General features: G+C 69.1%; 459 protein-coding genes, 6 tRNA genes, 11 pseudogenes and 1 riboswitch (2 of these 477 running past the window's edge). Of the genes and pseudogenes, 246 read left to right on the top strand and 230 right to left on the bottom strand.

Annotated elements, in window-relative coordinates; genetic code table 11:
• Both ABZX12_RS16470 and ABZX12_RS16465 read left to right on the top strand, forming a co-directional pair.
• Positions 1–54: the end of a hypothetical protein gene (locus tag ABZX12_RS16470; protein ID WP_355693859.1), read on the top strand. Its footprint begins 1,362 nt before the window's first position; only the last 54 of its 1,416 coding nucleotides appear in the window; its start codon lies off the left edge, out of view; it ends in the stop codon at positions 52–54.
• Positions 51–248, top strand: a complete 198-nt coding sequence (locus tag ABZX12_RS16465) for a hypothetical protein (RefSeq protein ID WP_355693857.1) — start codon at positions 51–53, stop codon at positions 246–248. The genes ABZX12_RS16470 and ABZX12_RS16465 overlap by 4 nt, the downstream gene beginning before the upstream one ends.
• Before the next feature lie 78 nt (positions 249–326).
• Here the strand turns inward: ABZX12_RS16465 and rplI are convergent, their stop codons facing one another.
• From rplI to ABZX12_RS16440, 5 genes are all read right to left on the bottom strand, one after another.
• Positions 327–773 (bottom strand): 50S ribosomal protein L9, encoded by a 447-nt coding sequence (gene rplI / locus ABZX12_RS16460; protein ID WP_355475787.1) that lies wholly within the window; start codon positions 771–773, stop codon positions 327–329.
• 14 nt (positions 774–787) lie between these two features.
• Positions 788–1,021, bottom strand: a complete 234-nt coding sequence (rpsR, locus tag ABZX12_RS16455) for a 30S ribosomal protein S18 (RefSeq protein WP_012924539.1) — start codon at positions 1,019–1,021, stop codon at positions 788–790.
• Positions 1,022–1,093: 72 nt separating this feature from the next.
• A complete protein-coding gene (locus ABZX12_RS16450; protein ID WP_355693855.1) occupies positions 1,094–1,681 on the bottom strand; it encodes a single-stranded DNA-binding protein in 588 nt (195 codons plus the stop codon).
• A 92-nt stretch (positions 1,682–1,773) separates the two neighbouring features.
• Positions 1,774–2,064 carry a 30S ribosomal protein S6 gene (rpsF, locus tag ABZX12_RS16445; protein ID WP_130386399.1) on the bottom strand — a complete coding sequence of 97 codons (291 nt, stop codon included), beginning with the start codon at positions 2,062–2,064 and terminating at the stop codon, positions 1,774–1,776.
• 197 nt (positions 2,065–2,261) lie between these two features.
• Positions 2,262–3,395, bottom strand: a complete 1,134-nt coding sequence (locus tag ABZX12_RS16440; RefSeq protein WP_355693854.1) for an MFS transporter — start codon at positions 3,393–3,395, stop codon at positions 2,262–2,264.
• 94 nt (positions 3,396–3,489) lie between these two features.
• Between ABZX12_RS16440 and ABZX12_RS16435 the strand changes: the two genes are divergently transcribed.
• Together ABZX12_RS16435 and ABZX12_RS16430 are read left to right on the top strand one after the other, a co-directional pair.
• Positions 3,490–3,990 carry an Lrp/AsnC family transcriptional regulator gene (locus ABZX12_RS16435; RefSeq protein ID WP_355693852.1) on the top strand — a complete coding sequence of 167 codons (501 nt, stop codon included), beginning with the start codon at positions 3,490–3,492 and terminating at the stop codon, positions 3,988–3,990.
• 31 nt (positions 3,991–4,021) lie between these two features.
• Positions 4,022–4,828, top strand: a complete 807-nt coding sequence (locus ABZX12_RS16430; protein ID WP_355693851.1) for a deoxyribonuclease IV — start codon at positions 4,022–4,024, stop codon at positions 4,826–4,828.
• Here the strand turns inward: ABZX12_RS16430 and ABZX12_RS16425 are convergent.
• Positions 4,818–5,309 (bottom strand): hypothetical protein, encoded by a 492-nt coding sequence (locus ABZX12_RS16425; protein ID WP_355693849.1) that lies wholly within the window; start codon positions 5,307–5,309, stop codon positions 4,818–4,820. The two genes, ABZX12_RS16430 and ABZX12_RS16425, sit on opposite strands and share 11 nt — an antisense overlap.
• A 28-nt stretch (positions 5,310–5,337) precedes the next feature.
• Here ABZX12_RS16425 and ABZX12_RS16420 point away from each other — a divergent pair, with 28 nt between their 5' ends.
• Complete coding sequence (locus ABZX12_RS16420) at positions 5,338–5,868, top strand: NUDIX domain-containing protein (RefSeq protein WP_355693847.1); 531 nt, start codon at positions 5,338–5,340, stop codon at positions 5,866–5,868.
• On the opposite strand, the gene ABZX12_RS16415 is transcribed toward ABZX12_RS16420, so the two are convergent.
• The 3 genes from ABZX12_RS16415 to ABZX12_RS16405 are packed head-to-tail and all read right to left on the bottom strand — an operon-like array spanning position 5,837 to position 8,350.
• The gene (locus tag ABZX12_RS16415) at positions 5,837–7,045 is read right to left on the bottom strand and encodes an MFS transporter (protein ID WP_355693845.1); all 1,209 of its coding nucleotides are present in this window, start codon (positions 7,043–7,045) and stop codon (positions 5,837–5,839) included. The genes ABZX12_RS16420 and ABZX12_RS16415 overlap by 32 nt on opposite strands.
• Positions 7,046–7,076: 31 nt before the next feature.
• Positions 7,077–7,790, bottom strand: coding sequence for an SDR family oxidoreductase (locus ABZX12_RS16410; protein ID WP_355693843.1), 714 nt, complete (start codon positions 7,788–7,790; stop codon positions 7,077–7,079).
• Entirely contained in the window at positions 7,787–8,350 is a 564-nt protein-coding gene (locus ABZX12_RS16405) for a TetR/AcrR family transcriptional regulator (protein ID WP_355693841.1), read from the bottom strand. Before ABZX12_RS16405 ends, ABZX12_RS16410 begins: the two co-directional genes overlap by 4 nt.
• Positions 8,351–8,471: 121 nt before the next feature.
• Here ABZX12_RS16405 and ABZX12_RS16400 point away from each other — a divergent pair, with 121 nt between their 5' ends.
• The 5 genes from ABZX12_RS16400 to ABZX12_RS16380 all read left to right on the top strand — a co-directional run bounded on the left by ABZX12_RS16400 (position 8,472) and on the right by ABZX12_RS16380 (position 12,792).
• Positions 8,472–9,389 (top strand): SDR family NAD(P)-dependent oxidoreductase, encoded by a 918-nt coding sequence (locus ABZX12_RS16400; protein WP_355693839.1) that lies wholly within the window; start codon positions 8,472–8,474, stop codon positions 9,387–9,389.
• A 127-nt stretch (positions 9,390–9,516) separates the two neighbouring features.
• Positions 9,517–10,647, top strand: a complete 1,131-nt coding sequence (locus ABZX12_RS16395) for a peptidoglycan bridge formation glycyltransferase FemA/FemB family protein (RefSeq protein ID WP_355693837.1) — start codon at positions 9,517–9,519, stop codon at positions 10,645–10,647.
• Positions 10,648–10,651: 4 nt separating this feature from the next.
• Positions 10,652–11,653 (top strand): alanine racemase, encoded by a 1,002-nt coding sequence (locus ABZX12_RS16390; RefSeq protein ID WP_355693835.1) that lies wholly within the window; start codon positions 10,652–10,654, stop codon positions 11,651–11,653.
• A 34-nt stretch (positions 11,654–11,687) separates the two neighbouring features.
• Positions 11,688–12,410 carry a methyltransferase domain-containing protein gene (locus ABZX12_RS16385; protein WP_355693833.1) on the top strand — a complete coding sequence of 241 codons (723 nt, stop codon included), beginning with the start codon at positions 11,688–11,690 and terminating at the stop codon, positions 12,408–12,410.
• Between the two features lie 10 nt (positions 12,411–12,420).
• Positions 12,421–12,792, top strand: a complete 372-nt coding sequence (locus ABZX12_RS16380) for a VOC family protein (protein WP_355693831.1) — start codon at positions 12,421–12,423, stop codon at positions 12,790–12,792.
• Here the strand turns inward: ABZX12_RS16380 and ABZX12_RS16375 are convergent.
• Positions 12,782–13,936, bottom strand: coding sequence for an NAD-dependent epimerase/dehydratase family protein (locus tag ABZX12_RS16375; protein WP_355693830.1), 1,155 nt, complete (start codon positions 13,934–13,936; stop codon positions 12,782–12,784). The two genes, ABZX12_RS16380 and ABZX12_RS16375, sit on opposite strands and share 11 nt — an antisense overlap.
• Before the next feature lie 156 nt (positions 13,937–14,092).
• Here ABZX12_RS16375 and ABZX12_RS16370 point away from each other — a divergent pair, with 156 nt between their 5' ends.
• Positions 14,093–14,566: a GtrA family protein gene (locus ABZX12_RS16370; protein WP_355693828.1), complete on the top strand. Its 474-nt coding sequence runs from the start codon at positions 14,093–14,095 to the stop codon at positions 14,564–14,566.
• Here ABZX12_RS16370 and ABZX12_RS16365 read toward each other — a convergent pair.
• Together ABZX12_RS16365 and ABZX12_RS16360 are read right to left on the bottom strand one after the other, a co-directional pair.
• A complete protein-coding gene (locus tag ABZX12_RS16365; protein ID WP_355693827.1) occupies positions 14,466–16,631 on the bottom strand; it encodes a glycosyltransferase family 2 protein in 2,166 nt (721 codons plus the stop codon). The two genes, ABZX12_RS16370 and ABZX12_RS16365, sit on opposite strands and share 101 nt — an antisense overlap.
• Entirely contained in the window at positions 16,628–17,527 is a 900-nt protein-coding gene (locus tag ABZX12_RS16360; RefSeq protein WP_355693825.1) for an NAD-dependent epimerase/dehydratase family protein, read from the bottom strand. The genes ABZX12_RS16365 and ABZX12_RS16360 overlap by 4 nt, the downstream gene beginning before the upstream one ends.
• 258 nt (positions 17,528–17,785) lie before the next feature.
• Here ABZX12_RS16360 and ABZX12_RS16355 point away from each other — a divergent pair, with 258 nt between their 5' ends.
• On the top strand, positions 17,786–21,736 hold the full coding sequence (locus ABZX12_RS16355; RefSeq protein ID WP_355693823.1) for a GH92 family glycosyl hydrolase: 3,951 nt from the start codon (positions 17,786–17,788) through the stop codon (positions 21,734–21,736).
• 160 nt (positions 21,737–21,896) lie between these two features.
• On the opposite strand, the gene ABZX12_RS16350 is transcribed toward ABZX12_RS16355, so the two are convergent.
• The 4 genes from ABZX12_RS16350 to ABZX12_RS16335 form a co-directional block, all read right to left on the bottom strand.
• A complete protein-coding gene (locus ABZX12_RS16350) occupies positions 21,897–22,211 on the bottom strand; it encodes a hypothetical protein (RefSeq protein ID WP_355693821.1) in 315 nt (104 codons plus the stop codon).
• 47 nt (positions 22,212–22,258) lie between these two features.
• A complete protein-coding gene (locus ABZX12_RS16345; protein ID WP_355693819.1) occupies positions 22,259–23,452 on the bottom strand; it encodes a mannosyltransferase family protein in 1,194 nt (397 codons plus the stop codon).
• Between the two features lie 89 nt (positions 23,453–23,541).
• Positions 23,542–25,767 (bottom strand): transglycosylase domain-containing protein, encoded by a 2,226-nt coding sequence (locus tag ABZX12_RS16340; RefSeq protein ID WP_355693817.1) that lies wholly within the window; start codon positions 25,765–25,767, stop codon positions 23,542–23,544.
• Positions 25,768–25,893: 126 nt separating this feature from the next.
• The gene (locus tag ABZX12_RS16335) at positions 25,894–27,375 is read right to left on the bottom strand and encodes a TIGR00366 family protein (protein WP_355693815.1); all 1,482 of its coding nucleotides are present in this window, start codon (positions 27,373–27,375) and stop codon (positions 25,894–25,896) included.
• Positions 27,376–27,589: 214 nt separating this feature from the next.
• Between ABZX12_RS16335 and ABZX12_RS16330 the strand changes: the two genes are divergently transcribed.
• The 5 genes from ABZX12_RS16330 (at position 27,590) to ABZX12_RS16310 (ending at position 30,997) form a co-directional block, all read left to right on the top strand.
• A complete protein-coding gene (locus tag ABZX12_RS16330; protein ID WP_167204308.1) occupies positions 27,590–28,174 on the top strand; it encodes a PadR family transcriptional regulator in 585 nt (194 codons plus the stop codon).
• On the top strand, positions 28,171–29,250 hold the full coding sequence (locus ABZX12_RS16325) for an inositol-3-phosphate synthase (protein ID WP_355475737.1): 1,080 nt from the start codon (positions 28,171–28,173) through the stop codon (positions 29,248–29,250). Before ABZX12_RS16330 ends, ABZX12_RS16325 begins: the two co-directional genes overlap by 4 nt.
• A 22-nt stretch (positions 29,251–29,272) precedes the next feature.
• Positions 29,273–30,103, top strand: a complete 831-nt coding sequence (locus ABZX12_RS16320; RefSeq protein WP_355693813.1) for a DUF72 domain-containing protein — start codon at positions 29,273–29,275, stop codon at positions 30,101–30,103.
• A 146-nt stretch (positions 30,104–30,249) separates the two neighbouring features.
• Positions 30,250–30,663, top strand: coding sequence for a nuclear transport factor 2 family protein (locus tag ABZX12_RS16315; RefSeq protein ID WP_355693811.1), 414 nt, complete (start codon positions 30,250–30,252; stop codon positions 30,661–30,663).
• A gap of 112 nt (positions 30,664–30,775) precedes the next feature.
• Complete coding sequence (locus ABZX12_RS16310) at positions 30,776–30,997, top strand: hypothetical protein (RefSeq protein WP_355693809.1); 222 nt, start codon at positions 30,776–30,778, stop codon at positions 30,995–30,997.
• Positions 30,998–31,035: 38 nt separating this feature from the next.
• On the opposite strand, the gene ABZX12_RS16305 is transcribed toward ABZX12_RS16310, so the two are convergent.
• Complete coding sequence (locus ABZX12_RS16305; protein WP_355693807.1) at positions 31,036–31,779, bottom strand: hypothetical protein; 744 nt, start codon at positions 31,777–31,779, stop codon at positions 31,036–31,038.
• A gap of 217 nt (positions 31,780–31,996) precedes the next feature.
• Here ABZX12_RS16305 and ABZX12_RS16300 point away from each other — a divergent pair, with 217 nt between their 5' ends.
• From ABZX12_RS16300 to ABZX12_RS16275, 6 genes are all read left to right on the top strand, one after another.
• Positions 31,997–32,464: a hypothetical protein gene (locus ABZX12_RS16300; protein WP_355693806.1), complete on the top strand. Its 468-nt coding sequence runs from the start codon at positions 31,997–31,999 to the stop codon at positions 32,462–32,464.
• On the top strand, positions 32,376–33,428 hold the full coding sequence (locus tag ABZX12_RS16295) for a hypothetical protein (RefSeq protein ID WP_355693804.1): 1,053 nt from the start codon (positions 32,376–32,378) through the stop codon (positions 33,426–33,428). Before ABZX12_RS16300 ends, ABZX12_RS16295 begins: the two co-directional genes overlap by 89 nt.
• A 119-nt stretch (positions 33,429–33,547) precedes the next feature.
• Positions 33,548–34,735 (top strand): M20 family metallopeptidase, encoded by a 1,188-nt coding sequence (locus ABZX12_RS16290; RefSeq protein ID WP_355693802.1) that lies wholly within the window; start codon positions 33,548–33,550, stop codon positions 34,733–34,735.
• A gap of 124 nt (positions 34,736–34,859) precedes the next feature.
• Positions 34,860–35,069, top strand: coding sequence for a hypothetical protein (locus ABZX12_RS16285; RefSeq protein ID WP_355693800.1), 210 nt, complete (start codon positions 34,860–34,862; stop codon positions 35,067–35,069).
• Positions 35,066–35,413: a metalloregulator ArsR/SmtB family transcription factor gene (locus tag ABZX12_RS16280; RefSeq protein WP_355693798.1), complete on the top strand. Its 348-nt coding sequence runs from the start codon at positions 35,066–35,068 to the stop codon at positions 35,411–35,413. Before ABZX12_RS16285 ends, ABZX12_RS16280 begins: the two co-directional genes overlap by 4 nt.
• Complete coding sequence (locus tag ABZX12_RS16275) at positions 35,410–37,137, top strand: SulP family inorganic anion transporter (protein ID WP_355693796.1); 1,728 nt, start codon at positions 35,410–35,412, stop codon at positions 37,135–37,137. The genes ABZX12_RS16280 and ABZX12_RS16275 overlap by 4 nt, the downstream gene beginning before the upstream one ends.
• 119 nt (positions 37,138–37,256) lie before the next feature.
• On the opposite strand, the gene ABZX12_RS16270 is transcribed toward ABZX12_RS16275, so the two are convergent.
• On the bottom strand, positions 37,257–37,724 hold the full coding sequence (locus tag ABZX12_RS16270) for a MarR family winged helix-turn-helix transcriptional regulator (RefSeq protein ID WP_355693794.1): 468 nt from the start codon (positions 37,722–37,724) through the stop codon (positions 37,257–37,259).
• Between the two features lie 95 nt (positions 37,725–37,819).
• Between ABZX12_RS16270 and ABZX12_RS16265 the strand changes: the two genes are divergently transcribed.
• Positions 37,820–38,242 carry a nuclear transport factor 2 family protein gene (locus tag ABZX12_RS16265; RefSeq protein ID WP_355693793.1) on the top strand — a complete coding sequence of 141 codons (423 nt, stop codon included), beginning with the start codon at positions 37,820–37,822 and terminating at the stop codon, positions 38,240–38,242.
• Positions 38,243–38,293: 51 nt separating this feature from the next.
• Here ABZX12_RS16265 and ABZX12_RS16260 read toward each other — a convergent pair whose 3' ends face one another.
• A complete protein-coding gene (locus ABZX12_RS16260) occupies positions 38,294–39,724 on the bottom strand; it encodes a pre-peptidase C-terminal domain-containing protein (RefSeq protein WP_355693791.1) in 1,431 nt (476 codons plus the stop codon).
• A gap of 105 nt (positions 39,725–39,829) precedes the next feature.
• A complete protein-coding gene (locus ABZX12_RS16255; RefSeq protein ID WP_355693789.1) occupies positions 39,830–41,287 on the bottom strand; it encodes a M12 family metallo-peptidase in 1,458 nt (485 codons plus the stop codon).
• A gap of 148 nt (positions 41,288–41,435) precedes the next feature.
• Between ABZX12_RS16255 and ABZX12_RS16250 the strand changes: the two genes are divergently transcribed.
• Positions 41,436–41,897 (top strand): YciI family protein, encoded by a 462-nt coding sequence (locus ABZX12_RS16250; RefSeq protein ID WP_355693788.1) that lies wholly within the window; start codon positions 41,436–41,438, stop codon positions 41,895–41,897.
• Here the strand turns inward: ABZX12_RS16250 and ABZX12_RS16245 are convergent.
• Genes ABZX12_RS16245 through ABZX12_RS16235 form a run of 3 tightly spaced genes read right to left on the bottom strand, consistent with a single transcriptional unit; the run spans position 41,879 to position 44,258 of the window.
• Complete coding sequence (locus tag ABZX12_RS16245) at positions 41,879–43,003, bottom strand: zinc-dependent alcohol dehydrogenase family protein (RefSeq protein WP_355693786.1); 1,125 nt, start codon at positions 43,001–43,003, stop codon at positions 41,879–41,881. The two genes, ABZX12_RS16250 and ABZX12_RS16245, sit on opposite strands and share 19 nt — an antisense overlap.
• Entirely contained in the window at positions 43,000–43,416 is a 417-nt protein-coding gene (locus tag ABZX12_RS16240; protein WP_355693784.1) for a thioesterase family protein, read from the bottom strand. Before ABZX12_RS16240 ends, ABZX12_RS16245 begins: the two co-directional genes overlap by 4 nt.
• The gene (locus ABZX12_RS16235; RefSeq protein ID WP_355693782.1) at positions 43,413–44,258 is read right to left on the bottom strand and encodes an SAM-dependent methyltransferase; all 846 of its coding nucleotides are present in this window, start codon (positions 44,256–44,258) and stop codon (positions 43,413–43,415) included. The genes ABZX12_RS16240 and ABZX12_RS16235 overlap by 4 nt, the downstream gene beginning before the upstream one ends.
• Positions 44,259–44,447: 189 nt before the next feature.
• Between ABZX12_RS16235 and ABZX12_RS16230 the strand changes: the two genes are divergently transcribed.
• Both ABZX12_RS16230 and ABZX12_RS16225 read left to right on the top strand, forming a co-directional pair.
• Positions 44,448–44,939: a DUF4188 domain-containing protein gene (locus ABZX12_RS16230; RefSeq protein WP_355693781.1), complete on the top strand. Its 492-nt coding sequence runs from the start codon at positions 44,448–44,450 to the stop codon at positions 44,937–44,939.
• A gap of 13 nt (positions 44,940–44,952) precedes the next feature.
• The gene (locus ABZX12_RS16225) at positions 44,953–46,290 is read left to right on the top strand and encodes an MFS transporter (protein WP_355693779.1); all 1,338 of its coding nucleotides are present in this window, start codon (positions 44,953–44,955) and stop codon (positions 46,288–46,290) included.
• Here the strand turns inward: ABZX12_RS16225 and ABZX12_RS16220 are convergent.
• The 4 genes from ABZX12_RS16220 to ABZX12_RS16205 all read right to left on the bottom strand — a co-directional run bounded on the left by ABZX12_RS16220 (position 46,192) and on the right by ABZX12_RS16205 (position 50,571).
• Positions 46,192–47,379, bottom strand: a complete 1,188-nt coding sequence (locus ABZX12_RS16220; RefSeq protein ID WP_355693777.1) for an ABC transporter permease — start codon at positions 47,377–47,379, stop codon at positions 46,192–46,194. The genes ABZX12_RS16225 and ABZX12_RS16220 overlap by 99 nt on opposite strands.
• Positions 47,380–47,543: 164 nt before the next feature.
• Entirely contained in the window at positions 47,544–48,233 is a 690-nt protein-coding gene (locus ABZX12_RS16215) for an ABC transporter ATP-binding protein (RefSeq protein ID WP_355693776.1), read from the bottom strand.
• Positions 48,230–49,525, bottom strand: coding sequence for a peptidoglycan-binding protein (locus tag ABZX12_RS16210; RefSeq protein WP_355693774.1), 1,296 nt, complete (start codon positions 49,523–49,525; stop codon positions 48,230–48,232). Before ABZX12_RS16210 ends, ABZX12_RS16215 begins: the two co-directional genes overlap by 4 nt.
• Positions 49,522–50,571: a hypothetical protein gene (locus ABZX12_RS16205; RefSeq protein ID WP_355693772.1), complete on the bottom strand. Its 1,050-nt coding sequence runs from the start codon at positions 50,569–50,571 to the stop codon at positions 49,522–49,524. Before ABZX12_RS16205 ends, ABZX12_RS16210 begins: the two co-directional genes overlap by 4 nt.
• A 113-nt stretch (positions 50,572–50,684) precedes the next feature.
• On the opposite strand from ABZX12_RS16205, the gene ABZX12_RS16200 reads away from it, so the two are divergent.
• From ABZX12_RS16200 to ABZX12_RS16190, 3 genes are all read left to right on the top strand, one after another.
• Positions 50,685–51,383 (top strand): response regulator transcription factor, encoded by a 699-nt coding sequence (locus ABZX12_RS16200; RefSeq protein ID WP_355693771.1) that lies wholly within the window; start codon positions 50,685–50,687, stop codon positions 51,381–51,383.
• On the top strand, positions 51,373–53,256 hold the full coding sequence (locus tag ABZX12_RS16195; protein ID WP_355693769.1) for a HAMP domain-containing sensor histidine kinase: 1,884 nt from the start codon (positions 51,373–51,375) through the stop codon (positions 53,254–53,256). Before ABZX12_RS16200 ends, ABZX12_RS16195 begins: the two co-directional genes overlap by 11 nt.
• Before the next feature lie 83 nt (positions 53,257–53,339).
• A complete protein-coding gene (locus tag ABZX12_RS16190) occupies positions 53,340–53,762 on the top strand; it encodes an MmcQ/YjbR family DNA-binding protein (protein WP_355693768.1) in 423 nt (140 codons plus the stop codon).
• A 14-nt stretch (positions 53,763–53,776) separates the two neighbouring features.
• Here the strand turns inward: ABZX12_RS16190 and ABZX12_RS16185 are convergent, their stop codons facing one another.
• From ABZX12_RS16185 to ABZX12_RS16160, 6 genes are read right to left on the bottom strand one after another with little or no spacing between them, the layout of a single operon-like run.
• Entirely contained in the window at positions 53,777–54,724 is a 948-nt protein-coding gene (locus tag ABZX12_RS16185; RefSeq protein WP_355693766.1) for an LLM class F420-dependent oxidoreductase, read from the bottom strand.
• Positions 54,725–55,468 (bottom strand): SDR family oxidoreductase, encoded by a 744-nt coding sequence (locus ABZX12_RS16180; RefSeq protein ID WP_355693764.1) that lies wholly within the window; start codon positions 55,466–55,468, stop codon positions 54,725–54,727.
• Positions 55,469–55,476: 8 nt separating this feature from the next.
• Positions 55,477–56,130: a histidine phosphatase family protein gene (locus tag ABZX12_RS16175; RefSeq protein WP_355693763.1), complete on the bottom strand. Its 654-nt coding sequence runs from the start codon at positions 56,128–56,130 to the stop codon at positions 55,477–55,479.
• Positions 56,131–57,180: a phosphotransferase family protein gene (locus ABZX12_RS16170; RefSeq protein WP_355693761.1), complete on the bottom strand. Its 1,050-nt coding sequence runs from the start codon at positions 57,178–57,180 to the stop codon at positions 56,131–56,133. It lies immediately after the preceding gene.
• A gap of 5 nt (positions 57,181–57,185) precedes the next feature.
• Positions 57,186–57,989 carry an SDR family NAD(P)-dependent oxidoreductase gene (locus ABZX12_RS16165; RefSeq protein WP_355693759.1) on the bottom strand — a complete coding sequence of 268 codons (804 nt, stop codon included), beginning with the start codon at positions 57,987–57,989 and terminating at the stop codon, positions 57,186–57,188.
• The gene (locus tag ABZX12_RS16160; protein ID WP_355693758.1) at positions 57,986–59,227 is read right to left on the bottom strand and encodes an acyl-CoA dehydrogenase family protein; all 1,242 of its coding nucleotides are present in this window, start codon (positions 59,225–59,227) and stop codon (positions 57,986–57,988) included. Before ABZX12_RS16160 ends, ABZX12_RS16165 begins: the two co-directional genes overlap by 4 nt.
• Positions 59,228–59,283: 56 nt before the next feature.
• Between ABZX12_RS16160 and ABZX12_RS16155 the strand changes: the two genes are divergently transcribed.
• Complete coding sequence (locus ABZX12_RS16155) at positions 59,284–59,871, top strand: TetR/AcrR family transcriptional regulator (RefSeq protein ID WP_355693756.1); 588 nt, start codon at positions 59,284–59,286, stop codon at positions 59,869–59,871.
• 9 nt (positions 59,872–59,880) lie between these two features.
• Here the strand turns inward: ABZX12_RS16155 and ABZX12_RS16150 are convergent, their stop codons facing one another.
• The 3 genes from ABZX12_RS16150 to ABZX12_RS16140 form a co-directional block, all read right to left on the bottom strand.
• On the bottom strand, positions 59,881–62,022 hold the full coding sequence (locus ABZX12_RS16150) for a hypothetical protein (RefSeq protein ID WP_355693754.1): 2,142 nt from the start codon (positions 62,020–62,022) through the stop codon (positions 59,881–59,883).
• 542 nt (positions 62,023–62,564) lie between these two features.
• Positions 62,565–64,016 (bottom strand): M81 family metallopeptidase, encoded by a 1,452-nt coding sequence (locus tag ABZX12_RS16145; RefSeq protein WP_355693752.1) that lies wholly within the window; start codon positions 64,014–64,016, stop codon positions 62,565–62,567.
• 64 nt (positions 64,017–64,080) lie between these two features.
• Positions 64,081–65,103 carry a LacI family DNA-binding transcriptional regulator gene (locus ABZX12_RS16140; protein ID WP_355693750.1) on the bottom strand — a complete coding sequence of 341 codons (1,023 nt, stop codon included), beginning with the start codon at positions 65,101–65,103 and terminating at the stop codon, positions 64,081–64,083.
• A 113-nt stretch (positions 65,104–65,216) separates the two neighbouring features.
• Between ABZX12_RS16140 and ABZX12_RS16135 the strand changes: the two genes are divergently transcribed.
• Complete coding sequence (locus tag ABZX12_RS16135) at positions 65,217–67,121, top strand: discoidin domain-containing protein (protein ID WP_355693748.1); 1,905 nt, start codon at positions 65,217–65,219, stop codon at positions 67,119–67,121.
• On the opposite strand, the gene ABZX12_RS16130 is transcribed toward ABZX12_RS16135, so the two are convergent.
• Positions 67,112–68,341: an amidase gene (locus ABZX12_RS16130; protein WP_355693746.1), complete on the bottom strand. Its 1,230-nt coding sequence runs from the start codon at positions 68,339–68,341 to the stop codon at positions 67,112–67,114. The two genes, ABZX12_RS16135 and ABZX12_RS16130, sit on opposite strands and share 10 nt — an antisense overlap.
• Positions 68,342–68,409: 68 nt before the next feature.
• Between ABZX12_RS16130 and ABZX12_RS16125 the strand changes: the two genes are divergently transcribed.
• Entirely contained in the window at positions 68,410–68,859 is a 450-nt protein-coding gene (locus tag ABZX12_RS16125) for a GNAT family N-acetyltransferase (protein WP_355693744.1), read from the top strand.
• Here the strand turns inward: ABZX12_RS16125 and ABZX12_RS16120 are convergent.
• Complete coding sequence (locus ABZX12_RS16120) at positions 68,856–69,467, bottom strand: hypothetical protein (RefSeq protein ID WP_355693742.1); 612 nt, start codon at positions 69,465–69,467, stop codon at positions 68,856–68,858. The two genes, ABZX12_RS16125 and ABZX12_RS16120, sit on opposite strands and share 4 nt — an antisense overlap.
• A 184-nt stretch (positions 69,468–69,651) precedes the next feature.
• On the opposite strand from ABZX12_RS16120, the gene ABZX12_RS16115 reads away from it, so the two are divergent.
• Positions 69,652–70,446 (top strand): aminotransferase class IV, encoded by a 795-nt coding sequence (locus ABZX12_RS16115; RefSeq protein ID WP_355693740.1) that lies wholly within the window; start codon positions 69,652–69,654, stop codon positions 70,444–70,446.
• Here the strand turns inward: ABZX12_RS16115 and ABZX12_RS16110 are convergent.
• Positions 70,421–71,842 (bottom strand): CCA tRNA nucleotidyltransferase, encoded by a 1,422-nt coding sequence (locus ABZX12_RS16110; protein WP_355694299.1) that lies wholly within the window; start codon positions 71,840–71,842, stop codon positions 70,421–70,423. The genes ABZX12_RS16115 and ABZX12_RS16110 overlap by 26 nt on opposite strands.
• A gap of 111 nt (positions 71,843–71,953) precedes the next feature.
• Here ABZX12_RS16110 and ABZX12_RS16105 point away from each other — a divergent pair, with 111 nt between their 5' ends.
• From ABZX12_RS16105 to ABZX12_RS16060, 10 genes are all read left to right on the top strand, one after another.
• Positions 71,954–74,206, top strand: a complete 2,253-nt coding sequence (locus ABZX12_RS16105; RefSeq protein WP_355693739.1) for a hypothetical protein — start codon at positions 71,954–71,956, stop codon at positions 74,204–74,206.
• Entirely contained in the window at positions 74,199–75,845 is a 1,647-nt protein-coding gene (murJ, locus tag ABZX12_RS16100) for a murein biosynthesis integral membrane protein MurJ (protein WP_355693737.1), read from the top strand. Before ABZX12_RS16105 ends, murJ begins: the two co-directional genes overlap by 8 nt.
• Before the next feature lie 102 nt (positions 75,846–75,947).
• The gene (locus ABZX12_RS16095) at positions 75,948–77,615 is read left to right on the top strand and encodes a protein kinase family protein (RefSeq protein WP_355693735.1); all 1,668 of its coding nucleotides are present in this window, start codon (positions 75,948–75,950) and stop codon (positions 77,613–77,615) included.
• On the top strand, positions 77,612–78,340 hold the full coding sequence (gene sigM / locus ABZX12_RS16090; RefSeq protein WP_355693734.1) for an RNA polymerase sigma factor SigM: 729 nt from the start codon (positions 77,612–77,614) through the stop codon (positions 78,338–78,340). The genes ABZX12_RS16095 and sigM overlap by 4 nt, the downstream gene beginning before the upstream one ends.
• Positions 78,341–78,464: 124 nt before the next feature.
• Complete coding sequence (locus ABZX12_RS16085) at positions 78,465–79,226, top strand: hypothetical protein (RefSeq protein ID WP_355693732.1); 762 nt, start codon at positions 78,465–78,467, stop codon at positions 79,224–79,226.
• A gap of 118 nt (positions 79,227–79,344) precedes the next feature.
• A complete protein-coding gene (gene trxB, locus ABZX12_RS16080; protein ID WP_355693730.1) occupies positions 79,345–80,334 on the top strand; it encodes a thioredoxin-disulfide reductase in 990 nt (329 codons plus the stop codon).
• A gap of 47 nt (positions 80,335–80,381) precedes the next feature.
• A complete protein-coding gene (gene trxA, locus ABZX12_RS16075; protein WP_355475881.1) occupies positions 80,382–80,699 on the top strand; it encodes a thioredoxin in 318 nt (105 codons plus the stop codon).
• Between the two features lie 43 nt (positions 80,700–80,742).
• Entirely contained in the window at positions 80,743–81,867 is a 1,125-nt protein-coding gene (locus tag ABZX12_RS16070; protein WP_355693729.1) for an N-acetylmuramoyl-L-alanine amidase, read from the top strand.
• An 85-nt stretch (positions 81,868–81,952) separates the two neighbouring features.
• Positions 81,953–82,207 (top strand): type II toxin-antitoxin system prevent-host-death family antitoxin, encoded by a 255-nt coding sequence (locus ABZX12_RS16065; RefSeq protein WP_355693727.1) that lies wholly within the window; start codon positions 81,953–81,955, stop codon positions 82,205–82,207.
• Positions 82,204–82,659 carry a type II toxin-antitoxin system VapC family toxin gene (locus ABZX12_RS16060; protein ID WP_355693726.1) on the top strand — a complete coding sequence of 152 codons (456 nt, stop codon included), beginning with the start codon at positions 82,204–82,206 and terminating at the stop codon, positions 82,657–82,659. Before ABZX12_RS16065 ends, ABZX12_RS16060 begins: the two co-directional genes overlap by 4 nt.
• Here the strand turns inward: ABZX12_RS16060 and ABZX12_RS16055 are convergent.
• Positions 82,637–84,766, bottom strand: coding sequence for an MMPL family transporter (locus tag ABZX12_RS16055; protein WP_355693724.1), 2,130 nt, complete (start codon positions 84,764–84,766; stop codon positions 82,637–82,639). The genes ABZX12_RS16060 and ABZX12_RS16055 overlap by 23 nt on opposite strands.
• A 73-nt stretch (positions 84,767–84,839) precedes the next feature.
• Between ABZX12_RS16055 and ABZX12_RS16050 the strand changes: the two genes are divergently transcribed.
• Positions 84,840–85,166, top strand: coding sequence for a helix-turn-helix transcriptional regulator (locus ABZX12_RS16050; protein ID WP_355693722.1), 327 nt, complete (start codon positions 84,840–84,842; stop codon positions 85,164–85,166).
• On the opposite strand, the gene ABZX12_RS16045 is transcribed toward ABZX12_RS16050, so the two are convergent.
• Genes ABZX12_RS16045 through ABZX12_RS16030 form a run of 4 tightly spaced genes read right to left on the bottom strand, consistent with a single transcriptional unit; the run spans position 85,146 to position 87,111 of the window.
• Entirely contained in the window at positions 85,146–85,784 is a 639-nt protein-coding gene (locus ABZX12_RS16045; protein ID WP_355693721.1) for a permease prefix domain 1-containing protein, read from the bottom strand. The two genes, ABZX12_RS16050 and ABZX12_RS16045, sit on opposite strands and share 21 nt — an antisense overlap.
• A 29-nt stretch (positions 85,785–85,813) precedes the next feature.
• On the bottom strand, positions 85,814–86,206 hold the full coding sequence (locus ABZX12_RS16040; RefSeq protein ID WP_355693719.1) for a DUF2784 domain-containing protein: 393 nt from the start codon (positions 86,204–86,206) through the stop codon (positions 85,814–85,816).
• A 3-nt stretch (positions 86,207–86,209) separates the two neighbouring features.
• Positions 86,210–86,863, bottom strand: a complete 654-nt coding sequence (locus ABZX12_RS16035; protein ID WP_355693717.1) for a GNAT family N-acetyltransferase — start codon at positions 86,861–86,863, stop codon at positions 86,210–86,212.
• A 47-nt stretch (positions 86,864–86,910) separates the two neighbouring features.
• Positions 86,911–87,111 carry a hypothetical protein gene (locus tag ABZX12_RS16030; RefSeq protein WP_355693715.1) on the bottom strand — a complete coding sequence of 67 codons (201 nt, stop codon included), beginning with the start codon at positions 87,109–87,111 and terminating at the stop codon, positions 86,911–86,913.
• A gap of 195 nt (positions 87,112–87,306) precedes the next feature.
• On the opposite strand from ABZX12_RS16030, the gene ABZX12_RS16025 reads away from it, so the two are divergent.
• From ABZX12_RS16025 to ABZX12_RS16010, 4 genes are all read left to right on the top strand, one after another.
• Positions 87,307–88,617 carry a PLP-dependent aminotransferase family protein gene (locus tag ABZX12_RS16025; RefSeq protein ID WP_355693714.1) on the top strand — a complete coding sequence of 437 codons (1,311 nt, stop codon included), beginning with the start codon at positions 87,307–87,309 and terminating at the stop codon, positions 88,615–88,617.
• 143 nt (positions 88,618–88,760) lie between these two features.
• Positions 88,761–89,708: a D-alanine--D-alanine ligase gene (locus ABZX12_RS16020; protein WP_355693712.1), complete on the top strand. Its 948-nt coding sequence runs from the start codon at positions 88,761–88,763 to the stop codon at positions 89,706–89,708.
• Between the two features lie 15 nt (positions 89,709–89,723).
• The gene (locus tag ABZX12_RS16015; protein ID WP_355693710.1) at positions 89,724–90,548 is read left to right on the top strand and encodes an SURF1 family protein; all 825 of its coding nucleotides are present in this window, start codon (positions 89,724–89,726) and stop codon (positions 90,546–90,548) included.
• The gene (locus ABZX12_RS16010; protein WP_355693708.1) at positions 90,545–90,901 is read left to right on the top strand and encodes a DUF3817 domain-containing protein; all 357 of its coding nucleotides are present in this window, start codon (positions 90,545–90,547) and stop codon (positions 90,899–90,901) included. The genes ABZX12_RS16015 and ABZX12_RS16010 overlap by 4 nt, the downstream gene beginning before the upstream one ends.
• Before the next feature lie 183 nt (positions 90,902–91,084).
• On the opposite strand, the gene ABZX12_RS16005 is transcribed toward ABZX12_RS16010, so the two are convergent.
• The 9 genes and pseudogenes from ABZX12_RS16005 to rpmH form a co-directional block, all read right to left on the bottom strand.
• A complete protein-coding gene (locus ABZX12_RS16005) occupies positions 91,085–91,831 on the bottom strand; it encodes a dihydrofolate reductase family protein (protein WP_355694297.1) in 747 nt (248 codons plus the stop codon).
• A gap of 105 nt (positions 91,832–91,936) precedes the next feature.
• Positions 91,937–92,911, bottom strand: a complete 975-nt coding sequence (locus ABZX12_RS16000) for a ParB/RepB/Spo0J family partition protein (protein ID WP_355693706.1) — start codon at positions 92,909–92,911, stop codon at positions 91,937–91,939.
• 159 nt (positions 92,912–93,070) lie between these two features.
• Positions 93,071–94,006 (bottom strand): AAA family ATPase, encoded by a 936-nt coding sequence (locus tag ABZX12_RS15995; RefSeq protein WP_355693704.1) that lies wholly within the window; start codon positions 94,004–94,006, stop codon positions 93,071–93,073.
• 518 nt (positions 94,007–94,524) lie between these two features.
• Positions 94,525–95,196: a 16S rRNA (guanine(527)-N(7))-methyltransferase RsmG gene (gene rsmG, locus ABZX12_RS15990; protein ID WP_355693702.1), complete on the bottom strand. Its 672-nt coding sequence runs from the start codon at positions 95,194–95,196 to the stop codon at positions 94,525–94,527.
• 10 nt (positions 95,197–95,206) lie between these two features.
• The gene (locus ABZX12_RS15985) at positions 95,207–95,716 is read right to left on the bottom strand and encodes a R3H domain-containing nucleic acid-binding protein (RefSeq protein ID WP_355694295.1); all 510 of its coding nucleotides are present in this window, start codon (positions 95,714–95,716) and stop codon (positions 95,207–95,209) included.
• A gap of 312 nt (positions 95,717–96,028) precedes the next feature.
• A pseudogene (yidC, locus tag ABZX12_RS15980) lies at positions 96,029–97,009 on the bottom strand (membrane protein insertase YidC); the annotation flags it as partial.
• Between the two features lie 9 nt (positions 97,010–97,018).
• Entirely contained in the window at positions 97,019–97,330 is a 312-nt protein-coding gene (gene yidD, locus ABZX12_RS15975; protein ID WP_355693700.1) for a membrane protein insertion efficiency factor YidD, read from the bottom strand.
• Positions 97,330–97,680, bottom strand: coding sequence for a ribonuclease P protein component (rnpA, locus tag ABZX12_RS15970; RefSeq protein ID WP_355693698.1), 351 nt, complete (start codon positions 97,678–97,680; stop codon positions 97,330–97,332). Before rnpA ends, yidD begins: the two co-directional genes overlap by 1 nt.
• Before the next feature lie 26 nt (positions 97,681–97,706).
• Positions 97,707–97,844: a 50S ribosomal protein L34 gene (gene rpmH / locus ABZX12_RS15965; RefSeq protein ID WP_130386492.1), complete on the bottom strand. Its 138-nt coding sequence runs from the start codon at positions 97,842–97,844 to the stop codon at positions 97,707–97,709.
• Positions 97,845–99,704: 1,860 nt separating this feature from the next.
• On the opposite strand from rpmH, the gene dnaA reads away from it, so the two are divergent.
• The 6 genes from dnaA (at position 99,705) to ABZX12_RS15935 (ending at position 106,982) form a co-directional block, all read left to right on the top strand.
• A complete protein-coding gene (gene dnaA, locus ABZX12_RS15960; RefSeq protein WP_355694293.1) occupies positions 99,705–101,357 on the top strand; it encodes a chromosomal replication initiator protein DnaA in 1,653 nt (550 codons plus the stop codon).
• A 458-nt stretch (positions 101,358–101,815) separates the two neighbouring features.
• Positions 101,816–102,961 carry a DNA polymerase III subunit beta gene (dnaN, locus tag ABZX12_RS15955; RefSeq protein WP_355693696.1) on the top strand — a complete coding sequence of 382 codons (1,146 nt, stop codon included), beginning with the start codon at positions 101,816–101,818 and terminating at the stop codon, positions 102,959–102,961.
• 26 nt (positions 102,962–102,987) lie between these two features.
• On the top strand, positions 102,988–103,905 hold the full coding sequence (gnd, locus tag ABZX12_RS15950) for a phosphogluconate dehydrogenase (NAD(+)-dependent, decarboxylating) (protein ID WP_355693694.1): 918 nt from the start codon (positions 102,988–102,990) through the stop codon (positions 103,903–103,905).
• Position 103,906: 1 nt separating this feature from the next.
• On the top strand, positions 103,907–105,046 hold the full coding sequence (recF, locus tag ABZX12_RS15945) for a DNA replication/repair protein RecF (RefSeq protein WP_355693692.1): 1,140 nt from the start codon (positions 103,907–103,909) through the stop codon (positions 105,044–105,046).
• Entirely contained in the window at positions 105,039–105,587 is a 549-nt protein-coding gene (locus ABZX12_RS15940; protein ID WP_355693690.1) for a DciA family protein, read from the top strand. Before recF ends, ABZX12_RS15940 begins: the two co-directional genes overlap by 8 nt.
• 48 nt (positions 105,588–105,635) lie before the next feature.
• Positions 105,636–106,982 carry a hypothetical protein gene (locus tag ABZX12_RS15935; RefSeq protein ID WP_355693688.1) on the top strand — a complete coding sequence of 449 codons (1,347 nt, stop codon included), beginning with the start codon at positions 105,636–105,638 and terminating at the stop codon, positions 106,980–106,982.
• 10 nt (positions 106,983–106,992) lie between these two features.
• Here the strand turns inward: ABZX12_RS15935 and ABZX12_RS15930 are convergent, their stop codons facing one another.
• Genes ABZX12_RS15930 through ABZX12_RS15920 form a run of 3 tightly spaced genes read right to left on the bottom strand, consistent with a single transcriptional unit; the run spans position 106,993 to position 108,790 of the window.
• Positions 106,993–107,550: a hypothetical protein gene (locus ABZX12_RS15930; RefSeq protein ID WP_355693686.1), complete on the bottom strand. Its 558-nt coding sequence runs from the start codon at positions 107,548–107,550 to the stop codon at positions 106,993–106,995.
• Positions 107,547–108,155, bottom strand: coding sequence for a hypothetical protein (locus ABZX12_RS15925; protein ID WP_355693684.1), 609 nt, complete (start codon positions 108,153–108,155; stop codon positions 107,547–107,549). Before ABZX12_RS15925 ends, ABZX12_RS15930 begins: the two co-directional genes overlap by 4 nt.
• Positions 108,152–108,790, bottom strand: coding sequence for a hypothetical protein (locus ABZX12_RS15920; RefSeq protein ID WP_355693682.1), 639 nt, complete (start codon positions 108,788–108,790; stop codon positions 108,152–108,154). Before ABZX12_RS15920 ends, ABZX12_RS15925 begins: the two co-directional genes overlap by 4 nt.
• Before the next feature lie 342 nt (positions 108,791–109,132).
• On the opposite strand from ABZX12_RS15920, the gene gyrB reads away from it, so the two are divergent.
• The 7 genes from gyrB to ABZX12_RS15885 all read left to right on the top strand — a co-directional run bounded on the left by gyrB (position 109,133) and on the right by ABZX12_RS15885 (position 115,572).
• Complete coding sequence (gene gyrB, locus ABZX12_RS15915) at positions 109,133–111,184, top strand: DNA topoisomerase (ATP-hydrolyzing) subunit B (protein ID WP_355693680.1); 2,052 nt, start codon at positions 109,133–109,135, stop codon at positions 111,182–111,184.
• A gap of 44 nt (positions 111,185–111,228) precedes the next feature.
• Positions 111,229–113,886: a DNA gyrase subunit A gene (gyrA, locus tag ABZX12_RS15910; protein WP_355693678.1), complete on the top strand. Its 2,658-nt coding sequence runs from the start codon at positions 111,229–111,231 to the stop codon at positions 113,884–113,886.
• The gene (locus ABZX12_RS15905; protein WP_355693677.1) at positions 113,886–114,740 is read left to right on the top strand and encodes a DUF3566 domain-containing protein; all 855 of its coding nucleotides are present in this window, start codon (positions 113,886–113,888) and stop codon (positions 114,738–114,740) included. Before gyrA ends, ABZX12_RS15905 begins: the two co-directional genes overlap by 1 nt.
• Before the next feature lie 97 nt (positions 114,741–114,837).
• Positions 114,838–114,911: transfer RNA gene (locus tag ABZX12_RS15900), tRNA-Ile, on the top strand.
• 35 nt (positions 114,912–114,946) lie between these two features.
• Positions 114,947–115,075: a DLW-39 family protein gene (locus tag ABZX12_RS15895; RefSeq protein ID WP_311136380.1), complete on the top strand. Its 129-nt coding sequence runs from the start codon at positions 114,947–114,949 to the stop codon at positions 115,073–115,075.
• A gap of 9 nt (positions 115,076–115,084) precedes the next feature.
• Positions 115,085–115,160, top strand: a tRNA-Ala gene (locus tag ABZX12_RS15890).
• Positions 115,161–115,425: 265 nt separating this feature from the next.
• Positions 115,426–115,572 (top strand): hypothetical protein, encoded by a 147-nt coding sequence (locus ABZX12_RS15885; protein WP_355693675.1) that lies wholly within the window; start codon positions 115,426–115,428, stop codon positions 115,570–115,572.
• Between the two features lie 374 nt (positions 115,573–115,946).
• On the opposite strand, the gene ABZX12_RS15880 is transcribed toward ABZX12_RS15885, so the two are convergent.
• Both ABZX12_RS15880 and ABZX12_RS15875 read right to left on the bottom strand, forming a co-directional pair.
• Positions 115,947–116,243, bottom strand: a complete 297-nt coding sequence (locus ABZX12_RS15880; RefSeq protein WP_355693673.1) for a hypothetical protein — start codon at positions 116,241–116,243, stop codon at positions 115,947–115,949.
• Positions 116,244–116,540: 297 nt separating this feature from the next.
• Positions 116,541–116,900 carry a YciI family protein gene (locus ABZX12_RS15875; RefSeq protein ID WP_355693672.1) on the bottom strand — a complete coding sequence of 120 codons (360 nt, stop codon included), beginning with the start codon at positions 116,898–116,900 and terminating at the stop codon, positions 116,541–116,543.
• A gap of 167 nt (positions 116,901–117,067) precedes the next feature.
• Here ABZX12_RS15875 and ABZX12_RS15870 point away from each other — a divergent pair, with 167 nt between their 5' ends.
• Together ABZX12_RS15870 and ABZX12_RS15865 are read left to right on the top strand one after the other, a co-directional pair.
• A complete protein-coding gene (locus ABZX12_RS15870; protein WP_355693670.1) occupies positions 117,068–117,433 on the top strand; it encodes a YciI family protein in 366 nt (121 codons plus the stop codon).
• Positions 117,434–117,525: 92 nt separating this feature from the next.
• Positions 117,526–117,888 (top strand): VOC family protein, encoded by a 363-nt coding sequence (locus ABZX12_RS15865; protein ID WP_355693668.1) that lies wholly within the window; start codon positions 117,526–117,528, stop codon positions 117,886–117,888.
• Here the strand turns inward: ABZX12_RS15865 and ABZX12_RS15860 are convergent.
• Positions 117,885–118,532 carry an alpha/beta hydrolase-fold protein gene (locus ABZX12_RS15860; protein WP_355693666.1) on the bottom strand — a complete coding sequence of 216 codons (648 nt, stop codon included), beginning with the start codon at positions 118,530–118,532 and terminating at the stop codon, positions 117,885–117,887. The genes ABZX12_RS15865 and ABZX12_RS15860 overlap by 4 nt on opposite strands.
• Before the next feature lie 37 nt (positions 118,533–118,569).
• On the opposite strand from ABZX12_RS15860, the gene ABZX12_RS15855 reads away from it, so the two are divergent.
• Positions 118,570–118,917 (top strand): nucleoside triphosphate pyrophosphohydrolase family protein, encoded by a 348-nt coding sequence (locus ABZX12_RS15855; protein WP_355693665.1) that lies wholly within the window; start codon positions 118,570–118,572, stop codon positions 118,915–118,917.
• 174 nt (positions 118,918–119,091) lie between these two features.
• Here the strand turns inward: ABZX12_RS15855 and ABZX12_RS15850 are convergent.
• Both ABZX12_RS15850 and ABZX12_RS15845 read right to left on the bottom strand, forming a co-directional pair.
• A pseudogene (locus ABZX12_RS15850) lies at positions 119,092–119,325 on the bottom strand (DUF664 domain-containing protein); the annotation flags it as partial.
• A 2-nt stretch (positions 119,326–119,327) separates the two neighbouring features.
• Complete coding sequence (locus tag ABZX12_RS15845; protein WP_355693663.1) at positions 119,328–119,804, bottom strand: NUDIX domain-containing protein; 477 nt, start codon at positions 119,802–119,804, stop codon at positions 119,328–119,330.
• Positions 119,805–119,981: 177 nt separating this feature from the next.
• Between ABZX12_RS15845 and ABZX12_RS15840 the strand changes: the two genes are divergently transcribed.
• The 4 genes from ABZX12_RS15840 (at position 119,982) to ABZX12_RS15825 (ending at position 122,913) form a co-directional block, all read left to right on the top strand.
• Positions 119,982–120,635 (top strand): cutinase family protein, encoded by a 654-nt coding sequence (locus tag ABZX12_RS15840; protein WP_355693661.1) that lies wholly within the window; start codon positions 119,982–119,984, stop codon positions 120,633–120,635.
• Positions 120,636–120,781: 146 nt separating this feature from the next.
• On the top strand, positions 120,782–121,558 hold the full coding sequence (locus ABZX12_RS15835) for an LLM class flavin-dependent oxidoreductase (protein ID WP_355693659.1): 777 nt from the start codon (positions 120,782–120,784) through the stop codon (positions 121,556–121,558).
• 66 nt (positions 121,559–121,624) lie between these two features.
• A complete protein-coding gene (locus ABZX12_RS15830; RefSeq protein WP_355693657.1) occupies positions 121,625–122,239 on the top strand; it encodes an FMN-binding negative transcriptional regulator in 615 nt (204 codons plus the stop codon).
• Between the two features lie 35 nt (positions 122,240–122,274).
• Positions 122,275–122,913, top strand: coding sequence for an SDR family NAD(P)-dependent oxidoreductase (locus tag ABZX12_RS15825; protein ID WP_355693656.1), 639 nt, complete (start codon positions 122,275–122,277; stop codon positions 122,911–122,913).
• 37 nt (positions 122,914–122,950) lie between these two features.
• Here ABZX12_RS15825 and ABZX12_RS15820 read toward each other — a convergent pair whose 3' ends face one another.
• The gene (locus ABZX12_RS15820; protein ID WP_355693654.1) at positions 122,951–123,790 is read right to left on the bottom strand and encodes an endonuclease/exonuclease/phosphatase family protein; all 840 of its coding nucleotides are present in this window, start codon (positions 123,788–123,790) and stop codon (positions 122,951–122,953) included.
• A gap of 242 nt (positions 123,791–124,032) precedes the next feature.
• Between ABZX12_RS15820 and ABZX12_RS15815 the strand changes: the two genes are divergently transcribed.
• Positions 124,033–124,668: a VanZ family protein gene (locus ABZX12_RS15815; RefSeq protein WP_355693652.1), complete on the top strand. Its 636-nt coding sequence runs from the start codon at positions 124,033–124,035 to the stop codon at positions 124,666–124,668.
• Positions 124,669–124,731: 63 nt separating this feature from the next.
• Here the strand turns inward: ABZX12_RS15815 and ABZX12_RS15810 are convergent, their stop codons facing one another.
• On the bottom strand, positions 124,732–125,343 hold the full coding sequence (locus ABZX12_RS15810; protein ID WP_355693651.1) for a pentapeptide repeat-containing protein: 612 nt from the start codon (positions 125,341–125,343) through the stop codon (positions 124,732–124,734).
• A gap of 92 nt (positions 125,344–125,435) precedes the next feature.
• Between ABZX12_RS15810 and ABZX12_RS15805 the strand changes: the two genes are divergently transcribed.
• Together ABZX12_RS15805 and ABZX12_RS15800 are read left to right on the top strand one after the other, a co-directional pair.
• Positions 125,436–126,326, top strand: coding sequence for an NAD-dependent epimerase/dehydratase family protein (locus ABZX12_RS15805; RefSeq protein ID WP_355693649.1), 891 nt, complete (start codon positions 125,436–125,438; stop codon positions 126,324–126,326).
• 5 nt (positions 126,327–126,331) lie between these two features.
• On the top strand, positions 126,332–127,084 hold the full coding sequence (locus ABZX12_RS15800; RefSeq protein ID WP_355693647.1) for a protein phosphatase 2C domain-containing protein: 753 nt from the start codon (positions 126,332–126,334) through the stop codon (positions 127,082–127,084).
• Here ABZX12_RS15800 and ABZX12_RS15795 read toward each other — a convergent pair.
• The 3 genes from ABZX12_RS15795 to ABZX12_RS15785 all read right to left on the bottom strand — a co-directional run bounded on the left by ABZX12_RS15795 (position 127,072) and on the right by ABZX12_RS15785 (position 130,203).
• Positions 127,072–127,962: a DUF4328 domain-containing protein gene (locus ABZX12_RS15795; protein ID WP_355693646.1), complete on the bottom strand. Its 891-nt coding sequence runs from the start codon at positions 127,960–127,962 to the stop codon at positions 127,072–127,074. The genes ABZX12_RS15800 and ABZX12_RS15795 overlap by 13 nt on opposite strands.
• Positions 127,963–128,053: 91 nt before the next feature.
• Complete coding sequence (locus tag ABZX12_RS15790) at positions 128,054–129,586, bottom strand: glycerol-3-phosphate dehydrogenase/oxidase (protein WP_355693645.1); 1,533 nt, start codon at positions 129,584–129,586, stop codon at positions 128,054–128,056.
• Complete coding sequence (locus tag ABZX12_RS15785) at positions 129,583–130,203, bottom strand: helix-turn-helix domain-containing protein (protein WP_355693644.1); 621 nt, start codon at positions 130,201–130,203, stop codon at positions 129,583–129,585. Before ABZX12_RS15785 ends, ABZX12_RS15790 begins: the two co-directional genes overlap by 4 nt.
• A 119-nt stretch (positions 130,204–130,322) precedes the next feature.
• On the opposite strand from ABZX12_RS15785, the gene ABZX12_RS15780 reads away from it, so the two are divergent.
• The 4 genes from ABZX12_RS15780 (at position 130,323) to ABZX12_RS15765 (ending at position 133,944) form a co-directional block, all read left to right on the top strand.
• Positions 130,323–131,903 (top strand): FAD-binding oxidoreductase, encoded by a 1,581-nt coding sequence (locus tag ABZX12_RS15780; protein WP_355693642.1) that lies wholly within the window; start codon positions 130,323–130,325, stop codon positions 131,901–131,903.
• Between the two features lie 22 nt (positions 131,904–131,925).
• Complete coding sequence (locus ABZX12_RS15775; RefSeq protein WP_355693640.1) at positions 131,926–132,645, top strand: SDR family oxidoreductase; 720 nt, start codon at positions 131,926–131,928, stop codon at positions 132,643–132,645.
• Complete coding sequence (locus ABZX12_RS15770; protein WP_355693638.1) at positions 132,642–133,643, top strand: S-adenosylmethionine:tRNA ribosyltransferase-isomerase; 1,002 nt, start codon at positions 132,642–132,644, stop codon at positions 133,641–133,643. The genes ABZX12_RS15775 and ABZX12_RS15770 overlap by 4 nt, the downstream gene beginning before the upstream one ends.
• 139 nt (positions 133,644–133,782) lie before the next feature.
• On the top strand, positions 133,783–133,944 hold the full coding sequence (locus ABZX12_RS15765; protein ID WP_355693636.1) for a hypothetical protein: 162 nt from the start codon (positions 133,783–133,785) through the stop codon (positions 133,942–133,944).
• 2 nt (positions 133,945–133,946) lie between these two features.
• Here the strand turns inward: ABZX12_RS15765 and ABZX12_RS15760 are convergent, their stop codons facing one another.
• Both ABZX12_RS15760 and ABZX12_RS15755 read right to left on the bottom strand, forming a co-directional pair.
• A complete protein-coding gene (locus tag ABZX12_RS15760; RefSeq protein WP_355693635.1) occupies positions 133,947–134,693 on the bottom strand; it encodes a rhomboid family intramembrane serine protease in 747 nt (248 codons plus the stop codon).
• Between the two features lie 59 nt (positions 134,694–134,752).
• On the bottom strand, positions 134,753–135,283 hold the full coding sequence (locus ABZX12_RS15755) for a peptidylprolyl isomerase (RefSeq protein ID WP_355694291.1): 531 nt from the start codon (positions 135,281–135,283) through the stop codon (positions 134,753–134,755).
• A 257-nt stretch (positions 135,284–135,540) separates the two neighbouring features.
• Here ABZX12_RS15755 and ABZX12_RS15750 point away from each other — a divergent pair, with 257 nt between their 5' ends.
• Positions 135,541–136,416 (top strand): hypothetical protein, encoded by an 876-nt coding sequence (locus ABZX12_RS15750; RefSeq protein ID WP_355693633.1) that lies wholly within the window; start codon positions 135,541–135,543, stop codon positions 136,414–136,416.
• 83 nt (positions 136,417–136,499) lie between these two features.
• Here the strand turns inward: ABZX12_RS15750 and ABZX12_RS15745 are convergent, their stop codons facing one another.
• Both ABZX12_RS15745 and ABZX12_RS15740 read right to left on the bottom strand, forming a co-directional pair.
• Positions 136,500–136,814, bottom strand: a complete 315-nt coding sequence (locus tag ABZX12_RS15745; RefSeq protein WP_355693632.1) for a hypothetical protein — start codon at positions 136,812–136,814, stop codon at positions 136,500–136,502.
• Between the two features lie 113 nt (positions 136,815–136,927).
• Entirely contained in the window at positions 136,928–137,401 is a 474-nt protein-coding gene (locus ABZX12_RS15740; protein WP_355693630.1) for a methylated-DNA--[protein]-cysteine S-methyltransferase, read from the bottom strand.
• A gap of 172 nt (positions 137,402–137,573) precedes the next feature.
• Here ABZX12_RS15740 and ABZX12_RS15735 point away from each other — a divergent pair, with 172 nt between their 5' ends.
• From ABZX12_RS15735 to ABZX12_RS15725, 3 genes are all read left to right on the top strand, one after another.
• Positions 137,574–138,236 carry a DUF4328 domain-containing protein gene (locus tag ABZX12_RS15735; RefSeq protein ID WP_355693628.1) on the top strand — a complete coding sequence of 221 codons (663 nt, stop codon included), beginning with the start codon at positions 137,574–137,576 and terminating at the stop codon, positions 138,234–138,236.
• A gap of 229 nt (positions 138,237–138,465) precedes the next feature.
• The gene (locus tag ABZX12_RS15730; RefSeq protein WP_355693627.1) at positions 138,466–140,625 is read left to right on the top strand and encodes a DUF4328 domain-containing protein; all 2,160 of its coding nucleotides are present in this window, start codon (positions 138,466–138,468) and stop codon (positions 140,623–140,625) included.
• A gap of 12 nt (positions 140,626–140,637) precedes the next feature.
• Entirely contained in the window at positions 140,638–141,420 is a 783-nt protein-coding gene (locus tag ABZX12_RS15725) for a sugar phosphate isomerase/epimerase family protein (protein WP_355693625.1), read from the top strand.
• On the opposite strand, the gene ABZX12_RS15720 is transcribed toward ABZX12_RS15725, so the two are convergent.
• The gene (locus tag ABZX12_RS15720) at positions 141,387–141,947 is read right to left on the bottom strand and encodes a TetR family transcriptional regulator (protein ID WP_355693623.1); all 561 of its coding nucleotides are present in this window, start codon (positions 141,945–141,947) and stop codon (positions 141,387–141,389) included. The two genes, ABZX12_RS15725 and ABZX12_RS15720, sit on opposite strands and share 34 nt — an antisense overlap.
• A gap of 89 nt (positions 141,948–142,036) precedes the next feature.
• Between ABZX12_RS15720 and ABZX12_RS15715 the strand changes: the two genes are divergently transcribed.
• The gene (locus ABZX12_RS15715) at positions 142,037–143,179 is read left to right on the top strand and encodes an NAD(P)/FAD-dependent oxidoreductase (RefSeq protein ID WP_355693621.1); all 1,143 of its coding nucleotides are present in this window, start codon (positions 142,037–142,039) and stop codon (positions 143,177–143,179) included.
• On the opposite strand, the gene ABZX12_RS15710 is transcribed toward ABZX12_RS15715, so the two are convergent.
• Positions 143,176–144,174 carry a LacI family DNA-binding transcriptional regulator gene (locus ABZX12_RS15710; RefSeq protein WP_355693620.1) on the bottom strand — a complete coding sequence of 333 codons (999 nt, stop codon included), beginning with the start codon at positions 144,172–144,174 and terminating at the stop codon, positions 143,176–143,178. The genes ABZX12_RS15715 and ABZX12_RS15710 overlap by 4 nt on opposite strands.
• 119 nt (positions 144,175–144,293) lie before the next feature.
• On the opposite strand from ABZX12_RS15710, the gene ABZX12_RS15705 reads away from it, so the two are divergent.
• Genes ABZX12_RS15705 through ABZX12_RS15680 form a run of 6 tightly spaced genes read left to right on the top strand, consistent with a single transcriptional unit; the run spans position 144,294 to position 151,591 of the window.
• Positions 144,294–145,781, top strand: a complete 1,488-nt coding sequence (locus ABZX12_RS15705) for an alpha-N-arabinofuranosidase (protein WP_355693618.1) — start codon at positions 144,294–144,296, stop codon at positions 145,779–145,781.
• A gap of 19 nt (positions 145,782–145,800) precedes the next feature.
• Positions 145,801–148,011, top strand: coding sequence for a family 43 glycosylhydrolase (locus tag ABZX12_RS15700; protein ID WP_355693616.1), 2,211 nt, complete (start codon positions 145,801–145,803; stop codon positions 148,009–148,011).
• Positions 148,012–148,893 (top strand): glycoside hydrolase family 43 protein, encoded by an 882-nt coding sequence (locus ABZX12_RS15695; RefSeq protein ID WP_355693614.1) that lies wholly within the window; start codon positions 148,012–148,014, stop codon positions 148,891–148,893.
• Positions 148,894–148,949: 56 nt separating this feature from the next.
• Entirely contained in the window at positions 148,950–149,846 is an 897-nt protein-coding gene (locus ABZX12_RS15690; RefSeq protein ID WP_355693612.1) for a hypothetical protein, read from the top strand.
• A 1-nt stretch (position 149,847) separates the two neighbouring features.
• Complete coding sequence (locus tag ABZX12_RS15685; protein WP_355693610.1) at positions 149,848–150,702, top strand: hypothetical protein; 855 nt, start codon at positions 149,848–149,850, stop codon at positions 150,700–150,702.
• Between the two features lies 1 nt (position 150,703).
• On the top strand, positions 150,704–151,591 hold the full coding sequence (locus ABZX12_RS15680) for a hypothetical protein (protein ID WP_355693608.1): 888 nt from the start codon (positions 150,704–150,706) through the stop codon (positions 151,589–151,591).
• Here the strand turns inward: ABZX12_RS15680 and ABZX12_RS15675 are convergent.
• On the bottom strand, positions 151,578–152,945 hold the full coding sequence (locus tag ABZX12_RS15675) for a PLP-dependent aminotransferase family protein (RefSeq protein WP_355693606.1): 1,368 nt from the start codon (positions 152,943–152,945) through the stop codon (positions 151,578–151,580). The genes ABZX12_RS15680 and ABZX12_RS15675 overlap by 14 nt on opposite strands.
• Positions 152,946–152,963: 18 nt before the next feature.
• Here ABZX12_RS15675 and sigJ (ABZX12_RS15670) point away from each other — a divergent pair, with 18 nt between their 5' ends.
• Positions 152,964–153,908: an RNA polymerase sigma factor SigJ gene (gene sigJ / locus ABZX12_RS15670; RefSeq protein WP_355693604.1), complete on the top strand. Its 945-nt coding sequence runs from the start codon at positions 152,964–152,966 to the stop codon at positions 153,906–153,908.
• Positions 153,909–154,031: 123 nt separating this feature from the next.
• Entirely contained in the window at positions 154,032–154,706 is a 675-nt protein-coding gene (locus tag ABZX12_RS15665) for a pyridoxamine 5'-phosphate oxidase family protein (RefSeq protein ID WP_355693602.1), read from the top strand.
• Here ABZX12_RS15665 and ABZX12_RS15660 read toward each other — a convergent pair.
• The 5 genes from ABZX12_RS15660 to ABZX12_RS15640 all read right to left on the bottom strand — a co-directional run bounded on the left by ABZX12_RS15660 (position 154,703) and on the right by ABZX12_RS15640 (position 158,434).
• Entirely contained in the window at positions 154,703–155,488 is a 786-nt protein-coding gene (locus tag ABZX12_RS15660; RefSeq protein WP_355693600.1) for an ABC transporter permease, read from the bottom strand. The two genes, ABZX12_RS15665 and ABZX12_RS15660, sit on opposite strands and share 4 nt — an antisense overlap.
• Positions 155,485–156,429, bottom strand: coding sequence for an ATP-binding cassette domain-containing protein (locus ABZX12_RS15655; RefSeq protein WP_355693599.1), 945 nt, complete (start codon positions 156,427–156,429; stop codon positions 155,485–155,487). Before ABZX12_RS15655 ends, ABZX12_RS15660 begins: the two co-directional genes overlap by 4 nt.
• Positions 156,430–156,561: 132 nt before the next feature.
• The gene (locus tag ABZX12_RS15650) at positions 156,562–157,086 is read right to left on the bottom strand and encodes an EXLDI protein (protein ID WP_355693597.1); all 525 of its coding nucleotides are present in this window, start codon (positions 157,084–157,086) and stop codon (positions 156,562–156,564) included.
• Between the two features lie 120 nt (positions 157,087–157,206).
• The gene (locus tag ABZX12_RS15645) at positions 157,207–157,821 is read right to left on the bottom strand and encodes a hypothetical protein (protein ID WP_355693595.1); all 615 of its coding nucleotides are present in this window, start codon (positions 157,819–157,821) and stop codon (positions 157,207–157,209) included.
• Between the two features lie 19 nt (positions 157,822–157,840).
• On the bottom strand, positions 157,841–158,434 hold the full coding sequence (locus tag ABZX12_RS15640) for a PQ-loop domain-containing transporter (RefSeq protein ID WP_355693593.1): 594 nt from the start codon (positions 158,432–158,434) through the stop codon (positions 157,841–157,843).
• A gap of 81 nt (positions 158,435–158,515) precedes the next feature.
• Here ABZX12_RS15640 and ABZX12_RS15635 point away from each other — a divergent pair, with 81 nt between their 5' ends.
• Complete coding sequence (locus tag ABZX12_RS15635) at positions 158,516–158,962, top strand: Lrp/AsnC family transcriptional regulator (RefSeq protein WP_355693591.1); 447 nt, start codon at positions 158,516–158,518, stop codon at positions 158,960–158,962.
• A gap of 473 nt (positions 158,963–159,435) precedes the next feature.
• Here ABZX12_RS15635 and ABZX12_RS15630 read toward each other — a convergent pair whose 3' ends face one another.
• Entirely contained in the window at positions 159,436–159,696 is a 261-nt protein-coding gene (locus ABZX12_RS15630; protein ID WP_355475546.1) for a cell division protein CrgA, read from the bottom strand.
• Positions 159,697–159,795: 99 nt separating this feature from the next.
• On the opposite strand from ABZX12_RS15630, the gene ABZX12_RS15625 reads away from it, so the two are divergent.
• Together ABZX12_RS15625 and ABZX12_RS15620 are read left to right on the top strand one after the other, a co-directional pair.
• The gene (locus tag ABZX12_RS15625) at positions 159,796–160,566 is read left to right on the top strand and encodes a DUF881 domain-containing protein (RefSeq protein ID WP_355693589.1); all 771 of its coding nucleotides are present in this window, start codon (positions 159,796–159,798) and stop codon (positions 160,564–160,566) included.
• A gap of 17 nt (positions 160,567–160,583) precedes the next feature.
• Complete coding sequence (locus ABZX12_RS15620; protein WP_355693587.1) at positions 160,584–161,201, top strand: aminodeoxychorismate/anthranilate synthase component II; 618 nt, start codon at positions 160,584–160,586, stop codon at positions 161,199–161,201.
• Positions 161,202–161,257: 56 nt separating this feature from the next.
• Here ABZX12_RS15620 and pknB read toward each other — a convergent pair whose 3' ends face one another.
• The 6 genes from pknB to ABZX12_RS15590 all read right to left on the bottom strand — a co-directional run bounded on the left by pknB (position 161,258) and on the right by ABZX12_RS15590 (position 168,923).
• Positions 161,258–163,099, bottom strand: coding sequence for a Stk1 family PASTA domain-containing Ser/Thr kinase (pknB, locus tag ABZX12_RS15615; protein WP_355693585.1), 1,842 nt, complete (start codon positions 163,097–163,099; stop codon positions 161,258–161,260).
• A 137-nt stretch (positions 163,100–163,236) separates the two neighbouring features.
• On the bottom strand, positions 163,237–164,691 hold the full coding sequence (locus ABZX12_RS15610; protein WP_355693583.1) for a penicillin-binding transpeptidase domain-containing protein: 1,455 nt from the start codon (positions 164,689–164,691) through the stop codon (positions 163,237–163,239).
• Entirely contained in the window at positions 164,688–166,085 is a 1,398-nt protein-coding gene (locus ABZX12_RS15605) for an FtsW/RodA/SpoVE family cell cycle protein (RefSeq protein WP_355693581.1), read from the bottom strand. The genes ABZX12_RS15610 and ABZX12_RS15605 overlap by 4 nt, the downstream gene beginning before the upstream one ends.
• Positions 166,086–166,161: 76 nt before the next feature.
• Positions 166,162–167,577 carry a protein phosphatase 2C domain-containing protein gene (locus ABZX12_RS15600; protein WP_355693579.1) on the bottom strand — a complete coding sequence of 472 codons (1,416 nt, stop codon included), beginning with the start codon at positions 167,575–167,577 and terminating at the stop codon, positions 166,162–166,164.
• Between the two features lie 10 nt (positions 167,578–167,587).
• Positions 167,588–168,070 carry an FHA domain-containing protein gene (locus ABZX12_RS15595; RefSeq protein ID WP_355693577.1) on the bottom strand — a complete coding sequence of 161 codons (483 nt, stop codon included), beginning with the start codon at positions 168,068–168,070 and terminating at the stop codon, positions 167,588–167,590.
• Between the two features lie 10 nt (positions 168,071–168,080).
• A complete protein-coding gene (locus ABZX12_RS15590) occupies positions 168,081–168,923 on the bottom strand; it encodes a DUF3662 and FHA domain-containing protein (protein WP_355693574.1) in 843 nt (280 codons plus the stop codon).
• A gap of 171 nt (positions 168,924–169,094) precedes the next feature.
• Here ABZX12_RS15590 and ABZX12_RS15585 point away from each other — a divergent pair.
• Positions 169,095–169,178: transfer RNA gene (locus ABZX12_RS15585), tRNA-Leu, on the top strand.
• A 57-nt stretch (positions 169,179–169,235) separates the two neighbouring features.
• On the opposite strand, the gene ABZX12_RS15580 is transcribed toward ABZX12_RS15585, so the two are convergent.
• On the bottom strand, positions 169,236–170,993 hold the full coding sequence (locus ABZX12_RS15580; RefSeq protein WP_355693572.1) for a GAF domain-containing protein: 1,758 nt from the start codon (positions 170,991–170,993) through the stop codon (positions 169,236–169,238).
• Positions 170,994–171,538: 545 nt separating this feature from the next.
• Here ABZX12_RS15580 and ABZX12_RS15575 point away from each other — a divergent pair.
• Positions 171,539–172,516 (top strand): helix-turn-helix domain-containing protein, encoded by a 978-nt coding sequence (locus ABZX12_RS15575; RefSeq protein ID WP_355693571.1) that lies wholly within the window; start codon positions 171,539–171,541, stop codon positions 172,514–172,516.
• Between the two features lie 48 nt (positions 172,517–172,564).
• Here ABZX12_RS15575 and ABZX12_RS15570 read toward each other — a convergent pair whose 3' ends face one another.
• Positions 172,565–176,197, bottom strand: coding sequence for a S8 family serine peptidase (locus ABZX12_RS15570; protein ID WP_355693570.1), 3,633 nt, complete (start codon positions 176,195–176,197; stop codon positions 172,565–172,567).
• A 147-nt stretch (positions 176,198–176,344) separates the two neighbouring features.
• Between ABZX12_RS15570 and ABZX12_RS15565 the strand changes: the two genes are divergently transcribed.
• Both ABZX12_RS15565 and ABZX12_RS15560 read left to right on the top strand, forming a co-directional pair.
• Complete coding sequence (locus ABZX12_RS15565) at positions 176,345–177,154, top strand: PrsW family intramembrane metalloprotease (protein ID WP_355693568.1); 810 nt, start codon at positions 176,345–176,347, stop codon at positions 177,152–177,154.
• Positions 177,138–178,253 (top strand): aminotransferase class I/II-fold pyridoxal phosphate-dependent enzyme, encoded by a 1,116-nt coding sequence (locus ABZX12_RS15560; RefSeq protein ID WP_355693566.1) that lies wholly within the window; start codon positions 177,138–177,140, stop codon positions 178,251–178,253. The genes ABZX12_RS15565 and ABZX12_RS15560 overlap by 17 nt, the downstream gene beginning before the upstream one ends.
• On the opposite strand, the gene cysS is transcribed toward ABZX12_RS15560, so the two are convergent.
• Positions 178,250–179,710 (bottom strand): cysteine--tRNA ligase, encoded by a 1,461-nt coding sequence (gene cysS / locus ABZX12_RS15555; RefSeq protein ID WP_355693564.1) that lies wholly within the window; start codon positions 179,708–179,710, stop codon positions 178,250–178,252. The two genes, ABZX12_RS15560 and cysS, sit on opposite strands and share 4 nt — an antisense overlap.
• A gap of 334 nt (positions 179,711–180,044) precedes the next feature.
• On the opposite strand from cysS, the gene ABZX12_RS15550 reads away from it, so the two are divergent.
• Positions 180,045–181,163, top strand: coding sequence for an endonuclease (locus ABZX12_RS15550; RefSeq protein WP_355693562.1), 1,119 nt, complete (start codon positions 180,045–180,047; stop codon positions 181,161–181,163).
• Between the two features lies 1 nt (position 181,164).
• On the opposite strand, the gene ABZX12_RS15545 is transcribed toward ABZX12_RS15550, so the two are convergent.
• Positions 181,165–183,771: a hypothetical protein gene (locus tag ABZX12_RS15545; RefSeq protein ID WP_355693560.1), complete on the bottom strand. Its 2,607-nt coding sequence runs from the start codon at positions 183,769–183,771 to the stop codon at positions 181,165–181,167.
• 182 nt (positions 183,772–183,953) lie between these two features.
• Between ABZX12_RS15545 and ABZX12_RS15540 the strand changes: the two genes are divergently transcribed.
• The 3 genes from ABZX12_RS15540 to ABZX12_RS15530 all read left to right on the top strand — a co-directional run bounded on the left by ABZX12_RS15540 (position 183,954) and on the right by ABZX12_RS15530 (position 186,938).
• Positions 183,954–185,006 (top strand): hypothetical protein, encoded by a 1,053-nt coding sequence (locus ABZX12_RS15540; protein ID WP_355693559.1) that lies wholly within the window; start codon positions 183,954–183,956, stop codon positions 185,004–185,006.
• A 3-nt stretch (positions 185,007–185,009) separates the two neighbouring features.
• Positions 185,010–186,041 carry a hypothetical protein gene (locus ABZX12_RS15535; RefSeq protein ID WP_355693557.1) on the top strand — a complete coding sequence of 344 codons (1,032 nt, stop codon included), beginning with the start codon at positions 185,010–185,012 and terminating at the stop codon, positions 186,039–186,041.
• Between the two features lie 72 nt (positions 186,042–186,113).
• Positions 186,114–186,938 (top strand): siderophore-interacting protein, encoded by an 825-nt coding sequence (locus ABZX12_RS15530; protein WP_355693556.1) that lies wholly within the window; start codon positions 186,114–186,116, stop codon positions 186,936–186,938.
• 10 nt (positions 186,939–186,948) lie between these two features.
• On the opposite strand, the gene ABZX12_RS15525 is transcribed toward ABZX12_RS15530, so the two are convergent.
• Entirely contained in the window at positions 186,949–187,656 is a 708-nt protein-coding gene (locus ABZX12_RS15525; protein ID WP_355693554.1) for a hypothetical protein, read from the bottom strand.
• A 46-nt stretch (positions 187,657–187,702) separates the two neighbouring features.
• Here ABZX12_RS15525 and ABZX12_RS15520 point away from each other — a divergent pair, with 46 nt between their 5' ends.
• The 5 genes from ABZX12_RS15520 (at position 187,703) to ABZX12_RS15500 (ending at position 193,123) form a co-directional block, all read left to right on the top strand.
• The gene (locus tag ABZX12_RS15520; protein ID WP_355693552.1) at positions 187,703–188,593 is read left to right on the top strand and encodes an aminoglycoside phosphotransferase family protein; all 891 of its coding nucleotides are present in this window, start codon (positions 187,703–187,705) and stop codon (positions 188,591–188,593) included.
• 12 nt (positions 188,594–188,605) lie between these two features.
• Entirely contained in the window at positions 188,606–189,064 is a 459-nt protein-coding gene (locus ABZX12_RS15515) for a group II truncated hemoglobin (RefSeq protein WP_355693551.1), read from the top strand.
• A gap of 77 nt (positions 189,065–189,141) precedes the next feature.
• A complete protein-coding gene (locus ABZX12_RS15510; RefSeq protein WP_355693549.1) occupies positions 189,142–190,212 on the top strand; it encodes a glycine betaine/L-proline ABC transporter ATP-binding protein in 1,071 nt (356 codons plus the stop codon).
• Complete coding sequence (locus ABZX12_RS15505) at positions 190,212–192,164, top strand: ABC transporter permease subunit (protein ID WP_355693547.1); 1,953 nt, start codon at positions 190,212–190,214, stop codon at positions 192,162–192,164. Before ABZX12_RS15510 ends, ABZX12_RS15505 begins: the two co-directional genes overlap by 1 nt.
• Positions 192,161–193,123 (top strand): ABC transporter substrate-binding protein, encoded by a 963-nt coding sequence (locus tag ABZX12_RS15500; protein ID WP_355693545.1) that lies wholly within the window; start codon positions 192,161–192,163, stop codon positions 193,121–193,123. Before ABZX12_RS15505 ends, ABZX12_RS15500 begins: the two co-directional genes overlap by 4 nt.
• On the opposite strand, the gene ABZX12_RS15495 is transcribed toward ABZX12_RS15500, so the two are convergent.
• Positions 193,101–195,908 (bottom strand): BTAD domain-containing putative transcriptional regulator, encoded by a 2,808-nt coding sequence (locus ABZX12_RS15495; protein ID WP_355693543.1) that lies wholly within the window; start codon positions 195,906–195,908, stop codon positions 193,101–193,103. The genes ABZX12_RS15500 and ABZX12_RS15495 overlap by 23 nt on opposite strands.
• A gap of 42 nt (positions 195,909–195,950) precedes the next feature.
• On the opposite strand from ABZX12_RS15495, the gene ABZX12_RS15490 reads away from it, so the two are divergent.
• Positions 195,951–196,808: an NAD(P)-binding domain-containing protein gene (locus ABZX12_RS15490; protein ID WP_355693542.1), complete on the top strand. Its 858-nt coding sequence runs from the start codon at positions 195,951–195,953 to the stop codon at positions 196,806–196,808.
• Here the strand turns inward: ABZX12_RS15490 and ABZX12_RS15485 are convergent.
• Positions 196,805–197,053 carry a hypothetical protein gene (locus ABZX12_RS15485; RefSeq protein WP_355693540.1) on the bottom strand — a complete coding sequence of 83 codons (249 nt, stop codon included), beginning with the start codon at positions 197,051–197,053 and terminating at the stop codon, positions 196,805–196,807. The two genes, ABZX12_RS15490 and ABZX12_RS15485, sit on opposite strands and share 4 nt — an antisense overlap.
• Positions 197,050–197,571 (bottom strand): RNA polymerase sigma factor, encoded by a 522-nt coding sequence (locus ABZX12_RS15480; RefSeq protein ID WP_355693538.1) that lies wholly within the window; start codon positions 197,569–197,571, stop codon positions 197,050–197,052. Before ABZX12_RS15480 ends, ABZX12_RS15485 begins: the two co-directional genes overlap by 4 nt.
• A 258-nt stretch (positions 197,572–197,829) precedes the next feature.
• On the opposite strand from ABZX12_RS15480, the gene ABZX12_RS15475 reads away from it, so the two are divergent.
• Complete coding sequence (locus ABZX12_RS15475) at positions 197,830–198,426, top strand: ParA family protein (protein ID WP_355693536.1); 597 nt, start codon at positions 197,830–197,832, stop codon at positions 198,424–198,426.
• An 8-nt stretch (positions 198,427–198,434) separates the two neighbouring features.
• Here ABZX12_RS15475 and ABZX12_RS15470 read toward each other — a convergent pair whose 3' ends face one another.
• The 3 genes from ABZX12_RS15470 to ABZX12_RS15460 are packed head-to-tail and all read right to left on the bottom strand — an operon-like array spanning position 198,435 to position 201,045.
• A complete protein-coding gene (locus tag ABZX12_RS15470; protein WP_355693534.1) occupies positions 198,435–199,604 on the bottom strand; it encodes an ROK family transcriptional regulator in 1,170 nt (389 codons plus the stop codon).
• A 50-nt stretch (positions 199,605–199,654) separates the two neighbouring features.
• Positions 199,655–200,539 carry an oxygenase MpaB family protein gene (locus ABZX12_RS15465; RefSeq protein ID WP_355693532.1) on the bottom strand — a complete coding sequence of 295 codons (885 nt, stop codon included), beginning with the start codon at positions 200,537–200,539 and terminating at the stop codon, positions 199,655–199,657.
• Positions 200,540–200,553: 14 nt separating this feature from the next.
• A complete protein-coding gene (locus tag ABZX12_RS15460; protein WP_355693530.1) occupies positions 200,554–201,045 on the bottom strand; it encodes a nuclear transport factor 2 family protein in 492 nt (163 codons plus the stop codon).
• Positions 201,046–201,189: 144 nt separating this feature from the next.
• Between ABZX12_RS15460 and ABZX12_RS15455 the strand changes: the two genes are divergently transcribed.
• Positions 201,190–202,170 carry a winged helix-turn-helix domain-containing protein gene (locus tag ABZX12_RS15455; protein WP_355693528.1) on the top strand — a complete coding sequence of 327 codons (981 nt, stop codon included), beginning with the start codon at positions 201,190–201,192 and terminating at the stop codon, positions 202,168–202,170.
• A 6-nt stretch (positions 202,171–202,176) separates the two neighbouring features.
• On the opposite strand, the gene ABZX12_RS15450 is transcribed toward ABZX12_RS15455, so the two are convergent.
• Together ABZX12_RS15450 and ABZX12_RS15445 are read right to left on the bottom strand one after the other, a co-directional pair.
• Positions 202,177–202,710 (bottom strand): GNAT family protein, encoded by a 534-nt coding sequence (locus ABZX12_RS15450; protein WP_355693526.1) that lies wholly within the window; start codon positions 202,708–202,710, stop codon positions 202,177–202,179.
• Positions 202,711–202,714: 4 nt separating this feature from the next.
• A complete protein-coding gene (locus ABZX12_RS15445) occupies positions 202,715–204,010 on the bottom strand; it encodes an XRE family transcriptional regulator (RefSeq protein ID WP_355693525.1) in 1,296 nt (431 codons plus the stop codon).
• A 228-nt stretch (positions 204,011–204,238) separates the two neighbouring features.
• Here ABZX12_RS15445 and ABZX12_RS15440 point away from each other — a divergent pair, with 228 nt between their 5' ends.
• On the top strand, positions 204,239–204,412 hold the full coding sequence (locus ABZX12_RS15440; RefSeq protein WP_355693523.1) for a hypothetical protein: 174 nt from the start codon (positions 204,239–204,241) through the stop codon (positions 204,410–204,412).
• A gap of 335 nt (positions 204,413–204,747) precedes the next feature.
• Here the strand turns inward: ABZX12_RS15440 and ABZX12_RS15435 are convergent, their stop codons facing one another.
• The gene (locus ABZX12_RS15435; protein ID WP_355693521.1) at positions 204,748–205,203 is read right to left on the bottom strand and encodes a hypothetical protein; all 456 of its coding nucleotides are present in this window, start codon (positions 205,201–205,203) and stop codon (positions 204,748–204,750) included.
• Positions 205,204–205,231: 28 nt separating this feature from the next.
• Here ABZX12_RS15435 and ABZX12_RS15430 point away from each other — a divergent pair, with 28 nt between their 5' ends.
• On the top strand, positions 205,232–205,663 hold the full coding sequence (locus ABZX12_RS15430; protein WP_355693519.1) for a MarR family winged helix-turn-helix transcriptional regulator: 432 nt from the start codon (positions 205,232–205,234) through the stop codon (positions 205,661–205,663).
• Between the two features lie 255 nt (positions 205,664–205,918).
• Here ABZX12_RS15430 and ABZX12_RS15425 read toward each other — a convergent pair.
• The 3 genes and pseudogenes from ABZX12_RS15425 to ABZX12_RS15415 form a co-directional block, all read right to left on the bottom strand.
• Positions 205,919–206,083: pseudogene (locus ABZX12_RS15425) on the bottom strand (GNAT family N-acetyltransferase); the annotation flags it as partial.
• Between the two features lie 395 nt (positions 206,084–206,478).
• Positions 206,479–206,772 (bottom strand): annotated as a pseudogene (locus ABZX12_RS15420) (NUDIX domain-containing protein); the annotation flags it as partial.
• A 96-nt stretch (positions 206,773–206,868) separates the two neighbouring features.
• The gene (locus ABZX12_RS15415; RefSeq protein ID WP_355693517.1) at positions 206,869–208,320 is read right to left on the bottom strand and encodes an MDR family MFS transporter; all 1,452 of its coding nucleotides are present in this window, start codon (positions 208,318–208,320) and stop codon (positions 206,869–206,871) included.
• Positions 208,321–208,465: 145 nt separating this feature from the next.
• On the opposite strand from ABZX12_RS15415, the gene ABZX12_RS15410 reads away from it, so the two are divergent.
• On the top strand, positions 208,466–208,831 hold the full coding sequence (locus tag ABZX12_RS15410) for a hypothetical protein (protein WP_355693515.1): 366 nt from the start codon (positions 208,466–208,468) through the stop codon (positions 208,829–208,831).
• Between the two features lie 21 nt (positions 208,832–208,852).
• Here ABZX12_RS15410 and ABZX12_RS15405 read toward each other — a convergent pair whose 3' ends face one another.
• The gene (locus ABZX12_RS15405) at positions 208,853–209,971 is read right to left on the bottom strand and encodes an MFS transporter (protein WP_355693513.1); all 1,119 of its coding nucleotides are present in this window, start codon (positions 209,969–209,971) and stop codon (positions 208,853–208,855) included.
• A gap of 54 nt (positions 209,972–210,025) precedes the next feature.
• On the opposite strand from ABZX12_RS15405, the pseudogene ABZX12_RS15400 reads away from it, so the two are divergent.
• A pseudogene (locus ABZX12_RS15400) lies at positions 210,026–210,226 on the top strand (AraC family ligand binding domain-containing protein); the annotation flags it as partial.
• Between the two features lie 537 nt (positions 210,227–210,763).
• Positions 210,764–210,937 carry a helix-turn-helix domain-containing protein gene (locus ABZX12_RS15395; RefSeq protein ID WP_355694290.1) on the top strand — a complete coding sequence of 58 codons (174 nt, stop codon included), beginning with the start codon at positions 210,764–210,766 and terminating at the stop codon, positions 210,935–210,937.
• On the opposite strand, the gene ABZX12_RS15390 is transcribed toward ABZX12_RS15395, so the two are convergent.
• From ABZX12_RS15390 to ABZX12_RS15355, 8 genes are all read right to left on the bottom strand, one after another.
• The gene (locus ABZX12_RS15390) at positions 210,910–211,521 is read right to left on the bottom strand and encodes a TetR/AcrR family transcriptional regulator (RefSeq protein WP_355693511.1); all 612 of its coding nucleotides are present in this window, start codon (positions 211,519–211,521) and stop codon (positions 210,910–210,912) included. The genes ABZX12_RS15395 and ABZX12_RS15390 overlap by 28 nt on opposite strands.
• Entirely contained in the window at positions 211,514–213,070 is a 1,557-nt protein-coding gene (locus tag ABZX12_RS15385) for an AMP-binding protein (protein WP_355693509.1), read from the bottom strand. Before ABZX12_RS15385 ends, ABZX12_RS15390 begins: the two co-directional genes overlap by 8 nt.
• Positions 213,071–213,085: 15 nt before the next feature.
• Positions 213,086–214,243 carry an acyl-CoA dehydrogenase family protein gene (locus ABZX12_RS15380; protein ID WP_355693508.1) on the bottom strand — a complete coding sequence of 386 codons (1,158 nt, stop codon included), beginning with the start codon at positions 214,241–214,243 and terminating at the stop codon, positions 213,086–213,088.
• 76 nt (positions 214,244–214,319) lie between these two features.
• Positions 214,320–216,227 (bottom strand): biotin carboxylase N-terminal domain-containing protein, encoded by a 1,908-nt coding sequence (locus tag ABZX12_RS15375; protein ID WP_355693506.1) that lies wholly within the window; start codon positions 216,225–216,227, stop codon positions 214,320–214,322.
• Between the two features lie 5 nt (positions 216,228–216,232).
• Positions 216,233–217,768 carry a carboxyl transferase domain-containing protein gene (locus ABZX12_RS15370; protein ID WP_355693504.1) on the bottom strand — a complete coding sequence of 512 codons (1,536 nt, stop codon included), beginning with the start codon at positions 217,766–217,768 and terminating at the stop codon, positions 216,233–216,235.
• Positions 217,769–217,842: 74 nt separating this feature from the next.
• The gene (locus tag ABZX12_RS15365) at positions 217,843–218,952 is read right to left on the bottom strand and encodes an acyl-CoA dehydrogenase family protein (protein ID WP_355693502.1); all 1,110 of its coding nucleotides are present in this window, start codon (positions 218,950–218,952) and stop codon (positions 217,843–217,845) included.
• Positions 218,949–220,658: an acyclic terpene utilization AtuA family protein gene (locus ABZX12_RS15360; protein WP_355693500.1), complete on the bottom strand. Its 1,710-nt coding sequence runs from the start codon at positions 220,656–220,658 to the stop codon at positions 218,949–218,951. Before ABZX12_RS15360 ends, ABZX12_RS15365 begins: the two co-directional genes overlap by 4 nt.
• On the bottom strand, positions 220,655–221,443 hold the full coding sequence (locus ABZX12_RS15355; RefSeq protein ID WP_355693498.1) for a TIGR03084 family metal-binding protein: 789 nt from the start codon (positions 221,441–221,443) through the stop codon (positions 220,655–220,657). Before ABZX12_RS15355 ends, ABZX12_RS15360 begins: the two co-directional genes overlap by 4 nt.
• A gap of 312 nt (positions 221,444–221,755) precedes the next feature.
• Between ABZX12_RS15355 and ABZX12_RS15350 the strand changes: the two genes are divergently transcribed.
• The 3 genes from ABZX12_RS15350 (at position 221,756) to ABZX12_RS15340 (ending at position 224,671) form a co-directional block, all read left to right on the top strand.
• Positions 221,756–222,394 carry a hypothetical protein gene (locus ABZX12_RS15350; protein WP_355693496.1) on the top strand — a complete coding sequence of 213 codons (639 nt, stop codon included), beginning with the start codon at positions 221,756–221,758 and terminating at the stop codon, positions 222,392–222,394.
• Positions 222,395–222,465: 71 nt separating this feature from the next.
• Positions 222,466–223,359, top strand: a complete 894-nt coding sequence (locus ABZX12_RS15345) for a BadF/BadG/BcrA/BcrD ATPase family protein (RefSeq protein ID WP_355693494.1) — start codon at positions 222,466–222,468, stop codon at positions 223,357–223,359.
• 70 nt (positions 223,360–223,429) lie between these two features.
• Positions 223,430–224,671: a hypothetical protein gene (locus ABZX12_RS15340; protein WP_355693492.1), complete on the top strand. Its 1,242-nt coding sequence runs from the start codon at positions 223,430–223,432 to the stop codon at positions 224,669–224,671.
• Here ABZX12_RS15340 and ABZX12_RS15335 read toward each other — a convergent pair.
• Together ABZX12_RS15335 and ABZX12_RS15330 are read right to left on the bottom strand one after the other, a co-directional pair.
• Positions 224,668–226,731 (bottom strand): YhgE/Pip domain-containing protein, encoded by a 2,064-nt coding sequence (locus ABZX12_RS15335; protein ID WP_355693491.1) that lies wholly within the window; start codon positions 226,729–226,731, stop codon positions 224,668–224,670. The genes ABZX12_RS15340 and ABZX12_RS15335 overlap by 4 nt on opposite strands.
• Positions 226,728–227,426: a hypothetical protein gene (locus tag ABZX12_RS15330; RefSeq protein ID WP_355693489.1), complete on the bottom strand. Its 699-nt coding sequence runs from the start codon at positions 227,424–227,426 to the stop codon at positions 226,728–226,730. Before ABZX12_RS15330 ends, ABZX12_RS15335 begins: the two co-directional genes overlap by 4 nt.
• 56 nt (positions 227,427–227,482) lie before the next feature.
• On the opposite strand from ABZX12_RS15330, the gene ABZX12_RS15325 reads away from it, so the two are divergent.
• The gene (locus ABZX12_RS15325; protein WP_355693487.1) at positions 227,483–228,094 is read left to right on the top strand and encodes a TetR/AcrR family transcriptional regulator; all 612 of its coding nucleotides are present in this window, start codon (positions 227,483–227,485) and stop codon (positions 228,092–228,094) included.
• Here the strand turns inward: ABZX12_RS15325 and ABZX12_RS15320 are convergent.
• A complete protein-coding gene (locus ABZX12_RS15320) occupies positions 228,075–229,541 on the bottom strand; it encodes a molybdopterin-dependent oxidoreductase (RefSeq protein ID WP_355693486.1) in 1,467 nt (488 codons plus the stop codon). The two genes, ABZX12_RS15325 and ABZX12_RS15320, sit on opposite strands and share 20 nt — an antisense overlap.
• Before the next feature lie 472 nt (positions 229,542–230,013).
• Positions 230,014–230,394, bottom strand: coding sequence for a MarR family transcriptional regulator (locus ABZX12_RS15315; protein WP_355693484.1), 381 nt, complete (start codon positions 230,392–230,394; stop codon positions 230,014–230,016).
• 367 nt (positions 230,395–230,761) lie between these two features.
• Here ABZX12_RS15315 and ABZX12_RS15310 point away from each other — a divergent pair, with 367 nt between their 5' ends.
• The 6 genes from ABZX12_RS15310 (at position 230,762) to ABZX12_RS15285 (ending at position 236,486) form a co-directional block, all read left to right on the top strand.
• The gene (locus ABZX12_RS15310; protein WP_355693482.1) at positions 230,762–231,778 is read left to right on the top strand and encodes an ATP-binding cassette domain-containing protein; all 1,017 of its coding nucleotides are present in this window, start codon (positions 230,762–230,764) and stop codon (positions 231,776–231,778) included.
• Positions 231,775–232,581, top strand: a complete 807-nt coding sequence (locus ABZX12_RS15305; protein WP_355693480.1) for an ABC-2 family transporter protein — start codon at positions 231,775–231,777, stop codon at positions 232,579–232,581. Before ABZX12_RS15310 ends, ABZX12_RS15305 begins: the two co-directional genes overlap by 4 nt.
• On the top strand, positions 232,574–233,383 hold the full coding sequence (locus ABZX12_RS15300) for an ABC-2 family transporter protein (RefSeq protein WP_355693478.1): 810 nt from the start codon (positions 232,574–232,576) through the stop codon (positions 233,381–233,383). Before ABZX12_RS15305 ends, ABZX12_RS15300 begins: the two co-directional genes overlap by 8 nt.
• A 92-nt stretch (positions 233,384–233,475) precedes the next feature.
• On the top strand, positions 233,476–234,264 hold the full coding sequence (locus tag ABZX12_RS15295) for a hypothetical protein (protein ID WP_355693476.1): 789 nt from the start codon (positions 233,476–233,478) through the stop codon (positions 234,262–234,264).
• 11 nt (positions 234,265–234,275) lie between these two features.
• Positions 234,276–235,616, top strand: a complete 1,341-nt coding sequence (locus ABZX12_RS15290) for a hypothetical protein (protein ID WP_355693475.1) — start codon at positions 234,276–234,278, stop codon at positions 235,614–235,616.
• A gap of 93 nt (positions 235,617–235,709) precedes the next feature.
• A complete protein-coding gene (locus ABZX12_RS15285) occupies positions 235,710–236,486 on the top strand; it encodes a metallophosphoesterase family protein (protein WP_355693473.1) in 777 nt (258 codons plus the stop codon).
• Positions 236,487–236,556: 70 nt separating this feature from the next.
• Here the strand turns inward: ABZX12_RS15285 and ABZX12_RS15280 are convergent, their stop codons facing one another.
• A complete protein-coding gene (locus tag ABZX12_RS15280; protein ID WP_355693471.1) occupies positions 236,557–237,201 on the bottom strand; it encodes a GNAT family N-acetyltransferase in 645 nt (214 codons plus the stop codon).
• A gap of 62 nt (positions 237,202–237,263) precedes the next feature.
• On the opposite strand from ABZX12_RS15280, the gene ABZX12_RS15275 reads away from it, so the two are divergent.
• Together ABZX12_RS15275 and ABZX12_RS15270 are read left to right on the top strand one after the other, a co-directional pair.
• On the top strand, positions 237,264–238,190 hold the full coding sequence (locus ABZX12_RS15275) for a hydroxymethylglutaryl-CoA lyase (RefSeq protein ID WP_355693469.1): 927 nt from the start codon (positions 237,264–237,266) through the stop codon (positions 238,188–238,190).
• A 130-nt stretch (positions 238,191–238,320) separates the two neighbouring features.
• The gene (locus tag ABZX12_RS15270) at positions 238,321–239,163 is read left to right on the top strand and encodes a helix-turn-helix transcriptional regulator (protein ID WP_355693467.1); all 843 of its coding nucleotides are present in this window, start codon (positions 238,321–238,323) and stop codon (positions 239,161–239,163) included.
• On the opposite strand, the gene ABZX12_RS15265 is transcribed toward ABZX12_RS15270, so the two are convergent.
• Both ABZX12_RS15265 and ABZX12_RS15260 read right to left on the bottom strand, forming a co-directional pair.
• Entirely contained in the window at positions 239,155–239,541 is a 387-nt protein-coding gene (locus tag ABZX12_RS15265; RefSeq protein ID WP_355693465.1) for a VOC family protein, read from the bottom strand. The genes ABZX12_RS15270 and ABZX12_RS15265 overlap by 9 nt on opposite strands.
• Complete coding sequence (locus tag ABZX12_RS15260; protein WP_355693464.1) at positions 239,538–240,233, bottom strand: EcsC family protein; 696 nt, start codon at positions 240,231–240,233, stop codon at positions 239,538–239,540. Before ABZX12_RS15260 ends, ABZX12_RS15265 begins: the two co-directional genes overlap by 4 nt.
• A 119-nt stretch (positions 240,234–240,352) precedes the next feature.
• On the opposite strand from ABZX12_RS15260, the gene aat reads away from it, so the two are divergent.
• Positions 240,353–241,018: a leucyl/phenylalanyl-tRNA--protein transferase gene (aat, locus tag ABZX12_RS15255; RefSeq protein WP_355693462.1), complete on the top strand. Its 666-nt coding sequence runs from the start codon at positions 240,353–240,355 to the stop codon at positions 241,016–241,018.
• Here the strand turns inward: aat and ABZX12_RS15250 are convergent.
• The gene (locus ABZX12_RS15250; RefSeq protein WP_355693460.1) at positions 241,011–241,697 is read right to left on the bottom strand and encodes a TetR/AcrR family transcriptional regulator; all 687 of its coding nucleotides are present in this window, start codon (positions 241,695–241,697) and stop codon (positions 241,011–241,013) included. The two genes, aat and ABZX12_RS15250, sit on opposite strands and share 8 nt — an antisense overlap.
• Before the next feature lie 111 nt (positions 241,698–241,808).
• Between ABZX12_RS15250 and ABZX12_RS15245 the strand changes: the two genes are divergently transcribed.
• Entirely contained in the window at positions 241,809–242,276 is a 468-nt protein-coding gene (locus ABZX12_RS15245; RefSeq protein WP_355693458.1) for a nitroreductase family deazaflavin-dependent oxidoreductase, read from the top strand.
• On the opposite strand, the gene ABZX12_RS15240 is transcribed toward ABZX12_RS15245, so the two are convergent.
• Genes ABZX12_RS15240 through ABZX12_RS15230 form a run of 3 tightly spaced genes read right to left on the bottom strand, consistent with a single transcriptional unit; the run spans position 242,273 to position 247,009 of the window.
• Positions 242,273–244,060, bottom strand: coding sequence for an ABC transporter ATP-binding protein (locus ABZX12_RS15240; RefSeq protein ID WP_355693456.1), 1,788 nt, complete (start codon positions 244,058–244,060; stop codon positions 242,273–242,275). The genes ABZX12_RS15245 and ABZX12_RS15240 overlap by 4 nt on opposite strands.
• Complete coding sequence (locus ABZX12_RS15235; protein WP_355693455.1) at positions 244,047–245,888, bottom strand: ABC transporter ATP-binding protein; 1,842 nt, start codon at positions 245,886–245,888, stop codon at positions 244,047–244,049. The genes ABZX12_RS15240 and ABZX12_RS15235 overlap by 14 nt, the downstream gene beginning before the upstream one ends.
• Before the next feature lie 50 nt (positions 245,889–245,938).
• The gene (locus ABZX12_RS15230) at positions 245,939–247,009 is read right to left on the bottom strand and encodes a PDDEXK nuclease domain-containing protein (RefSeq protein ID WP_355693453.1); all 1,071 of its coding nucleotides are present in this window, start codon (positions 247,007–247,009) and stop codon (positions 245,939–245,941) included.
• A 145-nt stretch (positions 247,010–247,154) separates the two neighbouring features.
• On the opposite strand from ABZX12_RS15230, the gene ABZX12_RS15225 reads away from it, so the two are divergent.
• Positions 247,155–248,213, top strand: a complete 1,059-nt coding sequence (locus ABZX12_RS15225; protein WP_355693451.1) for an adenosine deaminase — start codon at positions 247,155–247,157, stop codon at positions 248,211–248,213.
• On the opposite strand, the gene ABZX12_RS15220 is transcribed toward ABZX12_RS15225, so the two are convergent.
• The 6 genes from ABZX12_RS15220 to ABZX12_RS15195 all read right to left on the bottom strand — a co-directional run bounded on the left by ABZX12_RS15220 (position 248,205) and on the right by ABZX12_RS15195 (position 253,011).
• Positions 248,205–248,972, bottom strand: coding sequence for an ABC transporter permease (locus ABZX12_RS15220; RefSeq protein ID WP_355693450.1), 768 nt, complete (start codon positions 248,970–248,972; stop codon positions 248,205–248,207). The genes ABZX12_RS15225 and ABZX12_RS15220 overlap by 9 nt on opposite strands.
• Complete coding sequence (locus tag ABZX12_RS15215) at positions 248,969–249,949, bottom strand: ATP-binding cassette domain-containing protein (protein WP_355693448.1); 981 nt, start codon at positions 249,947–249,949, stop codon at positions 248,969–248,971. The genes ABZX12_RS15220 and ABZX12_RS15215 overlap by 4 nt, the downstream gene beginning before the upstream one ends.
• Positions 249,950–250,092: 143 nt before the next feature.
• A complete protein-coding gene (locus ABZX12_RS15210; protein ID WP_355693446.1) occupies positions 250,093–250,788 on the bottom strand; it encodes a PadR family transcriptional regulator in 696 nt (231 codons plus the stop codon).
• A gap of 58 nt (positions 250,789–250,846) precedes the next feature.
• Positions 250,847–251,656 carry an acyltransferase family protein gene (locus ABZX12_RS15205; protein WP_355693444.1) on the bottom strand — a complete coding sequence of 270 codons (810 nt, stop codon included), beginning with the start codon at positions 251,654–251,656 and terminating at the stop codon, positions 250,847–250,849.
• A complete protein-coding gene (locus ABZX12_RS15200; RefSeq protein ID WP_355693442.1) occupies positions 251,638–251,916 on the bottom strand; it encodes a hypothetical protein in 279 nt (92 codons plus the stop codon). Before ABZX12_RS15200 ends, ABZX12_RS15205 begins: the two co-directional genes overlap by 19 nt.
• Positions 251,917–252,057: 141 nt before the next feature.
• Complete coding sequence (locus ABZX12_RS15195; RefSeq protein ID WP_355693440.1) at positions 252,058–253,011, bottom strand: helix-turn-helix domain-containing protein; 954 nt, start codon at positions 253,009–253,011, stop codon at positions 252,058–252,060.
• An 82-nt stretch (positions 253,012–253,093) separates the two neighbouring features.
• Here ABZX12_RS15195 and ABZX12_RS15190 point away from each other — a divergent pair, with 82 nt between their 5' ends.
• A complete protein-coding gene (locus ABZX12_RS15190) occupies positions 253,094–253,357 on the top strand; it encodes a hypothetical protein (protein WP_355693438.1) in 264 nt (87 codons plus the stop codon).
• On the opposite strand, the gene ABZX12_RS15185 is transcribed toward ABZX12_RS15190, so the two are convergent.
• Positions 253,345–254,517, bottom strand: a complete 1,173-nt coding sequence (locus ABZX12_RS15185; protein ID WP_355693436.1) for a DUF418 domain-containing protein — start codon at positions 254,515–254,517, stop codon at positions 253,345–253,347. The two genes, ABZX12_RS15190 and ABZX12_RS15185, sit on opposite strands and share 13 nt — an antisense overlap.
• 86 nt (positions 254,518–254,603) lie before the next feature.
• Positions 254,604–254,744 (bottom strand): hypothetical protein, encoded by a 141-nt coding sequence (locus ABZX12_RS15180; RefSeq protein ID WP_355475458.1) that lies wholly within the window; start codon positions 254,742–254,744, stop codon positions 254,604–254,606.
• A gap of 102 nt (positions 254,745–254,846) precedes the next feature.
• Here ABZX12_RS15180 and ABZX12_RS15175 point away from each other — a divergent pair, with 102 nt between their 5' ends.
• Positions 254,847–255,704: a DNA-formamidopyrimidine glycosylase family protein gene (locus ABZX12_RS15175; protein ID WP_355693434.1), complete on the top strand. Its 858-nt coding sequence runs from the start codon at positions 254,847–254,849 to the stop codon at positions 255,702–255,704.
• A gap of 10 nt (positions 255,705–255,714) precedes the next feature.
• Positions 255,715–256,146 (top strand): DUF2871 domain-containing protein, encoded by a 432-nt coding sequence (locus ABZX12_RS15170; protein ID WP_355693432.1) that lies wholly within the window; start codon positions 255,715–255,717, stop codon positions 256,144–256,146.
• A 57-nt stretch (positions 256,147–256,203) separates the two neighbouring features.
• On the opposite strand, the gene ABZX12_RS15165 is transcribed toward ABZX12_RS15170, so the two are convergent.
• Positions 256,204–257,043, bottom strand: a complete 840-nt coding sequence (locus ABZX12_RS15165) for a hypothetical protein (RefSeq protein ID WP_355693430.1) — start codon at positions 257,041–257,043, stop codon at positions 256,204–256,206.
• 127 nt (positions 257,044–257,170) lie between these two features.
• On the opposite strand from ABZX12_RS15165, the gene ABZX12_RS15160 reads away from it, so the two are divergent.
• The 3 genes from ABZX12_RS15160 (at position 257,171) to ABZX12_RS15150 (ending at position 261,885) form a co-directional block, all read left to right on the top strand.
• Positions 257,171–257,494, top strand: coding sequence for a rhodanese-like domain-containing protein (locus tag ABZX12_RS15160; protein ID WP_355693428.1), 324 nt, complete (start codon positions 257,171–257,173; stop codon positions 257,492–257,494).
• A gap of 143 nt (positions 257,495–257,637) precedes the next feature.
• Positions 257,638–260,967, top strand: coding sequence for a phosphodiester glycosidase family protein (locus ABZX12_RS15155; RefSeq protein WP_355693426.1), 3,330 nt, complete (start codon positions 257,638–257,640; stop codon positions 260,965–260,967).
• Between the two features lie 9 nt (positions 260,968–260,976).
• The gene (locus tag ABZX12_RS15150) at positions 260,977–261,885 is read left to right on the top strand and encodes an LD-carboxypeptidase (protein ID WP_355693425.1); all 909 of its coding nucleotides are present in this window, start codon (positions 260,977–260,979) and stop codon (positions 261,883–261,885) included.
• Here the strand turns inward: ABZX12_RS15150 and ABZX12_RS15145 are convergent.
• Genes ABZX12_RS15145 through ABZX12_RS15135 form a run of 3 tightly spaced genes read right to left on the bottom strand, consistent with a single transcriptional unit; the run spans position 261,857 to position 267,230 of the window.
• Positions 261,857–263,635 (bottom strand): alpha/beta fold hydrolase, encoded by a 1,779-nt coding sequence (locus ABZX12_RS15145; protein WP_355693423.1) that lies wholly within the window; start codon positions 263,633–263,635, stop codon positions 261,857–261,859. The two genes, ABZX12_RS15150 and ABZX12_RS15145, sit on opposite strands and share 29 nt — an antisense overlap.
• A 59-nt stretch (positions 263,636–263,694) precedes the next feature.
• Positions 263,695–265,473, bottom strand: coding sequence for an ABC transporter ATP-binding protein (locus ABZX12_RS15140; protein ID WP_355693421.1), 1,779 nt, complete (start codon positions 265,471–265,473; stop codon positions 263,695–263,697).
• A complete protein-coding gene (locus ABZX12_RS15135; protein WP_355693419.1) occupies positions 265,470–267,230 on the bottom strand; it encodes an ABC transporter ATP-binding protein in 1,761 nt (586 codons plus the stop codon). Before ABZX12_RS15135 ends, ABZX12_RS15140 begins: the two co-directional genes overlap by 4 nt.
• 164 nt (positions 267,231–267,394) lie before the next feature.
• Here ABZX12_RS15135 and ABZX12_RS15130 point away from each other — a divergent pair, with 164 nt between their 5' ends.
• Positions 267,395–268,804, top strand: coding sequence for a DHA2 family efflux MFS transporter permease subunit (locus ABZX12_RS15130; RefSeq protein WP_355693418.1), 1,410 nt, complete (start codon positions 267,395–267,397; stop codon positions 268,802–268,804).
• On the opposite strand, the gene ABZX12_RS15125 is transcribed toward ABZX12_RS15130, so the two are convergent.
• Positions 268,791–269,804, bottom strand: a complete 1,014-nt coding sequence (locus ABZX12_RS15125) for a (p)ppGpp synthetase (RefSeq protein WP_355693416.1) — start codon at positions 269,802–269,804, stop codon at positions 268,791–268,793. The two genes, ABZX12_RS15130 and ABZX12_RS15125, sit on opposite strands and share 14 nt — an antisense overlap.
• Positions 269,805–269,953: 149 nt before the next feature.
• Between ABZX12_RS15125 and ABZX12_RS15120 the strand changes: the two genes are divergently transcribed.
• The gene (locus ABZX12_RS15120; protein WP_355693414.1) at positions 269,954–271,147 is read left to right on the top strand and encodes an ATP-binding protein; all 1,194 of its coding nucleotides are present in this window, start codon (positions 269,954–269,956) and stop codon (positions 271,145–271,147) included.
• Between the two features lie 306 nt (positions 271,148–271,453).
• On the opposite strand, the gene ABZX12_RS15115 is transcribed toward ABZX12_RS15120, so the two are convergent.
• Positions 271,454–271,930 carry a macro domain-containing protein gene (locus ABZX12_RS15115; RefSeq protein ID WP_355693412.1) on the bottom strand — a complete coding sequence of 159 codons (477 nt, stop codon included), beginning with the start codon at positions 271,928–271,930 and terminating at the stop codon, positions 271,454–271,456.
• A 354-nt stretch (positions 271,931–272,284) separates the two neighbouring features.
• Between ABZX12_RS15115 and ABZX12_RS15110 the strand changes: the two genes are divergently transcribed.
• The 4 genes from ABZX12_RS15110 to ABZX12_RS15095 all read left to right on the top strand — a co-directional run bounded on the left by ABZX12_RS15110 (position 272,285) and on the right by ABZX12_RS15095 (position 275,873).
• Positions 272,285–272,926, top strand: coding sequence for a DUF3152 domain-containing protein (locus ABZX12_RS15110; protein ID WP_355693410.1), 642 nt, complete (start codon positions 272,285–272,287; stop codon positions 272,924–272,926).
• A gap of 28 nt (positions 272,927–272,954) precedes the next feature.
• A complete protein-coding gene (locus ABZX12_RS15105; RefSeq protein WP_355693408.1) occupies positions 272,955–273,761 on the top strand; it encodes a hypothetical protein in 807 nt (268 codons plus the stop codon).
• Positions 273,758–274,417, top strand: coding sequence for an alpha/beta hydrolase (locus tag ABZX12_RS15100; RefSeq protein WP_355693407.1), 660 nt, complete (start codon positions 273,758–273,760; stop codon positions 274,415–274,417). The genes ABZX12_RS15105 and ABZX12_RS15100 overlap by 4 nt, the downstream gene beginning before the upstream one ends.
• Before the next feature lie 17 nt (positions 274,418–274,434).
• Positions 274,435–274,552: riboswitch (TPP riboswitch) on the top strand.
• Positions 274,548–275,873: a cytosine permease gene (locus ABZX12_RS15095; RefSeq protein WP_355693405.1), complete on the top strand. Its 1,326-nt coding sequence runs from the start codon at positions 274,548–274,550 to the stop codon at positions 275,871–275,873. It overlaps the preceding riboswitch by 5 nt.
• Here the strand turns inward: ABZX12_RS15095 and ABZX12_RS15090 are convergent.
• Genes ABZX12_RS15090 through ABZX12_RS15070 form a run of 5 tightly spaced genes read right to left on the bottom strand, consistent with a single transcriptional unit; the run spans position 275,812 to position 280,597 of the window.
• Positions 275,812–277,032 (bottom strand): cation:proton antiporter, encoded by a 1,221-nt coding sequence (locus ABZX12_RS15090; protein ID WP_355693403.1) that lies wholly within the window; start codon positions 277,030–277,032, stop codon positions 275,812–275,814. The genes ABZX12_RS15095 and ABZX12_RS15090 overlap by 62 nt on opposite strands.
• A 39-nt stretch (positions 277,033–277,071) precedes the next feature.
• On the bottom strand, positions 277,072–277,302 hold the full coding sequence (locus ABZX12_RS15085) for an anti-sigma factor (protein ID WP_355693401.1): 231 nt from the start codon (positions 277,300–277,302) through the stop codon (positions 277,072–277,074).
• Entirely contained in the window at positions 277,299–277,931 is a 633-nt protein-coding gene (locus ABZX12_RS15080; protein ID WP_355693399.1) for a sigma-70 family RNA polymerase sigma factor, read from the bottom strand. Before ABZX12_RS15080 ends, ABZX12_RS15085 begins: the two co-directional genes overlap by 4 nt.
• A gap of 29 nt (positions 277,932–277,960) precedes the next feature.
• The gene (locus ABZX12_RS15075; RefSeq protein WP_355693397.1) at positions 277,961–278,665 is read right to left on the bottom strand and encodes a flavodoxin family protein; all 705 of its coding nucleotides are present in this window, start codon (positions 278,663–278,665) and stop codon (positions 277,961–277,963) included.
• Between the two features lie 9 nt (positions 278,666–278,674).
• Positions 278,675–280,597, bottom strand: coding sequence for a thiamine pyrophosphate-binding protein (locus tag ABZX12_RS15070; RefSeq protein ID WP_355693395.1), 1,923 nt, complete (start codon positions 280,595–280,597; stop codon positions 278,675–278,677).
• An 86-nt stretch (positions 280,598–280,683) separates the two neighbouring features.
• Between ABZX12_RS15070 and ABZX12_RS15065 the strand changes: the two genes are divergently transcribed.
• On the top strand, positions 280,684–281,292 hold the full coding sequence (locus ABZX12_RS15065; RefSeq protein WP_355693393.1) for a hypothetical protein: 609 nt from the start codon (positions 280,684–280,686) through the stop codon (positions 281,290–281,292).
• Between the two features lie 26 nt (positions 281,293–281,318).
• Positions 281,319–282,002: a class I SAM-dependent methyltransferase gene (locus ABZX12_RS15060; protein ID WP_355693391.1), complete on the top strand. Its 684-nt coding sequence runs from the start codon at positions 281,319–281,321 to the stop codon at positions 282,000–282,002.
• 90 nt (positions 282,003–282,092) lie between these two features.
• On the opposite strand, the gene ABZX12_RS15055 is transcribed toward ABZX12_RS15060, so the two are convergent.
• Positions 282,093–282,659, bottom strand: coding sequence for a methylated-DNA--[protein]-cysteine S-methyltransferase (locus ABZX12_RS15055; protein WP_355693389.1), 567 nt, complete (start codon positions 282,657–282,659; stop codon positions 282,093–282,095).
• A complete protein-coding gene (locus tag ABZX12_RS15050; RefSeq protein WP_355693388.1) occupies positions 282,652–283,137 on the bottom strand; it encodes a sigma-70 family RNA polymerase sigma factor in 486 nt (161 codons plus the stop codon). Before ABZX12_RS15050 ends, ABZX12_RS15055 begins: the two co-directional genes overlap by 8 nt.
• Before the next feature lie 251 nt (positions 283,138–283,388).
• Here ABZX12_RS15050 and ABZX12_RS15045 point away from each other — a divergent pair, with 251 nt between their 5' ends.
• Genes ABZX12_RS15045 through ABZX12_RS15025 form a run of 5 tightly spaced genes read left to right on the top strand, consistent with a single transcriptional unit; the run spans position 283,389 to position 287,829 of the window.
• Positions 283,389–283,931, top strand: coding sequence for a flavin reductase family protein (locus tag ABZX12_RS15045; RefSeq protein WP_355693386.1), 543 nt, complete (start codon positions 283,389–283,391; stop codon positions 283,929–283,931).
• A complete protein-coding gene (locus tag ABZX12_RS15040) occupies positions 283,924–284,967 on the top strand; it encodes an ABC transporter substrate-binding protein (RefSeq protein ID WP_355693384.1) in 1,044 nt (347 codons plus the stop codon). Before ABZX12_RS15045 ends, ABZX12_RS15040 begins: the two co-directional genes overlap by 8 nt.
• Positions 284,964–285,800, top strand: a complete 837-nt coding sequence (locus ABZX12_RS15035; RefSeq protein ID WP_355693382.1) for an ABC transporter permease — start codon at positions 284,964–284,966, stop codon at positions 285,798–285,800. The genes ABZX12_RS15040 and ABZX12_RS15035 overlap by 4 nt, the downstream gene beginning before the upstream one ends.
• Positions 285,776–286,486 carry an ABC transporter ATP-binding protein gene (locus ABZX12_RS15030; RefSeq protein WP_355693380.1) on the top strand — a complete coding sequence of 237 codons (711 nt, stop codon included), beginning with the start codon at positions 285,776–285,778 and terminating at the stop codon, positions 286,484–286,486. Before ABZX12_RS15035 ends, ABZX12_RS15030 begins: the two co-directional genes overlap by 25 nt.
• Complete coding sequence (locus ABZX12_RS15025) at positions 286,483–287,829, top strand: LLM class flavin-dependent oxidoreductase (protein ID WP_355693378.1); 1,347 nt, start codon at positions 286,483–286,485, stop codon at positions 287,827–287,829. Before ABZX12_RS15030 ends, ABZX12_RS15025 begins: the two co-directional genes overlap by 4 nt.
• A 16-nt stretch (positions 287,830–287,845) precedes the next feature.
• On the opposite strand, the gene ABZX12_RS15020 is transcribed toward ABZX12_RS15025, so the two are convergent.
• Complete coding sequence (locus ABZX12_RS15020; protein WP_355693376.1) at positions 287,846–288,835, bottom strand: zinc-binding alcohol dehydrogenase family protein; 990 nt, start codon at positions 288,833–288,835, stop codon at positions 287,846–287,848.
• Between the two features lie 39 nt (positions 288,836–288,874).
• Between ABZX12_RS15020 and ABZX12_RS15015 the strand changes: the two genes are divergently transcribed.
• The 3 genes from ABZX12_RS15015 to ABZX12_RS15005 all read left to right on the top strand — a co-directional run bounded on the left by ABZX12_RS15015 (position 288,875) and on the right by ABZX12_RS15005 (position 291,543).
• Positions 288,875–289,699, top strand: a complete 825-nt coding sequence (locus tag ABZX12_RS15015; RefSeq protein ID WP_355693375.1) for a glycerophosphodiester phosphodiesterase family protein — start codon at positions 288,875–288,877, stop codon at positions 289,697–289,699.
• 241 nt (positions 289,700–289,940) lie between these two features.
• On the top strand, positions 289,941–290,357 hold the full coding sequence (locus ABZX12_RS15010; protein WP_355693373.1) for an ATP-binding protein: 417 nt from the start codon (positions 289,941–289,943) through the stop codon (positions 290,355–290,357).
• A gap of 214 nt (positions 290,358–290,571) precedes the next feature.
• Positions 290,572–291,543: a DUF5926 family protein gene (locus ABZX12_RS15005; protein ID WP_355693371.1), complete on the top strand. Its 972-nt coding sequence runs from the start codon at positions 290,572–290,574 to the stop codon at positions 291,541–291,543.
• Positions 291,544–291,925: 382 nt separating this feature from the next.
• Here ABZX12_RS15005 and ABZX12_RS15000 read toward each other — a convergent pair whose 3' ends face one another.
• The 3 genes from ABZX12_RS15000 to ABZX12_RS14990 all read right to left on the bottom strand — a co-directional run bounded on the left by ABZX12_RS15000 (position 291,926) and on the right by ABZX12_RS14990 (position 295,124).
• Positions 291,926–292,924: an IS481 family transposase gene (locus ABZX12_RS15000; protein WP_355693369.1), complete on the bottom strand. Its 999-nt coding sequence runs from the start codon at positions 292,922–292,924 to the stop codon at positions 291,926–291,928.
• Between the two features lie 282 nt (positions 292,925–293,206).
• Positions 293,207–294,439: an arginine deiminase gene (locus tag ABZX12_RS14995; protein WP_355693368.1), complete on the bottom strand. Its 1,233-nt coding sequence runs from the start codon at positions 294,437–294,439 to the stop codon at positions 293,207–293,209.
• A gap of 94 nt (positions 294,440–294,533) precedes the next feature.
• Positions 294,534–295,124, bottom strand: a complete 591-nt coding sequence (locus ABZX12_RS14990) for a dihydrofolate reductase family protein (protein ID WP_355693366.1) — start codon at positions 295,122–295,124, stop codon at positions 294,534–294,536.
• A gap of 250 nt (positions 295,125–295,374) precedes the next feature.
• On the opposite strand from ABZX12_RS14990, the gene ABZX12_RS14985 reads away from it, so the two are divergent.
• Both ABZX12_RS14985 and ABZX12_RS14980 read left to right on the top strand, forming a co-directional pair.
• Positions 295,375–296,172: a glycosyltransferase gene (locus ABZX12_RS14985; RefSeq protein ID WP_355693365.1), complete on the top strand. Its 798-nt coding sequence runs from the start codon at positions 295,375–295,377 to the stop codon at positions 296,170–296,172.
• Positions 296,162–297,700, top strand: a complete 1,539-nt coding sequence (locus tag ABZX12_RS14980; RefSeq protein ID WP_355693363.1) for a DUF2029 domain-containing protein — start codon at positions 296,162–296,164, stop codon at positions 297,698–297,700. Before ABZX12_RS14985 ends, ABZX12_RS14980 begins: the two co-directional genes overlap by 11 nt.
• Here ABZX12_RS14980 and larC read toward each other — a convergent pair.
• Together larC and larB are read right to left on the bottom strand one after the other, a co-directional pair.
• Positions 297,697–298,986 carry a nickel pincer cofactor biosynthesis protein LarC gene (larC, locus tag ABZX12_RS14975; protein WP_355693361.1) on the bottom strand — a complete coding sequence of 430 codons (1,290 nt, stop codon included), beginning with the start codon at positions 298,984–298,986 and terminating at the stop codon, positions 297,697–297,699. The genes ABZX12_RS14980 and larC overlap by 4 nt on opposite strands.
• Positions 298,986–299,702 carry a nickel pincer cofactor biosynthesis protein LarB gene (gene larB, locus ABZX12_RS14970; protein ID WP_355693359.1) on the bottom strand — a complete coding sequence of 239 codons (717 nt, stop codon included), beginning with the start codon at positions 299,700–299,702 and terminating at the stop codon, positions 298,986–298,988. The genes larC and larB overlap by 1 nt, the downstream gene beginning before the upstream one ends.
• 103 nt (positions 299,703–299,805) lie before the next feature.
• On the opposite strand from larB, the gene ABZX12_RS14965 reads away from it, so the two are divergent.
• Positions 299,806–300,291, top strand: coding sequence for a DUF4446 family protein (locus ABZX12_RS14965; RefSeq protein ID WP_355693357.1), 486 nt, complete (start codon positions 299,806–299,808; stop codon positions 300,289–300,291).
• A gap of 24 nt (positions 300,292–300,315) precedes the next feature.
• Here ABZX12_RS14965 and ABZX12_RS14960 read toward each other — a convergent pair whose 3' ends face one another.
• A complete protein-coding gene (locus ABZX12_RS14960) occupies positions 300,316–301,878 on the bottom strand; it encodes a diacylglycerol kinase family protein (RefSeq protein ID WP_355693355.1) in 1,563 nt (520 codons plus the stop codon).
• A gap of 127 nt (positions 301,879–302,005) precedes the next feature.
• Between ABZX12_RS14960 and serS the strand changes: the two genes are divergently transcribed.
• Entirely contained in the window at positions 302,006–303,280 is a 1,275-nt protein-coding gene (serS, locus tag ABZX12_RS14955; protein ID WP_355693354.1) for a serine--tRNA ligase, read from the top strand.
• Positions 303,277–304,080, top strand: a complete 804-nt coding sequence (locus ABZX12_RS14950; RefSeq protein WP_355693352.1) for an HAD family hydrolase — start codon at positions 303,277–303,279, stop codon at positions 304,078–304,080. The genes serS and ABZX12_RS14950 overlap by 4 nt, the downstream gene beginning before the upstream one ends.
• Before the next feature lie 144 nt (positions 304,081–304,224).
• On the opposite strand, the gene ABZX12_RS14945 is transcribed toward ABZX12_RS14950, so the two are convergent.
• Complete coding sequence (locus ABZX12_RS14945) at positions 304,225–304,779, bottom strand: WhiB family transcriptional regulator (RefSeq protein ID WP_355693350.1); 555 nt, start codon at positions 304,777–304,779, stop codon at positions 304,225–304,227.
• Between the two features lie 579 nt (positions 304,780–305,358).
• Here ABZX12_RS14945 and ABZX12_RS14940 point away from each other — a divergent pair.
• Positions 305,359–306,168: an HAD family hydrolase gene (locus ABZX12_RS14940; RefSeq protein ID WP_355693348.1), complete on the top strand. Its 810-nt coding sequence runs from the start codon at positions 305,359–305,361 to the stop codon at positions 306,166–306,168.
• Between the two features lie 4 nt (positions 306,169–306,172).
• On the opposite strand, the gene ABZX12_RS14935 is transcribed toward ABZX12_RS14940, so the two are convergent.
• The 3 genes from ABZX12_RS14935 to ABZX12_RS14925 form a co-directional block, all read right to left on the bottom strand.
• The gene (locus ABZX12_RS14935) at positions 306,173–306,775 is read right to left on the bottom strand and encodes a bacterial proteasome activator family protein (RefSeq protein WP_355693346.1); all 603 of its coding nucleotides are present in this window, start codon (positions 306,773–306,775) and stop codon (positions 306,173–306,175) included.
• Positions 306,776–306,821: 46 nt separating this feature from the next.
• Positions 306,822–307,352, bottom strand: a complete 531-nt coding sequence (locus tag ABZX12_RS14930; RefSeq protein ID WP_355693344.1) for a CGNR zinc finger domain-containing protein — start codon at positions 307,350–307,352, stop codon at positions 306,822–306,824.
• 511 nt (positions 307,353–307,863) lie between these two features.
• The gene (locus ABZX12_RS14925) at positions 307,864–308,436 is read right to left on the bottom strand and encodes a TetR family transcriptional regulator (protein WP_355693342.1); all 573 of its coding nucleotides are present in this window, start codon (positions 308,434–308,436) and stop codon (positions 307,864–307,866) included.
• A 73-nt stretch (positions 308,437–308,509) separates the two neighbouring features.
• On the opposite strand from ABZX12_RS14925, the gene ABZX12_RS14920 reads away from it, so the two are divergent.
• On the top strand, positions 308,510–308,929 hold the full coding sequence (locus ABZX12_RS14920; protein WP_355693340.1) for a VOC family protein: 420 nt from the start codon (positions 308,510–308,512) through the stop codon (positions 308,927–308,929).
• Positions 308,930–309,043: 114 nt separating this feature from the next.
• Here the strand turns inward: ABZX12_RS14920 and ABZX12_RS14915 are convergent, their stop codons facing one another.
• Genes ABZX12_RS14915 through ABZX12_RS14900 form a run of 4 tightly spaced genes read right to left on the bottom strand, consistent with a single transcriptional unit; the run spans position 309,044 to position 312,067 of the window.
• Positions 309,044–310,021, bottom strand: coding sequence for an NAD(P)H-quinone oxidoreductase (locus ABZX12_RS14915; protein ID WP_355693339.1), 978 nt, complete (start codon positions 310,019–310,021; stop codon positions 309,044–309,046).
• Between the two features lie 16 nt (positions 310,022–310,037).
• A complete protein-coding gene (locus ABZX12_RS14910) occupies positions 310,038–310,898 on the bottom strand; it encodes an aminoglycoside phosphotransferase family protein (RefSeq protein ID WP_355693337.1) in 861 nt (286 codons plus the stop codon).
• Positions 310,899–310,930: 32 nt separating this feature from the next.
• Positions 310,931–311,470, bottom strand: a complete 540-nt coding sequence (locus ABZX12_RS14905) for an NTP transferase domain-containing protein (RefSeq protein ID WP_355693335.1) — start codon at positions 311,468–311,470, stop codon at positions 310,931–310,933.
• A 15-nt stretch (positions 311,471–311,485) separates the two neighbouring features.
• Positions 311,486–312,067 (bottom strand): MerR family transcriptional regulator, encoded by a 582-nt coding sequence (locus tag ABZX12_RS14900; RefSeq protein ID WP_355693334.1) that lies wholly within the window; start codon positions 312,065–312,067, stop codon positions 311,486–311,488.
• Positions 312,068–312,134: 67 nt separating this feature from the next.
• Here ABZX12_RS14900 and ABZX12_RS14895 point away from each other — a divergent pair, with 67 nt between their 5' ends.
• From ABZX12_RS14895 to ABZX12_RS14875, 5 genes are all read left to right on the top strand, one after another.
• Positions 312,135–312,926 (top strand): carbon-nitrogen hydrolase family protein, encoded by a 792-nt coding sequence (locus ABZX12_RS14895; RefSeq protein ID WP_355693332.1) that lies wholly within the window; start codon positions 312,135–312,137, stop codon positions 312,924–312,926.
• A 55-nt stretch (positions 312,927–312,981) separates the two neighbouring features.
• Positions 312,982–314,010 carry an Rv2231c family pyridoxal phosphate-dependent protein CobC gene (gene cobC / locus ABZX12_RS14890; protein ID WP_355693330.1) on the top strand — a complete coding sequence of 343 codons (1,029 nt, stop codon included), beginning with the start codon at positions 312,982–312,984 and terminating at the stop codon, positions 314,008–314,010.
• 103 nt (positions 314,011–314,113) lie between these two features.
• Positions 314,114–314,671 (top strand): BatC protein, encoded by a 558-nt coding sequence (locus tag ABZX12_RS14885; protein WP_355693328.1) that lies wholly within the window; start codon positions 314,114–314,116, stop codon positions 314,669–314,671.
• A complete protein-coding gene (locus tag ABZX12_RS14880; protein ID WP_355693326.1) occupies positions 314,668–315,963 on the top strand; it encodes a cupin domain-containing protein in 1,296 nt (431 codons plus the stop codon). Before ABZX12_RS14885 ends, ABZX12_RS14880 begins: the two co-directional genes overlap by 4 nt.
• Before the next feature lie 185 nt (positions 315,964–316,148).
• Entirely contained in the window at positions 316,149–317,075 is a 927-nt protein-coding gene (locus tag ABZX12_RS14875) for a sucrase ferredoxin (protein ID WP_355693325.1), read from the top strand.
• Positions 317,076–317,078: 3 nt separating this feature from the next.
• Here the strand turns inward: ABZX12_RS14875 and ABZX12_RS14870 are convergent, their stop codons facing one another.
• Together ABZX12_RS14870 and ABZX12_RS14865 are read right to left on the bottom strand one after the other, a co-directional pair.
• Positions 317,079–317,678, bottom strand: coding sequence for a gamma carbonic anhydrase family protein (locus ABZX12_RS14870; protein ID WP_355693323.1), 600 nt, complete (start codon positions 317,676–317,678; stop codon positions 317,079–317,081).
• A gap of 325 nt (positions 317,679–318,003) precedes the next feature.
• Positions 318,004–318,282, bottom strand: coding sequence for a hypothetical protein (locus tag ABZX12_RS14865; RefSeq protein WP_355693322.1), 279 nt, complete (start codon positions 318,280–318,282; stop codon positions 318,004–318,006).
• A 107-nt stretch (positions 318,283–318,389) separates the two neighbouring features.
• On the opposite strand from ABZX12_RS14865, the gene ABZX12_RS14860 reads away from it, so the two are divergent.
• Both ABZX12_RS14860 and ABZX12_RS14855 read left to right on the top strand, forming a co-directional pair.
• Positions 318,390–319,031 (top strand): hypothetical protein, encoded by a 642-nt coding sequence (locus ABZX12_RS14860; protein ID WP_355693320.1) that lies wholly within the window; start codon positions 318,390–318,392, stop codon positions 319,029–319,031.
• 228 nt (positions 319,032–319,259) lie between these two features.
• Positions 319,260–319,958 carry a DUF4386 domain-containing protein gene (locus ABZX12_RS14855; protein WP_355693319.1) on the top strand — a complete coding sequence of 233 codons (699 nt, stop codon included), beginning with the start codon at positions 319,260–319,262 and terminating at the stop codon, positions 319,956–319,958.
• A 108-nt stretch (positions 319,959–320,066) separates the two neighbouring features.
• Here the strand turns inward: ABZX12_RS14855 and ABZX12_RS14850 are convergent, their stop codons facing one another.
• The 3 genes from ABZX12_RS14850 to ABZX12_RS14840 all read right to left on the bottom strand — a co-directional run bounded on the left by ABZX12_RS14850 (position 320,067) and on the right by ABZX12_RS14840 (position 323,208).
• The gene (locus ABZX12_RS14850) at positions 320,067–320,549 is read right to left on the bottom strand and encodes a YfbM family protein (RefSeq protein ID WP_355693317.1); all 483 of its coding nucleotides are present in this window, start codon (positions 320,547–320,549) and stop codon (positions 320,067–320,069) included.
• A 125-nt stretch (positions 320,550–320,674) separates the two neighbouring features.
• On the bottom strand, positions 320,675–321,892 hold the full coding sequence (locus ABZX12_RS14845) for an MFS transporter (protein WP_355693316.1): 1,218 nt from the start codon (positions 321,890–321,892) through the stop codon (positions 320,675–320,677).
• Positions 321,893–321,969: 77 nt separating this feature from the next.
• Complete coding sequence (locus ABZX12_RS14840) at positions 321,970–323,208, bottom strand: MFS transporter (RefSeq protein ID WP_355693314.1); 1,239 nt, start codon at positions 323,206–323,208, stop codon at positions 321,970–321,972.
• Between the two features lie 244 nt (positions 323,209–323,452).
• Here ABZX12_RS14840 and ABZX12_RS14835 point away from each other — a divergent pair.
• The 4 genes from ABZX12_RS14835 to ABZX12_RS14820 all read left to right on the top strand — a co-directional run bounded on the left by ABZX12_RS14835 (position 323,453) and on the right by ABZX12_RS14820 (position 325,999).
• Positions 323,453–323,541 (top strand) — tRNA-Ser (locus ABZX12_RS14835).
• Between the two features lie 238 nt (positions 323,542–323,779).
• Positions 323,780–324,166 (top strand): hypothetical protein, encoded by a 387-nt coding sequence (locus tag ABZX12_RS14830; protein ID WP_355693312.1) that lies wholly within the window; start codon positions 323,780–323,782, stop codon positions 324,164–324,166.
• A gap of 327 nt (positions 324,167–324,493) precedes the next feature.
• A complete protein-coding gene (locus tag ABZX12_RS14825; protein ID WP_355693311.1) occupies positions 324,494–325,264 on the top strand; it encodes a hypothetical protein in 771 nt (256 codons plus the stop codon).
• A gap of 3 nt (positions 325,265–325,267) precedes the next feature.
• The gene (locus ABZX12_RS14820; protein WP_355693309.1) at positions 325,268–325,999 is read left to right on the top strand and encodes a hypothetical protein; all 732 of its coding nucleotides are present in this window, start codon (positions 325,268–325,270) and stop codon (positions 325,997–325,999) included.
• A 74-nt stretch (positions 326,000–326,073) separates the two neighbouring features.
• On the opposite strand, the gene ABZX12_RS14815 is transcribed toward ABZX12_RS14820, so the two are convergent.
• The 3 genes from ABZX12_RS14815 to ABZX12_RS14805 form a co-directional block, all read right to left on the bottom strand.
• Positions 326,074–326,940 (bottom strand): hypothetical protein, encoded by an 867-nt coding sequence (locus ABZX12_RS14815; protein WP_355693307.1) that lies wholly within the window; start codon positions 326,938–326,940, stop codon positions 326,074–326,076.
• Complete coding sequence (locus ABZX12_RS14810) at positions 326,941–328,197, bottom strand: hypothetical protein (RefSeq protein ID WP_355693306.1); 1,257 nt, start codon at positions 328,195–328,197, stop codon at positions 326,941–326,943. It lies immediately after the preceding gene.
• An 88-nt stretch (positions 328,198–328,285) separates the two neighbouring features.
• Complete coding sequence (locus ABZX12_RS14805) at positions 328,286–328,615, bottom strand: winged helix-turn-helix domain-containing protein (protein ID WP_355693304.1); 330 nt, start codon at positions 328,613–328,615, stop codon at positions 328,286–328,288.
• 136 nt (positions 328,616–328,751) lie between these two features.
• On the opposite strand from ABZX12_RS14805, the gene ABZX12_RS14800 reads away from it, so the two are divergent.
• From ABZX12_RS14800 to ABZX12_RS14695, 22 genes are all read left to right on the top strand, one after another.
• Complete coding sequence (locus ABZX12_RS14800; protein ID WP_355693302.1) at positions 328,752–328,970, top strand: hypothetical protein; 219 nt, start codon at positions 328,752–328,754, stop codon at positions 328,968–328,970.
• The gene (locus ABZX12_RS14795) at positions 328,967–329,266 is read left to right on the top strand and encodes a hypothetical protein (protein WP_355693300.1); all 300 of its coding nucleotides are present in this window, start codon (positions 328,967–328,969) and stop codon (positions 329,264–329,266) included. Before ABZX12_RS14800 ends, ABZX12_RS14795 begins: the two co-directional genes overlap by 4 nt.
• Positions 329,266–329,646 carry a hypothetical protein gene (locus ABZX12_RS14790; protein WP_355693298.1) on the top strand — a complete coding sequence of 127 codons (381 nt, stop codon included), beginning with the start codon at positions 329,266–329,268 and terminating at the stop codon, positions 329,644–329,646. The genes ABZX12_RS14795 and ABZX12_RS14790 overlap by 1 nt, the downstream gene beginning before the upstream one ends.
• The gene (locus tag ABZX12_RS14785; protein ID WP_355693296.1) at positions 329,643–329,948 is read left to right on the top strand and encodes a hypothetical protein; all 306 of its coding nucleotides are present in this window, start codon (positions 329,643–329,645) and stop codon (positions 329,946–329,948) included. Before ABZX12_RS14790 ends, ABZX12_RS14785 begins: the two co-directional genes overlap by 4 nt.
• Positions 329,945–330,328 (top strand): hypothetical protein, encoded by a 384-nt coding sequence (locus ABZX12_RS14780; RefSeq protein ID WP_355693294.1) that lies wholly within the window; start codon positions 329,945–329,947, stop codon positions 330,326–330,328. Before ABZX12_RS14785 ends, ABZX12_RS14780 begins: the two co-directional genes overlap by 4 nt.
• On the top strand, positions 330,325–330,846 hold the full coding sequence (locus tag ABZX12_RS14775) for a hypothetical protein (RefSeq protein ID WP_355693292.1): 522 nt from the start codon (positions 330,325–330,327) through the stop codon (positions 330,844–330,846). Before ABZX12_RS14780 ends, ABZX12_RS14775 begins: the two co-directional genes overlap by 4 nt.
• Positions 330,847–330,872: 26 nt before the next feature.
• Entirely contained in the window at positions 330,873–331,112 is a 240-nt protein-coding gene (locus tag ABZX12_RS14770; RefSeq protein ID WP_327639556.1) for a hypothetical protein, read from the top strand.
• On the top strand, positions 331,112–332,128 hold the full coding sequence (locus tag ABZX12_RS14765) for a hypothetical protein (RefSeq protein WP_355693290.1): 1,017 nt from the start codon (positions 331,112–331,114) through the stop codon (positions 332,126–332,128). The genes ABZX12_RS14770 and ABZX12_RS14765 overlap by 1 nt, the downstream gene beginning before the upstream one ends.
• On the top strand, positions 332,128–334,479 hold the full coding sequence (locus ABZX12_RS14760; protein ID WP_355693288.1) for a cell division protein FtsK: 2,352 nt from the start codon (positions 332,128–332,130) through the stop codon (positions 334,477–334,479). The genes ABZX12_RS14765 and ABZX12_RS14760 overlap by 1 nt, the downstream gene beginning before the upstream one ends.
• A 283-nt stretch (positions 334,480–334,762) precedes the next feature.
• Entirely contained in the window at positions 334,763–335,818 is a 1,056-nt protein-coding gene (locus ABZX12_RS14755; protein WP_355693287.1) for a hypothetical protein, read from the top strand.
• Complete coding sequence (locus tag ABZX12_RS14750; protein WP_355693286.1) at positions 335,815–336,087, top strand: hypothetical protein; 273 nt, start codon at positions 335,815–335,817, stop codon at positions 336,085–336,087. The genes ABZX12_RS14755 and ABZX12_RS14750 overlap by 4 nt, the downstream gene beginning before the upstream one ends.
• Positions 336,088–336,114: 27 nt before the next feature.
• The gene (locus ABZX12_RS14745) at positions 336,115–336,282 is read left to right on the top strand and encodes a hypothetical protein (protein ID WP_355693284.1); all 168 of its coding nucleotides are present in this window, start codon (positions 336,115–336,117) and stop codon (positions 336,280–336,282) included.
• Positions 336,279–336,515 carry a hypothetical protein gene (locus ABZX12_RS14740; RefSeq protein ID WP_355693282.1) on the top strand — a complete coding sequence of 79 codons (237 nt, stop codon included), beginning with the start codon at positions 336,279–336,281 and terminating at the stop codon, positions 336,513–336,515. Before ABZX12_RS14745 ends, ABZX12_RS14740 begins: the two co-directional genes overlap by 4 nt.
• The gene (locus tag ABZX12_RS14735) at positions 336,512–337,033 is read left to right on the top strand and encodes a single-stranded DNA-binding protein (RefSeq protein ID WP_355693280.1); all 522 of its coding nucleotides are present in this window, start codon (positions 336,512–336,514) and stop codon (positions 337,031–337,033) included. Before ABZX12_RS14740 ends, ABZX12_RS14735 begins: the two co-directional genes overlap by 4 nt.
• Positions 337,034–337,134: 101 nt before the next feature.
• Positions 337,135–338,070: a bifunctional DNA primase/polymerase gene (locus ABZX12_RS14730; protein WP_355693278.1), complete on the top strand. Its 936-nt coding sequence runs from the start codon at positions 337,135–337,137 to the stop codon at positions 338,068–338,070.
• Positions 338,070–339,674 (top strand): DNA cytosine methyltransferase, encoded by a 1,605-nt coding sequence (locus tag ABZX12_RS14725; RefSeq protein ID WP_355693276.1) that lies wholly within the window; start codon positions 338,070–338,072, stop codon positions 339,672–339,674. Before ABZX12_RS14730 ends, ABZX12_RS14725 begins: the two co-directional genes overlap by 1 nt.
• Complete coding sequence (locus ABZX12_RS14720) at positions 339,671–340,504, top strand: DNA adenine methylase (protein WP_355693274.1); 834 nt, start codon at positions 339,671–339,673, stop codon at positions 340,502–340,504. Before ABZX12_RS14725 ends, ABZX12_RS14720 begins: the two co-directional genes overlap by 4 nt.
• Complete coding sequence (locus ABZX12_RS14715; protein WP_355693272.1) at positions 340,501–341,514, top strand: AAA family ATPase; 1,014 nt, start codon at positions 340,501–340,503, stop codon at positions 341,512–341,514. Before ABZX12_RS14720 ends, ABZX12_RS14715 begins: the two co-directional genes overlap by 4 nt.
• 149 nt (positions 341,515–341,663) lie before the next feature.
• Positions 341,664–341,861 carry a helix-turn-helix domain-containing protein gene (locus ABZX12_RS14710; protein WP_355693270.1) on the top strand — a complete coding sequence of 66 codons (198 nt, stop codon included), beginning with the start codon at positions 341,664–341,666 and terminating at the stop codon, positions 341,859–341,861.
• The gene (locus ABZX12_RS14705; RefSeq protein WP_355693269.1) at positions 341,861–343,237 is read left to right on the top strand and encodes a site-specific integrase; all 1,377 of its coding nucleotides are present in this window, start codon (positions 341,861–341,863) and stop codon (positions 343,235–343,237) included. The genes ABZX12_RS14710 and ABZX12_RS14705 overlap by 1 nt, the downstream gene beginning before the upstream one ends.
• A 90-nt stretch (positions 343,238–343,327) precedes the next feature.
• Complete coding sequence (locus ABZX12_RS14700) at positions 343,328–344,914, top strand: ATP-binding protein (protein ID WP_355693267.1); 1,587 nt, start codon at positions 343,328–343,330, stop codon at positions 344,912–344,914.
• Positions 344,915–344,927: 13 nt separating this feature from the next.
• Positions 344,928–345,803: a HEPN domain-containing protein gene (locus tag ABZX12_RS14695; RefSeq protein ID WP_355693265.1), complete on the top strand. Its 876-nt coding sequence runs from the start codon at positions 344,928–344,930 to the stop codon at positions 345,801–345,803.
• A gap of 353 nt (positions 345,804–346,156) precedes the next feature.
• Here ABZX12_RS14695 and ABZX12_RS14690 read toward each other — a convergent pair whose 3' ends face one another.
• From ABZX12_RS14690 to ABZX12_RS14675, 4 genes and pseudogenes are all read right to left on the bottom strand, one after another.
• Complete coding sequence (locus ABZX12_RS14690) at positions 346,157–346,813, bottom strand: integrase core domain-containing protein (RefSeq protein ID WP_355693264.1); 657 nt, start codon at positions 346,811–346,813, stop codon at positions 346,157–346,159.
• Positions 346,814–347,115: 302 nt separating this feature from the next.
• A pseudogene (locus ABZX12_RS14685) lies at positions 347,116–347,229 on the bottom strand (transposase); the annotation flags it as partial.
• Positions 347,175–347,885 (bottom strand): transposase, encoded by a 711-nt coding sequence (locus ABZX12_RS14680; protein ID WP_355694288.1) that lies wholly within the window; start codon positions 347,883–347,885, stop codon positions 347,175–347,177. The gene ABZX12_RS14680 and the pseudogene ABZX12_RS14685, both read right to left, overlap by 55 nt.
• Positions 347,886–347,888: 3 nt before the next feature.
• Positions 347,889–348,426: pseudogene (locus ABZX12_RS14675) on the bottom strand (transposase); the annotation flags it as partial.
• 636 nt (positions 348,427–349,062) lie between these two features.
• On the opposite strand from ABZX12_RS14675, the pseudogene ABZX12_RS14670 reads away from it, so the two are divergent.
• Positions 349,063–350,277, top strand: a pseudogene (locus tag ABZX12_RS14670) (IS701 family transposase); the annotation flags it as partial.
• Positions 350,278–350,303: 26 nt separating this feature from the next.
• Here ABZX12_RS14670 and ABZX12_RS14665 read toward each other — a convergent pair.
• The 3 genes and pseudogenes from ABZX12_RS14665 to ABZX12_RS14655 form a co-directional block, all read right to left on the bottom strand.
• Positions 350,304–351,415: pseudogene (locus ABZX12_RS14665) on the bottom strand (IS630 family transposase).
• 409 nt (positions 351,416–351,824) lie between these two features.
• Entirely contained in the window at positions 351,825–352,022 is a 198-nt protein-coding gene (locus tag ABZX12_RS14660) for a hypothetical protein (RefSeq protein ID WP_355693263.1), read from the bottom strand.
• A 430-nt stretch (positions 352,023–352,452) separates the two neighbouring features.
• Positions 352,453–352,744: pseudogene (locus ABZX12_RS14655) on the bottom strand (hypothetical protein); the annotation flags it as partial.
• Positions 352,745–352,938: 194 nt separating this feature from the next.
• Here ABZX12_RS14655 and ABZX12_RS14650 point away from each other — a divergent pair.
• Positions 352,939–353,500 (top strand): annotated as a pseudogene (locus ABZX12_RS14650) (dihydrofolate reductase family protein).
• A gap of 163 nt (positions 353,501–353,663) precedes the next feature.
• Here the strand turns inward: ABZX12_RS14650 and ABZX12_RS14645 are convergent.
• Genes ABZX12_RS14645 through ABZX12_RS14635 form a run of 3 tightly spaced genes read right to left on the bottom strand, consistent with a single transcriptional unit; the run spans position 353,664 to position 357,316 of the window.
• On the bottom strand, positions 353,664–353,933 hold the full coding sequence (locus tag ABZX12_RS14645) for a hypothetical protein (RefSeq protein WP_355693262.1): 270 nt from the start codon (positions 353,931–353,933) through the stop codon (positions 353,664–353,666).
• A gap of 54 nt (positions 353,934–353,987) precedes the next feature.
• Positions 353,988–354,488 carry an ester cyclase gene (locus tag ABZX12_RS14640; protein WP_355693261.1) on the bottom strand — a complete coding sequence of 167 codons (501 nt, stop codon included), beginning with the start codon at positions 354,486–354,488 and terminating at the stop codon, positions 353,988–353,990.
• Positions 354,488–357,316, bottom strand: a complete 2,829-nt coding sequence (locus ABZX12_RS14635; protein ID WP_355693259.1) for an AAA family ATPase — start codon at positions 357,314–357,316, stop codon at positions 354,488–354,490. Before ABZX12_RS14635 ends, ABZX12_RS14640 begins: the two co-directional genes overlap by 1 nt.
• A 149-nt stretch (positions 357,317–357,465) precedes the next feature.
• Between ABZX12_RS14635 and ABZX12_RS14630 the strand changes: the two genes are divergently transcribed.
• Positions 357,466–358,206 carry a hypothetical protein gene (locus tag ABZX12_RS14630; protein WP_355693258.1) on the top strand — a complete coding sequence of 247 codons (741 nt, stop codon included), beginning with the start codon at positions 357,466–357,468 and terminating at the stop codon, positions 358,204–358,206.
• Between the two features lie 10 nt (positions 358,207–358,216).
• On the opposite strand, the gene ABZX12_RS14625 is transcribed toward ABZX12_RS14630, so the two are convergent.
• Positions 358,217–358,933, bottom strand: a complete 717-nt coding sequence (locus ABZX12_RS14625; RefSeq protein ID WP_355693256.1) for a DinB family protein — start codon at positions 358,931–358,933, stop codon at positions 358,217–358,219.
• Positions 358,934–359,057: 124 nt separating this feature from the next.
• On the opposite strand from ABZX12_RS14625, the gene ABZX12_RS14620 reads away from it, so the two are divergent.
• A complete protein-coding gene (locus tag ABZX12_RS14620) occupies positions 359,058–360,056 on the top strand; it encodes an acyltransferase domain-containing protein (protein ID WP_355693255.1) in 999 nt (332 codons plus the stop codon).
• Positions 360,047–360,808: an alpha/beta hydrolase gene (locus ABZX12_RS14615; protein ID WP_355693253.1), complete on the top strand. Its 762-nt coding sequence runs from the start codon at positions 360,047–360,049 to the stop codon at positions 360,806–360,808. The genes ABZX12_RS14620 and ABZX12_RS14615 overlap by 10 nt, the downstream gene beginning before the upstream one ends.
• On the opposite strand, the gene ABZX12_RS14610 is transcribed toward ABZX12_RS14615, so the two are convergent.
• The 4 genes from ABZX12_RS14610 to ABZX12_RS14595 form a co-directional block, all read right to left on the bottom strand.
• Positions 360,805–361,554: a nuclear transport factor 2 family protein gene (locus tag ABZX12_RS14610; protein WP_355693251.1), complete on the bottom strand. Its 750-nt coding sequence runs from the start codon at positions 361,552–361,554 to the stop codon at positions 360,805–360,807. The genes ABZX12_RS14615 and ABZX12_RS14610 overlap by 4 nt on opposite strands.
• 55 nt (positions 361,555–361,609) lie before the next feature.
• A complete protein-coding gene (locus ABZX12_RS14605; RefSeq protein WP_355693250.1) occupies positions 361,610–362,533 on the bottom strand; it encodes an RNA polymerase subunit sigma-70 in 924 nt (307 codons plus the stop codon).
• Positions 362,533–363,573 carry an anthranilate phosphoribosyltransferase gene (gene trpD / locus ABZX12_RS14600; protein ID WP_355693248.1) on the bottom strand — a complete coding sequence of 347 codons (1,041 nt, stop codon included), beginning with the start codon at positions 363,571–363,573 and terminating at the stop codon, positions 362,533–362,535. Before trpD ends, ABZX12_RS14605 begins: the two co-directional genes overlap by 1 nt.
• Before the next feature lie 145 nt (positions 363,574–363,718).
• Positions 363,719–364,474: a glycoside hydrolase family 16 protein gene (locus ABZX12_RS14595; RefSeq protein WP_355693246.1), complete on the bottom strand. Its 756-nt coding sequence runs from the start codon at positions 364,472–364,474 to the stop codon at positions 363,719–363,721.
• A gap of 75 nt (positions 364,475–364,549) precedes the next feature.
• Here ABZX12_RS14595 and sigJ (ABZX12_RS14590) point away from each other — a divergent pair, with 75 nt between their 5' ends.
• A complete protein-coding gene (gene sigJ / locus ABZX12_RS14590) occupies positions 364,550–365,428 on the top strand; it encodes an RNA polymerase sigma factor SigJ (protein WP_355693245.1) in 879 nt (292 codons plus the stop codon).
• Here sigJ (ABZX12_RS14590) and ABZX12_RS14585 read toward each other — a convergent pair.
• Positions 365,409–366,146 (bottom strand): aminoglycoside phosphotransferase family protein, encoded by a 738-nt coding sequence (locus ABZX12_RS14585; protein ID WP_355693243.1) that lies wholly within the window; start codon positions 366,144–366,146, stop codon positions 365,409–365,411. The genes sigJ (ABZX12_RS14590) and ABZX12_RS14585 overlap by 20 nt on opposite strands.
• Before the next feature lie 88 nt (positions 366,147–366,234).
• Between ABZX12_RS14585 and ABZX12_RS14580 the strand changes: the two genes are divergently transcribed.
• Positions 366,235–367,500, top strand: coding sequence for an FAD-binding protein (locus ABZX12_RS14580; protein ID WP_355693241.1), 1,266 nt, complete (start codon positions 366,235–366,237; stop codon positions 367,498–367,500).
• 67 nt (positions 367,501–367,567) lie between these two features.
• Here the strand turns inward: ABZX12_RS14580 and ABZX12_RS14575 are convergent, their stop codons facing one another.
• Complete coding sequence (locus ABZX12_RS14575) at positions 367,568–368,488, bottom strand: SH3 domain-containing protein (protein ID WP_355693240.1); 921 nt, start codon at positions 368,486–368,488, stop codon at positions 367,568–367,570.
• A gap of 287 nt (positions 368,489–368,775) precedes the next feature.
• On the opposite strand from ABZX12_RS14575, the gene ABZX12_RS14570 reads away from it, so the two are divergent.
• Positions 368,776–369,543, top strand: a complete 768-nt coding sequence (locus tag ABZX12_RS14570; RefSeq protein ID WP_355693239.1) for an enoyl-CoA hydratase/isomerase family protein — start codon at positions 368,776–368,778, stop codon at positions 369,541–369,543.
• On the opposite strand, the gene ABZX12_RS14565 is transcribed toward ABZX12_RS14570, so the two are convergent.
• The 3 genes from ABZX12_RS14565 to ABZX12_RS14555 all read right to left on the bottom strand — a co-directional run bounded on the left by ABZX12_RS14565 (position 369,514) and on the right by ABZX12_RS14555 (position 371,557).
• Positions 369,514–369,876, bottom strand: coding sequence for a YciI family protein (locus ABZX12_RS14565; protein WP_355693237.1), 363 nt, complete (start codon positions 369,874–369,876; stop codon positions 369,514–369,516). The two genes, ABZX12_RS14570 and ABZX12_RS14565, sit on opposite strands and share 30 nt — an antisense overlap.
• A gap of 83 nt (positions 369,877–369,959) precedes the next feature.
• Positions 369,960–370,115, bottom strand: coding sequence for a DUF6131 family protein (locus ABZX12_RS14560; RefSeq protein WP_355693235.1), 156 nt, complete (start codon positions 370,113–370,115; stop codon positions 369,960–369,962).
• Positions 370,097–371,557 (bottom strand): MFS transporter, encoded by a 1,461-nt coding sequence (locus ABZX12_RS14555; RefSeq protein WP_355693233.1) that lies wholly within the window; start codon positions 371,555–371,557, stop codon positions 370,097–370,099. Before ABZX12_RS14555 ends, ABZX12_RS14560 begins: the two co-directional genes overlap by 19 nt.
• Before the next feature lie 166 nt (positions 371,558–371,723).
• Here ABZX12_RS14555 and ABZX12_RS14550 point away from each other — a divergent pair, with 166 nt between their 5' ends.
• Genes ABZX12_RS14550 through ABZX12_RS14540 form a run of 3 tightly spaced genes read left to right on the top strand, consistent with a single transcriptional unit; the run spans position 371,724 to position 373,991 of the window.
• A complete protein-coding gene (locus ABZX12_RS14550) occupies positions 371,724–372,092 on the top strand; it encodes a YciI family protein (RefSeq protein WP_355693232.1) in 369 nt (122 codons plus the stop codon).
• Positions 372,089–373,315: a DUF6596 domain-containing protein gene (locus ABZX12_RS14545; protein WP_355693231.1), complete on the top strand. Its 1,227-nt coding sequence runs from the start codon at positions 372,089–372,091 to the stop codon at positions 373,313–373,315. Before ABZX12_RS14550 ends, ABZX12_RS14545 begins: the two co-directional genes overlap by 4 nt.
• A 19-nt stretch (positions 373,316–373,334) precedes the next feature.
• A complete protein-coding gene (locus tag ABZX12_RS14540; protein ID WP_355693229.1) occupies positions 373,335–373,991 on the top strand; it encodes a hypothetical protein in 657 nt (218 codons plus the stop codon).
• A 3-nt stretch (positions 373,992–373,994) separates the two neighbouring features.
• On the opposite strand, the gene ABZX12_RS14535 is transcribed toward ABZX12_RS14540, so the two are convergent.
• The 3 genes from ABZX12_RS14535 to ABZX12_RS14525 are packed head-to-tail and all read right to left on the bottom strand — an operon-like array spanning position 373,995 to position 376,369.
• The gene (locus ABZX12_RS14535) at positions 373,995–374,546 is read right to left on the bottom strand and encodes a DUF4240 domain-containing protein (protein ID WP_355693227.1); all 552 of its coding nucleotides are present in this window, start codon (positions 374,544–374,546) and stop codon (positions 373,995–373,997) included.
• Positions 374,547–374,591: 45 nt separating this feature from the next.
• Complete coding sequence (locus ABZX12_RS14530) at positions 374,592–375,536, bottom strand: aldo/keto reductase (protein ID WP_355693226.1); 945 nt, start codon at positions 375,534–375,536, stop codon at positions 374,592–374,594.
• 29 nt (positions 375,537–375,565) lie between these two features.
• Positions 375,566–376,369: an alpha/beta hydrolase gene (locus ABZX12_RS14525; protein ID WP_355693224.1), complete on the bottom strand. Its 804-nt coding sequence runs from the start codon at positions 376,367–376,369 to the stop codon at positions 375,566–375,568.
• 77 nt (positions 376,370–376,446) lie between these two features.
• Between ABZX12_RS14525 and ABZX12_RS14520 the strand changes: the two genes are divergently transcribed.
• Positions 376,447–377,082: a TetR/AcrR family transcriptional regulator gene (locus ABZX12_RS14520; protein WP_355693222.1), complete on the top strand. Its 636-nt coding sequence runs from the start codon at positions 376,447–376,449 to the stop codon at positions 377,080–377,082.
• Here the strand turns inward: ABZX12_RS14520 and ABZX12_RS14515 are convergent.
• Entirely contained in the window at positions 377,070–378,164 is a 1,095-nt protein-coding gene (locus ABZX12_RS14515; protein WP_355693221.1) for a lysylphosphatidylglycerol synthase transmembrane domain-containing protein, read from the bottom strand. The genes ABZX12_RS14520 and ABZX12_RS14515 overlap by 13 nt on opposite strands.
• Positions 378,165–378,214: 50 nt before the next feature.
• The gene (locus ABZX12_RS14510) at positions 378,215–379,291 is read right to left on the bottom strand and encodes a LacI family DNA-binding transcriptional regulator (RefSeq protein ID WP_355693219.1); all 1,077 of its coding nucleotides are present in this window, start codon (positions 379,289–379,291) and stop codon (positions 378,215–378,217) included.
• A gap of 206 nt (positions 379,292–379,497) precedes the next feature.
• On the opposite strand from ABZX12_RS14510, the gene ABZX12_RS14505 reads away from it, so the two are divergent.
• The 7 genes from ABZX12_RS14505 (at position 379,498) to ABZX12_RS14475 (ending at position 386,696) form a co-directional block, all read left to right on the top strand.
• Complete coding sequence (locus ABZX12_RS14505) at positions 379,498–379,824, top strand: L-rhamnose mutarotase (RefSeq protein WP_355693217.1); 327 nt, start codon at positions 379,498–379,500, stop codon at positions 379,822–379,824.
• A 3-nt stretch (positions 379,825–379,827) separates the two neighbouring features.
• Positions 379,828–380,991 (top strand): L-rhamnose isomerase, encoded by a 1,164-nt coding sequence (gene rhaI / locus ABZX12_RS14500; protein WP_355693215.1) that lies wholly within the window; start codon positions 379,828–379,830, stop codon positions 380,989–380,991.
• The gene (locus tag ABZX12_RS14495) at positions 380,988–383,027 is read left to right on the top strand and encodes a bifunctional aldolase/short-chain dehydrogenase (protein ID WP_355693214.1); all 2,040 of its coding nucleotides are present in this window, start codon (positions 380,988–380,990) and stop codon (positions 383,025–383,027) included. Before rhaI ends, ABZX12_RS14495 begins: the two co-directional genes overlap by 4 nt.
• Positions 383,028–383,037: 10 nt before the next feature.
• Entirely contained in the window at positions 383,038–384,480 is a 1,443-nt protein-coding gene (locus ABZX12_RS14490) for an L-fucose/L-arabinose isomerase family protein (protein WP_355693212.1), read from the top strand.
• A complete protein-coding gene (locus ABZX12_RS14485) occupies positions 384,477–385,901 on the top strand; it encodes a rhamnulokinase family protein (RefSeq protein ID WP_355693210.1) in 1,425 nt (474 codons plus the stop codon). Before ABZX12_RS14490 ends, ABZX12_RS14485 begins: the two co-directional genes overlap by 4 nt.
• Before the next feature lie 5 nt (positions 385,902–385,906).
• Positions 385,907–386,149: a LuxR C-terminal-related transcriptional regulator gene (locus ABZX12_RS14480; RefSeq protein ID WP_355693208.1), complete on the top strand. Its 243-nt coding sequence runs from the start codon at positions 385,907–385,909 to the stop codon at positions 386,147–386,149.
• 70 nt (positions 386,150–386,219) lie between these two features.
• Positions 386,220–386,696 carry a hypothetical protein gene (locus tag ABZX12_RS14475; RefSeq protein ID WP_355693207.1) on the top strand — a complete coding sequence of 159 codons (477 nt, stop codon included), beginning with the start codon at positions 386,220–386,222 and terminating at the stop codon, positions 386,694–386,696.
• 3 nt (positions 386,697–386,699) lie between these two features.
• Here the strand turns inward: ABZX12_RS14475 and ilvA are convergent, their stop codons facing one another.
• On the bottom strand, positions 386,700–387,980 hold the full coding sequence (gene ilvA, locus ABZX12_RS14470) for a threonine ammonia-lyase IlvA (protein ID WP_355693205.1): 1,281 nt from the start codon (positions 387,978–387,980) through the stop codon (positions 386,700–386,702).
• Positions 387,981–388,210: 230 nt separating this feature from the next.
• Here ilvA and ABZX12_RS14465 point away from each other — a divergent pair, with 230 nt between their 5' ends.
• The 3 genes from ABZX12_RS14465 (at position 388,211) to ABZX12_RS14455 (ending at position 390,058) form a co-directional block, all read left to right on the top strand.
• On the top strand, positions 388,211–389,092 hold the full coding sequence (locus ABZX12_RS14465) for an HIRAN domain-containing protein (RefSeq protein WP_355693203.1): 882 nt from the start codon (positions 388,211–388,213) through the stop codon (positions 389,090–389,092).
• A 148-nt stretch (positions 389,093–389,240) separates the two neighbouring features.
• Positions 389,241–389,471, top strand: a complete 231-nt coding sequence (locus ABZX12_RS14460; protein ID WP_355693201.1) for a hypothetical protein — start codon at positions 389,241–389,243, stop codon at positions 389,469–389,471.
• 5 nt (positions 389,472–389,476) lie between these two features.
• Complete coding sequence (locus tag ABZX12_RS14455; RefSeq protein ID WP_355693200.1) at positions 389,477–390,058, top strand: class I SAM-dependent methyltransferase; 582 nt, start codon at positions 389,477–389,479, stop codon at positions 390,056–390,058.
• Here the strand turns inward: ABZX12_RS14455 and ABZX12_RS14450 are convergent.
• The 10 genes from ABZX12_RS14450 to ABZX12_RS14405 form a co-directional block, all read right to left on the bottom strand.
• A complete protein-coding gene (locus tag ABZX12_RS14450) occupies positions 390,038–390,433 on the bottom strand; it encodes a VOC family protein (protein ID WP_355693198.1) in 396 nt (131 codons plus the stop codon). The genes ABZX12_RS14455 and ABZX12_RS14450 overlap by 21 nt on opposite strands.
• Positions 390,426–390,929, bottom strand: coding sequence for an SRPBCC domain-containing protein (locus ABZX12_RS14445; protein WP_355693196.1), 504 nt, complete (start codon positions 390,927–390,929; stop codon positions 390,426–390,428). Before ABZX12_RS14445 ends, ABZX12_RS14450 begins: the two co-directional genes overlap by 8 nt.
• A 14-nt stretch (positions 390,930–390,943) precedes the next feature.
• The gene (locus ABZX12_RS14440; RefSeq protein ID WP_355693194.1) at positions 390,944–391,261 is read right to left on the bottom strand and encodes a metalloregulator ArsR/SmtB family transcription factor; all 318 of its coding nucleotides are present in this window, start codon (positions 391,259–391,261) and stop codon (positions 390,944–390,946) included.
• Positions 391,262–391,304: 43 nt separating this feature from the next.
• A complete protein-coding gene (locus ABZX12_RS14435; protein WP_355693192.1) occupies positions 391,305–392,264 on the bottom strand; it encodes an alpha/beta fold hydrolase in 960 nt (319 codons plus the stop codon).
• 4 nt (positions 392,265–392,268) lie between these two features.
• Positions 392,269–392,727, bottom strand: a complete 459-nt coding sequence (locus tag ABZX12_RS14430; protein ID WP_355693190.1) for a hypothetical protein — start codon at positions 392,725–392,727, stop codon at positions 392,269–392,271.
• A gap of 34 nt (positions 392,728–392,761) precedes the next feature.
• Positions 392,762–393,721: a hypothetical protein gene (locus ABZX12_RS14425; RefSeq protein WP_355693188.1), complete on the bottom strand. Its 960-nt coding sequence runs from the start codon at positions 393,719–393,721 to the stop codon at positions 392,762–392,764.
• Positions 393,722–393,801: 80 nt separating this feature from the next.
• Positions 393,802–395,385: an LCP family protein gene (locus tag ABZX12_RS14420; protein ID WP_355693186.1), complete on the bottom strand. Its 1,584-nt coding sequence runs from the start codon at positions 395,383–395,385 to the stop codon at positions 393,802–393,804.
• Positions 395,386–395,764: 379 nt separating this feature from the next.
• A tRNA-Ser gene (locus tag ABZX12_RS14415) sits at positions 395,765–395,854 on the bottom strand.
• 75 nt (positions 395,855–395,929) lie between these two features.
• On the bottom strand, positions 395,930–396,820 hold the full coding sequence (locus ABZX12_RS14410; protein ID WP_355693184.1) for an LLM class flavin-dependent oxidoreductase: 891 nt from the start codon (positions 396,818–396,820) through the stop codon (positions 395,930–395,932).
• Entirely contained in the window at positions 396,811–397,224 is a 414-nt protein-coding gene (locus ABZX12_RS14405; protein WP_355693182.1) for a TIGR03618 family F420-dependent PPOX class oxidoreductase, read from the bottom strand. Before ABZX12_RS14405 ends, ABZX12_RS14410 begins: the two co-directional genes overlap by 10 nt.
• A 29-nt stretch (positions 397,225–397,253) precedes the next feature.
• On the opposite strand from ABZX12_RS14405, the gene ABZX12_RS14400 reads away from it, so the two are divergent.
• Positions 397,254–397,910, top strand: a complete 657-nt coding sequence (locus ABZX12_RS14400; protein WP_355693180.1) for a phosphoribosyltransferase family protein — start codon at positions 397,254–397,256, stop codon at positions 397,908–397,910.
• A gap of 72 nt (positions 397,911–397,982) precedes the next feature.
• Here the strand turns inward: ABZX12_RS14400 and ABZX12_RS14395 are convergent, their stop codons facing one another.
• The 4 genes from ABZX12_RS14395 to ABZX12_RS14380 all read right to left on the bottom strand — a co-directional run bounded on the left by ABZX12_RS14395 (position 397,983) and on the right by ABZX12_RS14380 (position 402,711).
• Positions 397,983–399,869 carry a phosphoenolpyruvate carboxykinase (GTP) gene (locus ABZX12_RS14395; protein WP_355693178.1) on the bottom strand — a complete coding sequence of 629 codons (1,887 nt, stop codon included), beginning with the start codon at positions 399,867–399,869 and terminating at the stop codon, positions 397,983–397,985.
• 325 nt (positions 399,870–400,194) lie between these two features.
• Complete coding sequence (locus tag ABZX12_RS14390; protein WP_355693176.1) at positions 400,195–401,427, bottom strand: hypothetical protein; 1,233 nt, start codon at positions 401,425–401,427, stop codon at positions 400,195–400,197.
• Positions 401,424–402,014: a hypothetical protein gene (locus ABZX12_RS14385; RefSeq protein WP_355693174.1), complete on the bottom strand. Its 591-nt coding sequence runs from the start codon at positions 402,012–402,014 to the stop codon at positions 401,424–401,426. Before ABZX12_RS14385 ends, ABZX12_RS14390 begins: the two co-directional genes overlap by 4 nt.
• Before the next feature lie 142 nt (positions 402,015–402,156).
• Positions 402,157–402,711, bottom strand: coding sequence for a hypothetical protein (locus ABZX12_RS14380; RefSeq protein ID WP_355693172.1), 555 nt, complete (start codon positions 402,709–402,711; stop codon positions 402,157–402,159).
• Between the two features lie 128 nt (positions 402,712–402,839).
• Between ABZX12_RS14380 and ABZX12_RS14375 the strand changes: the two genes are divergently transcribed.
• A tRNA-Arg gene (locus ABZX12_RS14375) sits at positions 402,840–402,912 on the top strand.
• A gap of 118 nt (positions 402,913–403,030) precedes the next feature.
• Here the strand turns inward: ABZX12_RS14375 and ABZX12_RS14370 are convergent.
• The 3 genes from ABZX12_RS14370 to ABZX12_RS14360 are packed head-to-tail and all read right to left on the bottom strand — an operon-like array spanning position 403,031 to position 406,221.
• On the bottom strand, positions 403,031–404,434 hold the full coding sequence (locus ABZX12_RS14370) for a site-specific integrase (protein WP_355693170.1): 1,404 nt from the start codon (positions 404,432–404,434) through the stop codon (positions 403,031–403,033).
• Between the two features lie 14 nt (positions 404,435–404,448).
• Positions 404,449–404,637, bottom strand: a complete 189-nt coding sequence (locus tag ABZX12_RS14365) for a helix-turn-helix domain-containing protein (RefSeq protein WP_132326237.1) — start codon at positions 404,635–404,637, stop codon at positions 404,449–404,451.
• An 18-nt stretch (positions 404,638–404,655) separates the two neighbouring features.
• On the bottom strand, positions 404,656–406,221 hold the full coding sequence (locus tag ABZX12_RS14360; RefSeq protein WP_355694287.1) for a replication initiator: 1,566 nt from the start codon (positions 406,219–406,221) through the stop codon (positions 404,656–404,658).
• A gap of 213 nt (positions 406,222–406,434) precedes the next feature.
• Between ABZX12_RS14360 and ABZX12_RS14355 the strand changes: the two genes are divergently transcribed.
• Positions 406,435–407,070 carry a GntR family transcriptional regulator gene (locus ABZX12_RS14355; RefSeq protein ID WP_355693168.1) on the top strand — a complete coding sequence of 212 codons (636 nt, stop codon included), beginning with the start codon at positions 406,435–406,437 and terminating at the stop codon, positions 407,068–407,070.
• A complete protein-coding gene (locus ABZX12_RS14350) occupies positions 407,067–407,693 on the top strand; it encodes a GNAT family N-acetyltransferase (RefSeq protein WP_355693166.1) in 627 nt (208 codons plus the stop codon). Before ABZX12_RS14355 ends, ABZX12_RS14350 begins: the two co-directional genes overlap by 4 nt.
• Positions 407,694–407,719: 26 nt before the next feature.
• Here ABZX12_RS14350 and ABZX12_RS14345 read toward each other — a convergent pair whose 3' ends face one another.
• From ABZX12_RS14345 to ABZX12_RS14325, 5 genes are all read right to left on the bottom strand, one after another.
• Positions 407,720–407,971 (bottom strand): helix-turn-helix transcriptional regulator, encoded by a 252-nt coding sequence (locus tag ABZX12_RS14345; RefSeq protein ID WP_355693164.1) that lies wholly within the window; start codon positions 407,969–407,971, stop codon positions 407,720–407,722.
• 533 nt (positions 407,972–408,504) lie between these two features.
• A complete protein-coding gene (locus ABZX12_RS14340; protein ID WP_355693162.1) occupies positions 408,505–409,530 on the bottom strand; it encodes a hypothetical protein in 1,026 nt (341 codons plus the stop codon).
• A 461-nt stretch (positions 409,531–409,991) separates the two neighbouring features.
• Positions 409,992–410,456 carry a hypothetical protein gene (locus tag ABZX12_RS14335; RefSeq protein ID WP_355693160.1) on the bottom strand — a complete coding sequence of 155 codons (465 nt, stop codon included), beginning with the start codon at positions 410,454–410,456 and terminating at the stop codon, positions 409,992–409,994.
• Complete coding sequence (locus ABZX12_RS14330) at positions 410,449–411,567, bottom strand: hypothetical protein (RefSeq protein ID WP_355693158.1); 1,119 nt, start codon at positions 411,565–411,567, stop codon at positions 410,449–410,451. Before ABZX12_RS14330 ends, ABZX12_RS14335 begins: the two co-directional genes overlap by 8 nt.
• Positions 411,568–412,187: 620 nt before the next feature.
• A complete protein-coding gene (locus ABZX12_RS14325) occupies positions 412,188–412,460 on the bottom strand; it encodes a hypothetical protein (RefSeq protein WP_355693157.1) in 273 nt (90 codons plus the stop codon).
• 492 nt (positions 412,461–412,952) lie between these two features.
• Between ABZX12_RS14325 and ABZX12_RS14320 the strand changes: the two genes are divergently transcribed.
• The 4 genes from ABZX12_RS14320 to ABZX12_RS14305 all read left to right on the top strand — a co-directional run bounded on the left by ABZX12_RS14320 (position 412,953) and on the right by ABZX12_RS14305 (position 415,119).
• Positions 412,953–413,078 carry a hypothetical protein gene (locus ABZX12_RS14320; protein WP_355693155.1) on the top strand — a complete coding sequence of 42 codons (126 nt, stop codon included), beginning with the start codon at positions 412,953–412,955 and terminating at the stop codon, positions 413,076–413,078.
• Positions 413,079–413,115: 37 nt separating this feature from the next.
• On the top strand, positions 413,116–413,532 hold the full coding sequence (locus ABZX12_RS14315; protein ID WP_355693153.1) for a hypothetical protein: 417 nt from the start codon (positions 413,116–413,118) through the stop codon (positions 413,530–413,532).
• A gap of 469 nt (positions 413,533–414,001) precedes the next feature.
• Positions 414,002–414,340, top strand: coding sequence for a hypothetical protein (locus tag ABZX12_RS14310; RefSeq protein ID WP_355693151.1), 339 nt, complete (start codon positions 414,002–414,004; stop codon positions 414,338–414,340).
• A 620-nt stretch (positions 414,341–414,960) separates the two neighbouring features.
• Positions 414,961–415,119: a hypothetical protein gene (locus ABZX12_RS14305; protein WP_355693149.1), complete on the top strand. Its 159-nt coding sequence runs from the start codon at positions 414,961–414,963 to the stop codon at positions 415,117–415,119.
• Between the two features lie 385 nt (positions 415,120–415,504).
• Here ABZX12_RS14305 and ABZX12_RS14300 read toward each other — a convergent pair whose 3' ends face one another.
• On the bottom strand, positions 415,505–416,134 hold the full coding sequence (locus ABZX12_RS14300; protein ID WP_355693147.1) for a glyoxalase superfamily protein: 630 nt from the start codon (positions 416,132–416,134) through the stop codon (positions 415,505–415,507).
• A 175-nt stretch (positions 416,135–416,309) separates the two neighbouring features.
• On the opposite strand from ABZX12_RS14300, the gene ABZX12_RS14295 reads away from it, so the two are divergent.
• The 4 genes from ABZX12_RS14295 to ABZX12_RS14280 all read left to right on the top strand — a co-directional run bounded on the left by ABZX12_RS14295 (position 416,310) and on the right by ABZX12_RS14280 (position 418,831).
• On the top strand, positions 416,310–416,801 hold the full coding sequence (locus tag ABZX12_RS14295) for a hypothetical protein (RefSeq protein ID WP_355693145.1): 492 nt from the start codon (positions 416,310–416,312) through the stop codon (positions 416,799–416,801).
• 190 nt (positions 416,802–416,991) lie between these two features.
• Positions 416,992–417,660 (top strand): Type 1 glutamine amidotransferase-like domain-containing protein, encoded by a 669-nt coding sequence (locus ABZX12_RS14290; RefSeq protein ID WP_355693144.1) that lies wholly within the window; start codon positions 416,992–416,994, stop codon positions 417,658–417,660.
• Between the two features lie 26 nt (positions 417,661–417,686).
• Positions 417,687–418,070 (top strand): VOC family protein, encoded by a 384-nt coding sequence (locus tag ABZX12_RS14285; protein ID WP_355693142.1) that lies wholly within the window; start codon positions 417,687–417,689, stop codon positions 418,068–418,070.
• Between the two features lie 20 nt (positions 418,071–418,090).
• The gene (locus ABZX12_RS14280) at positions 418,091–418,831 is read left to right on the top strand and encodes a VOC family protein (RefSeq protein ID WP_355693140.1); all 741 of its coding nucleotides are present in this window, start codon (positions 418,091–418,093) and stop codon (positions 418,829–418,831) included.
• Positions 418,832–418,846: 15 nt separating this feature from the next.
• Here ABZX12_RS14280 and smpB read toward each other — a convergent pair whose 3' ends face one another.
• The 4 genes from smpB to ABZX12_RS14260 form a co-directional block, all read right to left on the bottom strand.
• A complete protein-coding gene (gene smpB / locus ABZX12_RS14275; RefSeq protein ID WP_355693138.1) occupies positions 418,847–419,326 on the bottom strand; it encodes an SsrA-binding protein SmpB in 480 nt (159 codons plus the stop codon).
• Entirely contained in the window at positions 419,307–420,389 is a 1,083-nt protein-coding gene (locus ABZX12_RS14270; protein WP_355693136.1) for a hypothetical protein, read from the bottom strand. The genes smpB and ABZX12_RS14270 overlap by 20 nt, the downstream gene beginning before the upstream one ends.
• Complete coding sequence (locus ABZX12_RS14265; protein WP_355693134.1) at positions 420,390–421,430, bottom strand: class I SAM-dependent methyltransferase; 1,041 nt, start codon at positions 421,428–421,430, stop codon at positions 420,390–420,392.
• A 147-nt stretch (positions 421,431–421,577) separates the two neighbouring features.
• Positions 421,578–422,255: a hypothetical protein gene (locus ABZX12_RS14260; protein ID WP_355693132.1), complete on the bottom strand. Its 678-nt coding sequence runs from the start codon at positions 422,253–422,255 to the stop codon at positions 421,578–421,580.
• Between the two features lie 32 nt (positions 422,256–422,287).
• Between ABZX12_RS14260 and ABZX12_RS14255 the strand changes: the two genes are divergently transcribed.
• Genes ABZX12_RS14255 through ABZX12_RS14235 form a run of 5 tightly spaced genes read left to right on the top strand, consistent with a single transcriptional unit; the run spans position 422,288 to position 424,717 of the window.
• Complete coding sequence (locus tag ABZX12_RS14255; RefSeq protein WP_355693130.1) at positions 422,288–422,782, top strand: hypothetical protein; 495 nt, start codon at positions 422,288–422,290, stop codon at positions 422,780–422,782.
• A 32-nt stretch (positions 422,783–422,814) separates the two neighbouring features.
• Positions 422,815–423,285 (top strand): hypothetical protein, encoded by a 471-nt coding sequence (locus tag ABZX12_RS14250; RefSeq protein WP_355693128.1) that lies wholly within the window; start codon positions 422,815–422,817, stop codon positions 423,283–423,285.
• Positions 423,286–423,294: 9 nt separating this feature from the next.
• Positions 423,295–423,729: a VOC family protein gene (locus ABZX12_RS14245; protein WP_355693127.1), complete on the top strand. Its 435-nt coding sequence runs from the start codon at positions 423,295–423,297 to the stop codon at positions 423,727–423,729.
• Between the two features lie 11 nt (positions 423,730–423,740).
• The gene (locus ABZX12_RS14240) at positions 423,741–424,508 is read left to right on the top strand and encodes a phosphotransferase (RefSeq protein ID WP_355693126.1); all 768 of its coding nucleotides are present in this window, start codon (positions 423,741–423,743) and stop codon (positions 424,506–424,508) included.
• A gap of 44 nt (positions 424,509–424,552) precedes the next feature.
• Positions 424,553–424,717 (top strand): hypothetical protein, encoded by a 165-nt coding sequence (locus tag ABZX12_RS14235; protein ID WP_355693124.1) that lies wholly within the window; start codon positions 424,553–424,555, stop codon positions 424,715–424,717.
• A gap of 16 nt (positions 424,718–424,733) precedes the next feature.
• Here ABZX12_RS14235 and ABZX12_RS14230 read toward each other — a convergent pair whose 3' ends face one another.
• Positions 424,734–424,925 carry a hypothetical protein gene (locus ABZX12_RS14230; RefSeq protein ID WP_355693122.1) on the bottom strand — a complete coding sequence of 64 codons (192 nt, stop codon included), beginning with the start codon at positions 424,923–424,925 and terminating at the stop codon, positions 424,734–424,736.
• Positions 424,926–424,967: 42 nt separating this feature from the next.
• Here ABZX12_RS14230 and ABZX12_RS14225 point away from each other — a divergent pair, with 42 nt between their 5' ends.
• Positions 424,968–425,819: an alpha/beta hydrolase gene (locus ABZX12_RS14225; protein WP_355693120.1), complete on the top strand. Its 852-nt coding sequence runs from the start codon at positions 424,968–424,970 to the stop codon at positions 425,817–425,819.
• A gap of 3 nt (positions 425,820–425,822) precedes the next feature.
• On the opposite strand, the gene ABZX12_RS14220 is transcribed toward ABZX12_RS14225, so the two are convergent.
• Positions 425,823–426,161 (bottom strand): ClpX C4-type zinc finger protein, encoded by a 339-nt coding sequence (locus ABZX12_RS14220; RefSeq protein ID WP_355693118.1) that lies wholly within the window; start codon positions 426,159–426,161, stop codon positions 425,823–425,825.
• 96 nt (positions 426,162–426,257) lie between these two features.
• On the opposite strand from ABZX12_RS14220, the gene ABZX12_RS14215 reads away from it, so the two are divergent.
• Complete coding sequence (locus ABZX12_RS14215; protein ID WP_355693117.1) at positions 426,258–426,680, top strand: hypothetical protein; 423 nt, start codon at positions 426,258–426,260, stop codon at positions 426,678–426,680.
• Here ABZX12_RS14215 and ABZX12_RS14210 read toward each other — a convergent pair.
• Positions 426,677–427,057 carry a VOC family protein gene (locus ABZX12_RS14210; RefSeq protein WP_355693115.1) on the bottom strand — a complete coding sequence of 127 codons (381 nt, stop codon included), beginning with the start codon at positions 427,055–427,057 and terminating at the stop codon, positions 426,677–426,679. The genes ABZX12_RS14215 and ABZX12_RS14210 overlap by 4 nt on opposite strands.
• Before the next feature lie 67 nt (positions 427,058–427,124).
• Here ABZX12_RS14210 and ABZX12_RS14205 point away from each other — a divergent pair, with 67 nt between their 5' ends.
• The gene (locus tag ABZX12_RS14205) at positions 427,125–427,499 is read left to right on the top strand and encodes a hypothetical protein (protein ID WP_355693114.1); all 375 of its coding nucleotides are present in this window, start codon (positions 427,125–427,127) and stop codon (positions 427,497–427,499) included.
• A 3-nt stretch (positions 427,500–427,502) separates the two neighbouring features.
• Here ABZX12_RS14205 and ABZX12_RS14200 read toward each other — a convergent pair whose 3' ends face one another.
• Positions 427,503–428,447 (bottom strand): phosphotransferase, encoded by a 945-nt coding sequence (locus ABZX12_RS14200; RefSeq protein WP_355693112.1) that lies wholly within the window; start codon positions 428,445–428,447, stop codon positions 427,503–427,505.
• 20 nt (positions 428,448–428,467) lie between these two features.
• Between ABZX12_RS14200 and ABZX12_RS14195 the strand changes: the two genes are divergently transcribed.
• Complete coding sequence (locus ABZX12_RS14195; protein WP_355693110.1) at positions 428,468–429,310, top strand: DUF72 domain-containing protein; 843 nt, start codon at positions 428,468–428,470, stop codon at positions 429,308–429,310.
• Between the two features lie 19 nt (positions 429,311–429,329).
• Positions 429,330–429,782 carry a hypothetical protein gene (locus ABZX12_RS14190; RefSeq protein ID WP_355693108.1) on the top strand — a complete coding sequence of 151 codons (453 nt, stop codon included), beginning with the start codon at positions 429,330–429,332 and terminating at the stop codon, positions 429,780–429,782.
• 107 nt (positions 429,783–429,889) lie between these two features.
• Here the strand turns inward: ABZX12_RS14190 and ABZX12_RS14185 are convergent, their stop codons facing one another.
• Both ABZX12_RS14185 and ABZX12_RS14180 read right to left on the bottom strand, forming a co-directional pair.
• Positions 429,890–430,381 (bottom strand): methylated-DNA--[protein]-cysteine S-methyltransferase, encoded by a 492-nt coding sequence (locus ABZX12_RS14185; RefSeq protein ID WP_355693106.1) that lies wholly within the window; start codon positions 430,379–430,381, stop codon positions 429,890–429,892.
• A 36-nt stretch (positions 430,382–430,417) separates the two neighbouring features.
• Positions 430,418–431,248, bottom strand: a complete 831-nt coding sequence (locus tag ABZX12_RS14180; RefSeq protein WP_355693105.1) for a carbon-nitrogen hydrolase family protein — start codon at positions 431,246–431,248, stop codon at positions 430,418–430,420.
• 380 nt (positions 431,249–431,628) lie between these two features.
• On the opposite strand from ABZX12_RS14180, the gene fgd reads away from it, so the two are divergent.
• Genes fgd through ABZX12_RS14160 form a run of 4 tightly spaced genes read left to right on the top strand, consistent with a single transcriptional unit; the run spans position 431,629 to position 434,273 of the window.
• Positions 431,629–432,633, top strand: a complete 1,005-nt coding sequence (gene fgd / locus ABZX12_RS14175; protein ID WP_355693103.1) for a glucose-6-phosphate dehydrogenase (coenzyme-F420) — start codon at positions 431,629–431,631, stop codon at positions 432,631–432,633.
• A gap of 10 nt (positions 432,634–432,643) precedes the next feature.
• Complete coding sequence (locus tag ABZX12_RS14170; RefSeq protein WP_355693102.1) at positions 432,644–433,219, top strand: GNAT family N-acetyltransferase; 576 nt, start codon at positions 432,644–432,646, stop codon at positions 433,217–433,219.
• A gap of 59 nt (positions 433,220–433,278) precedes the next feature.
• Positions 433,279–433,863, top strand: a complete 585-nt coding sequence (locus tag ABZX12_RS14165; RefSeq protein ID WP_355693100.1) for a GNAT family N-acetyltransferase — start codon at positions 433,279–433,281, stop codon at positions 433,861–433,863.
• Between the two features lie 23 nt (positions 433,864–433,886).
• On the top strand, positions 433,887–434,273 hold the full coding sequence (locus ABZX12_RS14160; protein WP_355693098.1) for a VOC family protein: 387 nt from the start codon (positions 433,887–433,889) through the stop codon (positions 434,271–434,273).
• Positions 434,274–434,301: 28 nt separating this feature from the next.
• On the opposite strand, the gene ABZX12_RS14155 is transcribed toward ABZX12_RS14160, so the two are convergent.
• Positions 434,302–435,063, bottom strand: coding sequence for an IclR family transcriptional regulator (locus ABZX12_RS14155; RefSeq protein WP_355693096.1), 762 nt, complete (start codon positions 435,061–435,063; stop codon positions 434,302–434,304).
• 112 nt (positions 435,064–435,175) lie between these two features.
• Here ABZX12_RS14155 and ABZX12_RS14150 point away from each other — a divergent pair, with 112 nt between their 5' ends.
• The 8 genes from ABZX12_RS14150 to ABZX12_RS14115 all read left to right on the top strand — a co-directional run bounded on the left by ABZX12_RS14150 (position 435,176) and on the right by ABZX12_RS14115 (position 441,259).
• Positions 435,176–436,369, top strand: coding sequence for an aldolase/citrate lyase family protein (locus tag ABZX12_RS14150; RefSeq protein WP_355693094.1), 1,194 nt, complete (start codon positions 435,176–435,178; stop codon positions 436,367–436,369).
• A gap of 21 nt (positions 436,370–436,390) precedes the next feature.
• Positions 436,391–436,630 (top strand): thiamine-binding protein, encoded by a 240-nt coding sequence (locus ABZX12_RS14145; RefSeq protein WP_355475302.1) that lies wholly within the window; start codon positions 436,391–436,393, stop codon positions 436,628–436,630.
• Positions 436,623–437,039, top strand: a complete 417-nt coding sequence (locus ABZX12_RS14140; RefSeq protein WP_355693092.1) for a helix-turn-helix domain-containing protein — start codon at positions 436,623–436,625, stop codon at positions 437,037–437,039. Before ABZX12_RS14145 ends, ABZX12_RS14140 begins: the two co-directional genes overlap by 8 nt.
• An 89-nt stretch (positions 437,040–437,128) precedes the next feature.
• Entirely contained in the window at positions 437,129–437,623 is a 495-nt protein-coding gene (gene uraD / locus ABZX12_RS14135) for a 2-oxo-4-hydroxy-4-carboxy-5-ureidoimidazoline decarboxylase (RefSeq protein WP_355693090.1), read from the top strand.
• Positions 437,620–437,937, top strand: a complete 318-nt coding sequence (gene uraH / locus ABZX12_RS14130; RefSeq protein ID WP_355693088.1) for a hydroxyisourate hydrolase — start codon at positions 437,620–437,622, stop codon at positions 437,935–437,937. Before uraD ends, uraH begins: the two co-directional genes overlap by 4 nt.
• A gap of 6 nt (positions 437,938–437,943) precedes the next feature.
• Positions 437,944–438,837: a factor-independent urate hydroxylase gene (pucL, locus tag ABZX12_RS14125; RefSeq protein WP_355693087.1), complete on the top strand. Its 894-nt coding sequence runs from the start codon at positions 437,944–437,946 to the stop codon at positions 438,835–438,837.
• Positions 438,834–440,177: an 8-oxoguanine deaminase gene (locus tag ABZX12_RS14120; RefSeq protein WP_355693085.1), complete on the top strand. Its 1,344-nt coding sequence runs from the start codon at positions 438,834–438,836 to the stop codon at positions 440,175–440,177. The genes pucL and ABZX12_RS14120 overlap by 4 nt, the downstream gene beginning before the upstream one ends.
• Positions 440,178–440,293: 116 nt before the next feature.
• The gene (locus ABZX12_RS14115; RefSeq protein ID WP_355693083.1) at positions 440,294–441,259 is read left to right on the top strand and encodes a type IV toxin-antitoxin system AbiEi family antitoxin domain-containing protein; all 966 of its coding nucleotides are present in this window, start codon (positions 440,294–440,296) and stop codon (positions 441,257–441,259) included.
• A gap of 33 nt (positions 441,260–441,292) precedes the next feature.
• On the opposite strand, the gene guaD is transcribed toward ABZX12_RS14115, so the two are convergent.
• The 4 genes in view from guaD to ABZX12_RS14095 are tightly spaced (each overlapping or abutting the next) and all read right to left on the bottom strand, a layout consistent with a single transcriptional unit that may run on beyond the window.
• Positions 441,293–442,573, bottom strand: a complete 1,281-nt coding sequence (gene guaD, locus ABZX12_RS14110) for a guanine deaminase (protein WP_355693081.1) — start codon at positions 442,571–442,573, stop codon at positions 441,293–441,295.
• Positions 442,570–443,493, bottom strand: a complete 924-nt coding sequence (gene xdhC, locus ABZX12_RS14105) for a xanthine dehydrogenase accessory protein XdhC (protein WP_355693079.1) — start codon at positions 443,491–443,493, stop codon at positions 442,570–442,572. Before xdhC ends, guaD begins: the two co-directional genes overlap by 4 nt.
• The gene (gene xdhB / locus ABZX12_RS14100) at positions 443,481–445,820 is read right to left on the bottom strand and encodes a xanthine dehydrogenase molybdopterin binding subunit (RefSeq protein ID WP_355693077.1); all 2,340 of its coding nucleotides are present in this window, start codon (positions 445,818–445,820) and stop codon (positions 443,481–443,483) included. Before xdhB ends, xdhC begins: the two co-directional genes overlap by 13 nt.
• A protein-coding gene (locus ABZX12_RS14095) for an FAD binding domain-containing protein (RefSeq protein ID WP_355693075.1) crosses the window boundary here: on the bottom strand, positions 445,817–446,464 show its end. Its footprint extends 789 nt past the window's final position; 648 of the gene's 1,437 nt are visible here — the last part of the coding sequence; the start codon falls outside the window, past its right edge; the stop codon is at positions 445,817–445,819. Before ABZX12_RS14095 ends, xdhB begins: the two co-directional genes overlap by 4 nt.

Raw genomic sequence — 446,464 nt, 5'->3', positions numbered from 1 at the left:
CGCGCCGTCGTCGTGTACAACTCCGTCCTCTACGCATTGGACCCGTCGAAATGAGCCGGCCTACGCGTCGCGCGGCGCGGATCGCGACCGCACTGGTTGCCATCGGCATGCTGTTGGCGCCGTCCCGGGCGCTCGCGGACAGCGTCGAGCCGGAGCCGGTCGACTGGCCCACGGTCGAGGCGCCGAGCAGCGGTGGACAGACGGTCGAGCCGCAGCCGGTGGAGTGGCCGGCCCCCGAGAAGCCCTGAGGCGCTGCTTCTCCGGAAACGACGAAGGCCCGCGTCCCCCGAACGGGGAACGCGGGCCTTGGTGCGTCGGTGCCGGAATCAGCCGGCCGCGACCTCGAGGCGGACCGTAGCGGCCACCTCCGGGTGCAGCTGGACGGCGACCTGGTGCTTGCCGGTGGTCTTGATCGGCGACGCGATCGCGATCGCGCGCTTCTCGACCAGCGGGCCTCCGGCGGACTTGATCGCCGCGGCGATGTCGGCCGGGGTCACCGAGCCGAACAGGCGGCCGGTGTCGCCGGCCTTGACGGCCAGGGTGACGGAGAGCTGCTCGAGCTGGTTCTTGACCTCGCTCGCGTGCTCCTTGCCCTGGATCGCCCGGGCGTCACGCGCCCGCTTGATCGTCTGGATCTGCTTCTCGGCGCCGCGGGTCCAGCCGATGGCCAGGCCGCGCGGGACCAGGTAGTTACGGCCGTAGCCGTCCTTGACCTCGACGATGTCGCCGGGGGCTCCGAGGCCCTCGACCTCCTGAGACAGGATGAGCTTCATGGTCCGCGCCTCCCTCAGCGAGCCGTGCTCGTGTACGGCAGCAGGGCCACCTCACGAGCGTTCTTGATAGCGGTGGCCACGTCGCGCTGGTGCTGCACGCAGTTCCCGGTCACCCGGCGGGCGCGGATCTTGCCGCGGTCCGAGATGAACTTGCGCAGCAGCGCGGTGTCCTTGTAATCGACGTACGTCGCCTTGTCCTTGCAGAAGCCGCAGACCTTCTTCTTCGGCTTCCGAATGATCTTGGCCATTGTGGTGCTCTCTTCCTATTTCCAGAGCCCGGCACGGGTGCCGGAATGGTCACTGACTGGATTGCGGGACGATCAGAACGGGGGCTCCTCCATCGAGCCGCCGCCCTGGCTGGCCCAGGGGTCGTTCTGCGGGGCGGACTGGCCGCCACCGCCCTGCGGGGTCGCCCAGGGGTCGTTCTGCTGGCCACCCTGGCCGCCGCCCTGGCCGCCGCCGTAGCCGCCGCCTTGGTTGCCGCCACCTTGGTAGCCGCCGCCACCCTGGTTGCCGCCGCCACCGAAACCGCCGCCGTCGGAGCGGGAGGTCTTGGAGATCTTCAGCGTCGCATACCGCATGCTGGCGCCGATCTCCTCGACGTCACACTCGAAGACGGTCCGCTTGTTCCCGTCGCGGTCGTCGTAGCTGCGCGCCTTCAGGCGCCCGGTCACGACCACCCGGGAACCACGGGTCAGGGACTCGGCAACGTTCTCGGCCACCTGGCGCCACACCGCGCACGAGATGAAGAGGGTTTCCCCGTCCTTCCACTCGTTGGATTGGCGGTCCAGCGTCCGCGGGGTGCACGCGACGGTGAAATTCGCCACCGCGGCGCCCGAGGGTGTGAACCGCAGTTCCGGATCACCCGTCAGGTTGCCGATCAGGGTGATGGGTGGTTCGCCTGCCATTGCCGTTCCTCCTGCTATCGGGTGTGACTGCGTCTGCAGCTAGTGGTATCGGCCGGAGCCGACAGTTCCGATGACTGCTGACGACCCCAGGCTCAGTGCTGGTCCGGCCGGATGACCTTCGTGCGCAGGATCGACTCGTTCAGCGTGAGCTGACGGTCGAGCTCCTTCACAACCGCCGGCTCGGCGGTCAGGTCGACGACGGCATAAATGCCTTCGGACTTCTTCTTCACGTCATAGGCAAGCTTGCGACGACCCCAGATGTCGAGCTTCTCGACCGTGCCACCTTCCTTGCGGACGATGTTCAGGTACTGGTCGATGGACGGCTCCACGGTGCGCTCATCGAGCTCCGGGTCGAGGATCACCATGACTTCGTAACGACGCATGCGCGAACTCCACCTCCTTCGGACTTGGCGGCCACGGTCTCTCCGTGGCAGGAGGGCGATGCGGTCTGCTCCGCGACGGCACTTGCCGCCGTCGCCAAGCAACGAGCCCGGTCGATGGACCGGGCCACATCCAAAAGAGTACCAGCGTTCGGACGGCCACTTGACCATATCCACAGGCCTGTTGCGATGACTCTCCGTCATCGCTGCGTGACCCGCAGAGCGGTACGCCGCAGCACGAGCAGCAGCAACGGTACGGCGAGAACGCACGAGATCACCGCCAACAACAGGTAGCCGCCGAGCGTGTAGAGCCACGGCGACGTGGCGGCGGCAAGCGCCGAGATCGCCCAGATGGACGACTCGACCTTGCTCTCGAACCGCGTGCCGAGCAGCCGGGCGCTCCCGCCCAGGTAGCAGAGATTCCACGCGTAGCCGAGCAGGAAGAGCGCCGGGGTGAAGGCCGGTCCGGACTGTGTGGTCAGGACGGCGGCAACGACCAGCAGGAGGAGACCGGTCAGCATCACGGGCCGCGGACCGGTCCGGTCGATCCACCAGCCGGTCAGCGGCGACAGGGCGAACATGCCGAGCGTGTGCGCAGACAGCATCACGCCGAGGAGCCCAAGTCCCTCGCCGTGGTTGTGCGTGTGCACAGGGACCGCCGACATCAGCGCGACCATCACCAGGTGCCCGGCAACCATCACGCCGGCGGCCAGGAGGACCGACGTACGCCGGGACCCCGCCGGCTCCTCGTGCTGCGGGTGTGCCGGCTGCTCGGCGATGTGGACGGTGCGGATGTACGTCGACGCGACCAGCGCGCCGAACACGGCCGCGACCGCGAGCATGAACGGGCCCGCGACCGCAGGCAGCCCCAGCCACGAAGCGAAGGACTGGGACGGCGCCATCAGGAACGGCCCGCCCGCGGCGCCCGCCGTACTGGCCCACACGACGGCACTCATCGCCGACGCCCGGCGCGCTTCGGGTACTGCCTCGCCTGCCGCGTACCTGGACAGCAGGCTCGCCGCATTCCCGGCGCCGAGCAGGAACATGCCGGCGACCAGCAGCCCGACCGGCGCGCCCACCGCGGCCACGACGGTCAGCGCCGCGCCGGCGACACCCACGCCGTACCCGAGGCGAAGGGCGTGGGCGCGGCCGAGGCGAGTGGTCCACCGGCCGACGGCGATCGCTCCGGCCGCGGTGCCCAGTACGCCGGCCGTGTTCGGGACACCGGCCAGGCTGGAGCCGAGCTCGTCGGCAGTCAGGATGGTGCTCACCGCGCTCGCGGCGACCATCGCCGCGTTCATCAGCGCGGCGGCGAGAACGACGGGAAGCAGCATGGCCACCACGGTAGGAAGGCGACTGGCCCGGCTGAAGACACGATGTAAGGCGTTCGGCCTTGCGGAGGGCCGACATCGAAGGTGTTCTGAGGTGATGACCTTTCAGGAGCGCGAACTGGACTCCACGGACTGGCAGATCCTGGCGGAGCTGCAGTCCGACGGGCGGCTGTCGTTCAACCAGCTCGGGAAGCGGGTCAACCTGTCGCCGCCCGCGGTCGCCGACCGGGTCCGGCGGCTGGAGGAGGCCGGCGTGATCACTGGCTACCGGGCCGACGTGGACCCGGCCAGGGCGGGGCAGCCGCTGTCGGCGTTCGTCCAGATGCGGTGCACGACGGGCCGCTGCCTACTCAAGACCACCCGGGCCGAGGACTTCCCCGAAGTGCTCGAGATCCACAAGCTGAGCGGCAACTCGTGCTCGATGCTGCGCGTCCGCGTGACCTCGATGGACCACCTCGAAGGGCTCTTCGAACGACTCGGCGAGCACGGCGAGATGAACACCCACATCGTGCTGTCCACGGAGTCCGAGGGCCGCCCGGTCCAACCGCCGGCCGCCGAGCACCGCACGGTGACACGGTCGGCCGGATGGGGTTCCTGAACTGTCGGCGCACGGTTCTAGGGTGGTGGGTATGACTGTGAAGCTCGGTGCGCACGTGGACCAGGAAGACCCGCTGGCCGAGGCGGCCGATCGAGGCGCCGACCTGGTGCAGTTCTTCCTGGGGAACCCGCAGGACTACAAGGCGCCCAAGCTCGCGTACGCCGACGGCGAGGAGGCGCTGAAGGAGCGCGCCGCCGCGGCGGGGGTCGACCTCTACGTGCACGCCCCCTACCGGCTGAACGTCGCGAACACGAACAACCGGATCCGGATCCCGAGCCGGAAGCTGCTGCAGCAGACGCTGGACAAGGCCGCCGAGATCGACGTCAAGGGCGTGATCGTGCACGGCGGGCACGTCGGCGACGAGGACGACCCGGAGGCCGGCTTCGACAACTGGCGCAAGTGCATCGAGCGCGCCGAGCTGCCGGTCCCGCTGCTGATCGAGAACACGGCCGGCGGTGAGAACGCGATGGCCCGCCAGCTGGACCGGATCGCGCGGCTCTGGGACGCGGTGCAGGCGTCCGGCAACGACCGGCTGGAAAACGTCGGCTTCTGCCTCGACACCTGCCACTTCCACGCGGCCGGCGAGGAGCTGCCGACGATCGTCGAGAAGGTGCTCGCGATCACCGGCCGGATCGATCTCGTGCACGCGAACGGCTCTCGCGACGAATTCGGCTCCGGCGCGGACCGGCACAGCAACTTCGAGGAGGGCCACATCGACCCGGCCGACATCGTCGCGGTCGTGCAGGCCGCCGGCGCCCCGGTCGTCGTCGAGACGCCGAATGCGGACAACGGCCAGAAGACCGACCTCGACTACCTGCGAGCGCATCTCACGGCGTAGGTGCCTCGGTCTTCTCCAGGCCGTAGAGCCAGTAGGTCACGGCCCACGGAAGCAGGACGGCGAGCGCCGGGGTGTTGTCGGTCGGCACGAGCAGGCCGCAGATCACGACGATCACCATGACCACCGTGCTGGCCTTGAACACGTCGAGCGGCCCGCGCAGGCGGGTCCGCAGCGTGAGGCGCTTGCGGGCGCAGGCGAAGTACGCCGTGGCGAGCGCGAGCAGGCCCAGCATCGCCACCACCGCACCGAGCCAGGCGAAGACGCTGTAGTGGCTGTCGGACCGGGCGATGCCCACGACCAGGAACACGCCGACCAGAACGGTCAGCCAAGCGCTGGTCCACATCAGCCGGTCGACCGTACGCTGCGCCTGCTCGGGATCCGGCTTCGGTTCGGCCTCGTCCTCGCGGTCCTCCTCACGCTCGGCTTCCGCCGCGGCTTCGGCAGCCGCGGCGGGCTCGGGCTCGGGGTCGGGGTGCGCCATGGCAGCGACGGTAGCGCAGAATGAGGTTATGCAGCCCTGGGCGGAGCGGTTTCCCGATCTGTTCGCACCGGGCTACTGGGAGTGGGGAGAGCTCGACGTCCGCTACACCGTCGAGGAGCCGCCGGACGAGCTGATCAGCAACGTCCACGTCGTCTGCCGGACCGTCGGCGGAATCGTTGTGTGCGCCAACGACCTGGGCTGGCGTTTCCTGCCGGGCGGGACCCGCGAGCCCGGCGAGTCGATCGAGGAGCTCGTCCGGCGTGAGCTGCTCGAGGAGGCCGGCGCCCGGCTGACCGGACCGCTCACCTGGCTCGGCGCCCATCGCGCCGACCATCGCCGCGAAACGCCCTACCGTCCGCACCTGCCGCACCCGGTCTCGTACTGGGCGAACTACGTCGCCGACGTCGTCGTCGAGCAGGAGCCGACCAACCCGGACGACGGCGAACAGGTGACCGAAGTGCTGGTGCTGCCGCCGGAGAAGGCCGCCGAGTACCTCGACGGTCAACCCGAAGAGGTGGGCTCGATCGTCAGACTGGCTCAGGCAAGGGGGCTGGTTTAGCCGCTCGCCACGGCAGCAGGAGGGCGCTCAGCGTGCAGCAGATGCCCGCGACCCACAGGGCGCCGCGCATCCCGACCAGCGTCGCGAGCACGCCGCCGAGCGCCATGAACGCGGGCTGCACGCACCGCGAGCTGATCGACCAGGACCCGACCACGCGCGCCATGAACCTGTCCTCGGTCACTTCCATGCGGTACGTCGCGAACGACGGGTTGAACGCCCCCGCTCCCACGAGCAGTCCGGTCTCCGCGACCGTGAGCAGCACGAACCCGGCCCACCCGTGCGGCGCCAGCGGGAACAGCAGGAGCCACGGCGCCCGCAGTACGCCGAAAGCCAGCAGCATCCAGTGCAGCCCGTGCTTCCGAGTCAGCCGCGGGGCCATCCGCGCACCGATGACGCCGCCGATGCAGGAGATACCGAGGAAGACGCCGTAGCTCCACGCCGACAGCCCCAGGTCGCGCAGCATGAAGACGGTCAGCAGCGGCGACGTCATCATCACCGGCCCACCGAACAGCTGCGAGTTCCAGAACAGGATGCGCAGCCCGCGATGCCGCAGGATGTAGCGCCAGCCCGCGGTGATGTCGCGCTTGCCTTCCCGCTTCACCGGCTCCGGCTCTGGTTGCTGGATCCGCCGGATGCCGAGCGCCGACCCGAGGAACGAGACCGCGTCGACCGCCAGTGTGACGGTTGCGCCGACCAGACCGACCAGCACACCGCCGAGCGCCGGCCCGACGCTCAGGGACACCCAGTTCGTCTGCTCGAAGCGGCTGTTCGCCTCGGCCCGTCCCTCGGCCGGGACGAGCGCCTTCAGATGCGCGCCACTCGCCGCCTGGAACGCGATCGTCCCGGCCGCCTGCAACACTCCCGCCACGCACAGGTGCGCATACGTCAGCACGCCGAACGCTGCGGCGACCGGCACCGAGACCAGCGCCGCGAACCGCACCAGGTCGGAGGCGATCATCACCGGCCGTTTCCGCCGCTGCTCGATGAAGTCCCCCATCGGCAACGCGAGCGCCGCACCGGCCACCGCGGACAGCGCGGCGAGCATCGAGACCTGGAAGGTGCTGGAGTCCAGAGCCAGCACGGCGACCAGCGGCAACGCGCCGAGGCCGACCGCCGATCCGAACGCACTGACCGTGAATGCAACCCACAACCGCCGGAAGTCTCGACCCAAAGACATCCCGCGATCGTAGGGACCGGCACCGACAGAATCAGCGCAGGTTGAGACCGCCGTCGAGCAGGATGACCTCACCGGTCAGGTAGCCGTTGTGGATAACCGCCGAGATCAGGTCGGCGACGTCCGCCGGCTGGGCGGCGCGGCGCATCGGGCTCGAGGTCTTCCACAGGTCCTGGGCCGCGGTCCACGACTCGGTGAGCGGCGTGTCGACGAGACCGGGTGCGACGGCGTTCACCCGGACGTCCGGTCCGAGCGCGGCGGCGAGCAACTTCGTCACGTGGTTGAGCGCCGCCTTCGACGCGGCGTACGCGATCGAGCTGCCCTTGGGCCGGACGCCCGCGTGGCTGGTCACGTTGACGATGCATCCGCCGGATTCGCGGAGCGCCGGGAGGGCCGCCGTACACAGCAGCCACGGCGCGATCAGGTTGACGTCGAGCAACCGCCGCCAGTCGTCGGCGGTCAACCCGTCGAGATCCGCGTGCGGCACCGGCCAGCTGATACCGGCGTTGTTCACGAGTACGTCGAGGCGTCCGTGCTCACGCACCACGTCCGGCACCAGCGCCTGAGCCGCGGCGTCGTCCGACAGATCAGCCTGGTGGTACGACCCGCCCAACTCCGCCGCCAACGCCTGCCCGGCAGCGCGGCTGGACCGCGAGTGCACCGCGACGGTCATCCCGTCCGCGGCGAGTCGCCGTACGGTCGCGGCTCCGATACCGGAGGCGGATCCGGTCACCAGAGCAACCTTCATGCGCCGTACCGCAGGCCGTCCATCAGCAGGTCGAGCAGCCGGCCTGCCTGGTCACGGTCGTCGGCCGCGGCACCGCCGACGCCGCCGATGCTGGCGAGCAGGTCCTTGGCCGAGATGTCCGAGCGGATCTGGCCGGCGGCCGCGCCGGCGTCGAGCAGCGGCTGGACCGCGCCGACGAGGAGCTCGAAGCTCTGGGCGTACGGGTTCGCGCCGGAGGCGAAGACCGCCCGCAGCGCGTCGGCCATGCCCCGCTTGCGGGCCATGTAGTCGATGAAGCGGTCCATCCACGCGCGCAGCGCCTGATCCGGCGGCAGCTTCGCGAGGAGCTCGGGAGACGCGTTGCAGACTGCTGCCAACTCGTTCCGGTAGGCGGCCTCGATCAGCAACTCACGGGTCGGGAAGTGCCGGTAGAGCGTGCCGATGCCGACGCCGGCGTCCTTCGCGATCCCCTCCAGCGTGGCCTCCAGGCCGCACTTCGTGAACGCGCGTCCCGCGGCCGCCACGATCTGGTCCCGGTTGCGCTGGGCGTCCGCGCGCAGCGGGCGCTCACTGGTACTCATCTCCCCTCCCTCCCTGGCCTCACAACCTAGCGGACTTGATAACCGGAGGCACCTCCGGTTAACTGGAATTACCGGAGGCTCCTCCGGTTACAGCGTAGCTCGTAGAACAGGACCGCACCTGATGAGCAGGATCACCACTCCTTTCACGCATGACTCCACCGCGGCCGAGGTCGTCGCCGGCGTCGACCTGACCGGTCGCCGGGCCGTCGTCACCGGCGGCGCTTCCGGGATCGGTGTCGAGACCGTCCGGGCTCTCGCCGCGGCGGGCGCCGAGGTCACCCTCGCCGTCCGCAACACCGCCGCCGGCGAACGGGTGGCGGCCCAGATCATCGAAACCACCGGCAACAACCACGTCTTCGTCGCGCCGATCGAACTCGCCGACCGCGCCTCGGTGCGCGCCTTCGCCGCCACCTGGGACGGGCCGCTGCACATCCTGGTGAACAACGCCGGTGTGATGGCCGAGCCGCTGACCCGGACACCGGAGGGCTGGGAGCACCAGTTCGCGACCAACCACCTCGGCCACTTCGGGCTCGCCCTCGGCCTGCACGGCGCACTCGCCGCGGCCGGCGACGCGCGGATCGTCTCGGTCAGTTCGAGCGCACATCTGCGCTCGGACGTGCACTTCGACGACATCCACTTCGAGAACCGTCCGTACGACGAGTGGGCGGCGTACGGCCAGTCGAAGACGGCGAACGTGCTGTTCGCGGTCGAGGCGGCCAAGCGCTGGGCGAGTGACGGGATCGTCGCCAACGCCCTGATGCCGGGCGGCATCCGGACACCTCTGCAGCGGCACGTCCCGGACGAGCTCCTCCAGCAGTGGGAGCACTTCCCGTGGAAGACGACCGAGCAGGGCGCCTCCACGTCGGTGCTGCTGGCCGCGTCCCCGCTGGTCGCCGGTGTCACCGGTAAGTACTTCGAGGACAACAACGAGGCCCTGCCGCACGCCGAAGGGCAGGAAGGCGGCGTCGCGGACTACGCCCTGGATCCGGAGTCGGCCACTCGGTTGTGGGACTTGTCAGAAAGCCTGCTCGTCGACTGAGCTCCGACCTTGAGCACGGATCAACCACTCCCCGCGACGGAATATGGTTGGTGGGTGCTCAAGGTGGCTTTGATCAGACACCGGCTCAGCTACGGTTCCCGGGGCTGGGCCGGTAACCTGACCGACCGTGAGTGACTTGAGCATCCGGACCATCTCGACGGACGAGCATGCGGCCTACATCGCGGCCCAGCCGTCGGCGAGCTTCCTGCAGACCCCGGGGTGGGCGGCGGTGAAGAGCGAGTGGAAGGCGGAGTCGCTCGGCTGGTACGAGCCAGGCACCCCCGGCACCCTGGTCGGCGTCGGGCTGGTGCTGTACCGGCAGATGCCGAAGGTGAAGCGGTACCTCGCCTACCTGCCCGAAGGCCCGGTGATCGACTGGGACGCGATCGACCTCGGCAGCTACCTGCGTCCGCTGGCGGCGCACCTGCAGGAGCGCGGCGCGTTCGGCATCCGGATGGGCCCGCCGGTGGCGGCCCGGCGGTGGACCGCGCAGACGATCAAGGACGCGATCGCCGGCGGGCAGCAGCCGCGGCTCGGCGACGTCCGGCCGGACGTGATCGAGCCGTCCGGCGCCACGGTCGTCGACAAGCTCCACAAGCTGGGCTGGAAAGCCCCTCGGATCGCGGAGGGGTTCGCGGCCGGGCAACCGCAGTACGTCTTCCAGGTGCCGCTGGCCGGCCGCACCGAGGACGATCTGCTCAAGGGCATGAACCAGCTCTGGCGGCGCAACATCAAGAAGGCCGCCAAGGCCGGCGTCGAGGTTTCGCAGGGCGGGACCGAGGACATCAAGGCGTTCCACGCGCTGTACGTCGAGACCGCGCAGCGCGACCACTTCACGCCGCGCCCGCTGCCGTACTTCGAGAAGATGTACGCCGCGATGGCCAACCAGCCGGCCGATTGCTGTGACTTCCGGATCTACAACGCCCACCACGAGGGCGACCTGGTCGCGTCGACGATCTGGGTCCGGGTCGGCGGTCATTCCTGGTACTCCTACGGGGCCAGCTCGACCGCCAAACGCGACGTGCGCGGATCGAACGCGATCCAGTGGCGCATGATGACGGACGCGCTCGCGGCGGGCGCGTCCGTGTACGACCTACGGGGCATCACCGACACCTTGGACCCGAACGACCCGCACGTCGGGCTGATCCAGTTCAAGACCGGCACCGGCGGCGAGGCCGTCGAGTACGTCGGTGAGTGGGACCTGCCGTTGAACAAGGCGCTCTACACCGCATTCGACCTCTACATGAGACGGCGTTGACACCATGCCCCTAGTCCTGCACGTCGATTCCGATCGATGGCGTGAACACCTGCGTTCCACGTGGAACCCCGACATCGTCCCGGTCGCCAAGGGCAACGGGTACGGGTTCGGCAACCACCGGCTGTTCGCCGAAGCCCGCGCGCTCGGCGCCCGGACGGTCGCGGTCGGCACGTACTTCGAGGTCCCCGCGGACCCCCGCGAGGACGTCGTGGTGCTGTCGCCGTGGCGGCCGTTCCTCGAGGTGCCGCAAAGCAAGAACGTGATCCACACGGTCAGCCGGCTGGCCGACCTGGTCTCGATCCCGGCCGGCAGCCGGGTGCTGATCGAGGTGATGACCTCGATGCGCCGGCACGGTATCGGCGCCCGCGAACTGCGGCACACGATGCTGCTGAACGCGCTCGACCGGATCCGCTTCGAGGGCTGGTCGCTGCACTTCCCGATGGGCGCCGGCGGTACGTCGGCCAACCTCCGCGAGGCGCAGCAGCTCGCGAAGGCGGCGCTTGACGTCCGCAAGGGCACGCTGTGGGTGTCGCACGTACCGGCCCAGAAGCTCGCCGACATCGGTCCGGACGTGAAGCTCCGGATGGGCACCGGGCTGTGGCTCGGCGACCGCGGCGCGCTGTCGGTCAAGGCGACCGTGCTCGACGTGCACTCGGTCCGGCGCGGCGAGCGCGTCGGCTACCGGCAGCGCCGGGTGAGCGGCGACGGCCACATCCTGATCGTCTCCGGCGGTACGGCGCACGGCGTCGGCCTGGAAGCGCCGACCGCGGCGGCGACCGTGCGGCAGCGCGCGATCGCGATGGCCAAGGGCAGCCTGGACGCGGCCGGGATGGCCCTGTCGCCGTTCAGCATCGAGGGCAAGCAGCGCTGGTTCGCCGAACCGCCGCACATGCAGGCCAGCATGCTGTTCCTGCCGTCGTCGGTGGCCCCGCCCGCGGTTGGCGACGAGATCGACCTGGACGTCCGCTACACCACGACGACGTTCGACAAGGTGTCGATGGATTGACTTCAGGTCCACCTGAAGTTGCAGCGTGGACCGTATGAGGTTTCTGGAACGGATCGAGGAGGGGCCCGGTGCGGCGGCGCTGCGCGCGACGTCGTACCGGATGCTGGCGCTGAAACGCGGCGCGACCTGCGTCGACGTCGGCTGCGGGGCGGGGCACGCGGTCGCCGAGCTGGCGCGCAAGGGCCTGAAGGTGACCGGGGTCGATGCCGACCCCGAAGCGATCGAGGCGGCCCGGGAGCGGGCGCCCGGAGCGATGTTTCACGTGGCACATTCCGGCGAGCTGCCGCTCGAGAGCGAGTCGATGGACGGGTACCGCGCGCTGCGGCTGTTCCACCTGCTCGCGGATCCGGCCCCGACGATCGACGAGGCGCGTCGGGTGCTGCGTCCCGGCGGGCGGATCGTACTGGGCGGGCAGGACTACGGGTTCGTCCTGATCGACAGCTCCGATCAGGACTTGACCGATGTGATCCGCCTCGGCCTCGAGTCCCGTACGGTGTCGCCGCGCGCGACTCGTACGCTGCGTGACCTCCTGCTCGACGCCGGCTTCCACGACGTCGAGGTCGCCGTCCACACCGAGGTCGTCACCGACTACGAGCTGATGGCGCCGCAGCTGAGCGCAGCCGCCGGCGCCGCGGTCGAGAAGGCGCTGATCACCCAGGGCGACGCCGACACCTGGCTCGCCGAGCAATCCGATCGCGGCCGCCGCGACCGCTTCCTCGCCGTACTCCCGACGCTTCTTGTCGGCGCACGGCGTTAGCGTGTCGTGGATGAGCCATAAGTACGCGTTGAAGGGTGTCGTGCTGGACGCGCCGGACCCGCGGGAGCTCGGCGAGTTCTACAGCCGGCTGCTCGGCTGGGACCTGAATGCCCATGACGACACCTGGGTCACCGTCTGGAATCCGGACCTCCCGACCGGGTTGTCCATCCAGCTGGAGCCGAACTATCAGCCCCCAACCTGGCCCAGCGAGCAGAACGTCCAGCAGATGCAGCTGCACCTGGACATCCAGGTGGACGACCTGGAGTCGGCGCACGAGCGAGCCGTGGCCGCCGGGGCACGGCTGATGGAGTTCCAGCCGCAGCCCGACGTCCGGGTGTACGCCGACCCGGTCGGTCACATCTTCTGCTTCTTCACTGCTTGAGGTGGCCCTGCCAGCGCACGGTCGGGAGTAGGGCGGCCGGGTCGACGCGGTCCTTGTTGGCGGAGACGATGTCGAACATCGACTCGATCAGGGTCTCCGAGAGCAGGTGGGGCTGGAGGCCCAGGCCGACGAGGCCGGTGTGCTTCACGTTGTAGTAGTGCTCGGCCTGCTCGACGCGCGGGTTGTCCAGGTGCTCGACCTGTACCGGGCCCGGGAAGCACTCGGCGACCAGGTCGGCGAGCTGCGCCACCGAGTAGCTCTCGGTCATCTGGTTGAAGACCCGGAACTCACCGGCGTCCGCCGGATTCTCCACCGCGAGCCGGATGCACTCGACGGTGTCCCGGATGTCCAGGAAGCCGCGGGTCTGCCCGCCGCTGCCGTACACGGTCAGCGGCTCGCCGAGCACGGCCTGGATGCAGAACCGGTTGAGGACCGTGCCGAACACGGCGTCGTAGTCGAACCGGGTCGCCAGCCGCGCGTCCTGCACGGTCTGGTCGGTCTGCTGCCCGTACACCACACCCTGGTTGAGGTCGGTGACGCGCATCCCCCAGATCCGGCAGCCGAACTCGAGGTTGTGCGAGTCGTGCACCTTGCTCAGGTGGTAGAACGAGCCCGGCTTCTTCGGGTAGAGCATCCGGTCCTTGCGGCCGTTGTGCTCGACCTCCAGCCAGCCTTCCTCGATGTCGATGTTCGGCGTGCCGTACTCACCCATCGTCCCGAGCTTGACCAGGTGGATGTCCGGGTCGACCTCGGCGATCGCGTACATCAGGTTCAGCGTGCCGACCACGTTGTTGTGCTGGGTGTAGACGGCGTGCTCGCGGTCGATCATCGAGTACGGCGCGGCGCGCTGCTCGGCGAAGTGCACGATCGCGTCCGGCGCGAACTCGCGCACCACCCGGTAGACGAAATCCGCGTCGAGCAGATCGCCGACGTACGCCGGGATCCGCTTGCCGGACACCTCTTCCCAGGCTGCGACCCGGCTCTCGAGATCCTCGATCGGGACCAGACTCTGGACGCCCAGCTCGCGGTCGTACCCGCGACGGGCCATGTTGTCGAGCACGGCCGTGTCGTGGCCGCGGTCGGACAGGTGCAACGCGGTCGGCCACCCCAGGTAGCCGTCACCGCCAAGGACGAGTACGCGCACGGCTCGGCCGCCTTCCGTCAGGGAACGTCGTCACAGTCCTTCCTATCCCGAGTACCCACTCCAGTAACGTGACCGGCCCCACCTATTCGCTGGTAATCGCCTGAGAATTTCCTCCGCACTGCCGCCGGCCGGTGTGGAGGTGCAGAATAGACGGCGATGCGCGTTCTCACCAGGATCAGTTCTCGCCGCGGCAGATGGTTGCTGTGGGCGAAGTATTCGGCATCTTCCGTGGTGGCCACCGTGGTCAGCCAACTGGCGTTCGCTCTGTGTTACTGGTTCGGCACGGCGGCCATCGTCGCCACGCTGGTCGCCTGGCTGGCCGGCGCGGTCCCGAACTACGTGCTGAACCGCCGCTGGACCTGGGGCCGCAGCGGTCAGAAGTTGCCGTACACAATGATCGTGATCGGCTCCGCGGTCACGGCCGCCGTGGTCACCTCGGTGACCGATCACCTGGTGCAGCCGGTCGACTCACACGCGCTGAAGACGCTGCTCGTGACCGGTTCGTACTTCGGGACCTACGCGGTGCTGTTCATCGTGAAGTTCGTGCTGTTCGATCGCCTGGTGTTCGCCAAGAGCCCGCCTGCCGCCGCCGGCGCAGTACGTACTCCCGTAACCACGTCGTCGTCATGACCCGGCCGTAGTTCGCGCCGTACACGACCCCGGGGCCCTTCTTGCTGCTCCCGTCGCCGCGTCGGCGCATCGTCATCGGCAGCTCGACCACGCGGGCGCCGAGCGCGAGCGCCCCGAGCAGCAGCTCCGACGACTGGTACTGCGGCTCACGCAACGTGACAGCGGTCGCGAGCTCGGCCCGCATCGCGCGGAAGCCGAACGAGGTGTCGGTCAGCTTGCGCCGGGTCAGGATCGACGCGAGTACGGCGAACACGCGCACGCCGACCCATCGCAGCCGACTGTCCGCGTCCTCCGCTCCGAGCCGGCGCGATCCGGTGACGAAATCGGCCCGGTCGAGCAGGATCGGCTCCAGCAGCGTCTCCAGCTCGTCGTTGTCGTACTGACCGTCGGCGTCGGTCGTGACGATGTACTTCGCCCCGCCCTCCGCGGCCAGGTGGTACCCGAGCCGGAGCGCGGCGCCTTGGCCGCGGTTGCTCGGGGCAACACACACGGATGCCCCGTGCTCACGGGCGATCTCGGCGGTGTTGTCGGTGGCGCCGTCCACGACGACCAGGACGTCGACCGGCAGGCCGGCACAGGTTCGCGGCATATTGGTGAGGACGGGGCCGATGCCGCCGGCTTCGTTGTACGCCGCGATGACCACGACGACCGGTGCGAAGTCCGTGTGCTTGAACGCCTTTACGGCCTCGGAATCGACGGCGTCCGGATAGTCCGCCATCGCGGGTCGCGCCTGGTCCTTGCCGAGCAGGGCGCGGAGGCCTATGGCACCTGCCAGCGGGAAGAAGATCAGTCCTGGCAGCTGGTAGCGCCAGGAGAACTCGAACGCGGCTGAGCCGAGCAGCAGGATCACACCGGCCGCTGCCGGGAACAGTGCAGCCGCTCGGAGCTCTCTTGCACGTACGGCCGCAACAAGAGCGATCAGTACACACAGGGCGAGCAGTGTGCCGGACGTGTAGCCGCCGTGGAGTTGGTAGGCGCGCAGGATGACAGCAGGAGTGTGAGAGACGTGCGGCTCGGACCCTCCCCATTTCACTGCGGCCTTGGTGGTGTTGGGGTCTTTGAGGTTCGGGTAGGTGAGCTGGAACTGCCACCGGTCCAGCGGTACGTCGTTGGGCGAACTGGTGCGCGTCGGCGCGAACCCCTTCGCGAAGTCCTTCAGCGCCGCCCACGTGACGTCCAGCGGCTGGTGCTTGATCACCAGATGCGCGAACTCGGTCGCCAGTTGACGCTTCGTCGTCCCCGGCGGGAGCGGACCGGGCCAGTTCGGGTCGCCGTAGTGGTTGTGGGCGTACTTGTCGACCCCGAGACGCTGGCCGAGCGGTTCCTTCGGGCAGAACAACCGCGTGCCTTCGTCGAGCGGCAGCTTGTCGCAGTTGGCGACCGTGGCGGTCCGCCCGTACAGGATCTGGTTCTCGGCGCCGGTGAATCCCCAGCGGCCCGTTTCCGCGTGGTAGTAGCCGACGTACGCCGCGAAGACGACACCGAAGCCGGCCACGGCGGCAGCGGTGCGGCGTAGTCGCTTGCGCCCGGCCACCATCAGGTAGAGCACCACGGCGAGCAGCAGGACCATGCCGATCGCGCGGACCGTGAACGCGGCGCCCACGAGCACACCGACGACGGCTGCGCGCCGCCAGCCCGGTAGTTCCTTCTTGCCGAGGAGCAGCCAGAGGATCGCCACCAGGATCACGTCGAACGTGGTCTCGGCCATGATGTTCTGCTCGATCTGCACCTGGTACGCGTCGAGCAGGATCGGCGCGGCGGCGACCGCGGCCAGCCAGCGATAGACGGTGAGCCTCCGGGCGAGCGCGTAGATGGCGACGCCGAGGAGCAGTCCGGTGAGGTGCTGAACGATGACGACGAAGGTGAGCCCGCCGATGGAGACCAGCGGGCCGAGCACGAAGTCGTACCCGATGGGATTGAGCTGGTCCGGGCTCAGCTTGCCCATGTTCGTCAGGTATTGGACGGAGTCGGTGTAGACGATCGCGGGCGTGTAGGCGACAGTCGCGAGGACCCGCAGTACCAGACCGAGCGTGAGGAAGACGGCGAGCAGCCAGTGCTTCCTCACTGCTTTTCGAAGTACCGCCACGTCCGGGCCAGACCGTCTTCGAGCGAGACCGTCGGCTGGTAGCCGAGATCGTTGGCGACGTCCACGACCACCGCCGGCATCTCTCCCGCCGGAGCCTCGATGTGCTCGGCCGGCACCGGCCGGCCCGTGACCGCGCGGACCGTGTCGATCATCTCCAGCACCGACACCGAGCGCCCGGAGCCGATGATCGCGCGACCGTCGTACCTGGTGTCGAGCGCCCGCAGGACGCCGCTCACCACGTCGTCGATGAACACCAGGTCCCGCCGCTGCTGCCCGTCGCCGTACACCTTCACCCCGGTGCCGCTCAGCGCCGCCCGCATCATCCGCGGCACGAAGCTGTCCTTGTGCGACATCCCCGGGCCGTACACGTTGGTGAACCGCAGCGCGGCGGTCGCCATCCCGTAGCTCCCGGAGTACGCCGACAGCAACATCTCGCACGCCGCCTTCGTCGCGCCGTACGGCGTCAGCGGCCGCAGCGGCAGGTCGACGGTGATCACCGACGTACCGACGTTGCCCACGACCGCATTGGTCGACGCCAGCACGAACGCCTCGACCCCACTACCGCGGCTCAACTCCAGCAGCACCTGCGTGATCGTCACGTTCTGCGCGAACGTCTGCATCGGCGCATCCACCGACCGCAACACCGACGTCAACGCCGCCAGATGCACGACACTCGTTGGCCGCGTCTCGAACGCCGCGACACACGTCTCCTGCTCCGCCAGATCCCCCGTCACCACGTGCACCCCACCGTCCCAGGAAGCATCCGGCGGCTCCCGATCCACAGCAGTAACCGCCACCCCACGCCCCCGCAGGGCCCCCACCACAGCCCGCCCGATGAACCCCGAGGCCCCGGTGACCAGCACACGTTCGTCCATGCGCTTCAACCTACCTCCGGGGCGTCGATCCACCACCATGGATCGACAGTGCGCTACGAACTATTGACCCGCGGTGACATCGCTGGGCAGGATCGACCCGAACGCGGGCTGACAACCTTGTCATCGGGGCCGCGTACCCACACCGGTGGACGGGGCGTCCCGTGGTGCCGGCCGGATGTGCAAGGAGCGTGGATGGATCTCCGCCGCCCACTGGGGCTCGTCACGTCTCTCGCGCTGGTTGTGACAATGTCTGTTGCCATGACGCCAGCGCATGCCGCGTCGCCTGCTGCCTCCGAGCAGCCGGTGGTGAGCGGTTCGTCGTACTTCACCTCGTTCGAGCCCGGGCAACCGCAGCCGGGCTACACCGACACGGTCGAGACCGGTCCGGACGGGAAGCCGCGCACCGAGGGGGTGCGGGGGCCGACGCCGACCGGGATCGGTGGCAGCGAGATGGACAAGGTCACCAAGGTGACCGCGAACGGCGAGAACACCGGTGGCGGCGAGATCGCCACGAACGCCGCGGACGGTGACAAGTTCACCAAGTGGCTGGTGTTCCAGCCGACCGGCTGGCTGGTCTACCAGACCTCGGCCCCGGTGGTGATCAAGAAGTACGCGCTCACCTCGGCGAACGACGCCGACGGCCGCGACCCGCAGAACTGGACCGTGTCCGGGTCGAACGACGGCAGCACCTGGACCACGCTGGACACGCAGACCGGCCAGAACTTCGAGAACCGGTTCCAGACCAAGGAGTACAGCTTCGCCAACGACACGGCGTACACGTACTTCAAGCTGGACATCACGCTCAACCACGGCGAGAACATCGTCCAGCTCGCCGACTGGTACCTGTCGAACGGCGCGCCGCTGCCGCCGCCCGGTCCGGTCGCCGAGTCGCGGCTGGACTCCGGCCCGACCAGTGCCTACAACGCCCGCGCCCGCGTCGGCTTCACCGGCGTCAAGTCCTTCCGGTACGCCGGGCACCAGGACGCCGAGGGCCGCGGCTACACGTGGAACAAGATCTCCGACGTCGATCTGCAGGTGGGTAAGGACACCCGCCTGTCGTACAAGATCTTCCCGGAGCACGTCGAAGGCGACCTGAGCTACCCGAGCACGTACGCCGCGGTCGACCTCGCGTTCGACGACGGCACGTACCTCAGCGACCTGAAGGCCAAGGACCACCACGGCTTCGAGCTCAGTCCTCGCGGCCAGGGCGACTCGAAGGCGCTGTACACGAACCAGTGGAACAACGTCGAGGCCGATCTCGGCAAGGTGGCAGCCGGCAAGACCATCAAGCGAATCCTGGTCGGGTACGACAAGCCGACGGGGCCGGCCGACTTCCGTGGCTGGCTCGACGACATCCGGATCGCCGCCGCGATCAACCCGGACCGTGCGGCGCAGAAGACCGCGGCCAAGCACCCGTCGGACCTGGCGCTGACCACGCGCGGCACGAACGCCACGGGCGGTTTCTCGCGGGGCAACAACTTCCCTGCCACCGCCGTACCGCACGGTTTCAACTTCTGGACGCCGGTCACGAACGCCGGGTCGACCTCCTGGCTGTACGACTACGCCAAGGGCAACAACGAGGCCAACCGGCCGACCATGCAGGCGCTGTCAATCAGCCACGAGCCCAGCCCGTGGATGGGTGACCGGCAGACGTTCCAGGTGATGCCGTCGATCGCGGCGACGCCGACCGCGGACCGCAAGGCCCGTGCCTGGTCGTTCAGCCACGACAACGAGACCGCGCGTCCGTACTACTACGGCGTCACGTTCGACAACGGCAACGCGGCCGAGATCGCGCCGACCGACCACGCCGCGCTGCTGCGGTTCAGCTTCCCGGCCGGCAAGGCGTCGCTGGTCTTCGACAACGTGAACAACAACGGCGGCCTGACGCTCGATCCGGCGACCGGCGTGGTCACGGGGCACTCCGACGTCAAGAGCGGACTGTCCACGGGCGCCGGCCGGCTGTTCGTGTACGGCGTGGTCGACCAGAAGGTGCTTGCCTCAGGCAAGTTGTCGAACGGAGGTGGCGCGAACGTCGGCGGCTACTTCTCGTTCGACCCCAAGGTGACCCAGGTCCAGCTGCGACTCGCCACCTCGCTGATCGGCACCGAGCAGGCCCGGAAGAACCTGGAGCAGGAACTCCCGGCGGACTCCAAGTTCAGCAAGGTCAAGGACGCCGCACAGGCGCTCTGGGACAAGAAGCTCCACACGATCGAGGTCGAGGGCGCGACGGCCGACCAGCTGACCAGCCTGTACTCGAACCTCTACCGGCTGTTCCTCTACCCGAACAACGGCTCCGAGAACACCGGGACCGCCAAGGACCCGGTGATCAAGTACGCGTCGCCGACCTCGCCGAAGGTAGGCACCGACACCCCGACCACGACCGGCTCGAAGATCGTGGCCGGCCAGACGTACGTGAACAACGGCTTCTGGGACACGTACCGGACGGTGTGGCCGGCGTACTCGCTGTTCGCCCAGGACGAGGCGGCCGACCTGGTGAACGGGTTCGTCCAGCAGTACAAGGACGGCGGCTGGATCTCCCGCTGGTCCTCGCCCGGCTACGCGAACCTGATGGTCGGTACGTCGTCCGACGTCGCCTTCGCGGACGCGTACCTGAAGGGCATCAAGGGGATCGACGTCCGAGCGATGTACGACGCGGCGGTGAAGAACGCGTCCGTCGTGCCGCCGTCGCAGAACGTCGGCCGCAAGGGCATGGACCTGGCCACGTTCAACGGCTACACGGCCAACACCACCGGTGAGGGCTTCAGCTGGTCGATGGACGGCTACATCAACGACTTCGGCATCGCGAACCTGTCGAAGGCGCTGTACGACAAGGCCAAGAAGAACGACCCGCGCAAGCAGGAGTACCTGGACAACTACAAGTACTTCCTGAACCGGGCCCGCAACTACGTCACGCTCTACGACCCGACGGTCGGCTTCTTCCAGGGCAAGGGGCCGGACGGTGTCTGGGGCAACTCCCCGAGCACCTTCGACCCGCAGGACTGGGGCCACGACTACACCGAGACCAACGCCTGGAACATGGCCTTCTCGACGCCGCAGGACGGTGCCGGCCTGGCCGCGATCTACGGCGGGCGGGACGGTCTGGCGAAGAAGCTCGACGAGTTCTTCAGCACGCCGGAGGACGCGTTGCACACCGGCGGGTACGGCGGCACGATCCACGAGATGCTCGAGGCGCGTGACGTCCGGATGGGGCAGTACGGCCACAGCAACCAGCCGTCGCACCACATCACCTACATGTACGACGTGGCGGGGCAGCCGTGGAAGACGCAGGAGAAGGTCCGCGAGGTGCTGTCGCGGTTGTACCTCGGCTCGGAGATCGGGCAGGGGTACCCGGGTGACGAGGACAACGGCGAGATGTCGTCGTGGTTCCTGTTCAGCGCGCTCGGCTTCTACCCGCTGCAGGTCGGGTCGCCGTCGTACGCGATCGGCTCGCCGCTGTTCACCAAGGCGACGGTCCGGCTGGCCGGCGGCAAGAAGCTGGTGCTCAGCGCTCCGAACAACAGCTCGCGCAACGTCTACGTGAAGAGCGTCAAGGTCAACGGCAAGAACTGGACCTCGACCGCGCTGCCGCACGACCTGATCGCCGGCGGCGGCAAGATCGAGTTCGAGATGACCGACCAGCCGAGCAAGTGGGGCACCGGCCGTAACGACGCGCCGCCGTCGATCACCAAGCCGGGCGAGGACCCAATGACGTGGCGTGACTCGACGTCCGACACCGGCGCGGTGATCGGTGCGGGCAGCACGGACGTCTCCGCGCTGATCGACAACGACACGAAGACGCAGGTCACCCTGACCGGTGCACAGCCGACCGTCACGGTGGCCCTGCCACAGGGTCGTCCGGTCGGCATGTACACGCTGACGAGCGGTGCCACCGGTACGGCGCCGTCGGCGTGGACGCTCGAGGGATCGAACGACGGTACGACGTGGAGCACGGTGGACCGGCGTGCCGGCGAGGCCTGGGCCTGGACGTCGTACACCAGGTCCTTCAGCATCGCCTCGCCGAAGGCCTACACGCAGTACCGCCTGGTGCTCACGCCGGCAGCCGGCGCCGACGGCGTCACGCTGTCCGAGATCGAGCTGCTCGGCACGCTGAAGGGCATCGAGACCGGCACCCATCCGAGCGACAAGCGCGTCGCCGAGACGAAGCCGAGCCCGACACCCTCGCAGTCGATCGACCGCAACTACGGCTGACGTGACTGAGGGCGACGGCAGTTGCCATCGCCCTCGGTACGGTCACCGGCGGAGCCTGCCCCTGAGAGGTTCCGCCGGAAGGTGAAGGAGGGGTGGCGGTCCCCGCCCGGACTGCCACCCCTTCATCTGTATCGACGCTCGAACCCTGTCGAGGGTTGCCTCACCCGAGAACTGTCCATATGCCGGACAACGCCAGGAACCAGACCAGGTTCACGGCGAGCATCCCGACGGTCGCGGCGACCGCGAACACCCACCCGAGACCGGCCCGGAGCGCCAGCACCGGCAACGCCAGAGCCGTCGCCACACCCCCGAGTTGTACGGCGAGCGGCGCGCCGCCGTGCTCGACCGCACAGCTCACCCCGGTCGGCGGACACAGCGGGGCGCCGAACTGACGCATCAGCGCGTACGCGGCGCCTGCCAGCACGCCGACGAACACCGCCTGCAGCGCGACCCTGCCGATCGTCCGGGCTTCCATGGGATCACGGTAAGTACCCGGCAGGTTCAGGGCATGAGCAGAACTACTCAGCCGGACCAGCGGCCGGTGAAGAAGCCGGCCGCCCAGACCGCGGCGAGAGGTATCGCCACGGCCAGATACAGGCGGCCGATCCACGGTCTGCGTCTGGCGAGCACCGCGAGCCCGATCCACAGCGGCCACATGAGCAAGGTGGCCCGGGTGAGCGAGTAGATCCAGAACGAGGTACAGAAGGCGCCGATCGTGGCCGCGACCCAGGCGGCCTCACCCCAGGAGCGGCGCCAGAACAACCAGGCGAGCAGCACCAGCCCGATGAACAGCGCGACCAGCTCGGCCCGGAACATCCAGGTCCAGTCGCTGCGGTCGGGCGCGAAATGGCCCTTGCTCGCGGCCTCGAAAGTGTGCACCAGCGAGGTCCACGGCCAGGTGAACTCGCGCGCCCAACCCTTCTCCTGCGCCTCCTGCCAGGCGAACCAGGAGCCGTGGATCTGCTTCAGGTACGCCATGAAGCCGAGCACCGGTACGGCGGGCAGCGCCAGCCACGGCAGCGACAACCAGTCCCGCTTCTTCGACGTCAGGAACTCGACGAGCAGCGCGAAGATCAGGAAGAGCCCGGACACTCGCACCGTCGACGCCAGCGCGACGAAGATCGCGGCGCGCGCCCAGCGGCCCTGCCGCGCGGCCAGCCAGGCGGGGAACGCGAACGCGCAGAACAGCGCTTCGGTGTACCCGGCCGCCAGGAATACGCCGACCGGAGCGCAGTACCAGATCATCGCCGCGTTCGGGCCGAGGCCTTTCAGCTCCGGGAACTCGTACTGCGCCAGGCGCGCGAGGTACACGCCCGCGACGGCGCTGGCGACCGCGGACACCACGATGCCGGCGGCGACGTAGCCGATGCCCGTGTAGCTGACCAGCCGCACCAGCAGCGGGAAGCCGGGGAAGAACGCGGCCAGCGGCGCACCGGACGGCTCACCGTGGTTGTAGCCGAACTCGGCGACCGCCTTCAGGTGCCAGACGTCCCACTGCAGCCACGCCTTCCACACGTTCGGGTAGTCGCTGCCCCGGTTGAACAGCAGTGGCGCGGAGATCGACAGCACGAACAGCGCGATCCGGGTGACCAGCCACCACCCGAGCACTTCCCGGGTCATCGCCGTCGGCATCCACCGCTGCCACCCGACCCCGTCGACCCGGGCCCGCCGGGCCTGACCCGGCCGTGGCTCGTCGGCAGCCGAACGCTCAAACACGCCGGCACCGCCGCACACCACAGTCCACCCGAGTCACAGCCCTATCGTCCCCTATCCGGGATGCACCGGCCGGGGCCGGTGCACGGACGTTACTGACCGCCCGGTGTTCGTGGCGTATCGGTGGGTTGGGTCGGCCCACCGGTCGGCAGCGTCGGGATGACCGGGGTGGTCGTCGTCTGCGTCGGCTTGGTCTTCGTCGGCCTGCCCGTCGGCGTGTTCGGCGGCGGGGTGCTCGGCGGAGGAGTGCTCGGCGGCGTACTGGGCGGCGGAGTGCTCGGCGGAGGAGTGCTCGGCGGCGGCGTGTACGTCGGGGTCGACGTGTCCTTGATCTGGTCCTCGTCCGGCTCCGTGAACTCGGCCTCGGGCACGCCGTCGAGGGCGGACTGCATGAACGCCAGCCAGGTCTTCAGCGGCCAGTTGCCACCGAAGAAGGCCGGGTCGTCGCTGTACGGGTCGAGGTCCGACTCACCGGTGGCGCCGGCGCGGTACAGCACCGAGGTGGATTCCTGCGGTGTGTAGCCGGTCCACCACGAGGTCAGAGTCGCCGAGCCGTCCTTACAGCCGTCACAGGCGGCGTTCGCCTTGCGGTCCTCGACCGCGACACCACCGGCAGTGCCGGTCTTGCCGGCGACGGCGCGGTCGAGATCCTTCGCGCCCTCACCGGTGCCCTTCTCGACCACGTTCTGCAGAGCGAAGTTGACCAGGTTCGCGATCTCCGGCGTGAAGGCCTGCTTCTGCTGCTTCAGGACACTCGCCTCCGACCACAGCACCTTGCCGTCCGGGCCGCGGACTTCCTTGATCACGTGCAGCGGCGTGTACTTGCCCTCGGCAGCGAACGTCGCATACGCGTTCGCCATGTCGACCGGCGACGCGTACGCGTCCGGACCGAGCACCGTCGCCGGCGCCTGCCGGTCCTTCTCCAGCGTCTTCGTCGCCGGAATACCGGCCGCCTCGGCGGCGTCCACAACCTTGCTCGGGCCGTCGTCCATGGTCTTGTCGACCAGCTCGTAGAAGGCGGTGTTGATCGACTGCTCGGTCGCCTTCATCAGCGTGACGTCGCCGTAGTCGGTGTTCAGCTCGTTGCCGAACTTCTGGCCCTGGATCACGATCGGGCTGTCACCTTGATAGGTGTCCCAGAGCGACTTTCCTTCCTTCAGCGCCGCGGCCAGGGCGAACGGCTTGAAGGACGAACCCGGTCGCGCCTTCGTCGTCGCCCAGTTCAGCTGGCTCTTGAGGAAGTCAGGCCCCCCGTACATCGCCAGCAGTTGGCCAGTGCCCGGTTGCACCGCGGCCATCCCGACGTGCAGTCCGGCGTTCTTCTTCGGCTGCTCCTTGGCGGCGGCCAGCATCTTCTTCTGCTGGCCGTAGTTGAAGGTGGTCGTGACCTTCAGGCCGCCGCCGGTGATCTCGTCCTCGTCGAAGCCGCGCTGCGCCAGTTCCTTGCGGGCCATGTCGAGCAGGAAGCCGTTCGGCCCGGCGTACCGGCTGCTCTTCTTCTTCATCTTGCTCAGGTCGGGCAGCTTGGCGGCGTACTGCTTCTCCTTGGCCTCGCTGATCGTGCCCATCTGCTGCATGCCGTCGAGCACGTATTTGTACCGCTCGATGATCCGGGCCTTGGTTCGCGGATCCGAGTCGGTGACGTCGAACAGCGACGGGTTGTTCAGGATGGTCGCGAGCAGGGCTGCCTGCGGGACCGACAAGTTGGACGGTTCCTTGACACCGAAATAGGTGTCACCGGCAGCGGCGATACCGTACGCGCCCTGGCCGAAGTAGATCGTGTTGAGGTAACCCTCGAGGGTCTTGCTCTTGTCCTGCTGCCGGCCGAGCTTGGTCGCGATGAACAGTTCCCTGAACTTCCGGGAGACCGTGCGCTCCTGGGTCAGGTACATGATCTTCACGTACTGCTGCGTGATCGTCGAACCACCCTGGAGCTGCTCGCCGCGGGCGATGTTGACCGCGGCCCGCACCATGCCGCTCGGGGAGATGCCGGGGTTGGTCCAGAAGGTCCGGTCCTCGGCCGCGATCACCGAGTCCTGGACGTGCTTCGGGATCTGCGCCAGCGGCACCGTGTGCCGGTTCTGCTCGTAGAAGGTGCCCAGCGGGTTGCGGCCGTCGGCGTACGTCACCGTGGTGGTGTTGGTCGCGAACTCCTTGTTCGGGTCCGGGATCTTCGTGGTCTGGTAGACGACGAAGAACGCGGCGACCGAGCCGATGATGCCGAGGAAGACGAGTGCGGCCAGCCAGCCGAGCACCCGGACCGCCCAGTGTTTCTTCCGCCGGGGAGGCGGGGCGGCCTTTCTACGAGCTTCACTCACTGTGCAATCCTCGACGATCTCGCGGAAGTCATTGCCCCACAGACTACGGTGGGTGTGGTAATACGCCCGAATCCGCTCCGGATGGTAGCAAGCCGGTCCGGCGGGGCTCAAAGCCGATGCAAGCGGTTACCTCGTCACGTGCGGTGCGAGCAAGGTCACGGCGATCAGCGCCGCCGGGAAACAGGCCAGGAACAGCGTGAACGTGTAGCCCATGATGTCGCGCGCCTTGAGGCCGAGGATGGCGAGCGTCGGCAGCATCCAGAACGGTTGCAGCAGGTTCGCGCTCGCCTCGCCCAGGTCGTACACGACGACCATCCACCCGGCGTCGACGCGCAGCTCGTTCGCGGCCTGCAGCACGTACGGCGCCTCGATCACCCACTTGCTGCCGCCGCTCGGGACGAAGATGCCGAGGACACACGAGTAGATCGCGACCAGCGGCGGGAACAGGAACTGGTTGCTCGCCTGCACCAGCCAGCCGGCGAGGCGCGCGGAGATCCCGGTGTAGGCGATCATGCCGAAGACGCCGCCGTACAAGGGAAACTGGAGCAGTACGCCGGCCGCCGCGGGCGCGCCGTCGCGTACCGCACGCGCCATCCGCCACGGCCGCCAGTGCAGGAGCAGCGCGAGCAGGAACAGGATCAGGTTGACCGTGTTGAGGTCCAACGCGTTGAAGAAGCTCTTCCCGCTGAAGTAGCGCACCAGGTAGATCACGCCCAGCAGGACGATCAGCAGGCTGAACAGCGGCGAGTGCTCGAGCCAGTCGCCGGGCCTGCGCGTCTCCCGCCGTTGACCGTTGTAGGCCGAGCCGCGCCCGATGAGCGGCTTGAGCTCGATGCCGATCTGCTCGGCGGTCCGCGCGTTGCCCTCGCCCGGTGCGACGAACCACGCCATCGCGACGCCCACGACGTACACGATCAGCGTCGCCACCAGCGCCTGCCAGGTGAAGATCGTGTCGCTGAGGGGGATCAGCCCGCTGGCGTGACCGCCGGCCTTGATCACCTCCTGCACCGGCGGCGGGCTGCTGCTCGCACTCGCCACCTGCAAGGCCGCCGAGCCGGACAGCCCTTGCGCCCACACCGTCCCGAGCCCGAGGAACGCCATCGCACCGAGCGCGCGATAGTCCGCCTTCGGCACGTTGCGCGCGACCTCCCGCGCGAGGATCGCTGCGAAGATCAGGCTGAACGCCCAGTTCAGGTACGACGCCAGCATCGCGACCGCAGCGACGAACGCGACGGCGGACCGCGGCGTCTGCGGGAGCCGCGCCAGGCGGGTGATCAACCGCGCGACCGGTCCGCTGGTCGCCACGGCGTACCCGCCGATGATGATCATGGCCATCTGCAGCGTGAACGTGATCAGCGACCAGAACCCGATGCCCCAGGCGTCGACCAGTCCGAAGCCCTTGGTCGCGGCCGGGTCGTCGGGCCGCTTCAGCAGCGGCTCACCGGTGACGAGGCCGAACAACAGCACGACGAACGTGCCGACCAGGACGAAGCCGAACGCGTCCGGCAGCCACTTCTCGGTGAACGCGGTGAACCGCAGCGCCAGCCGGGCGAGCACCCCCTCGGCGGCGACGTCGGGCCTGGCGTGCTTCGCGTGACTGTCGGTCATTACCGTCCGCTCCCGAGCTATGACGCTGAGTGTCATTCGATTAACGCAGATCGGCGTCTGACGTAACAGGTTTCCCGGGTGCGCCGGGCGGGCGGGTGACAAAGGTCTTCTTTGTCAGGGGTTGTCCACAGGTGCCAGGTCTGCTTACAGTGGCGGCACGATGTATCGAGTCGATACATCAGGTCATGACAAACTGGACCGAGGGAGGTGGCTCATGGGAAACCGCAGTGGTGTCCTCGAGCTCGCCGTACTCGGTCTGCTGCACGAAGCGCCGATGCACGGTTACGAGCTCCGCAAGCGCGTCAACGCCCAGTTCGGGTGGGGACGCGTGCTGTCGTTCGGTTCGCTGTACCCGTGCCTGAAAGCGATGCTCCGCAACGGGCTGATCACGGCCGACCCCGGGACGCCGGAGTCGGGCCGGCGGCCCAAGATCGTGTACACGATCACCGCCGACGGCAAGGACTACTTCGCGCACGCGATGCACGAAGCCGGGCCGTCGGCCTGGGAGGACGACACGTTCGGCGTCCGCTTCTCGTTCTTCGGCCGGACCGACCCGGCCACCCGGTTGCGCATCCTCGAGGGCCGCAAGGCCCGGATGGAGGAGCGGCTGGCCAACTTCCGGGCGGCGATGAGCCGGACGGCGGAGCGGGTCGACGCCTACACCCTCGAGCTGCAACGGCACGGCCTGGAGTCGGCCGAGCGCGAGGTCCGCTGGCTGAACGAGCTGATCGACGGCGAGCGGCGGCAACAGCGGCCCCCTGACCAGCACCACCCGCCTACCCAAGGAGATTCCAGATGACCTCGATCCGCGTAGCGATCGTCGGCGTCGGCAACTGCGCCAGCTCGCTCGTCCAGGGCGTGCACTACTACCGCGACGCGAAGCCCGAGGAGCGCGTCCCCGGTCTGATGCACGTCCAGTTCGGCGACTACCACGTCCGGGACGTGGAGTTCGTGGCCGCGTTCGACGTCGACGGCAAGAAGGTCGGCCTGGACCTCGCCGACGCGATCGGCGCCAGCGAGAACAACACGATCAAGATCTGCGACGTGCCGCCGACCGGCATCACGGTGCAGCGTGGTCACACCCTCGACGGCCTCGGCAAGTACTACCGCGAGACCATCACCGAGTCGGACGCCGCGCCGGTCGACGTCGTGGCGGCGCTGCGTGAGGCGGCCGTCGACGTCCTGGTCTGCTACCTGCCGGTGGGTTCGGAGCAGGCCGCGAAGTTCTACGCGCAGTGCGCCATCGACGCCGGTGTCGCCTTCGTCAACGCGCTGCCGGTCTTCATCGCCGGCACCAAGGAGTGGGCGGACAAGTTCACCGCAGCCGGCCTGCCGATCGTCGGTGACGACATCAAGTCGCAGATCGGCGCCACCATCACGCACCGGGTGCTGACCAAGCTGTTCGAGGACCGCGGTGTGACCGTGGACCGCACGTACCAGCTGAACGTCGGCGGCAACATGGACTTCAAGAACATGCTCGAGCGCGAGCGGCTGGAGTCCAAGAAGATCAGCAAGACCCAGTCCGTCACCTCGCAGTTGCGCGACGAGATCGACGACCGCAACGTGCACATCGGCCCGTCGGACTACGTGGCCTGGTTGGACGACCGCAAGTGGGCGTTCATCCGCCTCGAGGGCCGCAACTTCGGCGACGTCCCGCTGTCCCTGGAGTACAAGCTCGAGGTCTGGGACTCGCCGAACTCGGCCGGCATCATCATCGACGCCATCCGCGCCGCGAAGATCGCCAAGGACCGCGGCATCGGCGGCCCGATCCTCTCCGCCTCGTCGTACTTCATGAAGTCCCCGCCGGAGCAGTACGCCGACGACGTCGCCCGCGAGCAGGTGGAGAAGTTCATCCGCGGCGAGATCGAGCGCTGAGGTTCCTCGCTAGATTGTGACGATGCGGCTCCACGTGGGATGTGCCCAATGGACACATCCCGCGTGGCCGCAGCCCGCCCGCGAGAAGCTGCGTTCGTACGCCTCGTGGTGCACCGCGGTGGAGAGCAACACCACGTTCTACGGGACGCCGTCGGTGTCGACGGTGGCGTCGTGGGCCGCGCAGACGCCGCCTGACTTCCGGTTCGTGGTGAAACTGCCGCAGGTCGTCACTCATGAGCGCCGGCTGACGAACGTCGACGCGGAGTTTCGCGCCTTCCTCGCGGCGATCGAGCCGCTCGGCCCGCGTAACCACGCGGTCTGGATCCAGCTCCCGGCCGCCTTCTCGCCGACAGACCTCGGCGCGCTCGCCGCCTTCCTGCACCAGGCGCCCCGCGACCACCGGTACGCCGTGGAGGTCCGGCACCGCGACTTCTTCGACGACCCCCGCGCCGCGGCGAACCTCGAACGTGTCCTGGCCCGCGCGAACGCGGAGTGGATCCCGTTCGACACCGGCACGCTGTTCGCCCGCCGCCCGACCAGCCTGGCCGAGCGCGACGCCTGGATGAAGAAGCCGCGCGTCGCCCGCCGGACCCGCGCGCTGACCGGCCACCCGATCGTCCGCTACATCGGTCGCGACTCCGTGGACGAGACCGTCGACGGCTGGGCGTACCTCGTCGAACTCGTCGTCGGCTGGCTGTCCGAAGGCCGCTCTCCGACGATCTTCCTGCACACGCCGGACAACGCCGAGTCGCTCAACCTCGCCCGCCGCTTCCACGCCACCGTCGCCGCAGCCGTACCCGACCTCGCCCCGCTCCCGGAGCCCGTCGCGAGCGAGCCGCCGACACTGTTCTGAACGTCATGCGTTTGACCTTCGCGCTCGGCCGATGACCCCCTTTCCCACATACCGGCACGGTGCTTGACTGACCGGTGGGGGGACCGGGATGCCGGTCCAGAGGCCGCGACATCGGGCCGCGGCCTTCCGTGGAAAGGGGGCCCCAGATGTCTGTGGCACAGACCGAATCCACGCTGCGCGATTACCTGGCGGCGCTGTTGAACGGCGGCGACTTCGCGTCGTTCTTCAGCGACGACATCGTGTGGACGACGATGGAGACCGGGGACGAGGTGCGTGGCCGGGAGGCCGTCCGCGACTTCATCCTCGCGATGCACACCCAGCTGTTCGACGCGTCACCGGAAGTCAGGAATGTCGCGTCCGGCGACGGCGTCGCGGCGCTGGAAGCCGTCTTCGTCGGAAAGCACACGGCCGAGTTCGCCGGCGTACCGGCGACAGGCACCACGGTCCGCCTGCCGTACACCGTCTTCTACGACGTGGACGGCGATCGCATCACGGCACTTCGGGCGTACTTCCCGATGTCAGCGCTGATCCACGAGCTGCAGGAGTCCGCACAGCAGTAGGCCCATCGGTACGCCGGGTGCCTGGGTTATCCACAGTTCCGAAATCCGCCGTGGATTCCGGGGCCGATCTCCGTATGTTCTCCGCCGACTTCACGACTCGGGAGGACATCTCATGCAACATCCGATCGGTACGCCGGCCACCTCGACGACCTCCGCACCACCCGACCTGCCAGCGGCCGGGCTCGCCCCGCGCGCCGAGCGGCAGGCCCGGGCCGACTGGCTCATCACCGAGCTCGCCCGCCTCGCGACCCAGGCCGACGATCCGGACCATCGCGCCCGCCTACGGCGCACAGCCGACTCTCTGGTCCGGCTCTCGATCGCGCTGCGCTCGTGACGACGACTCTGGCAGCCCACCCGACCTCGGTCCTCGAGCTACTGGCGGCGAGTGGAGACACAGCCCGCGAGCTCGCCGGCGCCGATCGGTCCGCGTGGAACGGGCACATCATCGAATCCTCCAGCGCGATGCTCGGCCTCGCCCATTGGGACGGCACCCTCTACCTCGACCGCGAGTCGATCGTCGACCCGCTCCGCCAGCTCTACGAACACGCCGGCACGACACGTCCGACACCGACCCTCGTCGCCTACCGCGAGTCCCTGGCAACGCTGCTCCACGAGCATGCCCACTTTCTCGGCCCGGAGGGCGCCACCCAGGAGGCGGCCCGCGAAGCCTTCACCAAACCGGGTAGCCGCCAACTGGAGGAAGGTGTCACGGAAGCCTGGGCCCAGGACCATCTCGACGACTTCCTCCGCCGGCTCGGCATCGACAAGGTTGCGCCAGGCATCGATTCCGTCCGGTCCACCGGCTACTACGCCGCCTTCGTCCCCGCCGTCCGCAAGATCACCACGGACCTCGACGCCCGCAACGCCCTCTCCTCCGGCGAAACCCTGGCGCTGCTCAACCGGCAGACCGCAGCCGGTCAGTTCCCCCTCCTCGTCGACCTCGTCCGCACGTCCCACGATCTGCCTGACACCGACACCGGCTCCCGCCTCGAAGCGATCCTCCGCTCCGGCCTCGCCCACCTCGACACCTATGAACTGGACCCACCCGGCGTCGCCGGCAAGCACTCCCTGGCAACCGCCACTCAGATCCTCACCGACCTCCGCCGCGAAACTCACGCCACCGACTCGGCCAGACACCTCGACGACTGCGCCCTCCCACCTCCCGCCCCGATCCGCAGTGCGCCGTCTCCCCACGAATCGGCTCTGTCCGGCCTCGCCGCCCCAACCCTCAGATATCCGGCAGCCACTCACCCGTCGCCCATCCGTCCACACCACGCGCACGGTCAGTTCGCTCAGCACCGAGAGGCCCCCGGCCGCCGGGATACTGAGGGGCATGGACTACGCAACGTACGACGCAGAGGAGCAGCGGCTCGTCGAGGCGGTGATGGCCAAGGAGATCCCCGAGGAGCGGCTGCCGATCGAAGTTGAGCGACTGCGGAGCCTGGTCCCGACGGTGGAGCCGGCGGCAGATCGGGAGCGTGCCGAGCGGAGCCTGTCCTCACTGGAGCACGTCCTGAACTACAAGGTCCCCCCGATGTCCGACGAGATGGCAGCAGCGCTCCAGGTGCAGTCGCGGGGTCTCGGCTCCACCGGCACCCCGGCGGAGCGCATCGAGCTTCTCCAGGCTGCCATCGCCGAGATCGGCCGGATCGCCAAGACCGTGGCAGGAGTCGAGGCAACCCGGATCCGCCGGCGACGACCAAGTATCCAAGGTGACCTGGGACGGCACGATCCTGTACCACCCGCAGGACGTCATCGAGCCGCTGCAGGACATGTTCGATCGTGCCTACCTGCAGCATGACGACGAGACACTCGACAGGTACCGCGAAGCTCTGCGCAACCTGTTCCACGAGAACATCCACCTGCTGGCCGGGCCAGGTACGTCGTTGGCTTTCCCGCTCGATGCGTACGAGGGCAGGGCGTACAAGGTCTTCGAGGAAGGAGTCACAGAACGGGCGACACAGAACGAGCTCGACAACTTCATCGACGAGCTCGGTCTCGAGCAGATCGCTCCCGGCATCAGGAGGCGGCAGAGCCTGCAGGCCTATGCGGCCTATACCCCTGCGGTCGACGCATTCAGTACCGCGGTCGGCGCGGACGTCGGCTTGGAGCCCTCCGAGGTCATCCAGCGAATAGCGGTGGTGAACACCGCTGAGAAGTTCAAGGTCGCCGCGGAGCTCCTGTACACGAAGCATCTGAGCCAACTGGTTCCGGAGACCGCGAGGGCCGACGCGATCAGCCGCATCGCCGAGGCCATGCACGGACCGTTCGCCGCTGTCTACGACTACGACAAGAACGACCCCTCGGACCTTCGCATGGCCGGTCTCGCGGGACGGAGCGCATTCCGGAACGCAACTGCGGAGATTCAGACGATCGCCGAGCACTGGGCCGGCAACCAGGACCTGCGCCGGGCACTTGACGCCGGTCTCGGCGCCACGATGACACCACATCGGACACCGGATCGGACACCACATCGGACACCGGATCGGACACCGGATCGGACACCGGATCGGACACCGGATCGGACACAGCACGGCAGCCGAGCTTCCGACGGCTCGGAGCCCAACAGTCCGCAGACCAAGGGCTTGCACTCCGAAGGCGCGCACTCCCAGGGCCCGCACTCCCAGGGCCCGCAGTCCGGCGGTCAGGGCTCTGACGGTCCGGCGCAGGGAGGCCAGGGCTCGAGTCGGCCGCCGAGCTGGAGCGCCGCGCCTGGCGGGCACCGACGGTCGGCGCCTGGACCTACCAGGTTGTCGCGGGACTGACGCAGTGCAACAAGGCTGGGCGAACATGCCCGAGGCACAGACACGACGCCGAGGCCGGGTACGGTGACTGGACGCCGGCAGGAGGCGCGGATGAAGAGCCCGCGACGAGAGGAGTATCGGTGGACCTGATTGCTGAGGGTGCCGAAAGGTTGGCCGAACTGGTCGAGGTCCGGCGGGTGCTCCATCGGGAGCCCGAGGTGGGATTGATCCTGCCTCGGACTCAGGCCGTCGTGATGGATGCTCTGGCGGGGTTGCCACTGGAAATCACCACGGGCACGGAGGTGACGTCGGTGGTGGCAGTGCTACGCGGCGCAGCACCGGGGCCGACCGTGTTGCTGCGCGGCGACATGGATGCGTTGCCGGTGGTGGAAGAGACCGGCCTCGAGTACGCCGCCGAGAACGGCAACATGCATGCCTGCGGCCACGATCTGCACACCGCGGGCCTGATCGGAGCGGCACGCTTGCTGAGCGAGCACCGAGATGAACTGCACGGGAACGTCGTCTTCATGTTCCAGCCGGGCGAGGAGGGTCTCGGCGGCGCGGGATACATGCTGCGCGAGGGTCTTCTGGAGGCAACCGGCGACAAGCCGATCGCGGCGTACGCGTTGCACGTCTGGTCGCAGGCACCGAAGGGAACGTTCCAGCTGCGGCCCGGAACGATCATGGCGAGCTCGAACCAGCTCCACATCACGGTGCGTGGGAAGGGCGGGCACGGGTCGATGCCGGATCGCACCGTGGACCCGGTGCCGGTGGTCGCGGAGATCGTGCTGGCGTTGCAGGCGTACACCACGCGGCGGGTGAACGTGTTCGACCCGGTGGTGATCACGGTGACGCAGCTGGAGGCGGGCGTCGCGATCAACGTCATCCCGAACACGGCCCGCCTCGGCGCCACCGTCCGCACGCTGTCCGACGCGATGCTGGAGCAGCTGACCCGCGAACTGCCGGCGTTGGCGGAGCAAATCGCGGCCGCGCACGGCTGCACGGTCGACGCGCGCCTCGACCCGCAGTACCCGGTGACGGTCAACGACGCCGGACGCACGGCGGAAACCACCGAGCTGCTCACCGACGTGTTCGGCGCGGACCGGGTGCAGCGTTTGGACAACCCCCTGATGGGCGCGGAGGACTTCTCGATGGTTCTCCGCGAGGTCCCAGGCACCTTCGCAATGGTCGGCGCCCGCCCCGACGACGTCACCCCCGAAGAAGCCCCCTCCAACCACTCCAGCCTCGTCCGCTTCGACGACGCGGTCCTCGCCGACACATCGGCCGCGCTGGCCCACCTGGCCACCCGTCACTTGATCCCTTCCTGACCCACACCATTCATCCCACCCAGCAACTGCACGCCGCTGGTCGGCGCCGGCTGTCATGATGATTTGCAAAATTCTTCAATTCGCTACATTCTGAAGCCGTCAGGGCGGACGCGGTGGAGGTGTTGTGGGCAGCAGTGAGTTCGCGAGTGATTTACGGCGGCGGGTGCGTGAGGCGCGCGAGGCGCTGGACGCGGCGAAGGCGGCTGGGGACTTCTACGCCGTGGATGTCCGCACCGGTGAACTCGAGAGTCTGCTGAGGCTGGCGGTCGAGCACGACGTCGATGTCGATGAAGGCGGGCTCGGGGCTGCGGGCGACTCCGGGCAGCGGCGATGACGGCGGGGGTTCCGCTGTATCAGGCGAAGGCTGAGTTCTTTCGGGTGTTGGGGCACCCGGTGCGGATCCGGGTGCTGGAGTTGCTCCAGGACCGGCCGCGGCCGGTGCGGGATCTGCTGGCCGAGATCGGGATCGAGCCGTCCAGCCTGTCCCAGCAACTGGCGGTGCTGCGCCGCTACGGCATCGTGACCTCGCACCGCGAGGCGTCGACGGTGATCTACGAGCTCGCCGGCGGAGACATCGCCGAGCTGCTGAGAATCGCACGCCGATTCCTGACCGAGATGCTCACCGGGCAAAGTGAACTCCTGGCCGAGCTACGCGAGGCCGAAGAGGCAACTCCGTGAGTCCGGTCTGGCAGCTTGTGCGGTCGTTGCTTCCAGGGAGGGAAGATCTGGCTGCGATGGTGCGGCAGCCGCGGCGTGATCTTGTTGCGGGGGTGACGGTGGCGATTGTCGCGCTTCCGTTGGCGCTTGGGTTCGGGATCTCGTCCGGGCTGGGGGCGGCTGCGGGTCTGACGACGGCCGTGGTGGCTGGGGCGGTGGCCGCTGCGTTTGGTGGGTCCGGTCTGCAGGTGTCGGGACCTACCGGCGCGATGACTGTTGTGCTGGTGCCGATCATGCATGCGCACGGCGCGAGCGGGGTGCTGACGGTTGGACTGATGGCCGGGCTGATCCTGGTCGGCCTGGCGATTGCCAAGGCCGGGCGCTACATGGCCTTCGTTCCCGCGTCGGTGGTCGAAGGGTTCACGCTCGGCATCGCGTGTGTCATCGGGTTGCAGCAGGTGCCGGCCGCGCTCGGTGTTGCGGCGCCGCATGGTGACCAGGTCGCCGTGGTGGCCGCTCGTGCGGTGGCCGCGTTCGCGGCACACCCGCACTGGGTGGCCGCCGCGATCGCGATCGGTGTCGCGGTGATCATTCTGGTCGGCGCCCGGATCCGGCCGACGGTTCCGTTGTCGGTCGTCGCGGTGGTGGCGGTAACGCTCATCGCCGAAGTCGCCGGTCTGGACGTCGCGCGGATCGGCAGCTTGCCGGACGGCCTTGCCGCACCGTCGCTGTCATTCGTCGATCTGTCGGCGCTCGGGTCACTCGCCGGGGCAGCGGTTGCAGTCGCGGCGCTGGCGGCGCTGGAATCACTGCTGTCGGCGGCGGTCGCCGACGGAATGGGCGTGAACCACAGACACGACCCGGACCGCGAACTGTTCGGCCAGGGACTGGCCAACCTGGCCGCACCACTGTTCGGGGGTGTACCCGCCACCGGCGCGATCGCCCGGACCGCGGTCAATGTCCGCTCCGGAGCAGGCTCGCGCTTGGCCGCGCTCGTCCACGCCGTGCTGCTCGCGGCGATCGTCTACACCGCGGCGCCGCTGGTCGCGCGGATCCCGCTCGCGGCGCTGGCCGGGGTGCTGCTGGCCACCGCGATTCGCATGGTCGAAGTCGGCTCGATCCGGGCAATGACGCGCGCGACACGATCCGATGCCGTCGTACTGGCTCTGACTGCTGTCGCGACCCTCGCCCTGGACCTGGTCAAGGCTGTCCTGCTCGGACTGGTCGCCGCCGGCGCGCTCGCGCTGCGGGCGGTCGCGCGCAGCGCCCGTCTGCGGAAGATGCCTCTCCACCCGGATCTGCCCGGTGACCATACTGTCGAGGAACGTGCCCTGCTGGACGAACACATCGTTGCCTACCGCATCGATGGGCCGCTGCTGTTCGCCGCGCACCGGTTTCTGCTCGAACTGTCCGAGGTCGCGCACGTCTCCGTCGTCATCTTGCGGATGTCAGCGGTCAGTGCGATCGACGCGAGCGGTGCGCTCGTGCTCAAAGACGCCATCGAGAAACTCCAGCGTCGCGGCATCACGGTTCTCATGTCCGGAATCCGCGCCGGCCACCACCGCACCCTGGACGCGCTTGAGGTGATCCACGACCTGAACGCGGCAGGCCGGGTCTTCGCCAGCACACCCGAGGCGATCCGGGCTGCCCGCTCACATCTCCACCACACCGGCGTCCTGCAGACCACCGGCACCTCAGACTCCCCGACGTCGCCCACCAACCCAGACACGCACCAAGCGCGCTGAGCCGCCGGGGCCACGGCAGGCGGTGGGCCGGAGTTTCATCGCGCCGGCCGGCAGGAGCATTGGCGGGTCGGCGGTCTGGGCGGTTTGTCGCTCTGGGGTCAGCCTCGCGGTGGTGGTTGTTACGGGGCCAAGTGGGTGTTGATGCGGTTGAGCAGGGTGAAGAGCTGGGCGCGTTCCTGGGTGGTCAGGGGTGCGGTGATGTGGGCGTTGACGGTTGTGAGGATGCGGTCCAGCTCCGCGAGGCGGTCGTGGCCGGTCGGCGTGAGGGTGATGACGTTGCGGCGTTTGTCGGCAGGGTCGGGGCTGCGGCGGATCCAGCCGCCGGCCTCGAGTTCGTTGAGGACCGCGACCAGGTCGCTCTTGTAGACGCGGGCCCGACCGGCGACGGCCGCCTGGCTCGCGGGGCCGAACTCGTCGAGGGCGGCCAGCACCACGAAGTGATCCTTGTGTGCGCCCACGGCGCGGAGCGCATCTGCGGCGACGCGTTGGGTCTGGCCCGCGGTCATCCCGAGCAGGCGTGACAGCTGCGCCTTGAGGCGCTCCGGCGTCTCGTCGCCGTGGTCGAAACGCAGCTCACCCGGCTCCATGCGAGCCAGCATACGCCGCTTGCGTTAGTCGGACTAACGATCTATATTCATTGGCACAGCCAACGTTAGACAGACTAACCATTCAGGAGTCCGCCATGACCGACCTGCAAGAACTCATCGACCGCACCGAACTGGCCGACCTGGTCGCCCGGCACAGCCTGTGGATCGACGAGCACCGGTACGACGAGAGCGACCGCCTTTTCACCCAAGATGTCGTCGTCAGATCCCGCCGCGGCGAGGCCAAGGGCGTCGAGGCGATCATCGCCATGGCGCGAGCGCGTCACGACGACTACGCCCACACCCTGCACAACAAGTCGAACCTCGTGATCGAGGTGGACGGCGACACCGCGACCGTCCGCGCGCACGACACCGCGGTCTACGTGCTCGACGACAACACCGAGGCGATCGCGGCCGCCGTCCACCTGTACAGCGCGCGCCGTACCGAGGAGGGCTGGCGCTTCGATGGGCTCGAGGTGCGCCCGGTCGCACTGACCGCAGCGCTCGAGCGTGCGCTCTAGGGACGAGGCCTGTGGCTGGTCGGCCCGCCAGAGGCCGACCAGCCACAGGGATCAGGAGGGCGAGATGCCGAGGGTGTAGACGCCGCGGCTGCCGTACGTCGAGTAGCCGGTGTTCAGCGGGTCGCCGTAGCCCACGTTGTCGATCCGCAGGTAGTACCTACCCGGCTGCAGGCTGCCGCTAACGCTCGCGCCGAGCCCGGTCGGCGTACCGGCGTCGCTCTGCCCGGATGCCGGGTCGTTCGAGGCAACGATGGCGCCGGCGCTGTCGAGCAGGTCCAGCTTGATGTCGAGGTTCCCGCCGCTCGGAGCCGGGCTCGCCGTCGCGGTGTAGTTGCCGGCGGCGCTGACATCGACGGCGTACACGTCGGTGTCGTTCTCGGCCGCGATGATTCCCGACGCCGGCGTACCGACGGCCAGCGCGGTGGCGTCACCGACGGTGTCACCGGCTTCGTCCGCACGCAGTGCGAGACCGTGCGAGCCGACGACCGCAAAGTCGTCTTCCTTGTTGTTCGCGTCGGCGTACTCCCCCTTGCTCCATTGGCTGATGCCGCGGTAGTACCCCACGCCCATGATCGGCGCCCAGGCGCCGTGGCCCTGGTAGTACCCGACGGTCGACGTCCCGTCGTGCGAGAGGCCCACGTTGTGGCCTGCCTCGTGCGACGCGGCCTCGGCGAGATTCTTCGCGCCGGTGCCGACGCCCTTCGTGAACACGAGCGCCGGCTGGTAGTAGTCGTGCTGGCTGGTGCTGTCGTACACGCCGACGTACGCGACCCCGCCGCAGCCACACCCGGACTGGTACCAGGTATCCGGATCGATCAACACCCGCGTTCCGTAGGCCAGGTCCGTCGCGCCCGATCGGTCGATCGCGGACTGCGGCGGCTCCTGCGTCGTCACGTCCACGTCGAACGGCGCGTAGTCCTCGGCGACACGAGCCCAGACCTCGTGGACGACGTCCTGCTCGGCGGTACTCCAACCGGCCGGGTCGCCATCGGTGTCGTACGCCGAGACGTTGACGGGGTCGATGCCCTTCGACGCGTTCCAGGCCGTTCCGGTGATCGTGTGACCGTCGAAGTCCAGGTAGATGACCCGGTTCGAGCCCGGCTTGCTGTGCAGTTCGAACGCCGGACCGGTCGCGCCCTCGGTCGCCGTACGAGCCCACCGCGGTGATGCCGAAGGAGCCTTCTGCGCGGCGGGCAGGCCGGGCTCGCGGAAGAACAGCTTGCTGTCGGCATCGAGCCACGCGGTCTTGTCGGTGGCAAGGATCTGCTGCAACTGGTCCGTCGGTACGCCGTTGTGCGCGGCAACCTCGGCGAGCCGCGACTGGACCTTTCCGAGCGCCGAGGTGCCGGCCAAGGATGTGGACAGCAACTGGTCCACGGGAGTCTGTTGCGCATCGGCCTGGGCGCCGAGTGCGACGGCCAGGCCTCCGAAAACGACAGCACCGGCACACGCGAGTGCGCCGGTACGGCGGATTCTGTTCACTACGGGTTCCTCCTCACGTCCCCCCGGGTGGGCGGATCCCCCCGAACAAGACCCCGGAGCCGTCGATCTCGGTGGGAACGGCGGCTCCGGGGTGGCCAGAGGGTGTCAGCCCGCGGTGACGCGGACGGTGTAGGCGCCGCGGCTGCCGTACGTCGAGTAGCCGGTGTTCAGCGGGTCGCCGTATCCGGTGTTCTCGATCCGCAGGTAGTAGCGGCCGGCGGCGACCTGGCGGTTGATGCTCGCGCTCAGCCCGGTCGGTGTCGCCGAGTTGGACTGCCCGGACGCCGGGTCCGCGGTGGCGACGACACCGCCCGACGAGTTCAGCAGTTGGAGCTTGATGTCCATATCCGCGCCGGACGCTGCCGCCGACGCGGCGAACGTGAACGTGCCGGCCGCGAGGTCGATCCGGAAGGTGTCGACGTCGGCGTCGTTGGCGTAGACGCCCTTCACGCTCGTGCCGAGCGTGAGCCCCGTCGCGTCACCGGTGCCGTTGCCGTGGTCGTCGGCCCGCAGCGCCAGCCCGTTCTGGCCGATCACCGCGAAGTCGTCTTCCTTGTTGTTGGCGCCGGAGTACTCGCCCTTGCTCCACTGGCTGATCGCCTTCGAGTAGCCGACGCCCATGATCGGCGCCCAGGCGCCGTGACCGGCGTAGTACCCGACGGACGATGTGCCGTCGTGCGAGAGGCCGACGTTGTGCCCTGCCTCGTGCGAGGCGGCCTCGGCGATGTTCTTCGCGCCGGTGCCGACGCCCTTGGTGAAGACCAGAGCGGGCTGGTAGTACGAGTGGTTACTGGTGTTGTCGTACACACCGACGTACGCGACGCCGCCGCACCCGCACCCCGACTGGTACCAGGTGGTCGGGTCGATCAGGACGCGCGTCCCGTACTGCTGGTCGGACGAACCGCTCCGCGTGATCGCGGACGCGGCCGGCTCCTGCGTGGTCACGTCGACGTCGAACGGCGCGTAGTCCTCGGCGATCCGGGCCCAGACGTCCCGGACGACGTCCTGCTCGGCCGTGCTCCAGTTGCTCGTGTTGCCGTCAGTGTCGTACGGCGTGACGTTGACGGTGGCCGGCTTGCCGCCGGTGTTCCACGCCGTACCGGTGATGGTGTGGCCGTCGAAGTCGAGGTAGATGACCCTGTTCGACCCCGGCTTGCTGTGCAGCTCGAAGGCCGGGCCGGTCGCACCGGCGACGGCGCGGGTCGCCCAGCGTGGCGACGGCGTGGCAGCGGCTTTCAGCTCGCTTCTGGTGGCGACCGGCTCGCGGTAGAACAGCTTGCCGCCGCGGTCGAGCCAAGCGGTCCGGTCCGTCGCCAGGATCTGCCGGAGGTGGTCTGTGGACAACTTGTTCTGCGCGGCGATCTCGGTGAGCCGGGACTGGACGCGGCCGAGCGCGGCCTTGCCCTGCAGCTCCTGGCCGAGCAGCTGGTCGATCGGGAGCGGAGCGGGCTGCTGGGCGTCGGCCTGGTTGCCGAGCGCGACGGCCAGGGATCCGAAAACGACGGCGCCGGCGCAGGCGAGACCTGCGATCCGGCGCGATCTGGGGCGGGGGCGGTTGGGCATGGGGGCGGGAACTCCTCAGGTACTCCGGCGTGCCTCACTTGACATTCTCACGAGCGGTGTACGCGAACGCACTGAGCGTAGCCTGCCGGATGGTCCCCGCCGCTGTATAGATTCGTCTCGGGATTTAACGTCGACTTGGGAGGGTTCGATGCGGTTCATGATGGTGTTCAAGGCCAGCGACGCGTCCGAGGCCGGGCAGCCTCCGACCGAGGAGGGCCTGACCGCGATGGGTCTGGTGATGGCCGAGATGGCGGAGAAGGGCGTCCTGCTCGCGGGCGACGGGCTGCTGCCGAGCTCGCACGGCTTCCGGCTGCAGCTCGACGAGGGCAAGCGCCGGGTGGTCGACGGGCCGTTCGCCGAGACCAAGGAGCTGATCGCCGGGTTCTGCCTGATCGAGGTCGCGTCCCGCGAGGAGGCGATGGAGTGGGGCTGGCGCTGTATCGCCGCGGACGCGACCGCCGGCGGCAACCCCGACACGTCCGGGTTGCTCGAGATCCGGCCGGTCGCCACTGCCGAGTTCTTCGGTGACAACTACACCGACGAGGCCCGGGACCGCAACGACCACACGTTCCAGAAGGCCGCCGAGAACCTTCAGAACAGCAGCACCTGACGGATCGACGTACCGGCGGCGAGCTCGTCGAAGGCCTGGTTGAGGTCGTCGAGTCCGACGGTCGCGGTCAGCAGCCGGTCGACGGGCAGCCGGCCGGCTCGGTACAGGGCGACGTACCGCGGGATGTCGCGGGACGGCACGGACGAACCGAGGTACGAGCCCTTCACCGTGCGCTCTTCCGCGACCAGGCTGACCGCGGGCACGGTGAAGGCCTGCGACGGATGCGGCAGGCCGACCGTGATCGTGGTGCCGCCGCGGCGGGTGACGGCGTACGCCTGCTCGAGCACCTTCGCGCTGCCGACCGTCTCGAACGCGTACTCCGCGCCGCCCGCCGTCGCCTCCCGCACCTGGTCGACCGCGTCCGGGGCGCGGGCGTCCACCACCGCGGTCGCGCCGAGCTCTTGCGCGAGCTGGAGTTTGGCGGGGACGACGTCCACGGCGACGATCGGGTGCGCTCCGGCGAGGACGGCGCCGAGGAGCGCGGACAGGCCGACGCCGCCCAGACCGAAAACTGCGGTACTGCGGCCTGCGCGGACCTGGGCGGTGTTGACCACCGCGCCGACGCCGGTCATGACCGCGCAGCCGAAGAGTGCCGCGATCTCCGGCGGAAGCGTTGGATCGACCTTCACGGCCGAATGCGCCGAGATCACCGCATGATCCGCAAACCCGGACACCCCGAGGTGGTGGTGCAGCTCCCCGGGACGGTCGGTGGTGGTGAGGCGGCGCGTGCCGGTGAGGAGGGTGCCGGCGGTGTTCGCGGCGGCACCCGGTTCACACAAGGCGGGGCGGCCCTCGGCGCAGGGCGCGCAGGTGCCGCAGGCGGGGACGAAGGCACACACCACGACATCGCCCGGCGCGAAACCGGGTGCCTCGGAGTGCACGACCTCGCCGGTCGCTTCGTGACCGAGAAGCATCGGCATCACCCGTGGGCGCGAGCCGTCGATCACCGACAGGTCCGAGTGACACAGCCCGGCCGCGCGGATCCGGATCAGCAACTCCCCCGGCCCCGGCGGCGCGAGTTCGACGTCTTCCACCTGCAGCGGCCGCGACGCGGCGTACGGCGCCGGCCGGCCCATCTCCCGCAGTACGGCGCCGCGCACGATCATCGCGTGATCCCTTCGAGGGCCGCGCGGATCCCGTCCGGGACCGGGACCGGGCGACGGTCGTGCCGCCCGACGAACACGTGCACGAACCGGCCGGTGGCGGCCGGCTCGTCCGCGTCCTCACGGAACAAGGCGAGCTCGTACCGCACACTGGAGGTGCCGAGCTGCCCGCACCGCAACCCGGCGTCGACGACACCGGGGAACTCGAGCGGCTGCTTGAACGTGCACTGCGAGTCCACGCACAAGCCGATCACCTCGCCGCGGTGGATGTCGAGCCCACCGCGGCGGATCAGGAAGTCGTTGATGACCGTGTCGAAGAAGCTGTAGTAGTCGACGTTGTTGACGTGCCCGTAGACGTCGTTGTCCTTCCACCGCAGCGTGATCGCCAGGTGGTGCGGATACTCGCTACGGCTCACGGCTTGCGGCCGACACCCACCCACAGGCTGCACATGACGTCGGTGAACTCGCCCTTGTCGACCAGGCGCTGCGTCTCCGCGTCGGGATACCAGCGGAACGGCGACACGACGCCGGGCTCGATCAGCTCGGTGCCTTCGAAGAACTGGGTGACCTCTTCCTTGCTGCGCACCTGCGCGTCGCCGCCGTCGGCCTTGTAGACCACCATCGCGCGCTCCCACAGCTCGGGCGCGAAGTCCGGGGTGCAGTGCGAGAAGATCAGCAGCGAGCCGGACGCGAGCGGCTCGACGAGCTGACGGACCAGGTCGTACGGCTTCAGGTGGTCCGGCAGATAGTGGAAGACGCCGACGATGCTGAGCGCGACCGGCTTGCTGAAGTCGATCAGTTCCCGGACCTCGTCGGACTGCAGGATCGACTGCGGGTCGGTGACGTCGGCCTCGAGGTACGCCGTCCGGCCCTCCGGCGTGCTGACCAGCAGCGCGCGGGAGTGCGCGAGGACGATCGGGTCGTTGTCGGCGTACACCACGTGCGCCGACGGGACGATCTCCTGGACGACCTCGTGCAGGTTCGGCTCGGTCGGGATGCCGGTGCCGACGTCCAGGAACTGCGTGATGCCCTGCTCGGCGGCGTACTTCGCCGCGCGGTGCATCCACATCCGGTTCGACCGGGCGGCGGTGCGGAAGCCGGGGAAGGCCTGCAGCAAGTGCTCGGCGGCCTGCCGGTCGATCGCGAAGTTGTCCTTCCCACCCAGGAAGTAGTCGTACACCCGGGCGCCGTGCGGGCGGTCGAGCTTCAACTGCTCGTACATCCGCGGGTCGACGTCGGCATCCTGCGATTCAGTCATGAAAATCCCATCCGCGCTGCGGCTCAGAACTGAGGAGCCATCGTAGCCGGTACACAACGGACTGTGACACCCGGCAGAACGACACTACCCCGCACCGGCCGCCTTGCCATCAGCTCCGGCGCGCCATCCGATGGCCTTTACAGAGGATTGAGGCGAGCCTGGTCGGTAGCGACGTGAGAGGGGGCGGACATGAGCGGCGTGATCCAGGGGCGGCAGACCGCGGCGTACGACGGGGGGTTGGTCGTGTTCCTGATCGGGATGCGGGTGAACTCGGTGCGCAAGGTGCGGGAATGGGTGCCGGTGGCGCGGGCGATGGGGCCGATGTTGCGGGAGCTGAGCAATCACGAGGACAGTGGGTTGCTCGGGTTCCGTACGTTGCCGACGTGGCGTGGCGTCACGCTGATCCAGTACTGGGAGTCGGTGGAGAAGCTGGAGGCGTTCGCGAACGACTCCGGCCGGACGCACCGGCCCGCCTGGGTCGAGTTCTTCCGCACCTCGTACCAGGGCGGAGCAGTCGGCATCTGGCACGAGACGTACGTCGTACCGGCCGGAAACACCGAGACGATCTACGGCAACATGCCGCTGCTCGGCCTCGGCCGCGCCCGCGGCGTCGAGCCGGTCGGCAAACGCGGCGAGACCGCCGCCGAACGGCTGCGCCCCAGCGACTCGTCAGGCGACTAGTTACAGTGCAAGCGTGCGGTTCATCCGGGATCTGGCGACGTTGCTTCGGCGGCGCGATTTCCGGCGGTTGTTCGCGGTTCGGCTGACGTCGCAGTGCGGCGACGGGGTCTTTCAAGTCGCGCTCGCGTCGTACGTGCTGTTCTCGCCGGAGCGGGCGCCCGACGCGGCGGCGATCGCCGGCCTGTTCGCGGTGTCGCTGCTGCCGTACTCGATCCTCGGCCCGTTCACCGGGGTTCTCCTGGACCGCTGGTCGCGCCGCCAGATCCTGTTCGGCGCGAACCTGACCCGCGCCGCGCTCGTGATCGGCGTCGGCGCGATCGTCGCGGCCGGTGACGCCGGCGCGCTGTTCTACCTGGCCGTCCTGCTCACGCTGGGCGTCAACCGCTTCCTGCTCTCCGGACTCTCCGCCGGCCTCCCGCACGTCGTCGACCGTGACGAGCTGGTGATGGCGAACGCGGTCACCCCGACGTCCGGTACGGCGGCCTTCCTGGTCGGCGGCGGGATCGGGGCCGGGGTGAAACTGCTGGTCGACTCGGACCTCGCCGTCCTCGGGCTGACGGTCTTCAGCTACACAGCCGCCGCGCTGCTCGCCCTTCGGCTGCGGCGCGACCAACTCGGTCCGGACCTGAGCGGCGACGAACCAGGCGTCGTGGAAGCACTCCGCGGCATCGCAGCCGGTCTTGTGGACGGCGGCCGGCACCTCCGTGAACGCCGTCAGGCCGCCCTCGGCCTTGCCGCGATCGGCTCGCTGCGGTTCTTCTTCGGGCTGCTGACGGTCGCGATGATCCTGCTGTACCGGAACTACTTCTACGGTCCCGGCCAGCTGGATCAAGCGTTCGGTGGACTCGCGATCGCGACCGGTGCGGTCGGCGCCGGCCTGTTCGTCGCCGCGCTCGTGACGCCGTGGGGCACGCGGGTGATGACGCTCCGCCGATGGATCACGCTGCTGTTCGCGGCCGCCGCGGTCGTGAGCGCCGTCCCGATCGGGCTCTACACACAGCCCGCGATGGTGGTCGGCGGGTTCCTGCTCGGGATCTGCGCGCAGGGCATCAAGATCAGCGTCGACACCCTCGTCCAGACGGGTGTCGACGACGTGTACCGCGGTCGCGTGTTCTCGCTGTACGACATGATCTTCAACGTCGGGCAGGTCTCCGCGGCCGCGCTCGGCGCGGCGATCCTGCCCGACAGCGGGAAGTCGTACCCGGTGCTCGCGCTGATCGTGGCCGGGTTCGCGATCACCGCGGTGCTGTACTCACGTGCCTCGCAGCGCGGTGATCGGCTGGATGGCGGAGGCCTTCCAGGCGGGATAGGTACCGGCAACCAGGCCGATGAACGCACCCAGCAGGGGTGAACCGAACGCCAGCCGGTTGTCCAGGATCGGCGTCCAGTCCCGGACCCACGAGACCCCGACGGTCAGGATGACCCCGACCGCCGTTCCGAGCAGTCCGCCCAGGAAGCCGACGATCACACTCTCCACCAGGAACTGAACGGCGATATGTCGTCGCGCCGCGCCCAGGGCCCGGCGCAGGCCGATCTCCGAGATGCGCTCCAGCACCGACAGCAGCGTGACGTTGGCGATGCCGAGCCCTCCGACGAGCAGCGCGACCGCGCCCAGCAGCAGGAACAACGCGTTCAGGTCGGACTCGACCCCTTTCCGTACGGCGCCCTGCTTCGGCGGCGCGTCGACGGTCAGGGTGCTCGGGTTGTTCGGCTCGATCGCGATCGGAGCCTGCTCCGCGATCAGTTGCGCGGCGCCGACCGCCGTACGGATCTCGACCGCGTCCGGCGACTCGAGGTCGTACGCCTGGCGTGCCGTACCGTTCGGCATGATCACCGCGTCGTTCAGCTCGGCCCGGCCGCTGACCGAGTCGAGGATGCCGATCACCGTGTACGGCTCGTCGCCGATGAAGACGGCCGGTTGCGAGTCGACCCGGTTGATGCCGAGCCGCTCCGCCGCGTGCTTGCCCAGGACAACCACCTTGTCGGCGCGCCGGTCGTGACCGTCGTCGAAGAACCGGCCGGTCTTGAGCACCGCGCGGACCGCGTCCCAGAGACCGGAGGATCCGGCCATCACCTGCAAGGCCTTCCCGGTACCGCCGTCCAGGCCGGTCACGTTCTGGACCAGGTCGTCACCGATCTCCAGGTTGCTGACGGTGCCGACCGCTTCCACGCCGTTCAGCCGCTTGATCCGGTCCGGCGCGTCCCAAGGGAGCTGCGTCGCGGCCTCGCCTTCTTGTCCGCCCTTGTCGTCCGGCTGCACCACCACGCGGGTGGCCGCCGCCAGGTCGAACCGCTGGGTGATCTGCCCGGCGGCCGTCTGCCCGAGCCCGACCGTCCCCACCAGCGCGGCGACACCGAGCACCGTGCCCAGCGTGGTGAGGATCAGCCGGGTAGGCCGGGCGGCGACACCCGCGAGCGCCTCGTCGAGGAGATCCCGCACGGCCGGGCGGGATCTTCCCCGGGGGCGCGGCGAGGCAGGTCGGCTGCCGGACGCACGCCCGATGAGCCGCGCGAGTGCGACCCGCGGACGCGCGCGCCGCCGCGCCGCGCCGGCGCCGGGTGAGGTGGACGGCCCGCCGGTCGGGTCCGGGGGGCCTGCTTGGGTTACCACTGGAGGGTCCCGTCGACGATCCGCACCTGGCGCTGGGCCCGGCGGCTGACGTGGTCGTCGTGGGTGATGACGGCCAGCGTCATGCCCTCGGCGTGCAGTTCGTCGAACACTTGCAGGATCGCCTCCGCATTCGCGCTGTCCAGGTTGCCGGTCGGCTCGTCGGCGAGCAGCAGGCTGGGTTCGGCGACCAGCGCCCGCGCGATGGCGACGCGCTGCCGCTCACCGCCGGAGAGCGTGGTCGGCGCGAACTCCATCCGGTGCGACAGCCCGACCCGCTCGAGTGCGACCCGGGCCCGCGCCATCCGCTGCCGCCGCGGCACCCCGACGTACACCATCGACAGCGCCACGTTCTCCAGCACGGTCCGGTGGTCGAGCAGGTGGAAGGACTGGAAGACGAAGCCGATCCGCTCCCCACGCAGTACGGCGCGCCGCCGCTCCCGCAGGCTCATCGTGTCCACGCCGTCGAGCCGGTAGACCCCGCCCGTCGGGTTGTCCAGCAAGCCCAGCAGGTGCAGCAGCGTCGACTTCCCCGACCCGGACGGGCCGACGATCGACAGGTACTCCCCCTGCCGGATGGTCAGGTCGACGCCCGCGATCGCCCGTACCTCGGGAGGTCCCGGGAAGAACCGCCGGACGCCGATCATCTCGACGACCGGCGCCGGCAAAGCCACCGCGGTACTCATCGCCCGACCACCACCTGGTCGCCCTCGGTCAGCTTCGCGTCGCCCTTGGGCGTGACCTGCGCGAACCCGTCCGCGGTCAGCCCGACCGCGACCGGAACCAGCTCGACCTTCCCGTTGCGCAGGACCTCGACGCGCGACGCGCCGTCCGATCCCGACGACAGCGCGGCCACAGGGACGGCGAGAACCTTGCCGCTGGTGCTCTTCACCGGAATCGTGACCCGCACGTTCGCGTCCCGCAGCAGCGCCAGCTGGCCGGCGGTCAGCGTGTTCGGCGCGACCACCACGTCGTACTGATTGCCGTTCTTCGTGACCCGGCGAACCTTCCCGGCGACCGAGACGCTGTCGCCGAGATCCAGCGTCGCCGCCATACCCGCCTTCAGCCGCTGCGCGGTCTCCGCGTCGACCTTGACCGTGACGACCAGCGACGCACCACTGGCCGACATCACCACGCCGTTCACCGTCCCGCCGCGCTCGACCTTCACGTCGTCGACGCGGCGCGGCAGCGTCTTCACGTAGACCACCTCGGACACCGGCAGCGGCGTCCCGGCCTTGAACTCGGCCTCGTTCTGCGCGTCCCTCGCGTCGGCGAGGTTCTCTTCGGCGTCGTCCACAGCGCCTTGCTGAACTGATGTGTCCTTCGCCTTGGCGTCCTTGGCCGCCTTCAGCTGCGACTGCGCCTGCCGGAGCTGCTTCTTCGCGGCGTCGACCTGCTTCTTCGCCTGGTCGACGGCCTGCGTGAACTGCTCGTCCGCCGCCGGAGCGTCGTACCCGGCGTTCTCGTACAGCCGCTCCACGGCCGCCGAGGTGTCCAGGTCGTACTCGTCGTCGACGTCGCCGGGGTCGAGCCCCAGCCTGTCGAGCGTCTGCTCCAACTGCAGCACGTCAGGGCCCTTGCTCCCTGGCGACAGCGTCCGGTACATCGGCAGGACTCCGGCCAGCCCGATCACCGGCCGCCCGGTGATCTCGAGCAGCGCCTTGCCCTCGGTGAGCGTCGAGCCGACCGCGGGCACCTTGCCGGTCACGATCGGCGCCGTCTTGATCCCACTGGTCTCGACCCGGATGTTCACCGCACCGTCGAACGACGCGTCCCCCCGGCCGACCACCTTGCTGGACAGCGCCTTCTTCGCCACCGGCACGGTGATCTGGGATGCTTTCGGCGGCGCGGTCTTCGCGGCGGCGTCCTCCGGCGAGCTGATCCGGCTGCCTGCCACCACCCCGATGCCCAGTGAGGCCACGGCCACCCCGGCCACGCTGACGAGCACCCGGCGCCGGGACTTGGGCGAAGCGGTCACCGGTTCGCCATCTCGTCGCGGTACGCCTCGAGCTCGGACTTGTGCTGGTCGACGAACTCCTTCTCGGCCTCGTACTGGACCTTCTTGTACGCGTCCTCGTACCCCTTGGCCTTGCACTTCTGGTCCGCCACCGCGAGCTCGATCTCGGACTTGCGTAGCTCGGCCAGCTTGGTCGCGTCGACCTTGTCGAACGACGGCGGGCCGCTGACCTGGGCCGGGCCGTTCTTCGCCGGCGGCTTGTTCCCGGTCAGGGCGTCGAGCTGCTGCTGGATCTGGTTGCGCGGGTCGTCGACCTTCTTGAGCCCCGAATGCCCCGCGTCGGCCATGCAGTCGGTCCAGGCGGCGGTCGCGTCCACGACCCGCTGGTCGGCGTCGATCCGCTTCTGCAGCGCCTGGATGTCCTTGAACAGGCTGTCGAACTTCTTGAAGTCGACGTTCCGGTTCGCGTCGTCGCCGTACACCTGCTTGACCGCCTTACCGCGACATCCGAGGTCCATCTCATTGCTCGAGCTCGGGCCGTCCTTGCCGCCCTGGATGACGACGGCGCCGTTCCCGTTCGCGTTCGGCCCGTTCAGCGCCTTGTCGTAGGCCTTCTGAGCGGCGGGCGAGAGTGCGTTGCGGATCTTGGTGTTCGGGTTCGAGTCGTCGTTCGGACCGGCCTTGGACCAGTCGATCGTGCTGATGCCGTACCCGTACTGCTCGGCGAACTTGTCCGGCGGCAGGTTGAACGCGTCGGTGAACTTGCTCTTCGCGTTCTGCTCCGGCGGTACGGCGACGTACTCGAAACCGGCAGCCTTCATGCAGGCCACGGTCGCGTCCTCGACCTTGCGCTGCTTGGCCAGATCCTCCTCGGTCGGCTGCTGCGCGCCGCCGGCCCGCATCGCGATCCGGAACCCGCCGCCGCCGGACGAGCTGACGAAGCCGTCGCCCATGTACTCCGCGAGCGGGCTCTTGTCGCTCGTCTGATCGGACGCGACCGGCGCCTTGTCGTTCCCGCAGGCGGCCAGCGCCAGGACCGCCACCACGGCGAGTGCTGTTGTCTTCATGGCTGTGGAGCGTGCCGCCGGGGCGGTGAAGAACCTGTGAAGGTCCCGTTTGCACCTGATGCTCTCAGCCGATCTTCATCGGATTCTCATGTCTTTCGGCGACATTGAGGACTATGCCAGCGCGGATCCTGGTCGCCGAAGACGACCTCAAGCAGGCGGAGCTGATCCGGCGGTACCTCGAACGGGAAGGGCACCTGACCGTCGTCGTACACGACGGCCGGGAGGCGATCGACGAGGCCCGCCGGCGCAGCCCGGACCTGCTGGTGCTCGACGTGATGATGCCGAAGGTCGACGGGCTCGACGTCTGCCGCGTCCTCCGGGCAGATGGTGACGTCCCGATCATCATGCTGACCGCCCGCTCCACCGAGGACGACCTGCTGCTCGGGCTCGATCTCGGCGCGGACGACTACCTGACCAAGCCGTACAACCCGCGCGAACTGGTCGCCCGGGTCCGCACGGTCCTGCGGCGGACCCGCAGCCGCGCCGAAGGCGAGGTGTACCGCGTCGGTGAGCTGGAGATCGACCCCTCGCGCCACGAGGTCCGGCTGGCCGGCCGCCTGGTCGACCTGACGCCGGCCGAGTTCAAGATCCTCGCCTGCCTGGCCGCGTCGCCGGGGCGCGCGTTCTCGCGGCAGCAACTTCTGGAGCACGCGTTCGGCTTCGACCACTACGTGTTCGACCGGACCGTCGACGTCCACGTGATGAACCTGCGGAAGAAGATCGAGCCGTCGTCGGGTGCCCCGGCGTACCTGAAGACCGTGTACGGCGTGGGCTACAAGCTCGCCGACAAGGCGGTCAGCCATGCGTCGTAGCGTGCTGGTCCGGTTCCTCGGGCTGTCGCTCGCGGTCGCGCTCGGCGCCGTGATCGCGACCGCGGTGATCGCGACGTACAGCACGTCGGAGAAACTCCAGGGCGAGATCGACGCGAACACGGGTCAGCTGCAGGTCGACGGCGAGATCTACGGCGAGCTGACCCGGTACGCCGCCGATCATCCGACCTGGTCGGGTGTGGACCGCCTGGTGCACGACCTGGCCGACAAGCTCGGCCGGCGGATCGCGGTGACGAGTGAGACCGGTGAGGTGATCGCGGATTCGGCCCGGATGCTCGGCGCCGCGCCGGACCTGCCGTCGGTGCCGGCGGCAACCGTCGACGTGCGCACCTCCGGATTGGGGAAGCTGAGCGGCGCGATGACGGTGTACGCCGCGCGGAAGACCCTCGCCGCGACCGGGGGATTCGTCGCAACCGCCGCGATCGGGCCGCCGTTCGTCGCCTACCCGGAATGGGGTCTGACCGACGACGAACTGAAGGAGCGTGACAAGCTCGCGCAGCAGGCGGCGGACTGCTCCACCGCAAAGGGCAAGCCGGCGAGTGTGAACCGTATCGCCGGAACCGTCCCCCAGGTGATGGTCGAGTCGACGCAGTCCGTGGCCGGCGTCCGGGTGGAGAAGGCCAACACGCTCGCGGACGACGAGTGCATGCCGCCCGGACTGACCGCGCCGAGCGCGAAGGCGAAGATCGTCAACGACGACGAGGTCAGGCGCTCGACCGCCTGCCTGGACGCCGCCGGGATCGACTACAAGGTCAACGAGTTCCAGGGCCTGAAGTCCGTCGACCCGGCGGTGAAGGAACTCGTCGGCGACACGTTCGGCAACTGTCTCCAGCAGGCCCGTGTCCAGGCGCTCACGCCGTACGTCGCGCCGCCCGCGAGGCTCTACCTCGGGGCCAAGAGCACGTTCAACGTCTTCTCCGGCGAAGGCTTGCTCCGTACGGCGGCCACCGCGCTCGGCGTGCTGCTGATCGCGGCACTGGTGATGCTCTTCGCGGGGCGCCGGCTGGTCCGGCCGATCGTGGCGCTGACCGGTGCGGCGCAACGGATGCGGAACGGCGACCACGCCGCGCGGGTGCCGGTGAGCGGGAAGGACGAGGTCGCGCGGCTCGGGCACGCGTTCAACGACATGGCCGAGGCGATCCAGCGGCACGACTTCCAGCGCAAGGCGATGGTCAGCGACGTGGCGCACGAGCTGCGGACACCGCTGGCCAACATCAAGGGCTACCTGGTCGCGTCGGAGGACGGCGTGGTGCCGCTCGACCACGCGCTCGTCACCTCGTTGCTCGAGGAAACGGCGCTGCTCGAACACCTGGTCGCCGACCTCCAGGACCTGGCTCTCGCCGACGCCGGCATGCTCCGCCTGCACCCCGCCGAGCGCGACCTGTCGGAGTTGGTGCAGCAGGTCGTCTCCGCCCACCGGCCGACCGCTGAGCAGGCCGCCGTCACCCTGTCGTCGACAGCTGGTGGGCCCGCGCCGGCGGTTGTCGACGGCGCACGCATTCGTCAGGCCCTCGGCAACCTGGTCTCGAACGCCATCCGGTACACGCCACCCGGCGGCCAGGTGCAGGTCGGCGTACGGCCGGTGGACAACGGTTACAACCTCAGCGTGAGTGACAACGGCACCGGCATCGCGGCGGAACACCTCCCACATCTCTTCGACCGCTTCTACCGCGCCGACGTGTCCCGCACCCGCACCACCGGAGGCAGCGGCCTCGGCCTGGCCATCACCAAACACCTCGCCGAAGCCCACCACGGCCGCATCACCGTCACCAGCCAGGTAGGTGACGGCTCCACCTTCACCCTCTGGATCCCGGCGGGTGTGCAGGTCGACAGGACGTATCGGGCCAGCCCCTAGTGCACCTGAGCGTGATCGTGGCCGCGCGTACGGCGTCTCACGGGTGCACTACCTGTCGAGCTGCCGCTCCTAGACTCGGACGCATGGGCGCGAGGAAAGCGCGGGTGGCCGACGTACACGCGATCGCGTCCGGGATGCCGCACGTCACCAAGTGGGAGCGCGACGACGGAACCGACCGGCCCGTGTACCAGGTCGGCGGGAAGTCGTTCGTGTTCTTCCGTACGCCGCGCCCGGACGCCGTGGATCCGGTGAGCGGCGAGAAGTACGACGACGTGATCATGATCTGGGTCGAGTCCGAGACCGAGAAGCTCGCGCTGGTGTCCGACGACGCCAACCCGTTCTTCACCACACCGCACTTCGACGGCCACCCGTCGGTCCTCGTCCGGGCCGGCCGGCTGGGCGAACTGTCCCGGCAGGAGCTCACCGAGATCATCCAGGACGCCTGGCTGTGCCGCGCCTCGAACCGCCGCGCAACGATGTGGCTGCGAGAGCATCGGTTGAGCTGACCCCACTGCCACCGCTAGTTCGGAGTGAGTGAGCGGGCGGTTTCGAGGAGGCTGGTGCCGGTCGGGAGCGTCGCGATGATGGGGGTGTCGAGGCCGTTCTCGACGTAGCGGTTGATGTGGGCCCGGCATTGGGCGGGCGTGCCGTGGACGATCAGGTCGTCGACGAGCTCGACCGGCACGGCGGCCATCGCCGCGTTGCGGTCGCCGGCGGCCCAGGCGTCGCGCATCGGTTTCATCAGCTCGGCGCGGCCCAGCCAGTCGTGGAACGCGGCGTAGCCGGGCACGGTCAGGTACGTCGCGATCAGGTAGCGCCCGATGTTGCGCGCCATCTCCGCGTCCTCGGTGACGCACACGAAGATCCGCGCGGCGAGTTCCTTGTCGGGCCCGAGCTCGGCGCGCACCCGGGGTACGTCGTCCGCGGACAGCCAGTTCGTGATCGCCCCGTCGGCCTCCCGCGCGGCGAGCCGGAGCATCTGCGGCCGGAGAGCGGCGAGCATGATCGCGGGCGGCACGTCCGGCGCCTTCTCCAGCCGGAACCGCCGGATCGTGAAGCTGTCGAACTCCCCGTCGACCTTCTCCCCCGCGAACGCCTGCCGCAGGAACCGCAGCACGTCGCGGGTCCGCGCCAGCGGCGGGTCGTACGCGATCCCGTTCCACCCGGTCACGATCGTCTCCGACGACGCCCCGATACCGAGCACGAACCGCCCCGGCGCGAGGTCCGCCAACGCCGCGGCACTCATCGCCAACGCGGCCGGCCCCCGCGTGTGCACCGGTACGACGGCCGTCCCGAGCCGCAACGACGAGTCCCACTCGGACGCGAGCACGAGCGGAGTGAACGCGTCCGCGCCGGCCACTTCCGCCGACCACAGATCCGTGTACCCCAGCTCGGACAGCGACGAGATCAGCGACCGGTGCTCCCGCAGCGGTACGCCGGTCAGCGGCACCGTCAGGCCCCAGCGCATTCAGATCATCCTCTTCAGCACCGGCAGCGGCGCGAACCGCATCACCTGCGCGAGCGGCCACCACGGCCGCGCCGGGACGTACGCCTTCGCCTTCTCCGCCTCGATCGCCGCCACCATCGCCCGGACGCCGGTCTCGGTGTCGACGATGAACGGTGCGCGCTCCACGTGCTCGTTCATCTCGGACCGGATGTACCCGGGATAGATCGTGCTGACCTTGATCGGCTTGCCCATCAGCTCCAGCCGCAGCCCTTCCCCGAGCGAGGCGAGCCCGGCCTTGGTCGCGGCGTACGTCGTGACCGTCTTCGGGAAGCCGCGCAGCGCGGAGATCGACGCGATCAGCACGAGGTGGCCGGCGTTCCGCGCGCGGAACAGCTCGAGCGCCGCCTCGATCTGCGCGAGCGCACCGACGAAGTTGGTGAGCGCGGTGTCCCGGTTCGCGTCGAACCAGCCGGTGCCGAGCGGCGCGCCCTTGCCCAGGCCGGCGTTCACGACGACCCGGTCCAGCGGCAGCTCGGCGTCGATCGCCCGGAACACCTTGAACACCTGGTCGTGATCGGTCACATCCAGACTGTGGACAACTACTCTGCTCTGTGGACAGCGCTCGGCCAGCTCGGTCCGCAGCGCCTCCAGCCGTTCGGTACGGCGTGCGGTCAGCGCGAGGTCGTGCCCCTTCGCGGCGAACTGCCGCGCCATCTCCGCACCGAGGCCGGAGCTGGCGCCGGTGATCAGGATGTTCCGTCGCATCGGGTGTCCTATCTATACGTGAGCAGGTCCGCGCCGAGGTGGACGTGTTCGTTGTAGCTCACCACGGTCAGCCCGCCGCGACCGGACACGACCTTGGTGATCGCGGTGTTGATCGTCACCGGGTTCAGCTTCGTCCACAGCCCGTCGCCGCCGGACAGCAGCCGGCTCACGACGGCCGCTATCGGCCCGCCGGAGGTGAAGACGAGCGCCGTCTCCCCCTTCCCGAGCCGCGCGGCGGTCCGTCGTACCGCGGCCTCGGACCGCTCGCAGAACGCGTGGAAGGTCTCGGTGTACCCGTCGCCGCCGTCGATCCACCGCTGCGTCGCGGCGCCGAACACCTCCTGGAACGCTCGCCGCGGATTGCCGGTCCGCGCGAGATCCGCGACCATCACCGCGTGCCGCCGGTACGCCGGTTTGTGCGCGACGATCACCTCCTGGTGATCGAACTCGTCGAAGCCCGGATCCACGTCCGCCGTGAATCCCGCGAGCGACGCGGTCTGCTGGTGCCGGCGCATCGAACCGGACACCACGAGCGCCGGCTTCACGTCCGCGAAGGTCTCGCGGAGCCGCGCCGCCTGCTGCTCACCGACGGCGGACAGCTTGTCGTAGTCGCGCGCACCGAACGACGCCTGCGCATGCCGAATCAGATAGATGGCGGGCACTCACGCCTGCCGGATGATCCTGCGGCAGCGCCGCTCGAGCAGGTTCACGGGCAACCAGAAGTTCTTGAAGCGCGGGTTCCGGGTCTGTTTGTGGTGATAGCGGTAGTAGATCTGCTGCGCTATCACTGCCAGCCGGAACAGCCCGAACACCTCGTAGAACGCCCAGTTGTCCGTCGTGAGCCCTGACTGCTTCGCGTAGTACTCGACGATCTCCGCCCGCGTGAGCATGCCGGGCACGTCGGACGGCTGCAGCCTGAAGCGGCGGAACGCCCAGTCGTCATCGGCCTGCACCCAGTACGCCAGCGCGCTGCCGAGATCCATCAGCGGATCCCCCAGCGTGGCCAGCTCCCAGTCGAGCACGCCGACCACGCGCAGCGGATCGTCCGGCGCCAGGACGACGTTGTCGAGCCGGAAGTCGTTGTGGACAACGCAGGTGCGTACGTCGGCCGGCTGGTGCGCGGCCAGCCACGCCATCACCTTCTCGTAGCTCGGCACGTTCCACGTTTTCGCCTTGCGGTAGCGCTCGGACCAGCCGTTGACCTGGCGTTCGACGTACCCCGCACCGCGCCCGAGATCAGCCAGCCCGGCGGTGACCGGATCGACGGCGTGCAGCTCGGCGAGCGTGTCGATCAAGGTGAACCCCAGCTGACGGGTCTGGGCCGGTGTGAGGTCGACGCCCAACTGGTGATGCCCGGGGATCGTCCCGACGACCCGCTCCATCACGTAGAACTCGGAGCCGATCACCGTCTCGTCATTGCAATGGGCAACCATCTCCGGGACGTACCGGAAGACCGGCTTCAGGCTCTGCTGGATCCGGAACTCGCGGCCCATGTCGTGCGCGCTCTTCGCCTTCGTCCCCGCGGGTGGCCGCCGCAGGATCAGGTCGTGTCCCGGATAGCTCAGCAGATAGGTGAGGTTGGAGGCCCCGCCGGAGAACTGCTTCACCTCTGGCAGCCCGTCCGGCACCCGGGCCTGTGCCCGCAGCCAGGCGTCGACCGCGGGTACGTCGAACGCGTCCTCGTCCCGCACCGGCCGAGCGTCGTCCGGCACGCCCGTCACCGCCCGTCCGTCGGTCGTGTCTCCGCTCCGTGCTCAGCACGTTCGTGCGCACGCGCGGCGATCCTGCGCATCTGGCGGTCGTACAGCGGGCGGGCGAACCGCTTGGTCAGCCAGGCCAGCTGGGCCGGCCGGTCCGGGACGATCAGGAACCGCTGCTTCTTGATCCCGTCGATGACAGCGACCGCGATGTCGTCCGCGGACCGCGGCGACTTCTCGATCAGCTGCCGCGCGGTCGCCCCCATCGCGCTGTCCGCACCGCGGATCGAGTCCGCGAGGTTGGTCCGGAAGAACGACGGGCAGACCACCGACACGGTCACGCCGTACGGATGGAGCTCGTGCGACAGCGTCTCGGAGAGCGCGACGACACCGGCCTTCACCGTGTTGTACGAGCTCATCATCGGCGGGTGGACCAGGCCGGCCGCCGACGCGGTGTTCACGATGTGACCGGCGCGCTGCCGTTTGAACAGCGGCACGAACGCGCGGCAGCCGCGGACCACGCCCATCAGGTTGATGTCGACGACCCGGTCCCACTCGTCCAGCGTCTCGACGTCGATGCGCCCGCCGGTCGCGATGCCGGCGTTGTTTACCAGGATGTCCAGGCCGCCCCAGTTCTCCTCGCACCACGCCACCGCAGCGTCCCAGTCCTCCGGGCTCCGGACGTCCAGCTTCAAGTACGGCGTACTCCCCGGCGCGTCCGGCGACACGTCGGTGCCGAGCACCTGGTGGCCGTCAGCAACGAACCGGGCGACCAGGGCGGCACCCAGCCCGCTCGCGGCACCGGTGACGAGAACCCGACTCACTTGGCCTCCTGAGCTGCCGCGAGGTACGACGCGAGTTCGATCCTCGCGATCACCCCACGATGCACCTCGTCGGGTCCGTCGGCCAGTCGCAACGCGCGGGCACTGGTCCACGCGGCCGCGAGCGGGAAGTCCTCGGACAGCCCACCGCCGCCGTGCAACTGGATCGCCATGTCGATGACGTCCTGCGCCATCCGCGGCACGGCGACCTTGATCTGGCTGACCTCACTCAACGCCCCGACGAGACCCTGCGTGTCCAGCAGGTACGCCGTCTGCAGCACGAGCAGCCGTGCCTGGTTGATCGCGATCCGGGCCTCCGCGATCCGCTCGCGGTTGCCGCCGAGGTTGACCAGTGGCTTGCCGAACGCGGTCCGGCTGGTGCCGCGTTGCAGGGCGAGCTCGAGGGCCTTCTCGGCCAGACCGACCAGCCGCATGCAGTGGTGCACGCGTCCCGGACCGAGGCGGCCCTGGGCGATCTCGAACGCCCGGCCGGGTCCGACCAGGATGTTCGCGGCCGGCACCCGGACCTCGGTGAAGGACACCTCGCCGTGGCCGTGCGGCTCGTCGTACCTGCTCATCGCGGGGAGCAGGCGCTCGACCTTCACACCCGGGGTGTCGCGCGGGACGAGAACCATCGTGTGGCGCTCGTACCGGTGCGCGTCCGGGTCGGTGAGGCCCATGAAGATCAGCAGCTCGCAGTCCGGGTGGCCGACGCCGGTGCTCCACCACTTGCGGCCGTTCAGCACGACGTCGTCACCGTCGACGACCGCCGTGGCCTGCATGTTCGTGGCGTCGGAGGACGCGACGTCCGGCTCGGTCATGCAGAACGCGGAGCGGATCGTGCCGTCCAGCAGCGGCTCCAGCCAGCGTTTCTTCTGCTCGTCGTTGCCGTAGCGGAGCAGGACCTCCATGTTCCCGGTGTCCGGTGCGTTGCAGTTGAAGATGTACGGCGCGATGAAGGACCGGCCGGTCAGCTCCGCGATCGGGGCGTAATCGAGGTTGCTGAGGCCTTCGCCGTACTGCTCGTTGCCTGGTTCCGCGGGCGGGAGGAACAGGTTCCACAGGCCTGCGTCACGGGCTTTCGCCTGCAGGTCCTTGATCAGCGGCTGCGGCTGCCACGGGTCACCGGCGGTGCGGATCGCATGGTGCAGCTCCGCCTCGACCGGCTCGATCTCGCTCCGCAGGAAGGCTTCCACGCGGGTGATCAGCTCTTGAGCCCGGGCCGAAGGTTCGAACCCCATCAAGACTCCTCTCCCTCGCCTTGACCGTAGCGGGCCTCTAAGCAATGCTCAATAGCATGGATCACCGGCTGTCAGCGGAAGACCGCAAGAAGCAACTGGTCAAGATCGGCCTGATGATGCTTCGCGACCAACCGATCCATGAGCTGTCCATCGACGCGATCGCCGCCCAGGCCGGAATCTCCCGCGGGCTGCTGTTCCACTACTTCCCGAGCAAGCGCGACTACTACCTCGCCGTCATCTCCGCGGCCGGCCGCCGCCTGCTCCGGGTCACGAAGCCGGACGACGCACTGCCCCCCGAGCAGCAGCTGCGCGAGATGCTCGTCCAGTTCGTCGCGTTCATCACCCGCCGGCGAACGGCGTACATCTCGTTCGTCCGCGGCGCCGCCGGCGGCGACGACTTCGCCGTCAAGGTGTACGACGAGACGCGCGCGGGCCTGACCAAGCGCGTCCTCACCTACCTTGGCACGCCCGACGTGGCCGATGAGCCCACCTCCCAGGACTACCTCCGCATCCACGCGTGGCTGTCGTACGCCGAGGACCTGGCGATCGAGTGGTCCGGTCTCCCCGAAGCGGACCGGCCGTACTCGGCCGACCACCTCGTCGACCACTCGATCGAGGCCCTTCAGATGTTGCGCAAGTTGTAGCTCGAACCGTCAGCCGTTGGCGAGAGTGAAGCGCTCCACACCACAGGCCGAGGTGGCCGGGTTGTTGTTGGCGTCACCGCTGTAGGTGACCTGCCAACGCCAGGTCCCGAGCGTGCTGGCGACGAACGACGTGTTGGACGTGCTGTACGTCCCGTTGCCGTTCACCGTCACGGTCTGCGTGTACGCCCCGGCGCCGGCGCAGGTCGCGTCGGCAGGAGCGAACAGCTTGAACGTGATCGTGCCCGTCGGAGCCAGGGCGCCGCTGATCGTGGCGTCGTCGTTCGGGATCAGGTTCGGTGCGGTGCTGATCGCCGGGCTCTTCTTCGTCACGACGAGATGTTCACTGGTGCACACGCTCGTCGCTCCGTTGTTGTTGGCGTCACCGCTGTACACGGCCTGCCAGTAGTAGTCGCCCGCGGTGTTGAACGTGATCGCGTTGGAGTCAGGTACGACGCCGTTCGTCACGTTGACCGTGCCGGCACTCTGCGCACCGGTCGAGCAGGCGCTGTCGGTGTACACGGTGTAGGTCACCGTGCCGCCGGCGTCCGCCGTGGCGTTGCTCAGCGTCGCCGAGTCGTGCACGCTGCCGCCGACCTCGACGGTCTCGGCCGACAAGGTGGTAGCGATGGTCGGCGCCTTCTTGTTCACGACCAGGTGCTCACTGGTGCAGACACTGGTCGCCGGATCGTTGTTCGCGTCACCGCTGTACACGGCCTGCCAGTAGTAGTCACCGGCCGCGTTGAACGTGATCGCGTTCGAATCCGGCACGACACCGTTCGTCACCGTCTTCGTCCCCGCGGACTGCGCACCGGTCGAGCACGCCGAGTCCGTGTAGACGGTGTAGGTCACCGTGCCGCCGGCATTCGCGGTCGCCCCGGTCAACGTCGCCGAGTCGTGCACACTGCCGCCCACCACGATCGTCTCCGCCGACAACGTCGTCGTGACGGCCGGATGCGCATTGATGTGGTTGGTGTACGTACAGTCGACCAGGCCGCCAGGAGCCATCGTGATGTTGACCGTCGCGCCACTTGGCGTGGCAGTGGTACCGGTGCCGGACACCGTTGTGCAGGTGAGGTCCTTCAACGTCCAGCCGGCTGGGACGGTCGACTCGGTGACGCTGTAGGTGCCGGGCTGGACCTGGCCGGTCGTGTCGTCGTACGTCCGCGACTGCCCGTTGGACAGCGAGAAGCTCGACGGGTTCAGGTTGCTCGGGCTACCGGTCGTCGTGTAGCCGAACGAGGCGTTACCGTTCTCGGTCACCTTGCGGATGATGATCTTGCCGCAGTTGGAGATGTTCACCGGCTGCGGTGCGACGAAGTCCTTGACCTCGGCCGGGAACGACGCCGACGAGCGGCTCTTCAGGAACGCGCTGCCGAACGCGGTGCATGCGTTGGACGGGAAGATTCCGGCCGCGGTCATGTTGATGGCGGCCTCGCCGAACTCGAACTGATCCAGCGTTCCGCCGGCGACCGCCTCGCTGATGGTGCCGTCGTTGACCGCGCCTTCGGCGAAGCCGGCAGCGCTCAGGTCGACCCGGTTGCCCCAGCACGGAATCGCGTTCGCAGAGAAGCACTGGGTTTTCGCACCCGTGGTGACCCACCGGAGCAGGCCGAGCACCGGAGTGCCGCCGCCGTTGGTGAAGTCGAACGTGATCAGCATGTCACCGGGGCTCCGGTTGAGCGTCTTCGCTCCGGTGGTGGTCAGGTTCGGCTGGGCGAGCTTGTTGATCTCGAAGTCCATGTTCGCCGAGCCGAGAATGTTCGAACGCTCCCAGGCGAGGTACAGATAGATATTGCCGGCAGCAACTTCGTTCCCGACGTAGAACCTGGTCAGGTCGCTCTTCTGCGGCGGGATCGAGCCCGTCACGACCGATACGTTCGGGTCGTCTTCCTTGGTGCCCTGGCCGAACGAGTTGTCGGTCGAACCACTGGCCAGATCGTCGCCGCGGACCCGGTTGATGGAGTCGGACACCCAGTCCTTGTTGCCGGTCGTGTTGACGACCATGTTGCCGTCGTTGCCCTCGAACGTGCTGCCCGGCAGGTTGGCGTTGGCGTTCGGCACCAAGGCCGCCGCCAGCAGCGCGACGCCAGAGGCCAGGATCAGGGGACGCCGGAAACGCCGAAGCGCCCGCGGCTCAGTTCGCGATGTCACTGTGATGTGCCCTTCTGTTTGAGCACGGAACTGCGGTACTGCGGTCGTGTCCGAGAGCTGTGGGAGCAGAGAGGCTTACTCGTGCGGACGCGGCTTCGTCCTGCCGTCAGCAGGACGGCGGCCGGCGGATCGACGGCTTGAGCGGGACGGCATGGACGGGCCCGCGATCGCCGGAGGTACGCCGCGGACACGGCGGAGCACGCCCGGTCGCCCGGACACGGTCCGGCGCACGTCGACGTCCCATGGGTCCCCCCACCTGGAACGTCGCCGGCCTCGGGTCCCCACCCCAAGCGACGCTCCGTCACGATCAGCGTCACCCACGTAAGCGCTACCCCCAGCACCACGATCACGAGGCGTTATGAAGCTACACCCACCCCCCACCGCCAGCAAGACATCGCACCGATGCCCAGGGCAAGAAATGAAACCCGCGCCACCGCGCCCGCCTCGGCACAGTGCACTTTCGCGGCTACTACCGGCGGTCGCGAACTACCGCCCGCGTTCACCTACCGGCACAGCGCCACGGCCCACCACGGACCCGTGGGTCAGATTCTTTCGGGCTTCAGGTCGGGGTCTGCCATGTCGGGGTCGAAGGGGAACAGGGGGCGTAGTACGCCGTGGTGGCCCAGGCGGAGGAGGTCCTGGTCCACGCCGCCAGGGGTGAGCGCCAGGAGCCAGTCGGCGGCGAGGTTGTAGAGCTCCGGTTCCAGGTAGCCGATCTTGACGATGACCAGGTCGGTGGTCGCCGGGTCGAGGCCCAGGAGGGTGAAGTCGGCGAGGTGGTGGTACGGCTTGCGGCGGGTGGTCAGGATCGAGTGCAGACCACCGACCTGAACCACCGCGACGGTGCCGCCGACGGGATCCTCGGAGATCGAGAACACGGTGCCGGACAGCGCGACCGGCCCCGCGGGGCCGGAGTCGACCTTGCCGCCGGCGGTGACTTCGACCGGGTTGCCGACGCCGGCTGCGACGCAGGCGGCGACGGCCTCGGCGTCGGCGATGCTGGCGTGGATCGCGGTGGCCTTGCCGGAAGTCAGTTCCTCGATCGTGAGCAGCTCACCGAGGGTCCACGACGTGTCACCGGCGCCGCCCGCCGTGGGGTTGTCGCCGGAGTCGCTGATCAGGAACGGCCGCGCGGCGGAAGCGAGCCCGGCCGCAACGCACTCGTGCAGGGTTCCGGTGGGCGCCACGAACTCGAACCCCTCCCGGGCGTCCCAGTACGCTCTCGCCAACTCGGCCGCGCGCTCGGTGATCAGGGCGTCGTCGTCGCCGGTGACGACCACGGCGGCCCGGCACCGCGGCTCGTCGGCCCAGGCGTACCCGACCCAGACGGCCGCGTCCAGCACGCCGGGCTCGTCCGCGATCTCCCCGACGCGCCGGTAGATCGACTTGGCCGGCTCGAGCCGCGTCGAGGTCTTCTCACCCGGCAACAGCACCGGCACCTGCACCCAGGCCTTCCCCGGCTTCCCGAGCCCGGACCGGACCCGCTCGACCAGGTTCCGCAGGGCGCGTTCGCGGCTCTCCATCGCGTCCTCGTGCGGGGCCATCCGGTAGCAGGTGATCAGGTCGACCGCCGTACCGAGCTCGCGGGACACGTTGCCGTGCAGGTCCATCGACGCGGACACCAGCACGTCGGGACCGAGTACGGACCGGATCCGCGTGGCCAGGTCGGCCTCCGCGTCCTGCCGCCCGACGACGCTCATCGCGCCGTGGATGTCGAAGAAGAACCCGTCCAGCTCACCGGCGCCCTCGAGGCGGGCGATGATCTCGGCTGACAGGTCGTCGTACACCTCCGGCAGGACCGCTCCGCCGGGCAGTGAGCGGGCGTGCAGCAGCGGGACCCAGTCGATCCCCTGCGCCCAGTCCCTGCCGAGGAAGTCGTACCGCTCCAGGATGCGGTCACCGCGGCGGACGTCGAAGTCGGCGAGGCCGGCCCGGTGTGGCGAGAACGTGCTGGACTCGATGGCGATCCCGGCGATGCCGATCCGAAGGTTCATGTCTAAAACCTGCCACAACCGAGCCGTTTCGCGCACCGCCTAACTCCGCATGTGGACACCGGGCTCAGCGAAGGTCGGGCGGTGGGGCCGTTGAGGCTCGGGGGGCGAGGGTGGTCGCCAGTTCCACGTGCAGGGCCTCCAGGGCGTGGCGGTCCAGGAGGCGGATCAGCAGGCTGACCGCCATTCGGCCCATCTCCTGGAGCGGTTGCCGGACCGTGGTGAGTTGCGGGGTTGTGGCACGGCTGAGATCGAGGTCGTCGAAGCCGGCGATCGACACATCGCCGGGCACTGACAGGCCGCGCTCGCGAGCGGCTTGGAGCGCTCCGACAGCGGCCTTGTCATTGAAGGCGACGAGCGCCGTCGGGCGGGGGTCGAGGTCGAGCAGTTCGCCCGCGGCGCGACAGCCGTGCTGCGTGGTCGGCTGGTCGTGGCGGATGAGCGCGGGGTCGGGCAGGATGCCGGCGTCGGCGAGGGCCGCGGAGTGACCGCTGAGCCGGGCATCGGCGGCGAGCCACTCCCGCGGGCCGGCGATCACGCCGATCCGGGTGTGCCCCAGCCCGGTCAGGTACGTCGTGAGTTGCCGGGCGCCGGAGTGATGGGCGGCGGACACGGACGGGATGTCGGGCGGAAGCGCCGTCCGCGGGTCCACGACGACGAACGGGAAACGGCGCGTGCTCAGCCGAACCAGTTCGTCACTCAGCTCCGGCGGGAGGATCAGGATCGCGCCGGCGAGTGAGCGCTGGGCGGGCAGGCGGCCGAGCACGCGCTCGTGCTGCGCGGCCTCGCCGGCATTCAGGACAAGTTGCCGGCCGTGACGGTCGAGCGTCTCGGCGATCGACGAGACGATCAGCCCGAAGTAGTCGGTGAGCACGTACGGACAGCGCACGTAGACCGCTCCGCCGACCGGTTTCGCCGTACCGCCACGCGGTGCGGGCGCGCGCAGGCCGAGCTCCTCGATCGCCTCCTCGACGAGCTGCCGGGTCTCGGGCGCCACGCTGCCCGCCTGGTTCAGGACGCGGGACACCGTCGCGATCGACACCCCGGTCGCCGCCGCGACGTCCCGAACGGTCGCTCTAGCGCGGGGCATTTGTTACATCCTTTTGTTTCACGCTCAGCACTGTAGTCCCACGCTCCCAGGCCTTGACAGCCCTCGACGGCGAGCGTTTTCTGTGGCCGTTTGTTTCATCCCTGAGGAGCGCGATGAGAACACCCGTCTTCGGCGTCGCCCTTGCTCTCGCTGCGGCGTCACTCACCGGGCCCGCCCAGGCCCAGCCCCCGACGACCCAGGTCCAGGTCTGGGTCACCACACCGGACCGCGCCGAGCTGTTGCACGAGCGCGCGCCGCTCGCCTTCAGGTCCACGTCGGACGGCGCGAGCGACCGGACCACGATCACGGTCGACCCGCGCACGACATACCAGACCATGGACGGCTTCGGCGCCTCGATCACCGACTCGTCCGCCGACGTGCTGTACCGGCTCAGCCCGGCCGATCGCGAGCAGACGATGCGGTCGCTGTTCGATCCGCGACAGGGCATCGGCGTCAGCTTCCTGCGGCAGCCCGTCGGCTCGTCCGACTTCACGGCGGCGGCCGAGCACTACACGTACGACGACGTACCCGCGGGCCGGACCGACTTCGAGCTGCGGCACTTCAGCATCGCCCACGACGAGCGGCAGGTGCTGCCGTTGCTCCGCCGGGCGAAGCAGCTCAACCCGCAGCTCAAGGTGATGGCCACGCCGTGGAGCCCGCCGGCCTGGATGAAGACCGGCGACTCACTCGTCGGCGGCCGTCTGAAGGACGACCCGAAGGTGTACGACGCGTACGCGCGCTACCTGGTGAAGTTCGTGCAGGCGTACACGCGGGCCGGCGTACCTGTCGACTTCCTCTCGATCCAGAACGAGCCGCAGAACCGCAAGCCGAGCGCGTACCCGGGCACGGACCTGCCGGTCCGCCAGGAAGCGGCAGTGATCACCGCCCTGGGGCCGCTGCTGCAGAAGGTCAGCCCAAGGACCAAGATCCTCGGCTACGACCACAACTGGACCACGCACCCCGGCGACATCGCCTCCACCCCGCCCGGTGAGGACCCGGAGACCGACTACCCGTACAAGCTGCTGCGGACCTCGGCGGCGAAGTGGATCGCGGGTACGGCGTACCACTGCTACTCCGGCGACCCTTCCAAGCAGACCGACCTGCACAACGCCTTCCCGTCGAAGGGCATCTGGTTCACCGAGTGCTCCGGCTCGCACGGGCCGAACGACACCCCGCCGCAGATCTTCCGCGGCACGCTCACCTGGCACGCCCGCACGCTGATGCTCGGTACGACGCGGAACTGGGCGAAGTCGGTCGTGAACTGGAACATCGCACTCGACTCGACCGGCGGCCCGCACCTCGGCGGCTGCGACACGTGCACCGGCCTGGTGACGTTGCAGCCGGACGGCACGGTGTCGACGGACGCGGAGTACTACACGATCGGCCACCTGTCGAAGTTCGTGAAGCCGGGCGCGGTGCGGATCGCAAGCACGTCGTACGGAACGACCGGGTGGAACGGGCAGCTGATGTCGGCCGCGTTCCGCAACCCGGACGGTACGACGGCACTCCTTGTCCACAACGAGAACGACGAACCACGCTCGTTCGCCGTGGCGCTCGGAGACGAGACCTTCGAGTACGAACTGCCCGGCGGGTCGATCGCGACCTTCACCTGGGGACGGACGGCAGCGGCCGCACCGCAGCAGTTGACGCCGCAGGGCGCGGCGGCAAGCGTCAACGGAGCCGACGCCGGTCTGCTGATCGACGCGGACGGATCGACCGTGTGGCAGAGCAAGACGGCGCAGGCACCGGGTCAGTGGGTGCAGGTGGACCTCGGGAAGGCACAGACGTTCCGGCAGGTCGCGTTGGACAGCGGCGGGAACATCGGTGACTACGCGCATGGCCATACGGTTGCTGTCAGCAACGACGGGACCAGCTGGCGAACGGTTGCCACTGGTACGTCGAGCAGTCAGCTGACGACAGTCGAGTTGCCGCCCACGCGGGCACGGTACATCCGGGTCACGCAGAACGGCAGTGCCGGTAACTGGTGGAGCTTGGCGGATCTGCGGGTCTACCGCTGAGCTTCGATCCAGCACGCGACCGCGGCCGCCTGCTCATTGCTCGCAGCAATGACCTGCAGGCCCACGGGAAGGCCGTCAGCCGGGATCGGCAGGCTGACGGCCGCGTGCTTGGTGAGGTTCGCCAGGCGGGTGTTGTTCAGTAGTTGCCGGCGTACGTCGGCGTCGGGGGTGGTGAGTGGCGGGGCTGTGGTGAGGACTGTCGGAGTGATGACCGCGTCCACCGTGGCCAGCACCGCGTCGAGTTCGGCCGTGATCGCTGCTGCTTGTTCTTTGGCTCGCTCGTAGTCGGCCGGCTGCACCAGCGCGGCTTCGAGCAGGCGCCGGCGAACGTCGGGCTGGTAGCTGTCCTGAATCCTGTCCTTGTGGTTGGCAACCGCTTCCGGGCCTTGCAGATTCGCAGCTGTGGAGAAACTTGTGGACCAATCGGGCAGCTGTACGTCAACGGTGTCGAGCTTCTCCACAACAGCCAGCCAGGCACTACGAACCTCAGGACTGAGGTCTAGGTACTCTGCGTTCGTCACGATGCCGAGGCGAGGCCGAGCGCTGGACTCTGCGATGGTGATCTCAGTCAGGGCAGTCAGGGCGTAGCTGGCGTCTCTGGCGGTGCGGGTCAGGACGCCTACGTGGTCGAGGGTCTGGGACAGGGGGAAGACGCGGTCTGTGGGCAGCGTGTTGTAGGTCGGTTTGAACCCGACGACTCCACACAGCGCGGCCGGGATGCGTACGGAGCCAGCAGTGTCCGTCCCGATCGCCAACGGGACGACCCCGGCCGCCACCGCCGCTGCCGAGCCCGAACTGGAGCCGCCGGTCATCCGCGACGGGTCGTGCGGGTTTCGGCAGGGGCCGACGCGGTTCGACGTGCCGGTGCACCCGTACGCGAACTCGTGGGTGTGCGAGAGGCCGATCACGATCGCCCCCGCGGAGCGCAACCGGCGTACGACGTCGGCGTCCTGGCGACCGACCTCGTCCATCGACGCGGACCCGCAGCGGTACGGCAGGCCTTCGACCTCGACGATCTCCTTCACCAGCACGGGAACGCCGGCGAGCGCACCGGTGCGGTCGTGCACCGCGGCCGCCGTGCGCGCGCCGTCCGCGTCGAGGTGCACGATCGCGTTCAGGTGGGCCACGGCAGCCGCACGCGTCAACGCGTCCTCGACCAGTAGCACCGGATCCAGCACGCCGTCCCGCACCAGCGCGGCGGTCTCCTGCAACGTCCTCACTGGCCCATCAGACCACGGAGAGGAAACGGAAACAGGAGCGTCATGCCGTGTTGCTACCGTCCGATGGCATGGTGATCGAGGGAGTGGAACTGCGGCCGGCACCGCCGACGGACGCGGAAGTGCTGGCCCTGACCACGGCGCAACAGGCCGAACTGGCGGCGATGTACGGCGAGGACCAGCCGCTCGTCGGGCTGCATCCGGACATCGCGTTCACGCTGCTCACGCTGGACGGAGCACCGGTCGGCTGCGTCGGCCTGCAGCCGGTCGCGCCGGGCCTCGGCGAGATCAAACGGATGTACGTGGCGCCGTCCGCGCGCGGCTGGGGCCTGTCCCGCATCCTGCTCGAGGCCGTCGAGGCGTCCGCCCGCACCGGTGGAATGACCCGCCTCCGCCTCGAGACCGGCACCAAGCAGGTCGAAGCGATCGCCCTCTACACGAACCACGGCTATCGACCCACCCCGCCGTACCCGCCCTTCGAGCACGAGATCGCCTCGCTCTGCTACGCGAAGGACATCTAGAGGTTCAGGACCAGGTCGTTGCCGTCGCGGTGGAAGCCGAGGTTCTTCAGGTACGGCGTGGAGTCGCGCATCCGGGGTGACGCGAGAACCTGGCGGAACCCGCGATCGGTGAAGACGTCACTGCGCCGGTAGACGAACTCACCTGGCGTGAAGTCGCGGTACTTCGGGACCGCATAGTCGAGATCGATCTGCGCCCGGCCGTCGCCGGCGTCGTGCGCCAGGACGACGCCGACGGTGCGGTCGCCGTGCTGCACCAAGAACGCGTACTGGCTGGTGCCGGGCGTGAACCCGGGGTTGAACCGGATGATCTCCTTCTGGTGCCGGTCGAGGATGTAGCCGAGGTACTCGTCGGACTCGTCCACCTGCAGCACCTGGTACTCCGTCTCGTCGTGCCGGTGCCGGAGCAGCCGCCACAGGTGCACGACGTTGATGACCGCGAGCACCGCGTTCATGCCGACCATCGGCCAGACGCCGACCACCGCGTTGAACCCGACCAGGATCACGCAGCCGACCAGGTTCAGGACCCGCAGCCGCAGGATCCGGGTCTGCAGCAGCGACAACACGACGAGCGCCGATCCGCCCCACCCGATGATGCTCCACACGTCCACACGGCGAGACTAGGCCCTGTCTGGTGATCCAGCGCCGTCGCGAGGAGGTGCTCGGTGCGGTAGCTCGGCGTGCGGGAGCGAAGGCCTCGATGCGGATCCATCGTGGCCTTTGCTACCGTGCGGCGAGGTGCCGTGCCGAGTGCCCCGCAGTAGGCGATGGATTACCAGAGAGGGCCTAGGGCCTGTGAGCGATTTCCTGTTGCTGGACGGCACCCGGTCACCGACGGTCGACGCGACGTTGCTGCGAGCAACGGCGTACGGGCATTTCACGTCGATGCAGGTGCGTGACGGGCGGGTTGACGGGCTGGACCTGCACTTCGAGCGCCTGGACCGCAGCACGCGGGAGGTCTTCGGGCAGCCGTTGCCCGAGGATCGGGTCCGGCGTGACCTGGACGCGGCGCTCGAGCAGGCAGGTACCGGCGATCTCTCGATCCGCGTCAACGTCTTCGCCGCCGACGAGCTCCACCTGCTGACCCGAGTCGGCCCGCCGGTGCCGGCCGGCGCCGTCCCGCTGCGCCTGCTCGCGTTCCAGCACGAGCGCGCCGTCCCGCACCTGAAGCACACCGGCACCTTCGACCTCACCTACCACGCCCGCAAGGCCCAGCCGTCCGGCTACGACGACGCCGTCTTCCATACCGCGACCGGCGAGATCTCCGAAGCCTCCATCTGGAACATCTGCTTCGCCCGCGGCCCGCACCTCGTCTTCCCGTCGGCGCCGGCCCTCCCCGGCATCCGCCGGCAGGTCCTCCAGCGCGGCCTGGACGACTACACGACCACGCCGGTCCCGCTCGCCGACCTGACGACGTACGACGCCGCGTACCTCACCAACTCGATCGCCCCGGCGCTCCCGGTCGCCTCGATCACCACGCAGGACGGCACCACGACGTACGCGCCGCACCCGATCTCGGCGGACACCATCGCGAAGGCCTACGCGGCCGTCCCCGCGCAGCCGATCAGGAGCGGTTCGACCACCAGGTGAGGAGCTCTTCCCGCGCGCGGTCCGCGCCGAGCGGGCCCTGGTCGAGGCGGAGGTCCATGAGGAACTTGTAGGCCGCGCCGACCTCACGGCCCGGCGGGATGCCGAGGATCTCCATGATCTGGTTGCCGTCGAGGTCGGGGCGCAGGGCGTCGAGCTCCTCCTGCTCCTGCAAGCGCTCGATGCGCTCCTCGAGGTCGTCGTACGCGGCCCGCAGCGAGTCCGCCTTGCGGCGGTTGCGGGTGGTGCAGTCCGCCCGGGTCAGGATGTGCAACCGGTCGAGCTGGTCGCCGGCGTCGCGGACGTAGCGGCGGACCGCGGAGTCCGTCCACTCGCCGTCGCCGTACCCGTGGAAGCGCAGGTGCAGCTCGATCAGCTTGCTGACCTGGTCGATCTGCTCGTTGCTGAACCGGAGCGCCTTCATCCGCTTCCGGGCCAGCTTGGCGCCGACCACGTCGTGGTGATGGAAGGTCACCTTGCCGCCGGCTTCGTTGCGCTTGGTCTTCGGCTTGCCGATGTCGTGGATCAGTGCGGCGAACCGAACGACGAAATCGGGCGTCGGAACAGAGAGACGGGACTCCAGATCGATGGCCTGATCGAGGACGGTGAGCGAGTGCTGGTAGACGTCCTTGTGCCGATGGTGCTCGTCGACCTGCAGCTTCAGGGCCGGCAGCTCGGGCAGCACGTGCTCGGCCAGGCCGGTCGAGACCAGCAGGTCGAGCCCGATCCGCGGGTGATCGGAGCAGATCAGCTTCTCCAGCTCGTCGCGGACCCGCTCGGCCGACACGATCGTGATCCGGTCGGCCATCGCGGTCATCGCGGCCACCACGGCCGGGTCCGGCGTGAAGCCGAGCTGTGCGGCGAACCGGGCCGCCCGCATCATCCGCAGCGGGTCGTCGGAGAACGAGTCCTCCGGCGTACCGGGGGTGCGGATCCGGCGGTTCGCGACGTCCTCGATCCCGCCGTACGGGTCGACGAACTGCCGCGACGGCAACCGGACCGCCATCGCGTTCATCGCGAAGTCCCGGCGGGCCAGATCGCCCTCCAGGGAGTCGCCGTAGGCCACCTCCGGTTTGCGCGAGGTGGGATCGTAGGTTTCCGACCTGTAGGTCGTGATCTCCAGGACCCACTCACCCTTGCGACAACCGATGGTGCCGAACGCCTTGCCGATATCCCAGACATGGTCCGCCCAGCCGGACAGCAACCGCTCGATCACATCCGGGTGCGCTGACGTGGTGAAGTCCAGATCCTTGCTCCCCCGGCCGAGGAGAATGTCCCGGACCGGACCGCCGACCAGCGCGATCTCGTGGCCTGCGGCGGTGAACCGGGAGCCCAGCTCGTCGACGACCGGAGCGAGTTGCAGCAGGGCCTGGACGGCGCGCTGCTGTACTGCGGACAACGATCCGGCTGAGGCTGACTGGTCGGCAAAGGGTGACACGGGGAACTAGGTTACGGTGACGGCGTGTTCAGACGGCGACTGAGGCTCTCCGCGGTAGCGGGAGCGTGCCTTTTGGTTGCTGCTTCGGCAGCGACTCTGGCCGCTCCGGCCGACGCCGCGCCCGCCGACGAGCCGGCCGTCCAGGTCACGATCGACTCGTTCGGCCCGGCCGCGCCGAAGGTCGGCGAGCAGGTCGTGATCAAGGGCCGGGTGACGAACACCAGCTCGGTGACGTTCGACGACCCGCAGGCCCTGGCCTGTATCGACCGGACCCGGCTGGCCAGCACCGCCGCCCTGGACGCGATCCCCACCGAGCAGAACGTCCCGATGAACGACCGGGACAGCTGCCGCAACCTGACCAACGACGAGCAGACCTTCCAGCCGTTCGAGCAAGCACTGGCGCCGAAGCAGACGGTCGAGTTCACCTTGACGGTGCCGTGGAAGGAATGGCGGATCAACGACCACACCGGCGTGTACGTCGTTGGCGTCACGTTCCGCGGGAAGCCGCCGAGCGGCGAGCGGGTGATGGCCGGCCGGGCCCGCACCCTGATGCCGGTGCTCGGCCGGGAGCCGCTGACCCGATCGGTCAACACCGCGCTCGTCGTACCGCTGCGGCACCGCCCGACCCAGCTCGGCGGCAAGAACTTCGCCAACGAGTCGCTGGCCCAGTCTCTGGCTCCGTCCGGATCGCTCGGCCGGCTGCTCGCGCTCGGCCGGCAGCACAAGGTGACCTGGCTGGTCGACCCGGCCATGCTCGACGAGATCCGGCAGATGACCACGGAGTACGTGGTGGTCGGCGAGAACGGGCAGACCACGCCCGGCACCGGCAAGGCGGTCGCGACCGCGTGGCTCAAGGAGTTCGAGGCCGGCCGGGCCCGCGGCAACCAGATCGTGCTGCTGCCGTACGGCGACCCGGACGTGCCCGGCCTCGTGGACTCCGGCGACCCGCTGAAGAAGCTGGTCGCCCAGGCCCGGACGAAGACCGAACGGTCCGGCGGCGAGCTGGCCCCCGGATTCACCAACGGCCTCTGGCTCGAAGGCGGCGGCGCCGCGAGCCGCTACCTGGCTGCCGCGGCCGGCGGGTTCCCGGGCTCCACGCCCGACGACCTGAACCTGGTCAGCAGCTCCTCGTGGTCTGCTGCCACCCGCCCGGTGCTGACCACCAGCCCCGTGTACAACGTCCTCACACCGGGCGGTACGCATCGCGCGGAGCGCACGGTGATCGCCGACTCGTCCCTCACGGCCGGCGGCCCCGACCCGGAGACCGCCGAGAGCCCGCTCCAGGTGCGGCAGCGGTTCGCGGCCGTCACCGCGCTGATCGCGGCCGCCGGCAAGAGCACCGCGTCGGTGGTCGTTGCGCCGCCGCGCGGCTGGGACAGTGATGGCGTCGCGACCGCCACGCTCGCGGGCAGCCTCTCACTGCCCTGGATCAAGGCCACCGACGTCGCCGGCGTGGTGGCGGCCAACCCGCGACCCCAGGAGACCAAGGCACCGGCCGCGCCGAAGACGAACGGCGTGCTCACCGAGTCCCACCTGCAGAGCGTCAAGGACCTCGACGAGGCCACCACGACGATGCAGGACCTGCTCGTCGACGGGACCGCGCTGCCCGAGGTGATGACGCAGGCGCTGCTGCGGTCCACGTCCTCCGGCTGGAACGGTCACCCGGACGAGGCGCGGCACTTCACCGCGATCGAGCTCGGCTCCGCCAACCAGCAGCTGGGCAAGGTGCATCTGGTGAACGCGAGCGTCGACCGCGGGCTGCGCAAGGAGATCAAGGTCAATCTGGCCGGGAGCAAGGGGACGTTCCCGCTGACGATCACCAACGAGACCGACTGGTCGGTCCGGGTCGGCATCGTGGTCACCTCGGTGAACCGGTCCGACCTGAAGATCAGGACGCCGCAGACCGTCGTGCTCGGTCCCGGTCAGAAGTGGACGCCGCGAATCAACGCGAGCGCGGAGCAGAACGGTCTGATCCGCGCGAACGCGCAGGTAACGAACGCGGCCGGCAAGCCGGTGGGCAAGTCCCAGGAGCTGCTGATCCAGGCCAGCCAGTACGGCAGCGTCGGTTGGATCCTGGTCGGCGCGGCCTGCGCCCTGCTGTTCGGTACGTCGTTCGTCCGCATCTACCGCCGGGTCCGCACCGAGCGCCGCACCACGGCCGCCGCGAGCACCACGGCCGGCACCTTGGCCGGCGCCGCCGACGCAGCGGAGACGACCGAGACGACCGACACCCCTGATCCCGCCCACGATCGCCCCGGGACGAACGGCGTCGCCGAAGCTCCGGACGCGTCCCTGAAAGAAGGAGTCGGTTCGAAGGATGGCTGACCGCACCCTGCGCTCCGCGGCGGTGATGGCAGCCGGAACGGTGCTGTCCCGCCTGCTCGGATTCGTCCGGATCGCCCTGCTCGCGGCCGCCATCGGCACCGCGCTGCGCGGCGACATCTTCACCGCCGCGAACACCATCCCGAACAGCCTGTACATCCTGCTCGCCGGCGGCGTGTTCAACACCGTCCTGGTCCCGCAGTTGGTGCGCGCGATCAAGAACCACGCCGACGGCGGCCAGGATTTCACCAACCGGTTGCTGACCTTCGGCTTCGTCGTGCTCGCGGTCGTCACGGTCGCCTGTGTGCTGGCGGCGCCGGCGATCGCCGAGTTGTACATGCCGGAGGAGCTGCACGACCCGTCCCGGGCGACCGAGAAGGCGAACATGATCATGTTCGTCCGGCTGTGCCTGCCGCAGATCTTCTTCTACGGCGCGTTCGTCCTGGTCGGGCAGGTGCTGAACGCGCGCCGCCGGTTCGGTCCGATGATGTGGGCGCCGATCGCGAACAACATCGTCGCGTGCGCCTCGATCGTGATCTTCCTGTTCGTCTACCGGGTCGGCGACAATCCCCCGACGTACAGCCACGGCGAGGAGCTGCTGCTCGGTCTCGGACACACGGTCGGCATCGCCGTCCAGCTCCTGGTGCTGCTGCCGTATCTGCGGGCCAGCGGGCACTTCTACCGGCCCAAGTTCGGCCTCCGCGGTACCGGTCTGGGACACACTGCCCGATTGGGCATCTGGACGGTGCTGTTCGTGGCGGTCAACCAGGTGACCCTGGTCGTCGTCACCCGGCTCGCGATCGCCGGTAGCGCCTCAGGCGACCCAGGCGCCAAGGCCGGTCTGTTCGCGTACAGCACCGCGATGCTGATCATCCTGGTCCCGCACGGCATCGTCACTGTGTCACTCGCCACCGCGGCCTTGCCGCAAATGTCCGCGCTCGCGGCCGACGGCGACACGGCCGAGGTGGCGCAGTTGTCCGCCCGGTCGATCCGGCAGACGCTGGCGATCGTCGTACCGGCGGCGGCCGCGATGATCGCGTTCGCGTACCCGATCGTGACGATCATCGCCGGCTACGGCTCGGGCAAGAACAACCTGACGCTGATGTCGTACACGCTGATGACACTGGCGCTCGGCATCGTGCCGTTCACCATTCAGTACTTCCAGCTCCGCACCTTCTACGCCTTCGAGGACACCCGGACGCCGTTCTTCCTGCAGTGCGCGATCGCTGCGGCCAACATCGCGGCGGCCGTGATCGGGGTCCGGGTGCTGCTCGACCAGGCGCACCTCCGGTTCAGCGGTGTCGTCCTCGGCGCGGCGTACGCCCTGGCGTACCTGGTCGCCGTACTGATCTCCCGCCCGGTGCTGCGCCGCAAGGTGCCGCGGGTCCCGGGCGCCGGGATCGGGCTGCCGCTGCTCGCGATGGTGATCGCCGCGGTGGCCGGCGCCGGCGCGGGACGGGTCGTGCTCTGGGTGCTCGGTCTGGCGATCGACTGGTCCGGCCCGCTCGGCGCGATCCTCGAGCTGGCGATCGCGGCGGTCGTGATGCTGCCGGTGTACGCCGCGGTGGCCCGGGTACTCCGTATCCACGAAGTGAACGACGTGGTGTCCATGGTCACATCGAAGCTGCCGATCCGGCGCTGATCCGGACCGCTTGTGCGTTAGTGCACCACCTGTCCGGTCAGCGGGGCACTACGATGGGCCCTGCGATCAGGCCGCTGGGCATCAAGGAGGGCGAGAGACACCGTGTCGAACCAGACCGTGAGTCCTGGTGCCCTCCTGGCCGGGCGGTACCGGATCGCCGAGCTGCTCGCGGAGATCGACGGCGCCCGAGTCTGGCGTGCCGTCGACGAGGTGCTCAGCCGCGCGGTCGTCGTCGACGTCCTGCCGGTCGGTGACCCGCGGACCAACCTGCTCTTCGACGCCGCCCGCCGGGCCGCCGCGGCGAACGACCCGCGGTTCCTGCGGGTGCTCGACTGCGACATGCACGACGGCGTGACGTACTGCGTGCGCGAGTGGGCCGGCGGCCGGTCGCTGGAGCGGATGCTCAGCAGCGGCCCGCTCACCGGGCAGCAGGCCGGGTGGCTGGCCCGCGAGGTGTCCGAGGCCCTCGAGAACCTGCACCGCACCGGCTACGCGCACGGCGCGATCAGCCCGGCCACCGTCGTCGTCACCGACGCGGGCGCGATCAAGGTCATCGGCGTCTCCACCGAGGCGGCGCTGCGGTCGTCCGGCGCCGGTTCACCGGAGGAGGACGTCCACTCGCTCGGCGAGCTGCTCTACGCCTCGCTGACCGGCCGCTGGCCGGGCCCGGCTCCCGCCTGGGGCCTCCAGCCCGCGCCGGTCGAGCACGGCCGGCTGCTGAGCCCGCGCCAGGTGCGCGCCGGCGTGCCGCGCTCGCTGGACGACATCAGCGACCGCCTGCTCGGTGACCCGCCGCGGCACCACGCGCCGCCGATCACCAGCGCGGCCGGCCTGTCCGCGGCGCTGTCCGGTGTCGTCGGCAGCTCGCACGAGCCGCCGAACCAGATGGACGAGACGGTCCAGGTCGCCCGTCAGAACGGCAGCATCGACGACGCCACCCAGGTGGTGCCGCAGCCCCCGCCGCCCGCGCTCGACCCGACACCGCAGCCGTCGTACGACGCCGAGCAGAACGGGTACGGCGCGCCGCAACCGGCGTACAACCCGGCGGCCGAGACGCGTCCGGTGCGCCGCCAGCCACCCCCGCCGTCGAACGGGAACGGCCGGCGCCGCCACGACGAGCCGAAGCCGAAGGGCTCGTGGGGCGGCCGAATCCTGATCCTGCTCGCGATCCTCGCGTTGCTGTCGGTGGTCGCGATGGCCCAGTTCCTGCTCAAGGGCGCGATGAACAACGACCAGGGCAGCGGTGACGGCGGCGGGACCAAGAGCAGTGCCCCGCCGCAGACCAGCACCACTCCGTCGTCGACCGGCGGCGTGGCGAAGATCGTCGGCGCCAAGGACTTCGACCCGGAGCCGGCCGGCAACGGCAACGAGCACTCCGAGGACGTGAAGAACACCTACGACGGCAAGGCGTCCACGACCTGGACGACGATGTCGTACAGCCGGGCGAACCTCGGCGGCCAGAAGCCCGGCGTCGGTATCTACTACGACCTCGGCTCGCCCACCAGCGTGTCGAAGGTCCAGGTCGCGCTGCAGGGCGACGGCACCAGCGTCCAACTGCTCGTGCCGAAGAGCGCCGACGGCGCGGCGCCGAGCACGGTCGACGGCTGGAAGCCGGTCGCCGACCAGGAGGACCAGCCGGAGGGTACGGTGACCCTTACCCCCTCGGCACCGACCGAGACGCAGTACGTGCTCGTCTGGCTGACGAAGCTGCCGAAGGAAGACGGCGGCAAGTACCGGGGCACGATCTCGGAGGTCACGATCCAGAAATGACCGCTCACGTGGACTCGGGCAACCCGCCGCCCCGGCCGGACGTCCCGCGCATCGGCGCGGGCGATCCGGCGGCGCAGGGCGCGGTGCAGCCTGCCGCGGCCGGCGGTCCGGTGAGCTACGACCAACTGGACGACCACGAGCTGCTCCGGATGCACGTGGCCGGCAACCCGGACTCGTTCGGGTTCCTGGTCAAGCGGCACCGGGACCGGATGTGGGCGGTCGCGATCCGCACCCTCGGCGAGCCCGAGGAGGCGGCGGACGCGCTGCAGGAGGCGTTCATCTCGGCGTTCCGGCGGGCGGACTCGTTCCGCGGGGACGCGAAGGTGACCACCTGGCTGCACCGGATCGTGGTGAACGCCTGTCTGGACCGGATCCGCCGCCGTCAGGTGCGCGCCGCCGACCCGCTGCCCGAGGACGAGGACCGCGCCGCCGAGCTGGCCGGGCCGGCCGAGGACGATCCGGCCGAGGTGCGGGAGCGCCGGCTGGACGTGCTGAACGCACTGAAGCAGATCAACGAGGACCAGCGCGCCGCGCTGGTCCTGGTCGACATGGAGGGCTACTCGATCGAGGAGGCGGCCGCGATCCTCGACTGCGCCCCCGGCACGGTCAAGTCGCGCTGCGCCCGCGGTCGCGCCAAGCTGCTCCCGCTGCTGCGTCATTGGCAGACGACCCGGGAGTCCGACGTACCGGACAAGTCCGCCGCGGAAGCGGTGGGAACCGAATGACCGGGTCCCCCGTCGAAGCGAAGTCGCCTGCCTCTGGCGACCGGACGACCGACGCCTTTGACGGAGTTCTTCCTATGACCCTGTGGCTACGGCTGCGCACCTCCCGTGAGGAGGCGAGCCCCCGATGACCGACCCCGGTCTACCGACCAGTGAGCACCTCGAGCACCTGGACACGGACACGATCGCCGACCTGATCGAGAACCTGCTGCCCGCGACCGAGGCGCACCGCGCTCGTGAGCATGTGAAGGCCTGCCCCGAGTGCCAGCAGACGTACGACGCCCTCCTGGAGCTGACCAGGGACCTGGCCGAGGAGGGGCGCGCCGACATTCCGATGCCGACCGACGTCGCCGAGCACCTGGACGCGGTGATCGTGTCCGAGTCGGTGCTGCGCGCGTCCACGGTCGGCGTGCACTCGCTGGCGCAGATCCGCGAGGAGCCGCGCCGGCACCTGCCGAAGCTGCTCGGCGCCGCGGCGGGCGTGGTGCTGATCGCCGCGCTCGGCGTCGGTGTGGTGTTCGCCACCAAGGACCAGGCGAACGACGGCGCCGCCTCCGCGGACCCGAACACTCCGCCGGCCGACACCGTCGCGGTCAGCTCGAAGGACATCGGTCCGTCGACGAAGCGCTGGCTCGACCACACCCCGAGCGCGATCCTGCACGGATCGGCCGACGAGCAGTCGTGCGCACGGTCGTTCGCGGCCTCCCGCCCGAATTCGGACGTCCGGCTCGTCCAGCCCGCCAAGGTGGACGGCAAGCGGGCCACGATCATCGGCCTGCAGGGGGCACAGCCGAGCCAGATCCAGGTGTTCGCGGTCGCCGGATGTAGCGTCCCGGGCGGCTCGCCCAGCTCGTTCTACGAGACCACGGTGACGCTGCGCAACCGCTGAGTCCACGACCGCCCGTCGATGCGGTGCCCCGGCCCCGCGATGGGTACCGTGGGAATGGTCGGCCTCTAGGATCCGTTGAGTACGACGTCACTGTCTCGACGACACGAGGAACGCCTGCATGAGCGACTCCACCACAGTTCGCAACGTCATCATCGTCGGCTCCGGCCCGGCCGGTTACACCGCCGCCGTGTACGCCGCGCGCGCGGCGCTGGAGCCGCTGGTCTTCGAGGGTTCCGTCACCGCCGGCGGCGCGCTGATGAACACCACCGAGGTGGAGAACTTCCCCGGTTTCTCGCAGGGCATCATGGGCCCGGCGCTGATGGACGAGATGCGCACGCAGGCCGAGCGGTTCGGCGCCGAGCTGGTGCCGGACGACGTGATCAAGGTCGACCTGACCGGCGACGTCAAGGTGGTCACCGACTCGGCAGGCACCGAGCACCGCGCCAAGGCCGTCATCCTGGCGATGGGTTCGGGCTACCGCAAGCTGGGGCTGGCCGACGAGGACCGGATGTCCGGTCACGGCGTGTCCTGGTGTGCGACCTGTGACGGCTTCTTCTTCCGCGACCACGAGATCGCGGTTGTCGGCGGCGGCGACTCCGCCGTCGAGGAGGCCACCTTCCTGACCAAGTTCGCGAAGAAGGTGCACCTGGTGCACCGCCGCGACGAGCTGCGCGCCTCGAAGATCATGGCCGACCGGGCGTACGCCAACGACAAGATCCAGTTCCACTGGAACTCGGCCGTCGACACGATCCACGGCGAGGACAAGCTCACGCACCTGACGCTGAAGGACACCGTGACCGGCGAGACCCGGGAGCTGCCGGCCACCGGCCTGTTCATCGCGATCGGCCACGACCCGCGGTCGGAGCTGGTGAAGGGCCAGGTCGACCTGGACGCGGAGGGCTACGTGCTGGTCAAGCCGAACAGCACCGAGACCAACCTGCCGGGCGTGTTCGCGGCCGGCGACCTGGTGGACCACACCTACCGGCAGGCGATCACCGCCGCCGGCACCGGCTGTGCGGCCGCCCTGGACGCCGAGCGCTTCCTGGCCACTCTCGAGGACGCGGCCACCGCGGCCGCCGCCGCGGCCACCCAGCCCGTCTCTGTCTGACCTGAACCTCACACCTCACTGAAGGAGATACGCCCGTGGGCGAGAAGATGAACGCTGTCACCGACGCCGAGTTCGACCAGACGGTGCTGAAGAGCGACAAGCCGGTTCTGGTCGACTTCTGGGCCGAGTGGTGTGGCCCGTGCCGCCAGGTATCCCCCATCCTGGAAGAGCTGAACCAGGACCACGGCGACAAGATCACGTTCCTGAAGATGAACGTCGACGAGAACCCGGTCACCCCGAGCAACTACCGCGTCACCGGTATCCCTACCATCAACGTCTACGTCAACGGTGAGCTGGCCAAGTCCATCGTCGGCGCCAAGCCGAAGGCGGCGCTGCTCAAGGAGCTGGCCGACTTCACTGGCTGAGAAGCAGGACAACCCCGTCCGCCACGGTAAGAGGAGCCAGTTGATGGAAGCCCCCCACGGCGTGTACAGGATCGGCGACAGCGGCGAGGCGGTCGCCGAGATCGTCGGCAAGCTGCAGCGGCTCGGGCTGCTGACCGGCGGTCACGACGTCTACGACGAAGCGACCGCGCACGCCGTCCGGGGCTTCCAGCAGCAACGCGGGCTGATGATCGACGGTGTCGTCGGCCCGCAGACCTACCGGGCGATCGACGACGCGCGCTGGCGGCTGGGCGACCGGCTGCTGACGTACGTGCCGTCGCACCCGTTGAGCGGTGACGACGTCCTGAGCCTGCAGGCCAAGCTGCAGGAGCTCGGGTTCGCGGTCGCCCGGATCGACGGGATCTTCGCGGCGGACACCCAGCGTGCGGTGACCGAGTTCCAGCGCAACATGGGCCTGCCGGCGGACGGCACCTGCGGTCCGTCGACGTTCAAGGCGCTCGAGCGCATCCGCCCGATGGCGACCGGCGGCCGCCCGGACGCGCTGCGCGCCCGCGAGGCCGTCCGCGCCGCCGGACCGCGACTGTCCGGCAAGACCGTGGTGATCGACCCGGGCCACGGCGGCTTCGACTACGGCTGGGAGGGCTTCGGCCTGCGCGAGTCCGACATCGCGTACGACCTGGCCGCCCGGATCGAGGGTCGTCTCGGCGCCACCGGCGTCCGGGCGTACCTGTCCCGCGGCCGCGACCAGGGGCCGGACGAGCTGGCCCGGGCCGCGTTCGCGAACGAGACGGACGCGAACCTCTGCGTCTCGCTGCACACCGACGGCTCGATGAACCCGCAGGCGCAGGGCGTAGCGACGTACTACTACGGCAACGACCTGCACGGCGCCTCGTCGAGCGTGGGCGAGCAGTTCGCCGGCCTGGTGCAGCGCGAGATCGTCGCCCGGACCGACCTGCTGAACTGCCGGACGCATGCCAAGACCTGGGACCTGCTGCGGCGGACCAAGATGCCCGCGGTGCGGCTCGAGATCGGCTACGTGACGAACCCGCACGACTCTGCGCGGCTGGCCGACCCGGCGTTCCGCGACGTGATCGCCGAGGCGATCGTAGTGGCGATCCAGCGGGTGTACCTCCCGCCGGAGCAGGACGCCGCCACCGGGATGCTCCGCTTCGGGCAACTCACCGTCTGACCACAGTTCGGCGATCGTCGAGTGTATGCCGGAAGAAAGTGGCTACAATGCTCCTGGGGTAAGTAGCCACCTAAGGGAGAGCAGCATGGACGTCGGCATTCGGGAGCTGCGCGACAACCTCAGTCGCCACCTGGCCGAGGTCCGCTCCGGACGCACGGTGACAGTGACAGACCATGGGCAACCGGTCGCCCGCATTGTGCCCGTCGGGCAACCGACGCGACTGGAGCGACTTCGCGCCGAAGGGCGCGTGCAGCCCGCCCGTCAGAAGAAGCACCCCGCGCCCGACCCGATTCATGCCGAGGGCCTGGTCGGCGAGCTCATCGACGAGCAGCGCCGGTGATCGGCTATCTCGACACATCGGCTTTCGTACCGCTGCTGGTCAGCGAGCCGAGCAGTGCGGCTTGTCGGCGATTCTGGGATGACGCGGACGCCGTGGTGTCGAGTCGACTGCTCTATATGGAGACCGCGGCCGCACTCGCACAGGCACATCGCATGGCGCACCTCGACGACCACGCATACTCGTCGTGTCGCCGACTGCTGGACCAATTCTGGCCGCAACTCGAGATCACCGAGCTTGACGAGGCATTGATCCAGCGCGCGGCAGAACTCGCGGACCTTCTCGCGCTGCGCGGGTACGACGCCGTCCACTGCGCTTCCGCCGAACAGCTGGAGGACGCCGATCTCGTCGTCGCGTCCGGCGACAAGCGCCTCCTCGAGGCATGGAAGTCTTTGGGGCTGGCCACCTTCGACACCAATACGCCCGACGGCGCTACGAGTGATCCTCGAGCTTGATCCTCGGGAGGATCCGGTCGAGCCCGCTCGGCAGCCACCAGGCGCGGTTGCCGAGCAGGCGCAGGACCGCGGGGACGATGACGCAGCGGATCAGCACGGCGTCGAGCAGCACCGCGGTGGCCAGGCCGAGACCGAACTGCTTGAGCATCCGGTCCGGGCTGAGCAGGAAGGCGCCGAACACCACGATCATGATCGCGGCCGCCGCGGTGATCACGCTGCCTGTCGTCGCCAGCCCCTCGCGGACCGCCACCCGGGCGTCGCCGGTCCGCCGCCACTCCTCGTGGATCCGGGAGACCAGGAACACCTCGTAGTCCATCGACAGGCCGAACACGATCGCGAAGATCATCACCGGTACGAACGCCTCGATCGGCCCGGCCTGCGCACCGAACCAGCCTTGCTGGAACACCAGGGTGATGGCACCCAGCGAGGCGCCGATGCTCAGCAGGTTGAGGACGGCGGCCTTCAGCGGGATCAGCACCGACCGGAACACCGCCATCAGCAGCAGCGCCGACAACCCGACGACGACCAGCACGAAGATCGGCAGCCGCTTGCTCACCGCCGCCGCGAAGTCGTCCGCGGCCGCCGTCGACCCGCCGATCAGGTACGTCGCTCCGGTCCGCCCCTCCAGCGCCGGCAACGTGTCGTCCCGCAACCGCTCGACGAGGTCGCTCGTCGCCGCGTCCTGCGGAGCCGACTTCGGGAACGCCAGCACGGTCGCGATCTTGCCGTCCGGCGTCAGTTGCGGCGGTGTCACCGCGGCGACCCCTGGATCGGCGGCCAAGGTCTGGCCCAGCGCCTGCGCCGCGGCCGAGTCGCCCTGCGAGACCACGACGAGCGGGCCGTTGAAACCGGGTCCGAATCCGTCCGCCAGCAGGTCGTACGCCTTCCGGCTGGTCTTGGCCGGATCGTCCGTGCCCGCATCCGCGAACCCGAGCCGCATGCCGAGCGCGGGCAGCGACAGCGCCACCAACGCGACGATGCCGAGCACCAACGGCACCCACGGCCCGCGCTGTACCACTCCGGCCAGCCGTCGCCACCCGTCGCCCGGCGTACGCCGCTGCTTCGCGGCATGCTTGCGCACGCTCCGCTCGATCCGCTTCCCGAACAGTGTCAGCAACGACGGCAGCAAGGTCACCGCCGCGAGCATCGTCATCAGGACGGTCAACGTGACACCGAGTGCGACACCCTGCAGTGAGCCGAGCCCCAGCGCCAGCAGGCCGAGCAACGCGATCACCACCGTGCACCCGGCGAACATCACCGAACGGCCTGCAGTGTCCAGGGCGACGGCCTTCGGGTCGGCCGTGCCCTTCAACAGCTCGTGCCGATAGCGCGAGAAGATCAGCAACGCGTAGTCGATGCCGACGCCGAGCCCGACCAGCATCATCACCGGCGTCGTGTACTCCGGCACGGTGAAGAAATGCGACGCGAGCATCAGCAACGCGACCGTGCTGCCGACCGCGAACACGGCGGTCAGCAGCGGAAGCGTTGCCGCCAGCAACGACCCGAACAGGAACACGAGGATCACCAGCGCGGCCAGGATGCCCGCGCCCTCGGACGCGCCGCCCGAACTCTCGGCGGCGTTCCGGGCCAGATCGCCGCCGGCCTCGACCTGGAATCCCGGCCGGGCGAAGTCCTGTGCGCGGTGGATGATCGTCCGGACGTCCGCCACCGGCATGTCCGCGGCGGCGACGTCCAGCCCGACCGTGGCGTACGCCGTACGTCGATCTGTCGACAGTGCGCCCGGCGCCGTGAACGGATCGGTGACCGAGGCGACGTGCGGCAGGTCGCGCACCGTGGCCAGCATCGACGCGACCCTGGACTTCTCCGCCGCGAGACCGCCCTCGGCCCGGAACACGAGCTGCACGCTCGCGGTGTCGCCCTGGGGCTGGTGCGCCGCGAAGATGTCCGTCACCCGCTGGGAGTCGGTGCCCGGCAGGGAGTTGTCGTTCTTGAAGTTCGCGCCGACCACGGTCGACGCGGCGGTGACCGCGGCCAGCGCGAGCACCCAGAGCACGAGTGCCAGGCCGGCGTGCCGCATCGCCCATCCGGAAACCCGGTGCAGCACACCGGGCCGGGTCGCTGGTCGGATCGGGGTGTCCACACTCATCGCAGGTCCCTAATAAGTAGATCGGCTACATGTCGCCTCTCGACATTAACAGACACATGAGTAGACTGGCTACATGAAGGCGGATGCGCTGCGTGGACACCTCGACCCGATGATCCTGGCGGTCGTCGAGCACGAACCGCTGCACGGCTACGCGATCATGGAGGCGTTGCTGGAGCGCAGCGGCGGCGAGCTCGACCTGCCGACCGGCACGCTCTACCCGGCGCTGCGTCGCCTGGAGCGGGCCGGCTACCTGGCCAGCGAGTGGAGCACGGTCGGCGGCCGCAAACGTCGGACCTACCAGCTCACCGGTGCGGGTGCGAAGATGCTTGCCGCCGGCAAGCAGGAGTGGGTGACCTTCCGGGCGGTGGTGGAAGGGGTGCTACGCCCGGGCGAGGCGTAGGCCGCGCGTGGCCTGCTGGGCGACCAGGAGCAGCGGCAGCACGACGAAGCCGCAGACCACGCCGAGGTCGAGCAGGCCGTTCTGATGCGGGCTGGTCAGCGCCATCAGCAGGCTGATCGCGCCGATCGCCGCCGCGTTCGCGAGCGCGAAGACCGTGGTGACGCCGGCCAGGTGGTCCCGGACCAGCGGATACCGCAAGCCGATGCCAGCGGCAACGACTGCGAGGACGGCGCCGGCGATGGCGATCGTGCCGACGTCGCGGACCAGCGCCTGCAGCAGGTCGTTCAGCGGGTTGGGATCGTCCGGTCCGCTGTTCCAGCTCCAGACGCCTTCCCGCCACACGATGGGCTGGATGATCAGCGCCGCGAACAGCAGCACCGCCGTACGCCGGCTCTGACTGACGGCGAGATCCGCGCGGTACCCCGGCGCGACCTCGTCGAGCGATCCGAAGTCGGCGACCGCGTGCTGCTCGGCGTCGTACCTGTCCATCCCATCCGCCTCGAAGGCCTCGGCGGCGTCGGTGAGGTGATCGCGCGCCTCAGCCAGCAGGTCCGCCTTGCGGCGCCGGGGGCCCCAAAGCTCCTTGCTCAGGGCCGCGAGGTAGTCGTCGATGGGCACCTCTCCAGTATGCGGAGCGCGTCCCTGGCTCACGTCCGGGGTCCCACTGACTCACCCCTGAGCTTGGCGCGGCGGCGCCGCCGAATGACGAAGAAGCCGATGTAGCTGATCACGACGAGCGCGAAGCCGACCTTCTCCGCGATCGGCGTCGCCCCCTCCGGCCAGATGTGCCCGTCGAGGTAGTGGTTGATGTAGCCGCTCTCGTAGGGGACCTCGCCGCCCCGGCGGCGGAAGTACTTCTCCACGCCGGTGAACGGGCAGTCGTAGTCCACGATCACGATGGCGAAACTCCAGACCACGATCGCGAGATGCGCCCAGATCAGCCTCGGCCACTTCCAGGCCAGGAAGCCGCCGAACACGAAGAACAGCAGGAAGGCGGCGTGCAGGACGAACATCACGTCGCCGAGCACACGCCACATCATCGGCTACTCCGAACCCGACCGCAGCGCGTCGCGAACCGTCACCGGCGCCGCCGGCGACTGCTCCGGACGGATGGCGCCCATCAGACGCTCGACGGCGGCCTCCATCTCACTGCGCCAGGTGATCGCCGAGCGCAGGTCCAGCCGCAGGCGGGGATTGCGCGGGTGCTCGCGCACCACCCCGAACCCGACCGCACGCAGGAAGTCGGTCGGCCATACGCAGCCCGGCCCGTCCCAGCGCGAGTCGCCGAACGCCTCGACCGCGCGGAAACCTCGCTTCAGTACGTCCTTGGCGACCGCCTGGACGAGGATCTTGCCGAGCCCGAGTCCCAGGTACCGCGGCAGGATCCGGCCGGTCGCGAGGACGACCGCGTCCGGGCTGACAGGTGCCGTCGGGAACGCCTGGATCCGGGGCAGGTACGTCGCCGGGGCGTACACCGCGAAGCCGGCCGGCTCGTCGTCGACGTACAGCACGATGCCGGCGGTCCCCCAGTCCAGCAGCACCTGGGACAGCCAGGCCTCCTTCTCCAGCCCGGTGGCGCCGTTGCGGTCGGCCTGCCGCGCCGCCACCGGATCGAGCTCCCAGAACACGCAGTCACGGCACGGGACCGGTAACTCGCCGAGGTTGGCGAGCGTCAGCGGTTCCAGCCGTCGGGCCATCAGTGCATCCGTTCAGCGCTACGTGCTGTTGGCTTCGTCACCATCCGTCAGCGGGTGACCGGTTCGGACGCCGGTTCGGGGACCGGGGCCGGGGTCCGCGCGTCCGGCGTGCGGGTCGCCTCCGGGGCGACGTACCGCTGTTGCACCCTCGCGGCCGGTTGCCGCCGGAACAGCTCGCCGGCGAACCCGGCCAGTACGCCCAGCGCCAGGCCGCCGAGCGCCCATCCGGCTGTCCTGCCCACGCTCATCCCTGATTCCGCCTTCCGGTTCCACCTCTCAGGCCGCACCGCGCCCGCCGGCTGTCTCAGCAGCCAGATTCCGGCATGGTCGAACCTGCCCCTATAAGGCATGGTAGTGAGAGGTCACGCCGATCCCCAGTCCCGACCTGGGTCTGTCGACGTAACCTGGTGACTTCCCCCTCGATCACCGTTGGAGTGGCCCTCGTGAGTGCTGACGTGCCCGATGTCCGGCAGACCCGTCTCGACAACTACGTCGAGGCGTACGCAGCCCGGACGAAGGGCATGACCGCATCGGAGATCCGGGCGCTGTTCTCGGTCGCCAGCCGCCCCGAGGTGGTCTCGCTCGCGGGCGGTATGCCGAACATCGGCGGCCTGCCGCTCGACGTGGTCGGCGGCGCGGTCCGCGACCTGGTGATCGAGAGCGGCGCCACCGCGATGCAGTACGGCTCCGGCCAGGGTGACCCCGCGCTGCGCGACCAGATCTGCGACATCATGCGGCTGGAGGGCATCGAGGCGCATCCCGACGACGTCGTCGTCACGGTCGGCAGCCAGCAGGCCGTCGACCTGGTGACCCGGGTCTTCTGCGATCCGGGCGACGTGGTGATCTGCGAGGCGCCGTCGTACGTCGGCGCGCTCGGCGTGTTCCGCGCGTACCAGTGCGAGGTCGTCCATGTCGCGATGGACGACGACGGCGTGCTGCCGGAGGCGCTGGAGCAGGCGATCGCGTCGGTCCGGGCGGCCGGCAAGCGGATCAAGTTCTTCTACACGATCCCGAACTTCCACAACCCCGCCGGGGTCTCGCTGTCCGACGAGCGGCGGGCGCGGGTGCTGGAGATCTGCCAGCGGGCCCAGCTGCTGATCCTCGAGGACAACCCGTACGGACTGCTCGGATTCGAAGGTGAGCCGCAGCAGGCGTTGCGCGCCGCGGACCGGGAAGGGGTCATCTACCTCGGCTCCTTCTCGAAGACGTTCGCCCCCGGCTTCCGGGTCGGCTGGGCGGTCGCGCCGCACGCCGTCCGCGAGAAACTCGTGCTGGCACAGGAGTCCGCGACCCTGTGCCCGCCGACCTTCAGCCAGCTGGCCATCTCGTCGTACCTGGTCCGGCACGACTGGATGGGGCAGGTGAAGCAGTTCCGGGAGATGTACCGCGAGCGCCGGGACGCGATGCTCGCGGCGCTGGCCGAAAAGATGCCAGCGGCAACCACCTGGACGCGGCCGCGGGGCGGGTTCTACGTCTGGCTGACGTTGCCGGACGGGCTGGACGCGAAGGCGATGCTGCCCCGGGCGGTCACCGCACGCGTCGCCTACGTGCCCGGAACGGCCTTCTTCTCCGACGGTTTCGGCTCCCAGTGCATGCGGCTGTCGTACTGTCATCCGACACCGGAGCGGATCACCGAGGGAGTCGGCCGGCTCGCCGCGGTGATCCACGAGGAGCTCGAGCTCCGCCAGACGTTCGGCCCGCTGCCACCCGGCGCCGGCCGCGAGTACGACGCTCCGGGTCCGGAGCTTTCGTAGTTTTTCGTGGCTCTGCTTCGCAAAGGTTGCGCAAGGGAGCTGCGGGCGGCCGGGGGTGCGGGAACCGGTAGGGGTACCGTTCGAGTGGGCCTCGGGACCGGCGGCCGTGCCGGAGTCGCCCACGAGTGATCGGGATATTTGTGATGAGTGATCTGGGTCGGGTGCTGGTACTGGCAGGTGGGCTGTCGCACGAGCGGGACGTCTCGCTGCGATCCGGCCGCCGAGTGGCGGACGCGCTGCGCAGTGTCGGCGTCGAGGTCGAACAGCGCGACGTCGACGCCTCGCTGGTCGACCGGCTGCGCGACGATCCCCCGGACGCGGTCTTCCCTGTCCTGCACGGCGTCACCGGCGAGGACGGCGCCCTCCGCCAGGTCCTCGACCTGTACGGCGTTCCGTACGTCGGGGCCGACGCGGCCGCGTGCCGCACGGCGTTCGACAAGCCGGTTGCCGCGACGGTCGTCGGCGCCGCCGGACTGCACACGCCTGCCTCGGTCGTGCTCGGGCACGACACGTTCCGCGAGCTCGGCGCCGCGGCGCTGATGGAGGCAGTGATCCAGCAGGTCGGGCTGCCGCTCGTCGTGAAGCCGGCCCGGGGCGGTTCGGCGCTGGGGGCTTCGATCGTGCGCTCGGTCGACGAGCTGCCGTCGGCGATGGTGAACTGCTACGCCTACGGTCCGGTCGCGTTGATCGAGCAGTATGTCGACGGGACCGAGGTGGCCGTCACGGTCGTCGACACCGGCGACGGGCCGCGGGCGCTGCCTGCGGTCGAGATCCGACCGGATTCGGGGTTCTACGACTACGAGGCCCGGTACACCGCAGGCGCGACGCAGTTCGTCGTACCTGCTCGGTTGGAGCCCGAGGCCGCAGGTGCGTGTGCCGCGGCCGCCGTCCAGGCGCACCAGGCGCTGGGACTGCGCGATCTGTCCAGGACCGACCTCGTGGTCGACGCGGCCGGCGTGCCGTGGTTCCTCGAGGTGAACGTGGCACCGGGGATGACCGAGACGTCGCTGGTCCCGCTGGCCGCCGAGGCGGCCGGGATCGAGCTCGGCGTTCTCTGCCGCGATCTGCTTGCCACCGCAGCAGCCCGCTGAGCGCCGGACGTAGCAATGCCAGACCCCCGCTCTTCGGAGCCCGCTCGGCCGCTGTGGCGGACCGTGCTGACGCCGCAGTGGTCCGGTCTCCTGGTGCTCGCTTTGGCGCTCGCTGGTGTCATGACCGCCATGGGTGTGTGGCAATTGAGCGTGTACCAGTCGAAGACGGCGGACGCGACCGCTCAGCGCGCTGCCGCTCCGCCGGTCGCCCTGCAGTCACTCTTCTCCATCGACGAGGGCCTGCCGTCGAAGGCCGTCGGTCGGCGCGTCACCATCGAGGGCACCTGGGGGCCGGCCGCTGATCAGGTGTTCATCGCGGATCGCGCCCAGGACGGCAAGAACGGCTTCTGGGTGGTTTCGCCCCTCATGCTCCCCGGCTCCGGCGCTGTGATGGTCGTCCGCGGCTGGGTGCCTGTCGTGACCGACGCGGCCGCGCAGGCGCCTGCCGGTCCGGTGCGGTTGACCGGCTCGGTGGTGGCCTCCGAGGCCGAGGACTCGTCGGCCGACGCCGCCAAGGGTCGAGTGCTGTCGTCGCTGCGGATCCCGACGATCGTGCACCTGGTGAAGTACCGGGTGTACGACGCGTTCGTCGTACAGACCGCTGTCGACGCGGGCACCGCACCGTCACCGGCGCCGGCTGCTGTCGTGCCGCCCCCACCGCCGACGGATCACGCCGGCCTGCGAAACGTGGCGTACGCCGTGCAGTGGTGGATCTTCGCGGCGTTCACGCTGTGGATGTGGGCCCGGATGGTGCTGGATGCGCACCGCACGCCGCCGGAGTCCGGGACGGGCGACCAGGCCGGGGAGCCTGTGGAGTCAAGCGGTACCGTTTCAGCGTGACTTCCTCTGCCGACCCTGCCACTTCCGCCGCCGGCCCGCAGCCGCTCACCCCGGCCGTCCGCGGTGCCCTGATGCGCTACCGCGTGATCGCGTACGTGGTCGGCGTGATGCTGCTTCTGCTGCTGTTCGTGGCGATGCCGCTGAAGTACCTGGCCGACGACCCCGGCGCGATGAACGTGATCGGCCCGCTGCACGGCTTCCTGTACGTCGTGTACCTCCTCGGCACGTTCGACCTGTTCCGCCGGGTCCGCTGGTCTTTCCCCCGGCTGGTCCTGATGGCGGTCGCCGGCACCATCCCGTTCCTCTCGTTCTATGCCGAGCGGAAGACGTCGCACGAGCTTCTCGGTCGCTAGTCGTCGATGTTTCACATGAAACATTCGCGGGAGGCGGCGACATGGATTTGTCGACATGTCTCTGTGGTGATGAATCTCGACAGTTCGCGCCGTTAACTAGCTCTGTCAGCGCGATCCTAAGCCGCCTCGCCGGACTTACATCCGTGTGATTTCTGGGCTCGACGCCGCAGGATAGCGGCCATTTCAGGTCCGCAGGACAGCGTAATGGAGCCGAACGCTGCCGCCGGCATCCGCTCGCATCGAGAGCAACTGCAGCCGGGTCGGAGCCTCGCCGATCGCGAGCGGAGCGCCGTCCATGATCGACGGCGTGCCCAGCCCACCGACCAGAGCGGGCGCCACGGTCAGGTGCAGCTCGTCGATCAGATCCGCTCGCAACAGCGTGCCGTTCAACCCGCCGCCTGCCATCGACAACACGCAACTGATGCCCAGCTCGGCTCCCATCGCGGCGATCGCCTGCGCCAGGTCGACCCGCTCCTCGCCGGCGACTAGATAGCAGATGCGCTCCCGCCGGAGGTACGCCAGATAGTCCGCCGGCGTCGATCGCGCCACCAGAACCAGCACATCCCAGCCTTCGTGCTTCTCGGTCCACCGCACCCGTCCGCGACTGTCGACCACCGTGAACCACATGTGCGGAGGCGACGGCTGTCCGATCACGTCGGCCGGGAGGAAGTGGCGGTAGAGCCCGGCCGGATCACCGTCGTACGTCGGCAGCCCGCCGGGCGTCTCGTCCTCGGTGACCAGGCTGCCGCTCCCCTCCAGAACGGCGTTACAGCCGTACTGCTGCCTGACCAGTTCGACGACGTCGATCGCGACCGAGTCCGGCGCCGGTGGAGTCATCGCCTCCCACAGCCGCGAGCTGGGCTCACGCATCAAGAGGGCATCCCGGGCGAGCGCGACCTTCCCGTCGGCACTTGCTCCTACGCTGACCACAACGCGCGGTCGGTTCTGCACCTGGGCCTCCTGGGGCTCGAGAGACCCCTAGAAATACCAACGCCCACCGACAATTTCGGCGGGCGTCGATGCGACCGGTCGGCGTCAGGCCTCGGTGGCCTTGTTCGGGTCCATCAGCGTGACGATGCGCTCGAGGTCGTCCAGGGAGGCGAACTCGACGGTGATCTTGCCCTTGGTCTTTCCGAGGTCGACCTTCACCCGCGTCTCGAAGCGGTCCGACAGCCGATCGGCGAGGTCGACCAGCCGCGGTGCGACCGGCTTGTTCCGACGGCGCGGCGCGGCCGTGTCGTCGCCGTGCATGTCCCCGAGCGCGACGATCTCCTCGACCGTCCGCACCGAGAGCCCTTCGGCGACGATCCGCTGCGCGAGCCGCTCGATCGCGTCACCGCTGGGCAGACCGAGCAGCGCCCGCGCGTGGCCGGCCGACAGCACTCCTGCCGCGACGCGGCGCTGAACGGATGCCGGCAGCTTCAGCAGCCGCAGCGTGTTGGAGATCTGCGGCCGCGACCGCCCGATCCGCGTCGCGAGAACCTCCTGCGTGCAGCCGAAGTCGTCGAGCATCTGCTGGTACGCCGCCGCCTCTTCCAGCGGGTTCAGCTGGCTGCGGTGCAGGTTCTCCAGCAGGGCGTCCCGGAGCATCGCGTCGTCCGACGTCTCCCGCACGATCGCCGGGATCGTCGTCAGGCCGGCGGCCTGCGTCGCGCGCCAGCGACGCTCCCCCATGACGAGTTCGTACGTGTCGTCCTCCAGCCGGCGGACGACAATCGGTTGCAGCAGCCCGATCTCCTTGACCGAGTGGACGAGCTCCTCCATCGCGTCCTCGTCGAAGACCGTCCGCGGCTGCTTCGGGTTCGGCGTGATCTTGTCGACCTCGATCTCCGCGAACGACGCCCCCGGCACCGCGGCCAACTCCGGCTCCTGCGCACTCTGCGGCGCGGTCGGCGTCGCGACCGGCGGTGCCCCCGGGATCGAGTTCGACTTGCTGCCGAGGGTGGTGGTGCCAGGCGCCGGCGAGCTGGGGATCAGTGCGCCAAGTCCGCGTCCGAGTCGGGTGTTCATCGCGCTCCCTCGAGTTCGACTGCCTGCTGAGCTACTGCTGCTGACCTAATCACAACGCTGACCGACGACCGCGGCCGTCACTGCAGCCTGCGTGTCCCGTTTCACGTGAAACGAGCCGGTCCGTTCCACGTGAAACACTGCCACGCCGCTGCGCCTGGCTCAGGCGTTGTTCCGCATCGCGATCTCGCGCGACGCCTCCAGGTACGAGAGCGCACCGGCCGACGCCGGGTCGTACGCGAGCACGGTCTGCCCGTGGCTCGGGGCCTCCGAGATCCGCACCGACCGCGGCACGGCCGTGCGCAGGACGGCGTCCTTGAAGTGGCCGCGGACCTCGGCCGCGACCTCGCCGGCCAGCTTCGTCCGGGCGTCGTACATGGTCAGCAGGATCGTCGACACGTCCAGCGACGGGTTGAGGTGCGACTTCACCATGTCGATGTGCCGCAGCAGCTGCGACAGACCTTCGAGTGCGTAGTACTCGCTCTGGATCGGGACCAGGACCTCGCGGGCGGCGGTCAGGGCGTTCACCGTCAGCAGGCCGAGCGACGGCGGGCAGTCGATGAAGACGTAGTCGTACTTCTCCCCCGCGGTCTCGGTCTCGGTCAGGTAGGCCTCGAGCACACTCTTCAGCCGGCTCTCCCGGGCCACCAGGCTGACGAGTTCGATCTCGGCGCCGGCCAGGTCGATGGTCGCCGGGATCACCTGGATGCCGGGGTGTTCGGCGCACGGCTGGATCAGCTTGCTCAGCGGCTCGCCTTCGATGATCGCCTCGTACACACCCGGCGTACCTTCGGCGTGGTCGATACCGAGGGCCGTCGACGCGTTGCCCTGTGGGTCGAGGTCGATGACGAGGATCTTCGCGCCGTAGAGGGCGAGGCCGGCCGCGACGTTCACCGTCGTCGTGGTCTTGCCCACGCCACCCTTCTGGTTGGCGACGACGAAGACTCGGGTCTCGGCAGGCAGCGGGAACTCGCGGCCCATCGTGCGTCCTTCATTCACCAGCAGGGTCCGTTCGGTGGCGGCGGCGATCGGAGTCTCCAGGAGTCGTCGCTGAAGCTCGTCCGACGTGGCCCGCGCGGCGATCTGTGCGGCAGTCATAGCGCCCATTCCAATAGGTGCGGGACTTGGCCCGAAGAGGATGTCTGTAGGGGTCGGGGCGGGTCTGCCCCCAGCTCCGTCCACAGGCTTCTGTGGACGAATTCCCGTGTGCGGGGGCAGTTTCATGCGGTGGTCATCCACAGGCGGTGGAGACTCCGAGAGGTCCGGCTCGACGTCCACCAGTGACGCCGAATCGGGCCCGGGACCATCATCCCGCATCTCAGGCGTTCCACGTGAAACAGACACCTGGTCGTCGGCCGCCGGACCGCCGAGACCGGCCGCGGCAGCGGCCTGGAGTCGCGAGGTGTCGATCGGCGGCGCGAGGTACGGCTGCTCGGCCGCCGAACTCGAGGAGGTCTGGACAGGGGGTGCCGGCGCGGCCGACGAGTTGGGAGCGGGTTCCTGAGTCACCACACGGACGGCGGAGTCCGGTTCGGTCGGCCAGCCGATCCCCTGGGACGCCCCTGGCTCACCGGTGCTCTTCTCGGGCCATCCGAGGGCACGACTCACCAACCCGCTCACCTCCCGTGTCTTGCGTGCCGGGATCCCCCTGCAGCACGTCCGGCCACAATACTCACCACAGTCGTGGGGTTGGCCAGTTCATCGCCGCCAAGTTCGTGAATATGACAAACCTCTGCGCCGAGCTTCATCAACTCGCGTTCTGAGGCGTCCAGTTCCTCCTCTGCGGACGCCCCTTTCATGGCCAGCATCAGTCCGCCCTCGACACAGAGCGGCAGACACCAGCGGGCCAGCTTCCCGAGCGGAGCGACCGCCCGCGAGGTGACGACGTCGTACGAGGCCTGCGGCAGATCCTCGGCCCGTGCCCTGACGACCGTGGCGTTGGTGAGCTCCAGGGAGTCGACCGCCTCCTGGAGGAAGGTCGTGCGCCGGAGCAAGGGCTCGACGAGATCCACCTGAAGGTCGGGGCGGACGATCGCGAGCACGATGCCGGGCAGGCCGGCGCCGGTGCCTACGTCGGCCACCGACGCGCCCTCCGGGATCAGCCGCTCGACCACGGCGCAGTTCAGCAGGTGGCGGTCCCACAGCCGCGGAACCTCCCGCGGCCCGATCAGGCCGCGCAGCGTGCCCTCGGTCGCCAGCAACTCGGCGTACGCCGAAAGCCGGACCGCCGCCCGTGGAAACAGCTTGTCCACGAGCGGCGGTGTTTCACGTGAAACGTGTTCGGTCATCGGTGCGCTGTCATGGCTGAACCACCACGCGGCGGCGGGGCTCCTCGCCCTCGGACTCCGAGGTCAGGCCGGCGGCCGCGACGACGTCGTGCACGACCTTGCGCTCGAACGGCGTCATCGGGTCCAGCCGCACCGGGGTACCGGTCGCCTTCGCCTCCTCGACAGCCTTGCGGCCGACCTCCTCGAGCTCCGCCTTGCGGTTCGCCCGGTAGTTCGACACGTCGAGCATCAACCGCGACCGCTCACCGGTCTCCCGGTACACCGCGAGCCGGGTCAGCTCCTGGAGCGCCTCCAGGACCTTGCCGTTCTCACCGACGAGATTGTTCAGCTCGGCGCCGACGATCGAGACCGCGGCCCGGTCCCCGTCGATGTCCATGTCGATGTCGCCGTCGAGATCGGCGATGTCGAGCAGTTCCTCGAGGTAGTCCGCCGCGATATCGCTCTCGGCCTCGAGGGCCTTCAGGCGGTCCTCGGCGGAGTTCGTGCCGGCGGACTGCTCCGCCGTGTCGGTGTTCTGCATGCCGTCGGTCACGGCCACTCCTTCACAGTGTCGGGATCCGCCTCACGGGGACCCGGGGCTCGGGGCAATGAGGGGTGCGCCGGGTCAGCGCGAACCGCCGGAGCGCTTCTGCGCCGCCTTCTTCTGCGCGGCCGACTTCGCCGCGGGCTGGCGCTTGGCTCCGGTGCCCTTCTTGCCGGCCGGCTGCTTCTTGGCAGCTGCGGCCTGAGTCTTCTTGGGTGCGTCCTGCTTCGGCGCCGTGTCCTGCGGCGCGCTCGCGGACGGCTGTCCGTTGTTCGAGGCGGCCGCACCGCCGGCCGCCGGTCCGCCGGTCTTCCGGTCACTGCGCGACTGCCGCTTCGGCTGCTGGCGCTGCGCGGGACGACGGTCCGTCGTCTCGGTCTCGGTCACGGTGCCGACGGCACCCGGGACACCCTCGTCGGCGGCACGGCCGTGGCGCAGATTGTGCTCGCGCTTGCGGGCCTGCATCGCGTCGTACGCCGGGGTGCCCGGAGCGGGGTTGCGGCGGATCACGTAGAACTGCTGACCCATCGTCCACACGTTGGAGACGAACCAGTAGATCAGCACACCGATCGGGAAGTTGAAGCCACCGATGAGGAAGAAGATCGGGAAGACGTACAGCATGATCTTCTGCATCTGCGCGGCCTGGCCGGTCAGGGCCTCCTTCGGCATGTTCTTCCGCATCAGCTGCAGCTGAGTGATGAACATCGTCGTCGTCATCAAGATGATGAGGACGATCGCGACGACCTTGACGTTGTTGGCGCCGGGACCACTGGCCTTCAGGAAGGTCTGCGAGATCTCCGCGCCGAAGATCTTCGCGTGCTGCAGCGAGTAGACGTACGGCTCCATGATCGCGCTGTGCGCCTTGCCGTTCGCCGCGTAGTCGAGCACCCGGAACAGCGCCAGGAAGATCGGCGACTGCAGCAGCAGCGGCAGGCACGAGGAGAACGGGTTGGTCCCGGTCTCCTTGTACAGCTTCATCATTTCCTGACCGAGCTTCTCCCGGTCATGGCCGTACTTCTTCTGCAGCTCCTTCATCTTCGGCTGCAGCAGCTGCATGTTCCGGCTCGAACGGATCTGCCGGACGAACAGCGGGATCAGCAGCGTCCGGATGGTGACCGTCAGACCGACGATGGACAGCGCCCACGCCCAGCCGCTGTTCGGGTCGAGCACCTGGCTGAACAGCCAGTGCCAGCCGACGAGCAGCGCCGACACGGCCCAGTAGAGCGGGGTCATCACCGTGTTGAACAGGTCTACGATCCCGTCCCACACCGCGAGTCCGGGGATGGCCAGAAGAGTCACTCACACACCTCGCTGCGCAGGCCCGGCGTCGGCCGACGGTCCGGGCTGGTTGGCGGAGAAAGACTCTCCGCGCTGGTCGACATCTCTGGGAGGAACGGGGTCGTAGCCTCCGGGGTTCCACGGGTGGCAGCGGATGAGTCGCCTCATCGCCAGCCAGCTACCGCGCACCGCACCGTGGCGTTCGACCGCTTCCAAGGCATACGCCGAACAACTCGGGTAGAACCTGCAGACCTGCCCGTACAGCGGGCTGATCAGCAGCCGGTACAACTTCAGGAAACCGATGATCCCGCTCCGCACGGGATTGATCCGCATCATGGCCGCAGCACCCGGCCCAGGGCGCCGTCGACGTCGGCCGCCAACTCGTCGTACGACGCCGTGGCGGACGACGGGAGAGCGCGGACGACAGTCAGGCTGCCGGCCGGCAGATCAGGCAACCGCGTCGCCAGGACCGCACGCAGACGGCGGTGGACCCGGTTCCGCAGAACCGCGTTGCCCACCGCCTTGTTCACAACGAACCCGACGCGCGCCGGGCCGACAGCATCGCCTGTGTCGGCCTGCGCCAGCACATGCAGGACCACCGCGCGTCGCGCCGCGCGCCGACCGGACCGGACGGCGCGACGGAAGTCGTCGGACCGGCGCAACCGGTTCGACGCGGGCAACACGAGGTGGTCACCGTCCGACGGGTCGCTCAGGCCGCGAGGCGCTGACGACCCTTGCCACGGCGGGCGGCGATGATCGCGCGACCCGCGCGGGTGCGCATCCGAAGACGGAAGCCGTGCTTCTTGTGCCGACGACGGTTGTTCGGCTGGAACGTCCGCTTGCTCACTGGAATGACTCCGGTTACTCGAGAACACAAATTTGTCGACAAATCCACTGATTCGGATCTGCCCGTTGGTGCATCCTGCACACCGTCGGAGAACCAGAGGTGGTCCCGCAGGGAGCGCAGCACGAAACGGCCGGCTCAACACCGACCGATCCACGGTACGTGGCTCCTTGTGGACAGGTCAAACCAGGTATCCCCAAGGTTTTCCACAGACTTGTGGACAGGATAGTGGGCGAATGGTCGGCCGAGTACTCGTCACTGTCCGGACGGATCGGCGACAGAGAGCGATCTCGCACCATGACTACGCTCCGGCGTCTACCCGACACGCCGCAAGTTGCCCCCAATTTCCTGTTCATAGCCTGTGGATGACGGCTTGAAGCCGTGTGGGCGGACTTGTTAGCGTCACTTCTTCACACCAGAGGTCCCACACCCCGCGATCGGTAACCAACCTGCTCCGGCGGTCGTTCACAACTGTGGACAACCGTGTGGACAGCGGCCCGCACGGTGGTCGGGTCGAATGGTCGCGCAGCCCGAACCAGTCCGGAACGCGCCGGCCACCGCAGCGATGGATTCGGGGAGCAACGCGTGGTCGAGGACCATTCCGCCAGTGCGGAATTCACACCGGTGCAATTCAGCCCGGCCGAGCCCCGGACGGACCACACCGCCGACGGGCGGCAGGACCTCCGCCCCGAACCCGACGCCGGCCTCCGCCCCGAACCCGACGCCGGCCTCCGCACCGAGGTGCCGCCCGCGCCGGAGCCACTGCCCAGGACCGAGACCGCACCCGGTCCGCGCGCGGAGACGCCGATGCCGCGGATGGATCCCGGTGACTACCTGAGCCCGTCGCTCCCGATCCCGATGCCCGAGCCGCCGGCCGCCGGTTACCGCCCCGCGCCGCCCCCGGGTCCGTACGGCTACCGCTCCGAGCTCGAGCGCGCGGCCACCGATCTTCCGTCCGGCCCACCCGAGTCCACGGCAAGTACGTCGTACTTCGGTGCGGCACCGGCCGTGAACCAGCACCCCGGCGCAGGCAACGGCTGGGGTGCCGGCGATTGGGGTACTGGCGGCACTGCAGCAGGAGCGGCACCGATCGAGGGGGAGGCACGTGTGGACGACGCAGCCACCAACCAGTGGTCACCCGATGGCAGACCGACTCAGCAGAGCGCGGCCGCGCCGCCGACCGCCGAGCACACCTCCGCCGAGCACACCTCCGCCGAGCTGCCCCCGCTAGAGCAGACGCCCGAGCGGGCCGTCTCCGATCAGCAGGCGCCGCAGCAGCCGGTCGTCGTCGAGCGCACGCCCGACGAGCGCGCAGCCGAGCACCAACCGGCCGAGCCGCGGTCCACTGCCGTTCAGGCCCCGCACCAGGACGCACCTCAGCAGCACCTGCCCCCACAGCTCCACCACAACCTGCACCTGCCTCTGCAGCCGCACCAGCAGCCGCTGCAGCCTCCGGCCGCTCAGCAGAGCGCTCCACACCACTCGCAGGAGCAGTTGCCGCAACACCCCGCCGCCGAGCAGGGTGCACCACACCACCCGCAGCAGCAGTCAGCGGAGCACCACACGCAGACGCAGCGGCAACCGACGCAGGCGCAGCCGGCGGAACAGCAACTGCACGCGCAGGCGCATTCGGCGCAGCAGGAGCCACAAGCGCAGCTGGAGCCACAAGCGCAGCAGGCGCGGCAGCAACAGTCGGCAGTGCTACCGCCGACGCAGGCACAGCAGCACGCGCCAGCGCAGCAGTCGCCGCCGCAGCAGTCGCCGCCGCAGTCGCCGCCGCCGATTCACCAGGTGCAGCCCCAGCAGGTGCAGCCCCAGCAGGTGCACCAGCAGCACCCGCAGCCACAGCCGCAAGCGCAGCAGATGCAGCCGCCGGTGCAGGCGCAGCAGGCGGCTCCGGCTGTGACAGACCTGGGTGAAGCGTGGGCTCGTGTGCTTGCCGGGCTGCCGCCGAACCAGCGGGCCTGGCTGACCAACTCGCGTCCGGTGACGCTGCACGAGAGCACAGCGATCGTCGCGGTGCCCGACGACTTCACCCGCGGACAGCTCGAGACCCGTCTCCGTCCGGACCTCGAGCGGATCCTCACCGAGACCTTCGGCCGAGACATCCGGATCGCTGTCACCGTCGACCCGTCCCTCGACCCGGAGCTGCGCGAACAGCAGGCTCCGCCGCAACCGCAGTACACACAGCAGCCTCCACAACAGCCCGCGCCGCAGCACGTGCCTCAGCAGCACGCGCCGCAGCCGCCGATGCAGCAGCCGCCGCCCGTCCGTGAGCCGCTGCGCACCGACGGTGCCTTCCAGCCGACCATCCAGTCCGCGCTCACCGATCCGGACAACCACTTCAGCGCGCCGCCGGCACCGCAGCACTACGAGCAGCAGCCGGCCCCGCAACAGCAGTCGTCGTTCGGTCAGCCGCTCGGATCGGTCGCCCCGCCGCCGAACGGTTCGTCGCAGCCGGCCACCGAGGCGCAGGGTGAAGCGCGGCTGAACCCGAAGTACACCTTCGAAACCTTCGTCATCGGCAGCTCGAACCGGTTCGCGCACGCCGCGGCCGTCGCCGTCGCCGAGGCGCCGGGCAAGGCGTACAACCCGCAGCTGATCTACGGCGACTCGGGTCTGGGCAAGACCCACCTGCTGCACGCGATCGGACACTACGTCCGCAGCCTCTACACCGGCGCCCGCGTGCGGTACGTGTCCAGCGAAGAGTTCACCAACGACTTCATCAACGCGATCCGCGACGACAAGGCGTCCCAGTTCCAGCGCCGGTACCGCGACGTCGACGTGCTGCTGATCGACGACATCCAGTTCCTGGAAGGCAAGATCCAGACCCAGGAAGAGTTCTTCCACACCTTCAACACGCTGCACAACGCGAACAAGCAGATCGTGATCAGCTCCGACCGCGCGCCGAAACGCCTGGAGGCGCTGGAGGACCGGCTGCGGAACCGGTTCGAGTGGGGCCTGATCACCGACATCCAGCCGCCGGACCTCGAGACCCGGATCGCGATCCTGCGGAAGAAGGCCGCGACCGAGCGGCTGACGGCGCCGCCGGAGGTGCTGGAGTTCATCGCGTCGAAGGTGCAGACCAACATCCGCGAGCTCGAGGGCGCGCTGATCCGGGTCACCGCGTTCGCGAGCCTGAATCGGCAGCCGGTCGACCTGAGCCTGGCCGAGATCGTGCTGAAGGACCTGATCCCCGAAGGCAGCAAGCCCGAGGTGACCGCGAGCATGATCATGGGCCAGACGGCGTCGTACTTCGGTCTGTCGATCGACGACCTGTGCGGCTCGAGCCGCAGCCGCGTGCTGGTGACCGCCCGGCAGATCGCCATGTATCTGTGCCGCGAGCTGACCGACCTGTCGCTGCCGAAGATCGGTCAGCAGTTCGGCGGCCGCGACCACACGACGGTGATGCACGCCGAACGGAAGATCCGGCAACTGATGTCGGAGCGGCGCAGCGTCTTCAATCAGGTCACGGAACTGACCAACCGGATCAAGCACCAAGCCAAGCAGCAGTGACCGCTGGCCACACAGGCTGGGGACACAGCTGTGGAAAAGTGTGGGTATCGCCGTGGAAAGCCTCGTCTGTGGTGTGGATTGGCTGTGGGGACAGATTTCGCCGTCCACCGTCGTCCTCAGCACAAGCGAGCGTCGTCCACACGGCGTCCCCACCCCGATTTGGCCTCTGACCTGGGAAGTCACCGCTTTTCCACAGTATCCACCGGTGCGAAGAACACTATGGAATCTGTAGAGAGCTCGAAGGCTACAAAACGATCGAGCGGCCCGATCTGGGGAAAACCCCGATCTCGCGCCGGCTTGCGGGACCTGTCAGGCTGTTCTCGGAAGTACCTGGAACAGCACAGGAACGACGCCGACGCGACCCGCCCGAAGCGCCACGTCAGGCCCGATGGGCGCACAGCACACTTGTCCGTGGCAGGATCTGCCTGGCACACAGCCGAATCAGGAGGCACCCAGCGGTGAAGTTTCGCGTCGAGCGCGACGTACTGGCCGAGTCGGTGGCCTGGGCCGCGCGCAGCTTGCCCAGTCGTCCCAGCGTCCCGATCCTTGCCGGCCTGCTCGTCGAAGCCGAGGACGGGCAGATCACCCTGTCCGGCTTCGACTACGAGACGTCGGTGCGGGTCACGGTGCCCGCGCAGGTGGCCGACTCGGGGAAATGCCTGATCTCCGGCCGGCTCGTTGCCGACATCTCCAAGAGCCTTCCGAATCAGCCCGTGGACGTCGCTGTGGACGGCGCGAAGGCACAGGTCACCTGTGGCAGCTCGCGGTTCACGCTCCAGACGCTTCCCACGGAGGAATATCCGGCTCTGCCGGAGCTTCCGGCCGCCAGCGGGACGGTCAAGGCCGACGTCTTCGCGCAGGCCGTCTCCCAGGTGGTGACCGCGGCCGGCCGCGAGGACACCCTGCCGGTGCTGACCGGTGTCCGGGTCGAGATCGAGGGCTCCACGATCTCGCTGCTGGCCACCGACCGCTACCGGCTGGCGATCCGCGAGCTGGAGTGGAACCCGCAGTCCCCCGACGCCTCCGCGGCCGCGCTGGTACCGGCCCGGGTGTTGTCGGAGACCGCCAAGGCGATGACCGGCTCCGACGTGATCGTGTCGCTGGCTGCCCCGGGCACCGGCGACGGCATCGTCGGCTTCGAGGGCGAGGTGTCCGGTGGCAACCGGCGCGCCACCACCCGGTTGCTGGACGGCGAGTTCCCGAAGGTGCGCGGCATCATCCCGACCGACGCCGCGATCGCGACCCGGGTGCGGATCGACACCGCGACCCTGGTCGAGGCCGTGAAGCGCGTCGCACTGGTCGCTGAGCGCAACGCTCCGGTCCGGCTGACCTTCGAGGAGGACAGCGTCACCCTCGACGCGGGCAGCGGTGACGAGGCGCAGGCGTCGGAGTCGCTCGAGGCCCGGGTGGTCGGCGATCCGGTGACCGTAGGCTTCAACCCGACGTACCTGCTCGACGGTCTCGGCGCGATCGGCACGCCGGTTGCGCACCTGGCGTTCACGCAGGCGACGAAGCCGGCCGAACTGACCGGTGTGACGGACTTCGACGGTGAACCGATCAGCGAGTTCCGCTATGTACTGATGCCGGTTCGCCTGAACAGCTGAACACCAACAGAACAAGGGGATTCACGATGGAGCTCGGCCTTGTCGGTCTCGGCAAGATGGGCGGCAACATGCGCCAGCGGATCCGGAACGCCGGTCACACGGTGGTCGGGTTGGATCACAACCAGGACATCTCCGACGCCAAGGACCTGGCCGACATGGTCGGCAAGCTCACCGCCTCCGACCAGCCCAGGGTGGTCTGGATCATGGTTCCGGTGCAGGCGATCGACCCGGTCGTCACCGAGTTGGCCGATCTCCTGTCCCCCGGCGACATCGTGATCGACGGCGGCAACAGCCGCTGGACCGACGACACCCGCCGGGCCGCGCAGCTCGCCGAGAAGGGCATCCGCTTCGTCGACTGCGGTGTGTCCGGGGGTGTCTGGGGCCTGGAGAACGGCTATGCGCTGATGTGCGGCGGCGACAAGGAGACCGTCGAGCAGGTGATGCCGATCTTCGAGGCGCTGAAGCCCGAGGGTGAGTTCGGCTTCGTGCACGCCGGCAAGGTCGGTGCCGGGCACTTCTCGAAGATGGTCCACAACGGCATCGAGTACGGGATCATGCAGGCGTACGCCGAGGGCTACGAGCTGCTCGAGGCCGCGGACGTCGTGGAGAACGTGCCGGAGGCCTTCGAGTCCTGGCGCGAGGGCACCGTGATTCGGTCCTGGCTGCTCGACCTGCTCGTCGCCTCGCTGAAGGACGACAGCCACCTGGCCAAGATCCGCGGATACGCCGACGACTCCGGCGAGGGCCGCTGGACCGTCGAGGCCGCGATCGACCACGCCGTACCGATGCCGGCCATCTCGGCCGCGCTGTTCGCACGGTTCGCCTCCCGGCAGGAGGACTCGCCGGCGATGAAGGCGATCGCCGCGATGCGCAACCAGTTCGGCGGGCACGCGGTGAAGGGCGCCGAGGACCCCTCCTACGCCACGCCGCCGACGAAGCACTGAGGTGTACGTCACCGCCCTCGGCCTGATCGACTTTCGCTCGTACGCACAGGCGGAGGTCCGGCTCGCTCCGGGCGTGACGGCCTTCGTCGGGCCGAACGGCCACGGCAAGACCAACCTGGTCGAGGCGATCCACTACACCGCGACGCTCGGTTCGCACCGGGTGGCCAACGACGCACCGCTGGTGCGGGCCGGCGCCACCCGGGCGATCGTGCGGACGGAGATCCGCAGCCAGTACGACCGCGATGTGGTGGTCGAGCTGGAAATCAATCCTGGGAAGGCAAATCGGGCCCGGATCAACCGTTCGCCGGTGCCCCGCCCACGGGAAGTGCTCGGGCTGCTGCGCACGGTGCTGTTCGCGCCGGAGGACCTCGCGCTCGTGAAGGGCGACCCCTCCGAGCGCCGGCGGTTCCTCGACGAGCTGTTGACGCTGCGAGCGCCGCGGATGGCCGGCGTACGGCAGGACTACGACCGGGTGCTCAAGCAGCGGAACTCGTTGCTGCGGAGCGCGTCGCAGGCGCGCCGGCAGAACCGCTCGAGTGCCGCCGAAAGCCAGCTGCGCACGCTGGAGGTCTGGGACTCGAACCTCGCGCGTGCCGGGTCCGAGCTGCTGGCGACCCGCCTGGAGCTGCTCGAGTCGCTGCGGCCCCTGGTGTCGAGCGCGTACGACGCTGTTGCCCGCGGCAAGGGTGACGCGCGGCTCGAGTACAAGTCGTCGGTCCTGCTCGAGCCCGGGGTGGCGTCCCGCGAGCAGCTCGAGGAGGTGCTGCTCGCCGCGGTGCGGGAGAAGCGGCAGGACGAGCTCGACCGCGGCGTGTCGCTGGTCGGCCCGCACCGCGACGACGTACTGCTCGGGCTCGGGGACTTGCCCGCGAAGGGGTACGCGAGTCACGGTGAGTCCTGGTCGTTCGCGCTCGCGCTGCGACTGGCGTCGTACGACCTGCTCCGCGCGGACGGGGGTGAACCGGTGCTGATCCTCGACGACGTGTTCGCCGAGCTCGATGCGCAGCGCCGGGACCGGCTGGCCGAGCTGGTCGCGCCGGCCGAGCAGGTGCTGGTCACCGCAGCGGTCGGCGCAGACGTGCCTGCCGAGCTCAGCGGAGCGCGCTTCGAGGTGGGTGAGGGGGTCGTTCAGCGTGCCTGAACCCCCGGATTCCTCCGAGAGCGTCCCCGAGAGCGAGGCCGAGCACGACAAGCAGGGCCTGGAGCTCGCCAAATCCCTGGCGGCGCGGCTGAAGCAGCAGGCGGCGAAGGGCGGGATCAAGCCGGTCAAACGCCGCCGCCGCCCGCGGCTCGGAGCCCAGATCAGCAGCGCCCGTCCCGACGACCGCGATCCCCAGCGCCTGACGAACACGCTCGGCCGGCTGATGCGCGACCAGGGCTGGGAGGTCGACGTCGCCGTTCACGGGGTGATGGCGCGCTGGCCGTCCATCGTCGGCCCCGAGATGGCCGAACACTGCAAGCCGGAGTCGTACGACGACACCGTCCTCACGGTCCGTACGTCGTCGACCGCGTGGAAGGTCCAGCTCGACCTGCTGGTCCCGCAACTGCTCTTCCGCCTGAACGCCGAACTCGGCGAAGGCACCGTCTCCCAGGTCAAGGTCCTCGGCCCCAACACCTACACCTGGCGCAAGGGCCCCCGCACCATCCGCGGCGGCCGCGGCCCCCGCGACACCTACGGATGACGGACTGAGTTGCTGCGAGGACCCGGCCCTCCCCTAGGATCAGGCGCGATGCGCACGCTCGTCGACGGCTTTCGCGAGATGGTCCACCTGATCGGGGATACGTTCCGGCTCTGGTGGAAGAACCTGCTGCCCATGACCACCTGGTGGGTGGCCGGGTTCGTGGGCTTCACGGTGTGCTCGCAGGGTGCGATCTGGCTGGCCGAGCATTTGCACTCCAGTCTCGGCACCGGCCTGTTCGCGGTCGGCGTGCTGCTCCAGATCGTCGCCGCCGTCGGCATGATCCGGACCTGTGCGATGTCGCTGTACCGCTGGCGGGACGCGGCGAGCGATGAGGCCGAGGAGACGTCCGACCCGACGCAGCGCGGGCTGCTCGAGTTGCTGGCCGTCACGCTGCTGCCGCTGGTCGCAGTCTGGTCCGCCTGGGGCTTCTTCGACCGCCAGGTGAGCCAGCTGAGCGCGACGTACCTCGTCCAGAACGGGCTGCAGCCCGGCTCGGGATTCTTCAAGGTAGGAATCCACAGCTGGCACAACTACCTGCCCGCGCTCGCCGTCCTCCTGGTGCTGCGTCGCGTGCTGCAGTCCGTCGACGACCGCTGGCCGAGCCGCCCGGTCAAGCTGACGCAGGTCTGGGCCGAGGCCTTCTTCGTGCTGCTCACCTTCGTGATCACGCCGTACGCGATCGACGAGGGCAAGGAGTGGTTCAAGGACCGCAACTTCTGGTACTGGTCGCTGGACTGGTGGGACGGGTTCAAGGACTTCTTCGACACGATCCACATCCCGATCCCGGCCGGTATCGAGTTCCTCTGGGGCTTCCTGTGGGAGACCCTCTGGCCGATGTTCAAGCTGGGCATCGCCGAGCCGCTGACCTGGCTCGCGATCACCACGGTCGTCTTCGGCCACCGGGTGCTGTCCAGCGGCGGTGTCTTCCGGGGGACGCGGCTGGAGCGCCGGCTCGGCGCGCAGACCGAGACGCAGGAGGCGCCGCAGCACGGCCGGCTCGTCGGCCTCACCTATAAGGCGCCGGACCTGCTGCTCGCCGGTGTCCGGGAGAAGTTCTACCCCGCGATCAACGCGTTCCGGCTGCTGGTCCGGGTCGGCCCGGTGTTCCTCGGCGTGGTCTGCCTGGTCTACACGTTCTGGCTGCTCGGCAACGACTGGGCGTTCGTCGCCTTCCAGCGGCTGCTCGGCATCCACGGGCAGTACTGGGGCCTGATGAACCACGAGATCGCGAGCCTGATTCAGGGGCTGCTGTTCGAGCCGCTGCGGATCGCGCTCCTGGCCGCCGCCTTCGACCTGTGCATCTCGGTCGGCAGCGAACGGCGGGCCGAGGCCGCGGCGATCGCCCAGGCCAAGGCGCCGAAGGAGATCAAGGAGCCCGCCCCCGCGACCGTCTGACTGCTGCCCGTCAGGGAGTGATCAGGACCCGTCGGTGGATGTAGAAGTCCTCGACGGTCAGGCCGACCAGGTTCGGTACAGCGCTCTTCGGGACGATGTAGACCTTCGCGATCTTGGCCGGCTTGTCCATCGTGAACGGATGGTCGTCGTCACCGCAGAACGTCGGCAGCGGGTATCCGGTCGCCAGCGTGTCGTCCCAGGTGTTGCCCTTGCTGTCGCGCAGCAGCGCGTCACAGCTGAAGCCCTGGTCCTTGAGCATGAGCCCTTTTCGCGGGGTCACGGTGAGCGTGGCCAGCATGAAGACGGATCCGGCCGGGGCGTCGAGCTCGATCGCCTCGCCGTCCTCGTTCAGGATCGAGGTGTAGGCCTTCAGCGAGTCCAGCTTCCACTCGATGCTCTGGACGGTCACCGGGCCTTGGCTGACGACCTCGTCGACCCGGCCCTGCCTGTACAGCTGCTCGTCGTCGCTCAGGTACGGGTGCAGCAGGGTGAATGATCCGAGGCTCAGCAGGCCGACCAGCAGCGACGCCTGCACGACCAGCCGGCTCGCCCGGCCCGCGAGGTTCACGACGCCACCCGGGTGACCGAGTCGTTGACGACGTACTGGTCGTCGGCGTGATCGACCATCTGCTGGGCGATGTCCTCGGTCGGGATGCCCAGGTCGACGCGGACCTCGGAGTTGTACACGTTCCACAGCATGCTCGGCTTGAGTCTCAGGGTGAGGCCCTTCAGGTCCGTCGGGTTGACCTCGAAGACGATGGCGCCTGTGCGGGCGAAGCCGGCGTCCGGGAAGTTCATGTCGCTGTCGGTGGGGTCGCTGACCTTCTCGTAGACGCTGTCGCCGTCGGTGATCAGCGTCGGCGTGAACGCGTCGGGATCCTTCACGCCGCGCACCGCGTCCCACTCGATCGCGACGTAGATGCCGTTGGTGTCGATCGGCTTGTCGTCGGAGCCCCCGTCCCCGCTGAGAATCTTGCGGGCGAACTTGATCCGGGTCACCTTGATCGTCGACCCGCTGCCCGCGTAGGGAAGCGCCTCGCCGATGGTGCCGTGCACGACCTTCAGGTTCGAGTCGTCGCCGTACACCTGGTCGGGGCCGGCCAGCCGGGCCACGCCGCCGATCAAGATGAACAGCAAACCGACCAGGATGGTCGCGGGGCGGTAGAGCTTCACTTGTTCTTCCCGTCGTCGATGACAACGGTCGGCTTCAGCCGGACGACGGCGGCCGGGTCCTCGTTGTGCCAGTACGGCTTCTCGTTCACGCCGAGCGCCCCGTTGTCACTGTCGTAGTGCTCCTGCAGGACACCGATCTCGACGACGTCGGCGGCGAAGTCCGGTTCGACATCGAACTTCGTGCTGCACTCCTCCGGCGGGAGGCCGTAGACGAGCGCCCAGTTGAGGTTGTCGCCGCGGCAGGCGCCGCCGTTGGAGTCGATCAGATCCTGGCCGCCGCCGGGGACGAACTTGATCAGCCTGCCGGCTACCGACTCACTGGTGAATTCTTCGGAGTCGATGTTCTTTGCGGTGAAGTAGACCCGGAGCGTGGTCTCGGCGTCGCTGTACTCGCCCTTCGGCTTCCGGATGATCTCGGCCTTGGTGAAGTTGAACTCGAACCGGCCGGCCGTCACCGTCGCCGGGGCGTCCAGGGTCGGAACCGTGCGGCCCTTCTTCTCTTTCCAGCCGCCGGTGGCCAGCACGACCAGTGCCGCCACCACGACGAGGGCGATCAGCAGCAACCAGATCCGCCGGTGCCGGTGAATCACCCGGTCGGCGATCATCGCATCGATGACCTCGTCGAGACTTTCCACGGCTGCGATCCTAGAGGGCCGTGGGTGCGCGCCGGGCACATGCTCCCCGGCCGGACTGTGTGGTCTGGACCGGTAGCCGCCGGAGTGGTCAGTGGCGAAACGCCCGGAGGCCGCTGAGAGGCCGTGAGCGCTTTCTGGCCCCCCTCCCGCGAGAGGGGACATGGCAATGAGGGAGAAAAGACGGCCTGGCATGAGTTTCAGGCGGCTGGTGGCCGGTTCTGCTTCGGTCGACGGGTAGAATGGGCCGTGTAGAGCGAGCCGCACCTCTGCCATCACCGTGGAGGGCGGCTCAACTGTGCCGCGATGCCTCGCGAACGCGGGGTCCGAGGAGGACAACCACCGGTGACCGACGAGCCGACCGAGATCGACGCCAACCAGTCCGCCGACCCCATCGGCCCCAGTGATACCGCCGCAGCCGATCTGCACGAGATTCGCTCCTCGGTCGTCGAGCGCGAGTACGACGCGAGCGCCATCCAGGTCCTGGAGGGTCTGGACGCGGTCCGGAAGCGTCCCGGTATGTACATCGGGTCCACCGGCGAGCGGGGTCTGCACCATCTGGTCACCGAGGTGGTCGACAACGCGGTCGACGAGGCGATGGCCGGGTACGGCGACCGCATCGTGGTGACACTGCTCGCCGACGGCGGGGTCCGGGTCGAGGACAACGGCCGTGGCATCCCGGTCGGCATCGTCGAGTCCGAGGGCAAGCCGGCCGTCACCGTCGTACTGACCGTGCTGCACGCCGGCGGCAAGTTCGGCGGCGGCGGCTACAAGGTGTCCGGCGGTCTGCACGGCGTCGGCGTCTCGGTCGTGAACGCGCTGTCCACCCGGCTCAAGGTCGACGTGAAGACCGGCGGCAAGCTGTACACGCAGTCCTTCACGATGGGCGTCCCGGACGAGGACCTGGCCGAGATCGGCACCTCGACGTCGAACGGTACGACGATCACGTTCTGGGCCAGCCCGGACGTCTTCGAGACCACGACGTACTCGTACGAGACGCTGGCCACCCGCTTCCGCGAGTACGCGTTCCTGAACAAGGGCCTCGAGCTGGTGATCCGGGACGAGCGCCCCGACCACATCGACGAGGACGGCAAGCCGCTCGAGCAGTCCTTCCGGTACGCCGACGGCCTGGTCGACTACGTGAAGTACCTGACCGGGATCCGCGAGACCGTGCACCGCGACGTCATCTCGTTCGAGGCGGCGGCCGCCGACGACACGATGAGCCTCGAGGTCGCGCTGCAGTGGAGCGGCTCCTTCCAGGAGTCCGTGCACACCTTCGCGAACGCGATCAACACCCATGAGGGCGGCACCCACGAGGAGGGCTTCCGGGCCGCGCTCACCTCGCTGGTGAACGGCTTCGGCGAGGACCAGGGGATGATCAAGAAGAAGGAGGACAGGCTCACCGGTGACGACATCCGGGAAGGCCTGACCGCGATCATCTCGGTCAAGCTCGCCGAGCCGCAGTTCGAGGGCCAGACCAAGACCAAGCTCGGCAACACCGAGGTCAAGGGCTTCGTCCAGCGGGTCGTGAACGACCGGCTCGGCGCCTGGTTCGAGCAGAACCCGGCCGAGGGCCGCGAGATCATCCGCAAGGCGACCGCCGCGGCCAGCGCCCGGATCGCGGCCCGCAAGGCCCGCGACCTGGCCCGCAATCGCAAGGGTCTGCTCGGCGGCGGCGGCCTCCCGGGCAAGCTGGCCGACTGCCAGTCGACCAACCCGGAGGAGTGCGAGGTCTACATCGTCGAGGGTGACTCGGCGGGCGGCTCCGCGAAGGGCGGCCGGGACCCGAAGTTCCAGGCCATCCTGCCGATCCGCGGCAAGATCCTGAACGTCGAGAAGGCCCGGATCGACAAGGTCCTGCAGAACAACGAGGTCCAGGCGATCATCTCGGCGCTCGGCACCGGCATCCACGAGGACTTCGACGAAGAGAAGCTCCGGTACCACAAGATCGTGATCATGGCCGACGCCGATGTCGACGGCCAGCACATCCGGACCCTGCTGCTGACCCTGCTGTTCCGGTTCATGCGGCCGCTGATCGAGCGCGGGCACGTGTACGCCGCGCAGCCGCCGCTGTACAAGATCCGCTGGAGCAACCAGCCGCACGAGCTGGCCTACAACGACCGCGAGCGCGACGGACTGCTCGAAGCCGGCCTCGAGGCAGGCAAGAAGCTGCCCAAGGAGAACCCGATCCAGCGCTACAAGGGTCTGGGCGAGATGAACGCGAACGAGCTGTGGGAGACCACGATGGACCCGGCCAACCGGGTGCTGCTGCAGATCACCCTCGACGACGCGGTGCGCGCCGACGAGACGTTCCAGACGCTGATGGGCGACGACATCGAGGCACGGCGCAGCTTCATCCAGCGCAACGCCCGCGATGTCCGGTTCCTCGACATCTGAGTTCTCGCCCCACACCGACGTACCTGATCTGAACGGGACTTTTCATGACCGAGACCCCCACCACGCCGGGCCACGACCGGGTCGAGCCGCTCGACCTGCAGACCGAGATGCAGCAGTCGTACCTCGACTACGCGATGGCCGTCATCGTCGGCCGCGCGCTGCCGGAGGTTCGCGACGGCCTGAAGCCGGTGCACCGCCGGATCCTCTACGCGATGTACGACGGCGGCTACCGGCCGGACCGTGGTTTCAACAAGTGCTCCCGCGTCGTCGGTGACGTCATGGGTCAGTACCACCCGCACGGTGACTCGGCGATCTACGACACCCTGGTCCGGCTCGCGCAGCCGTGGGTGATGCGCGCGCCGCTGATCCAGGGCCAGGGCAACTTCGGCTCGCCCGGTAACGACCCGGCGGCCGCCATGCGGTACACCGAGTGCCGGATGGCGCCGCTGGCGATGGAAATGGTCCGCGACATCGACCAGGAGACCGTCGACTTCCGGCCGAACTACGACGGCAAGTCGCAGGAGCCGGTGATCCTGCCCTCGCGCTTCCCGAACCTGCTGGTGAACGGCTCGTCCGGGATCGCGGTCGGGATGGCGACGCAGATCCCGCCGCACAACCTGCGCGAGGTCGCGGCCGCGGTCGACTGGGCGCTCGAGCACCCGGACGCGACGCAGGAGGAGCTGCTCGAGGCCTGCCTGCAGCACATCAAGGGCCCGGACTTCCCGAACGGCGCGCTGATCGTCGGCTACAAGGGCATCGACGACGCCTACCGCACCGGCCGCGGCTCGGTCACGATGCGCGCGGTGGTCGACATCGAAGAGGACGCCAAGGGCCGTACCAGCCTGGTCGTCACCGAGCTGCCGTACATGGTGAACCCGGACAACCTGGCGCAGAAGATCGCCGAGTTGGTGAACACCGGCAAGATGAACGGCATCGCGGACATCCGTGACGACAGCTCGTCGCGGACCGGTCAGCGGCTCGTCATCGTGCTGAAGCGGGACGCCCAGCCGCGCGTCGTGCTGAACAACCTGTACAAGCACACCCAGCTGCAAGACACCTTCGGCTGCAACATGCTGGCGCTCGTCGACGGCGTACCGCGCACGCTCAGCGTGAACCTGTTCATCAGCCACTGGATCGACCACCAGATTGAGGTCATCCAGCGGCGCACCCGCTTCCGGCTGCGCGAGGCGGAGAAGAACGCGCACATCTACCGCGGGTACGTGAAGGCGCTCGACGCCCTCGACGAGGTGATCGCGCTGATCCGGCGCAGCCCCGACGTGGACGAGGCGCGCACCGGCCTGATCCAGCTGCTCGAGATCGACGAGATCCAGGCGCAGGCCATCCTCGACATGCAGCTGCGCCGGCTGGCGGCCCTGGAGCGGCAGAAGATCATCGAGCGGTTGCAGGAGCTCGAGGCGATCATCGCCGACCTCGAGGACATCCTGGCCAGCCCGGAGCGGCAGCGCTCGATCGTCAAGGACGAGCTCGGCGAGATCGTCGACAAGTACGGCGACGAGCGCCGGACCGAGATCATCGCGGCCGACGGCGACCTGTCCGTGCAGGACCTGGTGCCCGACGAGGACGTGGTCGTCACGATCACCCGCGGCGGGTACGCCAAGCGCACGAAGACCGACCTGTACCGCACGCAGAACCGCGGCGGGAAGGGCGTGCGCGGCGCGCAGCTGCGGGCCGAGGACGAGATCAGCCACTTCTTCGCCACCACGAACCACCACTGGATGCTGTTCTTCACCACCAAGGGCCGGGTCTACCGGGCCAAGGTGTGGCAGCTGCCCGAGTCCGCGCGCGACGCCAAGGGCTCGCACGTGGCCGGCCTGCTCTCGTTCCAGCCGGACGAGGAGATCGCGCAGGTGCTGACGCTGCGCGACTACGACCAGGCGGACTACCTGGTGCTCGCGACCAAGAAGGGCCTGGTCAAGAAGACGGCCCTGCGCGATTACGACTCGGCGCGGCAGAGCGGCATCATCGCGGTCAACTTCCGTGAGGACGACGACGAGTTGATCGGCGCCGACCTGGCCACCGCTGAGGACGACCTGCTGCTGGTGTCCCGCAAGGGGCAGTCGATCCGCTTCACCGCGAACGACGAGCAGCTGCGGCCGATGGGCCGGGCAACCTCCGGTGTGACCGGGATGAAGTTCCGGTCCGGCGACGAGCTGCTCTCGATGTCGGTGATCCGGGCCGGCTCCGAGGAGGACACGCAGTTCGTCTTCACAGTGACCGACGCCGGGTACGCCAAGCGTTCGCGCGTGTCGGAGTACCGGCAGCAGGGCCGCGGCGGTCTCGGCATCAAGGCGGTCAAGCTGAACGACGAGCGCGGCTCGCTGGTCGGCGCGATCATCGTCGTCGACGAGGACCAGGTGCTGGCGATCAAGGCCAGCGGCCAGGTCGTCCGCAGCCGCGTCGACAGCGTCCCGGTGAAGGGCCGCGACACGATGGGCGTCCGGTTCGCGGGCGTCGCCGAGTCCGATGCGGTGGTCGCGATCGCCCGGAACACCGATCTGACCGTGGCTCTGGAGGAGTCGGAAGGCGCGGAAGCGGGTACAGAACCCGCTGATGCCCAGAATGTGGACGGATCGACAACCGAATCCACCTCTGAGAGCGTCCAGAATGATGACGAGCGTTCGACGGACGTGGACGGCGCGGCTACCGTCGAAAGCGACGAAGCCGGCCAGGAGGGTGACTGATGACCAACCGCGCGAGGCCGACATGGCCTGAAGGTGCGGCCGACAGCTCCAACTCCCAGCGCACGGCGCCGGGCGCGAAGCCGTCTGCCGCCCCGGCCAACCCGGCCTCCAACGGTCGTTCCAACGGCCAGCCGAGGACAGGTACGCCGAACGGCCAGCGGCCGTCCGAGTACCGCCCGCAGGCGAGACCGGCCACTCCTGGGGCCACCACCCCCGCGCGCCCGCAGCAGCCGGCCCCGAGTACGCCGGGCCGCCCGGAGCCGTGGTCGGCGCCTTCGGCAGGCACACCCGCCGCCGGCGCCGCGGCGTACGGCGGGGGCGAGGCGAAAACCGAGTCGTTCGGTGACCGGATGAGCGCGGCGCGTCAGGCGGTGCTGGACAAGGCCAACTCGGTCAAGGACGCCAAGACGGAGCGCGCCGAGACCCGGCAGACCCGGCTCGCCGCGAAGGACGCCAAAGAGGCGAAGACCTCCAGCCGCCCGCAGACGCGGAAGGCGCGGCTGCGGATGTCCCGGATCGACCCGTGGTCGGTGATGAAGACGGCGTTCCTGCTGGCGATCGCGTTCGGCATCGTGACCTGGGTGGCGGTCTTCATCGTCTGGTCCGCGATCGGCGCGGCCGGCGTGTTCGACAACATCAACTCGACCGTCCAGGAAGTCCTCGGGACGCCGGCCGGCGAGCCCTTCCGGGTCGAGAACTACATCAACACCGGCAAGGTGATGGGCTTCACCACGCTGCTGGCCTGCGCCGACGTGCTGATCATCACGGCGCTCGCGACCCTCGGATCCTTCCTCTACAACATCGCCGCGACGCTCCTCGGCGGCCTCGAAGTCACCCTCGCGTCGGAGGACTGACCAGCTCCGGCCGGGCCCGATGAGGCCCGGCCGGAACCGGTTTGGGAGTAGGGCACTTGGTGCGGTAATCTCTCCCGGGTTCGACACCGCAGTTCGCGGGCCTATAGCTCAGACGGTTAGAGCGCTGCCCTGATAAGGCAGAGGTCACTGGTTCAAGTCCAGTTAGGCCCACTTTTGTTCGAAGTCCGATCCAAGGAGTCCCAGTGCTGCGAAAGATCATGCTGGTGCTGCTGGCCGGCGTCGGCGGATACTTCGTCTACAAGAAGACCCAGCAGTCCCGCGCCGAAAAGGACCTCTGGGCCGAGGTCGCCGACCCGGTAACCCCGGGCCACTGACCACCCCACGGGGGCGTAGCTCAACTGGCAGAGCACTGCCTTTGCAAGGCAGGGGTTAGGGGTTCAAGTCCCCTCGTCTCCACCACCGCGTTCCAGCAGGCCAGAGCGCGATTCTCCGGTAGCGCCACCGTTCTCCCTTGGTTCGTTGGGAAGCGGCGTGCCCTCTACGTGCCCTAACGAGTCGCCGCCGATCTGGGGGCGAGCCTCCCGCAGGCGGGCATTGAGCCGGTCAGCGATATGCCGTGAACGAGCCTTCGACGCGTGCAGATAGATCCTGGCGGCGCGAGGGTTGGCGTGCCCCACAGTTCACGCAGGCTGGCACTGTCGTCCGCCGCGAACTGGTTCCCTGTGTGCCGGAGATCGTGGAAGTGCACTGGGCGTACGCCGGAGGTCGCCAGCGCCTTGACCCAGATCTTCCGGAAGTTCTGGCGGCGAAGCTTGCCGCCGACGCCGTCATCGCCCACATCGACGAGCTCACCGAGGCGATCAGGAGCTAGGATCGTGCCGCTGTCGGAACTACGGGCCGATAGTGCACGTGGTTGCGTGTCAGGCACTCCGGACCCCACGCAGCGCGACGTGCTCTCTGCCGAGTTTGGCTCTTATGCATCAAGGGCGCGCCTTCGGTGCGCGGCCTCGGCTGCGGGCGGCGCTGGGGCGCCGTCCTCGCCGGAGCCCAGCAGCAGGACGCTTCCCGACCCATGCAATCCAACTGGCACGTGCCGAGGTTCTGGCGTCTGGCCGTGGGGTTGCCCCGTCCCCCTGGCCGCTCGGTCGTACGGCCATCACGACACGCATCAAGAGCGCCTGTGGCGTTCCTACGGGATCGGCAAGCCGACTCTTGACCCGCGCCTCACTGACCTGGGTCTGGCAGCTATCGGGGGGACGGGCCAGGTGTGGCGTCGATGCTGTCGTCTCGTGCGATGAGGAGGGGAACCGACTCCGAGCTGAGCGGGCTGTACCCCGGATCAAGATGGATGTGCCCTCCGTCCGAGACCGAAGGATCGGACAGCGACAGGCACCAGCGGGCCAGATCGCGAAGGCCAGCGGGGTCGCCGAGCACTTGAACAACGCCGTCTGCCAGCTCGATACGGACCGTTCCACCTTCGACCGGTGCCACGACTCCGACCTCGCGGCGATAGCGCGGGACCGACAGCGAGATCTCATCCACCGCGTCAGTATGGCTCGCGAGCGTCGACGGACGGGGCCGTGCTCTCCGCGTGCTCTAACGAGAACATGCCAGCTGGTCACTCGTGGGGTGCAACCGGTCGAGCCGACGCCTGCCGTCCCACCGCTCAGATCAGCGGGAGCGTCACAACCGCCGTTACAAGGCAGGGGTTAGGGCTCAAGTCCCCTCGTCTACACCACTATCGGTGTAGCTCATCGGAGCGAGGGAAGCTCGCTCACGTTGTCGGCCGCATCCGGCTTCCCTGACTCCGACGGCACGACTGCGCTGCTGGTCCTGCTGCTATTGAAGGTGGCGGCGGGGTTTGAAGCGGCGGATCTCGTGGGGCCAGCCGCAGGCTTCGGCGACCTTGGCGGCCCACATCTTGGCGGCTTCGTCGTCGGCGACGCTCACCAGGGCGAAGCCGCCCAGGTACTCCTTGGTCTCGACGTACGGGCCGTCGGTGACGAGAACCTCGCCGCTTGTCGGGTCCGCGTTGTAGACCGGGCCGTCTTCTTCTTCCAGTCCCCCGGCGAAGACGTACACGCCGGCGGCCTTCATCTCCTCCGTCACGGCGCGGGCACGGTCACCGCGGCCGTCGTACCACTCCTCGGGGTGGTCGCCGACCCACTGCTGGTTGAAGTAGATGAGGTACTCGGGCATCCCTGCTCCCTCGGCTCGAGCGAACCCGGTGTCCGCTTCCACCTACGCTACGAACAACCCCGGGCGAATCCGACAGCCATCGGCAAGAGTCTTGTCGGATTCGGGTGGTGCTGTTCGTGGTGTTGGTGTGGCGGCTGGTTTGGTCGCCGGGCTGAGAGGAGATGGCTATGGCGCAGTATTTGATCTCGTTCAACGACGAGTGGGTGCCTGAGCACACGGGTGAGGAGTTGAGGGCGAAGAGCATCGCGGGGCGGGCGGTGATCGCGGACATGGAGGCTGCTGGGGTCTTCGTGTTCAGCGACGGGGGCATCGACGCCTCGACCGCGATCTGCAGCGTGGAGGCGAAGGACGGGGAGCCGATCTTCAGCGACGGGCCGTACGTCGAGACCAAGGAGCACCTCGGCGGCTTCTGTGTCGTCAACGTGCCGGACGACGAGACCGCCCGCTACTGGGCCGGCCGCCTCGCCGTCGCGCTCGACTGGCCGCAGGAGGTGCACCGCTTCCCGAGCAGCGAGCGTCACAACCGCCCGTGACCCACGCGGGGTGGGTCAGGCGCGGCGCGTGACCCACCCTGGACTGGGCAGGTTGAGATCATCAGACTGGCCGGCGAGGGAAGGAGACGCTCGTGCGGGTGACGCATCTGTTCGCGAATCTGTCGGTTCCGGACATCGACGAGGCTCGCGGGTTCTACGTGGACTACCTCGGGCTCAGCGACGCAGGGCTGACCGAGCTGAGTTGGGTCGCCAGGTTCCAGACGCCGGACGGGCAGGCCGCCGTACAACTCGTCACGCGCGACGCGACGGCGCCGGTGGACTCGGTGCTTTCGGTTGCCGTCGGCGACGACATCGAGGAGGCGTACGAGGAGGCGCAGCGGCGCGGCTTCGAGATCGTGTATCCGCTGACCACCGAGCCGTGGGGGATCCGGCGGTTCTTCGTCCGCGCGCCCGACGGCAATCTGATCAACGTCAACGGGCACAAGGACGCTTAGCGGCTGAACGCCCAGGCCGCCATCCGCGGGAACTCGGCCTGCCAGAACGGGTCGCCGTGATTGCCCTGGCGCTCGGTGAGTACGACGTCCGCATCGGCGTCGCGGAGGGCGTCTGCCCAGCGCGCGGCGTTCTCCATGAACCAGGGCTCTTCGGTGCCGGCGACCAGGTAGGTGCGTGGCAGCCTGCTGGGCATGACGTCCGGCGGGCGGTAGCCGCCGCCGGGTGAGGCGGCGAAGACCGAGCCGTAGATGTCCGGGTGCCGAACGCCCATTGCGAGCGCGAGTTCGGCGCTCGCGGACACGCCGAAGACTGCGGTCCGCTCGGCGGGCAACCCGACTCCGAAGCGGGATCGCACCCAGTCGCGGACGTCGTCGACGAAGAACTTCTCGTGTGCCGCGAACCGTTCCGGGTTGAACGACGGCGAGTACTCCTCGATCCGCGCCATCTCGTCCGGATCGTCGGTCCGGTACGCACCGACCACCAGCGTCGGCGGTACGTCGGCTTGCTCGAGATCCCTGCCCCACTGCGAGATCAGCTGGCCGTCACCCGCGAACACGACCGCCTCGGGCGGATCCGACGGCACGTACACGGCGACCTGGCGCCCACCGTCGTACTCGAACATCTCGGTGACGAGCTCGCTCATGCGCAGCGAGTATTCCACGCCTGGCAGACTGACGCGGGTGACTGATCAGGGTGCGTTCGACTTCAGCGGCTACCAGGAGGCGGCGGCGCGGACCGCCGGGCTGGTGGCAACCGATCATCCGATCGTGTACCCCACCCTCGGGCTGGTGAACGAGGCGGGCGAGGTGGCCGGCAAGGTGAAGAAGATCTTCCGCGACCGGCAGGGCGTGATCACCGACGCCGACCGGCAGGCGCTGACGCTCGAACTGGGCGACGTGCTCTGGTACCTGTCCGAGCTGTGCACCAGACTCGGCATCAGCCTCGAAGACGTCGCCGAACAGAACATCGCCAAGATCGCCGACCGTGCCTCCCGCGGCGTCCTCCACGGCGACGGCGACCTGCGCTGACTTTTCAGGAACGGAAGACGTCGGCGGCCGCCTGGACCTGCGCCCTCCGCTCCTCCCAGAAGGCCGAGGACGCGCCGTCAAGCTGTTCGCGAAGGATGTCGGCATGCCCGGCGTGCTGCGTCGATAGACACCTTCGATGTACTCCCGCGACTCGTCCGGCGCGGCCCACATGTCGATCTCGGTGGACGGGTCGTCCCGGAACCACGACGGTCTCTCGACCGGCGGTCGCCCGAAGGCCTCACCGAGATACCCGTACTCCAACCCGGCCAGATGCTTCACAAGCCCCAGCAGATTCGTGCTGGTAGGAGTCAGCGGCCGCCGTACGTCGTACTCCTGCAACCCGTCCAACTTGGACAGCAGGCTCGTGCGACTCACCTGCAGGACTCGCAACAGCTCCGACTTCACCATGCTTAGTGCTCGATCAGGCCGCCGGCCCGGACGGGTGGGACATGGCCTGTGGGTGGGCGGATGTGGGAGAGGGCTATGCCGACGTCGACGAGGGCGGCGCGGCGAAGCGTCGTGACGTCGGTGAGCGGGGTCCACACGGATTCGGCGGTTTCGCCGTTGGGCTCGGGGCGGGTGCTGCCGGCGGTGATGCGGACGGCGTAGAAGATGCCGATGTTCTGGTGATCGTCAGGCCCGGGGCGTCGGCGTACGGCGGCCGGGACGATGCGCGAGTCGACGCCCAGCAGTTGCTCGACCACCGACTCGTACCCGGTCTCCTCCGCCACCTCACGGGTCACGGTGTCGAACGGATCCTCACCCGGCTCGACGCCGCCGCCGGGCAGCGTCCACCAGCTCCCATCGCCGTACGGCGAGACGTAGCGCGCCAGCAGCACCCGCCCGCCTTCGACACACACCGCGTACGCCGCCACCCGTCGACTCATCCCCGGACCTTAACCCGCGGGACATGGTGCCTCGGGCAATAGCGGTTTCGCGGTGGACGGCTCCGGCCAAGCGCTGGCCACATCCGCACTCGCCAGGCGGATGTGACTGACCGCAACTGGTGTCGACCCTCTGTGATCCTACGATCACGATAAGCAATCAAGACTAAGGAGGATTCGATGCGGAAACTTGCGGCCCTGGTGGCTGGGCTGGTTGTGGCGGCCGGCGGGGTCTACGTCGTTGCAGCGCCCGCGGCGCAGGCGGCCGACTGCGGCGGAACGTACACGATCGTCGTCGGCGGCACCGGCGACAACGACTCCAACGCGCCGTACTGGCAGGGAAACATCAGCCAGCGCGTCGGCTATCCGGCTCAGCCGATCGGCTACAACGCGCGGCAGGGCGTCAACGAACTGAACCGGCTGATCCGCGATCACCGCACCGCGTGCCCCGACCAGCATGTGAAGGCGGTCGGGTTCTCCCTCGGCGCCGCGGTCGTGCACACCTGGGTGACGGAGAACTGGCAGACCATCGACAACGTCAACGCGGTGCTGATCGCCGATCCCAAGCGCGCCGCGGGTCCTGGCTCGGCCGGCGCCGCCGCACACCCGCTGGTTGCCCCGGTCGTCGGAGCGCCGCTCGCCGGTGCCGACAACTTCTTCGGCGACATCCCGACGCTGACGCTGTGCACCGACGACATCATCTGCGACGCGAACGCGGCGTCGGGCCTGCCCGGCTATTTGTGGGAAGGCAGGCACGGCAACTACAACTTCAACGTCGACGTGTACACCGACGACGCCCGCGGCCAGTGGTTCAACGGGGTCTACATCCCCTGACCGTGCACGTTCGACAGGTAGTGCACCAGCGAGACACTGTACGCACGAGCGCGACCACGCTTAGGTGCACTACCTGACCGCAGGACAGCTCCTGTCGAGAGCGCCCGCAGGGAATGCGGCCGGCCTCGAGCAGGGTTGCGACGGGTATGACGATTGAGATCGGAGTCATCCTGCCGACGTCCTCGCCGGATCCGGCGCGGCCGATCCTCGGCGACGTGCGCGAGAGTGCGCGGTACGCCGAGGAGGCCGGGCTGGACTCGGTGTGGTCGACGGATCATCTGATCGCCAGTGCGCCGATGCTGGAGAGCTCCGTCGTGCTGGCGACGGCGGCCGCGGTGACCGAGCGGATCACCATCGGGTACAACGTGATGCTGCTGGCGCTGCGGCCCGTCGCATGGGCGGCGAAGCAGATCAGCACGCTGCAGTTGGTCTCGAACGATCGCCTCGTGCTCGGTGTCGGGACGGGCAATCCCGCGCACGGCGATGCCGGATGGCGGGCGGCCGGTGTCGAGTTCGCCGACCGCGGTCGGCTGACCGACGAGGCGCTCGCCGTCCTGCCGGACCTGATCACGGGCACGAGCCCCGATGTCCAGATCTCCCCCGCGGCTACGGTGCCGCCGATCTTCGTGGCCGGCAACGGCGCACGGGCGCACCGGCGAGCGGCGGCGTACGGCGACGGGTGGGCGACGATCGCGATGACGCCCGACGAGGTGCGCAGCAACCTGAAGCAGATCAACGAACTTGCCGACGGCAAGCAGTTGAAGGCGACCGTGGTCGCGCCGCAGCTCGAGGGCGAGCCGATCGAACAGCTCGCCGCGTACGAGGAGGCCGGCGTCGAGCGCATCATCCTCCCGCCTACGGGTGACTGGCGCCACGACTACGACCAGGCCGCGGAGCTTCGCACCCGGTACCACCGCGGCTGAGTGGGCTGGTGGAAGGCCGACTGATTGGACCTGTGCGGCCGAGTCGTCAGCGGGGAAACTGGTTCCATGTATGTTCCTGCGCATTTTGCCGGTGAGGACGAGGCCGTCCAGGAGTTGCTGCACAGCCGTGCAGCGGCGGATCTGGTGACGATGACGCCGGACGGACTGGTGGCAACGATGCTGCCGTTCCTGTACGACCAGGAGCGGAACGTGTTGCTCGGCCACCTGGCGCGGAACAACGAGCACTGGCAGCTCCCGGTGATCGGCGACGCGCTGGTGATCATGCGCGGCCCTGACGCGTACATCTCCCCCACCTGGTACGCCTCCAAGCAGGAGCATGGCCGCGTCGTTCCGACCTGGAACTACATCACCGCTCACATCCACGGCACGATGACCGTGCACGACGACGCCGCCTGGGTGGAGGACGTCGTACGGCGGCTGTCGGACCGGCACGAGTCCGGGCGCGCGGAGCCGTGGTCGGTGGACGACGCGCCGGCGAAGTTCGTCAGCGGGCAACTCCGGGCGATCGTCGGCGTGGAGATCGCGATCCAGCGGATCGAAGCGAAGTTCAAGCTCAGCCAGAACCGCCCGGCCGCGGACGTCGACGGCGTGATCGCGGGCCTCCGGGCCGACGGCGACGACCGGTCGGCGGCCGCGGTGGAGCACCATCGCCCAGCTTGACCTTGACCTTGGGGTCAACGTTTATCCTCCGGATCATGTCTGGAGTCGTGGTGGTGGGAGTGGGGCCCGGGATCTGCCTGGCGGTGGCGCGACGGTTCGTCCGGGAGGGGATGAGCGCCGGCCTGATCGCGCGTTCGGACGCGACGGTGAAGTCGGCGGCCGAGGAGTCCGGAAGCGCCGACGCGCTCGCGCTCACCGCGGACGTCACCGACGAGCGCGCGCTGCGTGCGGCGCTCGACCGGATCGTCGACGCGTACGGCGTACCGGATGCGGTCGTCTACAACGCGGCAATGATCCGGTCGGACCGGATCGGTGATCTCACTGCCCAGCAGCACCTCGACGCGTTCGCGGTGAATGTCGTAGGTGCGATCACGGCGGCCGCCCACCTCGCGCCCGCGATGGCCGAGCGTGGCAGCGGGTCCTTCCTGATCACCGGGGGCATGCCCGTGCCGAAGCCGGACTACGCGAGTCTCTCCCTCGGCAAGGCCGGTGTGCGCGCGCTCGTCACGCTGCTCCACCAGCAGTACGGCGCGGCCGGCGTCCACGCCGCGAGCGTCACCATCAGCGGCGGTGTCGCTCCCGGCAGCCTCTGGGACCCGGACGACATCGCCAACCACTACTGGCGCCTCCACCAGCAGGCTCCGGCGGAATGGATCCACGAACTCGTCGTCTGACCGCGTCCGAAGCCCTCGGCCACGGTGCCCGTCCGGATCAACCGATCGGTGGATCCCCCCGGTGCCGCCAGCGGAAATCGCAGACGACCGCGCGGTGGTCGGAGGGATGGATGCCGTCGACCGCGTCGCCCGCGACGACGGCCGACTCGACGTTGACCAGCTGGTCCTCGTGGCCCGGCCGGTAGAAGATGTGGTCGATCCGCTGGTCGACCAGCTCCGGGCCGGCCTCGAGCGGTGCGGACGGATGCGTCGACGGCAGCGTCACCGCATCAGGTGCACCGTTGCCCGCTGTCCACGCGTCGATCATCAGGTCGCGGAGCGGACGCAGTACGGCGCTGTCCGCCGCGGCGTTCAGATCGCCCATCACCAGGGACGGACACGGCCCGTCGGCCGACGGATCGGTGCCGAGATCGGCGAGCAGCGTCGCCTGGGCGAGCCGGTCGTCGCTGAAGGTCGTCGCATGTTCCAGGCAGGCCGCCACGACCGGCAGCGGACCCGCCGGATGCGCGACCCGGACGCGCAGCGCGACCGGATCCCAGGACCGATGGCGGGCCGGCAGCGGGATCGTCTCCTGCTCGACGATCGGCCAGCGGCTCAGCAGCGCGACGCCGAGCTCGACCCCGGCGTGATCGGGCGCCTGCGCCGGATCCGGGGACCGCGGGTACGACGGCGACGCGAAGACCGCATGGAATCCGAGCGCGTGCGCGAACTCGTCCGCCTGGGTGGTGCCGTCGCCGCCCCACACCTCCTGCAGGGCGATCACGTCGGGGGTGAACCGCTCGATCGTCGCGAGGATCCCCGGCTGCCGCTCCCGCCAGCGCGGCCCGAACCGCCACCAGATGTTCCACGTCATCGCACGCAGTTGCGGGTCGACCACGACTGCTCCCTCCGAGTCGGCTGAGGTCCCTGTACCCACCCCCGCCTGACACAAGATCGTTGCCCCGAGCACCTTCCTTCCGTGTCAGTTTGTGCACGGAGTGTCACAGACTGTCACGGCGGGTTTACGGCTGCGTGCAGATGTTCGGACAGGGCTGGCGGCGGTACCGGCGGTCGGCTGATCGTCGAGTCAGGAAGTCGAGAAGAGTTCGAGTCAGGTCGACCACGGGAGGGTCCGGACACGTGCTCGAGACTTATCGCGGGATCCCACACCTGTTGGACACCTGGCTCGTGCTGACCGGTATGGCGTTGCCGGTGGCGCTGTCCTCGCTCCGTCGCCCGGGCGATCTGATTCCTCGGTTGGCGGCGTTCTGTCTGCCGGCCGCGTTCGCACTGGTGATCGCGGCGACGCTGAGTCCGACGACCCATCGGCTCGGTCAGATCGGCCAGTGCGGCACGCATCTGACCACCACCGGAGGGCTGACCTCACTGCAGGGGCTGCTGAACGTGGTGCTGTTCGTGCCGGCCGCGGGCATGCTCACGCTCGCCGTCGGCCGCCCCGCGGACGGCATCGCGGCCGGGATCGGGATGTCGGCCGCCGTCGAGGCCATCCAGGCGCTGGTGCCGCAACTCGGCAGGTCCTGCCAGTTGCACGACCTGATCGCGAACTCGCTCGGCGCGGCCTGTGGAGTCGGCTTGGCCGCCGGCGTCCAGACGCTGACCCGCCGGGTCAGCCCGGGCTTCCTGGTCGTCAGCCCGGCGGTCGTCGAGCACGCCGCGCTGCTCGTCCGGCGGCCGCGGCGTCCGGCCCGGCATCGCCGAGGCACCGTCACCCGCCCGGTGCGATATCACAGTACGAACACACAGTTATCCGGATAGTTATCCACAGGGTGTGGATAGGGCCGTGGATGACCGCCTGACTACCTGGGGATATCCACAGCCTCAGGGTCGGACGTCGAGCCCGAGCGCGGCCGCGACGACCATCGCCTGGGTGATGTCGATGCGTGCGTCCCGGAGTGTGACGGTCACCGGGTCGAGCGTCGACAGGTCGGATCCGCGCAGGTCGGCACCGGTGAAATCGGCCTTCTGCAGGAACGCCCCGGACAGGTCGAGGTCCCGCAGCACCGCCTTCGGGGCGCGGACGCCGCTCAGGTCTGCCTCGCGGAACTTCACCCCGGTGAACTCGGCGCCCTTCAGGTCCTCGCCGGGCAGTCCGGTGAACGACCAGTCGCCGCCGGACACCTTCATCAGGCTGTACGTGCAGTCGTCGAAGAAGCTGCCGACGAACTTGCACCGGCTGAAGGTCGTGTCGAACAGCGAGCACCGGACGAACGTGCAGTTCACGAACGCGGCGTCGGTGTGCGTCGACGCGTTGAAGCGCACCCCGCGGAACGTGCACTCGTCGAACACACCGCCGCGGTTGTCCACCTCGGTCAGGTCACAGTCCACGACAAGCACCCGCCGGTACGTCTGTCCGGACGGGTCCGCGTCGTCCCAGTCCCGGATCGTCGACTCGGTCGGCGCCGCCGGACGCCCGTCCCCTCGATCAGCCATGGCGCCCACAGTGCCACGCCGTAGGGACAGTTGTGATCCTGACGACGGAGAACCCCCACGCGACCGACAAATACGGACCGCACGATGGAGGAGTGACCGGAACTGAGCGGGTGATGGTGTTCGGCGCCGGAGGTTTCCTCGGCGCCAGGATCTGCGCGCTGCTCGCCGACCGGGGCATCGAGTACCGCGGGCTGAGCCGGACCCGGAGCGAGCCGTTGCGGCGCTGCGACCTGGCCGCGATGCACCCGTACGCGCTGGACACCCAGATCGGGATGTACAAGCCGACCGTGATCGTCAACGCGGTCGGCGCCACCGTCGGCGAGCCGTCCGACCTGGTCCGGGCGAACGTGATCGCGGTCGAGGCCCTGCTCGCCTCGGTCCGCACCCAGGCCGACCATGCCCGGTTCGTCCAGCTCGGCTCCGCGGCGGAGTACGGCGGGGCGCCGCACGGCACCAGCCTGTCCGAGGAGAGCGCGCCGCGGCCGGCCGGGCCGTACGGCATCACCAAGCTCGCCGGGTCCGAGCTCGTCCTCCGGGCACAGCGGGCCGGCGCCGACGCCGTCGTCCTGCGGATCTTCGACGTGATCGGGCCGGGGGCGCCGGCCAGCACGCTGACCGGCCGGGTGATCCGGGACCTGCGGCGGCGACAGCTGATCGAGGTCGGGTCGCTGGACGTGTGGCGCGACTTCGTCGACGTCCGGGACGTCGCCGAGGCGGTGCTCGCGGCCGCGCTCGCGGACCGGAAGCTGCCGCCGGTGCTGAACGTCGGGACCGGCCGGGCGACGCTCGCGCGCGACGTCGCCGGGCAGTTGTTCGAGCTCAGCGGCCAGCCGGCGACGATCGTCGACGACACCGGACAGGAGACCGCACTCGGCGCACCTTGGCAGCAGGCCGACAGCACACGCATCGGAGACGAGCTCGGCTGGTCCCCGAAGATCTCCCTGGACCAGTCACTTGCCGACAGCTGGGCCGAGCCAGAATAGGCCGGGTGGAGATCCGCTCGCTGTGTGAGGCCGCGCCAGATCGACGACCACCTGCGGTCAACGAGGACCTCGTCCTGACCGGCCCGGATTTCGCCGTTGTGCTGGACGGCGCGAGCCCTTGGCCGGGCGCCGAGTCCGGCTGTCTGCACGACGTGCCCTGGCTGGTGAAGCAGCTCGCCGTTCAGCTCGCGCCGCCGCTGCTCGCGCAGTCGGCCGCGCCATTGGCGGATCTGCTCGCGGAGTCGATCGCCGCGGTCCGCTTGTCGCACGCCGACAGCTGTGACATCAGCAATCCGGACAGCCCGTCGTCCACGGTCTCGATGGTTCGCCTGCGCCGGGATCACGTCGAGCATCTCGTGCTGGCCGATTCCCCCGTCGTCATGCGCTCGCCGGGCGGACAGGTCGCCGTTCATTGCGACGACCGCATCGCTGGGCTCCCGGACCGGACTCACGAGGTCGTACGCCGGGTGCGCAATCAGCCAGGCGGCTTCTGGGTCGCGAGCGTCGAACCCCAAGCGGCGTACGAGGCAGTCGTCGGGACTACCGATCGGGCCGACGTCGACGTGATCGCCGTCCTCTCCGACGGCGCGTCCCGTTTCACCGAACGCTACGGGCACTCGTGGGACGAGTTGCTCGACATACTGACCACCGACGGTCCGCGACGGCTGATCGACCGGGTGCGGGAGCACGACGCCGTGGCCACCACCAACCGGAAGAAGTACGACGATGTGAGCGTCGTGCTGATTCAGGGGCCGTAGGTCGGGAAGCCCGGGCCGGGGTGCTGCCGGCGCGGAGCGTACTGCGGCGGTTGGGGTGGGGACACGAAGTCCTGGACTCGCGGCGGCGCGAGGCGCTCCTGCTGCCAGCGCCCGACCTGGAGCAGCAGCACCGCGGCCGTGATCGCCGCGACGACCAGCAGCACCGCCGCCACCGTGAACCCGATGTTGACGCCCAGCGCGAGGCGGACCATGAAGTCCTGCAGGTCGTAGATGTCGACGTACGAGCTGTCCGGATCGCCGGTGTCGGCGGCGTTGACCAGCCGGACGATCCAGATGATCATCCCGATCACCGCGGCCGCCCCGCCGCCGACGATGATCACCCAGAAGGCGCTCCACGAGATCCACCAGGTGTAGAGCAGAGCCCGGATCCGGCCGGATCGCGCGACACCGGGCCGGCTGGGAGGCTCACTGGCGCGCGCGACGTCCTCGACGACCTGCAACGGGTACCAGAACTGCACGATCGGGCAGAACCAGGAGCCGACGACCCAACCGGGCGACCTCCGGTGTATGCGCTGGACAGGCACGGTCGGGGTCGGGGAGAACGGTGAGTAGAGGAAGTCGACGTTGTCGCGGGCCCGCCACAGCCAGACCAGGAACGCGATCCCGGTCCCGACCAGCAGGTAGCCCACCAGGTCGAGGAGCGGTCCGCTGCCGGCGATCGACCCGAGGGCGCGGTCGATCTCCTCGTCCGAGAGCAGCCCGTACACGAACCGCTTCACCTCGTCGTACGAGCGCCACATCAGCACGCACTGGATCACGGCGCCGAGCGCTGTCACCCCCATCAGTGCGATGCTCACGATCGCCAGCGCCCGCAACGGCCGGTACTGCGGCACCACCGGCATCGGCTGATACGGCATCGGCTGATATGGCCCGGGTCCTTGGTACGGCCCCGGATACGGCTGCGTCACACTCCACCTCCCCGGAGCCAAGTTAACCCCACGGCTGGAGTCACACCGCCGCGAAGGCCTCCAGCACCGCGGGCAGGGCCAGCTCCCGGTCCGCCGCCGACAGCCCGATCCGCGTCCGCCGATCCAGCACGTCGTCCGCGGACAGCGCCCCCTCGTGCCGGACCGCGAACTTCACCTCGGCGTACGTCGTCCGCAGCCCCGGCGCGATCGGGGTCTGCAACTCGGGCGGACCGGCGATCACCTGCGGCGCCTCCGCGCCGTACCGCTGGACGAACCGGGCGGGTGCCCTGACCGCGGCCAGGTGCACGCGATCGGCCGCGCCGACCAACGGGATCCGATGCGTCTCACAGGACCGCCGCACCTCGAGCGTCGACTGTGCGAGCGCCGTGTCGAGCGCGTCCTGCGCCATCCGGCGGTACGTCGTGAGTTTGCCGCCGACGATCGTCACCACGCCGTCCGGGCTGGTGATCACCGCGTGCCGCCGGGAGATGTCGGCGGTCTTGTCCTCGCCCTTGTGGTGGCCGGTGTCGAGCAGCGGCCGCAGCCCGGCGTACGTGCCGAGCAGGTCCGCGCGGGTCACCGGCTGCTGCACCGCCGCGCTGATCGTGCCGAGCAGGAAGTCGATCTCCGCGTCGCTCGCCCGCGGTACGTCGCTGACCGGGCCGGGCGCCTCCTCGTCGGTGAGGCCGACGTACACCCGGTCGTCGGGCGCCGGGATCGCCATCACCACGCGGCGCAGCTCGCCGGGCACCGGCACGGTCAGGATCGCGGACAGCCCGCCGAACACGGACTGCGGCAACACCAGATGGGCGCCGCGGCTCGGGCGGAGCTTGATACCGGAGGCAACCTGGTCGGCCCAGATACCGGCCGCGTTGATCACGATCCGCGCGTCCACCGATCGCCGGTCCCCGGTCAATTGGTCGACCAGGACCGCTCCCCGGCCGGTGACGTCGGTGGCAGCGACGCGGGTCAGGATCCGGGCGCCGTACTGCGCCGCGGTGCGGGCGATCGCGACGACCAGCCGCGCGTCGTCGTACAACTGGCCGTCCCAGGTCAGGAAACCGCCGCGGAGCCCGTCCGGGCGCAGCGTCGGCGCGTAGCGGAGCATCTCGGCCGATCCGATCCGGCGGGAGTGCGGGAGGTAGTCGTCGCTGGTCCGCGCGAAGGTGCGCAGCACGTCGCCGCCGAGGAACGCCGACCGGAGCATCGCCGCCTGCGCGAAACTTGCCTGCGGCAACCACGGCGCAATCTGCGGGATCGGGTGCACCAGGTGCGGCGCGGTGGTCTTCATCAGGATGCCGCGCTCGACGGCGCTCTCGTACGCGATGCCGACCTGGCCGGACACCAGGTACCGCAGTCCGCCGTGCACGAGCTTCGAGCTCCAGCGGCTGGTCCCGAAGGCCAGATCGTGCTTCTCCACCAGGGCAACGCTCAGTCCGCGCGCGGCCGCGTCCAGCGCGACGCCGGCGCCGGTGACCCCGCCGCCGATCACGAGCACGTCGACCGCGCGGAGCTCGCTCAGCTCCCGGGCCCGTCGTGCCGCGTTCAGACTCGCGTTGCCCAGCGAGATCATGGCGTCAGATACCTGGTGAGCATCGTCCGCAGCTCCTCGTCGAGCTTCGGGTACTCGTCCTTCTCGGCCATCACCGGGCCGGACACCGCGGACGCCAGCGAGACCAGGATGATCTGCCGCGCCAGCCACACCGGGTCGCCGTCGCGGATCGAGCCGTCGGCCTGTCCCTGGCGGATGCCCTCCTCGACCAGTGCCAGGTGCGCGACCGTGCTGCTGCCGCGGCGCTCCAGCAGGTACGGCGTGAGGAACTCGGGGTCGAGCTCGATGATCTTCCGCATCAACGGGTGCACGCGGGTCTTCGCAACCACCTCGACGACACCCTCGACCAGACGGGCGCGACCGTCGACGGCGTCCGGCTGGAACGCCGACACCAGCGCGATCGTCCACTCCCGGGTCATCAACGCGGCGACCACGGCCTGCACGTTCGGCCAGCGCCGGTAGAGGGTGGCGCGGGAGACCTCGGCGTGCCGGGCGATATCGGCCATCGTCATCCGGCGCATCCCGATCGCGAGCAGCAACTCGTACGCCGCGTCGAGGATCCGCTCCTCGCCGATCGCGTTCGCCGGCGCCGGGCGCGTGCTGGTCTCTTGATCCGGTTCGCTGCTACGCTGAGACATCACACGTCAGAGTGTATCAGCGACTCTGTCATCCTGGAACTGTCCAGGGGAGGTGGGAGCCAGGGGGTTCCACCTCCCCTGGACGCTACCTCGCCGCACCACCTGAAAGGGAGTCAGCGATGACCGAATCCGACCTCCCGGTGGTGCAACTCACGCCCGGCCGCTGGGGGGACCCCGCCCACCCGGTCGACCTCCCCGCAGCCGCCCGGGAAGCCCTCAAGCACCTAGGCGTCCACCGCCCTGCCCCACCACCCGGTGCAGCGGCGGGTGGTGAGGGTGAGCTGTCCGCGTCGCAGCTCGGGTTCTTGAGAGCTGTTGTGGGCTCTCAGCACGTGAGGTCCGACTGGGACTCTCGGTGGGCTCACACGCGGGGATACTCGACGACTGACCTGCTGCGGTTCCGTGCCGGCGACACCTCCGACATGCCGGACGCGGTCGTCTACCCCGGCATGCACGACGAAGTGCAAGAGCTTCTGGCAGGTTGCGCAGAGCACGACTTGGCAGTGGTCCCGTACGCCGGGGGCACCTCGGTCGTGGGCGGGCTCGCACCCACTCGCCGCTTCATCACGGTGGACCTCGAGCGCCTCGACCAGATGCTCGAGCTGGACGAGATCTCGAGGACAGCCACGCTCCAAGCGGGCGTCCGCGGCCCAGCAGCCGAGGCGCTGCTGGCCGAGCGCGGCTACACGCTCGGCCACTTTCCCCAGTCGTACGAAGGCGCATCGATCGGCGGGTACGCAGCGGCGCGCTCGAGCGGTCAGTCCTCCGCCGGGTACGGGCGCTTCGACCAGATGGTGGTGGGCCTGACCGTCACCACCCCGAGCGGCACGATCGAGCTCGGCCGGGCCCCGATGTCCGCGGCCGGCCCCGACCTGCGCCAACTGGTCCTCGGCTCCGAGGGTGCGTTCGGGATCATCACCTCGGTCGTCGTACGGGTCCGCCCACGGCCGACCGAGCGGCACTTCGAGGGCTGGCGGTTCGACACGTTCGACGCCGGACTGACCGCCGTACGGCGACTCGCACAGGACGGCCCGCTGCCGACCGTGCTGCGCCTGTCGGACGAGGTCGAAACGGCGGTGAACCTGGCTGATCCGGACGTGCTCGGCGGGGGTTCCGGCGGCGTCCTGGCGATCATCGGCTTCGACGGCCCGTACAACCAGGCGACCGCGGACGTGCTGACCGCGGCCGGCGGGCAGAACCTCGGCGAAGGGCCGGGCGAGACCTGGCGGACCGGCCGCTACCGCGCGCCGTACCTGCGCGATCCCCTCCTCGACGAGGGCGCGCTCGTCGAGACCCTCGAGACAGCAGCGTTCTGGTCGCGCATCCCTGCCCTGAAGGCGGCCGTCACCGACGCCGTCACCGGCGCACTGAGCGCAACGCCGCCGTTGGTCCTGTGCCACATCTCCCACGTGTACGAGACCGGCGCTTCGCTCTATTTCACGGTGATCTGCGCCCAGGCCGACGATCCGGTCGAGCAGTGGCGCACCGCCAAGCAGGCGGCGAACCAGGCGATCGCGGCGGCCGGCGGCACGATCTCCCATCACCACGGCGTCGGCACCGACCATCGGGACGCCTACACCGCAGAGATCGGTCCGCTGGCGATCAAGGCCCTCCAGGCCGTCAAGCACACGCTCGACCCGCACAACGTCATGAACCCAGGCATCTTGCTCCCCGAGAACCGACCCTTGACTTCAAGTTGACTTGAGGTACGACGGTGTCGGCATGACTCCTGAACCGTCCGATCGTCCCGTTGCTCTCATCACCGGTGCGTCCGCCGGGCTCGGGCTCGCCCTCGCCCACGGGCTGGCCGATCGCGGCTGGGCGCTCGTCATCGACGCCCGCGGAGCCGAAGCGCTCAAGGACGCCGCCGACGCCCTGGCGGACCGTACGGACGTCGTGCCGCTCGCCGGCGACGTCACCGACCCGGATCACCGCGCCGACCTGGTGGACGCGATCGCCGAGCTCGGTCGACTCGATCTGCTCGTCAACAACGCCAGCTACCTCGGGCCGAGCCCGCTGCAAGCACTCGGCACAGCGGACCTCGACGAGCTCCGCCGCGTGTACGAGGTCGACGTACTTGCACCGATCGCACTGACGCAAGCCCTGCTCCCTGCGCTCACCACGGCGTCCGGTGTGCTGATCAACATCAGCTCCGACGCGGCCGTCGAGGCGTACGAGACCTGGGGCGGCTACGGATCGGCCAAGGCCGCACTCGACCACGCGACCCGGGTACTGGCCGCGGAGCACCCGGCGCTGGCGGTGTACGCCGTTGATCCAGGCGATCTGCGGACGGCGATGCACCAGGCCGCGTTCCCCGGGGAGGACATCTCCGACCGGCCCGAGCCCGCGACCGTCGTACCGGCGTTCCTCAACCTGCTGGACAGTCGGCCCGCGAGCGGCAGGTACCGAGCGGCCGAGTTCGCGCCGGCGGTGGCGTCGTGAAGGTGCACCCGCAGACCCGGTTCGTCTTGCCGGAGGCGCTGAACGCCGGCGAACCACCGGAAGCCCGCGGCCTGTCGCGGGACCAGGTGAAGCTGCTGGTCGCGGAGGGGCCGACCGTCACGCACACCCGTTTCGACCGGATCGGCGACCATCTGCGGCCCGGTGACCTGCTGCTCGTCAACACGTCGAGCACGCTGTCCGCGGCCGTCGACGGCACGCCGTACACCGTGCACTTCTCGACGCCGCTCGATGACGGGACCTGGGTCGTCGAGTTGCGCGACGGCGGTGCGCCGATGTTCGACGGTGCGGTGGGTCAGCGGGTGGAGCTGCCCGAGGGTGCGTTGACGCTGCTGGCGCCATACCACGGCAATCGGCTGTGGATCGCCAAGCCGCCGGCCGACGATGTGCTCGGGTATCTGCGGCGGCACGGGCGGCCGATCACGTACGACTACGTCGGGAAGCGGTGGCCGTCGGCGTCGTACCAGACCGTCTTCGCGCGCGACCCCGGCAGCGCGGAGATGCCGAGCGCGGCACGTCCGTTCAGCTTCGAGCTGGTGAGTCACCTGGCGTCGGAGGGCGTCCTGATCGCGCCGATCGTGCTGCACTGCGGCGTGTCTTCGCTGGAGAGCCACGAGCCGCCACAGCCGGAGCGGTACGACGTACCCGCGCACACGGCTCGCCTCGTCAACTGGGTCAAGGCGAACGGCGGCCGCGTCATCGCGGTAGGCACCACCGCCGTCCGCGCCATCGAGACCGCCGCCGGCTCCGACGGCACAGTCACCCCGTCCCATGGCTGGACCGACCTGATCCTGAGCCCGGACCGCCCGCCGCACGTGGTCGACGGCCTGATCACCGGCTGGCACGCCCCCGAGGCCTCACACCTACTCCTCCTGGAGTCGGTAGCCGGCCCCGAACAGGTCCAGCACGCCTACGACGCCGCCCTCACCCACCACTACCTCTGGCACGAGTTCGGCGACAGCTGCCTGCTCCTCCGCTGACGTCGGCGGTTCAAAGTGCAACTAATTGGCCTAGGCCACAACTTGTGCTCAGTTGGGTAAAACCTGGTGACAGGTAGGGCGCGGTACTCGTCTAATCAGGTGACGTCCCGACGGGGGACCAACTGGTAAGGACATCCACATGAGCCCACGCGCCGTGGACAAACGGGCCCGCCCCGGCAACGACCATCAGGTCGTGCGACCGGCCGCCCCGGAGACGCCCAGCGCGGTCACAGCGCTCCAGGCCGCCGATCACACCAAGCGCATCTCCGAGCACAAGCAGCCCACCAAGGCCGCCTCCTGAGCTCAGACGTTCTGTTTGTCGCGGCGGTTGTGATCGGACATCCGGACGAAGATCCAGCCGATCGCGGCACCGGTGACGAAGCCGCCGAGGTGGCCTTGCCAGGAGACGCTGGGGATGGCGAAGGACAGGAACGCGGTGACGGCGACGTACATGATGATCCAGGTGATGTCGAGGCCGCGGGCGCGGCTGATCACCAGGAGGGCGCCGACCAGGCCGAGGACCGCGCCGGAGGCGCCGAGCGTCGCGCCGCCGGGGGACGACAGCAGCCAGACGGCGACGCTGCCGCCGATCGCGGACAGCAGGTACAGGATCGTGAACCGGAGCCGGCCGAGCATCTGCTCCAGTGGCGGGCCGAGCTGCCAGAGCATGAACAGGTTCGAGAAGATGTGGAAGAACTGCCAGTGCGTGAAGGCGGAGGTGAGCATCCGCCACGGCTCGGTCTCGACCAGGACCGGGACCATCACCAGGTCGCTCAGAAGCTGCGGGCTGCCGACGCGGACGGCGATGAAGACCAGGAGGTTCAGCGCGATCAGCGTGTAGGTGACGACCTGCTGGCTGCCGGCGCGCTGGATGCCGCCGAGTGACGTCCGGGTGCGCGGGATCGAGCGGACGCCCTCGTTGAAGCAGTTCGGGCACTGGAAGCCGACGGCGGCGCTGTTCATGCAGTCCGGGCAGATCGGCCGGTCGCAGCGCTGGCAGCGCACCCCGGCGGGCCGATCCGGGTGCCGGTAGCAGACGGTCTCGGTCACGCGGGTTGCGTCCTCCCCTGGAAGCGCGGGGCCGACGGTGCGCCGGCCCCGCGGGAACGTCAGGCGTTCTTGCGCTCGACGACGACCTTGTTGATGACGATCGGCTCGAGCGGCCGGTCGCCGGGCGCCGTCTTCGCGGTGGCGATCGAGTCCACGACCTTCTTCGACTCGTCGTCGACGACCTCGCCGAAGATGGTGTGCTTGCGGTTCAGGTGCGGCGTCGGGACCACGGTCACGAAGAACTGCGAACCGTTGGTGCCGCGGCCGAACTGGATGCCGGCGTTCGCCATCGCGAGCAGGTACGGACGGTCGAACTGGAGCTCCGGGTGGATCTCGTCGTCGAACTGGTACCCGGGCGTGCCGGTGCCGGTGCCGAGCGGGCAGCCGCCCTGGATCATGAAGCCGTCGATCACCCGGTGGAAGCCGAGGCCGTCGTAGAACGGGCGGGTGACCTGCTGCCCGGTCTCCGGGTCGGTCCACTCCTTGGTGCCCTCGGCCAGGCCGACGAAGTTGCTCACCGTCTTCGGCGCGTGGTTGGGGAACAACCTGATGACGACGTCGCCCTTGTTCGTCTGCAGGGTTGCGTACAGCTCTTCGGCCACGGGAGTCACTCCTAGTCGGAATACAACGGCTTACCCCTCGATCCTGTCATGTCACTCCAAGAAGAAGAGCAGCGGCTCGGCGGCGATGTGTACGGAGAGTGCGGTGGGGGCACCGGGTTATCGGCTCGTGACGTCGTACGATGCAGATGAAGCCGGATTTGTCCAGAGCCGTAACCAGATGGAGCCCATGTCGCCGATGGGCGGGAGAGCTGTCCGCTGGGGCGGGCGGCACCGAGGAGGGAACCGTGGGTTTGAGGAAGTCCAAGGGCCGGGTCGAGACCGCCAAGGACCGGGTCCGGCCACTTGCCGAGTCGGCGTCGGAGAAGCTCGGACCGGCCGTCGGCCAGGTCCGTGAGCACCTCGCACCGGCTGTGGGCACCGCACGGGAGAAGGTGTCGCCGTACGCCGAGAAGGCCGTCGAGCGGGGCGCACATCTCGCCAGCCAGGCCGTGGAGAAGGCCGGTCCGGTGCTCGACGACGCGCTCGCCAAGGTGGGCCCCGCGACCGAGCACGCGGCCGAGAAGGCGCGTGAGCGACTCAACGACGACCTGCTGCCGAAGGTGACCGCCGCGCTGGCGACCCTGGCGGCCGCCGCCGAGCCGGTCGTCGAGGAGACCGCCCGCCGGGGCAAGGCCACCAAGGCCGCGCTCAAGGGTGAGCTCGACGTGCCGAAGAAGAGCCACAAGCTCCGCAACGTGGCGCTGTTCCTGGGCCTCGGCGCATTGGCCGCGGCAGCGGTGAAGAAGCTGCTGACCCCGCCGGAGCCGGCCTGGCAGTCCACGCCGACCAGCGGTCGCGACTACAGCTCGGCCCCGGCCGGGACGGCGTCGCGCCCGACCGACACCACGACGTCGTCCAACGGCCAGACGGATGCGAAGCCGGGCTCCGAGGCCAAGCCGGACGCCGCCACGACCGACGCCGCCATGACCGACGCCGCCAAGACAGAGGCCGCCAAGACAGAGGCAGCCACGGCCGACGCGTCCAAGGCCGAGGCGCCGAAGGCAGAGGCCAAGGCCGACGAGGCCAAGGACGACGTGGCGGCCGCCTCGAACGGCGTTGCGAAGAAGACCACGACCAGGAAGTCGACGGGCTCCGGCGAGTCCAAGCCCAGCGACTCCTGACACCACCGCAACGGCGAAGGTCCCGAACCCCAGGTGGGGTTCGGGACCTTCGTCTGTCCGGACGTCGCCTTGCGCGAATGACGTCAGTTGGCGTCGGGCTCCGGGTCGCCGGACTTCGCGATCGTGTAGCGGCCGGCGGACAGCAGCTGGGTCGCGTACCGGTGCGTGATGCACGGGTAGGTGCCGCCGCAGCTCAGGCAGACCGCGTCGTTGCGATGCAGCCAGGGAACGACCTTGAGCCGCTTCGTCCAGGTCAGCGGTTCCCGGTCCGGGGCGTGCATCCGGAGCGCCGCGCGGGCGGCGTCCTGGATCTCCGGGGCGGACCATTCCTCGGCGCTCTTGTCCATCAGGGCACTGAGATCGGGGTGGAGGTGGTCAGTGGTGCGGGCTTTGTTCATTTGTGTGTCTTCCAAGGCAGGTGGGAGGACGCCTTCAATCGCTCGCTTCAAACGTTAGTGCCCCGCCATGTCACCCGCGCCTCGAGACGGCCCGCCCTGGTGTCAGATCTTCGTTAGTTCCACAGCGTCTCGAGGGTGACCCGGGCCTCGAGCTCGAGCAGGTGGCGCTTGGTCGGGATGCCGCCGCCGAAGCCGACCATCTTCCCGCCGGCGCCGACCACCCGGTGGCAGGGCACGACGATCGCGATCGGGTTGCGGTTGCACGCCGTCCCGACGGCGCGGGCGGCGCCGGCGTCGCCGACGACCTTGGCGACGTCGCCGTACGTCTGCATCTCGCCGTACGGGATCCGGGTGAGCTGTTTCCAGACGGCGCGCTCGAAGTCGGAGCCGCCGCGCACCGACAGCGGCAGGGTGAACTCCTGGAGCTCACCGGCGAAGTACGCCTTCAGTTGCTCGGCGGCCTCGGTCAGCAGCGGGCCGGTGCCGAGCGGCCGGTCGGTGGCCCCGAAGTGCAGCCGGCAGAGCCCCGTCTCGTCGACCGCGAGCGTGAGGTCGCCGATCGGCGAGTCGACCACGGACCAGTCCATGGGACCATCCTCCCCACCCGGACCGACATTTTCTGGCAGGAATGCGCCACGGACCGGCCGCAACCGGATGTTCTCGCTCCGTCACGCCCTGTTGTGCTATGTCTGATCCATGCCGAGCCGGGCGTCGCAAGTACCGCTGGACCGGTGGTTCAGTTCCGAGCGGGCGATGGGTATGGGTGCCTCGATCCTGATCGGACTCGTCACCGTCACCACGTGGTCGACCGCGTGGTCGGACTGGAACCTGTACCGGACCCGCAAGCTGTACGCCGACCGGCCGGGCAAACTGGCCGAGGCGGACCTGATCTCCGGCTCGCTCGGGATCGTCGCCGCGCTGGCGCTGCTCGCGGCGGCCGTGGTGTTCATCGTCTGGCTCTGGCGGGTCCGCTGGAACGCGGAGATGTTCTGCCGCGGCGAGCACCGCTTCACCCGCGGCTGGGTGCTCGGCTGCTGGCTCGTCCCGGTGGTGAACCTCTGGTACCCCAAACAGGTCGTCGACGACGTGATGGCGGCCAGCGATCCGCGCACCGACCCGTTGACGCCGGCGCTCAAGGACATCCCGGGCACCCGGCTGGTGTGGGCCTGGTGGCTGACCTGGGTGGCCGGCCTGGTCACCGGAAACATCGTGCAAAGAGGCGTCCTCGTCGGCGCGTCGCAGCTGGGAGACCTGCGGACGAACGTCATACTGTCCTCCGTCTCGGCGCTGTTCACCACCGCCGCGGCCGTCTTCGCGGTCATCCTGGTCCAGCGGATCGACGAGCTGCAGACCCAGCGTCCCTGGGTGCCGTGGTGGGCGGTCGGGACACCGCACAGTGGCTTCCAACCCCCTGCGCGGTAAACCAAACCGTCACGCCCCGTCCGGTGCCTCGTTACCAATGGTGATGGGCGTACGAAAAGAACACGTTAAGTCGACACCCTCCGTGCTGGGGCCGACTGCCCTGGCATACCTACTTCGTGGTATCAATGTGGCTCGGTCACGCGGGGGCAGGGCCAGGCAGACAAGCCGGACAGACGACGGAGTTCCAGCAACGCGAGGGACGCGAGACGTGAGCCACCCGCAGGCATTGATGACTGCTGTCGAGGATCAGGAAGAATGGCAGCCGCACGCGGCTGAGGAGTTCCAGCAGGTCGGGACGGTCGGGAAGATCGCCATCGGGCTGCTCGGGGCCTCGACGGTCACCCACCTGTTGTCCACCTGGTCCGACTGGAACACGTATTCCGTGGTGCACCGCTATCTCGGCGGGATGCCGAACGTCGACGACGCGGACCTGAACCGCGCCGACGCGATCGCCAAGGTCACCGCGATCCCGAACGTGGTCGTCTCGGTCGCGGCGGCGGTGGTCTTCGTCATCTGGTTGTGGCGGGCCCGGGTCAACTCCGAGGTGTTCTGCCAGGCCGACCACCGCCGCAGCCACGGCTGGGTGCTGGCGAGCTGGTTCTGCCCCGGCCCGAACCTCTGGTACCCGAAACAGATCGTCGACGACGTGTGGCTCGCCAGCGATCCGAAGACCCCTGTGTACAGCGACGACCTGCGCCGGTTCAGGACCCCGACCCTCACCTCCGTGTGGTGGGTCGCCTGGATCGGCGCTCTCGCGTTCGACGTCGTGGTCCGCCGGTTCCTGATGTGGATGGAAGCCACCGTCGGATCGCTGCGCGGGATCGCCCTGGCCGGTACGGCGTCGCTCGTGCTGACGGTCGTCTCCGCGATCGCCGCGACGATGGTGATCCGCAAGATCAACCACATGCAGACCACCCGCAAGTGGGTGCCGTGGTGGGACCAGGGCCCGAAGCTGAGCGCCGTCCCGGCGTACGAGTCCGCCGCCCCGTCGTACGCGAACGACGACACCGACGAGCAGCCGGCGATCTCCGAGCCGATCGCGTCCGGCCCGGCGCTGGGCCTGGTCCGCGAGCCGCAGCTGCAGATGGCCGGTGCACCCGAGGCGGCCGGCCCGTTCGCTCCGGCCGCCCAGGCTCCGACGCCGTTCGCGCCGAGCGGGTTCGCTCCGGCACCCGCCCCGCAGGCCCCCGCCCCGTACGCTCCCGCTCCGTACGCTCCCGCGCCGCAGGCCCCTGCGCCGTACGCTCCCGCGCCGCAGACCCCCGCTCCGTACGCGCCGGCCGCCGAGCAGGCGCCCGTGCAGAGCCCGTTCGCGCCGCAGAACTTCCCGGGTGACGGCGCGGCCGCGCCGGCCGCGTTCGCCGGCAACCCGCAGCTCGACGAGGGCCCGAAATGGAGCCCGTTCGCCCCGGTCGTGGAGAACTGGCGCGACGACGACGCCGGTCCGGCGACCGAGCAGTTCAGCCCGATCGAGTCCTGGCGGGACGAGAAGCCGGTCGAGGAGACGACGTACGAGGCGCCGCAGCAGAGCTGGGAGGACTACCGCAGCTCGGTCACCGCGGACGTGCTCGGCACGACGGGCAGCTGGCGCGACGAGGCCGCCCCGATGACGGTCGTCCAGCCGGACCCCTACGCGTACCAGCCCGAGCCGGAGCCAGCTCCGCAGCCCGCCGAGGCGCCGTGGGCGGCGCGCTACTCCGAGCCGTACTCCTACGAGTCCGACTACCTCACCTCGACGGCCTCCCCCGTGGAGGCGCAGACCGCACCCGAGCCTGAGCCCGCGCCTGTTGCGCGCGCCGGCCGCCGGGCCGCTCGGGTCGCGGTCGACAGCCCGTCGGCGATCCAGCCGGCGGTCCCGGACAACACGACGCACGCGGCGCCTGCCGAGACCTACTCGGCGTACTCGGAGCACAACGTGTACGGCCAGTCCGAGCACACCCAGCCGTCGTCGCACGTGTCCGCCTCGTCCGGGTACTACGAGCCGGCGCCGGCCCCGAGCCACCAGGAGCAGGACGACTTCCTGACCCCGTCGAAGCCGCTCCCGCCGGTGCCGTCGTACGGTCCGGAGCCGACGTACTCGTCGAACAACGACTACAACGACTACCCGGACTACGGCTCGTCGTACACGCCGGACTACTCGTCGTCGTACAGCTCGAACAACTCGAACGGCTACGAGTACGACAGCTACAGCAGCGAGTACAACAGCACCGAGACGTACGAGACCTACAGCCCGAACTACGCCACCGAGTCGTACCCGTCGCAGTACGAGCCGGAGCAGACCGAATACCAGCAGCAGTCGCCGTACCAGTACGAGCAGCAGCAGCCTGCTGACTCCGACCAGCCGACCGGTCCTCGGACACATGGTCGCCGTGGTCGCTGGGGCGTCTGATCTGATAGCGGTATGCGTCTAGGTTTCGCCACCCTCGGTTGTCCCGGAGCTCCACTCGACGACGTCCTGGCACTTGCCCGGGACAACAAGTTCACGGGTCTGGAGCTGCGGGCCGCGCCGGACGAGTTCACGCACACCGGGCTGTCCGCGGCCGAGCGGCGGGAGCTGCGGAGCCGGATCGAGGACGCGGGCCTGGAGATCTTCGCGATCAGCAGCTACGTGAAGCTGTGCGCGGTGGAGGACCAGCCGCTGGAGGAACACCTCGAGCTGGCCGCCGATCTCGGCGCGCTCGGCGTCCGGGTGTTCCCGGGTGACCAGACAGGCGACGGTCCGGCGGAGGGCCCGAGCGCCGGGGAGATCCGCGCGCTCGATCGCGTCACGGCCGCGCCGCGCGACGTACCGATCCTGCTGGAGACGCACGACTCGCACTCGACCGCCCGCCAGGTCGCCGCGTTCTGTGCGCTGCTGGACGCCGACGTCCCGGGTCACAACGTCAAGGCGATCTGGGACAGCTCGCACACCTGGTCGCACGGCGAGACCCTCGCCGAGTCGTTCGCGCTGTTGCGGCCGTGGCTCCAGGTCGTTCAGTTCAAGCAGACCGATTCCGGTCATGACTACAATCCGGTCGCGATCGACGCCGGCGACTTCCCGATCTCCGAGCTGATGACTGTCCTCGACGGTACGGACTACCCGCTCTCACTCGAGTGGGAGCTGAAGTGGCACCCGCAGTTGCCGACCCTGGCCGAGACCCTGCCCGCCGTTCACGCCTGGCTGGGATCCGGCGCCGTCAGGTAGCGGGTGATGGTCGGGCCCAGCCACGCGACCGCGCGGTCGGTGGACAGGGTCGCGATCGGCTCGAACGCGAGGATGTAGCGGCACAGTGCGAAGCCGAGCGCCTGGGTGGCGATCAGCCCGGCGCGCACGGCCGGCTGGTCCACTGCGGCTCGCTCGAACGCGGGCGCGAGTTGGCCGGCGAACACCTGTCGCATGCGCTCGGCGGCGGTCTCGTTGGTGACGGCCGTCCGGAGCAGTACCCGGAGCGTGTCGTCCTCCTCCCACCGCTCGACCAGGTGCCGGACGAGCACCTCGCCCGCGTGCTCGCGCGGCACGCCGCTCAGATCCGGTAGCCGGACGTCGAACTCGGCCGCCGCCGCGAACAGCTTCTCCTTGTTGCCGTAGTACCGCATGACCATCGCCGGGTCGATCGCCGCGTCCGCCGCGATCGCCCGGATCGTCGCCCGCTCGTACCCGTCCTGGGCGAACCGTTCGCGAGCCGCCGCGAGGATCGCCGCGCGAGTCCGGTCGGACTTCTTCTCCGCCATGCCGTACAGCATATGCCAACACGTGTTGACTTTTCGAGCCGACGGTTCTAGCGTAAAAGTCAACAAGCGTTGATAAAGGAGGAGTGACGATGACTCCGAAGCAGGCAGAGGTCGTGGTGGTGGGTGCGGGTCCGGTCGGGCTCGCGGTGGCGGTCGGGCTCCGGCTGCACGGACGCGACGTGGTGGTGGTCGACCGGCAGGCCGAGGGTGCGAACACCTCGCGGGCGTGCGTGATCCACCCGCGGACGCTGGAGGTCCTGGAGCAGCTCGGGGTGACCAAGCGACTTGTCGACCTCGGCCTGGAGCTGGAGGACTTCTCGGTCCGCGCCGGTGACCGCAAGCTGATCCCGGTCGGGTTCGCGGACCTCCCGACCGCCTATCCGTTCGTGACGATGATCCCGCAGCCCGTTACCGAGCAGGTGCTGCTCGAGCGTCTTCAGGAGCTCGGCGGCTCGGTGCTCCGCCCGTACGCCGCGACCGGCCTGGCCCAAACCGCCGACGGCGCGGAGATCACGCTCGACAGCGGCGACGTGATCAAGACGCAGTACGTCGTCGCGGCCGACGGCATGAACAGCACGATCCGCGAGCTGGCAGGCCTCCGCATGCCGGGCAACACGCTGGAGCTGTCCTTGAGCCTCGTCGACATCCGGGTCGCAAGCGGACTGCCCACCGACGAGGTCGCGCTGTACTTCGCGGCCGCCGGGCTGCTCGTGGTGGCGCCGTTGCCGGACGGAAGCTTCCGGCTCGTGGCCGAGGTGCCCGATGCGCCGGAGCACCCCGATCTGGCGTACGCACAGCGGTTGCTCGCCGACCGCGGCCCGCGGAAGTCGCACCCGAAGGTCACCGAGGTGATCTGGGGCTCGCGCTTCCGCATCCACGAGCGGGTCGCCGACCGGTACCGCGCGGGTCGCGTACTGCTGGCGGGCGACGCGGCCCACACCCACAGCCCCGCGGGCGGACAGGGCATGAACCTGGGGCTGCGCGACGCGGTGGCTCTCGCCGACGCGCTCTCCCAGGCGCTGAACGGCGACGACGCCGACCTGGATGTGTACGCCGAGAGCAGCCGCGAGGAGGCCGTCCGGGTGATCGGGCTGGCGCACCGCCTGACCCGCCTCGCGAACGTCCCGCCCGCGGTCCGCCCGGTGCGGAACGCCGTACTCAGCCTGATCGGCCGAGTGGGCAAGACCCAGGACGGCTTCGCCAAGCAGTTGGCGGGCTTCCCGGAGCGCTAACCGCCTGTCGACTCGCGGATCTCCAAGGTGTGCGGGACGGTGAGATCGCGATGGGTGGATCCGACGTTCCCGGCGATGCGGTCGAGGAGCAGGGTGACGGCGTTGTCGGCCAGCCACTCCTTGTCCGGCGAGATCGTGGTCAGCGTCGGCGAGTGGTACCGGCCGTCCTCGATGTCGTCGAAGCCCACCACGGCGACGTCCTCGGGCACCCGCAGGCCCGCGTCCGCGAGCGTCCGGAGGGCGCCCAGGGCGAGCAGGTCGTTGAAGCAGAACACCGCGTCCGGCGGCTCCGGCAGCGCCAGCAGTTCACGCATCGACGTGGCGCCGTCGAGCCGGTGGTAGCCGGCCGCGGCGAGCTCGAGCGCCGGGTCGTGCGGCATTCCGGCCGCTTTGAGCGCCTTGCGGTACCCCTTCCGCCGGACCGCGCCGGTGCCGGTACCGCCGACGCCGATCGCCGCGATCCGGCGCCGTCCCAGACAGACCAGATGAGTCGTCGCGTCGTACGACGCCTGCACGGAGTCGACCGCGACCCGGTCGAACTGGCCGCCGGCCGGTCGTTCGCCGAGCAGCACGAGCGGCTTTCCGGTGTCCGCCGAGCTGAGCTTGGCCGGGGCGGTGGCGAGCGGGGAGAAGATGATGCCGTCGATCAGCTGGCCGCGCATCCCGTCCAGCACGAACTGCTCGGCGGCGGCCTCGCCCTCGGTCTGGTCGATCAGCACGGTGATCCCGCGCCGTTTCGCGGCCCGGCTGATCTCCGCGCCGAGCTCGGCGAAGTACGGCGATCCCATCTCCGGGATCGCCAGCGCGATGAAGTCCGAGCGGCCCTTGCGCAGCGAGCGGGCGCTGACGTTCGGCGTGTAGTTCAGGGCGGCGATCGCGGCCTCGACCTTGGCCCGGGTGCGGGCGGTGATGTGCGGGTAGTCGTTGATCACGTTCGAGACGGTCTTGACCGAAACCCCGGCCCGCGCGGCCACGTCACTCAGCCTGGTCGCCATCGGTGAACCTCCTGTAACCGACATGTCGCCCGAGTGTGCCACCGCCGAACCCTTTACACCGATTGTCAATCGTTGTAGACATCCACGTTAAACGTTGTAAACGCCCTTGTGGAGGTCTTGTGGCGCGGCTCGTGGTGGACCCGGCGTTCGTGGTCGGCGCACTGGACCGGCGTGTCTTCGGCTCGTTCGTGGAGCACATGGGCCGCTGTGTCTACACCGGCATCTACGAGCCGGAGCATCCCGCCGCCGACGCGGACGGGTTCCGGCAGGACGTGCTCGAGCTCGTCCGGGAGCTCGGCGTGACCGCGATCCGCTACCCCGGCGGCAACTTCGTCTCGAACTACGACTGGGAGGACGGCGTCGGCCCGAAGGACGAGCGGCCGCGGCGGCTCGACCTGGCCTGGCGGGCGATCGAGCCGAACCAGTTCGGCACCGACGAGTTCGTCGCCTGGTCGCGCCGGGCCGGCGTCCAGCCGATCTGGGCGGTCAACCTCGGCACCCGCGGCATCCGCGAGGCGGTCGACCTGCTGCAGTACTGCAACCTGCCGGCCGGCACCGCGCTCGGCGACCGCCGGGTCGCGAACGGCAGCCCGGAGCCGCACGACATCCGGATCTGGTGCCTGGGTAACGAGATGGACGGCCCCTGGCAGATCGGCCACAAGACCGCCGAAGAGTACGCGCGGCTCGCCGAGGAGACCGCGAACGCGATGCGCCGCGTCGACCCGGGCCTCGAGCTGGTCGCCTGCGGATCGAGCAACGCCGGCATGCCGACGTTCGGCGAGTGGGAGCGCGTCGTCCTCGAACGCACCTACGACCTGGTCGACCACATCAGCCTGCACGCGTACTACGAGCCGCGCGACGGCGACCAGGCGAGCTTCCTCGCCGCCGCCGAGGAGATGGACCGGATGATCTCGTCGGTGATCGCCACCGCCGACCACGTGAAGGCACTGCGGCGCAGCGACAAGCAGCTGACGCTGTCCTTCGACGAGTGGAACGTCTGGTACCAGCAGCACTTCCCCGGCGAGCTCGGGCTGCCGATCCGTGAGGCCGGCCCGCTGATCGAGGACACCTACACCGTCGACGACGCGGTCGTCGTCGGCAGTCTGCTGATCACGCTGCTCCGGCACGCCGACCGGGTGAAGATCGCTTGCCTCGCGCAACTGGTGAACGTGATCGGCCCGATCCGCACCGAGCCCGGCGGCCGCGCGTGGCGGCAGACGATCTTCCACCCGTTCGCGCTGACCGCGCGGTACGCCGGGCCGACCGTGCTGCGGACCGCGGTGAGCGGCGGCCCCGAGATCGACACGGCCGCGTTCGGCCGGGTCCCGGCGCTGTGGAGCACCGCGACGTACGACGAGGACACCGGGGAGACCGCGATCTTCGTGGTGAACCGGAGCGAGACCGACAAGATCGATCTGGAGATCCCGGTGGCCGGACAGGTGGTCCGGCACCTGGCCCTGTACGACGAGGACCGTTCCGCGGTGAACACCGCGGACGATCCGGACCGGGTTCAGCCCCGGGCCGTCGACGCCACCGAGGTCGTCGACGGTGTCTGCCGTGCCACGCTGCCGCCCGCATCGTGGCACGTGATTCTGCTCAGCAGTTGATTCGAGAGGGGACCCGCCCGTGCCTTCGAAACGACTACTCGCCGCAGCGCTGGCTGTGGTTGCCGTCGCAGCCGGTACCTCGGCCGCGACGGCCGCGCCAGTGGTGACCACGACCAACGCGATCAGCTCCGGCTTCGCCGACACCTTCGCCGACCCGTCGATCATCCAGGGCCGCGACGGCTACTGGTACGCGTACGCCACCTCCGACCCGTTGGTGGCGAACGGCCCGTTCGGCCTGATGCACATGGCCCGGACCAAGGACTTCGGCTCCTGGGAGTACCTCGGCACCGTCTTCGACGACCAGACCAAGCCGGCCTGGGCCGCGCCCGGCTCGTTCTTCTGGGCCCCCGACATCCGGTACTTCGACGGCCACTACGTCATGTACTTCACCGTCACCGACACGAACGCCAACGCCGGCGGCGACCCGGCCATCGGCGTCGCGACCGCCCCGACGCCGGCCGGTCCCTGGACCGCGACCGACGGCCCGGTCGTCACGCCGAAGCCGGACGGCAACGGCGGCTTCTACGGCACCATCGACCCCGCGATGCTGACCGCCGCGGACGGCAAGCGGTACCTGTACTACGGCGGCTTCTACGGCGGCATCTCCGTCACCGAGTTGAGCGCCGACGGCCTGCACGCGGTCGGCGATCCGACCCAGGTCACGATCGGCGACCGCTACGAGGGCTCGTACGTCGTCTACCGCGACGGCTGGTACTACTTCATGGGCTCGTCGATGAACTGCTGCGCCGGGCCGACCACCGGGTACTCCGTCTTCGCCGGTCGCTCGCGCTCGCCGCGCGGCCCGTTCCTCGACGCCGACGGCGCCGCGCTGACCGACTCCCGCGTCGGCGGGACCACGGTCATCACACAGAACGGCAACAAGTGGATCGGCCCGGGCCACCACGCGTTCATCACCGACGTCGCCGGTCAGGACCACATCGTCTACCACGCGATCGACCGCGGGACGCCGTGGCTGACGAATCCGTTCGGGATCAACCGCCGCCCGATGCTGATCGACAGGATCGACTGGGTCGACGGCTGGCCCCGCACACGTGCCGGCCTCGGGCCGTCCGAAGGACCGGTGCCGGCGCCGACCACCGGCTCGTCGCTCGGCATCGACTCGACGAACCCCGCCGCCGCCCTCCAAGGCGCCACCGAACAGCCCGGCGACGCGCTGGGCGGCCAGACTGCGTCCATCGACGGCGCGGCCCAAACCCGGCAGTCGGCGGCGGCCGGCGACCTCCGGGTGGAGGCGGACGTTCGCCTGGGCACGTCCTTCAGCACAGTGCTTGGCAATCAGGTGGTGGCGACCGTCGCGAACAACCGTCTGACGGTGACGGCCGGCCGGCGGGCGACGTCCGTGAACCTGCCGGCGGACTTCGACCGCACCCAGTGGAACAAGCTGTCCGTGCAGGTGTCCGGATCCAGCGTGACGGCACGACTGAATGACGCCGGTCTGGGAGATGTGTACGGAGAGGCGCAGTTGACCGTGCCGGGTCTGAGGCTGGGTTCTGCGCCGGTGCGGTGGTTGGGCTCGGCGGAGGTCGACAACCTGACCGTGCGGCCGGTGGCGAAGCCGGTGACGCGGATGGCCGACGTACCGCGGACCGGGGACCTTCTGAGTGCGGACGACTTCGACGCGCCGCTCGGTGCCGACTGGTCGTGGGTGCGGCCGGACGCCAACGCGACCGTTGCCGATGGCAAGTTGTCGTGGCCGCTGGAGAACGCCGACCTGACCGGCTCGTCGAACAATGCCGGGCTGCTGTTCCACACGGTCCCGGCCGGCGACAGTTGGATCGCCGAGACCAAGCTGCACCTCGACACCGGCGCGGGCGACGTCCGCAACTACCAGCAGGCCGGGATGATCGCGTACCTGAACGACAGCGACTTCGCCCGCCTCGGCAACGTGGCGATCTGGAAGACCCGGCAGACGGAGTACGGGCGTGAACTCGTGGCCCGGCCCTCGGACGGCGCGACGTCGTACGGCGCGGCCGCGATCGGGCGCTCGGCGCCGACGTTGTGGATGCGGCTCGCGTACCACCGCAACGCCGCCGGCGAGCACGTGTACCGCGCCGGTACCTCGGTGGACGGGAAGAACTGGACCTGGGGCGCGTCCTGGGTGCTGCCGTCGGCGGCGAAGATCGGTCTCTACGCCCACGGTGAGTTCACCGGCGCGAACCCGCCGCCGGTCGCCACGTTCGACTACCTGAAGTTCTACGAGAGCAGATAAATGGAATTCTCCAATCCGGTGTACGACGGCAGCTTCGCCGATCCGCAGATCATTGCGGTCGGCAACGACTACTACGCCTTCGCGACCAACGGGCCGCTGGGCAACGTACAGACGCTGACCTCCCGCGACCTGGCGTCGTGGGAGACCGTCGGTGACGCGCTGCCGTCGTTGCCGGATTGGACGGCGCCCGGGCGGGTGTGGGCGCCGGAGGTCGCCGTGCACGCGCCCGACCGGTACGTCATGTACTACACGTCCCGCGACGTCGCCGCCGACCGGCAGGCGATCGGCGTCGCGGTGGCGTCCACCCCCACAGGTCCATATGTCGACAAATCGATGAAGCCGCTCATCAGTCAGGCCGACGAGGGCGGCTCGATCGACGCGTCGCCGTTCCAGGACTCGACCGGCCGGCGCTGGCTGTACTGGAAAAACGACGGCAACGCGATCGAGGTGGACACCTGGATCTACGTGTCCGAGCTGTCCGCCGACGGGCTCACGCTGACCGGCCCGGTGCATCGGTTGATCAAGCAGGACCTGCCCTGGGAGGGCAACCTGGTCGAGGCGCCGTACATGGTCGAACGGGACGGCAAGTTCCATCTCTTCTACTCCGGCAACGCGTTCGACAAGGCGTCGTACGCCGTCGGCCACGCACTGTGCGAGTCACCGACCGGCCCGTGCGTGAAGTCCGGCGACCCGATCCTCGCCAGCTCCCCCGACGCCGCCGGACCGGGGCACAACATGGTCCTCGGCGACTGGTTCGTCTACCACGCCTGGGACCCCGCCCAAGTTGGCAGCGACCCGAAGGGCCGCACGATGTGGCTGTCCCGCCTGACATGGGACGGCGATCAGCCGCTCGTCGAGCAACCGCGCGCCGGGAATCCATAACTTGTCCGGTCCCTCTCGCATCAAGATCTGTGGAAGATCGAGATCCGGGAGAAGTCATGAAACGACGCAGCACCTTCGCCTGCTTCGCTGGGGCGGTCGCCCTGACCGCGGCGGCCTTCGTACCGACAGCTCATGCCGCGCCGCAGGCCGCGACCGAGGCCTGCACGGTGGGGCTCGGATCGGTCGACGCTGCCGGTGCGCAGACCTCGGCCGGCGTGACCGCCGGCACGCCGCCGACCATGAAAGGTCCCACAGCGGTCGACAAGCCAGTCTTCCCGCCCGGCCAGGTACGGCTCAGCTCGACCTGGGTGACCGAACCCAACGTCGCCGGCTTCGACCGGTCCGGCTACGTCGTGCAGGGCGACGCGCTGTACCGCTACTTCTACAACTTCGGTTTCGGCGACGCCATTGTCTCGCGGATCGGCGGCGGCTGGTCGAACTTCACCGCGTTCGAAGTCTCCTCGTTCGACGACAGCGCACGGAAGATCTCGCACTTCATGGCGTACGGGCTGCGCAGCGACGGCACGCTGTTCCGCTGGAGCGGCGGGTTCAAAAGGGCGGCCCAGTCGGCGCCGGGGTTCGCGTCGGTGAAGTCGATGGCGTTGATCAGCAAGACCGCGACGTACGACACCTTCCTCGCGAACACCCGCGGCGGCGCCCTCTACACGATCCGGATCCCGATCACGTCGCCGCTGAAGCCGATCGTGACGCGGGTGCGGACGAGCACCTGGCAGGGCTTCGAGGCGCTGGTCGCGGACAAGTGCGGCAACTACGGCACGCTGCTGCTCGGCATCGACAAGGACACCAAGAGCGGCTACCTCTACGCCGTCGGCCACGCGAACGGCACGGCGACGGTGATCAACGCCCTGGGCAAGGTCGACGGAACCTTCCCGAATGCCCCGTATTACCGCTGGGGCGTCGTCCCTTACCTCGACCCGCTGAACGGAGACTGAGATGAAACGCTGGGCAGTACTGCCGATCGCCGTACTGATGCTCGCCGGAACCGCTACGGCGCACGCCTCGGATACGGCGACTCAGCGAACGACCGCGGCCTGTGACGTCGCCCTGAGTTCCTTCGGACCGGAAGGTGACCCGACGACCGGGCTCGGTCCGGTGCGACTGGCCTCGACCTCGACCCAACTGGCTAACGGATACGGTCTCGACCTCTCCGGCTACGCGGTGTCGGGCGACAAGGCCTACTACTGGTACTACTCGCTCACCAACGAAGCCGAGGTCGACCCCGGCCTGCCGCGCGGCTCGCAGCCCGTAGGGTCCGGCTGGTCGGCGTACAAGGCGCTGGAGGTGTCGCAGTTCGCGGCGAAGGGCGCGACCGCGCGGGACACGGCGTACGGGCTGTCCGGCGACGGGACTCTGAGGCGTTGGAGCTTCGACATCAACGTCCCGTGGAGATTCAAGGCCACCGGTTCGGCGCCGGGGTTCGCGTCGGTGAAGTCGATGGCGCTGATCAGCAAGACCGCGACGTATGACACGTTCCTGGCCAACACCCGCGGCGGCGCGCTGTACACCATCCGCATCCCGGTCAGTTCGCCGATGAAGCCGATCGTCAGGCCGGTCCGGACCCGCACGTGGCAAGGCTTCGAGAAGCTCGTCGCGACCAAGTGCGGTCAGTACGGCACGTTCCTGGTCGGCATCGACTTCGACACCCGGACCGCCTATCAGTACGCCGTCGGCCACACCAACGGAACGTCCACAGTCATCCTCGGCCTCGGCCGCCGGAGCGGCTCGTTCCCGGCGCGGGCGTACTACCGGTGGACCACCAATCCCAACGAGCCGCTGAACGGCGACTGACGTGAGGCGGCTGTTCTCCTTCGTGGGCGCCGCGTCGCTGATCGCCGGTGTGGTCACCGCGCCGGCTGCCCAGGCGGCTTCGGTAGCTTGTTCCCTCGCGCCGGGCTCCGTGCTCGCGAGCGGGGCGCAGAACAACGGGGGCATCACCGTCGGCTACCCGCCGCGCACCGTCGGGCTGCCCGGCCCGATCTTCGACGTCTTCGATCCCGGCGCGGTCCGGCTGAGTACGTCGTTCACGAGTGACGCCCACGACAACTGGGGCGCCACCAACCACGGCTGGGTGGTGGCAGGCGACGCGTTGTACTACCGCGAATACTCCATCGACACCATGAACGAGATCCGCACCGACCAGCCGAACGAGACGCGGCGGGTCGGCGGCGGCTGGTCGACCTTCAGCGCGGTCGAGGTCTCCGAGTTCACCACCCGCACCACGGGGTACGGACTGCGCAGCGACGGCACGCTGTTCCGCTGGGGTGTCGTCGCCTGGACGTGGAAGGCGACCGGGTCCGCCCCCGGGTTCGCCGCCGTGAAATCGATGGCGCTGATCAGCAAGACCCCGACGTACGACACGTTCCTGGCGAACACCCGCGGCGGTGCGCTCTACACGATCCGCATCCCGGTCTCCTCGCCGATGAAGCCGATCGTGAAGCCGGTGCGGACGAGGACCTGGCAAGGGTTCGAGAAGTTGCTGGCGAGCAAGTGCGGCAACTACGGGACGCTCCTGGTCGGCATCGACAAGGACACCAGGACGGCGCAGACGTACGCCGTGGGGCGTGCGAACGGGACGGCGACGGTGATCAACCATCTGGCCGCTTCCACGGTCGGCAACGATCCCGTCCACTTCCGGTGGGGCGGTATCCCGTCGATCGACCCGCTCAACGGCGACTGAGCACCTCGGTCAGGATCGTCAGGGCCTTGTGCAGATCGGACGTCGACGGCGTCGCGTAGCCGATCACCAGCCCTGGCGGTCCTGCCACGCTCCGGCGGTACTCGGACAGCGGCGCGACCACGACACCCGCCGCGCGGGCCGCGCGGGCGATCCGCAGATCGTCCTCGCCGTCGGGCAGCAGCAACGTGATGTGCAGGCCCGCGTCCTGGCCGACGATCCGGCCGTACGGCGACAGCACCGCGCAGGTGTGGGTACGCCGGTCCGCGTACAGCCGGCGCCCGCGACGTACGGCCTGATCGAGGTATCCGTCGCGGAGCATGGCGAGCAGGGCGGCCTGCATCGGCCAGCCCGGCCAGTCGCCGGAGTCGGCCCGGAAGGTGGCGAGCCGCTCCACCATCGCCTCGGACGCCACCAGCCAGCCGAGGCGGAGCGCTGGGCTGAGCGTCTTCGACAACGTCCCGAGGTGCACGACCCGCTCCAGGTCGAGCTGGGCGAGCGCGGGCAGCGGCGCGACGTCGTACCGGAACTCGCTGTCGTAATCGTCCTCGATCAGCAGGCTGCCGGTCCGGCGCGCCCACCGGACCAGCTCGTTGCGGCGGGCAACCGGCAGCCGCCCGCCGAGCGGGTACTGGTGGGACGGCGTCACGTAGACGGCGGCGAGGTCGTCGGTCAGCTCCCCGACCAGCAGGCCGTCCTGGTCCACGCCGACGTCGACGATGTCGAGCCGGTGGTCGCGGGCGGCGACGACCGCATTCAGGTACCCGGGGTCCTCGATCGCGATCCGGTCGCCCGGCGCGCGCGTGACCGTGAGCAGCAGCCGGAGGCCGTGGACGGTGCCGTTGGTGACCAGGACGTTCTCGGGGCCGCAGGCGATCCCGCGAACGCGGCCGACATGGTCCGCGAGTGCGGCGCGGAGCGCGGGCAACCCGGCCGCGTCGTCGTATCCACGCGGCGGCGACTGGGTGGACACCTCACGCCAGGCGCGCCGCCAGCCCGGGTCCGGGGTCGGCGCGATGTACGGGATGCCGGGGCGCAGCGTCAGCAGTTCCGTGTCGGCGTCGGGTCGGTGCTCGACGTGACGTCGTACGGCGGGCTGCAGCGGGACGACATCGGTGACGTAGGTCCCGGCGCCGGTGCGACCCTCGATCCAGCCCTCCGCGTGCAGCTGGTCGTACGCGGCCTGCGTCACGGAGCGCGAGACGGCGAGCTCCCGCGCGAGGTCACGGGTCGACGGCAGGCGGTGACCCGCCTGGAGCCGGCCGTCCAGCACCGCCGCCCGGAACTGCTCCGCGAGCTGCAGGTGCAACGGCAGCCCGGCGGTCCGGTCGATCGTCAGCGGCAGCGAACTCTGCACGGACACTAGGATCGCAGTATGACCATGGCCGCGGAGGACGTGTCTCGTTTCGAGCGGTCCAGGGGTCGGCTCGAGGCGATCGCGTACCGGATGCTCGGCTCGGCCGGTGAGGCGGAGGACGCCGTCCAGGAGACGTTCCTGCGCTGGCAGGCCGCGGACCTCACCCGGATCGAGGTCCCCGAGGCCTGGCTGACGAAGGTGCTCACGAACCTCTGCCTCAACCAGCTCGCGTCGGCCCGCGCGCGGCGCGAGACGTACTTCGGTCAGTGGCTGCCCGAGCCGCTGCTCGACGGCGACCCGATGCTCGGCCCCGCGGACACCGCGGAGCAGCGCGAGTCGGTGTCGTACGCCGTCCTGACGCTGATGGAGCGGCTGTCCCCGAACGAGCGGGCGGTCTACGTTCTGCGGGAGGCGTTCGACTACGCGCATCGGGAGATCGCCGAGATCCTCGAGATCAGCGAGTCGTCCAGTCAGCAGCTCTTCCGCCGGGCCAAGCAGCACCTCGCGGACGGTCGGGCCCGGACCCACGTCGACGAGGCCGTGGCGCGGCGGATCGTGGAGGAGTTCCTCGCCGCTGCGACCAGCGGCCGGACCGAGTCCATCGTGCGGCTGCTGACCGCCGACGCGATCTCGGTCGGCGACGGCGGCGGGAAGGTCGCGGCCCGGACCACCGCGGTCGAGGGCGGGCTCGCGGTCGCGCGCTTCCTGCGCGCCTGGTTCAAGCCGACCGACGCGAAGCGGCTCTACGTCGGCGGTGCGGCGGAGGTGTACGCCTGGGCGGTCAACAGCGAACCCGCTCTGGTGGTGGTCGTGAACGGCGAGGTCATCGGCGTGATGTGCCTCGAGGTCACCGCCGACGGAGTCACCGCGGTCCGCACCCAGGCGAACCCGGACAAGCTGGCGCGCGCGACCGAGCTGTTCGCCGCCTCCGACCACGGGGAGCCGCTGACCACCATCCTGTGACGTGCTTCACATCCCGCACCTGTCATGAAACGGCGAGCTGCCGGTCCCGCTGCGCGAATGGACTAGGTGATTCGTCGCGGAATGGCCCGTGCCACCATGCCACTGCACACCGACTCTGGTCTTATGACCGCTTTGCAGCCAACCGCCCGGACCTCCCTGCGTCGCTCGAAGGAACGCGCCGCCACCGATCGCCAGGCGCTGCACGACGTACTGCTCGACGGCATGTTCTGCCACCTCGGCGTCATCGTGGACTGCGATCCGCTGGTGCTGCCGACGGCGTACGGCGTGGATCTCGACCGCGGGCCGGACGGTGAGATGTACCTGCACGGCTCGGTCGCGGCCAGGAGCGTGGTCGCGGCCCCGCTGCAGACCGTCTGTGCGACGGTGACGCACACCGACGGCCTGGTGCTGGCGAGGTCCGCGTTCCACCACTCGGTGAACTACCGGTCCGCCGTCATCTTCGGCATCCCGCGCCTCGTCACGGATCCGGAGGAGAAGCTGCACGGGCTCAACCGGATCGTCGAACACCTCGTCCCCGGGCGGTCGCTCGAGGTCCGGCCGCCGAACCGCAAGGAGCTGGCCCAGACCTCGGTGCTCGCGCTGTCGCTCACCGAGGCCTCGGTGAAGACCCGCTCCGGGCCTGCCAACGACGAGGAGCGGGACCTCGACCTGCCGTACTGGACAGGTGTGCTCCCGCTCCGTGTCGTGGCCGGCGATCCGGACACCAATCCCGACTGCGACCTTCCGGTCCCCGCCCACGTCCGCACCCGCGCGAAGCTGCTGGGCGCGCAGTCCTAGGCGACAGTCCCCTTGTTGTAGCTCGACTGGGCCCAGAAGTACCCGACCACCGCGATCGCCAGGCACCAGGCCGCGGAGAGCCAGCCGCTGCTGCTGTCCATCGGCGTCCCGAGCAGCAGGTGCCGCAACGTGTCGATGATCGGCGTGAACGGCTGGTACTCGGCGAACCAGCGGATACCGCTCGGCATCGCTTCCAGCGGGATGAACGTGTTGCTCAGGAAGGGCAGCAGCAGGCTGATCGGCAGCACGACGTTGCTCGCGCCCTCCGGCGTCTTGCTGGTCAGGCCGAGCGCGATCGCGAACCAGGTCAGGCCGATGGTCAGGCCGATCAGCAGTACGGCGGCCAGCAGCCAGTCGCCGAGCGAGGCGTTCGGCCGGAAGCCGATCAGGACCGCGAAGCCGACCACCAGGACCAGGCTGACGATCGTCACCAGCACGTTGGCGAGCACGTGCCCGGTCAGCACGGCCGGCCGGAAGATCGCCATCGTCCGGAACCGGGCCACGATGCCCTCGGACATGTCCATGCAGACGGCAACGGCGGGCGACATGGTCCCGGACGCGATCGACATCAGCAGGATGCCGGGCGTGAGGAAGTCGATGTAGTCGAAGTCGCCGCCGGCTCCGCCGAGGCCGGCCGCGAACGTGTCGCCGAACACCAGGCCGAACAGCAGGATCATGATCACCGGCATCCCCAGGGCGCCGAGCGACAGGCCCGGATAGCGCTGAGCGTGCCGCAGGTTGCGGCGCAGCATCGTCGCGGTGTCGTTCAGTGCGTAACTCATGTCGCCGTCACTTCCTTCGGAGCGGGCTGACCGGTGACGGCGAAGAACACGTCGTCCAGGTCGGGCGTGTGGACAGTCAATTCGTCGACCTCGAGCGACGAGTCGTCGATCCGGGCCAGCAGGTCGCGCAACGCGTGCACGCTGCCGTCGTTCGGCACCTGCAGGACCAGTGCTTCGTGATTCGGTACGGCGGTCGGCAGCGCCCGGCCCGCGAGCGTGAACTCCTCGGGCGACGTGAACCGCAGCCGGATGTGTCCGCCCGGCGCGAGCCGCTTCAGCTCCTCCGGCGTCCCTTGGGCGACCAGTCGCCCGTGGTCGAGCACCGCGACCCGGTCGGCCAACTGGTCGGCCTCCTCGAGGTACTGCGTGGTGAGCAGGACCGTGACGCCGCCGGCGACGAGCTCGCGGATCAGCGTCCACATGCGGTGCCGGCTGCGAGGGTCGAGACCCGTGGTCGGCTCGTCGAGGAAGATGATCCGCGGCCGGCCGACCAGCGTCATGGCCAGGTCGAGCCGGCGCTTCATACCGCCCGAGTAGGTCGACGCGAGCTTCTTGCCGGCGTCGGCGAGGTCGAACCGTTCGAGCAGCTCGTCCGCCCGGCCGCGGGCCTCCTGCTTGCCGAGGTGATGCAGGTCGCCCATCAGGATCAGGTTCTCGCGGCCGGTCATCAGGCCGTCGACCGCGGAGAACTGGCCGGTCACGCCGATCGCGGCGCGGACCGCGTCCGGCTCCTGGTGCAGGTCGTGGCCGGCCACCCGGATCTCGCCGGCGTCGGCCGTGCTCAGCGTGGACAGGATCTGGACCGCGGTGGTCTTGCCGGCGCCGTTCGGGCCGAGCAGGGAAAAGATGGTGCCTTCGGCAACGCTCAGGTCGATGCCGTCGAGCACGAGTTTCTCGCCGTAGGACTTGCGCAGTCCGCGGACGTCGATCGCTGCTGACATGAGGGATCCTCGGTGGTTTTCGGGCAGGGGGAACCTGACCCGGGACGGTTGACGGGTCTGCTGAGGGAGGATTCGGGCGTGCCTGATCACCCGGGCGCCCGCGACGGGCTCCGGTGCTGGTGCGGGGTTCAGTTAGATGTCGAGGTCCTCGACCGCCGGCTGCTCGGCGGCCTCCTCGACCAGGGTGTAGAGGTCCTCCGGGATCAGGGCGCGGAGCTCCTCGACCGTGTCCACGACGTGCAGGGTGGCCTCACCCTGCGCCATGCTCCAGGACTGGTCGGTGCTCCAGTTGCCGACCCAGGAGCGCCACCCGGTCAGGTAGCGCTCGTCGTCGGCGTTCTGCTTGAACTGGCTGCGGCGGTCCGCGTGCAGGACGAACTTGCCGGTCCGGCTGCGGTAGACCTTGAAGGCCTCGTAGCCGTCCTTGCTCGACCGGCCGCCTTCGGCGAGCAGCACGCCGGAGAACCGTTGCTTGCGGCCGGTGCCCCGGCCCACCCGCACGGTGATCTCGTCGTACCCCTCGAGCCGGCCCTCTTCCATCTCGACGTACCTGCGCAGTGCGATCGAGATCGCCGAGGACAGGTTGCCGGCGAGCTCCTGGGCCCGCTTGTACAGCGGCAGGTCGTCGTCGGACACGTAGATCGTCTTGTTCGGCATCGCGTGTCTCCTCCTACGTAGGACTATACGCACATGGGTACGCAGATGTCTACGTATAGCTCTACGTAGAAGTGGAGGCGGCCACGACGGGATCCGTCGCGGCCGCCTCGAGGACGCGCGCTACTTGGACGGCGAGTAGAGCCAGGGGTGCTCGATGTCGTAGAACGTCGGCGGGCCGGCGGCGAGACTGTTCATCTCGTCCATGTCCGCCTGCAGCTCCGGCGGCACCTCCTTGCGCTCACCCGCGCGGGCCTCGGCCTCGGTGGTGAAGTACATCGCCATCGTGTAGTCGCCGTCGTCGTACATGGCGACCTCGCTGCCGAGGACCTCGGGCCGGAACGCGGCCCATTCGTCGCGGTGCTGCCCCATCACTTCCCGCGCGCGCTCCGGGTTGCTGCCGGCGCCCTGCATCACCTGCACGAAGCCGGCCGAGTCCGGATTCCCGTGCACATCCAGTACGACGTCCTCCGTGTCGTGGAAGGTGGCGTTGCCGTCGCTGAGCAGCGACGTGAACTCGTGCCACCACTTGTCCTGCGCCGGGCTGTCGCTGTTCCGCCGCGCGGCGTCGGCGGAGTCGAAACGAGCCAGCGCGATGAACTTGCCGTCCGCGGTGACACCGGCCGTGGTCCCCAGCCAGCCGGATGCCTCGGGCGCCAGTTCTTCCATCCACCGATCCATCGCTTGGTGCGCCTGGTCGGCGTCGGTGACCTGCCCCTGAATGACCTGAACGAACATGTGAGACCCTCCCCGTCTCTCAGGCCGCTAGTTGGCACTTCGACGTTACGCCCGCCCGCCACACCCGAGCGAGCATCAGCGAACTCGCCAGCACCCCGGTGGCCCCGAGGGTCACCAGGCGTAGGTCGGACTGCCACAGACCGAACACGAACCAGCAGCCGAGCTCCCCGAACACCAGCCGCCACGTACCGACCGAGATACCCGTCGGCCGAACAGTCCGGTACGCCGTCCACAGCGACGGCGTCACCTGGATGATCGAGGCCGCGGCGAGCAACGTGCCCAGCCCGATGCGCCCGCCGACCGCGGCGGCCACCACCAGGAGGAAGACCCAGCCGGCGATCCAGCCGATCGCGCCGCGGTTCAGCGCGCCGCGCCGTACCAGCAGGACCGAGACGGTGCCGGCCAGCACGGACGCGGCCGTGGACGGGATGCTCGCGGTCCAGTACCCGGAGGCCATGAAGTAGCCGAACCATGCCGCGTTGTTGATGCAGGTCAGCGTCGCCCACGACCACGAGACACCCGCGACATCGCCGGTACGGCGCAGCTTCAGGATCTGCGGGAGGTACTGCGGGATGCCGAAGCAGGCGGCGACAACAGGCAGGAAGTCGAGCATGGCGCAAGATTACTGCTGATTATGAGATGGATTCTTGCGACTTCATGCTCAGTATCGGCCTCCGTGGATAAGATTCATCCCGTGGACGCGATTGATCGAACGATTCTTGCTGTGCTCCAGGACGAGGGCCGGCTGACCGTCACCGAACTCGCGCAACGGGTCGGGTTGAGTGCCGCGCCGTGTCATCGGCGGTTGCGGGAGCTCGAGCGGTCCGGGGTGATCCGGGGGTATCGCGCCGTGGTGGACGCGGCGACGCTCGGGCGGGGGTTCGAGGTGCTGCTCGCGGTGACGATGGACCGTGAGGAGTCGGTCGCCGGGTTCGAGGCCGGGCTGGCGGAGATTCCGGAGGTCGTGCAGGCCGAGCGACTGTTCGGCGAGCCGGACTACTTCGTCCGGGTCGCGACCGCGGACATCGCAGCGTTCCAGAAACTGCGCGACGAGCGGCTCGCACGACTGCCGGGTGTTCAGCGGCTGACGTCGACGATCGTGATGAAGAAGGTGGTGGACAACCGCCCGCTCCCGACATGAACGGTGTGGAAACTCGCGTCGCTAAACCTGACTTATCCACAGATTCAGCCCGGTTTCCGGTGGATTCGGTGGAGAAGTATGGAACAACCTGGGGACAACCCCGCCGAATCGGTGTGCACAACTGGGGATACTGATGTGGATAACTCTCGGGGCGCCAGGCACCCGTCTAGACCACTGCCTCGATCGGCAGCTCGACAGTACGTATAGGCCCACCGCCACCGCCAGCACGCCTAGCTATCCATCCACCACGGGGGCAGTGGGCGTATATGCACTGTCGAGCTGCAAGAGACGGTCACTCCGGCGGCCAACGCCTCTTCGAAACCGCCGACGTCGTCCCGCAGCGTGGGCTTGCCCTGAGACGGACTGCTGTGGGGCATGCGTCAGCTCAGGAGGAGCGGACCTCGGCCGGCTGCGCCCGGTGACCGGCTGAGATCTGCCGCAGAAGGTCGGTCAGTGGTCGGTCAGTGGGTCGGTCAGACCCACTGGGTGGAGACGACGAAGCCGACCGCGATCAGGCCCATGCCGATCAGCAGGTTCCAGTTGCCCAGGTCGTCCATCACCGGGATGTCCTGGCCGGCCACATAGAAGACGACCAGCCAGGCGAGTCCGAGCAGCCAGCAGGCGAGCATCAGCGGCGCGACCCACACGCGGCTGGTGGTGCGCGGCTTCTTCGGCGTCTTCTCCGCCTTGACCTTCTCGGTCTTCTTCTTGTTGCGACTGCTCGACTCGGGCACGACTGAACTCCTTGTAAGGACGCATAAGCTGACCGCTGCGGACCTTTTGGGGTCCGGTTCCGGGTTAGCGTAGTGCAGAGAGCAATGTGGAGATCACGGGTGCGTAGGTTGAGGCGGATTTCGTTGTGGCGCGCGGGTGCGCCACTGGCGCTGTTGTGCGCCGGTCTGCTGTTCGCGACCAGCGCCACCAACGCCCGGGGCACCGACCTGCGACCCAGCCGTAACACTACGCTCGCGGGCCTCGTGGAGGAACAGAGCCGCCGCAGCGCCAGCCTGGTCCGCCAGCACGCGGCGCTGACCCAGGACATCGAGAAGCTGCAGGCCCAGCAGGGCTCGATCGACCCCGCGCTGGCCAAGCAGCTCAAGGACCTGTCCGACGCCGTCGGCACGACGCCGGTCACCGGGCCGGGGCTGACCGTGACGCTGAAGGACGCGCCGTCCGACGTGGTCAAGGAGAACCCGGACGTCGACGCCGACTGGCTGGTGATCCACCAGCAGGACATCCAGGCCGTGGTGAACGCGCTCTGGGCCGGCGGCGCCGACGCGATCTCGATCCAGAACCACCGGGTCATCTCGACGACCGGGATCAAGTGCGTCGGCAACTCCGTCGTCCTGCACGGCGTCCCGTACCTCCCGCCGTACAAGATCACCGCGATCGGGGACCGGCGGAAGCTGCAGAAGGCGCTCGACGACTCGCAGTACATCGAGAACCTGCAGGACTACGTGGTGAAGTTCCAGCTCGGGTACGACGTGAAGAACGAGTCGTCGATCTCGATGCCGGCCTACGAGGGCACGCTGGACCTGCAGAGCGCCACGGTCCCGGGCTTCGACCGCACCCCGTCGGTCAGTCCCACTGCCTCGGGCCGATAGCTGTCACAATGGTCCGCATGCCGCGGATCCTTGTCGTCGACAACTACGACTCCTTCGTCTACAACCTGGTGCAGTACCTGCAGCAACTGCAGGCCGACACCACGGTGCTGCGCAACGACGAAGTCACGCCTGACCAGGTCGGCGAGTACGACGGTGTGCTGCTCTCCCCCGGCCCTGGTACGCCGGAAGAGGCCGGCGCCTGTGTCGACATCGTGAAGGAGAAGGGCAGCGAGGTCCCGATCTTCGGCGTGTGCCTCGGTCTGCAGGCGATCGGTGTCGCGTACGGCGGCGTCGTCGGCCGCGCCGACGAGCTGCTGCACGGGAAGACCAGCCAGGTGTTCCACGAGGGGGCCGGCGTGCTGTCGGGTCTCCCGTCGCCGTTCACCGCGACCCGGTACCACTCGCTGGCGATCGCGCAGGACAGCGTGCCGAACGAGCTTCAGGTGACCGCGCGCACCGAGGCCGGTGTGATCATGGCGGCCCGGCACCGCGACTACCCCGTGGAGGGTGTCCAGTTCCACCCGGAGTCCGTGCTGACCGAGGGCGGCCACCGGATGCTCGCCAACTGGCTCGAGATCTGCGGCGACGAGGGCGCGGTCGCCCGCTCCGCCGGCCTGGCCCCGGTCGTCAACTAGCCATCAGAACCGAAGAACCCCGGAGCGACCGCTCCGGGGTTCTGTCGTTGCGCCGGTCAGCCGCCGATCGTGATCGGCGGCGTGTTCGGATCCGTCGGGGTGTCCGTCGGCGTCGACGAGGACGGCGGCGGGGTCGGCTGCTCCTGGTGGTTGTTGATCGTCAGCGTGATCAGCGAACCCTTGGCCGCCTTGGTGCCGCCCTTCACGCTCTGCTGGAGAACGGTCTGGTCCGGCGCGTTCGGGTTGTCGGCCGAGGCGTACCCGACCCGGAAGCCGAGGTCCTTCAGCGTCTTCGTCGCGTCGTCCTGGGTCTGCGTGATGACGTTCGGCACCTCGATGTTCTCGACACCGCTGGACACGGTCAGCGTGAACTCGGTCCCCGACGCGTACGAGCCGTTCGGGTCCGGGCTGATCGCGATGACGACGCCCTTCTTCTGGTCGCTGTCGGCTTCCTTGACGTCGTCGTTGACCTTGAACTTGCCGCTGGACTCCTTGAGCGCCTGCCGCGCCTTCGACTCCGACATGCCGATCACGTTCGGCACCGGGAACGCGCTCCGGCCGGACGAGAACACGACGGTGACGGTCGAGCCCTGCTCGGCCTCGGTGCCTGCCTGCGGGGTCTGCCGGATGGCGGAACCGCGGCCGACCGTGTCGCTGGCCTCCGACGGGCCCAGCGCGAACTTGAGGCCCTTCTCGGCCAGCAGCGCCGTCGCGTCGGCAACGGACTTGCCGCTGACATCCGGCACGGCGACCTTGGCCGGCGGCGTGGCCGTCGTACCGCCGCCGGCGTTGTTGTCCTTGTTCATGTTCGAGAACAGGGCGTACGCGCCGACGGCGACCGCGACGATCGCGAGACCCAGCAGGAAGTACGCCAGGCCGCGGTTGCGGCGGGAGCGCGAGTCCTGCTCCTCGTCCAGGTCGTCGCCACCCGGGGGCAGCAGGTCGTTCGCGGACGTCTGCCGGTACTGCTGGGTCGCGGCCGCCGCCATCACGGTGGGGGCCATCGACCGGGTCTCCGCGATCGCCCCCATCGGTGCGGTCACCTGCTGGCCGGCCAGCACCCGGTGGATGTCGGCGCGCATCTCCGAGGCGCTCTGGTACCGCTCCTCGCGGTTCTTCGCGAGCGCCTTCAGGACGACCGCGTCGACCTCCGGCGGGATGTCGGGGTCGAACGACGACGGGGGGAGCGGCTGCTCCCGGACGTGCTGGTAGGCCACCGAGACCGGCGACTCGCCGACGAACGGCGGCCGGCCGGTGAGCAGCTCGTACAGCAGGCAGCCGGTGGAGTACAGGTCGGAGCGGGCGTCCACGGTCTCACCGCGGGCCTGCTCCGGGGAAAGGTACTGCGCGGTGCCGATCACGGCCGCGGTCTGGGTCATCGTGGAGGACGTGTCGGCGACCGCGCGGGCGATGCCGAAGTCCATCACCTTGACCTGGCCCTGCGGGGTCAGCATCACGTTCCCGGGCTTGATGTCGCGGTGCACGATGCCGGCCCGGTGGCTGTAGTCGAGCGCCTCGAGCACACCGGAGGTGATCTCCAGCGCCCGCTCGGGCATGATCTTGCGGCCTTCGCGGATCAGGTCCCGCAGCGTCTTGCCGGTGACCAGTTCCATCACGATGTACGGAATGGTGACGCCGGAGCCGTTCGGGTCCGGCTCCTCGCCGGTGTCGTAGACCGAGACGATCGTCGGGTGGTTGAGCGATGCGGCCGACTGCGCCTCGCGGCGGAACCTGGCCTGGAAGGTGGCGTCGCTGGCCAGGTCGATCCGCAGTCGCTTGATCGCGACGCTCCGGCCGAGCCGGTTGTCGACACCCTTGCGGACCTCGGCCATGCCGCCGCGGCCGAGCGGTTCGCCTTCTTCGTACCGGCCGCCGACGAGACGTGCCTGCGATGTCATGACCTCAGCCTTCCAACCTGTCTGCGTTAGACACGAAAACCACACTCAACTTGCCCACGGTAGCGGCCGCCACACGTGGATCCCCGTTGGAAAGACGCACTGTGATCGCATCATTCCGTATGGTGCTCACCGGCTGTTCACTGGCCCAGCACCGCCTCCATCACCTTCTTGGCGATCGGTGCCGCCAAGGTGCCGCCCGCGATGTCGTTGCGGGCGATGTTCGCGTCCTCGATCAGTACGGCGACCGCCACCTTCGGGTCGTCGGCGGGTGCGAACGCGGTGAACCACGCGAACGGCGGGCGCTCCTTCGTCGTCTGCGCGGTACCGGTCTTGCCGGCCACCTGGACGCCGTCGATCCGGCCCGGCTTACCGGTGCCGTTGTTCACGACGTCGACCATCATCGCGGTCAGCTGGGACGCGACCTGCGGGGTGACCGCCTGGTGCAGGGACTCCGGCTTGGTCTCGGACACCGTCTTCAGGTCCGGGGTCTTCACGTTCTGGACCAGGTACGGCTTCATCACCTCGCCCTTGTTCGCGATCCCGGCCGCCACCATCGCGATCTGCAGCGGGGTGGCCCGGACGTCGAACTGGCCGATCGCGGACTGCGCGGTCTGCGGCTCGTTCGGGTCGCCGGGGAACTGGCTGGTGGCCACGCTCGGCAGCTCGGTCAGCGGCCGGGCGCCGAAGCCGAACTTCGCGGCCTGCTCGCGCAGCGCGTCCGGGCCGAGATCCATACCGACGGTGCCGAACGCGGTGTTGCAGGAGTAGCGCAGGGCGATCGTGAGGGTCGCGTTGTTGCTGCCGCCGCAGTTCTTGCCGTCCTCGTTCACCAGCGGGACCGTGGTCTGCGGCAGCGGCAGCTCGGCCGGCGAGTTCACCTTGCTCTCCGGCGTGTACTTACCGCTGGACAGCGCGGCCGCCGCGGTGACCAGCTTGAAGGTCGACCCCGGCGGATACAGCTCCTGCACCGCGCGGTTCGACAGCGGCTTGTCCTTGTCGGCGTTCAGGTTCTTCCAGGCCGCGCCGACCTTCTCGCTGTCGTGCGACGCGAGCTGGTTCGGGTCGTACGACGGGCGGCTCGCCATCGCCAGGATCCGCCCGGTCTTCGGCTCGATCGCCACGACCGCGCCGGTCTTGCCGGCCAGACCGCTGTACGCCGCCTGCTGGGCGGCGGCGTTCAGCGTCAAGGTCACGCTGCCGCCCTGCTGCGGCCGGTTGCTGATCACGTCGATGATCCGGCGGAACGCCATCGACGGGTCCGACCCGTTCAGCTCGGCGTTCATCGTCAGCTCGATGCCGCCGCGGCCGAACAGGTAGGAGTAGAACCCGGTCACCGGTGCGTACACCGGGCCGCTGGCGTACGTGCGCTGGTACTTGAAGCGGTCGTCGGACGGCTTGCTCTGCGCGACCGGCGTGCTGCCGATCAGGATCGGGCCGCGGTTCACCGAGAACTGCGAGTCGCGGACCCGGTTGTTGTCGTTGCGGCCGTTGATCTCGTTCGCCCGGAACGCCTGCAGGTACGTCGAGTTCGCCATCAGCGCGAGCATCAGGATGATTGCCGCAACCGCCAAGCGCCGGATCGCCGAGTTCACTGCTTCTGCACCGCCATTGCGATCGTTTCGTCGGACACGGGAGCGGCCGGGGTCTGCGGGCGCCGGGCCTGGTCGCTGATCCGCAGCAGCAGCGCGATGATCGCCCAGTTGGCGACCAGCGACGTACCGCCGAGGGCCATGAACGGGGTGGCCAGACCGGTCAGCGGGATCAGCCCGGTGACGCCGCCGACGATCACGAACACCTGCAGCGCGAACGACATCGCCAGGCCGGTCGCGATCAGCTTGCCGAAGATGTCCCGGCAGCCGAGGGCCGTGCGCAGGCCGCGCTCGATGATCAGCGTGTACACCAGCAGGATCGCGATCAGGCCGGTCAGCCCGAGCTCTTCGGCGAACGAGGAGATGATCATGTCGCTCTGCGAGTAGAGCGTCGCCTCCGGGTGGCCCTGCCCGAGGCCGCGGCCGAGGATGCCGCCCCAGGCCTGGCCCATCAGCCCGAGCTTCACCTGGCCGCCGTCGATCGCCCACGGGTCCAGCCAGTCGGTGACCCGGCGGTGCACGTGACCGAAGGTCGTGTAGGCGAAGATGGCGCCGCCGGCGAACAGCAGGCCACCGATGATCAGCCAGCCGGCCCGCTCGGTGGACACGTACAGCAGGAACAGGAACAGGCCGAAGAACAGCAGCGACGAACCGAGGTCGCTCTCGAACACCAGCACGCCCAGGCTGACCGCCCAGGCGATGCCGATCGGCCCGAGGTCGCGGGCCCGCGGCAGGTCGAGCCCGAGGAACCGGTGCCCCGCCAGTGTGAGGACGTCGCGTTTCACCACCAGGTAGCCGGCGAAGAACACGACCAGGCAGATCTTCGCGAACTCACCGGGCTGGAAGGACATGCCGGCCAGCCGGATCCAGATCCGGGCGCCGTTCAGGTTCACCCCGAGGCCTGGGATCAGCGGCAGCACCAGCAGCACCAGACCGGCCAGGCCGGCGGTGTAGGTCAGCGCCTGCAGCCGGCGGTGATCTCTGATCACGAGGATGACGACCAGGAACAGCACGACGCCGACCGCGGTCCAGGTGATCTGCTGCGGCGCCGCGGCCGCCTTCGGCGTGTTCCCCCGAGCCTCGGCGACGAGCGCCAGGCCGAGGTCGATCCGGTGGATCATCGCGACGCCGAGGCCGTTCAGCAGTACGGCGCAGGGCAGCAGCACCGGGTCGGCGTACGGCGCCCGGTACCGCAGGGCGAGGTGCGCGATCAGCGCCAGCAGGCCTATCCCGGCCGCGTAGTACCCGGTGCTGGCCGGGACCGCGTTCTGCACGGTGATACCGATGTTCACGTACGCGCCGACCGAGACCGCGATCGCGATCACGAGCAGCAGCAGCTCCACCCCACGCCTGGTCCGCGGGATGATCTGGATGACCGAGGTGGACGCGATACTCATCGACGTCCTCGCTTCGCTCCGGGCGCCGATGAGGCACGAGCACGCTGTGTTGTCTTGATGCCCTCGCTCCGCTCGGTCATCGGACCCCGTCACAGTCGTCGGGGTCGACCGGCGTGCTCGGGGACGCCGTACCGGTCGGGGCCGTCGACGCGGGCGGCGAGGAGACCGGCGGCTTCGAGACGGGCGGTTTCGAGACCGGCGTGGAGACCGGGGGCTTCGCCGGCGTGGTCGAGGGCTTGGGGGTCGGTGTCGGCTTGACCTTGGCGGCGCACTCCGCCGCGGTGTGCTGCAGCTCGGCGACGATCGACCGCGCACCGGCCAGGTTGTCCGCCTGGATGTTGCCCTCCACCTGCTCCCGGCTGTACGTCGGGAGCTTGTCGACCTGCAGCGCCTGCCGCTCGTACACCTTCGACAGCGACAGGCCGGGCAGATCCGCCTCGACGCCCTTGAAGATCGCCACGTAGTCGCCGTCGGTGCCGACGTAGTACTGCTTCTGGGTCCAGCTGTACGCGAACCAGGCGCCGCCGCCGATCAGGCCGAGGATCACGACCAGCACGGCGATCCGCCGCAGCCACGGGAACCGCTTCGGGGGCCGCGGTGCGTACCGCAGCTCCTCCGGGTCGAGCGCCGTGCCGTGACCGCCGTGACCGCCGCCATGGCCGTCACCGCCGCCGGCGCGGACCGCGGTCGTCGGCTCACCGCGACCCGTGCTGCCCTGCGCCAACTCGGCGGCAGCGCCGACCAGCTGCGGCCGGACACCGCTCGCGGGCTCGGTCTCGACGACGTCCGCGACGACGCAGGTGACGTTGTCGTTCGAGCCGGCCTCGAGCGCGTGCGTGATCAGCTCGACGACGACGGAGTCCGGCGTACCGGAGGCCATCGAGGCCGCGATCACCTCGTCGCTGACGTAGTCGGGCAGGCCGTCGCTGCACAGCATCAGCCGGTCGCCGGCCCGGACGTCGAGGATCTCCAGGTCCGGGTCGGAGTCCGGGCGGCCGTCGAGGACGCGCAGGATCAGGTTCCGGTGCGGGTGGGTGAAGGCCTCCTCCTGGGAGATCCGGCCCTCGTCGACTAGCGACTGCACGAAGGTGTGGTCGTGGCTCAGCTGGTAGAGCTGGCCGTCCCGCAGGCGGTACGCCCGGGAGTCGCCCAGGTGCGCCAGGCCGAGCTGCTTGCCGTCGAACATCAGGGCGGTCACGGTCGAGCCCATGCCCTCGCGCTCCGGGTCCTCCTCGACCAGCTCGGACAGCCGCTCGTTGGCCCGGTGCACGGCGCCGGCCAGCGCCTCGATCATGTCCTCGCCGCTGATCTCCGCGGTGTCCAGCCGCCGGATCACCTGGACCGCCGCCGCGCTGGCCACCTCACCGGCGGCCGCACCGCCCATCCCGTCGGCGAGCAGCAGCAGGTGCGGACCGGCGTACGCCGAGTCCTCGTTGTTGCGGCGCACCCGTCCGACGTCGGAGAGGGTTGCGTAGTCGAGCGACAGGGTCATCGAGGCAGGCCTACTTCGCGATGTTCAGCGTCGTCCGGCCGATCCGGATCGAACCGCCGATCTCGGCCGGAACCGGGCGGGTGACTCGCTGGCCGTCCAGGTACGTGCCGTTGGTGGAGCCGAGGTCCTCGACCCACCACTGGCCGTCGGACTGGAAGACCCGGGCGTGCCGGGTGGAAGAGTAGTCGTCGTCCAGGCGGATCTGACAGTCCGAACCGCGGCCGATGATCACCGGCTCGTCCGCGAGCGACGCACCGACCCCGGCCTGCGGGCCGTCCGCGATGGTCAGCGAGCCGGGCAGACCCTTGCGCTTCTTGGCCGGTTTCGCGGGCTTCGGCGTCCGGGACGTCTGCGGTACGACGGCAGCGGCGGCGCGGCTGTCCACCTTCGCGCCGAACAGGTCGGACCTGATCACGGACAGCACCGCGAGGACGAACATCCACAACAGGGCCAGGAACCCCAGTTTGATCAGGGTCAGGGTCAGTTCCGACATAGAAGGTCAGTCACCACCCGCTGCTCGGCGGCTGGGCCATCGGCTCGTCCGCGAGACGCAGCGTCATCGTCGTATTGCCGATCCGGACCGTCGAACCGTCGACGAGCTCGGCCTCGGTGGTCCGGCGGCCGTTCACCAGGGTGCCGTTGGTGGATCCGAGGTCGACGAGCACGACGCGGATCCCGCCCGGGCCCTCCGGCATCAGGCGGATCTCGGCGTGCCGGCGGGACACGCCCGGGTCGTTGATCTGGATGTCCGCGTCGGTGCCGCGGCCGAGCACCACGCCGGGCGGGTTGACCGGGCGGCGGCGGCCGTTCACCTCGAGCATGACCTGCGGGTGCCCACCGCGGCGCGGGGCCGGCTGCTGCGGGGGCTGCTGGTACTGCTGCGGCGGTGGCGGGGTCTGCACGACCGGCTCGTTCGGCGGCACGTAGGGCTCCTGCTGATAGGGCTGGGGCTCGTAGGACGGGCGCCGCTGGGGCGTCCCGACCGTGGCGCTGACCACCCGGAACTTACCGGTCGGCAGCTCATCGTGCTGGACCAGCTCGATGTCGATCGGCCCGGAGAACGTGTAGCGCTGGATGTCGGCGTGGTCCCGCAGTTCGTTGGCGAGCTCGTGGTTGAGGGTCCGGCCGTACGCGTTCAGCCGCTCGAAGTCGTCCGGGCCCAGCTCGATGGTGAAGTGGTTCGGCACCAGCCGGCGGTCCCGGGACAGGATCCGCGCGGTGTTGTCGATCTCACGCTTGAGGGCGGCCGCCAGCTCGATCGGCTCGACGTCACCCTTGAAAGCGCGCGCGAAGACACCGCTCACAATGCCTTCCAGTCGTCGCTCGAAGCGCTGTAGCGGTCGCACGCCTCCTCCTCCACGGTCGGTACGTCGGACGCTCGTCCACCGGCACGGCGGACACACCGGGTACGACGATCGATCGTATCGGGAGGTTCGACCCAACCCGCAATGTGAAGCTCCGGCAGAAGCCGTGCTACTGTTTCTCCTCGTCGCCAGGAGATCATCTCAGGCGGCAGCGCGCGGGTGGCGGAATAGGCAGACGCGCACGGTTCAGGTCCGTGTGCCCGAAAGGGCGTGGGGGTTCAACTCCCCCCTCGCGCACAACGAAAGTCCCGGTCGAGTCGACCGGGACTTTTTCGTTGCCGGACGAGAGCGATGTCACTCGCGCACCGGTCCGCGGGTGCGCGGGGCGCGGAGCTCGAGGACCGTGCCGTGCTCGCCGTTCGGGCCGAGCTCGATCGAGCCGCCCAGCGCGGCCGCCCGGTCGACGAAGTTGCGCAAGCCGCTGCGCCGCTCGCTGCGGCCGATGCCGATGCCGTCGTCGGCGACCCGCAGGACGACGAAATCGGTGCCGACAGCGAGGTCGACCCGCACGGCAGCGGCCCGGGCGTGGCGGACGACGTTGGACAGCGCCTCTCGGAGTACGGCGAGCAGGTGCTGCCCGGCGTCGGGACTCAAGGCGCCGTCGAGCGGCCCGCTGACCGTGCAGCTCGGCCGGAACCCGAGCGCGGTCGCATACTCGTCGACGAGCGCCGTCACCGCGGAGCTCAGCGAGCCGCGCTGCTGCGCCCGGCGTTGCTCGAAGATCGCGTCCCGCAGGTCGCGAATGGACACGTCGATGTCCTCGACCGAGCGCGCGACCTGGCTCGCCGCTTCCGGCGGCAGCAGCCGCTGCAGGCCCTGGAGTTGGAGCCCGATGCCGAAGAGCCGGTCGATGACCGAGGAGTGCAGGTTCCTGGCGACCCGGTCGCGATCCGCGAGCACGGTGAGCAGCGATCGGCCGGCGTGGGCCTCGGCGCGGTCGAGAGCCAGCGTCGTCTGGTTCGCGAACATGGTCAGCAGGTCCGTGCCCGGCGTCACGCCGAGCACGGCGTCCCGAGCGGCCGAGACCACCAGGAAGCCGCCGTCATGGTCACTGCCCGCCGGAAGCGGGGCGATGATCGTCCGGCCGAGTTCCTCGACCTCGGGCAGCAGCGGCAGCAGTCCGTGCTTCTCGGCCAACTGGGCGAGGTCCTCGAACACGATGCGGTTCCGGCCGTCCATGAGGTTCTCGGCCGACGAAGCGCTGCCCGGGAACCGGCGGCCAACATAGGCCCCGAAGGCCGGTGGGCCGTCGACGGCCCTGATCACGAGATCGTCGTCGTCGGTCACCAGGATCGCCCCGACCTGCGAACGGGAGACCTCTCTGGCCTTGCGGACGATCAGCCGCAGCGTGTTCTCGGGGTCGACGTCGTCGAGCAGCAGCTGGATGATCTGCGCGGTGGCCTCGTGCCAGCGCTGCCGGCGTTCGGCGTCGGTGTAGAGGCGGACGTTGTCGATCGCCACGCCGGCCGCCGAGGCGAGCGCCAGGACGATGCGCTCGTCGTTCTCGGAGAAGTCCGAACCGTCGGCCTTCTCGGTCAGGTAGAGATGCCCGAAGGTGCGATCGCGCGTCCGGATCGGGACACCGAGGAAGCTCCGCATCGTCGGGTGGCCGGCCGGGAAGCCGTACGAGCGCGGGTGCTGTGACAGGTTCTTGAGGCGCAGGGACTCGGGGTGCTCGATGAGCAGACCGAGGATGCCGTGGCCCTTCGGGTACGGCCCGATCGCCGCGATCTCGTCCTCTCCGACGCCGCACGTGATGAACCGGGACAGGTGCCTACCGTCCTGGTCGACCACACCGAGCGCGCCGTACCTGGCGTCGGCCAGCTTGCACGCGGCCCGGACGATGCGCTCGAGTGTGCTGGTGAGATCCAGATCGGCGCCGAGGCCGACCACGGCGTCCAGCAGTTCGCGCAGGCGGTCCTGGGCGTCCAGGATCTCGTCGACGCGGCCGAGCAGCTCCTGCAGTAGCGAGTCCAACCGGATGCGCGACAGGGTGTCCGGTTCGAGTGCGCCACCGTCCCATGAAGAGGCGATGTTTTCCGGCGTAGTCACGCGAGCGTGAGCCTCCCCCAGAACAGAATCTCGGTACCGGGGACCGGGGCACCTTCTGTACTTCACGATAGCCCAGCGTGTGCGGGGCTGCCAGCAAAGTGGTCGCTGCTCTGCGACCGGAAGAGACGCCGGTGATCGCGGTGATGGCCGCGCTCGGGTTGTCGATGTACGGCTACGGCGGGCTCACCTACTACCGCGCGAGGAAGCGCGCTCCGGGTGCGTCGGTCGTGGTAGCCGCAGAGTAGGCGCGCCGCGGTGCCTGGCGGTCGGGGTGTCGGCGCGGTGGTTGCGGAGCATCCAGATCGTCACGGCGGCTGCGGCGATCAGGCCGGCGATCCCGGCATAGTCGGTGAAGCTCATCATGGGTCTCTTCTCCAGGGCGGTTGCCTCGGCGGCGGCGAGTTCCGCTGGCGTCTGACCCGGAAGTGACGGCGGCGCACCCCGCTCGTGATGACCCAGATGTGTCGTGGCTGATCAGTGCCAGACAGAAAATGCTCGCTTCCACGTTGGAATGCCTGCTTAGGTGGTGCTCGGAGGTGGGGTGGATGCCGGACGGTGCGTTGCTGGACGAACGCGAGGAGCAGGCTTACCGGCTGCTCGTCGGACTGGCGGCGGCCAGGGCCGGTGACCTTGCCGAGGTCGCCGAGCTGCCGCAGCAGGAGGCCGACGAGGTGCTGCAGCGGTTGCAGGCCAAGGGGCTGGTGACGGTGCAGCCGGCCGACGATCCGGTGTTCCGGCTGTTGCCGCCGGACGTGGCTTTCGGTACGACGCTGCTGCGGCGCCAGGAGTCGCTCGAGGCGGCCCGGAAGACCGTGGCCGCGCTCAGCGAGGAGTTCCGGGCCAGCGCGAGCCGGCGCGACGCGCACCACCTGGTCGAGGTGATCGTCGGCGCCGCCACGCTCCGCGAGCGGTTGCGCGACCTGCAGAACGCGGCCCGCGAGGAGATCCTCTGGTTCTGCCGCGCGAACCCGCTCGCGATGCAGGGCGCCGACAACACCGAGGAGTACGGCGCGCTGTCCCGCGGGGTCCGGTACCGGGCGATCTACGAGCGCGCGCTGATCGAGACGCCCGGTGAGCTGGACTCGATCGCGGAGGGAGTCAGCTGGGGCGAGGAGGCGCGGGTGGTGCCGACGCTCCCGGTCCGGATCGCGATCGTGGACCGGTCGACGGCGATCTGCCCGCTGGTCCGCGACGAGGAGCAGAGCATCGGGGAGCCGTCCGCCGCGATCATCAGCCGCGGCCAGTTGCTGGACGCGCTGCTGGCGCTGTTCGAGAGCTACTGGGAGCTGGCGACGCCGGTCCGTCTGCAGTCCGATGAGGCTGAGGAGTCGGAGGGCCTGGACGACTCGGAGCGGTTGCTGCTTTCACTGCTGGTCGGCGGCGTACCGGACAAGTCGATCGCCAACCAGTTGGGGATCAGCCGCCGAACTGTCCAACGCCGCCTGGACCGGCTGATGGCCCTGGCAGGCGTTGACACCCGGACGGGCCTGGCCTTCCAGGCCGCGAAGCGCGACTGGCTGTAGGCCACGCGGGCCGGCGGCGGAGGGGGAACCGCCGCCGGCCCGTGTGAGTCAGCGGACGCCGTAGGCGCGGATCACCGTCTGGGTCACCTTGGCGCCGTTCGGGCCGGTGGCTGCGACCTTCAGCGACACGGTGTCGTGGGCGTTCGGGACCACGGCCAGGTAGTGGCCGCCGGCACCGATCACCGCGAGCCGCGTCCAGGTCTTGCCCTCGTCGAACGAGGCCCAGGCCTGCAGCGCGGTCGCACGGGGCGACTCGAGACCGACGACGTGCGTCCGGGCGCCGACCCGGCCGGTCAGGTCGACCGGGACCTTGTAGTCGATCTGCTGCAGCGCCAGCGGCGCCGCCTTGTCCTCGGCCTGCTTTGCCGAGCGGAACTCCCAGGAGGTCTGCGTCCGGGTACCCCAGTTCCACTCGCCCTCACTGTCGATCCGCTCGGTCGACAGGTCGAGCTTGTACGCCGCATCCGCGCTGGAGGTGATCACGTCCTCCCACGCGTCCGGAAGGTCGGCGATGACCTGACCGTTGCGTGACAGGGTCGCCGACGCCTTTGTGGTCTCACCGATCGTGTAGTGCCCGGCAGTGTCGACGAACGCCGGAATCCGGAGCGACAGCCGGTCCCCGGTGCGCGTGGACTGCACACCAGGCGCCGCCGCGGGACGCACGACCGGACCGAACCACGTCTCGTCCGACACACCGGTCCGGTAGCTGCGCGGTACGGACGTCATACCGCCGGCCAGCGGGTTCATCGTGTCCCACGTGTACAGGTGGTGCACGCGGTGCTGCCAGAGCGAGTCACCCGACGTCACCCACTCCTCCCGAACCTTCGGCGTCTCGACGAACCGCTGGGAGTCGTTCCACGCGTACTCCTGCCACGGCCGCCACCCGAACCGCTGCTCCTTGGCCCAGTTGAACCCGCCGTTGTCGGCGTACCGCGTGGTGATCCGGGCGCTGTTCGCCGTCGTCACCTTGTAGGTGATCTTCGCCGGGATGAACCCGCTCGACACCTGCTGTACGTCGTACAGGTACGGGCTGGACGTGGTGAGCGTGAGGTCGATCGTGGCACGGCCCTGCTTGGCGCGGGCGATCAGCTTCTGACCGTCGTTGGAGGTGGTCACCATCGCCGGGATCGGCTCGCGATCGCCGACCGGACGCCAGACCGTCCACGCGGACCAGTCGGCCGGACGGGCCAGGATCACCGCGGCGGCGCCGGCCTTCGCGGCGGCCTCGATCTGGTCCCCTTCGCTGCCGTTCCCCCAGCCGTCCTCGCTGGAGTCCAGGACCGCGACGGCGCCCTTCACACCCTGCAGCGACGAGTCGGCGTACACCAGCGGGAACCGCTTCTTGCCCTCGTACGACGGCGACTGGTGCAGGAGGTTGATGTCCAAGGGGCCGGGGACCCCCTGCACCGACGCCTGGACCAGGGGTGCGACGAGTTGCCAGCGGGACGAGAACTCGAAGCTGCCGTCCGTGACCGGCTTCGTCGGGGTCACGTTGACCTGCTTGACGGTGCTGAAGTGCATGACACCGTGGCTGATCGACCGGCCGTTGCCGTACTCGCGGTGCACGTAGTAGCTCAGGATCGCCTGCTGTTCCGACGGTTTCGGGGTCTCGATCGTGATCGGGACCGCCTTCCGCGCGTCGATGACGATCTCGGTGTCCTTGCTGACCACGACGTTCGGGTCGGTGAACAGGCTGACCTGCTCGTCCTGCGGGTCGTAGTTCTCCACCAGCGAGTGCAGCAGGTAGGTGCCCTCCTCGACCTCGGCGGTGAACGTCTGGCCGTCTCCGATCCAGGCCAGCACGTCGGAGCGCGAGTTGTCGCCGTACAGCGAGATCACCGGGACGCCGGTGGGCTGACCGTCGAGGCCGACCGCCCGCAGCGTCACCTTGTGCTTGGGGCCGGCCCGGAGCGCGCCGACCGCGGTGTGGGTGACGACGCCGTCGGCGCCGGTGGCGACGATCCAGCCGCTGTACTGGCCGCGGCCGAGCTTGGCCGGGTCCAGCGTCAGCGGTACGTCGGCGGTGCCGTTCGCCGGGACTGTGACGGTCGCCGGCAGGCCGAAGCCGTCGGTCTCGGGCTGCTTGTCGTCGAGGTTGGTGACCTGGATGGCGAGGTTCAGCGTGACCGGGCTGCCGGAGTCGTTCCGGTAGGTGATGGTCCGGGTGCCGGCCTCAGCGGTGTCCACGCCGAAGTCGGCGACGCCGCTGGCGGTCACCTTCTGCGCGACCGCCCGGGTCAGGTCGACGCGACCGGAACCCTGCTGGTACACGGTCTGGTCCGGCTGCGTCTTCGCGGTGCTGACCAGCGCGTTCTTCAGCTGGTCGGCCTTCCAGTCCGGGTGCTGCTGCGCGAGCAGCGCGGCCGCGCCGGCGACGTGCGGCGTCGCCATCGACGTACCCGACGCGGAGGTGTAGAGGTCGTCGACCGGTCCGCCCATCGCCGTGCCGGTCGCGCGGGCGGCGATGATGCCGACGCCGGGCGCGGTGATCTCGGGCTTCACGCCGGCGTCACCGAGTCGCGGTCCGCGGCTGGAGAAGTCGGCGAGCTTGTCCTCGCGGTCGACGGCGCCGACGGTCAGCGCGGACGCCGCGGAGCCCGGCGTACCGACCGACTCGTCCTGGCCGTCGTTGCCGGCCGCGACCACGAACAGGGTGCCGGTCTGGGCGGTGATGTCGTTGACCGCCTGGCTGAGCGGGTCGGTGCCGTCGGTGGGGCCGCCGCCGAGGCTCATGTTGACGACCTTCGCGCCCTCGGCCGCGGCCCACTCCATCCCGGCGATGATCCAGGAGTCGTAGCCGTAGCCGTCGTCGTTGAGTACCTTGCCGACCAGCAGGTCGGCCTTCGGCGCGACGCCCTTGCGGGTACCGCCGGCACCCGCACCGGTGCCGGCGATCGTGGCGGCGACGTGCGTGCCGTGGCCGAAGTGGTCCTCGGTGCCGGTCGCGCTGCCGGAGAAGTCCTGGCTCTCCTTGACCTTGCCGTCCAGGTCCGGGTGCGTCGCGTCGACGCCGGTGTCCAGTACGGCGACCTGGACGCCGGAGCCTTCGTACCCGGCCTTCCACGCGTCCGGGGCGCCGATCTGCGGCACGCTCTTGTCGAGCACCGGACGGACCTTGCCGTCCAGCCAGATCTTGGTGACGCCGCTGTTCAGCGACCGGGCGCCCACGGACGGCTTCAGGGATTTCCACAGCTCCGGCAGCTGGTCCTTCGCCGCGGTCAGCGCGCGGCCGCCGATCGAGGGCAGCTGCCGCGTGGTCGTCGTACCGGCGAGGCTCTGCGCGGCGCGGGCGCCGGGCGTGTCCTTGACGATCAGCGGGAGGCTGGAGGCCGCGCCGTACCCGTCGGCGATCAGTTCGTCGACGTCGAACAGGTCCACGTCCAGGACGCCGGAGGACACGAACGGGACGGCGTCGCTCGGCAGCACGCGCAGCCCGCCGTCGGCCTCGACGGTGTGGAACGAGACGCCTTCGCGGCCGGCCGCCGGCCGGACCGTGGCGGCCTTCTTGCCGCCGCCGGCGTCGGTCACTTCGACCACGTCACCGGTGATCAGGGTGACCGCGGACGTCGTGACCGCGGCGGACCCGGAGGGAGGGGCGGCGGCGGACGGGATCACCGTCGCCGCGCCGAGCGCAAGGACCGCCGCAGTGGTGAGCGCGGCGGCACGTCGGGGGGAGGACATAGGCGGGATTCTCCTTCGAGAGGCTTGGGGCAGGCGCACCTCTTCTTCCGACAGAGTTTGCAATCCCGTCACAGCGATCTGCCCTGTCCAGCGCTGCCGTCCCTGCGACATGGCGCAAGGACGCCATGAACCGGCACCATTCAGCTCATGAGTGCACAGCAGCTGGTCCGCCGGTGGGCCTGGGTCGGAACCTTCCTGGTCGGGGCCGGGCTGTACCTGGCCGTACTGGCGGTCCTGACCGACACCGGGAACCCGAACCTGTTCCCGACGATGATCCTGCTCGGGGCGCTCGTCGTACCGCTCACGTTCGTGACGTTCGCCGCCGGCCGGTCCGGGCGGTGGCTGATCGACGGGCCGACGCTGGGCGGCTGCCTACTGTTCGGCGGCGTGGTCGGCGTCCTGGTCGCGGGGCTGCTCGAGTACGACGCGATGCGTCGGCTCGGGACGCTGCCGATGGTCGGGGTGGGGTTGATCGAGGAGGCGGCCAAACTCGTCGTACCGGCGGTCCTCGTGGTGTTCTTCGGGCACCGGTACCGGACGTCGATCGGCCGCGGGATCATCATCGGCGTCGCGGTCGGCACCGGGTTCGCCGTGCTGGAGACGATGGGTTACGCGTTCGTCGCGCTGCTGCGGTCGAACGGCAACGTCGGCGCCGCCGAGCAGACGCTGTTCATCCGCGGGCTGCTCTCCCCGGCCGGTCACGCGGCCTGGACCGGTTTGGCGTGCTGGGGCCTGTGGCGGTTCGTGACCGCGCCGAGCGGCAAGCACTTCGCGGGCTTCCTCGGCATGTACGCGCTGGCGGTCGCGCTGCACTCCACGTGGGACGGTCTCGGCGGCCGGGTCACGTACGCCGTGGTCGGCGCGATCTCGATCGGTCTGCTGCTCTACGGTCTCAAGCGCGCGCAGCGTGCCGAGCTCGGCCAGGCCGTGAAGGAGCCGTATGCCGACCCTGCCTGACTTCCGCCTGGAGACCTATTTCGCGCGGTGGGAGTTCAGCGCGCGCTACCACCTGACCGCGTCCGACGCGCAGACGCTGCCGATGTCCGAGCTGCTCGCGCTGGCCGACGACGACGGCCGGGAGCGCTGGGAGTCGCTCACCCTCGGCTACACCGAGACCCGCGGTCTCCCGGCGTTGCGCGCGGCGATCGCCGCGACGTACACCACTGCTGAGCCAGAGGACATCCTCTGCTTCGCAGGCGCCGAGGAGGCCATCTACCTGGCAATGCGCACCCTTCTGGAGCCCACGGATCACGCTGTCGTCCTGACCCCCAACTACCAGGCAGCGGAAACCGTCCCGCTGTCCGTGTGTGAGGTGACAGGGGTGGCATTGCAGCCCGGCGACGGCTGGGCACTCGACGTCGACGCGATCGCGGCCGCTCTGCGTCCGAACACGAAGCTCGTGTCGGTCAACTTTCCCAACAACCCCACCGGCGCGCTCCCGGCCCCGGACGCCTGGGCGCGGCTCGTCCAGCTGTGCGACGAGCGCGGCATCATCCTGTTCTCGGACGAGGTCTACCGCGGCCTCGAAGCGGATCCATTGCCGCAGGCAACAGATCTGTCGGGGACGGCGATCTCGCTCAACGTGATGTCCAAGGCGTACGGCCTGCCGGGCCTGCGGATCGGGTGGATCGCCTGCCGCGACCGCACGGTGCTGGACCGGCTCGAACGTGCGAAGCACTACACGACGATCTGCAACGCGGGGCCGAGCGAGATCCTCGCGCTGATCGCCTTGCGGGCCCGGGACCGCATCCTGGAGCGCAACCGGGGCATCATCGCGCGCAATCTGCCCCTGTTCGAGGCTTTCTTCGGCCAGCGTTCCGAGCTGTTCGAGTTCACCGCGCCGGACGGCGGCTGTGTCTGCTATCCGCGCTACCTCGGCCCCGACGGCGTCGAGGCGATGTGCGCCGAGCTGGTCGAGCAGGCGGGCGTGTTGTTGCTGCCGGCCAGTATCTACGCCTCGGAGCTGACCGAGACACCGAAGGATCGCTTCCGCCTCGGAGTGGGGCGGACCGGGCCGGAAGAGGCGCTCGCGGCCTGGGCCGAATGGCTGGACTAGGGCATGGTCCAGGTCGGGCCGTCGGCGGTGTCGGTGACCTGGATGCCCAGCTCGGTCAGCTCCGCGCGCAGGGCGTCGGCCCGCGCCCAGTCCCGGGCAGCGCGTGCGGCCTCGCGGTCCGCGACCAGTTGCTCGACGGCCCCCTCGTCCACCGCGGACAGGTCCGCTGCCCGGTCGATGTCCAGCGCGCCGAGCGGCAGCCCGAGGACGGCGGCGCACGCGGCCACGACCGCCCGCTGCCCCTGCTCGGACAGCGCCTGATCGCGCAGTGACTCCTGCAGCAGCGCGAGCACGCGCGGCGTGTTGAGGTCCGCGCTGATCGCCTCGTCGATCTGGTCGATCACCGCGACAGCCGCGGCATCGTCTCCGGCCGCGGCGCGGGCCTCGTCCGCGGTCGTCACCACCGGCAGCTCGCCGAGTGACGCCGTACGACGAGCCAGCCGGCGCAGCGCGGACTGTGCGCTGTCGAGCCCGGCCATGGTGAACTCGAGCTGAGCGCGGTAGTGGCCGCCGAGCAGGAACAGCCGGTACGCGAGCGGGTGGTACCCCTGCTTCGCCAGGTCGCTCACGGTCAGGATGTGACCGGCCGACTTCGAGATCTTCGCCGAGCCGAGCTGCAGGAACTCGTTGTGCAGCCAGAACTTCACCCACGGCTGCCCGTCGCCGAGGTACGCCTCGCTCTGGGCGATCTCGTTGACGTGGTGCAGTTGCCGGTGGTCGACGCCGCCGGTGTGGATGTCGAAGTGCTCACCGAGCAGCAGCATGCTCATCACCGAGCACTCCAGGTGCCAGCCCGGCGCGCCCCAGCCCCACGGCGAGTTCCACCGCATTGCCCGCAGCTGGCCGGGAGCCTCCGCCCGCCACAGCGCGAAATCGGTCTTCGCCCGCCGGCCGGGCACCTCCTCGACGCGCGCGCCCTCGAGCTGACCGCTCACGTCGATCAGGCCGAGCTGCCCGTACGTCGGGTCCTTCGAGGTGTCGAAGTACAGCCCGGACTCGATCTCGTACGTGAAGCCGCGCTCGACCAGGCGCTCCGCGAACGCGATCATCTGCTCGACGTACTGCGTGGCGCGCGGGTAGTGGTGTGCGGGCAGGATGTTCAAAGCGGACAGATCGGCGAAGAACGCCTCGGTGTACATCGCCGCGATCTCCTCGACCGAGCGGCGTTCGCGGGCGGCCGCGACCTCGAGCTTGTCCTCGCCGAGCTCGGCTTCCGCGACGGCGTGACCGACGTCGGTGATGTTGATGACGTGCTCGACGTCCCAGCCCTTCCAGAGCAGGGCCCGGCGCAGCGTGTCGGCGAACGTGTAGGCGCGCAGGTTGCCGATGTGCGCGAAGCTGTAGACCGTCGGGCCGCAGCTGTACAACCGAACGATGCTGTCCGTGGCGGGCGTGAAGTCCTCGACGCGGCGCCCGAGGGAGTTGAAGAGTCGCAGCGGCGTTGACGGCGTGGTCACCAGCGCGATGCTACCGGTCGAGGAGTGAGATGGCCCGGGCGGAGCCATGGACAACGCGTGGTGGAGTGAGTACCGTCCGTAAACGGCGTCCGCTCCACGCCGACCTCGACGGTGAGGTGCCGCCCGCCAGTGGCACCTCGCTGGTGTGTGGGCAGAGCGGGCCGCGGCGGTCAGTCACGGCCTGATGGGGGCCCGTACACCCAGGTGGGGTGGTGAGCGGCACTCACCCGTTCATCGCCCCACCGGTTCAAGTCTTCACCTGCTGTTTGTTAGGTGGCCCGGCATCCGGGGCAGACTGACCGCGTCCGGTCCCCACCCGCCCCTGGGAGTAGCCGTGTCCCGATTCTTCCGCCCGGCGCTGCTCGTCACCGCCGTACTGGCACTGCTCGGCTTCGGCGTCACGCCGTCGAACGCCGCCACCGCAATCTCCGTCAGCACGGCGATCAGCCGGCAGGACGGATCAGTTGCCTCGGTCACCGGCTACGTCGTCGGCCAGCCGACGGCAACCACCACGGTTGTCCGCAGCAACTTCCCGAACGACTACGCGCTGGCCCTTGCCGACTCGGCGTCCCAGACCAGCACGTCGGCGATGCTCTACGTCCAGATCCCGGCCGAGTTCCGCGCGTCGTACGGGCTGCAGAGCAACCCGAGCCTGCTCGGGAAGCAGATCACCGTCACCGGCACGCTCACCGCGTACTTCTCGCATCCCGGCCTGAAGAACGCGACCGCCTTCACCGGCGGTGGCGGCTCGTCGGATCCCGGTGATCCCGGCGACTACTACGCCGGCGCCGAGGGCAAGACAGGCGCTGCGCTGAAGTCCGCGCTGCACACGATCATCTCGAGCCAGACCAAGCTCACCTACGACCAGGTCTGGGACGCGCTGAAGGTCACCGACCAGGACCCGAACAACAGCAGCAACGTCATCGAGATCTACTCCGGCCGCTCGATCAGCAAGAGCCTCAACGGCGGTGACGCCGACGACTGGAACCGCGAGCACGTCTGGGCCAAGTCGCACGGCGACTTCGGCACCACGACCGGCCCGGGCACCGACATCCACCACCTGCGCCCCGAGGACGTCACGGTGAACTCGGCGCGCGGCAATCTCGACTTCGACAACGGCGGTACGTCGGTCGCTCAATGCTCCGGCTGTACGGCGGACTCGGACTCGTTCGCGCCGCGGGCCGCCGTGCGCGGCGACGTCGCCCGGATGATCTTCTACATGGCCGTGCGGTACGAGGGCGACGACGGGTTCGCGAACCTCGAGCTGAACGACTCGGTCGGCAACGGCACCGCGCCGTACATCGGGAAGCTGTCGGTGCTGAAGGCCTGGGCCGCGGCCGACCCGCCGGACGCGTTCGAGAAGAACCGCAACGAGGTCATCTACAGCCAGTTCCAGCACAACCGGAACCCGTTCATCGACCACCCGGAGTGGGTGGCCTCCATCTGGCCGTGAGCTAACGCTTGGCCTGCAGGTCCTCGCGCTTGGGCCCGCCCGCACCGTGGGCGGGCCTGAGTGTGTCCGCCGAGGCGAGCTGCGCACGGACCGCGGACGGCAGAGCGACGCCGGCCTGGGCGGTGCTGACGCCGAGGCGGGTCTGGACCCAGTCCTGGAAGCCCGGGTCGGCAACGCGGATCTGGTGACCGGTGCGGGTCAGCAGGCCGCGCGAGACGAGTTTCTGCGCGGCGCCGTCGAGGTCCCAGCGGGCCGGCCCGGCAGCCTCGGAGCGCGACGGGATCGGCATCCCGCGGGAGCCGTGCGCCGCGGTCTTGGCGAGCAGCTCCTTCTCCGTCGGTGCGCAGTTGTACCAAGCCGCGTCGTACAGCGCCCGCGACTGGGCGTTGAGCCGGCTCGTCGCCGTCGTGGCGACCTCGGTCGTGATGCCGCGCTCAGGTCCGGCGAGTTCGAGGGCGGCGCTGGTCAGTGTCCGCAGTCGGCTCGGGTTGCCGTTGGCGGCGTTGACCAGGTGGTCCACCGCCTCCGGCTCGAACCGGATCCCGGCCTGCTCCAGCGGCCGGGTGAGCGCGGGCCGCAGTTCCTCGGCGCTGAGCGGCGTGAGCCGCCGTACGTCGAACCGCGCGGCGTCCTGGGTCTCCACGCCGGCATGCCCGCCCGACGCCTCGAGCAGCCGGCTGGTGGCTTCCTCGCCGCCCGCCGCGATCAGGAACAAGGGCTTGCGGGACCGGTGCAGGTGCGCCGACAGCTCAGTCAGCGCGACCAGGTCGGTCCTCGACGCGGCATCCAGGTTGTCGACCATCAGCAGGATCGGCTCCCGCTTCGGGTGCGCCATCTTCGCCAGGTGCTCGGCGACGTCGTTCAGCGTCGTACCGACGGAGTCCTTCTTGACACCCTCCCACGCGGTGCCGACGCGGATCTTCGGCCCCGGCGCGATCCCGAGACCGACCTGCGCGGTGTGCATCGAGTTCCGGGTCCGGATCGCCATCTTGTTCAGGAGCTGCTTCAGCTCCTTCACCTCACCGGCCGGGTACTTGCCCTCGAAATTCCGCAGCTGTCCCTGCACCGCCCGGATGACGCGGGCCTCCAGCGACTCGCGGCGGGACGCGTCCAGCCGGATCGAGATCCAGCCCTGCTCGTCGGCGAACGCCTTCGTCCTGGACAGCTCCTGGCTGGTGCCCATCCCCGGCGGGCCGGTGAACAGCACCGAGGTGCCGCGCGGGGTCCGCTGGTCCAGCGAGACCGGTCGGCCCTGCTCGTCCGTGCGGTCGACCTGGTGAACGAGTTCCCGGGCGTTGCCGAACACCTGGTTGACCAGGGCGCGGTCGCCGAGCGGATGGGCCGGTGCGAGCGCGGCTTCCTGGCGGCCGGGCTCGATCGGCTCCGCGGCGGAGTCCGCCGGCGTCTGGCCCAGATGGTCGTTGAGCCAGTCGCGGAATCCGCGGTCGGGGATCGTCACGACCCCGCCGTCGTGCTCGCGCAGCAGTCCACGGGCCACCAACTCTTGGCGAGCCCGGTCGATCTCCTGCCAGCTCCCGGGGCCGGCGGCTCCGGTCTCGGCCGGCATGGACAGCCCGGCCGGGCTCTGGGCGGCGACCCGCGCGAGCAGGTCCTTCTGCGCGTGCGTGGTGCCCTTCTGATCCCACACGCTCTGGTACATCACCGCGGCGTCGGCCCTGACCTGGGCGGTCGCGGTGGCGGCCGACCCGACCGTGATCCCGCGCTCCGGGTCCCGGTACGCGACCGCGGCCTGCCCTAGCCGCCGCAGCCGGCCGGGATCGCCGTTGGCCGCGGCCAGCAGGTCGTCGATCGCGGCGTGGTCGTAGGCGATCCCGGCCCGGTCCAACGGCTCGGTCAGTGCCGGCCGGAGCTCCGCGTCGGTCAACGGACCGAGCTCGCGGATGTCGAACTGGTTGGTGATCGTGGTGGCGATCCCGGACATCCGGCGGGACGCGTTCATCAGCGCGCTGGTCGACATCGAGCCGCCGGCCGCGACCAGCCAGACGGGACGGTTCAGCCCCTCGATGTGGATCGCCAGCTCGTTCAGGCCGGCCCGGTCGTGCTCCGACGCCTGGTCGATGTTGTCCACCAGCAGCAGGATCGGCTTGCCGTCGATCTCGGTCAGCTTGCCGAGCTCGTCGGCGAAGTCGTTCAGCGTGGTGCCGAGATCGTCGTACGCCGTGGTGTCCCTCTCGCTCTTGCCGATCAGCTCCACCGGCATCGGACCGCCGCCGAGCCGGTACTCGATGCCGACCCGGGTCTTGCGGCCGCTGCGGGTGAGGTCGCTGACCGTCCGGCTGAGCTTGCGCACCGCTCCCCGCCGGAACCGGGCCCGCAGCGCGTCGAGGTTGGTCCGGACCGCGCCGGTCAGCTGGTGCTCGAGCGGGACGTTCGCGGAGGCCGTCAACCGGATCGCGGTCCAGCCCCGGCGGGCCGCCAGGTCCTCCGCGCGGTCCAGCTCCGAGCTCTTGCCCATCCCGGGCGGACCGGTGAACAGGATCGCCTTGCTCTCCGGCAGCACGTCACCCAGCGAGATCGGATTGCCGAGCCGGTCGGTCCGCGCGACGGAGTACGCCGGGTGCCGGACCGTACCGAAGACCTGGCTCATTGCACCAGCCTGCGGACCGTAGCCGTCGCCGACGCGGGCGACGCGTGACCGGGCGGTTAACAGTCGGCCCCCGGAAGTTGAACCCCGGGCGCGCGGCAACCGGTCTACACGCCCCGGCCCGATCGCGCAGTCCTGGGCCGAAAAGGTTGGAACGACCCTGGACCGCTGTCACCCTCAGTTGCATGCGAATCAGACGAGCACTCGCGGCGCTGCTGGCCGCACCGCTTGCGGGAGTCATGCTCGGTGGTGCGCCGGCCGCCCAGGCCTCCCCCGATCCCTACCTGACCATCTCTCAGGTCACCCTCGACCGTACGTCGGTCGCGGTGTCCGGCCTGAACACCTACCCGATCAACGTGACCGTGAAGGGCGGCTACCACTCCGGTGAGCCGGGCGACGACGGTGTGGTGCTGAACGTCCTGCTCAAGCGCACCGGCGGCACCGGCCCACGGGACAGCATCGTGTCCGCGGACCTGAAGCGCACCGCCGGCACGATCGAGAACGGCACCTGGACCGGCCGGCTGAACGTGGCGTCGACCGCCGACGGCACCTTCAAGGTGACCGGCGTGATGACCGGCCCGTACGGCTCCCCGGGCTCCGGGACCCCGGTCGACCCGACGCCGTACTCCGGCCAGACGATCACCGTGAAGGGCACGAACCTGCCGAAGATCACCGCGTCGGTGAATCCGAAGGTGGTGCCGTGGGACAAGCCCTACACGATCACCTGGGCGGTCACGAACACCGCGACCGGCAAGCCGTACGGCTCGCAGATCCCGATCGGCCTCGGCGTCGACACGCCGTGCGCCGAGGGTGGCAGCCCGATGTACAAGACCGGGACGAACGGGCTGATCACCAAGTCGTACACCGCCTCCGACGGCGGCGCGCTGAACTGTGCGCACAGCTACGCCGACCCGTACTACATCGTCGGCCAGTGGCTGTTCGTGGCGCATCCGGCGATCGTGTCGGCGGTGCCCACGAAGACCAGTGCCCCGGTCGGGACCATCGTCCCGGTCAACGGTTCGGTGTACCGCGTAGGTGGTTGCTCCGTGCAACTGCAGCGGCTGTACGGCGCCTCGCAGTGGCGGTCGGTCGGCACCGCGTCGGTCCGGCAGTCCGGGCGCTTCACGGTCAACGCGCAACCGGCGTACAAGGGTCTGATTCCGTACCGCGTCTACTTCCCGACCTGCGGCAGCATCGTCGCGGGGCTCAGCAAGACCTTCTACATCCGAGGGACGTGACCTATGAAGCGAGCATTGTCCGCGCTGCTTGCCGTACCGATGCTGGGGCTGGGGCTGGCCACCGCGCCGTCGGTCGCGCAGGCCGAGCCCGATCCTGACCTGCACATCACCTCGGTGACGCTGAACAAGACCAGCGTCGCTGTCAGCGGTCTCAACACCGTACCGGTCACGGTGACGGTCAAGGGCACCTACGACGCTGACGCGAACACTTCGGTGAACGTGATCCTCGAACGGACCGGCGGCACCGGCCAGCAGCGGACGCTGTTCTCCACCAACCTGCCGCGGCTGGCGAACGGGACGTGGAGCGGGCCGCTGCAAGTGCCGTCGACGGCGAACGGAACGTTCAAGGTCACCGGAGTGCTGACCGGCCCGTTCTTCCCCGGCAGCGGGAGCATGGTCGATCCGACGCCGTACTCCGGGCCGTCGCTCGCGATCACCGGGACGCACCAGCCGAAGATCACCGCCTCGGTGTCCCCGAAGGTGGTGCCGTTCGGCTCCGGGTTCACGATCACCTGGGCGGTCACCGACGCGCAGACCGGCAAGCCGTACGGCAGCCGCGTCCGGGTGGTCCTCGGGACCGACAACATCTGCGCCGAGTACTTCGGCCCGGGCTACACGAACCTCACCGGCACCAACGGCCTGGTCACGAAGTCCTACGCGGCCGATGCCGCCAACTGGGTCAACTGCCTGCTGCTGCCCGGCAACCCGGCGTCGGTCGGCGGGCTCGGGCTCGTCGTCGTCCGGCCGGGCATCGTGTCCGCGGCCCCGTCGAAGACCAGCGCACCGGTCGGCACGATCGTCGCGGTCAACGGGTCGGTGATGGGTGCACCGTCCGCGTGCAAGGTCCAGTTGCAGCGCCTGTACGGAGCGTCGCAGTGGCGAACCGTCGGCACCGGCGCGATCCGCCAGAGCGGACGCTTCACCCTGAGCGCGCAACCGGCGTACAAGGGTCTGATCCCGTACCGCGTGTACTTCCCCAAGTGCTACAACTACCTGGCCGGCGTCAGCAAGGTCTTCTACATCCGCGGAACCTGAGCGGCTCTTGGGCGGGTGGGTTAAGGTCAATTAGGTTTCCCTAACCTGCCCGCCCGAGAGGATCGTCGTCGCGTGACCACTCCCGCACCCCGCCGTCACCGCGTCTGCAAGCGCGCCGTCGTCCTCCGGACCGAGCGGATCACGCCGCACATGATCCGGGTCGTGTTCTCGTCCGACGACTTCGCCGACAACGGTTACACCGACCACTACGTGAAGCTGCTGTTCTGCAAGGACGGCGTCGAGTACCCCGAGCCGCTGGACATGGGTGTGGTGCGGGAGACGTACCCGGCCGAGCAGTGGCCGACGATGCGGACCTACACGGTCCGGAGCTGGGACGAGGCGACGCGTGAGCTCGCGATCGACTTCGTCCACCACGGCGACGAAGGGGTGGCCGGTCCGTGGGCGGCGTCGGCACAGCCGGGCGACGTGTTGTGGTTCAACGGCCCCGGCGGCGCCTATACGCCGGACGCGGGGGCCGACTGGCACCTGCTGGTGGGTGACGAGAGCGCCCTGCCGGCGATCGGCTCCGCGGTCGAGCAGTTGCCGCCGGGAGCCCGCGCGACCGTTCTCGTCGAGGTGGCGGACGGCGCCGAGGAACAGAAGTTCGGCGGCTCCGGCGACGTCGACGTGCGTTGGTTCCATCGCGCGGCGGCCGGCGGCGAGCGCGGCGACGGCCTGGTTGCGGCGGTGGAGGCGTTCGACTTCGGCGACGGCACGCCGCACGTGTTCGTGCACGGCGAGGCCGGGTTCGTGTTCCGCATCCGCAAGAACCTGTTCCAGGTCCGCGGACTCTCCCGGGACCAGGTCTCCCTGTCCGGCTACTGGCGCCTCGGCAAGAACGAGGACGGCTGGCAGGCGGAGAAGGCCGAGACCGCCCGTCAGGAACGCTCCTCCTGACCCCTGCGGATCAGGCTCCGCGGCGCTCGGCGAGGACGTCGATCAGCGTGCCGGCCTGGTTCGTCGGGAGCACCCAGTCCTCGCCGTTCGCCTGCAGGATCACGGCCGGTCCCTCGCTCGCGACGGCGTGCGTGATCGCGATCGGGAACCGGAGCCGCTCCGCGCCGGAGAGCGAGAACTCGTGCGTGGCGGTGATCGCGCTCAGCGGGTAGGTGCGGAACTGCTGCTCGGACCGCGGCACCGGATGCGACTGCACGGTGACCGAGTCCGTGCCGACCAGCACCGCGGCGAGCGGGATGCCCCGCAACCGGAAGACCAGCTCGTACGGCGTGCCGGCGAGTTCGGGGTCGAACGGGACGAGCAGGGCGCGGTCGGCGGCGCGCGCGAGCGCCAGGCCGCCGACGATCCCCACGATCAGCCCCGGCAGGGCGAGGATCGCCGGCCACCACACCCCGACGGCCAACGGGAACAGCGTGACCGTCAACCCGGCCAGCCCGCCGAACAGACCGGCGACGCCCAGCCACCAGCGCGGCGTGTACCGGTGCCGGCGCCGCAGCACGAACCCGAGCACCAGCATCGCGACCGGCACGACGCACCCGATCCACGCGGCCGCCGGACCCGTCGCCGCGATCACCGCGACGACCACCAGCAGCACCACGGGAATGCCCAGGTACGCCACTGCCACCAACCGCTGCGCCCGCCGATGCCTGCTCTCCACGGGAAAACCCAAGCACAGGTCTGCCGCAGCACCTACTCTGCCGAGGGTGATCGAGATCCCCGCGAAACTCGTCCGGAACCACAGCGCGAAGGCCGCCGACTGGCTGGACGGGCTGCCCGGGGCGGTCCAGCGGTACGTCGAGGAGTGGCAGCTGACCGTCTCCGGCGACCCGTTGAGCGGCGAGGCGTCGCTGATCGTCCCCGTCGTACGGCGCGACGGCAGCGCGGCGATGCTCAAGCTGCAGCGTGTCGACGAGGAGTCCGAGAGTGAGGCGGTCGCCCTGCACACCTGGAACCACGACGACGTCGTCGAGGTGTACGAGGACGACCCCGAAACGTCGACCCTGCTGCTCGAGCGCCTCCAACCTCGGACGCTGAACGACGTTCCCGATGACGTCGAGGCGACGCGCATCCTCGCGGACCTCCTGACCCGTCTGATGGTCGTCCCCGCGCCACCCGGGATCCGTCAACTGTCGGACATCGCGGCCGGGATGATCGAGGACGCGCCACGGGTGCTTCCGATGCTCGCGGACCCGGCCGAACAGGCGCTGGCGCGGCGCCTCGCCGACCGGATGGCCGAGTTGCTGCCGGAGCCGGGTGACCGGTTGCTGCATTGGGACCTGCACTACGGCAACGTGATGGCCGCGGAACGGCGACCGTGGCTGGTGATCGACCCGAAGCCGCTGGCCGGGGACCCGGCGTTCGAGCTGATGCCGGTGTTGTGGAACCGGTGGGACGATCTGGTCGCGACCGGCGACGTCTCGCAAGCGATCCGCAACCGGTTCGACCTGATGCTCGAGGCGACCGGGATCGACCGCGATCGCGGGCTGGCCTGGACGGCGGGCCGGATCCTGCAGAACATCCTGTGGTTCACCGAGGACGGCGACACCCGGATCGAAGACGAGCTCGCGGCGGTGTCCGCTGCCCTGTTCTCGTGATTACATGATTACGTGACTACTCCGACGCTGTACGAATGGGCCGGCGGGCACGAGGCGCTCCGCCGGCTGACCGAGGTGTTCTACGACCAGGTGCTCGAGGACCCGATCCTGGCGCCGGTCTTCGCGCACATGAGCGAGAACCACCGCGAGCATGTGGCGATCTGGCTCGGGGAGGTGTTCCGCGGCCACAGCCGCTACACCGACGAGCTCGGCGGCTACCCGGCGATGCTGTCGCACCACCTCGGCCTCGGGCTGACCGAGGAGCAGCGGTCGCGCTGGGCCGCCCTGATCGCCCGCAGCGCCGACCCGGCCGGCCTCCCGGACGACCCGGAGTTCCGCTCGGCCTTCGTCGCGTACGTCGAGTGGGGCACCCGCATCGCGCTGGCCAACTCGCAACCCGGCGCGACCCCGCCGCCCGAGGCTCCGGTGCCGCACTGGGGCTGGGGCGAGGCGCCGCCGTACCAGCCCTGACACGAGTTGAGGGCCCGGCGGTTGGGTAGAGTCCCGGTTCACGTTGTGTCTGCCGGCGGGGATGCGAGGGTTTACCGATGACCGCTCAGCTCGAGTACCCCGACGTTCAGGATTCCGAGGCGCTGCTGTCCGTGCAGGGCCTGTGGAAAGTCTTCGGCCCGAAGGCCCAGCGGATCCCGCACCGTCCGGACCTCGCCGCCCTCGATCGTCCGGAGCTGTACGCGAAGACCGGGTGTACGGCGGCTGTCCGCGACCTGAGCTTCGACGTGGCGCCCGGCGAGGTGTTCGTGGTGATGGGGCTGTCCGGGTCGGGCAAGTCCACGCTGGTGCGCTGCCTGACCCGGCTGATCGAGCCGACGGCCGGGCGGCTCACCTTCGAGGGCGAGGACCTGCGCGCGGCCGACGAGAAGCGGCTGCGCGCGCTGCGGCGGAGCAAGTTCTCGATGGTGTTCCAGCACTTCGGTCTGCTGCCGCACCGCAAGGTGATCGACAACGTCTCGTACGGCCTGGAGATCCGCGGCGAGAGCAAGCCGGACCGGCGGCGCCGCGCCCAGGAGGTGATCGACCTGGTCGGCCTCGCAGGCAACGAGCACCTGTACCCGGAGCAGCTGTCCGGCGGCATGCAGCAGCGCGTCGGGCTGGCCCGCGCGCTCGCGAACGATCCCGACGTGCTGCTGTTCGACGAGCCGTTCTCCGCGCTCGACCCGCTGATCCGGCGCGAGATGCAGACCGAGGTCGTCCGGCTGCACCGCGAGGTCGGCAAGACCATGGTGTTCATCACCCACGACCTGTCCGAGGCGCTCAAGCTGGGTGACCGGATCCTGCTGATGCGCGACGGCGCCGCGGTCCAGCTCGGCACCGGCGACGAGTTGGTCGGCGCACCCGCCGACGAGTACGTGCGCGAGTTCGTCCGCGACGTACCGCGGGCCGACGTCCTCACGCTGCGCTGGATCGTCCGCGATCCGCGTCCGGACGAACCGCTCGACGGCCCGGAGCTCGCGCCCGACGTCCTGGTCCGCGAGGCGACCCGGCTCGTGCTCGAGTCCGACCGCCCGGTGAAGGTCGTCGACGGCGGGACACTGCTCGGGGTGATACGTGACGAGGAGATCCTCGCCGTCGTCGCGCCGCCAAAAGACAACCCCGCCTGATGGCCGCCATCACGAGCGACGTGGAGGTCGAGGTCCGGCGGCCTCGGCGCAGCGTGGTCCTCGGCGTCCTGCTCGTCGTCTGGGTCGCGGCCTACTTCGTCCTGCGCGGCATCGACACGCTCGTGCTCGGCGGCCAGGACACGACCGCGCTGCATCGGTGGCTGAACGATCACCGCGACGACGTCGGCCAGGGCAACGCGTTCTTCGACGCGATCCGGTTCGTCGTCGACCAGTTCGTCGTGCTGCTGCAGAACGTCATCGCGCAGCCGTCGTTCGACCGCCCGGTGCCGGTGATCGGGTGGCTCGGCGTGGTCGCGATCGCGGCGTACTGCGCGTGGGCGTTCGGCAACTGGAAGGTCGCCGTACTGACCGCGGCCGGGCTCGCCTTCGTCGGGCTGCAGGGGCTGTGGCAGGAGAGCATGGACACGCTCGCGCTGACGATCGCGGCGGTGCTGCTGTCGTTGCTCGTCGCGATCCCGCTCGGGATCTGGGCGGGGCTGTCGAACCGTGCGTTCCGGGTGGCGACGCTGGTCCTCGACCTGATGCAGACACTGCCGACCTTCGTCTACCTCGCACCGCTGACCTTGTTCTTCGCGATCGGGCCGGCCGCGGCGACGATCGCCACCCTGATCTACGCCGCTCCGCCCGCGGTCCGGCTGACCGCGCACGCGATCCGCTCGGTGCCGCCGGAGAGCGTCGAGGCAGCGCGCTCACTCGGCTCGACGCACGGGCAAACACTGCTCAAGGTGCTGCTGCCGATGTCGCGGTCGACCGTTGTCGTCGGCATCAACCAGACCATCATGGCCGCGCTCTCGATGGTGACCGTGGCCGCGCTGATCGACGCACCGGGCCTCGGCCAGACCGTGCTGAAGGCGCTGCAGACCCTCGACGTCGGCGTCGCATTCAACGCGGGGCTGGCGATCGTGGTGCTCGCGATCGTGCTCGACCGGGTGACGACCGCGGCGGGCGACCGGCCGTGGCGTACGGCGAGCGTGCGCCGCAAGGTCCTGCTCGGCGTCGGCGCACTCGGTGTGCTGGTGGCGGTCTGGTTCTCCCGCACCTACGTGTGGGCGGCCGAGTTCCCCTCGGACGTGAACATCGGCTCGCGGATCGCTGTGGTGGCGTCGGACGTGACCGCGTGGGTCCAGGACGTCTTCGGCGGGTTCACGTACGGCGTCCGGGACGTGGTGACCGTGGCGCTCCTCAACCCGCTCGAAGGCTTGCTGACCGGGTCGCCGTGGTGGCTCGTGAGTGCGGTCCTCGTGGCGCTGGGCGCCGTCCTCGGAGGCTGGCGCGGCGCGGCCCCGGCCGCGGTGTGCTGCGCGCTGCTGGTCGCCACCGGGGTGTGGCACGACAGCATGGTCACCCTGGCGTCGACGCTGCTCGCGACGGTCGTGGTGGTCGCGGTCGGGCTCGCGCTCGGCGTGTGGGCCGGGCGGAACCGGCGGGTGGACGCCTGGATCCGGCCCGTGCTGGACGCGGGCCAGACCATGCCGCCGTTCGTGTATCTGGTGCCGTTCCTGGCGTTGTTCGGGACCAGCCGGTTCACCGCGATCGCGGCGGCGGTGGTGTTCGCCGTACCGGTCACCACGAAGATCGTTGCGGACGGCATCAAGGCGGTGCCGGTCGCGACCGTCGAAGCGGCCAACTCGGTCGGGTCCAGCGCCTGGCAGGTGATCAGCAAGGTGCAACTGCCGGTGGCCCGGCGGGCGATCACGCTCGCGGTCAACCAGGGTCTGATCTACGTGCTGTCGATGGTGGTCGTCGGCGGACTGGTCGGCGCGGGCGCGCTCGGGTACGACGTGGCCGCCGGTTTCGCGCAGAGCGAGTTGTACGGCAAGGGGCTGGCCGCCGGGCTGGCGATCGTCCTGCTGGGCGTCCTGCTCGACCGCGTCACGCAGGCCGCGGCACGCCGTACCCAGGATTTCCAAGGTAGAGGAGACAAGCGGTGAAGAAGCTCCGGTACGCCGGTGTGCTGACGGCGGTCGCGCTCGCTGTGACGACTGCCGCGGGGTGCGGCGGGGAGAAGGTCGGCGCGCAGCCGCAGCCGAGCGCAGGCAAGGAGTGCGGCTCGTTCAACCTGACCGTCAGCCCGTGGGTCGGGTACGAGGCGAACGCGGCCGTGGTGGCGTACGTCGCGACCAAGGACCTCGGCTGCAAGGTGGAGAAGAAGAACCTCAAGGAAGAGATCGCCTGGCAGGGCTTCTCGACCGGTGAGGTCGACGTGAACCTGGAGAACTGGGGTCACGAGGACCTGAAGAAGAAGTACATCGAGACCGACAAGGTCGCGGTTGAGGCGGGCTCCACCGGCGTCAAGGGCGTGATCGGCTGGTACGTGCCGCCGTGGATGGCCGAGAAGTACCCGGACATCACCGACTGGAAGAACCTGAACAAGTACGCCGCCCTGTTCAAGACGTCGGAGTCCGGCGGCAAGGGGCAGCTGCTCGACGGTGACCCGTCGTACGTCACCAACGACGAGGCGCTGGTGAAGAACCTGTCGCTGAACTACAAGGTCGTGCAGAGCGGCAGCGAGACCGCGCTGATCCAGGCGTTCCGGGACGCGGAGAAGAACAAGCGGCCGCTGCTCGCGTACTTCTACGAGCCGCAGTGGTTCTTCAACGAGGTCAAGCTGGTGAAGGTCAACCTGCCCGCGTACACGGCCGGCTGTGACGCGGTGCCCGCGAAGGTGGCCTGCGACTACCCGCCGTACGACCTGGACAAGATCGTCTCGAAGAAGTTCGCCGACTCCGGCAGCCCGGCCTACGACCTGGTCAAGAACTTCCAGTGGACCAACGAGGACCAGAACGCCGTCGCCCGGATGATCGCGGTCGACAAACTCACCCCGGACCAGGCCGCCGAGAAGTGGGTCAAGGCCAACGAGTCCAAGGTCAACGCCTGGCTCGGGAAGTGATTCGGTCCACGTCGAAGCGTTCGGCTGGTGGGAGGGGGACGCCGGCTTGCTGACGTAGGGCTGCTGCTTCGGTGAGGAGGGAGAGGGCGCGGCCGGGGTCTTCGGTCGCGCCCGCGAGGCCTTCGAGGGCGAGAGCGACCGCGCGGCGGTCGCCGACCTCGCGGGCCAGTTCGAGGCCGCGCTCGTGCAACGTGCGGGCTGTGGCGTAGTCGCCGCGTTGTTCGGCGACGAAGCCGAGTTGGTTGCTGATGAAGGCCATCCCGGGGGTGCCGCCGACCTGTGTCAGCCAGTCGAGCCACTTGCTGAAGTGCCGCTCGGCGTCGTCGAGGCGGCCCTGGCGCCGGGCGGTCAGGCCGAGGCCGACCTCGGCGTACTCCTCCGCCGACTTGTTGGACTGCTCGACCGCCAGCCGCCGCGCCTGCTCGTGCAGCTCGTCGGCCCGCGCATAGTCGCCGGTCAGCAGCGCGATCCGGCCCAGCCCCGCGGTGCGGAACGAGACCTCGGTCCACAGCCCGAGGTCCTCCGCGTGCCGGACCGCCTCCTCCAGGTACGTCGCGGCGGTCGGATAGTCGCCGCTGATCTCGGCGGCCACGATCAGCGTGTACGTCGCCTGCAGCCGGCCCCAGTCGTCGTCGAGCGCGTCGAACAGCTCGAGGCTGCGCAGACTGTCCCGGCGCATCGCGGCCAGGTCCGCGTGCACGATGTCGAGCTGCGCCCGCGTGCTCAGCGCCGCGGCGAGACCCCAGCGATCGCCGCGGTCGGTGAAGGTCTCGATCGCCCGGTCGATCCAGCCGAACAGGACGTCCGCGTCGCCGTACGCCCACCGGGTCATGGTCAGGAACCAGAGCGCGTACGGGTCGTCGCCGACGGCTTGCAGCGCCTCCTCGCCGGCGCGCGCGACATCGGTGCCCTCGGCATCGGTCGCCGTCATCCCGACGAGCCAGACCGTCGCCTGCGCGCGCAGCGCCGGGTCCTGGCCGGGTATCGCGAGCGCAGCTGCGAGTGACCTACGTGCTTCACCGTGACGACCCCGCAAGTACCAGTACCAGGCGAGCGCAGTGGCGAGCTCCAGCGACGGTGGCACGGCTCGGAAGTTCGCCGCCTCCTGGTCGAGCCGCTGCAGCCACTCGCGCTGACCGGGACCGCGCAACTCGGCCCGCTGCGCGAGCGCCAGGTAGTAGTCCGCGTGCTTCCGGCGGGTCGCGGCCTCCTCATCGGCCTCGGCCAGCCGCTCCAGGCTGTACGCCGCGATCGACTCGAGCAGGCGGAATCGACCGCCGCCGGCCACGACGAGAGACTTGTCGACCAGCGCCAGGAGGAGCTGCTCGGGCAGCTCGCTGACCTCGACCGCCGCCTCCAGCGAGAATGTGCCCGCGTGGACAGCGAGTCGCCGGAGCATCCGTCGCTCCTCGTCGTCCAGCAGGTCCCAGCTCCAATCGATGGTCGCCCGGAGGGTCCGCTGCCGCTCCGGTCCGCCCCTGCCGCCGGACAGCAGCCGGAAGCGGTCGTCCAAGCGGTCCGCGAGTCCTTGCACACCGAGTGCGCGCACGCGGGTCGCAGCGAGCTCCAGTGCGAGCGGGATGCCGTCCAGGCGGTCACAGATCTCCGACACGTCCTCGGTGACACCCGCGCGGGCCTTGAACAGCTCGGCCGCCGCTTCGGCGGCCAGCGGCGGTACGTCGAGGACGCGTTCGCCGGTCAGCCCGAGCGGCTCACGGCTGGTCGCGAGTACGCGCAGACCGGGCGCTGCGGCGAGCAAACGCCGTACCAGGTCTGCCAGGTCCAGGTGCTCGCAGTTGTCGAGGATCAGCAGCAACTGCCTGCGGCTGAGCGAATCGAGCAGCCGCGGGAGGAGGTCCGTCGACTCGTCACGCAGCTCCAGTGCGGTGGCCAGCGCGTCCAGTACGTCGTCTTGGCGTAGCGGGGCGAGTTCTACCAGGCAGGCGTCGGGCGAACCGAGTTCAAGTGCCAGACGGGTCTTTCCGACGCCACCAGGGCCGACCAGCGTCACGAGACGGTTCGAGTCGAGGAGCTGTCGAGCGTCGGCCAGTGTCTGCTCCCGTCCGACCAGGTCGTTCAGCGGCGCCGGGAGCGTGGCGGACCGGCGGAGGGACCGGTCGTGGCGCAGGATCGCCTGGTGCAGCTCGGTCAGCTCCGGGCCGGGGTCGGCGCCGAGCTCCTCGGCCAGTTCAGTGCGCAACTCGGCGTACCTGTCGAGCGCCTCGTGCTGCCGACCCGCCCGGTAGAGCGCCTTGAGGTGGACGGCGTGCAGCCGTTCGTCGAGCGGGCGCTGCCGGATCAGTGCGGTCGTGTGCCGCAGTACGTCGTCACTGTGCTCGACCGCGGTCAAGTACAGGTCCTCCAGACGCTCACGAGCCGGCCGGGCGAACTCGTGGTCAAGCACGTCGGCGTACGGCTGACCGCGCCACAGCTGTAGAGCCTGTCGTATCTGCCCGGCACGCACCTGCTGCTCGAAGATGTTGCTGTCGACAACGTCTGTGGTCAGCGCGTAGCCGGCCGGGCTGTGTTGGACGAGGCTGCGGGCACCTGGCTCGGCGCGGTCCAATGCGGTCCGTAGCTGGGACACACGGGCCTGCAGGGTGCCGGTCGCGTTGCGCGGCGGGCGGGCGCCCCACAGGTCGTCGATCAGCCGGTCGGCGCTCACCGGCCGGCCCTGGTTCGCCAGCAGGTCGAGGAGCAGGGTCCGGACCTTCCGGTCGGGTACGGCGACCGGTTCACCGGTGTCCGTCCGAACCAGCAGCGGACCGAGCACCCCGAAGTACATACCCGTAGTAAACCCGTAGCGCGTTCTCCGAGCATCGGGTGCATGAGTTCACGAGAAGCAGTGACAGTGATCGGGCTCGGCGCGATGGGCTCCACGATGGCCCGGACCTTCCTCGACGCCGGGCACCCGACCACCGTCTGGAACCGGACGCCCGGCAAGGCGGCCGGGCTCGGTGCGGTGGAGGCGACGAGCGCGGCCGAGGCGGTGGCCGCAAGCAGGCTGGTGGTGATCAGCCATGTCGACTACCAGGCGATGTTCGATTCGTTGGCGGACGCGGATCTGAGCGGGCGGGTGCTGGTCAACCTGAGCTCTGACAGCCCGGCGCGACTGCGTGCGGCGAGCAAGTGGGCCGAGGAGCGCGGAGCGACGCTGGTCGCCGGCGGCATCATGGTGCCGCCGCCGGGGATCGGGAAGCCGGGCGCGTACGCCTTCTACGCCGGACCCGCCGACGTGGTGGCGGCGCACCGCGAGACGCTGGAGGCGCTGGGCCGCGTCGACCACATGGGCACCGATCCCGGACTGGCGATGCTCTACTACCAAGCCATGCTGAACATCTTCTGGACCACGTTGATCAGCTACTTTTACTCGGCGAGTTTGGTCGGCAGCGCCGAACGACTCCGTCCGTACGCCGCGGCGATGCTGACCGACCTGACCGAGGACGGGTCGATGGGCTTCCTCCGCATCCTCACCGCGGAACTGGAGTCCGGCGAACACCCCGGCGCCGAGAACAATCTGCACATGCAGGCCGTCGGCGCCGAGCACGCCGTCCAGGCGTTCACCGAGGCCGGCCTCGACGTGACCGTGCCGGGCGCCGTGGCCGAGCTGTTCGCCCGCGCCGATGCTGCCGGCTACGGCGCCGACGGCCTGAGCGCCCTGGTCGAGCTGGTCCGCAAGCCCTAGCCGACGGACGTCAGCTTGCACTGGCCGTCGACGCAGTCGCGTTGCAGCCTGCCGCGCGAGATGGTTTCGATCAGGCCGACGACCCAGCAGGTCGGGCAGCCGCGGAAGGCCAGCAGCGTGACGGGGAGCAGCAGAAGGCTGAGCGGGCCGACGGAGGGCAGCAAGGCGAAGGCGGCGATCAGGCTGCCGAAGCCGATCAGGCCGCGGAGCAGATGGCGAGGCAGAGAGGCGCTGGCGAATGTCATGACAGGGCTCCGAGAGATGCGCGCACGGTGCTCCGGGCGCGGTGCAGGCGGGATTTCATGGCGGGAACGGTGAGGCCCAAGGCCTTCGCGACCATCGGGCCGCTGTAGCCCTGGACGTCGCGGAGGATCAGCACGCTGCGCTGATCGGCGGGCAGTTGCGCGATGGCCGCGGCAACTGCCTGCGCCTCCAACTGGCGCAGCGCCTCCTCCTCCGCGGACGGCGCGGTGTCCGGGACCAGCGGCTGGTCGCGCAAGACGGCGCGGGTCCGGCGCAGGCACTCGTTGCGGATGATCCGGAACATCCACGACGTGAGCGCACTCGTGGCGCGGAGCATCCCGATCTTGCGGTACAGGATGATCAACGCCTCCTGTGCCGCGTCCTCGGCGTCCTCCGGCGTGGCGCACAGCGTCCGCGCGAACCGCCGTACGGTCGGGTGCGAGTCGGCGACGAGCGTGGTGAGCGCGTCGACGTCGCCGTGCTGGGCGGCGCGGATCAGGTGCTCGTCGAGGTCAGCCACGGGCCCGCCGGCGCAGGACGACGACGCTGCAGGTACCGAGCAGCGCGACCGCGACGGCCGCGGCGACGATGATCCAGGTCATGAGGTGCTCCTTCGTCAGGGTGCGATATCGGGAGTAAGAGGCACCGGGCCGGCGAAAGGATTCACGCTGAAGTCGGCTTGAGCTTGTACACACGGGCCACGGGCAACTATCACGATGTGACGGAGCAACGCCGACGACACGCCGGATTTCGGACAAAACCGGGTAAGTTCTCTCTCATGATCATCGTGACAGCTGCACTGAAGGGCGGGGTCGGTAAGACAACCACGTCGGTGTACTTGGCCGCGCTGGCATCTTCCAACCGTCGCACATCCACTCTGATCGACGCCGACCCGCAGGGCAGCGCCGCGGACTGGATCGCGGAGTCCGAGGACGGCCAACTGAACCGGATCGAGATCGCGGAGGCGCCGACCGAGCGGCTGCTGAACAAGGCACTGGACAAGGTCCCGCCGGAGGGCATCGGCATCGTGGACATGCCGCCGTCCCACGAGCGGCTGCTCAACAAGGCCCTCGAACGGGCCCGGATCGTGATCATCCCGACCCGCGTCGGCGGCGTCGAGACCCCGCGCGTCAAGGCCGTCCTGGAGCTCGTGCCGGACGACGTCCCGGCCGGCCTGGTGATCTGCTCCGCGCGGACCTACACGCGCTCGTACCAGGAGGCCATGCAGCAGTACGCGCAGGAGAACATCCCGGTCTGGGGCACCATCCCGGAGCGCGTCTCGATCACCGCCGGACCCACCGGCCCGTTGGCGACCGACGGCCTGGAGTCGTACAAGAAGGTCTGGCGCAAGATCCTGGCCGCGGCCCGCAGTTAGGCCCTAGCTCAGCGCTGGAGCGGCGGTTCGCCTCGTACGTGCGAGCGGATCACGGTGGCCGCCGCTCCCCGCGCCCAGTCGTCGAAGGTGTGCGAGCGGAGCATCAGCCGGCAGTTGCCCGCCGCGCCGAACGCATGCTCGGCGAAGGCGCGCCGCATCCGCTCCTCGTACAGGTCGTACTCCGCAACGCCCTCGCCGGCGATCATCACCAGCTCCGGCCCGACCAGGTTCACCATCGCGGCCAGCGCCGAACCGATCACCTCGCCGGCCCGGTCGAACGCCTCGCGCGCGTGTTTGTCGCCCTCGTGCGCCAGCTTGATCGCGCCGGCCAGATCCAGGTCGGCCCGCCCGGTCGTCTCCCGCGTCCGCGCCAGGATCGCGTCCGACGACGCCACGGTCTCCACACACCCCCGGCGGCCGCAGGTGCACACCAGGTCGCCCGGCGCCAGCGGCAGGTGCCCCAGCTCGCCGGACACGCCGTACGCGCCGGACACCACCTCGCCGTTGATGTAGAGCCCGCAGCCGATACCGGAGCCGATCGTCACCACCGCGAACGAGTCCGCGTTCACGCCGACCCCGAACCAGTGCTCGGCCACGGTCAGCGCGCGGACGTCGTTCGACACCACGATCGGCACCCGGACCCGCTGGCCGAGCAGTTCCGCGACCGGGACGCCGCGCCAGCCCATCAGCGGCGAGTCCCGCACGACGCCGTGCGCCGCGTCGACGTCACCCGACACCGCGATCCCGATACCGGCGAGCGGCCCCGCGATCGCCGTCCCGGACTTGAGCGCGGCGATCAGCGCCTTCACGTGCTCGGCGAGCTGGTCGATCACCGCCTCCGGATCGGTGTCGTCCAGCGGGTCGTGCCGGACGTTCAGGATCCCGGCGGTGAAGTCCGTGGTGACACCGATCAGGCTGGTCGGCGTCACCTTGACGCCGATCACCGAGACACTGCTCGGTACGACGGTCAGCGGGCTCACCGGCCGCCCGATCCCGAGCTGGCCGTCGCCGTCCGTCGGGGCGGCCTGGTCGGTGACGAACCCGCTCTCCATCAGCGGCGCGACGGCCTTCGTGACGGCCGCCTGGGACAGCCCGGTCCGGCGCGCGATCTCCACCCGCGGGATCGGTCCCTGGGTCAGGATCTTGGTCAGCACCTCGACTCCCGCTGGAGTGGCCATCGGGAGTGGACGATGTGGACGGAGCGGCACGAGGACAACCTACCGGCGCGTCATGCCTCCGCGCCGGTTTCTGCCAGTGTTGGGGAGGTCAGCGCCCATCGGATGGTCCTGGTGAGGCCGTCACCGGCCGCCCGGACGACAGTCCGCTCGGCCAGCGGGAGGTACGGGAGACGCAGCGGCAGTCTGGTCCACCAGGGCAGCAGACCGACCGCGGCAGCCGCCAAAACGCCGTACGCGGGCCGGGCCGCGAACGGCACCGGCGGATGCACCAGCATGAAGCGGGCGGCCTGTCGCGCTTGCGTCGTACCACGCAGCTCGGGCTGGTACTCCTTCAGCAGCTCTCGCAGCTCGGCCACCGTGGTCGGCGGGTCGACGACTCCGAGCTTGGCGGCCACCAGCGCCGCGTCCTCGACGTACTGGTCCTGTTCCAGGGCGTTGAGCGGCTGCGCGCCGTACCGCTGGTGTGCGGCGAGGAAGCTGTCCACCTCGGCCAGATGCACCCACTTGAGCAGGTGCGGGTCCGACGCCCGGTACTTCACCCCGTCCGGACTGGTCCCGCGGACGCGCTCGTGCACGGCCTGGACGTGGGCGATCGCCTCCTCCGCGTCCGGGATCGAGCCGTACGTCGTGATCGCGAGGAAGTAGCTGGTACGCCGCAGACGCCCCCACGGGTCGCCCCGGTACCCGGAGTGCGCGGCCACCGCGGCCATGGCCAGTGGATGCAGCGACTGCAGCAGCAGCGCCCGCAGCCCGCCGGCGAACATCGACGCGTCCCCGTGCACCCGTCGGATCGGCCGATCCGGCGCGAACCAGCGTGGCCCAGGTGTGCCGTGCACCCGCATGCGCTCGGTCTGCGGGTCGGGCCCGGCAACCTTGGTCAGGATCATCCGGGCAAGGCTGTCCCGCAGCGGTCCGGTAACAGTGGTCGAAGCCATGCCCCCAGTGTTGCTCAGCCGCTGACCTCCAGCAGGGTGCCCTGGTCCATGACCGCCAGCCAGCGGCCACGCTCGTACACGTACGTGACCACGGTCAGCGCCCGCTGGTGGTACGCGTACTTCGGGATGTCGTACGTCGCGTCGTACGTGATGACCGCCGAACGGCACCCGTCCACCCGGCGGCCGAGCTCGGTCCACGACCACACCGCGATCTTGTTGCTGAAATGGCTCCGGGCCGCCGCCATGATCGCGTCGAGACCGACGTACCGCTGGCCGGTCGGATAGATGCTGACTGCGTCCTCGGCGTGCACCGAGCGGAACGTGGCGGCGTCGAAGTCCCGGAACGACTCCATGTCCGCGCGCTGGGTCGCCTCGAACTGGCGCAGGCACCGCGCGTTCCGTTCCTCGGTGTCCCGGGCGGACGCGTCGGTGGCGCCCAAGGTGGTCGTGGTCAGCCCCGCAACCACAGCCGCGCCCCAGGCGGCGCGGGTCATCGCTCGTTTCATCCGGCAGCTCCTGTCCCTGTGGCTTGTGATGGAACAGGCTGGCCCGTCGCCCTACGTGCCGACCACGTTTCCGTCCAGCCGGAAGGGTCGTGGTCAGGCACCGCGGCGTCACTACAGTGAGCGGCACGACGGTGGGGAGGACACGTGGCATTGCGTATCGAGCTCGGAGCCGCCGGCCTCGGCTCGGTGCGGCTGACCAGCGATGCCGTGTGGGAGACCGTCGCGAGCCTGCACGTGCTGACGTTTCCACGGCAGCATGCGATGCACCTGCGGCTGCGCAGCCGCCTCCCGTCCAGCCCCGGCTACGACCTGCCGTTCCTGCTGGCGCTCACGTCCGACCGGCAGTGGTTTCCGGACATCCTCGCGCCCGCGCCGCAGGTCGACCCACCGCATCCGCTGGTCCAGATCGCCGCGCTGCGAGACACCGAGGACGCCGTACTGCGTTCCGACCTGGAGGAGCTGTCCCGGCGTCGGCCGGAGTTCGCGTTCGCGGGCGCCGCGCAGTACGCCGACAAGGTCGCGACGGAGCTGTCGGCGTACTGGCGCGACATGCTCGAGCCGATCTGGGAGCGGGTCGAGGGAGTGGCCATCGACGATCTGGCGTACCACAGCCGGCTGATCGCGCGAGCGGGCGTCGCGCAGGCGGTCAACGAGGTGCACCACGAACTCTCGTACGGCGACGGTGCGCTCACTGTGGCGTTCCATCGGACGAAGGCGACCGTGTCGTGCGGTCCGGAGGGCGTGTGGCTGGTTCCGTCCGCGTTCCGCTGGCCGTGGATCGCCGTCGGGCAGCCGGCGTCGGGGTGCGTGATCAGCTACGCGGCGCGTGGATCGGCACTGGTCTGGGAGCCGAGAGGGACCGCTGGCGAGCCGGACGCACTCTCGGCCCTGCTGGGACGTTCGCGTGCCGCGATCCTGCAGGCCCTGGACCTGCCGAGGACCACGACCTGGCTGGCGCGCCGGATCGGAGTGTCACCCGGCACGGTCAGCGACCATCTGTCGGTGCTGGCGGCGTCCGGGATCGTGGTGTCCCGCCGGGATGGTCGCCAGGTGCTGTACGCGCGGACACCGCTCGGCGCCGATCTCGCCGAGGGTGGGCCCGCCGCCTGGCGGGCCGCACCGTGAGCAGCGTCAGACGGTGTGCTCCTGCTCCAGCAGCGAGTACAGCAGCGAGTCGCGCCAGGCGCCGTTGGTGAAGACGTGGTCGCGGAGGTGGCCCTCGTAGGTGAAGCCGAGGCGTTTGACCACCGCGATCGAGGCCTCGTTCTCGGGGCCGATCGCGGCGGTGACGCGGTGCCGGCCGAGCGGGCCGAAAGCGAAACGCAACAGCACCCGGGCCGCGTCCGTGGCGTACCCGCGGCCCCAGTGGTCGGCGCCGATCGCGTAGCCGAGCTTCGCCGTCCAGGCCGCGCTCGGCGCGATCCGGGCGAACCCGATCACGCGATCGTCGTCCGGCCGGGTCACGGCGAGCATGTAATCGGGACGGTCCTGCTGGGCGGACCGCTGGAGGATGCCGGCCAGGTTCTGCTCGGCCTTGGCCCGGTCGTAGCTGTCGAAGGCCATCCAGGTGGTGACCCGGTCGTCACCGGCGATGGACAGATAGTCGTCGAGATCGGTTGTCCGGAATTCGCGCAGTACGGTCCGTTCGCCGGTGAGCGGATCCATCCGGCTAACGGGGGTAGGTCTGCATCGGGGTCCGGGTGAAGGTCTCGATCTCCTCCTGCAGCTCCCGGGCGTCGTCGGCGCGGCCGGACTGCCGCAGCGCCTGGTGGACCCGGCGCGCCGAGTGCACGACGCCGTTGATCCGGCGCTCGGTCGGCAGCGTCAGCACCGGGGCCAGCGCGTCCGCCGCGCCGTCCAGCTCACCGCTCGCGATCCGGGTGATCGCCATCGCCGCGTGGCTGCCGGCGGCGTCGCCGAAGGCCCACTCCGGGTGGTTCTGGTCGGTGTAGGCGTCGACGGCCTGGCTCGAGTACCGCTCGGCCTGCTCGACCTCACCGGGCAGCCAGGCCAGCGCGTCCGCGGCGTAGTACAGCTGGCGGTTGCGGCCGAAGGTGCACAGGCCGCCCATGTCGTCCAGGTCGTCGTTGTGGACCGAGTTCCACGCCTCCTCGGCGCGCTCCAGCGCGGCCCGGGTGGCCTCCGGGTTGCCGAGCGCGGCCCAGGCGCGGGCCTCGCTGACCGGCAGCCAGACGCTGGTAGTGCTGTTGGCCTGCTCGGCGTAGCCGGCGCCGAGCTGCGCATAGCGCACCGAGTCGTGCGGGTTGCCGGCCCAGTACGAGACGAGGGACTGCAGGCCGCGCACCCAGGCGCGCAGGCCGTGGTGGTCGGCGTTGTCGGCACACATGAACGCGGTCCGCGCCTGGGTCAGCGCGGCGTGCGGGTTGCCGAGGTCGTGGGACGCCTTGGCGAGCAGGCCGCCGGTGACGCCGGCCAGGAAGTAGAGCTGGCGGTGGTGGTCCGGGCGCTGCCGGCTCTCCAGCAGACCGAAGACCAGGTCCTGCGTCTCGACCAGCTGGCCGAGGATCTCCGGCAGTGGACGCTGCGGGTACGCCTGGGCGGCGTGGCGTACGTCGGCGTACACCTGTTCCATGGCCTCGCTTCCGAGACCGGACTGGGCCGCGAGGGCAAACGCCCTCGCGCGGCTGGCAGCCATGTCGAGAACCTCCATCTCATTACCTGTCGTGATCCGTCCACTCGCGGCAGGTGCCGGCACCACCTGGGCGGCCTGTTCCGGCGCATACGGCGCGAGGAGCTCCTCGACCGGCTTGCCGAACATGCGTTGCAGGGTGCGCCGGGTCTGAGGAGTGGTCCCCGCACGCTCGCCCGATGCGAGGCGACGCAGGTGCCGCTCGGTGATGGTTCCACCCAGCTCGACGAACTCGGCGACGATCTCGGAGTAGGTCTGGTTCCGGCGCTGGATCAGGTGCGCCAGGACCGTCTTTGGCGCGTACCTACCCGCCATCGTTCCTCCCGTTCACGTCAGTCAGACGTTGTCTCGACTTGTGCCCCACGACAAGGTGCTGTCCCCCAGATGTCCGCGAGAGGACCGGAAGAGGTCCGGCAAAGGTCCGGTCCAGGTCCTAGAGCGGTCACGTTGGGCTCGTGCACCATTACTGCCATGACAACCAGTAAGTCCAACTGGTTGCAAGGGCTGAGAGTTACGGGGTGAGAGGTTGTGACCATCGCGGAAATGACGTCGAGGCAGCACCGGCGCAGAGTCCGGGTCTGGTTCGGCGAGCACGTGATCGCGCAGTACGTCGCGGAGGCGCCCCTGGCAGCCCGCTACGAACAGGCGATGCGGCGCCGTTTCGCCGGTCTCAAGGTGACCAACGACCTGCTCGGCCCGGCCGACCCGACCGACTGAAGCACCTGATCGCTTCCGGGTCCTCCTCAGACCCGGTCCGCTGCGCCCTGGAGTCTCCTCACGTTCAGGGGCAGCGCTTGGAAGGTCCGGAGCACTCCTCAGCTCCGGACCGCACCGCCCACCTGACCCGGCTGGGCTTGGCGGCTGAGTTCCCTGTATCGCCGCCGCCCAGCCGCTCCAACCCACCTCCTGGCCGACACCTCGGGCCAGGCAGGGCCGAGTGTCCTGGGCGGTAGGACACCGGAGGCTCCCGACACCTCACCGGGAACCTCCCCCTTGAGGTGGTCGGCTCCGAGTGTGACCGTCGCGCCTGGGCGGTCACACCCGGAGCCTCCTCATGTCAGATTGCCGGCCATCCGCCGAAGCACGTCGACCGTCACCAGGTACTCCGCCTCCGAGATCCCCGCAGTCACCCGCCGCCGCTGCTCCTGCACCTTCTCGGACAGCCTCCGCAGCGCGTCCTCACCCGCGGCGGTCAGCGTCTCGCGGACCAACCATCCGCGCCGGACCAGTGGCTGCATAACCGCAGCCAGCTCCGCCTCCCCACTGAGGAACGGCGCCAGCGCTGCCGCGATCGCTCCGCTCACGCCTCCGCCGGGCGCGCTCGCACCGTCCTGGCTGCTCGCCCCCGCGCCACCTCTCAGTGTGCCGCCTGCCGCTGCGTTGAGCGCCTGCCATTGGCGCCGGGTCAGCCCGTCGGCTGCGAGCAGCTGCTCGAACGACTGCTCCAGCAGGCGGTCGACTTCTTTCAGCCACCAGCCGATAGGCTTGTTGTCACCGGACATATACATGTCAAAGAGCATATGGTTGGAGCCGGACATGGACAACCCCGACCCGGTCGCCGCGGTAGAAGCGGCGATGATCGCGATCCGCCGGCGGCAGACCCGCCGTACGTTCGCCGTCCAGTCCGGCGGACCCGACCCGGTCCAGGAGGTCCTCGACGCGATCGAGGCGGCCGAGCCCGACCCGCTCGGCGTCAACGGCATCGCCGCGGCCCTCGGCGTCGACCAGCCCCGCGCGAGCAAACTCGTCGCCGCCGCGGTCTCCGCGGGCCTGGTCCGCCGCGAGGCCGACCAGGCGGACGGCCGCCGCACCAACCTCGCCCTCACCGCGGACGGCAGGTCCCAACTGGACACCGTCCACGCCTTCCGCCGGGACCGCTTCGCCGCCGCGATGGAAGACTGGACGCACGACGAACGAAACGACTTCGCCGCCCTCCTGACCCGCTTCGTCACCGCCCTGGACCGCTAGATGTCCGCTTCCGGTCCGCGGCGCGGACCAAAACCGGCAGGCTTGAACAGAAGCTGGAGACCGTGGACAGGCAATAGCCTGTTCAAGGTCACCTTCAGGTGATCACCGGTCCGTGACGTAGACCGCAAACGGCGCGTCGGGTACGACGGCCGAGGCGTTGGCGTTCCAGCCCTCCGCGCGGATCTCCCCGGCGTACTCCATGCCCAGGCGCCGCATCACCGCCTGGGAGGCCGTGTTTATCCGCTCGGTGAAAGCGATGACTGATGAGGCGTTCAACGTGCTGAAGGCGTAGTCGAGGCCGGCGCGGCCGATCTCGGTGGCGAGGCCGCGGCCACGGTACGGCTCGGTGAGCGCCCAGCCGAGCTCGAGCCGGTCAGTGGCCCAGTCCGCGCCGACCAGACCGGCGATCGCCGCGGCCACCGGCGCGTCAGCGGGAATCCGGGACAGCCCGCCCGCCCGGCCGCCTCGCCGGTCGCCAGGTCGTAGGCGATCCACTTGCCGGCAGCGTCCCGTTCCCAGCCCGCCTGATGCTCAGCGACCCGCGCGGCCGCCTGCTCCGCCGACAGCGTCTCGTCGTACCAGCGGGCCACCCACGGGTCCTGATAGATCCGCTGAAGGTCCGCCGCATGTCCGGGAACCACGCCGTTCGGACCGGTCATCGGCTCGAGCTGCAGGCGGTCCGTGAACCGTGTCCGGACAGTGTGTGCGACCAGGTCCCGCAGTCGCCGGTCGCCGTCGGTCCGGTTCACCATCAGCAGGTCCAGGTCGTACGGCCCGGCCCAGGCGGACGCGTCGTGCTTGCCGGCTTCGAGGCGCGGCCGGCCAAGGTCGCCGTCGACGGTGACGAGGTAGTCGACCTCCCGCCGTACCCGGCCCTGCCACTCCCATTCCCAGTCCGCGACGGTCCAGACGATGTCGCGGACCTTCCAGCCGGTCTCCTCTTCGACCTCGCGCGCCAGCGCCTGCTCCGGAGTCTCACCAACCTCAAGGTGCCCGCCGACGATGTCCCAGATCCCGGGCAGCAACCGCCGTTCCGCCGTACGCCGCTGCAGATAGACGCGATGCTGCTCGTCCCGGATCAAGGCCCCCACACAGTCGACCGCGCGCATACAGCCAACCTAGGGCATGTCTGATAATCCAGCGCCTACTGCGGGGCAACTCGGCACGGCACCTCCTCGCGACGGCGCTGGATTATCAGACATGCCCTAATCCCGGAGGGGGCGCTCCGTGATGCGGTTCGGCATGAAGAGCACGGCGACGACCAGGAGGAGTGCGGCCGCGGCGGCGCCGTAGTACACGTCGTGGACAGCGGGCGCGAGGACCTCGGCCGGCACCTTCTCCAGGTCTGCGTGGTCGTCGCCGAGGCGCGCGGCGACCACGCCGTTCGCCACCGCGCCGAAGACCGCGACCCCGACCGCGCTGCCGACCGAGCGGGAGAACATGTTCGCGCCGGTCACCACGCCGCGCGTCTGCCAGTCGACCGACGACTGCGCCGCGACGACCGACGGAGAGGCGGAGAAGCCGAGCCCGACCCCGATCACGAAGCACGCCGCGGCGAGGTGCAGGACCGAACTCCCGGACCCGACCGTGAGCAGCACGCCGGACCCGAGGACGACGATCAACGAGCCCATCAGCATCGTCGTACGGAACCCGACCCGCAGGTAGATCCGCCCGGCGAACGACGCCGCGATCGGCCAGCCGAGCGTCATCGCGGCGAGCGCGAACCCGGCGACGAGGGCCGACGTACCGAGGACGCTCTGCGCGAACAGCGGCACGTACGTCGACAGCCCGATCATCAGCAAGCCGATCAGCAGCGCGGCCGAGTTCGCCGAGTTCAGCACCCGCTGACGCAGCACCCACAGCGGCAGGATCGGCTCGGCCGCCCGCCGCTCGACGAACACGAAGCCCACCAGCAGGACGACGGCCGCGGCCAGGATCACGATGCTCGCCGGCGAGTCCCAGTCCCACATCACGCCGCCCTCGAGCAACCCGAGGAGCAGCAGCGAACCGCCGACCGCGAGCAGGATCGCGCCGCTGTAGTCGATCCGGTGGCTGGTCTTGTCCGCGACCTTCTCCTCGAACCGGCGAACCAGCACCCAGGCGGCCGCGATCCCGAGCGGGATGTTCACGAAGAAGATCCACCGCCAGGAGATGAAGTCCGAGAACACGCCGCCGAGCGTCGGGCCGACGAACGACGAGATCCCCCAGACGCTGGCGATGTAGCCCTGCACCTTGGCGCGCTCCGCGACCGTGTAGATGTCGCCGACGATCGTCATGCCGATCGGCTGGATCGCGCCCGCGCCGAGCCCCTGCACGAGCCGGAACGCGATCAGCGCCGGCATACTCCAGGCGAACCCGCACAGCACCGACCCGAGCACGAACAGCCCGACGCCGAGCAGCATGATCGGCTTGCGGCCGCGCTGGTCCGCGAGCTTGCCGTAGATCGGCACCGACACGGCCTGTGCGAGCAGGTAGATCGAGAACAGCCAGGGGAACTGGGTGAACCCGCCGAGGTCGGCGACCACGGACGGTACGGCGGTGGCCAGGATCGTCGCGTCGATCGCGACCAGTCCGATGCTCAGCATCACCGCGAGCAGGATCGGACCTCGCTCCGACCGGAGCCCCACGCTCGTCCGGTCGATCCGCTCGGTAGTCATATCACCAACCAATGTATGTGAGCCGACAACTGTTCCCCACTGGTGGACCGCCCACTGGACCTCCGTCCGTACGACGAAGCAGCGGGGGCGACTGCAAGGCCCGGAGGTTAGGGTTCTGGTTGTCCGCCGTGGAACAGGAGTGCTCATGCCAGCGATCACCGTCGACTACTCGCACCCGGTCGAGGACGCCCTCGACGTCGACGGGTTCACCCGCGCACTGCACGAGGCCGTCGTCGAGATCGCCGCCGCCAAACCCGAGGCCTGCAAGACCATGATCAGGTACGACAATCTGTCGGCCTACGGGTACGAACACAGGGCGGACGCAGGGCACGCTCTGGTGCAGGTGACGATCGGCCTGCTGCCCGGTCGCACCGACGAGGTGAAGGCGCGGCTGACCGAGGCCACGCTGGAGCTGCTGGGCAAGTTCATCCCGCCGCAGGACGGCGTCACACTGCACGCCTCTGCCGAGGTGCGCGAGCTCGACGCCTCGTACCGGAAGTTCGACCGCTAGGGCATGCCCTAGCTGTACTGATCAGGCGGGTTCGTTGATGGCGTAGCCGATCAAGGTGCTGCACAGGACCAGCGCGATCAGCGTGCTGAGCGCCAGCCGCAGCGACGTGTGCTCCGCGATGGCGCCGAGGACCGGCGTGGCCACGCCGCCGATGCTGACCGCCAGGCCGAGTGTCATACCGCCCGCCGTACCGACGCGTCCGGGCAGGAAGTCCTGGCCGAGTGTCACGTGCAGCGAGAACGGGATCGACATCGCGATCGCGGTCGCGGCGAGGAACCCGAAGAACGCCGGTCCCGGAACGAACACCAGGCAGGCGATCGCGGGGACGGCGACGGCGTACGACGTGCGCAGTGTGCGGACCCGGCCGTAGCGCGTGGCGAGCCGGCCGCCCAGGAGGGTGCCGAGCGCGCCGGCGGCGAAGAGCACGAACAGCGCGACGCCGCCGGTCGTCGTACCGCCGCCGACCCGCTGGCCGGCGTACAGCGCGATGAACGTCCCGAGGCCGACGAACACGATCGAGCGGCAGATCATGATCAGCGACAGCCGCAGGAACGACGGCCAGTCGTCCGTGCCTCCACTCCGGCCGCGGGCTGTCGTGACGGCGACGCGCGAGCGGATCGCCCACGGGGTGATCGCGGCGCCGAGAACAGCTGGTACGACGAGCAGCGGCGTCAGCGACAGCCCGCCCGTCGCGATGATCGGTGTGACGAGGACCGGCGCCAGCGCGAAGCCGACGTTCCCGCCGACCGAGAACCAGCTCATCCCGACATGGCTGCCGCCGCTCGCGATCCGGGCCAGGCGGGCTGCCTCCGGGTGGTACGCCGCGACGCCGAGGCCCGACAGCGCCGCCGCCAGCCAGATCAGCCAGTAATCGTGCCCGACGCCGATCAGGGCGATGCCGAGTCCTGCGGTGGTCATCGCAACCGGGATCAGCCAGGTCAGCGGACGGCGATCGGTGAGAACGCCGAAGACCGGCTGCACGACCGAGGACAGCAGCGTCGCGGCGAGGGTGACGCCGGACACCGCGACGTACCCGAGGCCGCGCTCGGCGACCAGGAACGGTACGAGCGCCGGGACACAGCCCTGATAGATGTCCACGCACGCGTGGCCGGTGGCCATCAGTCCGATCGGTCTCTTCACCCGTCGATCGTCACCGCCGGGTGGCGTGTCCGGCTTCCGATAAAATGCCAACTGATGCCGGAAACCCGCCAACGTCCCGCGACCACCGGCCGACGCCCGATCGTGGCCGGCGGCGGCATCGAGCCGCACTGGCACGACCGGAACCAGATCGTGTACGCCGGCCGCGGGGTCCTCTCCGTCACCACCGACGCCGGCACGTGGGTAGCCCCCGCCACCCGAGCCATCTGGATCCCCGCCGGCACCCTCCACCAACACCGCGCCTACGGCGAAACAACCCTCCACACCGTAGGTCTCATAGAAAACCCCCTAGCCCTGACCACCCCGTCGGCCCTTGTAGTCAGCCCCCTCCTCAGAGAACTCATCCTCACGTACACATCAGATGAGGAAGCCGTCCCAGCCGCCTCCGGCGGCGGCACCAGACGCGGCGGGGCCTCCACGGACGGCGATGCCGCGGGGCGCCGCGGGGCTGCCGGGGACGGCGAGGGCCCCGGGCCCCGTGAGGGCGCTGGGCGCCGCGATGCCGCCGGCCCCGGCGAAGGCGGTGGACCTGGTCAAGGCGCGAAGGGCCTTGAGACTGGTGAGCGTGAGCGGTTGCGGCGTGTGTTGCTGGACCAGTTGCGACGGTCGGCTCAGCGGCCGACCTACTTGCCTGCGCCGCGGGACGCGCGGCTTGTGGCGGTGTGTGGGATGGTGCGGGCGGATCCGGCGGACGGGCGGACGCTGGCTGAGTTCGGGCGGGAGGCGGGGGCAAGTGAGCGGACACTGAGTCGGCTGTGCCGTGCTGAGCTGGGGATGAGCTTTCCGCAGTGGCGGACGCAGTTGCGGTTGCATGAGGCGTTGGTGTTGCTGGCGGACGGGGAGTCCGTGACGCGGGTGGCGCACGCGACCGGCTGGGCGTCGACGAGTGCGTTCATCGACACCTTCAAGAGCGCCTTCGGTCACACCCCCGGGTCGCGCAGAGCCTGATCGAGGATGCGGCTCCACTGCCGCACGATGCCCCGCCGCCGCGCACTGTCGTCGGTCAGCAGATCAGCCAGCCCCAGACCACGCGCCATGTCGAGCACACCCTGCACGGTCTCCCGCACTCCAGGGGTCCGCTCGCTCACCTCGAGGACGTCGAGCAGCGCTCGGTGCGCCTGCCGCCCGACGTGTGCCTCCAGCCGCACGATCTGCTGCCGCAACGCCTCCTCCGTCGACGCCGCCACCCACAGATGCAGCGCGGCCCGGAACAGCGGCCCGGTGTACACGTCGGCCAGCATCCCGACGATCGCCTCGGTCCGCCCCGCCCCGCTCGGCAGCGCGGCGGCCTGGGCGCGGATCTCCGCCAGCCGCACCTCCGTCATGTACTCCACTGCCGCCGCGAACAGGTCCGCCCGGGTCGGGAAGTGGTGTTGCGCCGCACCCCGCGACACTCCGGCCCGCGCCGCGACGACCGCTACCGTCGTCGCGGCGTACCCGACCTCGGCCAGCGAGTCGACCGCAGCCTCCAGCAGCCGCTGCCGGGTCGCCCGCGACCGATCCTGCTGGGGCGCTTTCAGCGCCTCACTCACGCGCGGCCTCACGCGCCCGCAGTTCACGCCGCAAGATCTTCCCCGACGCGGCCTTCGGCACCGCGTCGATGAACTCCACCTGCCGGATCTTCTTGTACGGCGCCACCCGCGCCGCGACGTACTCGATCACGTCCTCGGCGGTCAACGACACCCCCGGCATCGGCACCACGAACGCCTTCGGCACTTCGTTGCCCTCCGCCTCGACCCCGATGACGGCCGCGTCGGCGATCCGGTCGTCGGTGAGCAGCACGGCCTCCAGCTCCGCCGGCGGCACCTGGTACCCGTGGTACTTGATCAGCTCCTTCACCCGATCCACGACGTACAGATAACCCCGCGCGTCCATCCGCCCGATGTCACCGGTGTGCAGCCAGCCGTCGCGGTCGATCGTCGCGTCGGTCTCGGCGGGCCGGCCGAGGTACCCCTTCATCACCTGCGGCCCGCGGATCCAGATCTCACCCTCGTCCGCGTCCTCGCCGTCCGCACCGACCAGCCGCATCTCCGTCGAGGGGAACAGCTTGCCGACCGCACCCGGCGGCGGCTCCGGGTCGTCCTGCGGTACGGCGTGCGTGCCCGGCGACAGCTCGGTCATCCCGTAGGCCTGCGTCACCGCGTGCAGACCGAGCCGCTTCGCGCACGCCTCGGCCAGCTCGCCGTCCAACGGCGCCGCGGCCGACATCACGTGCTGCAGCGCGGACAGGTCGAACGAGTCGACGGCCGGGTGCTTCGCCAGTGCCAGAACCACCGGCGGTGCGACGAACGCCCGCGTGATCCGCTGGTCCTGGAGCGTGGTCAGGAACTGCTCCAGGTCGAACTTCGGCAGTACCACGACCGTGATGCCGAGCCGCAGCGGCAGATTCATCAGGACGGTCAGCCCGTAGATGTGGAAGAACGGCAGGATCGCGATGACCCGCTCGTCCTCGCCCAGCTTGATCGTGGCCTCGGCCTGCGCGATGTTCGTCGCGATGTTCCGGTGCGTCAGCATCACGCCCTTGGCCGCGCCGGTGGTCCCGCTCGAGTAGGGCAGCACCGCGACGTCCGCCGCCGGATCGATCGTCACCGACGGCTCGGGAGCGGTGGAGGCGAACAGCTCCTGGATCGACCGGTACCCCTCGGCCTGGTCGCAGACGAAGATCTGCCCGACGTCGGTGCCCTCGACCGCGGCGGTCGCGACCGGCAGGAACAGCGAAATCGTCACCAGCAACTTCGCCTTCGAGTCGATCAACTGCTTGTGCAACTCGTCCGCGGTGTAGAGCGCGTTCACCGTGGTCACGGTCGCGCCGGCGCGCGTGGCGCCGTAGAACACCACCGGGTACAGGATCGTGTTCGGGCTGTACAGCGCGATCACGTCGCCGTGCTGTACGCCGAGCTCTGCCAGGCCGGCCGCGACCCGCCGGGTCAGGTGGTCCAGTTGGGCGTAGCTGAGTTCCTTGCCGGTGACGCCGTCGACCATCGCCGGCCGGTCGCCGTACTCCTGGGCTCTGCCGAGCACGGCGTCGTGGATCGGGAGGTCGAGCACCTCGACAGGCGGGAATTCGCTGGTGATGATCATCGGCCCAGGCCTTTCTCAGTAGGACTTCGGCAACCCGAGGCTGTGCTGTGCGACGAAGTTCAGGATCATCTCCCGGCTGACCGGGGCGATCCGGGTCGCGCGTGCGGCCGCGACCAGTGACGCAACGCCGTACTCGACAGTCATACCGTTCCCGCCGAGCGATTGCACTGCCTGATCGGTGGCTCGTACGGCGACCTCGCCGGCCGCGTACTTCGCCATGTTCGCGGCCTCGCCCGCGGCCAGGTCGTCGCCCGCGTCGTACAACGCCGCCGCCTTCTGCAGCATCAGCCGGGCCAGCTCGAGCTCGATCTTGATCTGCGCCAGCGGATGCGCGATCCCCTGGTGCGCACCGATCGGCTGCTTCCACACCTGGCGTTGTTTGACGTACGCCGTCGCCTTGCCGAGCGCGTGCCGAGCGATCCCGATCGCGAACGCGGACGCCATGATCCGCTCGGGGTTGAGGCCCGCGAACAGCTGCATGAGCGCCGCGTCCTCGGACCCGACGAGCGCTTCGCGCGGCAGTCGGACGTCGTCCAGGAACAACGCGTACTGCTTGTCCGGGCTGATCAGGTCCATCTCGATCTGCCGGAACTCCACGCCCGGCGCGTCGGTCGGGACGATGAACAGGGCCGGTTTCAGCTTGCCGGTGCGGGCGTCTTCGGTGCGGCCGACGACCAGGACGGCCTTCGCGACGTCCAGCCCGGAGATGTACACCTTGCGCCCGGTCAGCGACCAGCCGTCGTCGGTCCGGCGGGCCGTGGTGGTGATCTGGTGCGAGTTCGAGCCGGCGTCCGGTTCGGTGATCGCGAACGCCATGATCGTCGTACCGTCGGCGAGGCCCGGCAGCCAGTGCTGCTTCTGGTCGTCGGTGCCGAAGCGGGAGATCACCGTGCCGCAGATCGACGGCGACACGACCATCATCAGCAGCGGGCAGCCGGCCGCGCCGAGCTCCTCGAGGACGATCGACAGGTCGGCCATGCCGCCGCCACCGCCGCCGTACTCCTCGGGAAGGTTCACGCCGAGGAACCCGAGCTTGCCGGCCTCGAGCCACAGCTCGGTGATGTGACCGCCGGTCCTGGCCTGCCGGTTGAACCACTCGTAGCCGTATTTCTTCCCGAGCTCGCCGACGACCCTTCGCAGCTCGCGACGTTCGTCGGATTCCACGTAGCTCATCGGCGTCCTCGCTTCGCTCCGGGCGCCGATGAGGCACGAATCGCGCTGTGCTTTCTGATGAACTCGCTGCGCTCGTTCATGCGTCCTCCCCAACCACGGCCAGTACGGCGCCGACCTCGACCTGTTGTCCTGCTGCCACCGTCAACTCACCGACGACGCCGTCCGCCGGGGCGGCGATCGTGTGCTCCATCTTCATCGCCTCCAGCCAGAGCAGCGGCTGTCCTTGTTTCACCACGTCACCGACCGCGACGCCGACCCGGATCACGGTCCCCGGCATGGGCGCCACCAACGACCCGGCGACGACCTGATCGGCCGGATCGACGAACCGCTCGACCGGCCGCAGCGTCACGCTGCCGAGCGCCGAGTCCACACACACGAGCCCGCCGTACGTCGCGACGTCGAACGCCCTGCGCACACCGTCGACTTCGAGCGCGACCCTCCCGGGTTCCAGGGAGATCAGCGCGGTGTTGCCGTCGACAACCAATCCGTCCCGGGTCAGCCGATACTCGACCTCGACGACGTCGTCGCCGAACCGATAGCTCTTCCGCTGCGGCTGCGACACCAGATTCCGCCACCCGCTGGGCACCCGCACCGGCGTACGTCGTCCCGCCGCATCCGCCAGCGCCGCCGCCAACGCCGACGCCCGCACCACCGAGTCGCCGACCGTCGTGCCGAGCCCGTGCGTGTCGAAGAACGCGGTGTCGGTGTCGCCGGCGAGGAACGCCGGATGCCGGAGGATCCACCCGAGCAGGTCCCGGTTGGTGCCGACGCCGTGGATCGTCGCCCGCTCCAGTACCCCGGCCAGCCGCCGCGCGACCGCGGCCCGATCGGCCCCGTACGCGATCACCTTCGCGAGCATCGGGTCGTAGTACGGCGAGACTTCCGACCCGTCGACCACCCCGGAATCGACCCGCAACCCCTCCTGCTGCTCCAGCGTGAAGCGGTGCAGCACTCCGGTCTGCGGGTGCCATTCGTGCTGGGGATCCTCGGCGTACAACCGGACCTCGATCGCATGCCCGACCGTGGGCGGCGGCTCAGGTGGTAGCTGCTCACCGGACGCGACGGCGAGCTGCAGCTCGACCAGGTCGAGCCCGGTCGTCTCCTCGGTCACCGGATGCTCCACCTGCAGCCGCGTGTTCATCTCGAGAAAGTAGAAGTTCCCGTCCTCGTCGGCGAGGAACTCGACCGTCCCGGCGCCGGTGTAGTTGATCGCCGCGGCCGCCTTCCGCGCGGCGTCGAACAACTCGGCGCGCATCGCCGGGATGCGGTCGACGAGCGGCGACGGGGCTTCCTCGACGACCTTCTGGTGCCGGCGCTGAATCGAGCACTCCCGTTCGCCGACAGCCCAGATCGTCCCGTGCCGATCCGCCATGATCTGTACTTCGATGTGCCGCCCCGTCGCGAGATACCGCTCGCAGAACACCGTCCCGTCCCCGAACGCCGACAACGCCTCGGCCGACGCCGCGTCGATCTCGGCGGCGAGGTCCTCCAGCCGCGACACCACCCGCATCCCGCGTCCGCCACCGCCTGCCGACGCCTTCACCAGCACCGGCAGATCGTCGGCGGACACCTCGGCCGGCGTGAGCTCGGCCAGCACCGGCACCCCGGCCGCCGCCATCAGCTTCTTCGCCTCGATCTTCGACCCCATCGACGAGATCGCGTCCACGGGCGGACCGATCCAGGTCAGCCCCGCGTCGATCACCGCCTGCGCGAACGCGGCGTTCTCCGACAGGAACCCGTAGCCGGGATGGACGGCGTCCGCACCGGCCCGCAACGCCGCCTCGACGATCAGCTCGGCCCGCAGATAGGTCTCGCCCGGTGTGTTCCCGGGCAGGTGAACGGCCGCATCGGCCTCGTCCACGAACGGCATCCGCGCGTCGGCGCTCGAATACACCGCCACCGTGGACAGGCCGAGCGATCGGGCCGTGCGGAAGATCCGGCGGGCGATCTCGCCGCGGTTGGCGACCAGTACCGAAGAGATCATGCGCGTCACATCCTGAAGACGCCGAAGGACGAGGTGCCTTCGACCGGGGCGGAGTGGATGGCGGACAGGCAGATGCCGAGCACGGTTCTAGTGTCGCGGGGATCGATGACGCCGTCGTCGTACAGCCGGCCGGACAGGAACATCGGCAGCGACTCCGCCTCGATCTGCCCTTCGACGTACGCGCGCATCTGCCGGTCGGCCTGCTCGTCGTACGGCTGCCCCTTCGCGTCGGCGGCCGCCCGCGCGACGATCGACAGCACACCGGCCAGCTGCTGCGGTCCCATCACCGCCGACTTCGCCGACGGCCACGCGAACAGGAACCGCGGATCGAACGCGCGGCCGCACATCCCGTAGTGCCCGGCGCCGTACGACGCGCCCATCAGGATCGAGATGTGCGGGACCTTCGAGTTCGAGACCGCGTTGATCATCTGCGCGCCGTGCTTGATGATGCCGCCCTGCTCGTACTCCTGCCCGACCATGTAGCCGGTCGTGTTGTGCAGGAAGATCAGCGGCGTGTTCGCACGGTTCGCCAACTGGATGAACTGCGCCGCCTTCTGCGACTCCGCGCTGAACAGCACGCCGCGCGCGTTCGCCAGGATCCCCACCGGGTAGCCGTGCACCGACGCCCAGCCGGTCGCCAGCGAGGACCCGTACAGCGGCTTGAACTCGTCGAACACCGACCCGTCGACCACCCGCGCGATCACGTCCCGCGGATCGAACGGAATCTTCAGGTCACCCGGCACGATGTCCAGCAGGTCGTCCGCGCCGAAGTGCGGTTCGTCGTACGACGGGGCGGCCGGCGGACCGAGTTTGCGCCAGTTCAGCCGGGACACGATCTGCCGCCCGAGCCGGATCGCGTCGGGTTCGTCCACCGCGAAGTAGTCGGCCAGGCCGGACTGCCGCGCGTGCATCGACGCACCGCCGAGCGACTCGTCGTCCGCGTCCTCGCCGGTCGCCATCTTCACCAGCGGCGGCCCGGCCAGGAACACCTTCGCGCCGCCGTCGACCATCACGACGTAGTCGCTCATCCCCGGGATGTACGCGCCGCCCGCGGTCGAGTTGCCAAACACCAGCGCGATCGTCGGGATCCCCTCGGACGACAACCGGGTCAGGTTCCGGAACATCGCGCCGCCGGGGATGAAGATCTCCTTCTGCGTCGGCAGGTCCGCGCCGCCGGACTCGACCAGGCTGATCACCGGCAGCCGGTTCGCCCGCGCGATCTCGTCCGCGCGCAAGGCCTTCTTCAGGGTCCAGGGGTTGCTGGATCCGCCTTTGACGGTCGGATCGTTGGCGGTGATCAGGCATTCGACGCCCTCGACCACGCCGATACCGGTGACCAGGCTGGCGCCGACGGTGAAGTCGGATCCCCAGCCGGCCAGCGGCGACAGCTCGAGGAAGTACGAGTCCGGGTCGAGCAGCAGCTCGATCCGCTCGCGGGCCAGCAACTTCCCGCGCTGGTGGTGCCGGTCGACGTACTTCTCGCCGCCGCCCGCCAACGCCTTCGCGTGCTCCCGCTCCAAATCGGCCAACTTCCCCAACATCGCCGCCCGATGAGCGCTTGCGTCCGAAGAAGTGGCGGGGGGTGCCGCCACTACTTCGGACGTAACGGAGTTGTTCATGTGAACCCCAGTCGTTTCGCCGCCAAGTTCGTCAGGATCTCGGTGGTGCCGCCGCCGATGGCGAGGATCTTCTGGTCGCGGTACTGGCGTTCCACCTCGGCCTCGCGCATGTACCCGAGGCCGCCGTGCAGCTGCAGCGCCTGGTCACAGACCCACTGCCCCGCCGCGACCGCGGTGTTCTTGGCGAAACAGGTCTCAGCGATCACGTCCTCGCCCGCGTCCGCGCGCCGCGCCACGTCGCGTACGTAGACCCGCGCCACGTCCACCCGCCGCGCCATCTCGGTCAGCGTGTGCTGCACCGTCTGCCGAGAAATCAACGGCCGCCCGAAGGTCTCGCGCTGACGGCACCACTCGACGGTCAGATCAAGCGCCCGCTGAGCCCCCGCATAGGCCTGCACAGCCAACGTCAATCGCTCCGCAACGAAGTTCACGGCCAGCTGGACGAACCCACTGCCAGGCGCGCCGATCAGGTTGCGCGCCGGCACCCGCACGTTGTCGAACGACAGTTCGGCCGTGTCGGAGCACAGCCAGCCCATCTTCTCCAGCCGCCGCGACACCTCGAACCCGGCCTCGATCACCAGCAGACTGATGCCGTGCGCTCCCGGGCCGTCGGTGCGGACAGCCGTCGTCACGAAATCCGCACGGCACCCCGACGTGATGAAGGTCTTCGCGCCGTTCACCACGAACACGTCGCCTTCGCGCCGCGCCGTCGTACGAAGTGACGCCACGTCCGACCCGCCGCCCGGCTCCGTGATCGCCAGCGCCCCGATCATCTCGCCGGCCAACGTCGGCCGAACCCACCGCTCGATCTGCTCTTCGTCGCCGCTGGCAACGATGTGCGGAAGTGCGATTCCGCAGGTCAGGAGCGCGGCCACGAGGCCGCCGGAGCCGCCCGCGTAGTGCATCTCCTCCACGACGTCGATCGCGTCGAGCAGCGATCCGCCGCCCCCGCCGACCGCTTCCGGGAATCCGACGCCCAGCAACCCGACAGCGCCGGCCTTCTTGTGCAGCTCCCGCGGCAGTTCGCCGTCCCGCTCCCACTGGTCCAGCTGCGGCAGCACCTCCGCCGCCATGAACCGCCGTACAGACTCCCGGAAGTCGTTCACAACAGCACCTCCGGCACGTCGACGTACCGCGACCGCAGCCACTCGCCGAGCGCCTTCGCCTGCGGATCGAACCGCGCCTGCGCCGCGACGCCCTCACCCAGCAGACCCTCGACCACGAAGTTCAGCGCCCACAGGTTCGGAAGCAGGTAGCGCGTGACTCTCAGCGGCCGCGTCTCCGGCAGCAGCGTCTGGAACAGCTCGACCGTGAGAGAGTGCGCGAGCCAGCGCCAAGCCTTCTCGTCGCGGACCCAGACGCCGACGTTCGCGTCGCCGCCCTTGTCACCCGAGCGCGCGCCGGCGATCCGGCCGAGCGGGACCTCGCGAGTGCGCGGCGGTCCGCTGGACAGCTGCAGCAGCGGCATCGGGGCCTCGATGTCGTCGACCGGACGCAGCGGCCGCGTCTCGAGCGCGGGTTCGACGACCTGCCGCGATCCGTCGGGCAGGACGACGACGTGCTGCACCTCGTGGATATCGACGTACCCGGCGCGGAAGACGCCGTACGGCGAACCGTCGCCGGGCGGCGCGGTGACATGGAAGCCGGGATAGCTCGCCAGCGCCAGCTCGATCGCGGCGCTGCTGAACGCGCGACCAACGACCTTCGGGTCCGGATCCTTGACCGCGCACCGGAGGAAGACGCTGGCCTCCTCCTCGGACTCGGCGTTCGGCTTCTCGGTCCAGGCCAGCGTCCACGTCAGCTCGGCCGGCCGCTTCGGCAGCGCCTGCTCGAGCTGCTGCTGCACGAGCTCGGCCTTCTGCTCCAACTGCAGCCCGGTGAGGACGAAGTCGACCTCGTTGCGGAAACCGCCGACGCTGTTCAGCGAGACCTTGTACGTCGGCGGCGGCGCTTCGCCGCGGACCCCGGAGATCCGAACGCGGTCGGGGCCGTCGGCGGCGAGCTCGATCGTGTCGAGGCGGGTCGTGACGTCGGGTCCGGCGTACCGGGCGTCGGCGACCTCGTAGAGCAGCTGTGCCTTGACCGTGTCGATCGTGACCGCGCCGCCGGTGTTGTCGTGCTTGGTGATCACGCTGCTGCCGTCCGCGTGGATCTCCGCGATCGGGAACCCGGGCCGCCCGAAGTCGCGGATCTCGGTGAAGAACGCGTAGTTCCCGCCGGTCGCCTGACAACCGCACTCGATCACGTGCCCGGCGACGACCGCCCCGGCGAGTTCGTCGTACTGCGTCCGCTTCCAGCCGTGGTGGGCCGCGGCCGGGCCGACGATCACGGACGCGTCGGTGACCCGCCCGGTCACCACCACGTCCGCACCGGCCTGCAGCGCCTCGGCGATACCCCAGGCGCCTAGGTACGCATTGGCGGTCAACGGCGCGCCCAGCCCCAGCTCCTGCGCGCGGTCGACGAGATCGTCGCCTTCGACGTACGCGATCTTCGGATGCAATCCGAGCCGCTCCGCCAGGTCGGTGATCGCCGCGGCGAGCCCCGACGGGTTGAGACCGCCCGCGTTGCTGACGATCTTCACGCCCCGGTCGAGCGCCTCGCCCAGCCCGGTCTCGAGCTGCTTGAGGAACGTCTTCGCATAACCCAGGCCCGGGTCCTTCATCCGGTCCCGCCCGAGGATGAGCATCGTCAGCTCGGCCAGGTAATCGCCCGTCAGCACATCCAGCGGCCCGCCGGTCAGCATCTCCTGCACCGCGCCGAACCGGTCGCCGTAGAACCCGGACGCATTACCGATCCGCAGCGCCTCGGTCATCCGAACTGCCCCGCGCGACGTCCCTTCCCCGGCAATCCGGCGAAGGCCTGGATGATCCCCAACCACTCCTCGGCGTCCGCACCCTCAGCTCGCACCGCAAGGTCGTCCCGGTGCCGGCGCTGCGTCGCGAGCAGGCAGAAGTCGAGGGCCGGCGCGGTCACCCGCTGCGCCGCATCCTCAGGACCCCAGGTCCACACGTCACCGTCCGGGCCGGTCAGTTCGACACGGAACGGCTCGGCGGGCGGCTTGCGGTCGTTGAGCAGGTACGCGAAGTCCCGCGTGCGGACCGCGAGATGCGCGACGTGCCGCAGCCGGTTCGACGGCTGGCGTTGTACGCCGAGGGCGTCGAACACGTCCTGCCCATGGGCCCACGTCTCCATCAGACGCGCCGTCGCCATGGAGGTCGGACTCATCGGCGGCCCGTACCACAGCACCTTCTCGCCCGGCGGCACCTTCTTCAGCGCCTCGGCGACCTCGGCCCGGGTCTCTCGCCAGTAGGTCAGCAGCTGGTCCGGCGGCAACGCGGCAGTCTCCGCGGCGCCGTCGTCGACGTACGTCGTGGGGCTCGCTGCGGCCGTCTGCAGCGACGCCTTGAACGCCTCGGGGTCGGTCACGGCCAGCTGTGTCGCCTCGTCGGTCCAGGTCAGATGAGCGATCTGATGCGCGATCGTCCACCCCTCGGCCGGCGTAGGCGTAGCCCACTCCTCCGCGGCGAGGCCACCCACCAACCGATCCAGCTCAGCACTCTCGGCCCAAAGATCCGCCAGCACTTCGTCCAGTTGCACGCCACACTCCCTCGCGAGCCGCCGTCCAGCCGAGCGTCCCACGCCCCACAAAAAGAATCAAGCGTGCTTGTTTTCAGCAACCCGCGCCCCTTCCGCCGAGTCGTGGCGATTGGCTTCCACCTCATCCGTCGAGTCGTGGATCCTGGCTGGATTCCAGAGCCGATACTCACGACTCGGCGACAGGGGTCGGAACCAATCGCCACGACTCGGCGAATGGGGCAGGCGCGACGGGGTGGTGGTGGGGAGTGGGGGTAGCTGACTCGTCATGGTGATTACTGGAGCTGTGCGGTGGTCACTACTGTGATGCGGACTATGGATCTGAAGAGCCCGATCAGCACTGTGGTGCCGTCGTTGGACGGGCCGGTGCTGGAGGTGCTGGCGCGGGCCGAGGACGGGCTGTCGGGGCGGCAGATTCACAAGCTGACCGGGGCCGGGAGTGTTGCGGGTGTGCGGCTCGTGCTGCAGCGGCTGGCCGCGACCGGGCTCGTGCATGTGGACGATCTCGGGAACTCGTTGCTGTACCGCCTCAATCGCAAGCACCTGGTCGCGCCGATCGTCGAGCAGCTCGCGAATCTCCGCGGGATGCTGGTCGCCCGGCTCGCCGACGAGATCGGCGGCTGGCGGATCCCGCCGGTGCACGCGAGTGTGTACGGCGCGATCGCCCGCGGTGACGGTGAGCTCGACAGCGACGTCGAGCTGTTGCTGATCCGCCCGGACCGCGACGACCTCGACGCTGCGCTCTGGGAGGACCAGGTCGGCCGCCTGCTGCAGACCGTCGTCGACCTGACCGGCAATCCGGCGCATGTCTTCGAGCTGAGCCGGACCGAGCTGTCGGACCACCTGGCCGGCGAGGACCCGATCCTCAACGACTGGATGCATCCGAGTGTCCAGCTCACCGGCGTACAGCTGGCGACGCTGCGGAATCAGTTCGAGGCAGCCCTTCCCCGGTAGCGTGATCGTGTGGGTACTCTCCTTTCAGCATCGTCAGGAATTGTCAGGACTATCCACCCCGGGACCATCCAATGACCCGCATCGCCATCGACGGCGGCCAGTCCGCGCTCCGTCTTCGTGTCCTCCCGTCCGGACGGACCGGCCAAGGGCCCGGCTACACGCACGGACCTGACGCCGTCTCCAAGCTGCTGGACGCGATCCGCACCGCCGCGGCCGAGGCCGAGGTGGACGGTCAGGTGGACGTCGTCGCGCTCGGCCTGACCGGCTACCCGCAGGCCCACGGCGCCGCCGAGCGGTTCGCCGCCGATGTCGCTGAGCTGCTGAACGCCGACGAGGTGCGCCTGACCCAGGACATGGTCACGGCCCACGCCGGCGCGTTACCGGACGGGTACGGCGTGGTGGTGGCCGCCGGCACGGGGCTGGTGTGTCTCGCGGTGGATCGCGACGGTACGTGGCGCAAGCTCGACGGACATGGGTACCTGTTCGGCGATGCCGGCAGTGCGTTCGCGATCGGTCGCGCCGGCCTGGTCGCCGTCCAACGGGCCCGGGACGGTCGCGGTCCGATGACGAAGCTCGCGGACACCGCCCTCGACCCGGTCGCGCTCTACCGGTCGACCACGCTGGTCGACGACGTGGCCCGGTTCGCCCCCGAGGTGCTGCGGTGTGCGGGCGAAGGGGATCCGGTCGCCGTCGAGCTGCTGGTCCAGGCGGCCGGCGACATCGCCGAGACGATCGGTGCCGCGGTCGCCCAACTGGCCGGCGAAGGACCGGTGCCGGTCGCGTGCGTCGGCGGCCTGTTCGACGGCGCCGGGGAACAGTTGCTGACGCCGGTCCGCGAAGCCTTGCCCGGGCGAGCAAGACTGACAGTGGCGGCCGGCAATTCGCTCGACGGCGCCGAGCGTCTGGCCACGGGTTCGGTAGGGCCGTACGCCGACCTGATCGTCGCGCATCCGCGCCCTCGATAATTACGGTCTTGACCGTATATCTTGGCAGGTATCGTCCGATCCGAGCCGGTACGACAGCTGGAGACTTCACGTGACCGAACTCCTTCTGGCCGCGACGTCCTTGGACGTCACGCCGCCGCCCGGCCATCGGCTCGACGGATACGCCGCCCGCACCGGGCTCTCGACCGGCACCGCGGACCCGCTCCGCGCGACGCTGATCTGGTTGTCCACCGAGGACGATCCGGGCGTGCTGTGGCTCACGCTCGACGCGATTGCCGCCGGGAGCGCGCTCTCAGCGGAGCTCGCGGCGGCCGCCGGAGCCGCCGCCGGCATCCCCCCGTCGCATGTCGTGGTGTCCGCGTCGCACACGCACTCCGGGCCGTCCGGGTGGACCGGTGAGATCCATCCGGTGATCCCGGCCGAACGCGAATGTGTGCTGGTCGACTCGTTGGTCGGCGCGGTGCGCGGGGCCCGGCTGGAGCGGCAGCCGGTGAGGGCGAGCTGGCGTTCGATCGAGGTCGTCGGCGTCGGGACCAACCGGCATCGCAAGAACGGTCCGCACGACAACACGGCCGGCATCTTGGCGTTGCACGGCGCATCCGGCGCTCTCGAGGCCGTGCTGCTGGACTTCGCGTGCCACCCGACGACGTACGGTCCGGAGAACCTGCAGTACTCCGCCGACTGGCCCGGCGCTGCCCGTGCCGCGTTGGCTCCCGCTGTGGTCGGCTTCCTGCAAGGTGCGGCCGGTGACGTCAGTCCGCGCTTCACGCGTCAGGGTCGCGGCGCGGCCGAGGTCGCCCGGCTGGGTGGGTTGCTGGCCGCGCGTGTCCGTGAAGCTCTGGCCGGTCCGGGGCTCGAGCTACCGCAATCGGCGCCGGCGATCCGTCGTACCACTCTGACACTGCCGGTCCGGGCGGTCCCGCCCGTCGACGAGTCGGAGAAGCTCGCGTCCGTTGTGGAAAGCCGGGTCAGCACGGCCGACGACCCTTCGGGCCGCATCTCGCAGACCCGCTTGGACGGAGCCCGTGGCCAGGTCTTGATGGCCGCCGCTTCGCTCCCGCCGTCGCTGGACCTCAACATCAGCAGGGTCACCATGGGCGACGTGTGCTGGATCAATCTTCCGGTCGAGCTGTTCGCGGTCCACGGCGCCTGTCTTCAGTCCGACAGCAGCCACCCCGTCACCCGGGTCGTCGGCTACACCGACGGCTACTACGGCTACGTGGTGGACCCGTCGGCCGCCGCGGCAGGCACCTACGAAGCCCTCATCACCTTCTTCGACCAACCGACGACCCACGAACTCATCAGCCGCACCGCGACCTTCGTGAACAGCTAAAGGGCCAGCTCTGGCTGGAGCTTCTTGGCGGGCCAGACGCGCTGGTTGCGGGCGGCCAAGGTGGAAGCGGTGAGGGCGGCGGTGAACCAGAGGGCGAGGGCCAGGAGGTCTGTGCCGAGCGAGGCGCCCGGGCCGCCGTACATCAGGTGGCGGACGCCGTCGATGGCGTAACTCATCGGCAGGGCGTGGTGGAAGAAGTACAGCGGCCCGGGAATCGTCTGCCACGGGAACGTGCCGCCGGCGCTGACCAGCTGGATGACCATCAGGACCAGGCCGAGGAACTTGCCTACAGCGCCGAACCACGCGGACAGCGCGTGCAGGATCGCGACGAAGGTGAACGACGTCAGGATCAGGAAGCCGACGGTCAGCCAGGGGTGCGCGGCGTGGATGCCGAGCCCCAGGACGACGGCGACGAAGAGCAGCGTGGCCTGGATCGCGCCGAACAGCGCAGGCGGCAACCAGCCGCCAAGCGCCACCCGGAAGGGCGACTGCAAGGCTGCGAGCGCTCGCGGTGACAGCGGCCGCACCAGCAGGAACAGCACGTACGCACCGATCCAGCAGGCAAGGCAGAGGAAGAACGGAGCGAGGCCGGCGCCGTAGCTGTCGGCAGTGGCCTGCGAGACGTTCTGCAGCGTGACGGGTGCACCCAGCGTCTCGGCGACCGCCTTGCGCTGATCCGCTGACGGGTTGGGGATCTGCTTCACGCCGTTCTGCAGGCCGGCGTTCAGTTGCGTCGCACCGGTCTTCAGTTGACCCACACCGGTCGCCAGGCTGTTCACACCGGTCAGCAACTGCCCCTGCCCGGTCACGGCCTGCTTCTCTCCAGCAGCAAGCTTCTGTGCACCGGTCTGCAGGGTTCCCAGCCCGGTCTTGAGCTGGCTAGCGCCTGTGCTGAGCTGATGCGCCCCACTGGACGCCGTACGGATGCCGTTCGTCAGAGCCGGTGTCGCCTTGGCCAGAGCGGAAGCGCCGTTCGACACCTTCCGCGCCCCTGTGGCGAGCGTGTTGAGCTGCTTGGACGTCGACTGGATCTTGGTGTTCGCCTGTACGACGGGAGTGCGCAGCTTCGCCGTCTCGGTCAGCACCACGTTGATCTGATGCTGGCTCAGCCCCTGGGCTCGCAACCGCGCCGCCAGCTGGGTGTCGAAGGTCTTGAGGTCCTTCACCAGCGTGCTGGACGCGGTCGCCACCTGGCGTCCCGCACCGGCGACCTTCTCGTTGCCATCAGCAACTTGATCCGCGCCGGCCGCCAGCTGCTTCGTCTGCTTCGGCAGCGCGGCGGTCTTCTCCTGCAGCGTATCGAGACCGTTGTCGAGCTTTGCGGCACCGGTCGCCAACGAAGAGGCGCCCTGCGACGCCTGCGTCGCGCCGGCGGCCAGCTGTGTCGCGCCGGCAGACAGCTGCTTCTGTGCGGTGTCGAGTTGCGACGCTCCGGACTGCAGCTTCGCGACGCCGGTCGCGGCCGACGTCAGCCCGTTCTGCAGCTTGGCGGCACCGGCGGCCGCGGAACTCACGTTCTTGTGGATGGTGCTGTACCCGGCCAGCAGTTGCGAGGCCGCGGTCTCACTGACCTGCGACGCGACCGTCTTGGTCACCTGCGCCACGACCTGGTTGGCGATCGTGTGCGCGATGTAGTTGTTCGCGTCGTTCGTCAGCAGTTCCAGCTCCGCCTGCCGCGGCGTGAAGTCCGCACTCGACGCCAGATCGGCCGAGAAGGTCTTCGGCAGCACCAGAGCGAACTCGTACTTGCCGTCGGACACCCCCTGGGTCGCGTCGGCACGGTTCACCTGATGCCAGTCGAAGCTCTTCGACTTCACCAGCTCGTCCGCGACCTGCGGCCCCACGTTGAGCTTCTCGCTGGTCGCGAGCGTCGTACCCGCGTCCTCGACCACGACCGCGGTCGGGATCTTGTTCAGCCGGCCGTACGGATCGTGGTTCGCGTACAGGTACAGGCCGCCGTACAGCACGGGCACCAGCAGCAGCGCCACCACGGCCAGTTTGGGCAGCCGCCCGGCCGTTAGACGCCGTAACTCACTCAGGGCCATCCGCAGCGCGGTCACGCCTCTGTCTCCACTTCTTCCTCGATTGGGGTGACTGGCTCCACCGAAGCGATCGGGGTGGCCTGCACCGGGTCGGGCTGATCCGTCTCACCCATCCGGGCGGCCTTGACGTCCAGCAGTCGGGCCGACGCGTCAGCGCACGTGATGATCACGCCGTACCCCTGTGCCGCCAACCCGCGGCCCAGCTCGTACCAGCCGTGCGGATCGCCTCCATGGCGATCCGGCATGGTCAGAATGACGACCCGTACGTCGGGGCGCGCCACCGTGAGCTCCGTGAGCAGTCTGGTCCGCACTGCGACCGGGAGGTGCTCGAACCGCTTGTCGGCGTGCTCTGCGGCGTCATGCTCGTTCAGCCACTCCAGGACGGCCTTGCGCCCGGCCTTGCGACCCGCGATGGCCAACTCCTCGCCCACAACGGTCTGAACGGGCAGGGCGTCGTCCGGCTCGGTGATGCCCGGCGCGTCGACCACGGCAACGTGTCGTCTCAGCAGGGCGGGCTCGGCCTTGCCGTCGAGCCGGACCGAGCCGGTGTCGAGCTTCAGCCGCCCGGACAGACCGAGTGACGCTGCCACGTGGCCGGCGCCCGGGTATCCGGTCAGCAGCACCACCTGATGATCCGCGACCGACAGTGACGTGGCGTGCAGCATCGGCGCATGCGGACCCCGCACGCTGATCCCGGTGGCCTCGAGCTCCATCCTGCATCCCCGTTCAATACGGTTGTGTATTCAATACAGAACTGTATCCTACTCCTATGGAAACGCCCAAGCGCCGCCGCTCCAACACCCGGGCCCGGCTTCTCGAGGGAGCCCTGGAGGTGTTCGCCGAGCGCGGCTTCCACGGCGCGTCGGTGGAGGACATCTGCGAGCGGGCCGGATTCACCCGCGGCGCCTTCTACTCGAACTTCGGGTCCAAGGACGAGTTGGTGCTCGCGCTGTTCCAGGCCACGACCGACCGGCTGCTCGAGCAGATCGAGGCGCTGCTCCCCGAGCTCGCCACGCAGCCCGGCACGCTGCTCGACGCCGTGCTGGGGCTGCTCGACGAGGCCGCGCCGGACCAGCGGCAGTGGCACCTGATCTCGGCCGAGTTCACGCTGCACGCACTGCGCGACCCGGCGGCGGCCGAGGCGCTGAACAAGCAGCGTGCGATGTTCCGCACGAGCCTGACCGGACTCGTCGAGCAGATCGCCGAGGCCGGCGGGCTGGAGCTGACCGTTCCTGCGGAGCAGTTCGTCCGGATGGTGATCGCGCTGCACGAAGGGGCTCGCTCGCAGAGCCTGCTCGAGCCGCGGAAGGTGCCGGCCGGCTCGCTCGAGCACACATTCCTGCCGATGGTGCTGGACGCGGTCAGCCGACCTTCACGCTGACCGTGTGCAGTCCGGTCGCGCCGTCCGGGGCCGGTGGCGCCGACGACTCGACCTGCGGATTGCCCTTCGCGTCGAACGCCCGGACCTGCAGCACGTGCGTGCCGCGCGGCGCGTTCCACGTCCAGTGCCACTGTCGCCAGGTGTCGATCGACGGGTCCGTGGCCAGCGTGGCTTGTTGCCAAGGGCCCCCATCGACCCGGACCTCGACCTTGGACACCCCGACGTGCTGGTCCCAGGCCACGCCGGCGACCGTGACCGGTCCCGGGTCGACCTTCTTCCCGAGCGGAGTGTCGATCCGCGACGACAACTTGATCGGGCCGAGCGCCGACCACCCGCGCGGCGTCCAGTACGCCTCGAACCGGTCGAACCGGGTGACCTCGATGTCCACCAGCCACTTCGTCGCCGACACGTAGCCGTACAGCCCCGGGACGACGATCCGCACCGGGAACCCGTGCTCGACCGGCAACGGCTCACCGTTCATCGCGAACGCGAGCATCGCCTGCCGGTCGTCGAGCAACGTCGGCAGCGGCGTACCGGCGGTGAACCCGTCCTTCGACGTCGACTGGATCGCGTCCGCGTCCTGCGCCGGGCGGGCCTCTTCGAGCAGGTCCTTCAGCAGTACGCCGGACCACAACGCGTTGCCGATCAGGTCGCCGCCGACTTCGTTGCTGACGCAGGTCAAGGTGACCCATTTGTGGATGACCTGGCGCTTGAGCAGGTCGTCGAAGGTCAGAGTGAGCTCGCGGTCGACCATGCCGTGGATGCGCAGCTTCCAGTCCGCGGGCACGATCTGCGGTACTGAGAGCGCGGTGTCGATGCGGTAGAAATCCTCGTTCGCAGTCGCCCACGGTACGGCGCCATCGGCCTGAACGCCGGCGGGTGGCGCCAGGGTCGGCGGCTGCGGAAGCTGGAGCTGCTTGCGGGCGTCCGCCACGGCGGCGCGGTTCCCACCGACGATCTTGCCGGCCGCGGCGACCGCGGCGGAGCCGAGCGCGACACCGGCCGACAACTGCAGGAAGCCGCGGCGACTGACGCCGTCGTCCGGGAAGTCGAGCAGCGGCTCGAGCCGGCGGCTGAAGAGTCTGAGGATGACCAAGGCGGTCACGCCGGCGAGCGCCGACGGGAGGAACCCGGTCTGACCGGAGTCGGCGCGGGTGACAGCCGCGGCGACCGCGACACCGGCGAGCGCGATCGTGATCAGGGCGCCGGCCCAGTACCGCCGTACGGCGAGGACCCCGCCGACCGCGGCCAGGGCCGCCACGACGATCAAGATGCCGACCCGGAGCGCGGTCTTGTCGTGCGTCCCGAACCAGGAGATCGCGAGATCCTTCAACCAGGGCGGCACCCGGTCGATGAACGCCGACCCGATCGCCACCACCGGCGTCTGTGGTGTCCCCAGAACGCCTCCTGTCACACTCCCGACGGCGAGCCCGGCAAGAGCAGCCAAAACCCCACCAAGCGCGCCACGCCACCAGACGCCCCGCGCGGCTCCCCGCGATTCACCCCCACCGCCCGATCCACGGAGCGATCCACGGAGCGATCCGCCGTCCGATCCGCCGTTCGATCCGCCGTCCGATGCGCGGGCCGGTCCAGCGCCGGATCCACGGGGTGATCCAGCCCCCGATCCGGCGTCCGATCCGCCGGTCGGCTGATCGCCGGTTTCGCGGCCGACCTCGCCAGCGCGGCCCGGCGCGTAGGTAGGCCACTCGCCTGGCTGGTTCCCGGGACCGCCCGTGCTGGCCGGCGACGTACTTCCTCCAGGCCGGTCGACGCCGGCCTCGTGGGGCCTGATGCTGCCGGGGCGCGGCTGATCCGGGGGTTGTTTCACTTCTCAACCATTACGCGGCGAAGCGCCCGACACCAGTCGGGCGCCCCATCCGTTAGTCGCGGGTAATGCTCTTGTGTAGTTGTGAAGTCGGTCAGATCCGGTCGGGCGTGATCGGCCCGAGGCCCGGGCGGCCGTTCGGCCAGCGGCGGGCGTTGTCCCGGACTCGGCGGAGCTTGCCGAGGACGACGTCCCGCTCGTCGGCCAGCTGGGACATCCAGAGGCTGTCGATCTCGAGCAGGTGGTCCGGCAGTGCTTCGCGCAGCCGCCGCTTACCCTCCTCGGTCAGGACCGCGAACGAGCCGCGGGCGTCGTCAGGGCAAGGCTCGCGGCGGACCAGGCCGAGGTTCTCGGCACGGTCGACCAGCCGGGTGATGCCGCCGGTGGTGACGGTCAGCTCCCGGGCGAGGGAGGTCAGACGCTGCTTCTCACCGTGACTGCGGGCAAGCCGCAGCAACAGTTCGAACATTGCCATTTGCAGTCCACTGCGCTTCAGAGAATGGCGCATCAGGTGATCCAGCTCTGCTGCTGCTTCTCGCAACAGGCCGTAGGCCGTCAGCACGTCGCTCTCCCAGGGTTCGGCAGCGCGAGTGGGTTCTGCATCGGCGAGCGCTAGGGGCGAGCAAAGCGAAGGCGCGATGGTCATGCGCGGACTCTATTAGCTGACTAGGTCACTTCGCTACACGGGGTGACCTCTCGGCTACAGATCGACCCCTAATCGTAAGTCTTCTGAGCGTAACGGACGCTCCGCGGCGCATCTGGTCTAGAACGGTGAAATACAACCTGCGTCGCTGCCGGAACGGTGGGAGGATGACCGGACGCGCTCGCTGGGGAGGGTACGCATGGCGGTGATCGAGGCGGCGGAGCTGGTCAAGGAGTTCAGCAGACCGGTCGTTCTGGAAGGCCGGTTGCCGCGGCTGCGGGCGCTGTTCAGCACCCGGCGCGACACCACCCGCGCGGTGAACGGGGTGAACTTCGTGGTCGAGCCCGGCGAGCTCGTCGGGTATCTCGGGCCAAACGGCGCCGGCAAGTCGACCACGATCAAGATGCTCACCGGGATCCTCACCCCGACGTCCGGCGTCTGCCGGGTCGCTGGCCTGGAGCCGTCCCGGGACCGCGCCCGGAACGCCCGCAACATCGGCGTCGTGTTCGGTCAGCGAACCCAACTCTGGTACGACCTTCCCCTCCGGGACTCCTTCGAGGTGCTCGCGGATCTCTACGACCTCGATCGCTCGACCTACCGCAAGCGCGTCGGCCTCTTCACCGAGCTGCTCGACCTGTCCGACTTCCTGGACACGCCGGTGCGCTCGCTGTCGCTCGGCCAGCGGATGCGCGGCGATCTGGTCGCCGCGATGCTGCACGAACCGTCGATTCTCTTCCTGGACGAGCCGACCGTCGGGCTGGACGTCGTCGCGAAGGCCCGGCTGACCGAGTTCATCGCCGAGACCAACCGGTCCGCCGGTACGACGGTGGTGCTGACCACGCACGACATGGACGACGTCGAGCGGCTCTGCCAGCGCATCATCGTGATCGACTCGGGCACGGTTCTGTACGACGGCGACCTCTCCCGGCTGAAGGAACGCTTCATGCCGTACCGCTTCCTCGTCCTCACGCTGGCCGAACGCAGCATCCGCCACGTCGTCGACCTCCCGTTCGCGACCGAGGTCGACGCCGGCGCCGTCGGTACCGTCCTCCCGTACCCGGACCGCAGCGTCGTCCTGCGTTTCGACCCGCGCGAGATCGCCACGCCCGAGCTGATCGCGCGGGCGTCGCAGGTGTACCAGGTGGACGAACTGTCCATCGTCGATCCCCGGCTGACCGATGTGATCTCGCAGCTGTACGACGGCTTGCTGACGTGACCACGGCGACGCAGCTCAGGGCGTTCCGCGGGATGACCCGTGCCGGGACGCGATCCGTGCTGATCTACCGCGGCGACCTGATCACCGGCGCGGTCACGCTGGTCATCCAGGTCGTCCTCGCGATCGCGGTCTGGCGGATCGTGTACTCCGGGCGCGGGCCGGTCGGCGGTATCGACGCCGGGACGGCGGTTGCCTATGCGGCGATTGCGGCCTGCCTGCAATCGGTGCTCCTTCCTTGGCAGTTCTCGTCGTTGCCGATGCGGATCCGCAACGGGCAGATCGCGACAGACCTGACGCGGCCGCTCGGCCTGATGTGGCAGGTGTTCGGGCAGAACCTCGGCGTCCTGCTCGGCCGGCTGCCCCTCGGCGCGATCGGCCTCGCGGCGGCCGCGGTCCTCGGTGCGCTGACGGTTCCGCCCGGGTGGGCTGCGGCTCTCCTCTCGGTCGTCGCGACGGTCGGCGGTGTCGTGGTCGCGATGCTGTGCAACCTGATCGTGTCGATGGTGACGTTCTGGACGTTCGAGGTCAGTGGGCCGTTGATCGTGTACCGGTTCGGGAGCGCGTTCCTCTCAGGGTCGTTGATTCCGTTGTGGTTCATGCCCGGGTGGTTGCGGGCGTCGGTCGAATGGCTGCCTTTCCAGGCGCAGGTGTACACACCCGTGTCGATCTATCTCGGTCAGACGCGGGGCGGTGAGGCCGTAGCGCTGGTCGCCGTACAGCTGGTGTGGGTGGTCGTGCTGGTCGTCGTGCTCGAGCTGGTGTGGCGGCGAGCGCGCTACCGGGTGGTGGTGCAGGGTGGCTGAGCAGACGTGGTTCCGCCAGTACGTCATCCTCGAACGCGCCGCGTTGCGGGCCCAGCTGCAGTACCGCGTGAACTTCTGGACCACGCTGATGGGCGGGGTCGCCTACCAGGGCACGCAGTTGCTGTTCCTCGGTGTCCTCCTCGGGAAGTTCGGTCTGATCGGGGGCTGGGGATTTCCGGAGGTCGCGTTCGTGTTCGCGATGCGGCTCGCGTCGCACGCCTTGTACGTCGTCCCGTTCGGATCCCTGCGGTTGCTCGACGAGATGGTCCGCGACGGCGAGTTCGACCGGGTCCTGTTGCGCCCGGTGAACCCGTTCCTGCAGTTGGTCACGCGGTGGTTCCCGCTGATGTCGCTCGGCGACGCCTTGCTGGGCGCGGGCGCGCTGATCATCTTCAGCTGGCAGGCGCCGATCGACTGGACCGGGGCGAAGGTCGTCTACCTGCTGCTCGCGGTCGTCGGCGGCGGCCTGGTCGAAACCGGCATCCAGACCTTCTTCTGCGGCCTCTCCTTCGTCGCGACCTCCACGTTCTCCCTCCGGATCTTCGCCGACACCTCGATCACCCAGTTCTCCGGCTACCCGCTGACCATGTTCGGCCGGGGCGTCTTCTACGCCTTCTGCACGCTCGTCCCGATGGCCTTCATCTCCTTCCTCCCGGCGACCGTCCTGCTCGGCCGCACCGGCGACGTCCCGCTTCCCACCTGGCTGACCGTCCTCTCCCCGCTCGCCGGCGTCGTGGTCTTCGTCCTGGGCTACTCCTTCTTCACCAAGATGATGCCGAGATACACGAGCCCCGGGAGCTGACTCTTCGGGCCTGTGGATAACTTCCGCGGCGGTCCGGCGATCTTTGCGAGCCTTGATCCGTGAGGTTGTGAACCAACGGATCGGGGAGTCGGATGAGCAAGGACCAGGACGAGAAGTCGCCGTACGGCGCCGGTTTCATCGCGGCCTGCATCGTCGTCAGCGCGGTGCTGATCTGCGGCGTCGTCATCATCTTCGCGGGCGGGCACGACGCCACCGCGGCGAGTGCCGCGGCCCAGCCGGTCGGCGCGACCTCGGCGCAGCACACCGACGATCCGGCATCCGCGCCTGCCACGTCCGGGGCCCCGGCGCCCGAGTCCAGCGGCGCAGGGAGCCAGGGGCAGACGAGCGTCTGCGGCCTTCCCGCGGGTGACCAAGCTCGTCCGTCGACGGCGCCGACGGCCGACGGCTGGGACGTCAGCCGGCGCGTCATCGTGCCGCGCTCCTCGACGTACGGGCCGGGCAAGACCGACACCGACGGCTTCCGGCACTGCTTCGCGCACTCGCCGACCGGCGCGGTCTACGCGGCGTACAACGCGATCGCGGCCATTGCGGACCAGAGCAAGCTCATCCCGACGGTGGAGAAGCTGATGGTTCCCGGGTCGGCGACCGACAGCCTGCTCCGCCAGATCGCCACGACGGAACCTTCGGGCGACCCCTCGACCGTCCAGGTCGCCGGCTACCGGATCATCGACGCCGGCCAGGACCGCGTGACCGTCATGCTCGCGATGCCCGTCGAGTCCGTGTACATGAGCGCCAACCTGACGCTGGTCTGGCACCACGGCGACTGGCGCCTCCAGCCCCCGCCACCGGGCGAGCCCGTCGGCGCCCCCTTCTCCCAGCACCGCGACCTCGGCGACTTCGTGAAGTGGAGTGGTATCTGATGTGCTCACCGATGGACATGAAGTGCCACGTGGTGGACGGCGTCCAGTCCGTTGCCAGCAGCTGGATCGAGACCGCCAATCGGACCTCGACCGAGTTCTTCTCGACGATCCTGAACTCACTCGCGACGTTCTGGGTCAAACCCAAGACCCCGGTCCAGCTCGCCACCAGCCCCGACGGCGGCCAGACCTGGACCGACACCAAGACGGTCGCGTTCGTGCACGGTCAGACGCTCAAGCTCACCCTTGGGATCCTCACCATTGCGATCGTCATCGCCGGAATGCGGATGGCGTGGGAGCAACGAGCGAAGCCGCTCCACGAGTTGCTCAAGGCGCTACTGACCTTCATCGTCGTCTCCGGAGCCGGGACGGCCGCGATCCAGCTCCTGATCACCGCGTCGGACGACTTCGCCGTCAAGGTCGTGAACGCCGCCATCGGACGCGAGTCGTTCTCGTCGACGATCCAGACCATGATGATCAGCCCGTCCGACTACGGCGGCAATTCGGGGATCACGTCCGCTCTGATGCTGATACTCCTCGGGCAGATGGCGGCGTGGGCGTCACTGATCCAAATCGTGTTGATGCTGATTCGATCGGCGATCCTGGTGCTGCTCGGTGCGACGCTGCCCCTCGCGGCGGCGGCGACCAACACCGAGGTCGGCAGAGCCTGGTTGAAGAAGTACTGCGCGTGGACCCTGGGCTTCATCGCCTACAAGCCGGCCGCGGCGCTCATCTACGCGGCCGCCATCAAGCTGAAGGACGACCAGATGCTCGGCTCGAACACCGGTCTGATGAAGTCGCTCACCGCCTTGATGATGATGCTCCTCGCGATCCTCGCCTTGCCGGCCCTTCTCCGCCTCGCGGTGCCGGTCACTGCGGCTGTCGCGGGCGGCGCGGCAGGGATGGGCGGTACAGGTCCTGACATGGGCTCGTTGCCGAGTGGCGCGATGAACGTCGGCTCATCCGGCGGCGCTCACGGCGGCCGCAGTGCGGCGTCGTCCGGTGGCGCGGGGGCATCCGGGGCTGGTGCGTCGGGGGCTGGGGCAACCGGGGCGGCGACCACTGGGGCGAAGGCTGCGGGTGGTGCGGCGTTGGGGCCGGTGGGCGTTGCCGCGGCCGCGGCGCGTAAGGCTGCTGGGGCGTTTGCTGGGGCGGCTGCTCACTCCGCGGGTGAAGCCGGCGGCGGTAGTTCCGGGGCTTCCATGCCCCGGTCGAGTGGCAGCCGACCGTCCGGCGGCGGTCGTGGGAACAGCCGAAGCTCGGGCGGCCGGACAAGCTCGTCCGGGCCGCACACCAGCCCCAAGGCCCCAGCCGGTGCCACTACCGGAGACGCAGGTCCCTCAGGCGGTTGGTGACGCCCGCGGGGCACGCGGTCCGAGCCAGCGCTCTGGCTTGCATCGCGCTTCCATCGGGCCCATGAGGTCCGGGCGGATGAAAGCATGGCGCGTATGGATCGAATCGCGCTGATCTCCGATGTGCACGGGAACCTGACGGCGTTGGAGGCGGTGCTGGCGGATCTTGGGGAGCGCGGGATCGGGCGGGTGTTCAACCTCGGGGACTACGTGGGGAAGGGGCCGCGCGGACAGGCTGTGGTGGATCGGTGTCGTGAGGTCTGCGAGGTGAACATCCTGGGGAACTGGGACGACTTCCTGCCTGATCCCGAGCGGTCCGAGGACAGTGAAGGGCTGCGGTGGTGGAAGAACGAGCTGCGGGAGGACCAGTGGGCCTGGCTGCGCGGGCTGCCGTTCTGCCATGACTTCCTGCTGAGTGGGCGGCAGGTGCGGTTGTTCCACGCCTCGTCGACGAGCGTTCACCACCGGATCGTGTTCGATCACGACGAAACGCAGTACGCGAGCTTCTTCGAGAACACTCCGGCGACCGGGGACGGGCCGCTGCCGGTGATTGTTGGGTACGCCGATATCCACGACCCGTTCTACGAGGAGGACCGCGGGCTGACGCTCTTCAACACCGGCTCGGTCGGCAACAGCCTCGGTGACCCGACACCCGGATACGTGATTCTCGAAGGGATCCTGGACTCGCCCGACCCGGCGCCGTACTCGATCCAGTTCGTCCGGGTTCCGTACGACGCGCACGCGGAGCTGGCGATCGCGCGCGACCTCGGGATGCCGGAGCTCGACGGCTACGAGGCGGAGATCATCCGCGGTGTGTACCGCACGACCTTCTACGCCGGCCGCGATCCCCGATACCACCGCCGACCGGCCTGAACGCGGTTTTCCCCAGGGTTATCCACAGCTGTGCATTGGTGCTGTCAGCAACGACCTGTTCACCTGATGCTCACTTCACCAGCAGGGCTTCGGATCCCACGGGCTTGTAGCCGGCCGCGAGGAAGGTGCGCAGCGAGGCAGCGTTGCCCGGCGTGACCTGGGCCCAGATCGACGCGTCCGGCCCGATCAACGCCCGGGCCGCCGCCGCGAGCCGTCGGCCGTACCCGTGACCGCGGGCGTCCGGCGGCACCTCGATCGCACACTCCAGCCGCCCGGCCAGGCCGCGGCCGGTCACCACGAGCCCGCCGTGCGCGTCGGCGTACACCCGGACGTCGTTGCGGTACCGCCAGGCGCGTTCGACCCGCGGGTGGTCGTGGTCCGCGAGTTCGGTCAGCCCGGCCGTCGCCGCGGCGCGCTCGGCCGGGTCGGCGAAGGCCGGGGCGAGCAGCATCGCGTCGATCGCGCTGACCCGGCGGCCGGTGAACTCCTCGAGCGCCGCGAGGAACGGCGGGTTCGTCGGCGCGGACAGATCGCCGGCCGGGATTCGCTCGGCGACCCATTCCGGATCGACGTCCGCGGCGATGACGATGTGGCCCGTGAAGGCGACCACGCACGACTCCCGGTGCGACGGCGCGGCGACGACGGTGAGCCCGAGATCCGGGGGCGGGAACACGCCGCGCTCGACGCCCCGCAGAATGGCAGCAAGAGATGTCATCACGAGCATTGTCGCGGAGATCCCGGGGCACGCTCGACGACGCCCTCCGAGGAGGCAGCAGGATGCGCAAACCGCAGCTGGTGAAGGCCGAGGGACTGCCGGAGCGGGTCACGATCTACGAGGTCGGGCCGCGGGACGGGTTGCAGAACGAGTCGGCGGTCGTCGACGTCGCGGTCAAGGCCGAGTTCATCCGGCGACTGGTCGAGGCGGGGCTGACGACGGTCGAGACCACGAGTTTCGTGCACCCGAAGTGGGTCCCTCAGCTGGCCGACGCCGCCGAGTTGCTCGACCAGCTGGAGTTGCCGGAGGGGGTCCGCGCGCCGGTCCTGGTGCCGAACGAGCGCGGCCTCGACCGTGCACTCGCGGCCGGGGTCCGGGAGATCGCGATCTTCGCGAGCGCGACCGAGACGTTCGCGGCGAAGAACCTCAACTCCACGCTCGACGACCAGTTCGCGATGTTCACGCCGACGATCCAGCGCGCGCTCGCCGAGGGTCTCGCGGTGCGCGGGTACGTGTCGATGTGTTACGGCGATCCGTGGGAGGGTGACGTACCGATCGACCAGGTGGTGAAGGTCGGTGCGCGGCTGGCCGATCTCGGATGCCACGAGCTGTCACTGGGCGACACGATCGGTGTCGCGACGCCGGGCCAGGTCGTCGCGCTGATCGGGGCGCTCGGTGCGGCCGGCGTCGGTGTGGACAAGCTCGCGGTGCACTTCCACGACACGTACGGTCAGGCGCTCGCCAACACGCTCACCGCGCTCCGCGAGGGCGTGACCACGGTCGACAGCTCCGCCGGTGGGTTGGGCGGCTGCCCGTACGCCGAGAGCGCGACCGGCAACCTCGCCACCGAAGACCTCCTCTGGCAGCTCGACGGCCTCGGCATCCACACCGGCGTCGACCTGGAGAAACTCGTCACCACCAGCACCTGGATGGCCACCCAACTGGGCAAGCCGTCCCCAAGCCGCGTAGTCCAAGCACTCGCCGGCTGACACTCGCCCAGTTGGCCGTGCCTCGCCCCTGCCCCTTCCGCTTCAAGTCTATCGACGTTGGCGATATCCCGGCCTGAGTTGTCCACAGGGTCGGGAACTGTCGGTGGGGCGAGTGAGGATGGGTGGGTGAGTGGGCAGCGGCAGCGGGTTGAGCTTGGGGGAGTTTTTGAAGGTTCGGCGAGGGCGGGTGGCGCCGGAGGATGTTGGGCTGCCGGGTGGGGGGAGGCGACGGACGCCTGGGTTGCGGCGCGAGGAGCTGGCGCAGCTGGCGGGAGTGGGCGTGACTTGGTACACGTGGCTCGAGCAGGGGCGGCCGATCAATGTGAGTGGGCAGGTGCTGGATGCGGTCGCGTCCACGCTGAGGCTCACACCGGTCGAGCGCGAGCATCTGTACCGGCTGGCGGAGGCGACGCCGGTGCGGTTGCCACGGACGTCGGACGGCGCGAGTGAGGCCGTGTTCGAGGAGATCGTCGAGGCGCTCGACCCGCTGCCCGCGGTGATCACGAACACACGCTTCGACATCGTCCGCGCGAACCGGGCGTACAACGACCTGTTCCACGACTGGCACCAGCTGCCCTGCATCCACAAGAACCTGCTCTGGTGCATCGTCACCGAGCCCGCGGCGCGGGCGCAGTTGCTCAACTACGACACCGAGGTCCCGTATCTGGTCGGCCGGCTGCGCTCGGCGTACGGCGAACACGTCGGCGACCCGGACTGGGAGACCGACCTCGACCGGCTGCGAGCGATCTGCCCCGAGTTCGCCCAGCTGTGGGCACGCCACGAGGTCGCCGCCTGCACGCCGCGCCTGCGCCGGATCCTGAACCCGGTCGCCGGCGAGCTGCACTTCACGATCACGGAGCTGGCCGTGTCGGCGCAGCCCGACCTGATCCTGTACGTCGAGACGCCGGCGGACGAGGGCACCCGCGCCAGGCTTCCACTCACTCGGAGGGAACGCGTCGAGCAGTCAGCGTGATTCGGGTGGGCCGCTGGAGGTTCGCCAGGTTGTCAGGCAGAACGGGTGGCCGGCCGGGTCCAGGAACACGCGGAAGGTGTCCGGTGCCGGCTGGACCTCGGTTGGCGTGGCCCCGGCGGCGATGACGCGGTCCTGCTCTGCGTCCAGGTCCTCGGCACAGAAATCCAGGTGTGCCTGCTGCGGGATTCGCGGGTCGGGCCAGGTCGGCGCGCGGTAGTTCAGGTCCCGCTGGAAACCGAGGCTGAACGCGTCGAACCGTAGCTCGACGAATGCGTCGGTGACGACGGCCAGCTCACCGCCGGCCACCTGCTGGTAGAACGAAGCGAGCGCGCGCGGATCCGGGCAGTCGAGCGTCGGCCCCCAGAACGGCGCCGTCACTGCTCGATCGGGCGGCGGATGCGCCGGACCAGGCTCTTGTCCGCGAACTGGCCGACGCGGTACGTCGACCAGCCGTCGACGCCGGCGCCCACGGCACCGCCGAGGAACGGCACGCGCCGGGTGACGGTCAACGCCATCCGCTTGCCGCTGATCCGGCCGATCAGCTCCGCGACGACCTCGCCGGAGATCTGCCGATCCAGCTCCGGGTCGAACACGGGCGCGGTCGCGATGACGAGCGGGGACGAGACCAGGCTCGACTTGCGCAGCCGGTCCGTCACGCCTTCCTCGCCGAGCAGGCAGGTGATCACCGCCGTCCGGACCCGCGGGTCGTCGAGGTCGTACCCGCGCAGGTGCGCGATCGCCGCGACCATCCGGCACTGGACGACCGCGAGGCCGGTCAGGTTCGCGGGCAGCGCGACGGGCAGCGTGGGCAGACCGCCGATGCTGGTGACGAACCCCTGCACGCCGGCCAGCCGGATGTGCTGGTCGATCACGGCCTCGATCGCGTCCGTGACGTCGCCGCCGCAGCGCTCCAGCTTGGTGTCCGCGATCCGCTCCGCGCCGGGGAACCGCTGGTACCCGTCGATCGCGACCTCGAGGATCTGGCGCAACACGCCGCCCGCTGCCGTCGGGGCGAACCGCTGGGCGGCGGGCGCGAGACTACTGGCGACGAACCTGGCTACTCCGGCCACGGTGCTCCTTCCCGCCCGGCTCCACGCGTCAGAACCCGGACGTGCTTCAACTGTACGTGGCTCTGCGTCCCTCGCCACTCGGGACAAACCCTCAGTGTCCCCTAGGTGAGAATGGTCGCGTGCCGATCGAACCTGCGCCGTCGTTGTGGGAGTTCCCGCCGGTCGGGGTGGCCGGGGGGAGTGACGTGGTCGCGGGCGGGGCCGACCTCGCGCCGGGGACCGTGCTCGCGGCGTACCGGCGGGGGCTGTTCCCGATGCCGGACCACCGCGGCTCGGTGCTGTGGTGGTCGCCGGTCGACCGGGGCGTGATCGAGGTCGCCGGTCACCAGCCGTCGCGGTCGATGCGCCGGGCGCGCGCCAAGTTCGAGATCCGGGTCGACACGGCGTTCGACCGGGTGATCCGCGCCTGTGCGGATCCGCGCCGCCCCGGCTCGTGGATCGACCGCGACATCATCGCGTCGTACACCGAGCTGCATCGGCTCGGCTGGGTGCACTCGGTCGAGGCCTGGGACGGCGACGAGTTGGCCGGCGGGTTGTACGGCGTCGCGATCGGCGGGCTGTTCGCGGGCGAGTCGATGTTCCACCACAAGACCGACGGCTCGAAGGCCGCCGTCGCGGGCACGATCGAGCTGCTGAACGACGAGTACGCCGCCGACCGGGTCTTCGACATCCAGTGGGTGACCGACCATCTGGCGACCCTCGGCGCGGTCTCGATCCCGCGGGAGACCTACGTACGCCGGGTCTCGGCGGCGCTCGACGTACCGCTGCCGAAGGCGTTCACCTGAGCCCGACGAAGGCCGCCATCTGCCGCGAGGCCGACGCGTAGAACTCGTCCGCCGGGTCCATCGAGCCCACCAGCTGGCCGAAGAGTTCGAAGCTGAGCATGCCGAAGAGCTGGGTCCACACGATGATCGTCCGGAGCAACACCGGGCGGGGGACGTCAGGCGCGAGCTCGACGAGCACCTCCACCTGTCGGTCCAGCAACCCGGACGGTTCGGGTGCGTCGGGCGGTGTGATCAGGCGGCCCGTCGCGTGGGCCCGCTGCAACAACCCCAGCAGCAAGAGGGGGACCCGCGCCGCCGGTTGGACCGTGGTCTGAGGCGCCTTGTAGCCGCTGATCGGCGACCCGTAGATCAGTGCGTACTCGTGCGGGTGCGCCCGTGCCCAGTCCCGGACGGCCGCGTAGATCGCCATCCATTCCTCGACCAGGTCGTCTCCGCCGGCCGCGCTCTCGGCTGCCTCGCCGAGAGCGTTGTACGCGTCGATGATGAGCGCGGTCAGCAGCTCGTCGCGGCTCGCGAAGTACCGGTAGAGCGCCGACGACACCATCCCGAGCTCCCGCGAGACCGCCCGCAGCGAGAGTGCCTCGGCTCCCACGGTCGCGAGCTGCTGCCGGGCGGCCGTCTTGATCTCCTCGGTCAGCTCGGCCCGGGCACGTTCACGGGCGGTACGTCCGGCATTCATGAGGTCAGTCTGCCACAAAACCGAGAGCAGTGCTCTTGACAATGAGCGGCGATCTGATGTTCACTGATCACAACAGAGAGCACCGCTCTCGGAAACCGCGAAGGAACCGCCATGACCGAGTACAAGCAGACCTACGACAGCAAGCGCGTGATCACCGCCTCCGAGGGCAGCATGCGGGTGTTCAACCGGATCGTCGCGCGGCTGACGAAGCTCGGTCTCAGCCTGATGGGCAGCCGGGTGCTGTCGGTCCAGGGCCGCAAGTCGGGCGAGTGGCGCAGCACCCCGGTGAACCTGCTGGTGATCGACGGCCAGCGCTACCTGGTCGCCCCGCGCGGGCACACCCAGTGGGTGAAGAACCTGCGGGTCAGCGGCACCGGCCGGCTGCAGTTGGGGAGCAAGGTGGAGACGTTCCACGCCGAGGAGGTCGCCGACGCCGACAAGATCCCGGCCCTGCGGCTGTACCTGAAGAAGTGGGCGTGGGAGGTCGGCACGTTCTTCAGCGGCGACGTCTCGAAGAACTCCCCCGACGAGGTCCTGCACCACATCGCGCCCGGCGTCCCGGTCTTCAAGATCAACTAGTGATAGGCCGCCGCCTGGATCCGGTACAGGTCGGCGTAGTGACCGTCGAGGGCCATCAGCTCGTCGTGGGTGCCGGTCTCGACGACGTGGGCTCCGTCCAGTACGACGATCAGGTCGGCCATCCGCACCGTCGAGAACCGGTGTGAGACCAAGATCGTGATCCGGCCGTCCGCGCCGTCGCGGGCCGCCTCGGCGTACCGCTCGAAGAGCGCATGCTCGGTCTCGGCGTCCAGCGCGGCGGTCGGCTCGTCGAGCACGAGCAGCAGCGGCCGGTCGCGCATGAACCCGCGGGCCAGCGCCAGCTTCTGCCACTGCCCGAAGCTGATCTCCGCCCCGTCCGGCCAGGTCGACCCGAGCTGGGTGTCCAACCCCGACTCGAGCCGCTGCAGCACGTCCTCCGCGCCGGCCCGCCCGACCGCGGTGGTGACCGCCGGCACATCGTCCAGGCGCGGGAGGTCTCCGAGCCCGACGCTGTGCACCGCGCGGAACTCGAACCGGAAGAAGTCCTGGAACGCCCCCGCGATCTTCGCCCGCCACGCCTCGGCCGGGATCCGGGCCAGCGGCCGGCCGTCCAGCAGCACCTGGCCGCTGCTCGGCTCGTACAACTTGCAGATCAGCTTCACCAGCGTGGACTTGCCGGCGCCGTTCTCGCCGACGACCGCGATCACCTTGGCGGCCGGGAGTTCGAGGTCGACGTCCTCCAGCGCGGGACGCGACGCACCGGCGTACGAGAACGACACGTGATCCAGCCGGATGCCGTCGACGAGCCGCTCGGGGGCGGGCTGATCCGCCGTGCTGTCGAACGAGGCCGCGTAGTTCTCCAGCCAGACGAGCCGCCGCGACCCGTCCAGCCAGATGCCGCGCAGGAACCCGATCTCGCCGACGGTCGCGCCGACGTACGCCGACAGCCGCGCACCGGCCGCGAGGATCAGCAACACGTCACCGACCGAGCCGTTCAGACCCGACGCGACGAACAGCACCGCGCCGACGTACGCCGCGCCGAAGATCGCCCACGCGATTCCGTGCCAGACGGCGCTGGTCCAGCGCGCGGCGGCCATCGGCCGGTACCACTGCTCCCACTCGCGGCGACGTCCCGCGACGAGATCGGCCCCGATCCCGGTGACGCGGACCTCCTTGCCGGGGGCGGCCGTGGTCGCGGTCTTGAACAGGTGCTGGGCGAGGCGATAGTGCGCGGAGTACCGCTCTTCGACCTCGCGCTCGACACCGGGACGCCAACTGGAGCTGACAACGGTCGGCAGGGCGAACACCAGCAGCAGCGCGAGGGAGGGATGGATCGACATCAGCAGGGCGACCGTCACCGCGAGCCGCAGGATCCAGCCGCAGGTGGAGAACAGCGACATGTACATGTGGTCCAGCACGAAGACCTGCTTGCGCAGGACGGCCAGCCGATCCAGGTAGTCACGCCGCTCGTGGTGCTCGACCGTCGCGACCGACGCCTGCAGCCGAGCGACGTGCGCCTCCAGCATGATCGTCACGCGGTCGCGGAACCGGCGCGAGATCCGCGTCGACAACGTCCGCAGGAACCAGGTGGCGGTCACCGACACCGCCAGGCCGCTCGCGGCCAGCAGAGTCGCGCGTCGATCCCCGGCCAGCACGCCGTCCGCGAGGATCTTCAGCCACAACGCCAGCAAGGCGTCCGGTACGGCGGCCAGCAACGTCATGACGAAGGCGGCGACCAGCAGCCCCGGCTCGTGCTGGTAGCCCAGCTTGCAGAGCCGCCACATCGCCGGCAACGCGCGAGGCAGGTCGTCAGAGCGTGTCATAGCTGAGCCCTTCCTCGTCGACCTCGGCCGTGAAGCGTTGCGCCTGCAGGTCGAACATCGTCCGGTATCGCCCGCGGAGTGCCATCAGTTCGTCGTGACTGCCGAGCTCGACGACGCGGCCGTGCTCCAGTACACAGATCCGGTCGGCGTGCCGCACCGTCGAGAACCGGTGCGAGACGAGGATCGTGGTGACGTCGCGAGTCGCGGTCAGGATCCGGTCGAAGATCGCCGCCTCGCCGCGAACGTCCAGCTGGGCGGTCGGTTCGTCGAGCAGTACGAGACCCGCGCCCTGCCGGACCGCGCACAGGGCCCGTGCCAGCGCGACGCGTTGCCACTGTCCGCCGGACAGATCGGTGCCGTCGCCGTACCCGGTCGCCAGCCGGGTGTCGAGGTCGGCCAGGTCGGCGGCGCCGGCGTCCGCGAGGGCGGCCCGGATGTCGTCGTCGGGAGCGCCGGCCGGTGCGACGTTGTCCCGCAACGACAGCTCGAGTTTGAGGAAGTCCTGGAAGACCGCGGCGACGCGGGTCCGCCACGCGTCGACGTCGAGGTCCCGCAGATCGGTGCCGTCGACCCGGATCGTCCCGGAATCCGGGTCGTACAACCGGCACAGCAGCTTGGCGAGCGTGGTCTTGCCGGCGCCGTTCTGACCGACGACGGCGAGTGACGAACCGGCCGGGACGGTCAGGTCGAGCCCGTCGAACACCTGCCGATCGCCCTGTGGATAACCGAAGCTGAGCCCGCGCAGTTCGATCCCGACCGCGCCGCGACCGCCCGCCTCCGAGCCAGGCGCCAGAGGGCTGGGCGTCGGAGAGCCAGGCGCCAGGGATCCAGAGGCCAGCGCGCCCGCCGGAGCCATCGCGGGCTCCAGCCGGTGAACGGCGGCGACCGGCGCGGCCGCTCCGTCGAGCGCCCAGTTCAGCCCGCCGAACGCGATCATGCCGACCCCGATCGCGACCTGGGCGAAGACCACCAGACGGTCGACCGGCAGCCGTCCGTCGATCGCCGCCGCGCCGAGCGCCCAGAACACGAGACCGTTGGCCACTGCGATGATCAGCAGGCTCCAGATCATCGGGCGCTCGCGCAGACGCGTCGCGGCGTACTGCAGCTCGAAGAGGCGGCGGCGCCGCTCGGTGAAGCGCCGTACGGTCCAGTCGGCCAGACCGAACAGCCGCAGCTCCTTCGCCGCGTCGGGCTCGACCGCCAGCTCGTACGCGTAGTTGGCGTGCCGCTGCGCCGACCGGACCTCGGCGGTGTTGCGGTCCTTCCAGACACCGCTCTCCCGGAGTAGCCAATGCGTCGCGGACCACGCGACCACCAGCACCAGCGGAGCCCACCAGCTGAACCCGAACAGCACCACCGCGGACGCGACCCCGCCGACGAGCTCGACCAGGCTGCCGGCGACGAAGTCGACGTTGAGGTACATCGGTGGACCGGTCTGGCCGTGGTCGAACTCGCGCGCGACGGTCAGGTCCTCGCTCAGCTTCGGATCTTCGAGATGTCCGATCCCCGGTGGCCCGACACAGGCCTTGGCGAGCTCGTCGTTCAGGTACGCCGCCACGCGGCTGCCGAGGTTGGCGCTGACGGCCTGATGGACCGGCGTCAGCACCTGCATCAGGATGAACGTCACCCCCATCAGCGCCAACGGCCCACCCAGCGCCGCGCTGTGCTGCACCGCGCCCACCATCCGCCCCATCGCGATCGCAAAGACCGCCGGCAGCGCACCGCGGGCGATCAACAGCACCCACCAGGCGATGGCCAGCCCGCGATCGGCCCGCGGCAGCACCCCGAAGAACTGCCACTCAGGACGGCTCAGCAACCGACTAACCATCTCCTCACGATGACACCACCCACCGACAGAAGTCTTGAACGTTTGCCGGATCAGTCCTCAGTCGGCGTGGAGGTGAGTTCGGCCTCCAGTTCGGCAACACTCGGTAGTGCGGAGCGGAACTCGTCGGGGAGCGACTTGTTGATCGCGTCCGTCCATTCCGCCACCCCGATCGGTGCCTTGAATCCTTTGAGTGCGTACTCCGCGACGACTTGGTTCTTGGTACGGCAGAGCAGGAGACCGATGGTCGGCTTGTCCCCTTCCTTCGCGAGCACGTCGTCGATGACCGCCATGTAGAGGCCGAGTTGGCCCAGGAAGGCGGCGTTGAACTTCACCGCCTTCAGCTCGATCACCACGTAGCACCGCAGCTCCACGTGGTAGAAGAGCAAGTCGCAGAAGAACTCCTCGCCGTCCAGGTCCAGCCGGACCTGCTCGCCGACGAACGCGAAACCTTGGCCGAGCTCCAGCAGGAACTTCCCGACGTGCTCGACCAGCTTCTGCTCGAGCTCTCGCTCCCGCCAGCCGTCCGAGGAGCCCAGGAAGTCGAACAGGTACGGGTCGCGCGTCGCCTGCTGCGCCAGGTCGGACTCCTCCGGCAGCATCGCGGTGGCGAAGTTGGTGACGGCCTTGCCGGCGCGCTCGTGGAACCGGGCGTCGATGTGCAACGCGAGCACGTCGCGACTCCACCCGCGCTCGACGGCAGCCGCGGCGTACCACGACCGCACGTCGGCGCCGTCGATCTTCGTCAGCAGTGCCAGGTGGTGGTACCACGGCAATTGTGCAAGCGGCGCTTGCACAATTGCCTCCATCGGCCAGGCGGCAGCGAAGGCCCGCATGTACTTCAGGTTGCGCGGCGAATACCCGGTCGCGCCGGGGAAGCGGGTCTTGAGGTCGGTGGACAGCCGGTCGATCACCTTGCTGCCCCACCCTTCGTCGTGTTGTCTCTTCAGGATCTCCTGCCCGATCGACCAGTAACTCACCAGCATCTCTTGGTTGGCGGCGCTGACAGCTCGCCGGTGGCCGGTCGCCACGTGGGTGGAGATCCTGTCGAGCAGGTCCGGGTACCAGTCAGGAAGTGAGGATCGGGCAGGGGCGCTCTCGAAGCGCGGGGTCTTGTCGTTCACAGGACCAGGCTTTCGCCGGGGACCTGTGTGACACGAAGGCCATTCCGGGGCATCGGCGGGCAGATGAGGAACTTCGGGCGGGTGGAACGGGCGCATCCCCGGGCAGATCGGGGCAGATCGGGGCAGTGGCTGCGAAGATGGCCGCATGATCACGCCTGAGGAGTTGAACGCGGCGCCGAAGGTCTTGTTGCACGACCACCTGGACGGCGGGCTGCGGCCGGGGACGGTGCTGGAGCTGGCGCGCGAGATCGGGCATCAGCTGCCGCGGACGGACGCCGCCGAGCTGGGTGCGTGGTTCGTGGAGTCGGCGGACTCGGGGTCGCTGGAGCGGTACCTGGAGACGTTCGACCACACGGTCGCGGTGATGCAGACCGCTGAGTCGATCACGCGGGTCGCCAGTGAGTGCGTGCAGGATCTCGCGGCGGACGGCGTCGTGTACGCCGAGGTGCGGTATGCGCCCGAGCAGCACCTGACCCGCGGCCTGACCCTCGAACAGGTCGTGGACGCGGTCCGTGAAGGGTTCGAGCACGGTATGTCGGTGGCGGAGCGGCCGATCGTGGCGCGGCAGCTGCTGACCGCGATGCGGCACAAGGCACGCTCGCGAGAGATCGCCGAGCTGTCGGTCGCGTACCGCGACGCGGGCGTGGTCGGCTTCGACATCGCCGGCGCCGAGGCGGGCTTCCCGCCCACCCGGCACCTGGACGCGTTCGAGTACCTGCAGCGCGAGAACGCACACTTCACCATCCACGCCGGCGAGGCGTTCGGGCTGCCGTCGATCTGGCAGGCGATCCAGTGGTGCGGCGCGGACCGGCTCGGGCACGGCGTCCGGATCATCGACGACATCACCCGTGACGGCGACAAGGTGGAGCTCGGGCGGCTCGCGGCGTACGTCCGGGACCGGCGGATCCCGCTGGAGATGTGCCCGAGCTCCAACCTGCAGACCGGCGCGGCCGAGTCGATCGCCGACCACCCGATCGGCCTGCTCGCCAAGCTCCGCTTCCGGGTCACGGTCAACACCGACAACCGCTTGATGAGCGGTACGTCGATGAGCCGCGAACTCGCCCTGCTCGCGGAGGCCTTCGGCTACGGCCTGCACGATCTGCGCTGGTTCGCGATCAACGCGATGAAGTCCGCCTTCATCCCGTTCGACGAACGACTCGCGTTGATCGACGACGTCATCAAGCCCTGGTACGCCTCACACTGACCGCTGGTACGTGCGGAAGGCCCGGGTCGAGAGCCAGCCGACGATCAGCGTGAAGGCCAGCAGATAGGCGGAGTGGCGCCCTACCGATGACCAGTCCGGGGAGGCGGCCAGGGACTCCCGGGCGGCGATCGTGGCCCAGTCGACCGGGTTGTAGCGGGCCGCGACGTTCACCCAGTGCGGTGCCACCGTCGGGTCGATCATGATCGACGACATGAACGTCAGCGGCAGTGAGACGAACTGGAAGATCCCGATCAGCGCCTCCTGCTGACGGGTGAGCAGCGCCACCGCGTTCGACAGCGATCCGAACGCCAGGCCGACGAGGACCGACGCGGCGATCGTGACCAGGTAGCCGACGGCCCCGCCGTCGTACCGGGCGCCCGCGGCGATACCGATCGCGAACACCAGGATCGTCTGGATGAACGTGGTCGTCGCGTTGCTGAGCAGCTGCCCGGCCATCAGTCCGCCGCGGCTGACCGGTGAGGCGAGCAACCGGTCCATCACGCCGCGCTCCATGTCCTGGATGAACGACGTACCGCTCCAGCCGCTCGTCATCAGTGCCGTCATCATCACGATCCCCGGTGTCAGGAACGCGATGTACGACGAGTCGCCGAAGCCCGGGATGTGGACGACGCCCTGGAAAAGCTGCCCGAACAGCAGCAACCAGATCGCCGGCTGCACCAGCGTGAACGCGATCAATGCCGGCTGCCGGTACGAGGCCCGCGTGAACCGTCCGAAGACAAGACCCGTGTGCGCGATCATGCCGCCTCCTCCGTCACGCGGAACGAACGGCCGGTGAGCTGCAGGTACACGTCGTCCAGCGACGGCCGCGACACCGTGACCGCGACGACCGGAATCGCCTTGTCCTCAAGGGCTCCCAGCACTTCCGGTACGGCGGTGGCGCCGCGGTCGACGCGGGCGCGCAGACTGTTGCCCTCGACAAGGACCTCGTCGATCCCGGGCAACTGCGCGAGCAGCGAACGAACCGTCCCGTCGGTGTCCGGATCGACCAGCTCGACCTGCACCGAGTCGCCACGCAGACCGGCCTTCAACTCCTCGGGGGTGCCTTCGGCGACGATCCGGCCGTGGTCGACGATCGCCAGCTGGCCCGCCAGCCGATCGGCTTCCTCCAGGTAGTGCGTGGTCAGCAGCACGGTCAGGCCTTCCTGCCCGGACAGCCGCAGTACTTCGTTCCACAGATCGGCGCGCGCCTCCGGGTCGAGACCGGTGGTCGGCTCGTCCAGGAACAGCACCTTCGGCCGGTGCACCAGGCCGAGCGCGACGTCCAGCTTGCGCTGCATACCGCCGGAGTACGTCCGTACCGGGCGGTCGCCGTGGTCGGACAGCCCGAACCGCTCCAGCAGGTCACGGGCGCGCTGCACGGCGTCCTGGCGGGACAGGCCGAAGATGCGGCCGCTCAGCACCAGGTTCTCCATCCCGGTCGCCATCGGATCGGAGCTGGCCTTCTGCGGGACGTACCCGATCGCGTGCCGCACCTGGTCCGACTCGCGGTTCACGTCGTACCCGGCGACCCGGGCGCTGCCGGAGTCCGCCCGGGACAGCGTGGTGAGGATCTTGACGGTGGTGGACTTCCCGGCGCCGTTGGGCCCGAGCAGCCCGAGGACGACGCCTTCCGGAACGCTGACGCTGAGGCCGTCGAGCGCGCGGAGCGGGGGTTTCTTCCGGCCGGCCGGGTACGTCTTGACCAGGTCGGCCGCTTCGAGGGCATGCGTAGCCATCACGTGACTCCCTTGTGGGTGGGGAGCCGGTCCGGGCTGGCTATCCTGATGGTTGTGCCCTTGGGTGCCAGGTCTTCGGACCGACTCGAGGAACCGCGGCCCTTGACCCTGGTGTTGCCGCACCGTGGGTCGAGGGCCGTCTTTTATCTTGCTTCCGGTGGCATCGCCTTCATCCAGGCGAAGTCCTGCCCGAAGTACTTGACGGGATCCTTCAGTTGCTCGGCCGGGCTGATGCCGTCCTCCAGATAGTGCTTCCACGCCTGCCGCCAAAAGTGCGAGCCGCTCAGCTCGCCCGTGCGGATCTCGTCGACGAGCTGGTGGATGTACGACGACTCCGCGCGCAGCAGCGCCAGCCGGAACTCGGACTCGACCCAGAAGATCCGCGGGAAGTCCATCGAGGCCATGTGATCGTGGGTCGCGATCGCCTGCTCGATGTCGGTGTCGATCGCCTTGACCCGCTGCTCGAGCAGCTCCACGGCGCGTTCCGGCTGCAGGCCGGGGAGGTACGACAGCCCGGCCTCCAGCGGGTGGAACTCCCGCGTCGGCGTCCCGAGCAGCTCGGACAGCCAGTCGGTGAACTCGGCCTGGCCGGCGTCGGTGATCTGGTAGATCGTCCGCTCCGGCCGGTTGCCTTCCCGGACCGTCTCCCGCGCCTCGATGAAGCCGTGCTTCTCGAGCGACGCGACGACCGAGTACAGCGAGCCGTAGTTCACCTTGATGCTCTGGTCCTTGCCGCGCGCGCGGAGCATCGTCGAGATCTCGTACGGATGCATCGGCCGCTCGCTGAGGCTGCCAAGCACCGCGAACGCGAGCGGGTTCGCCACTCTCCGTCGCGCCATACCGGTCTCCTCGATCTCGATTACTCGAAATCGAGTATTAGCTCACGAGTATCCGATGTCAAGTAGTCAGCCAGGCGAACGCTCGCGCTCCCAGGCTGCGGACCCGGACCGCCGACAGCGCCCGGTACGCCGGCTCCTCGACGTACTTCGTCAGCAGCCAGGCGAGCCCGATCACGCCGATCATCGCGCCGGCCACCTGCAGCAGCCGGTCCGCGCCGAGCTCCATCAGGCGGTAGGCGATCAGGTACCCGACCACCTGGTTGAGCAGGTAGAGCCCGAAGGAGATCCGAGCCAGGAACTGGATCGGCCGCCGGAGCCGGGTGAACATCGTCCAGTCCGGGCCGCGGGCGGCCAGTGCAACGAGCACCAGCAGCGCCCCGATACCTAGGGATGACGGTAGGTCCGCGGTGTGTGCGTGCTGCGCAAAGACGGTCGCCGCGAGCAGTGCGGCGAGATGGACGACGCCGATCCGGCGCTGCGCCCACAGCCAGATCGCGATGCCGATCGCGAACAGTTGCAGGCGATGCAGGCCGAGACCGTTCCAGGCCTGCTGCACCCAGAGCGGGCTGTGGCCGATGCGGTCGTTCCACTGCAGGACGACCGGCGCGATGATCATGATCCAGAGCAGTGTGGTGATCCGCTGCCCGAGCCCGCGCGGCCGGAGCAGTGCCGCGGCGGCGAATGCCATCAGCTGCAGCGGCAGCGTCCAGTACGAACCGTCGATGAGCTTGACGCCAGGGTCGAACGAGGCTGCCAGCGTGAGGTTGCTCCACAGGTCGCGCGGCGTTGGCAGGATCCAGTTCCGGGGCGCGAGCAGCACCACGACCAGATAGGTGAACACGACGGCGATCAGGTACGGCGGGAGCACGCGGCACACCCGCCGCCACAGCCACCGGTACGTCGAGCCCTCCGGATCGTCACGCAGACGAAGTGCGCGCTGATCACCAGCAGGATGCTGGCGCCGACCTGGAACGGGTACGGCCCGAGCGGTCGGCCGAGCTCAGGGTGCAGGAACGGACCCATGTACGTCGTGTGGGTGAACATCACCGCCAGCACCGCCAGGACGCGCATCACGTCCCAGCTCAGCCGGCGTGCGGTCCTGCCCGGGGGGCGGTCCGGCGTCGTCACAACCACTCCACCTGTCCGTCGCTGTTACCCCCCTGTGACCTTACGCAGAGCAGGGGGTGGCGATGCAAATCGGTCCGGTGATGCCTTCCTCACACCGGGCGGATCAGGTGGCACAGCGCCAGCCATCGGCCTCGACGACAATCAGCCGGCGGTTTGGAAGGTGCGGCGGTAATCCTGGGGTGGCACGCCCACCACCCTGCGGAAGTGATGCCGCAGCAGGGCGGACGTCCCGAATCCTGATTCCGCGGCGATCTGCTCGATGCCCATCCGGGTCTGTTCGAGCAGTGTCCGGGCGCGCAGCACGCGCTGGGTGGTGACCCACTTGAGCGGCGTCGTGCCGGTCTCGGCGACGAAGCGGCGGGCGAACGTGCGCTCGGACATCTGCGCCCGGCGGGCCAGTGCGGGCACGGTGTGGTCGACGGTCAGGTTGTCGACCATCCAGTCCAGGACCGGCTGCAGGCTCTCCCCGGACGACTCCGGCACGGGCACCTCGACGTACTGCCGCTGGCCGCCGTCGCGCTGCGGCGGGACCACCATCCGGCGGGCGATCCGGGTCGCGACCGCGCTGCCGAGCTCGCGGCGTACCAGGTGCAGCGCGGCGTCGATGCCGGCCGCGGTGCCGGCGCTGGTGATGATGTTGCCGTTGTCGACGAACAGCACGTCCGGGTCGAGCTTCGCGGACGGGAACTGGTCGTGGAACTTGTCGATATAGCGCCAGTGCGTGGTGCAGGCCCGGTCGTCGAGCAGGCCGGCCGCGCCGAGCACGAACGCGCCGGAGCAGACCGTCAGCAGGATCGCGCCGCGCGCGTCGGCCCGCCGCAGCGCGTCCAGGATCCGCTCGTCGTACGCGTGCCGCCAGGTGGTGGCCGGGATGCCGATCAGGTCGGCGTCCTCGAGCTCCTCCAGCCCGTACGGCGCGACCACCTGGGAGTGCGAGCTGGTCTCCATCGGGACGCCCGGCGTGGTCGAGCACACCTTGAAGTCGAACGGCGGCACTCCGTCGTCGGTGCGATCGATGCCGAAGACCTCGGCGAGCACTCCGAACTCGAACAGGGCGACGTCCTCCATCAGGACGACAGCGATCTTCTGCAGCATCCAGCCAGTATGGCAGTAATTTGTTGGACTATGTCAATAGTGCCACTAGTGGCAGGATCTAATTGGTAGAATCATTACTGCCATGACCGGATACATCGTTCTCGTAGTACTCGTGCTGGCCGTGATCGCGGCTCTGGAGTTCAGCAACAGGCGCCACTCGACCGGTCCGGCCGCCGGACCGCAGGGCACCTGGGTCGCTGACGACCGTGACCTGGCCCGGACCAAGCTCGACCTGCTCGCGCTCGGCGCGGCGGTCAAGCCCTTCAACCACAAGCCTGCTTCGACCAGCGGGACCGTGCACACCATCCGCACCGCCCGCCTGCACCACGGCCGTCACGCGGCCTGAACGCGCCACCTGGGGGCGGTCCCGTTGGTGACCGCCCGCAGCGCCCCTTCGATGGGGCCGTAGCGGAAGCTGCTGAGCCAGACATGGCTCAGCAGCACCTGCAGGACGAAGATGCCGACCGCGAAGCCGACTGTCTCCAGAGGAGACACCTGACCCGCCAGACCGAAGCCGACGCCGGTGAAGATCAGCATGGTGGCAACGGACTGGCCCAGGTAGTTCGACAGCGCCATCCGGCCGGCCGGTGCGAGGAGTTGACGGACGTCCTCCCCGCGGTCGGAGTGCATGAACCTGAGCAGCGTCGCGACGTATGCGGCCGTCAGGAACGGTGCGGTGAGCACGCTGATCAGTACGGCGCTGGTGTCGCCGTTGCCGCCGACGGACGCGTAGTACACACCGCCCGAGATGCCAATGGTGAAGCCGACCAGTTGCATCAGCCGGAGCACAGCCTCGTTGCCGGACAGGTTCTGCAGCATCCGGCGCCGACCGACCACCATGCCGATCAGGAACGCGGCCAGTGTGGTCGGGCCTTGAACGGTCAGCAGCGACAGGCCGTACGTCGGGAGCGCTCGCACATGCTCGCCGATGACGTCACTGAACGAGCCCGTCAGGTTCGCAGTGGTCTCCTGTGCGGCCGCCACCGCTGTGGTGGGGTCGATGAACTGGGTGCTGTCCACGAAGAGCGCGGCGATCGCCAGGGTGAGGAACAGATACGCGTAGATGCCTGCCGCGACCAGGAGCGCCGTACGGTCCTTCACCCGGCGCATTCCGAGCAGGATCAGGCCGATGATCGCGTAGACGCTCAGGATGTCGCCAGTGATCAGGAAGACGCCGTGCAGGACGCCGAGTACGAACAGACCGCCGAGCCGGCGCACCATCCGCGGCTTGAACGCGACCCCTGCTCGCTGCGCCGCCTCCAGCTGCAACTGGAAGCTGTACCCGAACAGGAACGAGAACAGCAGGTAGAACTTCATGTCCACGAACGCCGACGACAGCCAGTGGACGGAGTGGTCGAGCCACGAGCCGTACGCCGGGTCCTTCGCCAGCTGGATCGGGAACCCGGAGGCGGCGAAGGTGATGTTCACGACCAAGATGCCCAGGAGGGCGAAACCACGCAGCGCGTCGATGTCCTGAATGCGCGTCCGATCGAGTACCTGGCTCATGCACCCAGCACATCAGGGGGAACCCTGGCTACGCAGTCACGCTGAATCCTCCTCGAGGGTGGAGCTAGCCCTACCCCCGAGCCACCTCAGTGAGCGCGGCGCTGCTGAACCTTCTGAACCGCCTGCTTGATCTTCTGCTGATTTTCGGGCTTGCTCAGCTCCCGCTGGGCCACCTGCATCAGCTTGGCCACCACAGCACCCTTGAGCATTGTCTTCACGAACCCCATCAGGGCCTCCCAACTCGGTTGCCACCGAAACTACCGGTACCCACAACCTGTCTCCATGGGTAATCCACCGGAACTGTCCCTGGCGTCAGGCACACTAGGAGAGTGCCTGAGTTGCCGGAGGTCGAGTCGCTGGCCGTGTTCCTGCGGGAGCGAGCGGTCGGGCGTGCCTTCGTGCGCGCCGACATCACGGCGATCAGCGCACTGAAGACCTACGACCCGCCGATCTCGGCGATGGTGGGGCTGCTGATCGACGACGTGCAGCGGTACGGGAAGTTCCTGGACATCTCCGCGCAGGGCGTGCACCTGGTGATCCACCTGGCCCGCGCAGGCTGGCTGCGCTGGAAAGAGGAGCAGAACACCGGCCTGGTTCGGCCGGGCAAGGGGCCGATCGCGCTCCGGACGGTCCTCGACGACGGCTCAGGGTTCGACCTGACCGAGGCCGGGACCCAGAAGAAGCTCGCGGTGTACGTCGTGCGCGACGTCGCCGAGGTCCCGGGCATCGCCCGGCTCGGCCCCGACCCGTTCACGCTGTCGCTGGATGACTTCGGCGAGATTCTCAAGCGCGCGGGCAGGGTGCAGCTGAAGGGCGTCCTGCGGAACCAGTCCGTCATCGCCGGCATCGGCAACGCGTACTCCGACGAGATCCTGCACGTCGCGAAGATGAGCCCGTTCAAACCCGCGTCGAACCTGTCCGACGACGAGCTCAAGGTGCTGTACGACGCGATGCGCGAAACCCTCCAGGACGCCGTCGACCGCTCCGCGGGGCTCGCCGTGCAGGACCTGAAGTCGGAGAAGAAGTCCGGGCTGCGCGTGCACGGCCGCAAGGGCGAGAAGTGCCCGGTCTGCGGCGACATCGTGCGCGAGGTCAGCTTCGCCGACTCCTCCCTGCAGTACTGCGCGACCTGCCAGACCGGTGGCAAACCGCTGGCCGACCGAAGGCTGTCGAAGCTGCTGAAGTAGGTTCCCGGCCATGCGGAAGATCTACGTGGCAGCGCACGTCTACATGATTCTGGGGCTGATCAGCGGGCTGTACTACCGCGAGCTGACCAAGCTGAACGACTTCACCGGCGACACCCAGTTGAGCGTCGTCCACACGCACATCCTGGCGTTGGGCATGCTGTTCTTCCTGGTCGTGCTTGCGCTGGAGAAGCTGTTCACCCTGACCGCGGGCAAGCTGTTCACCGCGTTCTTCTGGGTCTACAACGCCGGCCTCGCGCTCACCGTCGGGCTGATGATCGTCCGCGGCACGATGACCGTGCTCGGCCACCAGGCCGGCGCCGCCCTCGACGGCATCTCCGGCCTGGGCCACATCACCATCACCCTCGGCCTGATCTTCTTCTTCGTGAACCTCGGCAAGTGCCTGCCCGCCAAGGAGAAGGCCGAGGCGGTCGAGGTCAGCTAGCACCGCCCACCCGGCGTACTCGGATGGGCGTGAGACTGGAAGCGGGCGCGGCGCGGGTCAACCCAGGGCGACGAGGTACGGCGACGACGCCGAACGGCGGCCTGCGTCCAGGCGAGCCTGGAGCTCGTGTGCACCCGCGGGACCCGCGACCCGCGTCACCCAGCCGACCGACCGGCCCGGATCGAGCCCGTCGAACGTCCACGCCTGCTCGGTCGCCGACCAGCCCGCTGGCAGCGGCAGTTCGACCTCGCCGCCCGCGGGGGCCCGGCCGAAGTTCGTCACCACGACGGTGAGGTCGTCACGGCCCGGGTGGATCGAGGCCAGCACCGTGCCGACCGGCGCCACGAGCACCCGCCGTACGCCGGCCGGCACCGGCAGCGCGACGACGCGTCGCTCCGGCATCGGGAACGGGCCGATCGTGGTCCTGGTCAACTGGTGACCGGTCACGCCGTACCGTCGGCCGGCGAGCCGGATCTGATGCCGGCTGTCCGGTTCGGCCAGGCCGATGAACCGTACGGCGACATCGGTGGCGCGGCGGGCGACCAGGTGCGCCGGCGTACCGGTCGGGGTGAGGTCCCACACGCCGTCCGCGTTCGCGGTGACGGTGTCGGGCGGGACGATCCGCAACTTGCCTTGCAACGCGACGCGGACGACCGGCGGCTCACCGGCTTCCGGCAGGCGGACGACCAGGTCGTCGCCGTCGCGCCGCCAGGTCAGCGCCTTGCCGCTGTGGTCCTCGACGACGTGCAGCGGCGTGGTGGCCAGGCCCGGCAGGCGCACCTCGTGATCGGGCGGGCGGCACGCGATCCGGAGCAGCAGCAACTCACGGCTCCGCAGAATCGCCTCTCCCCAGGGTTGCGGCTCGAACTCCCCCGGGATGCCCTGAATCAGTTCCACCGCGGCCTCCCTTCGAGCCACGGTTCCGAAATCCGCTACCCGGTGTCAACGCTTTATCCGGACTGCGGCTACCGCCTTCCGGATCCGGCCACCGGCCGGGCCCCGGCGGTCTGACATGCTGGGGGACATGTTCCGGAACCAGGAGATTCCTTCGGTCGTGGTGGCTGAGCTCGACGACGACCTGCTCGCGGAGGCGTTCGTACTCGACGTGCGGGAGCCGGACGAGTGGGACCGCGGCCACATCGAAGGCGCCACGCACATCCCGCTCGGCGAGCTGCAGCAGCGCGTCGGCGAGGTGCCGCTGGACCAGAAGGTGCTCTGCGTGTGCGCGGTCGGCGGCCGGTCCGGCATGGCCACCCAGTTCCTGAACCAGCTCGGCCGCGAGGCGATCAACCTCGACGGCGGCATGCACGCCTGGCAGGTCTCGGGTCGCCCGGTGGCCACCAGTTGACACAGTGAGAAGAAAACCTTCCACATGGTGACCGCAGGCGTTACTTTGTCACCGGTCGGTTGACCGGCGTACACCTGCGGCTCACGAGGTGGTCGGGTGCGCGGCGCCGGATGACCGCGTCCGTCCACCGTGGGGAGGCTCCTGTGTCGCTCATCCGTCCCTTGACCACAGCGATCGGCGTAGGTGGCCTGCTCGCCGGGGTGCTCGTCAGCCCAGCCCTCGGCAAGACCGTGGCCGCGGGCATCCCGGACGCCGCGATCGCCGAGAACGGCGTCCTGACGTCACGCGTCGACAGCCCTGTCGCGCCCGGTGTGAACTACACGTCGTTCGAGCGGCTCGACCCGAAGGGCTGGCAGCGCGGCGACATCCTCGACACCGACCTGGACCAGCACGGCGTGACCGTCGACCTGGTCAACACCGGCAAGGTGTCGGGTGGACAGCCGCTCAGCCAGCAGTTGGCGAGCAAAGGCGCGATCGCGGGTGTCAACGGCGACTTCTTCGACATCAACGACACGACAGCGCCGCTGGGCGTCGGGGTCGAGTCCGGCAAGTTGCTGAACGCTCCCGCCGCCGGCCACAACGACACCGCGGTGATCGGCAAGGACGGCCTCGGCAAGATCGCCCAGCTGTTCCTGCAGGGCACAGCGACCGACGGCGCCACCACGCTCGAGCTGGCCAACCTCAATTCGCCGACCGTCACCACCGGCGGTATCGGCCTCTACACCCCGGAGTGGGGCGACGCGGCCCGGACCAGGACCGTGGACGGCCTGTCCACCGTTCGCGAGGTGATCCTTCGCGACGGTGTGGTCGTCTCCACCGCCACCACTCCGGCCACCACTGCGTTGGCAGCCGGCGAGCAGGCGCTGATCGGTCGCGAGGCCGGCGCCGACGCACTCACCGCCTTCGCTGTCGGGGACAAGGTCACCGTCGCGTACGGCCTGCGCCCGGAGGCCGGTGAGGTCGCGGCCGCCGTCAGCGGCAACTACCAGCTCGCGAAGGACGGCCAGGTCCCGGACACCGTGCCGGACGCCGACCTCGCGCCGCGGACCGCGATCGGGTTCGACGCCGACGGCAGCCGGATGATCCTGCTGACCGTCGACGGCCGGGCCACCGGTTCGCGAGGCCTGTCGCTGAAGGAGATGGGCCAGCTGATGATCAGCCTCGGCGCCGACGACGCGCTCAACCTGGACGGCGGCGGCTCCTCGACGATGCTGGCCCGGACACCGGGTGCGGGCGCGCCGGAGGTCGTCAACGACCCGTCCGACGGCGGCGAGCGGCTCGTCCCGAACGGGCTCGGTCTGGTCCCGGTCAAGGGCTCCGGCCGCCTCAAGGGCTTCCGCGTCGAGGCCGTCGGTACGGCGGCGGCAGGCCCCGACACCGACATCTCCCGCAGCTCCCGCGTGCTCACCGGCCTGAGCCGTGTCCTGAGCGCCACCGGCCACGACGAGACCTACGCGCCCGCGACCGGTACGCCGTTCTGGTACGCCGGGAGCAATGTCCGCGTGGACCAGGACGGCGTGGTCACCGGCCGCCGCGCCGGCGACGTGATCGTCACCGCCGCCCGCGGCGCTGCCCACGGAAGGTTCCCGATGACAGTGCTCGGCACGCCGACCCGGCTGGCGCCCTCGACCCGGCAGGTCTCGCTCGCCGACTCCGCCGCCAAGGGCTTCTTCGAGGTCGACGGATACGACGCCGACGGGTTCTCCACCTGGGTCGAGCCGCGCGACGTCAAGCTCAGCTACGACCCGGCGCTCGTGAAGATTGTTGCGAAGGGCAATGGCTTCGAGGTCAACGCGCTCGGCGACGAGGCCGTCTCGGCCGTGGTGACCGCGACCGTCGGCTCGCTCAGCACCCAGCTCAGCATCACGGCCGGTCTGACCGCCACCGTGGTCGACGAACTCGACGACGTCACCAGGTGGGCGGCCAACGCCGTACCCGCCGGCAAGGCGACCGCGTCGCTGTCCGCCGCGGAAGGACACGACGGCGGGCAGGCGGTCGCGCTCGACTACTCGCTGACGGGCAGCACCGCCACGCGCGCGGCGTACCTCTCGCAGAACCCGCAGCAGACGTTGCCGGGCCAGCCGCAGAAGCTCGGCGCCTGGGTGTACGGCGACGGCAAGGGTGCGTGGCTGCGGGCCAACGCCTACGACGCGGCCGGCGGTACGGCGCAGACGCTCAACCTGGCCGCCACGGTCGACTGGACCGGCTGGAAGTACGTCGAGGCCGACATTCCGCCCGGGCTGACGATGCCACTGCGGTTCTGGCGGATCTACGTCGTCGAGACCTCGCCGACCCGGCAGTACTCGGGCCGGATCGTGGTCGACGACCTGACCGTCCGCAGCGCGCCCCCGGTCACGATGGACCCGCCCGCGAAGGTGATCGACCCGATGGTCGTCACCGACGGCACCGTGACGACGGCCGGTCGCTGGCGGTTCGCGGTGATGTCGGACGCGCAGTTCACCTCCGACGACCCGAACTCGGACTACGTGAAGCAGGCCCGCCGGACGATCCGCGAGGCGCTCGCGCAGAAGCCGGACTTCCTGGTGATCAACGGCGACTTCGTCGACCGTGCGTTCGGCCCGGACATCGCGCTGGCCAAGCAGATCATCGACGAGGAGGTGGCCGGCCAGGTGCCGCTGCACTACGTGCCCGGCAACCACGAGACCTACGGCCCGGGCGACCTGTCCGAGTGGAAGAAGGTCTTCGGCGACGCGACCAGCACGTTCGACCACAAGGGCACCCGGTTCGTGCTGCGGGACTCGTCGTTCGGATCGTTGCGGGCCGGCGGGTTCGACCAGATCCTCGACCTGCGCAAGCAGCTCGACTCCGCCGCTTCCGACCGGTCGATCAAGAACGTGGTGGTGATGGCGCACCACCCGATCGACGACCCGTCGCCAACACAGAACTCGCAGCTCGGTGACCGCAAGGAAGCGGCAATGCTCGTGAAGTGGCTGGCCGACTTCCGGGCCTCGACCGGCAAGGGTGCGGCGTACATGGCGGCGCACGCGGGCACGTTCGCCGCGACCAGGACCGACGGCGTCCTGCTGCCGCTGACCGGCAACTCCGGCAAGAGCCCGGCCGCGGCACCGGACGCCGGTGGCTTCACCGGCTGGGCGCTGGTCGGCATCGCGGCCAACCCGTCGGCCCAGCCGTGGTTCGAGGTCGAGCTGCGAGCCCATGTCGACTCGCTTGAGCTGACTGTTCCTGAGAGCCTCCAGCGCGGTCAGTCGGCGCCCGCTTCCGCCACGGTCGTCCAGGAAGGTCGTCGAGTGCCGGTGTCCTTCCCTGTGTCGGCAGACTGGTGGGGCTCGTCCACACTGCACGTCGGTCCTGCGAAGACCGCTCCGTTCTGGGCAGTCGCTTCGTACGACCCGTCGACCGGCCAACTCACTGCGCTGCGCCCCGGCACGGCTCAGCTGGGTGTCACGGTCAACGGGGTCTCCAAGAGCGCGACCCTGCAGGTCGGTTGGTAGCGTCACGGCGTGATTGACGTGGTGGTGCCGCAGCGACTGCGGAGCGGGGACCGGGTTGCTGTGGTAGCTCCGTCGGGCCGAGTGGACGCAGCCCGGCTCGACACCGGGCTGGTCCACCTCAGGTCCTGGGGCCTCGAGGTGGACGTGATGCCGTCGGTACTGGCCGGGCACGAGCGGTTCGCGTACCTGGCGGCCGACGACAAGGCTCGGGCGCTCGACCTGCGCAACGCCTGGCTGGACCCGCGGTACGCCGCGGTGTTCTGTGCACGTGGCGGGTACGGCGTGCAGCGGATGATCGAGTACGTCGACCTCGACGAGCTGGCCGCCGTGCCGAAGTGGTTCGTCGGGTTCAGCGACATCACCGCGCTGCACGAGCCGCTGAACGCACGCGGTCTCGTGACTCTCCACGGCCCGATGGCTGCTGCTGTGGAGCAACTGGACACGGCGGTGGGCCTCGAGCGGCTGCGGGCGTTGCTGTTCGAGCCGGACACCATCACTGACCTGCTCGCGCCGGTCGGAGCGCGCACCGTGGTCGCGGGTGTTGCCGAGGGGCCGCTGCGCGGCGGCAACTTGGCGATGCTGGCGTCCAGTGTCGGTACGCCGACGTACGCGCCGCCGGCTGGTGTCGTCGTTCTGGAGGACGTCGACGAAGCCGGCTACCGGGTCGACCGGTTGCTCACGCAGCTGCTGCGCGCCGGGTGGTTCGACCAGGTGACCGGTGTGGTCGTGGGCGACTTCACCGGCACGCAGGATCCCGTCGCGGTGATCGCCGAGCGGCTCGAACCGCTCGGCCTGCCGATGGTGGCGGGCGCGGCGATCGGGCACGAGGCGCTGAATCTCGCCGTACCGCTGGGGCTTCCGGTGCGGCTCGACGCGACCGCCGGTGTTCTCACCCCAGGTGGTCCCGCAGGAAGCTGAAGGCCTGCGGGTACGCGTCCAGACGGTTCGTGAGCTTGGCCAAGCCGTGTCCCTCGTCCGGGTACACGAGCACCTGGCAGGGGACGCCGCGCTTCGTCAGTGCGTCGGTGATCTGCTCTGCCTCCGACAACGGGACGCGAGGGTCGTTGGCGCCGTGGATCACGAACAGCGGCGCCCGGATGTCGTCGACGCGGCTGAGCGGACTCGCCTCCTGGAGGAACTCGCGGTCCGTCGCCAGGTAGCCGTACTCGCGCTCCCGCATCGACCGCCGGTAGTCCGACGTGTTCTCCAGGAACGTCACGAGCGAAGCGATCCCGACGATGTCCACACCGGCCGCCCACAGCTCCGGCTGGAACGCGACACCGGCCAGCACCATGTAGCCGCCGTACGAACCGCCCCAGAGCGCCGCACGCTTCGGGTCGGCGTCGATCGTCGGCAGCCAGCTGTTGATCGCGGCCAGGTCCTTCACCGAGTCCAGCCGCAACTGGCGATCGTCCAGCGAGTACCAGCGCTTGCCGTAACCGGCCGAGCCGCGCACGTTCGGTACGACGACGGTGTGTCCTTCGCCGGCCAGCGCCGAGATGATCGGGCTCCAGATGCGCATCGCGGCACCTTCCGGGCCGCCGTGCACGTGGACAACCGTGGACCCGAGGCTCTCGCCGATCGGCCGGAACACGAACACCGGCACCTGCTCGCCGTCGAAGGACGGAACCCGCAGGCTCTCGGGATGCGGCAGCTCGACCGGGACCTCCACCGGACGGAGCGCGGTCAGCTCACCGCCAGGGACGAACCGGTACACGGTGGGCGCAGTCACCGGGGAGTTGTAGGTGATCGCCGCGAACGAGCCGTCCGGCGACCAGATCGGGTCCGGCGTGGCCATCGTCAACGCCGCACAGCCGCCCGCCGGAAGGTCGAGTGCCACGAGCGGCGCGCCCTCGTCCAGCCGGTGCAGCTCGAGCCCGACTTCGCCATCCTGCAGCACGCCGACCAGCAGGTGCTCGCCGTTCGGTGAGGGCCACCCGGCCAGGTCACGGGCGTCGTCCACCAGCAGATCGCTCCACGCCCCGTCGCTCACGTCGTACCGGCGGATCGCCATCCGGTCGCGGTCGGCGTTGCTCGACACCAGGAACGCGGAGGAGTCCGGCAGCCATGCGACCGGGCCCTGGTCGTTGTGCGCGTCCTCCGCGGTGAGTTCGACAACTGATCGGCTCGACGTGTCGACCAGGAGCAGCTGCATCGAGTTCGCCGGGCTGCTCGCCTTCGACAGCACGACCCACTTGTCGTCCGGCGAAGGGTCGACGCCCATCACCCAGCCGCCGCCGTCGTACAGGACGGTTTCGCGGCCGCTGGTGAGGTCGCGCGCGACCAGGTCGAAGTCCACGCCGTTGCGACGGTTCGTGGTGTAGAGCACGCGGTCGGGCCGGGCCGCGACCAGGCGGTGGATGTACTCGCTGTCGTGCACCAGCGGGGTCAGTGCGGGCAGACCGGGTTCGTCGAGGTCGAGCAGGGACAGCTGCCCGCGCTCGTCGCCGCCCGTGTCGTGTTCGACGACGACGTGGCTGCTGCCGGGTACGAACCGGGCGCCGTGGCACGTGTCGTCAAGATCGGTCAGCGCACGCCAGGTGCCGTCGGGAGCGACCTCGTTGACCTGGCGGGTGCCGGTGCCGTCGTACAGCACCAGCATCCGGCCCTCGTCGTCGATATCGAGGGCCATGGACGTGGGCAGCGAGAAGAGGGTCGTCAGCAGCACACCTTCATCCTCACACGGCAGGGGGTGTCCGACGGGTTCTCCGCCGGACACCCCGCTGGTCATCGGTCGCCGTGCCAGGAGTGCCAGAGTGCGGCGTACGCCCCTTGCGCGTCCACCAGCTCGTCGTGGCCGCCGAGCTCGACGATCTTGCCGTCCTCGACGACGGCGATCACGTCGGCATCGTGCGCGGTGTGCAACCGGTGTGCGATCGCCACCACGGTCCGGCCCTCCAGCACGGTCGCCAGCGACCGCTCCAGGTGCCGGGCCGCCCGCGGGTCCATCAACGAGGTCGCCTCGTCCAGGACCAGGGTGTGCGGGTCGGCGAGGACCAGCCGCGCGAGTGCGACCTGCTGCGCCTGGGCCGGCGTCAGCGAGACCCCACCGGAGCCCACCTCGGTGTCCAGCCCGTCGTCGAACCCGGCGACCCAGCCGTCGGCGTCCACCGACCGCAGCGCCGCCCACAGGTCCGCGTCGGACGCGTCCTGCCGGGCGAGCCGCAGGTTGTCGCGCACGCTGCCCACGAACACGTGGTGCTCCTGGTTGACCAGGGCGACATGACTGCGGACCTGCTCGGCAGACATCCGGCCGAGCGCGGCACCGCCCAAGGTGATGTCACCGACGCGCGGCGAGTAGATGCCGGCGAGCAACCGGCCCAGCGTCGACTTGCCCGCACCGGACGGCCCGACGAGCGCCACCCGGGCACCCGGCTCGACCGTCAACGTGACACCGTGCAGGACGTCGCGGCCCTCCAGGTACCCGAAGCGGACGTCGTCGGCCAGCACGGTCCGCCCTTCCGGCTCGGCCTCGCTCGCCGCCGCGGCGGTCTCGACCTCACGGACGCCGACCAGCCGCGCCAGCGACACCTGCGCGACCTGGAGCTCGTCGTACCAGCGGATCATCATGTTGACCGGCTCGACGAGCATCTGGATGTAGAGCGCACCTGTGGTCAGTGCACCGACGGTCAGCCAGCCCTGGATCGCGAAGCCACCGCCGATGACCAGCACCGCCGCCAGCGCGACCGTGTGGGTCATGTTGATCACCGGGAACAGGATCATCCGCAGGTACAGCGTGTACCGCTCCCAGCCGACCCACTGGCCGATCCGGGTGTCACCCAGCTCGATCCGGCGGCCGCCGAGCCGGTGCGACTCGACGGTGCGGCCGGCGTCGACCGTCTCGGCCAGCGCCGAGGCGACCGCGGCGTACCCGGCCGCCTCCGACCGGTACGCCTTCGGGGCACGCTTGAAGTACCAGCGGCCGCCGATGATCAGGATCGGCGCCGCGATCACCACCGCCACGGCCAGCGCGGGCGCCGTCACGATCAGCGCGCCGATCAGCAGCGACGCCCAGATGATCGCGATCGTCAGCTGCGGTACGGCGTCGCGCATCGCGTGCGACAGCCGGTCGATGTCGGTGGTGATTCGGGACAGCAGGTCACCGGTGCCGGCGCGCTCGAGCACGCCCGGCGGCAGCCCGACCGCACGGATCAGGAAGTCCTCGCGCAGATCCGCGAGCATCTCCTCGCCGAGCACCGCACCGCGCAACCGGGTCAGCCGCACGAACACGGTCTGCACCGCGAGCGCGAGGACGAAGCCGATCACGACGTACGGCAGGTTGACGTCGGTGTGACCCTCGGACAGCTTCTGCACGACGTTGCCGAGCAGCCACGGACCGACCATGCCGCTCAGCGCGGCCACTGCGTTTACCAGCGTCAGCCAGAGGAACTGACGACGGTGCCGCCGGAACAGTGTCTTGATGTAGGCACGCACCGTCGCGCCGCTGGCCACTGGGAGGCGCACTACCTCCTGTGGGGCTGCGGGGTCGTACTCCGGGCGCTTCACGCTGACTCCTCGAACGTCGGCTCTTCTTCACGGGTCACAACAGCCCTGTACTGCGCGTTGGTGTGCAGCAGCTCGTGGTGCGTGCCGACCGCGTCGACGCGGCCCTCCGGCACGAACACGACCCGCTCCGCCCGGTCCAGCATCAGAGGACTGGACGTGAACACCACCGTGGTCCGGCCGGCACGCAGCAGCTGCAGACCGTCCGCGATCCGCGCCTCGGTGTGCGCGTCGACCGCACTGGTCGGCTCGTCGAGCACCAGCACCTGCGGGTCGACGTACAGCGAACGCGCCAGCGCCACCCGCTGCCGCTGACCGCCGGACAGGGACCTGCCTCGCTCGGTCAGCACGGCCTTCATGGCGTCGGACTCACCAGCAGGCAGCGTCTGCCGCAGCACGTCGAGGATGTCCTCGCACTGGGCTGCGTCCAGGGCGGTCTCGGGTGAGACCGCACCACTCGCCGGCACGTCGAACAGCTCGCGCACCGTCCCCGACAACAGCACCGGGTCCTTGTCCTGCACCAGGACGACGGTGCGCGCGGACTCCAGCGGGATGTCGTCCAGCGCGACACCGTCGAGCAGCACCGAGGCCTCGTCGGTGGCGGACGGGCTGTGGCCACCCAGCCGGTCGGCCAGCAGACCCCCGGCGTCCGGGTTGCCGCAGACGACCGCGGTGAAGCTTCCGGCCGGGACGTTCAGCCCGGTGACCGGGTCGAGCAGGTCGCCCTCCGGCAGCTGGGCCGCGGACGTCCCCTTGGTCTCGTCGGTCCGCAGCAGCGACAGCACGCGCGCGGCCCGGCGCGCCGACACCTTCGAGAAGATGAACGCGCTCGCCGTCTCCTCGAACGTGTGCAGCGGAACCAGCATGAACGTGATGAACCCGTACGTCGTGACCAGCTCGCCGACCGAGATCCGGCCCTGGGTCACCAGCCGGACTCCCATCCAGACGACGAGCACCAGGAACAGACCGAACAGCAGCACCTGCAGGGCCGCGATCAGCGACCACATCCGGGCACTGCGCACCGCACTGCTCCGGTACTGCTGCGACGCCTCGCGGTAACGCTGCAGGAACAGCTGCTCACCGCCGATGCCGCGCAGCACGCGCAGACCGGCGACGGTGTCGGCGGCGAGCTCGGTGGCCCGGCCGCCCTTGGCCCGCTGCTCGTCCGCGCGGCGCTCCGCGGGACCCATCAGCGGCACGATCGAGAACGCGAGCACCGGTACGGCGATCGCGACGACGAGGCCGAGCTGCGGTTCGTACAGCAGCAGGCCGACGACGACCGCGAAGCAGGTCAGCAGCGCGGCCACGAAGCGGCCCAGGACCTCGACGAACCAGCCGATCTTCTCGACGTCGCCGCTGCTCACGGCGACCACCTCGCCGGCCGCGATCCGGCGGGTCAGCAGCGAGCCCAGCTCCGCGGCCTTGCGGAACAGCAGCTGCTGCAGGCGCGACGCGGTGCTGATCCAGTTCGTCACCACGGCCTTGTGGAAGAACGAGTCGGCGCCGGCCTTGGCTGCACCGAAGGCCAGCAGCAGCGCGCCGGCCAGGATCAGCTTGGGCCAGGACAGGTCGATCGCCGCCTGCACGGCGAGACCGACGGCGACCGGGGCGGCGGCGATACCGCCGAAATAGACCAGTCCCCAGAACACTGCGAGGGCCTGCCCCCGCAGTTGCTGGTGCTCCAGCCAGATGATGAGTCGGAGGCCGGATCGGGTGTCCGGCACACCCGGATCGGCGAACGGAATGAGGCGCAAGGACATGACGTCTCACAAAGAGGCATAGAAGGGTTGAAAGAAGGCACCTGACCAGGCGAATGGAACAAGCGTAGGCGGCCCCGCCGACAGTCCGTCAAACCGTTTTCGTGGACGGTCGGGAACCGTTTCCAGGCCGGGTAGTACAGTCTTCAACGGATGGAGGGAGCCGGGTGGAGGAGCTGACCCGCGGGCGCCGGCTGCTGGTGCTCGCGATCTGTTGCTCGAGCCTGTTCATCGTCGGGCTGGACTCGACGATCGTGAACCTGGCACTTCCCGCGATCCGGTCCGAGTTCGACGCGCCGGTCGCCAAGCTGCAGTGGACGATCGACGCCTACACGCTGGTGCTGGCCTGTCTGCTGATGGTCTCCGGGTCGACGGCGGACCGCGTCGGGCGGCGGCGGACCTTCCAGGCCGGGCTGGTGCTCTTCGGGATCGGGTCGTTGCTGTGCGGAGTCGCGACGAGTATCGACCTGCTGATCGCGTTCCGGGTGCTGCAGGCGGTCGGCGGGTCGATGCTGAACCCGGTCGCGATGTCGATCATCACCAACACGTTCACCAACCCGCGTGAGCGCGCCCAGGCGATCGGGGTGTGGGGCGGTGTCGTCGGGCTGAGCATGGCGGTTGGTCCGGTCGTCGGAGGCTCGCTGGTGGACGCGGCCGGGTGGCGGTTCATCTTCTGGATCAACGTGCCGGTCGCCGTTGCCGCCTTCGTCATGACGGCGCTGTTCGTACCGGAGTCGCGGGCCGCCGTACCGCGGCGGATCGATCCGGTCGGGCAGGTGCTCGTCATCCTGCTGCTGGGCAGCCTGACGTACGGGATCATCGAAGGTCGGTCGGCCGGGTGGGGGTCGCCGCTGATCGTCGGATGCTTCGTCGTGTGCGTCGTCTCGCTGGCGTCCCTCGTGTACTACGAGCGTCGCCGGGAGGAGCCTCTGCTGGACCCGCGGTTCTTCCGCAGCGCGCCGTTCTCCGGGGCCACACTGATAGCGGTGTGCGGGTTCTCGGCGCTGTCCGGGTTCCTGTTCCTCAACTCGCTCTATCTGCAGTCGGTGCGCGGGTTCAGCGCACTGCACGCCGGTCTGCTGACCCTGCCGATGGCTGCGATGACTGTCGTGTTCGCGCCGGTGTCCGGGTGGCTGGTCGGTCACCGCGGCCCACGGGTGCCGCTGGTCGTCGCAGGCACCATGCTGACTGTGGCGGGTCTCCTGCTGTCCCAGTTGACCACTACTACTTCCACTGCATGGTTGCTGGTCAGCTATCTGGTCTTCGGGCTCGGCTTCGGGATGCTGAACGCACCTATTACCAACGCGGCGGTCTCCGGGATGCCGCGTTCCCAGGCCGGCGTGGCTGCAGCGATCGCGTCGACCAGTCGCCAGGTGGGTGCCTCGCTCGGTGTTGCTGTCGCGGGGACTGTCCTCACGGCGCGTCTGGTCGGCTCTTTCGAGTCCGGCTTCGTCGACGCGGCCAAGCTGTGCTGGTACATCATCGCGGGCTGCGGTGCGCTGGTACTGGGGCTCGGTCTGATCACCACGACCCGCTGGGCCCGCCGTACGGCAGAGGACCTCGTCAGGGCTGGATGATCTCGGCCCGGACCAGTGCCTTGAGCCGGCCGCGGAGGATCTTCTGGCGGCGTTCCTCGTCCGGGAACAGGTCCAAGTAGGCGGGGCCCTTGGCGGCGAGCAGGTCGTCGTCGAGGCGGCGTACCGTGCCTGCCGGCGCCCGGTGCGTCATGGCGGCCTGCACTGCTTCACTGTCGATCCCGGTGAGCAGCTCGGTGAGTTGCTCCTCCGTGGTGACGCCGATGCGGTGCAGGATGCCCAGGATCCAGGCGTAGTGCGTGGTCTTCGCGTGCGGCGCGTCGGGATACCGACGGGTCAGGTACGTCGTCAGCGTGGCCGTCGTGAGGTCGAGCGGCGCCTTGTCCTCCGCGGTCGCCGCCAGCTCGCGGTACAGGCGGTCGATCTCGGTGAACTCGTTGTCGGCCAGCTCCATCAGGGCCGCCGCCAGCAGGAACCGCCGGTCGAACTCGGGCTTGCGGTCCGGTGGAATGTCCAGCTTGTACCGGATGTCGTGCTCGAACTCGGCCCACGCGTGCTGGACCGCCGTACGGACCTGGATCTCCATCACGAGGTTCTTCAGTACGGCGTACTCCGGGAGCTCGCGGCGGTGCTCGTTCAGCCGGACCAGGTAGTGCTTGCTGGCGTATCCGAAGACGCCCTGCGCCCGGGTGTGCGCGCCCATGTCGGTGTGCTCGACGATCTCGAACTCTTCCTCGATCACCTCGCACACCCGGTCCACCGCCTCGACCAGGAACGTGATCACCCGGGCCGCGACCAGGTCGGTGATCTGGTTCAGCGGGTCGTCGTACTTCGGCCTGGCGGGATCGTCCGGGTGCGGCTTGGAGGCCTTCGCGAGAAACGACTCCGGGTCTTTCGCGCGAGCCGTCGCGCTCAGGTAGTTGATGCCTTCCTCTTCGCCGATCAGCTCGTTGATCAGCGCCTCGAGCTTGCGCGCGCCGCCGACGTACTGCTGGTGCACCCGCTCGTACAACGCCCCTGCCTGCGGAGCCCACTCCACCATGGCGGAACCATAGTGGTCTTCGGGTCGCTCACGGTGTCTATCGGTGTCTAGTCATTTCACTAGAAAGCCGTAGAGACCCCTCGCGACACGCTCTGGCCGTCGATCGGTCAATCTACGGAAAACGCTAGACGCGCTCATACAGTGAAAGCATGGATCCGATCCGGAATCCCTATGCGCCCGGCGCCGGTCAGCGGCCGCCTGAGCTGGCCGGACGCGACACCGAGGTGCGGCAGTTCGAGGTAGTGCTCGAACGGGTCGCGGCAGGCAGACCGGAGCGGAGCCTGGTGCTCAGCGGACTCCGGGGCGTGGGCAAGACGGTCCTGCTCAACACACTGCGCTCACAGGCCATCAAGCGAGCGTGGGGTACCGGCAAGATCGAGGCCCGGCCGGACCAGAGCATCCGGCTGCCGATCGCACAAGCGCTGCACACCGCGATGCGGGAGCTGGGCCACCGGCACCGCGACGACCAGAAGGTCGACCAGTTCAGCGCCGTACTGAAGGCGTTCGCGCTGCGCACCGCGGTCAACGACCGCAAAGGCATCCGCTGGCACCCGCCTGTCGACGTGGCCGCGGCGAAAGGCCGGGCCGACTCCGGTGACCTGGAGATGGACCTGATCGAGCTGTTCACCGACGCCGCGGACCTGGCCGGCGACCTGACCGTCGGGGTCGGGCTGTTCATCGACGAGATGCAGGACATCAGCGCCGACGACCTGTCCGCGCTGTGCGCCGCCTGTCATGAGATCTCGCAGCAGAGTGCCCCGCTGGTCGTCGTCGGCGCGGGGCTGCCGCACTTGCCCGCCGTACTGTCGGCCAGCAAGTCGTACTCCGAGCGGTTGTTCCGCTACATCCGTGTGGACCGGCTGGCGCGTGAAGCGTGCGACCGGGCGCTGATGGTGCCGGCCGAGAGCGAGGGCGTGCAGTACGACGAGGAGGCTCTGGACGAGCTGTACGCGCAGACCGACGGCTACCCGTACTTCGTGCAGGCGTTCGCGCACTCGACCTGGGACCACGCGCCGACCTCACCCATCACCATCAAGGACGTCGCCGTCGCCGCCCCCGAAGCATCCGCCGAGCTGACCGTCGGCTTCTTCGGCTCCCGCTACGAACGTGCGACGCCCGCGGAACGCGAGTACATGCGCGCCATGGCAGAGCTGGGCATCGGCGTCGACGACGGCTCCGTCCCCACCGCCGAGGTCGCCAGCACCCTCAACCGCAAACCCCAGTCCCTCTCCCCGGCCCGCGACGGCCTGATCAAGAAAGGCCTCGTCTTCTCCGCCGAACGCGGCACCGTAGCCTTCACCGTCCCCCACTTCGGCAAGTTCCTCCGCACCCGCACAGCCTGAGGTACTGGTGGAGGGGTGAGGACAAGCTGACGGCTGTGGTGTGTGGGTGAGGTGGTAGGCCCACGCGTGCTACGCAGCCGCCACTCGTCGCTCCGCTCCTCCCCGCGCCCGCTACGCGCGCTCCCACCACACCCCCGGGCTGGCGCCCGCGGGTTCGCGCTGCCGCGCGTAGTAACTGCAAGCCGACGCACTGCCGGACATGACCGTCGCCGCGAGCGGACCCTCTTCCCCCGGGCCGGCGCCGGTACATCGGCTTCGCACCGATCGGGCGACCACTGCCCAACTGCCTTTGACCTGAGGGGCGCCTCACGGGCGAACAGTCGACCCGCCCGCGGGTGGGAACACCCGGACATCGACATCATCGGCGACGGCTGCGAGTCCGTGGTGAATGAGCGGTTCGACAACCGCCCAGTCAAGTCCGCCGTACCCACAACCGAGCGGCGGGACGGCGATCGACCGGAGATCGTGGTCGCGAACAACTCGGACCAGATCTTCCAAACCTGAGCTGATGTCCTGTGCCTGTGAACGTGAGCGCCAGTGCTTCTTCGTCGGAAAGTTCACGATGAGGAGGGGCGGGGCCGCCGATCCCGTGCTCCAGACGTGCATCTTCCCGAGCTGCACCTCGCCGCGGGCGCAGGCGTCGGCGTAGTCGTCGAACATCGCGGGCCACGCTCGCTTGAACTGCAGCGCGATTCCCTTGCCCATGATCCCGGCTGTGTTGACGGCGTTGACCAGGGCATCAGCATCCTGACGAAGCAGATCGCCGGTCACGGTCCTGATCATCTTGCCCATACCTTTCGTGCGTCATATGCCAGGTCAGCAGTCGTACCAGGCAGATCCGACAGTCTGGATCTCCTCACTGCCAGGACGACTTAACGCAACCGGGCTTTCGTGCTTTGGCAGGTATCGGTAGGGTCACTTGTCATGACCACCCGGCGGAGCGGCCAGCGGACTGACGCGGCCAGGCGGCGGAGTGGGCGGCACAGTCGGCGGAGGTCGTACAAGGGGCAGTGGCTTGTGGTGACGGCGTTGGCGGTGCTGGGGACTGTGGTGGTGGCGCATCCGGATGTGGCGCATCGGAGCAGTCTGGCGGCGGAGGCGGTGGCGGGGGTTGACGCTGTCGCCGAGGAGGTGCCGGTGGCTGCGACGCCCAAGCCGACGCCGATCGCGACGCCGACGCAGAAGTTCACGACTCCGTTGCGGCCGGCACCGACGCTGACGCGCAAGCCGAAGAACGCGAAGCCGAACGTGCTGGTCTCGACCGGGAAGCTCGCGGTGGTGCCGGGGTCCGACAAGGCGACCGGGGTGCGCGACAAGCTGACGTACCGGGTCGAGATCGAGCAAGGGGTGTCGGTGAACGGCGCCGCGGTGGCGGCGGCGATCCACAAGACTTTGACCGACCCGCGCGGCTGGCAGGCGGTGCATCCGGTGAGTTTCGAGCGGACGGACCGCGTCGACGCCGACCTCCGGATCATCCTCGCGACACCGACCTTGACCGACAAGCTCTGTCTGCCGCTCGACACCGGCGGTGAGGTGTCCTGCCGCGTCGAGGACCGGGTGGTGCTCAACGCCAAGCGGTGGATCTACGCGATCCCGGCGTACAACGGCGACGTCGAGATGTACCGCAGCTACCTGGTCAACCACGAGGTCGGGCACGCGCTCGGCCACGGGCACTCGACCTGCGCCACGCCGAAGACCCCCGCGCCGGTGATGATGCAGCAGACGAAGGGCCTGGCCGGCTGCCTACCGAACGCCTGGCCGACCATCAAGGCCACCTGAGAGACTGGGCGCGACGGAGGGAGAACCGATGTCGTCGCAGGACTTCCCGACGTACGGCCGGGGCGATGAGCCCGAGAAGCAGCAGGCAGCTGGTGAGGAGCATCACTACGCTCCGCCCACGCCGTACGGCGGTGGCACGTACGCCGGGCCGCCTGCCCCGCCGGAGCAGTTCCAGTACGCGCAGCCACAGCCGTACGGGACCCAGCCGCCGCCGCAGGGCAACCCGGCGTACCACCAGCCCCCGGCCTACCGCCCCGGCGCACCCTACGGCGCCGAAGCGAGCCCGCAGCCGCATGAGCTCCCGACGTACGGCCGGGACGAGCCGTCGCGGGATCCGCGGGCCGCTCGGGTCGTCGGCCTGGCGACGTTCATCGCCGCGATCTACGGTCTGCTCGTCGTGTCCGTCCAGCGGGTCGCGCTGCGGGAGATCTCCCAGGCGCCCGGCTCGCCGCTCAACCACCCGTTGCGGACCGACGTGCTCGACGCGATCGGCCAGCTGCTGCTCCTGGTCGTCGGCACCGGCGCGCTGGTGATGTGGATCCGGGACGTGCTGGCCCGCCGCAAGGCCGGTCGTCGGCCCGAGCCGGCCGAGCTCGCCGGGTTGCTGCTGGTCGCGGTGTCGGTGGTGCTGATCCTGGTCTGGCTGCTCATGGTGCTGTCCACCGGGCTGGGCAGCAGCGACGACGCGGTGCACCGGCTTCCCACGGCGTACGGCTGGGGTGGGGTCGGCCTGCTGCTTCTCGCCGTCGGCCTGTTCCTCGGGTACCGCGAGCTGAAGCCCGACGTGGCGAACCCGGTCGTCAAAGGCGCTCCGGCCAAGGCGCCCTGGGAGTGAGCGCACCGATCGTCCTTGTGCCCGGCCTGGGCCTCGGCCCGGAGTCGTACGCGCGGACCGCCGAGCATCTCGTCACGCCGTACCACCTGGTGACGCTGCCCGGGTACGGCGAACCGGCGGGCGCTCGGGAGGACCTGCATCCGCGGGCGCTCGCGGTGGCGCTGGCCGAGAAGATCCGCGAGCGATCGGTGCTGGTCGGCCACTCGGCGAGCTGTCAGGTCGTCGTCGAGACGGCAGTGCGCTACCCCGAGCTCGTGCACGCGCTCGTTCTCGTGGCCCCGACGGGTGATGCCCGGATGTCGAGCTGGGTCGACCGCGCCGTCCGGCTCGTCGGATCCGCTATCCCGGACGTGCCGAAGCTGGTTCGGATCAGCCCGCAGTACGCGCGCACGACGCTGCCGTCGATCGCCCGCGCCGGCGAGGCGTCGCGGATCCACGACTTGGCCGCGGTGATGCCGCACGTGCGGGCCCCGGTGGTCCTGGTCCGCGGCAAGCACGACCTGATGTGTACGAAGGAGTGGCTCGAGCAGCTCGCCGAGCTCAGTCACGGCGAGGCGCGCACGTTGGAGACCGGTGCGCACATGCCGGTCGTCACGAACGGCCCGGAAGTGGCCGCGCTCATAGAACGAGCGGCCGCACTGCCGGAAAATGGCTGACGCGTTAAACTCGCAGTACCAACCTATGCGGGAGCTCGCACCGAGGATGCGCGGGCTGAGAGGGCGACAGCTGGGTCGCCGACCGCCTGAACCTGACCGGGTAATGCCGGCGTAGGGAGTGGGGTCACTCATGACCGATACAGCTGTTCGTCCGTCGAGCTCCACCGAGGCTCCGCTCGTTCTCACCACCGATGCGCCGCGCACGCTCGGCTTCTTCGACCAGTTCACGCTCTGGGGCAACTTCGGCATCTCGCTGTTCGGCCCGGTGACCGGTGCGCTGGTCGCGGCGTACACCGGCTCGCTGTGGCAGGGCCTGCTCGCGGTCGTCGTCGGCTGTGGGATCGGCGCGCTGGTGCTCGGCGGTGCGGCCGTGTTCGGGTCGCAGACCGGAGCGCCGGCGATGGCATGCCTGCGTGGTCTGTTCGGCCGCCGCGGCTCGATGGCGCCGACCGTGCTGAACATCGCGCAGAACGTCGGCTGGGCGACGATGGAGATCATCGTGATCTCGCAGGCCGCGGTCGCGGTGACGAGTGAGCGCTGGCGCTGGCTGTTCGTCGTCCTCGCCGGGCTGATCGCGACCGCGATGGCGGTGCGTCCGCTGGGCAGCGTGAAGATCCTGCGCAAGTTCATGGTCTGGCTGGTGCTGCTGGCGTCGGTGTACCTCTTCGTGCAGGTGCTGAGCAAGCCGACGCACGCCCTGCCGCAGGACAGCGTGTTCGGCTTCTGGCCGGCGGTCGACCTCGCCGCGGCCGGTGTCGTGTCGTTCGCCCCGCTGGCCGCGGACTACACGCGGCACTCGCGCACCAACAAGGCAGCGTTCGCCGGCTCCTCGCTCGGCTACGGCCTGGCCGCTATCGCGTACTACGCCCTCGGCGTGGTCGCCGTGGCGACGCTGGGGACGAACAGCGAGGACGTCATCACCGCACTGGTCACGTTGCCGGCCGGTGCGATCGCCCTGCTCGTGCTGCTGGTCGACGAGGTCGACGAGGCGTACGCGAACGTCTACTCGACCACGATGGCCACGCACAACCTGATCGGTCACATCGACCGGCGGTGGATCTCGGTCGCGATCGGCGTGATCGCCACCGGGATCGCGCTGTTCATCGATCTCGGCAACTACACGCAGTTCCTGTACCTGATCGGCTCGGTCTTCGTTCCGCTGTTCGCAGTCGCGATCGCCGACTTCTTCGTGGTCAGCAAGATGCAGTGGGACGTGTCCGGTACGGCGAAGTTCCGCTGGCAGCCGACCGTCGCCTGGCTGATCGGCTTCGTCGCGTACCAGCTGGTGAACCCCGGCACCGTCGCGGGATGGTCGCCGTTCTGGACCAAGCTGCAGCAGGCCCTGTTCAACGACCAGCCCGTGCCCGGCTGGCTCGGTGCGACGTACACGTCGATCATCGTCTCGATGGTGGCTGCGGTACTGCTCGGCCGGATCGGTCGGCGGCAGGCTGCCTGAGCAGCACCAGCGCGACCGCCGGGAACACGAGCACGGACAGCAGCCCGGCGCAGACCAGAGCGGCGGCGGTGACCGGGCCCATCAGCCCGGTCGCCACGCCGATCTGGGTCGCCGTCACGATGAACGGCAGCGACGTCGCCTGCAGCAGCGCCGTCGCAGCCGTCGCTCGGGGGCCGAGCGTCCGCACTGCGAGGTACGCCGGTGCGCCGCGGACGACGAGCAACGCGAGCAGGAACAACGGCACCCGGACGAGCGCGGCCGGGTCCGCGAGCAGGCCGCGCAGGTCCAGCCGGAGCCCACTCGTCACGAAGAACACCGGGATCAGGAACCCGTAGCCCAACGCCTCCAGCTTGATCCGGAAGCGTGGATGCGAGGCGGCGTCCCGGTCGACCAGTCCGACCACCGCTCCGGCCAGGAACGCCCCGAGGATCGTCTCCAGCCCGAACTGCTCCGCCAAGGCGACGAAGGCGACCAGCAGCACCACAGCGGCCCGGACCCGGATCTCAGCGGTGGTGTCCTGCAACCGCAACAGCACCCCGCCGATTCGCTGCGAGCGTCCGGCCGTGGCGACGACGAGACCTGTGACGACCACCAGCAGAGCGAACAGCCCCACCATGATCAGCCGTTCGCCCGCACTGCCGCCTTCCGTCGAGAAGACGAGCGACAGCACCAGTACAGCGGCGAAGTCAGCAACCGACGCGGCCGCGATGGTGAACTGCCCGACGCTGCCCTCGGCCTTGCCTGCGTCCTTGAGGACCGGCACGACCAGACCCAAGGACGTCGCTGACAGCGTGACAGCGAGCAGGAGCGCGCTGTTGACCCAGCCGACCGCCGAGAATCCGAAGCCGGCAAGCCCGCCCAGCAGCAACGTCACCAGATAACCCAGCACCGCCAGCCGCAGGACCTGCCCGCGCAGTCGGTGTACGTCGATTTCGAGGCCGGCCAGGAACAACAGGAAGCCCAGCCCGAGCAGCGACACGATCTGCAGCGGCAGGTCGATGTCGATCAGGCCGAGTCCGTGCGGACCGAGCACGATCCCGGCCACGATCTCCAGGACGACCGCCGGGACCCGGAGTCGCGGTGCGAGGCCGAGCAGCAGCGGTGCGAGCAGCGCGATCAGGACGACCGCGAACAGGTTGGTGAACTCCACGTTCGGCATACCGCTTCAGTGCCGTCGACGCGGCCGGACGTTACGCGGTCAACCGCGCGGGAACGAGCGGAAGGCGTCGAGCAGCCGATCCCGGGTCTCCGCGGGCAGGTTCTCGGGCTGGACCTGACCGACCTCGGCCGCGGTCCGGCGGATCTGCTCGACGTAGATCTCGCAGCCGTCGCACAGCGCCAGATGCTCGACGAACCGCTGCTCGGTCTCCGGATCCAACGCACCGTCGAGATGGGCGGTGACGAGCTCGACCAGCTCGGCGCACGTCATGCGTCAGCTCCCGTGAAGTAGTGGTCCAGCCGGCCGCGAACGGCGGCCCGGGCGCGGTGCAGCAGGACCCGTTGATTGGCCATGGAGATCTCCAGCAGCGCACACACGTCCTCGGCGTCGTGTCCGTCGATGTCCCGTAGCGTCAGCACGACCTGCTGCCGGATCGGCAGGCCTTCGATCGCCGCGGCCACGGTGGACCGGACCTCGTGAGCCAGGACCTCGCTCTCGGTGGTCGGCCAGCGGTCCGGGAACGTGCGCCAGCCGCCCGGGTACTGGTCGTCGGCGCCTCGGAAACGCTGCGGGTCGACCGTCGGCTCGTTGTCCGTCACAAGGCTCGTCCAGGGGACGGTCCGCTGCTCGCGGGTGGCCCGCTTGCGGGCGATGTTCACCAGGATCCGGTAGACCCACGTCCGCAGCGACGACCGGCTCTCGAAGCGCTCGATCCCCTCGAACACCGCCAGCCAGGTGTCCTGCACGACCTCCTCGGCGCTGGCCGACGTGGACACGAACGACCGGGCCAGCCGCAGCATCGAGCCGGACCAGCCGTTCAGCAGGCACGCGAACGTCTCCTCGTCCCCGGTCCGCAGCCCGGCGACGAGGACGTCGTCCGTCGGCAGCACCACCCCCACAAGCCGACGGTACAGCAGCACCCCGGACGTCAGCGGTACTCCGGGTTCTCGAAGTCGAAGCGGCACCCGGCGTCCCACTCGGAGCGCTGGTTGCCGTGCGCCGGTACGCCGCCGGCGTCCTTCAGCATCCGCGCGAGGTGCAGCAGGTTCCAGGTCATGAAGGTCGTGTTCCGGTTGGTGAAGTCGTTGTCCGGCCCACCCGAACCTTCGTCCAGGTACGACGGTCCCGGGCCGGCCTCGCCGATCCACCCGGCGTCGGCCTGCGGCGGGATCGTGTACCCGAGGTGCTGCAGCGAATACAGGACGTTCATCGCGCAGTGCTTCACACCGTCCTCGTTGCCGGTGATCAGGCACCCGCCGACGCGGCCGTAGTACGCGTACTGCCCGTGCTCGTTCAGGATCGACGAGTTGCCGTACAGGCGTTCGATCACCTGCTTGGTGACCGAGCTGTTGTCGCCCAGCCAGATCGGTCCGGCGATCACCAGGATGTCGGCCGCCATCACCTGCTCCTGGATCGCCGGCCAGGCATCGGTCGCCCAGCCGTGCTCGGTCATGTCCGGCCAGACCCCGGTGGCGATGTCGTGGTCGATCGCGCGGATCACGTCGACCCGGACACCCCGTTTCTCCAGGATCTTCCGGCTGACGTCGATCAGTCCCTCGGTGTGGCTGACGGCCGGCGACCGCTTCAGCGTGCAGTTCAGGAACAGGGCGCGGAGGTCGTCGTACTCGGTCATCGTCGCTCCTCAGAGAAGTTCGGCATCCTGCTCGACGCAGAGCAGGACCGGGCCGGTGGCGGTGAACAGTTCGGTCATCGCGTCGTCCAGCTCCTGACGACGGGTGACCCGCAGGCCGGTCGCGCCGCAGAGTTCGGCGTACGCGGCCCAGTCGGGGTTGTGCAGCGAGGTGTGCCAGACCGGATAGTCGGCGGCGAGTTGTTCCTTGCTGATCTTGCCGAGCGAGTGGTTGTCGAGCAGTACGTGCTTGATCGGGATGCCGTACTTGACCGCGGTCGTGAGCTCGGCGGCGTACTGCGCGAAGCCGCCGTCACCGGTCACCGCGACGATCGGCCGGCCCGGTGCGGCCGCCCACGCGCCGAGCGCGGCGGGATACCCGAAGCCGATCGATCCGAGGTAGCCGGACATCAGCACCGGTTGGCCTTTCGACTCCAGGTACCGGCCGAGCGAGTACGCATGGTTGCCGACGTCAACGGTCACGACCGCGTCCGCGGGCAGATGCTTCGAGAGCGCGTCGAACACCGCTGCCGCCGACACGCCGCGGCCTCGGTCGTCGTTCACGCGCCGCTGCTTCTCCGCGCGCCAGATCGCCCAGCGCTCGGCCACGTCCGGCCGCTGGTCGTCGGCCTTGGCCTCGCCGAGCATGCCGGTGAGCGCGGACAGTGCGAGCCGCGCGTCGCCGAGCACGTCCACGGCGACCGCGTCGAAGCGTCCGATCGCGGTGTGGTCGTCGTCGATCTGGACGATCGGCTTGTACGCCGCGATGCCGGTGTGGTTCGAGAACGAGGCGCCGGCCACGACGAGCAGGTCCGACTCGTTCATCAGCCAGCTCGCGACCGGCGTGCCGCTGCGGCCGAGCACCCCGGCGCCGAGCGGATGCGTGTCCGGCAACAGGCCCTTGGCCTTGAAGGTGGTCAGCACCGGCATGTTCAGGCGCTCGGCCAGCTCGCGGACCTCGGTCTCGGCTGCACGGGCGCCGTGGCCCACGATCATCACCGGCCGGCGCGCATCGCGGATCAAGGCCGCCGCACGGACCAGCGTGTCCTCGTCCGGCCGGATCCGGCGGCCCGAGAGCCGCCCGCTGGGGTTCTTGGCCGCCGCGTCGGACGGTTGGACCTGCACCTCGTCGGGCAGTACGAGGTGTGCGACGCCGCGGCCGTCGATGGCGTGCTTGACCGCCAGCGCGGCCAGCTCGGCGTGATCGCTGCCGGCCTGGACCGCCGTACTCGAGACGGCGACGTCCTTGAAGACCGCGGTCAGATCGAGGTCCTGGAACGCGCCGCGGCCGAGCCACTTCGACGGCACCTGACCGGAGACGGCCAGGACGGGCGAGCCGTCGAGCTTGGCGTCGTACAGCCCGGTGAGCAGGTTGGTCGATCCCGGACCGGCGATCGCGAAGCAGACCGCAGGACGGCCCGTGAGCTTGCCGTAGGCACCAGCCGCGAACGAGGCCGCGCCTTCGTGCCGGATACCGATGTAGGTGAGTTCACCGCGGTCCTCGGCCCGTCGCATCGCCTCGGCGAACCCGAGATTGGAGTGCCCCACCATCCCGAACACATGACTGATGCCGTGGGCAACCAATGTCTCCACGAGGACGTCGGCCACGGTCCGGGCCGCTTCCTGCCGGTCCGGCAACTGCACGTAGACCCCGTCCGCCCGCTCGTCCACCGGGTACGACGGGACGCTGTCGGAGAACCCCTCCGGCGGCTGACCGCTGATCGGGTCGTAGTCGTACCCGTGCCACGGACACCGCAGCAGCCCCTTCTCGATCGACCCTTCCCCGAGCGGGCCGCCTTGGTGCGGGCATTTGTTCTCCAGCGCACCGAGCCGCGCTCCGCAGCGGGCCAGCGCGATGCTCCGGCCGTCGACCACCACGCTGCGGACGCGCCCGTCCGCCGGGACGTCGACCTCGTCCACCCGATGCCAGTCCATGTAACGTCTCCCACCCTTCGCGGCACCAATCGATCAGGTGATCAGTGCCGACACACGGCCTGGGCGTTACAGAGGAGACCGCAGCCATGGACGAACGTTCGCTCGCCGTAACCCGTCGATCCCTGCACGGCGTCGCCGAGCTCGTCCTCGCCGGGCCGCAACACGGGCGGGGAGGCGGCATCCGGCTGCGCGTCGTCCCGGGCGGGTTCGGGACCATCGACGGCGACTTCCGGGTCGAGGGCGACGCACTCGTCGCGCCGGCGGGCACGGTCCGGCTGACCGGCACGTACGCCGGGCTCGCGGCCGCCGTGGGCCTCGAGGCGAGGCGGCTCGACGAGGTGTACTCCGGCGGCCCGATGATCGCCCCGCACGAGCACCTCGAGATCGACCCGGCCGCGGCCCGGTTGCTGGCGGCGGCCTTCGCCCGCGGTGACGCGGCGCTGCGGGCCTTCGCGCCCGGCGAGACGCCCGTCCTGTGGCCCGAGCACTTCGACGTCGGGATCACCGTCGACGAGGTCAACTACGGCGTCTCGCCCGGTGACGACCACCTGCCCGAGCCGTACGCGTACGTCGGGCCCTGGACGCCGCGGACCGGCGCTTTCTGGAACGCGCCGTTCGGCGCCACCCGACCGTTGGCCGAACTGTCCGACGTACTGGAATTCTTCAGCGCCGGCAGATCCCTGCTGGACAACTGACCCACCGGGACCGGAATACTTGCCGCATGCTGAATTCCGCACTGCGTAGCCGGGCCGAATACGCCGAGCTCGGCGCCGACGGACTGGCCGCGCGGACAACGCCCGAGCGGGACGCCGCCGTCGTCGCGGCGGTCGAGGAGCTGCTGGTCGGCCGCGAGTCGGTGCTCGACCTGTGCTGCGGGTACGGCCGGGTCGCGCTGCCGCTGCGCCGCGCGGGCAAGGTGGTGCGCGCGCTGGACATCTCGCCGAACCTGCTCGAGGCCGGCCGGGCCGCAGCCGCCGAGGAGGAGCTCGCGATCGACTGGGCGATCGGCTCGATGACCGACCTGCCGTACAAGTGGGACTCGTTCGACGCGGTGATCTGCCTGTGGACGGCGTTCCACGAGTTGTTCGCCGAGGACGAGCAGATCTCCACCATCTGCGAAATCTCCCGGGTCCTGAAGCCGGGCGGGATCGCGATCATCGAGGGCCCGGTCTGGGGCCCGGCGACCGCGGCCGAGATCGCAGGAGGGATGCGGCAGGGACCGGAGCACCGGATCGTCACCACCGAGCACGACGACGATCGCAGCAGCGTGCACTTCATCCACGACGAGATCAGCTACGGCCGGCTCTGCGCGGCCGCCGGAATCGACGACTACAAGGTCTACAAACGCGACTGGGGCGGCCGCCGCCGGCTGATCCTGGAGATCCATTCCCCGGCATCTTCCTGACGCGTCAGGAAGGGCAGATCCCCACTCCACATTGGGGATCTGCCCTTATGAATTTCGAGTGTAAAACCATTCCGGGCTATTCAGGAAAACTCAGCTTTTTGCTTCGAGATTCAGCAAGAATCGCTTCGCCTCGAGGCCTCCGGCGTACCCGGTGAGCGCGCCGTTCGCGCCGATCACCCGATGGCAGGGCAGCACGACGCACACCGGGTTGGCGCCCAGCGCGGTCCCGACCGCGCGCGCCGCCTTCGGCCGGGCGATGTCGCCGGCCACCGCGCCGTACGTGGTGGTCCGCCCGTAGCTCGTGTGCGTCGGCAGGTCCTCGAGCACCAGCCGCTGGAACGGCGACGCCAGGACCAGATCGACGTCCAGGTCGAACGCCCTGCGCTGCCCGGCGAGGTACTCGTCGAGTTGCCGCCGTACGTCGTCCAGCGGGCCGGGTTGCCGGAGGACCCGTGGCGACACGGCCCGGGCGAGCCGGCCGGTCATCGTCTCCTCGTCGTCGAACGAGCTGGCCACGACCCGCCCGTGCGCGATCGCGAGCAGCATCGTCCCGAGCGGGGTGTCGTGCAGCGTGTAGGCGACGTCGGCGTCCGGCAATACAGGCGGTTTCGGGCCGGGGGTGCTGAGCCGGGTCAGCCGGCTCTCGAGATCAGTCATCGTGTACTCCGAGTTTCGTGCGCAGGGTCGCCAGCGCGTCGCTGACGAGCCGGCGCGACGCGGCGGGCGTGGTGTCCAGAGCGGCGGCAACGCCGTGGTGGTCCAGGTCGCCGACGTATTTGAGCGTGATCGCGAAGCGTTGCCGCTCCGGGAGGTCGTTGACCGCCCGCCACAGGTCGGGGTCCGGCCAGTCCGCGGTCTCGGGCCCGTCGACCGCGACCGGCGGCGCCTCGTCCAGCGGGCGCTGCGGTTTCCGCGCCCGGTGCACGTCGGTCGCGCACCGGGCGGTGATGGTCAGCAGCCAGCTGCGCAGGTTCTTCGCCGACGTCAGCGCCGGGTACGCCGCGTACGCCTTCTCCCAGGCGCGCTGCGCCACGTCGTCGCCGTCGTCCGGACCCGCCAGCGCGCGGGCCAGCCTGGCCACGTCCTGCCAGTGCGCGTCGATCAACGCCTGGAACGGGGGTAACCGCAGAGCCATCACGTCAGTAGAACGCATCGGGGTCGCGGCGTGTGAGTCCGGATCACGAGATTGTCTAGTTACTTGGTGGACATTGGTGCGAAGATAGCTGACATGACGACGACACACCTCACCCGCCGTCGCGTCATCGACCTGCTGCGGACGGCGAGCGCCACCTGTCGGTGACGCGTTCTCTCGCTGCTGCCTGCCTGAGGCCTGTCTGATCACGCCTCACTTCACCTGTGGTCCCTGCCCCGTTCCGAGGGAGAGACATGTCTGTACCTGCCTTGAACCGTCCTGCCCTGTCCGTCGTCCCGGACCGATCCGTGGAGCGGACGGTGGACGCCGACGTCTACCGCTCCGTATTCCGTCGCCACGCCGCCGGCGTCGTGGTGATCACCGCGGACGCCGGGCACGGCCCGGTCGGCTTCACCGCGACCTCGCTGGTCTCGATCAGCCTGCTGCCGCCGCTCGTCTCGTTCGCGATCGCCACCAGCGCATCCAGTTGGCCGGCCGTGAGCACGGCGAGCAGCGTGGTGATCAACTTCCTGTCCGCCGACCAGCACGCGATCGCCGGCCGGTTCGCCACCAGCGGCATCGACCGGTTCGCCGAACCGACCCGCTGGTCGCGGCTGGCCACCGGCGAACCCGTCCTCGACGACGCCCCGAGCTTCCTGCGGGCGCAGATCGCGCACCGCTTCGCCGTCGGCGACCACTACCTGGTCGTCGCCCGCCTCGCCACCCATACCGAACGCCGTGAGCACGAGTCGCTGCTCTACCACGACGGCCGCTACGCGAAAGCACACCATGTCTAGAAAACGTCTCTTCCCCGTCCTCGCCCTGCTCGCCCTGGTCGCCGGTTGCGGCGCGAACGCGGCCGCCGACGACTCCGCGAAGCTCTCGCTGGACGCACCGCTGCCGGCCACTGTGCCGGACGGCGCCAAGATCGTCGTCGGCGATCCCGCCACCGAGGTCGCGCTGAAGCTCTCCGGCCAGTACGACAAGGTCTCGAAGTACGTCCAGTTCGCGAACCTGAGCGGTGGTCCGCAGACCACCGAGGCGTTCCGGGCGCACGCCCTGGACCTCGGCTCGGTCGCCGAGATCCCCTCGATCCACGCGACCTGGACCGGTCTGCACGTGAAGATCGTCGCCTCCAAGTTCCGCCAGGACCCGCTGCACCACCCGATCTACAAGCTGGGCGTCGCTCCCGGGGTGTCGGTGAAGACCCTCGGTGACTTACGCGGCAAGAAGATCGCGTACAGCCCGGGGCAGGCGCAGGGCGCCCTGATCCTGAAGGTGCTGAAGAAGGCGGGGTTGACCAAGGACGACGTCAAGCTGGTCGAGCTGCCGAGCACCGGCGACGTCTACGCCCAGGCGCTCGCCGGCAAGCAGGTCGACGTGGCCCCGATCGGCGGCGTCCAGATCAAGCGCTACCTCGCGAAGTACGGCAAGGACGGCGCGAGCACGATCGACCACGGCCTGCGTGACGACGCCGGCCACCTCTACGGTCCGGTCGAGTCGCTCGAGGACCCGGCGAAGGCCGCCGCGATCCGCGCGTACGTCGCTGCCTGGGGGGTCGCCCAGGAATGGATCGACAAGCACCCCAAGGAGTGGATCGAGGGCTACTACGTCAAGAACCAAGGCCTGAGCGCCGCCGACGGGCAGTGGCTGGTCGACAACGCCGGTCACCCGGACATCCCGGCGGACTGGAGCGACGCGATCCAGCGTCAGCAGGAGACGATCGAGTTGCTTGCCCAGGAGACCGGCAACAAGGTGATCGAGGCCAAGGACCTGTACGACCTGCGGTTCCAGACCGTCGCCGCGGACGCGATCAAGGCAGGCGCCAAATGAGCGCGACCACCCTGCCCGGACTGCGTCCGCGCGCCGCGACCAGCCCCGTCGTACGACGCCGCCGGCTCGGACCGGGCACGCCGATCCGGTTCGGGGCAGCGATCGGGCCGGTGCTGCTGCTGGTGATCTGGAGCATCGGATCCGCCACCGGTTGGATCGACCAACGGGTACTGTCCGCGCCGTGGACCGTGGTGACCACGGCCGGCGACCTGATCGCCGACGGCCGCCTGCAGTCGAACCTGTGGACGTCCGCGCAGCGTGCGCTCATCGGCCTCGCGCTCGGCATCGTGCTCGGCGTCGTCCTCGCGCTGATTTCCGGCCTGTCCCGGCTCGGTGAGGCGGTCCTCGACGGCCCGATCCAGATCAAGCGCGCGATCCCGTCGCTGGCGCTGCTGCCGCTGCTGATCCTCTGGCTGGGCATCGGCGAGTCGATGAAGATCGTCACCATCCTGCTCGGGGTGTTCGTGCCGATCTACATCCACACCCACAACGGGCTGCGCACGATCGACAGCCGGTACGTCGAGCTCGCGCAGACCGTCGGGCTGTCGCAGTGGGACTTCGTCCGGCGCGTCGTCCTGCCGGGCGCGCTGCCCGGCTTCCTGCTCGGGCTGCGGTTCGCCGTCACCGGCGCCTGGCTGTCGCTGGTCGTCGTCGAGCAGATCAACTCCACCAGCGGCATCGGCTACATGATGGAACTGGCCCGCACCTACGGGCAGACCGACATCATCATCGTCGGCCTGGTCGTGTACGGCGTCCTCGGTCTGCTGTCCGACGCGGTCGTCCGCCTGGTCCAGAGGAGGGCGCTGTCATGGCGACGAACGTTGGCCTCCTGACCGTCCAGGTCCGCGACCTGGTCCGCCGGTACGACGATCGCGCCGTCCTGGACGGGCTGGACCTGGACGTCGCGCCCGGCGAATTCGTCGCGCTGCTGGGGAAGAGCGGATCCGGGAAGAGCACGCTGCTGCGCGCCCTCGCCGGCCTGGACCACGACGTCGAGGGAACCGGTGAGCTGACCGTTCCCGCGAACGTCTCGGTGGTGTTCCAGGACTCCAGGCTGTTGCCATGGGCAAGAGTGCTCGACAATGTCGTGCTCGGATTGGGCGCTGCGGACGACCGCGGCCGCGAGAGCCTGGCGGAGGTCGGGCTCGCCGGACGCGAGAAGGCCTGGCCGAACGAGCTGTCCGGCGGCGAGCAACAGCGGGTCGCGTTGGCGCGGTCGCTCGTGCGGGAGCCGGAGCTGTTGCTCGCGGACGAGCCGTTCGGGGCGCTGGACGCGCTGACCCGGCTGAAGATGCACGCGCTGCTGCGGAAGCTGTGCGCGGCCCACCAACCCGCCGTACTGCTGGTGACGCACGACGTCGACGAGGCGATCGTGCTGGCCGACCGGGTGATCGTGCTCGACGCCGGCCGGATCGTCGCCGAGGAAACCATCACGCTGGCGGCGCCCCGGAGCGCGGCCGATCCAGGATTCGCCGCGGTCCGGTCGCGGCTTCTCGACGCCTTGGGAGTTTCGGTATGAGCAGGCCCAACAAACAACTGCACCTGAACGCGTTCCTGATGAGCACCGGTCACCACGAGGCGTCCTGGCGGCTGCCGGAGAGCGACCCGTTCGCGAACACGTCCGTGGCGCACTACCAGGCGCTGGCGCAGCTGGCCGAGCGCGGCAAGTTCGACTCGATCTTCTTCGCCGACTCGCCGGTGCTGTTCGGCAACGTCGCGCGGCGCCCGGCCGGTTCGCTGGAGCCGACCGTGCTGCTCACCGCGATTGCCGCCGTCACATCGCGGATCGGGCTGATCGCGACCGCGTCCACGACGTACAACGAGCCGTTCAACCTGGCCCGTCGGTTCGCCAGCGTCGACCACGTGAGCGGCGGCCGCGCGGGCTGGAACGTCGTCACCACGGCCGGGCCGGAGGCGGCACGCAACTTCAACCTGGCCGATCAGCCGGCGCACGCGGAGCGGTACGAGCGGGCGGCCGAGTTCCTCGAGGTCGCGTACAAGCTCTGGGACTCGTGGCAGGACGACGCGGCGATCGCGGACAAGTCGTCGGGGGTGTGGGCGCTGAACGAGCGCGTTGTGCCCATCGACCACGTCGGGCGGCACTTCCAGGTCCGTGGGCCGCTGAACCTGCCGCGCTCGCCCCAGGGGCGCCCGCTCATCGTCCAGGCCGGGTCGTCGGAGGACGGCAAGGGCCTGGCGGCCCGGTACGCCGAAGCCGTGTTCACCGCGCAGCAGACGCTGGAGGACGCGCAGGAGTTCTACCGAGACCTGAAGGCGCGGACGGCGGCCCTCGGTCGGGATCCGTCGTCGGTGAAGATCCTGCCCGGAATCGTGCCGGTGATCGGGTCCACGGCCGCGGAGGCGGAGCGGCTGGAGCACCAGCTGGACTCACTGATCCGGCCGGAGTACGCGCGGCTGCAGCTGGCCCGCACGCTGCGGGTGGCGCCGGAGGACCTGCCGCTCGACCAGCAGCTGCCCGCCGATCTCCCCGACGAGGACGAGATCGAGGGCGCGAAGAGTCGGTACACGCTGATCGTGACACTCGCCCGGCGGGAGAAGCTGACCGTCCGCGAGCTGATCGGCCGGCTCGGCGGCGGGCGCGGGCACCGGACCTTCACCGGCACGCCGGAGCAGGTCGCGGACGCGATCCAGCACTGGTTCGAGGCCGGCGCGGCCGACGGCTTCAACGTCATGCCGCCGGTCCTGCCGTCCGGTCTCACCAAGTTCGTGGACGAGGTGATCCCGATCCTGCAGGCCCGCGGCCTGTTCCGGACCGAGTACACCGGCACGACCCTGCGCGAGCACTACGGCCTGCCGCGTCCTGCCGGCCGTCTCGTCGCGCCGCAGGAGGCTACTGCCTGAGTCGTCGGGGGTCCCGTCAGGTGGCGGGACCCCCGACCCGTACGACGAGCTTCCCGACCGCCTTGCCGTCCTGCATGATGCGGTGCGCCTGGCCGATCTCGTCCATCGTGAAGACCCGGTCGATCCGGATCGGGAGCGTGCCGGCCGCGACCAGGTCGACGTACCGCTGGAACGCCGCGGCGGGCAGGTCCGAGCGCTCGCCGCCGTACGCCGTCAGCCGGACGCCGTTCGGGAGGTAGCCGATCGGGTAGAAGTCCGGGATCGTCCAGGTGTCGCTGAGCATTCCCGTGAAACACACCGTGCCGTGCACAGCAGTGGCTTTCAGAGTGTCGGGGAGGACATTCGTCCCGACCAGTTCGAGCGCCGCCTGAACGCCGTCCGGCAGAATCTCCCGGACCTTTTCCGCAACGTTGCCGTCATCAACGATCGGATGATCGACGCCGAGCTCGCGGAGCACCTGGACCCGCTGCGGATTCCGCGTCGTCGAGAACACCGTCAGCCCGTGCTCCTTCGCCAGCACGGCCGCCGCGACGCCGACCGACGACGTACCGCCGCGGACCAGCAGCGACTGGCCCGGCTCGATCCCGAGGCCCGTGTAGAGCGAGCCGTGTGCCGTCTGCAGCATCTCCGGCAGCGCGCCGAGCGTCGCCCAGTCGAGATCGGTCGTCACCGGGATCACCGACGACGCCGGGACGACGGTGTACTCGGCGTACCCGCCGTCGTACTCGCGGCCCATCCCGCCCATCATCGCCACCACCTGCTGCCCGCTGGTGAATTCACCACCCGGCGCGAGGTCGACCGTCCCGGCGGCCTCGATGCCGGGGATCACCGGGAACCGCGCGTTGGTCGCCAGCCCGGCGCGCAGGTGGTACTCCGAGCGGTTCAGCCCGAAGGCCTCCACCTTGATCCGCACCCAGCCGGCCTCCGGCTCCGGTACCGGCACCCGCCGCACCCGAAGCTCCTCCGGCTCCACCGGCCCGTCCAGCACGATCGCCCGCATGTCCATGCCGCCAATCTTCGCCGACCCTGTGAAAGAGTTTCTTTCATGCGGAAGCTCCCGCGCGTCGTAGCTCATCGCGGCGCCAGTGACGTCAATCCCGAGCACACTCTCGCGGCGTACCAGCGGGCGATCGAAGTCGGCGCGGACGGACTCGAGTGTGACGTCCGGCTGACCTCCGACGGGCACCTGGTGTGCGTCCACGACCGCCGGATCGAGCGCACCTCGAACGGCCGCGGCGTGCTGTCCACGATGAGCCTCGAGGAGCTGGAGACGTACGACTGGGGCTCCTGGAAGCACCCGTGGGCCGAGCTGGACGAGGACGCCGAGCTACCGGGCCTCGACGTCCGGAAGGTGCTCACGCTCGAGACGCTGCTCGCCACCGTGCGGGACGCCGGCCGGCCGGTCGAGCTGGCGATCGAGACCAAGCACCCGACCCGGTACGCCGGTCTGGTCGAACGCCGCCTGATCGAGGCCCTCGACCGCTTCGGCTGGGCGCACCCGAAGGTCGGCAGCGAGTCCCCGGCGCGGGTGATGAGCTTCTCCTGGCTGTCGCTGCGCCGGATGCGCGCCGCGGCGCCCGGCCTGCGCACGGTCCTGCTGATGGACCGCGTCCCGCTGCGCTTCCGCGACGGCTCGCTGCCGACCGGCGTTTCGTACGCCGGACCGAGCCTGGAGATCGTCACCGCGCACCCGGAGTACGTCGACCGCGCGCACAAGCACGGGCACCAGGTCCACGTCTGGACCGTGAACGCCGAGAACGACATCCGGCACTGCCGCGACATCGGCGTCGACGCGGTGATCAGCGACCGCCCGGACGTCGCGCTCCGGGTCCTCGCGGAGGGACCGGAAGGTGTAGGACGTCGTACCTGACTTGCGGGTTTGTGACACGCCGGGACGAAATTGTGTGGCTTGTGTCACGCGGTCCGGATACGTAGCGAGCTGAATGCGGGCGGTTATCGTAAACGTTCAATTCCGTCGATTTCGTTACGGTTTCAGGGATTTTAGGCGTGATCTTCAGGAGGCTATGTAACGGAATACTTGCGGGTGTTTTCCGGGCCGGGTTCGTGGGCAGAAGTTCCTGTGGCTGAACCGATCATCGAGGAGACCCTGCTTGTCCTCTGCGACCCTGCCCGCCGACGTGAGCGTCGTGGACGTCGTACTGCCGCATGAAGTGTCCGCGGTAGCGGACGCCCGGCGCCGTCTGGCCGCCTACCTGAAGCGCTACCGGGTCACCGTTGCCGCCTCTGACGACGCGCAACTGGTGCTCTCGGAGCTGCTCTCCAACGCCATCCGGTACGCACCTCCGCTGCCGGCCGGTGAAGTGCGGGCCGCGTGGTGGATCGACAAGGCAGGAATCCATGTCGAGGTCACCGACGGTCGTGGCGACACCGAGCCGCAGCGGATCAGCGACCCGCACCCGGAGTCGATCGGCGGCCGCGGCCTGGCCATCGTCGACGTCCTCACCTCCGGCTGGGACGTCCGCACCGCCAGCTCGCACCGCACGGTGCACGCGGTCATCCCGAACTGACCCCCGCGCCTCCCCGACCCGGGTCTTTGCCCGGCCTTTCCGCCCCCGCCCGGCCTTCCCGACCCCCGCCCGCCAACACGAGTGGATATCCCCTGGTGCGGGGGGTTCTCCGTTGGTCTGCGAGCGGAGAACCCCCACCACGAACGGTTAACCCTTCGCGTGTGGTGGGCGCTGGTTGGCCCTCGGGTGGGCTCGGCTGTAAGACTGCGGGGTTATGGGAAAGAAGTCGCGGCAGCGCGCGAAGAACACGACGACGACCGTCACGCTCGACCCGGCCGATCTGGTGGACGTCGGGCCGCGCGAACCCTGCCCGTGCGGTTCGGGCAAGCGGTTCAAGCAGTGCCACGGCAAGGACCGGGCGCAGACCGCGGACAGCTTCGTGGTGCGGCCGTTCGAGGGGCTGCCGTCGGAGTGCGACCTGATCGCCTTCCGCGAGATCGTGCCGTCCGGCACCGTGCAGGTCGAGCTCGTCGGTGACCACGCCGGCAAGGTGATCAACCTGGTCACCCTGCTCCCGATGGCGATGCCGGGTGTGGTGCGCGACGACGAGACCATCTGGATCGGGATGCAGACGCACGCCTCCTCGGGCGACCCGAGCCGCGACCTCGGCCACGCGATCACCACCGCGCTGCGCACCGACCCGGGACACCCGGTGCAGGTCGGCGATCTGATGAAGGACGGCCCGCGGCTGCAGGACCTGATCGACACGAGCAAGCCGCTCGACATCAAGGTTCACGACGGCTTCGAGTACTGGGTCGGCGAGAACGTCGAGGACCCGACCGGGGAGGTCGCGGCCGGCCTGGAGCGCGCGAACGCCGCGGCTGCGCCGACGGTCCGGCTGGAGTCGGTCGAGGCGGCGTACTGGACGAAGATCGGCGATCGCATCTACCTGCGCTGGGTGCTGCCGCACACCGAGGACACGCTGCTCGACGCCCTGGCCCGGCTGCACGCCGTCGGCTCGTCCGCGATCGTGGACGGCAGCCGGCTGATCGGCTCGTTCCGTGCGCTCGGCGTCCTGGCGCCGGTCTGGGAGCTGCCCGCCGGCACCGAGGCCGCCGACGTCGAGAAGCCGGCCGCCGACTTCGCGACGGCGCTGGAGAAGGCGCTCGCCACCGAGGCCCCGCTCAGCACCGAGGAACGAGCCGCCCGCGCCGGCCTCGCCAGCCGCCAACTCACCATCCGCTGACCCCAGCACGGCAAACCCTGGATCCCACGCGTACCGGTCCAGTGTGGGAACGCCCGGCTGAACCACCAGCCGGGCGTTCCCGCTCCCGCTCGACGGTTTGAACGGGCGACCAGCCAGGCGGCCCTGCAACAGGTGGAGGAGCCACCTTGGCGGTTGGCCACGCCAACGACAAACGCCCACTCGGCTGAGCCGGGTGGGCGTTGTGCTGACTGAGAGCGGTCTAGGCCGCCGAAGCGACCTGACCTCAGAAACGTGGACGGCCCAAGTCCTGCTGACGGGGGAGCAACAGGGCCTGGGCCTAGGCATGAAGAGTACTCAGGCCAAGGGCTCCGCACAACCCCCGATTTCACTCCGCGTGTCGCCAGGCTCACAACCCACCGGGCTAGGTGTGATGTTCAGGGAGGTTGGTCAGTCGGGTGATGGGTGGTTGGTCTCCGATTGAGCTGTGGGGTCGGTGGTGATTGTAGAAGTGGAGCCAGCCGGGGAGTGCGGTTCGGCGTTGGGTTTCTGAGGTGTAGAAGCGGGCGTAGGCCCAGCCGTCGGCCAGGGTGCGGTGGAATCTCTCGATTTTGCCGTTGGTTTGGGGACGGTAGGGCCGGGTTTTCTTGGGTGTGATGGCGAGTTCGGTGCAGGCGTCGCGCCAGGCGTGGGACTTGTAGGCCGAGCCGTTGTCGGACAAGACGCGTTCGACGGTGACGCCGTGGTCGGTGAACCAGGCCACGGCCCGGCGCAGGACGTCGATGGCGGTGGCGGCCTTCTCGTCGGTGTGGATCTCGGCGTAGGCCAGGCGGGAGTGGTCGTCGATGACGGTGTGCAGGTAGCTGATACCTGGACGGGGTTCGTAGCGGTGGTTGCGGATTCCGGTGCGTTTGGCGGTGGCCTCGCGGTGCCGTTTGCCTTGTTGCCTGCCGACGAAGCGGTGGCCGCCGCCGTCGGGGATGTTGCCGAACTTGGTGACGTCGACATGGATCAGCGATCCGGGATAGGCGTGTTCGTAGCGGCGCAGGGGTTCGCCGGTGACCCGGTCGATGCGGGACAGCCGGTTGATCCGGCAGCGGACCAGGACGGCGTGCACGGTCGAGGCCGCGAGTCCGAGCCGGCCGGCGATCTGGACCGGGCCGAGCCGCTGGCGCCACCGCAGATCCACGATCCGGCGTACCAGGTGTGGTGGTGTCTTGGTGGGGCTGCGATGCGGCCGGGAGCTGCGGTCGGCCATCCCGGCGGCCCCTTCGGTCCGGTACCGATCAGCCCATTTCCGGGCGGTCTTGGCCGCGACCATGAACATCTTCGCGGCCGCGGCGTACGTCCAGCCGTCCTCGACGATCAGACGCGCCAGCCGCAGCCGGGTGCGCGGGGTCAAAGTCGCGTTAACGTGGGACACGAAGGCCTCCGGTCAGGTGAAGCGGTGAACTAGACAGCTCCACTTCACAACCGGAGGCCTTCACCTGTCACCCAGGCTCACCGCCACCGGGCAGGACAACCTCCCTGAACATCACACCTAGGGCATGTCTGATAATCCAGCGCCTACTGCGGGGCACTCGGCACGGCATCTCGCCGCACGGGAGCAAAGGCCACGATGCGCCGCATCGAGACCTTCGCTCCCGCACGCCGAGCTACCGCACCGAGCACCTCCTCGCGACGGCGCTGGATTATCAGACATGCCCTAGGTGGTGACGGGGGCGCGGAGGACCGGGCACGACATGCAGCGGGGGCCGCCTCGGCCGGAGCCGAGCTCGGAGCCGGAGATGCGGATGACCTCGATGCCGGACTCCTCCAGGCGCGCGTTGGTCTCCACGGTCCGCTCGTAGGCGATGCACACCCGCGGCGCCAGGGCCAGGGTGTTGTTGCCGTCGTCCCACTGCTCGCGCTCGGCCGTCACCGGGTCCAGGCCGGTGTCGATGCGCCGCAGGGTGTCGATGCCGAGCGCCTTCGCCGCCGCGACCAGGAACGGCTCGGACTCCGCGACGTGCAACTGGTCGCCGTCGGTGGTGACCGCCAGCGCCCGCATCTCCTCGGCCATGTTCGGATACATCAGGACGGCGTCGGTGTCGACCATCGTGCAGACGGTGTCGAGGTGCATCGTCGCCCGCTGCTGCGCGATCGGTACGGCGAGCACGGTGTGGGCGAGGCCCTTCGTGAACACCCGCTGGGCGAGCCGCTCCACGCCGGCAGGCGTCGTCCGCTCGCCGACTCCGACCGCGAGGACGCCGGGGCCGAGCGCGAGCACGTCCCCGCCCTCGACGTGCTCCAGTTGGTGGTCATACACCTTGTCGGCGCCGGCGAACCGGGGGTGGAACGTGTAGATCAGCTCGGTCAGCTGGGTCTCGCGCGCCCGGGCCGGCATCGCGAGCGAGGTGACCGCGACCGAGTCCCGGATCCAGACGCTCGAGTCGCGGGTGAAGAGCAGGTTCGGCAGGGGGTCGATCAGGAAGTCCTCGTGCGCCAGCAGCGAGGTGACCAGCCCGCCGGCGTGGACCTCGTCGTTGCGCACGCCGGCCATCAGGGCCTCGGCCAGCGCGGCCGGCTCCAGGTCGCCGAGGGCGGCCCGCAGATAGTCGCGCAGGGTGTCGCCCAGCCGCAGGTCCTCGGTCGCGCCGGCGACTGCCTGGGCGCGAGCCTCCGGATGGCTGAGCGACTCGGTCAGCAGCTCGCCGAGATACAGCACCTCGACGTCGCGGTCGCGGAGCGCCTGGGCGAATGCGTCGTGCTCGTCCTGCGCCCGCCCGACCCACGGGATGCCGTCGAACAGCAGCTTGTCGTTGTTGCGCGGCGTGAGCCGGCGGAGCTCGTTGCCCGGCCGGTGCAGCATCACGGTCCGCAGCGGACCGACCTCACTGTCGACGCCGTACGCCGTGCCGTCCCGGAATCCCTGGCCGTCCTGCCGCGTCTCGGTCATCCGTCCGCCCTTCGCCTCCGCCGTGCCCACCACGCTACGGCAACCCGGTCAATCTGTCTGATTGTCCGACAATATGCGTCGGATGGCCAATCGGTCAGGAGCGGACCCGGTCGTAGATCAGGCAGAGCGCGCCGGACTCGGTCGGGGTGGAGTCGGTCAGCTTCCAGGACGTGGCCGGCAGCCCGTCCTCGAACAGCCGGGCACCGCCGCCGACCAGCTCGGGGTCCAGCGTGATGCTCAGCCGGTCGATCTCGTCGGCGGCCAGCAGCGCACGGATCACACTCGAGCTGGCCAGCACGATGATGTCGCCGCCGTCCTGGGCGCGGAGCTGCTTCACCACGTCCGCGGGCTCGCCGTCGGCGATCCGGGAGTGGGGCCAGGGCGCCTCGGTCAGTGTCGTCGAGAAGACCACCTTGTCGGTCTCATTCAGCCACTGTGAGAACGCGCGGTCCTGCGGGGCTGCATTCTCGTCGTCGGCCACCGCCGGCCAGAAGCCGCCGAAGCCTTGGTAGTTCTTCCGCCCGAGCAGGATCGTGGTGGCCGGCCGGGTCACCCGGATCATGTGGTTCCGGGCGCCCTCGGTGATCGCGTGCGGCACGATCCAGCTCATGTCGTAGTCGCCTCCGGCGCCGTTCACCCGCCCGTCGAGCGAGAGCGAGATGTTGGCGGTCACAGTGCGGGTCATGTCCTTACCTCTTCCTGATCGGTCCTGCCTGACACCTGAAATCCTGCCGCCGCGGCCGCCGGGGAACATCTGCCAGCTGGCCGATATCGGGAGACGACCCGGCCGACGGCGCCGCTTGTCGACAGAGAAGATGCCGCGATCCGGACCCCGTCCGGCGGTTTTCCACAGGCTCGTTCGAAAGAACGAGAAATCCACAGGCAGCGGGCGCTGAGGCAGTCGATCGGCTGGAGAGGAACTAGGCTGCAGTGCTGTGCCCGATGAAGACCTGTCCCCCGAACCGTTCGAGCGTGCCGTCGCCTGCGTGATCCCGGCGAAGGACGAGGCCGACCGGATCGCGGCGACCGTCGACGCGGTGCACAAGATCATCGGCGTCGACCTGGTCGTGGTCGTGGACGACGGCTCCACGGACGGCACGACCGAGGCGGCCGAGCAGGTCGGCGCGGTCGTCGTGCGGCACGAGCGCAACCGCGGGAAGGCCGCCGCGATGGAGACCGGCGCGGCCGCTGTCGCGGAGCGCGACGGCGCCCGGCCGCGGCACCTGCTGTTCCTCGACGCCGACCTGACCGACACCGCCTCCGGGGCGGGTCCGCTGATCGAGCCGGTGCAGACCGGCCGTGCGGACATGACCATCGGGACACTGCCCGCCCAGGTGCGTGCCGACGGCTCGAAGGCGGGCGGACACGGGTTCGTGGTCCGGCTGTCGCGGGCCGGGATCCAGGAGGCGACCGGTTGGGCGCCGGAGCAGCCGTTGTCCGGTCAGCGCTGCCTCACCCGGGCCGCGTTCGACTCCGCCGTGCCGCTGGCCGCCGGCTTCGGGGTCGAGACCGCGCTGACGATCGACCTGGGGCGGAAGGGCTTCCGGATCCTCGAGGTGCCGATCGACGTCCGGCACCGGGCCACCGGGACCGATCTGCGCGGCCAGCTGCACCGCGCGAAGCAGTATCTGCACGTCCGCCGTGCGCTCGCCGCCCGCAGTGCGCTGCCCGCGGACGGTGGTGGGCCCTCGCTGCGCAGTCTGTTCCCGCGGAGACTTCGCAATGAGCACTGACGCAGGCTTGAAGTACGGCCGCGGGGCGGTCGCGCTCTACATCGCGTGTACGGCGCTGATCGTCGCGGTCGGTCTGCTCGGCCCGTCCGTGGTCGTGCTGACGCTGACCAACCCGCACGCCTGGCTCCCGTCGTACTGGTTCGACACCAAGCCGAACGACTGGCTCGTGACGGTGATGATCTACGTCGCGATCCTGCTCGGCGGGTACGGCGTCTTCCTGGCCACCAAGGCGTTGAAGCACGGATGGGCGCCGCGCGTCGACCGGTTGATTGCCTTGGGCATCGGTACGACGGCGGCCGTCACGCTGGTCCCGCCGATGGCCTCCGGAGACGTCCTGATCTACGCGGCGTACGGGCGGATCATGGCGCTCGGCGGCGATCCGTACACGGTGTCCCCGGCCGACACCATCCGGCTCGGGTACGACCCGGTGATCGCCGCGACCGAGCGGCCGTGGCAGGGCGCCCGCAGTGTGTACGGGCCGATCGCGACCTGGGTGCAGTGGCTGTCGTCGCTGATCGGCGGTGACTCCGCGCAGCTCACCGTGTGGATGCTGCAGTTGTCGGTCGCGATCAGCATCGTCGTCACCGGGCTGCTGCTGGTCAAGCTGGTCGGCAAGGACCTGCCGGCCAGGCGACGGGTGGTCATGCTCGGCCTCGCGAACCCGCTGATCCTGTGGTCGGTGCTGGCCGGTGCGCACAACGACGCGATCGCGGTGATGTTCGCGGTGATCGCGCTGGTCTTCTTCCGGCGGCACGTGTTCCTGGCCGGGATCATGATCGGCGTCGCGGGCTGCACGAAGCTGTCGATCGGCCTGGTCGGTGTGGCGATGCTGTGGGCGCTGCGAGCCGACCGGCGCAAGTGCCTGTACTTCTGCGGCGGCGGCGCGCTCGCCATGGGCGGGTTGTATGCGATCGTCGGCCTGCAGGCGTTCCAGCAGGCCCGGTCGCAGACGTCGTTCATCTCCACCGGCACGCCGCACAAGGCGCTCCTCAGCTTCTTCACGCTGTTCCTGCCGAACGGCTTGGTGCGGACCGTTCTGGCGATCCTCGCGTGGGTCGGCCTGATCGTGGTCGCGATCCTGCTGACGCAGGTGTTCCCGAAGTCGCTGGTGCCGCAGACGCATCCGGACGACCCGACACCGGCCGCGATCCGGTACACCGCGATCTACGCCATCGCCTGGGTGCTGACCGCGATGTACTCGCTGCCGTGGTACGACGTGATCGCGTGGGTCGCCCTGGCCGCGGTCGCCGCGTCGAAGGTCGACAGCCTGATGGTCATCCGGACGACGATGCTCGCGATCGCGTACGTGCCGGGCCGGGATCCGCACGCGCGCCAGGTCGCGGCCAGCCTGTCGGACTCGCTGGAGTTCTTCAGTGCGCGCCTGCGGGACACCATCTGCCCCGCGATCGAGCTGGCGGTCCTGATCGGCCTGATCGTCTGGGCCCGCCGCAACGGCGCCCAGTGGTGGCCGTACGACTGGCCCCGCCGCAGGCAGAAGCCGCTCCCGGAGAAGGCCGCGTCGGTCTAGCTCCAGAGGGCTTCCGCCGCGGCGACCGCGCGGGCCAGGACGACCTTCACCGGCTGGTTCAGCTCGGCCGCGGCCGCGACCACGTCGTCGTACTCCGGTTGCACGTTCACGACCTGACCGTCGTACCGCGCGATCTTCACGCTGATCGACTGGCCGTCGAGCTTGATCGTGGTGAACTCGCGGTCGGCGGCGTGCTTGCTGATCGGGTACTCGCGCAGTCCGATCGCGGTCGTCTCGGCGAGGATCACCCGTCGTACGGCGTCCGCCTTCGCGCTCGTCACCAGCACCGAGAGCGTGTGCGCCGGGCGGCCCTTCTTCATCAGGATCGGGGTCAGCCAGGCGTCCGCGGCGCCCGCCTTCAGCAGGCTCGCCAGGATCTGCGGCCACAGCCGGGGGTCGAGGTCGTCGACGTTCGTCTCGTAGACGAGCTCCGTCGCCGGGCGGTCGGCGGACTCGCCGACGATCACGCGGAGGATGTTCGGGACCTCGACCGGGTCGCGCCCGCCCGCGCCGACACCGGTCGTGCCGACGCGCATCGGCGGCATCAGCCCGAACTCGTCCGCCAGCGTGGCGAGCAGCGCGGCGCCCGTCGGGGTCGTCATCTCGTACGGCGCCGTGCCGCCGACGACCGGTGCGCCGGCCTCGGCCACCAGGTGCAGCACCGCCGGCCCGGGGATCGGGATACCGCCGTGCTGCCCGCGGACCTGACGTCCGCCGCCCAGCGCGATCGTCGACACGACCACATGCTCCAGACCGAGACTGACCGCAGCCGCCGCGACGCCCACGATGTCCGCGATCGCGTCCAGCGCCCCGACCTCGTGGAAGTGCACCGTGTCCGGCTCGACCCCGTGCGCGGACGCCTCGGCCCGAGCCAGCCGCGCGAAGGTGTCGAGCGCCCGCTCCCGCACGGCGTCGTCGAGCGGCGCCTGCTCCAGCAGACGCCGGACATCCGCCCACGCCCGCGTCGGACCGGAGTGGCTGTGGCGGGAGGCTCCAGCGTCCGCATGCCCCGCGTCAGCCTGTCCGTGGCCATGCCCATGCCCATGCCCATGCCCGTGGCCGGCGTCCGGGAGGTTTTCCGGGTGGGGCTCGCCGTTGACCTCGACCGTTGCCTTGGTGGCGGCGATCTGGTGGCGGGCCGTCTGGGTGACGGTGACGGAGAGGGACGGATCCACGGCGGCGACTGCCGCGTTCACGAAGGCGAGGTCGGCGCCGGCGGACAGGAAGGCGCCGAGGAGCATATCCCCGGACGCCCCGGCGGAGCAGTCGATCCAAGCGGTGCGCATCAGGCGTCCTTACGTTCGCGCGGAGCCGACTGCCGGGCGACGCGGGCGGCGAACACACCGGCCCCGAACCCGTTGTCGATGTTCACCACGCTCACCCCGGGCGCACACGAGTTCAGCATCCCGAGCAGGGCGGCCAGCCCGCCGAACGAGGCGCCGTACCCGACCGAGGTCGGCACGGCCACCAGCGGTACGCCGACCAGTCCGCCGACGACGCTCGGCAACGCGCCCTCCATCCCGGCGACTACGATCAGGCAGTCCGCCGCGTCCAGCCGCTCGCGCTCGCCGAGGATCCGGTGCAGCCCCGCGACACCCACGTCGGTGATGACGTCGACCCCGGCCCCGAACACCCGAGCTGTAGTCGCCGCCTCCGCGGCCACCGGGGCATCCGACGTACCAGCGGCCACGACAGCGACCGTCCCGCGGCGCGTCGGCGGCTCGCCGAGCACCGCCGTACGTCCGACCGGGTCGACCACGGCATCCGGCAGCGCGGCGGCGACCGCGTGCTGCGCCTCGTCGGTCAGCCGGGTCGCCAGCACGGCGTGGTCCGGGTGCGTGGCGTGCAGGGTCCGCAGCAGTTCCACGACCTGAGACGGCGTCTTTCCGGCCCCATAGACGACTTCGGCGTCGCCGGTACGCTCCAGCCGGTCGGTGTCGAGCCGCGCGTACCCGAGGTCGTGGACGCCCGGTTGTACCCCCTGGTCAGGCAAATGTTTCACGCCGCGAATCTACGTTGCCCCGGCCCGAGGTGCCGCATCCGTCCCATCCAGCGCACGCTGTGCGATCACCTGAACACTCAGGCGATGCTTTAGGCTCTCGTGCGTGTCTTCGTCGTTAGCCGGTGCCTTCGGGGTCGCCGCCCTCTTCGTGGCGGTGCTAGCCCTGGTGTTCGCGATCCAGGCCCTCCGGGCCCGGACGGTCTCGTCGGACCACGTGCCGCCCGCCGCACATCCCGAGCCGGAACCGCAGCCGGCCCAGCCGGAGGCCAAGCCGGGGACAGTGAAGGCGGAACTGCGCAAACTCGGCAAGGACCTCGACGTCACCCGCGCCGAACTCAAGGGGTCCCTGCAGCACCTGGCCGTCGTCCGGTACGACGCCTTCGGCGAGACCGGCGGCAAGCTCTCCTGGTCGATGGCGGTCCTCGACGACAACGGCGACGGCGTCGTCCTGACTTCGATCAACAGCCGCGCCGACGCCCGCACGTACGCGAAGGAGATCAAGTCCTTCACCAGCGAGTCCAAGCTCTCCCCCGAAGAGGAAGAGGCCCTGGACAACCTGCGCAAGGAAGCCGGCCCCACGGTCGACTGACCTTGCCGCCGGCCCCGCACGACGTCACCGGCGCTTCGGGACCCGGGCGGTCAGCGCTCCTGGTTCGATCTCGGTGTAGAGGGAGCGGCCGGGGCCGATCGGATCGCCGTCGAGCTGGCGCTGGACGTCCACGGCGGCGTGGATCTCGACTTTGCGGCCGGTGAAGCGTTCCAGGTACATGTCAGTGCGGTTGGTGCGGGTCAGCAGACGCCAGACGACGATCGGCCACTGGGTGACGCGGCGCGGGGCGATCACGACGACGTCCAGCAGGCCGTCGTCGGGACGGGCATCGGGGAGCAGCGGGATGTTGGCCTGCAGCATGCCGACGTTGCCGATCACGACCGTGCGGACGCGGCGTTCGATCGTCTCGCCGTCGTCGATGGTGATCTGGACGCGGACCGACGGATGGTTGATGTTCTTCGCCGCCGACACCAGGTACGCCGTCCAGCCGATCTGCTTCTTCAGGTGCGGCGGGGCGTCGGAGATGATCGCGGCGTCCAGGCCGAGCCCGGCCATCACGGCGAACCGGTCGGTGTCGAGGTCGTCGCCGTGGACGCGGACCAGGTCGATCCGCCGGTCGCGGCCCTCGAGGATCCGCTCCAGGGCGTCGTCCAGGTCGAGCGGGATGTGCAGGTTGCGCGCCAGCAGGTTCCCGGTGCCGGCCGGGATCACGCCGACCGGGATCCCGGTGTGGGCGAGCGTCGAGCACACCACCCGGACCGTGCCGTCACCGCCCGCGACCAGCACCAGATCCGACTCGTACTCGATCGCCTGCTTGGCCATCGCGCTCCCGGCGTCGTCGACGCGGGTCTCCAGCCAGAGCGGGTCGTCGAACCCGCGGACCGCGAGGGCCCGCGTCACCTTCCGCCGGAACGCGACACCGTCGCCGACCTTGATCGGGTTCACGATCACCGCGGCCTTCGGCGGCGACGTCGTACCGTCGCCGCCGGACGACGGGGTACGCCGACGGCGCCGCCGCAGCCCTGGCCGGAGGCCGAACCCGATCGACGTCGCGGTCAGGATGGCCAGCCCGAGCGCCCAGCCGCCGAGGACGTCGGACACGTAGTGCACGTTCAGCGCGATCCGGTCCGCGGACGCGATCCACACCACCGCGAGCACCGGCAGCAGCACCAGCAGCCGGAACCGGCGCCGCCAGCCGCGCACCGACGGCAGCACGACGCCGAGCGCGCCGGCCATCACGAACGCCGCGGTCGCGTGGCCGGACACGTACGAGAAGCCGAATGCGTCGACGAGCATCCCGGGCGGCCGCTGCCGCTCGAAGATCGCCTTGACGAGCTGGACCAAGGCCAGCTCGGCGACCGCCGACGTCAGCAGCCAGAACGTCAGCAGCCGGGCCCGGCGATGCCACAGGTATGCGGCCACGATCACGATCACCGCCCGCGACGTCCACGGCAGCACCACCGCGCCGACCACCTGCCAGAAGTCGACGAGACCCTCGTGCGCGCCGCCGTACGACGCGGCGCGCGCCGCGACCGACTGGTCCCAGCGGGCCAGCGGCGGCCACTCCTTGAACACCAGCACCGTGACCACCGCGAACGGCAGCGCACCCAGCACGACCGTTAGCACACGGCCGACCGGAGTGGGTGGGTGGTGGTTCATCGCCCGCTCGGATCCCCCTAGATGGTCACGTGTGGCCACCCCATCATCCCGAATAGACTTCGCCGGTTCTGACACGCCCCGATACCCTCAGGGTGTGATTGACGCGAAACTGCTCCGTGAGACCCCTGATGTCGTGCGCGCCGCCCTGACCAAGCGCGGCGAGCGTACTGACCTGGTCGACCAGATCCTGGTCGCCGACAGTGAGCGTCGATCGTCCATCTCCGCCTTCGAGGCGCTCCGGGCCGAGCAGAAGTCGCTCGGCAAGCAGGTCGCGCAGGCCAAGGGCGACGAGCGCGCCGCACTGCTGGAGCGCACCAAGACGCTGGCCGCCGAGGTGAAGGCCAACGAGGCCGCGGCGAACGAGGCCGGAAACCGCTTCGACGAGCTCGCCCGCGCGCTGCCGAACCTGGTGTCCGACGAGGCCCCGGTCGGCGGCGAGGACGACTACGTGGTGGTCGAGGAGGTCGGCAAGCCGCGCGACTTCGCCGCCGAGGGTTTCGAGCCCCGCGACCACCTCGAGCTGGGCGAGCTGCTCGGCGCGATCGACATGGAGCGCGGCGCGAAGATCTCCGGCTCGCGGTTCTACTTCCTCAAGGGCGCCGGCATGCTGCTCCAGCTCGGCATGCTGCAGCTGGCGATCCAGCAGGCGGTCGAGGCCGGCTTCACGCCGATGGTCACGCCGACGCTGGTCAAGCCCGAGGTGATGGGCGGCACCGGGTACCTGTCGGCGCACGACGACGTCTACCGGCTCGAGGACCCCGAGCTGTACCTCACCGGTACGTCGGAGGTCGCGCTGGCCGGCTACCACATGGACGAGATCCTCGACCTGTCGAACGGCCCGATCCGATACGCCGGGTGGTCGTCCTGCTACCGCAAGGAAGCAGGGTCACACGGGAAGGACACCCGCGGGATCATCCGCGTCCACCAGTTCGACAAGGTCGAGATGTTCTCCTACTGCAGGCTCGAGGACGCCGCCGCGGAACACCTGCGGCTGCTGGCCTGGGAGAAGGAGATGCTCGACAAGATGGAGCTGAGCTACCGGGTGATCGACACCGCGACCGGCGACCTGGGCGTCTCGGCGTACCGGAAGTTCGACTGCGAGGCCTGGGTGCCGACCCAGGGCCGGTACCGGGAGCTGACCTCGACGTCGAACTGCACCGACTTCCAGGCCCGCCGGCTGAACATCCGGCACCGCGACGCCGACGGCAAGACGCAGCCGGTCGCGACGCTGAACGGGACGCTGGCGACCACCCGCTGGATCGTCGCGATCCTGGAGACCCACCAACTGGCGGACGGTTCGGTCCGCGTCCCGACCGCGCTCCAGCCGTACGTCGGTGGCCGCGAGGTGCTCGAACCGGTCGCTCGATGACCGCCGGCCCACCCTTCGAGCGGCCGACAGCCGTTGCCCTGGACATCGACGGGACCCTGATCGATCACGACGAGGGGATGTCGTCCGCGGTCCTCGACGCGGTCCGCCGGACGGCCGAGCAGGTGCCGGTGATCCTGGCCACCGGCCGGGCCTGGTCGACGACCAGGCCGGTGGCGCAGCGGCTCCGGCTGCCGGCCGGCGGACTCGTTGTCTGTAGCAACGGTGCGCGCACGCTCCGCTACCCGGAGGGCGGGGTCGTCGACGAGCGGACCTTCGATCCGTCGACGGTGATCGAGTCCGTCCGGCGGTATGCGCCGAACGCGCGGATGGCGGTCGAGGAGTACGACGGCAGCTATCTGGTCACCGAGCCGTTCCCGGACGGCGACCTCGGCCGGGACGCGCGGATCCGGGTGGTCACCGACGAGGAGCTCGCACCGCAGCCCGTGACCCGGCTGATCATCAGGGACCCCAACCAGTCCGAGAGCGATTTCGTCCACCTGGCGGAACGTCTCGGCCTGCACGGAGTCAGCTACTTCGTCGGCTGGACCGCATGGCTCGACATCGCGCCGGAGGGCGTGGACAAGTCGACGGGACTCAAGGTCGCGCTCGCGCAGTACGACCTGGATCCGGCCGGCCTGCTCGCGATCGGTGACGGGCGCAACGACATCGAGATGCTCGGCTACGCGGGTCTCGGGGTCGCGATGGGCTCCGCGCCGGACGAGGTCAAGGAGTCCGCCGACGAGGTCACCAAGTCGGTTCAGGACGACGGTGTCGCGGCCGTACTCAACCGCTGGTTCTGAGTCAAGACCTTTCGGCGACAACCGAAACCCTTGACGTATCCGATGCCGCAGGCAAGCGAAAGGCCCGGAGCCCCTGTCTGTGCAGGGATTCCGGGCCTTCGGTCGTTCAGTCTCCGATAGTCCGCTGGCGGGCCGAGTATCGAATCAGGCGACCCGGGTGCTGCCGGCGCGGCGCGGCTGGTGCTGCTGGTCGACGACGGTGTCGAACGCGTCCAGCACGGCCTCGACCGCCGGACGCGGCCGCGGAGCCTTGGCGGCCGGGCTCTGGCCGCGGCGGGCCCGCCGAAGGTGCCGCTTGACAGTCGACAAGGAGCAGCCCAGCCGCATGGCCAGGGACTCGAGGCTGTCGTTCGGGTACTGCGCGCGCAGCCGCAGGACCTCTTCGTGGCTCACCGGGCGACGGGTGCCGCGTGCGCCGGCCAGCTGGTCGAAGTCGTCCGCCTGCACCTCGACGTCGAGCAGGTTGCGGATCGAACGCCGTTGTACAGCAGTGGTTCCGGCGACGAAGCCGCTCACGTCGTGCTCGGCGACCGCGCTGTAGAGGCAGTCGGTGAACAGCGGGCACGAGGCGCACAGCGCCTTGGCCTCGCGGACGAGCTGCTCGTACCGCTCGCGGGTGCGACGGGTCGCGGACGCGGGCGGCGGCTCCTCCAGCAGGCGGTGCTGGAAGATGTCGGAGCGGGCGATGCAGCCGGTCATTGACCCCTCCCCGGTAGAACATGTGTCGACAGCAGCTCGAGAGCTACTGCCCCCCGGCCCCGCTAGATTGGCGCTGTTGACGGTCATCAAGGCTCCCCAAGTATCAAGACCCGAATGAACGAACGGTGAACGACGTTCGTCCGCGCGGATCCGCTAGCTGATGGACCCGCGTACTGTCACCGGCCCACCGTGTCGTCCCGGGCGCGGGACGCACCGATCCATAACTGTTGACGCCACTGCCGCGGTTTTGGTTGCAGCCAATTCCACAACAGTTCTTCGACGTTTGTGTGTGCTTCCGGAGGTGGGGCGGCATCAGTTCGCGCTGATCCAGAACACGCCTACGACGCGAACGAACAGCCCCCGGTTCCCCGCCAGACCTCCGCATGAAATCACGCGCCAACCGCACGGCGCAGGGGAACTTGCTGCCTTTGCAGGATCCTGCCGTAACGGTCTGATGACGTTGTCAAAAGCTCAACGAGATAAGTCAAAAAGACCTGAAGCCGACGTCCTACGGCTTGCGCCCGGGGCGTTGACCAGGGTAATGCGGGCGCCGGATCATCCGGCGATACGGTTGGCCTCGTGACGGCTTCGCAGTACCCCCGCCTGATAGCTACCGATCTCGACGGAACGCTCGTCCGCAGCGACGGCACGGTGTCCGCCCGGACGCGCGCCGCGGTGCTCGCGGCGCAGCGGGCCGGAAGTGTTTTCGTGATGGTCACCGCCCGGCCACCTCGCTGGCTGCACGACCTGTCGTACCTGGTCGGCGACCACGGCGTCGCGATCGTTGCCAACGGCGCTATTTTGTACGACGTCCTGCGCCGCAAGGCGATTCGGACCCGGTTGCTCGATCCCGCGGTGGCTCTCGAGGTGGCGCAGGCGATCCGCGCCGCGATCCCGGACGTGCAGTTCGCCATCGAGCGACCGGACCGCTACGGACAGGAACCGGTCTACCAGAACGCCTACCCGAATCCGGACAACTCGTTGATCGCCGCGGTCGAGGAACTCCTTACGGAGCCGGCCGCAAAGCTGCTCGTCCGGCATCCGAGCCTGCATGCCGACGAGCTGCTCGGTCTGGTCAATCCGTTGGTCGGCCAACGAGTGACCGCCAGTCACAGCGGCGGTCACGGTCTGGTGGAGATCTCCGCGAGCGGGGTGTCCAAGGCGGCGATGCTGGCCGACTTCGCCGCAGAGCAAGGGATCTCGGCTGCTGAGACGATCGCGTTCGGTGACTCGGTCAACGACCTGCCGATGCTCGCCTGGGCCGGCACGTCGTACGGCGTCGCCAACGCGCACCCCGAAGTCCTCGCGGTGGTGGACAGAACTGCCCCCGCAAACGACGAGGACGGCGTCGCCGCCGTCCTCGAAGAGTTCTTCCAGCCTTTGAAATAAGGCGTTACAGATACATCCCGCCGCTGCCGGGACCGTCGGTGTTGCCGGCCTGCGGAGCTCCCGGGAACTGCCCTTCGGGGAGCTGCTGCCCTCCGGGCAGTGCGCGGCGCATCTGCTCCAGCTGCTGGCGCGCGGCCATCTGCTGCGCGAACAGCGCCGTCTGGATGCCGTGGAACAGGCCTTCGAGCCAGCCCACCAGCTGTGCCTGCGCGATCCGCAGCTCGGCCTCGGTCGGCGTGCTGTCGTCGGTGAAGTCGAGGCTGAGTCGCTCGAGCTCCTCGACCAGCTCCGGCGCCAGGCCGCTCTCCAGCTCCTTGATCGACGCCTCGTGGATCGACCGCAGCCGCGCGCGGGAGGCTTCGTCGAGCGGCGCCGACTTCACCTCTTCGAGCAACTGCCGGATCATGTTGGCGACCCGCATCACCTTGGCCGGCTGCTCGACCAGCTCGGTGACCGAGCGCGGCTCGTCCTGCTCGTCGTGGTCGTTGTCGGAGCGCGGCGGTCCCTCGACGGCCATGCCGTCCGGCCCGACGATCAGCACCTTGCCGTCCTCGGTCCGCGCCCCGGCCATCGGAACTTCCTGGCCCTCGCTGCTGCTCTCGCTCATTTCCCCATCCTAGTTCGCGGTCCCTATGCGGTACCCGCGGGGCGTTCTACGATGCCCGCGCGCGATGACGGCGTACGGCGTCGCGGTTCGCGCAGGCGGGACTGCAGTAACGCTGGCGGCCGGTGCGCGACAGATCGGCATACACGTTGTCGCAGCCCTCGGTGGCGCAACGGCCGAGCCTGGTGATGCCGCGGCCGGCCAGGTGCAGCGCCGTGCCGGTGCTGATCAGCGTCGCGACCAGCCGCCCGACCGGGACGTCGTCCGGCCGGTAGTGCATGTGCCAGCCGTCGCCGGCGTGGTTGGTGAGCCGCGGATGCTCGGTGTACTTCGCGAGCATCGCATTCACCAGGTCGACGCGGGTCTGCTCGTCCTGCGCGTCCACGACCTGCAGCCATTCGTCGAGCGCGGTCCGGACGGCCGCCAGATCCGCCGCCGTGACGTGCCGGTCGCGCACCAGGCGGCTCTCGACGCCGCTCTCCTCACATCGCTCGGCCAGCTCGTCCGGTGTGGTCGCCGGGCGGGTGGCCAGGTTCACCGCGAGCAGGACGGCGTCGGCGCCGTAAGGGTTGAGATGCATAATGCCATTACATCACGATGAGTGCATGACTGAAACCCACCGTCATCGCTGGTCCGCGATCTCCAGCCACCCCGTCAGTGAGGGACTGGTCGTGTATCAGCGGTGTGCTTGCGGCCAGTGGCGCGTCACCAGCACACCGCCGTACCCAGTCGCCTACCCCGAGGTCGCGTTAGTTGATGCGGCTGACCATCGGTAGCCGGGATCGCGTGAGCAGACGGGGCCTCGCCGGTGTCGGAGTCGAGTGCGCCGGTCGGCTCGGCCGGGAGCAGCAGGCACCGTTCGCCGGCGACCGCGCGGGCGATTGCCACGGCGCCGCCGCAACGCGGACACGGCGCTCCGGCTGAGCGTGGTGATGTCGTTGCCGTCGACAATCACCTCGCACGCGGTCGCCTGGTCGCTGCCTCGAACTCACCCCGCGACTGATAGCCGTACTTCGGCCCGTCCTGCAGCAGCGCCGGCAATCCGTGCTTGATCGACGTAGATACCGAGTACGCATCCGCGTATGCAGTCGTCAATCGTCGCGGGTCAGGCGGCGTACCAGGCGGGCGGTGATCGCCTGCACGTCGTACGGGCGACCGGTGCCGGGCGTCAACTGGTCGAGGACCAGGCCGTCGATGGCGAAGTGCAGCAGCCGGATCTCTTCGGCGCCGCCCGGCAGCCCTGCGTTCGCGTTGAAGGCGACGTCGGCGTCGAAACCCTGCCGGAGTGTGCGCGACAGGATTTCGTGCAGGCCCGGGCGACGCGCTGCTTCCAGGCGGAGCTCGAGCAGGGCGAGTGTGAGTTCCGGGCGGCCGAGCAGGCGCTCGACGATGTAGTGAACATAGTCCGTCATCAGGTCGAGGCCTGGCTCGCGCTCGGCGAGCGGTGCGATGACCGCTTCGTCCGGCGCCAGGCGCTCGAAGATCCGCTCGCCGAGCGCGCCGAGCAGCGCGTCACGCGTCTTGAAGTAGTTGGACGCCGTGCCGGCCGGGAGTCCGGCGGCGGCGTCCACGGCGCGGTGAGTGAGGCCGCGGGCGCCCGCCTCCGCGAGCACGGCGAGCCCGGCGTCGGCCAGTTGGGTACGGCGTTCCGGATTACGGGGCATGTTGACAAGGCTAGCAGAGTTCTACTACAACTGTCGTGCACAACAACGACAGATGTAGTAGTCAGGAGAACGTATGCAGCCCGCGGCATTCGGCGCGACCGTCGTCACCGACCACCCCTCGGAGGTCGCCGCCTTCTACACGCAGTACCTCGACCTGCAGATCGCGATCGACCTCGGCTGGTTCATCACTGTCCGCCGAGGCGCGGCCGACTGGGAGCTCGCGATCATGGAGCGCGGGCACCCGACGATCCCGGCGGCGGTGTCGGCGCAGAAGGAGAGCAGCAACGTCTTCGGCTTCGTCGTCGACGACGCCGACAAGATCGCCGCCGCGCTGCGGGTCGGCGGTGTGGAGCTCGAGACCGAGCCGGTGACCGAGGTCTTCGGCCAGCGGCACTTCTTCGTCCGCGACCCGGCCGGCACCTGGATCGACGTGATCCAACTGGTCGCGCCCGACCCGGAATGGGCCGCAGCCAACCTGCCCACGGCGCCATGACCCCCGGCTGCGGATCTCCCGCACTCACCAAGTCCGCTTCAGCGGCACAAACCACCGCCGGCTGAGCGTGACGACCGGCCGTGGCCGCGAGTTGGTGAGTGCGGGAGGTCCGCCTCACAGCGTGAGGAGCACCTTGCCGAGCTGCGTCGACTGCTCCAACGTCTGGTGCGCCTTGGCGACCTCGGCCAGCGGGAACGTGGAGTGCACGATCGGCCGGACCTTCTTCTCCGCGATCAACGGCCAGACGTGGCCGACGACCTCGGCGATGATCCGGCCCTTGTCCGCCACCGAACGGAACCGCAGGCCGGTTGCGATCACCGAACCCCGCCGGCTGAGCAGTCGCCCGAGGTCCAGCTCACCCTTCGCGCCGCCCTGCATCCCGATCACCACTAGGCGCCCGTCGTAGGCGAGCGTCTTCACGTTGTCGGTCAGGTACTTGGCGCCCATGATGTCGAGGATCACGTCGGCCCCGGCGTCGTTGGTCGCCTCCTTCACCACCGACGCCCACTCGGCTTCCTTGTAGTTGATCGCGACGTCCGCGCCGAGCCGGGTGCAGAACTCCATCTTCTCGGTGCTGCCGACCGTGGTCAGCACGCGCGCACCGTGGGCGACGCCGAGCTGGATCGCCATCGTGCCGATCCCGGACGAGCCGCCGTGCACGAGCAAGGTCTCGCCGGGCTTGAGGTGCGCGGCCATGAAGACGTTCGACCAGACGGTCGCGACGACCTCGGGCAGCGCGGCCGCGCTCACCAGGTCGACGCCGTCCGGAATCGGCATCACCTGCGGAGCCGGAACGACGACCTTCTCGGCGTATCCGCCGCCGGCCAGCAGCGCGCAGCACTCGTCCCCGACGGACCAGCCCTCGACCTCGGCGCCGACCGCGGCGATCCGGCCGGACACCTCGAGACCGATCGTGCCCGGGGCGCCGGGCGGCGGCGGATAGAAACCCTGCCGCTGCAGCAGGTCGGCACGGTTCACCCCGGCGGCGACGACGTCGATGACCACCTCGTCGACGGCCGGTTCCGGGTCCGGGATCTCGCCGATCCCGAGCACGTCGATCCCGCCTGCTCCGCTACACACGACAGCTCGCATACGGCCCAACCTACCCTCAGCGCTCGACGAGCTTCGCCATGTCTCGAGCGATCGAGTCGAGGTAAGTGGTCTCGCCTATCGAGGTGAACCAGTCCCATAGTTCGAGCGAGTGGTAGAGCCGGTACAGGTCGATCCGGTCGGCGGGCACGGCGCCGTACCCGTCGGCGAGACCGGCCAGCTTCTCGGCGTTGTCTTGCACGGAGTACTGGATCGTCTTCGCCAGATCCACGAGCGGGTCGGCGGCGATCGCGTTCTCGACATCGATGAAGCCGTTGACGCGCCAGGTGTCCGGGTCCACGAGGATGTTGCCTTCGTGGAAGTCGTTGTGACACAGGACCGCGGCCGTGTTGTCCGCGAACAGGTGCGCGTGCCGGCCGACGTGGGTCGCGATCTCGGCATGCAGGTGCGCGTCGCCACCGAGCTGCTCGAACTCCTGCAGCTTCTTCGCGAACTGGCGGCGCATGTACTGGCCGTTGTCCGGCAGCGGATCGAGGATCTCGTCGGTCAGATACCCGTACGCCGGTTGCCCGATCCTATGTACCCGTCGCAACAGCTCGCCGAGCTGGGCGTACATCGCCCGCCAGTCGGGCGGCTCGACCTGCGACAGCGGGACGCCGTCGACTTTCGACAAGATCGTGACGCCGGCGCCGACGTGCAGCACGCGCGGGATCGAGCCGCCGACCTCGGGCTCGAGCATCGAGTACACGTGGACTTCCTTGGCCTGCTTCCAGCGCCACTGCGGCGAGTAGACCTTCACGATCAACGGATCGCCGGCCGTCCGCACCTCGTACACGGTGCTCAGTTGTCCACCGGTGCGTTCGATCACCTCGCCGGCCTCGACTCCGAGCGCGTCCCGGGCCAGCTGCGCGACATCCATGGGGCGAACTTATGGACGGCGTCCAGCGGTTTTCAGTCGTCCAGGTCCGCCCAGGTGTCCACGTCGTCGCCCGCGTGGGTCGGGTCGGTCCAGGTCAGGTCGAGGCCGGCGAGCGTCCGGCGTACCGACTTGTCCCTCGGGTCGCCGACTTGCTGGATCGCTGCGGTCAACGCGGTACGGCGGTACGCGGTGGCGAGCTGCTGCTCCCGGCCGTCGGTGTCGCGCAATCCGTGTCCGTCGTGCTCCGCGATCCCCTCGACGAGCACTGTCACATCAGCCTCGGTGATCCACGGCAGGTCACAGCTGACCACGACGACGATCGGTGCCGCCCCCTGCTGAAGTCCAGCCGCGAGTCCCGCGACCGGGCCGCCCGACGGTGGATCCTCGACAGTCCAGCTCACGCCCCGGTACGTCGTGCGCACCGGGCCGACCACCACGGTCGACACGGCTCGTGCCGTGGCCGTCAACACCCGATCCAGAAACGACACCCCGTCGAGCACCAGCATGGCCTTGTCCACGCCCCCGAACCGAGTGGACCCGCCCCCAGCCAGCACGATCGCGTCGAACTCCACAGCTGCAGTCTCGCATCACTCCTTCGGCATCAGCGCCTCCCTGGCCTGTCGCATCCGCTCGAGCTCCTCGGGGCTCAGCGCCTCCATCGCCTTCCGCCGTTTCGCCTCCAGAGCCTCGCGCTCCTCCGGTGTCAGGCCCTCGGTCAGGCGGCGACGCTCCTCCGCCATCGCCTCGTACTCCTCGTGTGTCAGCGTTCGGTTCATGGCTGTGGTCACCTCGATCAGTTCGATGAGTGTCTGGGCGGACGGCTCGTGGGCCCGGTCGAGGCCGTCCAGGACACCGAGCAACCTCGCTCTGAGCAGTGCAGCGGCCGCGATCCGCTCCTCGACCAGCTCGACTTGAGCGCGGATCAAGCCGCGTGGATCGCTCAGCTCACCGTCCAGCACCTGCCCGACCTCTGCCAGCGACAGCCCGAACCCGCGCAACGCGACGACCCGGTGCAACCGTCGTACGTCGGCCGCGTCGTACTGCCGCTGCCCACTCCGCCTGGTCGGCCGCAGCAGGCCGATCTCGTCGTAGTGGTGCAGCGTCCGGACGCTGAGGCCGGTGGCTTCGGCCAGCTCGCCGACCCGCCAAGTCCTGTTCTCCGTGTCCATGAGATCGACGCTAGGACCTCACGCCGCGTGAGGTTCAAGGCGAGGGTTTGTGCGGCACCATGGGGATATGAGGATCGCCGTGGTGCAGACCGCCAGCAGCTACGACAAGGCCGCTAACCGGGACGCGGTTGCCCGGCTCGTGGCGGATGCGGCGCAGGGCCGGCCGGACCTGGTCGTGCTCCCGGAAGTGATGATGTCCGACTTCGCGGTCGAAGGTGAGTCGGTGGCGGAGGCCGCGGAGGCGCTGGACGGTGAGTTCGTCACGACCCTGCGAAAGGCCGCGGTCGAGCACGAGGTCGCGATCGTGGCCGGGATGTTCGAGCGCAGCTGCGACCAGCATCGGCCGTACAACACGCTCCTGGCTGTCGGCGCTGACGGCGTACTGCTCGGCGCTTATCGCAAGATCCACCTGTACGACGCCTTCGGGTACAAGGAGTCCGACCAGCTGACCCCGGGCGACGTAGCCCCGGTGGTGATCCAGGTCGGCGACCACTCGCTCGGCCTGATGACCTGCTACGACTTGCGGTTCCCGGAGCTGTCGCGTGCTCTCGTCGACGCCGGTGCGGAGGTGCTCGTCGTACCGGCCGCGTGGGTTCGTGGACCGCTCAAGGAGCACCACTGGACCACACTGCTCACGGCCCGGGCTGTCGAGAACACCTGCTACGTCGCGGCGGCCGCACAGAACGGCAAGAAATACTGCGGCCTCAGCCAGGTCATCGACCCGCAGGGCGTCTCTCTGGCATCAGTGGGTGAGGCGGACGGCGTCGCGGTCGCCGAGGTCTCGGCTGAGCGGCTGGCCGACGTACGCAAGCGCAACCCGTCGCTGCAGAACCGCAGGTACACCGTCACGCCCCGTTGACCAGTGCGCGGACCGGCTGGTCCGAATCACTCCCTGACCCGTTAGCCTCCTGGGCGTGGCGGATGGGTTTGATCTGGAGCATCACGGCGATCTCGAGGTCGGCGACGGGTTGGTCGACCTCGCCGTCAACGTCCGCGCGGGCACACCGCCGCCCTGGTTGCTCGACGCGATCACGGCGAGCCTGACCGACCTCGCGGCGTACCCGCGGCAGGACGCGGCCGTCGCCGCGGTCGCGCACCGGCACGGCGTCGCACCGGACCGGGTGCTGCTCACCGCCGGAGCCGCGGAGGCGTTCGTGCTGATCGCGCGGGCGTTCCGGCCGCGGCGCCCGGTCGTGGTGCATCCACAGTTCACCGAGCCAGAGGCGGCGCTGCGTTCGGCCGGGCACCTGGTCGACCGGGTGATCCTGCGGCCCGAGAACGGGTTCGTGCTCGATCCGTCCGCCGTACCAGCCGATGCCGATCTCGTGATCATCGGCAACCCGACCAACCCGACGTCGGTGCTGCACCGCGCCGACGACCTGCGCGAACTGGCGCGACCGGACCGGATCCTGGTCGTCGACGAGGCATTCATGGACGCCGTGCCGGGCGAGCCTGAATCGCTCGTCGGCGCCTCGATCCCCGGGCTCGTGGTGGTGCGGAGCCTGACGAAGACGTGGGGACTCGCGGGACTGCGGGTCGGGTACGTCGTCGCCGGCGCGGGACTGGTCGAGCAGTTGGCCGCCGTACAGCCGCACTGGCCGGTGTCCACTCCTGCACTCGCGGCGGCAATTGCCTGCAGCAACGAGCGGGCCCTCGCGGAAGCGGGGCAGGCGGCGCTCGACATCGAACGCCGACGTGTCCATCTGCTTGACAGTCTCGGAACAGTGAACGGACTCTCGACGTACGGCGTGGCACGTGCGCCGTTCGTCCTCGTCCACCTCCCCGGCGCCGCCGGCGTGCGGGAATCCCTGCGTGGGCAGGGATTCGCGGTGCGGCGCGGGGACACGTTCCCCGGGCTCGGGCCCGACTGGCTGCGGATCGCCGTACGGCCCGAGGACGTCACCGACCGTTTGGTGAAGGTGCTAATCGAGTTGGCGCTGTAACGCGACGGGGGTTTAGCTGAGGTCCACTTTGCGCACAAGATGACCAGTGCCCCGGTTGGTATGTCTCGGGCAACTTCTGGCCGTTCGCGAAGGGAGCAGCACAATGGGTCTCGACGATGACGACATGAACACCTCGTCCGAAGGCAGCGGTGAGTACGGAGGTGGCTCGACGGCTGCTCCCGGTGGCGGGTACGGCGGGGAGTCGTCGGACGGCGGTGCTGACGGCGGAGCCGATGGCGGCGCCGGCTACAGCGAAGGGCCGGCCGACGGAGGTGCCTCGCAGGGCACGCAGGACGGTGGCGCCGATGGCGGTGCTGGTGGCGGCGGCTTCGGCGAAGGGCCCGCTGACGGTGGCGCTTCGCAGGGCACGCAGGACGGTGGCGCGGACGGCGGTGCTGGTGGCGAGGGCATCGCGGACGGCGGGGCGAATCCGGGCGGCGCCGACGGTGGCGCCGACGGCGGTGCTGATGGTGGAGCCGGCGGCGGCTACGGCGAAGGGCCGGCCGACGGTGGCGCCTCGCAGGGCACGCAGGACGGTGGCGCGGACGGTGGCGCTGGTGGCGAGGGCCCCGCGGACGGCGGCGCGAACCCGAACGCGACCGACGGTGGCGCCGATGGCGGCGCGGACGGCGGCGCCGGCGGGAACTCCGGAAGCTGGTGACCACGGTGCCGGAGGCCGGGCCGTTCCCGCAGAACAACCATCCGGCCGAGCAGTCGGCGCCGGACGGCGGTGAGCTGTTGCGAGATGAGCGCCCGGCCCTCCGGCGCTGTGTGGCGGGCGATCTGGACGAGTTCGCCAACTCCTACTGGGGTTCGCGGGCCCTGCTGTCCCACGGGCCCGACCTCCCGGCGCCGTACGACGACCTGTTCAGTCTCGACGCCGTGGACGAACTCCTGTCCCGTCGCGGCCTGCGGACGCCGTTCTTGCGGATCGCGAAGAACGGGTCGGTGGTCGGCGACGGTCAATTCACGGGATCGGCCGGTGTGGGTGCGGAGATCGCGGACCAGGTGCGGGACGACAAGGTGGCGGCGCTGTTCGCCAGCGGGCACACCGTCGTCCTGCAGGCGCTGCATCGCACGTGGCCGGCGCTGGTCGACTTCTCCACCCAGTTGTCGGCCGACGTGGGGCACCCGGTGCAGATCAACGCCTACATCACCCCGGCCGAGTCGCAGGGGTTCGCCGCGCACTACGACGTACACGACGTGTTCGTCCTGCAAGTCGCCGGTGAGAAGCACTGGACTGTGCATGAGCCGGTCCACATCGACCCGCTCCGCAACCAGCCGTGGACCGATCACGCGCGGGCTGTTCAAGCGGCAGCGCGTGACAAGGCGCCGGTGATCGACGACGTGCTGCGGCCTGGTGACGCGCTCTATGTGCCGCGCGGTTTCCTGCACTCGGCGAAGGCGCTGGGTGGTGTGAGCGCGCATTTGACGGTGGGGCTGCACACCCTGACGCGCTACCTGTTGGTGCAGGAGCTGGCCGCTCTTGCCGCGAGCCAGCCGTCGCTGCGCACCGCGCTGCCCCTCGGCTTCGACCCGGGCGATCCGGAGCAACTGGCTGCGGTCCTGCCCGAGGTGGTCGAACTCTTCACCCGAGAACTCCGTACGGCGACCCCGGACGCGCTGGCCAACCGCCTGCGCCGACGAACGTGGTCGAGCAACCGCCCGGCCCCGCTGCCACCGCTGGCCCACGCCGCGTCCATCGCGTCCCTCGCGGTCGGCACGACAGTCCGCCTCCGCGCCGGCCTCCGCTGCCGACTCGTCCCCGGCGACCCGCTCGTCCTGCAACTACCCGACCGCACCATCACCTTCCCGCCAACCACCGCCGCAGCGGTCACCGAACTGATCTCGGGCGCCGAATGCAAGGTAGGCGACCTCCCGGACCTCGACGACGCAGACCAACTGGTACTGGTCCGCCGCCTCCTTACCGAGGCAGTCATAGTCGCCCAGTAGGGCGTCCACCCTGGGCCGGCTCGCGATGGTGTTCGTCCAGCCGGCGCTCCCGGGCACGCCGTGCACCTGACGTTGATGGCCGAGGTCGTCAGGTGCCGCTCGGTGGAATCACGGTGGGATCGTCGCCGGGCCACGCGGTCAGGGGAATCCTGGTAGTTGAAGTGACAACAGTATCGTGAGGTGGTGTGGACCGAGACGGCGTCAGGTACCGACCGGAGACCGGCTGCGCAGCGCAGGCCGACCTCCGTCACGACCCCCTGACTGCCACCGCTCCTCCCGCCGAACGCTGGCTCCTCATCGAGTCGCACACCGCCTGGCCCCGCCAGGCCCTTTCCTCCCTCGGACACAGCGGGCTCCGGGAGGGATTGTCCGGTGGGGAGTTGGGTGCGCTGGTGGCGCGGAGGTGTCGTGAGGCGGGGGTTCGGCCGGTGTTGATCCGGCGGTACGGGCGCGTGGATCGGAACGGACCGCGGCGCTGGGGGCTGGTGGACTGCCAGCCCGGGCGTGAGCTTGTTCGGTGGGGTGAGCTGCCGGCTGACGAGCACCTGCTCGAGGTGCTCGCCGGCAACGATCCAGGACAGGTCAGCGACGAACCGGTGTATCTCGTCTGCACACACGGTCGCCACGATGCGTGCTGCGCCGTCCGTGGACGGCCTGTCGCCGCAGCGCTGGCGACCGCCTACCCGGAACGCACGTGGGAATGCAGCCACATCGGCGGTGACCGCTTCGCGGCGAACGTCGTCGTCCTGCCCCACGGCCTGTTCTACGGGCATGTCCCGACGGCCCGCGCCGTCGAGCTCGCCAAGCGGTACGACGAGGGCGTCGTCGTACCCGATCTCCTCCGTGGATCAGGTGCGTTCAACCCCGCGGTCCAAGCCGCTCAGCACTTCGCCCGCGCCGCCGGTCACTCACCCGCGGTCGGCAACCTCCTTCCGCAATCGGTCGAAGTCCTCGGCGGCCACCGCTGGCGAATCCTCCTCGCATCCACCAACGGCCCGATCGCCGTCGAAGTCTCGGCGCACCTCGACACCGTCGATGCCCGCCTGACGTGCGCAGGTTCCTCTCCCGCCCAGGTCCGTCGCTTCGAGCTCCACTCCCTGACGACCGCCTGAGGGTCAGGACGGATCGACCGGGCGGTCCGAAGCGTGCTCGCCGAAGTACGCCGACTGGCGCGCCATGATGTCGCGCATGGACGTGCCGCGCGGCACGCCGTACACCGTCCCGGGGAAGTCCAGGTCGCGCTGGATCTGCCACAGCTCCTCGTGCCGGTCGGGGGAGAAGAGCTGGGCCGGGTCGCCGGCCGCGATCCATCCGATCGGGAGGACCGTGCCTGCTTCCAGCCGCGAGTTCACGTGCAGCACGCTGTTGATCCGAAGCTCCGCGCCTGCGCCGGCGACGGAACCGGGAAACAACGCGGCGCCCGTGGCGATGAAGACTTCGTCCTCGACCGTGGCGCCGTTGACGTGCGCATGGGGACCTACCAGTACCGCGTCGCCGATCAGGGCGGGATGGTTCGCCCGGCCGCGCACCAGGGCGTTCTCCATCACCACACTGTTCTCACCGAGCCGGACTTCGCCGTTCTCCGCGGTCAGTACTGCCCCGTGCAGGACTCTGCTGCCTTCGCCGAGGACGACGGCACCGCAGAGCACGGCCGATGGAGCGACGTACGCGGATTCGGGCACGACCGGTCGACGGCCGCGGTGTTCGAGCAGCATCTGTGGCTGTCCTCTCGTCGCTTGATCACCTCGCTCCAGCTTGTGTACCCGGTCGATGCGGACTCTCCACTGCCCGGGTCCTCACAACCCGGGCGGCGGTGTCCTCCGGGCCGTCCACATCGGAGGTGGCAGGCTCGGTCCGGCGGACAATCCGGGGTGGAGAACCGCGAACTGAGCCAACATTAGAACAGATGTTCGACGTGATGCAACGCATCCTGACGGGTCAGGTGTCATGTCTCAAGACATCGGTGACACTCATGGCCAACCAAGGCATCTGCTCGGCCTGACCGGACGCGCTCGCTCAGCGGCACGAGTGCGCGTTCGATCAAACGGCGAGTGCCAGGCGGGCGATCCGGAGGATGCGCTCGTAGTACGGCTGGGCGTCCGGCGGAAATGCCTGGATGGAGCGCTGGAGTTCGTCTGCGGCCTGCAACAAGCGAGACCGGTCCAGTTCGGAGAGGGAACCGGCCCTGGTTGCCCAGCCGTAGATGTCGGCTCCGATCATGACGGCATCCACGTCCCCGTAGTCCAGGCCCTTCTCCACGGAGTCGGGGAAGCGCTCGGCCATGTGGAGGCGCATCTCTTTCGCCAGCAGGTTCGCCACGCACAGCAGCGTAGAACGCCGACGCGCGCTCATCCGCGGTTCCGTGCTTCACGGACTGCGGATGCGGAAGTTCGGCTGGTCGGCGTGGCGGACTACACTGCTCGGCTGTGCGGTCGGCCGAAGTCCTCGAACAGCTCGACGCCGCAGCCGAAGAGTTCCTGTTTCCGGACCTCGGCCACGGCTACTACTACGCTGTCGACGCTCGGCTCCATGGATACCGCGACGCTGGGCAGTGGGCCCTCATCGTCGAGGCGGTCGGCTACTCGCCACGGGCCGGCAACCTCATCGACGTGCTCCATGTGTTCGCCAACTGCTTAACCAGCGGCGAACCTGGCTTTGACAACAGCGACTTCCTCGCTCGGGTCGACAACTGGGACGAGATAGAGGACCCCGACGAGCCCGAGACGTACCGGGGAGGACCGGTAGTACTTCGTGGTCAGAAAGTCGTTGTTGCCGCCAGATCAGGCGAGGACATGGTCGACGTACTGCGTCGGCTCGTTCCGCGTCATCGCGAGCTTCTCCTGGCTGACGAGAGGGAGCTGCGGCGCCGGATCCCGGTCGACATACCTGAGGTACTGCGGCTGGACCAGTGGGACCACCCCGACCTGGCTGGCGGGTCACGACCAAGCCAGTCTGCGACGTTCCGCCAGATTGCCGATGTCCTGACGACCGGCGACCTCAGGCTGTACACGCCCAGACTGCAGCCCAATACTCACTGGTCCAACTGGCCGGACTCGGGAAGTCTGTAGCCGGGCAAAGGCCAACCGCCCATCGGCACGACGGCAACCGCGCCGGCCCGAGACACGTCGGTCGGAAAGCGGCAGATCCGGACGTGTGGCGTCTCAGCAGTGGTCGTTTGCCTCTGACCTCAACGCGGAAGCGGTCGAACGCTGGAGATTGAATGGAGGTGCAGGACCATGTCATCTACGACGTCGTATCCATCACCTGTCCAAGGCGATTCTCGGTCAGGCAACAGCGTGCGTGAGCACAAGGCTGCCGCCACGACAGCGGGGATCCTGTTCATCATCGGGACGTTGGCCGGCATCCTCAGCAAGGCCGTCACTTCTTTCCCTGTGCACAACGCGGACGACCCGCTCGCCTACGCCGCGGACCACTCCGGCACCGTCGCGACGGGGGCGCTGCTCGTGCTCGTCATGGGTCTGTCGCTCGCGTTGGTCGCGGTGGTGCTCTTCCCTGTGTTGCGACCGGTGGACGAAGTGCTGGCCACGGGCTACCTGATCATCCGAGGGGCGGTCGAGACGACCACCTACGTCATCGTCGCCGTCGCGTGGCTGGTGCTCGTGCCACTGGCCGAGACCATGTCGGCAGGACCGGGCACGGCCTCACCATCTGGCGTGCGTCTGGGCACCCTCGTGATCGACTCTGATGGCGCCAGCGTGATCATGTCGCTGGTGTTCTGCCTTGGCGCCGCCCTGTTCTACGTCCTGCTCTTCCGGTCGCGCATCGTCCCCCGCTGGATCACGGTCTGGGGTCTCATGGGGATCCCGTTCTACGTTGCCGCCTACCTGCTCGCGATGTACGGAGTTGTCGGCATCAACTCCTCCGAGGTGAATGTCCTCTGCCTGCCCCTGGCCGTCCAGGAGATGGTGCTAGCGGTCTGGATGATCGCGCGCGGCTTCCGTCCGGCGGCCGTCTCGAACACGCCCAAGATCTGAAGGGGGCCACAATAGAGACCCACTCATCGGCTGCTTGTTTCGCGGGCAGCGGCCTGTCCCGACGTTACTGACCACTCGTCAGTTCGGCGGTGCTGGCGTCGGCGGGTACTAAGCCGTGAAGATGACGTGACGCTTACTCGCGGCGGCCTGCTGCCAGAAATCGGTGAGATCCCTGAAGTTGTCCCACGTGTAGTCGAAGTCTTCGTCTCCGAACTCCGCGTAGTCCGCGGCGTCGATCTGCTCGTAGCCTCTGCGCAGCGACTCCTGGGTGACGGACATGAGCGCGGCAGCGACAGCAGGAACTTGGTCCTTGTCGACCAAGACGACCAACTCGTCCTCGCCGCTGGTCAGCAGCTTGCCACCTAGGACGGCGAGGTTCAGTGGGCTGGAGCCGTTGTCGATGGCAAGCCGGCCGTCGGTGAGACTTCGGTGGATCGCATCCCAGGCCTTGTCGGTCGCCACGTTGTAGTCATCGGCGCGCTCCTCGATGATCTCGTGCACATACTCAGAGATCGCCTCGTCGGCGCCGTCCATCTCGAGAAGCTGCTCACGATCATCGTCGGTGATCGCAAAGTGCATGCCCAGGCTCATTCAGGTGCCGTCCCTCGTCGCGGGATTCCGAGGTGCACATTTTGCCTGCTGTCACTGATGTCCTGACACAGATTCGTCACCGATGTCCTGAGACATGACATCCCGACAGGTCAGGAACCGGCCGGTCAGATCCGCTCGGCGCTCAGTCGCGGCGCCACTCGAGCCAGCACGTAGAACGTCAGGCTCGCGACCAGCGCGAGCGCCGCCAGCACCATCCACGGCAGCTCGTGATGCACCTCGAAGAGCTGCGCGAAGAACGCCGGCGCGAGCACGCTCGAGAACGTGAACGAGTACTGCCAGTACGACAGGTACTTGCCCCGGCCGACCACCGGCGACACCGCGGCCGACAGGGCGTTGTTCGTCGCCGCGTGCAGTACGTCGGCGAACGCGTAGCAGGCCGTGGCGAACACCAGCACCGGGACGACCCATCCGCCGGGGATGTGCACCTGCAGCGCCATCAGCAGCGCCCAGGCGGCGTACGTGATCCCGGCCACCACCATGACGTTCGTACGACGCCGGCGCTCGGTGTGCCGTACGACGAGTGTCTGCCCGGTCGCCAACACGACCGACGTCGCCGCGATCAGAACGCCGACCAGCCACTTCGGCACTGTCAGCGCCTCGGCGACGTACACGGGCAGGCCTACCCCGAGCATCATCGTGCAGAGCGCCAGCAACGTGTTGGCCGCGATCAGCGCCAGGAACGTCTTGTCCTTGCGCAGCTGCGGCGCCGGTCCGCTGTCCTGGTCGGTCCTTGCGTGGTGTGACGGGTGCAGCCGCAGGAGCAGCAGTCCGGCGACGTAGAACGTCACCGCGTTGAGAGCCATCGCGAACAGGAACGGCGCGTCGCCGCCGATCGCCAGCAGCCATCCAGCCACCAGTGCGCCCAGAGCGAGGCCACCGGCCTGCATCATGCCGCCCAGGCCGAACCACTTGTCCCGCTCGCCCTCGTCGGCGACATCGTCGAGCAGGCTGAAGATCGCTGACCAGAACACGCGCTGCCCGGTCGTCGTGACCAGTGCGCACAAGAACAGCAGCCACATCGACCGCCCGAAGAAGAAGCCGGTGAACGCCAGGCCCTGCGCGAACTGGGCGGCCACCACCAGGTTCCGCGGCCCGACCCGATCGATCACCACTCCGACCGCGGCCGGGGCCGCGATGGAGAACAGCGTCGCGACGGTCAGCATCACGCCGGCGGTGCCGAGCGGGATGCCGGCGACCTTGTTGATGAACAGCAACAGCAGCGGTCCGGCGCACCCACCGCCGAACGAGTCGATCGCCAGACCGGCCAGCAACGGGACCCGGCCGCGAACGTTCGGCAGGCCGAGTGACGCGGCTGCGGGCATGGCGGAGCGCTCCCATCGGGTCGGTTTCGGCGGCTGGCGAACCGTAGCAAGCGCTCGCCAACCCATTCCAACCCATTTCAGTCGGCCGCGGACACCCGTCGTACCGCAACGTTCCGTAGCGGGTGCCAAACCACCGCTGTCGTCACGACCATCGCCACGAAAGCGATCGCGAACGGTGCGGCCAACCCGAACCGCTGCGCCAGTACGCCGCCCAGCGCGGAGCCGACCGCAGCACCGCCTACTGAAGCCAGCAGGTACACGCTGTTCACCCGGCCCATCAGAGCGTCCGGTGTGGCGAGCTGACGCGTTGTGGTCGAGACGATGCCCCACACCACCGCGTGGACGCCGAACACCGCCATGGTCGCGCCGGCAACCCACGGGCTCCTGGTGAGCGCCAAGATGAGGTGGACCGTCGTCTCGACAACCAGCCCGGCGCGCAGCAGCGTCACGGAGCCCACGCGCGGCTCCAGGAAATGGTACGTCGGCATGCCGAGCACACCGCCCACTGCGCCGACCGACACGAGCAGGCCGAACTGTGTCTCGGTCAGACCGAGCCGCTCGCGCGCGAACAACACCCAGGTCGCGAACGCGGCGCAGAAGGTGATGTTCATGACCAGGATCGACAACGCGAGCGTCCGTACGCCGGAGTGGTGCCAGAGCCAGCGGACTCCTTCGCGGACCTCCTGCCAGATGGCTGTCCGCGCGGAGCCGTCCGGCAACGGCGGACGGACGGCGACGCGGGCGATCAGGGTCGCCGCGCCAGCGAAGGTGATCGCGTCGAAGACCAGCGGGATACCGGCGCCCGCAGCGAACAGCAGTGCGCCCAGCGGCGGTCCGCCCAGTTGCTGGAGCACAGTGCCGCTGGCGAACAGCCGGGCGTTGGCCTTTCCGAGGTGATCCTTCGGTACGGCGCTGACGAGCAGCGCGCCGGATGCGTTGTCCGCCAGCGTTTCCGCCGTTCCGAGGAGGAAGAGTGCGACGTACACCGCCCAGAGCGGAGCGGTGTCGAGCAGTACGGCGAGACCGAGCGCGGCCAGCACGATCGCGCGAAAGGTGTCTGCGGCAACGATCATCAACCGGCGGTCGAGCCGGTCGACGAGGACGCCGCTGAACAACGCGAACAACAACCAGGGCAGCTGCTGGACGAACGCGGCGGCACCGACCGCCGCGGGCTCACTGGTGATCGAGGCGACGAGCAACGGACCGGCGGCGATCAGCGCACCGTCGCCGAGGTTGGAGATGACCGCGGCCGGGAAGATCTTCCGGAAATCGGGTCCGAGCTCGGACGGAGCCAGGTAGGCACCGAGAGAACGCATATGAACTCCTGAGGGCATGACGAATCGATGGACCCCGGCCGAGCAGCCGGCCGGTCCGGCCCGGTCAGAACCTCAACGTGCCGACCGGACGGCGTGTGCGATGCCCTCGAACAACCGAGACATTGCTCCCACCTCCGTCCATACCCGCAGCGACGACCTCGCCGCTGCGCCGACCCTACCGCCCCCTCCCCACCCCCGCACTCCGTTTCCACCCGGTATCCTCAACCCTCGGCGGCAACCGCCAGGAGGGTTCGCATAGCGGCCGAGTGCGCTGGTCTTGAAAACCGGTATGGCGGGTGACCGTCATCGTGGGTTCGAATCCCACACCCTCCGCTCATCTCGTCCCGAAAGTGGCCCTGACCTGCGGAAATACACACCTGTAATTCATCCGAGCAGGTGTCCGGCTGAGTCCGGTCATGTCCGATTGCGATCGGTCAGTTTCGGTTGACCATGCAGAATCCGTGCAATGGCCCCCGGCCCTATGTTCCAGCCCTGCCACTCGGCTCGTGATGGCTGGAACATAGGGGCGCCGGCCTTCACTCCGGTATCGAACATGTGTTCCTATATGAGGATGACCAGTCGAGGGATCGGTGATGTACGGCGGGTGCTCGGACAGCCGAAGTCGTGGATAGACCAGACCTTTGCCAAGCCCGCACCGCCGCTGCCCGATGTCCGCGGTGATGCGCTGCTGGGATTCGTGTGCGACCGAGTCCGCCAGTGGGAATCTCAGGTCGAAAATGAGGCAGCCGAGTATCACGACCGACCACTTGGGCCGGCCATGGTGCGGTACGCGCTCGACATACGACGGCTCTGTACAGCGCTGCGCCTGGTTCTCGCCCAGTACGGCGAGATGAGGGATGCCGACCCGGGCGCCTCGCGCGTGATCCGCAGGACCGTCCAGGAACTCTCAACAGCCTGGCGCAACCATCCAGACTGGCGTGATGAGTGGGTTTCGTAGCATTCCAACGCGAGCACCGGGGACAGCGGGGACAGGTGGTTTAGCGGGCTGTCCCCCTGAACCGGGGACAAAACCGCAGGTCAGAGCGCTGCGGGGGACAGGGGGACACCGGGGACAGTAGATGGTGTCCCCGCGCTGTTCCCGTCGCTCGGTTCGACGCCGGCGCGGCAAACCATGGTCGTGCCAGAGGGCGCTCGTCGGACAGAATGGCGTCTGCAAGCAAGTCGTAGGTGTCCTCGCCCGTACTACCGGAGCGAGTGACCGAGGGGAGGAAAGGTGGCTTCGCAGCCGATCCCGCCACGCGCAGGACGGCCCGCTCCGGAGGAGATGCGGTCGTCCTTGTCGCCAGCGCTCCGAACAGGGCTTGAGGCCTGGCTGTCTGGCTCGCTGATGGGCAACGGTGACGCCCAAGACCGCGCCGTTCTGGTGGCTATTGGCCTGGATCTCGACTTTCAAGGACGTACCGACTGGGCTCTCGGTGAAGTCCTCTCCTACGCCGACCAGGGCGACGACGAGCTCCTCGATGCAGTCCATGTGACTCTCGGTGTCCTCGCCTCTGGGCCGAGGACCTTGCGCGTATCACCGCACAAGGAGGTGGCCCGCCTACTCGCCGTCGGCCGATCAGCGTGGGACGCGACCGCGAGAGGGTTAGTGCATCGGGCTGACCCGACAGAACAAGCCGCCTTCGAACTCGCCAGCTCCGTCTCGGGCTCAGTCAGCACTGAGCTGAAGGAGGCGTGGGAGAAGGCTCACGCTCGCCAGTGCAACCCGGGAGATGCGTGGGACCACGCCATCAAGGCGGTTGAGGCAGTGCTGATCCCCGTCGTCGTGCCAGCCCAGACAAAGCCAAATCTTGGCCACGTGCTTGGCCAGCTCCGGGGACAGCCGCAACTGTGGAGGCTTGGCATCCGCGGGCAGAGTCGGGACAACAGCATCGAGCCTCTCGTGACCATGCTCAGCCTGCTCTGGCCAGACCCCAATCGGCATGGCTCTCCAAATCCGGAGCCCCCAGCCACGCCCGAAGAGGGCAGGGTGATGGCCAACCTTGCAACGACGATCGTGCAGTGGGCTCGCGACGGTCTGATCACCCGGCGGTGATCTGTGGCGATTGTTGACCTGGACGACCAAGAGTCATGGCCGGCGGGGATCGTTGATCTCGCGCAGAGCGAGGCGCGACGTCTGGCTGGAACGACAGAGCATTACACCGACCTGCAGATAAAGCAGGATCACGACCTGCTCGCCGATCTGCTCGGGCACAAACTGCGCGCCTTCCATTCGACGCGCCTGCTCGATGCTGAGGTTTCGGCAATCAGAGAGACCGGCTTGGTTGCTCTCTCAGACGATTTGATTGCAGCGCGTCTCAGGCACGCCGTCGCTGCGGGAGCGCTGTCACCAAAAGAGGCTGAGGTAATCGCTTCTGAGCATCTGTTGAATGACCTTGATGGGCGCGGGGCGCATCGGACTGGGCAGGTTTGCTTTGTCTCCGGCAAATCCGCCTTCGTTGACGACCTCGACGGATTGTTGCCACCGCTTGGCCATTGGGGTGGCGAGGCTATCTACTTTGCGTATCACGAAACCGACCCCAGGGCGCTTCGTCTTCGACGTATCGGTCAACCGGCAGTTGTTGTGGCACACCTAGACCTGGCAGTGGGTGGCGTACATGATTACCAGATCGATCGATTGCTGAAAGCATTCGTGGGGCGGTTGCTCGAACTCGAACGTGTTACCCCAGAGTTCCACTACTTCGGCGATGTTCCCAGTGTCGACATTGAGAACATATTGAGACCCGGCGATACGGGATACGCTGCCCTCGGGGATCTACCTTCCGCTTGATGTGGACCGCCGGGATGGGTGCCTGGCCAGGTGCTGTGGCGCGGTGGGTGGTCGCCGCCACAGGTCGCCGAATGTCAGGTGGCCTGCCACATCTGGTCGATCAGCGGGGTCGTTGGCGCCGGACCGTCGGCGGCCTCTGAGTCGCAACGAAAGGCGAGCGTCGCATCATCGTGACGTTTCGTCCGCGGATGCTGAGCGCCATCAGGATCGGCTGATTCGATGTGACGAACGTGCTCAATAAGTCGAGCAGGGCCTAAATTGCTAAGCAGATCGAGGTACTCGGGCCAGTTATACAAACCCATCTGATCTACGGGCCGAGTCGCGCCATCCGAGAAGATGGCGAGGCGGTGCACCTCTCGCCGGGGGTAACTGTGGACCACAGCGTGCAATGCTGCATTTGGGTCGGCCGCTGCCACCCACCAACCGTCAGGACGGTTACGTGTCTGAGTTTGGTTTTGCACAAGTGCGGAGATCGCTGCCTTGTGCTCTTGTGTTCCGAACAGCATGCCCTCGACTGCCGCTGGTTCAGTTCCGGAAATCTCTTCAATTCGCAGGTCGCAAGTAATTTGCGGTCCTTGTTTGGTTTCAACCATGACCGTGACATCAGAGAGTGCAAGCGTGTCGACGGTGTCTTCGCCGATCCGCAAAATCCCAACCGCTGCACATGGAGTACCTGGATCCGAGAGGTCGCAGGTATCAGAGTGCAATGCCGCTACGGCTGCCAAGGCCTCATAGAGGCCTTTAGTCAGCGGGATGTCTGGACGTCCGCTGAGAGCGGACAGCGTCTGTGCTCCCAATTGCTGCGCATACCAGGCCACGCCGTGATGGCAGCCGCCCATCGGCACGCCGGCACCATCAACGACGATGGCGAGGTCTGGTGTCGTCACCACGAAGTCTTCGTTCGGACGGCCAGGTGCTGCGTCTGTGGCGAGTGAGAACACTTAATTACCACCAATCTCGGGTTCGACCGCTGCGATCATGGCACAAAATCGTTCTACATCAGGGATGTGCAACCAGCGAGCCAAGCCGCTCGGTAGCGTCTCTCTCAGGCTGGACAACGTGCGGCTTGAGCCTGTTGCAATCGCGATGGTGTACGCCTCCTCCGCTGCCGCTACGGCGGCTTCGGGTTCCTCGGCCAAGATGTGTGCATTTGCGAGTGAACCAAGATAGCGGCCCCTGTCGCGATGATAGTCGGCAGGCAGGTTATTCAAAACGTCAGTGAAGGCTGCTATTGCTTCGCTCGCGCGTTGCAATTCTAGTGCGCATTTAGCTCGGGCGATCTTCACATACAGTCCGGGTTCGCAATAACGGTCGGCAGTTGGGTCGCCGTCGAAAATCTCGTCACCATAGCTCTCGACCAAACCGGAAGCAATATCGAAGACCCGATCAACCTCGCTACCGTTGCCATCGATTGCATGACCATGCGCCTCGGTCGCTGCCGCGATAATCCGCACGCGCCCAGTTTCCGGCGACTGGTACTTCTGGGCTGCCTGGGCATACCGAACTGCGTGCGTTCCGCGTCGAGCTGCGAGCGCCGCAGCCGCCCTTCGCATCATGACGAACGACGCCATTCGGTCATCCATGCCGACTTGCGCCCATTCGAGTGCGCGTGATTCCCAAGTTGCACCGCCCCGCTGGTCGCCGGCGTCGTGATGCAGCCAACCCGTAAATTCTGCATATCCAGCGCCAACCCGAAGGAGTCGATCGAGGACCGGCCCGCGTGCGTCTTGCTGCCAATTCTCCAGCGTGTCGACGTACGACTTCATCAGGGGCATCAGAGTTCGAGGGCCAAGCAGATTGTCGGCGGTGTACTGATTGCGGAGATTCTGCTCGAACCAGGCCAATGTGTCGCTGGTCGGACTGATGAAGACCCCGCGTGCACTCGTTAGAGGGGTAGGCGCTTGCAGGACGGGCAAGACCTGCTCAGCGATTTGTCGTTCCGGCATGTCACGAGGCGACATCTCTCCAAGGAGCATTTCGAAGCGGGCGAGTTCGTCACCACTCGCGCTCTTGAGCATGTGATCGAGGTCCCGCTGGCTGGCCATCGTTGGAACGATGTCGGGCTGGTGATCCCACTTCGCCACCCCACGGGGAGACATGCCGCCAATCTGGTCAGCCAGCTCCTCCATCGTCAGCCTGAGTGCGACGCGCAGAGCGCTCGCCTTCGCGCCTGTCCAGGTTGCTACAACGGTCACCATCGGCGGACTCCCCAGTGTCGCTGCCGTGCGGTTGAGTGCGGATCAGTGCAGGTTGAGTTCATGGCCGGACGGTCGGCCGGCCGATTGACTAGCGGACATGAGATTCCAACGTGTTGAGTCGCTCGGTCAGCTGATCGACCGCAGTGCGCAACTCGTCCAGCTGCGCCTGGATGGGTCTCGCGGACTTGGGCGATGCAACAACGCGAGCGGGTACGCCGGCGTGCAGTGCCAGGACACCTTCGCTCTCCAGTACCGCAAGCGCGTTCTTGACGGTCATGTGCGAGGCGCCGTACTTCGCGGCCAGTTGCTGAATCGACGGCAGATGATCGCCGACCGGATGCACACCCTGCTGGATGGCGTCCCTGAGGCTCTGCGCGATCGCCTCGAACAGGCGGGGCTTCGTTGGCGACTCAGTCATGACAACAGCGTAGATCAGGCTGGCTAGCTAGGCAGCGCATCGAGCCAACCCCTTGACCTGGCTAGCTATGTCAGCTAATCATGTAATCGCACCTAGCTAGCTAACTCAGCTACCTGATGGAGTGGAGGAACTACTCATGGAACTGGCGATCTTCGGCTTGGCGCTGCTGGCAGTGCTGGTCGTGATGTGTTGGAAGAAGTTCGTGGTGGCGGTGGTCGCGGTGCTCGGTGTGATGCTCGGGACGACGATCGCGAATAGCGGCGGCCGGCTGGAGGAGCCTTCGCAGGGCTTCACGAACTTCAGTCGTGACGCGATCGCTTGGATCGGCCAGGGCCTGTTCGGCGGTGACAAGTGAGCACCCGGACGGTTTGGGGCCGCCTCATGGACGCCCTGTACGCCGCGTCGGACGCCTCGCACAAGGCGCGGGGGTGGGAGGTCCGCAAGGGTCGGTTCGGTGCGCGCCGTTACCGGCTGGATGTGCCCGCGTGGCTCGAGTCGCAGCGCCGCATGGAGCGGTTCGGCTCGGCGCCCGGCTCGGTCGTGGTGGTCCGCGACGACGCGGCCGACGTTTTCGACTCGATGCGCTGGACGCAGGCCGACATCACGCCGGTGCTGCGCGAGGCGATCGACCAGGGCCGGGAGGTGGCGTGATGACCGCCCGTGTGGCCGCTCGTTTGGCGGCTGTGCTGTTCACGTTGTGCGCCGGCCTGGTGCTGGCGATGGTCGCCGGGATCGACCTGGCCGACCGGTCAGCGGTCGTGCGGGTGCTGGTGTTGCTGATCGCGACGATGCAGATCGGCGAGACGGCGTGGCGGTTCGTGTGGGCCGCCGAGGCCGGCGAGCGGCTATTGCCGTACCTGCCCGCGCTGGCGGTGGTGACCGGTGTCCCGATGGCGATAGCAGCCCACATCGACCGTCTCGGCCAGGTGGTCGGGATCGGCTCGTTGTTGGTGGCGTTGCTGTGCACGTCGGTGCTGATCAAGCCCGCCGAGCGGACTGCGCGTTCGTCCGGTCAGGCGGTGTCGTCATGACTTCACCGATGACTGCGCTGCACATCGACCGACCAGTCCGGGTCCGGCGGGCCGCACCTGCGCGCTGGGAGTGGACGTGCCTGTGTTCGCCCGCGGTGTGGCCGTGCACCGGCCGCGCCATGACCTGGGCCGGCGCGCAGGCCGCCGCCGACGAGCACCTGACCACCGCCCACCCCGCCCCAGCCACTGCGCCGGCGACTGGGCCGCTGGCGCCGGTGATCGACCTGGCTGCCTACCGCACCACCTCGATCTCCGGCGGCCGTGTGCTGGAGTTCTCGCGGCCGGGAGGTGACGCGGCATGACCGGCACGAGCAGCCCGGCATCGACGGGTTCGGCCGCGTTCGACCCGTTCCGGCCGCCGATGGTCGGCGCCGAGACCTGGCAGACCGCGATCGACGCGGCGGGCTGGCGGTGCGAGTGCACCGGCCAGTGCGGCAAGGGCCACGTCAAGACCGCCGGGCGCTGCGGGATCAACCACGGCTCGGCACACCCGCTGGCGGTGGTCGCGGCCGACCCGACCGCGTCCCTGCACGCGGCGGTCACCAGCGCCGACCTGGTGGCCCTGTGCGCCGCGTGTCAGGCCGGCGCCAAACGGGCCGCCATCAAGGCCGCCGAGCAGGCCACCGCCGAGAACCCAGACCAACTCGACCTGTTCGACCTGACCGGAGGCGAGGCAGCATGACCACCCCCAACCCCCTCACCGCGGCTGTCCCGGTCATCACGTTGACCCTGGCCGACGACGACAGCACCAAGGCCGCGGTCCGCCGCGAGTACGGGTCGCTGGACGACGCCGGACTGCCCGGACCCGTCTACACCCGAGCCCAGGCCCGCGCCGAACGGAACCTGCACGCCGGTATCCGCGCTGCCTACGACGACGGCGTGACGGTTCCGTGCCTGACCGACCCGGCGACCTGGGACGCGGATTTCTCCGAAGGACAGGTGACGCGCGAGGACGTGTTCCGCGCCGCGAACCTGTGCCGCACCGCGTGCCCGGTGTTCGGGCTGTGCGAGGCGTACCGGCTCACGGATCCGCCGGCGCACGGCATCCTCGCGGGCCGCTACATCAAGCACCCGTCCGAGATGCGCTCGCCCGGATCGACCCGCCCGGACACCAACCGCCGCGACGACTGGGCCACCGGCCGCGACCTGACCACCGACGAGACCGACACGACTGCCGACATGACCGCCGACGCGGCCTGATCCCTTCCCCTGACTGGAGAACCCCGATGAACCGCAAGCGCTACAACACCACCGCACCGCGCGACCTGGTGCTGCGGGTTGCCGAGGGCACCGACCGCCTGTGCGAGGCGTGCGCGTTGCGGCGAACCCGGCGGCGGATGGACGTGGCCGGCGTGGTGTTCGCGATCTGCGAGTCCTGCGCCCCGGTGCCGGTGATGGCGATCCTCCCGGCCCGCGACGGCGCCAACCAGACCTGTGACCGCACCGACTTCAAGGACGCTGCCTGATGACCACCACGACCAGCACAGGACTGGTTGCCCCTAGCAACTCCAAGAGTGAGAAGGCGACCGGTGTCGCCAAGCTGCGCACGCAGGCTGCCGAGGCGTCGCAGGTGCGGGCGCTGTCCACGCACCCAGACGTGATCGCGCTGCGGGTGGAGTCGATCCGCACTCAGGTGGACGTGTTGATGTGGGTCGGGATCGTGCTCGGACTCGCGTTCACGATGGTCAACGTGCAGGCGTTCGCCGCCGCCGGCGCGGCCACCGGGTCGCTGCCGTGGATCGCGGCATGGTTGCTGGACCCGATGGTGTCGCTGGTGCTGATCGCGGTGCTGCGCGCCGAGCAGATCACCGCTCGCTACCAGGTCAGCGACGCCACCGGCTGGCTGTCGCGGACGAAGCTGTTCGCGTTCGCCGCGACGTACGCGATGAACACCTGGCACTCGTTCACCACGCTCGACGTGGCCGGGATCGTGCTGCACTCGGTGCCGCCGCTGCTGGTGTTCTGCGCGGCCGAAACCGCCCCGGTGCTGCGCGACCGGCTCACCGAAGCCGTGCTGCGCGCCGAGCGCACCGCCGCCGAAGCGAACCCCACCGCGACACCCCTCACCGGACCTGCCGAGCCGGACCTGGCGCCCGTACTCGAGTCCGGCCAGCCGTCCGCCGACCAGGCGCCCGAACCGGCCGACACGACCCTGACCGCCCCGGCTCGGAAGCGGCCTGCCCGCAAGGCCACGGCCCGCCCGGCAGGCAAGCGCGGCGGCAAGACCACGGGCAAGACGACGGGCAAGGACAAGGCCCGGGCGCACTGGGACGCCGAGACCGCTGCGGGTCGCGAACCCACCGGCGGCGAGCTGGCCCGTGTCGCCGAGGTTGACCCGTCGCTGGGCCGCCGCTGGGCGCGCGACTGGAAGACCGAAACCGCAGACACCACGACTCCTGACCAGGCGGTGGCGACCGACATCACACCGGCCGCGATCACCAACACCCGCAGCACGGACGAGATCGAAGGAGAGGCCGCCTGATGCGCTTCATCGGCCGCAAGAACGACGACCAGGACCGCAACCAGCGGCCCGACGACAACAACGACCACGGCGACCACACCGAGCAGATTGGTATGGGTGAGGTGGTTCCGCTGCACCGCGCCACCAACGCCGACGACGAGGCCGACAACCTGGCCGGCGAGACCGACGAGAGCCGCCCGCGGGTGCAGGACGTGATCGTGCGGCCGGTTCCGGCTGCGGAGTCGGCGGCGCCGGCTGACTACGACGTGGACCCCGACGAGGACGACGACACCGAGGCGGTACCGGTGCGGGTGGACCCGGTGCCGGGGTCGGTCCCGGGGTTGTTCCCGTGGGATCGCACGGACGAGCGTCGGGCGCCGATCCCGTTGTGGGTCAGCGACACCGCGACCCGTAAGGCCGCGATCGCCTGGGTGGGCGACATGGCCAAGCACAAGGCGAAGTTCCACGCGGTGCGGACGCCGCTGTACGCGGGCCGGGTCGCGGTGCGGGTGCCGCGCGGCGGCGCCCGGGTGCTGCGCGACTACACCCGCTGGGTGAGCGACGCCGAGACCTATCCGCTGCGGCGGGAGGCGATCCGCAAGGCCGACGCGATCGAGCACATGAAGCTGGCTCGTGCGACGGCGGAACGGCAGCGGGCGCGCTTGGGGCTGTCGGCGCTCGTGGCGGTCCCGGTCCTGGCGGGACTGGCGCTGGTCGTGTTCGCAGTCCCGGTCCCGGTCGCGGTCCTGCTCGGTGTGGGCGCCGCGTCCTGGCTGGGGGTCCGGGGCGGGACCGAGGACAAGCCGTTGTTCGGTCGCGCCGTGGTCACCGGCAAGGTCCCGGAACTCACCTCCGACATGATCATCCGGGCGCTCGGTTCGCTGAACAACTCGCTGCTGAACAACGCGGTCAAGTCCGGTCGCGGGATCACGTTCCCGGCGCCGATCACCCGCGAGGGTCCCGGCTGGCGTGCCGACATCGACCTTCCGCACGGCGTGACCGCGAACGACATCATGGAGAAGCGTTCCGCGCTCGCGTCCGCGTTGCGCCGGCCGCTGGGCTGTGTGTGGCCCGAGCCGGACCCGAACCAGCACGAGGGCCGCCTGGTGCTCTGGGTGGGCGACAAGGACATGGCCCAGTCCCCGGCCGCCAGCTGGCCGCTGGCCCGCAAGGGCAAGGCCGACCTGTTCGAGCCGTTCGCGTTCGCGACCGACCAGCGCGGCCGCACCGTGAGCCTGCTGTTGATGTTCGCGAACATGCTGATCGGTGCGATGCCGCGCTACGGCAAGACGTTCGCGCTGCGGGTGATCGCCCTGGCCGCGGCACTGGACCCGCTGGTGCGCCTGTACGTGTACGAGTTGAAGGGCACCGGCGACCTGGCCGCGATCGAGGACTCCTGCCACCGGTACCACTCGGGTCCCGCCGAGACCGAGGACCTGGAAGCCGCGATGGCGGGACTGCGCGAGATCGCCAACGTCGAGTTGTCCCGCCGCGCGAAGGTGATCAAGTCCCTCCCCAAGGACAAGTGCCCGGAGAACAAGGTCACCCCGGAACTGGCGGCCAACAAGTCGCTGGGACTGTTCCCGATCCTGCTCATGGTCGATGAGTGCCAGGAGCTGTTCAAGTCCGACGAGTTCGGCGCCGAAGCAGCCGAGCTGTGCGAGAAGATCATCAAGCGCGGTCCCGCCCTGGGCATCATCTTGGTCCTGGCCACCCAGAAGCCCGACAGCAAGTCCCTGCCAACCGCGATCTCATCGAACATGGGCATCCGGTTCTGCCTGCGGGTGATGGACCAGACCGCCAACGACATGGTGCTCGGGACCTCCACCTACAAGGCCGGCATCCGGGCGACCGAGTTCAAGGCCAAGGACAAGGGCATCGGCATCCTGCTCGGTCACGCCGACTCCCACCAGACCGTGCGCTCCTACTACATCGACGGTCCCGCCGCCGAGGCGATCGGCAAGCGCGCCCACCAGCTGCGCGACAAGGCCGGGACGCTGTCCGGGCAGGCCGCCGGCGAAACCCCCGACGTGCAGGCGGGACCGCGGTACTCGCTGCTGGACGACATCGCCGCCGTCCTGCAGCCCGGCGAGGACAAGGTCTGGTCCGAGACGGTCTGCGATCGGCTCGAGGACCTGCGACCCGACGTGTACCGGGGCTGGGACGCCACCGGGCTGTCCAACGCGCTCAAGCCGCACGGCGTCACCACCGGACAGGTCTGGCTGACCGACAACGCGGGCAAGGGCGCGAACCGGCGCGGCTTCACCCGCGCCGACCTCGACAGGGCCCGCCGCGCCGCCGCCCAGGCCAAGAAGACGACCAAGCGAATCACTGACAGTGACGATCAGATGAGCGGGGAGGAGAGCGCCTGACCCGACCGAAACCCTCACAACTGTATCCGGCGGCTAGTCGCCGCACGGTCCTAGCGGGGCCAGCAGATTTCCAGAGTTTCTAGCACCTGGCCCCGCTAGACCTAGCACCACCGCTAGCAACTCTAAGTGACCCGTGACCTGCGAAGACACCAGGTCTAACGGGCCGGTCACCCCATGCCAAAAACAGCCAGAAACAGCCCCAGGAGCGCCCTTGACCCCCCGAACCACCGCTAGTGCTAACCCGACACCTGGACAGCCCGGAGAACGCCACAGGAGCCCGCTCATGCGCACTCTCACCACCACCCTCAAGACCCTCCGCGACCACCTCGACGGTGACTCTCCGCAATCGCCGGGCGGGTTCCAGTCGTGGTGCCCGGCCCCCCGACTGCGGACACGGCAGACACCAGCTGACGATGCGCCGATCGGCGTGGACGAGGCCGGGCAGCCGGTCAGCGTCTCGCGCGATCGGCACGTGCTGATCGCAGGGGATCCGCGCACCCTGGTCACCACCGCCGTACGTACGATCGCGCTGCATCACGCCCGGTTCCCGGCCACCCGTGTCCACGTCTACGAGCCCGAATCGCTCGGTGACCTGACCGCGCTGCGCTCCCTGGCGCACCGCTACATCAGCACCGTAGGCAACGGTGGTGCGACGGTACCGGTCACGATCGATGACCTGACCAGTCTCGCGGTGGAGATCGACCGCCGCGGCAAGGTGCTGGCCAAGCTCAACGCCGACATCGCCGCCGCCGGCCTGGACGTGGCGCCCGTCGAGTCCATCCCGCAGCTGCACCGGCTGCTGTCCACGGCCTGGACCAGCAAGGTCGCAGGCGCCGGGATCGACGCTGACCTGGGCGGACTCGCGCGGCACGTGGTGGTAATCGGTGACGCGATCCGGTGGGTGCTCAGCGAGGACAACGGCCAAGCCTTCACCGACGCGCTGACCCGGGTCGCGATCCGGGGCGAGGCGGTCGGGGTCAGCCTCGTGCTCGGCATCAAGTCGCCCTACCTGCCGTGCCTGCCAACCGACCTGATCGACGCCATGCCGACCCGGATCGCGCTGCGGTTGCGCAACCAAGACCACGCCGACCGCGTTCTCGGGCCCGACGCTCGCGCAGCCGGAGTGGACGCCGACGATCCGGTGACCGGGCACAGCGTCGGCGGTGGGGCGTTCGGGATGTGCTGGGTCGCCGGCGCGGTCAACCGCGCCCGGTTCCAGCGCGCACAGATCTACGCCACGGACCCGCGAAGGTTCGCCTACGCCGCCGTTCGGCTGGCGAGCGCCCGGCGTCGTGAGCAGCGCCTCACCGGCGATGCCGCGACCCGGGACCTGCGGTGATCCCCACCGTGTCGCTAGTCGCGCTGATCACCGCCGGGGGCACCGTGCTGCTGCTCGCGATCGGGGCCGGGATCACCGGCCTGTACCTGCTCACCTGCCGCATCTGGCCCTTCCGCGCCTGCGGGCGCTGCAAGGGACTCGGCAGGCTCCACGCCCCCAACCGCAAGGCCTGGCGCGACTGCCCCCGCTGCAAAGGCACCGGCCGCCGGCTGCGCATCGGTCGCCGTCTGTGGAACCACGCCGAACGCGCCAAACGCAACGCCATCTGACCCACTCGACCGAGAGGACCAACGACCGTGGCGAAAACCACCAACCGCAGGAGGAAACTCACCCGGCGCGAGGAGTACGACGAGGCGCTGGCCGACCTGAACCGCTACTCCGACAACAACGAGACCCGTGACGCGGTCAAGGCCCGGGCCCGGTTCGAGAAGGCCGCCGGCCGCCTGCGCTGGTGGCACCGATGACCACCACCCACCAGTCCGCCGTCGATCTGCTGGGAATGCACGAGATCGCCAACTTGCTCGGAGTCACCCGCCCCCGCGCCTGGCAACTCCGAGCCGCGACCGACTTCCCGGCGCCGGTCGCACGGATCGGAGGCCGGGACTACTTCGCGGCCACCGCCATCGGCCAGTGGATGGCCGATAACAACCGCCAACCCCACCGCACCACAACCACCGAAAGGCACCGATTGTCATGAGCAACGAAACCACCATCACCATCGTCGGCAACCTGACCGACGACCCCGAACTGCGCTTCACCCCGTCAGGCGCCGCGCTGGCCCGGTTCTCGATCGCCTCGACCCCGCGCCGCTTCGACAAGGCCGCGGGCGAGTACGTGGACGGAGACACGCTGTTCCTGCGGGCCACCGCCTGGCGGCAGGTCGCCGAGAACGTCGCCGAATCCCTCCAGCGCGGCCAGCGAGTGATCGCGACCGGCCGGTTGCGCCAGTCGAACTGGGAGACCCCCGACGGCGACAAGCGGTCCTCGATCGACCTGGAGGTTGACGAGATCGGCCCGTCGCTGACGTTCGCCACCGCCAAGGTCACCAAGACCAGCCGCACCAGCGGCGCCGCGAAGACCAGCGGCAACCCCGACGACCCGTGGACCAACGCCAACCGCCAGCCCGCCACCGCAGGCGCCGCTGTCGGCGGTGGGGACGGGGCGGCCGGCGGCGACCCGTGGACCCGACAGGACAGCGGCGAACCGCCGTTCTGACCCCATCCCTGAAGCCCGGTGGCCGGGCCGCGCCGCATCTGAACCGGCCCGGCCACCGGAGACCACCCGCGACCCGGTACCCAACCCGAATTGGAGGCAACGTGTCCCAGAACCTGCCGAACCTGCCGAACCTGTCGGTGGCGCTCGACGCGGCCCGGCGCGGCTGGCCGGTGTTCCCCCTCGCGCCGGGCGCGAAGGTGCCCGCGATCGAGGCGTGGGAGACCGCCGCGACCACCGACGAGACCCGGCTGAGCCGGTGGTGGAACTGGCCCGGCCACGCCCGCCACGGCGTCGCGATCGCCTGCGGACCCGCCGGCCTGGTCGTGATCGACCTGGACCAGCCCAAGCCCGGCCAGACCGCCCCGGAGGCGTGGCGGCGGCCCTGGATCACCGATGGCTGCGACGTCTTCGCCGACCTGTGCGCCGAGGTCGGGCAGCCGTTCCCGTCCGACACCTACACCGTCCAGACCGGGCGCGGCGGCTTTCATCTGTACCTCACCGCCCCGGCCGATCTGCCGAACGGTGTGCAGCTGCGCAACACCGGCGGCACTCGGGGCCGGGGCCTGGGCTGGCTGGTCGATACCCGCGCCGCCGGCGGGTACGTCGTGGCCGCCGGGTCGGTTGTTGCGGGCAACCGTTACACCCTGGTCCACGACGTATCCCCGGCGCCACTGCCGGGCTGGCTGGCCGAACGTCTCACCGCCCCTGTCGTGGCGCCCGCGCCGGTGCAGGCTGTGCAGCTGCACACCGGGCGCCGATCGGCCTACCTGGACACCGCGGTCGCCGGCGAGTGCCGCCACGTCGTCACGGCCGATGCAGGCGAGCACAACAACGCGCTGTTCATGGCCGCGCAGAACCTGGGCCGCCTGGTCGCCGGGGGAGCGCTGACCGAAGCCGAGGTGTTCACCGCGCTGCTCGACGCCGAACACCGGCTGGCCGCGACCTGCCCCGAGCCGCACTCCGAAGCCCAAGCCCACAAGACGATCACGTCCGGCCTGCGCGCCGGCGCGAAGCGACCCCGGAAGGTAGCCGCCTGATGAGTTTCGCGATGAGTTGGACCGACCTGTTCTGCGGGGCCGGGGGATCGAGCACCGGCGCGATCCAGGTCCCCGGCGTGACCGTGCGGATGGCCGCGAACCACTGGCGGCTGGCCGTCGAGACGCACAACACCAACCACCCCAACACCGACCACGAATGCGCTGACCTGTCCCAGGTCGATCCGCGCCGCTACCCGCGCACCGATGGCGCCTGGTTCTCCCCGGAGTGCACCAATCACTCCCAGGCCAAGGGCCGCAAACGCAACATCGACGCCACCCCGGACCTGTTCGGCGAGACCCTGCCCGACGAGGCCGCCGAACGGTCGCGGGCGACGATGTGGGACGTGCTGCGGTTCACCGAGCACCACCGCTACCCGGTGGTGATCGTGGAGAACGTCGTGGATGCGGCCAAGTGGGTGCTGTGGCCGTCGTGGCGGGCCGGGTTCGACGCGCTCGGCTACTGCCTGCACATCGTCTACCTGAACTCGATGCACGCCCAGGCCGGCGGGCTGCCCGCCCCGCAGTCCAGGGACCGCATGTATGTCGTCGCGCACCACAAGAAGACCCGCTGCCCGGACCTGAACCGGTGGACCCGGCCGATGGCCTACTGCGCCGGCTGCGACCAGCTGGTGCGGGCGATGCAGGCCTGGAAGAGGCCCGACAAGGCGTGGGGTCGCTACCGCGCGCAGTACGTGTGGCGCTGCCCGAACGTGGCCTGCCGCAACCAGGTCGTGGAGCCGGGCTGGCTGCCTGCCGCGTCCGCGATCGACTGGACCCTGCCCGGTGAGCGGATCGGCGACAAGACCCGCCCGCTCGCGGCCAAGACCCTGGCCCGGATCGCCGCCGCGCTCGATCGGCAGGCGCGGATGCTCGCGTCGTCCACCGTCCCGATGGTGGTGCCGATGGAAGGCCGCGACGGCAAGCAGGCCATACCTGTCACCGCCGTGCTGCGCACCCAGACGACCCGCAACGAAAACGCGCTGCTGGTGCCCGCCGGCGGCACCTGGAACGACACCGGCTCCCCCGTTACCGAGGTGATGCGGACCCGGACCGCGACCGAGTCCGAAGCACTGGTGACCCCGATGGTGATCCCGCTGCGCGCCAACAACACCGCCAAGACCACCGGGCAGGTGTTCGACACGTTCGCCGCCGCTGGCAACCACCACGGGCTGCTGATGCCCTACGACGGCTCTGCCACCGCCGTCAGTGTCCGCAGCACCGACGACCCGCACGGCACCTTCACCACCCGCGACCGCTACGCCCTCGTGATGCGAAACAACACCAGCACCGGTGACGGCGCCGAGATGTCCACCCCGGTCGGTGAGGCGCTGCGCACGCTAACCACCGCCGGGCATCAGTCGCTGCTCGAGTACGCCACCCCGGCCGTCGAGGACTGCCTGTTCCGGATGCTGGAGCCGCACGAGATCGCCGCCGGCATGGCATTCACACCCGGCTACGTCGTGCTCGGCAACAAACGCGAACGCGTCCGCCAGCTCGGCAACGCCGTCACGCCACCCGCAGCCCGCGACCTGATCGCCGCCACCGCCGAAGCACTCGGTTACGACACCGGCGACCTCAACAACCCGCAGGCGGTGGCCGCGTGACCACCACACCGCCGCCGTTCGCCTACTACGGCGGCAAGACAACCAAGGCCGCGCAGCTGGTGGACCTGCTGCCCGCCCACTCGCACTATGTCGAGCCGTTCGCCGGATCGCTGGCCGTGCTGCTGGCGAAACCGCCGGTGCGGTTCGAGACCGTGAACGACCTCGACGGCGCCCTGATGACGTTCTGGCGCGTACTGCGCGACCGCGGCGAGGAACTCGCCCGGGCCTGCTACCTGACCCCGCACAGCCGCGCCGAGCACCTGGCCGCCTACGACCTCGCCGACGACCTGGACGATCTGGAAATCGCCCGCCGGGTGTGGGTGCAACTCACCCAAGGCCGCGGCGGCACCCGGCGCCGGACCGGCTGGCGGCACTTCCAGAATCCGGCAGGGCGGTCGCCGGTTTCGATGCCGGACTACCTGGCTGCGTACGTCGAACGGATGACGCCGGCGCTGGATCGGCTGCGCAAGGTCAGCCTGGAATCGCGGCCTGCGCTCGACGTGATCGCCGACTACGGGCGCCACCCCGGCGTGTGCATCTACGCCGACCCGCCCTACCTCGGCCCCACCCGGTCATCGCGGCAGTACGCCGTCGAGATGAGCAGCGAGGACGAGCACCGCGACCTTGCCGAGGCGTTGCGCGGGTGCCGGGCCGCGGTCGTCCTGTCGGGCTACCCGAGCGACCTCTACGACGCTTTGTACGACGGCTGGCACCGCCTCAACCTGGCCGCGTTCACCGGCCAAGCCAACCGCCACGGCACGCGCACCGAGGCCCTGTGGTCCAACCGGCCGCTCGGTGTCCAACCGACCCTCTGGGAGGAATCGGCGTGACCGCCAACCCGCTCGATCCCGGTACTTACGGCGACCCGTTCGGCGACAATGTGCGACCGCTGCACCCGTTCGCCGACGCCTGGACCGCCGACCGGCTCGTGCACCACGACTTTCCCGAACCGAACTGGGCCATCACCGGTCTGGTGCCGGAAGGACTCTCGGTGCTCGCGGGGGCGCCGAAGGTCGGCAAGTCGTGGCTCGCGCTCGGCTGGGCGATCGCGGTGGCGGGCGGGTACCGGGCGCTGCACGCGATCGACTGCGCAGCCGGCCCGGTGCTTTACCTGGCGCTGGAGGACAACCCGCGCCGCCTGCAAGGCCGCATCCTCAAGGTGCTTGACGGAGCGACTGCCCCGGCCGGGCTGTACCTGCCCACCGCCTGCCCCAACCTGCCCGGTGGGGGAGCGGACATGATCCGCGCCTGGCTCGACACCCACCCCGACGCCCGCATGGTCGTCATCGACGTGTTCGCCAAGGTCCGTGGCCAGGCCGCCGGATCGAACGCCTACAGCGACGACTACCGCGCCGCCGGGATCGCCAAGGCCATCGCCGACGAGTACGGCATCGCCGTCGTGCTCGTGCACCACACCCGCAAGATGGCCGCCGATGACTTCCTGGAGGAACTGTCCGGCACCAACGGAATCGCCGGAGCTGCCGACACCATTCACGTCCTCTCCCGGTCGCGGCACGAGGCCGACGCCGTACTCAAGACCACCGGCCGCGACGTGGAAGAAGCCGAACGGGCGCTGAAGTTCGACCAGCCCACCGGCACCTGGTCACTGCTCGACGGACCCGCCCTCGATCACACCCTGCACGACACCCGAGCAGTCATCCTGCGCTACGTCCGGGGCCACCAAGGCGCCACCCCGAAAGAGATCGCCGACGCCACCGGGATCGCCCACGACAACACCAAGCGAACCTGCTCTCGGATGGCCGAAGCCGGCCACCTGATCCGCGTCGGCAACGGCGGGTACACCGCGCCGCCGGAACCGGGGACAGGTGGTCTGCCATGAACTGTCCCCGCTGTCCCCCTGTCCCCCTCGACGTTCTGACCTGCGGTTTTAGCGCCGAACTAGGGGGACAGTCCCCCACATTCACTGTCCCCACTGTCCCCCTCCCTGATCGAACCCTTCTTTCGTCGCCTCCCAAGGAGAATCCCCAGATGGCAACGCCGATCACCACCCGTGCCCGCCTGACGATCCCCGAAGTATGTGCTGAACTCGGCGTATCCAGATCCACCTTCTACGAGTGGCGAACCAAGGGAGTCGCGCCGAAATGCATCAAGCTCCCTAACGGTGAGATCCGTATCCGTCGCGATGAGCTCGAACGCTGGCTCGACACTCTGGAGGAGGCAGCCTGATGGAAACCACCTTCGACGTACGGATTTCCAACGAGCTTCAGGTCAACAAGCTTGCCAAGGGCAAGAAGAGTTACACCGTTCGGTGGCGGGTCGCTAAGGAGGGTTTCAGCCTGACTCGCACGAACAGGACTCTGGCCAACAATGAGCGCTCCAAGCTCGTCAGCGCGGTTGGGCGGGGCGAAGCGTTCTACATCGACACCGGGCGTCCTATCTCGGAGGGCCGTGCTGCCGCCGCCAAGGTGACGTTCTACGACTTCGCTTGCGAGTACGTGGACATGAAATGGCCGCGGGCGGCGGCCAACACTCGACGTAGCATCGCGGATGCCCTGGTCACTGTGACCCCAATCATGCTGAAGGGACGTAAGGCGGGCTCGGAGGCCAAGGCTTTGAGGAACGCGCTGCACAAGTGGGCATTCAACAGCGCGCGACGCGAGTCGGCGCCGGACGACGTACGAGTACTGTTGAAGTGGGCCAGTGCAAGCAGTAAACCCCTTGCTGACCTTGGCAAACCCGACGCCATCCGTGCGGTCCTCGATGCAGTCGGGAGCAAGCTTGACGGCAAGCCCGCGTCGGTTACCTACACGGCCCGCCGGCGGGCCGTGCTGTGGAACCTGTGTGAGTTCGCCGTCGAGCGGAAGCACCTCATGGCGAACCCAATCACCACTATCAAATGGGCACGGCCGAAGGTCCACAACACCGACGTTGTGGACCCGGCGTCGGTGCCGAATCCCCACCAGGCCAAGGTATTGCTGGAGGCAGTTGGCAAGCTGCCGGGCAGCGGGCCGCGGATGGTGGCCTTCTTCGCCTGCATGTACTACGCCGCACTGCGACCTGGTGAGGCGGTGGACCTGACCAAGGCGAACCTGTACCTGCCGGACGAGGGGCGAGGAAAGCTGTACCTCACTGGATCGAATCCGTTCGCGGGCAGTGCTTGGACCGACAGCGGGGAGGATCGTGACCAGCGGGGCCTGAAACACCGCGAAGCGACCGCTGGCCGGTGGGCACCATGCCCGCCCGAACTGACGGAGATCCTGCACAACCACCTGACTGAGTTCGGCACCAACAAGGAAGGATTGCTGTTCTGGGGACAGCGTGGTGGAACCCTGCCGGGCAAGACCTATCAGGCGATGTGGAAGGCGGCCCGGATCAAGGCATTCGGAGCCGAGATGGCTGGCACCTCACTGCTCGCTACGCGACCGTACGACCTCCGGCATGCGGCGGTCTCAACCTGGCTGGCAAGCGGAGTTGATCCGCAGCGCGTCGCCGACTGGGCCGGGCATTCGCTGGAAGTCCTGATGCGGGTTTACGCCAAGTGTCTGGACGGTGAAGAAGACCTGGCCATGGACCGGATCGAGGCGAAGCTGCGGGGTGACTAGCAGACACCTCGACCGGCCACCGCGAGCAGCTCGGCTGCACGAACCAGAAATCGCTCACCTGGGCGAATACCACCGAGTTAGCCTACCTTCGTGACAGATGACGCCCTCATCGTTGAGCCTGTAGTGACGGCCGAGAAGCTGGCTTCGTTGCTCGCTGTTGGTTGCGAGCTGCGGAGCCTCGACTTCAAGCAGACGGTTGATCTCGACGAACACGCCGAATTGGTCGAGTTCGCCAAGGACGTCGCGGCCTTCCGCTCGTGCGGCGGCTACCTCGTGATCGGAGCGGACGACCAGGGCCGGCCGACCGGCACCTTGTCGGGCTCTCTCGCTACGAAGTTCGACGAGGCGAACCTGCGTCAGAAGCTGGAGAAGTTTTTGCGGCCGACGGACGTTATCTCTGCCCTTCACGAGCTGGATGGACACCGTCTCGTACTCGTGTACGTACCGAGGCACCCGCTCGGATTCACCGTGGTGAAGAGCGTGGGCGAGTACACCAAGCCCGGGGGCGGGCAGAAGGTTGTCCTGCGCCCGGGTGACGTTTTCGTCAGGCGGGGAACGTCAAGCGAGAGGTGGACTGAGGCCGATGTCGAGGGCCTGTTCAGTCCCCGCGATGCGCGGCTTCGTGAGGCGCACCGGATGGAGTTTGCCGCGATGGTCGCCGCGATCCAGCAAGGTGCTCAGGGCCAGGCGATTGCCGGTGGTCCAGCTCAATCGCTCGTCTGGCAACTCGATCAGGCATCCTTCGATGGGGCAGTCGTCGAGTTCATCCGCCGCAACGACATCGTCCCTATCCAGCTGTTCCTGATTCGGATGCCCGGCGAAGCTCAGGCGGCTGCGGCCCGTGGTGACCAGGACAAGTTCGACACAATGCTGGACAGAACGATATCGCTCGGGGCGGTGGCACTGACCCTTGGTCGGGAAGAGCTCACGGGTGAGGTGATCGAGTGTCTTACTGCGATCTACCAGAATCCGCCTGAAGTCGGCGCTGGCGAGGAGAACCCTCTACCGCGTGCAATTTTCTGGGTCGACATCTTGGCACGTGTTGAGGCGCTCGGTGCCCTCGCGGTCGTGCTGAAGAAGTGGACGGTCGTCCGGGCCCTGGCCGCCCAACCTGCACCTGATACTTGGTACTCGTCATGGCTGCGCCACGGCCTTACGGAGGCGGCTCGGAGCAATGTGTTCCCGACCACGGCCGCCGGCCATCAGGAGCAAGGTGGGCTCATTCCGCTCGCCCGGCGCGTCGCTCACCGGTTGCCCGCCCTGCGTCCATACGTCGCGGACGACAGTGGTTACGACCCTGAGCCTGGCGCCAGCATCCCGCCGACCGACCCGATTCTCGACGCGCTCTGTGCGTTCGATGCCCTCGCGGCGCTTGTGGTGATGACGGGGCTTGATCCCGCAAAGTTCGACGTACACCAGTTCTATCCGTCTTTCGGTAACTACTACTCGCGGCGTTCAATCCCGTACTGGGCGCGGCTACTGAAGGACGCCGAGATGCGGGAAGCGCTTCTCTCAGGCGTCGGCGATGACACGCTGGGCCGGGCCATGGCTGGAGTTGCGGAGGTCGCACAGACCGTCCTTCCGGGTCGCTGGGGCCTGTGGGATATCTCTGACGAGACGGTGAGCTCTTTCATCCGCGATTGGCGGGTAAGAGAGGCAAATCGGCAGGGCGGATAAGGGGGATGACCAGATGAGCGAACCGAATCCGACACCGGATCGGTCCGGGGAGACCGCGGAAGCGTCCGACTTCGCCCAGAACACCTTCCAGAGCATGTTCGACCTCTTCTGGGATCCAGAGATCGAGCGCCGTGGTGGTCTTGAGGTAACTGGGCCACTGCGCAAAGCGCTCGCGATCATGAGAACCGACCAGCCCGTCGAGATCCTGCTGAACGAGGAGGCCGACCTAGTCTTCACTGCCGAGGCGACCGGACCGATCAATCGCGGTGATCCGCTCTACGCGGAGGACATCGGCAACGTGTCGGACCTGAGACCGCTCAGGATTGACGAGGAGGCGGGCTGGGTCGCCTACGCTGTGCTCCCGAACGGACAAGGCATGCTCGCGTTCGACTTCCGTCGAAATCGGGGTCGAGGTCGGCGGCTTCTGCATCTCGCCCGTGAGTACCTCGAGGTCGCGCAGGATGCTTGCGCCGCCGGGCACGAGCGGCCAGCAGTCGAAGCTGCGCACGCCTGCGCCGAGTTGGTCGTCACCGCGATGATGTATCTGACCGACGAGGCGCCAGCCAGCGGTGTGCGTTCGCCTCACGGCAAGCGGAAGCACTGGCTGAACGTGCATACGCATCTAGGCAATGCGCCGGTTCGCTTCCACGAAACCCTCGTACGACTGGCCGAGTTGCGCCCTTCGGCTCGCTACGGTGAGGACAAGCGGCAACCTGCCAGCGGCGAGGTTGGCAAGCTCGTCGATGTGCTCCGGGAGATGATCGATCACGCCGCGGAGCGGGTCGGCGAGCCTCTCCCGGAGATTGATGATCTCGACAAGTCTGAGATCCGCCCCGGACGGCGGGCAGACGATCGTCGGCGCGACGGCGATGTGCGTCCAGCGAGTTGAGGTGTGCGGTAGCTGCGGGGTCGGCCGGTCCTGAGTAAGTTCCGTGAGCCCGGACCCGGGCCAGTTGGCGGACGATCGAGCGGCCAGGGGACGGGCCCATCGCCGGCGCTCAGGTTCGAGAGCGTGTTTCTGCCGACTGTGCAAAATACGTGCAGACGTGTGAGTTGCAGCAGCTGCGCCACCTTGCGTTTGCGCAGGTCAGGGCCGTAATCGGGACGGTCGGACGCCTTGGCCTTGAAAACCGGTATGGCGGGTGACCGTCATCGTGGGTTCGAATCCCACACCCTCCGCCACACCCTCCGCCTTGTGATGTCTCAAGACATACCGGACAGGTGAACCCACGATTCGTGGGTTCACCTGCTTGTTTTGGGGATGGGTCCGGGTGGTCTGCCGGTGGGCTGGTAGTCGCGGTCTGGGTCGAGGACCAGTTCGCGGAGGAGTTCACCGGTGGCGGCGTCGACGACGCGGATCTGGAGGTCGTGGACGAGGATCAAGACGTGGGTTCGGGCGTGGGTTCGTCCGATGCCGAGGTGGTGGAGTCGGCCGTTGACCCTGAGCGTGACGACGCCGGTGTGGTCGATCCGGTCGGTGCGGACCCGGTGGTGGATCTCGCCGGTGCGGTCGGTGCTGGGGCCGGCTTTCGACCGGGCGGTGTAGGCGGCCGCGGGAGTGGCTCGGTGCGGCAGCGACCGGTGCGGGCGGCGCTGGTTGTACTCGTCGACGAAGACGTCGAGCAGCGCCTGCAGCTCAGCGACTGTGGCCGGCTGGACCGGCTGGGCGCGCAGCCACTTCTTCATCGTCTGCTGGAACCGCTCCACCTTGCCGCAGGTGGTGGGGTGGTTCGGGTGGGAGTCCTTCTGGATGATGTTCTGGCGGCGGAGCTCGGTCTCAAGGCCGTTGCGGCCGCCTCTCCCGCCGGACAATCTCGTCGTGTAGACCATCCCGTTGTCGGTGGGCGTGGAGGCCGGCCGGTAGTGGGTGAAGTCGGACTGCCAGCACTCCTTGGGCAACTTGGCGGCAAACCGCAGTACGACGACCTGGGCCGCTTGGCCGGCTCTGGTACGACGGAGCCGGCGCGGGTCAGGATCCGGTGGATCGTCGCCCGCGACAGCGTGGTCTCGTGGTGGTGCTGCAGGTGCCGCCCGAAGACGTACTCGAGTTGGCGGCGGGCGGCCGCGGCAACGGCGATGTTGTGGCCGTGGCGGACCGCGACCCGGTCGCGGAACTGCCCGACCCGGGTGGTGGCGGGCAGGATCTGTACCGACTCGACCACGGCCCAGCGGACCAGTCGGGAGCCTTGCTTGGTGATCCGGCCGCGATGCACGTGGGCGTCGGACTCATGGTGGGTTGGTGTCAGTCCCGCCCAGCAGGTCAGCTGCTCGGGCCGGTCGAATCGGTCGATGTCGCCGATCTCGGCGACCAGCACCGCGGCCAGGGTCGGCCCGATCCCGGGAATGGCCTGCACCGCGGCATAGCCGGGGTGCAGAGGGTGTCGGGGTGTCGGGGTGTCGTGGCCAACCGGCCCCGCACCATGCCGGCGGCGTGGTCGATCTCGAACTCGAGCAGCGCCGGCAGTTGCGAGGAGTCCCGCAGCCGGTCCAGCAGCGCGGTGCCGTCGACACCGAACAGGTCGCTCATCGACACCGTCACCCCGCACTTGGCCAGCACCGCATGCACCTCGGCCTTGCAATGGCTGCGCAGCCCGACCAGCTTCGCGCGGTGCCGGACCAACTCCCGCAACTCGCGCGTGGCCGGCGGCGCGATCCACGCCTCGGGCAGCCGCCCCATCCGCAGCAGGTCGGCCAGATCGGCGGCATCACGCTCGTCGTTCTTCACCCGCCGGTACTCAGACGCCTTCGCGCCCAACGGATGCGCCAGATGCACCCTCGCGCCCTGGGCCCGCAGCGCGTCCACTGCCCAATACCAGCCGTAGGTGGCCTCCAGCACCACCTCTGGGCTGTCCCCGGCCCGAGCAATCACCGCCGCCAAACGATCCACGTCGCTGACGATCCGGACCCGCTCCAGCACCTCACCCGCGGCCGTCGTCCGCACCAGCACCGAACGGCGCCGATGCAGATCCATCCCCTTCAGCGACCCATACAGCGACTCCGGCTTGCGCCGGCCGTGCTCGCCGGGTTGGTAGTACCCGGCCAGCACCTCGATCACCGCTAGCTCCCACAGAGCGCGTTTCGACGGCGCCCGCTTGGCCTAGGCGTAGTAGGTTCTCGAGGCGATCTGGCAGCCGTGCGCACTCAGCACCCGGCAGATCGAAGCGACCCCGAACCGAGCCCTGTGCTCGGCGATGAACCGGCAGATCACCGCCCGGGTCGCTGTCGCGCACGAAGAAACTCGTCGCCGCCTTCAGGATCTCGATCGTCTGCTCCAGTTCGGCGTTCTTCCGCTTCAACTCCCGCATCTCCCGCGTCTGCGCCGGCGTCAGCCCATCGACCTCACCGGCGTCCACCGCGGCCTGACGAACCCACCGGCGCAGCGTCTCCGGCGTCATGCCCAGCCGGACCCGCGACCCTGCTGATCGCCTCCCAGTCACTGGCATAGTCGCCGCGGTGCTCGGTCACCAACCGGACCGCCTTGGCCGGATCTGCTCCTCGTACTTCCTCGGCATAAATGCCACCTTCCCAACGAAGGAGGTGTGCAGCAAACCCGGGGTGGTTCATTCACTACTGGCGCAGGACGCTAGCGACCGCTAGCGCGGTCATCGTCGCGATGGCGAGCCAGGGATTCGCGACCTGACCAAGCGGAAGGCCGCGGTTCACGAAGAACCACGGGCCTTTCGCACCGTGCTCAGCTCGCCTGCTGCCCTACGGCCAGACGATCTGCAGTGACTGTCGGATGGTCCGTAGATCAGGTGAGAAAGAAAGCGGGGTCTCTCCTGTGGAACGTCGTCTGGGGCCGGTCTGGCCTTGGATCGGCGGAGTTGGGATAGATCCTCTGCCCCCTGTTGTCGACCCGTTGGCCGGCCTTGTTGACGGGCCCGTTCAACTCTTTCGCCAAGTCCTGAGCTGCCTGGTCTGGTGACTTCCGTTCTGCCACACCATCTCCTTGGTTCACTATCTGTAACGTGCGAGCGCAGAGCCTACTAGTACTCCAGCCGTAGTTCGTGATCAGGTGGTGTGGCGGTCCCGGACGTAGCGCAGCCACCGGTTGATGATCTCGGGTTGTGTGGACTCAAGACGGTCGCGCGGTGGCTGCGTGCCATAGCGTAGACCGTGATCGTTGGCGGCGTGGTTTCGACGAGCTGGTGGGGCGGATCGGGGTGCGGTTCGGGCGGGTTGAACCCCGGCGGCGGGTCGGGCTGTTTCTGCGGGGGTTGCCGGCCGGGTTGCCCCGAACCAACAGCTGGACGATCGCCGAGCATGCCGGCGAGACGAGTCCGGACGGTATGCAGAACCTGTTGTCTCGTGCGGTCTGGGACGCTGATGCGGTGCGTGATGACCTGCGCGGCTACGTGGTGGATCATCTCGCCGATCTGGGGGCGGTGCTGGTGGTGGACGAGACCGGCGATCTGAACAAGGGCGCCCATACGGTCGGGGTGCAGCGCCAGTACACCGGGTCTGCAGGCCGGATCGAGAACGCGCAGGTCGGGCCTACCTGGTCTATCCGGCGACCGGCGGGCATGCGTTCATCGATCGGGCGCTGTATCTGCCGAAGTCGTGGACCACGGATGCTGACAGGTGCGCTGCTGCAGGGGTTCCTGGCGACACGAAGTTCGCCACGAAACCCGCGCTTGCGCGGGAGATGATTGCTCGCGCGCTGGATGCGGGTGTCCCGGCGGCGTGGGTGACCGGCGACGAGGTCTACGGGGCAGAATCCAAGCTGCGGATCGCTTTGCAGGAACGAGCGATCGGTTATGTGCTGGCGGTGGCCTGCGATCACCAGATCACCACCGGAGCCGGCAAGCACACGGCCCAGACTCTGGCGCGACGGCTGCCTGCGCGGGCCTGGAACCGGCTCAGCGCCGGCCGCGGAGCAAAGGGCCACCGCTGGTACGACTGGGCCCTGATCGACATCCCCGAGACCGAGGGCGACCGAGGCGATCAAGGTTGCTCGTGCGTCGCTCGATCAGCACCGGCGAACTGGCGTTCTACCGCTGCTACACACCCACTCCGGTGCCGCTGGCGGCACTGGTCGCAGTGGCTGGACGCAGGTGGACGATCGAGGAGTCTTTCCAGGCAGGCAAGGGACTCACCGGCCTCGACGAGCACCAGGTCCGCCGCTGGACCTCCTGGCACCGCTGGACCATCCTCGCCATGCCCGCTCACGCATTCCTCGCCGTGATGACTGCCGGCGCACGAGCCGAAACCCCTTCACCACAGGGGCTGATCGCGCTGACCGCCACGAGATCCGCCACCTGTTCACCAAACTCGTCAACCACACCCAACACGACATCCAGCACCTGCTGCGCTGGTCCCGATGGCGACGCCGCCACCAAGCCCGCGCCCGCGACTGCCACTACGCCGTCAGGCGGCCCAACTCGCCTGATCACGAACTACGGCTGGAGTACCAGTGTCCTGAGTCGGTAATTCGAGTGCAGTAGGCGGCGAGGGTGTTGAGGATCTGGTCGGCGGTCTTGGTCCAGACGAAGGGTTTGGGGTCTTCGTTCCATTTGTTGATCCAGGCCCGTACGTCGGCTTCGAGTTCGGTGACGTGCGGTGGGCGGAGCGGCGGAGTTTGCGGTTGGTGAGTTCGGCGAACCAGCGTTCCACCAGGTTGAGCCACGAGCTGCTGGTCGGGGTGAAGTGCAGGTGGAATCGCGGATGGCGGATCAGCCACTCCTTCACCTTGGGGGTCTTGTGGGTCGCGTAGTTGTCCAGCACCATGTGCAGATCGAGGTCTTTGGGGACGGCTGCATCGATCAGTTTCAGGAAGCGCAGGAACTCCTGGTTCCCAGGTGTTGCCGGGCGGCGGTAGTGCTGGGCGATCACCGAACCGCTGGACAGGTCGAAGGCGGCGAACAGGCTGGTCGTGCCGTGCCGGACATAGTCGTGGGTCATCCGCGCCGGCGTGGTCGGCATCACCGGCGGGATCGGCGCGGTCCGGTCGATCGCCTGCATCTGGGACTTCTCGTCCACTGCCAGCACCAGCGCGTTCTCCGGAGGGCTCATGTACAGCCCGACGACATCGCGGATGTCCACGAACAACGGATCCGTCGGCAGCTTCCAAGTCTCGATCGCATGCGGCTTCAGCCCGAACGCCCGCCAGATCCGCGACACCGCGCCCTGCGACATGCCGGTGCGAGCAGCCATCGACCGCGTCGACCAGTGCGTGTCCTTGCCCGGTGTCTCCTCCAGCGTCTGGACGATCACCTGCTCGATCTGATCGTCGGTGATCTTCCGGGGCCGGCCCGGCCGCGGCTCGTCCGACAACCCGTCCAACCGGCTGGCTAGAAACCGCGAACGCCACTCCGACACCATGTTCCGCGACACACCTGCATCGTGGGCGACCTCGCCGATCGTGCCGCCGTCCGCACACCGCAACACAATCCGGGCCCGCAACGCCAACGCCTGCGACGTTTTCCGGCGCCGCGCCCACCCGGCCAGCACCGACCGCTCCTCGTCGGACAACACCACCGGATCAACCTCCGGGCTCGGCACCGCCACACCCTACAACTACCAACGAACTACCGACTCAGGACACTAGATGGTCAAGAGGAGGTCGCGCGGAAGCGGATTGAAGTCGCGCTGAGCGCCTGACATTCCAAGCCCCGACCGGCTCGCCTCATACTCACGAGGCGAGCCGGGCGCTGCTTTGTGGGCTCCGTTCACTGAAGGGCTCCGTCCGCGCCCGTGAAGGCCGAGTTGTTCGATGCGCTGGTGGAGAGCGCTGTTTGACGGGGGGTCACTGAAGCGAACCAAGCGGCGACCTACTCGCATTCGCCAACGATCTGAGGTTGCGGACGATTGGCGCAGCCTTTCGTGTATGGCGGGTAAGGCCTGCGGTGGCACTCCAGAGAAGCTCCCAACTGGAGCGCTTAGCGCATCTGACCCGTGCCGTTTCCCTTCCTCATTCTTTGCCCGCTCCCTTCCCGCGTTCCATCTTCTCGCGAACATACTGTTCGGCAATGGCGGCCTGCGCCCTTAGCACACTAATTTCAGCGTCTGAACTGCCTTTCCGCGCAGCCTCATCGGCGTTGATTGCCGCTGTATTGGCAAGCCTCACTAGTCTGGTTAGTTCCTCATCGGTGAGGTCGTCTGAAGTCATCGCGTATTCGCTCTCTCATGGCGGTCTCGAACTGGTCTGCAGGCGATTCTACGAGCCGTAGTTCGGCATGTCAGCTGTCCGCCCGCCGCGGCACTGAGCTGCATGCGCGCCTAGCCGTCGGGCATGTCGCAGAGCCGAAGGAGTTGGGTCAGGCTCGTGCTCACTCGGGGCCACCAATGCGGATCCTGACTCCGTCACCCTGTGACTCTTGTACCAGGCATCGTTCGCAGCCGCCCAGGTGAACCAGGCTAAGAAGGTAGTTGCCGATGCCGGCAGGACCGGCGATGCTGGAGAGGCGCCTGCGCGTCGCAGGTCTTGTGGGTCGAGGGGGTCAGCCCGGGCACCAGCGCCGGGTGTGGCCGTGGACCAGCGCGCTGGCTGCCGCCTGGCGCGGCTGGCCTCTCAGTCCGACTTGGACCAACCTGGTTCATACAAGCCCGCATCCGCCGCACCGGTAGCGGCGGATCGTCACCAGCAACGTGGTGGGACGCCAACCGAGCGGCTCGTGCGCCAGCCGCCGGACCACGGTGTCGCGGGGAACGCCCTCGCATCCGCAACGGCGGCACCACCCATCCAGAGACCGTCGGGCTCGACGTCCCGGCAGGCCAGCACGGCACGATCTGGTTCGAGCCGCTGCCCGGTGACTTCAAGACCAGCTCGTCCAAGCGTGTGAATGTGGTCAGGTCGGGGCAGGCGAATGTCCTGAGACACCCCTTTCCTATGTCCTGAACCACAACACCACACCCTCCACCACACCCTCCGCCATCCGCACCCGGAGCGTCACATGACCTGCCGTTGCGCCCAGCTGTTTCGTGAGAATTGTGCCGATGGCCTGTCGGATCCGGAGTGACGCGTTCGTTGCAAGGGTGACGGGCGGCCGGAGCGAGGCGTCCGACTGACAGGAGGGCATGGCTCGATGCGGAAACTGATCTACGGCATGAACCTGTCGCTGGACGGCTACATCGCCGCGCCCGGCGACGATATCGGGTGGGGTGCGCCGGGCGACGAATTGTTCAGTGGTGGCTCGACCGTGAGTTGGCGATCGGGCTGTTCCTGTACGGGCGCAAGCTGCGGGAGACGATGAGTTCCCACCGGCCGACCGGCGACCAGCAGCCCGGTGCCACCCCGGCGCAGATCGCGTTCGCGCGGAACTGGCGGGACACGCCGAAGGTGGTGTTCTCCTCGACGATCGACAAGGCCGACTGGAACACCCGCCTGTTCACCGGCGACGCGGTCGCCGAGATCACCCGGCTGAGAGCCGGCGACGGCGACCGATGAGGGTCGGTGGCGCCACGCTCGCCGCGGCGGCCATGCGGGCCAGGCTCGTCGACGAGTACGAGATCGTCACCCACCCGGTGCTGGTCGGCGCCGGCGAGCCGTTCTTCACCGCACTGGACAGCTGGGTGAACCTCGACCTGGTGGAAACGCAGACGTTCCCCGGCGGCGTGATCATGACCAGGTACGAGACAAGGCGCTGAACGTACGGCGAGCGCGGCACGCGGCCACTCGTTCGTGCAAGCCGGTGTCCGGCAACATCTCAGGTCGTGGCCGCCGAGTACCGCGACCAGCCACTCCGCTCTGGGCGCCAGATCGGAACTCTGGAAAGAGCGGGTGCCTGGCCGCGTAGGTGATGGCGATGGCTCAGGACGCTACAAGGATCGCCATCGTCTCGGGGACGACGGTGTCGTACTTCATTGCTTCGGCCAGCTCGTCCGATGGGTTGGCCAGCACGGTGAAGAGAACGTCGAGATCCGCGATGTCCATGACCAGTCCGACCTTGGTCCGGTCCTGAGGGTTCACGAACGTCCGGAGATTGCTGGCGCCCAACGTGGGCAGGAGCTCTTCACGCTTCGGTGATGTGAGCCAGTGGTCGGTGTCGGTGACATCGTGGGTCACGATGATCGTGGGCATAACTCCTCCTTACGTGGTGTGTTCGGGACACCCGGCGGTGAGAGCCGGGCTGTGCTACGCCGGAGCGGCTGTGGGGACGACGCCGAGCTGTTGCATGAGCGACAGCATGTCCGCGACGCCCCAGTGCTCGCAGAGCAGGCCGGCTCCGTCGAAGCGCATGATGTCGATGAGGTCCACCTCGACGCCCGTGCCGGATGGCGGCACACCCATGAACTCACCCTGGTGGGTCCCGGTGACCCGGACTCGGGCCACGGCTTTGTCGCCGTCGGCGATCAGATCCTCGACGTTCATCCGAAAGTCGGGAAAGGAGGTCAGCAGCGCCCGGAAGAAGTCGAGCGTGCCCTCCTTCGTGGTTGGAAAGCCCGGCCCGCCCTGGTGTTCGATGAAATCGTCCGCGACCAGGTCGCCGAACCCGGCGATGTCTCCCGCGTTGATCAGCTCGTAGGTAGTCCGCATCGTCGTGGCGTGGTCCACCGTCGCACCCCCTTTGGTCTGTGGTTGCAGCGTGTGTTGCTGCCTGCGACCGATTCTGTGAGCCGCGAGCGGCGAAGACATCACTCGATCGTGTGATGTACGGCGGTGGCGAGCGCGACCCGGTTGGAGACGCCCAGCTTGACGAACACGTGCCGGAGGTGGGTGTTGACGGTGTGCGGCGAGATGTAGAGCCGCCTGGCCACGGCGCCGTTCGTGAGTCCTTCTGCTACCAGCCGCGAGACTGCCTGCTCCGTCGTGGTGAGGCTCTCCCAGCCGCCCACAGGGCGGTGTCTCGACCCACGGAGGCCAGGCCGGATGCCGAGTTCGCGCAACCGCGCTCGGACGCGGCCGGCCCAGGCATCGGCTCCCGCCTGCTCGTAGCGCTCCAGTGCCTCGGTCAGCAGCGTCGCTGCTTCGTCCCGCCGCCCGCCGCGGGCCAGTACCCTTGCCGCGTCCTCGCAGGCGCCGGCGTGCTCTACCAGGAGCGGGGCCTGGCGGGCGAGTGAGACGGCATGGAGCATCGGCTCGGCGTCGCCGTCGACCATGCCCTGGCAGCGCAGCGCCAGGGACTGAACGGTCGGCACGTCCGGTGCCAGGGCCGCTCCGTCCGCTACGGCGCCGGCCACTTCGGCCGCGACGTCACGATGGCCCAATTCCAGGCCCAGACGCACGAGGTCGGGCGCGAGACAGCGATGGTAGTAACGACTCTCTCGTGCCGCGTCGAACCGCCAGCACCGCAGCAGCAGGTCAAAGGCAGACTGATGATCGCCCTGGGCCACCCTGAGTCCCGCCACCGCGAAGGCGAGGACTCCAGCGTTGTAGCTGAGCTGGTCGCCGTCCAGCGAGGCGGCGATTCCGGCGGTCAGCTCGCCGGCGGTCCGATGATCCCCCACGCCCGTCGCGATGATGGCCCGGTAGGCGAGTGACTGAGACACCAGGAGTGGATTGCCCTTCTCCAGCGCGGTCCGGCCGCCGGCGATCAGGCCGGGTACGGCGTCGTCCCACTCCCCGAGCGCGAAGGACGCCTGGGCGTCGGCCATGAGCGTCTCGGAGAGCCACCATCCCGCGCCGAACTCGTCGTCGAGAGCCGCCCGGTACGCCGCTCGCGCCTCGCCGACGAGGTCACAGTCGAACAGCGCCAGGCCGAGAAAGAGCTTCGGCCGCAGCGGCAGCGACCTCGTGTCGGGCGAGTCCTCAGCCAGCAGAGATGCGCGCCGGGCGTGGATCAGCGCTTCGCCGAAGCGGCCCTGCCGGCCCACCGCCACCATCAACGCCGTCAGAGCCCACACCGTCATCGCTGGATCGCTCGCCTGCTCGGCGATGGCCAGTCCCTGGCCGGCGGACGCTTCACCCGCCCTCGGATCGCCCGTGTAGGTCAGGGCCCAGCTCTGCTGGGCCAGCATCAGCACCCGGTCGGAGGGCTGAAGCAGGGCAGGGTCGGCGAAGCTGGACTGGACGACGGCGGACAGCTCGGCGGCGCGGTTCTGGAGAGCCAACGCACCGACCAGTGCCACGCGCAACGGTGTGTGCACCTCGATGGCGTGCGGCCGCGCGAGCACCGCCTGTGCGCGGTCAGACGCCTCGGCAGGCTGCCCGGCGCGCAGCAGCGCCTGAACCAGCTCCGCCGACACCAGATCCGCCTCGCGATGACCGCGGGGCAGGAGCGCGTCGGCGCGGCGCATGAGCTCGACGGCGACCGATGGCGCCCGAGCCGACGCTTCGCGGGCCGCGTCCCGCAACCAGGCAACCGCCTGCTCGTCACCCCGCTCCGCGCCGAGGATCAGATGATCCGCCACGTCCAGTCGGTCTGCGCCCCCGGCCATGAGCACGACCGCTGCCTCACGGTGCAGAAGACGGCGGGCCGCGGGCGGCACGTGCTGGTAGATCGCGTCGTGGACGAGCTGGTGCCGAAACACAACGCGTTCGTCGGCCTCGTCCAGGAGCTGAGCGTCGAACGCGTAGCTGAGATGCCGGACCACCTCGGCCGGCGGTTGACGGGTGACGGCTGCGACGTCGCGAAGTGAAACGGAATCGCCCAGAACAGCCGTGACCTGCAGCAGTTCCAGCGCTGCCGGCGGCAGGTCGCGAAGTCGCCGAACCACGAGGTCGCTCAGCGAGGCCGGCAGCTCCGAGGTCGTGACGTCGATGATGTCACCGGTGCGGCGCAGCCGGCCGTCATCAAGCAGTGAGTGCACCATTGCCACGGCCCACAGTGGGTTCCCACCGGCCTTGGTCAGCATCGCGGTCAAAGTGGGGCCCGGAGAAGCCCCCAGTGCGTCGCGGGCGACCGCGGCCACCTCGTCTGGCGACAGCGGCTGGAGGTGCAGGGTGTGCGCGCCCCCGGCCGCCAGATCGGCGAGCAGCAGTTCCAGCTGAGCCGACCGCGGCGAGGACCGTGCTGTCACCACGACAAGCAACGCCGCGAGGGGAAGCTGCCGTGCCACCGACAGGATCGTCAAGAGACTTGCGCTGTCGGCCCAATGGAGGTCCTCGGCCACCAGCAGTACCGGGCCTTCTGAGCACGCGCTGTCGACCAGGTCCACGATCTCCTCGACGACCCTGTACTGGATGTCGCCGGTCGCGGGTGCAGACATCCCCAAGGCCCGGCCGTCCAGCAGCTCGCCGATCGCAGCTCTGCGCGGGTCGGGCGACCGCCGGCTCAGACTCAGGGCCGCAGCAACCACACCGAACGGGCGGGTGCGCTCGAAGGGATGCGCCTGGCCGCCGTACACGGTAATTCCACGAGAACGCGCGTCTTCGATGACGCAGTCCACCAGCCGGGTCTTGCCGATGCCGGCTTCCCCCTCGATCACCAGCGTCGACGCCCTGCCCTCGCTGAGGTCGCGCACGGCAGCCGCAGCCAAGGCAAGCTCGGCTTCCCGTCCGACTAGACCCCCCGGGGAAGGCATGTTCACAGGCTCTCCCCAGGCCAGTACCAGAGTCCAGCCGTCGAAGCGGGAGAGCGTTCAGAGTGGCCACGCAGACACTCTCGGTACCCCAAGGCCGATGGACCGTGCTGCGTCGGCGCCGGTGGTCGTGCTCTGCAAGGATTGCGCCCATGGTGAGCTTTCACGCGCGGTACGTGTCCGGTGATCCCGACGACGTATGGAGCGACCTGCGCGGTCTCGGTCTTCGGGTCTTCGACGCTCCGTATCGTGAAGACGCCGAGGCGGTGGCCAGGGAGTTCGCCGGCCGGGCTCGGAGGAACGTCGAGATGCTCGTCGAGCGGCTGCAGGCGCAGGGGTTCCGGGCGGAGGTGAACGACGACGAGGGGACGCCGTGTCGTGCCCATGTTCCGCCGTCGCCGGACGCGGACGCGCTCGCCGACTGGCTGGAGGCGACGTTCGCGCCGTTCCCGATGACGGTGAGCGCGTGGATCCGGCAGGTGGGCGACGTGTGGCTCGTCGGGGACTTGCCGGGGTGGCCGTCCAGCGTGCTCGCGGATCCGCTGGTGGTGCAGCTCGAATGGGCAGAGCACGGCGGCTCGCGCTCCTACTTCGAGGCCGAGCACGCCGCGTACCTGGAAGACACCGCGCGCCACGACGCCGGTATCGCGTTCCAGCTCGACTACGCGCCCGACGAGCTCCACAAGGCGAACATCAGCGGAGACGCGCCGTACGGTGTCGACCTGCCGGCCGTGGGTATCGACGGGAAGGTGGGGCCGACGATCTGGTTCGTCGACGACCTGAACACGGCATTCGCGGCCGGCGGCTTTCCCGGTGCGCTGTGGGAAGAGGGCTACCAAGAGCCGCCCGCCGGATTGCGCGAATCGCTCGCCACGGGACTGCTGCGGCTCTGACAGCGACCGATCAGCTCGCGGCGATGCTGTCGAGGTCTCGGGTGGCGAAGCGGTAGTGCTCCCAGGCCTCCTCGAGGATCACGTGCAGGCATGATCTCGTGGTTTCGGGCTTCGCGTTGTGCGGGTTCTTACGGGCTGTGTCCAGCTCGGCCGGTGTCACCGTGGCGATGAAGTCGCGAACCAGGCCGAAGCGGCCCGCGTGGGCTTCGAGCACTTCGGCGTACGGCGGGTGGTCGGGCGAGCCTGCCACGCCGTACCGCAGGCCGAGCGGGTGGAAGTCTTCGCGCTCGAGAACCGACCGGCCGAACCACAGGTCGATGGCGTGCACCAGGTGCCGCAGAGTCTGCGCGAACGACCACTCGCCGCCCACGGAGACGTCGGCCGTGCCCGAGGGCATGGTCGCCACGCGGTCGATCGCCGTCGCCCAGGTCCGCTCGACCGCGGCCCAGGCGGCGCGGAGGCCGTCCGGGTCCTTGGCCCGGCGCTCCGCCCGGCCCGGGAACCGGCGGTTCAGCTCGTCCTCGACATAACCAGAGACCTCGACGCCGTTCACCTTGAGGCTGCCGCCCGGCTCGACGATCCAGGGCGCGTCGATGTCCGCGCCCTGCAGGTCGATGCCGCGCATCACCACACCGGACAGATCGGACTCGACGAACCGGGCACCGCGCAGATTCGCCCCGACGAACTCCGCACCTGCCAGGTCGTCGGACTCCCCGAACTTGGCCATTCCCAACTCCCTCAGTAGACGTTTCGGTGAGCCTAGCCGTGACCTGGGACACAAAAGTCGTGCGCGAGACCGGCGGCCCGTGGTGAGGTCTGGGGGACTGACCCGACTGTGGGAGGACAAGGCTGTGGACGTTCTGAGCGCGGCAGAACGAGTGGGCTTCTCGAAGCAGGCTTTGACGCGGTTCGAGGGCCTGGAGGTCGGCCCCGACCCACAGGTGCCCGAGGAGGCCGAGGAGTTGCTGGCGTACTGCGGTGTGGACCCGGCGGATCGTGCTGCGATGCTGGCGGCGCGCCCGGATCCCGACCGCGAGCCGGAGTGGTGGAGGATCACGTGGGCTCTCGCCGGAGAGGTCGAACGGGACATGGATCTGGCCGTGCCCTCCACAGGCTTCAGAGGCTGGCCCGCGGTACCGCGCGACGCGTCGCCGACAGGACTGTTCGCACCGGCGTGGGCGCTGCTGGCCAACCTGCCGAGGCTGCGCGACCTCCATGAGCAGCGCGGCGTACCGGAGTCGGTGACGGTCGCAACGGTCTCGGCGCTTGGTGGGGTGATGGGCACGCACCGGCACATCTTCGGCTGTGCCGGCGTCGGGCTGATGCCGCTCTGGGGTCCGCCCTTGAGGTTCCGCGGAGCCGACTACGAGATCGGCCGGCACGACTTCACCCGTACGCACCTGGGCCTGGGCGACGGTGTGTCCGGCCATGTGCTGTCCATCCACATCCCACCGATCGGCCCGCTCGACGCGCAGGAGTCAGAGGAGTCGATAGCGACCGCGGTCGAGTCGCTCGAACGCTGGTACCCGGAGGAGCCGCTCGCCGGACTCGTCTGCCACTCCTGGCTGTTGGACCCGCAGCTGGCCGAGTACCTGAGGCCGGAGTCGAACATCATCCGTTTCCAGAGCCGCTTCGACCTGCTGCCACTGCTGCCGCCCGAGGATCCCACCGAGGGCGACCGTGAGCTGATGCGGCTCGGTTTGCACCTGGAAGTCCCAGATCACCGACTGACTGACGAGGACCTCGCCAAGATCCCGCAGGTGACCACGCTGCAAAGAGCGTTCGTCCAGCACCTGCGAGCTGGCGGGCATTGGTACGCACGGACGGGCATGCTGAAGAGATGGAACTGACGATCCCGGTCGGGCAAGACACGGTCTGGACCGAGCACCTGGCCGGCGACGGAGTGCCGATCGTGCTGCTGCACCCGGGCATCGGGGACTCGCGGTCGTGGGATCTCGTGATGCCCGGGCTCGACGGCAGACGAGTCGTCCGGTACGACGTCCGTGGGTACGGGCGCTCACCGCAACCGACAACTGAGTTCTCCCTGCTCGGCGACCTCGAGACAGTCCTCGACCAGCTGAACCTGGAACGGGTCCTGCTGGTCGGCTGCTCGATGGGCGGCAGTACTGCGCTCAGCTTCGCGCTGGCGCATCCAGAGCGGGTCCATGGGCTGGTGCTGCTCTGTCCTGGCATCCCCGGCTTTCCGATGCCGGAGGAGCCGGAGTTGGACGCGCAGTACGACGTACTCGCGGCGGACCGGGACGTGGAGGGGCTCGTACAGTTCGGCCTGCGGCACTGGGCTGCAGCGGGCGCTGACGACGCTGTGGTCGCGCAGCTCCGCGCCGCTGCCCCGGCGTGGTTCGACCAGGACGAGTACCTGAAACCGGATCCGCCCGTCTACGACCGGTTGCACGAGATCCAGGCCCCGGCGGTCGTCATGGTCGGCGACAAGGACCGCCCGATCCTCGCAGCCGTGGCCGGTGCCGTCGGCGCACGCATCCCCGGCTGCGAGTTCGTCTGGCTCCCCGGCACCGACCACTTCCCGAGCCTCCGCGAACCACGGCTGGTGACTGACACCATCCTGCGGCTCGCGGCCGACTAGGACGCCGGATAGGACAGGTGCTGGTGGATCAGTTGCCAGCCGGTGGTGGTTCGGCGGAAGACTCGGGTCGCGCGTGAGGTGGTCTCGGTTCCGGCGGCGGTGACGTGGTCGACGGACCAGGCGACGGCCAGGTTGCCGGCGGATTCGATGGTCGGGTCGGGGACGGTGAAGGTGATCGGGTCCGGGCTCGAGGCCAGTCCGGCGGCGCAGACCTCGCGGACGGCTTGTCTTCCGGTGTAATTGCCGTCGATCTCGTACGAGACGACGTTCTCGGCGACGGGCTCCATGAGGGCGTCCAGGTCGCCCGCAGTCGTGGCCGCGCTCCAGCGGTCCAGCACAGCCTTGATCGCGGGAACCGCCGAGTCGTCGTGTGGGAACGAATGGTGCTCGTGCGTGACAGTCCACTGGTCGTCGATCTTGCGGAGGCCGATCGTGAGCCGCAGCAACTGTCGCGGATCGTCGTCGGCGCTGCGGCAGTGCAGCAAGGCGAAGGCGAACGCGACGTCGGCGCCCGCGGTCACTTCCAGCGACTCGAGTTCGAAGGAGGCGCCGGACTTCTGCCACTCGAAGAAGCCGGGCCAGGTGTCGCGGTACGCGTCCAGGCCGCGCACACCGTCGTACGGCGGGGGCACGTCGAACATCACCAAGTCGGGTGCGTGATGCGCCAAAACCGTGTCCAGGTCGCCGGCGTGCACGGCCGCGACCCAGGTCTCGATCAGGGTGCGGATCGCCTGCTCGTCAGTCATGTCTCTCCTCGGAAGGTCGTCTTCACCCCCTTACAACCCGCGACGTCCGGCAAACTCATCGCGGCAGCTCGACGGGCAGCCCGAAGGCCGGGAAGTCCGCTTCCAGGTACGACACCACTTCGACGATCGCCGACCCTCGCAGGACCACGACGTCCAGCCCGCCGGGTACGTAGCGATCGCCCTGAAGCAGGTACGTGCCGAAGGCGAGCTGACCGTTCGCGCGAGCCGGGAGGAAGCGCCATTCCTCCTGCAGCGGCCCGTCGAGCAGGAACGTGCGGATCGCGTCCCGCCCGAGGAACCAGTCGGGCAGCGGCGGCATCGAGTACTTCGCGTCCGCCGCCAGCATGGCCACGATCGCGTCGACGTCACGCGCCTCCCAGGCCGCCACGTATCGCCGTACCAGGTCACGCTCGCCCGACTCGCCCAACGCACGGAGTGTTTGCTGCTGACTCGGTACGTCGCTCACGACAGCCCGTGCTCGTTGCAGCGCGCTGTTGACCGCAGCAACCGTCGTCTCCAGCAACTCAGCTACCTCGCGAGCGCTGAAAGCCAGTACGTCTCGCAGTAACAGGACGGCACGTTGTAGAGCGGACAGGTGCTGCAGTGACGCGACGAAGGCGAGTTCAACCGACTCCAGCGCCAGAAGCTCCGCCTCTGGTGTCAGCGTGGACGTCCACGCGAGCCTGCTCTCCGGATACGGGTCCAGCGTCTCCACCTCACGCCGACCGCGCCGCTCGATCAGGGTCAGGCAGCGGTTCGTCGCAATCTTGTAGAGCCACGGACGGATCGACCCGCGGTCCTCGTACCCGTGCAGGCCGCTCCATGCGCGCAGCAGTGTCTCCTGGACAGCGTCCTCGGCGTCGGCGTCGGAGCCGAGCATCCGGTAGCAGTGCGCGTGGAGCTCACCACGCCACGGATCGACCAAGCGTCCGAAGGCGTGCTCGTCACCCGCGCGTGCGGCGTCCAGCAGGTCTTGCATCACCCGCACGCTAACGAGTGGCTGGTCCAGCGGTCCAGGGTCTCTGCTGCTCGTCCACTGTCCACGGCGTCTTGGCAGCGCTCGAAGCAGTCAGCCAAGTGCTCCAGGCCGAACTCCAGCGAGAGCGTGGCCAGTGCGGCCGCGGCGTTCAGCAGTACGACGTCCCGCACCGGTCCGCGTTCTCCGTCGACCAGCCGGCGCAGCAGCTGCGCGTTGAACGCCGCATCGCCGCCACGCAGCTCCGCCAACGACGACGGCCGCAGCCCCAACGAGCGTGGGTCGAAGACCACCTCCGACGCGGACCCGCCCTGCACGACCCAAAGCCGTGAGTAGCCAGTCGTGGTGAGCTTGTCGAGCCCGTCGTCCCCACGGGCGACCAACGCGGAGGTGCCCCGCTTGGCGAGCGCGCCTGCGAGCACGGGCAGCATGCGTAGGTTGGCCACGCCAACGAGCTGGTGCTGAGGCCGGGCCGGATTCAGCAACGGCGCAAGCACGTTGAACGCAGTCGGCACTGCCAACTCACGCCGTACGACGGCAACTTGCCGCAGGGCCGAGTTGAAGCGTGGAGCGAACAGGAAGGTCAGCCCGACCTCCGCCGCCATCCGCGCCGCGTCAGAAGCCGACAGATCGAGTGGAACGCCGAGCTGCTCGACCAAGTCTCCGCTACCAGCGGCGGCGGAGGACGCGGCCCGCCCGCCGTGCTTCACAACGGTGACACCGGCCGCTGCGGCGACCACGGCCGCCATCGTGGAGATGTTGGCCGCACCGGTACGGTCCCCGCCCGTCCCGACGATGTCGACGAACGGTCCGTCGATCCGCACCGGTGTCGCGTGTGAGCGCAGTACCTCGGCCAGCCCGTTGAGCTCGTCCGCGGTCTCTCCCTTTGCCCGCAACGCGATCAAGAACCCGGAGATCTGCGCCGGAGACGCGTCGCCCAGCACCAGTTGGTCCATCGCCCACCCGGTGTCCGCAGCCGACAGGTCGGAGCCGGCCAGAAGCGCGGAGATCAGACCGGACCACGTCCGGAGCGTTGTTGCCATCGGCATTCCTCAGGGTGCTGGGCCGCCCACGAGGAGAACATGACAACGGCCGCCTCGCAGGAGACGGCCGGGTGGGTACGCGCGGATTCAGGCCGTCTGGTCGACGGCCCACCACATACTCGCGCGCTGGAACATGCCACCGACTTTAGCGCACGCGGTGCCGGACGTGGTCGACGGTAAAGCTGGGGACGTGGTCCCGCCCGGACTGGTCGGGGAAGTCGAACACCGCCAGCATCAGCTGCATCGGGTACGTCGGTGCGCCCTGACAGCTGCGGATCGCGGCGCCGTCGACCGAGAACGTCGCCGTACCGCCGGACCACTCCACGGCGTACGTGTGGAACTCCCGGACGTCGATCGGCAACCGCACCGCCTCGAAGTCCTGAGGTACGGCGGGGTCGCGGATGGTCTTGAGGCCCATGCCGACCGCGGCGGACGCCCCGGGGACGACCGCGTCGCCGAACACCTCCATGACACAGATCTCGCCGCAGCGGTCCGGCTGGTCCTCCAGACCGACCATCCAGAGCGACACCATGGAGCCCGCAGCGATGTCGGCCCTGGCCCGCAGCTCCACGTACCCGCTGTCCGCGGTCCAGCCCCAGAAAGGCTCCTGCTCCTCTCGTACGAGCAGACCGTCACGGTACGGCTGCTGGCCGACCGTGCTGCCCACAGGACCCGAGTAGTTACCCGACTGGATGCCGGAGACTCGCAGGTCCGGGTTGTGCGAGCCGGCGCACCAGATGCCCTGCTCGACGGGGATGCTGAGCGTCAGACACGAGTCGGCTAGGTCGTACGTCGCGGCGGAGGCTCGACGCGAGCTCCACTGCGGTAGGTAGTACGGCGACCACACGGACAGATCCAGGGCCGCCGCGTCGAAGTCGTCCGCGAACACCGGCTGAGTCATGCCCCCATGATCGGCCGATCGGGTCCCCTGTCACATCATGGTGGGCTGATCCGTCAGGGCACTGAGGAGGCAGCGGTGAACGAGCACGAGCAGCTGGCGCGGCGGTTCGAGGAGAACCGCGGGCACTTACGTGCGGTCGCGTACCGGATGCTCGGGTCGGTGGCCGAGGCCGAGGACGCCGTACAGGAGGCCTGGCTACGGCTGAGCCGGTCCGACGTGAGCGACGTCGGCAACCTGGCGGGCTGGTTGACCACGGTGGTGTCGCGGGTCTGTCTGGACCTGCTGCGCAGCCGTAAGTCGCGGCGCGAGGATTCGCTCGACACCTATGTGCCCGACCCGGTGATCGGCTCCCCGGGACCGGAGGACGAGGCGGTCCAGGCGGATGCGATCGGGCTGGCGCTGCTCGTCGTACTGGAGACGTTGTCGCCGGCTGAGCGACTGGCGTTCGTGCTGCACGACATGTTCGGCGTCGGGTTCGACGAGATCGCCACGATTGTGGACAAGTCGCCGGCCGCGACGCGTCAGCTGGCCAGCCGCGCGCGGCGCCGGGTCCAGGGCGCGCCGGCCAGTGACGGGGACGTCGGCCGGCAGCGGGTGATCGTGGAGGCGTTCCTGGCGGCCTCCCGCGGCGGTGACTTCGAGGCTTTGCTGTCGCTGCTGGATCCGGACGTGCTGCTCCGCGCGGACGCGGGTACGGCGAGCGCGGAGTTCGCCGGTCCTGCGGTGTCGAAGCTCGTCCGCGGCGCGAAGGCGGTTGTCGAGCAGGCGCTGATGTTCAGCCGGATGGCGCCGTACACGGAGCCGGCGCTGATCAACGGGCTGCCCGGCGCGATCACCGTCGTCAACGGGCGGCTGATGGGCGTGATGGCGCTGACCGTCACCGACGGCCGGATCACCGAGATCGACATCCTCGCCGATCTCGACCGCCTCGAAGTCATCCCGCTGCCAGCCTGAGGATTCGCCGCGCCTGCGCCGCCGCGGTCCCCGGCGGATTGCGGTGGGCGCTGGGGCCGCCCGGTCCGATCAGCGTGAGCCAGAAGCCGGCCCACAGGATGCGCGCCTGGTGGAACCGCTGCGGGTCCACCTCGAAGCGTCGTTCCAGCGGGCTTGGATCGGTCTGGCGCCAGGACAGGTGCTCGACGAGATTTGCCAGCTCGACCGCTCGGTCGCCCAAGCCGGCGTCCTCGAAGTCGACGATGCGGACGCGGGTGCCGTCCCAGAGGTAGTTGGTGAGGTTCGGGTCGCCGTGTGCGACGACCGGGTCCCGTACGACGGTCAGGTCGGTTGGCTCGTTGTCCAGCCAGGTACGGGCGGCTTGGCCGATCACGCCTGTCGTGTCGCCGAGTGCGGTCAGGCCGCTGCGGGTGCGGTCGACGAGTGCTTGGAGCTCGATCGGCTGCAGACCGTCGTACGGGGTTGACCAGAGCGTCTCGAGGGCGTCGCCGACAGCTGTGGTCTGGGTGTGGGGCGGCTGAAGAGGGCGGCCGGGGACGAGCGTCATCGTGATCCACGGATTGTCGCCTGTGGACAAGGCGAGGGGGATCGGGGTCAGGCCGGGAGCTCTTCGGGAGAGGAGGGTCAGGGCGGTCCACTCGCGGGTGGGTTCGTCGCGGGACCACGAGGTGTAGTGCTTGGTGAGGGTGGCGCCGGAGATCTCGACTGAGTGAGTCATCGAGGAAAGTTTGGCGGACCGTGTCGATTCCCGGCGGTCTCCTTCGACGTAGGGGCAGGAAGCGGATACGGCGAAGGGGCGGGACCAGATGTCTACGCAGGCGGTTGCGGCGGTTGCCGGCGACGTGGTGGCGGGTCTGTTGGGGGCGGGGTTCAACGGCGCCGTCCGGCTGCCGGGCGAGCCGGAGTACGACGAGCAGCGGCGGTCGGTGATCCCGTCCGTGGACTCCCGCCCGCTGGTGATCGCCGAGGCGTACGCGCGGACCGACGTCCAGGCAGCGGTACGGACCGCTCGCGAGTACGGCGTACCGATCGCCGTGCAGGCGACGGGCCACGGCACGCGGGTGCCCGCAGACGGCGGCATCCTGCTGAAGACGACTCCGATGACCGCAGTACTGATCGACCCGGAACGCCGGATCGCGAAGGTGGCCCCGGGCGCGCGCTGGGGTGCGGTACTCGATGCCGCGCGGCAGTTCGGGCTCGCGCCGCTGTCCGGCTCGCACCGTGACGTCGGCGTCACCGGGTACACGCTGGGCGGCGGCGTCGGATGGCTGGCCCGCAAGTACGGGTTCGCGGCCGACAGCGTGATCCGCGCCGAGGTCGTCACCGCCGACGGCCGGGTGGTCACCGCGAGCGCCGAGCAGCACCCGGACCTGTTCTGGGCGATCCGCGGCGGCACCGGCAACTTCGGCGTCGTGACCTCGCTGGAGTTCCGCCTGTACCCGGTCCGCGAGGTGCACGCCGGCATCGTCTACTACGGCATCGACCGCGCCGCCACGATCCTGCGCCGGTACCGCGACTGGACCGCCGCCGTCCCCAACGAGCTGAGCACCGCGGTCGTCCTGACCCGCGTCCCCGGCACCGAGCAGCGCGCGGTCGCGATCAAGGTCCTGTACGCCGGTGCCGCCGACCTGGCGGAGCACCTGCTGAAGCCGCTGTTCGAGGTCGCCGGCCCGCGGCTCGCCGGTGAACTGCGGACGATCGAGTACGCCGACGCCGCGATGGGCGGCACGCCCGCCCGGCACCTCGACTTCCTGGACACGTTGACCGACGAGCTGATCGACGAGGTCGCCGGCCTCGAGGACGCGACCGTCGAGATCCGCCACTGGGGCGGCGCGATGGCTCACCCGGGGCCGGGCGCCGGACCGGTCGGGCACCGCGAGGCGCAGTACTCGCTGATCATCGACCGCGAGGTCTCGCTACCCACCTCGGGACGGACGTTCGTGAACTTCCTCGGCGACCCGGGCCGCGCGGACACGGCGTACAGCGCGAAGGACCTGCAGCGGCTGCGCGAGGTGAAGCGGGCCTACGACCCGACGAACTTCTTCCACCTGAACGCCAACATCCGCCCATAGAAGCGGCACCATCCGCCCAGAGAAAAGCGGCCCAGGTCCTCGCCCTGGGCCGCTTTCCGGTTGCCGATCAGACCGTGCCGGAGTTCCCGTAGACGGTCACGTGCACGTGGTCGTAGTGGTTCGCCGTCACGCCGCCGCGGTCCTCCATCGCGCGCCAGCCCTCGCTGCTGCGCTGAACCGTCCAGATGTGCTGCTGCCAGATCAGCTGGCTGACGCCGAGCTTCTTGTAGTTCGCCTTCAGCCAGTCCGCGACCTCCTGGCCCTCGGCGCCGCTGACCATGATGTCGAGCGCGTGGCCGGTCGAGTGCTCGGAGCCGCTGTCGCCGGATCGCAGACCGCCGTACGACGTGATGTCGGGGAACTTGGCGCAGATCGCGCGGTGCACCCGGATCGCGTCCTGGGTGAGGCCGTCCTCGACGCCGGAGCCGGACGCGCAGGCCGCCTGGGAGATCGAGCCGGAGGTGCTCGCGACCGGCTTCGTGGCGGACAGGTACTGCGCCTTGACCCAGCGGGACTTGCCGTCGCTGACGACCTCGGCGTACAGACCGTCGACCTCGCCGGTGACCGAGACCTTGGTGCCCTTCGGCAGCACGTCCAGCAGGACGCCGGTCAACGGCAGCGTCCAGAGGTTCACGTCGGTGGTGGTGTACTTCGTGCCGGTGATCTTCGGCGGCGCCGCGTTCAGCTCCTGGGCGGCGCGGGTCTTCGCCGCGGTCGGCTTCGGGATCGGCGCCTGCTTCTTCAGGTGCTTGGCCGTCGGGCTCGCCTTCGGCTTGGGCGCCGCGGTCGGAGTCGTCGACGTGGTGCTGATCGGCGGACGCAGGGCGTCCCGGCTGACCGTGGTGTCGCGCGACAGCTGCAGGGACGAGCTGGCGATCGACGGGTCGAGCTGAACGTGATGGCTGGGGAGCGCGGCGGCCGAACCGGTGGCAACCATCGCCACTGCCGCGCCGGGGATCGCAACCTTCGCAATACCGGGCTGGATCACCTTGGGACGCGACTGCCGGTGCCGCGCCTGTCTATGCCGTCCTGCACCCACCTTGAACCCAATCTGCCGAGACCAAACCGTTATCGACCGGAGGAGTCAAGCACACATCGCCGCGCCGGTTCGAATCGGCCCCCACTCTTAACGCATTACGAACATCCACAGGCTGGGCCGGAGCGTGATCCGGCCGCTATTCGGATGTGACCGGTTCGAGATCAAACGCTTGGCGCACAGACCGCGGTGTGATCCAGGGCGCGGCGGGGCCGCGGGGTCTGCGGTTGACTGCGGGCGTGGGATTTCGGATCGAAGGTGGTGCGGTCGCGCGGCTTGTGATCGATCGGGCGGCGAAGCGGAACGCGTTGACCCGGGAGATGTGGGCGGCGCTGCCGGGGCTGCTCGCCGGGCCGGCGGCCGACGACGAGGTCAAGGTGCTGCTGGTGACCGGCGAGGGCGCGAGTTTCTCCGCGGGCGCCGACATCCGCGAGCTGATCTCCGGCGCCGACCCGGCCGATCCGATGGCCGAGCTGCGGACTGCCAACCTGCAGGCCCAGGCGGCGCTGCGGGAGTTCCCGAAGCCGACGATCGCGGTGATCAGGGGGCACTGCATCGGAGGCGGGCTGGAGATCGCGGTGAACTGCGACTTCCGGTTCGCCGCGCGGGACGCGAGCTTCGGTGTCACGCCGGCCCGGATCGGCGTCGTCTACCCGCCGGCCGCGATCAAGGTCCTGCTCGACCTGGTCGGTCCGGCGACCACGAAGTACCTGCTCTTCAGCGGTGACCTGCTGACCGCGGATCGCGCCGAAGCGAAGGGTCTGGTCGATCAGGTGGCCGACGACCCGATGGCGGCGGCCGAGGCGTTCGCGGACACGCTGCTGTCGCGGTCGCAGCTGACGATCCGCTCGGCGAAGGAGTCGGTCAACGCGCTGCTGGACGGCCACACCGGGGACGCGGCAGCGGTACGGCGGTATCGCGAGACGATCGCCAGTGGTGAGCTCGCGGAAGGGATCGAGGCCTTCACGCAGAAGCGGTCACCGCACTTCGTCTGGCATCCCCGCTGAGATCAAGGTGCCGCGCAGCTCGACCCTGTCACCGGCCGCGGCCGAGACCCGGCCGGCGATCCGCTGCGCGTGCGCGTCGTCGGCGGCGTCGATCATGAAGAACCCGGCCAGCTGTTCCTTGGCCTCGCCGTACGGGCCGTCGGTGACCACCTGGGCGCCGTCGCGGAGTTGCACGATCCTGGCCTCCGCGGGCGGTCGCAGGCCCTCCGAGCTGACCAGCTCACCGGACTCTGCGAGCTCCCGCTCGAGCTGCATCAAGCGGCCGAGCGCCGCGTCGTCCTCCGCGGTCCAGACCCGGTCGACGTGGCGGAAGATCATCACGACGTACTTCATGAGCCTCACGGTAACCACCCGGACCGACAGAACCCCGCGGATGATCCGCGGGGTTCTGCCCGATCCGGCCTTGGGGTGCCGGATCAGTACCAATGCCTTCGTCCGCCGACCGCACGGCCGGTCGCTCCGAGAATCCAGAACACTGCGCCGATCAGCAGCAAGATGACGCCGATCGTCCACAGGATCGAGATGTTGAGGACGAACCCGAGAATCAACAGGATCAGTCCGAGGATGAGCATGAAGCCTCCTTCACCGGGGGCCGCCGGGCGGAAGTGGCGACCACGGACGTCAGGTGCCCACTCTTCACACGCTGAACCTCCAACACTTGTTTGACCAGTGCGCAGCCGACGAAGCCGATCGCGAGGAACACCCACACGGCCGCGAACGCGACCCGGTAGCCGTGGGTCAGGGCGACCGGCGTAGTTCCCGACGTACTCGCTGTAGCCACCGCGGAGACGGCCGCGACGCCGATCGCGCCGCCGATCTGGAAGCTGGCGTTCTGCAGACCGGAGGCGACCCCGGCGTCCTCGCCGGCCGCGTCGCTGAGCGAGGCGATCGAGCCGGCGACGGTACCCGCGCCCAGTCCGGCGCCGAAGATCGTCAGACCCCAGAAGGCCAGCTCGAAGTATCCGGACGTCACGGTGAGCCGGGTCATCAACGTCGCTCCCACTCCGGCGACCACCAGGGAGACGAACGCGACGCGGCGCGGTCCGACCCGTGTGACGAGGTGCTGGCCGATCATCGACGCCACGACCGCGGATGCGGCGAGTACGGCGGACATGAGGCCGTAGCGGATCGCCGACGCGCCCAGTGCGAGCTGTGCGTACTGCGTGTAGACGAAGTTGAGCCCGAATGCCGCCAGGCCCCAGCTGATCGTGATGAGGTTGCCGCCGACCAGTGCACGGGAGCGGAAGATCCGGAGCGGTACGAGCGGCGCGGCAGAGCGCTTCTCGACGACGACGAACAGTACGAAGAGCGCCGCGGCCAGGAGCAGCAGCAGAACAGTCCGGGACACCGATGCGTCCGGCGCCTCGATGACTGCGTACACCAGCACGATCAGCGCGGCAGTGACCGTGACGGCACCGGCCACGTCGAAGCCGCGTCGGCCCGGTCCCCGGCTGTCCAGCAGCAGTACGGGCGCCAGTGCGACGATCAGGACGCAGACCGGCACGTTGATGAAGAAGATCCACTGCCAGCCGAGTCCGTCCGTGACAGGTCCGCCGACGAGCGACCCCGCCGTACCGCCGACGCCACTGGTCGCGCCCCAGATGCCCAGCGCCTTGTTGCGATCCGGGCCGGACGGGAACGTCGTCATGACGATCGACAACGCGCTTGGTGCGAGTACAGCGGCCGCGGCGCCTTGCAGGCCCCGGGCGAGCACCAACGCGTCACCACTCCACGCGAACCCGCACAGCAGCGAAGACCCCGCGAAGAGCACCAGTCCGGTCATGAAGACGCGTCGCCGGCCCAGCAGGTCGGAGATCCGGCCGCCGAGCAGCAGCAGGCCGCCGAACATCAGTGCGTACCCGCTGGGCACCCACTGCACGCCGCCGGTCGAGAAGGTCAGCTCCCGCTCGATCGACGGCACGGCGACCAGCACGATCGACGCGTCCAGGATGATCATGAACCCGGTCAGACAGAGCAACGCCAGCGCGAACCAGCGCTTCGAATGCGAAACCATCAGCCATCTCCAGTACGGCGGGGACGCCCGGGCTGAGCGTCACTCGCCGGAGACGTCGGCGCCGGCCCGTCGTACTTCGACATTCCGGATCTGTCGAAGTTCGGCGTCGCTGTTTCGACGTACCTGTTGACTGGGGGTCACAGCGGCCCTCGCCGGGGACAGGATGGTGACTGTGAAGTACATGCTGCTGATCTACAGCAACGCCGAGAGCTGGGAGAGCCTGTCGGCCGAGCAGCGCGACGGTCTGAGCCGTGCGCACGAGTCGCTCACGCGGGAGCTGCTGGAGCAGGGCCTGCTGGTCAGTTCGGCCGGGCTGGCGGATCCGATCACCACACGGACCGTGCAGGTGCGTGACGAGACCACGACCACCACGGACGGACCGTACGCCGAGGCCAAGGAGCACCTGGCCGGGTTCTACCTGGTGGAGTGCGAGGACATCGACCAGGCGATCGGCTACGCGGCACGGATGCCGGACGCGGAGTACGTCGCTGTGGAGGTGCGGCCTGTGATGGACATGTCAGGACTGGAAATGTGAGTGACTTCGAACTGCTGCTGCGGGAGCAGGCGCCGCAGGTGCTCAGTGCGCTGGTCCGCCACTACGGCCACTTCGACCTGGCCGAGGAGGCGGTCCAGGAGGCGCTGCTCGCGGCCACGCAGCAGTGGCCGGCCGAGGGCGTGCCGGACAACCCGCGGGGCTGGCTGATCAGGGTCGGGTCGCGGCGGCTCACCGATCTGCTCCGGAGCGAGTCCGCCCGGCGGCGGCGGGAGGAGAACGCGGCGCAGCTCTCGGCGCCGGAGGAGTTCGTCGCGTCCGGTCCGGAGATCGACGATCCGGGCGGCCGCGACGACACGTTGACGCTGCTCTTCCTCTGCTGCCACCCGGCGTTGTCGCCGGCGTCGCAGATCGCGCTGACGTTGCGTGCGGTCGGTGGTCTCACCACGGCGCAGATCGCGGCCGCGTTCCTGGTGCCGGAGGCAACCATGGCGCAGCGGATCAGCCGGGCGAAGCGGAGCATCAAGCAGGCCGGCAGTACGTTCGAGACGCCGCCGGAGGCCGAGCGGGACGAACGGATGGCCGCCGTACTGCATGTGCTCTACCTGATCTTCAACGAGGGCTACACCGCCTCGTCCGGTACGTCGCTGCACAGCGCGGAGCTGACCACGGAGGCGATCCGGCTGGCCCGTGGCGTGCGGAAGCTGCTGCCGGACGACGGGGAGGTCGCCGGCCTGCTCGCGCTGATGTTGCTGACCGACGCGCGACGTCCGGCCCGGACCGGCGACGACGGGACACTGATCCCGCTGGCCGAGCAGGACCGCTCGCGGTGGAACCGCGCCGCCATTGTCGAGGGCGAGGCGATGGTGAGCGATGCCCTGTCCCGCAGCCAACTCGGCCCGTACCAGGTGCAGGCGGCGATTGCCGCGGTGCATGACATGGCGGAGCGTGCGGAGGACACGGACTGGCGCCAGATCGTCGCGCTGTACGACGTACTGGAGCAGTTGGTCGACAACCCGATGGTGAAGCTCAACCACGCGGTCGCTGTCGGCATGGCGGTCGGCCCGAAGGAGGGCCTCGCCGTACTCGAGCCGCTGGAGTCCGACGATCGCATGAACCACCGGCTGGAAGCGGTCCGCGCACACCTGCTCGAGATGGCCGGTGAGCTGGCCGCTGCGCGCGAGAGCTACCTGCTGGCGGCCCGCCGTACGACGAGCACGCCGGAGCGGAACTACCTGCAGTCGAAGGCGGACCGGCTGACCTGAGGTCGCGTAGGTTGGACGCGTGGACCTCACGAGGGCGTCACTCCTCCGGGAGATGCTGACCGGTACCGAGCTGGGCAGCCGGACCACACAGTTCGGCTATGCGCTGCGACGGTTCACGACCAGGCGCAGCGGGCTGATGCTGCTCGGCCCGGTCGACGAGGAGCCGTGGCACCTGACGGCGCACCTGGACGACGAACTGCACCGTGCGGGGATCGAGGACCTGCGGCCGTCACTGGTCCGCTGGGCGCCACCGCCGGACGCACCGCCGCACCTGGCGATCGGACTGGACCGGCTGCGCGACGCAGGGCGTGGTGAGTCGCTCCTGGTGGTGGCCGAGGACGCGCCAGGGGAGACGCTGCTGGAACGGATCAGCGACGTCCGCCGGCGCGGTACGACGATCTTCAGCATCGGCAACGGTGACAACGAGCTGACATCGCTCAGCCACGAGACGCTCGTACCGGAGTTGCTGATCCCGGACGGCTTCGGCTGGACGAGCCGCGAGCTCTACGACGAACCCCAGACCGCGCTGACCGAGGTGGAGCCGCAGACCGCGGAGGGCTTCGAGACGGCCCAGCACCTGGTCAGCCTGGCAGCGGCCGACGAGGAGGCCGGGCAGCCCGGCTGGCGCCGCCGTCTCCGCAACGCCATCGAACGCCTCGGCGGCGAACCTACCTAGGCCCTAGACGTTGAGGTACAGCGCGGCCAGCCGGGGCAGGTGAGCCTCCAGGTCGTCCTGGTCGTCGAAGTCGATCTCGTTCCCCGCCGGGACGTCCGGAGTGTCCGGGGCGTCGGCGTCGACCGCCTTCCAGTACGCCGCCTCGTCGCCGGTCACGTTCTTGTAGGCGTGGCTGCCGACGTGCAGCATCCCTTCCCCGTCGAAGCCCTCGAAGCCCTCCGGCCGATCCTCGTCCACCACGTCCGCGAGTGAGTCCGGGTCGGCCAGCGCGGCGTCCCAGACTTCCCGGCCCTGGGCGACCAGCCAGCCCCGGAACGAGTCGAACCCGTCCTCCGAGGCGCCGGAGTTGATCAGGTACGCCGCAGCCCACAGGTCCCACCGGTACGACTCGACCTGCAACCGCGCGAGCTCGGTCCCGAACCCGACGATCTCCTCGGCCTCCGCCGCACCCAGCACCTTGGTCAACGCGTCCGCAACCCCGTCCGGATCAGCCACGGTGTCATCCACCGAGGCCCGCGCATCCTCGACCAGACCCCAGAATCCATCCCTGTCCACCCTCAAACCATCTCACCGACCCCGGGTCCAGGGGGAGGGCGAGGACTACCAGACCTCGTCGAGTTGGCGGCGCTGGTCGGGGGTGAGGGTGAGGCGGGTGCCGGTGAGGGCGGTGGTGAGGTAGTCGGGGGTGCTGATGCCGACGATCGGGGTGACGGCGGGGGTGCCGCCGGCGAGCCAGGCCAGGACCACTGCGGAGCGGGTGGTGCCGAGGGACTCGGCCAGGTCGGTGAGGGCCTGCAGGCGGCGGGTCGTGCCGGGGTGGTCGAAGGCCGGGTCGATCGGGCGGTCGGAGCGGTTCTCGAAGCCGCCGGACATCAGCGGGCTGTAGGCGAACAGTTGCTGTTCCGGATTGTTCTCCGCGTAGTCGAGGACCTCGTCGGTGATCCAGCCGAAGCGGTGGTCGTGGATGTGGTCGCGGACGAACGGCCGCGGCTGCAGGTAGGAGTAGCGCAGTTGCAGCGCGCTCGGAGCCATCACGCCCAGCTGGTTCGCCAGGTCACGCATCCGCTCCACCCTCCAGAGCGCCCAGTTCGACAGGCCGAGGCGGCCGATCGTGCCGGCCGCGGCGTGCTTGCCGAAGGCTGCGACGGTCTCATCCAGCGGAGCGGTCCGGTCGTCGCGGTGTGCCCAGTACAAGTCGATGTGGTCGACCCCGAGACGACGCAGCGAGGTCTCGAGCGCCGCGTCGATCGCCTTGGCGCCCAAGCCGTCCGAGTGCTCCGGCCAGCTGCCCGGCCAGAGCGGTTCACACCCCACCTTGGTCGCCAGCTTGACCCGGTCCCGTACGCCGGGTCGCTGCGCCAACCATCTCCCGAGCAGTTCCTCGCTCTGCCCGCCATGGCCGCTCGGGTCCTGCCAGAACGCGTAGCAGTTCGCGGTGTCGATCCACTCACCGCCGGCGTCCACGTACTCGTCCAGCAACCGGAACGACGTCTGCTCGTCGATCCGCGTTCCGTACTCCATTGCTCCCAGTGCGAGATTCAGCATGTTCCAGATCAAACCGGCTGGAGCGCGCTCTAGGTCAAGCTCGCGAATTCGCGCAGCACAGGGGCCAGTGTCGACGCCTCGGTCGCGTGGTTCTCGCCGGGGATCGCCTGCACCGTGGCGGTCGGCAGATGCTCGGCCACGGCCCGGGCGCCGGCGGACAGCGCGGGCCAGGTCTGGTCGCCGTGCAGCACCAAAACCGGCACCTTCACGCCGGCCCACCGGTCGGCCGGCAGCGGGTTGCCCGACATGGTGGTCCCCATGATGCGGCCGTCGTACGAGATCGTGTGCGCGATCTCCTCGACCGGCGCCCAGTACGGCGACTGCTTCATCCCCGGGATCGCCTCGGCGGGCATCATCGCGGCCGCGGTCAGGAAGAGCTCGGCGGCCTTGTCCCGCCGCCCCTCGGCGACGAACGCGTCGAGCTGCTCGACGTAGTCGGACGGCAGCGGCGGCCGGACGTCGTCGACGACGACCGGCGGCTCGAACAGCGCCAGCCCGGCGATCGGCAGCCCGGCGGCCGCGGCGTCGAGCGCCAGCAGGCTGCCCGACGACCAGCCGAACACGAGGGCCGGCTGCCCAGCGTCCTCGATCAGCGCGGCGATGTCCTCGATCTCCCGCTGGATCGCGTACGGCGCGGTGTCGCCGCTCCCGCCGCGGCCGCGCCGGTCGTACACGTACGTCCGGAAGCTGTCGCTCAGCAGTTGGCCGACCTCGGCGTTGACCGGGTTGACGGCCCGGTGCGCCGTCGCGCCGTCGACCAGGATCAGCGGTCTGCCCTCGCCGTACGCCTCGAACGCGATCGTGGTGCCGTCGGCCGATGTCACGGTGCTCATGGTGGTTCTCCTCGCTCTGCGGAAACTAGACCGTACAGTACTCGGCAGAGAACTGGACTGTCTAGTATGATTTCGGGATGGAACAGGTGGAGATCGAAGGCCGGACGCCCCGCAAGCGCCGTGCGATCCTGGCCGCGGCGACCGAGGTGTTCCTGCAGCACGGGTACCTCGGCGCGAGCATGGACGAGGTCGCGGCGAAGGCCGGCGTCTCCAAACAGACCGTGTACAAGCAGTTCGAGAACAAGGAGCGCCTGTTCGCCGAGATCGTCCTCGGCACCAGCGACCAGCTGATCGACGGCCTCCAGCAGGCGTACGCCGAGACGCTCGACGGCGCCGCCGATGCCCGCGAGGCCCTGCGGGCGCTGGCCCATCGGCTGCTCCAGAGCCTCACGGCCGACAGCGTGCTCCAGCTCCGCCGACTGGTGATCGCGGAGGCGGACCGCTTCCCCGAGGTGTGCGGCGCGTGGTTCACCAGCGGCTTCGAGAAGTCGCTCGACGGTTTGGGGCAGGCGTTACACCGGCTGAGCGACCGCGGTCTGCTGCGCGAGCTCGACGACCCGACGCTGGCGGCGTACCAGTTCGCCGGGCTGGTGATGTACAAGCCGATGAACCGCGCGATGTTCGCGGGCACCCGGCAGCGGCCCAAGCCCGGTGAGCTGGAAGGCCTCGCCGACCGCGCGGTCGACGTCTTCCTGGCGGCCTACGGCGTCTGACCCTCCTCGTCGTCCGCGGCCGACGGGGGCGCCTGGCTTCTCGACGGGTCGGTCACATGCCGGTGGATCCGCCAGCCCGCCCAGGCCAGCAGTCCGACCGGGATCGGCAGCCAGAAGGAGACGAGCCGATACAGGAGGGTGCCGAGGAGTGCGGTGTCCGCGCTGACTCCGATCAGCACCAGCAGGGCCGCGAGGCCGGCGTCGACGAAGCCCAGCCCGCCTGGCGTGATCGGGATCATGGCGAGGGCCTGGGCAACGACATAGGCCATCAGCACCTCGGACGGGCGGGCGTGCACGTTGAGCGCTACCAGCGCGGCCACAAGTGCGGCGTAGTCGAACATGCGGTTCGCAGCCGCCGCGAAGGCCGCACCCCACCAGTGGCCGTCGAAGGCGGCGGCAACCCGGTTCCGCTGCGTGACCAGCAAAGCGGAGCAGCTGTCGGGGGTCACACTGCGCTTGACCACGTGGATGATGCGACCGGCCGCACGACCGATCCACACGAGGAACCGGTGCCACTTGAGCGCGGTGAGCCCGAGACCGACGATGACGATCGCCATGATCAGCGAGACCAGGAGGCCGAGCTCGAGTTGCCTGGCCGGCGGTGGACCGATCAGCAGGGCGGGGATCGTGAGGACCGGCAACAGCAGCAGCACGGCGGTGGTGATCAGGCCCATCGCGGTCAGCGCGGAAGCGACGACGCCGGCCGGCTCACCGGCTTGGATCAGGAGTCTGGCTTGGAGGACTCCACCGGTGGCAGGGCCGCCGGGGACGACCTTGCTGGCAGCATTCCCGGCCAACTGCGCCGTCGCGATCGTGCCCCAACCCGCAGGGACGGGTGCCGGCTCCTGGTCACCGGTGGGTCTGGCCAGGGCCAGTCTGGCGAGCCACCACAAGGCGGCGAAACTGAAGGCCTCCAGCACTGCGAGGACCGGGAACCACCAGGGTTCTATGTCCGCGAGGCGCGGCCAGGTGCCGAAGAGGGACAGCAGGCTCGGAGCCACGATGTACAGGCCGACGCCGGTGATCGCCAAGCCGACGGCTCGACCACCCCATCGCCGCACCAAACCCCCCGCGACGCGCATGTCTCACCTCGCCCAGTGGCCCCTCGCCACCATACCGCGCTCGTTGCGGCTCAGAGGGTCCCTCGAGTCGAGGTCCGGACGACGAGCTCGGGGGTGAAAGTGACCCGCTGGTGCTCGTGGTCCGGGTTCGACGACTCGTCCAGCAGCAGCTCGGCTGCCGTCCGGCCGAGCAGTTGCCGCGGCTGGCGCACCGACGTCAGCGGTACGGCGGCCGCTTCCGCGAACTCGATGTCGTCGTACCCAACGATCGCGAGGTCCTCCGGCACGCGCAGTCCCAGACTGACGCACTGCTGCAGCAATCCCAACGCCAGCAGGTCGTTCGCGCAGAACGCCGCGGTCGGGCGGCGATCCGCCGGGAGGCCGGCGAGTCGTTGCCCCGCGCCCCTGCCTTCGGCGACGGTGAGTGCGCCGGTGGTCAGCTCGATCAGGTTCGACAGCGGCTGGCCGGCGGTCCGTAGTGCGCGCCGCGCGCCCTCGCGGCGGTCGACGACCTGACCGATCGTGTTCGGCCCGCCGACGTACGCGATCCGCTCGTGGCCGAGCTCGAGCAGATGTGAGATCGCGAGCTCGCCGCCGAGGATGTCGTTCACCGCGACCGAGCAGTGCTCCGCGTCGTCGAGTGTCCGGTCGACCACGACCACCGGCGTACCGCGCGACGGCAGCTTGCGCAGGCGCGACGAGTTCTGGTCGATCGGCGTGATCAGGATGCCCTGGACGCGCTGCTGCTCGAGCAGGTCCAGGTACGCCGCCTCGCGGTCCGCGTCCTCGCTGCTGGTGCAGAGGAACACCGAGAGCCCGGCCGCCTGGGCCGCCTCCTCCACACCCTTCGCGACGTCGGTGAAGAACGGGTTGCCGGCGTCGAGCATCAGGTAGGCGAGGATCCGGCTCGAACCGGCGCGCAGCTGGCGGGCCGACTCGTTGCGGACGAAGCCGAGCGAGGCCATCGCCGCCTCGACCTTGGCGCGGGTGAGCGGGCTGACCACCTCGGGGCGGTTCAGCACGTTCGACACGGTGCCGAGCGAGACGCCGGCGGCCGCCGCCACCGCCTTCACGCCGGCCGCGTGCGGCTTCGGCGCGCGTCGGCGGCGGGTGCGCTCGGGCAGGGCTTCCGCATCGTCCACGGACACGAAACCTCCCGGCGCACTTGAAACGTCTTAGCTGCCGAAGGATACCCGCTTCCCGCCGGATCTCCGTGGCGGCAGTCCGGGATCGGTCGCGAAAGCTGGTCAGACTCTTGACGCCCACCCGCACCCGCGCTTAGCGTCGTGGGGCGCTCTTGAAACCTTTCATCCCCGTCTGCGCAGTCCCGACCGCCCTACGTACAGGTGCCGCCGTGAATCGTTACTGCTTCTGCCTGCAGGTCCGGCCCGACCGGCTCGACGAGTACGTCGAGCGGCACCGCGACGTCTGGCCCGACATGCAGGCCGCGCTCCGGGACTCCGGCTGGCACAACTACTCGCTGTTCCTCCGCGACGACGGCCTGCTGATCGGGTACGTCGAGTCCGACGATCTGGACGCGGCGCAGAAGGCGATGGCGGCGACCGAGGTGAACGCCCGCTGGCAGGCGCAGATGACGGAGTTCTTCACCGGGATCGACGGCCGAGCGCCTGACGAGTCCTTCCTCCTGCTGCCCGAGATCTTCCACCTGAAAGAGGACTGAACCATGACGACCGATGCCGTAAGGGCCGCCCTGAGCCGCCAGGAGATCGAACTGCCGTCGTGGGCGTTCGGCAACTCGGGCACCCGGTTCAAGGTCTTCACCCAGCCCGGCGTACCGCGGTCACCGGAGGAGAAGATCGCCGACGCGGCCGTCGTCCACAAGTACACCGGCGTGGCGCCGAGCGTCGCGCTGCACATCCCCTGGGACAAGGTCGACGACTACGCTGCGCTGGCGGCGTACGCCAAGGAGCAGGGCGTCCGGCTCGGAGCCATCAACAGCAACGTGTTCCAGGACGACGACTACAAGCTCGGCAGCGTGACCAACCCGGACCCGGCGGTCCGCCGCAAGGCCACCGACCACCTGCTCGAGTGCGTCGACATCATGGACGCCACCGGGTCCCGCGACCTGAAGCTGTGGTTCTCCGACGGCACCAACTACCCGGGCCAGGACGACATCCAGGACCGCCAGGACCGGCTCGCCAGCGCCTTGAAGGAGGTGTACGACCGGCTCGGCGACGACCAGCGGATGCTGCTCGAGTACAAGCTGTTCGAGCCGGCCTTCTACACCACGGACGTGCCGGACTGGGGTACGTCGTACGCGCACTGTCTCGAACTGGGGCCGAAGGCAACGGTCTGTATCGACACCGGGCACCACGCGCCGGGGACGAACATCGAGTTCATCGTGGCGTTCCTGCTGCGCACGAAGAAACTCGGCGCGTTCGACTTCAACAGCCGGTTCTACGCCGACGACGACCTGATGGTCGGCGCCGCGGACCCGTTCCAGCTGTTCCGGATCATGAACGAGATCGTCCGCGGCGACGCGCTGGACCCGGACCGCGGGATCGCGTTCATGCTCGACCAGTGCCACAACATCGAGGAGAAGATCCCCGCGATCATCCGCTCGGTGATGAACGTCCAGGAAGCCACCGCGAAGGCGCTGCTGGTCGACCGGGACGCGCTGCGGGCCGCCCAGCAGTCGGGCGACGTACTCGGTGCGAACGCGGCGCTGATGGACGCGTACAACACCGACGTCCGGCCGCTGCTCGCCGACCTGCGCGAGTCCCAGGGGCTGGATCCCGACCCGGTCGCGGCCTACAAGCGCAGCGGGTACTTCGAGCAGATCACCAAGGACCGCGTCGGCGGTCAGCAGGCCGGATGGGGAGCATGACAGTGAGCGACACCGCAGCCGAGCTCGTTGCGCGTAGCAACCGACTGGGTGCCGATCCGCGCAACACCAACTATGCGGGCGGAAATACGTCCGCCAAGGGAACGGCAACCGATCCGGTGACCCAGGAACCGGTTGACCTGGTGTGGGTCAAGGGGTCCGGTGGTGATCTCGGCACGTTGACGGCAGCCGGTCTCGCGGTGCTGCGGCTCGATCGGCTGAACGCGCTGGTCGACACCTATCCGGGCGTCGAGCGTGAGGACGAGATGGTCGCCGCGTTCGACTACTGCCTGCACGGCAAGGGCGGCGCGGCGCCGTCGATCGACACCGCGATGCACGGACTGGTCGATGCCCCGCATGTCGACCACCTGCACCCGGACTCCGGGATCGCGCTGGCGACCGCGGCGGACGGCGAGAAGCTCACCGCCGAGTGCTTCGGCGATCGCGTCGTGTGGGTGCCGTGGCGGCGGCCGGGCTTCCAGCTCGGGCTGGACATCGCCGCGGTCAAGCGCGACAACCCGCAGGCGATCGGCTGCGTCCTGGGCGGCCACGGCATCACCGCGTGGGGCAACACCTCCGAGGAGTGTGAGGCCAACTCCCTCGACATCATCCGGACGGCGGAACGTTTCCTCGCCGACCGTGGCGCCGCCGAGCCGTTCGGTGCCGTAGTTGCCGGATTCGAGCCGCTCGACCCGGCGGAGCGGCGGCTGAAGGCCGCCGCGCTGGCGCCGGTGATCCGCGGGCTGGCGTCGACGGACAAGCCGCAGGTCGGCCACTTCAACGACTCCGACGTCGTGCTCGAGTTCACCGCCCGCGAGAAGCTGGCCGAGCTGGCCGCGCTCGGGACGTCCTGCCCGGACCACTTCCTGCGGACGAAGGTACGCCCGCTGGTCCTGGACCTCCCGGCGAATGCACCGCTGGAGGACGCGGTCGCGCGGCTGAAGGAGCTGCACACGGCGTACCGCGAGGACTATGCGGCGTACTACGACCGGCACGCCGAGGCGGACAGCCCGGCGATGCGCGGTGCGGATCCGGCGATCGTCCTGGTGCCGGGTGTCGGCATGTTCAGCTTCGGGAAGGACAAGCAGACCGCACGGGTGGCCGGCGAGTTCTACGTCAACGCGATCAACGTGATGCGCGGCGCCGAGGCGGTGTCGACGTACGCGCCGATCGACGAGCGGGAGAAGTTCCGGATCGAGTACTGGGCGCTCGAGGAGGCGAAGCTGCAGCGGATGCCGAAGCCGAAGCCGCTGGCCACCCAGGTCGCCTTCGTGACCGGCGGCGGCTCGGGGATCGGCAAGGCGATCGCCCAGCGGCTCGCCGCGGAAGGCGCCTGCGTCGTGGTTGCGGACCTGGACCTCGCGGCCGCCGAGGCGGTGGCGAAGGAGATCGGGTCGTCCGACGTGGCCGTCGCGGTCGGTGCGGATGTGTCGTCGGCGGACGCGGTCGAGGCGGCGTTGCGGCAGGCGGTGCTGGCCTTCGGCGGCGTCGACCTGATCGTCAACAACGCCGGCCTGTCGATCTCGAAATCGCTGCTGGACACCACCGAACGGGACTGGGATCTGCAGCACGACGTGATGGCCAAAGGCTCGTTCCTGGTGTCGCGGGCCGCCGCGAAGGTGCTGATCGACCAGGGCATGGGCGGCGACATCGTCTACATCTCCAGCAAGAACTCGGTGTTCGCCGGGCCGAACAACGTCGCGTACGGATCGGCCAAGGCGGATCAGGCCCACCAGGTCCGGCTGCTCGCGGCCGAGCTGGGCGAGTACGGGGTGCGGGTCAACGGCGTGAACCCCGACGGCGTCGTCCGCGGCTCCGGCATCTTCGCCGGCGGCTGGGGCGCGAAGCGGGCTGCCGTGTACGGCGTACCGGAGGAGGAGCTCGGTGCGTACTACGCCCAGCGGACCCTGCTGAAGCGGGAGGTGCTGCCGGAAAACGTCGCGGCCGCGGTGTTCGCGCTGACCGGCGGCGACCTGACGCACACGACCGGTCTGCACGTGCCCGTCGACGCCGGCGTGGCTGCCGCCTTCCTGCGTTAGGAGCTGCCGGATGTCCGAGCCCGCCGCCCACCACGGTCTGCAACGGATCACGCCACGCCGGACCCGGATCGGCCTGGTCGCCGGCGGGCTGGGTGCGTACTGGCCGCAGTTCCCGGACCTGCTGCCACAGTTGCAGGCGTCCGCGCGGCGGGTGTCCGAGCGGTTCGCGGCTCTCGACTGCGAGGTGGTCGACGTCGGGTTCATCTCCGACGCGCAGGAGGGCGCGACGGCCGCCGAGAAGCTGCGGGTGGCCGACTGCGATCTGATCGTCGGCTTCCTCACGACGTACATGACGGCGTCGATGCTGGTGCCGGTCGCGCAACGCAGCGGCGCGCCGGTGCTGCTGCTGAACCTGCAGCCGACCGAGGCGATGGATCATGCCTCGTTCGACACCGGCGCCTGGCTGGCGTACTGCGGGGCGTGCCCGCTGCCCGAGATGGCGAACGCGTTCGAGCGGTGCGGCATCGACTTCCGCTCGGTCTCCGGATACCTCGAGGACGAGCGGGCCTGGGCGCGGATCGACCGGTGGATCCGCGCCGCCGGTGTGCGGGCGGCGTTGCGGCACGGACGGCACGGCCTGCTCGGCCACCTGTACCCGGGCATGATGGACGTCGTCACCGACCCCACCCTGGTGTCCGCGCAACTCGGCGGGCACGTGGAGATCCTGGAGATCGACGACCTGCGGGTGCGGGTGGAGCAGGTCACGGAGGCGGAGACGTCCGCCCGGATGGGGCTGGCGGGTGAGCTCTTCGAGCTCGACGACTCGGTCAAGCTCGAGGACTTCCGCTGGGGTGCGACGGTGTCGGTCGCGCTGGACCGGCTGGTCGAGGACTTCGCCCTCGATTCGCTGGCCTATTACCACCGCGGGCTGGACGGCGAGACCCACGAGCGGATCGCGGCCGGGATGATCCTCGGCGCTTCGTTGCTGACGGCAAGGGGTGTGCCGGCGGCCGGCGAGTACGAGCTGCGCACGTCGCTGGCGATGCTGGTGATGGATCGGCTCGGCGCGGGCGGGTCGTTCACCGAACTGCAGGCGCTGAACTTCCGCGACAACGTCGTCGAGATGGGCCACGACGGGCCTGCGCACCTGGCGATCTCGGCCCGGAAGCCGTTGCTGCGCGGGCTCGGCGTGTACCACGGCAAGCGCGGGTGGGGCGTGTCGGTGGAGTTCGACGTACAGCAGGGTCCGGTGACGCTGTGCGGGCTGGGCCAGCGGCGGGACGGGTCGTTCAACCTGATCGCTTCCGAGGGCACCGTCGTACCAGGGCCGCTGCTGCAGATCGGGAACACGACGTCGCGGGTCGACTTCGGGTGCGATCCCGGCGAGTGGACCGACGCGTGGTCGGCGTCCGGGGTCGCGCACCACTGGGCGCTCGGGACGGGCCACCGCGCCGCCGAGCTGGCCGCGGTCGCCGATCTCCTGCACCTCGACCTCACGGTGGTCGCGCCGTGAAGCGGGTCGCCGCGGTGGACCTGGGCGCGTCGAGCGGGCGGGTGATGCTCGGCTCGGTCGGTCCTGAGGTGCTGGAGCTGCGCGAGCTGAACCGGTTCTGGAACGGCCCGGTGCGCGTCCACGGCACCCTGCACTGGGACCTCCTCCACTTGTACCGCTCCGTCCTGGACGGCCTCCACCTCGCCGGCCGGATCGACAGCGTCGGCATCGATTCCTGGGCGGTCGATTACGGTCTGCTCGACACGCACGGTCGACTGCTCGGCAATCCCGTCCACTACCGCGACTCCCGCACCGACGGGGTGATGGAGCGCGTGCTCTCGACGGTTCCGGCGAGCGAGCTGTACGCCGTGACCGGGCTGCAGCAGTTGCCGTTCAACACCGTCTACCAGTTGGCGGCCGAGGAGCTGTTCTCCGACGCCGCCACCTTGCTGATGATTCCGGATCTGCTGGCGTACTGGCTGACCGGCGAGATCGGTGTGGAGCGGACCAACGCCTCCACTACCCAGCTGTACGACGTGGCGGCCCGGGACTGGAGCGACCAGCTGATCTCGCGGATCGGGCTGCCGCGGCGGGTGTTTCCCCGGTTGTGGGAGCCGGGGGACGTGATCGGGAACATGCTGCCGGACGAGACCGGGCCGGCCGGCGAGGTTCCGGTGATTGCGGTCGGATCGCATGACACGGCATCGGCTGTGGTCGCGGTGCCTGCGGCGGACGACCGGTTCGCGTACATCTCGTCCGGGACCTGGTCGCTTGTCGGGCTCGAGCTCGACGCGCCGGTGCTCACCGATGACGCGCGGGCGGCCAACTTCACCAACGAAGGCGGCGTGGACGGGCGGATCCGGTTCCTGCGCAACGTGATGGGACTGTGGATCCTGCAGGAATGCCAGCGGGTCTGGGGTGACGACGACCTCGCCGGCCTGCTGCGGGATGCCGCCGACGCGCCGCCGTTCGCCGTACTGATCGATCCGGACGCGCCCGAGTTCCTTGCCCCGGGCAACATGCCGGCGCGGATCGAGGAGCACTGCCGGGCCACCGGACAGGACGCGCCACGGTCCCGCGGTGCGGTGGTCCGCTGCATCCTGGAGAGCCTCGCCCTCGCGTACCGCCGTACGCTGCGCGCCGCGCAGACGATCGCCGACCGGGACGTCGACGTACTGCACGTCATCGGCGGCGGATCGCAGAACGAACTGCTCTGCCAGCTCACCGCCGACGCATGCGGCGTCCCCGTGCTCGCCGGACCGGTCGAGGCCTCCGCGCTGGGCAACGTCCTCGTCCAGGCTCGCGCCCTCGGCGAGCCCTTCCCGGACCTGCGCGCGATGCGCGCACTGGTCCGGTCCACCCATTCTCTGCGGCGCTACGCCCCGCAGGGCAAACCGGCCGACTGGGACGCCGCCGAGTCCCGGCTTGACGGAACCAGGTGATCCGTATGACCGTCCTCTCCCAGGAATTCCGACCGCTCGCCCGGAGGGTGCCGCCGCGCGAGATCAGTCATGACGACCTGCAGCTGCTGCGGCTGCTCGCCACCGGGCTGCCGGTGGACGGTGTCGCCCGCCGGCTCGAGCTGTCCGAGCGCACCGTGCGCCGGCGGACCCGCTTGATCTGCGACCGGCTCGGCTTCAGCACCGCGATCGAAGCCATCGTCTGGGCGGCGCGCCGCGGTCTGGTCTGAGTCCGTACGGCGTTAGGCGGCGACGGCTCCGGGTACCGGAGGTTCTGATCATCGAGCCTAGGGAGGACCGATGGACGGAATGACTGTTGTCTGGATCGTCGTCGCAGCCGCCGTGCTGGTCATCGTGGTCGCACTCATCGCGGGTGCGATGTCGAAGCGCCGCACTGAACGTCAGCGGCAGGAGGCCTACGAACACGAGCAGCAGGCCAGGACGAGCGCGATGCACGCCGAGCGGCAGCAGGCCGCGGCTGACGAGGTCGACGCGAGGGCGCGGAAGGCGCAGGCGATCGCCGACGAGAAGGCGGCCGAGGCACGCCGCCTGTCCGCCGGTGCGAACGAGCGGCGCGAGGCCGCCGCGGGTGCCCGCACCGAGGCGGACCAACACCGCGACCAGGCTCAGAATCTCTGGCCGGACGACAACACCGACGGCGCCGTGATCCGGGAGGACAAGGCCGGGGGCATGGACAAGCAGTCGGTGCACGACGAGAGCTGGGACGACGGGACGCATCCGCACGATCCGCGGCACCCGAAGCACTCGCAGCACTGACGCTCAGATCAGGTACCGGAACTCCGGTGAGTTCGGGTTGATGCGCTCGATGTCGAGCGGGGCGGCCTCCATCCGCGACAGCAGCAGCGGGAGGTCGTCCCGGCTGCTGATCTCGATGCCCACCAGGGCGACACCGGTCTCGCGGTTGTTGCGCTTCACGTACTCGAACAGCGTGATGTCGTCGTCCGGCCCGAGCGTCTCGTCGAGGAACGCCCGCAGCGCACCCGGCTCCTGCGGGAACGTCACCAGGAAATAGTGCTTCAGCCCTTCGTACACGAGCGATCGCTCGAGAATCTCGCCGTACCGGCTGACGTCGTTGTTCCCGCCGGACAGCAAACACACCACGGTCTCGCCGGGACGGACGTCGAGACCGTTGCCCAGGGCACTTGTCGACAAAGCGCCCGCGGGCTCGGCGATCAGTCCGTCGGTCTGGTAGAGCGCGAGCATCTCCGAGCAGACGAGCCCCTCGGGCACCGACATCAGCTCGACGCCGGCCTCTCGCACCAGCGGGAGCGTCACGTCGCCGACGCGGCGCACGGCGGCGCCGTCGACGAAACTGTCCAAGTGCGGCAAGGTGACAGGCTTCCCGGCCGCCAGCGCCGCCGCCATACTCGCCGCGCCACCCGGCTCCACGCCGACGATGCGTACGCCGGGATGCCGCTCGGCGATCCACGTTGCGACCCCTGCAACGAGGCCGCCGCCGCCGACCGGCACCACGAGTACGTCGGGGGCGTGGCCGAGCTGCTCCACCAGTTCCACGGCGACAGTCCCTTGCCCCGCAACGGTTCTCGGGTCGTCGAACGCCGGCACCATCGTGGCGCCGGTCGCCGACGCCTCCGCGATCGCCGCGGCCGCCGCGTCGTCGTACGTGTCACCGGTGACGATCACCTGGATCTGCTTGCCGCCGAGCGCCGCGATCCGGTCCCGCTTCTGGCGCGGTGTCGTCCGCGGCACGTACACCTTGCCGTGCACGCCGAGGATGTGGCACGAATACGCCAGCCCCTGACCATGATTGCCTGCACTCGCACACACCACGCCCGCGGCCTTGGCGGTGTCGTCGAGCTGCGCGATCAGGTTGTACGCGCCGCGAAGCTTGTAGGAACGCCCGATCTGCAGGTCCTCCCGCTTCAGCCAGACCTGCGCCCCGGTGCGCTCGGAGAGGCGGAGGTTGCGCTGCAACGGTGTACGGACGGCGACGCCGTCCAAGCGCTTGATGGCGGCCTCGATCGCTTCGGCGTCAACTGTCGCTACGGTCGATCGAGCCACTGAACCACTGCCCTGCATGGTGTTCCTTCCCGTGCATTTGCACGATCTTCGCCGATTCGCTCGCTGTCCAAGACGATTCGCGTCCACAGTCCGGACCGACGGATACCTTTGCGTATCAGACTCTTGCACCATGCGTGAAACGGCTCTTCACTGGGCATCTTAGTTTTCATACGCTCACTGGGTGTAACGGCCAGGCCCCTGGAACAGATGAGCCGGGTAGAAGCCGGTCAGTGAGGACTGGAGGGCACATGGAACTGATTCCGTTCAGTCTGTGGGGCGACGCTTTGTGGTGCGGTCAGGAAGTCGTGCGGGAGGCCCCGCACGAGCAGGCGATCCGTAGCCTGTTCCCGGACCCCATCCCCGCGCGCGGCGCAGATCTGGACACCGAGGCGGACCTCGTCCCGGAACCGCACAACCGTTTCGACCCGCGGTCGATCGCCGTCCGGGTGCAGGGCAAGGTTGTCGGCTATCTGCCGAGGGACGACGCGCACCGGTACCACCCGGTGCTGTCAGAACTGGTGGCGCAAGGCCTGCAACCGCAGGTCCCGTGCCACCTGTGGGTCAGCGAGTGGACGGCGGCGAACTGGGAGGGAGCGGGCGCCGGCGGCAACGGACCGCAGGGCACCGAGTTCCACGCCAGCGTCGCGGTCGCGCTCGGGCAGCCGCACATGCTCGTGCCGGTGAACCTGCCCCCGCCAGGCAGTTTCCACCTGCTGCCGCCCGGCAGCGGCATCGTGGTCCCGGGCAGCGAGGTGCACCCCGACATCCTGGCGCCGTTCTTCCGCGCGGAAGGCGAATGCTGGGCGTACGCCACCATGCACGCGATCGAGGAGGAGGACACCATTCAGGACCGGCACCGGATCGTGGTCGAGGTCCGGCTCGACGACGAACCCGTCGGCCGGCTCAGCGCACGGCTGAGCGCCGAGTTCCTGCCGGCGATCCACTACCTCGCCGACATGCGTGCCGAGACCGCCGCCCGGGTCGCCGTCCGCGGGGACCGGAGCGCATCGGAGGTGATTCTCTACGCGGCGCGGAGTCACGACCTCCCGGCTACCTGGCCGGACGGGCTGGCCCGCTCCCCAGTCGCGTCCCCGCAATGGCACTACTGGGCGACGAAAGAAGCCAACTAGGCGGCTGCGCAGTACTGACCATGCCTCACCAGGCCGGTACTGCGGAGCTACTTTTCATGACGCCGGGCAGTTCCCTCCGGGGAGCTGCCCGGCGCCGTTGCCAACGGCATCAGGCGTCGGTGGACGGGTGGTGACGTACCTTGGGTGTATGGCGAACGCACCTGCCTGCCCGGTCTGTGGGCAACGAGGAGTGCCGATCCTGTACGGGCTGCCGACCCCGGTCGCGCGGGAGGCGGCGGCAGCCGGCAAGGTGCGGCTGTTCGGGTGCGTGATCCCGCCGGAGCCGGACAACTGGACGTGCCCGCAGGATCACACCTGGCGGGCCGACGACGACCAGGTGCTGTCGGCCGCGATCGACGCGGCACTCGGCCGGAAGTGAGCCGGATGCGGGAGCCGTGGAACCACAACATTCACTACCACCCGAAGATCCTCCAGGCCGTTCCGCCCGGCGCTGAACGCGCGCTGGACGTCGGCTGCGGCGAGGGCATGCTGGCCCGGAAGCTGCGCGGCGTCGTACCGCACGTCACCGGCATCGATCTGCACACGCCGAGCCTGGAGTTGGCGCGTAGCCACGGCGACGACATCGAGTACGTCCACGGAGACTTCCTGGACCATCCGCTGCAGCCGGCGTCGTACGACGTGATCGGCTCGGTGGCCACCATCCACCACGTCGACGCCCGCACCGCCCTGCTCCGCCTTCGCGAACTCGTTCGCCCGGGCGGCGTCCTGGTGGTCGTCGGCGTGGCACGCTCGAATCTGCCGCGTGACCTGCCCCGCGAACTGGCCGGAGTGGCCGCCAACTGGGCGCACCGCGCGGTCAAGGGCTACTGGGAACACCCGTCCCCGACGGTCTGGCCCCCACCGGTCACCTTCCCGGAAATGCAGTCCCTGGCCGCGGACCTGCTACCTGGCGCGACCTTCCGCCGCCACCTCCTCTTCCGCTACTCAATCACCTGGAGAAAGTGACGAGGCCGTCGCGGCTTCGGTGTCCCACATGGACAGGCAGAACGGGTGGCCGGCCGGGTCGGTGTAGACGTAGCAGTGGTCGGAGTTGGGCTGGTAGTCGTGGAGTTTGGCGCCCGCGGCAAGGACTCGGGCGCCGGTCGCGGCGAGGTCGTCGACGTAGAAGTCGAGATGCATCCGCATGTCGCTGCCGGGCCATTGCGGTGGCTCGAAGTCGTCGACCTGTTGGAAGCCGAGGGATCCGTTCGGGCCTGTCACGGCGGCCCAATGCGTCGTACCGCTGGCGGTTCCGCCGGTGATCTCGGCGTAGAACCGGGCGAGGGCGAGCGCGTCGGGCGCGTTCAGCGTGGTGCCTTCCAGCCGGATCGTGTCAGACATCACTACCTCGGTACGCCGGGGTGAGCTCGGTCCAGCGCGCGTGCCACTCCGGCGCCGGCTTCTCTTCCGACCAGCCGTCGGCGTGGGCCGGGCCGTCGAGCGCGAGCGCACGGCCGAGGTCCTCCAGGTGGACCTGCCAACCGGCGCCGTGGAAGTGCATCGAGCCGATGGGCAGGCCGCGCTCCTCCACCACCAGCTTGGTCTGTGACCCGACCGGAGCGAGCCAGGCCTCGAGCTGGCCCTCGTCGTCGGTGCCGGGCTCGGTGGTGAGCAGCAGATGGTGCGGAGCCTCGCAGCTGTCGATCCGCACCGCGCCGCTCCACGTGCTCGTGAAGACGGCGTGGACCGTCCCACCCTCGTGCAAGCCGCCCGACACCTGGGCGATCCAGCGCGCCAGCCGCTCTGGCGTCGTGCACGCCGCCCACAAGTCCTCGATGTCGGTGTCGTAGACGTCCTCGACGCGCACCGCGCCACGGGTTTCGTCCAGAGCTCGCATCGTCCCGGTGATCCTCACTGCGACGCCTTCTTTCCTCGAGCGATCTCGGTGTGCAGGGCGTCGAGCCGGTTCCGCCACAGCGCGCGGTAGCCCTCGAGCCACTCGTCCACCTCGACGAGCGCCTCCGGCCGCAAGCTGTAGATCCGCCGCTGCGCCTCCTGCCGCACGTCGACCAGCCCGGCCTCCCGCAGCACCCGCAGGTGCCGGGACACGCCGGGGCGGGCGATCGGCAGCGCGTCGGCCAGCTCGCCGGCCGTCGCCGGATGATCCCGCAGGATCTCCAGCACCGTCCGCCGGCTCTGGTCGGCCAGCGCCTGCAACACCACGTCCATGCGAGGAATGTACCCAAGTAGTTACGTAACCACAAGGGTACATTCAGAGCTTGGCGCCGATCAGCTGGAAGATGTCGTCGTGCGCGCCCGGGAGGTCGTCGTGCCCGAAGTCGGGGTAGCTGCGGACCTCCTTCGGCGAGCTGATCTTGTTGTACGCCGCGAACTGCGTGGACGGCGGGCAGATCTGGTCCTCGAGCCCGGTGAACAGCGTGACCTCGGCCCGGATCCGCGGTGCGAGGTGCTGGACGTCGATGTAGCCGAGGGTGGTGAAGACCTCCTCCTGCCGGAGGTGCCGCGGGTCGCGCTTGCGGAACCAGGTGACGATCTCGTCGTACGGCGAGGTCTCCAGGTTCAGGTCCCACGTCCGCTGGTAGTCGCACAGGAACGGGTACACGCTCGCCGTGTACTTGATCGTCGGCGTCAGCGCGGCCGCCACCAGCGACAACCCGCCGCCCTGGCTCCACCCGGTCGTCGCGATCCGGGCCGCGTCGACCTCCGGCAGGCCGCCGATGATGTCGGCCAGCCGCCGCGTGTCCAGGAAGACGTGCTTGTACAGCAGCCCGTCCGGCCCGGCGTCCAGCCCGTGCACGAGGTGGTGCTGCAGCGAGAACGCGTTGGCTTCCTGCGACGACGTACGGAACCCGACCTGCTCGCGGACGTCGAGCGCCGCGACCGTGAACCCGCGCGCGGCGTACGGCAGCAGCTCGACCCACTTCGGCTGCTCACCGCCGTACCCGTGGAACAGCAGCACGGCCGGCCCGGTCGGCTCGGCGGGGCGCAGCACCTTCGCGTGCACGCGGTAGCCGCCGGTCCCGGTGAAGTACAGGTGCTGCGCTGTCGCGGTCGTCAGCGGGAAGTCGGCGGCGTCGACGAACTCGGCGTCGGCCGCGACCTCCTCCAGCGAGAGCAGCGCCTTGTCCCAGAACGCGTCGAAGTCCGCGGGGCGCGGATTCGTGCCCTGGTAGGTCAGGAGTTCGTCGTACGACAGCTCGAAGGAAAGCACCGGATCATTCTGCGTCGCCGGCGTCCTCGGGGGCAGTCCCGTCCCAGATCGTGTACCCGTGCGCGGCGTTCAGCTTGTCCCGCAGCGCGATCTCCAGCTCCTCGGCCCGCCCGGGCGCCAGCCACGAGACCGGCAGCAGGATCGGGTGCTCGGGGTTCTTCGTCCGCAGCACGATCGCCTCGCCGTGCGTGGTTTCGACCCGGCCGACCTCGGTGACGTCGGTCCAGGGCGTGCGCAGACCGCGGACCTCGATCTCGCGGTCGCGGAGCCGGGCGACCTTCGGCGGCCGGGCCAGGATCCACAGGCCGGCGATCGCGATCAGCCCGCCGAGCGTGACGAACACCGACACCGCGACGCCCGGCAGCCCCAGCGCCCAGAGCACCGCGGCCACCCCGAGAATGATCAGTCCGGCGGCCAGGATCCCGAGGAACCGCCCCGCCCGCATCCGGTACGTCGTCCGCATCGGCACAGGATCTCATCCGTCCGGGGTGACCGGATCAGAAGGCTTCCGTCTCGGACGACGGCGCGTTGCCGAGCGGCGACTTGGTCAGGCTGATCGTCCAGGTGTACGAGCCGTCGAAGATGTCGTCGAACTTCTGGTACGAGCAGTCCTCGGTGAACCGGTTGTTCTTCGCGTCCCAGTTCCGCCCGGACTTGAAGTAGACCCAGTAGTCCTGGCTGCGGAGCCCTTTCAGGGTCGCGCTCTGGTCGGCCCGGACGTAGATCGAAGCCTGCGGTTTCCGCGGGCTGCTGGTGGCGACCACGATCACCACGTCATTGCCGGCGTTGCTGATCTTGAGCGAGCCCGGGCCGCGCGGGCCGGACCGCTGGAACACGTCCCCGTTCGCACCGCGGCCGGCGATGACGTCCGGCTGGCGCAGCTTCGCCGGCACCGACAACGCGCCGAAACGCAGGCCCTTGCCGACGGACTTCTGCACCTTCTGCGCCAAGTCGGTGTACGCGTTCCAGACGCCGAACTTGGCCTCGTACAGCCGGACCTCCAGCGACTTCGGGTATCCACAGCCGGTCTTCGTGCCGCCGGCGCGGGTCAGCTCCGTGGCCACGTCGCCGGCGTACGCGTCGAAGGCGTCCAGTACGGCGGGATGCGCCGACACCAGGCCGCGTGGCGGCGTGATCTTCGCGAGCTCGGTGCGCTCGATCACGACCGCGGCCGCGAGCTGGGCCCGGGCCGCGTCGAAGGCGGCGACCGTCTGCGCGTTCATCAGCCGCGCAACCGACGGCTTGAGGACCTTCTCGACGTTGGTCAGCGCGCGCTGGTACATCGGCACCGACAGCGCGACCGGACTCGGTTTCGGGGTCGGCTTGGGCGGTGGCGCCTTGCTGCTGGTCGTCGTCCCCTTCGTTGCCGAGGGCGCGTCCGCACTGTCCGCCTTGCTGCTGCAGCCTGCGCAGGCCAGAACCGTGACCCCGACCGCAACCGCCAACGAACGCCGCACAGTCACCCCCAGGTGTGACCAGTCCTCACTGTGGGTCAATTCTTCCCTGGGAGGGGTTCACGAGTTCACCCCGAACCGGGTCAGTTACCGGTCTGGCTCGGGTTGTAGGCGCAGGCGTCGTTGAGGTTCTGGGCTTCGCCCGGGGTGGCCGTCGGCTTCGGCGGCGTCGTCGGGCGCTTCGTGGTGGTGCTGCTGGTCGGCTTCTTGGTCGGCTTCGCGCTCGGGGTCGAGGCGACCGGGTTCGTCTTCGGGGCGATCGCCTTCTGGATGATCTCCCGCATCGCCTCGTAGTCCGGGTTCTTGCCGGTCGGGAAGTTCTTGGTCTTGTCCAGGTCGATGTTGGTGACCTTGGCGTTCTTCACCTTCAGCGCGAGCTGGATGAAGGCCCCCAGGATGTCCTGCGGGATGTCGGTGCGCAGCAGTTCCTTCCCGGCCTTGGCGATCTGCTGGTACGAGGTCACCAGGGTCTGGGGGTTCGCGCTGTTCACCAGGGCGTGGATCGTGCAGCGCTGCCGCTCCTGACGCGACGGGTCGCTGAGGCCGTAGCGGCCGCGGGCGAACCACAGGGCGTGGTAGCCGTCGAGCTTCTGGTTCGGGCCCGGCTCGATGTACCCGCTCGGCTTCTTCTCGCTGTTCGACCCGGGGCCGGCGCCGTAGTCGCCGCCGATCGGCACTCGGTAGTTGACGTTCACGGTGATGCCGCCGAGCGCGTCGATGATCTGCCGGAACCCGGCCAGGTTGACCTGCATGTAGTAGTCGATGTCCAGGCCGAGCGCGGCGCTCGCGGCCAGTTTCACCACGTCCGCGCCCTCGTTGTCGGTCTGGCCGAGGATGCCCGGATGCGCTTTCGGGACGTTCTCGTACATCGCGTCGAGGTAGTACTCCGGCTGCTCGACGTTGCCGAGGTTCGGGTCCCAGAAGCCGTCCGGGTACGCCTTGTGCAGCGGCGAGTCCTCCGGGAACGGCATCCGCATCCAGTTCCGGCTGAGCGAGATCAGCGCGGTGTCACCGGTCTTGGTGTCGATGCTGGCCACGATCACCGTGTCGGTGCGGACACCGGTCCGGCCGACGCCGTCGTCGGCGCCGAGCAGCAGCAGGTTCAGCCGCGGGATCTTCGCCCACGGGTCGCTCTTGTTGACCTTCGGCCGGGTCGCGCTCTTCGAGTTCTTCTCGGACTGGAAGACGCTGCCGACCAGGTCGCGCTGCGCCATCACGGTCTGCGCCGCGACGGTCGTCGGTACGGCGATGGCGAAACAGAGCAACCCGACGAACATCGAGCCGGCCAGCCGGCCGGTGTAGGTCATGCTCACCGGGCGGAGCAGCTTGTGCGAGGCCACCACGGTCCAGATCCAGCCGGCGCCGAGCAGGACGACGGCGGCGGTCGCGATCAGCAGCTGCCGCGGGGAGACGGCGAGCGCGAGGACCGAGTCGCGGTGCGTGAGACCGACGTACGCGGCGATCAGCAGCAGGCCGATGCTGATCGTCAGGACGAAGGCGCCGAGCTTCTTCCGGCCGCCCATCAGCAGCCCTGAGCCGGGGACCAGAGCGCTGAGCAGGGTCAGGCCGATCGCCTTCGACGCCGTCCGGGCGCGGTGCGAACGGGCACGGGACCGGTTGGCCCGCGGCGCTGCCCTCCGACCGGCTGCGCGAGTGCTTCGCGACATGGCTCCGTTCCCTGATCGACGACGTGACGACCCCTCCGTCGGCCGCGCGCAGCGGCCCACGGTACATCAGACGCCCACGCCGCCCACTTGGTTGACGTGATGCTGTCGACCCCCGTCGATGCCCGCCAGCGTACACAGCCACCGGCCGACACACCGAAGGTCCCACCCCGAACACTCAGAGTCGCTACCCCGCGCACCCTCCTCAAGCTCCTCAAGCCAATCGGAGGTGAGTCGCCCCACCGGAGGCTCGTGGGCACCCAACCCGGCGCGGGGGGTCCGGGGGGCGAAGCCCCGCCGGGCGGGGCCCGGGGGTTGCACCCCCGGAAGACATGGCCGGAGCGCCTTGCCTGCGCTTTCTGCAGGCAAGGCGCTCCCAGCGCGGAGGCGGCGGGATTTGAACCCGCGAGAGGGGATTACCCTCAACCCGCTTAGCAGGCGGGCGCCATCGACCGGACTAGGCGACGCCTCCTCCGACGATCCCCACGCGGGGGACACGACGACGGCCAAGACTATCCGGTGGACCCGCCCGGCAGCAAAAGCGGGGTCAGCTGCTCAGCGATTGCTTCGCCTCGGCGACCAGTTCGACCGTCCGCGGCGTCATCGGCTCGGGCGAGACGATCAGGTGCTGTACGCCGAGCTTGCGGTACGCCGCGGCCGCCTCGGGCAACTCTTGGACGGCGATCGCCTTCGGACTGGGATCCGGTACGGACTGGTCCGGGTCGCGCACGATGATCCCGGCCGTCGCGGTCACCGACCCCGCCGGCTTGCCGGCCGTCTGGACTGCCTGGCGGAGGGTTTCGAGGCGCTCCTCCACCTGCAGGTCGGGGGCGCCGTACCAGGCGGTGTTCCAGGCGTCGGCCCATTGGGCGGTCAGCCGCATCATGCGCGGGCGGTGGCCGGCGACCAGGATCGGGATCCGGTGCGGCGGCGCCGGGTCGAGGTCGGCGTCGCGGACGGAGTAGTACGTGCCGTCGTACGTGACCGTCTCGCCGCGGATCAGCCGGGCGACGATCTCCAGCCACTCGGCGAACCGGCCGACGCGGTGGTCGGTCGGCAGCCCGAAGGCCTCGTACTCCGGGTCGTGCCAGCCGGCGCCGACGCCGAGCGTCAGCCGGCCGCCGGAGACCTCGTCCAGCGTCACGGCCATCTTCGCGGTCAGGCCCGGATCGCGGAACGATGCGCAGAGCACCATGTTTCCGAGCTCGACCCGTTCGGTGACCGCGGCGACCGCGCTCAGCAGGGTCCAGCTGTCGTGCATCCCGAAGACCTGCCCCTCCGGGTCGCGGTACAGGAAGTGGTCGGCCAGCCAGACCGAGTCCAGGCCACCCTGGTCGGCCGCCTCCGCGACCGCCCGCACGTCCTTCCAGCCCGGCATCCCGCCGCCCGGCCCGTCCCCGGCACCGAGCGGAAGCATCACACCGATCTTCAGGCCCACGGTCCGACACCGCCGATCTTGTCGACACTGATGTGCGTGATGTACCCGGCCGGCAGGTCGTCACCCGGCAGGAAATCCGCGTCCGGACCGAGATAGGTCTTCGCGAGCTCCCGCAGTACGCCGACCGCGCCGCCCTCGGTGATCCGGGCGGTGCCGGTGACGATCAGGTACTCCGCCAGGCCCATTTCGTTGACCCGGTCGGTTTCGATCGACAAGGCGACCCGGCCGTCGCGGCGGATGTTCTTCACCTTGCGGTTGTTCGGCACGTGCGCGGCGATGATCTCGTCGCCGTCCAGGCCGACCCAGACCACCGAAACCTGCGGGCTCCCGTCGGGGTTGAGGGTGACCAGGTGGCCGAGGGCATCGGATTCGAGCACGGCTCGTGCGCTCTCAGGGATTCGCATGCGGTCAACGTACGTGGATCATGGGCGCTATGAGGAGGCCGTACCCGGATCGGGTGGCCGCGGGCCGTGTGCTGGCCGACGAACTCGGATCGGTCGGCGGCCCCGTTCTGGTTCTCGGGCTGGCGCGCGGCGGCGTACCCGTCGCGGCCCCGGTCGCGGACGCCCTGGACGCGGAGCTCGACGTCCTGATCGTGCGCAAGCTCGGCCTGCCGGGGCAGCCGGAGCTGGCGATGGGCGCGATCGCCGGCGTCGGCGAGGAGCTGCACGTGGTCCGTAACGAGCCGATCGCGGCGGAGGTCGCCCCGGAGACGCTGGAGGCGGTCCGGCAGCAGGAAGTCCTGGAGTTGCGGCGCCGCGAGCGCGCCTACCGCGGCGACCGCCCGCCGATCGACGTCCGGGATCGCGTGGTGATCCTGGTCGACGACGGCCTCGCGACCGGCGCGACCATGCGCGCGGCCGTGGAAGCCGTACGGCGTCAGGGCCCGGCGCGGGTCGTCGTCGCCGTACCTGTCGGCGGGATCGACAGCTGCCGGCGGCTGACCCAGGTCGCGGACCAGGTGGTGTGCGCGTGGATCCCGCAGTACTTCACCGCGGTCGGCCAGGCGTACCGGGACTTCTCGCCGGTCGGCGACGACGAGGTCCGGCGGGTGCTCGCCGAAAGCACGGCGCGGCGCCTCGGAGGTTGACCCGAGGCGCCGCGCCGTGATGGCCCGGCCGCCGGCTTCCGACTCGGCGGCCGGTGTTCTGGGGCCGCGCTGTCAGCCCAGCCGGGCTTTGAGGTGGTCGAGCTCGACCTTCAGCGACGTCGGCACCGTGTCGCCGAGCTTCGCGAACCACTCCTCGATCAGCGGGAGCTCGGCCTTCCACTCCTCGGCGTCGACGTCCAGCGCGATCTGCAGGTCGTGGTCGGTCAGGTCCAGCCCGCTGACGTCGAGCGCGCCCGGCGCCGGCACCCGTCCGATCGGCGTCTCGACCGCGTCGGCCTGGCCCTCGATCCGCTCGATGACCCACTTCAGCACGCGGCTGTTCTCACCGAAGCCCGGCCAGACGAACTTGCCCGCCTCGTCCTTGCGGAACCAGTTCACGTAGAAGATCTTCGGCAGCTGCGCCGCGTCGTGCTGCTTGCCGACGGTCAGCCAGTGGTCGAAGTACTGCCCGGCGTCGTAGCCGAGGAACGGCAGCATCGCCATCGGGTCGCGCCGGACGACGCCGACCTGGCCGACCGCCGCCGCGGTGGTCTCCGACGACAGCGTGGCGCCCATGAAGACACCGTGCGCCCAGTCGCGCGACTCGGTCACCAGCGGGACCGTCGTGGCCCGGCGGCCGCCGAAGATGATCGCGGAGATCGGCACGCCGTTCGGGTCGTCGTACTCGTCGGCGATGATCGGGCACTGCTTGATCGGCGTGCAGAACCGGCTGTTCGGGTGGCTGGACAGTTCGCCCGAGGCCGGCGTCCACTCGCGGCCCTTCCAGTCGGTCAGGTGGTCCGGCGGGGTCGGCGAGTAGCCCTCCCACCAGACGTCGCCGTCGTCGGTGAGCGCGACGTTGGTGAAGACCGAGTTGCCCTTCTCGATGGTGCGCATCGCGTTCGGGTTGGTCTTCCAGCCGGTGCCGGGGGCGACGCCGAACAGGCCGAACTCCGGGTTCACGGCGTACAGCCGGCCGTCCTTGCCGAACCGCATCCAGGCGATGTCGTCGCCGAGCGTCTCGACCTCCCAGCCCTCGAGGGTCGGGTCGAGCATCGCCAGATTGGTCTTGCCGCAGGCGCTCGGGAACGCCGCCGCGACGTAGTGCACCTTCTTCTCCGGCGAGATCAGCTTCAGGATCAGCATGTGCTCGGCCAGCCAGCCCTCGTCGCGGGCCATCGCCGACGCGATCCGCAGCGAGTAGCACTTCTTGCCGAGCAGCGAGTTGCCGCCGTACCCGGACCCGTACGACCAGATCGTCCGCTCCTCGGGGAACTGGACGATGTACTTCTCGTCGTTGCACGGCCACGGCACGTCGGCCTCGCCGGGCTGCAGCGGGGCGCCGACCGAGTGCAGGCAGGGGACGTACGACGCGTCGGTACCGAGCTTCGTGAGCACCTCGGCGCCGGTGCGGCACATGATCCGCATCGAGGCGACGACGTACGCCGAGTCGGTGATCTCGACGCCGAACATCGGCTTCTCGGCGGTCAGCGGGCCCATGCAGAACGGGACGACGTACATCGTCCGGCCGCGCATGCTGCCGCGGTACAGCTCGGTCATCAGCGCCTTCATCTGCGCCGGGTCCATCCAGTTGTTGGTCGGACCCGCGTCCTTCTCCTCGACCGAGCAGATGAACGTCCGCTGCTCGACCCGGGCGACGTCCGACGGGTCGGTGCGGACCCAGAACGAGTTCGGCTTCTTCTCGTCGTTCAGCCGGACCATGGTGCCGGCGGCGATCAGCTCGTCGGTGAGCTTCGCGTACTCCGCGTCGGAGCCGTCGACCCAGTGGATCCGGTCCGGCTGGGTGAGCTCGGCGACCTCGGCGACCCAGGCCAGCAGGCCGGCGTGCCGGGTCGGTGCGTCGGTGAGGTCGTACGTCGTGGCTGGTGCGGCCGGGAGGTCCGGTGCGGCTGCTGGGGCGGCGGTCTCGGTATGGGTCGGGCTGGCGGTGGTCGTCATCGGCGGCTCATTCCCTCTCGGCTGTCGGGCCCGGCAAACCGCGCGGCCCCCTCGACGCTGAGGAGGTAACGGCTCCGGCCGCCGGGGTCTCCGGCGGTTCGATCCAGCTGGCTGGCGGTGTGATCTCTCGCAGACCAGTGCGTCCAGTGGACGTATACCAGTGCGCAAGTGGTACTACGGTACGCGAACCGCCTGGGTGCTGAGAACCCCGAGAACGTGAACCCGGTCACAAAGTTTTCGCGACAATCGCTTTCCGGTGTCGCTTGTGAAAAAGAGAACGGCCCGCGCTGTTTCGCGCGGGCCGTTCAGGAGATTTTGCGGCGGATCAACTGGTCTGCCGCCAGATGTCGTTGACGACCCGCTGGATGTCGGGCGCCTCGGCGGTCTGGCCGACGACCATCGCGCCGACCAGCCACCACTGCCCGCCGCTCTGGAACGCGCGCGTCATTGTGATCGTGTACGGCGCTTTCGCCGACACCGTCAGCCAGGTCCGTGCGTCCTTCGCGGCCGCCGGCGCCGTGGTCTTGTAGATCTTCGTCCACTGCTGGTCGAAGGCCGGCCGGTCCGCCACGCACCCGGCCAGGCTCGCGCACGGGTGCAGCGCGAACTGCGCCTTCATCGCGTTCTTCAGGCCGCCCGGCTCGTAGTCGTTCTTGGTCACGATCCGCCGCAGGATCAGCTGCGACGACTCACCCAGGAAGGCGACCTCCGGCGGCCGCGGCCAGCCGAGCGCGAACGGCAGCTCGGCGTTCGCGATCACCTGGACGTCGGCGCCGGCCGCGTAGGTGGCGCCGAAGATCCCGGCCGATCCGTCGGGGCGTTTGTACGGCGCGGTCGTGACGCGGTTGATCGGCGGGATCAGGACGGTGGACGGGATCGGCTCCGGGCTGACCGCCGCCGGCGGGGCGGCCTCGCCCGGCTCGTCCTTCACGGCGCCGCCGATCGCGGTGCCGATCGAGTACGCGATGCTGAAGACGATCAGCACCGCGAGCGCGACGACGGGGTAGATCCAGGCGCCGATCTTGCGCCGGTACTGCCGGGCGATCTCGATCTTCGACTGCGGCTGCTCGCCCTGCTCGTCGTGCTCGTCGTGCGGTGTCGCCTGCGCGGGGCGGTCGACGTACGACGGGATGTCGCCCTGCGGAGAGCTGGTGTCGCCGGGCAGCAGCGTCGGCGGCGTCGCGCCGTACCCGGCGAGCTGGTCGCGGACCGCCTGCAGCGACTCGTCGTCGTTGCCGAGCACCCCGTCGAGCGGGTCGACCAGGCGCTCGGCGCCGGTCTGGCCGTGGACGAGCTGCGTGATCGCGTACGGGCGGCCGGCGCTGAGGTTCGCGGCCCACAGCGGGGTCTCCTGCCGACCGGGCACCAGCGCGGCGTCGCGGCTCGCCCGGGTCAGCCGGTCGACGACCGTCGGGTTCCGGGCGCCTTCGTCGCTGAGCACGAGCGCGACGACGTCCATCCCGGTGAAGGTTCGGCCGTGCCACAACTCCGCCAGCGGGTGCAGCAGGATCCGCTGGTCGAACTGGTAACCCGGGATCTCCGGCGCGCTGTTGCTCACTTGCTCTCCCAGATCGCTCGGTCCGCCAGCGCCAGCGCCGCCTTCTGCGCGGCGTCCGCGTCGATCGGGTTGGCCGTGTAGTCCACCAGGACGACGACGTCGGCGCGCTGCACCATCGTGTGGACGGTCCAGGTCTCACCGGCCAGTCCGCTCGCGGTCCGGCTCGCCTTCGTCGGGTACGGGCGGTTCGCGTCGTACGCCTTCAGCGGCGACCGGGTGAATGTCCGGCTCGCCACCTGGTCCGGCGTGAACGGCGCGTTCCCCGCGCCGGCATCCTTCCCGCCGTACGCCGTGATCGTGACCTCCACGCTCGCCGACGTGTACGCCCGGACCTTCGCGCGGGAGCTCGCCGCCGTACAGGTGACGGTCGTGGTTCCGCCCTGGGTCATCGTCACCGGCCCGTCCGATGCCTTCGGCAACAGGTTCGCCACGTCGCCGATCCGCGCGCACAGATCGGCCGGCAGCACCCGCGCCGGCACGATGTCCTCCGGCGTCACCGGCTCGCCGACCGCGAAACCGACCCCTCCGCCCACCAGCGCGGCCACCCCACACCCGATCGCGGTCCCCCGCGCCAGTCGACTACCCATGCCCGCGACCCTAACCACGCGAAGGTCCTCCCCCGCGCGCATGGACTCGGACCGCCGTGTCGCGGTTCCGTCACGAGACACGCGACGGCGTCTGGAAACAGGCTATTGCTTGTCGTCAGACACCGACGGGTGTTCCCAGACCTCAGGCGAGCAGTGTGTTGACCGAGCCGCCGGACTCGGTGAGCTTCGTACCGAGGCCCTTCAGGGCGTCGCCGACCGTCGCGAGGATGCCGGACAGGTCCTGCAGGTTGCCGGCCAGGCTCTCGATCTCGGTCGCGACCCCGCCGATCTGGCCGCTCCCGTCGTTCAGCTTCTTCGCCGCCGCGTCGCCGATCCCGGGGATCTTGTCGAGCTCACCCGCGAGCCCGGCGAGCATCCCGGCCGCGTCGTGCAGCCGGTCCTTGGCCGCACTCATCGTGGTCGCGCTCCCGGTCAGCGCCTTCCGCGCCCCGCCCTCCCCGTCCTCGCCGACGAGCGCCCCGGCCGCCTTCGCCGCCTGCTCACCCGCCTCCGCGAGCCCCGACCCGATCGTCTTCAGCAGCTCCGGCAGCTTCCCGAGGAACCCGACCGCGTCGTCCGGCAGCCCGCGCACCAGATTCAGCACCTTCTGGAAGTCGTCCGAGTTCTCCATCACGAACCCGACGGCCTTCTTCACGTCCCCCAGATCCCGCCCACCGAGCAAGTCCTCAATACCCATCCGCGGATCGTAGAGCCGCCACCTCCAGACCCCCCGCCACGCCGCACCCCACCACCGTCACGACCTCGTTGCGAGAGCCGATTGGCATCCACCCGCCCCCGCCATGTATCGTTACTCGACGTTGTCCAGCGCTCGTAGCTCAACGGATAGAGCATCTGACTACGGATCAGAAGGTTGGGGGTTCGAATCCCTCCGAGCGCGCTTCGTGAAAGCCCAGGCAGACACTCTCTGACCTGGGCTTTTGTGTTTCCGGGGGCAACGGCAGAGAGGGCGGCTGTCGTGCTCGCCGCCCTCTTGACCCCCACGGTTGACCCCAACGTCACCCCTCCGGCTCCTCGAACAGGAACCCGAGCTTGTCCACGGCCTCACGTTGCAGCTCCTCGGCTACGTCGACGTAGATGACCTTCGTAGTGCGGGGGTCAGCGTGCCCGAGAATGTCCTGAATCTGCTCAAGCGGGACTCCCTGACTCCACAGCAACGACGCGCACGAGTGCCGCAGGTCGTGGAACCGGATCCGCCGTACGCCCGACTTGGCGCACAGGGCGTCGAAGTGGCGGTTCACGTTCCGCGGCTCGATCGGCGTACCGAGCGTGGTCGTGAACACGTACCCCTTCTCCCACGCCTCGACCGCCGCGGCTCGCTCCTTCTTCTTATCGGGTCCGGCCAACTGCGCGAGGCGGCCGGCGCGCTCGGCTTCCTGCGCCTTCCGGTGCGTGAGCAGGACCGGCAGCAGTGACTTCGGTACCGGGACCTCCCGAGCGGAGCCGTCGGTCTTGACCTGGCCGAGCTGCAACTCACCGTCGACCCGATGCAACCCGTGCTCGATCCGGATCACGCCGTTGATCAGGTCGACGTCCCACCACCGAAGCCCCAGCGCTTCCCCTCGCCGCAGACCGAGCGAGAGGGCGACGGCGTACAGCGCATACAGCCGGTCATTCCGAATCGCCGCGAGGAACTTGGTCGCGTCGTCCGCCTTCCACGCCTTGAAGGCCGGCCGGTACTTGTGGTCCATCCGGAGCTTCTTCGCAACGTTCTCCGTCAGGATCTCGTCCTCGGTCACTGCGTCCTGAAGTGCGGCGCGCAGCACTCGGTGTAGGTAGCGGATCGTGCCGTCTGACACCACGTCCCGGCAGCACTCACGCGGAGTCTTCGCGCAACAGCGTGCTCCCTCGATCGGTCGAGCGTTCTTCCTCGGAGCCTTGCCGGCGCGCGCCGCGCGGAGCTTCTTCGCTCGGTCCTCACGGGCGTGGTCTTTGCCCTTCGCGCAGCACTGGCAGGTCTGCTTGAGTTGGAAGAAGCCGCGCCGAATGTCAGCCGGACGCAACGCAGTCAGCTTCTTTTTGCCGAACAGCGGTACGAGGTACTTCTCGATCAGCCACCGATAGCTTGCGTACGTCGTATCCCGGACCCGGTGCCGAGCGTGCTCGTGGAGCCAGTACTCCAGGTACTCGCCTACCGTCTGCGAGCTGGATGCCACGCGCTTGCCGGACATGGTGTCCGCCTGCATCTTGGTCAGCTTCTCGTGCACGTCCTCCCAGGACTTGCCGTAGACGCTGCGGCGGACCTCCCGGCCGTCCGTGGTGATGACGTAGGCCCGACCCTCCCAACGACCGTCCGAGCGTTCGCGGATGTTTCCCTCGCCGTTGACGTTCCGCTTCCCCGCCTGGCTCTTGGCTGCCTTGGGCTTGGCCTTCCGCGGCTTCTTCGGCTCCTCGGGTTCCATGAATGCGAGCGTTGTCACGAGGCCACGTCCTCGATCAGGCCGGCGACGTAAGCCCGGATGGACTGCAGCGGTACGCGGCGACCGTTGCGCACCTTGACGCTGGTCAGCTCACGTTCCTTGATCAGCCGGTAGACGGTCCAGCGGGAGACGTTCAGGTGCTCGGCCACTTCCTCGACCTTGAGTAGGCGCGAATCGTCTTGCATGGTCAGCTCCCCAGTTAGCTAGGCCGCGTTCGCGGCGTCGTCGTTGTCGTCAGTTGCCGAATTGCTGTGGGTCGGTGGTCCTGTGCCGTCGCGGGCGCGCTGCTTGGCTCGCTCGTACTGCTCGCGCCAGCGGATGCGTTTGGTGATGCTGTAGGCCAGGACTTCCTTCTGTGTGGGTGCGTCTTCGTCGCCGGGGCGAACAGGCGTCCAGATGAACCGCGGCTGTTCGTCGTCGCTGGTGGTCTGGGCTATGGACAGCGCGGTTTGGTCGTCCATCTCGACGCCGGCGGCGGCGAGGGTTTGGCGGATGACTTCGGCGCGGTCGGCGCGGTGGTCGGTCAGGGTCTTGCCGGTCCACTGGCGGGAGACGAGCACGCGGCGACCGCCTAGGCCGAGGTGCGCGCGGTCGTGGGCTTTGCTGTCGCACTCGCCAGGGACGAGGTTGCCGGTCGCGTCCTTCGGGGTGATCCCGTACAGGAGCCAGTTCGCGCAGGCCGGCGAGCAGGGCAGCACCTTGACGTGCTCGTGAAGCCGGTTCAGGTGATCGAGCTGGGCCGGGTGCAGCTCGGCTGGGTCGTCGCCGTAGGTCTCGCCGATCGCCTTGCCGAGGTACTTGGTCAGGTAGCCGATCGCCTTGCCGACCTTGGTCTCGGAGTCCGCGACGATGCCTTTGTAGTCGACCTGTTCACCGAACCGGACAACGTGTGCGGGCTGCGTCGCGGGATCGGCGGCCAGGTCGTCCAACGCGTTGTCCCAGGTGGGCAGCAGCGCGCCCGTGTTCGGGTCGAGGAAGCGTTCGGTGTCGTCGTCCCAGATCGGGAGGTCCCGGCCGATCTGGGGCCCGGAGAGGGGCGTCTCGTGCTCTGGCCACCACACTTGGTGGTAGGTGGCGGCGGCGACCTGGCGGACAATCTCGCGCGGCACGGTGCCACGGACAGCCATGTGCAGATGCGGAGCGAGGCGCTTCTGTGGCTCGACAACGGCGAAGTACTGCGCCTTGTAGCCGGCGCAACGGCGCAGATTCTGAACGAAGCGGTCGACGCCCTTGGAGAAGTGCAACGCGTCGAGTGCGGCGCGGCGGTAGTCGTACGTCGACGGGTCGACCGGAGTCGACAGAACGGGCGAGTTCGAGCTGTGGTGCACGCCGCACGAGCACGGAACAAGCTTGCCGCCAACCCGGTACGGGAGACGGTGCGTCGCGCCGTAGGAGTCGAGTGTGAGGGTGATGAACATCGACGGGCGGTAGGTCTTGCCGTTCGGCGCGCGGAACGTCGTACCGACCGTGCGCTTGTCCATCGGGACCCGGGGCAGATCCGGCGCATCCTGGCGTCGACGGGTGGAGCGGACGCGGCGCGCCGATTCCTCATCGGTGCCGGCGTCTTCGGCCTGGTCCTCATCCTCGAGCTGGTCAGTGTCGGCAGGGAGTTCGAGTTCGGTGTCTCGGTGCCAGCCTTCGCGGCACTGCTGCATCCGCAGTCGCCGGTTCGCCTCAGCACACGGAGGGCACTTGCTGATCAGCGTCGACCCGCACGAGACGCCGACAATGCGCTCAGTCCCGGTCTCGGTGTCGACAACGCGGTTCAGGATCGGCCGGACGCAGACGCGTTGGTGATCGCGAGGTCTTGTACTACGTCCAGCGGGAAGCGGTCCAGCTTGATCCTGCCGTGCGTTGCGGTGCTGGTCATCTGGACCACCTCCCTACTGGTTCTGATCGGGCGTCAGGGGCTCGGATCGGTCGTATCTGTTGGGGATTCGGGCGGTCAGGTAGCAGCGGACGCCCGCGGCTCCTTGGTTGGTGTGGAGCAGTCCGGAGCCGTCGAGCTGGAACACCACGGCGAGCATCTGGACCATGACCTCGATCTCCTCGGGGTCACGTATCACGCGGCGTGGGCGGAGAGTCGCGACCGGAACGCGAGCGACCAGACGGACGCGTTCTATGCCGAGATGCGCGATCAGGGCCGCAAGGGCGAGTACCGCGATTTCGAGATGCGCATCAAGCCCGCAACTCCGGAGCTGGCCGCGCGCCTGCACGTCGAGGAGGGTGATTCGCTCGTCTCCCGCGCAATCTCACGGTACGTCGACGGACAGCCGTTCAGCCTGCAGGACAGCTACTACCCGATGGACATCTCGCAGGAGTGTGGTCTCCTCACGCCGCACGACGTGCCCGGTGGCGTCATCCGCGCCATGGCCGCGAAGGGACACGTTGAGATCGGGCATGTCGACGAGCTGACCACCCGGATGCCGCGACCGGACGAGGCCCGGAAGCTCGGACTCAGCCAGGGCACGCCAGTGCTCGTTTACGTCCGCACGACGTACAGCGACAAGCGACCGCTTCGACTGACGCTCACGATCTTTGCCGGCGACCGCAACCGAGTCGTGTACGAGCTGGGGGCGCTGGGTGCGTACACGGCCGGGAATGGAGGGATCTCGTGATCGTTGAGCAGGCGACGATTGAGGATCTGCCGGTCATCCTGGCAATGCGCACTGAGGCAAGCGAATGGCTCGCCAAGCGCGGCATTCACCAGTGGGCCGTTGCGTGGCCGAACCCCGAGGCGCAATCCGAGCGCATCCTGTCCAGCATTCGTGCGGGCGAGACCTGGATGATTCGCACGGACAAGGGCGAAACCGCCGCGACGGTCGCGCTCGACTCGTTCTCCGACCCCCAGCTCTGGACGCCGGAGGAGCAGGCCGAACCCGCGATGTACCTGCACCGGCTCATCGTGCGCCGCAAGTACGCCGGTCTTGGTGATGACGTAATCGACTGGGCGTGCGATCGCGCCGGCCAGCTCGGTAACCGGTGGGTCCGCATCGACGTGTGGACCGACAACACCGGTCTCCACCGCTACTACGAGAACCGCGGCTTCAAGCACGTCCGGACGCTAGACCTAGCCCACTACCCGTCAGGCGCGCTCTTCCAGCGTCCCGCCACCGACTGGCGAGAGCGCAAGACGGCTGAAGTACTGACCGAGAAGCCGCAGCCCCTCCCGACCAAGAACAGCCGGTTCGAGCCGTTCGAGCGGGCACTCTGGCCGGTCCTCAGCGAACAGACCATCTGAAGTCACGGCGACCGTGGGCGCCCAAGTCATTCGAGGCCTAGTGTCCTCAGGGCGTCCTCGGGTGCGCCGTGCAGCAGCTCTCGAAGGTTCATCTTGAGTGCAGCACAGAGCGCGATGGCGTCCGCCAACGTGACGCGCCGCGTGCCAGCCTCTAGCGAGCCCACGACCGAGCGAGTCCAGTCCAGCTCGTCCGCCAGATCTTCCTGCCGCATCCGATGTCGAGCCCGAGCAGCACGTACGTTGCCAGCGATCAGCTTGTCCAACTCGTCCGGCGTCATGCGCAGATCTTGCCGCGCCGCTGACTCCGACGTCATGCGGCGAATCGCCACGAAATGCCGCGATTAGCGTCCTATCGCCTGTTCTAGCAGTCTAGAGCTACTACCTGAGACGTGGCACCCGAAAATCAGTCAGGCACAAACGACCTCCTGACGGCCGCGCGCCTGCGCACCGTGTCACGCATCGCGCCCGGACGACCGATGGGCCGGAGAGAACTCGCCCAACGAGTAGCGGAGCTCCTGTACGCGGTCAGCTCCAGGCGGTACCCGATCACCGGCCACTACATCGCCAAGCTAGAACGCGGCGCAGTGCGGTGGCCCTGCCAGGAGTACCGAGCAGCCCTGTGCCTCATTCTTGGTGCGAGCGACGATGCTGAGCTGGGGTTCCGACCGCCGAGAAGCCGCCGATCAGCAACACCCTTTTAGCCGGCAGGCAGGGTCGCGGTCCCTCTTGCATGTGCACCCGTTCCTGCCCCCCGCTGCCCGGCCTGGCCTCCCGCCCGATCTCGTCCGCGCGCGAGTCTGGGCAGCTCGGCCTATGCTTGCCCCTTGTTCTGGTGCAGCAGCAGAATCTCACCCGCCAAGATATACGTGTGCAATGCGCAGAATTCCGCCTCTTCCATCGCGACATTTGCGTGAACACCCTTGCTCGTCAACGTGTCAACAGAGCCGAATCGATCGAAGAGGGTCTCACCGCTCTTAGACAGCGCGCTCCGAAAGCTCGCTGAGTTGATGTTTCCTTTTAGGAACTCCATGAGCCGGTTTCGGTACTGCTCGTCCGTCAGGGCATGACCTTGCTCGGATCGCGGCTTGTTTGGGTCGGCCGGGTGCACGATATCGACGACGGCCTTCAAGATCCGACGGCAAGAGGTGACCGCCTGTGACAGCTCCTCGTTCGCCGCGCCTTCATTACTACGGCTGACCGCCTCGCGAAGACGCCTGAAGGCCGCGTTGAATTGGCTCAGCACATCTGGAGCATGCTCATTCAGAAGCGCATCGACACGCCTGCTTACCGAGTCAAGTGCCCTCTCGTGGGTAACTGCAAATGATAGTTGCCGTTCCCAGCCGCACAAGTTACTGAATGATCGATGACGCGCACGTGTGACGATCTCCAGCATCTTGGTTCGGCGCCCGAGGTCTTCGCCATACGCTTTCGCTGGGAGATCATCGGAACCAAATCCTTCGTTCTGCCAGAACTCGATTTCGGCCAGGCTATGAGAAACTATCAGGCCCTCGGAGTTTAGCCGCTCCGCAATGTACTCGTTCACCGCCTTGTCAGCCACGCCGCCAGGAACGTTCCAATCCGACGGATCGCCCATCAGCCGTCTGGTTGCCTCGCCATTCGCCGGAGGATGGCCACCGGTGGCCCTCAGCTCGAAGCCAAGACGGAGCGCCGTATATGTCTCGCCGAGAAGATTCGCAATCCGGATCGTGCGACGGACTGTCGCCTCAAGTGGAACGTCGTCGAACTCGTCAAGTGCCCTTCGTACGAGATCGAGAACGTATTGATTCGTCGTCGGAGCCTCATCAGCACCAACTCTGAGTGGTCCCTGTCCAGCCACTGAACATCTCTCCTGCAAGGCTCCATGAATCTGACTTCGCGACCAATCGTCGCACTGACACCGCGTTGGGCTCGCCTGCTGCTCGGGACGCTCCGCCGGCGAACCGATGTTTCGCGGGGGTTGGCTGCTGAGTTGACCTCTTATGGATCAAGGGCGCGCCTTCGGCGCGCCTCCCGCGCGGGGCGGGCGAGCCCATGCGGCCTGCCGGCCGAACCTCGCCCACCCCGCGCGGAGAACGGCCAAGATTCTCCGTTCCCAGAGAAACTGGCATCGTCCAGGTCCTGGCGGTCGACCGCGGGTGGCCCCGTCCCCCTGCCGCCCGATCGTACGGCCAGCACGGCACGCGTCAAGAGCGCTACGCGTCCCTACGGGATCGGCACGCCGACTCTTGACCCGCACCGCGCTGACCTGGGTTGGCAGCTATCAGGGGGATGCGGCAGGTGTGGCGACGTTGTGATCGCTCACGGATGGCAGCGACCTCTGACTTCAGCTGCGTCCCGCAGGGCGCTCGCGGCCCGCTTGATGTCGCCGCGCGACTTCAAGATTCTGAAGTCGATGTAGGTATGACCGGTCGGGCAGGGGTCTGGCGCGGTATCTGACTCTGTATCGTCTACAGCGCGCAATCCCGTGGAGTGCACTTCGCTCACAACTACCGCCCAGCTCCCCGCGCTCTGGTAGCCCTGAGCGATGAACTCCTCATATGCAACTTCCGCTGTTGCCTTCGCGTTCCGGGCGGTCGACAACTGGCCCTCGTCTTTTGGTGTGGGCTTGAACGTCAGTGAGCTAAGTGGTTGGAAAGCTTGCGTCGTGCAACGGCCTTCATCGATCCAGCTGGGATTCACCTGGCGCCACAACCATTCATTTGTGTCGTCAAGCTCGACCTCGCCAGGGTTCAAGTCTGGCCATTCCCGTGCAACATCATCCACTGAGGCCCCCCAGGACGAAGTTCAGCATGTTGTCGATGTCGTTCTCGGTAAAATCCTGCTCATCCCCGGCCTCGGTATCAGTCGAGATCCAGAGACCGCGGGCCGATCCGTTGTCCATGAATTCGACCTCCACCTCAATGCCGGCGCGTGACCACTCCAGTTGCACACCGCCGCCAGGGGTCGGGAAGATTCCCGGGCGATCGATCGCCTCGTCGACGCATGCGAGCATGAACTGTTCCGCCGCGTCTATGGCCACACTTGACGGTGGTGGAGTGTCCGGATAGAGCCAGCCGCTGCCAAGTTGCGACAGTTCTTCAATTCGCTTGGCCCAGTCGGCTGGAAGAGCGGCCTCGACTGCCAGGACATCAATGATGCTTATGATTTCGCCGTTCATTGACTGCTCGGCGACGACAGACAGGGATGTCATTGGCGCTCGCTCGCCGAAACCCTGAAACTCTTTCAGATCGTTCCAGATCGCAGCGTCGATGTAGTTGCAGACAAGCTTCTTCTCCGTGCCGCTCATGACGAAGTCGAATTGCTGAGGCGACGACCTCAGGCCAGTTATCTGTCCTTGCACCACGAGTTCGACCTCAATGCTGTCGAGGCGCGCTAGGGTTTGAAGCCGGGTGCGAATGTCCTTGTTAAAAACGGCCGGATCGGTGCCGTCGTCGGAGAATTCGATAGCTTCGCCAGCTTGAAGGCTGCGCCCGAAATTTGCGAACTCCTTCAAGCAGTCCGCTGGAAACCTTGGGTCGATCCTGCCGTTGGTGGAACTTAAGCCTTTGAGGGCGCTATTGATCAGCAGGCGGGCTTCGTCGAAATAGTCCTCTGCTGTCAGCAGGCTCGGGGCGGCAGAGGAGTCGTGCCGCTCAAGGACAGGAACAACACTGCCCTCGTCGATTGCGGTGAGCCGCAAGGAGGTGTGCTCTGGAAATCCGCGTGGAGCACGCTTCCGCTTGGGATGAGCACGCATGTAGAGCGAGCGGGCAGTCCTGACCACAAGTCTCTCGTAGCGCCTGAGTTCCTCTGCGCCGGCTAGCGGTAGACCATGCGCCTCGTACCGTCCGCCACGCATGCGGATCATCCCGAATGTTGGCTGGCTTGGCGACATGATCGCACTATAGCTACTCAAGGAAGCGCGCCGCTTCATCTGAGAACTACCAATCCTGGCCCGAGCGGGCGAGGTACTCGTGCCAACGCGGCTGAGGGGTGACCCCAGCCCGACCCCAACGACCTCGAACACGCTGCATATGACGGCACTTCTGTGAGTGGGAGCAGAACAGGCGCACCGCGCGATCTTTGGATGCGCAGGCTCCTACGGATCAGAAGGTTGGGGGTTCGAATCCCTCCGAGCGCGCAAACCGAAGGCCCAGGCAGACACCCTCTGACCTGGGCTTTTGTGCGTCCGGAGGCAACGGCAGAGAGGGCGTGCTCGCCGCCCTCTTGACCCCCATGTCACCCCTCCGGCTCCTCGAACAGGGATCCGAGCTTGGCGACGGGTTCGGGTCGCAGGTCCTCGGCTACATCGACGTAGATGACCTTCGTCGTGCGGGGGGCCGGAGGATGCCCTGAATTTGAGCAGGCGGGCTGGCCCGACTCCACAACAACGACGAGCACGGCGCCGGAGGTGTCTTGACGGAGGACACTCCGAGCGCGCCACCCCAACCCAGGCCCAAGGCCTGGGTTTTGTGGTTCTAGTACGCCGCCCCACACGCGTCGGGCGGACAAGTCTTACTCCTCCGGCATCAAGTAGTCGTCATGATTCTCGTAATACGCCAAAGCCGCGCATCGCTCAGCGATGGTCGGGTGCGCCCCATCTCGATGTTCGCTCCAAACCTCGATGACATCCAGTGCGGTGTAGACGTCCAGGAGGCAGTCCAATCCGTCTATCGGAGCTGTCGAATGCGGATCCTGTTGGACGCGGGCCTCCGAATCGACCGTCCATGGCTTGGCGGCATAGATCGAATGTTCGCGATTGAATTCTCCGAGCCGCGATGACTTCACCCAATGTCATTTCCTACCCCAGATCTTGAATCCACTGACACGCTCGGCCGAGACCCCAGTCTGACCCCAACGGTTCCCAACGGGCAGCTATTTGTGTGTCCGGAGGCAACGGCAGAGAGGGCGGCTGTCGTGCTCGCCGCCCTCTTGACCCCCACGATTGACCCCAACGTCACCCCCTCCGGCTCCTCGAACAAGAACTCGAGCTGGTCGACGGCCTCGCGTTGGAGCTCCTCCACGTCGACGTAGATGACCTTCGCCGTACGCCGGACTTGGCGCACAGCGCGTCGAAGTGGCCGTGCACGTGCCGCGGCTCGATCGGCGTACCGAGCGTGGTCGTGAACACGTATCCCTTGTCCCATGCCTCGACCGCCGCTCGCTCACTCTTCTTGCCGGGTACGCCCAACTGCGCGAGGTGCCGGCAGCTCGCCGTCAACGCGGTGCAAACCGTGCTGGACCCGGATCACGCCATTGGTTCAGCAGTAGCCTCACACAATGACTCAGATCACCGGTGCGGCGCTGGGCGTGGAAGCGGGACGTCGCCTCGCCGCGCGGCGTCGAGACATCCAGCCCGGCCTGACCTCCGCCGAGTTCCCGGATCGAGTAGCAGTACGGGTTTGAGTTCGCCGACGACCACCGTGCGTTCCTCAGCGTCGGCGTGCCGGTCGGCAGCCGCAACTGGCCGGACTGGAGGAACAGCGACCCGGAGAGACTGCGCGAGAAGCTCGCCCGGCCGGTTGGAGGCGTCCTTTTCGATGTGGAACACAACGGCTACTGGCACAGCAGGTGGGGTGAGCGTCCAACCGATCGCACAGCCGCCGTCGAGCGGGCGCGGGAGCACCTCGCCACGGTTCCGAAACTGGTGCCGGTGTACTCCCACCGGTACCTACCGGCTGGGCGCGGCACCTCCGGCCACCCCGTGCTCTCCATGCACCAGACCGACATCGTCTTCTACGGAGTAAACCTGCTGGACTACGTCTACCAAGAATTCTCGGCCGGGCCGGGCCTCGACCGCTCAGAGCCAGAATGGCAGCCACAGGCGACCGTCCCGTTCTGGCGAGAGTTTCTTGAGTGACGGTGCGCTGCCGAAGACGCAGGGGAGCTGCAGGCGAGATTCCGCGTCAGGACTTGAAGTTCTCAGGGCGCGACCGGCGGTGCCTCGCGGAACCGTCTCCGAACTTCCCGCGCCTGGCCACCCACCATCGCGCTACGAGCCACGCAGTTGCTACTACCGCCACCGCGAGACCAAGCTGTGCCAGAATCCAGTGCCCGGCATCGCCCGCGATTGCGGCACCGAAGAATCCGCCGTAAAAGCCCACCATCACTGGCCACGGAGCCTCCATCTCGCGGATCGGTGCCCACCAGCTGACAGCCGCGAGAAACAGAGTGGCTACGGCGACCAACCAGGGCGGATCAGCGGTCATCTGCAAACGGTAGCCGTTCCTTCCGCCCTGCTAACAGGCTTGCCAACAGCCACGGAAGCTGCCAAGGCACGGATCCCCGATGCGCGGTCTCAGCGCTGACGGCGATGTGATACTCCCCGCATGGAGCGATTTGATGTGAGGGCGGACGCGCAACTCGATGACGACAACGTGATGCTCACACTGAGCGGAGACTCATGGCTCCTGAACGTGAACGCGAGTCCGGTCGAATGGGCTGCAGGCCTCCCTCGCGTTCCTGGCGCCGACCACGCCCAGCGTTCACATGTGAGCCTCGGGACGTGCGGGAGACACCCCGTCTGGTGGAGCGTGAGCGACGGTCAACTCACTATCAGCGTGGGCCAGGACCTTGAGAGCTGCGACTTTGTCGTGATCCTGCCGGACTCCCTGCTGTCAGAGATTCAGGCACAACTGGACGATCTCGACGGCAACGACTGGACTTAGCCCATCCGGCGTAACGCAACCGCGATCTGCACTGTCGAAGATCACCTGGCGCACAACCGTCCCCACCTCATCCGACAGAGGACATTCGGGCGGCGCAGAACATGTCGAGGCAGTGTCGATCTGCCGGATCTTGCTCTTATGGATCAAGGAAGCCCCTTCAGCGTGCGGTCCGGACAGCGGGTGGCGCCGGGGCGCCGTCCTCGCCGGGCCCGAGAGCAGGACACCGCCTCATCCGCGCGACCCCAATCGACACGAGCCGCCGTCCTGACGTCTGATCCTCGGGTCAGCCCCGTCCGCAGGCCGCTCGCTCTGCGGCCACTACGACCCACGTCCAGAGCGCCTGTGGCTTCTCTACGGATCGGGCAAGCCGACTCTTGACGTGCGCCGCGCTCGTCCGGGTTTGGCAGCTATTGGGGGACGGGGAAGGTGGGCGGCGTTGATAATCACGTCATGTCCTCGCGACGTCCTACGTACCCGTACGTACCCAAGTCCGCCGCGCACCTCTTGCCAGGCCACATCTGGGGCATACCTCTGCGAGACGGCCGATTCGCCTGTGGCGTCGTGGTCACCGTTCCCCGCCGCTCGACCGAGACGGCGCGCTGTCCGGGGTGTCTCACCGGATGGGCGGAACGGTCGGGCTCTACCGCGACGGCCGGATGGTCCGCGCCGGCACCGCAGACGAGGCACGAGACCTCCCGGTCATCGGCACGTGGGGCTTCGCCTTCATCGTCCGCGTCGCCGAGCGCGCGTTCGTCGATCACAAACCGGTCGTTCGCTGACCTGCCCCGAGCAGTGCTCATTGGCGGTCGCTCACGGGGTCTGTGGCCGGACGGCGGTGGACGGTCCGAACTCGACCGCGGATCAGAAGGTGGGGGTTCGAATCCCTCCGAGCGTGCAATCGAAGGCCATGCAGCCACCCTCTGGGGTGTCCGGACGCAACGCCGATGACCTTCGTTGTGCGCGGGTCAGCGTGGCCGGGAATGTCCGGAATCTGCTTGAGCGGGACACCCTGACTCCACAGCGACGACGCGCACGAGTGCCGCAGCCGTGCGCCAGGCAAATCCGTTGGAGAGTTGCTCGCCGGCAGTCTGTCAGGGGTGTCGTTAGTTCTCGAACGGTTCGGTTCTTGAGGCTGTGGTGAGCCTGCCGGCGCCGCGTCGGGCCTCAGCCGACGAACGCGATCGCGTTGCCGTCCGGGTCGCGAACGATGAAGTCGGTGCCGCCCCAGGCTTGTTTGGTCAGCTTCTGCACGATCTCGGTGTCAGCGGCCAGATATTCCGTGTACAGCTCGCGTACGTTCGGCGTATCGACGTACGCCATGATGAGCCCTTCTCGTTCCGCGGCGCCGGCCGCGAACACCGGCTCGTGTACGAGCTTCAGGTGCAAGGTCGCGCCGTCGCGCGACACCGATCCGTAGAACGGCGGGTTGCCGTGCACAAAGTCGATCCGGAAGCCGAGCTGGTCCCGATAGAACGTGGCTGACGCATCGACGTCGGCGACGTACAGCACCGGTTTGGCGCTCGCGACTGCCGTGTCATGAGTCTGCGGCTGATCGCCGGCGGGTGGGGGCGCTTCCGTGTTCGCCTTGAGTTCGGCCCAGCTGGCGCAGCCTGCTTCGAGGGCGATGATCTCTTGGGCCTCGGTCAGGGGAAACTTCAGCGCGAGTGCTTCGCGGTCGGACAATGTGCGATAGCGCTCGAGCTGTCGGATGCGACCGCCAATCGAGAAATTGCCTGCGCGGTGCCAGCGAACGAGCAGTTTCGCCTGTTTCTTGTACGTTTCGAGCTTGGGCATGGCGCTCCCTCTTCGGTCTTGAAGTAGGTGGGCCTTGCCCTTTCGGCTGGTGTGCCGCTGCGCCCTACGACCGGGATTGAACCCGCGCCTGCGAGGTTGAGATTAGCACAGCGCATTGGGCACCCGGCGGCGCAACTGCCATGACGGTGGCACGAGACCCGAGCACAATGGCGCCATGTTGCAGGAGTTCGTCCCAAATGAGGAGACGCCGACACCCGGCCTGGTGGGCGCGTGGTTGACCCTGGACACCCTGCATGCAGAGTCCGTGCCGATGTGGGCGGCCAGCTGGCTCGTTCAGGGGTATGACGGCGAGTCGCTGGCGGAACTAGCTGGCTTGAGCGGACGGGACACCCGTGAGGTTCGCGATGTCCTCCCGGCGGCTCTCGCGGACGTGGGCGTTGACCCTTTGCCCTCAAGGCAGGCGGCCCTCAAGGTGGCATACGACCACATCGCGAACCTGCATCTGACTGGCAGGATCCGCTGGGCCTGGGCCGTTAATCAAGTCGCCGAACTTGTGATTGGCATCGGGTATTCCTCCGAGGCCTTCGAACAGCCTCTGGGCGAGTTGTGGGGAATTGACGACGACCTGGGCGATCCATGGAGCCGGACGGAGGATGAGCTAGCCGGAATCGTGCGCCGGGCGTGCATCGAGCAGGTGCGGCAATGACCGGTTTTCCGGCTCTTAGCTCGGGATGGCAGGCGTACGAGTAGCTCGTCCAGTGCTTCCCCCGAGTGCGCCGGGGATCGACGCCCACAGAATCTTCTGGCAAGAATGTCGGATCCGGAACGTAGCGTTCGTAGAACAGGTGAATGGCGGTCGTTCACGCGGATCCGTCGAACTCGGCTTGGGAGGTGTTGTGAAGCTGCTGCTCACATCCGGTGGTGTGACGAACGAGAGCATCCGTGATGCCTTGGTCGAGCTGCTGGGGAAGCCGATCTCCGAGTCTCGTGCGCTCTGCATCCCGACAGCGCAATGGGGTCATCCGATGCTCGGGCCTGTCTCGGTGCGAAGGTCCGTCGTCGGTGAGCCTCCGTTTCACAGGCTCACCAGCTTGGGCTGGGCGTCCTTGGGCGTCCTGGAGCTCACGGCACTGCCCAGTATCGGCGAGGAGCGGTGGGTGCCGTGGGTTCGGGAGGCAGACGTGCTGCTGGTGGACGGTGGTGACGCGACGTACCTGTGTCACTGGATGCGGGAGTCGGGGCTGGCGGGCGTCGTCTCGTCGCTCCCCGAGACGGTCTGGGTGGGGCTCAGTGCCGGCAGCATGGTGATGACCCCGCGGATCGGTGACGACTTTGTCAGCTGGCCGTCCGCGCCCGACGACCGCACGCTCGGGGTCGTCGACTTCTCGATCTACCCGCACCTGGACCACGAGCAGATGCCGGACAACACCATGGCTGACGCGGAGAGATGGGCCGCCGCCATCGCCGGCCCGGCGTACGCGATCGACGACGAGACCGCTATCAAGGTGACCGACGGCACCGTCGAGGTCGTCTCCGAAGGGCACTGGAAAGCCTTCCCCGCCTAGGCCCTAGCCGAAGGAGTCGACCGACGATGCAAGGTTTCGCGTGGAACGCGGTGTGCATCGACTGCGCGCCGGACGAGTACGACGCCGAGGTCGCCTTCTACCGCGACCTGCTCGGGGCAGAGGTGGCAGAGCGCGAGCCGCGGTGGGCTGCTCTGCAAGACCCCCGGAGTGGAATGTGGCTCAACATCCAGGCCAACGACTGGTACGTACCTCCAGTCTGGCCGGAGGAGGTTCCCGCGCAGACGAAGATGATGCACTTCGAGATCCGGGTGGACGACGTCGAGGCCGCGGTCACGCGGGCAGTCTCGGTCGGCGCCCGCGAGGCCAGTCAGCAGCCGGCAGACCGCGACCCGAGCAGACTGAGGGTGATGCTGGATCCTGCGGGTCACCCCTTCTGTCTCTGGAGCTGACTATCGCTAGCATCGGCGGCATGGCAACGCGGCTTGTGCAGATCACCATGAAGGCTCGGGACGATTCGGCGCTCGGCGGGTTCTGGGCGGAGGTGCTCGGCTGGGAACTCTCGAGCGAGGGACCCGGCGTGACCAACCTCGAACCCAAGGGCTTCGTCTACCCCGACCCTGTCGCCGTCTGTATCGACCTGGTCGCCTCCGCGGAACCCAAGACGGTGAAGAACCGCGTGCACGTCGACCTCGCCACCACCTCGGCAGCCCATCAGGCGGAGCTGGTGGCCCGCCTGAAGGAGCTCGGCGCGACACTCGCCGACGTGGGCCAGGGCGACGACGTCTCTTGGACGGTCATGGCCGACCCGGAGGGCAACGAGTTCTGCGTGCTGGACTGGCACGACCCGGTCCAGGACACCGGACCGATCGCCACGGTCGTGGTCGACTGCGCAGATCCACGCGCCATGGCCGACTTCTGGGGCGAGGCCATGGACTGGACCGTGCACAAGGTGACCGACCACAACGCAGTACTGCGTTCGGCCAAGGGTGTCGGGCCCTACCTGCAGTTCCTCCGCACGCCTGACGAGAAGACCGTGTGGAACAGGGTCCACCTCGACATCCGCCCGTACCCAGGCGACGACGTCGAGGCAGAGGCCGCCAGACTGCAGTCCCTCGGAGCGACACCTATCGATCTGAGCGGCACCAATGTCACCTGGACGGTCATGGCCGATCCGGAAGGCAACGAGTTCTGCCTCCTCGCCCCACGCTGACGGCAACGTGGCGGGTCAGTCCCGGCGGCCTTTCAGGCTGCGGTTGATGGCGCGTTCGACTTCGCGGGTCGCCTCGCGTTCGGCGAGGGTCTGGCGTTTGTCCCAGGTTTTCTTGCCGCGCGCGAGGGCGATCTCGACCTTCGCGCGGCCGTCCTTGAAGTAGAGCGTCACCGGGACGATCGTCAGCCCGCTCTCGTTGACCTTGCGCTCGATCTTGTCGATCTGCGCCCGGTGCAGCAGCAGCTTCCGCTTGCGCCGCGAGCCCTCGTTGAACCAGCGGGCCTGCGAGTACTGCGGGATGTGCACGCCGTACAGCCAGATCTCCCGGTCCTCGACGGCCGCGAACCCGCCGACCAGCGACGCCCGCCCGGCGCGGAGCGCCTTCACCTCGAGGCCCTGCAGCACGATCCCCGCCTCCCAGGACTCGCCCAGCTGGTAGTCGTGGGCAGCCTTGCGGTTGCGCGCGACGACGGGCTCAGCCTCTGGCTTCTTCACACTCCGATTCTGCCTGGCGGCCGGCCAGCGCCGCGATCCCGGCCAGGTACTTCCGCGGGATCTCGGCGCGGGTGCGGAGCTCGATCGGGTCGGCGTACGGGATCAGGCGCAGCCAGGAGACGAGGCGGTGCACACCGACCAGCGCCTCGGCGGCGTCGAGGTCGCGGCGCAGCACCCGCGGATCCGCGTCGAGACGGTCGCACCAGACATCGACGTACGCCGCGAGGAGGGCGTCGCGGTGCTCGCGGGACAACGGCGCCCGCGTCCAGTCGGCCACCGCGTCGAGGAAGCCATGCAGGGTGACGAACGGATGCGCCCAGATCGTGTTGCCGAAGTCGAAGAACCGCGGCCGGAGTACGCCGCTGGAACGGTCGCCGAAGATGTTCGCCGGGTAGACGTCGTTGAACTCCAGGTCCAGCGGAACGGTGCCGCTGAGCAACGCGGTCCGCCGATCCAGTACGTCGGCGGCTCGCTCGACGCGTGCCACCAGGTCCGGATCGGCGTACAGCGGATGCCCGGGCGGCAGGTCCGCCCACTCCCGGGCCACGGCGCGGACCCGATCGCCGGCCGCGGCCGGGGCGAGCTCGATCATGCCGGGGTACTCGGCCGGATCGAGGCGGCCGAGGAGGGAGCACTGCAGGCGGGCCAGTGCGCGTACGACGGTGCAGCGCGTCGGCTGATCCGCGACGTCCGGGTGCCAGAGCGTCGTACCGTGATCGTCGGCGAGCAGGCGGCCGCGTTCGCGGTCCAGCGCGATCGGCAGGATCACGTCGTACGGAGCGAGCTGTGCCAGCGTCGCGACCAGACCTGGCTCGAATCGGTGGCCCGGGTTGTTCTCCTTGAACCACACCAGGCCCTCGACCGTCGTGTAGCAGCGGACCACCGACCAGAAGCGGGCCCGGTAGGTGACGGGCTCGCCGCTGATCCGGCGGCCGAGCTCGGCGAGGCGGTCGCCTACCCATGCGTCTGCGGTCTGCGTCCACTCCGGTGACGTCCAGCGAGTGACCCACTGACCCCGGGCGTCGGGGCCGAGTGGTCTCGCGGGCGGCGGGAAGTGGGGCATTCAGCGGGTGGCGGTCAGCAGGTAGGTGGCCGGGATGCGGTCGGCGGTGTCGCCGAGGGCCGGGTACATGTCGCTCTCGGAGAACTCCTGGAACGAGCGGAGCGTCAGCCCGGCAGTCAGGACGGCGCCGATGACGTTGCCGATGCTCCAGACGAAACTCTTGTGGGGGAGATCCGGGACTCCCAGCGTCCTGGTGATCTCGGGTGCCTTGAGCGGATCGGCGTAGCCGGCGCGATCCGGGACGAAGTAGTCGCCGGAGACGCTCAGACGGTCCTCGGCGGCGACCGTCAGCACCTCCCACAGCGGGTGGTGCTCGCTGATGATCAGCGAACCGCCTGGGTTGAGTCGTTGCGCGACGAGGTGGGCCCAGGCGTTGATGTCCGGCGCCCAGCACAGACCGCCCCAGGAGATGAAGATCAGGTCGAATCCGTTGAGGTCCTCGGACAGGGCCATCATGTCTTGCTCTCGGAAGTCCACCGCCAAGCCCAGCGCGTCGGCCTTCGCCCTGCCCGTGGCCAAGTGGCTCGGCGCGAGGTCGACGGCGGTGACCTCGGCTCCCAGCTGGGCGAACGTCAGCGCCTCGTCGCCCACCGAACAGGCGAGCTGCAGAACCCGCCGTCCGCTGACGTCACCGATCGCGGCGCGCTCGTGGTCGGTGAACACGCCGGCCTCGGAGCGAAGCGACTCCACCGACGCGCCTCTGCGCGCCGGCGCCAACGCTTCCCAGTACTGCTGGTTGTCGCGTACGACGCTCGCCGCGGATTCGTCCGGCACGACGTTGTGCCACTCGACGTAGTCCGGCTCCGGGTCGACCGGGAATCGTACGGCGTCGATCGTCGTACGCCCGCTGATCCAGGCCTTGGAGACCCGGTGCCCGCCGTCCATCAACCGCCCGTCCGCCGACAGGATCACCGGATAACTGAGATCGGCCTTCTGGATCAGATCGGCATGCCGAGCAACCATCCGGCAGGTCACCGCCCGGCCCCCGAACCAGCAATCCTCGTCGAACGCCTTGATCGCCTCGATCGGCACAGCCTCCACCGGAAGCCCTTCCGCCAACTCCCACAACCGCTCAGTGAAGTAAAAAGCCCGCCCACCAGCCACAGCCCGCGAATGCCGCTCAACCAATCCCGCCATCATCCCCCGCCAACATTCCACCCGCCTGCCGTTTTCCTAGGTGCGGCACCTTCATGCGGTCACCAGGTCGCGCGCGGGGACGAAGATGTTGACCTCGGCCAGGTAGTCCGGAGTTTGCTCGATGATCTCCTCGCGCTCGAGGAACGGATGCTCGGGGATCCACGGATCCGGGAGGGCTTCGACCTCGGTCCAGACGGGCGGATCCTCGCCGGCCGTCTTGAACTCCTGGGCGGTCAGGACCGCGAGCAAGGTGTCGAAACCCGCATGACCGGTTGTGTCCGGCGCGGCCTCCCATGCGGCTTCGGAGCCGTCGTGGCGGTCGAGCAGCAAACGCAGATGGTCGCGTCCTTGCAGCAACATCCGCCACGCCCAATCGGTGTCGCTCGCCTCGCGAATCGCGGCTGCCGTGACGGGTGCGGTCATGATCCGTTGATCCCACGCCTTGTCAAGCGCCGTCAGTTTGGTCTCGAGGGTGTTGGTCATGTGGGTGAATTCGGTGGTCAGGTCGATGCTGTAGCGGTCCGCTAGGACGAGTACCGACCAGAGGCAGTCGGCGAGTTCGTGGCCGAGGCGGGTGTCGGCGTTGTCGATGTGGCGGCGGCCTTCGGTGGCCATGACGAGTTTGGCGAGGTCGGTGGTGGTCCAGCGGGTGCAGCCCGCCGCTTCGTTGTGGCGGTCGTAGAGCTCGTTGATGGCGACAGCGCGCGCTTGCAGGGCTGCGAGATCCATGCGCGTAGACCCTAGCCTTGTACGGTGAGCGCGTGCGCGGACGACGTACGGCGGGACTTGTGGCGACTCTCGCCGTGGTCGGCTGCTCGGTTCAGCCGCAGGTGGAGATCTCGAGCGGGACTGGTGCGAGCGCGGAATTCGCGAAGCATGTGAAGTACTACGACATTCACCTGCCGGCGGGTGCTGCCGGGCTTGAATGGGTGGAGCTTCGCGACTGGGACGTGAACGAGATCTATCTGCGCTTCGCCACCGACCGGGTCGGATTGGCCAGCTTCCTCGGTACCTACCGGCTCACGCCGGGCACGCTGACGGACACGACCCGGTCGGAGGCCCTGCCGAGGGAATCCGGCTGGGACGACGAAATGCCCGCGAGGTTCGCCGAGTGGCAGCCGAGCAACTGGCCGGCGCGAGCGAGTGACCAGATCGACGACACCGACTCCAACGGCCTGCCTTTGTACGTCGACCTCCTGGTCGACAACCCCACTGCCGCCCGCCCCACCGTCTTCGTCCGCATCATGCAAACCTGAGCGCCATGGCCCGGACCAATGATCTTGCCTTCGTGAGGGATGCCGTCGGGCGGTTGGAGGGCGCCGGCGTCAGGACCTGGTTGTTCGGCGGTTGGGCGTCGGAGCTGCTCGGGCTGAGTCGCCCGCGCGCGCACCAGGACCTCGACCTGCTGTATCCGGCTGACAACTTCGAGACTGTGGACGGATACCTGCGGAGCGGTGACGTGCGCGAGATCGTGGCCAAACGATTCCCGCACAAGCGAGCCTTCGAGGTCGACGGGATCAGGGTCGAGCTGTTCCTGGTGCAGCCGGGCCTGTACACCGACTTCTGGGGTGCTACGCGCCACACGTGGCCGGCCAACGTTTTCGACGTCGAGGCCGGCGGGTTACGGGTTGCCAGCGCGATGGCGTTGCTCGAGTTCCGCGACGCCTGGGAGGAGCTACGGCCGATGGTGGGTGGACGGATGGTGACTGCAGAGGAGTGGTTGGCAAACCAGATGACCGGTGGAGGCGGCACGTTTTAGGGTGGGTGTATGGCGTCGGTCAAGAAGTTTCAGGTCACCTTTGACTGTGCGGAGCCTGAGCGGGTTGGTCGGTTCTGGTGTGAGGTGTTGGGGTATGTCGCACCGCCGACGCCGGAAGGGTTCGCGTCCTGGGAGGAGTACGACCGGTCGCTGCCCGCCGAGCAGCAGGGGGCGTGGTTCGCGTGTGTCGATCCGACCGGGGAAGGGCCGCGGCTGTTCTTCCAGCGGGTTCCTGAGGGCAAGGTCGTGAAGAACCGCGTGCACCTCGACGTCCGCGTCGGCACCGGTCTCGTCGGTGAGGAGCGCCTCGCTGTGCTCGAGGCCGAGTGCCGGCGGCTCGAGGCGCTCGGCGCCGTCCGCGGGCAGCTGCTGCTGGCCGACGAGGAGAACGAGTCCTGCCAGAACATGCAAGATGTCGAAGGCAACGAATTCTGCCTCGACTGATCCCTGCACACGTGGAAGCTGAAGAGGTCCTGACCGGCGGGAACGTCGCCGACCGCGTCGTGCGGATCGGCGAGACGGTGCGGAAGCCGGCGCTCGGCCACACGGCCGGGGTCGAGGCGGTGCTCGAGCATCTGGCGGCGAAGCGGTTCGAAGGCGCGCCGCGGACGTTGGGGCGCGACGAGCAGGAGCGCCACGTCCTCGAGTACATCCCAGGTGTACTCGCGGACACGCTGCCGCCGTTCTCACTGGACGAGCTGCGTCGCGCCGGACGGCTGATCCGTGAGCTGCACGACGCCATGGACGACTTCGAACCGCCGTCGGACGCCGCCTGGCACCCGGCGGTACCGGACCCGGCCGGCGGCGAGCTGATCTGCCACGGCGACCTCGCCCCGTGGAACCTGGTCTGCAACGACGACCGCTGGGTCTTCATCGACTGGGACAACGCCGGGCCGTCGACGCGGTTGTGGGACCTCGGGTACGCCGCGCAGTCGCTCGTACCGCTGCTGCCGGGCGGCGACGTAGCGGTGGACGCCCCGCGATTGCGCGCGTTCGTGGACGGGTACGGGCTCGACCAGGAGCAGCGCCGGGTGTTCCCCGCGCAGGTTGCGGCCCGTACGCGCGGATCGTACGAACTGCTGGTCCGCGGCCACGAGACCGGTGAGCAACCGTGGGCCCAGCACTACGCGGACGGCCACGCCGACTTCTGGGGTCCGGCCGCCGACTATGTCGCCAGGCACCAGGACGCGTGGGTCGACGCGCTGCTCTCCAGCCCCGCGTAACACTCCCCGGGCGGCGCCCGATCTAGCGGGTAGGGGGTGGGGAAATGACAGTGCTGCGAACGTTGCTGGCAGTTTTCTTCGTTCTCGCCGGGCTCGGAGGCGTCGTCTCCGCGGTCCGCCAGGGCGAACTGTTCGACCTCGTCGTGGCGGTGGCCCTGTTCGCGACCGCGATCGCACTCTGGCCGCGCAAACATCAGAGCCAGGTCTAGCTTGCCGAGGGCAAGGTCAGCTGAGAGGTGACGGCCAGTCGGTCTCGGGCAGCAGAGCGCGGAGCGACGTCGTACGCCGGGGGCCGAGAACTACCTCGGTGTCGATGTTGGCCGGGTGGATCTGGCGGATGAACTCCCGGCAGCGGCCGCACGGCGGCACCACCTGCACCGGGCCGTCGCCGCGCCAGACGGCGACGATCGGCCGCACCGGTCGAACCACGGGATTTCGGCGCCGTGTGAGACTGCGGTGGTGGGTGAGTCGTACGTCGAGCTCAACGGTGTCCGGCACTGGGTGCGGGTGGTGGGTGATCTGCGTGGGCGGACGCCGGTTGTCGTGGTGCACGGCGGGCCCGGCGGATTCATCTATGACTTCGAGCGGCTGACGGGGCCTGGGCTCGAGCAGCTCGGGCCGGTTGTGTACTACGAGCAGCGCGGCTCCGGGCGCAGCGACGGCGACGGGCGGTACGCCGTACCGCTGCTCGTCGACGACCTGGAACAGTTGCGGCGGCATCTCGGCCTGCCGCGGATCGTGCTGCTCGGCATCTCGTTCGGCGGGGATCTCGCGGCCGAGTACACCGTCGCCTATCCGGATCGCGTTGCCGGCCTGATTCTTCAAGGCACCGCGCTGGCCGGGCCGCTCACACCGTCGCCTTGGGGATCCGGTTTCGAGGCGGTTGCCGCTGATGAAGAGATGCGGGCCGCGATCCGCGCCGCGGTCGCTGAGTCGGGTCCGGCCGCCGTCTGGGATGTCGTCGACCGGGAGACTCTCGACCGCTTCCTGTTCCGTCGGCCCGCGGCGGCGCGGCGGGTCCGCGAGCTGTGGGAGGAGAGCGGGCTGGTCAACACCGGCGAGATGGCGGCCGCGCTCGCCGCTGAACCGCCTCGGCGGGTGCCGCTCGTCGACGAGCTGGCCGCGCTGGAAGTGAGAGTGCTGGTGCTCGTCGGCTTCTGGGATCGCAACGCGGGCGTGGATGCGTGTCGTGACCTGGCCGCCCGGCTACCGCAGGCTCAGCTCCGCGTCTTCGGCGAGAGCGCCCATTTCCCGAACGTCGAGGAGTCTGACCGCTACCTGGCCGAGATCGCGGCGTTCACGGGAGTCTGACGGCTATTCCTCGCCGGAGAAGCGTTCCCAGGCTGACTGGCGGCTGATGCCGAGGGCTTCGCCGATGCGGGCCCAGGTGACGGATCGGGAGCGCAGCGTCTGTACGCGTTCCAGTACGGCGGCCTCGACCTGGCCGCGGGACTTGTCGAGCCGCGCGATGTCCGCAAGCAACTCCTCGTCGCTCTTGCCGTCGAGCGATGGGAGCGACGCTTGCTCGTCGATCACCTGCACGCACAGGTCGACGCACTCGTTGCAGATGAACACGCCGGGCCCGGCGATCAGTCGCTGCACCTCGTCCGCGACCTTCCCGCAGAACGAGCATCGCAGCACGTTGTCCGGCATACCGCGTCCTCCAGTCTGTCAGGATTGTCCTGACACGCATGTCAGGCTAGCCCTGACAAGCTGCTAGGGTCAACCGGGTCGGAGGAAGGGGCGGATGTGTTCGTCAGGTACCAGAGTCCGGCGCCGGATCGGCGCGGACGGCGGATCGGCGTCTTCGGGCTGGTGAACATGCTCGGTCAGCGCGGGTATCTGAGCGCCGAGGAGGAAGAGTTCCGCCGTACGACGAACGCCTGGTACGACGCGACGTACACGAACCCGTCGACCGTCGACCCCACCGTGTACGAGGCCAACCTGCAGGCGGCCGCGTGGTTCCGGGCGTCGGCCGCGCACCTCATGAAGCCGCTCCCGGGCTACCTGGCGATCCTCGCCGCCCACAACGTCCCGTGCGAACGCTACGAGTCACCCGCGCCAGGCCGGGTGCTCTACGAGGACGAACACCAGGTGGTCGTCGTCCCGCACGAACCCGAAGACCTCACCCACATCACCACCATGCTCTGGCTCCGCCCGAAGCCCGACTAGCCCGGAACCCAGCAGAGGCAGAATGGGTGGCCGGCCGGGTCGGCGTACGTCTGGACGCCGCGAGCGGCGGTCGGGTCGTCGGCCGGTTTGAGGAGGCGGGCGCCGAGCGTCAGGGCCCGGTTGTGAGCGGTGGTATGTGCGTCGACGCCCTCGAAGTACAGGTCGAGGTGGATCTGCTGTGGCGAACCGTCCGGCCAGTCCGGTGGTACGTGATCGGGCGCGTGCTGGACGCCGAGCGCCCACCCGCCGTCGACCCAGATCGCGTGCCAGCGGTCGCTCCACCTGTCGACGGTGCCGCCGAGAAAGGCGGCCCAGAAGCTGCTCTCCGCTTCGATGTCGGCCGCGTCGAAGACGATCATCCGGTGCTTGATGTCCATCGGCGCAGTCTGGTGTACCCGCCGGGGTGAGGTGAAGTGGGGCGGTGGATCACTTACCGTGATCCTCATGGCGTTTGCGGCGAAGGGGAGCAAGGGGGAGTCGTTCCTTGCGGTGGTGGTCGGCGGTGGGACGGCGTTCGGGTTGGTGGTGGTGACTTCGCGGGCGTGGAAGGCGTGTCAGGTGGACATCGCCGGCAGCGTGCCGAACGGGCTGACGCTGCTCTTCCTCGGTGTGCCGATCGCGTTGATCGTCAATCTGGTGCTGTTCACCGTCGTCTTCCGGTACGCCGGGAAGGCGTTCCTGTTCTCGCTGATCGCCGCGGCCATCGCGATCGCGATCGCCGACCTCGCCCTGTTCTCGTGGCAAGGCACCCCCGCCGCCTCACCCGGTACCTGCCCGGGCAACGTCCCGCCCTGGTGGCCGGAATGGATCCCGACCTGACGGTCACCCGGCCAACCGCGACAGTGCGGCCGCGCGTTCGGGATCGCCGATATGGGCGGCCGTCGGGAACAACCGGGCCCAGGAGCCGGCGCGGGTCAGCTGGCTGAGCCGGCGGGCGAGCTCGGCGGCGCGGCGCAGGTCGGGCATCGAGTGACCGTCCGTCCACCGCTCCAGATAAGCGTCCTCCAACCGAGCGACGACCTCCGGGCCGTGGTCGTCAGCCGCACGATCGAGCGCGACCAGCAGACTGCAGAACGGGTGCCCCACATTCGCGTCACCCCAGTCGAAGAACGTGTACCGCCCGGACCCGGCAACCAGAATCTGACCGTCATGCAGATCCGCATGATCCAGTGAATCCGGTACGCCGAGACCCGCAAGCTCCTCGCACCACGCGACCAGCCGTGGCCGGAACCGCCGCAACCGTTCCCGCTCCACCGCATCCAGGGCCCCGTTCCCGGCGACGGCCTCGTCGAAGATCGACGGCAGCAGCGATACCCGAGCATCGGGTACGCCGAGACCCAGCAACGCCTCCGCCCGCGGCACGAGGGCCCGCTGCAACTCGGCGTACTGCGTCAACGCCTCCTCCCACTCGCGCGGCCCGATCTCCAGGGTGCGAAGCAGCGGCCCGCCGGACGGCAGCAGCGACCAGCCCCGGGTGGCGTCGACCGCGTACGGCGTCAGCACGTGGGACGGCACCCATCGGGACAGCGCCTCGCCGAGCCCGGCCTCGAACGCGCTCCCGGGCGACGCGGCCTTGAACCAGACGGGTTCCTCCGCCTCGACCCGGACGAGCACCGACCACGGCCGAACCCGGACCCGCCGCGGACCTGTCTCGCGAACGCCGGCCTCGTCGAGTTGCGCGTCCAGCCAGCCGAGCGCGGCTGCCCGCCACGCCGGGTCCTCCCAAGGCGTCACTGCGTCCGGATACGCGCCGCGGTCGATCTGCATGCGGGGACCATAATCGAGGGATGACGCGCTGGCCGGACTCGCCGTACCGAGTGGGGATCTCGGGCTGGCGCTATGCACCCTGGCGGAAGGTCTACTACCCCGACGGGCTGCCGCAGCGCGCCGAGCTCGAGTACGCGTCCTCCCGGTTGAACTCGATCGAGCTCAACGGTTCCTTCTACGCCCTCCAGCGCCCGACGTCGTACCAGCGCTGGTACGACGAGACGCCCGACGGGTTCGTGTTCTCGGTCAAGGGGCCGCGCTTCGTCACGCATCTGAAGCGCCTGGCCGACGTGGACGCGCCGCTGGCGAACTTCTTCGCGTCCGGTGTGCTTGCGCTCGGCAACAAACTCGGACCGGTGCTGTGGCAGCTGCCGCCCAACTTCCAGTACGACGCGGAGCGCTGCGCCGGCTTCTTCGAGCAGCTGCCGCGCAGCACCGTCGAGGCGGCCGAAGTCGCGAAGCGCCACGACGAACGGATGGAAGGCCGTGCGCTGCTCGAGGCTACCGTCGACCAGCCGATCCGGTACGCGCTCGAAGTGCGGCACGACAGCTTCAAGACCAAGGAGTTCGTCGAGCTCTGCCGGGAGCACGACATCGCGGTCGTCTGTGCCGACACCGCGGGCAAGTGGCCGATGTTCGGCGACGTCACCGCGGATTTCGCCTACGCCCGGCTGCACGGCGCCGAGGAGCTCTACGTCAGCGGATACGACGACAAGTCCCTCGGTCGCTGGGCGCGGAAGGTCCGGTCCTGGAAATGTGACACCTACGTGTACTTCGACAACGACGTCAAGGTGCACGCCCCGTACGACGCGGAGCGCCTGGCCGGAAAGCTCGGAATCACTTCGGCCGACACCGAAGCATGACGGCCTTAGCGTCGGCCGTATGACACAGAACCCCGGAGAACTCGTCGAGCAGGCCGTCGAGCGATGCCTCCACCTCGTGGTGACCTGGCCGGCCTGGGACGGCGTGCCGCGCACGTCCGACGACGGTCGCACGTTCACGCCGCACAAGGCGGTACGCCGGATCGCCGATCACCTGGTCGATCACCTGGCAGAGGTCGAGGCGCTGCTGGCCGGCGTGCCGACGCAGCCCGACGAGTGGCACGCGAGCGCGCTCACGTCCGCCGCCGACCTCGCGCCGTTCACCGAGGACGACGTCCGGGAGGCCGAACAGCGGCTGCAGCGACTCGGGCGGACGTTCGCACTGCGGTACGCCGCCCTCGACCCGGCCGAGTGGGACAAGGACCGCAGCCCCAACTGGACGCTCCGCGAGATCGCCGAGCACCTCACCGAACTCGACTGGTACGCGGCTCAGGTCGGCGATCTGAGCCGATAGCGCGGACGCCCGTCACTCACCAACCACGCCGCGCCGCGGCCCGACACGCTCGTCGCCGGCCTGCCGCCGTCGCTTCGCCGGGGTTGGTGAGTGGCTGAGGTCCGCCTTCAGAACAGGCGGGCGCCCACCGGCCGCTCCAGGTCGAGCAGGAACTGCTTGCGCTTCAGCCCGCCCGCGTAGCCGGTCAGCGATCCGTTCTTCCCGATCACCCGGTGGCACGGCACGACGATCGACAGCGGGTTCTGCCCGACCGCCTTGCCGACCGCCTGCGCCGTCTCGCCGAGCCGCGCCGCGATCTCGCCGTACGTCGTGGTCTCGCCGTACGGGATTTCCTCGAGCACGGCCCACACCCGCCGCTGGAACGCATCTCCCTCGGGCCGGACCGGCAGGTCGAAGGAAACCCGCGATCCGGACAAGTACGACTCCAGTTGCTCGACGACGAGCGCGATGAGCGGGTCGGACGCCTCGACCCGCTCACCCAGCGTCTGCGCCGCCGGCTTCACCCAGTGGTGCGGAAAATAGATTCCGAGCAGTTCCGCCTCCGACACCACCACCGTGAGGTCCCCGATCCGGGTGCTGACCACCGCATGCCTGTTCATACGGACAGAACGCGTCAGCACCCGGACCTGTGAGGGCTACGAGCTGACGCGGTCCCGGGTCCGGCGACGGAAGTCGCGGCCGACGGTGGTGAATTCGTCGGTGTGCAGCTCAGCGATCGCGACCGACGGCGTGCCGTCCTCCGCGCACTGCGCCAGCCATTGGCCGCGGGGACCGGCTATCCCGGACGTCAGGTCGGTGTCCGGGTTGGCCGTGGCCGCGAGGCTCACCCAGAAGGTGTTGTTCGCGGCGGCCCCGCGGACCTGCACTCCGATGTGCGCGTTCACGCCCTCGTTGTTCGCGTACGACACGAGGACGACGTCGGCGCCGAGCCGGTCGTACTCGGTGAACAGCTCCGGGAACAGCACGTCCAGCCCGAGCGCGAGCCCGAAGCGGACACCGTCCACCTCGAACGTCACCGCTTCCTTGCCGGCGGAGTACATCCAGGTGACCTTCGTCGTGGACAGCATCCGCTCGTCGTACCGGGCGACCAGCTTCCCGTGGTCGGACACGACGTACATGCTGTTGTGCGGACGGGCGCCGGGCAGTTGGTGGACCGACGGGATCACGGTCCAGATCCCGAGCTCGCGGGAGAGCGCGACGATCTGGTCGAGCTCGTCCTGCAGGGCGGCCCAGTCGGCCCGGGACCAGTCGGACGGGCCGATCTCGTCCGGGCCGAGCGACGACATCACCCGCTTGCTCGGGAAGCAGATCGCTCCTTCACCGAAGTGCACCAGGCGGGCGCCCGCCTTGGCGGCCTGCCGCATCAGCGCTCGGACCTCGTCGCCGCTCTCCCGGAGCAGGGCGGCGTTCGTCGGGTCTTCGCGGACCGTCGACTGGGCGACGGCGATGCGTGGGAATTCCGGCATGTCTGGTTCTCCTCGAGGAGTCGGACGGAAGTGCCGGAGGGCAGCCGTGTAGGACTCGCCGGTCTTCGCGGCGCGGGCTCGAACCCGTTGTTTGAGATTCCTGTGCGCTGTCATCTGGCCTTCCACGCACTCGCACGCGATCCCCCAGCGATCCCGTCGAGGCGGATGACCAGGACGAGCGGCCCGAGACAGGAAGTCCCTTTGCCTTCTCACGGTGACCGAGCTGGGGCCGGTCGACGAAGGTGAGGCGCGGGCCGCGCCGGACCCACATCCTTCCCGACCCCGGCGGCCGGAGTCAATCAGGCCCGCCGGGCGGCATAAAGTCGGACCTGGGCGCGGTTGTCTTCCGGAGTACGCGCAGACGACGTTGGGAGCAGAGGGTGAGCATTCGGGTCGGGTACAAGGCTTCGGCGGAGCAGTTCGGGCCGCGGGATCTGGTGGAGTACTCCGTGCGGGCCGAGGAACTCGGGCTCGACAGTGTGACCGTTTCGGACCACTTCCTGCCGTGGCGGCACGAGGGCGGCCACGCGCCGTTCGCGCTCGCCTGGCTGGCGGCGGTCGGCGAGCGGACCAATAGGGTGCTGCTCGGTACGTCGGTGCTGACGCCGACGTTCCGCTACAACCCGGCGGTCATCGCGCAGGCGTTCGCGACCCTCGGCGTGCTGTACCCGGGGCGGGTCATGCTCGGCGTCGGCAGCGGCGAAGCGCTCAACGAGATCGCGGTGTCGGGTATGGAATGGCCCGAGTTCAAGGAGCGGTTCGCCCGGCTCCGGGAGTCCGTGCAGCTGATCCGCGACCTGTGGACGAAGGACGGTGTCAGCTCCGACGGGCCGTACTACAAGACCGTCGACGCGTTCATCTACGACCGCCCCGAGACGCCGTTGAAGGTCTACGTCGCCGCAGGTGGCCCCCTGGTCGCGCGGTACGCCGGGCGCGCCGGTGACGGGTTCATCGCGACGTCCGGCAAGGGCATGGACCTGTACACCGAGCAGCTGATGCCCGCCGTCCGGGAAGGCGCCGAGAAGGCCGGGAAGAAGTTCGAGGACGTCGACCGGATGCTCGAGGTGAAGATCTCCTACGACCGCGACCCGGCGCAGGCGTTGGAGAACACCCGGTTCTGGGCGCCGCTGTCGCTGACCGCCGAGCAGAAGCACAGCGTGACGAGCGCGACCGAAATGGAGCGGCTGGCCGACGAGCTGCCGATCGAGCAGGTCGCCAAGCGCTGGATCGTGGCGTCGGACCCGGAGGAGGCGGTGAAGCAGCTCCAGCCGTACGCCGACGCCGGCTTCAACCACTTCGTCGTCCACGGTCCGGGCAACGACCAGGAGCGTTTCCTCACCCAGTTCACCGAGGATGTCCTTCCGCTGCTGCGCAAACTGGGCTGACAATCGCTGGGTGGGTGACTACGAGATCGTCCAGGACAACGACCCGCGGTGCGCCGAGCTCGAAGCGGCCGGCTACCGCGTGGTCGCCGAGTCCTGGGCGGTACGGCTGTTCGACCCGGATCGTGAGCTGCTGGAGTCCGCCGTACTCCGGGCCACCGCGGGCGGGCTCACGATCCGCGAGCTCGGCGCCGAGTCCGCGGAGGAGTTGCACGCGCTGGAGAAGTCCAACGAGCCGGACTATCCGTACACGCCCGCGACGCACCGCGTGGTCGGCGAGTTGGCCGAGACCCGAGCGCTCTGGCCGGAGCACCGGGTGTTCGGCGCCTTCGACGGCAACCGGCTGGTCGGCGCGACGGTGATCCGCGCGAAGGACGGCTTCGGGGACACGCGGTTCACGTCGGTGCTTTCCACGCACCGCCGCCGCGGCGTCGCGCAGGCCGTGAAAGCCGCCTCGATCCTCGCCCTCCTCGACGTCGGCATCACCCGCTTCAGCACCGGCGGAGCCGCCGCCAACCAGGCCAGCCTCCAGGCCAACCAGTCCCTCGGCTACGAACTCACCGAACGCTGGCGCACCTACGCCCCCTGAAGGGGCCCCGGCCAGCGGGTGGTGCCGCGGGCGGCGGGTGGGCGGAATAGCATCTCGGGATGCCTCTGCTTGTGGGATCGGTGTTGTCTCGGGGGACTTTGCGGGATGTGGCGCAGCCGCGGTTGGCGGTGGGGGGCGGGTTGTTGTTGCGGCCTTGGCAGGAGAGGGATGCCGACGTCGTACGGACGGCGTTCGGATGTCCTGACATTCAGCGGTGGCATGTCCGGCGGCTCGACACGCTCGAGGAGGCTGGAGAGTGGGTCGGACAGTGGGCTGATCACTGGGACGCGGAGACGGCGGCGAGTTGGGCGGTCGTCGGTCACGACGATGAGCCGCTCGGGCAGGTCGGGTTGCGGGACATCTCGCTCGCGCAGGGGTCGGCGGCGCTGTCCTACTGGGTGACCCCGGCGGCTCGTGGGCGGGGCGTCGCCGCGGGAGCGGTCGACTCGCTGTCCGCCTGGGCGTTCGGGCAGGCGGGATTCAATCGGCTGAACATCCACCACTCCACCGCGAACACCGCGTCATGCAGGGTCGCGACGAACGCCGGCTACCAGCTCGAAGGCACCCTGCGGCAGGCGATCATGCACGCGGACGGCTGGCACGACTGGCACCTTCACGGCCGGCTGCGCACCGACAGCCGATAGCTCGACATGCGTACTGTCTGGGAATGCGGACCCCTCAGCAGTACCTGCGTGGTGAGTTGGTTGTCGTGATCGACGTGGCCGAGCTGGAGCGCGCGGCGGTCTTCTGGAGTGAGGTGCTCGGCTACGTCCGTGAAGGGCAGTCGGAGATCTATCTCAGCCTGGTGCCCGCCGACGGCGCCGGCGTGGAGATCCTGTTGCAGCGAGTCACCGACACGAAGCTCGGCAAGAACCGCCTCCACCTCGACCTCCGCACCGCCGACCTGGACGCCGAGGTCGCCCGAGTCCTCGCGCTGGGCGCCCGACGCCTCACCGAGGAGCCGGTGAACGAGGCAGGGTGGGTCTGGCACGTGCTGGCCGACCCGGACGGAAACGAGTTCTGTGTCCTGCAGCCGCCGTCGCACCGCGGGTAGCACTGCGGGTAGCCCTGCGGCGGGGCTGTCAGTGGAGGTCTTCGGACAGGGACTTGGCGGCTTGCGTGAGGAGCGGGATGGCGCGTTCCACCAGCGGCTCGGTCATGCGGCCGGCGGGGCCGGAGATGGAGATGGCCAGCGGGGAGGGTGCGTCGGGCACCGCCACCGCCACGCACCGGACGCCGACCTCCTGCTCGCCTTCGTCCATCGCATAGCCGTCGCCGGCCGCCTGGTGGAGTTGGGTGGTGAACGCGTCGGGGGACGTGATGGTGTTGTCGGTGTGCTGTGGCATGCCGGTGCGGTGCAGGAGCTCGCGGACCTCGGCATCGGGGTACTGCGCGAGGATCGCCTTGCCGACCGCCGTGCAGTGCGGGAGGACGCGGCGGCCGACCTCGGTGAACATCCGCATCGAGTGCCGCGACGGGACCTGCGCCAGGTAGACGATCTGGTCGCCGTCGAGCATCGCCATGTTCGCGGACTCGCCGAGCTCGTCGACGAGCCGCGCGAGATGCGGCCGGGCGAACACACTCAGCATGTGCGACGAACTCTCCCCGAGCCGGATCAGCTTCGGCCCGAGCACGTACTGCCGCGACGGTTCCTGGCGCAGGTAGCCGAGGTCGACCAGGGTGCGCACCAGCCGGTGGATCGTCGGCAGCGGCAGCCCGGAGGCCGTGGCCAGCTGCGACAGGCCCATCATCCCGCCCGCGTCGGCCATCGTCTCGAGCAGCCCGAAGGCGCGCTCGATCGACTGCACGCTGCCGGTCCGGCCCTTGCCGTTCGTCTCCGCCATGACACCCACCTTTCCGGATCACGGAAGTTTAGCGCCAGATCCCGGAAGGTCGAACGGTTGCATCTTCCGCAAAGTAGATATTAGTCTCCACAATACGGAAAAGGAGGCTGCAGTGGACGACCTGATGGCCGAGCTCGACCGACGCCTGGCGGCTGCCGACGCCGCGCTGGCCGCCGACTACCGCGGTGATCGCGGGGTCCGGCAGCCGATCCACACCGTGTACGTCCCGGCCGACCGGTACGACGTACGCACAGTGGACGACTGGGGTGCGCAGGCCCGTGCGGCTCTCGACAGGTACGCAGCCTCGGCCGCCGACCTCGCGAAGATCGTCGCGGCCGACCTGACCGACGAGGTGTACGACCGGGTCCGCGCCAAGCTCGAGCGGGAGCCGATCGAGGACCTCCGCATCGACTTCGAGGACGGCTACGGCAACCGGCCGGACGGCGAGGAGGACGCCGCGGCGATCGCCGCCGCCGAAGCTCTCGCGGCCGGCCCGCGGACGCCGTACCACGGGCTGCGGATCAAGTCGTTGGAAGCGCCAACGAGACGACGCGGAGTCCGTACGCTCGACCTGTTCCTCGAGCACCTCGGGGCGGTCGGCGACGGCTTCGTCGTCACGCTCCCGAAGGTGACCTCGGTCGAGCAGGTCGAGGCGATGGTGCTCGTCCTCGAGACGCTCGAGCAGAAGTACGGCGTACGGCGGCTGAACTTCGAGATCCAGGTCGAGACCCCGCAGGCGATCCTCGGCGCGGACGGTACCGCGCTGATCACCCGGATGATCAAGGCCGGCGGCGAGCGCGTCACCGGGCTGCACTACGGCACGTACGACTACTCCGCTTCGCTCGGCGTCGCCGCGGCGTACCAGAGCATGGAGCACCCGGTCGCCGATCACGCGAAGGACGTGATGCAGCTGGCCGCGGCCGGTACTGGCGTCTTCGTGTCCGACGGCTCGACCAACGTCCTGCCGGTCGGCGACGCGGTCCACGACGCGTTGCGGCTGCATTTCCGGCTGGTACGGCGTTCGCTCGCGCGCGGCATCTACCAGGGCTGGGACATGCATCCCGCCCAGCTCCCGACCCGCTTCGCGGCGACGTACCTCTTCTACCGGGAGGGGTACGACGAGGCCGCGCAGCGCCTGCGGGCGTACCTGGGTGACGGCGAGTCGGGTTACCTCGACGAGCCGGCAACGGCGGCCGCGCTCGCCGGGTTCGTGCTGCGCGGCATCGAGTGCGGCGCGATCGAGACGACCGAGTTCGACACCGCGGCCCTGGCTCGACTCGCCCGCCGGGCGGTGCCCGAGGGTTAGGGCATGTCCTAGCCTCGCACCATGCGACTGGTTGCGGAGTTCACCACGGAACCGTTCGACGTGGACGGTTCGCCGCCCGCGCACGCCACCGAGGCGCTGCGTGCGGCAGAGGAGGCCGGGCTCGACTGCGAGTTCGGCCCGCTCGGTACGCAGGTCAGCGGCGAGCAGCACCTGTTGCTGCCCGCACTCCCGAAGGTTCTCGAGGCGGCGTTCGCCGGCGGCGCGAGCCAGGTGACCTTGCAGGTACGGCGCGATGCCTGAGCAGCATCCCCTGGTCGAGGCGATCACGCCGCTGGTGGAGCGGCTGAACGCCGAGCTGATCGCACCGGCGGACGCCCGGGACGACGACATCCCGCTGCGATGGGAAGGGGAGGCGGTGGTCGCCGTCAGGCTGCCGAAACCCGCCGACGGCGGCACTGCGGCTGCCGTGGCCGGTACGGGCGCCGGAACAAGCGCAGGTGGTGCCGGCGGTGTGCAGGGCCTGCTGGCAGAGGTTGCTGACGAGTTGGGCAGTCCGCTGCGCGACCTGTCCCGGCATGACAAGCAGCAGGCCGTTCTGTTGCTGGAGGCGCGCGGCGCGTTCGAGTACCGCAAGTCGGCCGAAATCGTCGCCGAGGCGCTCGGCGTCACCCGCTTCACCGTCTACAACTACTTGAACCGCGCCCGCTGATTTTCAACAAACTGTTGACGACTGGCGGAGTGGGTGTCACGCTCTCGTCATACGGAAAGTCGATTTCGGGATTCGAGAAGGTGTGATCCGTGGACCTGGAGGAGTTCAACTCCACTGCGGCCGACCGGCTCCGGCCGGGGCTGGCAGCCTGCTGCGACGTGCCCCGCTGGGTCGACGCGATCCTGGCCAAGCGGCCGTACGGCGATCGCGCGGCGCTGACCGCGGTCGCCGACCAGTTGCTCCGTGAGCTCGACGACAACGAGGTCGATCGCGCGCTCCAGGCGCACCCACGGATCGGTGACCGCCCGCAGGGCGCGAGCGCCGAGGCCAACTGGTCGCGGAACGAGCAGTCCGGTGTCGGCGCGGACCCGGCGGTCCGGCAGAAACTTGCCGAGGGCAACCGTCAGTACGAGGAGCGGTTCGGCCGGGTGTTCCTGATCTGTGCGACCGGGCTGTCGGCGGCGCAGATGCTGGACAGCCTGCGGACCCGTCTCACGCACGACGACGCGACCGAGGCAGCCGTCGTCCACGAGGAACTGCGCAAGATCGCGCTGCTCCGGTTGAACAAGGTGGTGGAGGCATGAGTTCGCTCAGCACGCACGTCCTCGACACCGCGCTGGGTCGACCGGCGCAGAACGTCGAGGTCCGGCTCTACCGCGACGACGTCCTCGTGGCCGGCGGCACCACGGACGCCGACGGCCGGATCGCCGAGTTGCAACCGAAGCTCGAGCCGGGCACGTACCGGCTCTGGTTCGACGTCGCGGCGTACGCGAAGGCCACGGGCCAGGACAGCTTCTTTCCCGAGGTCTCCGTGACCTTCACGGTCGCCGACGAGCGGCACTACCACGTCCCGTTGCTGCTCAGCCCGTTCGCGTTTTCCACCTACCGAGGGAGCTGACCTCCGATGGCCATCCACCTGGGCGCCAACCAGTACGGCAAAGCCGAGAACCGCGTCGTCCGCGTCTACCGCGACACGCCCCGGCACCAGATCCGCGACCTGAACGTGTCGACATCGCTCCGCGGCAGCTTCGAGGCGGCGCACACGACCGGCGACCAGTCCGACGTACTGCCGACCGACACGCAGAAGAACACCGCGTTCGCCTTCGCCAAGGAGAAGGGGATCGGGGCGATCGAGGACTACGCGCTGACGCTCGGCGCGCATTTCCTGGATGCGTCGCCGGCCGCGGAGGGCGCCCGGATCGAGGTCGAGGAGTACGCCTGGGAGCGCATCGACGACCACGACCACGCGTTCGTCCGGGCCGGCACCGGCGTACGGAACACCGTCGTCAACGTCGAGGGCCGGGGTGCGCAGCGCACGGCGTACGTCGTCTCCGGGATCAGCGATCTCGTCGTCCTGAAGTCGACCGGGTCGGAATTCCACGGGTTCCTCAAGGACAAGTACACGACGCTGCAGGAAACCGACGACCGGATCCTGGCGACGTCGCTGGTCGCGCGCTGGCGCTACGACCACACCGACGTCGACTGGGACAAGTCGTACGACGGCATCAAGAGGCTGCTGCTCGAGCGGTTCGCGAACATTCACAGCCTGGCCTTGCAGCAGACGCTCTACGGCATGGGTTCCGCGGTGCTGGAGGCGCATCCGGAAGTTGCCGAGATCAAGTTCTCGGCGCCGAACAAGCACCACTTCCTGGTCGACCTGTCGCCGTTCGGTGTCGAGAACCCCGGTGAGGTTTTCATCGCCGCGGACCGCCCGTACGGCCTGATCGAGGCCTCGGTGACTCGCGACGACGCCGGCGACGCCGGGTCCGCCTGGCTTGCGACACCGGGTTTCTGTTGAGCAGGACCGTGATCGAGGGCGCCTACCTGGCGACCCTCGATCCGGCCCGGCGCGAGTTCGTCGGCCACGTGGTTGCCGAGGGCAATCGCCTGGTCGCGGTCGGGCCGGGGCCTGCGCCGTCGTACGACGATGCTCGCGTCGTGGACGGGCGCGGCTGCCTGGTGACGCCGGGGTTCGTGAACACGCATCAGCACCTGTACCAGTGGGTGACGCGCGGGCTCGCCGCGGACGCGACGCTCTTCGAGTGGCTGACGACGCTGTACCCGGTCTGGGCCCGGATCTCCGAGGAGACCGTGTACGTCGCGGCGCGGGCGGCGCTCGCCCAGCTCGCGCGGACCGGCTGCACGACCGTGGCCGATCACCACTACGTCTTCCCGCGCGACGGCGGCGACCTGCTCGCGGCCGAGATCGCCGCCGCGGGTGAGGTCGGGCTGCGGTTCCACCCCGCGCGCGGCTCGATGGACCGCGGTCAGAAGGACGGCGGGCTGCCGCCGGATTCCGTGGTCGAGAACCGCGACGAGATCCTCGCCGCGACCGAGGCCGCGATCGACCGCTGGCACGACTCGTCAGCCGACTCGATGTTGCAGATCGTGGTCGCGCCGTGCTCGCCGTTCAGCGTGACCGGTGAACTGATGCGCGAGTCGGCCGAGCTGGCGCGGCGTCGCGGCGTACGGATGCACACGCACCTCGCCGAGACCACCGACGAGACTTCGTGGTGCCAGGAAACGTACGGCTGCAGGCCCTTGCAGTACGCCGCCCAGCTCGGGTGGACCGGTCCGGACGTGTGGTTCGCGCACGGCATCCACTTCGACGACGCGGAGATCAAGCACCTCGGCGGCACCGGCACCGGCGTCGCCCACTGCCCCAGCTCCAACGCCCGCCTCGGCGCCGGCATCGCCCGCGCCGCAGACCTCCGCGCCGCCGGATCGCCCGTCGGCCTCGGCGTCGACGGTGCCGCCAGCAACGAATCCGGCAGCCTGGTGGAGGAACTGCGGCACGCGCTCCTGTTCGCCCGCGCCCGCGGCGGCCCACAAGCCCTGACCGTCCGCGCCGCACTGGAGATGGCGACCCTGGACGGCGCCCGCATCCTCGGCCGCTCCGCCGATATCGGCTCCCTGGAGCCCGGCAAACTTGCCGACCTCGCCGTCTGGAACCTCACCACCCTCCCCCACACCGGCATCCCCGACCCCGTCGCCGCTCTGGCCCTCTCCACACCCCCACCGCTCACCCTCCTCCTCGCCAACGGCCGCCCCGTCGTCGAACACGACGTGCTCCTCACCGCCGACGAACCCACCCTGGCCAGCGAGGTAGCTCGCACCCAAGCCCGGCTGCTGGGGTGAGTGGACAAGCGCCGGGGTCGGGCAACAAGAAATAGCCTGTCTGGCGACCCCGGGGCTTATCCACAGATGCGCGATCGGACGTCCGGGCGTGGTGCGAGACGTGCACCTTCTTGGGCGTGAACAGACGACTGGAAGTGATCGCGGCCGAGCGGGGCGGGTGGTTCACGCGCCCGGACGCGGTCGCCGCGGGGTACAGCGACAGCGAGTTGCGGCAGCGGGTGCGTAGCGGGCAATGGCTCCGATTGAGCTTCAATTCGTACGTCGACCCGCGCGACTGGCCGGCCGACGAGCCGCCGTGGGAGCGCGCGATCCGGCTGCACCTGCTGAACGTGCGGATGGCGAGCGCGCGGCTCGGTGACGTCGTCGTGAGCCATCAGTCCGCGGCCGTGCTCCACGGTCTGCCTGTCTGGGGGACCGATCTGGCGAGGGCGCACTTCACTCGCGTCGCGTCAGGCCGCGCCCGGACCGGTCGAGGGATCCGGATACACCGTGGAACGCCTGCCGTTGACGAGCTCGTGGAGGTCGGCGGTCTGCGGCTCACGAGCGTCGATCGGGCGATCGTCGAGACCACTTGTACGACTTCGTACGAGGTCGGCGTGGTCCTCGCGGACGCCGCGCTCCGAATGCGGCTCACCACCCCGGAGCGGCTGGCCGGCGTCGTACGACGGCATCGGCGCCGGCACGGCTCTCCGGCCGCGACGGCCGCCGCACAGTTCGCGAACGCCTTGAGCGAGTCGGTCGGGGAATCGCGCCTGCGCGTGCTGCTGGCGAACCACGGTCTGCCGGCACCGCAGCTGCAGGTGGAGATCCGGGATGCCTTCGGCCGGCTGATCGGGCGGGTCGACTTCCTGCTCGCGGGCGTGCTCGTCATCGAGTTCGACGGCGCGCTGAAGTACGGCAACACCGCGGACGTCGTCCTTGCGGAGAAGTGGCGCGAGGACCGCCTCCGCGAACACGGGTACGGCGTGTTCCGCGTCTGCTGGGCCGACCTCGACCACCCACGCGACACGGCCGCCCGGATCTGGCAAGCGCTGAAGAGACACACGGCGGGGTCAGGGAACAAGCAATTGCTTGTTCCCTGAGCCGAGCAGGTGTCGTCCGATCCGCTAGAGCTGTCAGTGGTGCAAAAGCTCTCCGTTGATCCAGACGGCCTGGACGTCGGCGGGGGTGCCGAGGGTGAAGATGCGGGCGAGGGCTTCTTCGGTGTCTTCGGCGTGGGTGATGGCTACGGCCAGGGGGGAGCCCTCCGCGGGGCGGAGGAGTTGGGCGTCGAAGTGCTGGCCGACCGAGAGGTGGCCGACGTGGGGGAGGGCCAGGGCTTCGGCGCCGGCTGTCGTGGCGAGGTAGAGCAGGTGGGCTGCGGTGAGCGGCCGGCCGTGGTCGCCGAGGAGTTGCTGGCAGAAGTACGCCTGCAGGCCTTCCTTCAGCAGTGAGAAGCCGGTGCCCGCGCCGACGTCCGATCCGAGCGCTACCCGGACCCCGAACTGCAGGTGCCGGGTCAGCGGGAACAGTCCGCTGCCGAGCGCCGCGTTGCTGGTCGGACAGTGCGCGACCGTCGCGCCGCTGGTGGCGAGCGTCTTCAGCTCGACGTCCGTCGGGTGCACGTTGTGCGCGAGGACGGTACGCCGGTCCACCAGGCCGTGCCGGTCGTACGTCGTCACGTAGTCGCAGCCCCCGAACAGGTCGGCGACGGACGCGATCTCGGCCTCGTTCTCGTTCACGTGCGAGGTGAACAGCGCGCCGGGGATCGCCTCCATCAGCTCCCGGCAGGTCGCGAGCAGCTCGTCGGTGCACGACAGCGAGAACCGCGGCGTCACGGCGTACCGGTTGCGTCCGACCCCGTGCCAGCGGTTCGCGAGCGCGAGCGACTCGGCGTACGCGCGAACCGGTGTGGTGAGCAGCTCCGGCCGTAGCAGCCGGTCGCTGAGCACCAGACCGCTCGTCACCCGCAGACCGACCTTGGACGCGGCGCCGAACAGCGCGTCGACGGCGTCGGTGTAGTGCGCGCCGAAGACGAGCGCCGACGTCGTACCGGCGGCCGCGAGCCCGCGGACGAACTCGTTCGCCACACCGGTGGCGTAGTCCACGTCGGCCATCCGCGCCTCCTCGGGCAGCGCGTACCGGTCGAGCCACTCGAGCAGCGGCAGCCCGAGACCGCCGACCGCGCGAATCTGCGGGAAGTGCACGTGGGTGTCGACGAATCCGGGCAGTACGACGCCGTCGCGCAGGTCCACGACCTGCTCGGCGGGATGCGCCTGGCGGAGCTCCGCGAACGGTCCCCGGGCAACGATCAGCCCGTCCTCGACCAGCAGCCCCGTGTCGCTGCCGACCCGCAGGCCGGCGCCGTCGAACGGGTTCTCCGGCGTGTCGACGAACGTGCCACGATAAAGAGTCATGCCTGTGCCTCACGCTGAGCCGGCGCGGGGCGACGCACGGCAGGACGGGCCGACGCGGGATGCCGGTCGGCGAATTCGGGCCGGGCGGATCGCACGGCGGATCGGGACGGTGCGGGCGGCGGTTCGGCCGCGAACCGCTGCAGAAGCCACCCGGCGACGCTGACCGCGATCACGGCCGGCTCCTTGCCGGGGAGATCGGGCAGGCCGATCGGCGTGGTGATCCGCGCGATCGCCTCGGGCGGGTTGCCGTCCTCGGCGAGCTTGCGCTGGAACCGCGTCCACTTGGCGCTGGAGCCGATCAGGCCGATCGTCGCGAGGTCCTCCTTGCGGATCGCGGCGTCGCACAGGGCCGCGTCCTCGGCGTGGTCGTGGGTCATGATCACCGCGTGGGTGCCGGGCGGGAGCTCGCCGACGACGAGCTCCGGCAGCACGGGCACGTTGCGGACGTGAACGTGTGCGACCGCATCGTCCAGCGCCGACAGCCGGTCGGCCGTCAGTTGATCGGCCCGGGAGTCGATCAGGTGCAGCTCGAGATCGTGCCGGGCGAGGATCCGCGCGAGCTCCAGGCCGACGTGCCCGACCCCGAAGATCGCCACCGACGGAACGACCGGCAACGGCTCCAGCAACAGCTTCACTTCACCACCACAGCACTGCACTCCGTGCTGGTACGGCGCTTTGTCGGACAACGCGGCGGTCAGCACCTCCGGGGTCGTCAGACCGTCGGCGATCAGCTGCCGCGAGCGCTCGACCGCCAACGCCTCGAGATTCCCGCCGCCGACCGTCGACCAGACGTTGTCGGCAGCAACAACCATCTTCGCGCCGGCCTCCCGCGGAGCATGTCCTCGCACGGACATCACGGTGACCAGCACGCCGGCCTGCCGTCCGGATCGCAACCGCTGAACGGCTTTCACCCACTCCACGACACACCTCCCCGGGCCCGATCGACCGCCCAGTACACGGCCTCCGGTGTGGCCGGCGACGGCAGATCCACGCTGGTGCCGGCCGGGCCGAAGGCGGCCGCAGCCTGGCGCAGGGCCTCGCGGACCGAGAACGCCAGCATGAGCGGCGGTTCGCCGACCGCCTTGGAGCCGTAGACGGCGCCTTCCTCATGCGCCTTCTCCAACAGCGTGACGTTGAAGACCTCGGGCATCTCCGAGAAGCTCGGCAGCTTGTATGTGCTCGCGGCCTGGGTGGACAGCCGCCCTCGCCGGTCGCCGGAGCTCTCGTCCCAGCGGAGGTCCTCAAGCGTCAGCCAGCCGGCGCCTTGTACGAAACCGCCTTCGATCTGGCCGATGTCGATCAGCGGACTGAGGCTGTCACCGACGTCGTGGACGATGTCGACGCGGCGCAGGGTGTACGCGCCGCTGAACCCGTCCACCTCCACCTCGGCCGCCGCGACGCCGTACGCGAAGTACTTGAACGGCTCGCCGCGCATCGCGTTCGCGTCCCAGTGCAGCCCCTCGGTCCGGTAGAAGCCGGCTGCCCACAGTTGAACGCGCTGGTGATACGCGAGGTTGACCAGCTCGTTCCAGTCCACGCCGTCCCCGGACAGCCCGCGGACGACGCCATCGACGAACCGCACATCCAAAGGGCTGATCCCGAGCTTCCCGCCGGCGACCTGCGCCAGCCGCTCGCGGATCTGCTCGCACGCGTTCTTGATCGCCGCGCCGTTGAGGTCGGCGCCCGAGGACGCCGCGGTCGCCGAGGTGTTCGGCACCTTGTCGGTCCGCGTCGGAGCCAGCCGTACCCGCGCCAGCGGCACACCCAGGGTGGTCGCCGCGACCTGCAGCATCTTCGTGTGCAGGCCCTGCCCCATCTCGGTGCCGCCGTGGTTGATCAGCACCGATCCGTCCTTGTAGACGTGCACCAGCGCGCCCGCCTGGTTGAACGCGGTCAGGTTGAACGAGATCCCGAACTTCACCGGCGTCATCGCCAGCCCGCGCTTCAGGTGCGGATGCGACGCGTTGAACGCCTCCACCGAGGCCTGTCGCTCGGCAATCTCCCCGTTGGCCAGCACCTGCGACCAGCACGACTCGAGCCGATCCGCGTGCCGGACCGGCTGCCCGTACGGCGTGGAGTCGCCCGGCTGGTAGAAGTTCCGCCGGCGCAACTCCGCCGCGTCGTACCCGAGCAGCGGCGCGCACCGTCCGAGGATGTCCTCGATCACGAGCATGCCCTGCGGCCCGCCGAACCCGCGGAACGCGGTCTGCGACGTCTTGTTGGTCTTCGCGATCCGGCCGTCGACCCGGACGTGCGGGATCTCGTACGCGTTGTCGATGTGGCACATCGCCCGCGCCAGCACCGGCTCCGACAGGTCGAGACTCCAGCCGCCGTCGGCGGTCAGCGTCGCGTCCAGCGCGACAAGCCTGCCGTCGGCGCCGAATCCGACGGTCCACGAGCTGTGGAACCCGTGCCGCTTGCCCGACATCGTCATGTCCTGCGTGCGGTTCAGCCGCAACCGCACCGGCCGGCCGGTCAGCGTCGCGCCCAGTGCGGCGATCGCGGCGAAGCCGTGCGGCTGCATCTCCTTGCCGCCGAAGCCGCCGCCCATCCGCAGGCACTGCACGGTCACCGAGTGGCTGGCGAGCCCGAGCACGTGTGCGACGATTTCCTGCGTTTCCGAGGGATGCTGCGTGCTGGACTGCACGAAGATCTGCCCGTACTCGTCGACCAGCGCCAGCGCGGCATGCGTCTCGAGATAGAAGTGCTCCTGCCCGGCGAACTCGAACTCGCCGCGGAACACGTGTTCCGCCCCGGCCAGCGCCTGGTCGACGTCGCCGCGCTCCAGGTGCCGCCCGATGCCCTGGAAGCTCTCGGCCTCGATCGCCTCGCGAACGGTCACCAGCGACGGCAGCGGCTCGTACTCGACCTCGACCGCCGACGCCCCCAGCCGCGCGGCCTCCAGCGTCTCGCCGAGCACCCAGCACACCGCATGCCCGTTGAACATCACCTCACCCGGGAACAACGGCTCGTCGTGCTTGACGCCCGCGTCGTTCACCCCCGGTACGTCGTCCGCCGTCAGTACGCGGACCACACCGGGCACGTCGTACGCCGGTTTCACTCGCAGCGCGGTGACCCGAGCGTGGGCGTGCGGCGACTGCACCGGCCATGCGTGCAGTACGTCGCGGGTGCGCATCACCAGATCGTCTGTGTACAAGGCCGCACCGGTCACGTGCAGCGCGGCACTCTCGTGCGGCATCGGTACGCCGACCACGGCCGCGGCGGGCCGTTCGGACAACGAGCTCATGCGCCGACCCCCTGGAAGTAGAAGCGCAACAACGACTGGCCGAGCATCGCGGAGCGGTACGACGAACTCGCGCGGTGATCGTCCATCGGCGTACCCTCGGCCGCCATCACGGCGGCGACGGTCCGCACGGTCTCCTCGGTCCACGGCCGGCCGATCAGCGCCGCCTCCGTCTCACGGGCGCGCAGCGGGGTCGCCGCGACACCACCGAGGCCGATCTTCGCGTCCCGGACGATGCCGTCGGCGACGTCGACGGCGTACCCGATCGCGACGCTCGAGATGTCGTCGAAGCGCCGCTTGGCGATCTTGTGGAACGCGCTCATCGGTGCCAAGGGCAACGGAATGACGATCGTCCTGATCAGCTCGTCCGGCGCCTTCACGGTCTGCCGGTAGCCGGTGAAGTACTCCGCCAGCGGCACCTGCCGCTCGCCCCGGCCGGAGGCGAGAACCAGCTCCGCGTCCAGTGCGAGGAGTGCGGGTGGAGTGTCTCCGATCGGTGATCCGGTGCCGAGGTTCCCGCCGATCGTCGCGCCGTTGCGGATCAGCCGGGAGGCGAACTGCGGGAAGAGCTGGTCGAGGAGCGGGATCCGCCCCGCCAGCCGCCGTTCGATCTCGGTCAGCGTGAGCGCCGCGCCGATCCGCACCTC

The organism is Kribbella sp. NPDC003505, assembly GCF_040610875.1.
In the GTDB taxonomy this organism is placed as follows: Bacteria; Actinomycetota; Actinomycetes; order Propionibacteriales; family Kribbellaceae; genus Kribbella.
Note: the sequence above shows the minus strand (reverse complement) of the source record. Positions and strands in the feature narration are given on the sequence as shown.

Bases quoted from the DNA above. Each gene is read 5' to 3' on its own strand.
- ABZX12_RS16465 (WP_355693857.1), top strand. From the start codon at position 51: ATGAGCCGGCCTACGCGTCGCGCGGCGCGGATCGCGACCGCACTGGTT.
- rplI (WP_355475787.1), bottom strand. From the start codon at position 773: ATGAAGCTCATCCTGTCTCAGGAGGTCGAGGGCCTCGGAGCCCCCGGC.
- rpsR (WP_012924539.1), bottom strand. From the start codon at position 1,021: ATGGCCAAGATCATTCGGAAGCCGAAGAAGAAGGTCTGCGGCTTCTGC.
- ABZX12_RS16450 (WP_355693855.1), bottom strand. From the start codon at position 1,681: ATGGCAGGCGAACCACCCATCACCCTGATCGGCAACCTGACGGGTGAT.
- rpsF (WP_130386399.1), bottom strand. From the start codon at position 2,064: ATGCGTCGTTACGAAGTCATGGTGATCCTCGACCCGGAGCTCGATGAG.
- ABZX12_RS16440 (WP_355693854.1), bottom strand. From the start codon at position 3,395: ATGCTGCTTCCCGTCGTTCTCGCCGCCGCGCTGATGAACGCGGCGATG.
- ABZX12_RS16435 (WP_355693852.1), top strand. From the start codon at position 3,490: ATGACCTTTCAGGAGCGCGAACTGGACTCCACGGACTGGCAGATCCTG.
- ABZX12_RS16430 (WP_355693851.1), top strand. From the start codon at position 4,022: ATGACTGTGAAGCTCGGTGCGCACGTGGACCAGGAAGACCCGCTGGCC.
- ABZX12_RS16425 (WP_355693849.1), bottom strand. From the start codon at position 5,309: ATGGCGCACCCCGACCCCGAGCCCGAGCCCGCCGCGGCTGCCGAAGCC.
- ABZX12_RS16420 (WP_355693847.1), top strand. From the start codon at position 5,338: ATGCAGCCCTGGGCGGAGCGGTTTCCCGATCTGTTCGCACCGGGCTAC.
- ABZX12_RS16415 (WP_355693845.1), bottom strand. From the start codon at position 7,045: ATGTCTTTGGGTCGAGACTTCCGGCGGTTGTGGGTTGCATTCACGGTC.
- ABZX12_RS16410 (WP_355693843.1), bottom strand. From the start codon at position 7,790: ATGAAGGTTGCTCTGGTGACCGGATCCGCCTCCGGTATCGGAGCCGCG.
- ABZX12_RS16405 (WP_355693841.1), bottom strand. From the start codon at position 8,350: ATGAGTACCAGTGAGCGCCCGCTGCGCGCGGACGCCCAGCGCAACCGG.
- ABZX12_RS16400 (WP_355693839.1), top strand. From the start codon at position 8,472: ATGAGCAGGATCACCACTCCTTTCACGCATGACTCCACCGCGGCCGAG.
- ABZX12_RS16390 (WP_355693835.1), top strand. From the start codon at position 10,652: ATGCCCCTAGTCCTGCACGTCGATTCCGATCGATGGCGTGAACACCTG.
- ABZX12_RS16385 (WP_355693833.1), top strand. From the start codon at position 11,688: ATGAGGTTTCTGGAACGGATCGAGGAGGGGCCCGGTGCGGCGGCGCTG.
- ABZX12_RS16380 (WP_355693831.1), top strand. From the start codon at position 12,421: ATGAGCCATAAGTACGCGTTGAAGGGTGTCGTGCTGGACGCGCCGGAC.
- ABZX12_RS16370 (WP_355693828.1), top strand. From the start codon at position 14,093: ATGCGCGTTCTCACCAGGATCAGTTCTCGCCGCGGCAGATGGTTGCTG.
- ABZX12_RS16360 (WP_355693825.1), bottom strand. From the start codon at position 17,527: ATGGACGAACGTGTGCTGGTCACCGGGGCCTCGGGGTTCATCGGGCGG.
- ABZX12_RS16355 (WP_355693823.1), top strand. From the start codon at position 17,786: ATGACGCCAGCGCATGCCGCGTCGCCTGCTGCCTCCGAGCAGCCGGTG.
- ABZX12_RS16350 (WP_355693821.1), bottom strand. From the start codon at position 22,211: ATGGAAGCCCGGACGATCGGCAGGGTCGCGCTGCAGGCGGTGTTCGTC.
- ABZX12_RS16335 (WP_355693815.1), bottom strand. From the start codon at position 27,375: ATGACCGACAGTCACGCGAAGCACGCCAGGCCCGACGTCGCCGCCGAG.
- ABZX12_RS16330 (WP_167204308.1), top strand. From the start codon at position 27,590: ATGGGAAACCGCAGTGGTGTCCTCGAGCTCGCCGTACTCGGTCTGCTG.
- ABZX12_RS16325 (WP_355475737.1), top strand. From the start codon at position 28,171: ATGACCTCGATCCGCGTAGCGATCGTCGGCGTCGGCAACTGCGCCAGC.
- ABZX12_RS16320 (WP_355693813.1), top strand. From the start codon at position 29,273: ATGCGGCTCCACGTGGGATGTGCCCAATGGACACATCCCGCGTGGCCG.
- ABZX12_RS16315 (WP_355693811.1), top strand. From the start codon at position 30,250: ATGTCTGTGGCACAGACCGAATCCACGCTGCGCGATTACCTGGCGGCG.
- ABZX12_RS16310 (WP_355693809.1), top strand. From the start codon at position 30,776: ATGCAACATCCGATCGGTACGCCGGCCACCTCGACGACCTCCGCACCA.
- ABZX12_RS16300 (WP_355693806.1), top strand. From the start codon at position 31,997: ATGGACTACGCAACGTACGACGCAGAGGAGCAGCGGCTCGTCGAGGCG.
- ABZX12_RS16280 (WP_355693798.1), top strand. From the start codon at position 35,066: ATGACGGCGGGGGTTCCGCTGTATCAGGCGAAGGCTGAGTTCTTTCGG.
- ABZX12_RS16270 (WP_355693794.1), bottom strand. From the start codon at position 37,724: ATGGAGCCGGGTGAGCTGCGTTTCGACCACGGCGACGAGACGCCGGAG.
- ABZX12_RS16265 (WP_355693793.1), top strand. From the start codon at position 37,820: ATGACCGACCTGCAAGAACTCATCGACCGCACCGAACTGGCCGACCTG.
- ABZX12_RS16255 (WP_355693789.1), bottom strand. From the start codon at position 41,287: ATGCCCAACCGCCCCCGCCCCAGATCGCGCCGGATCGCAGGTCTCGCC.
- ABZX12_RS16250 (WP_355693788.1), top strand. From the start codon at position 41,436: ATGCGGTTCATGATGGTGTTCAAGGCCAGCGACGCGTCCGAGGCCGGG.
- ABZX12_RS16245 (WP_355693786.1), bottom strand. From the start codon at position 43,003: ATGATCGTGCGCGGCGCCGTACTGCGGGAGATGGGCCGGCCGGCGCCG.
- ABZX12_RS16235 (WP_355693782.1), bottom strand. From the start codon at position 44,258: ATGACTGAATCGCAGGATGCCGACGTCGACCCGCGGATGTACGAGCAG.
- ABZX12_RS16230 (WP_355693781.1), top strand. From the start codon at position 44,448: ATGAGCGGCGTGATCCAGGGGCGGCAGACCGCGGCGTACGACGGGGGG.
- ABZX12_RS16215 (WP_355693776.1), bottom strand. From the start codon at position 48,233: ATGAGTACCGCGGTGGCTTTGCCGGCGCCGGTCGTCGAGATGATCGGC.
- ABZX12_RS16205 (WP_355693772.1), bottom strand. From the start codon at position 50,571: ATGAAGACAACAGCACTCGCCGTGGTGGCGGTCCTGGCGCTGGCCGCC.
- ABZX12_RS16200 (WP_355693771.1), top strand. From the start codon at position 50,685: ATGCCAGCGCGGATCCTGGTCGCCGAAGACGACCTCAAGCAGGCGGAG.
- ABZX12_RS16195 (WP_355693769.1), top strand. From the start codon at position 51,373: ATGCGTCGTAGCGTGCTGGTCCGGTTCCTCGGGCTGTCGCTCGCGGTC.
- ABZX12_RS16190 (WP_355693768.1), top strand. From the start codon at position 53,340: ATGGGCGCGAGGAAAGCGCGGGTGGCCGACGTACACGCGATCGCGTCC.
- ABZX12_RS16185 (WP_355693766.1), bottom strand. From the start codon at position 54,724: ATGCGCTGGGGCCTGACGGTGCCGCTGACCGGCGTACCGCTGCGGGAG.
- ABZX12_RS16180 (WP_355693764.1), bottom strand. From the start codon at position 55,468: ATGCGACGGAACATCCTGATCACCGGCGCCAGCTCCGGCCTCGGTGCG.
- ABZX12_RS16160 (WP_355693758.1), bottom strand. From the start codon at position 59,227: ATGGGGTTCGAACCTTCGGCCCGGGCTCAAGAGCTGATCACCCGCGTG.
- ABZX12_RS16155 (WP_355693756.1), top strand. From the start codon at position 59,284: ATGGATCACCGGCTGTCAGCGGAAGACCGCAAGAAGCAACTGGTCAAG.
- ABZX12_RS16145 (WP_355693752.1), bottom strand. From the start codon at position 64,016: ATGAACCTTCGGATCGGCATCGCCGGGATCGCCATCGAGTCCAGCACG.
- ABZX12_RS16140 (WP_355693750.1), bottom strand. From the start codon at position 65,103: ATGCCCCGCGCTAGAGCGACCGTTCGGGACGTCGCGGCGGCGACCGGG.
- ABZX12_RS16135 (WP_355693748.1), top strand. From the start codon at position 65,217: ATGAGAACACCCGTCTTCGGCGTCGCCCTTGCTCTCGCTGCGGCGTCA.
- ABZX12_RS16125 (WP_355693744.1), top strand. From the start codon at position 68,410: ATGGTGATCGAGGGAGTGGAACTGCGGCCGGCACCGCCGACGGACGCG.
- murJ (WP_355693737.1), top strand. From the start codon at position 74,199: ATGGCTGACCGCACCCTGCGCTCCGCGGCGGTGATGGCAGCCGGAACG.
- sigM (WP_355693734.1), top strand. From the start codon at position 77,612: ATGACCGCTCACGTGGACTCGGGCAACCCGCCGCCCCGGCCGGACGTC.
- ABZX12_RS16085 (WP_355693732.1), top strand. From the start codon at position 78,465: ATGACCGACCCCGGTCTACCGACCAGTGAGCACCTCGAGCACCTGGAC.
- trxB (WP_355693730.1), top strand. From the start codon at position 79,345: ATGAGCGACTCCACCACAGTTCGCAACGTCATCATCGTCGGCTCCGGC.
- trxA (WP_355475881.1), top strand. From the start codon at position 80,382: ATGAACGCTGTCACCGACGCCGAGTTCGACCAGACGGTGCTGAAGAGC.
- ABZX12_RS16070 (WP_355693729.1), top strand. From the start codon at position 80,743: ATGGAAGCCCCCCACGGCGTGTACAGGATCGGCGACAGCGGCGAGGCG.
- ABZX12_RS16065 (WP_355693727.1), top strand. From the start codon at position 81,953: ATGGACGTCGGCATTCGGGAGCTGCGCGACAACCTCAGTCGCCACCTG.
- ABZX12_RS16055 (WP_355693724.1), bottom strand. From the start codon at position 84,766: ATGAGTGTGGACACCCCGATCCGACCAGCGACCCGGCCCGGTGTGCTG.
- ABZX12_RS16050 (WP_355693722.1), top strand. From the start codon at position 84,840: ATGAAGGCGGATGCGCTGCGTGGACACCTCGACCCGATGATCCTGGCG.
- ABZX12_RS16040 (WP_355693719.1), bottom strand. From the start codon at position 86,206: ATGATGTGGCGTGTGCTCGGCGACGTGATGTTCGTCCTGCACGCCGCC.
- ABZX12_RS16035 (WP_355693717.1), bottom strand. From the start codon at position 86,863: ATGGCCCGACGGCTGGAACCGCTGACGCTCGCCAACCTCGGCGAGTTA.
- ABZX12_RS16030 (WP_355693715.1), bottom strand. From the start codon at position 87,111: ATGAGCGTGGGCAGGACAGCCGGATGGGCGCTCGGCGGCCTGGCGCTG.
- ABZX12_RS16020 (WP_355693712.1), top strand. From the start codon at position 88,761: ATGAGTGATCTGGGTCGGGTGCTGGTACTGGCAGGTGGGCTGTCGCAC.
- ABZX12_RS16015 (WP_355693710.1), top strand. From the start codon at position 89,724: ATGCCAGACCCCCGCTCTTCGGAGCCCGCTCGGCCGCTGTGGCGGACC.
- ABZX12_RS16000 (WP_355693706.1), bottom strand. From the start codon at position 92,911: ATGAACACCCGACTCGGACGCGGACTTGGCGCACTGATCCCCAGCTCG.
- ABZX12_RS15995 (WP_355693704.1), bottom strand. From the start codon at position 94,006: ATGACTGCCGCACAGATCGCCGCGCGGGCCACGTCGGACGAGCTTCAG.
- rsmG (WP_355693702.1), bottom strand. From the start codon at position 95,196: ATGACCGAACACGTTTCACGTGAAACACCGCCGCTCGTGGACAAGCTG.
- ABZX12_RS15985 (WP_355694295.1), bottom strand. From the start codon at position 95,716: ATGCAGAACACCGACACGGCGGAGCAGTCCGCCGGCACGAACTCCGCC.
- yidD (WP_355693700.1), bottom strand. From the start codon at position 97,330: ATGCGGATCAATCCCGTGCGGAGCGGGATCATCGGTTTCCTGAAGTTG.
- dnaA (WP_355694293.1), top strand. From the start codon at position 99,705: ATGCAGCCGCCGGTGCAGGCGCAGCAGGCGGCTCCGGCTGTGACAGAC.
- gnd (WP_355693694.1), top strand. From the start codon at position 102,988: ATGGAGCTCGGCCTTGTCGGTCTCGGCAAGATGGGCGGCAACATGCGC.
- ABZX12_RS15935 (WP_355693688.1), top strand. From the start codon at position 105,636: ATGCGCACGCTCGTCGACGGCTTTCGCGAGATGGTCCACCTGATCGGG.
- gyrA (WP_355693678.1), top strand. From the start codon at position 111,229: ATGACCGAGACCCCCACCACGCCGGGCCACGACCGGGTCGAGCCGCTC.
- ABZX12_RS15905 (WP_355693677.1), top strand. From the start codon at position 113,886: ATGACCAACCGCGCGAGGCCGACATGGCCTGAAGGTGCGGCCGACAGC.
- ABZX12_RS15875 (WP_355693672.1), bottom strand. From the start codon at position 116,900: ATGCCCGAGTACCTCATCTACTTCAACCAGCAGTGGGTCGGCGACCAC.
- ABZX12_RS15870 (WP_355693670.1), top strand. From the start codon at position 117,068: ATGGCGCAGTATTTGATCTCGTTCAACGACGAGTGGGTGCCTGAGCAC.
- ABZX12_RS15860 (WP_355693666.1), bottom strand. From the start codon at position 118,532: ATGAGCGAGCTCGTCACCGAGATGTTCGAGTACGACGGTGGGCGCCAG.
- ABZX12_RS15845 (WP_355693663.1), bottom strand. From the start codon at position 119,804: ATGAGTCGACGGGTGGCGGCGTACGCGGTGTGTGTCGAAGGCGGGCGG.
- ABZX12_RS15840 (WP_355693661.1), top strand. From the start codon at position 119,982: ATGCGGAAACTTGCGGCCCTGGTGGCTGGGCTGGTTGTGGCGGCCGGC.
- ABZX12_RS15835 (WP_355693659.1), top strand. From the start codon at position 120,782: ATGACGATTGAGATCGGAGTCATCCTGCCGACGTCCTCGCCGGATCCG.
- ABZX12_RS15830 (WP_355693657.1), top strand. From the start codon at position 121,625: ATGTATGTTCCTGCGCATTTTGCCGGTGAGGACGAGGCCGTCCAGGAG.
- ABZX12_RS15825 (WP_355693656.1), top strand. From the start codon at position 122,275: ATGTCTGGAGTCGTGGTGGTGGGAGTGGGGCCCGGGATCTGCCTGGCG.
- ABZX12_RS15810 (WP_355693651.1), bottom strand. From the start codon at position 125,343: ATGGCTGATCGAGGGGACGGGCGTCCGGCGGCGCCGACCGAGTCGACG.
- ABZX12_RS15795 (WP_355693646.1), bottom strand. From the start codon at position 127,962: ATGCCGTATCAGCCGATGCCGGTGGTGCCGCAGTACCGGCCGTTGCGG.
- ABZX12_RS15790 (WP_355693645.1), bottom strand. From the start codon at position 129,586: ATGATCTCGCTGGGCAACGCGAGTCTGAACGCGGCACGACGGGCCCGG.
- ABZX12_RS15785 (WP_355693644.1), bottom strand. From the start codon at position 130,203: ATGTCTCAGCGTAGCAGCGAACCGGATCAAGAGACCAGCACGCGCCCG.
- ABZX12_RS15780 (WP_355693642.1), top strand. From the start codon at position 130,323: ATGACCGAATCCGACCTCCCGGTGGTGCAACTCACGCCCGGCCGCTGG.
- ABZX12_RS15775 (WP_355693640.1), top strand. From the start codon at position 131,926: ATGACTCCTGAACCGTCCGATCGTCCCGTTGCTCTCATCACCGGTGCG.
- ABZX12_RS15765 (WP_355693636.1), top strand. From the start codon at position 133,783: ATGAGCCCACGCGCCGTGGACAAACGGGCCCGCCCCGGCAACGACCAT.
- ABZX12_RS15745 (WP_355693632.1), bottom strand. From the start codon at position 136,814: ATGAACAAAGCCCGCACCACTGACCACCTCCACCCCGATCTCAGTGCC.
- ABZX12_RS15740 (WP_355693630.1), bottom strand. From the start codon at position 137,401: ATGGACTGGTCCGTGGTCGACTCGCCGATCGGCGACCTCACGCTCGCG.
- ABZX12_RS15735 (WP_355693628.1), top strand. From the start codon at position 137,574: ATGGGTGCCTCGATCCTGATCGGACTCGTCACCGTCACCACGTGGTCG.
- ABZX12_RS15730 (WP_355693627.1), top strand. From the start codon at position 138,466: ATGACTGCTGTCGAGGATCAGGAAGAATGGCAGCCGCACGCGGCTGAG.
- ABZX12_RS15725 (WP_355693625.1), top strand. From the start codon at position 140,638: ATGCGTCTAGGTTTCGCCACCCTCGGTTGTCCCGGAGCTCCACTCGAC.
- ABZX12_RS15720 (WP_355693623.1), bottom strand. From the start codon at position 141,947: ATGGCGGAGAAGAAGTCCGACCGGACTCGCGCGGCGATCCTCGCGGCG.
- ABZX12_RS15715 (WP_355693621.1), top strand. From the start codon at position 142,037: ATGACTCCGAAGCAGGCAGAGGTCGTGGTGGTGGGTGCGGGTCCGGTC.
- ABZX12_RS15710 (WP_355693620.1), bottom strand. From the start codon at position 144,174: ATGGCGACCAGGCTGAGTGACGTGGCCGCGCGGGCCGGGGTTTCGGTC.
- ABZX12_RS15695 (WP_355693614.1), top strand. From the start codon at position 148,012: ATGGAATTCTCCAATCCGGTGTACGACGGCAGCTTCGCCGATCCGCAG.
- ABZX12_RS15690 (WP_355693612.1), top strand. From the start codon at position 148,950: ATGAAACGACGCAGCACCTTCGCCTGCTTCGCTGGGGCGGTCGCCCTG.
- ABZX12_RS15685 (WP_355693610.1), top strand. From the start codon at position 149,848: ATGAAACGCTGGGCAGTACTGCCGATCGCCGTACTGATGCTCGCCGGA.
- sigJ (WP_355693604.1), top strand. From the start codon at position 152,964: ATGACCATGGCCGCGGAGGACGTGTCTCGTTTCGAGCGGTCCAGGGGT.
- ABZX12_RS15665 (WP_355693602.1), top strand. From the start codon at position 154,032: ATGACCGCTTTGCAGCCAACCGCCCGGACCTCCCTGCGTCGCTCGAAG.
- ABZX12_RS15660 (WP_355693600.1), bottom strand. From the start codon at position 155,488: ATGAGTTACGCACTGAACGACACCGCGACGATGCTGCGCCGCAACCTG.
- ABZX12_RS15655 (WP_355693599.1), bottom strand. From the start codon at position 156,429: ATGTCAGCAGCGATCGACGTCCGCGGACTGCGCAAGTCCTACGGCGAG.
- ABZX12_RS15650 (WP_355693597.1), bottom strand. From the start codon at position 157,086: ATGCCGAACAAGACGATCTACGTGTCCGACGACGACCTGCCGCTGTAC.
- ABZX12_RS15645 (WP_355693595.1), bottom strand. From the start codon at position 157,821: ATGTTCGTTCAGGTCATTCAGGGGCAGGTCACCGACGCCGACCAGGCG.
- ABZX12_RS15640 (WP_355693593.1), bottom strand. From the start codon at position 158,434: ATGCTCGACTTCCTGCCTGTTGTCGCCGCCTGCTTCGGCATCCCGCAG.
- ABZX12_RS15620 (WP_355693587.1), top strand. From the start codon at position 160,584: ATGCCGCGGATCCTTGTCGTCGACAACTACGACTCCTTCGTCTACAAC.
- pknB (WP_355693585.1), bottom strand. From the start codon at position 163,099: ATGACATCGCAGGCACGTCTCGTCGGCGGCCGGTACGAAGAAGGCGAA.
- ABZX12_RS15605 (WP_355693581.1), bottom strand. From the start codon at position 166,085: ATGAGTATCGCGTCCACCTCGGTCATCCAGATCATCCCGCGGACCAGG.
- ABZX12_RS15600 (WP_355693579.1), bottom strand. From the start codon at position 167,577: ATGACCCTGTCGCTCGACTACGCAACCCTCTCCGACGTCGGACGGGTG.
- ABZX12_RS15595 (WP_355693577.1), bottom strand. From the start codon at position 168,070: ATGTCGGAACTGACCCTGACCCTGATCAAACTGGGGTTCCTGGCCCTG.
- ABZX12_RS15575 (WP_355693571.1), top strand. From the start codon at position 171,539: ATGCCGGACGGTGCGTTGCTGGACGAACGCGAGGAGCAGGCTTACCGG.
- ABZX12_RS15570 (WP_355693570.1), bottom strand. From the start codon at position 176,197: ATGTCCTCCCCCCGACGTGCCGCCGCGCTCACCACTGCGGCGGTCCTT.
- ABZX12_RS15565 (WP_355693568.1), top strand. From the start codon at position 176,345: ATGAGTGCACAGCAGCTGGTCCGCCGGTGGGCCTGGGTCGGAACCTTC.
- ABZX12_RS15560 (WP_355693566.1), top strand. From the start codon at position 177,138: ATGCCGACCCTGCCTGACTTCCGCCTGGAGACCTATTTCGCGCGGTGG.
- ABZX12_RS15545 (WP_355693560.1), bottom strand. From the start codon at position 183,771: ATGAGCCAGGTCTTCGGTACGGTCCGGCACCCGGCGTACTCCGTCGCG.
- ABZX12_RS15540 (WP_355693559.1), top strand. From the start codon at position 183,954: ATGCGAATCAGACGAGCACTCGCGGCGCTGCTGGCCGCACCGCTTGCG.
- ABZX12_RS15535 (WP_355693557.1), top strand. From the start codon at position 185,010: ATGAAGCGAGCATTGTCCGCGCTGCTTGCCGTACCGATGCTGGGGCTG.
- ABZX12_RS15510 (WP_355693549.1), top strand. From the start codon at position 189,142: ATGACCGCTCAGCTCGAGTACCCCGACGTTCAGGATTCCGAGGCGCTG.
- ABZX12_RS15505 (WP_355693547.1), top strand. From the start codon at position 190,212: ATGGCCGCCATCACGAGCGACGTGGAGGTCGAGGTCCGGCGGCCTCGG.
- ABZX12_RS15495 (WP_355693543.1), bottom strand. From the start codon at position 195,908: ATGTACTTCGGGGTGCTCGGTCCGCTGCTGGTTCGGACGGACACCGGT.
- ABZX12_RS15490 (WP_355693542.1), top strand. From the start codon at position 195,951: ATGAGTTCACGAGAAGCAGTGACAGTGATCGGGCTCGGCGCGATGGGC.
- ABZX12_RS15485 (WP_355693540.1), bottom strand. From the start codon at position 197,053: ATGACATTCGCCAGCGCCTCTCTGCCTCGCCATCTGCTCCGCGGCCTG.
- ABZX12_RS15475 (WP_355693536.1), top strand. From the start codon at position 197,830: ATGATCATCGTGACAGCTGCACTGAAGGGCGGGGTCGGTAAGACAACC.
- ABZX12_RS15470 (WP_355693534.1), bottom strand. From the start codon at position 199,604: ATGGCCACTCCAGCGGGAGTCGAGGTGCTGACCAAGATCCTGACCCAG.
- ABZX12_RS15465 (WP_355693532.1), bottom strand. From the start codon at position 200,539: ATGGCTTCGACCACTGTTACCGGACCGCTGCGGGACAGCCTTGCCCGG.
- ABZX12_RS15460 (WP_355693530.1), bottom strand. From the start codon at position 201,045: ATGAAACGAGCGATGACCCGCGCCGCCTGGGGCGCGGCTGTGGTTGCG.
- ABZX12_RS15450 (WP_355693526.1), bottom strand. From the start codon at position 202,710: ATGGATCCGCTCACCGGCGAACGGACCGTACTGCGCGAATTCCGGACA.
- ABZX12_RS15445 (WP_355693525.1), bottom strand. From the start codon at position 204,010: ATGGCGGGTAGGTACGCGCCAAAGACGGTCCTGGCGCACCTGATCCAG.
- ABZX12_RS15440 (WP_355693523.1), top strand. From the start codon at position 204,239: ATGACGTCGAGGCAGCACCGGCGCAGAGTCCGGGTCTGGTTCGGCGAG.
- ABZX12_RS15435 (WP_355693521.1), bottom strand. From the start codon at position 205,203: ATGTATATGTCCGGTGACAACAAGCCTATCGGCTGGTGGCTGAAAGAA.
- ABZX12_RS15430 (WP_355693519.1), top strand. From the start codon at position 205,232: ATGGACAACCCCGACCCGGTCGCCGCGGTAGAAGCGGCGATGATCGCG.
- ABZX12_RS15415 (WP_355693517.1), bottom strand. From the start codon at position 208,320: ATGACTACCGAGCGGATCGACCGGACGAGCGTGGGGCTCCGGTCGGAG.
- ABZX12_RS15410 (WP_355693515.1), top strand. From the start codon at position 208,466: ATGCCAGCGATCACCGTCGACTACTCGCACCCGGTCGAGGACGCCCTC.
- ABZX12_RS15395 (WP_355694290.1), top strand. From the start codon at position 210,764: ATGAGCTTTCCGCAGTGGCGGACGCAGTTGCGGTTGCATGAGGCGTTG.
- ABZX12_RS15385 (WP_355693509.1), bottom strand. From the start codon at position 213,070: ATGATCATCACCAGCGAATTCCCGCCTGTCGAGGTGCTCGACCTCCCG.
- ABZX12_RS15380 (WP_355693508.1), bottom strand. From the start codon at position 214,243: ATGAGCTACGTGGAATCCGACGAACGTCGCGAGCTGCGAAGGGTCGTC.
- ABZX12_RS15375 (WP_355693506.1), bottom strand. From the start codon at position 216,227: ATGATCTCTTCGGTACTGGTCGCCAACCGCGGCGAGATCGCCCGCCGG.
- ABZX12_RS15370 (WP_355693504.1), bottom strand. From the start codon at position 217,768: ATGTTGGGGAAGTTGGCCGATTTGGAGCGGGAGCACGCGAAGGCGTTG.
- ABZX12_RS15360 (WP_355693500.1), bottom strand. From the start codon at position 220,658: ATGACCGAGGCGCTGCGGATCGGTAATGCGTCCGGGTTCTACGGCGAC.
- ABZX12_RS15350 (WP_355693496.1), top strand. From the start codon at position 221,756: ATGGATCTGAAGAGCCCGATCAGCACTGTGGTGCCGTCGTTGGACGGG.
- ABZX12_RS15345 (WP_355693494.1), top strand. From the start codon at position 222,466: ATGACCCGCATCGCCATCGACGGCGGCCAGTCCGCGCTCCGTCTTCGT.
- ABZX12_RS15330 (WP_355693489.1), bottom strand. From the start codon at position 227,426: ATGGAGCTCGAGGCCACCGGGATCAGCGTGCGGGGTCCGCATGCGCCG.
- ABZX12_RS15325 (WP_355693487.1), top strand. From the start codon at position 227,483: ATGGAAACGCCCAAGCGCCGCCGCTCCAACACCCGGGCCCGGCTTCTC.
- ABZX12_RS15315 (WP_355693484.1), bottom strand. From the start codon at position 230,394: ATGGCAATGTTCGAACTGTTGCTGCGGCTTGCCCGCAGTCACGGTGAG.
- ABZX12_RS15310 (WP_355693482.1), top strand. From the start codon at position 230,762: ATGGCGGTGATCGAGGCGGCGGAGCTGGTCAAGGAGTTCAGCAGACCG.
- ABZX12_RS15295 (WP_355693476.1), top strand. From the start codon at position 233,476: ATGAGCAAGGACCAGGACGAGAAGTCGCCGTACGGCGCCGGTTTCATC.
- ABZX12_RS15290 (WP_355693475.1), top strand. From the start codon at position 234,276: ATGGACATGAAGTGCCACGTGGTGGACGGCGTCCAGTCCGTTGCCAGC.
- ABZX12_RS15285 (WP_355693473.1), top strand. From the start codon at position 235,710: ATGGATCGAATCGCGCTGATCTCCGATGTGCACGGGAACCTGACGGCG.
- ABZX12_RS15280 (WP_355693471.1), bottom strand. From the start codon at position 237,201: ATGACATCTCTTGCTGCCATTCTGCGGGGCGTCGAGCGCGGCGTGTTC.
- ABZX12_RS15275 (WP_355693469.1), top strand. From the start codon at position 237,264: ATGCGCAAACCGCAGCTGGTGAAGGCCGAGGGACTGCCGGAGCGGGTC.
- ABZX12_RS15250 (WP_355693460.1), bottom strand. From the start codon at position 241,697: ATGAATGCCGGACGTACCGCCCGTGAACGTGCCCGGGCCGAGCTGACC.
- ABZX12_RS15245 (WP_355693458.1), top strand. From the start codon at position 241,809: ATGACCGAGTACAAGCAGACCTACGACAGCAAGCGCGTGATCACCGCC.
- ABZX12_RS15240 (WP_355693456.1), bottom strand. From the start codon at position 244,060: ATGACACGCTCTGACGACCTGCCTCGCGCGTTGCCGGCGATGTGGCGG.
- ABZX12_RS15235 (WP_355693455.1), bottom strand. From the start codon at position 245,888: ATGGTTAGTCGGTTGCTGAGCCGTCCTGAGTGGCAGTTCTTCGGGGTG.
- ABZX12_RS15225 (WP_355693451.1), top strand. From the start codon at position 247,155: ATGATCACGCCTGAGGAGTTGAACGCGGCGCCGAAGGTCTTGTTGCAC.
- ABZX12_RS15220 (WP_355693450.1), bottom strand. From the start codon at position 248,972: ATGATCGCGCACACGGGTCTTGTCTTCGGACGGTTCACGCGGGCCTCG.
- ABZX12_RS15215 (WP_355693448.1), bottom strand. From the start codon at position 249,949: ATGGCTACGCATGCCCTCGAAGCGGCCGACCTGGTCAAGACGTACCCG.
- ABZX12_RS15210 (WP_355693446.1), bottom strand. From the start codon at position 250,788: ATGGCGCGACGGAGAGTGGCGAACCCGCTCGCGTTCGCGGTGCTTGGC.
- ABZX12_RS15195 (WP_355693440.1), bottom strand. From the start codon at position 253,011: ATGCTGCAGAAGATCGCTGTCGTCCTGATGGAGGACGTCGCCCTGTTC.
- ABZX12_RS15190 (WP_355693438.1), top strand. From the start codon at position 253,094: ATGACCGGATACATCGTTCTCGTAGTACTCGTGCTGGCCGTGATCGCG.
- ABZX12_RS15185 (WP_355693436.1), bottom strand. From the start codon at position 254,517: ATGAGCCAGGTACTCGATCGGACGCGCATTCAGGACATCGACGCGCTG.
- ABZX12_RS15180 (WP_355475458.1), bottom strand. From the start codon at position 254,744: ATGGGGTTCGTGAAGACAATGCTCAAGGGTGCTGTGGTGGCCAAGCTG.
- ABZX12_RS15170 (WP_355693432.1), top strand. From the start codon at position 255,715: ATGCGGAAGATCTACGTGGCAGCGCACGTCTACATGATTCTGGGGCTG.
- ABZX12_RS15160 (WP_355693428.1), top strand. From the start codon at position 257,171: ATGTTCCGGAACCAGGAGATTCCTTCGGTCGTGGTGGCTGAGCTCGAC.
- ABZX12_RS15135 (WP_355693419.1), bottom strand. From the start codon at position 267,230: ATGTCCTTGCGCCTCATTCCGTTCGCCGATCCGGGTGTGCCGGACACC.
- ABZX12_RS15125 (WP_355693416.1), bottom strand. From the start codon at position 269,804: ATGGTGGAGTGGGCTCCGCAGGCAGGGGCGTTGTACGAGCGGGTGCAC.
- ABZX12_RS15120 (WP_355693414.1), top strand. From the start codon at position 269,954: ATGGATCCGATCCGGAATCCCTATGCGCCCGGCGCCGGTCAGCGGCCG.
- ABZX12_RS15115 (WP_355693412.1), bottom strand. From the start codon at position 271,930: ATGATCAGGACCGTGACCGGCGATCTGCTTCGTCAGGATGCTGATGCC.
- ABZX12_RS15105 (WP_355693408.1), top strand. From the start codon at position 272,955: ATGTCGTCGCAGGACTTCCCGACGTACGGCCGGGGCGATGAGCCCGAG.
- ABZX12_RS15095 (WP_355693405.1), top strand. From the start codon at position 274,548: ATGACCGATACAGCTGTTCGTCCGTCGAGCTCCACCGAGGCTCCGCTC.
- ABZX12_RS15090 (WP_355693403.1), bottom strand. From the start codon at position 277,032: ATGCCGAACGTGGAGTTCACCAACCTGTTCGCGGTCGTCCTGATCGCG.
- ABZX12_RS15085 (WP_355693401.1), bottom strand. From the start codon at position 277,302: ATGACGTGCGCCGAGCTGGTCGAGCTCGTCACCGCCCATCTCGACGGT.
- ABZX12_RS15075 (WP_355693397.1), bottom strand. From the start codon at position 278,665: ATGACCGAGTACGACGACCTCCGCGCCCTGTTCCTGAACTGCACGCTG.
- ABZX12_RS15070 (WP_355693395.1), bottom strand. From the start codon at position 280,597: ATGGACTGGCATCGGGTGGACGAGGTCGACGTCCCGGCGGACGGGCGC.
- ABZX12_RS15065 (WP_355693393.1), top strand. From the start codon at position 280,684: ATGGACGAACGTTCGCTCGCCGTAACCCGTCGATCCCTGCACGGCGTC.
- ABZX12_RS15060 (WP_355693391.1), top strand. From the start codon at position 281,319: ATGCTGAATTCCGCACTGCGTAGCCGGGCCGAATACGCCGAGCTCGGC.
- ABZX12_RS15055 (WP_355693389.1), bottom strand. From the start codon at position 282,659: ATGACTGATCTCGAGAGCCGGCTGACCCGGCTCAGCACCCCCGGCCCG.
- ABZX12_RS15050 (WP_355693388.1), bottom strand. From the start codon at position 283,137: ATGGCTCTGCGGTTACCCCCGTTCCAGGCGTTGATCGACGCGCACTGG.
- ABZX12_RS15045 (WP_355693386.1), top strand. From the start codon at position 283,389: ATGTCTGTACCTGCCTTGAACCGTCCTGCCCTGTCCGTCGTCCCGGAC.
- ABZX12_RS15040 (WP_355693384.1), top strand. From the start codon at position 283,924: ATGTCTAGAAAACGTCTCTTCCCCGTCCTCGCCCTGCTCGCCCTGGTC.
- ABZX12_RS15035 (WP_355693382.1), top strand. From the start codon at position 284,964: ATGAGCGCGACCACCCTGCCCGGACTGCGTCCGCGCGCCGCGACCAGC.
- ABZX12_RS15030 (WP_355693380.1), top strand. From the start codon at position 285,776: ATGGCGACGAACGTTGGCCTCCTGACCGTCCAGGTCCGCGACCTGGTC.
- ABZX12_RS15025 (WP_355693378.1), top strand. From the start codon at position 286,483: ATGAGCAGGCCCAACAAACAACTGCACCTGAACGCGTTCCTGATGAGC.
- ABZX12_RS15020 (WP_355693376.1), bottom strand. From the start codon at position 288,835: ATGGACATGCGGGCGATCGTGCTGGACGGGCCGGTGGAGCCGGAGGAG.
- ABZX12_RS15015 (WP_355693375.1), top strand. From the start codon at position 288,875: ATGCGGAAGCTCCCGCGCGTCGTAGCTCATCGCGGCGCCAGTGACGTC.
- ABZX12_RS15005 (WP_355693371.1), top strand. From the start codon at position 290,572: ATGGGAAAGAAGTCGCGGCAGCGCGCGAAGAACACGACGACGACCGTC.
- ABZX12_RS14995 (WP_355693368.1), bottom strand. From the start codon at position 294,439: ATGACCGAGACGCGGCAGGACGGCCAGGGATTCCGGGACGGCACGGCG.
- ABZX12_RS14990 (WP_355693366.1), bottom strand. From the start codon at position 295,124: ATGACCCGCACTGTGACCGCCAACATCTCGCTCTCGCTCGACGGGCGG.
- ABZX12_RS14980 (WP_355693363.1), top strand. From the start codon at position 296,162: ATGAGCACTGACGCAGGCTTGAAGTACGGCCGCGGGGCGGTCGCGCTC.
- larC (WP_355693361.1), bottom strand. From the start codon at position 298,986: ATGCGCACCGCTTGGATCGACTGCTCCGCCGGGGCGTCCGGGGATATG.
- ABZX12_RS14950 (WP_355693352.1), top strand. From the start codon at position 303,277: ATGACCGCCGGCCCACCCTTCGAGCGGCCGACAGCCGTTGCCCTGGAC.
- ABZX12_RS14945 (WP_355693350.1), bottom strand. From the start codon at position 304,779: ATGACCGGCTGCATCGCCCGCTCCGACATCTTCCAGCACCGCCTGCTG.
- ABZX12_RS14935 (WP_355693346.1), bottom strand. From the start codon at position 306,775: ATGAGCGAGAGCAGCAGCGAGGGCCAGGAAGTTCCGATGGCCGGGGCG.
- ABZX12_RS14930 (WP_355693344.1), bottom strand. From the start codon at position 307,352: ATGCATCTCAACCCTTACGGCGCCGACGCCGTCCTGCTCGCGGTGAAC.
- ABZX12_RS14925 (WP_355693342.1), bottom strand. From the start codon at position 308,436: ATGCCCCGTAATCCGGAACGCCGTACCCAACTGGCCGACGCCGGGCTC.
- ABZX12_RS14920 (WP_355693340.1), top strand. From the start codon at position 308,510: ATGCAGCCCGCGGCATTCGGCGCGACCGTCGTCACCGACCACCCCTCG.
- ABZX12_RS14915 (WP_355693339.1), bottom strand. From the start codon at position 310,021: ATGCGAGCTGTCGTGTGTAGCGGAGCAGGCGGGATCGACGTGCTCGGG.
- ABZX12_RS14910 (WP_355693337.1), bottom strand. From the start codon at position 310,898: ATGGATGTCGCGCAGCTGGCCCGGGACGCGCTCGGAGTCGAGGCCGGC.
- ABZX12_RS14900 (WP_355693334.1), bottom strand. From the start codon at position 312,067: ATGGACACGGAGAACAGGACTTGGCGGGTCGGCGAGCTGGCCGAAGCC.
- ABZX12_RS14895 (WP_355693332.1), top strand. From the start codon at position 312,135: ATGAGGATCGCCGTGGTGCAGACCGCCAGCAGCTACGACAAGGCCGCT.
- ABZX12_RS14885 (WP_355693328.1), top strand. From the start codon at position 314,114: ATGGGTCTCGACGATGACGACATGAACACCTCGTCCGAAGGCAGCGGT.
- ABZX12_RS14870 (WP_355693323.1), bottom strand. From the start codon at position 317,678: ATGCTGCTCGAACACCGCGGCCGTCGACCGGTCGTGCCCGAATCCGCG.
- ABZX12_RS14850 (WP_355693317.1), bottom strand. From the start codon at position 320,549: ATGAGCCTGGGCATGCACTTTGCGATCACCGACGATGATCGTGAGCAG.
- ABZX12_RS14845 (WP_355693316.1), bottom strand. From the start codon at position 321,892: ATGCCCGCAGCCGCGTCACTCGGCCTGCCGAACGTTCGCGGCCGGGTC.
- ABZX12_RS14840 (WP_355693314.1), bottom strand. From the start codon at position 323,208: ATGCGTTCTCTCGGTGCCTACCTGGCTCCGTCCGAGCTCGGACCCGAT.
- ABZX12_RS14830 (WP_355693312.1), top strand. From the start codon at position 323,780: ATGACCAGTCGAGGGATCGGTGATGTACGGCGGGTGCTCGGACAGCCG.
- ABZX12_RS14825 (WP_355693311.1), top strand. From the start codon at position 324,494: ATGCGGTCGTCCTTGTCGCCAGCGCTCCGAACAGGGCTTGAGGCCTGG.
- ABZX12_RS14810 (WP_355693306.1), bottom strand. From the start codon at position 328,197: ATGGTGACCGTTGTAGCAACCTGGACAGGCGCGAAGGCGAGCGCTCTG.
- ABZX12_RS14805 (WP_355693304.1), bottom strand. From the start codon at position 328,615: ATGACTGAGTCGCCAACGAAGCCCCGCCTGTTCGAGGCGATCGCGCAG.
- ABZX12_RS14800 (WP_355693302.1), top strand. From the start codon at position 328,752: ATGGAACTGGCGATCTTCGGCTTGGCGCTGCTGGCAGTGCTGGTCGTG.
- ABZX12_RS14790 (WP_355693298.1), top strand. From the start codon at position 329,266: ATGACCGCCCGTGTGGCCGCTCGTTTGGCGGCTGTGCTGTTCACGTTG.
- ABZX12_RS14785 (WP_355693296.1), top strand. From the start codon at position 329,643: ATGACTTCACCGATGACTGCGCTGCACATCGACCGACCAGTCCGGGTC.
- ABZX12_RS14780 (WP_355693294.1), top strand. From the start codon at position 329,945: ATGACCGGCACGAGCAGCCCGGCATCGACGGGTTCGGCCGCGTTCGAC.
- ABZX12_RS14775 (WP_355693292.1), top strand. From the start codon at position 330,325: ATGACCACCCCCAACCCCCTCACCGCGGCTGTCCCGGTCATCACGTTG.
- ABZX12_RS14770 (WP_327639556.1), top strand. From the start codon at position 330,873: ATGAACCGCAAGCGCTACAACACCACCGCACCGCGCGACCTGGTGCTG.
- ABZX12_RS14765 (WP_355693290.1), top strand. From the start codon at position 331,112: ATGACCACCACGACCAGCACAGGACTGGTTGCCCCTAGCAACTCCAAG.
- ABZX12_RS14760 (WP_355693288.1), top strand. From the start codon at position 332,128: ATGCGCTTCATCGGCCGCAAGAACGACGACCAGGACCGCAACCAGCGG.
- ABZX12_RS14755 (WP_355693287.1), top strand. From the start codon at position 334,763: ATGCGCACTCTCACCACCACCCTCAAGACCCTCCGCGACCACCTCGAC.
- ABZX12_RS14740 (WP_355693282.1), top strand. From the start codon at position 336,279: ATGACCACCACCCACCAGTCCGCCGTCGATCTGCTGGGAATGCACGAG.
- ABZX12_RS14735 (WP_355693280.1), top strand. From the start codon at position 336,512: ATGAGCAACGAAACCACCATCACCATCGTCGGCAACCTGACCGACGAC.
- ABZX12_RS14725 (WP_355693276.1), top strand. From the start codon at position 338,070: ATGAGTTTCGCGATGAGTTGGACCGACCTGTTCTGCGGGGCCGGGGGA.
- ABZX12_RS14710 (WP_355693270.1), top strand. From the start codon at position 341,664: ATGGCAACGCCGATCACCACCCGTGCCCGCCTGACGATCCCCGAAGTA.
- ABZX12_RS14705 (WP_355693269.1), top strand. From the start codon at position 341,861: ATGGAAACCACCTTCGACGTACGGATTTCCAACGAGCTTCAGGTCAAC.
- ABZX12_RS14695 (WP_355693265.1), top strand. From the start codon at position 344,928: ATGAGCGAACCGAATCCGACACCGGATCGGTCCGGGGAGACCGCGGAA.
- ABZX12_RS14680 (WP_355694288.1), bottom strand. From the start codon at position 347,885: ATGGATCTGCATCGGCGCCGTTCGGTGCTGGTGCGGACGACGGCCGCG.
- ABZX12_RS14660 (WP_355693263.1), bottom strand. From the start codon at position 352,022: ATGACTTCAGACGACCTCACCGATGAGGAACTAACCAGACTAGTGAGG.
- ABZX12_RS14645 (WP_355693262.1), bottom strand. From the start codon at position 353,933: ATGCCCACGATCATCGTGACCCACGATGTCACCGACACCGACCACTGG.
- ABZX12_RS14640 (WP_355693261.1), bottom strand. From the start codon at position 354,488: ATGTCTTCGCCGCTCGCGGCTCACAGAATCGGTCGCAGGCAGCAACAC.
- ABZX12_RS14635 (WP_355693259.1), bottom strand. From the start codon at position 357,316: ATGCCTTCCCCGGGGGGTCTAGTCGGACGGGAAGCCGAGCTTGCCTTG.
- ABZX12_RS14630 (WP_355693258.1), top strand. From the start codon at position 357,466: ATGGTGAGCTTTCACGCGCGGTACGTGTCCGGTGATCCCGACGACGTA.
- ABZX12_RS14625 (WP_355693256.1), bottom strand. From the start codon at position 358,933: ATGGCCAAGTTCGGGGAGTCCGACGACCTGGCAGGTGCGGAGTTCGTC.
- ABZX12_RS14615 (WP_355693253.1), top strand. From the start codon at position 360,047: ATGGAACTGACGATCCCGGTCGGGCAAGACACGGTCTGGACCGAGCAC.
- ABZX12_RS14610 (WP_355693251.1), bottom strand. From the start codon at position 361,554: ATGACTGACGAGCAGGCGATCCGCACCCTGATCGAGACCTGGGTCGCG.
- ABZX12_RS14605 (WP_355693250.1), bottom strand. From the start codon at position 362,533: ATGCAAGACCTGCTGGACGCCGCACGCGCGGGTGACGAGCACGCCTTC.
- trpD (WP_355693248.1), bottom strand. From the start codon at position 363,573: ATGGCAACAACGCTCCGGACGTGGTCCGGTCTGATCTCCGCGCTTCTG.
- ABZX12_RS14595 (WP_355693246.1), bottom strand. From the start codon at position 364,474: ATGACTCAGCCGGTGTTCGCGGACGACTTCGACGCGGCGGCCCTGGAT.
- ABZX12_RS14585 (WP_355693243.1), bottom strand. From the start codon at position 366,146: ATGACTCACTCAGTCGAGATCTCCGGCGCCACCCTCACCAAGCACTAC.
- ABZX12_RS14580 (WP_355693241.1), top strand. From the start codon at position 366,235: ATGTCTACGCAGGCGGTTGCGGCGGTTGCCGGCGACGTGGTGGCGGGT.
- ABZX12_RS14565 (WP_355693237.1), bottom strand. From the start codon at position 369,876: ATGAAGTACGTCGTGATGATCTTCCGCCACGTCGACCGGGTCTGGACC.
- ABZX12_RS14560 (WP_355693235.1), bottom strand. From the start codon at position 370,115: ATGCTCATCCTCGGACTGATCCTGTTGATTCTCGGGTTCGTCCTCAAC.
- ABZX12_RS14555 (WP_355693233.1), bottom strand. From the start codon at position 371,557: ATGGTTTCGCATTCGAAGCGCTGGTTCGCGCTGGCGTTGCTCTGTCTG.
- ABZX12_RS14530 (WP_355693226.1), bottom strand. From the start codon at position 375,536: ATGCTGAATCTCGCACTGGGAGCAATGGAGTACGGAACGCGGATCGAC.
- ABZX12_RS14525 (WP_355693224.1), bottom strand. From the start codon at position 376,369: ATGAGCACCGTGACATCGGCCGACGGCACCACGATCGCGTTCGAGGCG.
- ABZX12_RS14520 (WP_355693222.1), top strand. From the start codon at position 376,447: ATGGAACAGGTGGAGATCGAAGGCCGGACGCCCCGCAAGCGCCGTGCG.
- ABZX12_RS14515 (WP_355693221.1), bottom strand. From the start codon at position 378,164: ATGCGCGTCGCGGGGGGTTTGGTGCGGCGATGGGGTGGTCGAGCCGTC.
- rhaI (WP_355693215.1), top strand. From the start codon at position 379,828: ATGACGACCGATGCCGTAAGGGCCGCCCTGAGCCGCCAGGAGATCGAA.
- ABZX12_RS14495 (WP_355693214.1), top strand. From the start codon at position 380,988: ATGACAGTGAGCGACACCGCAGCCGAGCTCGTTGCGCGTAGCAACCGA.
- ABZX12_RS14490 (WP_355693212.1), top strand. From the start codon at position 383,038: ATGTCCGAGCCCGCCGCCCACCACGGTCTGCAACGGATCACGCCACGC.
- ABZX12_RS14480 (WP_355693208.1), top strand. From the start codon at position 385,907: ATGACCGTCCTCTCCCAGGAATTCCGACCGCTCGCCCGGAGGGTGCCG.
- ABZX12_RS14475 (WP_355693207.1), top strand. From the start codon at position 386,220: ATGGACGGAATGACTGTTGTCTGGATCGTCGTCGCAGCCGCCGTGCTG.
- ilvA (WP_355693205.1), bottom strand. From the start codon at position 387,980: ATGCAGGGCAGTGGTTCAGTGGCTCGATCGACCGTAGCGACAGTTGAC.
- ABZX12_RS14465 (WP_355693203.1), top strand. From the start codon at position 388,211: ATGGAACTGATTCCGTTCAGTCTGTGGGGCGACGCTTTGTGGTGCGGT.
- ABZX12_RS14460 (WP_355693201.1), top strand. From the start codon at position 389,241: ATGGCGAACGCACCTGCCTGCCCGGTCTGTGGGCAACGAGGAGTGCCG.
- ABZX12_RS14455 (WP_355693200.1), top strand. From the start codon at position 389,477: ATGCGGGAGCCGTGGAACCACAACATTCACTACCACCCGAAGATCCTC.
- ABZX12_RS14450 (WP_355693198.1), bottom strand. From the start codon at position 390,433: ATGTCTGACACGATCCGGCTGGAAGGCACCACGCTGAACGCGCCCGAC.
- ABZX12_RS14445 (WP_355693196.1), bottom strand. From the start codon at position 390,929: ATGCGAGCTCTGGACGAAACCCGTGGCGCGGTGCGCGTCGAGGACGTC.
- ABZX12_RS14440 (WP_355693194.1), bottom strand. From the start codon at position 391,261: ATGGACGTGGTGTTGCAGGCGCTGGCCGACCAGAGCCGGCGGACGGTG.
- ABZX12_RS14430 (WP_355693190.1), bottom strand. From the start codon at position 392,727: ATGCGGACGACGTACCGGATGCGGGCGGGGCGGTTCCTCGGGATCCTG.
- ABZX12_RS14420 (WP_355693186.1), bottom strand. From the start codon at position 395,385: ATGTCGCGAAGCACTCGCGCAGCCGGTCGGAGGGCAGCGCCGCGGGCC.
- ABZX12_RS14405 (WP_355693182.1), bottom strand. From the start codon at position 397,224: ATGCGAATCCCTGAGAGCGCACGAGCCGTGCTCGAATCCGATGCCCTC.
- ABZX12_RS14400 (WP_355693180.1), top strand. From the start codon at position 397,254: ATGAGGAGGCCGTACCCGGATCGGGTGGCCGCGGGCCGTGTGCTGGCC.
- ABZX12_RS14395 (WP_355693178.1), bottom strand. From the start codon at position 399,869: ATGACGACCACCGCCAGCCCGACCCATACCGAGACCGCCGCCCCAGCA.
- ABZX12_RS14385 (WP_355693174.1), bottom strand. From the start codon at position 402,014: ATGGGTAGTCGACTGGCGCGGGGGACCGCGATCGGGTGTGGGGTGGCC.
- ABZX12_RS14380 (WP_355693172.1), bottom strand. From the start codon at position 402,711: ATGGGTATTGAGGACTTGCTCGGTGGGCGGGATCTGGGGGACGTGAAG.
- ABZX12_RS14370 (WP_355693170.1), bottom strand. From the start codon at position 404,434: ATGGAACCCGAGGAGCCGAAGAAGCCGCGGAAGGCCAAGCCCAAGGCA.
- ABZX12_RS14365 (WP_132326237.1), bottom strand. From the start codon at position 404,637: ATGCAAGACGATTCGCGCCTACTCAAGGTCGAGGAAGTGGCCGAGCAC.
- ABZX12_RS14345 (WP_355693164.1), bottom strand. From the start codon at position 407,971: ATGACGCCGGACGAGTTGGACAAGCTGATCGCTGGCAACGTACGTGCT.
- ABZX12_RS14330 (WP_355693158.1), bottom strand. From the start codon at position 411,567: ATGTCGCCAAGCCAGCCAACATTCGGGATGATCCGCATGCGTGGCGGA.
- ABZX12_RS14320 (WP_355693155.1), top strand. From the start codon at position 412,953: ATGACTCAGATCACCGGTGCGGCGCTGGGCGTGGAAGCGGGACGTCGC.
- ABZX12_RS14310 (WP_355693151.1), top strand. From the start codon at position 414,002: ATGGAGCGATTTGATGTGAGGGCGGACGCGCAACTCGATGACGACAAC.
- ABZX12_RS14305 (WP_355693149.1), top strand. From the start codon at position 414,961: ATGGGCGGAACGGTCGGGCTCTACCGCGACGGCCGGATGGTCCGCGCC.
- ABZX12_RS14300 (WP_355693147.1), bottom strand. From the start codon at position 416,134: ATGCCCAAGCTCGAAACGTACAAGAAACAGGCGAAACTGCTCGTTCGC.
- ABZX12_RS14295 (WP_355693145.1), top strand. From the start codon at position 416,310: ATGTTGCAGGAGTTCGTCCCAAATGAGGAGACGCCGACACCCGGCCTG.
- ABZX12_RS14285 (WP_355693142.1), top strand. From the start codon at position 417,687: ATGCAAGGTTTCGCGTGGAACGCGGTGTGCATCGACTGCGCGCCGGAC.
- ABZX12_RS14280 (WP_355693140.1), top strand. From the start codon at position 418,091: ATGGCAACGCGGCTTGTGCAGATCACCATGAAGGCTCGGGACGATTCG.
- ABZX12_RS14270 (WP_355693136.1), bottom strand. From the start codon at position 420,389: ATGCCCCACTTCCCGCCGCCCGCGAGACCACTCGGCCCCGACGCCCGG.
- ABZX12_RS14260 (WP_355693132.1), bottom strand. From the start codon at position 422,255: ATGGATCTCGCAGCCCTGCAAGCGCGCGCTGTCGCCATCAACGAGCTC.
- ABZX12_RS14245 (WP_355693127.1), top strand. From the start codon at position 423,295: ATGGCGTCGGTCAAGAAGTTTCAGGTCACCTTTGACTGTGCGGAGCCT.
- ABZX12_RS14235 (WP_355693124.1), top strand. From the start codon at position 424,553: ATGACAGTGCTGCGAACGTTGCTGGCAGTTTTCTTCGTTCTCGCCGGG.
- ABZX12_RS14220 (WP_355693118.1), bottom strand. From the start codon at position 426,161: ATGCCGGACAACGTGCTGCGATGCTCGTTCTGCGGGAAGGTCGCGGAC.
- ABZX12_RS14210 (WP_355693115.1), bottom strand. From the start codon at position 427,057: ATGGACATCAAGCACCGGATGATCGTCTTCGACGCGGCCGACATCGAA.
- ABZX12_RS14205 (WP_355693114.1), top strand. From the start codon at position 427,125: ATGGCGTTTGCGGCGAAGGGGAGCAAGGGGGAGTCGTTCCTTGCGGTG.
- ABZX12_RS14200 (WP_355693112.1), bottom strand. From the start codon at position 428,447: ATGCAGATCGACCGCGGCGCGTATCCGGACGCAGTGACGCCTTGGGAG.
- ABZX12_RS14195 (WP_355693110.1), top strand. From the start codon at position 428,468: ATGACGCGCTGGCCGGACTCGCCGTACCGAGTGGGGATCTCGGGCTGG.
- ABZX12_RS14190 (WP_355693108.1), top strand. From the start codon at position 429,330: ATGACACAGAACCCCGGAGAACTCGTCGAGCAGGCCGTCGAGCGATGC.
- ABZX12_RS14185 (WP_355693106.1), bottom strand. From the start codon at position 430,381: ATGAACAGGCATGCGGTGGTCAGCACCCGGATCGGGGACCTCACGGTG.
- ABZX12_RS14180 (WP_355693105.1), bottom strand. From the start codon at position 431,248: ATGCCGGAATTCCCACGCATCGCCGTCGCCCAGTCGACGGTCCGCGAA.
- ABZX12_RS14165 (WP_355693100.1), top strand. From the start codon at position 433,279: ATGCCTCTGCTTGTGGGATCGGTGTTGTCTCGGGGGACTTTGCGGGAT.
- ABZX12_RS14160 (WP_355693098.1), top strand. From the start codon at position 433,887: ATGCGGACCCCTCAGCAGTACCTGCGTGGTGAGTTGGTTGTCGTGATC.
- ABZX12_RS14155 (WP_355693096.1), bottom strand. From the start codon at position 435,063: ATGGCGGAGACGAACGGCAAGGGCCGGACCGGCAGCGTGCAGTCGATC.
- ABZX12_RS14145 (WP_355475302.1), top strand. From the start codon at position 436,391: ATGCGACTGGTTGCGGAGTTCACCACGGAACCGTTCGACGTGGACGGT.
- ABZX12_RS14140 (WP_355693092.1), top strand. From the start codon at position 436,623: ATGCCTGAGCAGCATCCCCTGGTCGAGGCGATCACGCCGCTGGTGGAG.
- uraH (WP_355693088.1), top strand. From the start codon at position 437,620: ATGAGTTCGCTCAGCACGCACGTCCTCGACACCGCGCTGGGTCGACCG.
- pucL (WP_355693087.1), top strand. From the start codon at position 437,944: ATGGCCATCCACCTGGGCGCCAACCAGTACGGCAAAGCCGAGAACCGC.
- guaD (WP_355693081.1), bottom strand. From the start codon at position 442,573: ATGACTCTTTATCGTGGCACGTTCGTCGACACGCCGGAGAACCCGTTC.
- xdhB (WP_355693077.1), bottom strand. From the start codon at position 445,820: ATGAGCTCGTTGTCCGAACGGCCCGCCGCGGCCGTGGTCGGCGTACCG.